438 protein-coding genes, 17 tRNA genes and 2 other RNA genes (2 of these 457 only partly in view) are annotated in these 452,991 nt (G+C 68.0%); 178 read left to right on the top strand and 279 right to left on the bottom strand.

The window, feature by feature from the left end:
* The 11 genes from ACFXQA_RS10485 to ACFXQA_RS10435 all read right to left on the bottom strand — a co-directional run.
* Positions 1-1,692: the 5' portion of an FdhF/YdeP family oxidoreductase gene (locus ACFXQA_RS10485; RefSeq protein WP_394519766.1), read on the bottom strand. It extends 630 nt beyond the left edge of the window; only the first 1,692 of its 2,322 coding nucleotides appear in the window; it begins with the start codon at positions 1,690-1,692; its stop codon lies off the left edge, out of view.
* Positions 1,693-1,904: 212 nt separating this feature from the next.
* Positions 1,905-2,981 carry a 3-dehydroquinate synthase gene (gene aroB / locus ACFXQA_RS10480; RefSeq protein ID WP_394519765.1) on the bottom strand — a complete coding sequence of 359 codons (1,077 nt, stop codon included), beginning with the start codon at positions 2,979-2,981 and terminating at the stop codon, positions 1,905-1,907.
* The gene (locus ACFXQA_RS10475; protein WP_394519764.1) at positions 2,978-3,511 is read right to left on the bottom strand and encodes a shikimate kinase; all 534 of its coding nucleotides are present in this window, start codon (positions 3,509-3,511) and stop codon (positions 2,978-2,980) included. Before ACFXQA_RS10475 ends, aroB begins: the two co-directional genes overlap by 4 nt.
* The gene (gene aroC / locus ACFXQA_RS10470; protein WP_394519763.1) at positions 3,495-4,724 is read right to left on the bottom strand and encodes a chorismate synthase; all 1,230 of its coding nucleotides are present in this window, start codon (positions 4,722-4,724) and stop codon (positions 3,495-3,497) included. The genes ACFXQA_RS10475 and aroC overlap by 17 nt, the downstream gene beginning before the upstream one ends.
* 4 nt (positions 4,725-4,728) lie before the next feature.
* Positions 4,729-5,586: a shikimate dehydrogenase family protein gene (locus ACFXQA_RS10465; RefSeq protein ID WP_394519762.1), complete on the bottom strand. Its 858-nt coding sequence runs from the start codon at positions 5,584-5,586 to the stop codon at positions 4,729-4,731.
* Positions 5,556-7,130 (bottom strand): endolytic transglycosylase MltG, encoded by a 1,575-nt coding sequence (mltG, locus tag ACFXQA_RS10460; protein ID WP_394519761.1) that lies wholly within the window; start codon positions 7,128-7,130, stop codon positions 5,556-5,558. The genes ACFXQA_RS10465 and mltG overlap by 31 nt, the downstream gene beginning before the upstream one ends.
* A gap of 1 nt (position 7,131) precedes the next feature.
* Positions 7,132-7,602 (bottom strand): Holliday junction resolvase RuvX, encoded by a 471-nt coding sequence (ruvX, locus tag ACFXQA_RS10455; protein ID WP_394519760.1) that lies wholly within the window; start codon positions 7,600-7,602, stop codon positions 7,132-7,134.
* Entirely contained in the window at positions 7,599-10,265 is a 2,667-nt protein-coding gene (gene alaS / locus ACFXQA_RS10450) for an alanine--tRNA ligase (protein WP_394519759.1), read from the bottom strand. Before alaS ends, ruvX begins: the two co-directional genes overlap by 4 nt.
* A 59-nt stretch (positions 10,266-10,324) precedes the next feature.
* Positions 10,325-10,642 carry an ATPase gene (locus ACFXQA_RS10445; protein WP_394519758.1) on the bottom strand — a complete coding sequence of 106 codons (318 nt, stop codon included), beginning with the start codon at positions 10,640-10,642 and terminating at the stop codon, positions 10,325-10,327.
* Between the two features lie 165 nt (positions 10,643-10,807).
* Positions 10,808-11,437, bottom strand: coding sequence for a 30S ribosomal protein S4 (gene rpsD / locus ACFXQA_RS10440; protein ID WP_394519757.1), 630 nt, complete (start codon positions 11,435-11,437; stop codon positions 10,808-10,810).
* Between the two features lie 183 nt (positions 11,438-11,620).
* Positions 11,621-12,949, bottom strand: a complete 1,329-nt coding sequence (locus ACFXQA_RS10435) for a replication-associated recombination protein A (protein ID WP_394519756.1) — start codon at positions 12,947-12,949, stop codon at positions 11,621-11,623.
* A 112-nt stretch (positions 12,950-13,061) separates the two neighbouring features.
* Here ACFXQA_RS10435 and ACFXQA_RS10430 point away from each other — a divergent pair, with 112 nt between their 5' ends.
* The 3 genes from ACFXQA_RS10430 (at position 13,062) to ACFXQA_RS10420 (ending at position 15,330) form a co-directional block, all read left to right on the top strand.
* Entirely contained in the window at positions 13,062-13,364 is a 303-nt protein-coding gene (locus ACFXQA_RS10430; RefSeq protein ID WP_394519755.1) for a dioxygenase, read from the top strand.
* A gap of 81 nt (positions 13,365-13,445) precedes the next feature.
* Entirely contained in the window at positions 13,446-14,702 is a 1,257-nt protein-coding gene (locus ACFXQA_RS10425; protein ID WP_394519754.1) for a DUF349 domain-containing protein, read from the top strand.
* 88 nt (positions 14,703-14,790) lie between these two features.
* Positions 14,791-15,330: a type IV toxin-antitoxin system AbiEi family antitoxin gene (locus tag ACFXQA_RS10420; RefSeq protein WP_394519753.1), complete on the top strand. Its 540-nt coding sequence runs from the start codon at positions 14,791-14,793 to the stop codon at positions 15,328-15,330.
* Here the strand turns inward: ACFXQA_RS10420 and ACFXQA_RS10415 are convergent.
* The 11 genes from ACFXQA_RS10415 to pdxS all read right to left on the bottom strand — a co-directional run bounded on the left by ACFXQA_RS10415 (position 15,317) and on the right by pdxS (position 26,474).
* Positions 15,317-17,569: a RelA/SpoT family protein gene (locus ACFXQA_RS10415; RefSeq protein ID WP_394519752.1), complete on the bottom strand. Its 2,253-nt coding sequence runs from the start codon at positions 17,567-17,569 to the stop codon at positions 15,317-15,319. The two genes, ACFXQA_RS10420 and ACFXQA_RS10415, sit on opposite strands and share 14 nt — an antisense overlap.
* Positions 17,570-17,633: 64 nt before the next feature.
* Positions 17,634-18,626, bottom strand: a complete 993-nt coding sequence (secF, locus tag ACFXQA_RS10410; RefSeq protein WP_394519751.1) for a protein translocase subunit SecF — start codon at positions 18,624-18,626, stop codon at positions 17,634-17,636.
* Positions 18,626-20,338, bottom strand: a complete 1,713-nt coding sequence (gene secD, locus ACFXQA_RS10405) for a protein translocase subunit SecD (RefSeq protein ID WP_394519750.1) — start codon at positions 20,336-20,338, stop codon at positions 18,626-18,628. Before secD ends, secF begins: the two co-directional genes overlap by 1 nt.
* Before the next feature lie 47 nt (positions 20,339-20,385).
* Positions 20,386-20,844, bottom strand: coding sequence for a preprotein translocase subunit YajC (locus ACFXQA_RS10400; RefSeq protein ID WP_394519749.1), 459 nt, complete (start codon positions 20,842-20,844; stop codon positions 20,386-20,388).
* 86 nt (positions 20,845-20,930) lie between these two features.
* Complete coding sequence (gene ruvB, locus ACFXQA_RS10395) at positions 20,931-21,953, bottom strand: Holliday junction branch migration DNA helicase RuvB (RefSeq protein ID WP_394519748.1); 1,023 nt, start codon at positions 21,951-21,953, stop codon at positions 20,931-20,933.
* Entirely contained in the window at positions 21,946-22,566 is a 621-nt protein-coding gene (gene ruvA / locus ACFXQA_RS10390) for a Holliday junction branch migration protein RuvA (RefSeq protein WP_394519747.1), read from the bottom strand. Before ruvA (ACFXQA_RS10390) ends, ruvB begins: the two co-directional genes overlap by 8 nt.
* A 68-nt stretch (positions 22,567-22,634) precedes the next feature.
* Positions 22,635-23,450, bottom strand: coding sequence for a hypothetical protein (locus tag ACFXQA_RS10385; protein ID WP_394519746.1), 816 nt, complete (start codon positions 23,448-23,450; stop codon positions 22,635-22,637).
* 52 nt (positions 23,451-23,502) lie between these two features.
* Entirely contained in the window at positions 23,503-24,072 is a 570-nt protein-coding gene (gene ruvC / locus ACFXQA_RS10380) for a crossover junction endodeoxyribonuclease RuvC (RefSeq protein ID WP_394519745.1), read from the bottom strand.
* Positions 24,073-24,121: 49 nt separating this feature from the next.
* On the bottom strand, positions 24,122-24,880 hold the full coding sequence (locus tag ACFXQA_RS10375; protein ID WP_394519744.1) for a YebC/PmpR family DNA-binding transcriptional regulator: 759 nt from the start codon (positions 24,878-24,880) through the stop codon (positions 24,122-24,124).
* A gap of 79 nt (positions 24,881-24,959) precedes the next feature.
* Complete coding sequence (gene pdxT / locus ACFXQA_RS10370) at positions 24,960-25,556, bottom strand: pyridoxal 5'-phosphate synthase glutaminase subunit PdxT (RefSeq protein WP_394519743.1); 597 nt, start codon at positions 25,554-25,556, stop codon at positions 24,960-24,962.
* A 3-nt stretch (positions 25,557-25,559) separates the two neighbouring features.
* Positions 25,560-26,474 carry a pyridoxal 5'-phosphate synthase lyase subunit PdxS gene (gene pdxS, locus ACFXQA_RS10365; protein ID WP_394519742.1) on the bottom strand — a complete coding sequence of 305 codons (915 nt, stop codon included), beginning with the start codon at positions 26,472-26,474 and terminating at the stop codon, positions 25,560-25,562.
* A gap of 71 nt (positions 26,475-26,545) precedes the next feature.
* On the opposite strand from pdxS, the gene pdxY reads away from it, so the two are divergent.
* Complete coding sequence (gene pdxY, locus ACFXQA_RS10360) at positions 26,546-27,397, top strand: pyridoxal kinase PdxY (RefSeq protein WP_394519741.1); 852 nt, start codon at positions 26,546-26,548, stop codon at positions 27,395-27,397.
* A gap of 33 nt (positions 27,398-27,430) precedes the next feature.
* Here pdxY and ACFXQA_RS10355 read toward each other — a convergent pair whose 3' ends face one another.
* Both ACFXQA_RS10355 and thrS read right to left on the bottom strand, forming a co-directional pair.
* The gene (locus ACFXQA_RS10355; protein WP_394519740.1) at positions 27,431-27,979 is read right to left on the bottom strand and encodes an HIT family protein; all 549 of its coding nucleotides are present in this window, start codon (positions 27,977-27,979) and stop codon (positions 27,431-27,433) included.
* A complete protein-coding gene (gene thrS / locus ACFXQA_RS10350; protein ID WP_394519739.1) occupies positions 27,976-29,982 on the bottom strand; it encodes a threonine--tRNA ligase in 2,007 nt (668 codons plus the stop codon). The genes ACFXQA_RS10355 and thrS overlap by 4 nt, the downstream gene beginning before the upstream one ends.
* Positions 29,983-30,052: 70 nt before the next feature.
* Here thrS and ACFXQA_RS10345 point away from each other — a divergent pair, with 70 nt between their 5' ends.
* The gene (locus tag ACFXQA_RS10345; protein ID WP_394519738.1) at positions 30,053-31,222 is read left to right on the top strand and encodes an SLC13 family permease; all 1,170 of its coding nucleotides are present in this window, start codon (positions 30,053-30,055) and stop codon (positions 31,220-31,222) included.
* 58 nt (positions 31,223-31,280) lie between these two features.
* On the opposite strand, the gene ACFXQA_RS10340 is transcribed toward ACFXQA_RS10345, so the two are convergent.
* Complete coding sequence (locus tag ACFXQA_RS10340; RefSeq protein ID WP_394519737.1) at positions 31,281-31,790, bottom strand: hypothetical protein; 510 nt, start codon at positions 31,788-31,790, stop codon at positions 31,281-31,283.
* Between the two features lie 271 nt (positions 31,791-32,061).
* Here ACFXQA_RS10340 and ACFXQA_RS10335 point away from each other — a divergent pair, with 271 nt between their 5' ends.
* From ACFXQA_RS10335 to ACFXQA_RS10315, 5 genes are read left to right on the top strand one after another with little or no spacing between them, the layout of a single operon-like run.
* A complete protein-coding gene (locus ACFXQA_RS10335) occupies positions 32,062-32,352 on the top strand; it encodes a WXG100 family type VII secretion target (protein WP_394519736.1) in 291 nt (96 codons plus the stop codon).
* A 25-nt stretch (positions 32,353-32,377) separates the two neighbouring features.
* Positions 32,378-33,094 (top strand): hypothetical protein, encoded by a 717-nt coding sequence (locus tag ACFXQA_RS10330; RefSeq protein ID WP_394519735.1) that lies wholly within the window; start codon positions 32,378-32,380, stop codon positions 33,092-33,094.
* A gap of 14 nt (positions 33,095-33,108) precedes the next feature.
* The gene (locus ACFXQA_RS10325; RefSeq protein ID WP_394519734.1) at positions 33,109-33,423 is read left to right on the top strand and encodes a hypothetical protein; all 315 of its coding nucleotides are present in this window, start codon (positions 33,109-33,111) and stop codon (positions 33,421-33,423) included.
* 46 nt (positions 33,424-33,469) lie between these two features.
* A complete protein-coding gene (locus ACFXQA_RS10320; protein ID WP_394519733.1) occupies positions 33,470-34,234 on the top strand; it encodes a hypothetical protein in 765 nt (254 codons plus the stop codon).
* The gene (locus ACFXQA_RS10315) at positions 34,231-35,187 is read left to right on the top strand and encodes an Rv0361 family membrane protein (protein ID WP_481825244.1); all 957 of its coding nucleotides are present in this window, start codon (positions 34,231-34,233) and stop codon (positions 35,185-35,187) included. The genes ACFXQA_RS10320 and ACFXQA_RS10315 overlap by 4 nt, the downstream gene beginning before the upstream one ends.
* An 83-nt stretch (positions 35,188-35,270) precedes the next feature.
* Here the strand turns inward: ACFXQA_RS10315 and ACFXQA_RS10310 are convergent, their stop codons facing one another.
* The 3 genes from ACFXQA_RS10310 to ACFXQA_RS10300 form a co-directional block, all read right to left on the bottom strand.
* The gene (locus ACFXQA_RS10310) at positions 35,271-36,146 is read right to left on the bottom strand and encodes an LLM class flavin-dependent oxidoreductase (RefSeq protein WP_394519731.1); all 876 of its coding nucleotides are present in this window, start codon (positions 36,144-36,146) and stop codon (positions 35,271-35,273) included.
* Between the two features lie 44 nt (positions 36,147-36,190).
* The gene (locus tag ACFXQA_RS10305) at positions 36,191-36,406 is read right to left on the bottom strand and encodes a hypothetical protein (protein WP_394519730.1); all 216 of its coding nucleotides are present in this window, start codon (positions 36,404-36,406) and stop codon (positions 36,191-36,193) included.
* A gap of 216 nt (positions 36,407-36,622) precedes the next feature.
* Positions 36,623-37,897 carry an MFS transporter gene (locus ACFXQA_RS10300; protein WP_394519729.1) on the bottom strand — a complete coding sequence of 425 codons (1,275 nt, stop codon included), beginning with the start codon at positions 37,895-37,897 and terminating at the stop codon, positions 36,623-36,625.
* 62 nt (positions 37,898-37,959) lie between these two features.
* Here ACFXQA_RS10300 and ACFXQA_RS10295 point away from each other — a divergent pair, with 62 nt between their 5' ends.
* Together ACFXQA_RS10295 and ACFXQA_RS10290 are read left to right on the top strand one after the other, a co-directional pair.
* On the top strand, positions 37,960-38,589 hold the full coding sequence (locus tag ACFXQA_RS10295; protein WP_394519728.1) for a CGNR zinc finger domain-containing protein: 630 nt from the start codon (positions 37,960-37,962) through the stop codon (positions 38,587-38,589).
* Between the two features lie 362 nt (positions 38,590-38,951).
* Positions 38,952-39,530 (top strand): hypothetical protein, encoded by a 579-nt coding sequence (locus ACFXQA_RS10290; protein WP_394519727.1) that lies wholly within the window; start codon positions 38,952-38,954, stop codon positions 39,528-39,530.
* 242 nt (positions 39,531-39,772) lie between these two features.
* Here ACFXQA_RS10290 and ACFXQA_RS10285 read toward each other — a convergent pair.
* The 3 genes from ACFXQA_RS10285 to ACFXQA_RS10275 form a co-directional block, all read right to left on the bottom strand.
* Positions 39,773-39,844: transfer RNA gene (locus ACFXQA_RS10285), tRNA-Val, on the bottom strand.
* Between the two features lie 28 nt (positions 39,845-39,872).
* Positions 39,873-39,946, bottom strand: a tRNA-Cys gene (locus ACFXQA_RS10280).
* A gap of 67 nt (positions 39,947-40,013) precedes the next feature.
* Positions 40,014-40,085 (bottom strand) — tRNA-Gly (locus ACFXQA_RS10275).
* Between the two features lie 147 nt (positions 40,086-40,232).
* On the opposite strand from ACFXQA_RS10275, the gene ACFXQA_RS10270 reads away from it, so the two are divergent.
* Positions 40,233-40,308, top strand: a tRNA-Val gene (locus ACFXQA_RS10270).
* A 57-nt stretch (positions 40,309-40,365) separates the two neighbouring features.
* Here ACFXQA_RS10270 and ACFXQA_RS10265 read toward each other — a convergent pair.
* The 4 genes from ACFXQA_RS10265 to zapE form a co-directional block, all read right to left on the bottom strand.
* Positions 40,366-40,929 (bottom strand): NYN domain-containing protein, encoded by a 564-nt coding sequence (locus ACFXQA_RS10265; protein ID WP_394519726.1) that lies wholly within the window; start codon positions 40,927-40,929, stop codon positions 40,366-40,368.
* A 65-nt stretch (positions 40,930-40,994) separates the two neighbouring features.
* Positions 40,995-41,513 carry a type II toxin-antitoxin system PemK/MazF family toxin gene (locus ACFXQA_RS10260; RefSeq protein WP_394519725.1) on the bottom strand — a complete coding sequence of 173 codons (519 nt, stop codon included), beginning with the start codon at positions 41,511-41,513 and terminating at the stop codon, positions 40,995-40,997.
* Between the two features lie 85 nt (positions 41,514-41,598).
* Positions 41,599-42,867, bottom strand: a complete 1,269-nt coding sequence (locus ACFXQA_RS10255; RefSeq protein WP_394519724.1) for an ammonium transporter — start codon at positions 42,865-42,867, stop codon at positions 41,599-41,601.
* Between the two features lie 178 nt (positions 42,868-43,045).
* Complete coding sequence (gene zapE / locus ACFXQA_RS10250) at positions 43,046-44,080, bottom strand: cell division protein ZapE (RefSeq protein WP_394519723.1); 1,035 nt, start codon at positions 44,078-44,080, stop codon at positions 43,046-43,048.
* Between the two features lie 121 nt (positions 44,081-44,201).
* On the opposite strand from zapE, the gene ACFXQA_RS10245 reads away from it, so the two are divergent.
* Genes ACFXQA_RS10245 through ACFXQA_RS10235 form a run of 3 tightly spaced genes read left to right on the top strand, consistent with a single transcriptional unit; the run spans position 44,202 to position 46,292 of the window.
* Entirely contained in the window at positions 44,202-45,095 is an 894-nt protein-coding gene (locus tag ACFXQA_RS10245; protein WP_394519722.1) for a sulfurtransferase, read from the top strand.
* Between the two features lie 46 nt (positions 45,096-45,141).
* A complete protein-coding gene (locus ACFXQA_RS10240; RefSeq protein WP_394519721.1) occupies positions 45,142-45,579 on the top strand; it encodes a SufE family protein in 438 nt (145 codons plus the stop codon).
* A gap of 2 nt (positions 45,580-45,581) precedes the next feature.
* A complete protein-coding gene (locus tag ACFXQA_RS10235; protein ID WP_394519720.1) occupies positions 45,582-46,292 on the top strand; it encodes a dihydrofolate reductase family protein in 711 nt (236 codons plus the stop codon).
* On the opposite strand, the gene ACFXQA_RS10230 is transcribed toward ACFXQA_RS10235, so the two are convergent.
* Positions 46,261-47,484: an alpha/beta hydrolase family protein gene (locus ACFXQA_RS10230; protein ID WP_394519719.1), complete on the bottom strand. Its 1,224-nt coding sequence runs from the start codon at positions 47,482-47,484 to the stop codon at positions 46,261-46,263. The genes ACFXQA_RS10235 and ACFXQA_RS10230 overlap by 32 nt on opposite strands.
* Positions 47,485-47,509: 25 nt before the next feature.
* Between ACFXQA_RS10230 and ACFXQA_RS10225 the strand changes: the two genes are divergently transcribed.
* The 4 genes from ACFXQA_RS10225 to ACFXQA_RS10210 all read left to right on the top strand — a co-directional run bounded on the left by ACFXQA_RS10225 (position 47,510) and on the right by ACFXQA_RS10210 (position 52,714).
* Entirely contained in the window at positions 47,510-48,100 is a 591-nt protein-coding gene (locus ACFXQA_RS10225) for a DUF3000 family protein (RefSeq protein ID WP_394519718.1), read from the top strand.
* Positions 48,093-49,289: a ribonuclease D gene (locus tag ACFXQA_RS10220; RefSeq protein ID WP_394519717.1), complete on the top strand. Its 1,197-nt coding sequence runs from the start codon at positions 48,093-48,095 to the stop codon at positions 49,287-49,289. Before ACFXQA_RS10225 ends, ACFXQA_RS10220 begins: the two co-directional genes overlap by 8 nt.
* A gap of 72 nt (positions 49,290-49,361) precedes the next feature.
* A complete protein-coding gene (locus tag ACFXQA_RS10215; RefSeq protein WP_394519716.1) occupies positions 49,362-50,567 on the top strand; it encodes a thiolase family protein in 1,206 nt (401 codons plus the stop codon).
* 8 nt (positions 50,568-50,575) lie between these two features.
* Positions 50,576-52,714 (top strand): 3-hydroxyacyl-CoA dehydrogenase NAD-binding domain-containing protein, encoded by a 2,139-nt coding sequence (locus ACFXQA_RS10210; RefSeq protein WP_394519715.1) that lies wholly within the window; start codon positions 50,576-50,578, stop codon positions 52,712-52,714.
* A gap of 61 nt (positions 52,715-52,775) precedes the next feature.
* On the opposite strand, the gene ACFXQA_RS10205 is transcribed toward ACFXQA_RS10210, so the two are convergent.
* Entirely contained in the window at positions 52,776-54,185 is a 1,410-nt protein-coding gene (locus ACFXQA_RS10205; RefSeq protein WP_394519714.1) for an alanine--tRNA ligase-related protein, read from the bottom strand.
* 309 nt (positions 54,186-54,494) lie between these two features.
* On the opposite strand from ACFXQA_RS10205, the gene ACFXQA_RS10200 reads away from it, so the two are divergent.
* Positions 54,495-56,114, top strand: coding sequence for an L-lactate permease (locus tag ACFXQA_RS10200; protein ID WP_394519713.1), 1,620 nt, complete (start codon positions 54,495-54,497; stop codon positions 56,112-56,114).
* 15 nt (positions 56,115-56,129) lie between these two features.
* On the opposite strand, the gene ACFXQA_RS10195 is transcribed toward ACFXQA_RS10200, so the two are convergent.
* The gene (locus tag ACFXQA_RS10195) at positions 56,130-56,699 is read right to left on the bottom strand and encodes a hypothetical protein (protein ID WP_394519712.1); all 570 of its coding nucleotides are present in this window, start codon (positions 56,697-56,699) and stop codon (positions 56,130-56,132) included.
* A 52-nt stretch (positions 56,700-56,751) separates the two neighbouring features.
* Between ACFXQA_RS10195 and ACFXQA_RS10190 the strand changes: the two genes are divergently transcribed.
* Entirely contained in the window at positions 56,752-58,863 is a 2,112-nt protein-coding gene (locus ACFXQA_RS10190) for a bifunctional lysylphosphatidylglycerol flippase/synthetase MprF (protein WP_394519711.1), read from the top strand.
* A gap of 5 nt (positions 58,864-58,868) precedes the next feature.
* On the opposite strand, the gene dxs is transcribed toward ACFXQA_RS10190, so the two are convergent.
* From dxs to dut, 5 genes are all read right to left on the bottom strand, one after another.
* Positions 58,869-60,824 (bottom strand): 1-deoxy-D-xylulose-5-phosphate synthase, encoded by a 1,956-nt coding sequence (gene dxs / locus ACFXQA_RS10185; protein WP_394519710.1) that lies wholly within the window; start codon positions 60,822-60,824, stop codon positions 58,869-58,871.
* A gap of 171 nt (positions 60,825-60,995) precedes the next feature.
* Positions 60,996-63,866 carry an aconitate hydratase gene (locus tag ACFXQA_RS10180; protein WP_394519709.1) on the bottom strand — a complete coding sequence of 957 codons (2,871 nt, stop codon included), beginning with the start codon at positions 63,864-63,866 and terminating at the stop codon, positions 60,996-60,998.
* Positions 63,867-63,998: 132 nt separating this feature from the next.
* Positions 63,999-64,748, bottom strand: coding sequence for a DUF3159 domain-containing protein (locus ACFXQA_RS10175; protein WP_394519708.1), 750 nt, complete (start codon positions 64,746-64,748; stop codon positions 63,999-64,001).
* The gene (locus tag ACFXQA_RS10170; protein ID WP_394519707.1) at positions 64,745-65,341 is read right to left on the bottom strand and encodes a DUF3710 domain-containing protein; all 597 of its coding nucleotides are present in this window, start codon (positions 65,339-65,341) and stop codon (positions 64,745-64,747) included. Before ACFXQA_RS10170 ends, ACFXQA_RS10175 begins: the two co-directional genes overlap by 4 nt.
* Positions 65,338-65,793: a dUTP diphosphatase gene (gene dut / locus ACFXQA_RS10165; RefSeq protein WP_394519706.1), complete on the bottom strand. Its 456-nt coding sequence runs from the start codon at positions 65,791-65,793 to the stop codon at positions 65,338-65,340. The genes ACFXQA_RS10170 and dut overlap by 4 nt, the downstream gene beginning before the upstream one ends.
* 33 nt (positions 65,794-65,826) lie before the next feature.
* On the opposite strand from dut, the gene ACFXQA_RS10160 reads away from it, so the two are divergent.
* Positions 65,827-66,297, top strand: coding sequence for a DUF3093 domain-containing protein (locus ACFXQA_RS10160; protein WP_394519705.1), 471 nt, complete (start codon positions 65,827-65,829; stop codon positions 66,295-66,297).
* Here ACFXQA_RS10160 and ACFXQA_RS10155 read toward each other — a convergent pair.
* Positions 66,272-66,565 carry a DUF4193 domain-containing protein gene (locus ACFXQA_RS10155; protein ID WP_116646549.1) on the bottom strand — a complete coding sequence of 98 codons (294 nt, stop codon included), beginning with the start codon at positions 66,563-66,565 and terminating at the stop codon, positions 66,272-66,274. The genes ACFXQA_RS10160 and ACFXQA_RS10155 overlap by 26 nt on opposite strands.
* A 217-nt stretch (positions 66,566-66,782) precedes the next feature.
* Between ACFXQA_RS10155 and sepH the strand changes: the two genes are divergently transcribed.
* A complete protein-coding gene (gene sepH / locus ACFXQA_RS10150) occupies positions 66,783-67,793 on the top strand; it encodes a septation protein SepH (protein WP_394519704.1) in 1,011 nt (336 codons plus the stop codon).
* 3 nt (positions 67,794-67,796) lie between these two features.
* Here the strand turns inward: sepH and ACFXQA_RS10145 are convergent, their stop codons facing one another.
* The gene (locus tag ACFXQA_RS10145; RefSeq protein ID WP_394519703.1) at positions 67,797-68,924 is read right to left on the bottom strand and encodes an alkaline phosphatase family protein; all 1,128 of its coding nucleotides are present in this window, start codon (positions 68,922-68,924) and stop codon (positions 67,797-67,799) included.
* A 72-nt stretch (positions 68,925-68,996) separates the two neighbouring features.
* On the opposite strand from ACFXQA_RS10145, the gene ACFXQA_RS10140 reads away from it, so the two are divergent.
* Complete coding sequence (locus tag ACFXQA_RS10140; RefSeq protein ID WP_394519702.1) at positions 68,997-71,474, top strand: DNA gyrase/topoisomerase IV subunit A; 2,478 nt, start codon at positions 68,997-68,999, stop codon at positions 71,472-71,474.
* A 4-nt stretch (positions 71,475-71,478) separates the two neighbouring features.
* On the opposite strand, the gene ACFXQA_RS10135 is transcribed toward ACFXQA_RS10140, so the two are convergent.
* Positions 71,479-73,572, bottom strand: coding sequence for a DNA gyrase/topoisomerase IV subunit B (locus ACFXQA_RS10135; RefSeq protein WP_481825242.1), 2,094 nt, complete (start codon positions 73,570-73,572; stop codon positions 71,479-71,481).
* A gap of 167 nt (positions 73,573-73,739) precedes the next feature.
* Between ACFXQA_RS10135 and ACFXQA_RS10130 the strand changes: the two genes are divergently transcribed.
* Positions 73,740-73,964: a DUF7455 domain-containing protein gene (locus ACFXQA_RS10130; RefSeq protein WP_394519700.1), complete on the top strand. Its 225-nt coding sequence runs from the start codon at positions 73,740-73,742 to the stop codon at positions 73,962-73,964.
* Here the strand turns inward: ACFXQA_RS10130 and ACFXQA_RS10125 are convergent.
* On the bottom strand, positions 73,961-75,010 hold the full coding sequence (locus ACFXQA_RS10125) for an alanine racemase (protein ID WP_394519699.1): 1,050 nt from the start codon (positions 75,008-75,010) through the stop codon (positions 73,961-73,963). The two genes, ACFXQA_RS10130 and ACFXQA_RS10125, sit on opposite strands and share 4 nt — an antisense overlap.
* The gene (locus tag ACFXQA_RS10120; protein ID WP_394519698.1) at positions 75,007-75,612 is read right to left on the bottom strand and encodes an alanine racemase C-terminal domain-containing protein; all 606 of its coding nucleotides are present in this window, start codon (positions 75,610-75,612) and stop codon (positions 75,007-75,009) included. Before ACFXQA_RS10120 ends, ACFXQA_RS10125 begins: the two co-directional genes overlap by 4 nt.
* Before the next feature lie 138 nt (positions 75,613-75,750).
* Here ACFXQA_RS10120 and ACFXQA_RS10115 point away from each other — a divergent pair, with 138 nt between their 5' ends.
* Entirely contained in the window at positions 75,751-76,773 is a 1,023-nt protein-coding gene (locus ACFXQA_RS10115) for a sugar-transfer associated ATP-grasp domain-containing protein (protein WP_394519697.1), read from the top strand.
* A gap of 57 nt (positions 76,774-76,830) precedes the next feature.
* Here the strand turns inward: ACFXQA_RS10115 and ACFXQA_RS10110 are convergent, their stop codons facing one another.
* From ACFXQA_RS10110 to ACFXQA_RS10100, 3 genes are all read right to left on the bottom strand, one after another.
* Positions 76,831-77,529, bottom strand: coding sequence for a coenzyme F420-0:L-glutamate ligase (locus tag ACFXQA_RS10110; RefSeq protein ID WP_394519696.1), 699 nt, complete (start codon positions 77,527-77,529; stop codon positions 76,831-76,833).
* An 11-nt stretch (positions 77,530-77,540) separates the two neighbouring features.
* Positions 77,541-78,884, bottom strand: coding sequence for an RNA polymerase sigma factor (locus ACFXQA_RS10105; RefSeq protein ID WP_394519695.1), 1,344 nt, complete (start codon positions 78,882-78,884; stop codon positions 77,541-77,543).
* A 213-nt stretch (positions 78,885-79,097) separates the two neighbouring features.
* Positions 79,098-80,027, bottom strand: coding sequence for a PAC2 family protein (locus ACFXQA_RS10100; RefSeq protein ID WP_394519694.1), 930 nt, complete (start codon positions 80,025-80,027; stop codon positions 79,098-79,100).
* 83 nt (positions 80,028-80,110) lie between these two features.
* On the opposite strand from ACFXQA_RS10100, the gene ACFXQA_RS10095 reads away from it, so the two are divergent.
* From ACFXQA_RS10095 to sucB, 3 genes are read left to right on the top strand one after another with little or no spacing between them, the layout of a single operon-like run.
* Positions 80,111-81,580, top strand: a complete 1,470-nt coding sequence (locus tag ACFXQA_RS10095; RefSeq protein WP_394519693.1) for a leucyl aminopeptidase — start codon at positions 80,111-80,113, stop codon at positions 81,578-81,580.
* The gene (gene lpdA, locus ACFXQA_RS10090) at positions 81,577-82,950 is read left to right on the top strand and encodes a dihydrolipoyl dehydrogenase (RefSeq protein WP_394519692.1); all 1,374 of its coding nucleotides are present in this window, start codon (positions 81,577-81,579) and stop codon (positions 82,948-82,950) included. Before ACFXQA_RS10095 ends, lpdA begins: the two co-directional genes overlap by 4 nt.
* 55 nt (positions 82,951-83,005) lie before the next feature.
* A complete protein-coding gene (gene sucB / locus ACFXQA_RS10085; RefSeq protein ID WP_394519691.1) occupies positions 83,006-84,781 on the top strand; it encodes a 2-oxoglutarate dehydrogenase, E2 component, dihydrolipoamide succinyltransferase in 1,776 nt (591 codons plus the stop codon).
* Between the two features lie 35 nt (positions 84,782-84,816).
* On the opposite strand, the gene ACFXQA_RS10080 is transcribed toward sucB, so the two are convergent.
* Positions 84,817-86,073 (bottom strand): hypothetical protein, encoded by a 1,257-nt coding sequence (locus tag ACFXQA_RS10080; RefSeq protein ID WP_394519690.1) that lies wholly within the window; start codon positions 86,071-86,073, stop codon positions 84,817-84,819.
* 119 nt (positions 86,074-86,192) lie between these two features.
* On the opposite strand from ACFXQA_RS10080, the gene ACFXQA_RS10075 reads away from it, so the two are divergent.
* Positions 86,193-86,903, top strand: a complete 711-nt coding sequence (locus tag ACFXQA_RS10075) for a DUF4191 family protein (protein ID WP_394519689.1) — start codon at positions 86,193-86,195, stop codon at positions 86,901-86,903.
* A 3-nt stretch (positions 86,904-86,906) separates the two neighbouring features.
* Here ACFXQA_RS10075 and ACFXQA_RS10070 read toward each other — a convergent pair whose 3' ends face one another.
* Positions 86,907-87,299 (bottom strand): RDD family protein, encoded by a 393-nt coding sequence (locus tag ACFXQA_RS10070; RefSeq protein WP_394519688.1) that lies wholly within the window; start codon positions 87,297-87,299, stop codon positions 86,907-86,909.
* Between the two features lie 132 nt (positions 87,300-87,431).
* On the opposite strand from ACFXQA_RS10070, the gene glnA (ACFXQA_RS10065) reads away from it, so the two are divergent.
* From glnA (ACFXQA_RS10065) to ACFXQA_RS10045, 5 genes are all read left to right on the top strand, one after another.
* Positions 87,432-88,856 carry a type I glutamate--ammonia ligase gene (gene glnA / locus ACFXQA_RS10065; RefSeq protein WP_394519687.1) on the top strand — a complete coding sequence of 475 codons (1,425 nt, stop codon included), beginning with the start codon at positions 87,432-87,434 and terminating at the stop codon, positions 88,854-88,856.
* Positions 88,857-88,998: 142 nt separating this feature from the next.
* Positions 88,999-89,529: a hypothetical protein gene (locus ACFXQA_RS10060; protein WP_394519686.1), complete on the top strand. Its 531-nt coding sequence runs from the start codon at positions 88,999-89,001 to the stop codon at positions 89,527-89,529.
* A gap of 177 nt (positions 89,530-89,706) precedes the next feature.
* On the top strand, positions 89,707-89,967 hold the full coding sequence (locus ACFXQA_RS10055; RefSeq protein ID WP_394519685.1) for a hypothetical protein: 261 nt from the start codon (positions 89,707-89,709) through the stop codon (positions 89,965-89,967).
* Positions 89,964-90,188, top strand: a complete 225-nt coding sequence (locus ACFXQA_RS10050) for a hypothetical protein (protein ID WP_394519684.1) — start codon at positions 89,964-89,966, stop codon at positions 90,186-90,188. The genes ACFXQA_RS10055 and ACFXQA_RS10050 overlap by 4 nt, the downstream gene beginning before the upstream one ends.
* A 197-nt stretch (positions 90,189-90,385) precedes the next feature.
* Entirely contained in the window at positions 90,386-90,586 is a 201-nt protein-coding gene (locus ACFXQA_RS10045; protein ID WP_394519683.1) for a hypothetical protein, read from the top strand.
* Positions 90,587-90,601: 15 nt separating this feature from the next.
* Here ACFXQA_RS10045 and ACFXQA_RS10040 read toward each other — a convergent pair whose 3' ends face one another.
* Entirely contained in the window at positions 90,602-91,132 is a 531-nt protein-coding gene (locus tag ACFXQA_RS10040; RefSeq protein WP_394519682.1) for a hypothetical protein, read from the bottom strand.
* A 153-nt stretch (positions 91,133-91,285) separates the two neighbouring features.
* Between ACFXQA_RS10040 and ACFXQA_RS10035 the strand changes: the two genes are divergently transcribed.
* Both ACFXQA_RS10035 and ACFXQA_RS10030 read left to right on the top strand, forming a co-directional pair.
* The gene (locus ACFXQA_RS10035) at positions 91,286-91,510 is read left to right on the top strand and encodes a hypothetical protein (RefSeq protein ID WP_394519680.1); all 225 of its coding nucleotides are present in this window, start codon (positions 91,286-91,288) and stop codon (positions 91,508-91,510) included.
* Positions 91,511-91,566: 56 nt separating this feature from the next.
* The gene (locus ACFXQA_RS10030) at positions 91,567-92,046 is read left to right on the top strand and encodes a hypothetical protein (RefSeq protein WP_394519679.1); all 480 of its coding nucleotides are present in this window, start codon (positions 91,567-91,569) and stop codon (positions 92,044-92,046) included.
* Between the two features lie 279 nt (positions 92,047-92,325).
* On the opposite strand, the gene ACFXQA_RS10025 is transcribed toward ACFXQA_RS10030, so the two are convergent.
* The 7 genes from ACFXQA_RS10025 to ACFXQA_RS09995 all read right to left on the bottom strand — a co-directional run bounded on the left by ACFXQA_RS10025 (position 92,326) and on the right by ACFXQA_RS09995 (position 98,989).
* Complete coding sequence (locus ACFXQA_RS10025; RefSeq protein ID WP_394519678.1) at positions 92,326-92,577, bottom strand: hypothetical protein; 252 nt, start codon at positions 92,575-92,577, stop codon at positions 92,326-92,328.
* A 278-nt stretch (positions 92,578-92,855) separates the two neighbouring features.
* Entirely contained in the window at positions 92,856-93,299 is a 444-nt protein-coding gene (locus ACFXQA_RS10020; RefSeq protein WP_394519677.1) for a hypothetical protein, read from the bottom strand.
* Between the two features lie 195 nt (positions 93,300-93,494).
* Positions 93,495-94,040, bottom strand: coding sequence for a hypothetical protein (locus ACFXQA_RS10015; protein ID WP_394519676.1), 546 nt, complete (start codon positions 94,038-94,040; stop codon positions 93,495-93,497).
* A gap of 71 nt (positions 94,041-94,111) precedes the next feature.
* The gene (locus tag ACFXQA_RS10010; protein WP_394519675.1) at positions 94,112-94,252 is read right to left on the bottom strand and encodes a hypothetical protein; all 141 of its coding nucleotides are present in this window, start codon (positions 94,250-94,252) and stop codon (positions 94,112-94,114) included.
* A 152-nt stretch (positions 94,253-94,404) separates the two neighbouring features.
* Positions 94,405-97,401: a bifunctional [glutamine synthetase] adenylyltransferase/[glutamine synthetase]-adenylyl-L-tyrosine phosphorylase gene (locus ACFXQA_RS10005; protein ID WP_394519674.1), complete on the bottom strand. Its 2,997-nt coding sequence runs from the start codon at positions 97,399-97,401 to the stop codon at positions 94,405-94,407.
* Between the two features lie 13 nt (positions 97,402-97,414).
* Entirely contained in the window at positions 97,415-98,755 is a 1,341-nt protein-coding gene (gene glnA / locus ACFXQA_RS10000; RefSeq protein ID WP_394519673.1) for a type I glutamate--ammonia ligase, read from the bottom strand.
* Between the two features lie 24 nt (positions 98,756-98,779).
* Positions 98,780-98,989: an SPOR domain-containing protein gene (locus ACFXQA_RS09995; protein ID WP_394519672.1), complete on the bottom strand. Its 210-nt coding sequence runs from the start codon at positions 98,987-98,989 to the stop codon at positions 98,780-98,782.
* A 102-nt stretch (positions 98,990-99,091) separates the two neighbouring features.
* Here ACFXQA_RS09995 and ppgK point away from each other — a divergent pair, with 102 nt between their 5' ends.
* Positions 99,092-99,886: a polyphosphate--glucose phosphotransferase gene (gene ppgK, locus ACFXQA_RS09990; protein WP_394519671.1), complete on the top strand. Its 795-nt coding sequence runs from the start codon at positions 99,092-99,094 to the stop codon at positions 99,884-99,886.
* 28 nt (positions 99,887-99,914) lie between these two features.
* On the opposite strand, the gene rnpB is transcribed toward ppgK, so the two are convergent.
* An RNA gene (gene rnpB / locus ACFXQA_RS09985) (RNase P RNA component class A) lies at positions 99,915-100,290 on the bottom strand.
* A gap of 232 nt (positions 100,291-100,522) precedes the next feature.
* On the opposite strand from rnpB, the gene ACFXQA_RS09980 reads away from it, so the two are divergent.
* Positions 100,523-101,944 (top strand): HNH endonuclease signature motif containing protein, encoded by a 1,422-nt coding sequence (locus tag ACFXQA_RS09980; protein WP_394519670.1) that lies wholly within the window; start codon positions 100,523-100,525, stop codon positions 101,942-101,944.
* A gap of 76 nt (positions 101,945-102,020) precedes the next feature.
* On the opposite strand, the gene ACFXQA_RS09975 is transcribed toward ACFXQA_RS09980, so the two are convergent.
* Positions 102,021-103,745, bottom strand: a complete 1,725-nt coding sequence (locus tag ACFXQA_RS09975) for a bifunctional 3'-5' exonuclease/DNA polymerase (protein ID WP_394519668.1) — start codon at positions 103,743-103,745, stop codon at positions 102,021-102,023.
* 16 nt (positions 103,746-103,761) lie between these two features.
* The gene (locus ACFXQA_RS09970) at positions 103,762-104,493 is read right to left on the bottom strand and encodes a zinc ribbon domain-containing protein (RefSeq protein ID WP_394519666.1); all 732 of its coding nucleotides are present in this window, start codon (positions 104,491-104,493) and stop codon (positions 103,762-103,764) included.
* A 111-nt stretch (positions 104,494-104,604) separates the two neighbouring features.
* Between ACFXQA_RS09970 and ACFXQA_RS09965 the strand changes: the two genes are divergently transcribed.
* Positions 104,605-104,958: a DUF6804 family protein gene (locus ACFXQA_RS09965; RefSeq protein ID WP_394519665.1), complete on the top strand. Its 354-nt coding sequence runs from the start codon at positions 104,605-104,607 to the stop codon at positions 104,956-104,958.
* 26 nt (positions 104,959-104,984) lie between these two features.
* Here ACFXQA_RS09965 and ruvA (ACFXQA_RS09960) read toward each other — a convergent pair whose 3' ends face one another.
* Positions 104,985-105,587 (bottom strand): Holliday junction branch migration protein RuvA, encoded by a 603-nt coding sequence (gene ruvA, locus ACFXQA_RS09960; protein ID WP_394519664.1) that lies wholly within the window; start codon positions 105,585-105,587, stop codon positions 104,985-104,987.
* Between the two features lie 136 nt (positions 105,588-105,723).
* Positions 105,724-105,796, bottom strand: a tRNA-Val gene (locus tag ACFXQA_RS09955).
* A gap of 179 nt (positions 105,797-105,975) precedes the next feature.
* On the opposite strand from ACFXQA_RS09955, the gene aceE reads away from it, so the two are divergent.
* The 6 genes from aceE (at position 105,976) to ACFXQA_RS09925 (ending at position 113,582) form a co-directional block, all read left to right on the top strand.
* Positions 105,976-108,702, top strand: a complete 2,727-nt coding sequence (aceE, locus tag ACFXQA_RS09950; RefSeq protein WP_394519663.1) for a pyruvate dehydrogenase (acetyl-transferring), homodimeric type — start codon at positions 105,976-105,978, stop codon at positions 108,700-108,702.
* A 28-nt stretch (positions 108,703-108,730) separates the two neighbouring features.
* Positions 108,731-109,930, top strand: coding sequence for a PucR family transcriptional regulator (locus ACFXQA_RS09945; RefSeq protein WP_394520223.1), 1,200 nt, complete (start codon positions 108,731-108,733; stop codon positions 109,928-109,930).
* 106 nt (positions 109,931-110,036) lie between these two features.
* The gene (locus ACFXQA_RS09940; protein ID WP_394519662.1) at positions 110,037-110,957 is read left to right on the top strand and encodes an ACP S-malonyltransferase; all 921 of its coding nucleotides are present in this window, start codon (positions 110,037-110,039) and stop codon (positions 110,955-110,957) included.
* Positions 110,954-111,955 carry a beta-ketoacyl-ACP synthase III gene (locus ACFXQA_RS09935; protein ID WP_394519661.1) on the top strand — a complete coding sequence of 334 codons (1,002 nt, stop codon included), beginning with the start codon at positions 110,954-110,956 and terminating at the stop codon, positions 111,953-111,955. The genes ACFXQA_RS09940 and ACFXQA_RS09935 overlap by 4 nt, the downstream gene beginning before the upstream one ends.
* A 67-nt stretch (positions 111,956-112,022) precedes the next feature.
* Positions 112,023-112,271 carry an acyl carrier protein gene (locus ACFXQA_RS09930; protein WP_394519660.1) on the top strand — a complete coding sequence of 83 codons (249 nt, stop codon included), beginning with the start codon at positions 112,023-112,025 and terminating at the stop codon, positions 112,269-112,271.
* A gap of 72 nt (positions 112,272-112,343) precedes the next feature.
* Positions 112,344-113,582, top strand: a complete 1,239-nt coding sequence (locus tag ACFXQA_RS09925; protein ID WP_394519659.1) for a beta-ketoacyl-[acyl-carrier-protein] synthase family protein — start codon at positions 112,344-112,346, stop codon at positions 113,580-113,582.
* Positions 113,583-113,739: 157 nt separating this feature from the next.
* Here the strand turns inward: ACFXQA_RS09925 and ACFXQA_RS09920 are convergent, their stop codons facing one another.
* Complete coding sequence (locus ACFXQA_RS09920; protein WP_394519658.1) at positions 113,740-114,243, bottom strand: DUF3145 domain-containing protein; 504 nt, start codon at positions 114,241-114,243, stop codon at positions 113,740-113,742.
* Between the two features lie 168 nt (positions 114,244-114,411).
* Positions 114,412-115,185: a hypothetical protein gene (locus ACFXQA_RS09915; RefSeq protein ID WP_394519657.1), complete on the bottom strand. Its 774-nt coding sequence runs from the start codon at positions 115,183-115,185 to the stop codon at positions 114,412-114,414.
* A 167-nt stretch (positions 115,186-115,352) separates the two neighbouring features.
* Here ACFXQA_RS09915 and ACFXQA_RS09910 point away from each other — a divergent pair, with 167 nt between their 5' ends.
* From ACFXQA_RS09910 to ACFXQA_RS09885, 6 genes are all read left to right on the top strand, one after another.
* Positions 115,353-117,371 carry a DUF262 domain-containing protein gene (locus ACFXQA_RS09910; protein WP_394519656.1) on the top strand — a complete coding sequence of 673 codons (2,019 nt, stop codon included), beginning with the start codon at positions 115,353-115,355 and terminating at the stop codon, positions 117,369-117,371.
* 40 nt (positions 117,372-117,411) lie between these two features.
* Positions 117,412-117,822 (top strand): TOBE domain-containing protein, encoded by a 411-nt coding sequence (locus tag ACFXQA_RS09905; RefSeq protein ID WP_394519655.1) that lies wholly within the window; start codon positions 117,412-117,414, stop codon positions 117,820-117,822.
* On the top strand, positions 117,819-118,625 hold the full coding sequence (gene modA, locus ACFXQA_RS09900; RefSeq protein WP_394519654.1) for a molybdate ABC transporter substrate-binding protein: 807 nt from the start codon (positions 117,819-117,821) through the stop codon (positions 118,623-118,625). Before ACFXQA_RS09905 ends, modA begins: the two co-directional genes overlap by 4 nt.
* A gap of 8 nt (positions 118,626-118,633) precedes the next feature.
* Entirely contained in the window at positions 118,634-119,461 is an 828-nt protein-coding gene (locus ACFXQA_RS09895) for an ABC transporter permease (protein ID WP_394519653.1), read from the top strand.
* The gene (locus tag ACFXQA_RS09890) at positions 119,458-120,516 is read left to right on the top strand and encodes a sulfate/molybdate ABC transporter ATP-binding protein (protein WP_394519652.1); all 1,059 of its coding nucleotides are present in this window, start codon (positions 119,458-119,460) and stop codon (positions 120,514-120,516) included. The genes ACFXQA_RS09895 and ACFXQA_RS09890 overlap by 4 nt, the downstream gene beginning before the upstream one ends.
* A gap of 265 nt (positions 120,517-120,781) precedes the next feature.
* Positions 120,782-122,149 (top strand): cutinase family protein, encoded by a 1,368-nt coding sequence (locus ACFXQA_RS09885; RefSeq protein ID WP_394519651.1) that lies wholly within the window; start codon positions 120,782-120,784, stop codon positions 122,147-122,149.
* 128 nt (positions 122,150-122,277) lie between these two features.
* On the opposite strand, the gene ACFXQA_RS09880 is transcribed toward ACFXQA_RS09885, so the two are convergent.
* The 3 genes from ACFXQA_RS09880 to ACFXQA_RS09870 form a co-directional block, all read right to left on the bottom strand.
* The gene (locus tag ACFXQA_RS09880) at positions 122,278-122,481 is read right to left on the bottom strand and encodes a hypothetical protein (protein ID WP_394519650.1); all 204 of its coding nucleotides are present in this window, start codon (positions 122,479-122,481) and stop codon (positions 122,278-122,280) included.
* A gap of 138 nt (positions 122,482-122,619) precedes the next feature.
* The gene (locus tag ACFXQA_RS09875) at positions 122,620-122,838 is read right to left on the bottom strand and encodes a peptidoglycan-binding domain-containing protein (protein WP_394519649.1); all 219 of its coding nucleotides are present in this window, start codon (positions 122,836-122,838) and stop codon (positions 122,620-122,622) included.
* Complete coding sequence (locus tag ACFXQA_RS09870; protein WP_394520234.1) at positions 122,742-123,014, bottom strand: hypothetical protein; 273 nt, start codon at positions 123,012-123,014, stop codon at positions 122,742-122,744. Before ACFXQA_RS09870 ends, ACFXQA_RS09875 begins: the two co-directional genes overlap by 97 nt.
* 64 nt (positions 123,015-123,078) lie before the next feature.
* Between ACFXQA_RS09870 and ACFXQA_RS09865 the strand changes: the two genes are divergently transcribed.
* Positions 123,079-123,396, top strand: a complete 318-nt coding sequence (locus tag ACFXQA_RS09865) for a hypothetical protein (RefSeq protein ID WP_394519648.1) — start codon at positions 123,079-123,081, stop codon at positions 123,394-123,396.
* Here the strand turns inward: ACFXQA_RS09865 and ACFXQA_RS09860 are convergent.
* From ACFXQA_RS09860 to ACFXQA_RS09845, 4 genes are all read right to left on the bottom strand, one after another.
* Entirely contained in the window at positions 123,380-123,556 is a 177-nt protein-coding gene (locus tag ACFXQA_RS09860) for a hypothetical protein (RefSeq protein WP_394519647.1), read from the bottom strand. The genes ACFXQA_RS09865 and ACFXQA_RS09860 overlap by 17 nt on opposite strands.
* 69 nt (positions 123,557-123,625) lie before the next feature.
* The gene (locus ACFXQA_RS09855) at positions 123,626-123,967 is read right to left on the bottom strand and encodes a hypothetical protein (protein ID WP_394519646.1); all 342 of its coding nucleotides are present in this window, start codon (positions 123,965-123,967) and stop codon (positions 123,626-123,628) included.
* 118 nt (positions 123,968-124,085) lie between these two features.
* Positions 124,086-124,159, bottom strand: a tRNA-Ile gene (locus ACFXQA_RS09850).
* 31 nt (positions 124,160-124,190) lie between these two features.
* Positions 124,191-125,177 (bottom strand): DMT family transporter, encoded by a 987-nt coding sequence (locus ACFXQA_RS09845; RefSeq protein ID WP_394519645.1) that lies wholly within the window; start codon positions 125,175-125,177, stop codon positions 124,191-124,193.
* 42 nt (positions 125,178-125,219) lie between these two features.
* Between ACFXQA_RS09845 and def the strand changes: the two genes are divergently transcribed.
* Both def and ACFXQA_RS09835 read left to right on the top strand, forming a co-directional pair.
* A complete protein-coding gene (def, locus tag ACFXQA_RS09840; RefSeq protein WP_394519644.1) occupies positions 125,220-125,786 on the top strand; it encodes a peptide deformylase in 567 nt (188 codons plus the stop codon).
* Positions 125,787-125,847: 61 nt separating this feature from the next.
* Positions 125,848-125,923, top strand: a tRNA-Asn gene (locus ACFXQA_RS09835).
* A 70-nt stretch (positions 125,924-125,993) separates the two neighbouring features.
* Here the strand turns inward: ACFXQA_RS09835 and ACFXQA_RS09830 are convergent.
* The 4 genes from ACFXQA_RS09830 to dusB are packed head-to-tail and all read right to left on the bottom strand — an operon-like array spanning position 125,994 to position 131,171.
* The gene (locus tag ACFXQA_RS09830; protein ID WP_394519643.1) at positions 125,994-126,767 is read right to left on the bottom strand and encodes an ATP-binding cassette domain-containing protein; all 774 of its coding nucleotides are present in this window, start codon (positions 126,765-126,767) and stop codon (positions 125,994-125,996) included.
* Between the two features lie 33 nt (positions 126,768-126,800).
* Complete coding sequence (gene dnaG / locus ACFXQA_RS09825) at positions 126,801-128,675, bottom strand: DNA primase (protein WP_394519642.1); 1,875 nt, start codon at positions 128,673-128,675, stop codon at positions 126,801-126,803.
* On the bottom strand, positions 128,675-130,012 hold the full coding sequence (locus ACFXQA_RS09820) for a deoxyguanosinetriphosphate triphosphohydrolase (RefSeq protein WP_394519641.1): 1,338 nt from the start codon (positions 130,010-130,012) through the stop codon (positions 128,675-128,677). Before ACFXQA_RS09820 ends, dnaG begins: the two co-directional genes overlap by 1 nt.
* Entirely contained in the window at positions 130,005-131,171 is a 1,167-nt protein-coding gene (dusB, locus tag ACFXQA_RS09815) for a tRNA dihydrouridine synthase DusB (RefSeq protein ID WP_394519640.1), read from the bottom strand. The genes ACFXQA_RS09820 and dusB overlap by 8 nt, the downstream gene beginning before the upstream one ends.
* Positions 131,172-131,229: 58 nt before the next feature.
* Here dusB and ACFXQA_RS09810 point away from each other — a divergent pair, with 58 nt between their 5' ends.
* Positions 131,230-131,727, top strand: a complete 498-nt coding sequence (locus tag ACFXQA_RS09810; protein WP_394519639.1) for a glutathione peroxidase — start codon at positions 131,230-131,232, stop codon at positions 131,725-131,727.
* On the opposite strand, the gene ACFXQA_RS09805 is transcribed toward ACFXQA_RS09810, so the two are convergent.
* The 3 genes from ACFXQA_RS09805 to recO form a co-directional block, all read right to left on the bottom strand.
* On the bottom strand, positions 131,716-132,411 hold the full coding sequence (locus ACFXQA_RS09805; protein WP_394519638.1) for a DsbA family oxidoreductase: 696 nt from the start codon (positions 132,409-132,411) through the stop codon (positions 131,716-131,718). The genes ACFXQA_RS09810 and ACFXQA_RS09805 overlap by 12 nt on opposite strands.
* An 86-nt stretch (positions 132,412-132,497) precedes the next feature.
* Complete coding sequence (locus ACFXQA_RS09800; protein ID WP_394519637.1) at positions 132,498-133,304, bottom strand: isoprenyl transferase; 807 nt, start codon at positions 133,302-133,304, stop codon at positions 132,498-132,500.
* Positions 133,301-134,044 (bottom strand): DNA repair protein RecO, encoded by a 744-nt coding sequence (gene recO, locus ACFXQA_RS09795; RefSeq protein WP_394519636.1) that lies wholly within the window; start codon positions 134,042-134,044, stop codon positions 133,301-133,303. Before recO ends, ACFXQA_RS09800 begins: the two co-directional genes overlap by 4 nt.
* 67 nt (positions 134,045-134,111) lie before the next feature.
* Between recO and ACFXQA_RS09790 the strand changes: the two genes are divergently transcribed.
* Positions 134,112-134,804, top strand: coding sequence for a trimeric intracellular cation channel family protein (locus ACFXQA_RS09790; RefSeq protein ID WP_394519635.1), 693 nt, complete (start codon positions 134,112-134,114; stop codon positions 134,802-134,804).
* A 107-nt stretch (positions 134,805-134,911) separates the two neighbouring features.
* On the opposite strand, the gene leuA is transcribed toward ACFXQA_RS09790, so the two are convergent.
* Complete coding sequence (leuA, locus tag ACFXQA_RS09785) at positions 134,912-136,672, bottom strand: 2-isopropylmalate synthase (protein WP_394519634.1); 1,761 nt, start codon at positions 136,670-136,672, stop codon at positions 134,912-134,914.
* A gap of 182 nt (positions 136,673-136,854) precedes the next feature.
* Between leuA and ACFXQA_RS09780 the strand changes: the two genes are divergently transcribed.
* Positions 136,855-137,310: a hypothetical protein gene (locus tag ACFXQA_RS09780; protein ID WP_394519633.1), complete on the top strand. Its 456-nt coding sequence runs from the start codon at positions 136,855-136,857 to the stop codon at positions 137,308-137,310.
* Here ACFXQA_RS09780 and era read toward each other — a convergent pair whose 3' ends face one another.
* The 12 genes from era to ACFXQA_RS09720 all read right to left on the bottom strand — a co-directional run bounded on the left by era (position 137,311) and on the right by ACFXQA_RS09720 (position 149,433).
* Positions 137,311-138,204: a GTPase Era gene (era, locus tag ACFXQA_RS09775; protein ID WP_394519632.1), complete on the bottom strand. Its 894-nt coding sequence runs from the start codon at positions 138,202-138,204 to the stop codon at positions 137,311-137,313.
* Entirely contained in the window at positions 138,201-139,514 is a 1,314-nt protein-coding gene (locus ACFXQA_RS09770; RefSeq protein WP_394519631.1) for a hemolysin family protein, read from the bottom strand. The genes era and ACFXQA_RS09770 overlap by 4 nt, the downstream gene beginning before the upstream one ends.
* Positions 139,511-139,981 (bottom strand): rRNA maturation RNase YbeY, encoded by a 471-nt coding sequence (gene ybeY, locus ACFXQA_RS09765; protein ID WP_394519630.1) that lies wholly within the window; start codon positions 139,979-139,981, stop codon positions 139,511-139,513. The genes ACFXQA_RS09770 and ybeY overlap by 4 nt, the downstream gene beginning before the upstream one ends.
* Entirely contained in the window at positions 139,978-141,060 is a 1,083-nt protein-coding gene (locus ACFXQA_RS09760; RefSeq protein ID WP_394519629.1) for a PhoH family protein, read from the bottom strand. Before ACFXQA_RS09760 ends, ybeY begins: the two co-directional genes overlap by 4 nt.
* Positions 141,053-141,400, bottom strand: a complete 348-nt coding sequence (locus ACFXQA_RS09755; RefSeq protein WP_394519628.1) for an HIT domain-containing protein — start codon at positions 141,398-141,400, stop codon at positions 141,053-141,055. Before ACFXQA_RS09755 ends, ACFXQA_RS09760 begins: the two co-directional genes overlap by 8 nt.
* Positions 141,401-141,479: 79 nt before the next feature.
* Positions 141,480-142,211 (bottom strand): 16S rRNA (uracil(1498)-N(3))-methyltransferase, encoded by a 732-nt coding sequence (locus tag ACFXQA_RS09750; protein ID WP_394519627.1) that lies wholly within the window; start codon positions 142,209-142,211, stop codon positions 141,480-141,482.
* Between the two features lie 2 nt (positions 142,212-142,213).
* A complete protein-coding gene (gene dnaJ, locus ACFXQA_RS09745; RefSeq protein WP_394519626.1) occupies positions 142,214-143,347 on the bottom strand; it encodes a molecular chaperone DnaJ in 1,134 nt (377 codons plus the stop codon).
* A 51-nt stretch (positions 143,348-143,398) separates the two neighbouring features.
* On the bottom strand, positions 143,399-144,439 hold the full coding sequence (gene hrcA, locus ACFXQA_RS09740; RefSeq protein ID WP_394519625.1) for a heat-inducible transcriptional repressor HrcA: 1,041 nt from the start codon (positions 144,437-144,439) through the stop codon (positions 143,399-143,401).
* A 79-nt stretch (positions 144,440-144,518) separates the two neighbouring features.
* Positions 144,519-145,736, bottom strand: a complete 1,218-nt coding sequence (gene hemW, locus ACFXQA_RS09735; RefSeq protein WP_394519624.1) for a radical SAM family heme chaperone HemW — start codon at positions 145,734-145,736, stop codon at positions 144,519-144,521.
* Positions 145,736-146,386, bottom strand: coding sequence for a DUF1990 family protein (locus ACFXQA_RS09730; protein WP_394519623.1), 651 nt, complete (start codon positions 146,384-146,386; stop codon positions 145,736-145,738). The genes hemW and ACFXQA_RS09730 overlap by 1 nt, the downstream gene beginning before the upstream one ends.
* Before the next feature lie 11 nt (positions 146,387-146,397).
* Positions 146,398-148,260, bottom strand: coding sequence for a translation elongation factor 4 (gene lepA, locus ACFXQA_RS09725; RefSeq protein WP_394519622.1), 1,863 nt, complete (start codon positions 148,258-148,260; stop codon positions 146,398-146,400).
* A gap of 12 nt (positions 148,261-148,272) precedes the next feature.
* Positions 148,273-149,433, bottom strand: coding sequence for a pyridoxal phosphate-dependent aminotransferase (locus ACFXQA_RS09720; protein ID WP_394519621.1), 1,161 nt, complete (start codon positions 149,431-149,433; stop codon positions 148,273-148,275).
* A gap of 180 nt (positions 149,434-149,613) precedes the next feature.
* Here ACFXQA_RS09720 and ACFXQA_RS09715 point away from each other — a divergent pair, with 180 nt between their 5' ends.
* The 3 genes from ACFXQA_RS09715 (at position 149,614) to rpsT (ending at position 153,764) form a co-directional block, all read left to right on the top strand.
* Positions 149,614-152,607 (top strand): ExeM/NucH family extracellular endonuclease, encoded by a 2,994-nt coding sequence (locus ACFXQA_RS09715; protein WP_394519620.1) that lies wholly within the window; start codon positions 149,614-149,616, stop codon positions 152,605-152,607.
* 63 nt (positions 152,608-152,670) lie between these two features.
* A complete protein-coding gene (locus ACFXQA_RS09710; protein WP_394519619.1) occupies positions 152,671-153,390 on the top strand; it encodes an alpha/beta fold hydrolase in 720 nt (239 codons plus the stop codon).
* Between the two features lie 113 nt (positions 153,391-153,503).
* The gene (gene rpsT, locus ACFXQA_RS09705) at positions 153,504-153,764 is read left to right on the top strand and encodes a 30S ribosomal protein S20 (protein WP_394519618.1); all 261 of its coding nucleotides are present in this window, start codon (positions 153,504-153,506) and stop codon (positions 153,762-153,764) included.
* 74 nt (positions 153,765-153,838) lie between these two features.
* Here rpsT and holA read toward each other — a convergent pair whose 3' ends face one another.
* From holA to ACFXQA_RS09680, 5 genes are all read right to left on the bottom strand, one after another.
* Positions 153,839-154,876 carry a DNA polymerase III subunit delta gene (gene holA, locus ACFXQA_RS09700; protein ID WP_394519616.1) on the bottom strand — a complete coding sequence of 346 codons (1,038 nt, stop codon included), beginning with the start codon at positions 154,874-154,876 and terminating at the stop codon, positions 153,839-153,841.
* A gap of 9 nt (positions 154,877-154,885) precedes the next feature.
* Positions 154,886-157,180 (bottom strand): ComEC/Rec2 family competence protein, encoded by a 2,295-nt coding sequence (locus ACFXQA_RS09695; protein ID WP_394519615.1) that lies wholly within the window; start codon positions 157,178-157,180, stop codon positions 154,886-154,888.
* A 26-nt stretch (positions 157,181-157,206) separates the two neighbouring features.
* Positions 157,207-157,812 (bottom strand): ComEA family DNA-binding protein, encoded by a 606-nt coding sequence (locus ACFXQA_RS09690; protein ID WP_394519614.1) that lies wholly within the window; start codon positions 157,810-157,812, stop codon positions 157,207-157,209.
* A gap of 123 nt (positions 157,813-157,935) precedes the next feature.
* Positions 157,936-160,509 carry a leucine--tRNA ligase gene (gene leuS / locus ACFXQA_RS09685; RefSeq protein ID WP_394519613.1) on the bottom strand — a complete coding sequence of 858 codons (2,574 nt, stop codon included), beginning with the start codon at positions 160,507-160,509 and terminating at the stop codon, positions 157,936-157,938.
* A 69-nt stretch (positions 160,510-160,578) separates the two neighbouring features.
* A complete protein-coding gene (locus tag ACFXQA_RS09680; RefSeq protein ID WP_394519612.1) occupies positions 160,579-161,892 on the bottom strand; it encodes an anthranilate synthase component I family protein in 1,314 nt (437 codons plus the stop codon).
* Positions 161,893-161,934: 42 nt separating this feature from the next.
* On the opposite strand from ACFXQA_RS09680, the gene ACFXQA_RS09675 reads away from it, so the two are divergent.
* The 6 genes from ACFXQA_RS09675 (at position 161,935) to ACFXQA_RS09650 (ending at position 167,498) form a co-directional block, all read left to right on the top strand.
* Complete coding sequence (locus tag ACFXQA_RS09675; RefSeq protein ID WP_394519611.1) at positions 161,935-162,618, top strand: DedA family protein; 684 nt, start codon at positions 161,935-161,937, stop codon at positions 162,616-162,618.
* A 5-nt stretch (positions 162,619-162,623) separates the two neighbouring features.
* Entirely contained in the window at positions 162,624-163,670 is a 1,047-nt protein-coding gene (locus ACFXQA_RS09670) for an App1 family protein (protein ID WP_394519610.1), read from the top strand.
* 32 nt (positions 163,671-163,702) lie between these two features.
* On the top strand, positions 163,703-164,416 hold the full coding sequence (locus ACFXQA_RS09665) for an SOS response-associated peptidase (protein ID WP_394519609.1): 714 nt from the start codon (positions 163,703-163,705) through the stop codon (positions 164,414-164,416).
* Positions 164,413-165,318: a 3-methyladenine DNA glycosylase gene (locus tag ACFXQA_RS09660; protein WP_394519607.1), complete on the top strand. Its 906-nt coding sequence runs from the start codon at positions 164,413-164,415 to the stop codon at positions 165,316-165,318. The genes ACFXQA_RS09665 and ACFXQA_RS09660 overlap by 4 nt, the downstream gene beginning before the upstream one ends.
* Positions 165,319-165,430: 112 nt before the next feature.
* Entirely contained in the window at positions 165,431-165,802 is a 372-nt protein-coding gene (locus tag ACFXQA_RS09655; RefSeq protein WP_394519606.1) for a DUF7882 family protein, read from the top strand.
* A gap of 235 nt (positions 165,803-166,037) precedes the next feature.
* Positions 166,038-167,498 (top strand): DUF4082 domain-containing protein, encoded by a 1,461-nt coding sequence (locus ACFXQA_RS09650; protein ID WP_394519605.1) that lies wholly within the window; start codon positions 166,038-166,040, stop codon positions 167,496-167,498.
* Between the two features lie 89 nt (positions 167,499-167,587).
* On the opposite strand, the gene ACFXQA_RS09645 is transcribed toward ACFXQA_RS09650, so the two are convergent.
* The 10 genes from ACFXQA_RS09645 to rplU all read right to left on the bottom strand — a co-directional run bounded on the left by ACFXQA_RS09645 (position 167,588) and on the right by rplU (position 174,348).
* Positions 167,588-167,660: transfer RNA gene (locus tag ACFXQA_RS09645), tRNA-Ala, on the bottom strand.
* A gap of 75 nt (positions 167,661-167,735) precedes the next feature.
* Positions 167,736-168,113 (bottom strand): ribosome silencing factor, encoded by a 378-nt coding sequence (gene rsfS, locus ACFXQA_RS09640; protein ID WP_394519604.1) that lies wholly within the window; start codon positions 168,111-168,113, stop codon positions 167,736-167,738.
* The gene (locus ACFXQA_RS09635) at positions 168,114-169,145 is read right to left on the bottom strand and encodes a hypothetical protein (protein ID WP_394519603.1); all 1,032 of its coding nucleotides are present in this window, start codon (positions 169,143-169,145) and stop codon (positions 168,114-168,116) included. It lies immediately after the preceding gene.
* Positions 169,142-169,741: a nicotinate-nucleotide adenylyltransferase gene (gene nadD / locus ACFXQA_RS09630; protein ID WP_394519602.1), complete on the bottom strand. Its 600-nt coding sequence runs from the start codon at positions 169,739-169,741 to the stop codon at positions 169,142-169,144. The genes ACFXQA_RS09635 and nadD overlap by 4 nt, the downstream gene beginning before the upstream one ends.
* 10 nt (positions 169,742-169,751) lie before the next feature.
* Positions 169,752-169,970: a hypothetical protein gene (locus ACFXQA_RS09625; RefSeq protein ID WP_394519601.1), complete on the bottom strand. Its 219-nt coding sequence runs from the start codon at positions 169,968-169,970 to the stop codon at positions 169,752-169,754.
* A gap of 54 nt (positions 169,971-170,024) precedes the next feature.
* Positions 170,025-171,284: a glutamate-5-semialdehyde dehydrogenase gene (locus ACFXQA_RS09620; RefSeq protein ID WP_394519600.1), complete on the bottom strand. Its 1,260-nt coding sequence runs from the start codon at positions 171,282-171,284 to the stop codon at positions 170,025-170,027.
* Positions 171,281-172,126: a glutamate 5-kinase gene (proB, locus tag ACFXQA_RS09615; RefSeq protein WP_394519599.1), complete on the bottom strand. Its 846-nt coding sequence runs from the start codon at positions 172,124-172,126 to the stop codon at positions 171,281-171,283. The genes ACFXQA_RS09620 and proB overlap by 4 nt, the downstream gene beginning before the upstream one ends.
* Positions 172,123-173,631, bottom strand: coding sequence for a GTPase ObgE (gene obgE, locus ACFXQA_RS09610; protein ID WP_394519598.1), 1,509 nt, complete (start codon positions 173,629-173,631; stop codon positions 172,123-172,125). The genes proB and obgE overlap by 4 nt, the downstream gene beginning before the upstream one ends.
* A 133-nt stretch (positions 173,632-173,764) precedes the next feature.
* On the bottom strand, positions 173,765-174,022 hold the full coding sequence (gene rpmA, locus ACFXQA_RS09605) for a 50S ribosomal protein L27 (protein ID WP_394519597.1): 258 nt from the start codon (positions 174,020-174,022) through the stop codon (positions 173,765-173,767).
* A 17-nt stretch (positions 174,023-174,039) separates the two neighbouring features.
* Positions 174,040-174,348: a 50S ribosomal protein L21 gene (rplU, locus tag ACFXQA_RS09600; protein WP_394519596.1), complete on the bottom strand. Its 309-nt coding sequence runs from the start codon at positions 174,346-174,348 to the stop codon at positions 174,040-174,042.
* A 221-nt stretch (positions 174,349-174,569) separates the two neighbouring features.
* Here rplU and ACFXQA_RS09595 point away from each other — a divergent pair, with 221 nt between their 5' ends.
* Positions 174,570-174,845, top strand: coding sequence for a DUF4031 domain-containing protein (locus ACFXQA_RS09595; RefSeq protein WP_394519595.1), 276 nt, complete (start codon positions 174,570-174,572; stop codon positions 174,843-174,845).
* A gap of 6 nt (positions 174,846-174,851) precedes the next feature.
* On the opposite strand, the gene ACFXQA_RS09590 is transcribed toward ACFXQA_RS09595, so the two are convergent.
* Positions 174,852-177,257 carry an Rne/Rng family ribonuclease gene (locus ACFXQA_RS09590; protein WP_394519594.1) on the bottom strand — a complete coding sequence of 802 codons (2,406 nt, stop codon included), beginning with the start codon at positions 177,255-177,257 and terminating at the stop codon, positions 174,852-174,854.
* A 277-nt stretch (positions 177,258-177,534) separates the two neighbouring features.
* On the opposite strand from ACFXQA_RS09590, the gene ACFXQA_RS09585 reads away from it, so the two are divergent.
* Entirely contained in the window at positions 177,535-178,140 is a 606-nt protein-coding gene (locus tag ACFXQA_RS09585; RefSeq protein ID WP_394519593.1) for a vitamin K epoxide reductase family protein, read from the top strand.
* Between the two features lie 11 nt (positions 178,141-178,151).
* Here ACFXQA_RS09585 and ndk read toward each other — a convergent pair whose 3' ends face one another.
* The 4 genes from ndk to ileS are packed head-to-tail and all read right to left on the bottom strand — an operon-like array spanning position 178,152 to position 183,738.
* Positions 178,152-178,565, bottom strand: coding sequence for a nucleoside-diphosphate kinase (gene ndk, locus ACFXQA_RS09580; protein WP_394519592.1), 414 nt, complete (start codon positions 178,563-178,565; stop codon positions 178,152-178,154).
* Between the two features lie 3 nt (positions 178,566-178,568).
* Positions 178,569-178,979, bottom strand: a complete 411-nt coding sequence (locus ACFXQA_RS09575) for a DUF4233 domain-containing protein (RefSeq protein WP_394519591.1) — start codon at positions 178,977-178,979, stop codon at positions 178,569-178,571.
* The gene (locus ACFXQA_RS09570; RefSeq protein WP_394519590.1) at positions 178,967-180,307 is read right to left on the bottom strand and encodes a bifunctional folylpolyglutamate synthase/dihydrofolate synthase; all 1,341 of its coding nucleotides are present in this window, start codon (positions 180,305-180,307) and stop codon (positions 178,967-178,969) included. Before ACFXQA_RS09570 ends, ACFXQA_RS09575 begins: the two co-directional genes overlap by 13 nt.
* A complete protein-coding gene (gene ileS / locus ACFXQA_RS09565; protein ID WP_394519589.1) occupies positions 180,304-183,738 on the bottom strand; it encodes an isoleucine--tRNA ligase in 3,435 nt (1,144 codons plus the stop codon). The genes ACFXQA_RS09570 and ileS overlap by 4 nt, the downstream gene beginning before the upstream one ends.
* Before the next feature lie 305 nt (positions 183,739-184,043).
* Between ileS and ACFXQA_RS09560 the strand changes: the two genes are divergently transcribed.
* The 7 genes from ACFXQA_RS09560 (at position 184,044) to ACFXQA_RS09530 (ending at position 190,900) form a co-directional block, all read left to right on the top strand.
* Positions 184,044-185,375, top strand: coding sequence for an MFS transporter (locus tag ACFXQA_RS09560; protein ID WP_394519588.1), 1,332 nt, complete (start codon positions 184,044-184,046; stop codon positions 185,373-185,375).
* A 178-nt stretch (positions 185,376-185,553) separates the two neighbouring features.
* Positions 185,554-186,384, top strand: coding sequence for an endonuclease domain-containing protein (locus ACFXQA_RS09555; protein WP_394519587.1), 831 nt, complete (start codon positions 185,554-185,556; stop codon positions 186,382-186,384).
* 124 nt (positions 186,385-186,508) lie between these two features.
* Positions 186,509-187,060: a GNAT family N-acetyltransferase gene (locus tag ACFXQA_RS09550; RefSeq protein ID WP_394520222.1), complete on the top strand. Its 552-nt coding sequence runs from the start codon at positions 186,509-186,511 to the stop codon at positions 187,058-187,060.
* A 99-nt stretch (positions 187,061-187,159) separates the two neighbouring features.
* The gene (valS, locus tag ACFXQA_RS09545) at positions 187,160-189,727 is read left to right on the top strand and encodes a valine--tRNA ligase (RefSeq protein ID WP_394519586.1); all 2,568 of its coding nucleotides are present in this window, start codon (positions 187,160-187,162) and stop codon (positions 189,725-189,727) included.
* Between the two features lies 1 nt (position 189,728).
* The gene (locus ACFXQA_RS09540; protein WP_394519585.1) at positions 189,729-190,001 is read left to right on the top strand and encodes a hypothetical protein; all 273 of its coding nucleotides are present in this window, start codon (positions 189,729-189,731) and stop codon (positions 189,999-190,001) included.
* Between the two features lie 33 nt (positions 190,002-190,034).
* The gene (locus ACFXQA_RS09535; RefSeq protein ID WP_394519584.1) at positions 190,035-190,484 is read left to right on the top strand and encodes a helix-turn-helix transcriptional regulator; all 450 of its coding nucleotides are present in this window, start codon (positions 190,035-190,037) and stop codon (positions 190,482-190,484) included.
* A 5-nt stretch (positions 190,485-190,489) separates the two neighbouring features.
* A complete protein-coding gene (locus ACFXQA_RS09530; RefSeq protein WP_394519583.1) occupies positions 190,490-190,900 on the top strand; it encodes a VOC family protein in 411 nt (136 codons plus the stop codon).
* A 75-nt stretch (positions 190,901-190,975) separates the two neighbouring features.
* Here ACFXQA_RS09530 and ACFXQA_RS09525 read toward each other — a convergent pair whose 3' ends face one another.
* Both ACFXQA_RS09525 and ACFXQA_RS09520 read right to left on the bottom strand, forming a co-directional pair.
* Positions 190,976-191,185, bottom strand: coding sequence for a hypothetical protein (locus ACFXQA_RS09525; RefSeq protein ID WP_394519582.1), 210 nt, complete (start codon positions 191,183-191,185; stop codon positions 190,976-190,978).
* Positions 191,182-191,796 carry an ArsR/SmtB family transcription factor gene (locus ACFXQA_RS09520; protein WP_394519581.1) on the bottom strand — a complete coding sequence of 205 codons (615 nt, stop codon included), beginning with the start codon at positions 191,794-191,796 and terminating at the stop codon, positions 191,182-191,184. Before ACFXQA_RS09520 ends, ACFXQA_RS09525 begins: the two co-directional genes overlap by 4 nt.
* An 88-nt stretch (positions 191,797-191,884) precedes the next feature.
* Between ACFXQA_RS09520 and ACFXQA_RS09515 the strand changes: the two genes are divergently transcribed.
* Positions 191,885-193,930, top strand: a complete 2,046-nt coding sequence (locus ACFXQA_RS09515; RefSeq protein ID WP_394519580.1) for a M3 family metallopeptidase — start codon at positions 191,885-191,887, stop codon at positions 193,928-193,930.
* Positions 193,931-193,980: 50 nt separating this feature from the next.
* Here ACFXQA_RS09515 and clpX read toward each other — a convergent pair whose 3' ends face one another.
* From clpX to ACFXQA_RS09490, 5 genes are all read right to left on the bottom strand, one after another.
* On the bottom strand, positions 193,981-195,249 hold the full coding sequence (clpX, locus tag ACFXQA_RS09510) for an ATP-dependent Clp protease ATP-binding subunit ClpX (RefSeq protein WP_394519579.1): 1,269 nt from the start codon (positions 195,247-195,249) through the stop codon (positions 193,981-193,983).
* A 167-nt stretch (positions 195,250-195,416) separates the two neighbouring features.
* The gene (locus ACFXQA_RS09505) at positions 195,417-196,088 is read right to left on the bottom strand and encodes an ATP-dependent Clp protease proteolytic subunit (RefSeq protein WP_394519578.1); all 672 of its coding nucleotides are present in this window, start codon (positions 196,086-196,088) and stop codon (positions 195,417-195,419) included.
* 30 nt (positions 196,089-196,118) lie between these two features.
* Positions 196,119-196,706 carry an ATP-dependent Clp protease proteolytic subunit gene (locus tag ACFXQA_RS09500; protein ID WP_394519577.1) on the bottom strand — a complete coding sequence of 196 codons (588 nt, stop codon included), beginning with the start codon at positions 196,704-196,706 and terminating at the stop codon, positions 196,119-196,121.
* Between the two features lie 157 nt (positions 196,707-196,863).
* Positions 196,864-198,285, bottom strand: coding sequence for a trigger factor (tig, locus tag ACFXQA_RS09495; protein ID WP_394519575.1), 1,422 nt, complete (start codon positions 198,283-198,285; stop codon positions 196,864-196,866).
* A 76-nt stretch (positions 198,286-198,361) separates the two neighbouring features.
* Positions 198,362-198,435: transfer RNA gene (locus ACFXQA_RS09490), tRNA-Pro, on the bottom strand.
* A gap of 166 nt (positions 198,436-198,601) precedes the next feature.
* Here ACFXQA_RS09490 and ACFXQA_RS09485 point away from each other — a divergent pair.
* The 3 genes from ACFXQA_RS09485 to ACFXQA_RS09475 all read left to right on the top strand — a co-directional run bounded on the left by ACFXQA_RS09485 (position 198,602) and on the right by ACFXQA_RS09475 (position 199,223).
* Positions 198,602-198,675, top strand: a tRNA-Gly gene (locus tag ACFXQA_RS09485).
* 42 nt (positions 198,676-198,717) lie between these two features.
* Positions 198,718-199,014 carry a hypothetical protein gene (locus ACFXQA_RS09480; RefSeq protein WP_394519574.1) on the top strand — a complete coding sequence of 99 codons (297 nt, stop codon included), beginning with the start codon at positions 198,718-198,720 and terminating at the stop codon, positions 199,012-199,014.
* A 62-nt stretch (positions 199,015-199,076) separates the two neighbouring features.
* On the top strand, positions 199,077-199,223 hold the full coding sequence (locus tag ACFXQA_RS09475) for a hypothetical protein (protein WP_394519573.1): 147 nt from the start codon (positions 199,077-199,079) through the stop codon (positions 199,221-199,223).
* Positions 199,224-199,238: 15 nt separating this feature from the next.
* Here ACFXQA_RS09475 and ACFXQA_RS09470 read toward each other — a convergent pair whose 3' ends face one another.
* Positions 199,239-199,793 (bottom strand): gamma carbonic anhydrase family protein, encoded by a 555-nt coding sequence (locus ACFXQA_RS09470; protein WP_394519572.1) that lies wholly within the window; start codon positions 199,791-199,793, stop codon positions 199,239-199,241.
* Positions 199,794-199,868: 75 nt separating this feature from the next.
* Here ACFXQA_RS09470 and ACFXQA_RS09465 point away from each other — a divergent pair, with 75 nt between their 5' ends.
* The gene (locus ACFXQA_RS09465) at positions 199,869-200,822 is read left to right on the top strand and encodes a hypothetical protein (protein ID WP_394519571.1); all 954 of its coding nucleotides are present in this window, start codon (positions 199,869-199,871) and stop codon (positions 200,820-200,822) included.
* A 12-nt stretch (positions 200,823-200,834) separates the two neighbouring features.
* Here the strand turns inward: ACFXQA_RS09465 and ACFXQA_RS09460 are convergent, their stop codons facing one another.
* Positions 200,835-202,994, bottom strand: a complete 2,160-nt coding sequence (locus tag ACFXQA_RS09460; RefSeq protein ID WP_394519570.1) for an acyltransferase family protein — start codon at positions 202,992-202,994, stop codon at positions 200,835-200,837.
* 150 nt (positions 202,995-203,144) lie between these two features.
* On the opposite strand from ACFXQA_RS09460, the gene ACFXQA_RS09455 reads away from it, so the two are divergent.
* Complete coding sequence (locus tag ACFXQA_RS09455) at positions 203,145-203,636, top strand: Dps family protein (protein WP_394519569.1); 492 nt, start codon at positions 203,145-203,147, stop codon at positions 203,634-203,636.
* Between the two features lie 63 nt (positions 203,637-203,699).
* Here the strand turns inward: ACFXQA_RS09455 and ACFXQA_RS09450 are convergent, their stop codons facing one another.
* From ACFXQA_RS09450 to ACFXQA_RS09430, 5 genes are read right to left on the bottom strand one after another with little or no spacing between them, the layout of a single operon-like run.
* Positions 203,700-205,193: an amidohydrolase gene (locus tag ACFXQA_RS09450; RefSeq protein ID WP_394519568.1), complete on the bottom strand. Its 1,494-nt coding sequence runs from the start codon at positions 205,191-205,193 to the stop codon at positions 203,700-203,702.
* Complete coding sequence (locus ACFXQA_RS09445; RefSeq protein ID WP_394519567.1) at positions 205,190-205,825, bottom strand: FMN-binding negative transcriptional regulator; 636 nt, start codon at positions 205,823-205,825, stop codon at positions 205,190-205,192. The genes ACFXQA_RS09450 and ACFXQA_RS09445 overlap by 4 nt, the downstream gene beginning before the upstream one ends.
* A gap of 18 nt (positions 205,826-205,843) precedes the next feature.
* Positions 205,844-206,842, bottom strand: coding sequence for an Fpg/Nei family DNA glycosylase (locus ACFXQA_RS09440; RefSeq protein ID WP_394519566.1), 999 nt, complete (start codon positions 206,840-206,842; stop codon positions 205,844-205,846).
* Between the two features lie 2 nt (positions 206,843-206,844).
* Positions 206,845-207,378, bottom strand: a complete 534-nt coding sequence (locus ACFXQA_RS09435) for a ribose-5-phosphate isomerase (protein ID WP_394519565.1) — start codon at positions 207,376-207,378, stop codon at positions 206,845-206,847.
* A 39-nt stretch (positions 207,379-207,417) separates the two neighbouring features.
* Positions 207,418-208,632 (bottom strand): ferrochelatase, encoded by a 1,215-nt coding sequence (locus ACFXQA_RS09430; RefSeq protein ID WP_394519564.1) that lies wholly within the window; start codon positions 208,630-208,632, stop codon positions 207,418-207,420.
* A 164-nt stretch (positions 208,633-208,796) separates the two neighbouring features.
* Here ACFXQA_RS09430 and pepN point away from each other — a divergent pair, with 164 nt between their 5' ends.
* The 7 genes from pepN to ACFXQA_RS09395 all read left to right on the top strand — a co-directional run bounded on the left by pepN (position 208,797) and on the right by ACFXQA_RS09395 (position 216,801).
* On the top strand, positions 208,797-211,355 hold the full coding sequence (gene pepN / locus ACFXQA_RS09425; RefSeq protein WP_394519563.1) for an aminopeptidase N: 2,559 nt from the start codon (positions 208,797-208,799) through the stop codon (positions 211,353-211,355).
* Between the two features lie 133 nt (positions 211,356-211,488).
* Complete coding sequence (locus ACFXQA_RS09420) at positions 211,489-212,415, top strand: ABC transporter ATP-binding protein (RefSeq protein WP_394519562.1); 927 nt, start codon at positions 211,489-211,491, stop codon at positions 212,413-212,415.
* Positions 212,412-213,215 (top strand): ABC transporter permease subunit, encoded by an 804-nt coding sequence (locus tag ACFXQA_RS09415; RefSeq protein ID WP_394519561.1) that lies wholly within the window; start codon positions 212,412-212,414, stop codon positions 213,213-213,215. The genes ACFXQA_RS09420 and ACFXQA_RS09415 overlap by 4 nt, the downstream gene beginning before the upstream one ends.
* A 10-nt stretch (positions 213,216-213,225) precedes the next feature.
* Entirely contained in the window at positions 213,226-214,494 is a 1,269-nt protein-coding gene (locus ACFXQA_RS09410; RefSeq protein WP_394519560.1) for a sensor histidine kinase, read from the top strand.
* Complete coding sequence (locus ACFXQA_RS09405) at positions 214,491-215,171, top strand: response regulator (protein WP_394519559.1); 681 nt, start codon at positions 214,491-214,493, stop codon at positions 215,169-215,171. The genes ACFXQA_RS09410 and ACFXQA_RS09405 overlap by 4 nt, the downstream gene beginning before the upstream one ends.
* A gap of 41 nt (positions 215,172-215,212) precedes the next feature.
* A complete protein-coding gene (locus ACFXQA_RS09400; RefSeq protein ID WP_394519558.1) occupies positions 215,213-216,343 on the top strand; it encodes a mechanosensitive ion channel family protein in 1,131 nt (376 codons plus the stop codon).
* A complete protein-coding gene (locus ACFXQA_RS09395) occupies positions 216,340-216,801 on the top strand; it encodes a globin (RefSeq protein ID WP_394519557.1) in 462 nt (153 codons plus the stop codon). Before ACFXQA_RS09400 ends, ACFXQA_RS09395 begins: the two co-directional genes overlap by 4 nt.
* Before the next feature lie 11 nt (positions 216,802-216,812).
* On the opposite strand, the gene ACFXQA_RS09390 is transcribed toward ACFXQA_RS09395, so the two are convergent.
* Positions 216,813-217,487, bottom strand: a complete 675-nt coding sequence (locus ACFXQA_RS09390) for a DUF8185 domain-containing protein (RefSeq protein WP_394519556.1) — start codon at positions 217,485-217,487, stop codon at positions 216,813-216,815.
* Positions 217,488-217,539: 52 nt separating this feature from the next.
* On the opposite strand from ACFXQA_RS09390, the gene ACFXQA_RS09385 reads away from it, so the two are divergent.
* Positions 217,540-218,439 (top strand): acyl-CoA thioesterase, encoded by a 900-nt coding sequence (locus ACFXQA_RS09385; protein WP_394519555.1) that lies wholly within the window; start codon positions 217,540-217,542, stop codon positions 218,437-218,439.
* Here ACFXQA_RS09385 and ACFXQA_RS09380 read toward each other — a convergent pair.
* Genes ACFXQA_RS09380 through ACFXQA_RS09365 form a run of 4 tightly spaced genes read right to left on the bottom strand, consistent with a single transcriptional unit; the run spans position 218,418 to position 221,744 of the window.
* On the bottom strand, positions 218,418-218,918 hold the full coding sequence (locus tag ACFXQA_RS09380) for an acyl-CoA thioesterase (protein WP_394519554.1): 501 nt from the start codon (positions 218,916-218,918) through the stop codon (positions 218,418-218,420). The two genes, ACFXQA_RS09385 and ACFXQA_RS09380, sit on opposite strands and share 22 nt — an antisense overlap.
* Positions 218,919-218,954: 36 nt before the next feature.
* Complete coding sequence (gene ettA, locus ACFXQA_RS09375; RefSeq protein ID WP_394519553.1) at positions 218,955-220,634, bottom strand: energy-dependent translational throttle protein EttA; 1,680 nt, start codon at positions 220,632-220,634, stop codon at positions 218,955-218,957.
* Positions 220,635-220,681: 47 nt separating this feature from the next.
* Positions 220,682-221,164, bottom strand: a complete 483-nt coding sequence (locus ACFXQA_RS09370; RefSeq protein ID WP_394519552.1) for a DUF6993 domain-containing protein — start codon at positions 221,162-221,164, stop codon at positions 220,682-220,684.
* A gap of 34 nt (positions 221,165-221,198) precedes the next feature.
* Positions 221,199-221,744, bottom strand: coding sequence for a single-stranded DNA-binding protein (locus ACFXQA_RS09365; RefSeq protein WP_394519551.1), 546 nt, complete (start codon positions 221,742-221,744; stop codon positions 221,199-221,201).
* A gap of 218 nt (positions 221,745-221,962) precedes the next feature.
* Between ACFXQA_RS09365 and ACFXQA_RS09360 the strand changes: the two genes are divergently transcribed.
* Complete coding sequence (locus tag ACFXQA_RS09360; RefSeq protein WP_394519550.1) at positions 221,963-222,214, top strand: hypothetical protein; 252 nt, start codon at positions 221,963-221,965, stop codon at positions 222,212-222,214.
* Between the two features lie 17 nt (positions 222,215-222,231).
* Here the strand turns inward: ACFXQA_RS09360 and yczR are convergent, their stop codons facing one another.
* Positions 222,232-223,650 carry a MocR-like transcription factor YczR gene (gene yczR, locus ACFXQA_RS09355; RefSeq protein WP_394519549.1) on the bottom strand — a complete coding sequence of 473 codons (1,419 nt, stop codon included), beginning with the start codon at positions 223,648-223,650 and terminating at the stop codon, positions 222,232-222,234.
* A 61-nt stretch (positions 223,651-223,711) separates the two neighbouring features.
* Between yczR and yczE the strand changes: the two genes are divergently transcribed.
* The 7 genes from yczE to ACFXQA_RS09320 all read left to right on the top strand — a co-directional run bounded on the left by yczE (position 223,712) and on the right by ACFXQA_RS09320 (position 226,362).
* Complete coding sequence (gene yczE / locus ACFXQA_RS09350; protein ID WP_394519548.1) at positions 223,712-224,311, top strand: membrane protein YczE; 600 nt, start codon at positions 223,712-223,714, stop codon at positions 224,309-224,311.
* 48 nt (positions 224,312-224,359) lie between these two features.
* Positions 224,360-224,435, top strand: a tRNA-Arg gene (locus ACFXQA_RS09345).
* 37 nt (positions 224,436-224,472) lie between these two features.
* A complete protein-coding gene (gene orn, locus ACFXQA_RS09340; protein ID WP_394519547.1) occupies positions 224,473-225,093 on the top strand; it encodes an oligoribonuclease in 621 nt (206 codons plus the stop codon).
* A gap of 43 nt (positions 225,094-225,136) precedes the next feature.
* Positions 225,137-225,212: transfer RNA gene (locus ACFXQA_RS09335), tRNA-His, on the top strand.
* Positions 225,213-225,563: a metallopeptidase family protein gene (locus ACFXQA_RS09330; protein ID WP_394519546.1), complete on the top strand. Its 351-nt coding sequence runs from the start codon at positions 225,213-225,215 to the stop codon at positions 225,561-225,563.
* A complete protein-coding gene (gene clpS, locus ACFXQA_RS09325; RefSeq protein WP_394519544.1) occupies positions 225,554-225,859 on the top strand; it encodes an ATP-dependent Clp protease adapter ClpS in 306 nt (101 codons plus the stop codon). The genes ACFXQA_RS09330 and clpS overlap by 10 nt, the downstream gene beginning before the upstream one ends.
* Positions 225,856-226,362, top strand: coding sequence for a DUF2017 family protein (locus ACFXQA_RS09320; RefSeq protein WP_394519543.1), 507 nt, complete (start codon positions 225,856-225,858; stop codon positions 226,360-226,362). Before clpS ends, ACFXQA_RS09320 begins: the two co-directional genes overlap by 4 nt.
* Here ACFXQA_RS09320 and ACFXQA_RS09315 read toward each other — a convergent pair whose 3' ends face one another.
* The 6 genes from ACFXQA_RS09315 to gatC all read right to left on the bottom strand — a co-directional run bounded on the left by ACFXQA_RS09315 (position 226,363) and on the right by gatC (position 231,996).
* Positions 226,363-226,956 carry a nucleoside/nucleotide kinase family protein gene (locus tag ACFXQA_RS09315; RefSeq protein WP_394519542.1) on the bottom strand — a complete coding sequence of 198 codons (594 nt, stop codon included), beginning with the start codon at positions 226,954-226,956 and terminating at the stop codon, positions 226,363-226,365.
* Positions 226,931-227,251, bottom strand: coding sequence for a hypothetical protein (locus ACFXQA_RS09310; protein ID WP_394519541.1), 321 nt, complete (start codon positions 227,249-227,251; stop codon positions 226,931-226,933). The genes ACFXQA_RS09315 and ACFXQA_RS09310 overlap by 26 nt, the downstream gene beginning before the upstream one ends.
* Before the next feature lie 61 nt (positions 227,252-227,312).
* On the bottom strand, positions 227,313-228,572 hold the full coding sequence (dinB, locus tag ACFXQA_RS09305; protein WP_394519540.1) for a DNA polymerase IV: 1,260 nt from the start codon (positions 228,570-228,572) through the stop codon (positions 227,313-227,315).
* 45 nt (positions 228,573-228,617) lie between these two features.
* The gene (gene gatB / locus ACFXQA_RS09300) at positions 228,618-230,147 is read right to left on the bottom strand and encodes an Asp-tRNA(Asn)/Glu-tRNA(Gln) amidotransferase subunit GatB (protein WP_394519539.1); all 1,530 of its coding nucleotides are present in this window, start codon (positions 230,145-230,147) and stop codon (positions 228,618-228,620) included.
* Positions 230,147-231,700 (bottom strand): Asp-tRNA(Asn)/Glu-tRNA(Gln) amidotransferase subunit GatA, encoded by a 1,554-nt coding sequence (gene gatA, locus ACFXQA_RS09295; protein WP_394519538.1) that lies wholly within the window; start codon positions 231,698-231,700, stop codon positions 230,147-230,149. Before gatA ends, gatB begins: the two co-directional genes overlap by 1 nt.
* Positions 231,697-231,996, bottom strand: a complete 300-nt coding sequence (gatC, locus tag ACFXQA_RS09290) for an Asp-tRNA(Asn)/Glu-tRNA(Gln) amidotransferase subunit GatC (protein ID WP_394519537.1) — start codon at positions 231,994-231,996, stop codon at positions 231,697-231,699. The genes gatA and gatC overlap by 4 nt, the downstream gene beginning before the upstream one ends.
* A gap of 114 nt (positions 231,997-232,110) precedes the next feature.
* Here gatC and ACFXQA_RS09285 point away from each other — a divergent pair, with 114 nt between their 5' ends.
* Positions 232,111-233,814 (top strand): long-chain-fatty-acid--CoA ligase, encoded by a 1,704-nt coding sequence (locus tag ACFXQA_RS09285; protein WP_394519536.1) that lies wholly within the window; start codon positions 232,111-232,113, stop codon positions 233,812-233,814.
* Between the two features lie 14 nt (positions 233,815-233,828).
* Here ACFXQA_RS09285 and ACFXQA_RS09280 read toward each other — a convergent pair whose 3' ends face one another.
* The 4 genes from ACFXQA_RS09280 to ACFXQA_RS09265 all read right to left on the bottom strand — a co-directional run bounded on the left by ACFXQA_RS09280 (position 233,829) and on the right by ACFXQA_RS09265 (position 238,260).
* The gene (locus ACFXQA_RS09280) at positions 233,829-234,320 is read right to left on the bottom strand and encodes a DUF4262 domain-containing protein (protein WP_394519535.1); all 492 of its coding nucleotides are present in this window, start codon (positions 234,318-234,320) and stop codon (positions 233,829-233,831) included.
* Between the two features lie 62 nt (positions 234,321-234,382).
* Positions 234,383-236,659 (bottom strand): NAD-dependent DNA ligase LigA, encoded by a 2,277-nt coding sequence (ligA, locus tag ACFXQA_RS09275; RefSeq protein ID WP_394519534.1) that lies wholly within the window; start codon positions 236,657-236,659, stop codon positions 234,383-234,385.
* Positions 236,660-236,709: 50 nt separating this feature from the next.
* Entirely contained in the window at positions 236,710-237,807 is a 1,098-nt protein-coding gene (gene mnmA / locus ACFXQA_RS09270; protein ID WP_394519533.1) for a tRNA 2-thiouridine(34) synthase MnmA, read from the bottom strand.
* Between the two features lie 9 nt (positions 237,808-237,816).
* Complete coding sequence (locus ACFXQA_RS09265) at positions 237,817-238,260, bottom strand: anthrone oxygenase family protein (RefSeq protein WP_394519532.1); 444 nt, start codon at positions 238,258-238,260, stop codon at positions 237,817-237,819.
* A gap of 144 nt (positions 238,261-238,404) precedes the next feature.
* Here ACFXQA_RS09265 and ACFXQA_RS09260 point away from each other — a divergent pair, with 144 nt between their 5' ends.
* Positions 238,405-239,349: an AraC family transcriptional regulator gene (locus ACFXQA_RS09260; RefSeq protein ID WP_394519531.1), complete on the top strand. Its 945-nt coding sequence runs from the start codon at positions 238,405-238,407 to the stop codon at positions 239,347-239,349.
* A 1-nt stretch (position 239,350) separates the two neighbouring features.
* On the opposite strand, the gene ACFXQA_RS09255 is transcribed toward ACFXQA_RS09260, so the two are convergent.
* Positions 239,351-240,517: a cysteine desulfurase family protein gene (locus tag ACFXQA_RS09255; RefSeq protein ID WP_394519530.1), complete on the bottom strand. Its 1,167-nt coding sequence runs from the start codon at positions 240,515-240,517 to the stop codon at positions 239,351-239,353.
* A 52-nt stretch (positions 240,518-240,569) separates the two neighbouring features.
* Between ACFXQA_RS09255 and glgX the strand changes: the two genes are divergently transcribed.
* From glgX to glgB, 3 genes are all read left to right on the top strand, one after another.
* Positions 240,570-242,657 carry a glycogen debranching protein GlgX gene (glgX, locus tag ACFXQA_RS09250; protein ID WP_394519529.1) on the top strand — a complete coding sequence of 696 codons (2,088 nt, stop codon included), beginning with the start codon at positions 240,570-240,572 and terminating at the stop codon, positions 242,655-242,657.
* A gap of 68 nt (positions 242,658-242,725) precedes the next feature.
* Positions 242,726-244,816 (top strand): alpha-1,4-glucan--maltose-1-phosphate maltosyltransferase, encoded by a 2,091-nt coding sequence (locus ACFXQA_RS09245; RefSeq protein ID WP_394519528.1) that lies wholly within the window; start codon positions 242,726-242,728, stop codon positions 244,814-244,816.
* Positions 244,813-246,960, top strand: coding sequence for a 1,4-alpha-glucan branching protein GlgB (gene glgB, locus ACFXQA_RS09240; protein ID WP_394519527.1), 2,148 nt, complete (start codon positions 244,813-244,815; stop codon positions 246,958-246,960). Before ACFXQA_RS09245 ends, glgB begins: the two co-directional genes overlap by 4 nt.
* A gap of 74 nt (positions 246,961-247,034) precedes the next feature.
* On the opposite strand, the gene ACFXQA_RS09235 is transcribed toward glgB, so the two are convergent.
* Both ACFXQA_RS09235 and ACFXQA_RS09230 read right to left on the bottom strand, forming a co-directional pair.
* A complete protein-coding gene (locus tag ACFXQA_RS09235) occupies positions 247,035-247,973 on the bottom strand; it encodes a tetratricopeptide repeat protein (protein ID WP_394519526.1) in 939 nt (312 codons plus the stop codon).
* A complete protein-coding gene (locus ACFXQA_RS09230) occupies positions 247,970-249,844 on the bottom strand; it encodes a DUF8094 domain-containing protein (protein WP_394519525.1) in 1,875 nt (624 codons plus the stop codon). Before ACFXQA_RS09230 ends, ACFXQA_RS09235 begins: the two co-directional genes overlap by 4 nt.
* A 173-nt stretch (positions 249,845-250,017) precedes the next feature.
* On the opposite strand from ACFXQA_RS09230, the gene ACFXQA_RS09225 reads away from it, so the two are divergent.
* Complete coding sequence (locus ACFXQA_RS09225; RefSeq protein ID WP_394519524.1) at positions 250,018-251,091, top strand: AI-2E family transporter; 1,074 nt, start codon at positions 250,018-250,020, stop codon at positions 251,089-251,091.
* A gap of 6 nt (positions 251,092-251,097) precedes the next feature.
* Here the strand turns inward: ACFXQA_RS09225 and ACFXQA_RS09220 are convergent, their stop codons facing one another.
* The 9 genes from ACFXQA_RS09220 to rpsB all read right to left on the bottom strand — a co-directional run bounded on the left by ACFXQA_RS09220 (position 251,098) and on the right by rpsB (position 257,922).
* The gene (locus ACFXQA_RS09220; RefSeq protein ID WP_394519523.1) at positions 251,098-251,823 is read right to left on the bottom strand and encodes an alpha/beta hydrolase; all 726 of its coding nucleotides are present in this window, start codon (positions 251,821-251,823) and stop codon (positions 251,098-251,100) included.
* A gap of 1 nt (position 251,824) precedes the next feature.
* The gene (locus tag ACFXQA_RS09215; protein ID WP_394519522.1) at positions 251,825-252,109 is read right to left on the bottom strand and encodes a hypothetical protein; all 285 of its coding nucleotides are present in this window, start codon (positions 252,107-252,109) and stop codon (positions 251,825-251,827) included.
* 12 nt (positions 252,110-252,121) lie between these two features.
* Entirely contained in the window at positions 252,122-252,760 is a 639-nt protein-coding gene (locus tag ACFXQA_RS09210) for an aggregation-promoting factor C-terminal-like domain-containing protein (protein WP_394519521.1), read from the bottom strand.
* Positions 252,761-252,891: 131 nt separating this feature from the next.
* Positions 252,892-253,470 (bottom strand): DivIVA domain-containing protein, encoded by a 579-nt coding sequence (locus tag ACFXQA_RS09205; RefSeq protein ID WP_394519520.1) that lies wholly within the window; start codon positions 253,468-253,470, stop codon positions 252,892-252,894.
* Entirely contained in the window at positions 253,467-254,510 is a 1,044-nt protein-coding gene (locus tag ACFXQA_RS09200; protein ID WP_394519519.1) for a phosphatidate cytidylyltransferase, read from the bottom strand. The genes ACFXQA_RS09205 and ACFXQA_RS09200 overlap by 4 nt, the downstream gene beginning before the upstream one ends.
* A gap of 9 nt (positions 254,511-254,519) precedes the next feature.
* Positions 254,520-255,074, bottom strand: coding sequence for a ribosome recycling factor (gene frr / locus ACFXQA_RS09195; RefSeq protein WP_394519518.1), 555 nt, complete (start codon positions 255,072-255,074; stop codon positions 254,520-254,522).
* Between the two features lie 73 nt (positions 255,075-255,147).
* A complete protein-coding gene (pyrH, locus tag ACFXQA_RS09190; protein ID WP_394519517.1) occupies positions 255,148-255,867 on the bottom strand; it encodes a UMP kinase in 720 nt (239 codons plus the stop codon).
* A gap of 96 nt (positions 255,868-255,963) precedes the next feature.
* The gene (gene tsf, locus ACFXQA_RS09185) at positions 255,964-256,791 is read right to left on the bottom strand and encodes a translation elongation factor Ts (protein WP_394519516.1); all 828 of its coding nucleotides are present in this window, start codon (positions 256,789-256,791) and stop codon (positions 255,964-255,966) included.
* 114 nt (positions 256,792-256,905) lie between these two features.
* On the bottom strand, positions 256,906-257,922 hold the full coding sequence (gene rpsB / locus ACFXQA_RS09180; protein ID WP_394519515.1) for a 30S ribosomal protein S2: 1,017 nt from the start codon (positions 257,920-257,922) through the stop codon (positions 256,906-256,908).
* Between the two features lie 331 nt (positions 257,923-258,253).
* On the opposite strand from rpsB, the gene ACFXQA_RS09175 reads away from it, so the two are divergent.
* A complete protein-coding gene (locus ACFXQA_RS09175; protein WP_394519514.1) occupies positions 258,254-258,769 on the top strand; it encodes a murein hydrolase activator EnvC family protein in 516 nt (171 codons plus the stop codon).
* 15 nt (positions 258,770-258,784) lie between these two features.
* On the opposite strand, the gene ACFXQA_RS09170 is transcribed toward ACFXQA_RS09175, so the two are convergent.
* On the bottom strand, positions 258,785-259,381 hold the full coding sequence (locus tag ACFXQA_RS09170) for a DUF3060 domain-containing protein (protein ID WP_394519513.1): 597 nt from the start codon (positions 259,379-259,381) through the stop codon (positions 258,785-258,787).
* Between the two features lie 35 nt (positions 259,382-259,416).
* On the bottom strand, positions 259,417-260,316 hold the full coding sequence (locus ACFXQA_RS09165; RefSeq protein ID WP_394519512.1) for a tyrosine recombinase XerC: 900 nt from the start codon (positions 260,314-260,316) through the stop codon (positions 259,417-259,419).
* Positions 260,317-261,509: 1,193 nt separating this feature from the next.
* Here ACFXQA_RS09165 and ACFXQA_RS09160 point away from each other — a divergent pair.
* Positions 261,510-262,817, top strand: a complete 1,308-nt coding sequence (locus ACFXQA_RS09160; protein ID WP_394519511.1) for a hypothetical protein — start codon at positions 261,510-261,512, stop codon at positions 262,815-262,817.
* A 102-nt stretch (positions 262,818-262,919) separates the two neighbouring features.
* Here ACFXQA_RS09160 and dprA read toward each other — a convergent pair whose 3' ends face one another.
* The 8 genes from dprA to ACFXQA_RS09120 all read right to left on the bottom strand — a co-directional run bounded on the left by dprA (position 262,920) and on the right by ACFXQA_RS09120 (position 269,031).
* Positions 262,920-264,107 (bottom strand): DNA-processing protein DprA, encoded by a 1,188-nt coding sequence (gene dprA / locus ACFXQA_RS09155; protein ID WP_394519510.1) that lies wholly within the window; start codon positions 264,105-264,107, stop codon positions 262,920-262,922.
* Entirely contained in the window at positions 264,104-265,633 is a 1,530-nt protein-coding gene (locus ACFXQA_RS09150) for a YifB family Mg chelatase-like AAA ATPase (RefSeq protein WP_394519509.1), read from the bottom strand. The genes dprA and ACFXQA_RS09150 overlap by 4 nt, the downstream gene beginning before the upstream one ends.
* Positions 265,630-265,992: a YraN family protein gene (locus ACFXQA_RS09145; protein WP_394519508.1), complete on the bottom strand. Its 363-nt coding sequence runs from the start codon at positions 265,990-265,992 to the stop codon at positions 265,630-265,632. Before ACFXQA_RS09145 ends, ACFXQA_RS09150 begins: the two co-directional genes overlap by 4 nt.
* Positions 265,993-266,093: 101 nt before the next feature.
* Positions 266,094-266,417, bottom strand: a complete 324-nt coding sequence (locus ACFXQA_RS09140; protein WP_394519507.1) for a DUF2469 family protein — start codon at positions 266,415-266,417, stop codon at positions 266,094-266,096.
* 50 nt (positions 266,418-266,467) lie between these two features.
* The gene (locus ACFXQA_RS09135; RefSeq protein WP_394519506.1) at positions 266,468-267,127 is read right to left on the bottom strand and encodes a ribonuclease HII; all 660 of its coding nucleotides are present in this window, start codon (positions 267,125-267,127) and stop codon (positions 266,468-266,470) included.
* A complete protein-coding gene (gene lepB / locus ACFXQA_RS09130; RefSeq protein WP_394519505.1) occupies positions 267,124-267,882 on the bottom strand; it encodes a signal peptidase I in 759 nt (252 codons plus the stop codon). The genes ACFXQA_RS09135 and lepB overlap by 4 nt, the downstream gene beginning before the upstream one ends.
* 146 nt (positions 267,883-268,028) lie before the next feature.
* Positions 268,029-268,379, bottom strand: coding sequence for a 50S ribosomal protein L19 (gene rplS, locus ACFXQA_RS09125; protein ID WP_394520221.1), 351 nt, complete (start codon positions 268,377-268,379; stop codon positions 268,029-268,031).
* A 160-nt stretch (positions 268,380-268,539) separates the two neighbouring features.
* Positions 268,540-269,031 (bottom strand): MFS transporter permease, encoded by a 492-nt coding sequence (locus tag ACFXQA_RS09120; protein WP_394519504.1) that lies wholly within the window; start codon positions 269,029-269,031, stop codon positions 268,540-268,542.
* A gap of 106 nt (positions 269,032-269,137) precedes the next feature.
* On the opposite strand from ACFXQA_RS09120, the gene map reads away from it, so the two are divergent.
* Positions 269,138-269,920, top strand: coding sequence for a type I methionyl aminopeptidase (map, locus tag ACFXQA_RS09115; RefSeq protein WP_394519503.1), 783 nt, complete (start codon positions 269,138-269,140; stop codon positions 269,918-269,920).
* 15 nt (positions 269,921-269,935) lie between these two features.
* Here map and trmD read toward each other — a convergent pair whose 3' ends face one another.
* The 4 genes from trmD to rpsP are packed head-to-tail and all read right to left on the bottom strand — an operon-like array spanning position 269,936 to position 272,029.
* Complete coding sequence (gene trmD / locus ACFXQA_RS09110) at positions 269,936-270,658, bottom strand: tRNA (guanosine(37)-N1)-methyltransferase TrmD (RefSeq protein ID WP_394519502.1); 723 nt, start codon at positions 270,656-270,658, stop codon at positions 269,936-269,938.
* 1 nt (position 270,659) lies between these two features.
* Entirely contained in the window at positions 270,660-271,391 is a 732-nt protein-coding gene (rimM, locus tag ACFXQA_RS09105; protein WP_394519501.1) for a ribosome maturation factor RimM, read from the bottom strand.
* Positions 271,384-271,614 (bottom strand): RNA-binding protein, encoded by a 231-nt coding sequence (locus tag ACFXQA_RS09100; protein WP_394519500.1) that lies wholly within the window; start codon positions 271,612-271,614, stop codon positions 271,384-271,386. The genes rimM and ACFXQA_RS09100 overlap by 8 nt, the downstream gene beginning before the upstream one ends.
* A gap of 4 nt (positions 271,615-271,618) precedes the next feature.
* The gene (rpsP, locus tag ACFXQA_RS09095; protein WP_394519499.1) at positions 271,619-272,029 is read right to left on the bottom strand and encodes a 30S ribosomal protein S16; all 411 of its coding nucleotides are present in this window, start codon (positions 272,027-272,029) and stop codon (positions 271,619-271,621) included.
* A 194-nt stretch (positions 272,030-272,223) separates the two neighbouring features.
* Here rpsP and ACFXQA_RS09090 point away from each other — a divergent pair, with 194 nt between their 5' ends.
* Positions 272,224-273,384, top strand: coding sequence for a glutamate--cysteine ligase (locus ACFXQA_RS09090; RefSeq protein ID WP_394519498.1), 1,161 nt, complete (start codon positions 272,224-272,226; stop codon positions 273,382-273,384).
* A gap of 93 nt (positions 273,385-273,477) precedes the next feature.
* Here the strand turns inward: ACFXQA_RS09090 and ACFXQA_RS09085 are convergent, their stop codons facing one another.
* Positions 273,478-273,960 carry a DUF559 domain-containing protein gene (locus ACFXQA_RS09085; RefSeq protein ID WP_394519497.1) on the bottom strand — a complete coding sequence of 161 codons (483 nt, stop codon included), beginning with the start codon at positions 273,958-273,960 and terminating at the stop codon, positions 273,478-273,480.
* 16 nt (positions 273,961-273,976) lie between these two features.
* On the opposite strand from ACFXQA_RS09085, the gene ACFXQA_RS09080 reads away from it, so the two are divergent.
* A complete protein-coding gene (locus ACFXQA_RS09080) occupies positions 273,977-274,255 on the top strand; it encodes a hypothetical protein (protein WP_394519496.1) in 279 nt (92 codons plus the stop codon).
* 295 nt (positions 274,256-274,550) lie between these two features.
* Here ACFXQA_RS09080 and ffh read toward each other — a convergent pair whose 3' ends face one another.
* Positions 274,551-276,116 carry a signal recognition particle protein gene (gene ffh, locus ACFXQA_RS09075; protein ID WP_394519495.1) on the bottom strand — a complete coding sequence of 522 codons (1,566 nt, stop codon included), beginning with the start codon at positions 276,114-276,116 and terminating at the stop codon, positions 274,551-274,553.
* 63 nt (positions 276,117-276,179) lie between these two features.
* A complete protein-coding gene (locus ACFXQA_RS09070; protein WP_394519494.1) occupies positions 276,180-277,157 on the bottom strand; it encodes a TetR family transcriptional regulator in 978 nt (325 codons plus the stop codon).
* A gap of 83 nt (positions 277,158-277,240) precedes the next feature.
* Here ACFXQA_RS09070 and lipB point away from each other — a divergent pair, with 83 nt between their 5' ends.
* Positions 277,241-277,879: a lipoyl(octanoyl) transferase LipB gene (gene lipB, locus ACFXQA_RS09065; RefSeq protein ID WP_394519493.1), complete on the top strand. Its 639-nt coding sequence runs from the start codon at positions 277,241-277,243 to the stop codon at positions 277,877-277,879.
* A gap of 26 nt (positions 277,880-277,905) precedes the next feature.
* Complete coding sequence (gene lipA, locus ACFXQA_RS09060; protein ID WP_394520220.1) at positions 277,906-278,877, top strand: lipoyl synthase; 972 nt, start codon at positions 277,906-277,908, stop codon at positions 278,875-278,877.
* 39 nt (positions 278,878-278,916) lie between these two features.
* On the opposite strand, the gene ACFXQA_RS09055 is transcribed toward lipA, so the two are convergent.
* The 4 genes from ACFXQA_RS09055 to smc all read right to left on the bottom strand — a co-directional run bounded on the left by ACFXQA_RS09055 (position 278,917) and on the right by smc (position 284,691).
* Positions 278,917-279,417: a DUF2004 domain-containing protein gene (locus ACFXQA_RS09055; RefSeq protein WP_394519492.1), complete on the bottom strand. Its 501-nt coding sequence runs from the start codon at positions 279,415-279,417 to the stop codon at positions 278,917-278,919.
* A gap of 78 nt (positions 279,418-279,495) precedes the next feature.
* Positions 279,496-280,368, bottom strand: a complete 873-nt coding sequence (gene ftsY / locus ACFXQA_RS09050) for a signal recognition particle-docking protein FtsY (protein WP_394519491.1) — start codon at positions 280,366-280,368, stop codon at positions 279,496-279,498.
* A 30-nt stretch (positions 280,369-280,398) separates the two neighbouring features.
* Positions 280,399-281,070 carry a hypothetical protein gene (locus ACFXQA_RS09045; RefSeq protein WP_394519490.1) on the bottom strand — a complete coding sequence of 224 codons (672 nt, stop codon included), beginning with the start codon at positions 281,068-281,070 and terminating at the stop codon, positions 280,399-280,401.
* A gap of 81 nt (positions 281,071-281,151) precedes the next feature.
* Positions 281,152-284,691, bottom strand: a complete 3,540-nt coding sequence (smc, locus tag ACFXQA_RS09040) for a chromosome segregation protein SMC (protein WP_394519489.1) — start codon at positions 284,689-284,691, stop codon at positions 281,152-281,154.
* Positions 284,692-285,111: 420 nt separating this feature from the next.
* Between smc and ACFXQA_RS09035 the strand changes: the two genes are divergently transcribed.
* Positions 285,112-285,378: a hypothetical protein gene (locus ACFXQA_RS09035; protein ID WP_394519488.1), complete on the top strand. Its 267-nt coding sequence runs from the start codon at positions 285,112-285,114 to the stop codon at positions 285,376-285,378.
* A gap of 51 nt (positions 285,379-285,429) precedes the next feature.
* Positions 285,430-286,518: a GNAT family N-acetyltransferase gene (locus tag ACFXQA_RS09030; protein WP_394519487.1), complete on the top strand. Its 1,089-nt coding sequence runs from the start codon at positions 285,430-285,432 to the stop codon at positions 286,516-286,518.
* On the opposite strand, the gene mutM is transcribed toward ACFXQA_RS09030, so the two are convergent.
* The 6 genes from mutM to ACFXQA_RS09000 form a co-directional block, all read right to left on the bottom strand.
* The gene (mutM, locus tag ACFXQA_RS09025) at positions 286,505-287,422 is read right to left on the bottom strand and encodes a bifunctional DNA-formamidopyrimidine glycosylase/DNA-(apurinic or apyrimidinic site) lyase (protein WP_394519486.1); all 918 of its coding nucleotides are present in this window, start codon (positions 287,420-287,422) and stop codon (positions 286,505-286,507) included. The genes ACFXQA_RS09030 and mutM overlap by 14 nt on opposite strands.
* Positions 287,415-288,107, bottom strand: coding sequence for a ribonuclease III (gene rnc, locus ACFXQA_RS09020; protein WP_394519485.1), 693 nt, complete (start codon positions 288,105-288,107; stop codon positions 287,415-287,417). Before rnc ends, mutM begins: the two co-directional genes overlap by 8 nt.
* Positions 288,108-288,123: 16 nt before the next feature.
* Positions 288,124-288,333, bottom strand: a complete 210-nt coding sequence (gene rpmF / locus ACFXQA_RS09015; protein ID WP_055965500.1) for a 50S ribosomal protein L32 — start codon at positions 288,331-288,333, stop codon at positions 288,124-288,126.
* 2 nt (positions 288,334-288,335) lie between these two features.
* Positions 288,336-288,893 (bottom strand): YceD family protein, encoded by a 558-nt coding sequence (locus ACFXQA_RS09010; protein WP_394519484.1) that lies wholly within the window; start codon positions 288,891-288,893, stop codon positions 288,336-288,338.
* 64 nt (positions 288,894-288,957) lie between these two features.
* The gene (gene coaD / locus ACFXQA_RS09005) at positions 288,958-289,455 is read right to left on the bottom strand and encodes a pantetheine-phosphate adenylyltransferase (RefSeq protein ID WP_394519483.1); all 498 of its coding nucleotides are present in this window, start codon (positions 289,453-289,455) and stop codon (positions 288,958-288,960) included.
* 80 nt (positions 289,456-289,535) lie between these two features.
* Positions 289,536-291,704, bottom strand: coding sequence for an ATP-dependent DNA helicase RecG (locus ACFXQA_RS09000; protein WP_394519482.1), 2,169 nt, complete (start codon positions 291,702-291,704; stop codon positions 289,536-289,538).
* Between the two features lie 80 nt (positions 291,705-291,784).
* On the opposite strand from ACFXQA_RS09000, the gene rsmD reads away from it, so the two are divergent.
* Complete coding sequence (rsmD, locus tag ACFXQA_RS08995; protein ID WP_394519481.1) at positions 291,785-292,351, top strand: 16S rRNA (guanine(966)-N(2))-methyltransferase RsmD; 567 nt, start codon at positions 291,785-291,787, stop codon at positions 292,349-292,351.
* Here the strand turns inward: rsmD and thiL are convergent.
* Positions 292,336-293,328, bottom strand: a complete 993-nt coding sequence (gene thiL, locus ACFXQA_RS08990; protein WP_394519480.1) for a thiamine-phosphate kinase — start codon at positions 293,326-293,328, stop codon at positions 292,336-292,338. The genes rsmD and thiL overlap by 16 nt on opposite strands.
* 57 nt (positions 293,329-293,385) lie before the next feature.
* Between thiL and ACFXQA_RS08985 the strand changes: the two genes are divergently transcribed.
* Entirely contained in the window at positions 293,386-293,874 is a 489-nt protein-coding gene (locus ACFXQA_RS08985; RefSeq protein ID WP_394519479.1) for a DUF3515 family protein, read from the top strand.
* A 72-nt stretch (positions 293,875-293,946) separates the two neighbouring features.
* Here the strand turns inward: ACFXQA_RS08985 and ACFXQA_RS08980 are convergent, their stop codons facing one another.
* From ACFXQA_RS08980 to leuC, 6 genes are all read right to left on the bottom strand, one after another.
* Entirely contained in the window at positions 293,947-295,032 is a 1,086-nt protein-coding gene (locus tag ACFXQA_RS08980) for a D-alanine--D-alanine ligase family protein (protein ID WP_394519478.1), read from the bottom strand.
* Positions 294,932-296,068: an NAD(P)H-dependent glycerol-3-phosphate dehydrogenase gene (locus ACFXQA_RS08975; protein ID WP_394519476.1), complete on the bottom strand. Its 1,137-nt coding sequence runs from the start codon at positions 296,066-296,068 to the stop codon at positions 294,932-294,934. Before ACFXQA_RS08975 ends, ACFXQA_RS08980 begins: the two co-directional genes overlap by 101 nt.
* The gene (locus ACFXQA_RS08970) at positions 296,058-296,822 is read right to left on the bottom strand and encodes a lysophospholipid acyltransferase family protein (RefSeq protein WP_394519475.1); all 765 of its coding nucleotides are present in this window, start codon (positions 296,820-296,822) and stop codon (positions 296,058-296,060) included. Before ACFXQA_RS08970 ends, ACFXQA_RS08975 begins: the two co-directional genes overlap by 11 nt.
* A gap of 2 nt (positions 296,823-296,824) precedes the next feature.
* Positions 296,825-298,213 carry a UDP-N-acetylglucosamine 1-carboxyvinyltransferase gene (gene murA, locus ACFXQA_RS08965; protein ID WP_394519474.1) on the bottom strand — a complete coding sequence of 463 codons (1,389 nt, stop codon included), beginning with the start codon at positions 298,211-298,213 and terminating at the stop codon, positions 296,825-296,827.
* 63 nt (positions 298,214-298,276) lie between these two features.
* The gene (gene leuD / locus ACFXQA_RS08960) at positions 298,277-298,873 is read right to left on the bottom strand and encodes a 3-isopropylmalate dehydratase small subunit (RefSeq protein WP_394519473.1); all 597 of its coding nucleotides are present in this window, start codon (positions 298,871-298,873) and stop codon (positions 298,277-298,279) included.
* Position 298,874: 1 nt separating this feature from the next.
* Entirely contained in the window at positions 298,875-300,368 is a 1,494-nt protein-coding gene (gene leuC / locus ACFXQA_RS08955) for a 3-isopropylmalate dehydratase large subunit (RefSeq protein ID WP_394519472.1), read from the bottom strand.
* A gap of 341 nt (positions 300,369-300,709) precedes the next feature.
* Between leuC and ACFXQA_RS08950 the strand changes: the two genes are divergently transcribed.
* From ACFXQA_RS08950 to ACFXQA_RS08940, 3 genes are all read left to right on the top strand, one after another.
* Complete coding sequence (locus tag ACFXQA_RS08950) at positions 300,710-300,973, top strand: GlsB/YeaQ/YmgE family stress response membrane protein (RefSeq protein WP_394520219.1); 264 nt, start codon at positions 300,710-300,712, stop codon at positions 300,971-300,973.
* A 138-nt stretch (positions 300,974-301,111) separates the two neighbouring features.
* Positions 301,112-302,422, top strand: coding sequence for an O-acetylhomoserine aminocarboxypropyltransferase/cysteine synthase family protein (locus ACFXQA_RS08945; RefSeq protein ID WP_394519471.1), 1,311 nt, complete (start codon positions 301,112-301,114; stop codon positions 302,420-302,422).
* The gene (locus ACFXQA_RS08940) at positions 302,419-303,732 is read left to right on the top strand and encodes an LLM class flavin-dependent oxidoreductase (protein ID WP_394519470.1); all 1,314 of its coding nucleotides are present in this window, start codon (positions 302,419-302,421) and stop codon (positions 303,730-303,732) included. The genes ACFXQA_RS08945 and ACFXQA_RS08940 overlap by 4 nt, the downstream gene beginning before the upstream one ends.
* Before the next feature lie 3 nt (positions 303,733-303,735).
* Here ACFXQA_RS08940 and ACFXQA_RS08935 read toward each other — a convergent pair whose 3' ends face one another.
* A complete protein-coding gene (locus tag ACFXQA_RS08935) occupies positions 303,736-304,815 on the bottom strand; it encodes a TerC family protein (protein WP_394519469.1) in 1,080 nt (359 codons plus the stop codon).
* A gap of 253 nt (positions 304,816-305,068) precedes the next feature.
* Between ACFXQA_RS08935 and ACFXQA_RS08930 the strand changes: the two genes are divergently transcribed.
* A complete protein-coding gene (locus ACFXQA_RS08930) occupies positions 305,069-305,623 on the top strand; it encodes an RNA polymerase sigma factor (RefSeq protein WP_394519468.1) in 555 nt (184 codons plus the stop codon).
* Positions 305,620-306,732, top strand: coding sequence for a DUF4349 domain-containing protein (locus ACFXQA_RS08925; protein WP_394519467.1), 1,113 nt, complete (start codon positions 305,620-305,622; stop codon positions 306,730-306,732). Before ACFXQA_RS08930 ends, ACFXQA_RS08925 begins: the two co-directional genes overlap by 4 nt.
* Before the next feature lie 23 nt (positions 306,733-306,755).
* Here ACFXQA_RS08925 and ACFXQA_RS08920 read toward each other — a convergent pair whose 3' ends face one another.
* Positions 306,756-307,148, bottom strand: a complete 393-nt coding sequence (locus ACFXQA_RS08920; RefSeq protein ID WP_394519466.1) for a glucose-6-phosphate dehydrogenase — start codon at positions 307,146-307,148, stop codon at positions 306,756-306,758.
* Between the two features lie 159 nt (positions 307,149-307,307).
* On the opposite strand from ACFXQA_RS08920, the gene ACFXQA_RS08915 reads away from it, so the two are divergent.
* The 6 genes from ACFXQA_RS08915 to ACFXQA_RS08890 all read left to right on the top strand — a co-directional run bounded on the left by ACFXQA_RS08915 (position 307,308) and on the right by ACFXQA_RS08890 (position 310,573).
* Positions 307,308-307,580 (top strand): hypothetical protein, encoded by a 273-nt coding sequence (locus ACFXQA_RS08915; protein ID WP_394519465.1) that lies wholly within the window; start codon positions 307,308-307,310, stop codon positions 307,578-307,580.
* Between the two features lie 31 nt (positions 307,581-307,611).
* Positions 307,612-308,022 (top strand): RidA family protein, encoded by a 411-nt coding sequence (locus ACFXQA_RS08910; RefSeq protein ID WP_394519464.1) that lies wholly within the window; start codon positions 307,612-307,614, stop codon positions 308,020-308,022.
* Between the two features lie 336 nt (positions 308,023-308,358).
* Positions 308,359-309,285: a hypothetical protein gene (locus tag ACFXQA_RS08905; RefSeq protein WP_394519463.1), complete on the top strand. Its 927-nt coding sequence runs from the start codon at positions 308,359-308,361 to the stop codon at positions 309,283-309,285.
* A 36-nt stretch (positions 309,286-309,321) separates the two neighbouring features.
* Positions 309,322-309,783: an SRPBCC family protein gene (locus ACFXQA_RS08900; protein WP_394519462.1), complete on the top strand. Its 462-nt coding sequence runs from the start codon at positions 309,322-309,324 to the stop codon at positions 309,781-309,783.
* The gene (locus ACFXQA_RS08895; protein WP_394519461.1) at positions 309,780-310,253 is read left to right on the top strand and encodes a DUF1990 family protein; all 474 of its coding nucleotides are present in this window, start codon (positions 309,780-309,782) and stop codon (positions 310,251-310,253) included. The genes ACFXQA_RS08900 and ACFXQA_RS08895 overlap by 4 nt, the downstream gene beginning before the upstream one ends.
* Before the next feature lie 119 nt (positions 310,254-310,372).
* Positions 310,373-310,573, top strand: a complete 201-nt coding sequence (locus ACFXQA_RS08890) for a hypothetical protein (RefSeq protein ID WP_394519460.1) — start codon at positions 310,373-310,375, stop codon at positions 310,571-310,573.
* 60 nt (positions 310,574-310,633) lie between these two features.
* Here ACFXQA_RS08890 and ACFXQA_RS08885 read toward each other — a convergent pair.
* Positions 310,634-310,706, bottom strand: a tRNA-Glu gene (locus tag ACFXQA_RS08885).
* Between the two features lie 107 nt (positions 310,707-310,813).
* Between ACFXQA_RS08885 and ACFXQA_RS08880 the strand changes: the two genes are divergently transcribed.
* Complete coding sequence (locus ACFXQA_RS08880) at positions 310,814-311,452, top strand: MBL fold metallo-hydrolase (protein ID WP_394519459.1); 639 nt, start codon at positions 310,814-310,816, stop codon at positions 311,450-311,452.
* Positions 311,453-311,463: 11 nt separating this feature from the next.
* Here ACFXQA_RS08880 and ACFXQA_RS08875 read toward each other — a convergent pair whose 3' ends face one another.
* The gene (locus ACFXQA_RS08875) at positions 311,464-312,156 is read right to left on the bottom strand and encodes a hypothetical protein (RefSeq protein ID WP_394519458.1); all 693 of its coding nucleotides are present in this window, start codon (positions 312,154-312,156) and stop codon (positions 311,464-311,466) included.
* On the bottom strand, positions 312,143-312,703 hold the full coding sequence (locus ACFXQA_RS08870) for an RNA polymerase sigma factor (protein ID WP_394519456.1): 561 nt from the start codon (positions 312,701-312,703) through the stop codon (positions 312,143-312,145). Before ACFXQA_RS08870 ends, ACFXQA_RS08875 begins: the two co-directional genes overlap by 14 nt.
* A gap of 139 nt (positions 312,704-312,842) precedes the next feature.
* On the opposite strand from ACFXQA_RS08870, the gene ACFXQA_RS08865 reads away from it, so the two are divergent.
* The gene (locus ACFXQA_RS08865) at positions 312,843-313,616 is read left to right on the top strand and encodes a CHRD domain-containing protein (RefSeq protein ID WP_394519455.1); all 774 of its coding nucleotides are present in this window, start codon (positions 312,843-312,845) and stop codon (positions 313,614-313,616) included.
* 44 nt (positions 313,617-313,660) lie between these two features.
* Positions 313,661-314,275, top strand: coding sequence for a class F sortase (locus ACFXQA_RS08860; RefSeq protein WP_394519454.1), 615 nt, complete (start codon positions 313,661-313,663; stop codon positions 314,273-314,275).
* Positions 314,276-314,350: 75 nt separating this feature from the next.
* Here the strand turns inward: ACFXQA_RS08860 and ACFXQA_RS08855 are convergent, their stop codons facing one another.
* The 13 genes from ACFXQA_RS08855 to ACFXQA_RS08795 all read right to left on the bottom strand — a co-directional run bounded on the left by ACFXQA_RS08855 (position 314,351) and on the right by ACFXQA_RS08795 (position 327,509).
* Positions 314,351-314,620 (bottom strand): HPr family phosphocarrier protein, encoded by a 270-nt coding sequence (locus ACFXQA_RS08855; RefSeq protein ID WP_394519452.1) that lies wholly within the window; start codon positions 314,618-314,620, stop codon positions 314,351-314,353.
* A gap of 29 nt (positions 314,621-314,649) precedes the next feature.
* On the bottom strand, positions 314,650-316,683 hold the full coding sequence (locus ACFXQA_RS08850; RefSeq protein WP_394519451.1) for a PTS fructose transporter subunit IIABC: 2,034 nt from the start codon (positions 316,681-316,683) through the stop codon (positions 314,650-314,652).
* A 26-nt stretch (positions 316,684-316,709) separates the two neighbouring features.
* Positions 316,710-317,666 (bottom strand): 1-phosphofructokinase family hexose kinase, encoded by a 957-nt coding sequence (locus tag ACFXQA_RS08845; RefSeq protein ID WP_394519450.1) that lies wholly within the window; start codon positions 317,664-317,666, stop codon positions 316,710-316,712.
* A complete protein-coding gene (locus ACFXQA_RS08840) occupies positions 317,663-318,445 on the bottom strand; it encodes a DeoR/GlpR family DNA-binding transcription regulator (RefSeq protein ID WP_394519449.1) in 783 nt (260 codons plus the stop codon). The genes ACFXQA_RS08845 and ACFXQA_RS08840 overlap by 4 nt, the downstream gene beginning before the upstream one ends.
* Positions 318,446-318,537: 92 nt before the next feature.
* Entirely contained in the window at positions 318,538-319,287 is a 750-nt protein-coding gene (locus ACFXQA_RS08835; protein ID WP_394519448.1) for a hypothetical protein, read from the bottom strand.
* A gap of 62 nt (positions 319,288-319,349) precedes the next feature.
* Positions 319,350-319,643 carry a hypothetical protein gene (locus ACFXQA_RS08830; protein WP_394519447.1) on the bottom strand — a complete coding sequence of 98 codons (294 nt, stop codon included), beginning with the start codon at positions 319,641-319,643 and terminating at the stop codon, positions 319,350-319,352.
* A 242-nt stretch (positions 319,644-319,885) separates the two neighbouring features.
* Positions 319,886-319,957 (bottom strand) — tRNA-Gln (locus ACFXQA_RS08825).
* An 85-nt stretch (positions 319,958-320,042) separates the two neighbouring features.
* Positions 320,043-321,560, bottom strand: a complete 1,518-nt coding sequence (gltX, locus tag ACFXQA_RS08820) for a glutamate--tRNA ligase (RefSeq protein WP_394519446.1) — start codon at positions 321,558-321,560, stop codon at positions 320,043-320,045.
* A gap of 11 nt (positions 321,561-321,571) precedes the next feature.
* Positions 321,572-322,837, bottom strand: a complete 1,266-nt coding sequence (locus ACFXQA_RS08815; RefSeq protein ID WP_394519445.1) for an MFS transporter — start codon at positions 322,835-322,837, stop codon at positions 321,572-321,574.
* The gene (locus ACFXQA_RS08810; protein ID WP_394519444.1) at positions 322,830-323,594 is read right to left on the bottom strand and encodes a fumarylacetoacetate hydrolase family protein; all 765 of its coding nucleotides are present in this window, start codon (positions 323,592-323,594) and stop codon (positions 322,830-322,832) included. Before ACFXQA_RS08810 ends, ACFXQA_RS08815 begins: the two co-directional genes overlap by 8 nt.
* Positions 323,595-323,688: 94 nt before the next feature.
* Positions 323,689-324,795 (bottom strand): branched-chain amino acid aminotransferase, encoded by a 1,107-nt coding sequence (locus ACFXQA_RS08805; RefSeq protein WP_394519443.1) that lies wholly within the window; start codon positions 324,793-324,795, stop codon positions 323,689-323,691.
* Between the two features lie 61 nt (positions 324,796-324,856).
* On the bottom strand, positions 324,857-325,921 hold the full coding sequence (locus ACFXQA_RS08800; RefSeq protein ID WP_394519442.1) for a 3-isopropylmalate dehydrogenase: 1,065 nt from the start codon (positions 325,919-325,921) through the stop codon (positions 324,857-324,859).
* Positions 325,922-325,955: 34 nt separating this feature from the next.
* A complete protein-coding gene (locus ACFXQA_RS08795) occupies positions 325,956-327,509 on the bottom strand; it encodes an MFS transporter (protein WP_394519441.1) in 1,554 nt (517 codons plus the stop codon).
* A gap of 84 nt (positions 327,510-327,593) precedes the next feature.
* On the opposite strand from ACFXQA_RS08795, the gene ACFXQA_RS08790 reads away from it, so the two are divergent.
* Entirely contained in the window at positions 327,594-328,151 is a 558-nt protein-coding gene (locus tag ACFXQA_RS08790; RefSeq protein WP_394519440.1) for a TetR/AcrR family transcriptional regulator, read from the top strand.
* Positions 328,152-328,190: 39 nt separating this feature from the next.
* Here the strand turns inward: ACFXQA_RS08790 and serA are convergent, their stop codons facing one another.
* The 10 genes from serA to ACFXQA_RS08740 all read right to left on the bottom strand — a co-directional run bounded on the left by serA (position 328,191) and on the right by ACFXQA_RS08740 (position 339,237).
* A complete protein-coding gene (gene serA, locus ACFXQA_RS08785) occupies positions 328,191-329,795 on the bottom strand; it encodes a phosphoglycerate dehydrogenase (protein ID WP_394519439.1) in 1,605 nt (534 codons plus the stop codon).
* 226 nt (positions 329,796-330,021) lie between these two features.
* Positions 330,022-330,366 (bottom strand): bacitracin resistance protein, encoded by a 345-nt coding sequence (locus tag ACFXQA_RS08780; protein WP_394519438.1) that lies wholly within the window; start codon positions 330,364-330,366, stop codon positions 330,022-330,024.
* Complete coding sequence (locus ACFXQA_RS08775) at positions 330,366-330,833, bottom strand: DNA polymerase III subunit gamma/tau (protein WP_394519437.1); 468 nt, start codon at positions 330,831-330,833, stop codon at positions 330,366-330,368. Before ACFXQA_RS08775 ends, ACFXQA_RS08780 begins: the two co-directional genes overlap by 1 nt.
* Before the next feature lie 27 nt (positions 330,834-330,860).
* Entirely contained in the window at positions 330,861-331,484 is a 624-nt protein-coding gene (locus tag ACFXQA_RS08770) for a cyclodeaminase/cyclohydrolase family protein (RefSeq protein ID WP_394519436.1), read from the bottom strand.
* Positions 331,485-331,902: 418 nt separating this feature from the next.
* Positions 331,903-332,928, bottom strand: a complete 1,026-nt coding sequence (ilvC, locus tag ACFXQA_RS08765) for a ketol-acid reductoisomerase (protein WP_394519435.1) — start codon at positions 332,926-332,928, stop codon at positions 331,903-331,905.
* Between the two features lie 31 nt (positions 332,929-332,959).
* Positions 332,960-333,469 (bottom strand): acetolactate synthase small subunit, encoded by a 510-nt coding sequence (gene ilvN / locus ACFXQA_RS08760; RefSeq protein WP_394519434.1) that lies wholly within the window; start codon positions 333,467-333,469, stop codon positions 332,960-332,962.
* An 11-nt stretch (positions 333,470-333,480) separates the two neighbouring features.
* The gene (locus tag ACFXQA_RS08755) at positions 333,481-335,283 is read right to left on the bottom strand and encodes an acetolactate synthase large subunit (RefSeq protein ID WP_394519433.1); all 1,803 of its coding nucleotides are present in this window, start codon (positions 335,281-335,283) and stop codon (positions 333,481-333,483) included.
* 34 nt (positions 335,284-335,317) lie between these two features.
* Positions 335,318-337,024 (bottom strand): dihydroxy-acid dehydratase, encoded by a 1,707-nt coding sequence (ilvD, locus tag ACFXQA_RS08750; protein ID WP_394519432.1) that lies wholly within the window; start codon positions 337,022-337,024, stop codon positions 335,318-335,320.
* Between the two features lie 9 nt (positions 337,025-337,033).
* A complete protein-coding gene (gene otsB, locus ACFXQA_RS08745) occupies positions 337,034-337,816 on the bottom strand; it encodes a trehalose-phosphatase (protein WP_394519431.1) in 783 nt (260 codons plus the stop codon).
* Between the two features lie 5 nt (positions 337,817-337,821).
* Positions 337,822-339,237, bottom strand: coding sequence for an alpha,alpha-trehalose-phosphate synthase (UDP-forming) (locus ACFXQA_RS08740; RefSeq protein WP_394519430.1), 1,416 nt, complete (start codon positions 339,235-339,237; stop codon positions 337,822-337,824).
* 113 nt (positions 339,238-339,350) lie between these two features.
* Here ACFXQA_RS08740 and ACFXQA_RS08735 point away from each other — a divergent pair, with 113 nt between their 5' ends.
* Positions 339,351-339,608 carry a cytochrome c-type biogenesis protein gene (locus tag ACFXQA_RS08735; protein WP_394519428.1) on the top strand — a complete coding sequence of 86 codons (258 nt, stop codon included), beginning with the start codon at positions 339,351-339,353 and terminating at the stop codon, positions 339,606-339,608.
* Between the two features lie 100 nt (positions 339,609-339,708).
* On the opposite strand, the gene ACFXQA_RS08730 is transcribed toward ACFXQA_RS08735, so the two are convergent.
* Positions 339,709-339,781 (bottom strand) — tRNA-Lys (locus ACFXQA_RS08730).
* Positions 339,782-339,831: 50 nt separating this feature from the next.
* On the opposite strand from ACFXQA_RS08730, the gene ACFXQA_RS08725 reads away from it, so the two are divergent.
* Entirely contained in the window at positions 339,832-340,719 is an 888-nt protein-coding gene (locus ACFXQA_RS08725) for an inositol monophosphatase family protein (RefSeq protein ID WP_394519427.1), read from the top strand.
* Positions 340,716-341,291 carry an RAD23 family protein gene (locus tag ACFXQA_RS08720; RefSeq protein WP_394519426.1) on the top strand — a complete coding sequence of 192 codons (576 nt, stop codon included), beginning with the start codon at positions 340,716-340,718 and terminating at the stop codon, positions 341,289-341,291. Before ACFXQA_RS08725 ends, ACFXQA_RS08720 begins: the two co-directional genes overlap by 4 nt.
* On the opposite strand, the gene ACFXQA_RS08715 is transcribed toward ACFXQA_RS08720, so the two are convergent.
* The 5 genes from ACFXQA_RS08715 to ssrA all read right to left on the bottom strand — a co-directional run bounded on the left by ACFXQA_RS08715 (position 341,269) and on the right by ssrA (position 344,827).
* Positions 341,269-342,342, bottom strand: coding sequence for an acyltransferase family protein (locus ACFXQA_RS08715; RefSeq protein WP_394519425.1), 1,074 nt, complete (start codon positions 342,340-342,342; stop codon positions 341,269-341,271). The two genes, ACFXQA_RS08720 and ACFXQA_RS08715, sit on opposite strands and share 23 nt — an antisense overlap.
* Positions 342,343-342,494: 152 nt before the next feature.
* Entirely contained in the window at positions 342,495-342,680 is a 186-nt protein-coding gene (locus ACFXQA_RS08710; protein ID WP_394519424.1) for a hypothetical protein, read from the bottom strand.
* A gap of 138 nt (positions 342,681-342,818) precedes the next feature.
* Positions 342,819-343,643, bottom strand: a complete 825-nt coding sequence (locus ACFXQA_RS08705; RefSeq protein WP_394519423.1) for a hypothetical protein — start codon at positions 343,641-343,643, stop codon at positions 342,819-342,821.
* Entirely contained in the window at positions 343,640-344,299 is a 660-nt protein-coding gene (locus ACFXQA_RS08700; RefSeq protein WP_394519422.1) for a SatD family protein, read from the bottom strand. The genes ACFXQA_RS08705 and ACFXQA_RS08700 overlap by 4 nt, the downstream gene beginning before the upstream one ends.
* A 158-nt stretch (positions 344,300-344,457) precedes the next feature.
* Positions 344,458-344,827: a transfer-messenger RNA gene (gene ssrA, locus ACFXQA_RS08695) on the bottom strand.
* A 150-nt stretch (positions 344,828-344,977) separates the two neighbouring features.
* Between ssrA and ACFXQA_RS08690 the strand changes: the two genes are divergently transcribed.
* Both ACFXQA_RS08690 and ACFXQA_RS08685 read left to right on the top strand, forming a co-directional pair.
* Complete coding sequence (locus tag ACFXQA_RS08690; protein WP_394519421.1) at positions 344,978-345,799, top strand: siderophore-interacting protein; 822 nt, start codon at positions 344,978-344,980, stop codon at positions 345,797-345,799.
* Between the two features lie 9 nt (positions 345,800-345,808).
* A complete protein-coding gene (locus tag ACFXQA_RS08685; protein WP_394519420.1) occupies positions 345,809-346,468 on the top strand; it encodes an SIMPL domain-containing protein in 660 nt (219 codons plus the stop codon).
* A gap of 3 nt (positions 346,469-346,471) precedes the next feature.
* On the opposite strand, the gene smpB is transcribed toward ACFXQA_RS08685, so the two are convergent.
* The 4 genes from smpB to prfB form a co-directional block, all read right to left on the bottom strand.
* Positions 346,472-346,948, bottom strand: coding sequence for an SsrA-binding protein SmpB (smpB, locus tag ACFXQA_RS08680; protein WP_394519419.1), 477 nt, complete (start codon positions 346,946-346,948; stop codon positions 346,472-346,474).
* A 53-nt stretch (positions 346,949-347,001) separates the two neighbouring features.
* Positions 347,002-347,916 carry a permease-like cell division protein FtsX gene (ftsX, locus tag ACFXQA_RS08675; protein WP_394519418.1) on the bottom strand — a complete coding sequence of 305 codons (915 nt, stop codon included), beginning with the start codon at positions 347,914-347,916 and terminating at the stop codon, positions 347,002-347,004.
* A complete protein-coding gene (gene ftsE / locus ACFXQA_RS08670; RefSeq protein ID WP_394519417.1) occupies positions 347,913-348,908 on the bottom strand; it encodes a cell division ATP-binding protein FtsE in 996 nt (331 codons plus the stop codon). The genes ftsX and ftsE overlap by 4 nt, the downstream gene beginning before the upstream one ends.
* 150 nt (positions 348,909-349,058) lie before the next feature.
* A complete protein-coding gene (gene prfB, locus ACFXQA_RS08665; RefSeq protein ID WP_394519416.1) occupies positions 349,059-350,168 on the bottom strand; it encodes a peptide chain release factor 2 in 1,110 nt (369 codons plus the stop codon).
* Between the two features lie 94 nt (positions 350,169-350,262).
* Between prfB and ACFXQA_RS08660 the strand changes: the two genes are divergently transcribed.
* Entirely contained in the window at positions 350,263-351,540 is a 1,278-nt protein-coding gene (locus ACFXQA_RS08660) for an MFS transporter (protein WP_394519415.1), read from the top strand.
* 39 nt (positions 351,541-351,579) lie between these two features.
* Here the strand turns inward: ACFXQA_RS08660 and ACFXQA_RS08655 are convergent, their stop codons facing one another.
* The 7 genes from ACFXQA_RS08655 to ACFXQA_RS08625 are packed head-to-tail and all read right to left on the bottom strand — an operon-like array spanning position 351,580 to position 356,030.
* On the bottom strand, positions 351,580-351,999 hold the full coding sequence (locus ACFXQA_RS08655) for a pilus assembly protein TadG-related protein (RefSeq protein WP_394519414.1): 420 nt from the start codon (positions 351,997-351,999) through the stop codon (positions 351,580-351,582).
* A 14-nt stretch (positions 352,000-352,013) separates the two neighbouring features.
* Positions 352,014-352,493 carry a TadE/TadG family type IV pilus assembly protein gene (locus ACFXQA_RS08650; RefSeq protein WP_394519413.1) on the bottom strand — a complete coding sequence of 160 codons (480 nt, stop codon included), beginning with the start codon at positions 352,491-352,493 and terminating at the stop codon, positions 352,014-352,016.
* A complete protein-coding gene (locus tag ACFXQA_RS08645; protein ID WP_394519412.1) occupies positions 352,468-352,866 on the bottom strand; it encodes a TadE/TadG family type IV pilus assembly protein in 399 nt (132 codons plus the stop codon). The genes ACFXQA_RS08650 and ACFXQA_RS08645 overlap by 26 nt, the downstream gene beginning before the upstream one ends.
* A 1-nt stretch (position 352,867) precedes the next feature.
* Entirely contained in the window at positions 352,868-353,065 is a 198-nt protein-coding gene (locus ACFXQA_RS08640; protein WP_394519411.1) for a hypothetical protein, read from the bottom strand.
* A 24-nt stretch (positions 353,066-353,089) separates the two neighbouring features.
* A complete protein-coding gene (locus tag ACFXQA_RS08635; RefSeq protein WP_394519410.1) occupies positions 353,090-354,019 on the bottom strand; it encodes a type II secretion system F family protein in 930 nt (309 codons plus the stop codon).
* Positions 354,016-354,876 (bottom strand): type II secretion system F family protein, encoded by an 861-nt coding sequence (locus ACFXQA_RS08630; protein WP_394519409.1) that lies wholly within the window; start codon positions 354,874-354,876, stop codon positions 354,016-354,018. Before ACFXQA_RS08630 ends, ACFXQA_RS08635 begins: the two co-directional genes overlap by 4 nt.
* A complete protein-coding gene (locus ACFXQA_RS08625; protein WP_394519408.1) occupies positions 354,873-356,030 on the bottom strand; it encodes a TadA family conjugal transfer-associated ATPase in 1,158 nt (385 codons plus the stop codon). Before ACFXQA_RS08625 ends, ACFXQA_RS08630 begins: the two co-directional genes overlap by 4 nt.
* A gap of 192 nt (positions 356,031-356,222) precedes the next feature.
* Between ACFXQA_RS08625 and ACFXQA_RS08620 the strand changes: the two genes are divergently transcribed.
* Together ACFXQA_RS08620 and ACFXQA_RS08615 are read left to right on the top strand one after the other, a co-directional pair.
* Positions 356,223-356,304: transfer RNA gene (locus ACFXQA_RS08620), tRNA-Leu, on the top strand.
* 57 nt (positions 356,305-356,361) lie between these two features.
* Positions 356,362-357,180 (top strand): DedA family protein, encoded by an 819-nt coding sequence (locus ACFXQA_RS08615; RefSeq protein WP_394520218.1) that lies wholly within the window; start codon positions 356,362-356,364, stop codon positions 357,178-357,180.
* A 28-nt stretch (positions 357,181-357,208) separates the two neighbouring features.
* Here ACFXQA_RS08615 and ku read toward each other — a convergent pair whose 3' ends face one another.
* Positions 357,209-358,102, bottom strand: coding sequence for a non-homologous end joining protein Ku (gene ku, locus ACFXQA_RS08610; protein WP_394519407.1), 894 nt, complete (start codon positions 358,100-358,102; stop codon positions 357,209-357,211).
* Positions 358,103-358,368: 266 nt separating this feature from the next.
* Here ku and ACFXQA_RS08605 point away from each other — a divergent pair, with 266 nt between their 5' ends.
* Positions 358,369-360,855: an ATP-dependent DNA ligase gene (locus ACFXQA_RS08605; protein ID WP_394519406.1), complete on the top strand. Its 2,487-nt coding sequence runs from the start codon at positions 358,369-358,371 to the stop codon at positions 360,853-360,855.
* Between the two features lie 90 nt (positions 360,856-360,945).
* On the opposite strand, the gene ACFXQA_RS08600 is transcribed toward ACFXQA_RS08605, so the two are convergent.
* The 5 genes from ACFXQA_RS08600 to murI all read right to left on the bottom strand — a co-directional run bounded on the left by ACFXQA_RS08600 (position 360,946) and on the right by murI (position 365,209).
* Positions 360,946-361,869, bottom strand: a complete 924-nt coding sequence (locus ACFXQA_RS08600) for a cation diffusion facilitator family transporter (protein ID WP_394519405.1) — start codon at positions 361,867-361,869, stop codon at positions 360,946-360,948.
* A 79-nt stretch (positions 361,870-361,948) separates the two neighbouring features.
* Positions 361,949-362,815 carry a glycosyltransferase family 2 protein gene (locus ACFXQA_RS08595; protein WP_394519404.1) on the bottom strand — a complete coding sequence of 289 codons (867 nt, stop codon included), beginning with the start codon at positions 362,813-362,815 and terminating at the stop codon, positions 361,949-361,951.
* Positions 362,816-362,856: 41 nt separating this feature from the next.
* The gene (gene rdgB, locus ACFXQA_RS08590; RefSeq protein ID WP_394520217.1) at positions 362,857-363,468 is read right to left on the bottom strand and encodes an RdgB/HAM1 family non-canonical purine NTP pyrophosphatase; all 612 of its coding nucleotides are present in this window, start codon (positions 363,466-363,468) and stop codon (positions 362,857-362,859) included.
* Positions 363,469-363,481: 13 nt separating this feature from the next.
* The gene (rph, locus tag ACFXQA_RS08585; protein WP_394519403.1) at positions 363,482-364,231 is read right to left on the bottom strand and encodes a ribonuclease PH; all 750 of its coding nucleotides are present in this window, start codon (positions 364,229-364,231) and stop codon (positions 363,482-363,484) included.
* A gap of 156 nt (positions 364,232-364,387) precedes the next feature.
* On the bottom strand, positions 364,388-365,209 hold the full coding sequence (gene murI / locus ACFXQA_RS08580) for a glutamate racemase (protein ID WP_394519402.1): 822 nt from the start codon (positions 365,207-365,209) through the stop codon (positions 364,388-364,390).
* 37 nt (positions 365,210-365,246) lie between these two features.
* On the opposite strand from murI, the gene ACFXQA_RS08575 reads away from it, so the two are divergent.
* Positions 365,247-366,572, top strand: a complete 1,326-nt coding sequence (locus ACFXQA_RS08575) for a nicotinate phosphoribosyltransferase (protein WP_394519401.1) — start codon at positions 365,247-365,249, stop codon at positions 366,570-366,572.
* Positions 366,573-366,607: 35 nt separating this feature from the next.
* Here the strand turns inward: ACFXQA_RS08575 and ACFXQA_RS08570 are convergent, their stop codons facing one another.
* The 3 genes from ACFXQA_RS08570 to ACFXQA_RS08560 are packed head-to-tail and all read right to left on the bottom strand — an operon-like array spanning position 366,608 to position 370,191.
* Positions 366,608-366,874 carry a DUF3039 domain-containing protein gene (locus ACFXQA_RS08570; protein WP_394519400.1) on the bottom strand — a complete coding sequence of 89 codons (267 nt, stop codon included), beginning with the start codon at positions 366,872-366,874 and terminating at the stop codon, positions 366,608-366,610.
* Positions 366,875-366,913: 39 nt separating this feature from the next.
* The gene (locus ACFXQA_RS08565) at positions 366,914-368,425 is read right to left on the bottom strand and encodes a hypothetical protein (protein WP_394519399.1); all 1,512 of its coding nucleotides are present in this window, start codon (positions 368,423-368,425) and stop codon (positions 366,914-366,916) included.
* An 11-nt stretch (positions 368,426-368,436) separates the two neighbouring features.
* Complete coding sequence (locus ACFXQA_RS08560; RefSeq protein ID WP_394519398.1) at positions 368,437-370,191, bottom strand: ABC transporter ATP-binding protein; 1,755 nt, start codon at positions 370,189-370,191, stop codon at positions 368,437-368,439.
* 113 nt (positions 370,192-370,304) lie between these two features.
* Between ACFXQA_RS08560 and ACFXQA_RS08555 the strand changes: the two genes are divergently transcribed.
* Both ACFXQA_RS08555 and ACFXQA_RS08550 read left to right on the top strand, forming a co-directional pair.
* Positions 370,305-371,282: a hypothetical protein gene (locus tag ACFXQA_RS08555; RefSeq protein WP_394519397.1), complete on the top strand. Its 978-nt coding sequence runs from the start codon at positions 370,305-370,307 to the stop codon at positions 371,280-371,282.
* 10 nt (positions 371,283-371,292) lie between these two features.
* Entirely contained in the window at positions 371,293-372,630 is a 1,338-nt protein-coding gene (locus ACFXQA_RS08550; RefSeq protein ID WP_394519396.1) for a maltokinase N-terminal cap-like domain-containing protein, read from the top strand.
* 73 nt (positions 372,631-372,703) lie between these two features.
* Here the strand turns inward: ACFXQA_RS08550 and ACFXQA_RS08545 are convergent, their stop codons facing one another.
* Positions 372,704-374,317 (bottom strand): S1C family serine protease, encoded by a 1,614-nt coding sequence (locus ACFXQA_RS08545; protein ID WP_394519395.1) that lies wholly within the window; start codon positions 374,315-374,317, stop codon positions 372,704-372,706.
* A gap of 98 nt (positions 374,318-374,415) precedes the next feature.
* On the opposite strand from ACFXQA_RS08545, the gene ACFXQA_RS08540 reads away from it, so the two are divergent.
* The gene (locus ACFXQA_RS08540) at positions 374,416-375,618 is read left to right on the top strand and encodes an aminotransferase class I/II-fold pyridoxal phosphate-dependent enzyme (protein ID WP_394519394.1); all 1,203 of its coding nucleotides are present in this window, start codon (positions 374,416-374,418) and stop codon (positions 375,616-375,618) included.
* Here ACFXQA_RS08540 and ACFXQA_RS08535 read toward each other — a convergent pair whose 3' ends face one another.
* Positions 375,619-376,425, bottom strand: coding sequence for a carbon-nitrogen hydrolase family protein (locus ACFXQA_RS08535; protein WP_394519393.1), 807 nt, complete (start codon positions 376,423-376,425; stop codon positions 375,619-375,621). It abuts the gene before it with no gap.
* Positions 376,426-376,577: 152 nt separating this feature from the next.
* Between ACFXQA_RS08535 and ACFXQA_RS08530 the strand changes: the two genes are divergently transcribed.
* The 8 genes from ACFXQA_RS08530 (at position 376,578) to ACFXQA_RS08495 (ending at position 386,877) form a co-directional block, all read left to right on the top strand.
* Positions 376,578-376,651, top strand: a tRNA-Met gene (locus ACFXQA_RS08530).
* 100 nt (positions 376,652-376,751) lie between these two features.
* Positions 376,752-379,532, top strand: coding sequence for an ATP-binding protein (locus ACFXQA_RS08525; RefSeq protein WP_394519392.1), 2,781 nt, complete (start codon positions 376,752-376,754; stop codon positions 379,530-379,532).
* Positions 379,533-379,569: 37 nt separating this feature from the next.
* Complete coding sequence (locus ACFXQA_RS08520) at positions 379,570-380,673, top strand: hypothetical protein (protein WP_394519391.1); 1,104 nt, start codon at positions 379,570-379,572, stop codon at positions 380,671-380,673.
* 348 nt (positions 380,674-381,021) lie between these two features.
* On the top strand, positions 381,022-383,412 hold the full coding sequence (locus ACFXQA_RS08515; protein ID WP_394519390.1) for a P-loop NTPase: 2,391 nt from the start codon (positions 381,022-381,024) through the stop codon (positions 383,410-383,412).
* A 121-nt stretch (positions 383,413-383,533) separates the two neighbouring features.
* Positions 383,534-384,529, top strand: coding sequence for a DUF6602 domain-containing protein (locus ACFXQA_RS08510; RefSeq protein ID WP_394519389.1), 996 nt, complete (start codon positions 383,534-383,536; stop codon positions 384,527-384,529).
* A gap of 306 nt (positions 384,530-384,835) precedes the next feature.
* Entirely contained in the window at positions 384,836-385,936 is a 1,101-nt protein-coding gene (locus ACFXQA_RS08505; protein WP_394519388.1) for a tyrosine-type recombinase/integrase, read from the top strand.
* Between the two features lie 27 nt (positions 385,937-385,963).
* On the top strand, positions 385,964-386,236 hold the full coding sequence (locus ACFXQA_RS08500) for a helix-turn-helix domain-containing protein (RefSeq protein WP_394519387.1): 273 nt from the start codon (positions 385,964-385,966) through the stop codon (positions 386,234-386,236).
* Positions 386,233-386,877 (top strand): helix-turn-helix domain-containing protein, encoded by a 645-nt coding sequence (locus tag ACFXQA_RS08495; RefSeq protein WP_394519386.1) that lies wholly within the window; start codon positions 386,233-386,235, stop codon positions 386,875-386,877. The genes ACFXQA_RS08500 and ACFXQA_RS08495 overlap by 4 nt, the downstream gene beginning before the upstream one ends.
* A gap of 279 nt (positions 386,878-387,156) precedes the next feature.
* Here the strand turns inward: ACFXQA_RS08495 and ACFXQA_RS08490 are convergent, their stop codons facing one another.
* Positions 387,157-387,597 carry an RNA polymerase sigma factor gene (locus ACFXQA_RS08490; protein ID WP_394519385.1) on the bottom strand — a complete coding sequence of 147 codons (441 nt, stop codon included), beginning with the start codon at positions 387,595-387,597 and terminating at the stop codon, positions 387,157-387,159.
* Positions 387,598-387,861: 264 nt separating this feature from the next.
* On the opposite strand from ACFXQA_RS08490, the gene ACFXQA_RS08485 reads away from it, so the two are divergent.
* Entirely contained in the window at positions 387,862-388,446 is a 585-nt protein-coding gene (locus ACFXQA_RS08485) for a dual specificity protein phosphatase family protein (protein ID WP_394519384.1), read from the top strand.
* Between the two features lie 532 nt (positions 388,447-388,978).
* Here ACFXQA_RS08485 and ACFXQA_RS08480 read toward each other — a convergent pair.
* Positions 388,979-389,239 (bottom strand): hypothetical protein, encoded by a 261-nt coding sequence (locus ACFXQA_RS08480; protein WP_394519383.1) that lies wholly within the window; start codon positions 389,237-389,239, stop codon positions 388,979-388,981.
* Between the two features lie 106 nt (positions 389,240-389,345).
* Between ACFXQA_RS08480 and ACFXQA_RS08475 the strand changes: the two genes are divergently transcribed.
* Positions 389,346-389,582 carry a hypothetical protein gene (locus tag ACFXQA_RS08475; RefSeq protein WP_394519382.1) on the top strand — a complete coding sequence of 79 codons (237 nt, stop codon included), beginning with the start codon at positions 389,346-389,348 and terminating at the stop codon, positions 389,580-389,582.
* Between the two features lie 245 nt (positions 389,583-389,827).
* Positions 389,828-391,429, top strand: a complete 1,602-nt coding sequence (locus ACFXQA_RS08470; protein ID WP_394519381.1) for an endonuclease NucS domain-containing protein — start codon at positions 389,828-389,830, stop codon at positions 391,427-391,429.
* Between the two features lie 384 nt (positions 391,430-391,813).
* On the opposite strand, the gene ACFXQA_RS08465 is transcribed toward ACFXQA_RS08470, so the two are convergent.
* Entirely contained in the window at positions 391,814-392,284 is a 471-nt protein-coding gene (locus ACFXQA_RS08465) for a MarR family winged helix-turn-helix transcriptional regulator (protein WP_394519380.1), read from the bottom strand.
* A 72-nt stretch (positions 392,285-392,356) separates the two neighbouring features.
* Between ACFXQA_RS08465 and idi the strand changes: the two genes are divergently transcribed.
* The 7 genes from idi to ACFXQA_RS08430 are packed head-to-tail and all read left to right on the top strand — an operon-like array spanning position 392,357 to position 397,950.
* Positions 392,357-392,950 (top strand): isopentenyl-diphosphate Delta-isomerase, encoded by a 594-nt coding sequence (idi, locus tag ACFXQA_RS08460; RefSeq protein WP_394519379.1) that lies wholly within the window; start codon positions 392,357-392,359, stop codon positions 392,948-392,950.
* The gene (locus ACFXQA_RS08455) at positions 392,947-394,017 is read left to right on the top strand and encodes a polyprenyl synthetase family protein (protein ID WP_394519378.1); all 1,071 of its coding nucleotides are present in this window, start codon (positions 392,947-392,949) and stop codon (positions 394,015-394,017) included. Before idi ends, ACFXQA_RS08455 begins: the two co-directional genes overlap by 4 nt.
* Complete coding sequence (locus ACFXQA_RS08450; RefSeq protein ID WP_394519377.1) at positions 394,014-394,877, top strand: phytoene/squalene synthase family protein; 864 nt, start codon at positions 394,014-394,016, stop codon at positions 394,875-394,877. Before ACFXQA_RS08455 ends, ACFXQA_RS08450 begins: the two co-directional genes overlap by 4 nt.
* Positions 394,874-396,421, top strand: coding sequence for a phytoene desaturase family protein (gene crtI / locus ACFXQA_RS08445; protein WP_394519376.1), 1,548 nt, complete (start codon positions 394,874-394,876; stop codon positions 396,419-396,421). Before ACFXQA_RS08450 ends, crtI begins: the two co-directional genes overlap by 4 nt.
* A gap of 4 nt (positions 396,422-396,425) precedes the next feature.
* The gene (locus ACFXQA_RS08440) at positions 396,426-396,761 is read left to right on the top strand and encodes a lycopene cyclase domain-containing protein (protein WP_394519375.1); all 336 of its coding nucleotides are present in this window, start codon (positions 396,426-396,428) and stop codon (positions 396,759-396,761) included.
* Positions 396,758-397,063 (top strand): lycopene cyclase domain-containing protein, encoded by a 306-nt coding sequence (locus tag ACFXQA_RS08435; RefSeq protein WP_394519374.1) that lies wholly within the window; start codon positions 396,758-396,760, stop codon positions 397,061-397,063. Before ACFXQA_RS08440 ends, ACFXQA_RS08435 begins: the two co-directional genes overlap by 4 nt.
* Positions 397,060-397,950, top strand: a complete 891-nt coding sequence (locus ACFXQA_RS08430) for a prenyltransferase (RefSeq protein ID WP_394519373.1) — start codon at positions 397,060-397,062, stop codon at positions 397,948-397,950. The genes ACFXQA_RS08435 and ACFXQA_RS08430 overlap by 4 nt, the downstream gene beginning before the upstream one ends.
* Positions 397,951-398,147: 197 nt before the next feature.
* Here ACFXQA_RS08430 and ACFXQA_RS08425 read toward each other — a convergent pair whose 3' ends face one another.
* Both ACFXQA_RS08425 and ACFXQA_RS08420 read right to left on the bottom strand, forming a co-directional pair.
* A complete protein-coding gene (locus ACFXQA_RS08425) occupies positions 398,148-401,069 on the bottom strand; it encodes a UPF0182 family membrane protein (RefSeq protein ID WP_394519372.1) in 2,922 nt (973 codons plus the stop codon).
* A 48-nt stretch (positions 401,070-401,117) separates the two neighbouring features.
* The gene (locus tag ACFXQA_RS08420; protein WP_394519371.1) at positions 401,118-402,242 is read right to left on the bottom strand and encodes a YlbL family protein; all 1,125 of its coding nucleotides are present in this window, start codon (positions 402,240-402,242) and stop codon (positions 401,118-401,120) included.
* 124 nt (positions 402,243-402,366) lie between these two features.
* On the opposite strand from ACFXQA_RS08420, the gene ACFXQA_RS08415 reads away from it, so the two are divergent.
* Positions 402,367-403,782, top strand: coding sequence for a zinc-dependent metalloprotease (locus ACFXQA_RS08415; protein WP_394519370.1), 1,416 nt, complete (start codon positions 402,367-402,369; stop codon positions 403,780-403,782).
* Between the two features lie 772 nt (positions 403,783-404,554).
* Here the strand turns inward: ACFXQA_RS08415 and ACFXQA_RS08410 are convergent.
* The gene (locus ACFXQA_RS08410) at positions 404,555-406,312 is read right to left on the bottom strand and encodes an ATP-dependent helicase (protein WP_394519369.1); all 1,758 of its coding nucleotides are present in this window, start codon (positions 406,310-406,312) and stop codon (positions 404,555-404,557) included.
* Positions 406,309-407,223 (bottom strand): NAD(+) diphosphatase, encoded by a 915-nt coding sequence (gene nudC, locus ACFXQA_RS08405; protein WP_394519368.1) that lies wholly within the window; start codon positions 407,221-407,223, stop codon positions 406,309-406,311. Before nudC ends, ACFXQA_RS08410 begins: the two co-directional genes overlap by 4 nt.
* A gap of 63 nt (positions 407,224-407,286) precedes the next feature.
* Between nudC and ACFXQA_RS08400 the strand changes: the two genes are divergently transcribed.
* Positions 407,287-408,678: a phosphotransferase gene (locus ACFXQA_RS08400; RefSeq protein ID WP_394519367.1), complete on the top strand. Its 1,392-nt coding sequence runs from the start codon at positions 407,287-407,289 to the stop codon at positions 408,676-408,678.
* On the opposite strand, the gene ACFXQA_RS08395 is transcribed toward ACFXQA_RS08400, so the two are convergent.
* On the bottom strand, positions 408,666-412,049 hold the full coding sequence (locus tag ACFXQA_RS08395; protein WP_394519366.1) for an ATP-dependent helicase: 3,384 nt from the start codon (positions 412,047-412,049) through the stop codon (positions 408,666-408,668). The genes ACFXQA_RS08400 and ACFXQA_RS08395 overlap by 13 nt on opposite strands.
* Complete coding sequence (locus ACFXQA_RS08390; protein ID WP_394519365.1) at positions 412,046-415,348, bottom strand: ATP-dependent helicase; 3,303 nt, start codon at positions 415,346-415,348, stop codon at positions 412,046-412,048. Before ACFXQA_RS08390 ends, ACFXQA_RS08395 begins: the two co-directional genes overlap by 4 nt.
* A gap of 152 nt (positions 415,349-415,500) precedes the next feature.
* On the opposite strand from ACFXQA_RS08390, the gene ACFXQA_RS08385 reads away from it, so the two are divergent.
* Together ACFXQA_RS08385 and ACFXQA_RS08380 are read left to right on the top strand one after the other, a co-directional pair.
* Positions 415,501-415,725, top strand: a complete 225-nt coding sequence (locus ACFXQA_RS08385; protein WP_394519364.1) for a DUF3107 domain-containing protein — start codon at positions 415,501-415,503, stop codon at positions 415,723-415,725.
* Positions 415,726-415,736: 11 nt separating this feature from the next.
* Positions 415,737-416,027, top strand: a complete 291-nt coding sequence (locus ACFXQA_RS08380) for a hypothetical protein (RefSeq protein WP_394519363.1) — start codon at positions 415,737-415,739, stop codon at positions 416,025-416,027.
* A gap of 28 nt (positions 416,028-416,055) precedes the next feature.
* On the opposite strand, the gene ACFXQA_RS08375 is transcribed toward ACFXQA_RS08380, so the two are convergent.
* Positions 416,056-416,772, bottom strand: a complete 717-nt coding sequence (locus ACFXQA_RS08375) for a ferritin-like fold-containing protein (RefSeq protein WP_394519362.1) — start codon at positions 416,770-416,772, stop codon at positions 416,056-416,058.
* Positions 416,773-416,954: 182 nt separating this feature from the next.
* Here ACFXQA_RS08375 and ACFXQA_RS08370 point away from each other — a divergent pair, with 182 nt between their 5' ends.
* Positions 416,955-418,457, top strand: coding sequence for a DEAD/DEAH box helicase (locus tag ACFXQA_RS08370; RefSeq protein WP_394519361.1), 1,503 nt, complete (start codon positions 416,955-416,957; stop codon positions 418,455-418,457).
* A 222-nt stretch (positions 418,458-418,679) separates the two neighbouring features.
* Here ACFXQA_RS08370 and ACFXQA_RS08365 read toward each other — a convergent pair whose 3' ends face one another.
* Positions 418,680-419,543: a PHP domain-containing protein gene (locus ACFXQA_RS08365; protein ID WP_394519359.1), complete on the bottom strand. Its 864-nt coding sequence runs from the start codon at positions 419,541-419,543 to the stop codon at positions 418,680-418,682.
* A gap of 56 nt (positions 419,544-419,599) precedes the next feature.
* Here ACFXQA_RS08365 and ACFXQA_RS08360 point away from each other — a divergent pair, with 56 nt between their 5' ends.
* Complete coding sequence (locus ACFXQA_RS08360; RefSeq protein ID WP_394519358.1) at positions 419,600-420,631, top strand: endonuclease/exonuclease/phosphatase family protein; 1,032 nt, start codon at positions 419,600-419,602, stop codon at positions 420,629-420,631.
* A gap of 28 nt (positions 420,632-420,659) precedes the next feature.
* Positions 420,660-422,072, top strand: coding sequence for an aminopeptidase P family protein (locus tag ACFXQA_RS08355; protein WP_394519357.1), 1,413 nt, complete (start codon positions 420,660-420,662; stop codon positions 422,070-422,072).
* A gap of 43 nt (positions 422,073-422,115) precedes the next feature.
* Here ACFXQA_RS08355 and ACFXQA_RS08350 read toward each other — a convergent pair whose 3' ends face one another.
* Positions 422,116-422,808 (bottom strand): alpha/beta hydrolase family protein, encoded by a 693-nt coding sequence (locus tag ACFXQA_RS08350; RefSeq protein ID WP_394519356.1) that lies wholly within the window; start codon positions 422,806-422,808, stop codon positions 422,116-422,118.
* Positions 422,805-423,419 carry a YflT domain-containing protein gene (locus tag ACFXQA_RS08345; RefSeq protein WP_394519355.1) on the bottom strand — a complete coding sequence of 205 codons (615 nt, stop codon included), beginning with the start codon at positions 423,417-423,419 and terminating at the stop codon, positions 422,805-422,807. The genes ACFXQA_RS08350 and ACFXQA_RS08345 overlap by 4 nt, the downstream gene beginning before the upstream one ends.
* Positions 423,420-423,483: 64 nt before the next feature.
* Between ACFXQA_RS08345 and ACFXQA_RS08340 the strand changes: the two genes are divergently transcribed.
* From ACFXQA_RS08340 to ACFXQA_RS08330, 3 genes are read left to right on the top strand one after another with little or no spacing between them, the layout of a single operon-like run.
* Positions 423,484-424,794, top strand: coding sequence for a magnesium transporter MgtE N-terminal domain-containing protein (locus tag ACFXQA_RS08340; protein WP_394519354.1), 1,311 nt, complete (start codon positions 423,484-423,486; stop codon positions 424,792-424,794).
* A complete protein-coding gene (locus ACFXQA_RS08335) occupies positions 424,794-425,318 on the top strand; it encodes a DUF1003 domain-containing protein (RefSeq protein WP_394519353.1) in 525 nt (174 codons plus the stop codon). Before ACFXQA_RS08340 ends, ACFXQA_RS08335 begins: the two co-directional genes overlap by 1 nt.
* Entirely contained in the window at positions 425,315-426,469 is a 1,155-nt protein-coding gene (locus ACFXQA_RS08330) for an Mrp/NBP35 family ATP-binding protein (RefSeq protein WP_394519352.1), read from the top strand. The genes ACFXQA_RS08335 and ACFXQA_RS08330 overlap by 4 nt, the downstream gene beginning before the upstream one ends.
* Before the next feature lie 24 nt (positions 426,470-426,493).
* Here ACFXQA_RS08330 and ACFXQA_RS08325 read toward each other — a convergent pair whose 3' ends face one another.
* Positions 426,494-426,940, bottom strand: a complete 447-nt coding sequence (locus ACFXQA_RS08325) for a hypothetical protein (protein WP_394519351.1) — start codon at positions 426,938-426,940, stop codon at positions 426,494-426,496.
* A gap of 122 nt (positions 426,941-427,062) precedes the next feature.
* Positions 427,063-427,440, bottom strand: coding sequence for a twin-arginine translocase TatA/TatE family subunit (locus ACFXQA_RS08320; RefSeq protein WP_394519350.1), 378 nt, complete (start codon positions 427,438-427,440; stop codon positions 427,063-427,065).
* A 72-nt stretch (positions 427,441-427,512) separates the two neighbouring features.
* Here ACFXQA_RS08320 and ACFXQA_RS08315 point away from each other — a divergent pair, with 72 nt between their 5' ends.
* Complete coding sequence (locus ACFXQA_RS08315; RefSeq protein WP_394519349.1) at positions 427,513-428,151, top strand: O-methyltransferase; 639 nt, start codon at positions 427,513-427,515, stop codon at positions 428,149-428,151.
* A 53-nt stretch (positions 428,152-428,204) separates the two neighbouring features.
* Here the strand turns inward: ACFXQA_RS08315 and ACFXQA_RS08310 are convergent, their stop codons facing one another.
* From ACFXQA_RS08310 to dapE, 3 genes are all read right to left on the bottom strand, one after another.
* Positions 428,205-428,375: a DUF3117 domain-containing protein gene (locus tag ACFXQA_RS08310; RefSeq protein WP_116646231.1), complete on the bottom strand. Its 171-nt coding sequence runs from the start codon at positions 428,373-428,375 to the stop codon at positions 428,205-428,207.
* Between the two features lie 66 nt (positions 428,376-428,441).
* Positions 428,442-429,662, bottom strand: a complete 1,221-nt coding sequence (locus ACFXQA_RS08305; RefSeq protein WP_394519348.1) for a hypothetical protein — start codon at positions 429,660-429,662, stop codon at positions 428,442-428,444.
* Entirely contained in the window at positions 429,644-430,720 is a 1,077-nt protein-coding gene (dapE, locus tag ACFXQA_RS08300) for a succinyl-diaminopimelate desuccinylase (RefSeq protein WP_394519347.1), read from the bottom strand. Before dapE ends, ACFXQA_RS08305 begins: the two co-directional genes overlap by 19 nt.
* Before the next feature lie 86 nt (positions 430,721-430,806).
* On the opposite strand from dapE, the gene dapD reads away from it, so the two are divergent.
* Complete coding sequence (gene dapD / locus ACFXQA_RS08295) at positions 430,807-431,763, top strand: 2,3,4,5-tetrahydropyridine-2,6-dicarboxylate N-succinyltransferase (protein ID WP_394519346.1); 957 nt, start codon at positions 430,807-430,809, stop codon at positions 431,761-431,763.
* A 110-nt stretch (positions 431,764-431,873) separates the two neighbouring features.
* Here dapD and ACFXQA_RS08290 read toward each other — a convergent pair whose 3' ends face one another.
* The 6 genes from ACFXQA_RS08290 to ACFXQA_RS08265 form a co-directional block, all read right to left on the bottom strand.
* On the bottom strand, positions 431,874-433,172 hold the full coding sequence (locus ACFXQA_RS08290) for a citrate synthase (RefSeq protein WP_394519345.1): 1,299 nt from the start codon (positions 433,170-433,172) through the stop codon (positions 431,874-431,876).
* 113 nt (positions 433,173-433,285) lie between these two features.
* Positions 433,286-434,392 carry a succinyldiaminopimelate transaminase gene (gene dapC, locus ACFXQA_RS08285; RefSeq protein ID WP_394519344.1) on the bottom strand — a complete coding sequence of 369 codons (1,107 nt, stop codon included), beginning with the start codon at positions 434,390-434,392 and terminating at the stop codon, positions 433,286-433,288.
* A gap of 10 nt (positions 434,393-434,402) precedes the next feature.
* Complete coding sequence (gene fdxA / locus ACFXQA_RS08280; RefSeq protein WP_116646225.1) at positions 434,403-434,723, bottom strand: ferredoxin; 321 nt, start codon at positions 434,721-434,723, stop codon at positions 434,403-434,405.
* On the bottom strand, positions 434,720-435,112 hold the full coding sequence (locus tag ACFXQA_RS08275; RefSeq protein ID WP_394519343.1) for a DUF6113 family protein: 393 nt from the start codon (positions 435,110-435,112) through the stop codon (positions 434,720-434,722). The genes fdxA and ACFXQA_RS08275 overlap by 4 nt, the downstream gene beginning before the upstream one ends.
* Before the next feature lie 38 nt (positions 435,113-435,150).
* Positions 435,151-435,465 (bottom strand): AzlD domain-containing protein, encoded by a 315-nt coding sequence (locus ACFXQA_RS08270; RefSeq protein WP_394519342.1) that lies wholly within the window; start codon positions 435,463-435,465, stop codon positions 435,151-435,153.
* On the bottom strand, positions 435,462-436,220 hold the full coding sequence (locus tag ACFXQA_RS08265; RefSeq protein ID WP_394519341.1) for an AzlC family ABC transporter permease: 759 nt from the start codon (positions 436,218-436,220) through the stop codon (positions 435,462-435,464). Before ACFXQA_RS08265 ends, ACFXQA_RS08270 begins: the two co-directional genes overlap by 4 nt.
* A gap of 88 nt (positions 436,221-436,308) precedes the next feature.
* Between ACFXQA_RS08265 and ACFXQA_RS08260 the strand changes: the two genes are divergently transcribed.
* Positions 436,309-436,857, top strand: a complete 549-nt coding sequence (locus ACFXQA_RS08260; RefSeq protein WP_394519340.1) for a helix-turn-helix domain-containing protein — start codon at positions 436,309-436,311, stop codon at positions 436,855-436,857.
* A 57-nt stretch (positions 436,858-436,914) separates the two neighbouring features.
* Here ACFXQA_RS08260 and typA read toward each other — a convergent pair whose 3' ends face one another.
* Together typA and ACFXQA_RS08250 are read right to left on the bottom strand one after the other, a co-directional pair.
* Entirely contained in the window at positions 436,915-438,825 is a 1,911-nt protein-coding gene (typA, locus tag ACFXQA_RS08255) for a translational GTPase TypA (RefSeq protein WP_394519339.1), read from the bottom strand.
* Positions 438,826-438,930: 105 nt separating this feature from the next.
* A complete protein-coding gene (locus ACFXQA_RS08250) occupies positions 438,931-440,697 on the bottom strand; it encodes a dipeptide ABC transporter ATP-binding protein (RefSeq protein WP_394519338.1) in 1,767 nt (588 codons plus the stop codon).
* Between the two features lie 62 nt (positions 440,698-440,759).
* Here ACFXQA_RS08250 and ACFXQA_RS08245 point away from each other — a divergent pair, with 62 nt between their 5' ends.
* Positions 440,760-441,362: a PH domain-containing protein gene (locus ACFXQA_RS08245; protein ID WP_394519337.1), complete on the top strand. Its 603-nt coding sequence runs from the start codon at positions 440,760-440,762 to the stop codon at positions 441,360-441,362.
* A 14-nt stretch (positions 441,363-441,376) separates the two neighbouring features.
* Here ACFXQA_RS08245 and ACFXQA_RS08240 read toward each other — a convergent pair whose 3' ends face one another.
* The 4 genes from ACFXQA_RS08240 to ACFXQA_RS08225 form a co-directional block, all read right to left on the bottom strand.
* Positions 441,377-442,390 (bottom strand): ABC transporter permease, encoded by a 1,014-nt coding sequence (locus ACFXQA_RS08240; protein WP_394519336.1) that lies wholly within the window; start codon positions 442,388-442,390, stop codon positions 441,377-441,379.
* Positions 442,391-442,424: 34 nt separating this feature from the next.
* Entirely contained in the window at positions 442,425-443,969 is a 1,545-nt protein-coding gene (locus tag ACFXQA_RS08235) for an ABC transporter permease (RefSeq protein WP_394519335.1), read from the bottom strand.
* Positions 443,970-444,122: 153 nt separating this feature from the next.
* Positions 444,123-445,913, bottom strand: coding sequence for an ABC transporter family substrate-binding protein (locus tag ACFXQA_RS08230; RefSeq protein ID WP_394519334.1), 1,791 nt, complete (start codon positions 445,911-445,913; stop codon positions 444,123-444,125).
* A 182-nt stretch (positions 445,914-446,095) separates the two neighbouring features.
* Positions 446,096-447,784, bottom strand: a complete 1,689-nt coding sequence (locus ACFXQA_RS08225; RefSeq protein ID WP_394519333.1) for an ABC transporter substrate-binding protein — start codon at positions 447,782-447,784, stop codon at positions 446,096-446,098.
* A gap of 97 nt (positions 447,785-447,881) precedes the next feature.
* On the opposite strand from ACFXQA_RS08225, the gene ACFXQA_RS08220 reads away from it, so the two are divergent.
* Both ACFXQA_RS08220 and ACFXQA_RS08215 read left to right on the top strand, forming a co-directional pair.
* Positions 447,882-448,676, top strand: a complete 795-nt coding sequence (locus ACFXQA_RS08220; RefSeq protein WP_394519332.1) for a CPBP family intramembrane glutamic endopeptidase — start codon at positions 447,882-447,884, stop codon at positions 448,674-448,676.
* Between the two features lie 197 nt (positions 448,677-448,873).
* Positions 448,874-449,914: a hypothetical protein gene (locus ACFXQA_RS08215; protein WP_394519331.1), complete on the top strand. Its 1,041-nt coding sequence runs from the start codon at positions 448,874-448,876 to the stop codon at positions 449,912-449,914.
* Positions 449,915-449,947: 33 nt separating this feature from the next.
* Here ACFXQA_RS08215 and gcvP read toward each other — a convergent pair whose 3' ends face one another.
* A complete protein-coding gene (gcvP, locus tag ACFXQA_RS08210) occupies positions 449,948-452,800 on the bottom strand; it encodes an aminomethyl-transferring glycine dehydrogenase (RefSeq protein ID WP_394519330.1) in 2,853 nt (950 codons plus the stop codon).
* A protein-coding gene (gcvH, locus tag ACFXQA_RS08205) for a glycine cleavage system protein GcvH (RefSeq protein WP_394519329.1) crosses the window boundary here: on the bottom strand, positions 452,797-452,991 show its end. It continues 222 nt past the right edge of the window; only the last 195 of its 417 coding nucleotides appear in the window; its start codon lies beyond the right edge, outside the window — the gene reads right to left on this strand; it ends in the stop codon at positions 452,797-452,799. Before gcvH ends, gcvP begins: the two co-directional genes overlap by 4 nt.

Genomic DNA, 452,991 nt, shown 5'->3' with positions numbered 1-452,991 from the left:
CAGCCGGGCGAGAATTGCGGGCTCCGACAGGAGGTCGTCGGCGGGCGGACGCAGGCGCCCCCGTGAACCGTGGACGGCGCTCATCGAGTCTTCGACCGTGACTCGCTGCTCTCCGCCCGCCCGCCGGTCGCGGTCGGTGCGTCCGAGGGTCGGGATGATGAGGGCGCGGCGACCGGTCACCGCGTGGGAGCGGTTCAGCTTCGTCGACACCTGCACCGTGAGATCGACCGAACGCATCGCGGCCTCGGTCACGAGGGTGTCGGGGGTCGCGCTGACGAAGTTGCCGCCCATCGCCATGAAGAACCGTGTCTTGCCGTCGCGCATGGCGCGGATCGCTTCGACCGTGTCGTACCCGTGCTTGCGCGGCGCGTAGAAGTCGAACTCTTCGTCGAGCGACGAGAGGAATCCTTCGTGGGGCTTCTCGTAGATGCCCATCGTGCGGTCGCCCTGCACGTTCGAGTGCCCGCGCACGGGGCAGAGACCTGCGCCGGGCCGCCCGAGGTTTCCCTGCATCAGCAGCAGGTTGACGACATCGCGAAGCGTCGGCACGGAGTGCTTGTGCTGGGTGAGCCCCATCGCCCAGCAGACGATGGTCGATCGAGACGTGCGGACGATCTCGCCGATCCGACGTAGCTCGGATTCTTCGATGCCGGTGGCTGCTTCGAACTCGGGCCACGACGCATCCGACATCGCCCGTTCGAACGCATCGAACCCGCTCGTGTACTGGGCGACGAAGTCGCGATCGATCACGCCCCCGCGCTCGGCCTCGCTCTCGAAGAGGTGCTTGGCGATGGCCTGGAACAGCGCTTGGTCGCCGCCGAGTCGGATCTGCACGAACTCGTCGGCGAGTTTGGTGCCGCCGAGCAGCATGCCCCGGGGCGTCTGCGGATTCTCGAAACGCATCAGCCCGGCTTCGGGGAGCGGGTTCACCGCGATGATCGTGGCGCCGTTCTGCTTCGCCTTCTCGAGCGCGCTCAGCATGCGGGGGTGGTTCGTGCCGGGGTTCTGCCCCGCGACGATCAACAGGTCGGCGCGGTGGATGTCGTCGAGCGACACCGTGCCTTTTCCGATCCCGATCGTCTCGACGAGCGCGGAGCCGCTTGACTCGTGGCACATGTTCGAGCAGTCGGGCAGGTTGTTCGTGCCCATCCCCCGCACCAGCAGCTGGTAGAGGAAGGCGGCTTCGTTGGAGGTGCGGCCGGAGGTGTAGAACGTCGCCTCGTCAGGGTCGTCGAGCTCGCGGAGCGCATCGGCGACGGCCTGCAGCGCGTCGTCCCACGAGATGGGCCGGTAGTGGGTGGCGCCTTCGTCGAGGATCATCGGCTCGGTCAGTCGGCCCTGCTGTCCCAGCCACCAATCGTCGTGCTCGTTCAGCTCGGCGACGGAGTGCTCGGCGAAGAACGACGCGTCCACGCGGCGGATCGTCGCCTCCTCGGCGACGGCCTTCGCGCCGTTCTCGCAGAATTCCGCGATGTGGCGTTTGTCTTCCTCGGGCCAGGCGCAACCCGGGCAGTCGAAGCCGTCTTTCTGGTTGACGCGGAGAAGGGTGCGCGCCGTGCGCGCGACGCCCATCTGCTCGACCGAGATCTGCAGCGCGTGCGCGACCGCCGGAATGCCGACGGCCACCTTCTTGCGTGTGCCAACGGAGACGTCGGACTCGTCGATGTCATGTGAGGGGGGCTTCGTCGCCATAGGTGGAGCCTATCCGCGCCCGAGCCGGCCGGGCTCAGCCGCCCGCGGCCATGTCCCATTTTCCGCAACGATGACGCCGGATTCTGGCGGAATTCGGGACATGACGGATGCCATGTCCCATTTTCCGCAACGATGACGCCCGATTCTGGCGGAATTCGGGACATGGCCCGGTGGGTGGGCAGGGCCGGGAACGATGAACCGGATGCTGAGGCTCAGCCCGCGATCTCCTGGTAGGCCGCGAACATCAGCGACTCGTCGGGCGCGCGGAGCACGGTGGGGCGAGCGATGTCGTCGAGGACGATGAACCGCAGCATGCCGCCTCGGCTCTTCTTGTCGCGCTGCATGGTTGCCAGCAGCTGCGGCCACGCACCCCCGCGGTACGTCACGGGCAGGCCGAGTGAACCCAGGATGTCGCGGTGACGCTGGGCCGTCGCATCAGGGAGCCTGCCGGCGAGCCGGGACAGCTCGGCAGCGAAGACCATGCCGACCGAGATGGCCGCCCCGTGGCGCCACCGGTAGCGCTCGGCGTGCTCGATGGCGTGCCCGAGCGTGTGGCCGTAGTTGAGCACTTCGCGCAGGCCCGCTTCGCGGAGGTCCTCGCCCACGACGCGCGCCTTCATGTCGATGGCGAGTTCGATGCACCGGCGGAACGCGTCGCCCCGGGGGTCGACGACTCCTTCGGGGTCGGCCTCGATGAGGTCGAGGATCTCGGGGTGCCAGATGAACCCGGCCTTCACGACCTCGGCGAAGCCCGCGACCGACTCGTTGCGCGAGAGCGAGTCGAGCAGGTCGAGATCGCAGACGACCGCACGCGGGGGCCAGAAGGCGCCCACGAGGTTCTTGCCCTCGGCGGTGTTGACCCCGGTCTTACCTCCCACTGCGGCATCGACCATCGCCAGCACCGTCGTCGGCACCTGCACGATGGCCACCCCGCGCAACCAGGTGGCCGCGACGAATCCCGCCAAGTCGGTGACCGAGCCGCCACCGAAGCCGATGACGACATCGGTGCGGGTGAAGTCGGATTTGCCCAGGATCTGCCAGCAGAACGCCGCGACTTCGATGCGCTTGCCCTGCTCGGCGTCGGGGATCTCGGCGAGCAGCACCTCGCGGTCGCCGACGAGTTGCGCGCGGAGCGCTTCTGCCTGCTCCGCGAGCGTCGGCGCGTGCACGATGAGCACCTTGCGGGCATCCGGGGGGAGCAGATCGCCGAGACCCGCGAGGATTCCCCGGCCGATCGTGATGTCGTACGGGGCGGGGCCGGCGACGGAGATCGTACTGAGCTCGTTCATGCGTGCTGCTCCTCGGTGGGGATGGTGGTTCGGGCCCAGGCGGCGATGGCCTCGACGGCCGCCTGGAGGGGGCCGGTGCTCGTGTCGAAGGTGACGTCGGCCACTTCTTCGTAGAGCGGGCGCCGTTCGGCGTAGATCGCGAGCCAGCGGGTCATGGCATCGTCGCCGGCGAGCAGCGGGCGCGAGTCGTCGCGCAGGCGCGACGCGACAACGCGGGGTTCGACGGTGAGAAATACGACGCGGTGGGCGGCCAGGTCGGCGCGTGTCGAAGGATCGAGGATCGCTCCCCCGCCGAGCGAGACGACGCCGCCTGAGCCGAGCGAGGTGCGCACCGCTTCTCGCTCGAGCCGTCGGAAATGGGCCTCGCCGTGGTCGGTGAAGATCTGCGGGATCGCGCCGTGCTCCCGCGCCAGCGCTGCATCGGTGTCGGTGAACGTGGTGCCGAGCGCTTTGGCGACGCGGCGCCCGATGCTCGTCTTTCCGGCCCCCATCGGACCGATGAGGACCAGCGAGTCAGATGACGAGGTCATGCGCGGCCAGCGACGCATCGCTGTCGGCGGCGGTGCGCAGGGTCGACGGCAGATGTGCGAGGTACGACTCGATGTTGCGCCGCGTCTCACCGACGCTGTCGCCGCCGAACTTCTCGAGCACGACGTCGACGAGCACGATCGCGGTCATCGCCTCGGCGACGACGCCGGCGGCGGGAACCGCGCAGACATCGGAGCGCTGGTGATGGGCGGCGGCGGTCTCGCCCGTCGCGACGTCGACCGTGCGCAGGGCATGCGGAATAGTGGCGATCGGTTTCATACCCGCGCGCACCCGCAGCGCGGTGCCGGTCGACATGCCACCCTCGGTGCCACCGGCGCGGTCGCTGGAGCGTGTGATGCCGCCGTCCGCGGTGAACAGCTCGTCGTGCGCCTGCGACCCGCGGCGGGTGGTGGTCACGAAACCGTCGCCCACCTCGACACCCTTGATCGCCTGGATGCTCATGAGAGCCTGGGCGAGCTTTCCGTCGAGACGGCGGTCCCAGTGCACGTGGGAGCCGAGGCCCGGCGGCAGACCGTACGCGAGCACCTCGACGATGCCGCCGAGTGTGTCGCCGTCCTTCTTCGCGGCGTCGACCTCGGCGACCATACGCTCGCTCGTCGCGGCGTCGAAACAGCGCAGTGGGTCGGCGTCGAGGCGATCGACGTCGTCGGGCGCGGGGAACGCCGAGCCCTCGGGCACGGCCACCGTGCCGATCGAGACGGTGTGGCTCACGAGCCCGATACCGAGCTCGGAGAGGAATGCGCGAGCGAGCGCGCCGAGCGCGACGCGCGCGGCGGTCTCACGGGCGCTGGCGCGCTCGAGGATCGGCCGAGCTTCGTCGAAGTCGTACTTCTGCATGCCCACCAGGTCGGCGTGACCGGGCCGCGGGCGGGTCAGGGCCGCTCCGCGTCCACGGGATTTCTCCGTGAGCTCCACCGGCTCGGCGTTCATGACCTCGACCCACTTGGGCCACTCGGTGTTGCCGATACGCAGGGCGATCGGGCTCCCGAGGCTGAGCCCGTGCACGACCCCCGAGGAGATGTGCAGTTCGTCCTCTTCGAACTTCTGGCGCGAGCCGCGGCCGTAGCCGAGCTTTCGACGCGCGAGGTCTGCGCGGATCGCCGCCGACGAGATGGGCACGCCCGAAGGGAGACCCTCCATGATGGCGACCAATTCGGGGCCGTGGGATTCACCGGCTGTGAGCACGCGGAGCATGTCCCTAGTCTCCCATGACGGCTTCGCGCATAGCCGCCAGCACTGCGGGCTCGTCGTCGAGTTCGATCTCGGTCGAACCCGAGACGAACACCCGCACCTGCAGAACGGCCTGGTGCAGCAGCATCCCGAGTCCCGACACCGGAAGGCCGCCGGCGCGCTGCCAGGTCGTCGCGAGCGGCGTGGGCCACGATCCGTAGACCACGTCGACCAGCAGTCCGGCGTGCGCCGCCAGCCCGTCGGCGGCTGCGCCGAGGTCGGTCCCGCCCGGGAGCGTGGCGATCGTCACCGTCGCCCCCGAAGGCGGCGCCATCGTGAAATCGGCGGGCACTACCTCGACGCCGAGCGCCTCACCGAGGCCGATGAGGGGCACGACGGCCTCGGGGCGACGGGCGACCACGTCGACACGTCGGGCGCCGAGTTCTGCGAGGGCGACGAGCGCAGACGCGGTGGTCGCACCCGCGCCGAGGATGCGACCGAACGGCACCTCTTCGACCCCCTGTTCGCGGATGGTGGCGACCAATCCCCCGACGTCGGTGTTGAACCCGCGGGGGCCATCGGTCGACAGCAGCAGCGTGTTCACCGCCCCCGTCAGGCGCGCACGGTCATCGAGAGTGAGAGCGGATGCTGCGGCGGCTCGCTTCAGCGGCATCGTCAACGAGAGTCCGCGCCACTCTTCGTCGAGCGCGGTCAACGCACCATCGAACTGCGCCTCTCCGACCTGCCGCCGGGTGTAGTCCCATGGGACGCCGAGCACCCCGTAGGCCGCCGCGTGGAGGCGCGGTGAAAGGCTGTGGGCGACGGGGTCGCCCCACACCGCGAGCTTCGTACCGATCAGCATCCCGAGTCGGGGTTGTCGCGGCACCAGCCGCGCCACTGCTCCACCGCAGCTTCATGGTCGTCGGCCGTCGAGGTGAAGACCGTTTCGCCCGTGTCGAGGTTGACCGTGACGAAGAAGAGCCACGAGCCCTCCGCCGGATGAATTGCCGCGTCGATGGCCTGGTCGCCGGGGTTGGAGATCGGGCCGACGGGCAGACCCGGCACCACGTAGGTATTCCAGGCGTTGTCGTCAAACTGCGCGTCCTCCGACGTGCTGGCCGAGCCTTCGTGCAGTTCGCCGTAGCCGTACTGCGCGGTGGAATCCATCTGCAGCTGCATGCCCTGATCGAGGCGGTTCTGGATCACCCGCGACACCCGGTAGAAGTCGTCGGCCACGCGTGCTTCGCGCTGGACGATCGAGGCGACCGTGAGAACGCGCTGCCGATCACCCTCGGTCACGCCGGCTGCATCGAGTGATTCGATCGTCCTGTCGACCATCCTCGTGATCGCGGCGGAGGCCGTCGTGCCGGGGTCGAACGTGTAGGTCGCGGGGAACAACCATCCCTCGAGACTGTCGGCGTCGACGCCGTAGGCGGCCGGGTCGGCGACCGCGGCCTGGAGGTCTTCGAGCGGGATCTCTGTCTGCTCGGAGATGCGTGTGACGGTCTGCTCGACCGTGAGTCCCTCGGGGAGCTGGGCGGTGTTGGTGAGCTGGTTCGCCGGGTCGCGGAGGGCGGCGAGCACGGCCTCCGACGTCATCTGCTGCTGAAGCTTGAAGACCCCGGGTTGGAACGTGAAGACGGTGGAGGTTTCGATGAGGTAGTCGTAGAACGAGCTGGAAGCTTTGGTCACCCCGGCGTCGAAGAGCTTCTGCGACACCTGCGGGCCGGCGTCGCCGCTCACTACGGTGATGGTCGCTTCGCCCTGCGCGATGCCCGCTTCGAAGTCCTCGCGCTCATCGGGTGCGAACATGCCCTGCATCTGGGCGCCGAAGGTGTTGACCGCCCAGAAGCCACCCACCGCCACGGCGCCGACGATCGCCAGCACGATGACGAGGGCGATCCAACCGCCGACGCGACGACGTCGTCGCTCGGCCGGGGGCGGAACCACACCGAGATCCTCGACGCTCCGGCGTCCGGTGAAGATGTCGTCGAGCGTGCCGACGGCGGGCGCGCCCGAACGCGGGGCTTGCGAGCCGGTTGCGGTGCGGGCCTGCGGAGCGCTCTGCCGTGCCTGTGTCGAACCGGGCCCACCTTGGGGCGGGTGCGGTCGCGTCTGCATCGACGCGGGACGGGTCTGCGCGGCCGTGCGTTGAGAGGCCGTGGGTTGAGAGGCCGCAGGCCGAGTGTCGGCTGCGGATTGCGAAGGCGACGCTGCCGATCGCGGAGCGGGCGCCGGGTCGGCCGGCGGCCGGGTGATGGGAGGCTGCGCGGCCGTCGGACCGGTGTCTCCGCGGGCGGCACGCGCGGCGCGGCGTGACGTGGGGGCGTCCGCACGGCGCACCTCGGCGGTCGGTTCGCGGCGCGGGTCGGGCAGTTTTCCGTACAGGTCGGCCAACGGATCGTCGAACGGTGAAGGGGTGTCGGGCATGTCAGGCGGGCTCCTGTCCCGAAGCTACGGCGGATCCGGCCGGGTTACCGGACTGTCTCTCGACATCGAGCGCCTGTTGCAGCAAGACAACGGCGGCGACCTGGTCGACAATGCTACGAGACTTTCGCTGTGATCGCCCTGCTTGTCGAAGAGCGGCGTGCGCCGTGACCGTGCTCAGGCGCTCATCCACGAGTCGCACCGGCAGGGTGGATGCGGCGGCCAACTCGGCCGCGAACTCCCGGGCGTCGGCGGTGGAGGCCGTCTCTCCCCCGCTCAGGCTCGTGGGCAGTCCCACCAGGATCTCGAGCACGTCGTACTCCGCGGCGATCTCGAGAATGCGCGCGATCGGCGTGCCGACGCGGCCCACGGTCTCGACGGGAACCGCGAGGAGGGCGTCGGGGTCGCTGCGCGCGACGCCGACCCGCGCGCGGCCGACATCGACCCCGAGCCGCACGCCGCGACGAAGCGTCACGCGGCGGTCGTCCTCACCGCCGCCACGATGGCGTCCAGAGCTCCCGGCAGTGCTGCAGCATCCGTTCCCCCACCCTGTGCGACGTCGTCGCGGCCGCCTCCACCGCCTCCGAGGGCGGCGGCTGCGGCTTTGGCGAGGACACCGGCCTTGACGCCGCGCTGACGCGCCGCGTCATTCGTGGCGACCACGACCGCGACCCGGTCTCCGACCACGGCGCCGAGGGCGGCGACCGCCGGCTCCGAGCCCAGACGGTCGCGCACCTGAAGGGCGAGCGAGCGTACGTCGTCGGCGGTGGCGGCAGTGCCCAGCGACTGGGCGACGACCCGGACACCTCCGGCGGCCACGGCCGCGTCGACCAGCTGCGGCAGACGGTCGGCGAGGGCGCGCGACTCGAACGACGCGATCTTCTTCTCGGCGGCCTTCAGACTCGCCGCGAGCTCGGCGATACGCGCCGGAAGCTGATCGCGCGGGGTCTTCAGCGAGCTCGTGAGCTGCGAGACGATGGCACGCTCGGCCGCAAGTTCGCGGAACGCGTCGAGACCGACGAGCGCCTCGACCCGGCGGTTGGAGGCACCCACCGAGGACTCCCCCACGAGGTTGATCAGACCGACCTCTGCACTCGACGACACGTGCGTGCCGGCGCAGAGTTCGCGCGACCACGGGCCGCCGATGTCGACCATGCGCACGGTCTGGCCGTACTTCTCACCGAAAAGGGCCATCGCCCCCGCCTCTTTTGCTTCGTCGAGCGACATCACGCGCGTGGTGACTTCGAGGTTGTCGCGGACGGCGTTGTTGGCGATCTCTTCGATCTCCGACCGGGTCTCGGGCGACAGCGCCTGACCCCAGGCGAAGTCGAACCGCAGGTAACCCGCCCGGTTGAGCGATCCGGACTGCGTCGCGCTCTTGCCGAGCGTGTCGCGGAGAGCCGCGTGCACGAGGTGCGTGGCGGAGTGCGCCTGTCGCGCGGCCCGGCGGTTCACCGCGTCGACGACGCTGGTGGCGGGCTGTCCCGTCGCGACCTCTCCGACCTTCACCTCGACGGTGTGGCTCACGAGCCCGGGTACCGGCTTCTGCACGTCGATGACGTCGAGCTCGTAGCCGGGACCGACGATGGCGCCCTTGTCGGCGACCTGACCGCCCGACTCCGCGTAGAGCGCGGTCTCAGCGAGGATCACTTCGGCGATCTGGCCTTCGCGCGCGCGGTCGACGGCGATGCCGTCGACGAGGATCCCGAGGATGGTCGACGGCGTTTCGAGATCGGAGTACCCGGTGAAGACGGTCTCGCCCAGCGCTCGGTACTCGCTGTACACGGTCTGATCGGCGATGGCACGCCGGCGTGACTTCGCGTCGGCCTTCGCCCGCTGGCGCTGCTCCTGCATGAGCGTGTCGAACGCGGCACGGTCGACGGTGAGACCGGCTTCTTCGGCCGCCTCGAGGGTCAGGTCGACCGGGAATCCGTAGGTGTCGTGCAGCAGGAAGGCTTCGGAGCCGGTGATCGCCGATGCGCCCGCGTCTTTCGTCTGGGCCACGGCCAGGTCGAGGATGGTCGAGCCCGCCGCGAGGGTGCGCAGGAACGTCTCTTCCTCGGCGTACGCGTAGGGGGCGATGCGCGACCAGTCGTCGGCGACGATGGGATAGGCCTCTTTCATCGCGTCCCGCGAAGCGGTGAACAGCTCGGGGAAGGTCGGCCCGTCGACCCCGAGAAGCCGCATCGAGCGGATGGAGCGGCGCATCAGCCGTCGAAGGATGTAGCCCCGTCCCTCGTTCGACGGAGTGACCCCGTCGGAGAGCAGCATGAGCGACGATCGCACGTGGTCGGCGATCACCCGGAAGCGCACGTCGTCTTCGTGGACGGCACCGTAGCGGCGGCCCGACAGTTCGATCGCACGGTCGAGCACCGGGCGCACCTGGTCGGTCTCGTACATGTTCTCGACGCCCTGCTTGATCAGCGCGACGCGCTCGAGGCCCATGCCGGTATCGATGTTCTTCTTCGGCAGGTCGCCGACGACGTCGAAGTCGACCTTCGAGCGCACGTTGTTGATCGCGTACTGCATGAAGACGAGGTTCCAGATCTCGGTGAACCTGTTGTCGTCCGCCACGGGACCGCCGTCGCGGCCGTACTTCGGTCCGCGGTCGAAGTAGATCTCGGAACAGGGCCCGGCGGGTCCGGGCTGGCCGGTCGTCCAGTAGTTGTCTTCGCGCCCCAGTCGCTGGATGCGCTCAGCGGGAAGGCCGGCGACCTTCTGCCAGAGCGCCGCGGCCTCGTCGTCGTCCTCGTAGACGGTGACCCAGAGGTCGCGCTCGGCGAAGCCCAGACCGCCGTCGGATTCGGCGGAGGTGAGCAGCTCCCAGGCGTACGAGATCGCGCCCTCTTTGAAGTAATCACCGAACGACCAGTTGCCGAGCATCTGGAAGAACGTGCCGTGACGGGCGGTCTTCCCGACCTCCTCGATGTCGTTCGTGCGGATGCATTTCTGCACATCCGCTGCGCGCGAGTAGGGCGCGGGGACGACGCCCGTGAGGTAGGGGATGAACGGCACCATGCCTGCGATCGTGAAGAGGATCGACGGGTCGTCGCTGACCAGAGAGGCCGACGGGACGATGGTGTGGCCGTTCTTCTCGAAATAATCGAGGTAGCGCTGGGCGATATCGGCGGTCTTCATGGATCGGGTCTCCGGAGGGCAGGATCGATCGCGCCCGTGAGGGCGTCGGCGACGTGGGTTCAGTCGGTGAGGGTGGCGGTGACGTTCTTCGCCGCGTCGGCGGCCTTCGCCGCGGCTTCCGTGGCCGAGGCGCGGGCATCGGATGCGGCGTCCTGCGCCGCAGCGGCGGTGCCGGCCACGGCGTCTTTGGCTTCGGCGACGAGCCCGACGAACTGGGCCTCCTGGTCGCGGTACGCATCACCCATACGGTCGGTGAACTCACCGATCCGAGCGTCGACCTGTGAAAGCAACTCGTGGCCGCGCGGATCTTTGTTCACCAGGTGGGCGACGACGAAGCCGCCGGCGATGCCCAACACGAACCAGCCGAACTTCTTCACAGTCACCACTTCCTTGAACGAGCCGCGGGTACGGCATCGCCTTCATCGTAGTGCGCGAACGCCGAAGGGCGCCGGGGTGAACCCCCGACGCCCTTCGAAGCCCCGAAGCGCTTATCGCGCCGCGTAACTCCGTGGCTGGCCGCTGCGCGGCTGTACCACGCGTCGCTATCGCGCCGCGTAGTACTCCACAACGAGCTGAACGTCGCACGTCACGGGAACCTCGGCGCGCTTCGGACGACGCACGAGGCGCGACTGGAGCGTGTTGAGGTCGACCTCGACGTAACCGGGAACGATCGGCAGAACCTCGGCGTGACCGCCGGCGGCTGCGACCTGGAAGGGCTCGAGTCCCTCGCTCTTGGTCTTGACGTGGATGAGCTGACCCGGCTTCACGCGGAACGACGGGCGGTCGACCGTCTGACCGTCGACCAGGATGTGGCGGTGCACGACGAGCTGGCGCGCCTGCGCGGTCGTGCGGGCGAAGCCCGAGCGCAGGACGAGCGCGTCGAGGCGCATCTCGAGGAGCTCGACCAGGTTCTCACCGGTCAGGCCCTGCGTGCGGCGAGCCTCGTTGAAGGCGTTGCGCATCTGCTTCTCGCGGATGCCGTACTGCTCGCGGAGACGCTGCTTCTCGCGCAGACGAACGGCGTAGTCGCTGTCGGTCTTGCGCTTGGTGCGGCCGTGCTCGCCCGGAGCGTAGGGACGCTTCTCGAGGTAGCGGGCGGCCTTCGGGGTGAGCGCGATACCCAGCGCTCGTGACATGCGGACCTTACGGCGGTCCTGTGACTTCGTAGGCACGAAGGTGTCCTTCCGGATACGTGGCCGCGCATTTCGCAGCTCACGGACGTATCACCCGCTCCCGCCCTACCGGTGCGCACGTCGGGGCATACCGGCAGGTGAAAAAAGGAAGAAGGGGATGCCCGAAAACTGTGTTTCGAGCCGATCCAGCCTAACAGACGGGCCTGCGGGTGGTATCGCGTGTCACTCCCCGTCGACGATCCGCCGGATCTTCGACAGCCGAGCCGAGATCTCACGCTCCTGGCCGTGGGTGGTCGGGTCGTAGTACCGGCGTCCGCGAAGTTCGTCGGGGAGGTACTGCTGGGTCACGATCCCGATGTCGCTGTCGTGCGGGTAGAGGTAGCCCTTGCCATGCCCGAGACGCTTCGCACCGGGGTAGTGCGCGTCGCGCAGATGCGGGGGCACGCGGCCGAAGCCCCCCGCGCGCACATCGGCGATCGCGCTGTTGATCGCGTTGTACGCCGCGTTCGACTTGGCCGTGGTGGCGAGGTACGCCGTCGCCTCGGCGAGCGGGATGCGTCCCTCGGGCATACCGATGAACGCGACCGCGTCGGCCGCCGCGATCGCGATCTGCAGCGCCTGCGGGTCGGCGAGACCGATGTCTTCCGCCGCCGAGATGACGAGCCGTCGCGCGATGAAACGGGGGTCTTCGCCGGCTTCGACCATGCGAGCGAGATAGTGGATGGCCGCGTCCACGTCGGATCCCCGGATCGACTTGATGAAGGCGCTGATGACGTCGTAATGCTCATCGCCCTGTCGGTCGTACCGCAGAAGCGCTCTGTCGACCGCCTGGGCGATGTGGTCGGCGGTGACCACGGGCTCGTCGTCGTCAGTGTCGATGGCGACGGCTGCGGCGGCTTCGAGCGCCGTCAGCGCCCGACGCGCGTCGCCCGAGGCGAGGCGCACGAGAGCGCTCCGCGCGTCGTCGTCGAGGACGACCGAGCCCGCCAATCCCCGTGGATCCGTCACCGCCCGATCGATGAGACCGGCGAGGTCGTCGTCTCCGAGCGGGCGCAGGGTGAGAAGCAGCGACCGCGACAGCAGCGGCGAGATGATCGAGAACGACGGGTTCTCGGTGGTGGCGGCGATGAGGACGACCCAGCCGTTCTCGACACCGGGGAGGAGTGCGTCCTGCTGCGCCTTGGTGAAGCGGTGGATCTCGTCGAGGAAGAGGATGGTCGAGGCGTTGTAGAGGTCGCGCTGGGTCAGGGCGTCCTGCATGACCTCGCGCACGTCTTTCACCCCCGCGGTGACGGCCGAGAGTTCGACGAAACGCCTCCCCGATGAGCGAGCGATCGCCTGCGCCAGCGTGGTCTTGCCGGTGCCGGGCGGACCCCACAGGATCACGGATGCTGCCGAGCCGGGGCTCGCCGCATCCGAAGACGCGAGCGTCACCAGGGGTGATCCCGGCCGCAACAGGTGGCCCTGGCCGGCGACCTCGTCGAGGCTGGTGGGTCTCATCCGCACCGCGAGCGGCGTCTGCCCCGGGAAGAGGGCGGCGGAAGAGGTCATCCGATCAGGGTAATCGCGCCCGACGACGTCGGGGATTCGTCGCGTTTGCCGTCTCGCTCCGTGCATGCGTAGGATGCTTCGCGCCCGGAGGCCCCGGGCAGAGGAGGCCCGCGTGGCGACTGGTGGCAAGGACCGCGGCTCACGAGCGGCGCGCGAGCGGGCTCGGATCTATCAGGCCCGTCAAGAACTGCACGCCTCGGAGAAGCGTCGTCGGACGCGCGACAATCTCGTCGCCTCGATCACCGGCGGTGTCATCGTCCTCGCCGCGATGGGTGCCCAGGTCGTCTACTTCAGCAGCGGTCCTGGAGCACCGGAGCCGGCAGCGTCCGTCGAGCCGGCTCCGACCGCGACGTCGGAGCCGACCGTCGCCCCGGAGCCGGAGACCACGGCTCCGGCGGTCGCTCCGACTCCCTGATCCTGCGAGCCTCTGCCGCGCGTACTAGGCTCGGGTCCGTCCATCCACGCCTACGGCGCGAGCCGCGATGAGGTATTACACGTGACTGCTGGCGCAGACATCCCTGAAACAACTCCGGCCCCGTGGGGTCGCGTCGAAGAAGACGGAACCGTATCGGTTCGAGAATCCGACGGTTGGCGCGTGGTCGGGCAGTACCCCGACGGCACGGCCGAAGAGGCACTCGCGTACTACGAGCGCAAGTTCTCCGATCTCGCCGGCGAGGTCACGCTGCTCGAAGTGCGTCACCGTCGCGCGGGCGCGTCGGCCTCCGACCTCCGCAGCACGGCGAAGACTCTTCGCGGTCGCGTCGCCGAAGCATCCGCTGTCGGCGACCTCGCGGCTCTGCTCGCTCGGCTGGACGCCCTCACCGGTGCCCTGGCGGAGGCCTCCGAAGTCGAGGCAGCAGCGGCGAGAGAGGCTGTCGACGAGGCCGTGCGCGAGCGCACCGTCCTGGTGGAGAAGGCCGAGGCACTGGCCGCGCGCGACCCCAAGACCGTTCAGTGGAAGCAGGCTTCCGCCGACATGACGGCGCTGTTCGATCAGTGGCAGAGCCACCAGCAGAACGGGCCGCGGCTTCCGAAGTCGCTGGCGCAGCAGCTGTGGCGGCGATTCCGCGACGCGCGGGCAACGGTCGACCGTCAGCGGCGCGAGTTCTATGCAGAACTCGACGAGACGCAGAAGGGTGCGCGTGACGCGAAGACCCGCCTGGTCGAGCGCGCCGAAGCCCTCGCGCCCCGCGGTGAAGACGGCATCGGCGGGTACCGCGATCTCCTCGACCAGTGGAAGGCCACCGGGCGTGCCGGCAAGAAGGCCGACGACGCGCTCTGGGCTCGCTTCAAGGCGGCCGGAGACGCGCTCTACTCGGCTCGGACGGTGCGCGAGTCCGCCGAGGTCGAAGAGTCCCGCGAGAAGATCGAGCAGAAGAAGGCCCTCCTCGTCGAGGCCGCGCCGATCGTCGACATGCGCGATCTGGCGCGCGCTCGCGCGGCGCTCACCAACATCCAGCGCCAATGGGACGAGATCGGGCGCATCTTCCCTCGCGACCAGGAGCGCGTCCTCGACGACGAGCTTCGCAAGGTCGAGCAGAGCGTGCGCACGCGCGAAGATGCCGAGTGGAAGAGCAACAACCCCGAGACCAAGGCGCGCACCAACGACATGACGCGCCAGCTGACCGATGCGATCGACAAGCTCGAGGCCGAGGTCGCAGAGGCCACGGCTCGTGGCGACAAGAGCGCCGCGGCCGAGGCCAGCGAGGCGCTGGAAGCGCGCCGCGCCTGGTTGCGCGCCGTCGGCGGCTGACCCCCCCCGACGAGCGAGCCGGGCGGCGGTTCTCCACAGTCGCCCGGCTCATCCGTCGCCGTAACGCGATACGCGACAGACTTCGTGCATGCCCTCGCCGTTCCTCTACTTCGTGGGCGGGGGCCTGTCGCAGGCAGAACTCAGCTCGGCCTGCCTCGACGGGCATCTGATCGAACTCGGTGAGGGCTACATCCCGGCCGATATGACCGATTCCGCGGCCCTGCGCGCTGCGTCGCTCGCCGACCTGCTGGGCGAGACGCTCGCAGCCACCCACGAGAGTGCGGCATGGGTGTGGGGGCGGCTCGAGGAGCCGCCGGCGCGCCACCGCGTGCAGCGGGCGGTCGAGCGTCGACTGCATCACGTCGTCTCTCGCCGGCTGGTCTACCGTGATCCGCTCATCGACGCCGACGACGTGTGCGAGATCGCAGGCGTACGGGTGAGTACCCCCGTGCGCACTCTCGTCGATCTCGCGCGGAGCACCGAAGCATCCAGCCATGAACTCGCGCGCGCGTGGGGCCGAGCCGCACCCGACGACGCGGAGCGCGCCCAGGAATGGTTCGAGCAGCACCGGGGCATCCCCCGAAAGCGACTGGCGCGGGCGCTGCTCGCCGACCTCAGGACGACGTGACGCGGTAGACGTCGTAGACGGCGTCGATGCGGCGCACGGCGTTGAGAACGCGATCGAGGTGCACGGTGTCGCCCATCTCGAAGACGAACCGGCTCAGCGCCAGCCTGTCGTTCGTGGTCGAGACCGTCGCCGACAAGATGTTCACGTGGTAGTCGCTCAGCACGCGGGTGACATCGCTGAGCAGCGCGGAACGGTCGAGTGCCTCGACCTGGATCTGCACGAGGAACACGCTCTTGGAGGTCGGTGCCCACTCGACGTCGATGATGCGCTCGGGGTCGTTCCGCAGCGCCGTCACGTTGGTGCAGTCGGTGCGGTGCACCGATACGCCGCTCCCCCGCGTCACGAATCCGATGACCTCGTCACCGGGCACAGGTGTGCAGCACTTCGCCAGCTTCACGAGGATGTCGGGTGCGCCGCGCACGAGGACGCCGGAGTCGCCGCCCCGCGGCGCATGGCTGCGGCCCACGTGGGGAATGTCGATGGGGCCGGTCGACGTGTCGCCCGCGTTGACGAGCGCCGTGACCTTCTCGATCACCGATTGGGTCGAGACGTTGCCCTCGCCGACGGCGGCGTAGAGGGCTGAGACGTCTTCGTACTTGAGCTGATGCGCGACCTCGGCGAACGAGTCCTGGTTCATCAGACGCTGGAGGGGCAGGTTCTGACGGCGCATCGCGCGTGCGATGGCATCTTTCCCCTGTTCGATGGCCTCTTCGCGACGCTCTTTGGTGAACCAGCCGCGGATCTTGTTGCGCGCCCGTGTGCTGCGGACGAACCCGAGCCAATCCTGGCTGGGGCCGGCATCGGGATTCTTCGACGTGAAGACCTCGACGACGTCACCGCTCTTGAGTTCGGACTCGAGGGGAACGAGGCGGCCGTTGACCTTGGCCCCCATGGTCCGGTGGCCGATCTCGGTGTGCACCGCATACGCGAAGTCCACCGGTGTCGCGCCCGTCGGCAGACCGACGACGCGCCCCTTCGGGGTAAAGACGTAGACCTCTTTCGCGCCGATCTCGAAGCGCAGCGAGTCGAGGAACTCCCCCGGGTCGGCGGTCTCGGCCTGCCAGTCCGAGATGTGCGCGATCCACGCCATGTCGGTGTCGAGCGATTTGGCATCGGCCTTGCCGCCCGCCATCCGCTCTTTGTACTTCCAGTGCGCCGCCACGCCGTACTCGGCTTGGTGGTGCATCTCGTTCGTGCGGATCTGCAGTTCTACCGTGCGACCGGATGGGCCGATCACGGTGGTGTGCAGCGACTGATAGAGGTTGAACTTCGGGGTGGCGATGTAGTCCTTGAACCGGCCCGGCAGCGGAGTCCAGCGGGCGTGGATCGCACCCAGCACCGCGTAGCAGTCGCGCACCGTCCCGACCAGGATGCGGATGCCGATGAGGTCGTAGATGTCGTCGAACTCGCGACCCCGGATGACCATCTTCTGGTAGACGGAGTAGAGCTGTTTGGGTCGCCCCATCACGCGCCCGCGGATGCGCAGCTCGCGCAGGTCGGAATCGACCGCCTCGATGACGTTCTGCACGTACTGCTCGCGCTGCGGGGTGCGCTGTTTGACGAGACTCTCGATCTCGGCGTAGAGCTTCGGGTGCAGAACGGCGAAAGAGAGATCTTCGAGCTCGCTCTTGATGGCCTGGATACCCAGTCGATTCGCGAGGGGCGCGTAGATCTCGAGGGTCTCGGTCGCCTTCTTGGCCGCCTTCTCGGGCGGCACGAACCCCCACGTGCGCGCGTTGTGCAGCCGGTCGGCCAGCTTGATGAGCAGCACGCGGATGTCGCGCGACATCGCGACGATCATCTTGCGGACGGTCTCGGCTTGGGCGCTCTCGCCGTACTTGACCTTGTCGAGCTTGGTGACGCCGTCGACGAGCATCGCCACCTCGTCGCCGAAGTCGGCGGCGAGTTCGTCGAGCGGGTAGCCGGTGTCTTCGACGGTGTCGTGCAGCAGCGCCGCCGCGATCGCGCGCGGCCCGAGTCCGAGGTCGGCGAGGATCTGGGCGACGGCGAGCGGGTGGGTGATGTACGGCTCGCCGCTCTGACGCTTCTGGTCCCGGTGAGCGAGCTCCGCGACGGTGTAGGCACGCTCGATGACCCCCAGGTCGCCCTTGGGGTGGTGGGTGCGGACGGTCCGGACCAGCTTGTCGAGGTCGTCGCGTCGGGCGGCCCGCGAGAAGATTCGCGGTACGAGGCGACGCAGGCTGGAGGTCTGCGCGGCGGGCGGAGCTGTCTCGGCCACCGGGTCACCTCCCCCTATCGAAGAATCTCACAATTCTACGCCGCGCCGAGTGCCCGATCGTCGCTTACGCGGGCACGCCGGCGAGCTCGCGGGAGGCGAGGATCCGCTGGTCGCGTTCCTTGATCGCCGGCTCGTTCTCGCGCAGCAGAGAGAACAGCGGCGCGGCGACGAACAGCGTCGAGTAGGCGGCCACGATGGTGCCGACGAAGATCGACAGCGAGATGTCGCTGAGGGTGCGCGCACCGAGCCACACCGAACCGATGAACAGGATCGCTCCGACTGGCAGCACCGCGACGACCGTGGTGTTGATCGAGCGGATCAGCGTCTGGTTGACCGCGAGGTTCACCGACTCGCCGAACGTGCGACCGGATATCTCGCCGTCTTCTCGAGTGTTCTCGCGCACTTTGTCGAAGACGACCGTGGTGTCGTATAGCGAGTACGAGAGGATCGTCAAGAACCCGATGACGGCCGCCGGGGAGATCTCGAAGCCCGCCAGCGCGTAGACACCGATCGTGATCACGAGCACGTCGACGAGACCGACGATCGCCGCGACCGACATCTTCCAGGTGCGGAAATACAGCGCCAAGATGATGAACGTCAGCGCGAGGAAGATGACGAGACCCCAGAGAGACTGACGCGTGACGTCGGCGCCCCAGCTGGGGCCGATCTGCGACGAGGTGACCTCCGACGTGGGGACCCCGTACTCGTCGGCCAGCGCCGTCGTGACGGCTTGCACGTCGGCGGCGTCCGCGATCTCCTCGGTCTGCACACGCACGGCGTTGTCGCCGATCACGGTGACCCTCGTCGTCGCGTCTGGCGCAACCGACAGCACTGCCTCGGTTGCGAGCGACTGGTCCGGTGAGGACACTCCCGAGACGGTGAACTGCGATCCACCGGTGAACTCGATCGAGAACTGCACCGGCCGCACGAGCGGCACCAGACACGCGGCGATGACGAAGACCGCGGCGATGATGAACCACAGGCGGCGTCGCCCCACGAAGGGGAACGACGTCTTGCCCGTGTAGAGATCGTTGCCGACCTGACTCATGGAACGCATCAGTCGTCGCCCTTCTTGACGGCGGCACGAGCTCCGCGGTCGTTCGTGGCGGACAGTTCCGCCTGCTTACGTTCGGCGATGGTCTGGCGTCGCTGCGCCTCGCCGCGTGAGCGCGCGGAGCGTGCGTCGCGCGCCACAGGTGCTCGGAATTCTGCCCGACCGCGGTACACGGCACCGAGTGCGTTCGGATCCATCCCCGAAAGCGGGTGACCCGACCCGAAGAAGCGGGTGCGGGCGAGCAGCTGCATCACCGGGTGGGTGAAGAGGATGAAGATGACGATGTCGATCGCGGTGGTCAGGCCGAGCGTGAACGCGAAGCCCTTCACCGTGGCGTCGGCCAGGATGTAGAGCACGACCGCCGCGAGGATGTTGATCGACTTGGAGATGTAGATCGTCCGCTTGGCGCGACTCCAGCCGTCTTCGACGGCCCCGGTGATCGACTTCCCGTCGCGGAGCTCGTCGCGGATGCGTTCGAAGTACACGATGAACGAGTCGGCGGTGAAGCCGATCGTCACGATGAGGCCCGCGACGCCGGCGAGCGACAGGCGGAAGCCCATGCGCCACGCCAGGATGCACAGTGCGACATAGGTGAGCACACCCATCACGGCCAGCGAGGCGATGATGACGAAGCCGAGCGCGCGGTAGACGACCAGCGAGTAGATCGCCACGAGCACCAGGCCGATGAGTCCGGCGATCAGACCGATCTGCAGTTGCTGCGAACCGAGCGTCGCCGAGACGGTGTCGGAGCTGACGACCTCGAAGCTCAACGGTAGGGCGCCGTACTTCAGCTGGTCAGCGAGCACCGTCGCCGTGTCCTGGGTGAAGCTGCCCGAGATGCTCGGGTTGCCGTCGCTGATCACGCCGTTCATCGAGGGTGCCGACAGCACCGATCCGTCGAGTACGAACGCGAACTGGTTCAGCGGTGCGGTCGCACCGAACAGTCGCTGGCTGATCTCGCCGAAGATCCGCGTGCCCTCGTCGTTGAAGTTGAGGTTGACGGTCCAACGGTTGGTCTGGGCTTCGAGGCCGGTGGTCGCGTCGTCGATCGACGAACCGTCGAGCTCGACGGGACCGAGGATGTACTTCGCCGCACCGTCTGCGTCGCAGGTGATGAGCGGCTGATCCGACGGCGCGTTGGCCGGGTCGTTGGCCGGGTCGTTGCAGTCGTAGGCGAGGAACTGGGCCTGGAGCGCCGGGGTGATGTACGCGGTGTCGCTGCCGTTGGTCGGCGCCGTCGTCGGGGTCGACTCCAGCGAGGGGTCGGGGGTCGGGTAAGGCGTCTCGACCTGGTCTTCACCCACGAACGTGTTCGCGGGAGCGCCGGCGTACAGCACGGCCCGCAGCTGCAGCTGAGCGGATGCTTCGATCCGATCGCGCGTCGCCTGGTCGGCCTCACCCGGCAGTTGCACGACGACGTTGCGTCCGCCTTCGGTCGTCACGTCGGCCTCGGCGACACCCGAGGCGTCCACTCGCTGACGGATGATCGAAACGGCCTGGCTCAACTGCTCATCGGTGGGAGAGGCGCCATCGGCGGTCTGCGCTTCGAGGATGATCTGCGTCCCGCCCTGCAGGTCGAGCGCGAGCTCGGGAACCCAGGAACTCTGTTGGAACGTGTAGACGCCGAGGGCGTTGATCCCGAACAGGACGCCCGTGATGGCGAGGAGTCCGATCAGTGCACGCCAGGCATGCCGGACAGGGGTGGAAGTGGCCACGACGGGTCGACTTTCTCTGGAGCAGGGGCTGTTGAACGGGCGACCGGTCAGGCCTGGGGTTTGTTGCGGTTCTCCGGGTCGACGTCGTCGGCGTCGATACGAGCGCGTTTCTGGTCGTCGCTGATCGAGCTGATCTCGCCGTCGACGACGCCCGCGCTGTACTCGGCTTCGCTCTCCTCGGCCTCGATGAACTCGTCTTCGGTGACGAAGCCCTCAGCGGGGTTCACGATGCGGAGGATGGCTTGGCTGTGGACCTTGATCTCGACACCCGGCGCGATCGAGACGATGGCGGGCTTGTCGAGGTCTTCGGCGTCGTACTCGACGATCGTGCCGTAGAGGCCACCCTGCATCAGGACCTCGGAGCCGGGAACGGTCTGTCGGGCCTTCTGCTCCTGCTCGGCTTTCTGCTTCTGCACACGTCGACGCGAGCTGAAGAACATGAAGACCAGCAGCAGGACGAGCAGGACGATGATGCCGTAGTTGGCGAAGAAGTCGGCAAGAGCCATGAAAAGGAGAACCTTTCGGATCAGGCACGCCGGTGAGCACTGCCTCAGAGAGATGTCGGCGAAAGCCTCCGCCGATTATAGGTCATTCAGACGTCATCGAATCTGAGGGCGCCGTCCGCATGCGGCACCCCGAGATGGGCGTACGCGGGCGGCGTCGCGACACGGCCTCGTGGAGTGCGTCCCATGAAACCGATCCGCACCAGGTAGGGCTCGACGACCGATTCGATCGTCTCAGCCTCCTCGCCCACGGCCACCGACAGGGTCCCGAGACCGACGGGGCCGCCCCGGAAGCGCCGGACGAGCGCGTCGAGGACGGCACGATCAAGCCGGTCGAGACCGATCTCGTCGACGTCGTAGAGCTCGAGCGCGGCGCGGACCGCGTCGACGCCCTTCTGCTCGCCGTGCACCACCTGGAAGTCGCGCACCCGGCGAAGAAGGCGGTTCGCGATGCGGGGTGTCCCTCGCGAGCGTCGAGCGATCTCGGCGCGCCCATCGTCGGGGAGCGTCACGTCGAGCATCGCGGCGGCGCGATCGACCACGAGCTCCAGCTCTTCGGGTTCGTAGTACTCCAGGTGCGCTGTGAACCCGAAACGGTCGCGCAACGGGTTCGGCAGGAGTCCCGAGCGTGTCGTCGCGCCGACGAGGGTGAAAGGGGCGAGCTCGAGAGGGATGCTGGTCGCCCCTGCGCCCTTGCCGACCATGATGTCGATGCGGAAGTCCTCCATGGCGAGGTAGAGCATCTCTTCGGCGGAGCGGGCCATGCGGTGCACCTCGTCGATGAAGAGCACCTCCCCCGGAGTCAGGCTCGACAGGAGTGCGGCGAGGTCACCCGCGTGCTGGATGGCAGGACCGCTCGACATGCGCAGCGGCCGGCCCGTCTCGTGGGCAACGATCATCGCGAGGGTGGTCTTGCCCAGGCCCGGAGGCCCCGAGAACAGAATGTGATCGGGAGACCGCTGCTGGATTCGCGCGGCGTCCAGGAGCAACTGGAGCTGACCGCGCACCTTGTGCTGCCCGACGAACTCGTCCAGCGACGCCGGTCGCAAGGCTCCTTCGATCGCGAGTTCGCTCTCGTCGACCGGGGTGTCGACGTCGCGGACCTCATCCACCGGTCGTCTCTTTTCGTGCGGGTCCGAGAGCGGTCAGGGTGCGACGCAGGAGCGCTTGCACCGAGGCCTTCTCGGCCTCGGTCGCCTCCTCGACGGTGATCGCCACCGCTTCGACGGCCGTGCGCTCCGACCATCCGAGGCCGATGAGAGCCTGTTTGACCTGCAACGGAACTCCGGGAGGGACGGATGCTGCCGTGGCGGCGCCGGCGATGGGAACGGTGAGCCTTCCGGCCAACTGGACGACGATCAGTTTCGCCGTTTTCGGGCCGATGCCGGAGACACGGCGGAAGGGGGCGTCGTCGTCGGAGGTCACCGCTTCGGCGATCTGGTGCACCGAGAGCGATGAGAGGACACCGAGCGCCGACTTGGGGCCGACCCCGGTCACCCCGATGAGCTGCGTGAAGACGGCGAGCTCTTCGCGACTCTCGAACCCGTAGAGCGAGAGAGCATCTTCGCGGACGATGAGGCTGGTGTGGAGCTGAAGCTCCTCGCCGAGGTGCGCGTGGCGGCTCACCGCGACGGGCACCGAAACCGAGAGACCGACACCGCCGACTTCGACGACCACCGTGTCGCTGTCGAGATGGCGCACGGTGCCGCGAACGGACGAGATCATCCTGCGATCCTAACCGGCGCGTCAGAACATCTGTTCGAACGACACGCCCCGGAGGCCAGTGCTCCGCGTCACCCGCACGCCCAGTCGAGCAAGGGCGCCGCCAGGTCGAGTTGGAGAATGCCGTCTCCTCCGATGTTCATCCCCGGCAGCTCGGGGATCTCGAGATACCAGGGACCGAGGCCCGCGGGGACACCTTGCACGGGGAAGGCGGTCCCGCCCAGATGGGCTCGATCGAAGATGGCGAGTGCCCAGTCGGCATAGACGTAATCGGGTCCGAGCGGCTGCCGATATGGTCCCTCGGCGGCTGCCCCGATGGCTTCCACCGGCGCGAGACCGGCGTTGGGGTCCGGTCGCTCAGCCAGCCACACCGAGACGGTGGGGTGCAGGTCGTCCCAGGCATTGGGGCCTTCGTCGTCGGGTGCGTGCTCCCCCTCGCGTCGCACGTCGACCGGCGGCGGGGTAGGGCCGCCGGCCCATTCGGCCTCGTCGAGACGCACGAGGGCGAAGGCGCCGCCGATGATGTCTTCGTGAAGAGTCAGCGTCGGATGCGGCGCGCTGGCCGCGAGTTGAACGACGAAGGGGTCGGCGGGGTCGGCGTCGCCTTCCTCCGCGAACTGTCCCTCGCCTTGGAACAGGGCGAATGCCGGGAAGCCGAGGTTGTGCGCATGCCACTCGTCGGGAAGTCGCAGCGTGAGGATGTGGAACATCGGGAGTCCCGTGAGGGGACCGCGTGGCCACCGGGCTTCCCCGATCGCCGGCCCCTGGGAGCCGATCCATCCCGAGGGAGCCGTGGCGGGGCGATCGACGGAGGGGGGTCCGCCCACCCGGTAGGACGCCGTGTTCTCGTCGGCGGTGGCGAAGAGGAGGTCGTAGGCAGTCGTCATATCAGTACCTCGTATCGGTGCGGATCTGCGGAAAGCACGGGCGAAAGGGGCGTCACCGACGGCCCGCTCGCTCGGCTTGGGCCCACGCGCGCTGCGCGGGAGTGAGTGCGCCGGCGGGGCGTGCCGCCGATGCGGCGGGCGTGCGCCACGCGTGGCAGAGCGCCAGAGCGAGAGCATCAGCGGCGTCGGCGGGTTGCGGGAGGGCGTCCAGCCGCAGCACTCGGGCCACCATCGTCTGCACCTGCAGTTTGTCGGCCGCACCGTAACCGGTGACCGCGGCCTTCACTTCGCTGGGGGTGTGCGTGGCGGCCGGAAGACCTGCTTCGGCGGCGAGAAGCAGGGCGATACCGCTCGCTTGTGCGGTACCCATCACCGTGCTGCGGTTGTTCTGGGCGAACACCCGCTCCACGGCGACGACGGCGGGTCGGTGGTCGGCGAGCACCGCGCGGATTCCTGCGGCGATGATGGCGAGGCGGCGCTCGATCGGCTCGTCGGGCGCCGATCGGATGACGCCGACGTGCACGAGCGTCGCCGATCGATCGGGGGCGACGTCGACGACACCCACTCCGCAGCGGGTCAGACCGGGGTCGATACCGAGCACGCGCAACGAACGGGAAGCCACAGCACCACGCTAAGCGGGGTGTCGGCGCGACCCGCTCAGGCGCGCGGACCTACTCGTCGTTCTCGAGCTCGGCCTGCACCTCGGCGGTGAGGTCGAAGTTGCTGAAGACGTTCTGCACGTCGTCGCTGTCCTCGAGGGCGTCGATGATGCGGAAGACCTTGCGCGCCGTGTCGGCATCGATCTCGACTTTGAGAGAGGGGACGAACTCCACGTCGGCCGACTCGTAGTCAATGCCAGCCTCCTGAAGTGCCGTGCGCACCAGAACCAGGTCGGATGCTTCCGTGATGACCGCCAAGCCGTCGCCGTGGGGTTCGACCTCCTCGGCGCCCGCGTCGAGCACGGCCAACATGACGTCGTCTTCACTCGCGCTGTCGCCGGCGACGACGATGACGCCCTTGCGTCCGAAGTTGTACGCGACGCTGCCGGGATCGGCGAGGGTGCACCCGTTGCGGGTGAGCGCGGTGCGCACCTCCGCGGCGGCGCGGTTCTTGTTGTCGGTCAGACACTCGACCATGAATGCCACGCCGTTGGGCCCGTAGGCCTCGTACATGATCGAGATGTACTCGACGGCCTCGCCACCGATACCCGCGCCTCGCTTGACGGCGCGATCGATGTTGTCGTTGGGGACCGAAGTCTTCTTCGCCTTCTGAATGGCGTCGAAGAGGGTCGGGTTGCCTGCGAGGTCAGCGCCGCCCATCTTTGCGGCGACCTCGATGTTCTTGATGAGTTTGGCGAACGACTTCGCACGACGGCCGTCGATGACAGCCTTCTTGTGCTTGGTGGTCGCCCACTTGGAGTGGCCGGACATAAACACCAGTCTACGAAACGCTCAGCCGGTCATCTTGCGCAACGTGCGGAGACCGCCGTTTGCACTGCGGGCGCGGGCGTCAACGGCGTTCGCGCACCTTCGCGAGGAAGCGTTCGTGAAAGCGAGCCTCGCCCGAGACCTCTGGGTGGAAAGCGGTACCGAGCAGGTTGTCCTGTTCGACCGCAACGACCCGGCCATCCGGGAGCGAACCGATGGCTCGCGCCCGCTCCCCCACCGACACGACGATCGGAGCACGGATGAACGCGGCATGAACCGGATCCCCGTCGAAGACCGTGATGTCGAGCTCCGTCTCGAACGACTCCGTCTGTCCGCCGAAGGCGTTACGCGCCACCACGACGTCGAGTCCGCCGAAGGTCTCCTGCCCCTCGATCCCGCCGGTGATGCGGTCGGCCAGCAGGATCAAACCGGCGCAGGTTCCGTACATCGGCAGACCGTCGGCGATGGCGGTGCGAATCGGATGCTGCATGCCGAAGGCGCGCGCGAGTTTGTCGATCGCGCTCGACTCCCCACCGGGAAGCACGAGGCCGTCGACCCGGGCGAGCTCTTCCGGTCGGCGGACGGTCGAAGCATCCGCCCCCAACCGCGCCAGCATTGCGAGGTGCTCGCGCACATCGCCCTGCAGCGCGAGCACTCCGACGCGGGGGTGCCCCGGCATCCGCTACCAGCCGCGCTCGGCGAGCCGGTGCGGTGCAGCCAGGTCGGCGACGTTGATGCCGACCATCGCTTCGCCGAGCCCGCGAGACGCCTCGGCGATCACCCCGGGGTCATCGAAGAACGTCGTCGCCTTCACGATCGCCGCGGCACGCTCGGCGGGGTTTCCCGACTTGAAGATGCCCGAGCCGACGAAGACGCCGTCGGCGCCCAGCTGCATCATGAGAGCGGCATCGGCCGGGGTTGCAACGCCGCCCGCGGTGAAGAGCACGACGGGGAGCTTTCCGGTGTCTGCGATCTCGGCGACGAGCTCGTACGGGGCCTGCAGCTCTTTCGCGGCGACGTAGAGCTCGTCCTTCGTGCGCGAGCGCAGCGCGTTGATCTCGCCCTGGATCGTGCGGATGTGCTTGGTGGCCTCCGACACGTCGCCGGTGCCGGCTTCGCCCTTGGAGCGGATCATCGCCGCGCCCTCGGTGACGCGGCGCAGAGCTTCGCCCAGGTTCGTGGCACCGCAGACGAACGGGACGGTGAAACCCCACTTGTCGATGTGGTTCACGTAATCGGCCGGAGAGAGCACCTCGGACTCGTCGATGTAGTCGACACCGAGCTCCTGCAGCACCTGAGCCTCGACGAAGTGCCCGATGCGTGCTTTCGCCATCACGGGGATCGATACCGACGCGATGATGGCGTCGATCAGGTCGGGGTCGCTCATGCGAGCAACGCCGCCCTGTGCGCGGATGTCGGCGGGGACACGCTCCAACGCCATCACGGCGACCGCTCCGGCGTCTTCGGCGATCTTCGCCTGGTCGGCGGTGACGACGTCCATGATGACGCCGCCCTTGAGCATTTCGGCGAGTCCGCGCTTCACCCGGTTCGATCCGGTGGATGCTGCGGGGGTCTCGGGGGCGTCGCTGAGGGTCATGACGGCCAAGTGTATTGCGTTGGACTGCACCCGTTCGGCCGGATAGTTCACCACAGTGGGAGGATCGATACGTGAAGATCCTCTCCATCCAGTCGGCGGTCGCGTACGGGCACGTCGGCAACTCTGCGGCCGTGTTCCCCCTGCAACGCATCGGCGTCGAGGTGCTCCCGGTTTACACCGTCAACTTCTCGAACCACACCGGTTACGGCGCCTGGCGCGGGCCGCTCATCAGCCCTGACGACGTGCGCGACGTGATCACCGGCATCGAAGACCGCGGAGTGTTCCCCGCCATCGACGTCGTGCTCTCGGGCTACCAGGGCGGCGAGGGCATCGGCGACGTGATCATCGATGCGGTCGCCCGGGTCAAGGCCGCGAACCCGTCGGCGATCTACGCGTGCGACCCCGTGATGGGCAACGCGAAGTCCGGATGCTTCGTCGCACCCGCGATTCCCGAACTGCTTCGCGAACGCGTCGTGCCGGTGGCCGACATCATCACCCCGAACCAGTTCGAGCTCGGCTACCTCACCGGGACCGACCCCCATACCCTCGACGAGACGCTCGCCTCTGCCGACGCGGTGCGGGCCACGGGCCCGCGGACTGTGCTGGTCACGAGCGTCGAACGGCCCGACCGTGAAGAGGGCACGATCGAGATGCTCGTGGTCGACGACGGCGGTGCGTGGATCGTGCAGACGCCTCTTCTCCCGATGAAGGCCAACGGCTCGGGAGACGTGACCGCGGCGCTGTTCACGGCGCACTACCGCCGCAACGGCGACGCCGCCGACGCGCTCGCCCGCACGACCTCGAGCGTCTACGACCTGCTCGAGCGCACCCACCAGTCCGGTGAGCGCGAGCTCCAGCTGGTCGAATCGCAGGAGTTCTACGCGCACCCGCGACTGCAGTTCACGGTCCGTCAGATTCGCTGACCCCGCGAGCCGCTTCCCTACGCGCGCGAGGCGTCAGGCGGGCCAGGCAGCGGCGACAGCCTCACGGACGTCGCCGAGCAGCTGCGGCAACGCCTTGGTCTTCGCGATGATCGGAAAGAAGTTGGCGTCGGTCGCCCACCGCGGAACGACATGCTGGTGCAGGTGCCCGTCGACCCCGGCCCCGGCGACGGCACCCTGATTCATGCCGATGTTGAAGCCGTCGCAGTTCGACACCTCTCGCAGCACCCGCATCGCGGTCTGCGTCAGGGCGCCGATCTCGTCCACCTCTTCGGCGGTCGCCAGATCGTAGGTCGAGATGTGGCGGTACGGGCACACGAGCAGGTGCCCGGAGTTGTAGGGGAAGAGATTCAGCAGCACGTACGCGGTCTTCCCTCGCGCGACGATCAGCCCGTCTTCGTCGGATTTCAGCGGCGCAGCGTCGAACGGACATTCGTCGCGCAACGGCTGGGGTCCCGCCTGGATGTACGCCATCCGGTGCGGGGTCCATAGCCGCTGGAACTCATCGGGAACTCCCGCGAGATCGGATGCGGCGACGAGCCCGTCGTCGGATCCATCGGTCACGGCAGGTCTTCCGCCGTGTCGACCAGGGTCTTCGCCTCGATGGACGAGCGGATTCGGCGGATCGCCTCGTCGACGGGGATGCCGTTGAGCTGGGTTCCGTCGCGGAAACGGAACGAAACCGTTTCTCCCGCGCGGTCCTGCTCCCCCGCGATCAGCTGCAGCGGCACCTTCTGCGTGGTGTGGGTGCGGATCTTCTTCTGCATGCGCTCGTCGCTGGTGTCGAGCTCGGCGCGCACGCCGTCTTCCCGCAACCGCGCGATGATGTCGCCGAGGTAGTCGGCGTATTCCTCAGCCACGGGGATGCCCATCACCTGGACCGGCGCCAGCCACACCGGGAACGCGCCCGCATAGTGCTCGAGCAAAATGGCGAAGAACCGTTCGATCGAGCCGAACAGCGCACGGTGGATCATGATGGGGCGCTTCTTCTGACCGTCGCGGTCGGTGAACTCGAGCTCGAAACGCTCGGGGAGGTTCACGTCGACTTGCACGGTCGAGAGCTGCCACGTGCGGCCGATCGCGTCCTTGGTCTTCAGATCGATCTTCGGACCGTAGAAGGCAGCCTCGCCGGGCACCTCGGTCACCTTCAGTCCGCTCGAGTGCGCGACGTTCCGGAGCGCGTTCGTGGAGTACTCCCAGAACTCGTCGCTGCCGATCCACTTGGACTTCTCGTCGTCGCGCATCGAGAGCTCGAGTTCGAAGTCCTCGAGCCCGAAGTCGCGCAACATCGAGATCACGAACTCGAGCACGCGGGTCGTCTCGACCTCGAGCTGGTCAGGGGTGACGAACAGGTGCGAGTCGTCTTGGGTGAAGCCGCGCACACGCGTCAGCCCGTGGAGCGCGCCCGACAGCTCGTTGCGGTAGACCGTGCCGTTCTCGGCGAGCCGCATGGGCAGATCGCGGTAGCTCCGCGCACGCTCCTTGTAGATGAGGATGTGCATCGGGCAGTTCATGGGCTTCAGGTAGTAGTCCTGGCCCTCCTTGGTGACGTGCCCGTCGGCGTCGCGCTCCTCGTCCATCACGATGGGCGGGAACATGCCCTCCTTGTAGGTGACGAGGTGGTTCGACGTGAGGAAGAGATCTTCCTTCGAGATGTGCGGGGTGTACACGTAGGTGTAGCCGGCCTTGCGGTGGCGGAGGAGAGCGTGCTGCTCCATCTCCTGGCGCACGACGCCGCCCCGGGGATGCCAGACCGACAGACCCGATCCGATCTCCTCGGGGAACGAGAACAGGTCGAGCTCTTTGCCGAGCTTGCGGTGGTCGCGCTTCGCTGCCTCCGCGAGGCGTTCCTCGTAAGCGCGCAGTTCGTCTTTCGTGGGCCAGGCGGTGCCGTAGATGCGCTGCAGCTGCGGGTTCTTCTCGCTCCCGCGCCAGTACGCCCCCGCGATGCGGGTGAGTGACCAGCCGTTGCCGATCATGCGGGTGGACGGCACGTGCGGACCCCGGCAGAGGTCTTTCCAGACCGTTTCGCCGTCGCGGTTGACGTTGTCGTAGATCGTCAGCTCGCCGGCGCCGACCTCGACGCTGGCACCCTCGGCCGTCTCCTTACCGCCCTTGAGACCGATCAGTTCGAGCTTGAACGGCTCGTGCGCGAGTTCGGCACGTGCTTCCTCGTCGGTGACGACGCGGCGGACGAAGCGCTGTCCTTCGCGGACGATGCGCTCCATCTCTTTCTTGATGGCCTTGAGGTTTTCGGGGGTGAAGGGCTCGTCGACACCGAAGTCGTAGTAGAAGCCGTCGGTGATCGGCGGACCGATCCCGAGGTTCGCCTGCGGGTTGATGCGCTGCACCGCCTGCGCGAGAACGTGAGCGGCGGAGTGGCGGAGGATGTTCAACCCATCGGGGCTGTCGATGGTGACAGGCTCCACAGCATCCGATTCGCCGACCTTCGTGGCCAGGTCGCGCAGCTCGCCGTTGACGCGCAGGGCGACGACGGAGCGGTCGGGAAAAAGGGTGAATCCGTCGACGGGATAGATCACGTCTGAGGGAAGGGCGGCGTCGGTCACGAGAATTCTCCAAAGTGGCTCGGCATCCAGGCTATCTCCGCGGAGCGAACACTCCGTGCGGGGAGGGAGGATGGATGCCGTGAAGCTCGCGATCGTCGGCCTGGTGCTGCTCGTAGCAGGGGGTGCAGGACTCGTCGCCGGAGTGCTGCCCGTCGACGACGCTCTGCGCATTGCGGATCGGATCTGGCCGATCCTGCTGTTCGTCGTCGCGGTGACGGTGGTCGCCGAACTGGCGGCCGCTGCGGGGGTGTTCGATGTGATCGCCGCCGCGCTGGCACGCCTGGCCCGCGGTCGTGCCCGGGCGCTGTGGGTGTTGACGGTCCTGCTCGCTGTCTTCGTCACCGCGTTCCTCTCGCTCGATACGACGGCGGTGCTCCTGACCCCCGTGGTGATCGCCCTGGCTCGTCGGCACCGCCTCGACCCGGTGCCGTTCGTCTTCGTGACGGTCGTGCTGGCGAACACCGCCTCGCTCGCTCTCCCGGTGTCCAATCTCACGAATCTGCTCGCGGCGGATGTTCTCGGCACCCACGACCCGGTGACCTTCCTCGCACTCGTCGGGCCGTCGGCGCTGGTCGCCGTGCTGGTCTCTGTCGCGGTGCTCTCCGTGGTTCTCCTTCCTCGCGTGCCCGCACGGTTCGACGCGGCGCCGCCCCCGGGCGTCGCCGACCGGCCTCTCCTCGTCACCGCTGCCGTCGTGACGGGACTGCTCCTGCCGGCGCTCGTGATCGGGCTGCCCCCGTGGCTTCCCGCCGGCGTGGCGGCGGTCATCCTCATCGCGGTCTTCTCGCGACGCTCCCCCCGAACGCTGCGGATCGCGATGGTGCCCTGGCAGCTCGTGGTCTTCGCGTCGGGGCTGTTTCTCGCGGTCGGGGTACTCGAAGCGATGGGATCCGGCGCGGTGCTCGCTTCCGCCGTCGGCGGTGGAGACGACCTTCTCTCACTCTGGCAGGTCGCGGGGGTCGGCGCGTTGGCCGCCAACGTCGGCAACAACCTTCCCGCCTACCTCGCCTTGGAGTCCACGGCGGGCTCGCCGACCCGCCTCGCGGCGCTCCTCGTCGGAGTGAATGCCGGGCCGCTCCTGACACCGTGGGCGTCGCTCGCGACGCTGCTGTGGCACGACCGGTTGCGCGCGCAGGGAATCGAGATCTCGTGGCGCCGCTTCGTCGTGCTCGGGTTCCTGATCGGGCCGCTGACGGTTGCCGCAGCGGTGGTACCACTGGCCCTCCAGTCCGCCCCGTGAGGGCGAACGAAAACGGGCGGTGCAGCTTCAGCCGCACCGCCCGCCTCCGTCGTCATCTCTAGGAGCAGAGCGCCTGCACGTCCTGTGCCGAAGTCTGCAGCTCGCCGGCTGCGGCCTGCAGGGCGGTCTGATCGATGGTCTCCATGCCTCCGTCTTTCGCGGCGGCGATGATGTCGTTGAACGAGGCGAAATCGGTCTGGAACGCCGAGAGCGCGGCTCCGACCTCGGGGTTCGAGACCTGGCTGACCGCCTCGCCCAGCTGCGTCTCGAACGACTCGAGCGCCGGGATGACGCTGGCGATGTCGCCGGAGCCCAGGCTCTCGAGCGCACCGGTCATCTCTGTCTGCAGCGACGACATCGCCTCCTGGGCGACCGCGCACGATTCTTCGACGGTCTGGTCTCCGGCAGCGGGCTCGGGTGCTGCCGACGACTCTGCGGGCGAAGGAGCCTGGCTGGTCGACGTCGAGGGCTCATCGGCGGCGGGCTCGGCGGGCGCTGAGCACCCGGTGAGCGCCAGCAACCCCGCCGAAGCGAGGACGACGAGTGTGGGGATGAGCGGCTTGCGCATGGCGGCGAGTTTCCATTCGTGGGAGTACGGACTGCGACGACGCGGCAGCGTCGACACCAGACTGTCAGTCAGCGTGCCGCGGAGGAGAATCTGGCGCTGCCGCCGGTGATGGGATATTGCGCGCCAGAGTGACAGCTCCCGCACCCGTGAGGCGCCGAGACTGGCATGGAACCCGCGTCTGCGCAACAGCCCGCAGATGTCTCACGGTGGAGTGCCCGACCCCTCTAAGCTGATCGCGGTTCTCACACGTAGGCGAGGGAAGGCTTCTCTGATGGCAGAAATCAGTGTTTCCGGCGAAGGTCTCGAGGGCCTGCGGGTAGCGCTCGCGCAGACCAGCCGCTCGATCGCGGAAACCCTCCGCGATCTCGATGACCGCGTGTCGAAGCTGCGTTCGGCCTGGTCGGGTGACGCTTCCGATGCGTACGACCGCGCGCAGCGCGACTGGACGGCCAGCCTCGACGAGCTCGGGCGAATTCTGGATGAATACTCCGGTCGTGTCGCCGACATCGACGCCCGCTATCGCGATGCGAGCCGCACCATCGGACAGAAGATCTGGAAATGACCCGCGGGTACGAGGAGGCGGCGCGATGAGCGGCAACACGACTGATGGACTGGCGGAGGTCGCAGACCGGTTCGCCGGGGTGCGGCACTCGATCGACGAGATGCGCAGTGCCTGGCCGACGGGTGCAGAATTCGAGGGATCGGACACGACGGGGGCGTTGACGGCGCGCATCACGTCGTCCGGAGACGTGACGTCGGTGAAGCTGACCCCGCGTTGGAAAGACCTCATCGAACCGCGCGAACTCGTGCGCGCGCTGAACGAGGCGACCGGGCAGGCTTCGGAGCGGCTGGCGTCGAAGTGGTTCGAGCAGGTGGTCCCCGAAGAACTCGATGCGCATGCGCGTCCCACGGCGCGCCCCCGGGTCTCGCTCAGCGAGTACCGGGCGCGGAACCCTGTCCCCACCTCATGGGATGATCTCGCCCCCAAGTTCGCGCTCGCCGCTGCCGCGCGGGCCGAGTACCGGGTTTACAAGGAGGGTCTGCAAGACCTCGCGCGCCGCGAGCGTTTCGAGAGCCCGGCGGGCATCTTCCGGGTCGTCCGAAGCCGAGCCACGCTCGTGGCGCTGGAGTCGGAGAAGGACGGGCTCACTTTCCGCTCCGACGGTGACATCGAACGGGAGATCGTGGCGGTGCTCCAAGAGATCCGCCGGCGCGACGCCGATGACGAAGAACGCCTCAAGGCGCAATTTCCCGCCCTCGCAGCTCTGCGCGAGCGGGACTCCGACCCCCGACGCACCAACTGACCGAGGAGAACACTGTGGCCGATGATCTGGACTTCTCCGTCGTTCTCGACGATTTCACCAAGGATGCCGAGACGTGGCGCGAGATCAACGCCTACGTGGAGACGTCCCACTCCGCAGCTGCCGGCGTCGAAACGGTTCCGTTCGGCGTGACGGATGGCATCTCGTACGCGGCCGGGTTCAAGGAACAGTACGACCGTCTCGCGGGCTCGACGGTGACCTACCTCAAGGGAGGGCATGGCGCGATCGAGAGCATCGCGGTCGCGCTCGAAGACACCCGCAAGGAGTATTTAGCGAGCGACGAATACGCGGAATGGCTCGCCAACCAATGACAATTTCCGTCATCCCATCGACATCTGACTCGAGGAGCACCCTTCTATGGCTGGCGTAGCGGGAGAGGTAGGCGAAGCAGAGTTCGCCGAGAATGTTGAAGACATCAGCGCGAAGCAGACCGACATGTCGGACGGCATCAACTCGTGCATCGAGAAGTTCAACAACTACGACTGGGGGTGCATGGCTGACGATGAAACGAAAGAGAAGGTCGGAGCCGCGGTCGACCAGATGAAGGAGACCTGGGACGAACTCAGCGATCAGCTCCTCCAGCTCGCTTCACCGGGAAACCCGTTCTGGTTCAAGGAAGCCGCGGAGTCGTGGCTGTCGGTGAGGTCGAACCTGTCCGGGCAGCTTGTTTTCCTACAGGATGCCTCATCGTCGTCGCTGCCCGCATCTGAGTCATGGGTGGGTACCGAGGGCGCCGTGTACCGCGACATGCCCGGGGTGCAGGCTTCTGCGATCAGCGGCGTCGTCGACTACGCGGGGTCGTATGCGGAACATCTTTCGCTTCATGGGCAGCAGATCATCGACCTGTGGGTGGATCTCTCGATGAAGTTCATCGATTACGCGCAGCTCGTGGCGACCAGTGTGGCGAACTTCCTGACGGCGGATCCGACCAAATGGCTCGACATCGTGTCGGAGATCGTGGACACCGTGAGCAACCTCATCGATTTCGTTCAGGAGATCATCGAGCTGGTCGCGACTACGTGGTCCGAAACCAAGAATCAGATGGCCTCCCTCGAGATTCAGCTGGCTGATCTGTCGGGCAGCGTGGCGGGGCAGTGGCCGACGATCGAGCTCCTTTCATGATGCGCGGGCGGCGTTTGGCGCTGTCCGCTTTGGGGGCTATCGTCCTCGCCGCTGTCGTTGCGGGATGCTCAGCCACCCCTGGCCCGGCGCCATCCGACGGAGGCGACGCTGAAGCGAGCCTCACGACCTTCCTCCGGTCGGTCGCAGAAGGTGAGTTCGCGACGGCCGTGCAGATGACGACGTCGCAGCCCGCGGATTTCGCCTGTGACGCCATGACGGAGGACGGTTCGAGCTCGACCTCGATCGCTGCACCGGAGGTCCGCAGCATCCAGGTCGATGGCGACAACGCAACTGCCGAGGTTGCCTATCGCAACCCCGCCGAGCAGGTCGAGCAGTTCGAGATGGAGCGGGCAGACGGACAGTGGCGCGTCGTCCTTCCCGACAGCTTCCGCCTCGAGGTGGGATTCGACGCCCCCGTGGTTGCCGAGATCGTCATCGATGACGACTGCCGGGTACCGGTTCAAGATGCGGCGGCGTCGATTCTGGCGTGGCCCGGCAACTACCGGATCACCGTCGTCGATCCCTCCGGTGTCCTCGACCGGACCGAGCACTTCCTCTATCGCGTGCCCGACGCCGCGGTGACCGGTCTCGATATCGACCCCGCGGCGATCCCCGCCGTTTCAGAGCTCGAGCTGGTCACCGTTCAAGCGGCAGCGGTCGGTCCGCTGAAGGAGATGATGAACGATTGCCTCGCGTCGGGTCTCGTCGGGCCCGACTGCCCTTCCGGTCTCAAAGGTGCCACGGCCGCGGAGGACGCCCGCGCGACCGGCGACTTCGCGGTGATCGACCGCGTGTGGAGCGAAGACGGGGAGCGATGGCTGTTCGAGACCGGCACGGGGTCTATCGACGTCACCCGTGGCGGCTCGGCGGAGACGTCCGAGTTCCGGTACACGGGCGTGCTCGGAGCGGAAGCCGACGGCACCCTCACGTTCGAGCTCGGCCCGACAGGCTGACTGCCGGGCACCTACCCCGTGAGGAACGACCCCCGAGAGCTCTCGGGGGTCGTTCCTTGCTTCGGGAGTCTTGACCGATCGCTCTAGAACTGCGCGGCGACCTCGTACAGCACGTCCTGATCCCCCGCGTAAATCCCCTCGGCCCGCGGCCAGTGCGAGATTACGTCGGTGAAGCCGAGGGCTTCGGCTCGCCCGACCATCTCGTCGAACAGCGCGACACTGTCGAGCGAGAAGTACCCGCCCGAGTCGAGCGACAGGTAGCGGTCGATGGATTGCGGATCCCGTCCTTCCGCCTCGAGCGCGTCGTCGAGGCGCTGGGCGAGTGCGGTCACCGAAGCCCACCACTCCTCGCCCGTTCGGCCCTCCGGGCCCGTCGTCACCCACCCCTGCGCACGCTCGGCGACGAGGGCCAATCCCTTCGGGCCGTTCGCCGCGAGGATCAGGGGCACCCGAGGTCGCTGTGCCGGCTCCCCCACCATGCGGGCGCGGTGTGCCGTGAACCACGAGCCCTCGATGTCGATGCCGTCAGAACCCGGAACCTCGTGCTTCAGCAGCTCGTCGAGCGCCGCGACGAACTCGACGAAACGTTCGTGGCGCTCCCGCGGCGAGAAAGGGGGCTGGCCCAGTACCGATGCGTCGAACCCCGTCCCTCCCGAACCGACACCGAGCAGGAAGCGACCGCCGGCGATGTCGTCGAGGGTGGCGATCTCCTTCGCGAACGGCACGGGGTGTCGGAAGTTCGGCGAAGCGACGAAGGTACCCAGGCGGATGGTCTCGGTCACCACGGCCGCCGCAGTCAGGGTGGGAACGGTCGCGTGCCACGGCTGGTCGGCAAGGGAACGCCACGACAGGTGGTCGTAGGTCCAGGCGTGATCGAAGCCGAGGCCCTCGGCCGACTGCCATTTGCGTCGGGCCGTGATCCAGGGTTCTTGCGGAAGGATGACGATGCCGTGTCGCATGATCCGAGTGTAGTTTCGGTCGCCGACGCGATCCGCGCGGCGGTTCAGGCCTCGTCTTCGTCGAACCAGGGAACGAGCGTGCCGAGCGGGTCTGCGACATGACCGTCCGCCGTCATGGGCTCGAGACGTAAACAGACACCGGGGGCTTCGTGCGGCGGGGTTTCGGCTTCTTCGATGGTGACAAGATACCGTCCGTTCGCCAGGTCGATCCACGGGGTGTAGGACTCCACAGCCGACTCGTCCGCGTACTGGGCGGCCATGGTGAGCTGCGAGTAGTCGCACAACCAGACGCGCCCACGGGTGACCGTCAGAACAGCGCGGAATGAACGGATGACACTAGGACTCGTTCGAAACGAATCGCGGAGTTCAACGCAAAGCACGGTCGAGAGGCCGGCCGGCAGGCTTAGAGCCCCATGATGTCAGCCCGTCGGGGGATGGTTAGCCGGGCGGGTGGAGTGTAGGGGTCTAGCTTCGCCTTAGGGCAGCGCCAGGTCGTTGATATGCCGGATCCGAGCGAGTGGTGACAGCGCGACCCACGCGATGGTCACGAGACATAACCCCGCGCCCAGTCCGAGGGCTGCGCGGGTGCCTAGCCATTCGCCAGCGAGCCCGCCCGCGAGCGCGCCGAGTGAGATGGTCCCGTAGGTGACAGTTCGCATTGACGCGTTCACGCGGCCGAGCAACCCGTGCGGAGTGCGGAGCTGCCGGATCGTGACGAGTAACACGCTGGACACCCCTGTCCCGGCCCCGTTCAGTGCCCACACGCCCGCGAGCACAGCGATGATGGCCGGCGTACCCCAGGCCGCGTCTACCAGCGGAATGACGCAGAGCACACTGCACTCCACGACGGCGCACGCGAGGAGGAGGTGGCCGGCGCGGAACCGGCGCGTGAGGGCAGGAGTCAGCGCCGCGGCCGCAAGCGCCCCGGTGGCCCCGAGTGAGAACACCAGCCCGATCTGGCCGGCGTTGAGCCCGAGTTCTCGGATGCTGTGGAGCGTGAAGAGCACGACGATCCACTGGGAGAAAGGGTTGTAGAGCGCGGAGAATCCGACGTTCGCGACGAGGTACCCGTCGCGCAGCACGTAGGTGATGCCGTCGCGCAGATCACTCATGAATCCGCCGCGGGTGCCGTCGGTGCGGTGCGGCGGATCGGGTGCTTGTTCTGGGGTGCGGATGGTCGTTGTTGCGATGCCGGACACCGCGAATCCGATGGTGCTCGCGAGCAGAGTGATGGGCGCTCCGAGCCATTGGGCCAGAAGGCCCGCGATGCCGGGGCCCCCTATTTCGACGCCCGATGCGGTGGCCTGTAGCCGCGAGTTGGCGCCTTCCAGCGCTCTCGTGGGTACAAGCGATGGCACGACCGATTGATAGCAGACCTCGTACAGCACGGCGAAGGCGCCGAGGGCAGTCACGAGCACGAGTAGCAACGGCAGGCTGAGGCCGCCGAGCAGAGCCGTCACGACCACCCCGAGCATGAGCGCAGCGCGTGACCACTGGCTCAGCACAATGAGGCCCCGCCGGCGACGCCGATCGGCCAGCACCCCGAGCGGCAGGGCGAGCAAGAGGAAGGGGAGCCACTGAGCGAGCCCGATCAACCCCAGGTCGGCGGCCGAGGCGCCGAGCACGGTGATCGCGACGAGGGGTACCGCCAGCTCGCGAATCTGCTCACCCGTCAGCGACGTCGCCTGTGCCAGCCAGAAGCGACGAAAGTCCCCCTTCCATAGAGGGATAATGCGTGATTGCCGTCTCATGCGTTACAGCTTCGCACATTCCACTAACGCCTTCACCCGCAATCGTCCATTAGGATCAGAACATGGCCGGCGCACGGGGTGATGGGGCTCGACACCCTTTCTCGTCCATCGCCGGGCACCCTGCCCTCGACGCGGTGAACACCGTTCACTGGCGACTGAGCGCCGACCGGTGGGATGACCGGCTCGAAGAGTTCAGCGATCTCCTCGCGTGGTCCTCCCAGTTCGGATTCGTGGATGACCGAGCGGTAGCGCACCTGGAAGGTCTCGCCCAAGCCGACCCGGAGCTCGCCGCGAGGGAGCTCACTCAAGTGCGCACGCTGCGAGAGGGGCTGTACGTCGCGGCGTACCAGCCTGAGCAGCCGGGCGCCGAACTTGTTACTTCCGAGTACGCCGAGGCGATCGCCGCAGGACGGCTCGAGCTGTGCTCCGCTGACGAGAATGCGCCGCGACAATGGCACTTCGATATCGACCTGTCCCTGCCCCGCCGTCGCCTTGCCCTCGCGGCTGTCGACCTTCTCACCCAGACTGACCCCAGGGCGCTCGGCCAATGCGCCGACGAAGAATGCGGTTGGGTGTTCGTCGACACCTCACCCCGCAGCAACCGCCGCTGGTGTGTAGCCACCGACTGCGGCAACCGCAATCGGGTGCGACGTCACAATGAGCGGGTTCGCCAGACGTCTCTATCGGAGTGAGAGCGGCGGGTCAGTACGCGATATTGACGGGGAGGAAGCCGATGAAGGTCACCGTGCTGGGAGTGCCGAGCAGCGCGGCGGCACTTACGGCACGAATTTCCTCGTTGCCGATCGCTGTACGAACGACCGTCCGAGTTCGACAGCTCAGCGCTGCCTACTCCGCGTTCGCGCCGTGAGCCGTGGGCACAAGCCGATCCTCAGACGCGACGGATCGCACGAGGCGGCGGGTTCGCACTCCTCGCCGTTGTGCCTCTCTGTGCCGGTCGCCGTTGGCGAGAGAATCAAATGAGACTTGGTGGACAACGGAGAGGCCGGAGATGCGTAGCGAAGAGCCGATACCGGGAAACCCTTGGCCGCACGACATGCAGATCGCTGTCGATGCGCCGTACGAACTCATTTATCTCCTCTTCGTTCGGTATGGATGGCGCCTGGACCTCGCCGAACTTCCCAACGTAGATCCGGTCCCGGCGAAAGGCACATCACAGCGACCGGCGGCGATCGATCCGGCAGAAGCGGCAGCACGGTGGCACCGCGAGTGGTCTCGCGCCTTGACGCGATTCGAGCCGCTTGATCGCATAGTGCGCGAACCAGACGAGGAGACTGCCCGCCTACTTCGCGAGCTGCCCGATGACCGGCTCGCACAAGCTTTCTCTACGATGCCGTCGGCGTTCTGGGCGGAGGGGACCGATCGTGACGCTTTCAACAGTTGGTCCGAGAGCTTGCGCGACGACCATTCCCTACCGCTTGCGGAGCGACCGGAGCGCCTCTGTCTCGATGCCCTGGTGCCGGCGTGGCGAACCGGGCTGACGACGGTCATTCAGCTGCCGTACGCCGGCCATTTTGCCGAGCGATTGAACGCCGCCACCCTGATCGTCTCGCGCGTGACACGCCACAACCCGAGTCTGTACCGACAGGCACTCGGAATCCCCTCACCGGGCTGACACATTCGGCAGGTGTCACTGCCGAATGACGTTCCTGCTGTCCGGTATGCGATTCTCTACCGCCAATAGCATCTGAGATGCCTCCGCGAAGCCGCGAAGCGGCTGGAGGTCAGCGACCAACGTGGCTGATCAGCCGGCGGCCCGTTCGTCGGTTGAGGGATCTCCCACGTGTATCCCACGCGACCGCGACTGCAATCCCCAGGAACGCAGAAAACCCCCGGTAAGCCGAGGGTTTCGTTCTGTGGGCGATACTGGGATCGAACCAGTGACCTCTTCCGTGTCAGGGAAGCGCGCTACCGCTGCGCCAATCGCCCGAGTACTGCTGCCGGTCGGGACCGGGAGTGGAGGTGGCGACGGGATTCGAACCCGTGTAAACGGCTTTGCAGGCCGGTGCCTAGCCGCTCGGCCACGCCACCATGTGTGGTTCGACCCACATGTTGCAGCTGCCCTCCGGATTTCTCCGAAAGATAACCACTTCACTCGAGCGGATGACGAGATTCGAACTCGCGACCCTAACCTTGGCAAGGTTATGCGCTACCACTGCGCCACATCCGCATGTCCCTGGTTGCCCCGGGCACTCGTACGACTTTAGCTCATCCTGAGCGCGTCAACAAACTGAGCCGAGCTCCGCGTGTCGACCCTGCGTGCGTCCGTCGCGACCCCCTCGATCCGGTACGATCGATGATGCCCTCAGGGGTATCAGGGCGATTGGCGCAGTTGGTAGCGCGCTTCCTTCACACGGAAGAGGTCGTGGGTTCAAGTCCCGCATCGCCCACCACATATTCGTCCGACACCGCGACCCAGACGGCCCCGACTGATTCCGAATGACCGAAGTTCAGCCCAGGAACGCGTTCGGGTCGAACTCGCCGATCGGGATGACGCGGATGCGAGGCAACGGCGCATCGAAGACGCGCGCGTCGTATTCCAGATCGAACCGTTCGAGGTGCGCGATCCCGTTGAAATCGGAGTTGCGGAACTCCGAGAAGGCCGCGAGCCCGACGCGTCGACCCTCTTCGATGAGGGCGGAGAGATCTTCCAGGAAGTCGCCGTCGTGGCTCACCAGCATCACGTCTGCGTCGCGGGCGCGGAGAGCCCGCAAGGTCTTCAGGATCGCGATGTCGACGACTTTCTGGTCGGCGTCACCCGAGAGCGGGACGACGACGAAGTCCATCGCTTTCAGCGCCTGTACGAACGACATGGGGATGCCCGAGGAGGCATTGAGGAAGAACATCCCGCGTGCGTTCTGCGACCACGTGCGGGCTGCGAACGAGACGAGGCGATCCCACCGAGGCCTCTCGTCGGGCTGCGGGCGACGGTTCAAGATCGATGTACCCAGGGTCGCATCGATGTTCTCGCCATCGACGAGCACCCAGGTCGTCCGGCCGCTGTCACCGCTCATTTGTCTCCCCCTGGCGGGCCGTGGAGCCCTCCGCTGATCCTACGGGTGGCACGGCGGCGCCGAGCTTAGGACGGACTCGACCATCCGTAACGTGAGGCGAGGACGCTCGCTACCCGGGTGAACGCCCGGCGATCGAGGGCAGACGCTTCACGACGCAGGCCCTTGTCGTGCACGCTGTACACCTGCGACACATCGACCCAAGACGGCCGGTGGCGCGCATCCCACTCCCCCGTTCCGATCGCAACGAAGTCCGAATCGCGGTCGTGCGCCGTGCTGGTCAACCGCAGTGCATACACCCGGTCGGTGCTCTGACGTGCGATGACGAGCACGGGGCGATCTTTGCCGCGGCCGTCGTTCTCTGCGTACGGAACCCAGGTCCAGACGATCTCGCCGGCATCGGGGTCACCGTCGCGCATGGGCGCGTAGGCCATGGTGAGGCTTCGCGCAGAAGGAGCCGACACGGCTGTCGTCGCCGTCCGACCGCTGCGGCCCGGACCGTCGGAACCGGGCTCCACCCGGGCCGGCGGCGGAGAGGGGCGCAGGGCGCGTGCGATGGCAGAACCGAAACGGCGGAGAAGACTCACGCCGTCACCCTACGGGTCGGCGCCGGGCACGAGAAAGGCGCCGCGGGTCGAAACCCGCGGCGCCTCTCAGATCACTGCGTGGAGGTCAGGCCTTGCCGTCGGCGAGGACGTAGCCCTCTTCGCCGTGCACGATGGTGTCGATGCCGGCGATCTCGTCTTCGTTCTTCACGCGGAAGCCGATCGTCTTCTCGATTGCGAGACCGATCAGGTAGGCGATGGTGAACGAGTAGATGAGCACCGCGAAGGCAGCGATCGCCTGTGCGAGCAGCTGCGTTCCGTCGCCACCCATGAACAGGCCGGTGTCGCGGGCGAAGAAGCCGAGGTACAGCGTTCCGATGAGACCACCGACGAGGTGGATGCCCACGACGTCGAGCGAGTCGTCGAAGCCGAGCTTGAACTTCAGCTCGATCGCCAGGGCGCACACGGCACCGGCGACGAGGCCGAGGACGACGGCCCAGATCGGGTCGAGCGAGCCGCAGGCCGGGGTGATGGCGACGAGACCGGCGACGGCTCCCGAAGCGGCACCGACGGAGGTCGGCTTGCCGTCTTTGATCTTCTCGACGATCAGCCACGCGAGCAGAGCGGCTGCGGGAGCGGCGATCGTGTTGACGAACGCGAGGGCGGCTGTGCCGTCAGCGGCGAGCTCGGAGCCCGCGTTGAAGCCGAACCAGCCGAACCACAGCAGGCCGGCGCCGAGGAGCACGAACGGCGGGTTGTGGGGAACGTGAACGCCCTTCTGGAAGCCGACGCGCTTGCCGAGCACCAGGGCGAGCGCGAGCGCCGCCGCACCGGCGTTGATGTGCACCGCGGTACCACCGGCGAAGTCGATCGCGCCGACGCCGAGCCACTCCTGCAGGCCGTAGGTGACCCAGCCGCCGTAGGCGAAGCCGCCCTCTTCGGCGAGGCCGAAGTTGAAGACCCAGCTCGCGACGGGGAAGTAGACGACGGTCGCCCAGATGCCGGCGAAGATCATCCACGAGCCGAACTTGGCCCGGTCTGCGATGGCGCCCGAGACGAGGGCGACGGTGATGATGGCGAAGGTCGCCTGGAAGGCGACGAAGGCGAGGGGCGGGTAAGCCGCGTCTTCGGGCGTGACCATGGAGGTCATCAGCCCGAGGTCATCGAAGTTGATCGCCCACGGTGCGACGAGGCCCTCGGCGGCGGGGAACGCGATGGCGTACCCGTAGAGAACCCAGAGGACACCGATCAGACCCAGCGCGCCGAAGCTCATCATCATCATGCTGATGACGCTCTTCGCCTTGACCAGGCCGCCGTAGAAGAATGCGAGCCCAGGCGTCATCAGAAGGACGAGTGCCGCGCATATCAGGATGAATGCTGTGTTGCCTTGATCCATCTCGAAGGAACCTCTCTGCAGGGACGCAGGTGTAGCGTCGGGTCCCCCCAGTGTCGTCACCGCCCGTTACCGACGCCCCCCGAGTCGTGTTTCAGTCACGTTACGTCGGGCACTGCGAGGTAAACATCGTGTTTCGTGCCGCCGCGAGGTCGCAACGAAAGCACTCGGATAACTGGCGTCACGCCTGGGTGAGCGCCACCAGACGCGACACGGCGCGCAGATACTTCTTGCGGTACCCGCCGAGCAGCATCTCGTCGCCGAAGACGGCGCTGAGCGTGGTGCCGGTGGCGTGGATCGGGATCTGCGCGTCGTAGGCACGGTCGACGAAGGCCACGAGCCGCAGTGCGGCGGACTGGTCGACGAGGGTGTGGACGCCCCGCAGGCCGATCGCGTCGACGCCCTCGATGAGGCGGATGAACCGAGACGGGTGGATGCGTGCCAGGTGGGCGACGAGGTCGTCGAATCCGTCGTCGGATGCGACGCCGACGCGGGAAGCGGTCGACACCGCCTCGGCGTACTCCGCATCCGTCAACACCCTCGCTTCACCGTCGACCGCTCGCTGACGGTAGTCGGTGCCGTCGATGCGGAGCGTCTCGAAGCTCGCCGACATGGCATGGATCTCGCGAAGGAAGTCCTGCGCGGCGAAGCGTCCTTCTCCCAGGGCGTTCGGCGGTGTGTTCGAGGTCGCGGCCAACCGGGTGCCCGAGGCCACCAGTTCGCCGAGTAGTCGGGTCATCACCATCGTGTCGCCGGGATCGTCGAGCTCGAACTCGTCGATGCACAGCAGATCGGCCCCGCGGAACAGCTCGACGGTCTTCTGGTAACCGGTCGCCCCGACGAGCGCCGTGTACTCGATGAACGACCCGAAGTATTTCCGGCGTGCGGGCATCGCGTGGAAGATCGCCGCGAGCAGGTGCGTCTTGCCGACGCCGAACCCGCCGTCGAGGTAGACGCCCGGTTTCGTCTCGGGCTCCTTCTTCGCCCGACGGAAGAAGCCGCCTCGAGCAGCGGATGCTGCGGGGAGCGCGAAGGCGGTGAGCCGCTCCTTCGCATCCTCCTGGGAGGGATACGCCGGGTCGGCCCGGTACGAGTCGAAGGTGGCGTCGTCGAACTGGGGCGGTGGCACGAGCGACGCGACCATTTCGGCGCCCGATACCGAGGGATCGCGCTCGATGAGGCGGACGATTCCGGTGGTGGCGGGTGCGGCGGTCATTCGGCCATCCTGTGTCGCAGTCTTACGCATCGGGTGCACGCGTGCCCCGGCCCGCTTAGGGTCGACAGGGCGGTGTCCACCCTACGCCGTCGCTCTGCCGTCCCGACCCGAGGAGCCCGCGTTGACCATCGAGTTCGACACCACGTCCGCCAAGTTCGCCGAGTACTCCGAACCGGGGCGCCTCGTCACCGGCGAGTGGCTCCAGGAGCGACTCGGACAGCCCGGGCTCGTCGTCGTCGAGTCGGACGAAGACGTGCTGCTCTACGAGACCGGCCACATCCCCGGTGCGGTGAAGGTCGACTGGCACACCGAACTCAACGACCCCGTGGTCCGCGACTACGTCGACGGCGCGGGCTTCGCCGAGCTGCTCAGCCGCAAGGGCATCTCGCGCGAGGACACCGTCGTCATCTACGGCGATAAGAACAACTGGTGGGCCGCCTACGCCCTGTGGGTCTTCTCCCTCTTCGGGCACGAAGACGTCCGACTCCTCGACGGGGGGCGCGACAAGTGGATCGGTGAAGGCCGGCCCCTCACGACGGATGCTTCGGACATCACGGCGACCGAGTACCCCGTCGTCGAGCGCGACGACAGCAAGATCCGCGCATACAAGGACGACGTGCTCGCGCACCTGGGTCACCCGCTCATCGACGTGCGCTCCCCCGAGGAGTACTCGGGCGAGCGCACCACCGCACCGGCGTACCCCGACGAGGGCGCGCTGCGAGCCGGCCACATCCCCACCGCGCAGAACGTGCCGTGGGCGAAGGCCGTGGCAGAAGACGGCGGTTTCAAATCGCGCGCCGAACTCGACGCGATCTACCGCGAGGGCGCGGGTCTCGCCGACGGCGAGCCCATCGTCGCCTACTGCCGGATCGGTGAGCGGTCGAGCCACACCTGGTTCGTGTTGAAGCATCTGCTGGGGTTCGACGACGTCCGCAACTACGACGGGTCGTGGACCGAGTGGGGCAGCGCGGTGCGCGTTCCGATCGTCGCGGGCACCGAGCCCGGCGTGCGCTGAAGCCGAACACCGGCCGGCGGGCGGCAGGCGTGGGAGAATATCGAGGGTGACCGAGACCCTTCTTCCCGACGCTCTGCGTGAAATCCGCGAGGAGTTCCTCGAGCTCGCCGAGCCGGAACGCCTGCAGCTGCTCTTGGAGTTCTCACAGGACCTTCCCGCGGTGCCGCCCGAGTACGACGGGCACCCGGAGATGTGCGAGCGGGTCGCCGAGTGCCAATCGCCGGTGTACATCGTCGTCGATGTCGACGGGGAGGGCCGTGTCGCGATGCACGCGACGGCACCCGCCGAGGCTCCGACGACACGCGGTTTCGCCAGCATTCTCGTGCAGGGCCTCACCGGGCTCACCGCCGAAGAGGTGCTGGCGGTGCCCGACGACTACCCGCAGAGCATCGGCCTCATGCGCGCGGTCAGTCCGCTGCGGATCGCCGGTATGACCGGAATGCTCATGAGGGCGAAGCGTCAGGTACGAGCCAAGAGCGCCTGATCGTGCGTGTTTCGGAGGTGCTCCCGGCGACCGGGGTGTCGCACGATCCCACGACCGACGAGGGGCGCGCATGGCTCGCCTCGGTGTACGCCCGAAGCGAGCCCGCGTATGTGCGGCTGAACATGATCACGACGGTGACCGGGGCGGCCGCCGGTACCGACGGGACGAGCGAAACCCTTTCGAGCCGCGTCGACCGCCAGATTCTCGGCGTCATCCGCGCGGCGGCAGATGTCGTGGTCGTTGGCGCCGCGACCGTGCGCGCGGAGGGGTATCTCCTCCCCCGGGCCGCCCGGCTCGCGGTCGTGACAGTGACCGGTGACCTCAGCGGTCACCGCTTCGACGACGGGGGCGCGTCGCTTCTTCTGGTGTGCCCCGCTGACCGCGCCGACGAGGTGCGCGCACGTGCAGCCCTTCCCGCGGCCCAGATCGTGCCGGTGCCGGGGGGCGATGATCTCGAGCCGGCAGAGATCATCGCGCAACTCGCCGCGCTCGGGTTGCGGCGCCTCGTGTGCGAAGGGGGTCCGACCCTTGCCGGCCGGTTCGCCTCGGCGGGGGTGATCGACGAGTACTGCGTCACTGTCGCTCCGGTGCTGGAGCCCGCCGCGCGTTCATTCCTGCCGCTCCCCGCGGGCGCTTCTCCCCACACCGAACCGGCGGGAATGCTCGTCGACGACGCGGCCTTCAGCTACCTTCGGCTGCGTTCTCGTTCGTGAGGCCGTGACGGCGCAACCAATCGGTGATGGTGCGCGTCCAGCGGTCCTGGTCGTAGTTCCACAGCTTGGTGTGGCGGGCCACCGCGAAAGCGTCGAGCTCGACGAGGTCGGGTCGAGCCTCCGCCAGCGCGTGCGAAGCATCGGAGGGCACGAATCCGTCGTCATCGCTGTGGAGGATGAGGATCGGGCGCTTCAACTCCGCCGCGCGGGCGACGCCGTCGAGCCGATCGAAGGGAATCGCCTGTCCGGTGCCCGTCACGGGTGAGGCCCAGTCCGACCCGAGCGCGCCGATCGCCAGCTGAGTGACCTGCTTCGGCAGGTGAAGCATCCGTGCCTGGTAATCGAGCACGACCCGCCAGTCGATGACCGGCGATTCGAGGATCATGCCGACGAGGAGCTCTTGGTGCGGCGACGACAGCTCGACCTGCAGGGCGACCGCCCCGCCCATCGACCACCCCATCACGATGACCCGACGTGCGCCGGCGCGACGGGCGTAGCCGATCGCGGCGTCGACGTCACGCCATTCGGTCGCACCGAGGGCATACGTCCCCGCCCGGCTTCGCGGGGCCTCACCGTCATTGCGGTAGGAGACCAGGATCGACGTGATCCCGAGCTTGCGGAAGACCGGCACCGCCCGTAGCGGCTCCGAACGTGTGCTTCCACGGCCGTGCACCTGAACGACCCAGATGTCGGTCTCGTGCTCTGCCGGAAACACCCAGGCGGGGCACGGCCCGACGGAACTGCCGATCAGCTCGCTGCGGAAGGGTATGTGGAGGTCTTCGGGGCGATCGAAGTACCAGCCGCTGAACGCCGCATCAGGGGCCAGTTGCTCCCCCGCCCCGACGTGGGTCAAGAGCTTGCGCGTGACCGACGCCTCGTCGGACGACAGCACGGGCCCCAGCTTCACGTAGGCCTTCGAGCCCGTCGTGAACAGGCCGTATCGACCGGGCAGCTCGGTGTCGGGAGTGCGCGCGAGCGTGACCGTCTGAGCGGCCGTGTCGAGATCGACGATGCGGGTGTCGGTCGATCGCGCCGCGGGAGTGACCACGCGACGAGCCATGCTGACCGCGATAGCGCCGACCACCGTGGTGACGGTTGCTCCGACGATCGCTGCGAGACCGATCGCTGCGCCGAGCGCACCGACGTGGAATGGAGAGCCGCCGTTGGCCGCGGCGCGCCTGGACCCGTTCATCGAGGCCTCACTCTAGCCTGTGGGGGTGACCGACGTTCGTCCTCCCGAGGCGTTGACGCCGTTCGCGCGGGCTGTCGACGAGCTGCGTTCGACGATGTTCCGCGATGATCTGCTCGTGCGCGAAATCCCCGCACCGACGGGTCTCGCGCCAGAAGCCCTCGCGCTCGCCGCCGACGTCCGCCCCGATGACCCGGGGGTGGATTCGCCCTACGGTATCGGGCGGTTCATCCTGCTCCATGACCCCGACGAGCCAGACCCCTGGGGCGCGCCATGGCGGATCGTCTGCTTCGCCCAAGCTCCGCTCGAGACCGAGATCGGCTCAGACCCGTTGCTGGCCGACGTCGCGTGGTCGTGGCTGGTCGATGCGCTCGCCTCGCGCGATGCGCCGCATCACTCCGCCTCGGGAACGGCAACCAAGACCCTGTCGAAGGGCTTCGGCTCGCTCGCCGCGCAGGGCGACGGGGCGCAGATCGAATTGCGGGCATCATGGTCTCCGGAAGGATCTTTCGGTGCACACGTGGAGGCGTGGGCCGAACTCGTCTGCATGCTCGCAGGCCTCCCCCCGGGAACCGAGGGGATCGCCACGCTCGGAGCCCGGAGGGCAGCCCGTGACTGAATACGTCGTGATCGAAGACGACGCAGCGCTCGCCGTGGCGGCCGAGGCGCTCGCGGTGGCCGAGGGCCCCGTCGCCGTCGACGTCGAACGCGCGTCGGGATTCCGCTACTCCCAGCGCGCCTATCTCATCCAGGTCTTCCGGCGGGGCGCGGGGGTCTTCCTCTTCGATCCGGCGACGATCGAGGACTTCACTCTCCTGCAGGCCGCGATCGGCGACGAGGAGTGGGTGTTCCACGCCGCGAGCCAAGACCTGCCATCGCTGCGCGAACGTTTTCTCGAGCCGACCAAGATCTTCGACACCGAGCTCGCCGCCCGCATCCTCGGCCACGAGCGCGTCGGTCTCGGCGCCGTCGTCGAGTCGACGCTCGGAATCACCCTGGCGAAGGCCCACTCGGCCGCCGACTGGTCGACGCGCCCCTTGCCGCAGTCGTGGTTGGAGTACGCCGCGCTCGATGTCGAGCACCTCGTCGATGTACGCGACGCGCTCGCCGCGCAGCTCATCGAGCAGGAGAAGACCGACATCGCCGCCCAGGAGTTCGCCGCCGTACTCGAGCGGCTTCCGAAACCACCCCGCGACGATCCCTGGCGGCGCCTCAGCGGCCTTCACACGGTGCGGGGTCGCCGCTCGCTGGCGGTCGCGCGAGCTCTCTGGCAAGCCCGCGAGGAGTACGCCCGTGAGCAGGACGTCTCTCCGGGCCGCCTCGTCCCCGACCGCTCGCTGATCGCCGCGGTGATCGCTGATCCGCAGACGAAGCAGGCTCTCGCGGCGCTGAAGGAGTTCAACGGGCGAGCCAGCCGCACCCAGCTCGACCGGTGGTGGAACGCGATCCAAGAGGGCCGCGCCACCGAAGAACTGCCGAACGACCGCGTCCCCTCCGACGCGCTGCCGCCGCCGCGCGCGTGGGCCGATCGCAACCCGGCCGCGGATGCACGCCTGAAAGCGGCCAGGCCCGTCGTGGAAGAGCGCGCGGAGTCGCTCGGCATGCCGACCGAGAACCTGCTGACGCCCGAGACGCTGCGTCGCCTCGCCTGGACTCCGCCCGAACCCCTCGACCTGAAATCCGTCGCGGCGGCGCTCGAGGAACTGGGCGCGAGGCCCTGGCAGATTGCGCACACTGCACAGCTGATCGTCGATGCCTTTGTCGATTCCGTCAACGGCCCCGCCGAGGTCGTCGCCGACGCTTCGTAGGTTCGACCCAACCGATTCCGGTCGCCCCGACCCCCTCCCTAGGCTGGTGTGATCCCTAGTTTTGGAGGCAGAGTGGCCGAGCTCTCGGACGTCTTTTTCGTCGATGGAATGCGCACACCTTTCGGGCGTGCCGGTGAGAAGGGCATGTACTGGAATACCCGCGCCGACGACCTGGTCGTCAAGGCGATCATCGGGCTCATGGAGCGCAACGGCGCGGTTCCGAAAGACCGCATCGACGACGTGGCCATCGCCGCCACCTCGCAGACGGGAGACCAGGGTCTGACCCTCGGCCGCACCGCAGCGATACTCGCGGGATTGCCGATGTCGGTGCCGGGTCTCGCCATCGACCGCATGTGCGCGGGCGCGATGACCAGCGTCACGACGATGGGTGCGTCCATCGGTTTCGGCATGTACGACCTGGCCCTCGCCGGGGGCGTGGAGCACATGGGGCGCCACCCCATCGGGGCGAACGCCGACCCGAACCCTCGGTTCGTCGCCGAGAAGCTCGTCGACCCGGGCGCCCTGAACATGGGCGTCACTGCCGAGCGCATCCACGATCGCTTCCCGCATCTCACCAGAGAGCGAGCCGACCGATTCGGCATGCTGAGCCAGCACAAGGCGCAGGCCGCTTTCGAGGCGGGCAAGTTCCAGCCCGATCTCGTCTCGGTAGCGGTGAAAGACGCCGAAGGAGCCTGGGGGCTTGCCAGCGAGGATGAAGGCCGTCGGCCCGAGACCACTCTCGAAGGTCTCGCTTCGTTGAAGACCCCTTTCCGTCCGCACGGGCGGGTGACCGCGGGCACTTCGTCTCCCCTGACCGACGGCGCGACCGTGAGCCTCCTCGCGGGTGGCGCGGCCGTGAAAGAACTCGGCCTCACCCCGAAGATGCGCATGGTGTCGTTCGCCTTCGCCGGCGTCGAACCCGAGATCATGGGCATCGGCCCGATCCCGGCCACCGAGAAGGCCCTTCGCAAGGCCGGCCTCTCGATCGACGACATCGGTCTGTTCGAGCTCAACGAGGCTTTCGCCATCCAGGTGCTTTCGCTGCTCGACCACTTCGGCATCGCCGACGACGACCCGCGGGTGAATCCCTGGGGCGGCGCCATCGCTCTGGGGCACCCTTTGGCAGCATCCGGTGTGCGGTTGATGATCCAGTTGGCGGCGCACTTCGCCGAGCGGCCCGACGTGAGGTACGGCCTGACGGCCATGTGCGTCGGTCTCGGTCAGGGCGGCACGGTCATCTGGGAGAACCCGCACTACTCCGGCAAGAAGCGCAAGTGAGGGCGGCCATGACGAACTACGACGAGATCGACTTCACACCCCTCGATGCCCTCGCGGGCGACGAAGTGGTCACGCACTCCCGCGTTCGCGACGTGAGGCTGCCCTCGGGCAATGTCCTGGCGCTGATCACCCTCGACAACGGGCGCGACCACACCCGGCCCAACACCCTCGGGCCCGGCACACTGAAGGAGTTGGGCGAAACCCTCGCCGCGCTGAAGCAGCGGGCCGCAGATGGTGAGATCCACGCGGTCGGAATCACCGGCAAGCAGTACATCCTCGCCGCCGGGGCCGACCTCTCGCAGGTCACGAAGTTGCCCTCCGCAGACATCGCTCTGCTGATCGTCCAACGTGGCCATCAGGTGCTCGGCTCGCTTTCCGAACTCGGCGTACCGTCGTTCGCCTTCGTCAACGGACTCGCCCTCGGAGGCGGGGTCGAGATCGCGCTGAACTCGACCTACCGGACGGTGGATGCTTCGGCCGCCGCCATCGCGCTTCCCGAGGTGTTCCTCGGTCTCATTCCCGGCTGGGGCGGCGCCTACCTCCTGCCCAACCTCATCGGTATCGAGAACGCCCTCGAGGTCGTCATCTCGAACCCCTTGAAGCAGAACCGCACGTTGAAACCCCGACAGGCCTTCGAGCTCGGGATGGTCGACGCGATCTTCCCCGCCTCGAACTACCTCGAAGACTCGCTGCGTTGGGCAGACGGTGTTCTCACCGGTCGGGTCAAGGTCGATCGCAAGAACGAGCCGGGCCGGATCGAGCGCCTGACGAAGTGGCCGATCGCGATCAAGATGGCGCGCAACATGCTCGAGAGTCGGATCGGCACCGTGCCGCGGTCGCCGTACGTCGCGCTCGACCTGCTCGACAAGGCCAAGTCGGGCACGAAGGCAGAAGCCTTCGAGCGCGAAGATGCCGCCCTCGCCGAGCTCATCAGCGGCGACCAGTTCGCCGCATCCATGTATGCCTTCGATCTCATCCAGAAGCGCGCGAAGCGCCCGGTCGGGGCGCCCGACAAGGGTCTCGCGAAGAAGGTCACGAAGGTCGGAATCATCGGGGCAGGGCTGATGGCCAGCCAGTTCGCGCTGTTGTTCGTGCGCAAACTACAGGTGCCGGTTCTGATCACCGACCTCGACCAGGCACGGGTCGACAAGGGCCTCGCGTCGATCCGCGAAGAAATCGGCAAGCTCGAAGCGAAGGGGCGACTCGACGGCGACACGGCCAACCGGTTGCGGGCTCTGGTGCACGGCACGACCGACAAGAGCGAGTTCGCTGACTGCGACTTCGTCATCGAGGCGGTCTTCGAAGAAGTCGGTGTGAAGCAGCAGGTTTTCGCCGAGGTCGAGCCGCTCCTCGCCGACGACGCCATTCTCGCGACGAACACCTCGTCGCTCTCGGTCGAAGAGATCGGCGCGAAGCTGGCCCATCCTGAGCGCCTCGTCGGGTTCCACTTCTTCAACCCCGTCGCGGTCATGCCGCTGATCGAGATCGTTGGAACGGCGGCGGTGACGGATGCTGCTCTGTCGACCGCGTTCGTGGTGGCGAAGAACCTCGGCAAGAACGCGATCCTGACCGCGGACGCACCGGGGTTCGTGGTGAACCGTCTGCTCGCCAAGGTCATGGGCGAAGCAGCGCGAGCCGTGTACGAAGGCACGCCGCTGATGACGGTCGAGAAGGCGTTCGCCCCGCTCGGCCTGCCGATGACTCCCTTCCAGCTGATCGACCTGGTCGGGTGGAAGGTCGCCGCGCACGTCCAAGACACCATGGCAGCGGCCTTTCCGGAACGGTTCTTCGCGTCGGCGAACTTCCATGAGCTGGCCGAGTTGCCCGAGGTCGTCGAGAAAGACAAGAGCGGCCGGGTCACCGGTTGGACGAAGGCCGCCCAGAAGGTGCTCGAGGTCGGTTCCGCACCCGCGACCGAGGCGACGATCCTGCGCCGCGTCGAAGACGGACTCGCTCAAGAGATCAAGATCATGCTCGATGAGGGCGTCGTTCCCGAGGTCGAAGACATCGACCTCGGTCTCATTCTCGGCGCCGCGTGGCCGTTCATCGATGGCGGCGCGTCGGCATACCTCGACCGTGAGGGTGCCTCGGAGCGATCGTTCGGCGACACCTTCCATCACCCTCCGGTGCGCGGGGTGGGCGTCTGACGCTCTTTCGACCGCGGTACGAACTGCCCGCTTCCTCTGGGAGGCGGGCAGTTTCGCGTTGTCAGACGTGCAGCGTGGTCCGGCGCTGGGATTGCGCGCGCTGGGCAGCCAGCTGCTCGTCGAACTCCTCGCGCCAGTTTTCGCTCAGGGCGATGTTCTTTCGCTCGGCCTCCTCCGTCGAGAGTTCGACCGGGAACCCGAACGTGTCGGAGAGGACAAACAGCTCGCGCCCGGTGACGCCGGTCTTGGCGAACTGCGAGAGCTGCTTCAAGCCCTTCCGCAGGGTGCGCCGGAAGGACTGCTCCTCTTTCGCCAAGATCTTCTCGACGTACTCGGCGTGCTCACCGACCTCCGGAAAGTGTGCCGCGTAGATGCCCGCGATGGTCGGGATGATCTGCGGGAAGAAGTTCTCTTCGAGACCGAGGTCGAACGCGAACCGCACCGCCCGTCGGATCAATCGACGCATCACGTACCCCTGCGCCTTGTTGCTGGGCGTCACGCCGTCGACGGCGAGGAATGTCGCCCCGCGCAGGTGATCGGCGATGACTCGCATCGAACGCTTCTGATCGTCGTAAGAAGCGCCGGAGAGCTCCTCGAGTCGCTCGATGATCGGCCAGAGCAGCCCGATCCGAAAGACGTCGGGGCTGTCTATCGCGGCAGCGGCGATACGGGCGAGGCCGCCGCCGTAATCCACGTTCCGGCGCGGGAGAGGGGCGAAGCCCTCGGCGGTGCGCTGGTACTCCATGAAGACGGAGTTGCCGAGTTCGATGAATCGACCGCAGTCGCAGTTCTGGTGGCAGTTCGCACCGAAAGCGGGGTCGTGCTCGACCTGCGGGAACATATAGAAGATCTCAGTGTCGGGGCCGCCCGGCTCGCCGAGCGGCATCTCGTCGGCGTTTCCACCCCGACACCACCAGTTCTTCTTGCCGTAGAAGGCGATGCGGGCGCCGTTCGTCCCGACCTCCGCGGCCCGCTCCTCGGTTCCGAGGTCGACCTGGTCGGCGCTGATGCCGGCCTCGACGAACAGGCGAGACCAGATGCCCGCCGAGTCCTCGTCTTTCGGAATCCCGTGACCCGGGTCGCCGCTGAAGCACGAGACGAAGATGCGGTCGGGTACGAGCCCGACCTTCTCGGTCAGAAAAGTCCAGATCTGAGGAATCTGTTCTTCTTTGAAGTACTCGCCGAGACTCCAGTTGCCGAGCATCTCGAAGAATGTGGTGTGGCGGTTGTCCCCCACCTCCTCGATGTCCTGAACACGGAGGCAGGTCTGGCTATCGGCCAACCGCCGACCGCCGGGGTGTTCGGCGCCGAGGAGGTAGGGCAGCAACGGTTGCATCCCGCTGCCGGTGAACAAGGTCGAGGGGTCATCCCGCGGGATGAGGGGAGCGCGGGGGATGATGACGTGACCGCGTTCGGCCATGTAGTCCAGGAATGCCCGGCGTATTTCATCAGCGGTCATGGTCATGGTCATGGTCATTTTCTACACCTCCTCTCCCCCACCGTCGAGGAGTTCCCCGGCCCCGAGCGCTGATGACAGCATCTCGGCCGACACTTGCCGTCCACCTCGACCAGTGGATAAACTCACCCATCTCGGGGGATGCGCACATGAGGCGCCCCGTCAGGTGCGATTCCTGAGTCCTCCACCAGTCGCTCATACCGGTCGCGTGATCTCCGTGCCGGGCGTCCGTCCAGGGGGCTCATTCGGTGTGCTCCGTTGGCCTCGCGGGAGTATGGTTCGCCGTACACCGTCGTGCTCGAAGGTCGGAGTAGGGAGCCCACCATGTGGACGCAGTCGATCGATCCCACAGGTCAGCTGTGGTTGTCCGCCATCATCGCGGTCATCCCGGTGCTGGTGTTCCTGCTCTGCCTGGTGGTCTTCAAACTCAGCGGCATCACGGCCGGCATCATCGCCGTCGTCTTGCAGGTGGTCGTCGCCGTCTGGCCGTTCGGCATGCCCGCGGGCTCGATCGCCGGGGCGGGCCTGCTGGGCGTGCTGACCGCCATTTGGCCGATCGCCTACATCATCGTGACGGCGGTCTGGCTGTACAAGCTCGCCGTCGCCAGCGGTCGATTCGACGTCATCCGCGCCAGCATCTCGGGGATCTCGCCTGACCAGCGCGTGCAGGTGCTGCTGATCAGCTTCTGCTTCGGTGCCTTCCTCGAGGGCGCCGCGGGCTTCGGTGTTCCGATCGCGATCTGCGCGGCCCTTCTCGTGCAGCTGGGATTCGCCCCCATCAAGGCGGCCATGCTCTCGTTGGTCGCGAACGTCGCCGCCGGCGCCTACGGGGCCATCGGCATTCCCGTCATCATCGGCGCCCAGGTCGGAGGCGTGGGTCTCAGCGGCCTCACCCTCGACATGGTGTTGGTGCTGCAGTTGCTGACCTTCGCGGTTCCGTTCATCCTCGTGATGATCCTCGACGGGTGGCGGGGCGTCCGTGAGACGTGGCCCGTCACTCTCGGTGTGAGCGCGGCCTACAGCGCCGCGCAGGCGGGGATCTTGATCTTTCTGGGGCCGGAGCTCGCCGACATCGTCCCGGGCCTGTTCGGCATGGTCGTCATCTTCATGATCGGGCGGGTGTGGCAGCCCCGGCGCATCTACCGCGAAGATGGCGGCGAGGTGCCCGTCGCCGAGAAGCACGACTTCGGCGAGGTCGTCGTGGCGTGGAGCCCCTTCTACATCCTGACCGGCGTGATCTTCGTGTGGAGCATCCCGTGGTTCAAGAGTCTGTTCACCGCTGACGGGCCATTGTCGTGGCTCGTGTTCAGCGTGCCGATCCCGGGAATCACCGGAGTAGTGGTGCCGGCCGGAGCAGATGACCCCGTGACCGCCGCCTGGGCGTTCACGCCGGTGAACGCCACCGGAACCGCGATTCTGGTGGCGGTCCTCGTGACCTTCTGGACGACACCGCAGTTGAGATCGCGCGACCTGATCGCGCAGTTGCGAGTGACGATTCACGACCTCTGGCGGCCGATCATCCTCATCGCGCTGATTCTCGTGGTGGCGAACGTCGCGAACTACTCGGGAGGGTCGGCGAGCATAGGCAACGCTTTGGCTGCGGTGGGACTCCTCTTCCCTCTCTTCGCGCCCATCATCGGCTGGTTCGGGGTCTTCATCACCGGCTCGGTCGTGAACAACAACACCCTCTTCGCGCATCTGCAGACGGTCACCGCAGAGAAGATCGGCGTCGACCCGACGCTGCTGGTCGCCGCGAACACCGCGGGGGGAACAGTGGCCAAGGTGGTCTCCCCGCAGTCCATCGCGATCGCCGCGGGGGCGGTGGGTCTCACCGGTCGCGAGGGCGAGATCCTGCGGGCCTCGATGAAGTACAGCCTCGGGATGCTCGCGTTCGTGTGCGTGTGGGTGTTCCTTCTCTCCCTGGTACTCCCTCACGCCGCGTGATGCTCATCCTCCGGCCTACGATCCCGGAGTGCACCCCGGCGGCTCGGAGTTGCCGCTGATCGCGAAGTCGTCGCAGGTCAGGAAGCGTGCCTGGTTCAGGCCGAGCAAGAACGAGACGATCACCACGGCGGCGATGACGCCCGCGATCAACCATCCCGTGCGGCGCCCGGTGGTGCGCGTGATGTCGGGCCACATGATCTGCACGAGTACCCAGAGCGTGAACGGCACTCCGACGAGCACCACTGCGAGCGCCGCCAGGTCGAGGAGGGCGACGCCGAGGTCAGCGGTGTCGTCGTCGACCACGAAATTGAGCACGAGCCAGAGAGAAGGAAGAAGCAGCACGAACGCGCGCGCGAGCCGGGCACCGACCGGACGCCGCTCGACGAGCACGAAGACGAATGCAGCTGTCGATGCCGCCCATACGGCGAGGATGTCGTCGAAGAAGATCTCACCCCATGCCCCGACGGTGAAGGCCGGCCACCAGATGATCACGGCGATCCCGACCAGGATCACTCCCACGGGGACGTCTCGTGCTCGTCGCTCACCTGATGGGGGCAGGGCGGAGGCGTTCGGTGTCTCGCTCACACACGCACGCTAATGCTTCGAAGTTCTCCCGGCGATCCCTATTCTGAGACGCATGAGTGAGTCGCAGCGCGTCGGCACCCCCGGAGTGGCCTCGACGAAGGCGCAGCGGTCGCGCGCAGCATCCGTTCTGACACGACTGCCGGCGACCCTGACACTGGTCGCCGTGGTCTTGATCGTGGGAGTCATCGGGCAGGGGCTGTGGAGTCCGACACCGCAGCAACCTTGGTGGGACTCCGTCGCCTACGGCCTGCCCGCGTTGGAGCAGGGGCGCTGGTGGACACCGCTGAGCGGAACCTTCTTCGTCGTGTCGCCGTGGGCCTACGTCCCCACGATCGCGTCGTTCTTCTGGGTCGGTGTGCTCGAATGGCAGCGGGGCGCCAGGGTCACGCTGGCGTACTTCGTCAGTGGCCAGCTCGTTGCGGTCCTCGCGACGGCGCTCTTCCTCTTCTTTGCAAGCATGGCTCCGTGGCCGTGGGCCGTGAACCTCGCGGGCATGCTCGACGTCGGGCCGTCGGGGGGAACCATGGCCTGCTTCGCCGCTTGTGTCGGCCTCTTCGCGTCGCCCTGGCGCCAGCGCGGCTGGATCGTCGTCGTCGGACTGACAGCCCTCGGTGTTCTTTTCATCGGTGGTCTCGCCGACCTGGAGCACGCGTTCGCGGTGATCTTCGTCCTCGCCCTGACTCGCTCGTTCCGCATCCGACTCGCGAGTGTGCGCGAACGGCGGCTCCTGGCGTTCGCCGTCAGCCTCGCACTCGGTGTGATCCAGATCATCACGCAGATCGTGCCGACCAACGGCCCCTTCGGTCCCACCTCCGCGCTCGACGGATCGTGGGTCGAGGTCACGGTAGACGTCGTCGTCATTCTCCTGGTGACGAACGGGCTGCGTATCGGGCGCCGCTGGGCGTGGGTGCTCTCGGCGATCTGGGCGGCGGTGAACACGCTGATCGCGGCGTTCTACCTCACGCTGTCGTTGATCTTCCCCGTCGATGTTCCCCTCGAGTGGGGTGACACCGACGTGACGCTCGCGACGTCGACGCTGTGGCTGGCCTTCGGCGTGTACCTCCTCAGTACCCGCAAGGCGTTCGGCACGCACCGGCGCCGCGCGCTCGGAGCGCAGAAGACGCGCCGGGCTCCTGCCGCGCCGACGCCCGCCGACGCGCGCGCCCTCATCAAGACAGACGGTGGTGGCACGCTCTCCTGGATGTCGACGTGGGAGGGAATGGAATATCTCCGCACCTCTGCGGGCATCGTGCCCTACCAGCATCACCTCGGGGTTGCCGTCGCTCTGGCGGATCCGCTCGGACCGCCGGCGGGAGCTGCGGACAGCGTGACGGAGTTCATTCGTGCCGCCGAGGGAGCGGGGCTCATCCCCTGTTTCTTCAGCTCCAGTCAGGTCGTCCGCGACGTTCTGCCGAAGGGATGGCGCGCGCTCGTCATCGCCGACGACACCATCGTCGACCTGCCGGGGCTGGCCTTCACGGGCAAGCCGTGGGCGCACGTGCGGTCGGCGCTCAATCGCGGCGAGCGGGAGGGCGTCACGTTCCGCATGACCACCCTCGGAGAGGAGACCTGGGGGATCAAACAGCAGCTCCGGGCGATCTCGGAATCCTGGGTGGGAGACAAGGGCTTGCCCGAGATGAAGTTCACCCTGGGAACGCTCCAGGAGGCCGCCGACCCCGAGGTACGGCTCGCGCTCGCCATTTCGGCTGCGGGCGACGTCGACGGCTTCCTCAGCTGGTTGCCCATCTACGGCGCCGACGGGGCGCACCGCGGGTGGACCCTCGACCTCATGAGGCGTCGCGACGACGGATTCGCCGGGGTCATGGAGTACCTCATCGGCTCGTCAGCCCGCACCTTCGCCGAAGAGGGCGCGCAGATCCTGTCGCTCTCGGGCGCACCGCTGGCTCATGAGGCTGCAGACGACGAAGGGAGGATCGCCCAACTGCTTGCCCAGCTCAGCGGCATCCTCGAACCGGTCTACGGATTCAAGTCTCTGCATCGCTTCAAACAGAAGTTCAACCCGCGCTACGAATTGATCTACCTGCTGTATCGCGATGAGGGCGACCTGGCACGCATCGGCCCAGCGCTCGTGCGGGCATTCCTGCCCGACGCGACGCTTCGGCAGTACGCCGCAGCCGGGGTGGACATGCTCCGCGGAGACTGAACCGTTCAGTCGCGAGAGTCGTGGCGCTCCCCGTCCTCGGGTACCCACAGTGTCTGCTGCTCATTCGGACGCGCGATCGGGATGCGGGTGCCGAGCACCTGCGAGACGACATCTTGAGCGATCTTGGCCGGTGTGAGGCCCGCGTCTTCGAAGATCTGCTCGCGGGTGGCGTGCGGGATGAACTCGTCGGGGAGCCCGAGCTCGTCGACCGCCGTGTCGACTCCGGCTTCGCGCAGCACCTGTCGCACGCGCGTGCCGACCCCACCCACGCGGATGCCGTCTTCGATCGTGATGACGAGCCGGTGCGTGCGGGCCAGTTCGACGATGGAGGGCCGCACCGGGATCACCCAGCGCGGGTCGACGACGGTCGCGCCGATCCCCTGCGCCTGAAGCCGCTCGGCGACCTCGACGGCGAGATGCACCATCGGCCCGATTCCCACGATCAGGACGTCGTGCGACTCGGCGCGGGAGATGACGTCGACCCCGTCGGCGAGTCGCTCGATGGCCGGAAGATCGCGGGCCGCAGAACCTTTGGGGTAGCGGATGACGGTCGGGGCGTCTGAGACCGCCACGGCCTCACGCAACTCTTCGCTGAGACGCACCGCATCACGCGGGGCGGCGATACGGATGTTGGGCACCAGCTGCAGCATCGCGAGGTCCCAGATGCCGTGATGGCTCGGACCATCGGGCCCGGTGACGCCGGCGCGGTCGAGGACGAAGGTGACCCCGGCACGATGGAGGGCGACGTCCATGAGCACCTGATCGAAGGCGCGGTTCATGAACGTGGCGTACATCGCGACGACGGGATGCAGGCCGCCGAAGGCGAGGCCGGCCGCCGAGGCGACCGCGTGCTGCTCGGCGATACCGACATCGTAGGTGCGGTCGGGGAAGCGTTCGGCGAAGAGTTGGAGGCCGGTCGGGCGCAGCATCGCGGCGGTCACGGCGATGATGTCGTCGCGTTCTGCTCCGATCTCGACGAGCTCGCGCGCGAAGACGTCGGTCCATCCGTCGCCGGTCGCGCTGGAGAGCGGCTCTCCGGTGATGGGGTCGATCTTGCCCACGGCGTGGAACTGGTCGGCGATGTCGCTTCGCGCAGGCGCGTAACCGCGACCCTTGTCGGTGATCGCGTGCACGATCACGGGGGCGCCGTAGGCCTTCGCGAGCGTGAGGGTTTCGAGGAGGGTCTCGAGATCGTGCCCGTCGACCGGGCCGAGGTACTTGATGTCGAGGTTCGAGTACAGGGCCTCGTTGTTGGTGAAGCGCGACAGGAACCCGTGGGTCGCACCGCGCACTCCCCGATAGACCGCACGGGTGGCGGGACCGAGCGCACGAAAGAGCGAGTCGGAGCCGCGATGAAGGGTGCGGTAGGCATCGGCGGTTCGCACGCGGTTGAGATAGCGCGCCATGCCGCCGATGGTCGGCGCGTACGAGCGCCCGTTGTCGTTGACGACGATCACCAGGTTGCGGTCGTTGTCGTCGGAGATGTTGTTGAGCGCCTCCCACGTCATGCCTCCGGTGAGCGCACCGTCACCCACGACCGCGATGACGTGCCGGTCTCGTCGACCGGTGCGAGTGAGGGCGCGCGAGACACCGTCGGCCCAGCTGAGGGAACTCGAGGCGTGCGAGGACTCCACGACGTCGTGGATGCTCTCCGACCGCTGCGGATAGCCGGCCAGCCCGCCGCGCGAACGAAGGGCCGAGAAATCCTGGCGTCCCGTGAGCAGTTTGTGGACGTACGACTGGTGGCCCGTGTCGAAGATGATGGGGTCTTGCGGCGAGTCGAAGATCTTGTGGATCGCGATGGTCAACTCGACCACGCCGAGGTTCGGGCCGAGATGCCCGCCCGTTCGTGAGACGTTCTCGACGAGGAACTCGCGCACCTCGCCCGCGAGCTCCTGGAGCTGCTGCAGGTCGAGCGCGTCGAGATCACGCGGCCCAGTAATCGTCGGCAAGACGGCCATCGGACTCCTTCCTTCGTCGATCTCGAGAATCGACGGGTGACCTGGGCCAGTCTAATCCGGGCCGGAGTAGCCGGACGAGGAGGCTCGTCGCCTTGACAGACAACCGGCAGTGCTCTCGAACCGCACGCAGAAGGGCCCCCGACAGCTGTCGGGGGCCCTTCGTATGCGGTGTCAGACGAGCGACCGCAGCACGTACTGCAGGATTCCCCCGTTGCGGTAGTAGTCCGCTTCGCCGGGGGTGTCGATCCGGACGATGGCTTCGAACGTCACCGTCTCTTTACCTGCGGCCGAGAATTCGCTCGGCGCCGCCGTCACCGTGACGGTCTTCGGCGTGATGCCGTCGTTCAGCTTCTCGAGGCCCTTGATCGACACGATCTCGGTACCGTCGAGGCCGAGCGACGCCCAGCTCTCTCCGGTCGGGAACTGCAGCGGCACGACCCCCATACCGATGAGGTTCGAGCGGTGGATACGCTCGAAGCTCTCGGTGATGACCGCCTTGACGCCGAGAAGACTGGTGCCTTTCGCTGCCCAGTCGCGCGATGAACCGGAGCCGTACTCCTTGCCGCCGAAGATCACGAGCGGCGTGCCCTGCTCGGCGTACCGTTCGCACGCGTCGTAGATGAACGACTGCGGGCCACCGGGCTGAGTGAAGTCGCGGGTGTAACCGCCCTCGACGACCACTCCATCGCTGACAGCGCTCACCAGCTGGTTCTTCAGGCGGATGTTGGCGAACGTTCCGCGGATCATGATCTCGTGGTTGCCGCGACGCGAACCGTAGGAGTTGAAGTCCTTGCGATCGACGCCGTGCTCGACGAGGTACTGACCGGCCGGGCTGTCGGCCTTAATGTTGCCGGCCGGGCTGATGTGGTCGGTGGTGACCGAGTCACCGAGCGTCGCCATGACCCGCGCACCCGTGATGTCGCGCACGGGGGTCAGCTCCATGGTCATCCCGTCGAAGTACGGGGGCTTGCGGACGTAGGTGGATGCTTCGTTCCACTCGAACACGTCACCCGTCGGGGTGGGGAGGTTCTTCCAGCGGTCGTCGCCCTCGAATACCGTCGCGTACTGACGCGTGAACATCTCTTCGTTGATGGACGAGTCGATCGTCGACTGCACCTCGGCAGCATCCGGCCAGATGTCCTTCAAGAACACGTCGTTGCCGTCGGTGTCTTTGCCCAACGCGTCGGTTTCGAAGTCGAAGTTCATCGACCCCGCGAGGGAGTAGGCGATCACGAGCGGCGGGCTCGCGAGGTAGTTCATCTTGACGTCGGGGTTGATACGCCCCTCGAAGTTGCGGTTGCCCGACAGCACGGCGGTGACGGCGAGGTCGTTGTCGTTGATCGCGGTCGAGACCTCTTCGATGAGGGGTCCGGAGTTGCCGATACAGGTCGTGCAGCCGTAGCCCACGGTGTAGAAGCCGAGGTCTTCGAGATCCTGCGTGAGGCCGGCCTTCTCGTAGTAGTCGGTGACGACCTTGGAGCCCGGGGCAAGGGTGGTCTTGACCCACGGCTTGGCCTTCAGGCCCTTCTTCACGGCATTGCGCGCCAGAAGGCCCGCGGCGAGCATCACGGACGGGTTCGACGTGTTGGTGCACGAGGTGATCGCGGCGATCGTGACTGCGCCGTGGTCGAGCGTGAACGACTCGCCCCCCTCGAGGGTGACGGGGGTCGGCTTCGACACTGACGACGGCGCGTGGCTCAGCGACTGAGCGGCGTGCTCGTGCTGGTGGCTCACGTCGGAGGTCGCAGGCTCACCCTGGGTGTCCTCGTCCTGCGGCGTGAAGCCGATGGGGTCGGAAGCGGGGAAGGTTCCTTCGACCGCCGCGTCGACTGCCGTGTGGGCCCCGGGAACCGCGTAGTCGAGCAGGTCCTTCCCGAACTGCTCTTTCGAGTTCGACAGTTCGATGCGGTCCTGCGGACGCTTCGGTCCGGCGATCGAGGGAACGACCGTGGAGAGGTCGAGCTCCATGTACTCGCTGAACACGGGCTCGGTCGACGGGTCGTGCCACAGGTGCTGCTCTTTGGCATACGCCTCGACGAGCGCGAGCGACTGCTCGCTGCGGCCGGTCAGACGCAGGTAGTCGATCGTGACGCTGTCGATCGGGAACATGGCGGCGGTCGAACCGAACTCGGGGCTCATGTTGCCGATGGTGGCGCGGTTCGCGAGCGGCACGGAAGCGACGCCCTCGCCGTAGAACTCCACGAACTTGCCGACGACGCCGTGCTTGCGGAGTTGTTCGGTGATGGTCAGGACGACGTCGGTCGCCGTGACGCCGGTGGGGATGGCGCCTGTCAGCTTGAAGCCGACGACCTTGGGGATGAGCATCGACACGGGCTGGCCGAGCATGGCCGCCTCGGCCTCGATGCCGCCGACGCCCCAGCCGAGCACACCCAGACCGTTGACCATCGTGGTGTGCGAGTCGGTGCCGACGCAGGTGTCGGGGTACGCCCGGAGCACGCCGTCGAACGACCGGTCGTAGATGACCTTGGCCAGGTGCTCGATGTTCACCTGGTGCACGATGCCGGTTCCCGGCGGGACGACCTTGAAGTCGTCGAAGGCCGTCTGACCCCAACGGAGGAACTGGTAACGCTCACCGTTGCGCTCGTACTCGATCTCGACGTTGCGCTCGAGGGCGTTCTCGCTGCCGAAGAGGTCGGCGATGACCGAGTGGTCGATGACCATCTCGGCGGGAGAGAGGGGGTTGATCCGCGACGGGTCTCCGCCCAGGGCCGCCATCGCCTCGCGCATGGTGGCGAGATCGACGATGCACGGCACACCGGTGAAGTCCTGCATCACGACGCGAGCCGGAGAGAACTGGATCTCGGTGTCGGGCTCGGCCGCAGCATCCCACGACCCGAGCGCCTCGATCTGCTGCTTCGTGACGTTGGCGCCGTCTTCGGTGCGCAACAGGTTCTCGAGAAGAACCTTGAGGCTGAACGGGAGCTTCTCGTAGCCGGCGACCGTGTCGATGCGGAAGATCTCGTAGTCGGTGCTGCCGACTGTCAGGGTGCTCTTGGCACCGAAGCTGTCAACAGTGGACACGTGCGTCTCCTTCGTCGGCGGTGCGCGGGGCGCTGCCCGCACCTCCATCTTCCCCAGGTCGCCCCGGAGCGGCTAGCAAGGTGCACCTAACCGCGACGACGGGAAATTTATCTTGATATCGAGATAAATATATCAGGTACGACGGGTGGGGTAGAGCGCACGGACGGCCAACCATGTGACCGCGACGAGGGGGGCGAAGAGCGGAAGTCCCATCACGAGCTTGAGTGTTCCGAGCGCGGTGACATTGTCGGCAAAGTAGAGCGGCAACTGCACGACGAGACGTGCCGCGAACAGCGCGGCCCACGCGATCGCGAGCCAGAAGAAGACCCGACGCTTCCGCTTGTCGGCCCGCCACTGCGTGCCCTCCCCCATCAAGAACCCGACGGCGAGCCCGATCAACGACCAACCGATCAAAGCCGAGATCAGAAATGCCGAGCCGTAGGCGATGTTCGTGATGAACCCGGGGATGAAGTTGTTGCTGGCTTCGCCCGTGAAGACGGCGAATGCCGCGGCGACCCCGGCTGCGATGAGCCCACCGAGCGCCGCACCCACGGGCTGACGTGCGACGAGACGCGTGATCGTGAAGACAGCGGCGACGCCGAGCGACAGCCCGAGCGACAGCCAGAGGTTGCCATCGCCGGTGGCCGGGTCGATGGTGAGGGTGAAGACGACGATGAAGATGAGGCCCGGAAGGACCGATTCGAGGATCCCGCGCCACCCGCCCATCGCCGACCAGACCGCGGCGCCCGTCGACGTGTGCTTGGACGGGTCGAGGCCCGCCCGCCTGGCGGCGTCGCCCAGCGCGGCACTCAGTGCGTCTGAGGCAGAGGGCGGCTCAATGTCGGCCGCCTTCTTCTCGTCGGGCGCGGGCGCGTCGGTCACGGCGTTCCGGGCGTCGCGGGCATGCGGAGCGGGATCAGGTCGCGCGGCGGCATGGGAGCCGATCCGCGAACCACGACGATCGAGCGGAAGAGATCTTCGAGCTGCGCAGCCGCGGCGACGTCCGAGGTGGCAGCACCGCCGATCACCCCGCGGAGGAACCACCGGGGCCCATCGACGCCGACGAAACGCGCCAGCCGCATTCCCGCGGCCGCACCATCGGCGAGGACGGGGACCTCGGCGAGCAGTTCAGGCCCGAGCGGGCCCTCGCGTTCTTCGACCCGGCCGCCCTGCTGACGGACCTGCGAGCGGATCTGCTCACGCGTCTCTTCCCAGAGCCCCGTGGTGCGGGGAGCCGCGAACGGCTGAACCTGCAGCGTCGATTCGGCGTAGTCGAGCCCGACGGCGACGATGCGCTTCGTCTGTTCCTCGACCTCGAGGCGCAGGTTCAGCCCCTCGCGCGGGAGGATCTTGATGCCGCCCAGGTCGATGTAGGGGCGCACCGGGTTCGCTTCCGATTCGTCGAACGGACCCTCGACGCTGCGGTCGCCCTGGGGTACCTGGTCGGGCGTCTCGCCCGTGGACACATCGCTCATGCCGTGCCTTCTTCTTGCGTCTGATAGCCGGTGGACCCGAAGCCGCCCTGGCCGCGGGAGCTGTCGGGCAGCTCGTCGACCGGGACGAACGTCGCTCGGTGAATGGGCATGACGATGAGCTGGGCGATCCTGTCGCCGACGGCCACGTCATACGGGGTGGTGGAATCGGTGTTGAGCAGCGCGACCTTGATCTCGCCGCGGTAGCCGGCATCGATCGTGCCGGGGGCGTTGACGATCGTGATGCCGTGCTTCGCGGCGAGCCCGCTGCGCGGCACCACGAAGCCGACGTAGCCGTCGGGAAGGGCGATACGCACCCCCGTGGATACCAGCGCACGCTCTCCCGGGGCGAGAGACACGGGTTCGACGGCCGTGAGGTCGGCTCCCGCGTCGCCCGGATGCGCGTAGACCGGAGGTTCGGCCGCGATAATGGGGACGTCGACGGTTTCGGTCACCCCACGAGGGTAATGCAGTCGGGAGGGTGCAAAATGCGGGAACGACCTGCTTATCGCGAACGACTCAGCCCATCGCTCTGGGCCCTGGTGGCAGCGGCGGTGTGCGCGCCGATCACCGCGCTCGTGCTGACCCCCGTCGACACGACCCTGGCCCTCGTCGCCGGTGTCGTCGTCGGCGTGGCGATCATCGCCGCGCTGGTCGCAGCATCCCCCACCATCGAGGTAGATGACGGAGTGCTGCGTGCCGGGAAGGCGCATATCGATGTCGCGTGGCTCGGAGAACCGGTAGCGGTCGAAGGCGACGAGGCTCGCCAGTCGCGCGGCGCGGGACTCGACCCGCGCTCATGGCTGCTTATCCGCGGGGGGATCGACGGTGTGGTGACCATCCCCGTCACCGATCCCGACGATCCCACCCCCGCGTGGGTTCTTTCCACCCGGACGCCCGACCGACTCGCGGCGGCCGTCCGGGGTGCTCAGGTCAGGCTGCGCACTCCACGCAGATGAAGCCGGGGCCGTCTTCGTGGTCGATCTGCGAACGGTGCTTCACGAGGAAGCAGTTCATGCAGGTGAACTCGTCCTCCTGAGGCGGCAGCACGACCACGTCGAGTTCGAGGTCGGAGAGGTCGGCGCCCGGGAGTTCGAAGCCGGAGGGGTTGTCGGAATCCTCGACGTCCACCGAACCCGACATCTTGTCAGGAACGCGCTCCTTCAGGGCCTCGATCGACTCGCTGTCGTCCTCGGTCTTGCGTGGTGCGTCGTAGTCGGTGGCCATGCGTGAATGTCTCTACTTCCGGTGGTGCGGGATGTGTCGCCCGAACGGGCGGCCACAGTTTGCATGAACGGGGTCGGTTTCGCAAATGCTCTTGCAAATCCCGGTTCTCCGGGTCAGGCGTTGCGATGAAACTCGCGGCGCGCCCCGGATATTCCCGGTCTCGACCTTCTCGCGTGCGACCATGGCGGCTAACCGCAGAACGAAGGGGTGTTTCCGCATGGAACAGCTCAAGGTCATCGGAACCGAGGACGACGTCCTGGTGCTCGCGACCGAGTCGGGTGAGCGTTTCACGCTGCCCGTCGACGAAGTGCTGCGCGCAGAACTGCGCCGCACCCGACGCGACCGCGAGGAGCGGGTGCCGCGGGCCAGCCCCCGCGAGATCCAGTCGCATATCCGGTCAGGTCTTTCGGCCCCCGAAGTCGCCGCGCTTCTGGGCGCCCGGCTCGAAGACGTCGTGCGCTTCGAGCGTCCGGTTCTGGCCGAGCGCGAGCACATGGTCGGGCAGGCACTCGCCGTTCCGGTACTGCTCGGCGGCGACCTCGAGCATGACGCGCCCGTGACGTTCGGTGCCGCCGTGCGTGCCAAGCTCGCCGAAGCGGGCGCCTCGAACGAGCGGTGGACCAGCTGGCGCGGACCCAACGGGTGGATCGTCAAGCTCGAGTTCACGGCCAATGACGTCGACCACGACGCACGATGGGGGTTCGAACCCCGACGCAGTTCGCTGTCGCCCCAGAACTCCGACGCCATCCAGCTGTCGCGCCAGGGCTCGCTCCCCGAGGGTCTGATCCCCCGCCTGCGTGCCCTCGACACCCCCCTCGCGAAGGATGACACCCGCTTCGACAGCGGTGCTTTCGGTCCGCGACGCGTGGAGATCGAGGCCGACCTCGCGACCGAGCACCCGGCGCACGCGACGCCGGCGGTGCAGGACGCCGCCATCAAGCGTGCTCCCGACGCCCCGGTCACGTCGTCCGAGACCGCCGACCTGCTCGAGGCCCTTCGCCGCCGTCGCGGCCAGCGCGAGCCGCTGCCGGGTACCGAGACGGCCGCTTCGCGCTCGTCGGCACCGGTCGCTCTCTTCGACGCACTCGAACCCGACGAAGAGCAGAAGACCGCGGAGCCGGAGGCCGACGCATCCGGAAGCGCGGATGCTGCGTCCCGCCGTAAGGGACGATCGTCGATGCCCTCCTGGGACGAGATCGTCTTCGGGGCCCGCTCGGACGACGCCTAGCCGTCAGGCGAAGGCGCCCAGTCGCAGGAGGGGGACGATGCGTTCCTCCGGCGTCAGGGAGCCGTGTTGGCCCACCATGTTCTGGGGACCTTTATCTCCTGTGCGGTCGTCGTAGTAGGCCACTGCCGAGCGTGCGGCGACGAGTACATCGCCGATGCGCGGGCGAACGTCGTCATCCACGGCACCGAACAGACCCGCTTCGATCGCCTCGTCTCGGGTGAGCACCCAGGCGCGCCCCGACTCGGACTCCCGCCAGGCGGCTGCCACGGCGCCCGCCTGCCCCGATTCGGCGTAGAGATGCAGCATCCGTGGCTCTCCGCCGATTGCGGCGACGCCCGCGACGAGGGGGCTTTCTTCGCCCAGCAGCAGTTGACGGTGGCGGGGCACATCGACCATCCCGTGGTCAGCGGTGATGAGCGCGCCGACTCCTGGCGTGAGCGATTTCGCCAACAGGCCCGCGGCGGCGTCGACCGTCTCGAGGGTCGCGCTCCACGCGTCGGACTCCCACCCGACGCGATGGCCGACGCTGTCGAGATCGGGGGCGTACAGGTACACCAGCGCCCCCGGGTGACGGGCGGCAAGGTCGGCGGCGATCGTCGCGCGCTCTGCGACGTCTTGCGCGCTGACGAACTCCGCGCCGCGGAGTGTGGCCGCCGTGAAGCCGGTGCCGACGTACTCGGCGCGCGAGACGACGAAGCAGGGTCGACCGTGATCCGTCTCGCGCTGCAGGATCGGCTCGCGGCGTTGCCACGTCTCGGGATCCAGCCCGTCGGTTTCCCATCCCTTGAGCTGATTGGGCAACCTGTCGGTGCCGGGGATCCGCAACCTGTACCCCACGATGCCGTGCTGGCCGGGGGCGGTGCCGGTGAGGAGGCTGGTGAGAGCGGCCGCGGTGGTCGAGGGGAAGACCGTGCGCGCCACGTCTCGTTTGGTGCCGACGGATGAGAGGAAGCGGGCGTGGCCTTTTCGCGCGGCGAGGTTGAGTGCACCAAGCCCGTCGATGACGCAGACGACAGCGCTTCGAGCCGGGGCGAACCACTCCGACTCACCGCTCAACGCGGCGATCATCTCGGGGACGACACCGGTGAGGCTCCGGGCCTGCGGAGGGTCGGCCGGTAGGCTGAGAGACATCCGGGTCAGTCTCGCATACGCGAGTGGCCCGTGTCGGAACCCGACCCGAACCACTCCCGAGGCAAGAGGTACATGCCTGCATCCCGGCCCTCCCCCGCCGCCACGAGCGCTGCTGCGACGAACACCGTCGAGCGCATCGAGGAGGTCGACGTCTCGACCGAGATGCAGGGGTCTTTTCTCGAGTACGCCTACTCGGTCATCTACTCTCGTGCCCTCCCCGACGCCCGAGACGGGCTGAAGCCCGTTCAGCGCCGCATCCTCTATCAGATGGCCGAGATGGGTCTGCGGCCCGACCGCGGGCACGTGAAGAGCGCCCGCGTGGTCGGCGAGGTGATGGGAAAGCTGCACCCCCACGGGGACTCGCCCATCTACGACGCGCTGGTGCGTCTCGCGCAATCGTTCACTCTGCGCGTTCCGCTCGTCGACGGTCACGGCAACTTCGGTTCGCTCGACGACGGGCCCGCGGCGTCGCGCTACACCGAGGCGCGGCTCGCTCCTCCCGCACTCGCGCTCACCGAGAACCTCGACGAAGACGTCGTGGATTTCATCCCGAACTACGACGGTCAGTTCCAGCAGCCCGAGGTGCTTCCGGCCGCCTTCCCGAACCTGTTGGTCAACGGCGCCACCGGCATCGCCGTGGGCATGGCGACGAATATGGCGCCCCACAACCTCATCGAGGTCGTGGCGGCCGCCGTGCATCTTCTCGGCCACCCCGACGCGAGTGTCGAAGAGCTGATGGAGTTCGTTCCCGGCCCCGACCTTCCGACCGGGGGCATCATCGTCGGCCTCGACGGCATCAAAGACGCCTACACGAACGGACGCGGCAGCTTCCGCACCCGCGCGAAGGTGACCGTCGAGTCGCTCGGCCCGCGGCGCACCGGGCTCGTCGTGACCGAACTCCCCTACCTGGTGGGGCCGGAGCGCCTCGTCGAGAAGATCAAAGACGCGGTCAACGCCAAGAAGCTGACGGGCATCTTCGACGTCACCGACCTGACCGACCGCAACCACGGCCTCCGACTCATCATCGGCATCAAGACGGGCTTCGATCCGCAGGCCGTGCTCGACCAGCTGTACCGGCTGACCCCCCTCGAAGACTCCTTCGGCATCAACAACGTCGCACTCGTCGACGGCCAGCCCAAGACCCTCGGCCTGCGGGAGTTGCTGCGGGTCTACATCGACCACCGCATCCGCGTCGTGACGCGTCGGAGCCAGTTCCGCCTCGCCCGGAAGCAGGAGCGCCTGCACCTCGTCGAGGGTCTGCTCATCGCCATCCTCGACATCGACGAGGTGATCCAGGTGATCCGCGCCTCCGACGACGGAGAGCAGGCACGTGCGCGCTTGATGGAGGTCTTCGACCTTTCCCAGGCGCAGTCGGAGTACATCCTCGAGCTGCGGCTGCGTCGACTGACGAAGTTCTCGCGCATCGAACTCGAGGCGGAGCGCGACGCGCTGAAGGCCGAGATCGAGCAGTTGATCGAGCTGCTCGCCAGCGACGTACTGCTGCACGCGCAGGTCGCGCGCGAGCTGGAAGCGGCCGCGGAGGCATACGGCACCCCGCGGCGGACACTGCTCCTCAACGGCGGGCCTGTCGTGCCGCGTTCCGCCAAGGCGGCCGCGGCCGCCGACCTGCAGATCGCCGACGCGCCCTGTCGGGTCTTCCTCTCGTCCACCGGCCGGATGGTCCGCGCCGAACTGGTCGCCGATGCCCCCGACGGGGGGATCGTGCCCCCGTCGCGCCGTTCGAAGCACGACGCGATCCGATCCGCCGTCGACAGCACGACGAGGGGCGACCTCGGTGCGGTGACGAGCAAGGGCCGCCTCGTGCGATTCAGCCCCGTCGACCTGCCGTCCGTACCCGCCAATTCCGTCCAACTGGCAGCGGGTACCGGAGCCGCCCAGTACCTCGGCCTCCCCGGGGGCGAACACGTCGTCGCCATCGTCCCGCTCGACGGTGCGCAGCCGCTGGCGATCGGCACGGCACAGGGCGTCGTCAAGCGGGTCTCGGCTACCGAGATCACGAACAAACCCGACATCGAGATCATCGCGCTCAAACCGGGTGACCGCGTGGTGGGAGCGGCCCCGGCACCCGACGACGCCGAGCTGGTGTTCATTGCGGCCGACGCACAGCTCCTGCGCTTCGATGCGGCTGCCGTGCGTTCTCAGGGTCGCTCCGCCGGAGGTATGGCGGGCATCCGCCTCGATTCCGGTGTCGAGGTCATCGCCTTCGCCGTCGTGGCGCCGACCGCCGAAGAAGCGGTCGTCGTCACCGTGGCGGGCAACTCCGGCGCGTTGCCGGGTACCGATGCGGGTTCGGCGAAGGTCTCGGCGTTCACCGAATATCCGTCGAAGGGCCGAGCCACCGGCGGGGTGCGCGCGCAACGCTTCCTTCGCGGAGAAGATGCGCTCACCCATGCCTGGGTGGGCGAAGAGCCGCGTGCGGTCGGAACCGACGGCGGCACCCGGACGCTGCCGACCTCCGGCGCCAAGCGCGACGCGTCGGGCACGCCGCTCGACGGCGCGATCGGCGCCCTCGGAACGGCCGTGCGCTGACGCGTCAGACGTCGATGCGGTCGCGCGCCAACCGGTCGCTCGAGTCGATGATGAACTCTTTTCGCGGCGCGACGTCGTTGCCCATCAGCAGTTCGAACACGGATGCTGCCACCTCGGCGTCTTGCATGCGCACACGGCGCAGCAACCGCCCACCGCGATCCATCGTCGTCGTCGCGAGCTGATCAGCATCCATCTCGCCGAGACCCTTGTACCGCTGGATCGGCTCCTGCCACTTCTTGCCCGCCTTGGTGAGCTTGCTGAGCAGACCGTGCAGTTCCTGCTCGGAGTAGGTGTAAATCGTCTCGTTCGGCTTGGAGCCCGGGTGGGCCACGATCACGCGGTGCAGCGGCGGAACAGCCGCGTAGACGCGACCCTCGTCGATGAGTGGTCGCATGTACCGGAAGAACAGCGTCAGCAGCAGCGTGCGGATGTGGGCGCCGTCGACATCGGCATCGCTCATCAGGATGATCTTGCCGTAGCGCGCGGATTCGAGATCGAACGAGCGCCCGGAACCCGCGCCGATGACCTGGATGATCGAGGCGCATTCGGCGTTGGACAGCATGTCGCTGACAGACGCCTTCTGCACGTTCAAGATTTTTCCGCGGATGGGGAGGAGTGCCTGATACTCGCTGTTTCGCGCGAGCTTCGCGGTTCCGAGCGCGGAATCGCCCTCGACGATGAACAGTTCTGACGCGTCGACGTCGTTCGTGCGGCAGTCGGCGAGCTTGGCCGGAAGCGACGACGATTCGAGCGCATTCTTTCGCCGCTGCGTCTCTTTGTGCTGACGCGCCGAGATACGCGCCTTCATCTCGGACACGACCTTGTCGAGAAGAAGCGCCGTCTGCGTCTTGTCGTCGCGCTTGGGAGAAGCGAACCGCGCGGCGAGTTCTTTCGTGACGACGTTCGCGACGATCTGGCGCACCGCAGGGGTGCCGAGGATCTCTTTCGTCTGACCCTCGAACTGCGGCTCCGGTAGGCGCACCGTCAGCACGGCGGTCAGTCCGGCGAGGATGTCGTCTTTCTCGATCTTGTCGTTGCCGACCTTCAGGCGACGGGCGTTCTGTTCGACCTGGCTGCGCAACACCTTCATCAGGCCCACTTCGAAGCCCTGCTGGTGCGTTCCGCCCTTGGGGGTGGAGATGATGTTCACGAACGAACGGGCTCGGGTCTCATAGCCGGTGCCCCATCGCAGCGCGATGTCGACCTCGCAGTCGCGCGTCACCTCGGTGGGGACCATGGCTCCGGTCGGCTGCAGAACGGGCACGGTCTCGACGAACGACCCCGTACCGGTCAGACGCCAGGTGTCGGTGACCGCGGCGTCGGGGGCCAGATACTCGGCGAACTCGGAGATGCCGCCGTCGAAGCGGTAGGTGGTCTCGATCGGTGCGGGGGGTTCTTCGGCCGACGTCGCCGTCGCGCGCTCGTCCCGGATGACGATTTCGAGTCCGGGCACGAGGAACGCGGTCTGACGAGCACGCTGCTCAAGCTCTTCGAGGTGGAACGCGGCGTCCGCCGTGAAGATCTGGCGGTCTGCCCAATAGCGGATGCGCGTGCCGGTGACGCCCTTCGGCGCCTTGCCCGCGACGCGTAGCTCGCTCTTGTTCTCGAAGGGGGTGAACCTCGAATCGGGGGTGTCGCCGGCGAATGCCCCGGGCTCACCGCGGTGGAACGACATCGCCCACGTCTTGCCGCCGCGGTCGACCTCGACGTCGAGGCGCTCGGAAAGGGCGTTCACCACGGAGGCGCCGACGCCGTGCAATCCGCCGGAGGCCGCGTAAGACCCGCCGCCGAACTTGCCGCCGGCGTGGAGCTTGGTGAAGACGACTTCGATGCCCGAGAGCCCCGTCCGAGGCTCGATGTCGACCGGAATGCCCCGGGCGCGATCGCGCACCTCGACGCTGCCGTCGGCGTGGAGGATGATGTCGATGCGGCTCCCGTGACCGCCGAGGGCCTCGTCGACCGAGTTGTCGATGATCTCCCACAGGCAGTGCATGAGACCGCGCGAATCGGTCGAGCCGATGTACATGCCGGGGCGCTTGCGCACCGCCTCGAGCCCTTCCAAGACCTGGAGATGATGGGCGGAGTACTCAGCTGTCACAATTTCCCACGATAACCGGGGCATCCGACACCGGGCCGCTGACACACGGAGCGCGTCGTCGGCGTACGCGCAGAGCGAAATGTCGGTGCAGGGCGGCATACCCCCCGGATGAGCGTGGTTACATATCTTGCACGCACCCGAAAGAGCTGCACCGAGGAGGCACCGAGATGAACACCACATCGACACCGACTGAGAACACCGCCGTCCTCGACTACCGCCTCACGGCCGCAGACCGCTGCGACTCGTGCGGCGCCCAGGCGTACATCGCGGCCGAGGTCAACGGCAGCGAGCTGCTTTTCTGCGCTCACCACGGACGCAAGTACGAAGAGAAGCTGCGGAGCATCGCTACTTCGTGGCACGACGAGACGGCCCGACTCAGCGAGAGCGTCTAACGCTCCACGCCCTCGTAACGACGAGGGATGAGCGGCGAGAGCCGCACGAGGATCTCCTCCCCCACCGATCCGATCGCTTCGGCGAGATCGGTGGGGGATTTCTCGTTCTCGGCTCCCCCGAAGAGTGTGACGACGTCACCCACGGATGCGGAAGCCCACCCGGATACGCGGGATTCATCTCCGACCGACTCGAGTGTGCGCGGCCCCGACGGGGTCCCGACGTCGACGCGGCCCCCGAGAGTGCTCGGGAGCCCGTCGAGAGCCCCCACGCCGATCGTCACGCCGCGTGCGTCGACACCCGTGACCTCCGTGTCGAGTCGCGCGGCGAGACGTACGCCGAGTTCGTCTTCCGTCGTGCCGCCCGCGGAACGGATTCCGTAGGCGAACGCTCCCACGCGAACGAGGTCGTAGCGGAACTCTGGGCGGGCGAACGACGCCGCACTCGCGGCGAGGTGTCGATACTCCGGTGCGAGACCCGCGGTCTCGGCTGCGGAGACCGCCTCGTCGAAGACGCGTCGAGCGGCGTCGTCCTCGTCGTCCGAGGCCTCGGCGATGTGGCTCCACACTCCGACGACCTCCACGACGCCTTCGTCGGCGAGCTGCGCGGCCCGTGCGACGAACTCCGGCCATTCCTCGGGGCGCACACCGTTGCGGTGCAGACCCGTGTCGATCTTGAGGTGGATGCGAGCACGCGACCCCAGGGCACGTGCCGCCTGAGCGACGTCTTCGAGCACGGCGGTGTCGCCGACGCCGATGTCGAGGCGATCGCGGACGGACTGGTCAGCCTCTGCTCGCGAGGCTGTCATCCACACGAAGATGCGGGCGTCGTCGCCGAGCTCAGCCCGTACGACGTGACCGGTTCGAACGTCGAAGGCGCCGAACCAGCGCACACCTTCCGACGCGGCCCGACGCACGACGGGGACAAGACCGTGGCCGTAGGCGTTGTTCTTGACGACCAGCATCGGTTCGGCCGGGGCGACCGCTTCGCGCACCCGTGCGAGGTTGGAGGCGATGGCGTCGAGGTCGACGGACAGCACGGTGCTCACTCGACGACCTTCCGGTTCGCGTGCAGACCGACGGCCGTGACGAGCTCGGCCTCGGAGAAACCCGTCGCGTCGCGCCACTGCGTCAGTGACGGCTCACCCCGTGCGGGGTCGCCGAAGAACACGACGTCGTCTCCTCGCTGCGCCTCAGCATCCGCGATGTCGACGACGCAGACGTCCATCGCCACCCGACCGATGATGGGCAGACGGCGTCCTGCGAGGGCGACGTCGGCGGCGTTGCCGAGCGAGCGCACGACTCCCTGGGCGTACCCTCCGGTCACCAACGCGATGCGCGTGTCGATCGCCGCGCGGAACAGATACCCGTACGAGACCCCCTCGCCCACCCGGAGGGTCTTCGTCGCCAACACGGCACCTCTGAGGCTCATGACCGGTGCTGTGCCCTGCGGTGCCCCGGTGAGGCCGAAGAGCGCCACCGCGTCCAGAACGCGATCATCGGACGGCGGCGCGTGCGTATCGTCCTCGGGATCGTTCCGGACGAACCCGGCGTCGCGGAGGACTTCGGAGACCGCGGAGACCCCGTGTCCCCAGGCATCGCCCCGTAGCAACCGAGAGTCGTACCGGTCGACGCCGGCGCTGGCAGCCACGTGTGCGTTCCGCCGCAGAGCACCCTGAGAGACGCGAGCGATCGGAGTACGTTCGGGGCCGGTCACAGCCTGCCCACGGAACGCATCAGTCACGACAACTAGACTAACCGGGACTTGTTCGCCGACCTCGGAGCACGCATGCCAGACCAGGGCTTCGCTCTCGCGCCCCGCCTTCGCTACCTGATCGGGCGCGCTCGCCGCATCGACGTCGGGTCCGTTTTCGAACGTGCACGCGAAGCGTCGCGAGACCACCACAAGTGGACGCCGAAGGTGGTCGTCGACATGCTGTGGCAAGCGGGGGTCCGAAATGTCGGGTTCCAGGACTACATCGACTACGACTTCGCGATTCTGAGCCGAGCCGAGCGCGACACGTTCATGACCCACCCGGTTTCGAACCAGATCTCGCAGAAGTACGACCACCCCGACTACCGGCATATCTTCCAGGACAAGGTGGAGTTCGACGGGGTTTTCGCCGAGCATCTGCGTCGTGACTGGATGGTCGTCGACGCCGGCAACGCCGACGCCGTCCGCGCCTTCGCCGAGCGACTGGGCACCATCGTGACGAAAGAACCGGTCGGCCAGGCGGGCACCGGAGTGCACCGCTACCACGCGGCCGACGTCGAGGACTGGGCGCAGTTCCACCGCGGTTTGTTCGACCGCGGTGAACTCCTCATCGAGGAAGTCATCCCCCAGCATCCCGACCTTGCAGCCGTCTGCCCCGGAACGGTCAACACCACGCGCGTAACCGCCTTCTTCGACGGGGAGCAGACCCACATTCTGGCCATGGCTCAGAAGTTCGGACGCGGCGCCGTCAGCGACCAGATGACCTTCGGCGGCTTCTACACGATGCTCGACCAGTCCGGCCGCGCCGTGGGCCCGGGGTACGACTCCCACGGTCACGTCTACGAGACGCACCCCGACTCGGGCTTCCGGATCGCGGACTTCCAGCTGCCGATGATCGACGAGGTCACGGCGTTCGTCGACCGCGTCGCGCGCGTCGTGCCGCAGGTGCAGTACGTCGGGTGGGACATCGTCGTCACCCCCGACGGCCCGGTCCTCGTCGAGGGAAACTGGGGCGCCGGCGTCTACGAGAACAAGCCCAGCGTCACCGGCATCCGCACGGGCCACAAGCCGCGCTACCAAGCCGCCATCGGGTTCTGACACCCCGCGCTTCACGCCAGGCGTCTCGCCGTACCGGCGAAGACGCCCGACGTGGTATCAGACGCGTCGGACGATCCCGAGCGGCGTGGACTCGTGACCCTGGCCGAGCGGGTTGTCGGCGAGGATCGCGACGAGGCGTCGCTCACCCGCCTTGTCGAGGGTCGATCCGAGGATGTTGCCGCCGAGGTCGTTGATGTCGACGACGGCCACTTCGGCGTCGACCGACAGCATCGACTTCACGTGTGCCGCGACCTCGCGCGGACGCTCCGGCCCGAGCACGACCGCCTTGTTGTACGGCGGGATCGTGCCCTTGGTGGGGCCGTCGATGGCTCGGGCCTTGTCACCGGCGATGCGATAGAAATCGCCCTTGCGCCCGAACGCCTTGGTCACGGCCGAAACTGCGGCCGCGAAGAGGATGCGAGGAGTCCCGCACTCGCGAAGCGCCATCTCCATCGTCTCGGGCATGCCCAGGCCGATGCCGTAGGGCGTGCGCGTGACGTACTTCGACAAGAACAGGGCGAGTCGTCGCGGGTGGATGTCGTCGACCAGGTACGAGCGTCCCTGGGTGATCGCGACGATCTTCTCGGTGACGAAGAGGATGTCGCCCGGCTCCACCGGGTCGATCGCGTATTCGCGGAGAAAAGCATCGAGGTCGTCGCCCGGCATCACGACCCGGGTGCGGATCGGAATGCGGGCGTACGAGGCACCCTCGACGAGTGTGGTCAGTGCTTTTCCGGCGTTGGCCGCGTCGGTCACGGGAGTGCTGCTTACTCGAGGTAGTCGCGGAGCGACTGCGAGCGGCTCGGGTGACGGAGCTTGGCCATCGTCTTGGACTCGATCTGGCGGATGCGCTCACGCGTCACACCGAAGGTGTCGCCGATCTGGTCGAGCGTCTTCGGCTGACCGTCGCCCAGGCCGAAGCGCATGCGGATCACGCCGGCTTCGCGCTCCGACAGCGAATCGAGGAGCGATTCGAGCTGACGCTGGAGCATCGTGAAGCCGACAGCGTCTGCGGGAACGACAGCTTCGGTGTCTTCGATGAGGTCACCGAACTCGCTGTCTCCGTCTTCACCGAGCGGCGTGTGCAACGAGATGGGCTCGCGCCCGTACTTCTGCACCTCGATGACCTTCTCAGGGGTCATATCGAGCTCACGGCTCAGCTCTTCGGGAGTGGGTTCGCGGCCGAGGTCTTGCAGCATCTGCCGCTGAACGCGGGCGAGCTTATTGATGACCTCAACCATGTGGACCGGGATGCGGATGGTGCGCGCCTGGTCGGCCATGGCACGGGTGATCGCCTGACGGATCCACCACGTGGCGTACGTCGAGAACTTGAAGCCCTTGGTGTAGTCGAACTTCTCGACCGCGCGGATCAGACCGAGGTTGCCCTCCTGGATCAGGTCGAGGAACTGCATTCCGCGACCCGTGTAGCGCTTGGCGAGCGAGACGACCAGACGAAGGTTGGCTCCCAGGAGGTGGCTCTTGGCGCGTTGCCCGTCGCGGGCGACCCACTGCAGGTCGAGTCCGAGTTGGTTCGACTTCTCAGCCGCCGACATGTGCGAGAGCTTCTCTTCGGCGAACAGACCCGCCTCGATCCGCATGGCGAGCTCGACCTCTTCGGCCGCGTTCAGAAGCGGGACTTTACCGATCTGCTTCAGGTAGTCCTTGACGGGGTCTGCTGTCGCTCCGGTGATCTGCGCGGAGTAGACCGGAACGTCGTCTTCGTCGCTCGACGAGATGACGATCGCGCCCGTGGGCAGCGGTTCCGTGAAAGCGGGCTTCGTGGCTTCTTCGTCGTCGTCGTCGGCCTCGGCCTTCTTCGGCGCAGCAGCCGCGGGAGCGTCGTCGCTCACTTCTTCGACGTCGTCGGTCACTTCGACTTCGACCTCGACGTCGCCGTCGACCTCGTCTTCCGGCGCGTCCTCCGAAGCGGTCTTCGCCTTCGTCGTCTTCGCCGGGGCCTTCGCCTTCGCGGGAGCTTTCGCCTTCGCCGGGGCCTTCGCCTTGGCGGGAGCCTTCTTCGCCGGCGCCGTCGTGGGCGCTTCGGTTTCGACCTCGACGCTGTCGAGGTCGGTGTCCTTCGGGGTGCGGGTCTTGGTGCTCGTGCCTGCCACGTTTCGCCTTTCACCGGGGATGTCCGTCGGCTACCGCCGGACGTTCTCGGACACTAGTAAGACCCTTGTCAAGTCCGATCAGCGAAGCTCGTGCTTGCGCCGACCGGTCGACAACGGGTCAGGTTCTTCATTGTCGCACACGTTAGGCGGAGGCCCGAACGAGCGAGGAAGCGTACACCGGAGACAACGTGCGGGTCCAGCAACGTATTCCGGTCAGCCGAGGCCGCTTCGCGAGTCGTCGTCTCCGGACGGACGCGAGGCGAGGAATCGTTCGAGCTCTGCGCCGAGTTCATCGGCGCTCGGCAGATCACCGGTGTGGATGATCGGCGTCGCCCGCGTGGAGCCCGCCATGTACGAGTCGTAACGCTCTTCGAGGCCCTCGATCATGCGCGTCAGATCATCGCTTCCGGCGACTTGATCTTGCACCTTCACGAGGAAGTCCCGGTTCTCATCGCGCAGGCGGTCACCCGCGAAGATGAGGCCGGTGGCGACGGTGAGGCTGTCGAGCCCCGCGAGTGCTGCGGCGGGGTACTCGGTGTCGCCGAGGTAGTGCGGGACGAGAAGAACGAAGCCGGCCACTTTGGCGCCGGCCGCCGCGAACCGGTATTCGAGCAGGTGACCGACGGTTGCCGGAACCTGCGTCTGCGGACGCCAGACCGAATGTGCCTCCGCGAGATCGGCGCGCGTGCCGCTGACCGTCGTACCCACCGGGCGGGTGTGCGGGACCGGCATGGGGATGGAGTGGACCCACGTCACCGAAGAGACTTCGAGGAGAGCCGCGATTTCGAGCACCGCCGCCGCGAAGGCATCCCACGCGAAGTCGGGTTCGTAGCCGGCGAGGAGGACGAACGGCTGACCGAGCGCGTCGTGAGCGAGCGAGAACTCCAAACGGGACGGCTGGTAGTCGGTGAGGTGGTCCTCGTCGAAGGAGATGATCGGTCGACGTGCGCGGTAATCGAGGAGCACATCGTTCGAGAACACGAAGACCGGCGAAGGCTCGAGGTCTGTACGGAAGTGATCGATGACCTGCGCCACCGCGCCCCCGGCATCCGTGAAACCGGTGAGCGTGATCACGAGCGGCAGGCCCGGCGGCACGGGGGGTGCCGATGCGGCGCGGTCGTACAGCGGCGCTGAAGAAGGCATGTCTCCACTCTAGAAGCCGTGCGCGGCGCGAGGCCCGCGTGCGGGTCCCGCTGACAGCGAACAGCCGTCCATAGAATGGAGACATGCCGTTCCCCCGCCTCGCGCACAGCAACTCGTCGGTCCACGAAGCCGATGCCGACGCGCTCCTTCTCGTCCTGCCGCACCTCGAGCCGTCGTCCGAGATCGAAGGATGGCCCGGGCTCGCCGCGGTGCTGAGCCGTGTCGGATTCACGGGCGCGGCGGGGTCGTACCAGCGTGTGGCCCTGGATGACCTCGCTCTCCCGCTGGCCGTCGTCGGGCGCGGGCGGCGCGACGACGTCGCCTCGTTGCGGGATGCTGCGGGCGTGGGCGCCCGCATGCTCACGGGCTTCGAGCGGGTCGCGATCGCCGCGCCCGGCGCCGTGGGCGCCATCTGGCGTCCCCTCGCGGAGGGTGCGGTTCTCGGGGGCTATCGGTTCGCCGGCTACGCCACCAAGCCACCGGCCGCGCGGGCGGCGACCGTCACCGTTCACTCCGACGACACTCCGACAGAGGCCGACATCGCGGCCGTGCACGCGATCGGCGACGCCGTCGCTCTGGTGAAAGACCTCGTGACGACGCCGGCCGAGTGGTTCGGCCCCGCTGATTTCGCCGAACGCGCTCAGTCCTCCGTGGCGGACCTCGACGTCGATGTACGCGTCTGGGACGAACGACAGCTGCGCGAAGACGGCTTCGGCGGGATACTCGGGGTCGGTCAGGGGTCAGACCGTCCGCCTCGCCTGGTGCGACTCGACTACGCCCCCGCGGGCGCCACGCGACACGTCTCCCTGGTCGGCAAGGGCATCACCTTCGACACCGGCGGACTCTCCCTCAAGCCCGCAGCATCCATGGTGGGCATGAAGTACGACATGTGCGGGGCGGCCACGGTGCTCGCGGTCGTTCGCGCCGCGGCGGCCCTGTCGCTGCCCGTTCGGGTGACCGGGTGGCTGTGCATCGCCGACAACATGCCGTCAGGGCGCGCGATTCGCCCGGGCGACGTGCTGCGGATCCTCGACGGGCAGACGGTCGAAGTCACGAACACCGATGCGGAAGGGCGACTCGTGTTGGCCGACGGCCTCGTCGCCGCGAGCCGCGAGAACCCCGACCTGCTCATCGACATCGCCACGCTCACCGGCGCGGTGACCGTCGCGCTCGGCACCCGGCACACCGGCGTCATGGGCGATGACGAGGCGGTCGCGAGCTATCTCGCCGCGTCGGAGCGGGCGGCTGAGCTCGCCTGGCAGTTGCCTCTTCCCGAGCACATGCGCGACGACCTCGACTCCCCCATCGCCGACCTCCAGAACGCGAAGATGGGTGACCCCGCGGGCGGCACGATGTTCGCCGGCCTCTTCCTCGAGAAGTTCGTCGGACGGATCTCGGACAGCGACGACGCCCCGCGGATTCCGTGGGTGCACCTCGACATCGCGGGTGTCGGTATGAACAAGAGCGCGCCGTTCGGATTCACCGACAAGGGCGTCACAGGCGCCGCCACGCGATCGCTCATCGAGCTGCTCACCGCCGAGGCGGCGCGGTGAGCGAACACTCCGCCGACCTCGTCATCCTGGGCGGAGGAAGCGGTGGCTACGCCGCCGCTCTGCGTGCGGCGGAGCTGGGCGCGTCGGTAGTGATCGTGGAGCGCGACAAGCTCGGCGGAACGTGCCTGCACCGCGGGTGCATTCCGACCAAGGCGCTGCTGCACGCCGGTGAAGTCGCCGATACCGCGCGCGAGGCAGCATCCGTCGGCGTCCGTGCCACGCTCGACGGCGTCGATCCCGCCGGTGTCCGTGCCTATCGCGAGGGCATCGTCGCAAAGAAGTACAAGGGGCTGCAGGGTCTCATCTCGGCTCGCGGCATCACCGTCGTGAACGGCGAGGGCGTTCTCGTCGACGGCCCTGCCGTGCGCGTCGGCGACGACATCTACCGCGGACACGACGTCATCGTCGCAACCGGCTCGTACAGCCGAACCCTCCCCGGCCTGACCCTCGGAGGGCGCGTTCTGGCCAGCGAGCAGGCGCTCGAACTCGAAGAGATCCCGCGGAGCGTCGTCGTCCTCGGCGGCGGCGTCATCGGGGTCGAGTTCGCCAGCGCATGGCGCTCATTGGGCGCCGAGGTCACCATCGTCGAGGCCCTCGACCGATTGCTTCCGACGGAGGACGCATCGTCGAGCAAGGCACTCGAACGCGCATACCGAAAGCGCGGCATCGTCGCGCGAACAGGCGTGCGCTTCGAATCGCTCACTCAGACCCCGGATGCTGTCACCGTGCGGCTCGGCGACGGAACCGAGCTATCAGCGGACTACGTCCTCGTCGCCGTGGGCCGCGCCCCGTCGACCGGGTCGCTCGGACTCGAAGAAGCGGGCATCGTTCTGGAACGAGGCTTCGTCCGCACCGACGATCGGCTTCGCACCGACGTGGCACACGTGTGGGCCATCGGAGACATCGTCGCGGGCCCGCAGCTCGCCCACCGCAGCTTTCAGCAGGGAATGTTCGTCGCCGAAGAGATCGCGGGGCTCTTCCCTGTCGTCGTCAGCGACGACCAGATCCCGCGCGTCGCGTATTCCCGGCCCGAGGTCGCCTCGGTGGGCCTCACCGAGGCTGCGGCCGTTGCCGCGCACGGGGACGACTCGGTCGTGACGCTCGAGTACAACCTGGCCGGCAACGCCAAGAGCGAGATCCTCGGCACGGCCGGTGTCGTGAAGATCATCCGCAAGAAGAACGGCCCGATCATCGGGGCGCACCTCGTCGGAGACCGTGTCGGAGAACTGATCACCGAAGCACAGCTGGCGATCGGCTGGGAAGCGCATCCAGAAGACATCGCGCCGTTCGTCCATGCCCATCCGACCCAGAGCGAGGCGCTCGGCGAAGCGTTCCTCGCGCTGGCCGGTAAACCCCTGCACACGCTCTGATGCATCCTCGCGTCACTAAGCTAGAAACACTTACGGTTTTAAAGGAGACAAGCTCATGAGCACTTCCGTCGTCCTCCCCGCGCTCGGAGAGAGCGTCACCGAGGGAACGGTGACCCGCTGGCTCAAGAACGTCGGCGACACCGTCCAGGAAGACGAAGGTCTGCTGGAGATCTCGACCGACAAGGTCGACACCGAGATCCCCTCGCCGGTCAGCGGCGTTCTCGAAGAGATTCTCGTCCAGGAGGACGAGACGATCGAGGTCGGCGCGATCCTGGCCAAGATCGGAGACGGTTCATCCGCTCCCGAGTCGGCAGCGCCCGCTGACGAGGCCCCCGCTGCGGAGCCCACCCCGGCCCCCGCCGAGGCTGCGCCCGCAGCCGAGCCGGAGCCCGAGGCACCCGCCGCACCGCAGTCGGCCCCGGCAGCATCCGGCGACAGCACAGAGGTCAAGCTTCCCGAACTGGGCGAGAGCGTCACCGAGGGCACCGTCACCCGCTGGCTCAAGGCCGTCGGCGACGATGTCGCCGTGGACGAGCCGCTCCTCGAGATCTCGACAGACAAGGTCGACACCGAGATCCCCTCCCCCGTCGCCGGAACTCTGCAGGAGATCCTGGTCGCCGAGGATGAGACCGTCGAGGTCGGTGCGGCACTCGCCCGCATCGGGAGCGGCGCTGCCGCACCGGCGGCCCCTGCCCCCGAAGCTCCGCAGGCGGAGGCTGCCCCCGAGGCACCTTCGACCGAGAAGCCCGTCGAGGCAGAAGCACCCGCTCCGAAGGCGGACGCACCCGCGGCAGCACCGGCTCCGAAGGCCGAGGCTCCCGCTCCGGCAGCTCCTGCGCCGGCGGCCGAGGCTCCGAAGGCCGCTGCGCCCGCAGCATCCGCCCCGTCCGAGTCGACCACCACGTCGAACGACGAGGTGACCTACGTCACCCCGCTCGTGCGCCGCCTCGCGCAGCAGCAGGGCGTGGATCTGACGACGGTCACCGGAAGCGGTGTCGGGGGGCGCATCCGCAAGGAAGACGTGCTCAAGGCCGCCGAGGCTGCTAAGGCACCCGTTGCCGCTCCGTCGGCCCCCAGCGCTCCCGCGGCGGCGCCCGCAGCAGTTGAGGTCTCGCCGCTGCGCGGCACCACCCAGAAGATGTCGCGTCTGCGCAAGGTCATCGCCGAGCGTGCGGTTGCGTCGATGCAGGCCACTGCGCAGCTCACGACCGTGGTCGAGGTCGACGTCACGAAGGTTTCGGCCTTCCGCGACGCCGTGAAGGCGCAGTTCCAGGAGAAGACCGGCGACAAGCTGTCGTTCCTTCCCTTCTTCGCCCTCGCCGCGATCGAGGCCCTTCAGGCGTTCCCGATCGTCAACTCGACGGTCGACGGCGACTCGATCGTCTACCCCGACTCGGAGAACATCTCGATCGCGGTCGACACCGAGCGCGGTCTGCTCACCCCCGTCATCCGCGATGCGGGAGGGAAGAACCTCGCTCAGCTGGCTCGCGAGATCGCCGACCTGGCAGCTCGCACGCGTGACAACAAGCTGAAGCCCGACGAGCTTGCCGGCGGAACCTTCACGCTGACGAACACCGGCTCGCGGGGCGCACTCTTCGACACCCCGATCGTCTTCCTCCCGCAGTCGGCCATCCTCGGCCTCGGTGCGGTCGTGAAGAAGCCCGGCGTCGTGGTGGTCGACGGCAAGGACGCCATCTCGGTGCGTTCCTACGTCTACCTCGCCCTGTCGTACGACCACCGCATCATCGATGGCGCCGACGCCGCCCGCTTCTTGGGTGCCGTCAAGGCTCGCCTGGAGGGCGCGCAGTTCGAGGGCCAGCTCGGAATCTGAGTATCGTCTTCTTCGGGGTCGCCTCCCCGTGAAGCTCAGGATGGCGCATCGGTGACGTCGTGTACGTCGCGGATGCGCCATCCGTCTTCTGTCTCGACCACGGTCACGATCTGCATCGGGAGTCCCTGCAGCGAATCGACCCGTACGACGACAAGGCCACCGAGATCGTCGAGCAGGCTGACCGATCGCCGATCGCCGGCTTCGTCTATCGCCCCGTGGGGCAGGTCGTTGGCGGGGTCTTCCAGCACCCCGGCCAGACACGCGGTGTCGGTGCACGCATTCCGTCGATCCAGCAGCTCCGCGGTGACCGCAGCGAGGTCGTCCGGGGATGCGCTGATGGGCGCCGCGGTTGTTGCAGGCTCGGCGGTAGCGGAGTGGGTCGGAACCCCGGTGGCGACCGCCGCAGTCGGCACCGCGTCGTCGGAGCCGGTGGGCCACAGCAGTCCGGCGACAACGATCACCCCCGCGATCCCCGACGCCACCTGCAGAGGCCGTCTCGGCGACCGCGAGCGGCGTACGCGGTGGAGGACGACGGTCAGGGCATCGGATGCCGCGGCCGCCAGGTCGGCATCGGCGTGAAAGGCCAATCGTTGCCAGAGAGATCGCGGGGGTGGTTCGTCGGTTGCCTTCGTCTCGTGCGCCAGCCTGCGGGCGCGCAACGGGCCGAAGACCTGCGTGACCAGCGGTTCGGGATCGGCGCAGCCGAAGAGCCTTTCCTCCCATTCCGCGGCAGCCGACGTGAAGCCGGGATGCAGGCTCGCGTCAGCGAGATCACGCAGCGCCGCGCCCAGCCGGCTGCGCGGGAACGCCTCGCCGATGCCGGCGATGATCTCTGCCGACGCGACGCCGGTGGACACGTCGCCGACGCCTTCGACGAGCAGGGGTCTGCCGTCTTCGGCGAGCCACCACTCGCCTTCGATCTCCCCGGCCCGCGCGAGTGAGGGTGCGAGTCCTCGCACGACACTGACGGCGAGGGTGATCGCCTCGCCGTTCGACAGCGGCGCCGCCGCGTCGGCGCGTCTCACCAGAAACGCGTCTACCCGCTCGGTGAGCGCAGGCACCACGACGTCGTGACCGTCGGCCCGGCGGACGACATCGATCGGGGCGAGCAAGTGCGGTTCGCCCTCGGCGCCCCAGCCCGGCCAGTCGACCACCGCGGTTCGGTCGACCAGCAGCACTTTGCGTCCGTCCGGCGCGCGGGCGAACATTCCCGGTAGCGGGCTGTCGGGCGGCTCGACCGGATCGAGGGGTTCGTAGACCGCGTACGCCGCCGGGGATGTCGTCGAGATCACACCCGATGCTCGCGCGCCCCTGGAGGCACAGACCACGATCCGCCCGGTCGGTGGATCACGGCAGAGGTAGTTGCGCTTGGGGAGGAGAGGATGCGGGCGCGAAAGCTAGAATCGATGACATGGCCGCTCGACCCTCCGCTCCTGAGAAGCGCCCCAACTTCTTCTCCCAGCTCCGCACCCTCTTCACGTTCACGCGTGAGGCGTTCCCCTGGTTGCCCTACGCGCTCGCCGGGATCGTCATTCTCGGCATCGCGGCCGGCGTCGGAATCGGGTTCCTGATCCCGCCCATTGCGGTGTGGAGCATCATCCTCTGGGGCGTCACCGGCCTCCTCGCCGGCATCCTGGTCGCGATGATCACCATGACACGACTGTCGACCAAGGCTATGTACCGCAAGATCGACGGGATGCCCGGAGCCGCCGGCCATGTGCTCTCGACGTCGCTCGGCCGCAACTGGCAGGCGTCCGAAATGCCCGTCGGCGTCAACCCGCGAACGCAAGAAGCCGTCTACCGAGCCGTCGGTCGCGGTGGCGTCGTGCTGGTCGGCGAGGGCGCGCGCGGACGCCTGACCCGCCTCGTGAACGAGGAGCGTTCCAAGGTGCAGCGCGTCGCGTCCGGCGTGCCCGTCACCGTCTTCTACCTCGGCCACGGCGAAGACGAGGTTTCGGTCGCGAAGCTGTCGGCTGCCATCAAGAGCCTGCCGAAGAAGGTCGACCGCACGACCATGGCGGCCGTCATCAAGCGCATCGAGTCTGTCTCGCAGTCGCTCGCGTCGCTGCCGATCCCGAAGGGCATCGACCCGACGAAGGCTCGGGCCCCGCGCCCCCGCTGACGCTCAGGCGCGGACGAGCACCGTTCCGACGGCCTTGTCGTGAAGGCCACGCTGGTCGGCGTCCCAGATCACCGCGGGAATGACGAGAATCAGCAGCAGCGTGCGGACGATGGGGCGCCAGAGGCCGACCCATCCGCCGTCCAGTCGCTGCAGGCGCAGACCGAAGAGCCGGTGGCCCGGGCTGCCCTGCAACGTCGGCAGGAACACGAGTTGGATCGCAGAGAAGATCGCGAAGATCGCCAGCGGGTCCCACGCGAAGAAGCCCGAGATCAGGTACGCCGCGCCATAATCGACGAACAGTGCACCCACCCGTCGGCCGAGGCGAGCGACGGAGGCCGTGCCTTCACGGGGATACCCGAGTCGTTCTCCGGGAAAGTCAGGCGCGGTTTCGGTCATCCGACCAGCCTAACGACGCAGGCGTAACGTCCCGGAAACATATGGGACACTGACGGGCAATCCCCCGCCGATAGGTTCGACTGGTCAGGCCCAGCGTCCGACGCATCCCGATTCGCTACCTCTGGAGTCTTCATGTTCAAAGATTCGTCCGAGGTTCTGCGCTTCATCCAGGAAGAGGACGTCAAGTTCCTCGATATCCGTTTCACGGATCTCCCGGGTGTGCAGCAGCACTTCAACATCCCCGCTGCCACTGTCGACGAGGAGTTCTTCACCGTCGGCCAGCTCTTCGACGGGTCCTCGATCCGCGGGTTCGCGAACATCCACGAATCGGACATGCAGCTGATTCCCGATGTCACGACCGCGTACCTCGACCAGTTCCGCGAAGCGAAGACGCTCATCATGGTCTTCGACATCTACAACCCCCGCAACGGTGAGATCTACTCGAAGGACCCGCGTCAGGTCGCCAAGAAGGCAGAAAAGTACCTCGCCTCGACCGGCATCGCCGACACCGCATTCTTCGCGCCCGAGGCGGAGTTCTACATCTTCGACGACGTGCGTTACGAGGTGAAGCAGAACTCCAGCTTCTACTCCGTCGACTCCGAAGAGGGCGCCTGGAACACCGGCCGCGAAGAAGAGGGCGGAAACCTCGCCAACAAGACGCCCTACAAGGGCGGCTACTTCCCCGTTTCGCCCGTCGACAAGACGGCCGACCTGCGCGACGACATCACCCTCAAGCTGATCGAGTCGGGCTTCACGCTCGAGCGCTCGCACCACGAGGTCGGCACCGGTGGTCAGCAGGAGATCAACTACCGCTTCGACACGATGCTGCACTCGGCCGACGACATCTTGAAGTTCAAGTACATCGTCAAGAACACCTGCGAGCAGTGGGGCAAGGTCGCCACCTTCATGCCGAAGCCGCTCTTCGGCGACAACGGCTCGGGTATGCACACCCACCAGTCGCTGTGGCAGGACGGCAAGCCCCTGTTCTACGACGAGACCGGCTACGGCGGGCTGTCCGACATCGCGCGCTGGTACATCGGCGGTCTGCTGGCGCACGCGCCCGCCGTGCTCGCCTTCACCAACCCGACGCTGAACAGCTATCACCGTCTGGTCAAGGGCTTCGAGGCTCCGGTCAACCTGGTCTACTCGGCCGGTAACCGTTCGGCTGCCATCCGCATCCCGATCACCGGTTCGAACCCCAAGGCCAAGCGCATCGAGTTCCGTGCTCCGGATGCTTCGGGCAACCCGTATCTCGCCTTCGCGGCCCAGCTGATGGCCGGCATCGACGGCATCAAGAACCGCATCGAGCCGCACGAGCCCGTCGACAAGGACCTCTACGAGCTTCCTCCCGAGGAGGCCAAGAACATCCCGCAGGTTCCGAACTCGCTGCTCGACTCGCTCGAAGCGCTCCGCGCCGACCACGAGTTCCTGCTCGCCGGCGGCGTCTTCACGCCGGAGCTCATCGAGACCTGGATCGACTACAAGATCGAGAACGAGATCCAGCCGATGGCGCAGCGCCCGCACCCGTTCGAGTACGAGCTGTACTTCGGGGTGTAGCAAGATGGTGCGGAATTCCTGGGGTTAGTCTGTAGGGAGTCCGCAGAATCTCCAAAGGGCCCCTGAATGCTTCGGCTTCAGGGGCCCTTTCTCGATATGATTCGAACAGACCTTTACAGGACGGCCGGCCAAAGGAATCAAGGTGAGTCATGACTCCCACAACTCGAGCAGCGATGAGGGGAACCTCTCACGGCATGTTCGTGGGACTGACGGGCAACCGGGCGCGTCTGACGAGCATGACCAAAGCGTTGAGTCAGCCGACGCCCACGAAGTTGACCACGATGAAGCGATCGAAGCCGAGCTCGAAGCAGAGTCAGAACGGCAAGGCCCTCTAGGCGCTATCGGCGCTTCCTTCTCGGGTCCGCTGCCTCCTGCGTCGATTCTTCGTGGCTATGAGGAGTTGGTGCCGGGGAGCGCGGCCGACATCATCGGTGCTCATGTGCGCAATGAGAATGCCCGTGCGGGTGCTCTGACTCGGCTCACACGCGCCGAGTCGTTTGGAGTCATCGTGGGCACCCTCGGTGCTCAGGTCCTGACTGTGGGTGGCCTCGTGTCGGGCGTGATACTCGTCGTGAACGGCTTTCCTGCCGAGTCATTGTTCGGCTTCATTCCGGCCGCTGTAAGTTCAACCGCGCTGGTCGTTTCAGCCGTCCGCGGTAACCGAGCGGACTGAGGCTGCGGGCGGACGCAAGACCGCTGCAACGGCGCGAGTCTGACGACGAGGCGTACATCGATGCCGCTTTCGAGACGGCGTCCTGATGCCGGAGCCGATTGTCATCAATGCTCGGTTCAACGGCGGCGCGCTGGTGATGTCGCTGCGCCCCTGCCCTACAACGACTCCATCACGTTGGTGACGATCACCGGCGGCGAAACTGCGCTGTCGCTGCTGCCACACCAAGCAGGCGCTTTCCGCCGCACTGAGCAGAGCGGTCGCGTGAAGCACCCGCAGGTGACTAAGGAGGAAGCTCTGCAGGCTGCGGGCAAGGTCTACGCCCGCGAACTGATCCGGCTCGCTGAGGAGCGAGCCATCGCCGAAGCAACGAAGAAAGGCCCCGGCGCTGCTGGAACAGCGGCCGAGGCCATGAACCCAATGAAGGGAACGAACTCATGAGCATCATCGCAGATCCCCCCGCCGGTCTCGAGAGCTGGCCGGACATCCGCTCGGTCATGCAGGCAGGCGGCGGTTTGATGACCGTCGATGCCGTTGCGTCGACGATCGCGCAATGGGAGGAACATCAGAGCGGGCGCCGTCTGATCCACCGCGTCGAAAACCCCGGCCGCGGCCCGTCGATCTACGTGCACCCAACTCTCGTCGACACCGTTCGCCGTTAGTACGCCGATATCCGTCCGATGCTGTCGAACTACACCCCCACCGGCGTTGAGGATGACGAGCCGACGCCGCCAACGTCGACCGACGACCGGATGATGCCGTGCCCGCGGCCCACCTCCCGCATGGCGGTGTTCCTCTCTCCCCGGATCTCCGCAGGAAAACGCACACCCCGGTGACACCCCCCCCTGAGGAGCTTCGCATGACCGCCTCTGATCGACACGTTCGAGCGTTCGATCGCTCCGTGCGGGCGCGCAGCCTCGAGGCGGTCGACATGGCTGCACCAATGATCGAGTTAGGTCGCGACCTGGCGCGTCTGATCGATCGAGACGGGATCACGGTGCGGCCGCTGACGATGTACCGCGCTGTGCTCAGCGAGTTGCGGCGCTACCCGCGCGGCTGATCCCCGGAGCCGTGGTCAAGACCCTGCCGCCACGCGGGCGTCCCTCAACAGGACGAATGCGGCGTAGATCGCTTCCGTTTTGACCTCCGGTGCTGCGATGTGGCTGTAGTTGGAGGCCGCGAGTCGGAGTTGTTCGCCGTCCAGGAGGAACGTGAACGCGAAGTCGCGGGTTCGGGGGTAAGTGTCTACACCGTCGAAGTAGCTGTGCCGGGTTTCGACGGCCAGCTCACTGATCTCGTCGAAGTACCTGACGCGGGTCACACGCGATCCGTCTGTTCCAAGCGTGGTCGCCTCGACGGTGACCAAGAACCCTGGGTAGACGATGACGAGCCGGCCGCTTCGATCGTCGTCGAGCTGGCCTGTCACGGCTACGGGCTCGGCTTCCTCCCCCGCGCTGAGAAGGACCGACGACACAACTGCTCCCACGGCTCGGCCGAGGTCGTTCGGTGGAAAGTCTTGCGCGGCGTCGAGGGCCTGGTACCAGCCGGGGAGCGCTTTGATTGCATAGTAGAGGCGGACGGGGTGGCTCAGTTCGTCGTCTGTCATGCCGTTCACGGTAGACGGTGGCACCGACACCCATGAAGGCTGGTATCCACCTCAGCGGGGCGCACGGTGCCGGGGAGGGGCATGTCGGGGGTCCGTCGTACCCTTCCGACGTGGGCGTCCACTCGGGGCGCGGCTGACGCGAAGGAATCGATCATGGCAAGCATCCAGACGGCGAAGACCCAGGCGAGCGGCATCGCCGGCGCGATCAAGGGCAACAGCAGCGCCATGCAGACGCTCGGGAACATCGGGCGCGACCCTCACCCGGAACGGTTGCTCGCCGTCGGGCTTGCTCACGCGGGGAACGCCATCACGGAGCTGATTGCGCTCGTCGACGAGCTGCAGGACGAGGTCGACGCGCTGAAGCGCTCTCGCCGCTGATCCCAGGGCACTTCTGCCGGGGTTCTGGTGTCCGGGGTCCGATCTAGATTGAGCGCATGACCTTCACCGACGCACTACAGCTCGCCGCCGTGCTTGTCGCGGTCGCAGCGTCCATCGTGGCGCTAGTGATCGCGACTGTGGATCGGAAAACTCAGCTCAGGATTGCTGAGAAGGACCGTGCTCAGGCTCGTCTCGCCGTTGAACTCGAGTACGCAGTCCGGTTGAGCACGAACCGCAACATGGGTGGCTCAACCGACCGCGGCGACGCGCAGCGTCTTGGCGCGGAGGCAATGGCGCTCGCCGTAGTCGTGGGCAGGAGGTGGGTCCCTCGCCAGTATGACGATGTCATGGACGGCTTGACGCCTGCCGAGCTGGCGGAGCTGTTAGACGCTCCCGACGGCCCGGACTGGGTGAAGTGGCGAAACGAGGCCGCGTTAGGAGTGCAGGCGATCGTCGACGAGATGTACTCGACATCCCCAGCCTCCAAGAAAGATGCACCGGACGGGACGAGCAACCAAGACGGCGCCAACCCCTGAGGTTCATCGGTCGGGCGCGTGTCAGGGGGAGATAATAGAGGGCGACGAGCCACCGATACCTGTCGCCCGAGATGGTTTGTGAGCCGATCCCCGGGATGACCGTCGTCAACCTCACGGAGCTGCTCTCGAGCGGGAAAGGGCCCGCGTACTTCAAGCCCACCGGGCCCCGAGGGAAGATCACCCTCTACATGGAGGCTGATGTACGGGCACGGGTCGAGGCCCGGCGCGAGAGAACGCGGGACCAGCCGTCGCCGCTATCAGCGAGGCACATGGAGCCAATCAGGCGGTCTCTGAGAGGGCGCGGCGCTGCGCTCGGAGGCGGAGCTGATGCACCGGATTCTGCTTCATGTGCAGGCGGGAGTGCTCTAGCAGGAGGTCTTCGCGCACCACGCGGGTCCTCTGGCCGTCGATGACTTGCCACCCCATCGGCATGCCCCACACCCGCCAGTTGCGGATTGTCCGTCGAGAGCGGCCGACGCGCTTCGCTGCTGATCGGTGGGTGTGCCAGGTGGTGCCAGGGTTCTTGGTCATCGAAGCTCCCAGTCCGCAGCGAGTCCGCAGAATGTCCGCGCGGGCCCGGTATCAGCCATCACCAGCCATGCACAACTTCCGCGGAATCACGCGGATCCCGGCGCCTGCCGCGACCTGCCGTCACCCCGTGAAGAGTACGAGCTGTACTTCGGGGTCCAGGTGGCGTCGGTAGAAGACACACGAAGAGGCCTTCGAATCCCCTGATTGCCCCGCGCACTGCCTCGGTCTGCTGAACCGAGAGATGCCGAGCGGTGCGGTGTTCCGCAGATGGCGGAAACTCAGCGGGTCCAGACGATGTCATCGACCTGACCGACGGGGCCGAATGCCACCCAGTCGTCGGTGACCCTGAAATCGAGCGGGTCGCCGCCACCCTGCTGTTCGGGCGGAGCGACGAGCATCACACCGTCACCGTCTGGCTCGATGCCGAAGCCCAGCTTCTGCACCAGAGCGATGTGGGCGTCGCGCTCCCCCGGCGCGAAGGCCGACCACCCGTAATACAGCTCTGCCGCGCCCGGCCCCGAGTCGACCTGGCCCCAGGGGCATTCGATTGCGGCTCCCGTAGGTTCGAAGCCCAACGATGTGAAGGGCTTGGGGGACGGTGCCAAGTTCTGGGCGCGGAGGTCCCGGTCGACCGTCGGGTCGAGCATCGTGTCGCAACTGATCGTGTCGGCTGCCGGCGGCTCCGTCTCCACCGTCGGTGTCGGCGCGGCGGTCGGAGTCATTACGGGCGTCGGGGCCGGTGTGTCGCTGGCGCGCGTCGGCGTCGGCGTTGGCGTAGTAGTCGGCGGCAGTGCGTCGTCGTCCGTCGGGACGCACCCCGTCAGCATCACGACGACAGCAACAGATAGCGCGATGAAGGATTGTTTGCGGCCCACGCCACCGACCATACTCGCGGGGTCGGCCCTGGCTGCGCGTCGTCAGAGATGAAGGTGCGTGTAGGTCCAACGCCGGCCGGACTGTGCCCTGAGTTCCGAGAGCAACGCCTCGGCCACGGCTGCGGGGTCGACCGTACCGGCGTCGGGGTCGATGACGACGGCGATCTCGCCGACCGCGACGGAGTCGCTGAGATCCCAGTCACCGATCGGGCCGGAGAACGCGCACCGCTGACAGCGGAGTGTGGGTTCCAGGCCCTCCCACCACGAGAGGAACGCTGCTTCTGCATCGTCAGACGGCGCGCTGGATGAGCATTTCGGACACGCTGGGTCGGTCGTCCCGTCGCCCACACCGTAGGCGTCGCGCTTCTGCACGACGGCCAGCGTCCCCTCGCGCATCGACGGGAACAGGCCGCGAGCGTGGGATCCGAGCGTGTACCCCGCGACCTCGGGGTACAACCAGTCCTCGGCGGGAGAAGCAGGATCCGCCCATCCGGAAGCGATCAGCCACCGTCTCGTCTCGTCTGCAACGTGTCCTGCCGACGACGGCGATGTCCCGAGGTCGACGAGGATCTCGCGGTGGTCTCCCATCCGGCGATCCTACGGGCGGCAGACATGAAGAAGCCCCCGGGCAATACCCGGGGGCTCTCTTCGCCGCGTCGTCAGTTCTCGACGGCGTCCTCAGCGTCGGCCATCGCGGCCGAACCTTCTTCGGGCGATTCGGAACCGGCGCCGGTGGCGTCATCGTTCTCCGACATCGCGTCGGCGCTGTTGGGGTTCTCTTTGTCGCTCTGCTCGGTCATCCGGGCCTCCTGCTGTCGTGGTGAGACCAGCCAACCTCTTCGCCGGCGTAGTGGGCAGGGGGTAGCGTGCCGTCCGAATGTGTGCGGCGAGGTGCGCCGGGCCCTTCAACAGGCTCAGGAACCGGCTGCCACCTACGAACCGGCGGGCCGGGTCAGCCGTAGAAGAGGCGCTCGAAGACGCGACGGGCGCGACGGGACGTTCCCATCCACTGCTCTTCGATGACCGAAGCCGAACGGGGCGGGTACTCGAGAATACGACCGATGCCGTCGAGCTTGGCCCGGTCGGTGGGCAGGGCGTCGCTGGTCTGGCCCGACAGCAGCGTGTTCGCCGAACGCAGCCGGCTGGCGAGGAGCCACGCTTCCCGCAGCTTCTCCGCATCCGCGTCTTCGATTCGTCCGGCTTGTCGCGCCGACTCGAGCGCCCCCAGCGTCGACGTCGTACGCATGCCCGGCACCGCGTGCGCGTGCTGCAACTGCATCGCCTGCACCAGCCATTCGACGTCGCTCAACGAACCCGGTCCGAGTTTCAGATGCCGGGCGGGATCGAGGCCCTGCGGCAGCCGCTCGCTCTCGACACGGGCCTTGATGCGCTTGATCTCACGCAGACCGTGGGGGTCGATGTCGACGGGGTAACGCACCGCGTCGACCATCTCGAAGAAGGCGCCGAGCAGCTTCACGCTCCCGGCGATTCCTCGAGCGCGCAGCAGCGCCTGCGCCTCCCACGAGAGCGACCAGCGGCGGTAGTACTCGGTGTACGCCTCGATCGAGCGCGCAATCGGGCCGTTTCGCCCCTCGGGCCGCAGACCCGCGTCGAGATCGAGCGGCAGGCGGTGGTCCTCGGAGTGGTGACGCAGGGCGGCCACCAGCTTGACCGACAGCTCGTGGGCACGTTGGGGTGCCACTCCGTTGGCGCGGTAGACGTACATCACGTCGGCATCGGAGCCGAAGCCGAGCTCTGCACCACCGAACCGCCCCATCGCGATCACGGCGAAGTCGAGCGCATCGTCTTCGAGTGGAACCACCTCGCGCCAGATCGCCCGCAGCGTCGCCTGGATCGAGACCTCGGTGATCGTCGTCAGGGCGCTCGCCAGCTGCTCGATCGTCAGCACGCCCAGCACACCGGCCATCGCCGTGCGCAGCATCTCACGTCGTCGGAGCGCCCGCACGGCGCGCATCGCATCGTCGACCGCCGCGTGCCGAGCCTGGATGGCTCGCGCCTCTTCTTGCAGCGAGATACCGCTGCGCGGACGAAGCAGTTCTTCGTCGTCGAGCCAGGCCGCCGACTCCGGAATCCACTCCATGAGTTCGCCGATGTAGCGCGATCCCGACAACACCCGCGTGAGGCTCTCGGCAGCCGCCGAGGAGTCGCGCAGCATCCGCAAGAACCACGGGGTGCTGCCCAGCCGCTCGCTGATGCGACGGAAGGCGAGCAGCCCGTAATCGGGGTCGACGCCGTCGGCGAACCAACGGATCATCACGGGCATGAGGTGACGTTGAATGGATGCTTTGCGACTGAGCCCCGTGGTCAGCGCGGCGATGTGCCGAAGAGCACCGGCCGGGTCGCGGAACCCGATGGCGGTGAGGCGGTCGTGCGCCTGAGCGGTAGAAAGACTGCGCTCGGCCTCGGGGAGCGCGGCGACGGCCGTGAGCAGCGGGCGGTAGAACAGGCGCACGTGGATGTCGCGCACTTCGCGCTTGGTCGCCTCCCACCGTTCCAGCACTCCTTCGCCCGTCTCGGCGAGTTTCGACGAGCGGGCGAGCGCGCGAAGCTCGTCCGGCTTGACCGGCATGAGGTGGGTGCGGCGAAGAGCCCGCAGCTGCAGGCGGTGTTCGAGCAGGCGCAGAACGCGGTAGTCGCGTTCGAAGGCGGTCGCGTCGGTACGGCCGATGTAGCCCTCGGCGACGAGCGCATCGAGGGCGGCCAGCGTTCCGCGCTGGCGGATGCGGTCATCGCTCAACCCGTGCACGAGCTGCAACAGCTGCACGGTGAACTCGATGTCGCGCAGCCCGCCCGGGCCGAGTTTGATCTGGCGCGTGATCTCGTCGGCGGGAATGTGGTCGGTGACGCGCTCGCGCATCTTCTGCACGCCCTCGACGAAGTTCGCGCGGGCCGCGCTCGTCCACACCTTCGGCTGAACAGCTGCGACGTACCTCTCGCCGAGCTCGAGGTCGCCGGCGATCGCCCGCGCCTTGAGGAGAGCCTGGAACTCCCAGCTCTTGGCCCAACGGTCGTAGTAGGTGAGGTGAGAGTCGAGGGTTCGAACCAGTGCGCCCTGCTTGCCCTCCGGGCGCAGGTTCGGGTCGACTTCCCACAGCCCCGGTTCGATCTCGGCGCCCGAGATGCCGCGCATCGTCTGCACCGCCAGACGGGTGGCGATGTCGATGGCCCGCGATTCCGACACCGCTTCCTCGTCCGCCGATCCCCCGACGAAGATGACGTCGACGTCGCTGACGTAGTTGAGCTCCTGAGCGCCGGCCTTCCCCATCGCGATGATCGAGAGCAGCGTCGCTTCGACCTGGGGTCTCGGGAAGGCCGCCGACCCTCCGGCGGGATCGGAGATCCGGGTGCGCGCAACGGCGAGCGATGCCTCGAGGGCGGCGCCCGCGGCGTCAGCGAGACGAGCAGAGACGGTGTCGACGACGGCGGTCGGCTCGTCTTGCGCGAGATCGAAAGCGGCGATGCGGGCCAGGATGCTGCGATACCGCACGCGCAGCGCGACCCACGCGTCTTCTCCCCCGCTCTCGGCAAAACCGTCGCGAACGCCCACCGCGTCGAGCATCGCGGCGCGCATCTCGTCGTCGCCGGGGAGGGAGGCTCCCGCTCCGGCGAGATGGACGAGCTCTTCGGGGTGACGGAGGTAGAACTCGGCGAACCCCAGCGAAGCACCCGCGAGGTTCCATACCGCCCGCCACGAGGCAGCATCCTGCGCCGCCGCCCGCAGCGCTCCCGCGTCGCGACGCGCGATCCTGACGAGACCGGACAGGGCCTCGTCAGGGTCAGCGGCGCGCGACGCCGACGCCGTCAGATAGTCCCTGTCCACGCCGATGAGCTCGGCGAGTTCGCCGAGGAGCGCATCGGCCTCTGTGAGACGCGAGAATCCGCGTCGAGCGAGATCGGTGAGGGAAGTGGAACGATCACCGGTCGTCATCGCTCACCCCGGTTCAGAGCATCTCGAGGTTGCTTCGCAGCTCGAACGGCGTGACCTGAGCGCGATACTGCTGCCACTCGCGGCGCTTGTTGAGGAGAACGTAGTTGAAGACGGTCTCACCCAGCGTCTCGGCGACGAGCTCGGACTCCTCCATGTACTCGAGCGCGTGGTCGAGGCTCTGCGGCAACGGCGCGTAGCCCAGCGCACGCCGTTCGGCGTCGGTGAGCGACCACACGTTGTCTTCGGCCTCGGCCGGAAGCTCGTACTCCTCTTCGATGCCCTTGAGCCCGGCGGCGAGCATGAGCGCGTACGCGAGGTAGGGGTTCGCGGCCGAGTCGAGCGCCCGGTACTCGACACGCGAGGACTGACCCTTGTTGGGCTTGTACAGGGGCACGCGCACGAGCGCGGAGCGGTTGTTGTGACCCCAGCAGATGAAGCTCGGGGCCTCATCTCCGCCCCAGAGGCGCTTGTACGAGTTGACGAACTGGTTGGTCACGGCCGAGATCTCGTTCGCGTGGCGCAGCAGGCCGGCGATGAAATGGCGGCCCACCTTCGAGATCTGGTACTGGGCGCCCTCTTCGTAGAAGGCGTTCATGTCGCCTTCGAAGAGCGACATGTGCGTGTGCATGCCGCTTCCGGGCTGGCCGCTGATGGGCTTCGGCATGAACGTCGCGTAGACGCCCTGCTCGATCGCGACCTCTTTGATCACCGTGCGGAACGTCATGATGTTGTCGGCCATCGTCAGCGCGTCGGCGTAGCGCAGGTCGATCTCGTTCTGCCCGGGCCCGCCTTCGTGATGGCTGAACTCGACCGAGATGCCGAGGTCTTCCAGCATCCGCACCGAACGACGACGGAAGTCGTGAGCCGTGCCGCCCGGCACGTTGTCGAAGTAGCCGGCGGAGTCGACGGGCTCGGGTTGACCGTTCGCACCCAGCGTCGACGACTTCAGCAGGTAGAACTCGATCTCGGGGTGCGTGTAGAACGTGAAGCCCGCGTCGGCGGCTTTCGCGAGCGTGCGCTTGAGAACGTGCCGCGGGTCAGAAACCGCGGGCTGTCCGTCGGGCGTCGTGATGTCGCAGAACATGCGGGCGGTCGGATCCACCTCACCGCGCCACGGCAGCGTCTGGAACGTCGTCGGGTCGGGGTGCGCCAGCAGGTCGGACTCGTACGACCGGGTCAGTCCTTCGATGGCGGAGCCGTCGAATCCGAGCCCCTCGGCGAAAGCCCCTTCGACCTCGGCCGGGGCGATCGCCACCGACTTCAGGGTGCCCATCACGTCGGTGAACCACAGGCGCACGAACTTGACTCCGCGCTCCTCGATCGTGCGCAGTACGAAGTCTCGCTGCTTGTCCATCGTGTCCCCTCGGATCCGGTTCGACTACTTCTGGGCGCCGTCGGCGCCCCAGTTCTTGTCGCGGGCCTCGTCTTCATCCCAGTCACGCGAGCGCTCGCGCATGAGGGCCGGAGCGTTCGCGGCCTCTTCCGGGGTGTCGAACGGACCGGCGCGATCGGCCATCGGCGACGCGAATCCGCGCTCGACCTGGCCGTTCGTCAGGTTGTACCAGTACTTCTCGCTGTCTTCGGTCACGAAAGACTCCTCGTCGCAAACGGCACGTGGCCGACTCCGAGGTTCCGAAGGGCCAGTGTCGATCCTACTGATCGCGCGCGTCGCGCTGGATAGGGTGGGGGCATGGCAACGAACGCGTCCCGAGCAGTCGGAGTAGACATCGGTGGAACCGGCATCAAGGCCGGCATCGTCGACCTCGAGGCAGGTCAACTCCTGAGCGAGCGGATCAAGGTCCCCACACCCACGGGCGCCGAGCCGGCGGACGTGCTCAAAGCGGTGACCGAGGTTCTCGACAAGCTCGGCGTCGCCGACGACACCGACATCCCGCTGGGCGTCGCCTTCCCCGCGATCGTGAAGCGCGGACGCACCATGTCGGCCGCCAACGTCTCGCAGACCTGGATCGATTTCGAGGCCGAGAAGTTCTTCGAAGACGGCCTCGGCCGCGGCATCCACTTCGCCAACGACGCCGACGTCGCCGGTATCGCCGAAGTGCGGTACGGCGCGGCGAAGGGCGTCGAGGGTCTCGTGATCCTGACGACCCTCGGCACCGGCATCGGTTCCGCGATGATCTACGACGGCGTGCTGATCCCGAACAGCGAACTGGGTCACCTGCAGCGGGCCGAGCACAAGCGCGACGCCGAGGGGTACGCCGCCTACTCGGCAATGGAGCGCGAAGAGCTCTCGTGGGAGAAGTGGGCGAAGCGGCTGCAGTGGTACTACGACTACGTCGAGTTCCTCTTCAGCCCCGACCTGTTCGTCGTCGGCGGGGGCGTCTCGAAGCATTCCGAAGAATTCCTCGGTCTGCTGAAACTCAAGACGCCGATCGTCCCCGCGGTGCACCGCAACAACGCGGGAATCATCGGCGCGGCATCGCTCGCCGTCGCGGCGCCCGAGGCTCTTCCCGCCGTCTCGGCGTAAGAGCCAGGCCGCGTCGGCCGGGAGGGTGCGAATGGGCCGGCCTGTACGCCGGGTTCTGTCCGGGGGCGTGAGCCCCGTGGACGGCCATCTCTCTACGCGACACGTTGCCGTGCCGCTCTAGCGGTCTACCCGGGGACTCGGCGAGCCGCGTCAACATCCCCTGTCTGACCTTGCTCCGGACGAGGTTTACCTTGCAGGTCGCGTCACCGCGACCCCGGTGGTCTCTTACACCACCCTTTCACCCTTACCGCACTCCCCGAGGGGACCGCGGCGGTCTGCTCTCTGTGGCACTGTCTCGCGGATCACTCCGGGTGGGAGTTACCCACCGTCCTGCCCTGTGGAGCCCGGACGTTCCTCGGCGCGACACAGCGAACCGTGCGCGACGCGACCGTCCAGCCGACCCATTCGCGTGGTCGAGTCTAAGCCGCGGTCGCCCCTCCTCCGAGAAATCCCGGCGCTGATCACCCCGAGGAGAGCAATGTCGGAGGTCGATGAGACGATGTCGATGTCGCCAAAAGGACGCGGATGCTTCGGCTTCCGTCCCGAGTCGACGAAGCACCGTGTGCCCCCGGTTTTCCGGTCGGTGTGACGGTTCCCGCACGGGTGCCGTCGTCTCCTGATCCGAGGAATGGGCGCATGGACGATACCGGGGAAGACGATCTCGACGCGGGCTTCGCCTCCGTGGCCTTCGCCGATGACATTCCACACGACGTAGGGGCGGGCGAGGTCCGTCGGCTGCGGAAAATTCGGGCCGAGCTGATCCGCGAGGCGGCCGTCATCGCGGGTGCTGAAGCGCGGCGGGTCCGCTTGCTCGCCGAGGCATCGGCGATCGCGCAGGCGCGCATGCAACGTGTTTCGAACCGCGTGGTTCGGGGCCGCGAGATGGAGCTGCGGTCGATTGCGGCGGAACTCGGGATGGCCACTCGTGTGAACGATCGGACGATGCAGGGTCAACTGGGCAATGCCGAGCAACTCGCACGGTTGTTCCCGCTGACGGTAGACCGCCTGGAGGAGGGACGGATCGACAAGGGGCACGCGGCGGCCATCCTCGACGCAGGTTGCGTGCTGCCCGATGACGGAAACGTACGAGCGGCGTTCGAGCGGGTCGTACTCGAGTACGCGTCGACGAACACCCCGATGCGAACGCGGGCGTTCGCGAGGCAGCTCGCCGAGCGAGTGCATCCGCGAACCGTGGACGAGCGATTCGCCGAAGCAAAGGAGCGGCGACGCATCACCGTCGTCGAACTCGACGACGGGATGGCACGCCTCGAGGCCCTCCTCCCCGCGATCGAAGCATTCGGCATCCACGACCGCCTCACGCGAGGTGCAAAAGCCATCAAAGATGCCGACACCATCTCTCGACGCGAAGATGCCCAAGCGACTACCGACGACGGCGGTGGCGCGAGCGCTGACCACCGCGACGGCTCCGCCCCGTGGTTCGACGAGCGGACCAGGGATCAGGTACGGGCAGATCTCTTCGTCGACCTGCTGCTGACGGGGGCACCCGCGATCGACCCGACCATCGGGCGGCTTCCCGGTGGGATCGGTGCGATCCGCGCGCAGGTTCAGATCACCGTCCCGGTGACGACCCTCACCGGAGTCACCTCGGGCGGCGGCGAACTCGACGGCCTCGCCCCCATCGATTCCGAAACCGCCCGGCGCTTCGCCGGCGAAGCCCCGGGCTGGGACCGCGTGATGACCGACCCGGTTACGGGCACCGTCCTAGAGGTCGACCGATACAAGCCACTGGCCTCGCACCAACGGTTCCTCGATACGCGAGACGTCCGTTGCCGGTGTCCCGGATGCCGGACGCCCGCGCGGCGATGTCAGCTCGACCACAACGACGAATATCAGCACGGGGGTGAGACGAAGCTCTGCAATCTGGCCAACTTCTGTCTCCGGCACCACACGATGAAGACCGAAACCGGCTGGACCGTCCGCCAACTCATCGGTGGGTCTCTCGAGTGGACCTCACCGCTCGGCTTCACGTACCGCGACGATCCGCCCCCGCGGGTGGTCTTCCTTCCCGAACCAGACCCCGCGCCGCCACCGTTCTGACGGCCGGCGATCACCGCCGGCTGGGCGAACCGGGCTGGTCGTCGCCCGCACTCTGCCCGCCGTCACGCGGCGAGCGTCAGACCTTCTCCGCGCTGTCGGAGATGTGGACGTCGAGACGAAAGTCCACCGGGAAGTCGCCGAACAGCAGGCGACCGGCGGATACTGCGGAGTCCGAGATCGCCTGGGCCGCAGCCTCGGCGTGCTCGGCCGGAGCATGAACGACGACTTCGTCGTGCAGGTAGAACGCGAGGTGCGCGCGCCGGGCGAACACCGGGCCGGAGGCTGTTGCAGAGCGGTCTTCCGGAACCTCCGGGAGCGCGCTGAGCCTGTTGCGCAGCTCAGCCATCCACGCCAGCGCCCACTCGGCGGCCGTGCCCTGCACAACGAAGTTCCGGGTGAATCGGCCGCGGTCGCGGGCGACCCGGCGGGCGAGATTCGTGTCGAGCTCGGAGGCTTCGGAGTCGCTCGCATCGGACTGCACGTCTTGCCACGACCGTGACGGCGGCGGAGACGTGCGTCCCAGCCAGGTGGATACGACGCCCCCGTCCTCCCCGACCCGCGCCGCATCGTCGACGAGCTTCATGGCGCGGGGGTAGGTCTTCCTCAGCTGGGGCACGAGTCGTCCGCTCTCCCCCGAGGTCGCTCCGTACATCGCGCCGAGGAGCGCCAGCTTGGCCTTCTCGCGACCCTCCAGCTTGCCCCGTTCGGCGATGGCGCCATAGAGGTCTGCTCCGCGCGCAGCATCCGCCAACGCCGTGTCTCGAGACATCGCGGCGAGCACGCGCGGCTCGAGTTGCGCCACATCAGCGACAACGAGCTTCCATCCCCGGTCGGCGCGCACGGCCGCCCTCAGCTGACGCGGAATCTGCAACGCTCCCCCGCCCGAAGATGCCCACCGGCCCGTGACGACCCCCGCGGGAACGTAGACCGGCCGGAAGCGATCGTCGTGCACCCATTCGGACAGCCAGTTCCACCCGTTGGCGGTGAGCAGACGCATCATGCGCTTGTACTCGATGAGCGGCGCGACCACAGGATGCTCATGCCGCCGGAGCTCCCAGCGCGAGGTCGAGTCGACGTTGACGCCGACGCGGTGCAGCGCGCGGAGGAGCTTCGGCTGGGAGTCGAGGCTGGCGGTCGGGTCGCCGAGTGCCGCACGCACCTCCGCGGCCTTCGCCAGGATCGCCGACGGGAGACCGCCGTGCGTGGGCCGCTCGCCCAGCATGTCGCTCAGGATGCGGTCATGCGCGGCAGCATCCCACGGCAGGCCGGCGGCGCGGAGCTCGGACGCGACGAGAGCCCCGGCCGATTCGGCGGCCGTCAGCAGGCGGAGGCGGCCGGAATCCTTCGCCGCGGCGATGGCGTCGCGTTGTCGCGCGAACTCGGCAAGGGCTTCGTCGAGATCAGAAGGGAGTGAGCCCCGCGCGGTGGGCAGGTCGAACAGGGCGGGAGCCGCATCCGTGCCGTCCGCCCCCTCGGCGTCCCACGCTCGCGAGGCCCCGACGGCGTGCCCGGGCGGCACGAACGCCGAATCGCGCAGAATGGCGTGGCAGAGGCGAAGGTCGTGGGCTCGCTCGACCCTGATCCCCGCGTGGAGAAGCGGCGGATACCACGCCGGGGTGTCATGCCACACCCACCGGACTCCCCCGCGCAACTCGGCTTCTCGAACCCGACGGCCGACGTCGGCGAAGCGGACACGCTCCCTTGAGAAGGTTACGCCCGCGGAATCGAGCGCCGCCCAGAGCGTGTCATCGCCGTCGCGCCCGAGAACGATCCAGTGCGGTCGCGGATCAGCCCTCGTCACCGCGTGAGGCGGGAGCTCACAGCCCGGATTCTTCGGTGCGGACCAAGATCGCGCCGCACTCGGGGCAGTTCACCACGAGGTCGGGGGCCGCCTGGCGGAGCTTGTTCATGTCGGTTCCCGAGAGAACCATGCGGCAGGCCTCGCACGTGCCGCGGTGAAGGTGTCCGGCGGCGTTGCCCCGCACGGCGAGACGTTCGTAGAGCGCAACCAGGTCAGCAGCGATACCGCCGGCGACGGCCGCGCGGTCGCGCTGTGCGGTTTCGAGGTCGCGGGTGGCGTCGGCGACGGCCTGCTTCGCCTCGGCGCTCAGCCGTGCGCCCTCTTCGTTCGTGCTGGAGACGATGGCTTCTTGTTCGGCGACCGCGGCCTCGGCGACTTCCAGACGCTCCATCACATCGAGCTCGGCGTCTTCGAGGTCGGACTTGCGCCGCGCGAGTGAGACCATCTCGCTCTCGAAACCCTGCACTTCTTTCGCGTTCGACGACGCGGCGAGTCGCTGCGCGTCGCGGGCGCTGCGGGCATCGACCACGGCAACGTCGCTCTCGATGCGGGACAGCTCGGTACGGAGCCCGTCACGCACACCGGCACGCGACGACAGCTCTTGCACGAGCGCGGTGCGCTGCGCGAGCAAGGCCTGCACCCGTGCAGCCTGCGGCGGGTGGGCCTTGGCGTTCTGTGCTCGTCGAATGCGGGCGTCGAGTTCGGAAAGGTCGAGCAGTCGGCGCTGGTCTGCGGGGTCGGCGTTCACGTACCCAACCTACCGGCAGCCCCCGACCCGACGCTCTAGCGGGCGCAGGCGCCGTCGGCCCGTATTCTGCGAGGAAGCCACTCACGATCACAACCACCCGCGGAGACCACTGTGCCCTCACCTGCGTCCCTCCCCGCCGCCGAATTCCAGCGGAACGCCCTCGCGCCGGGGATTCTGGGCGCCGTCGTTCTGCTCGCCGGGATCGCTCTGTTCGACAGCGACTTCTTCTTGGTCGTCCGTTTCATCGTCGCGATCCTCGCCCTGGTCATCGGGTGGTTCGCGCTCCAAGCCCGCCAGTGGTGGTGGGTGCCGGTGATGATCGTCATGGCGATCATCTGGAACCCGGTGTATCCGATCGCTTTCGAGGGCCCTTGGTGGGTCGGAGCGCACGTGGCGGGCGCTGCGGTCTTCATCGCGGCAGGCGCGACGATCAAGAGCCCGCGGAAGGTCACCGGCGAGAAGTAGCTGAACGATGGGAGGCGGTGTGGCGCTCACCTCCGCGGGCCGAGCGCAGCGAGAGCAGCTCGAATCAGACCTTCGACAGTGACGATCTCGGGACTCGTCGACCCGAGTGCCTCCACAGCCTCAGCGGCATCTCGCTTGTTCCAGCCGATCGCTTGGAGCGCCGCGGTCGCTTTCCCCTCCGCACCCCCGCCGCGCCGGGCGGCCGTGGGAGGGCTGTCTTCCCCGCTCGCGACACCGAGGCGCGGTCTCAGCGTCAACAACAGGAGCGCAGCCACTCGCGGCCCAATCCCGGGCACTTTCCGCAGCATCGGCTCATTCCCCCGGCGAATAGCGTCTACGAACCCGTCGTGCCCCAGCATCGCCAGGGCCGCTCGGGCTGTGGGGGCGCCGACACCGGGTGTCTCGGTCATGAGCGAGAACAATTCGAGCTCCTCGCGACTGGTGAACCCCGACAGGCTGACGCCGTCCTGGCGCCTCGAAAAGATCGTGTGCACCAACACACGATCACCGGGTGACAGAGTCGCGGCGTACGACGAGAGGAGGCCGACGTACAACCCGAGCCCGTTCACGTCGATGACGGCACCGTCGCGTTCGACGACCAGCACAGCGCCGCTGACAATTGAGATCACGAGTACTCCCGGTCATTATCTGACTGGAGGTTTCAAGCCTCGGATCTCCGCGCCACGGCGCCCGACCGCCCCGCATCCTTCGGGCAGGCATCGATTCTAAGCCGAACCACTCGTGGTCTCCGGCTGCTCATAACGGTGGGCCCTGCCGGGATCGAACCGACGACATCCACGGTGTAAACGTGGCGCTCTACCAGCTGAGCTAAAGGCCCTTCGCCGCCCATTCTATGTCTCGACCTCGAAGCATCTTGCGGGACGTGACCTGCGCGATCATCCCCGATGCTCCCGACTCGATAGGCTTGTCGACGGTGCGTTGTGCGGAGCGAACAAAGCGATCCGCAATGCCATGGTGAATGTCTGGCATGATCTGCCAGCCGAAGAAAGGTCTTCTGTGACTGTTCACGACCAGGATCCGTACTCTCAGGGGCCGCAGGACAGCGATCCCGAAGAGACTTCGGAATGGCAGGAATCGCTTCAGCAGCTGGTGGAGGCCAAGGGCCCCCAGCGTGCGCGCGAGATCATGCTGAGCCTCCTCAAGGAGTCGAAAGACCTGCATCTCGGTGTGCCGATGGTTCCGACCACCGACTACATCAACACGATCGCCCCCGAGAACGAACCCGAGTTCCCCGGCGACGAAGAGGTCGAGCGCCGCTACCGCGCCTGGACCCGTTGGAACGCCGCGGTCATGGTGCACCGTGCTCAGCGTCCCGGCATCGGCGTCGGCGGCCACATCTCGACCTACGCGTCCTCGGCCGCCCTCTACGAGGTCGGCTTCAACCACTTCTTCCGCGGCCAGGATCACCCCTCTGGTGGCGACCAGATCTTCATTCAGGGTCACGCATCCCCCGGTACCTACGCGCGGGCCTTCCTCGAGGGCCGGCTCACCGAAGCGCAGCTCGACGGCTTCCGCCAGGAGAAGTCCGCGGCGCCGAACGGCATCCCGTCGTACCCGCACCCCCGTCTCATGCCGGAGTTCTGGCAGTTCCCGACGGTCTCGATGGGGCTCGGCCCGATCAACGCCATCTACCAGGCGATGTCGAACAAGTACCTGAGCAACCGCGGCATCAAGGATGTTTCGGACTCCCACGTCTGGGCATTCCTCGGCGACGGCGAAATGGACGAGGTCGAAAGCCGCGGACAGCTGCAGGTCGCAGCCAACGAGGGCCTCGACAACCTGACGTTCGTCATCAACGCCAACCTCCAGCGCCTCGACGGCCCTGTCCGCGGAAACGGCAAGATCATCCAGGAGCTCGAGAGCTTCTTCCGCGGCGCCGGCTGGAACGTCATCAAGGTCGTCTGGGGCCGGGAATGGGACGACCTCCTCAAGCGCGACACCGACGGAGCGCTCGTCAACCTGATGAACGTCACCCCCGACGGCGACTATCAGACCTATAAGGCCGAGAGTGGCGCCTATGTGCGTGAGCACTTCTTCGGGCGCGACCCCCGCACGGCTGAACTCGTCAAGGACTTCACCGACGACCAGGTCTGGAACCTGAAGCGCGGCGGCCACGACTACCGCAAGGTCTACGCGGCCTTCAAGGCGGCGCAGGAGCACAAGGGCCAGCCGACGGTCATCATCGCGAAGACGATCAAGGGTTACGGCCTGGGTCCGCACTTCGAGGGACGCAACGCGACCCACCAGATGAAGAAGATGACCATCGACGACCTCAAGTCGTTCCGCGACGTGATGCACATCCCGATCACCGACGCCACGCTCGACGAGAACCCGTACCTCCCGCCGTACTACAACCCCGGACCCCAGGACGAGTCGATCCAGTACCTGCTCGAGCGCCGTCGCGCGCTCGGCGGGTTCCTGCCCGAGCGCCGCACCCACCACGTCGGCCTCGAGCTGCCGGGCGACGCGGCGTACGCGCTCCCCAAGAAGGGCTCCGGCACGCAGGAGATCGCCACCACGATGGCGTTCGTTCGTCTGCTCAAAGACCTGCTGCGAGTCAAGGACTTCGGTCACCGCATCGTGCCGATCATCCCCGACGAGGCGCGCACGTTCGGAATGGACGCGTACTTCCCGACGGCGAAGATCTACAACCCGAACGGCCAGCACTACACCTCGGTCGACCGTGAGCTGCTCCTCGCCTACAAGGAGAGCCCCCAGGGCCAGATCATCCACGTGGGGATCAACGAGGCCGGAGCGGTCGCCGCGTTCACGGCGATGGGTACCTCGTACTCGACGCACGGCGAGCCGCTCATCCCGGTCTACGTCTTCTACTCGATGTTCGGCTTCCAGCGCACGGGCGACGCCCAGTGGGCAGCCGGCGACCAGATGGCGCGCGGGTTCATCATCGGTGCCACCGCGGGCCGCACCACCCTCACGGGTGAGGGGCTCCAGCACGCGGATGGTCACTCCCACCTGCTGGCATCGACGAACCCGGCGACGGTGTCGTACGACCCCGCCTACGGCTACGAGATCGCACACATCGTCCGCTCGGGCATCGAGCGGATGTACGGCGGCGAGCACCCGAACCCGAACGTCATGTACTACATCACGGTGTACAACGAGCCGATCGTGCAGCCGGTCGAGCCGGCTGACGTGGACGTCGACGGCATCGTCCGCGGCATCCACCGCATCTCCGCCGGTGAGGGCGACGGCGCGCACGCGCAGATCCTCGCCTCCGGTGTCGGTGTGCCGTGGGCGCTCGAGGCGCAGAAGCTGCTCAAGGAAGACTGGGGGGTAGCCGCCGACGTCTGGTCGGTCACCTCGTGGACCGAACTGCGTCGCGACGGACTCGCCGCCGACGAGCACAACTTCTTGCACCCCGAAGAAGAGCCGCGAACGGCCTACATCACCGAGAAGCTCGCGGGCACCCCCGGTCCGGTCGTCGCGGTGAGCGACTTCATGCACGCCGTGCAAGACCAGATCCGGCCGTGGGTGCAGCACAACTTCTCGACGCTCGGCGCCGACGGGTTCGGGTTCTCCGACACCCGTGCCGCCGCTCGCCGATTCTTCAAGATCGACGGTCCGTCGATCGTGGTTCGGACGCTGCAGGCGCTCGCACAAGAGGGCGCGGTCGACCGCGACCTCGCCGTGAAGGCCATCGAGAAGTACAAGCTGCACGACGTCTCGGCCGGTACCAGCGGCAACGCGGGCGGCGAGAGCTGATCCACTCGTGACTCGCGGCATCGCCCAGATGGACAAGACCGAGACCCTTGCGTGGCTGAAGCGCATCTCGGGCGACCTCGCGACCGCGACGCTGAACCGGCTCGAGGAGTCACTCCCCTGGTACGCCGAGATGCCTCCCGCACGGCGCTCGGCGGTCGGGCTCGTCGCGCAGGCAGGAATCACCTCGTTCATCACCTGGTACGAAGACCCCACGTCGACGCCGTGGGTCGCGGCCGACATCTTCGCGGCGGCCCCTCGTGAGTTGCTGCGCAGCGTGAGTCTGCAGCAGACGCTGCAGCTCATCCGTGTCACGGTCGAGGTGACCGAGGAGCGCGTTCGCGGGAAGGGCGGGCAGCTCCGCGAGGGCATCCTGCTCTACTCCCGCGACGTCGCATTCGCTGCGGCAGATGTCTACGCCCGCGCGGCCGAGGCCCGCGGGCTGTGGGACGCCCGGCTCGAAGCGCTCGTGGTCGATTCGATCCTGACCGGTGAGACCGACGAAGAACTTCCCAGCCGAATCGCCGCCCTGGGGTGGCACGGTCACGGCGAGGTCGCGGTACTCGTGGGCACGACTCCCTCGCAGCTCGACGTCGACCAGGTGCGTCGCACCGCACGCAAGCTCGGAGTCGATGTGCTCATCGGGGTGCAGGGCTCGCGCCTGGTGCTGGTCGTGGGGCGCGCACAGCTCGCCGGCCGCGTGGACGAGACCACCGTCGAGCTGCCCTTCGAAGAGATCGCCCGCCGACTCGAGCCCGGGTTCGGCGATGGCCACCTCGTTCTCGGACCGACGGTTCCCGCTCTCGTAGAGGCCAGTCAGAGTGCCCGCGCCGCTCTCGCGGGGTTCGCGGTCGCCCGCGCGTGGCGGAATGCGCCGCGCCCCGTCGAAGCCGACGACCTGTTGCCGGAGCGCGCGCTGGCCGGCGATGCCGTCGCGAAACACACGCTCGTGGAGCGCATCTACCGTCCGCTGCACACGCACAGCCCCGACCTGGTGGCGACGCTGTGGAGCTACCTCGACAACGGGCGCTCGCTCGAGGCGACCGCACGCGAGCTCTTCGTGCACCCGAACACCGTGCGGTATCGCCTGAAGCGCGTATCGGAGGTCATCGGGTGGGATGCGACCGGCCCGCGCGAAGCCCTGATCCTGCAGACAGCGCTGATCCTCGGCTCGATCGGCACGGATGCGTCGCGCCGACGCCCGTCTACTCTTCGACGCCACGCGCCCTGATCTGAGTCGACGCGCCGCGTCGCCTATCGAATCTCCACAATGGATCGTGGGATTGTTGATCCGCTTCCGACAGTTGTCGCTCGACGAATATTGACAGGATGGATCAGTGATCATCGCCGTCTTCCCCGGGCAGGGTTCTCAGACCCCCGGGTTCTTGGCCCCCTGGCTCGAACTCACCGGTGTGCGGGAACGCCTCGCGGCGTTCTCGGACGTCTGCGAGATCGACCTGGTCGCCGCAGGTACCGAGTGGGATGCCGATCGCATCCGCGACACCCGTGTCGCCCAGCCCCTGATCGTGGCGGCCAGCCTGATCTCGTGGGAGGCCCTCTCCGCGGTTGCCGATGGGCGACCCGCCGGGTTCGCCGGCCACTCCGTGGGCGAGATCGCCGCGCTCGTCGCCGCGGGTGTTCTCACTGATTCGCAAGGCATGCGCCTGGTGGGCCTCCGAGGCCGAGCGATGGCGGATGCTGCGGCCCTGGCGCGCACCGGAATGAGCGCCATCCTCGGCGGCGACGAAGCGGCCGTGCTTCAGCGCCTGGAAGAGCTCGACCTCACTCCGGCGAACTACAACGGCGCAGGACAGATCGTCGCGGCCGGCACGCTCGAGTCCCTCGGCGAGCTCTCCGCGGCCCCGGTCCCCGGAACCCGCGTCATCCCCCTCGCCGTTGCCGGCGCGTTCCACACCCGCTTCATGCAGCCCGCGGTCGATGCCCTTCGCGAGGCCGCCGACGCGATCACCCCCACCGACCCCGCGACGAAACTGTGGACGAACTCCGACGGAACGACCGTCGCGTCGGGTCGCGCCGCGCTCGACCTGCTGGTCGCGCAGGTGGCCTCCCCCGTCCGGTGGGACCGCACGATGGCGTCCTTCGCCGGCAGCGGCGTGACCGGCCTGATCGAGTTCGCCCCCGCGGGCGCGCTCACCGGCCTCGCCAAGCGAGGATTGCGCGGAACACCCGCCGTGGCCGTGAAGACCCCCGATGACCTGGCCGCTGCGGCGGCCCTCCTGGAAGAAGTTCCCGCGTGAGCGCCGTTCTGCGTCAACTCGAAGGCCCCGCGCACACGCGCATCTACGCGTACGGCGCCGCGCGGGGTGAGCTCATCGTTCCGAACGACGACCTCGTCGGCCCGATCGACTCGAGCGACGAGTGGATCCGCCAGCGCACGGGCATCGTCACGCGGGTGCGCGCCGAGTCGTCGACGACGGCGATCGACCTGGCCGCGATCGCCGGAGCCGAGGCCATCGCGCGCTCGGGTGTCGCTGCATCCGACATCGACGCCGTCATCGTCGCCACGGTCAGCAACCCCAAGCAGACCCCCTCGGTGTCGGCGATCGTTGCAGACCGGGTCGGGGCGAACCCGGCCGCGGCCTACGACGTGAACGCCGCCTGCGCGGGCTTCGCCTACGCGGTCGCTCAGGCCGACGCGCTCATCAGGGGCGGTCTCGCTCATTACGCGCTCGTTGTCGGAGCCGAGAAGCTCAGCGACATCGTCGACCCGACCGACCGGAGCATCTCGTTCCTCCTCGGCGATGGAGCGGGAGCCGCGGTCATCGGCCCCAGCGACACGCCCGGGATCGGCCCCACGGTGTGGGGTTCCGACGGCTCGAAGGCCGACGCCGTGGGCATGAACCACACGCTGACCGAGTTCCGCGACGGCGTGGCGCCGTGGCCGACCCTCCGTCAAGAGGGCCCCACGGTGTTCCGTTGGGCCGTCTGGGAGATGGTGAAGGTCGCGCGGGAGGCTCTCGAGCGCTCCGGGATCGAAGCATCCGATCTCGCCGCCTTCGTGCCCCACCAGGCGAACATGCGCATCATCGACGAATTCGCCAAACAACTGGGGCTTCCCGACACGGTCGTCATCGGCCGCGACATCGAGACGACCGGCAACACGTCTGCGGCATCGATTCCGCTGGCGACGCACCGCCTCCTCGAGGAGCACCCCGAGATCAGCGGCGGTCTCGCACTGCAGATCGGCTTCGGGGCGGGTCTCGTCTTCGGCGCGCAGGTCGTGGTGCTCCCGTAGCCGCGGCGCCCCGAACTCTAGACTGATCAAGGCCCATCGGGCCCACACCCCCAGAACAGGAGACACCATGGCATTCACCAGCGACGAGGTCCTCGCCGGACTCGCAGAGCTCATCACCGACGAAACCGGCATTTCAGCCGACGAGGTGGCTCTCGAGAAGTCGTTCACCGACGACCTCGACATCGACTCCATCTCGATGATGACGATCGTGGTGAACGCCGAAGAGAAGTTCGGCGTCACCATTCCCGACGACGAGGTCAAGAACCTCAAGACCGTCGGCGACGCCGTCACCTACATCACGTCGAACCAGCCGTAACCCCTGCGGTGGGGGCCGCTGCGTCCCGACACAGTTCCTGTGCCCCCACCTCAAACCTCGAGGATCCACATCATGAGCACCACACGCATCGTCGTCACCGGCATCGGTGCCACGTCGCCCATCGGCGGCACGGCACCCGACAGCTGGTCCGCCCTGCTGAGCGGCGCCTCCGGCGCGCGGACCCTCGAGCACGACTGGGTCGAAAAGTATCAACTGCCCGTCACCTTTGCCGCTGAGGCGCTCGTGCGCCCCGAAACGGTACTGGCACGTCCGATCGCGAAGCGCCTCGACCCGTCGTCGCAGCTCGCGATGGTCGCCGCCCTCGAGGCCTGGGCAGATGCAGGCAGCCCCGAGGTGGACCCCGATCGGCTGGGCGTCGATTTCGCCACCGGTATCGGGGGCGTGTGGACCCTGCTCGACGCGTGGGACACCCTGCGCGAAAAGGGGCCGCGGCGCGTGATGCCGATGACGGTCCCGATGCTCATGCCGAATGCTGCCGCGGGTAACCTCTCCCTTCACTTCGGTGCACGCGCCTTCGCTCGCACCGTCGCATCAGCGTGCGCGTCGAGCACCGAGTCGATCATCAACGCCGTCGAGCATCTGCAAGACGGCCTCGCCGATGTGGTCATCGCCGGCGGTACCGAGTCGGCCGTCCACCCCATCACGATCGCCTCGTTCGCATCGATGCAGGCGCTCTCCCGCCGCAACGACTCCCCCGAGACCGCATCGCGGCCCGCCAGCATCGACCGAGACGGCTTCGTCATGGGTGAGGGCGCGGGCGTCCTGATCCTCGAGACCGAAGAGCACGCCAAAGCCCGCGGCGCCAAGATCTACGCCACGGTGGTCGGCGGCGGGGTCACGGCCGATTCGTACCACATCACCGCCAACGATCCCGAGGGCACAGGAGCCGCACGGGCCGTACGCATGGCACTCGACATGGCGGATGCTTCGCCCGACGATGTGACGCACATCAACGCGCACGCCACATCCACCCCTGTCGGAGACCCCAACGAGTACACCGCTCTGCGCACCGTCTTCGGTGAACGCGTCGATGAGATTCCGGTCTCGGCGACGAAGGCATCGACCGGACACCTCCTCGGCGGTACCGGTGCGCTCGAGGCCATCTTCACGATCCTCGCGATCCGCGATCGCCAGGCTCCTCCCACGATCAACCTGACCGAGCAAGACCCCGCGGTTCCCTTCCGGCTGTCGGGTTCGTCGACTCCGCTCGGCGACGGTCCGCAGCTCGCGATCAGCAACTCGTTCGGGTTCGGCGGGCACAACGCCGTCGTCGCCTTCGCGTCCGAGTAACGACCGATCACACGAAGATGCCCCCGGCCGAAGCCGGGGGCATCTGTCGTATCAGGCGGGCGATTCGCTTTCGCGGCACCGGGGATGAACACCGGCCGCCGTTACCGACGCCTCGCTCCGCCTGAGTCCCCTTTCGGGTCGGGGAGCCTCCGCGGCGTCAGCCGACCTTATGCAGCCACACCACGCGCACCTCGTCGGAGGCGTGGCGGAACGGCTCGAGCTCTTCGTCCCAGGCTGCGCCCAGTGCGACCTGGAGCTCGCGCTGCAACTCGAATGCGTCGCTGCCCGCCAGCTCCATGGCATAGCGGACACGATCTTCCCCGATCACGACGTTGCCCGAGGAGTTTGTCTGGGCGTAGTGGATGCCGAGGCCGGGAGTGTGCATCCAGCGACCGCCGTCGCTGCGGGGTGTGGGATCTTCGCTGACTTCGAACCGGAGGTGCTCCCATCCGCGGATGGCGCTCGCCAGCGCGGCACCCGAGCCGACCGGACCCTCCCAGTAGAACTCCGCCCGTCGCGCTCCCGGCTGCACGGGCTGATCGGTCCACTCGAAGTTCACGGCGCGCCCGAGGGCGCGACCGACGGCCCACTCGAGGTGTGGGCACAAAGCTTTCGGCGCTGAGTGGATGTAGATCACTCCGCGCGCAGACGTTGTCGCCATGGTTTCTCCTTCGTCAGGTACGTCTTCCCCTACGACCTGACCGGAACCCGGCATATTCGATTGTGCTTGCCGCCATTATCTCCGGTGCACCGGAGAATAACAAGCGTGTCATTCCCGGGCATGACGATGGCCCCGGCCGAGATCGACCGGGGCCATCGCAGAAGAGGCTCAGGCCTCGCTCATGACCGCCTGCTCGGCCTGGCCGCGAGCCGCGAGAGCGGCGGCGCGGGCGGCAAGACGGCGGGTCTGCTCGGCCTGCCCGGCATCGAGCTGGTCCTGCGGAACCTCGTAGCTCTCGACGAACGGCTTGCCGTTGTACTTCTCGATGTAGGCGTCGAGCTCGGGGCCCGAGGTCCACGACGTGATGAGGCAGTAGCGCGGGTCGTTGCCCGGGTGGGTGGCGGCGTGCCAGAGCCGCTGGGTGTCGACGATCAGCTGCGCGCCCGCCGGCAGCGCGATGCGGTGCTCGATGCTCGGATCGGTGCGGTTCTCACGCAAGACGAAGTAGCTGTCCTTGTCGTCGGTGAGGTTGAAGAACCCGCGGACGACCCATCCGGTGCCGTCGGTGTTGAGACGGTTGTTGTCGTCCTGGTGCAGGTTGTAGAGGCAGTCGGCGTAGGTGTTCGGCTGGAGCTCGATGATGCGGCAGCGGCCGACGTTGGCGCCCGGTTCTTTGGCGCGCTCGGTCAGGGTCGGAGCAAGAGCGGTCTGCGAGTCGATCCAGATGCCGTCTTTGTCGGTGCGGGGGTTCTTACCGCTCCAGAACCCGGCGCACTCGATCTCGCCATCGCGCGAGGCCAGCGGTGCGAAGCGGGTGTCACCCGACGACTTCCAGTCGACGTACTCGATGTCGAGCCATTCCTTGGGGTCGATCTCTTTGTTGTAGCGATCGAGGACCACGTAGCCGGTCTCTTCGAGCGCGGCTGATTTGATGTAACCCATGAGGTGAGTCATGCCTTCCGTAGGGGGCCAGTACGTTTTTCCTGGCCCTGGTAAGGCAAGCCTACATCCGAGCCCCTGAGCATCCCGGGAGCTCGGTTAGACTCGCCAGGGCTCGCGCCGCATTCGGTTCGATGCTCCACCGAACCGAATGGATACCCGTACCGAGCATGGTCAGCGCCACGAACGTCGATGCGACCGCCGTCAACACCGTGGGGTGGCTCTCGTCGCCCGAGACGAGCATCGTCGTCCCGGTGTATCAGCGTCAGTACCGCTGGGACATCGGCGGGTGCGAGCAGCTTCTCGCCGACATCAGAGCCGTGGCCGACTCCGACGATCGGCAGATGCACTTCATCGGGTCGATCCTGTCGGCGGTGAACACCGAAGACCCCTCGGGTGAGCTCGTGCTCATCGACGGACAGCAGCGCATCACGACGCTCATGCTGCTGGCCGCGGCGCTGCATCACACGGTCCGTGCGACCCTGCCCGAGATGGCCGCCGAGGTCGAACGAGTGCTCGTGCGCGCGGCCGATCCATCGCGCACCAAGCTTCGACCGCACCGCGCGTGGGCGGCGGCGTTTCGCGCCGTGGTGCTCGATGCCCATTCCGACGACGACGCCCGCGACACACGTTTCGATGACAACTACTCCTTCTTCCGCAGCCAGGTGAGCCTGGAAGAGGCTCCCCGCATCTGGCGCGGCCTGCAGAAGCTCGAGCACGTGTCGATCACCCTGGGTGCGGGTGCCAACGCGCAGCAGATCTTCGAGAGCTTGAACTCGACCGGAGAGCCGCTCCGCGATCACGAGCTCATCCACAACTACGTTCTGATGGGGCTGTCTCATGACGAGCAGACCGAGATCGAAGACGGCTTCTGGGTGCCCATCGAGCAGAACACCGGCGATGCGATCGCGGCTTTCTGGCGGCACTACCTGGTCATGCGCACCGGCCGCGAAGTCGCGACCGTGGGCGAACGCGGCGTGTACGACGCCTTCCGCGCGGAGTTTCCCCGCCTCGATCTCGCTCAGCTTCGCTCGGACGCCGCGGAGTGGAAGGCGTACTCGGAGATCTACCGCGTGCTCCTCGACCCCGCGCACGAGAGCGACCGCGATATCGCGCGCCAGATCGGCTTCCTCAACACCTTCGGGCGCGGGATGTATCCGTTGGTCATGCGTGCCTACGGCGACTACCTGACGGATGCTGCGCAGAAGCCGCAGCTGGTGCGCACCCTCGAGTACGTGCAGGCCCTCCAACTCCGCCGCACGGTCGTGGGCCTCACCAACGAGCGCCTCGTGGCCCGGCTGTGTCGATCCCGCTCGATCGGACAGGATGAGCTCGAGCGGGCGATCTCGCGCATCACCCCGTCGGACGAACGCGTACGGGTCGGGCTGAAGTACAGCGAACTCCCCCACGCGGCATACGTGCTTCATCGCCTCGCGGGTATCGACGCACCCGCCGGTGCATCCGACCTCGAACTCGAGTGGATCTTTCCGCCGGCCCCGTCGCAGGCCTGGAGCGGCGACGGCTCACGGGAGTGGTCGCAGTACACGGAGGACGAGCAGAACAGCCACCGCGCGCTGGCGAAGACGCTGGGCAACCTGACACTCCTCGAGGAGGGTCTGGCCGAGCGTGCCGCCGACCGGTCGTTCCCCGAGAAGCGCGACACGGTGTACCCGCGCAGCGCCGTGAATCTCTCGACCGAGCTGGCTTCGGTGCCGGCGTGGAACACCGCCGCGATTTCGGCGCGGTCCTCCGCCCTCGGGGAGAGCTTCATCGAAATCTGGGCCAAGCCCCCCGTGGTGGCCATCGACGATGACGGTCTGACCCCGATCCTCGACGCGAAGCGCCGGCGCGGCTGGCCGCGCGGCTGGCAGCGGGAGTGGGACTACGTCGAGTACTGCGGCGAGCACTGGGAGGTCTACGACGTCAAATACCTGTTCAACCGCGTCTTCAAAAGGCTCTGGGCCGACTCCCGCGAATCCGTCGTCGCCTTCAGCGCCCGTCGAGGCGGACCCGTCTACGGCGCGCAGTCGTGGAACGGTCAGTGGGATGCTCTCGACGACGCGCACTTCCTCTACATGGGATGGGACTCCCGGTACATGCTCACCGCGTTGCAGGGCGTGCTCGACGAAGCCGGACTCGCGTCGGAGGTCTTCGTGAAGTACTCCTACACCGGAAACGCGATGCCCTGACGCCTAGTATTGCCGCGTTCGCGGATCTAGCATCGAATCTATGCCGCAAATTCGGATAAGAGACGCCGCTGCGTTCCTCGGCGTGAGTGACGACACCGTGCGGCGGTGGATCGATATCGGTGCCCTGTCGACCGAGAAGGACGACTCCGGCCGCGGCGTGGTCGATTCCCTCGAAGTAGCCCATCTCGCCCGGAAGAACGCCGTTCTGCCCGCCGACCCGTCCGAGATCGGTCGCTCCGCGCGCAACCGACTCGTGGGCGTTGTCACCGAGGTCATCGTCGACAAGGTCATGGCCCAGGTCGAGCTGCAGTGCGGCCCCCATCGGATCGTCTCGCTCATGAGCAGCGAGGCCGTCCGCGAGCTCGCACTCGAACCGGGTTCCGTCGCCGTCGCCGTGATGAAGGCCACCACGGTCCTCATCGAGACGCCCGAGGGCAAGGGGCACGTATGAGCCAGCCCACGAAGCTCGTGACCGCGCTCCTGGCCGTGGCGTTGGCGGTGACGCTGTCTGCGTGTGCCGCCGCGTCTCCCGCAGCCACGGCCGATCGCTCTTCTCCGGCGGCGGTCGATGAACTCGAGGGGTCGATCACGGTCTACGCGGCGGCTTCGCTGACGGCGACGTTCACCGAGCTTGCCGAGGAATTCGAGGCCCAGAACCCCGGCACGGCGGTGGCGTTGACCTTCTCCGGCTCGTCCGACCTGGTGACGCAGATCACCGAGGGCGCCCCGGCCGACGTCTTCGCCTCGGCCGACGAGAAGAACATGGCCAAGCTGATCGACGCAGAGTTGGTCGACGCCGGTGCACCCGTCGCTTTCGCGACCAACACCCTCGAGATCGTCGTGCCGTCGAACAACCCCGCGGGGGTCACGTCGTTCGCCGACCTCGCCGACCCCGCCGTGAAAACGGTCATCTGCGCCCCGCAGGTTCCCTGCGGTGCGGCGGCGGTGACGGTCGAAGAGGCCGCGGGGATCGACATCGCTCCGGTCAGCGAGGAGTCGTCGGTGACCGACGTGCTCGGAAAAGTCACCTCGGGCGAGGCCGACGCCGGCCTCGTGTACGTCACCGACGTGATCACCGCCGGAGACGCGGTCGAGGGGATCGAATTCGCCGGGGCGAGCGAAGCCGTCAACACCTACCCGATCGCCGTGGTCAAGGAGTCGGCCGCGGCCGACGTCGCCTCCGCTTTCGTCGCCTTCGTCACCGGGTCGGTCGGGCAAGGCGTGCTGCAGGCCGCCGGCTTCGGCGCACCCTGAGGTCTGCGATGCCCACCCGACGCCCCAGGGTTCTCTACGCCGGACTCCCCCGCTGGGTCATCGCCATCGCCGCTATCGGAGCCTGCTTCGTCGTGGTGCCCCTGGTGGCGATGGTCACCCGGGTCAATTGGTCGCAGTTCGTACCGTTGGTGACGTCTGCGTCCTCCCTCGACGCGCTCTGGCTGAGCCTGCGCACCTCGGTGACCGCAACGGCCCTGTGCATCGTCGTGGGTGTCCCGATGGCGCTGGTGCTCGCCCGCACGACCTTCTGGGGGCAGAAGATCCTCCGATCGTTGGTGCTTCTCCCCCTTGTGCTCCCCCCGGTGGTGGGCGGCATCGCGCTGCTGTACACCTTCGGCCGCCGAGGGCTGCTCGGACAGAGCCTCGAAGCGCTGGGGGTCACCATCGCTTTCTCGACCGTCGCAGTGGTGCTCGCGCAGACCTTCGTTGCGCTGCCGTTTCTCGTGCTCAGCCTCGAGGGAGCCCTCCGCACCGCGGGCACCCGGTACGAGGCGGTCGGAGCCACCCTGGGCGCCGGCCCCACCGTCGTGTTGCGCCGCATCACGCTCCCCCTCGTGCTGCCCGCGCTGCTCTCGGGGGCGGTGCTGTCGTTCGCTCGAGCCTTGGGCGAGTTCGGCGCGACCCTCACGTTCGCCGGGTCGCTCCAGGGGGTCACGCGCACCCTGCCGCTCGAGATCTATCTGCAGCGCGAGAGCGATCCCGATGCCGCCGTGGCACTTTCCCTCGTGCTCGTGGTCGCGGCCGTCGTCATCGTCGCGATCGCGCACCAGGCGGGCGAAAGCACCGGACTGCGAAAGGTGGCGGTGGCGCCGTGACGTTCCACCTGTCAGCCACGCTCGCCGAGCGCCGGTTCGACGTGACGATCGACGTCGGTGACACCGAGACCGTGGCCATCCTCGGCCCGAACGGCGCCGGAAAATCGACCCTGCTCGCTATCGCCGCGGGTCTCCTCCGCCCCGACAGTGGTCGCGCCACCCTCGACGGCGAGGTGCTGTTCGACATCGGCGAGCAGGGACCGACGAGATGGACGCCCCCTCATCGGCGGGGCGTGTCGCTCCTTGCACAGGACGCCCTGCTGTTCCCCCATCTCAGCGCCGCCGACAACGTGGCCTTCGGGCCTCGCAGCAAGGGCGCCTCCCGCTCCGACGCGCACCGCACGGCCATTGAGTGGTTGGAACGGGTGGATGCTGCCGAGTTGCAGGCGCGAAAGCCCGCACAGCTGTCGGGGGGTCAGGCCCAACGGATCGCCGTGGCGCGCGCTCTCGCATCGAACCCTGCCCTGCTCCTGCTCGACGAACCGCTCGCCGCGCTCGACGTATCGGTCGCTCCCGCGATTCGGCGGGTCCTCAAAGACGTGCTCACCGATCGGATGGCGGTGATCGTCACTCACGACGTGCTCGACGCGTTCACCCTGGCCGACCGAGTCATCGTCGTCGAAGGCGGTCGTATCGTCGACGCGGGACCGACCCGCGACCTCCTCGACCGACCGCGCACGCCGTTCGCCGCCGGGCTCGCGGCACTGAACCTCCTGCGGGGAATCCGCACGCCGACGGGAATCCGAACCACGGAAGGCCAGCACATTCGCGTGGATGTCCCCGGCGAGATTCACATCGGGGCATACGTCGGGGTCTCGATCCGCCCCTCGCTGGTGACCGTGGCGGCCAAGGCACCCGTTGCGGGAAACCCCGATGCAACGACCCTCACGGGCGTGATCACCGACCTCGAACCGCGCGGAGATCTCGTGCGGGTGCGGTCGGCGGTCATGGCCGCAGATCTTCTCCCTCTTCGCGTGGCCGAACTCGACCTCGCCGCCGGGTCTCGCGTGTGGTTCACCTTCCGCGCGGGGGACGCCCTCGCCTATCCGTTGTGAGCGTTGACCAGCCGATATCGGAAGCTGCCGGTGTACCGAAACACCTCACCCATCAGCGGCAGCGAGATGCGGACGTCGACGTGCTGACGACCGGGCTCCGCAGCATCCGCGCGCTCATGCAGATTCCTGAGAGTTACCGGACCGGCAGAAGGAGGGTTCGACGCGCGCTCGTGTGAGGACGGACCCCCGGCTCGCGGACTGCAAAAAAAGCGATACGGCGTGTCTGCTACGTTGGCGTCGAAAGTCGAGGGACTGGGGGGTTCTGATGATGAAGACTGTCCGCACGGTGGCAACCGCGGTGGTAGTACTGGCACTGATGCTGGGGGGAACCGTTTCGCCCGCATCTGCGGCCGTACCACCACCGGCACCGCAACAAGAGAGCTGGAAGTACACCATTGACACCGGTGTCCCCGATACCAATTGCGCCGACGTCCTGTTCGTCGGACTTCGGGGATCCGGCGAGGACATGTGGGCCTACGACGCGTTCGGCCGCATGGTGTGGGATGTGCGAGACGGTCTGAAAAGCACGCTGAACTCGTCGATCAACGTTCGACAAGTAGCGATCCGGTACCCGGCCCCGCCTGTCGAACAGATCGGCCAGGACGTTGCGAACGCGACGAACGTCTACCTGGATGGGATGCTGGACGGCGTTCAAAGGCTCTGGACCGTGATGATGCACTCCGTCAATAACTGTCCGGCTGAACGCATCGTCGTCGCGGGCTACAGTTCAGGTGCCGGCGCAGTTCACCGCGTCTTCAGCGAATTTCCCTACCCCGACAAGGTTTCCTCGATCATCCTCATTGCAGACCCCGCGCGTCACTCCGACTACCGCGCTGCCACTCACAACGGCCTCAGCAAACGAACGAGCGGGCTGCTCCACGTCGCCGATCTAGAGATGGCCCCGATGACGGACGCATACCGACAAAAGACCATCGAGTACTGCAAGTCCTACGACCCCGTCTGCGACCTCGGCAGCCCCAACGAGATGATCTACAACACCGCGGGAATCGCAGCACGAATCGCGAACGACAAGCACATCCACCTGGAATACACGACGGCCAGTATGAACAGCGCCGGGCGAACAGCTGCTGCGCGTCTCAATGGGCTCTTCCCCCCCGACCCGATCGTCCACGGCAGCGGAACACCCGGAACTGACCTCACCGCCAACGTGAGCAACTGGGTCAAGGGTGGCCCGGTCACATACCAGTGGTACCGAGGCGGAACGCCCATCCCCGGCGCCACGGGAAGCACCTACCGAACGTCGTGGGCAGACGCAGCCCGCAACATCGGAGTCACCGTGACTGCACCAGGTTCTCGCTACCTCATCAAGACGAAGGCGAGCAAGCCGACCTACCTGATCACTTTCCCCGCACCCACCATGCAAGGCACTGCCGCCGTTGGCAACACTCTCGTGGGGAAGACCGGCAGTTGGGACCCTGCGCCTAACCAGTACGAGTACGTGTGGTCGTGTGAACGAGATGGCTTCGACTACGAAATCCAGGGCGCCAAGACAAAGACCTACAAGGTCAAGGCCGCGGACGTCGGGTGCCGGATTAGGTTTGGTTGGCGGATCAGCTGGGACATTGGCATGGCGAGTAGCGGGTCCGACTATTCAGCCACGGTGACTTCATGACGCCACGGCACCCATCACACGGGGTCTGCAAGCTCGTCGCTGACCCGCGCTGAACGCCGAAACCCCCTCCCCACCCGAAGGTGAGAAGGGGGCCGCGACTTAGGTTCCGCGAGCGGGTCAGTGCTGGTCTACGACGGCGTGGCCGTCGCCGATGATCGGGGGACGAGCCACGCCCAGATTTGCTCGACGAAGGGCCCGGATACCTCGCGGATGGTCGACGTGCCGACGATTGACGTCGCGATGCCGTAGACCGCGATGATCGCGCACTTGACGATGTACCGGGCGTGCTGCGGGTCCGAGCCTGCCCGGTCCACGGGGCGGGAACGCTTCACGGCTTCCTCCTCTTCGTCGGGCTGAACACGAGGTGAGAACGAAGAGCGCGACGGCCGCGAGACCGACCAACCTCACAGCGCGCGCCGCGAGCATGACACCCACGAAGACCCCCGCGCCGGCCAGAATGCGGCGGTCCATTAATCGATATTCAGCTTCGCCCAGGTCAGGTCACCGACGCGCCGGTCGACCTTCAGGCCGTTGCGACCCTGGAAGTCGGCGAGAGCGTCCGAGGACTTGCGGCCCCAGCCGTTGTCGACCTTCAGGTTGCAGCCCGCACGACGGCGGCGGTGTCGGCGCGGACGAGAGTCACCATCGTCAATCCGGAAGCATCGGTGAGGATTGGCTTCGAGAGCCACACGCCGCCCATCCGCGACCGTAGCTCGAGCACCCCGGTCCAGTCGGACAGGTCGACGAACTCGAACGTGTCACCTCCGTCGATGGACCGTTCCCCCCGGACCCGCCCCCACGATTCGGTGATGCCCCGTCGGATCAGAATGTCGCCGCGGCCCGTGCCCTGTGTGAGAACGCTCATGCGTGATTCCTTTCCGCGACGCACGCGTCGCGTCGAGACGTCCCGAACCGATAACGTCGTCGGTATGGGGAACTGGAGAAACTGGTCGATCTGGAGCAAGTTGCGAGTCACCAGGTGGAAAATCGCAATCGCCGCGCTTCTACTCGTCGTCCTCGTCGCGCTACTGATCTGGCTGAGGGATTCGCCTGTGATTGCGATTGGCGCCGCAATCTTGGCTGCAATTTGCATCATCGCGAAGGAAGCCCTCTCCGCATTCGCCCGGGCCGACGGTCTAGCAGACGGCGGCAAGGCCTTCGAGGATGCCGCTGCCGTTGCGTCGCTCTACGCTGCAGTCTTTGGCGCGCCCGCCGTGGCTACTGCCATCGTCACGATCGTTTCTTAGACGACGAGTAGCCGGCGTAGACGTTCAGATTGGCGATGTTCCCAGGCATCCCGGGGAAGGCCTTCGCGTTGAACGGGTTGATCTGGAAGTGCACCTCGACGCCGCCGCCCGGTATCGGGCTCAGCTCGTGGGTCCGCGAGACGACCAGCACGTTGTTCACGGCGCTATTGCCAGCGTCCTTTAGGCAGGGATGACAGGCGACACGACGTCGCCGATCACGAGCCGGCACTCAGACGTCGCGAGACCGCCGGAAGTGTTGTCGACCATAGCGCCCTCCGCCGATGCCTGGATCACGACGCGGTTCTTCGTTGCATCGTTCGGAACCGTTAGGGCGGAACGCGCGCCACCCGTTCTGCCCTGCGAGCCCGAAGCCGCCCGCCTGCGTCTGAAAAGACGCGACCTGCGGCAGCCGGACGACCAGCTCGCGGAGATCGGTGATCTGCTGCTGCAGCTTCCGCACCACCTGGAACGGCTGCGCGCCGCGGGCGGCCAGCGCCTCGCGAGTCTCCCGCGCGTACCGGCCGCGCTCTCGCCGGTCAGCGCGGATCGGGTCGTTAGTCGGCGTCAGCATCGTTCTCCCTCGGGAAGGCCGACACGGTCTGCCAGCGAGATGTGCCGCGCCGGACTTCGACAACGATCAGCGGCAATAGAAAACCCCCCACCAGGCATTGCCTGACGGAGGGCTGTCGTAGGGCGGGTGGGACTTGAACCCACGATCGTCGGGTTATGAGCCCGCTGCCTTGACCAGCTTGGCCACCGCCCCCTGCGACGAAGAGTTTATCGCCCCACGGTCGTCAGACCGACGGAGTCGTGCCGTGACTGCCCCGGGGAATGTGGAGGTCTTGACTGTCACTGATGACCTGGGGGTGGTAGCGGGTCAGCAGGAACACGCCCACGATCGCGACGGCGCCGGCTGCGGCGAATCCGACCAGCGCCCATCCGGGAGCCGTCGAGGCTTCGCCCAGCACGACGAGCCCGATGACCACCGCCACGATCGGGTCGATGACCGTGAGTCCGGCGATCACGAGGTCGGGGGGTCCGACGGAGTACGAGGTCTGCACGAAGTACGACCCGACGCCCGCGGCGACAAGAAGGCCGACGATGCAGAGAACCGTGAGCCAATCGAAGTCGTCCGACTGGATGCGGCTGATGACGACCTTCGCGAGGGTGGCGACGAAGCCGTACACGACGCCACCGGCCGAGATGTAGAACAAGGCGCGAAGCTGACGGCGTCGCCAGAGCCAGATGCCGCAGAAGATCACCAGCACGACCGCGAGGATCGCGAGGATGATCCACAGCTCGCGCGGCGTGATCTCGTGCTCCGTCGCGAAGAAGGCGGCGATCGTGACGAAGGCGAAGATGCCCGCGAGGCACAGCACGATGGCGAAGAGCGACCGCCGGGTGGGTTTGTGCCCCGAGACATGCGCGTTCAACAGCGTCGTGATGACGAGCGCGATCGCACCGATCGGCTGGACGAGGATCAGCGGCGCCACCGAGAGGGCGCCGAGCTGACAGATGATCGCAAGACCGAGCATCAGGGTGCCGAGCACCCACGACGGCCGGCCCGCGAGTGCGAGAAGCTGTCGGCCGCTCAGGCCCGCACCGCTCTCGCCGGTCGCGTGCTCGACCTTCATCACTCCACGGTGCTGATACTGAGCACCGAACGACATGAACACCGCTCCGGCCAGCGCCAACGGAATGCCGAGCAGGATTCCGGGGTCGCGGAAGATACCGACGAGTTCTTCTGTGACGTCGTTCAACGAGACTTCGGCGCCAATCACCCTCCGACACTAACCGCCGCAGTCGCTCGATAGGCTCAAGGCGTGGCCGTTCTTCCTATCCGCATCATGGGAGACCCCGTTCTCCACTCCCCCGCCGCCCGCGTCGTCGAGATCTCGGATGAGATCCGCACGCTGGTGGCCGACATGTTCGAGACCATGGATGCGGCTCCCGGCGTCGGACTCGCGGCGCCCCAGGTGGGTGTGAGCCTGCGCATCTACACCTACAACTACGCCGGCGACGACGGAACCCCGTGGCGAGGGGTGATCCTGAACCCCGAACTGTGGATGCGCCCCCTCGAACCGGGATTCCCCGACGAGGACGACGAAGCCGAGGGCTGCCTCTCGTTCCCCGGCGAGCGGTTCCCCCTGCGGCGATCGAACGAGGTGCTCGTGACCGGCACCGACCTCGACGGCCAATCGGTCAGCATCCAGGTCGACGGATGGCGAGCACGAATCATGCAGCACGAGTTCGACCACCTCGACGGCATCCTCTACGTCGATCGCCTCGACGACTCCGACTGGAAGACCGCGCAGAAGATCGCGAAGAAGCGAGGATGGAATCGCCCAGACCAGTCGTGGACGCCGGGCGTCGACGATCTGGACGCCTGAGTTCCGAGCACCCCCTCGCACTTGCTAGTATCGAGGGGTTGTCCTGAAACGGGCCGCGTAATCCTCGGTAGCTCAATTGGCAGAGCAATCGACTGTTAATCGATAGGTTCTTGGTTCGAGTCCAAGCCGAGGAGCCAACGAAGAAGCACCTCCCACCGCTGTGGAGAGGTGCTTTTTCATTTCTGCCGGGCGGGACGGCGGGTTCGCTCAGCGAATGACGGCGCGGTGGTCGTTCGCCTCGTCGGGCGTCCACGCCAGGGTCGCCGCATCCGCGCCGTACGCCACGGTATGACCCGCGCGCAGCACCAGCACATCCGATTCGAGTTCGCGCGCCGCATCCGGATCATTGGTCACGATGAACGCCGACATGCCGTAAGCCGTGCGGCGGCGGACGATCGCCGCGCGCACCGCCTCGCGTACCTCGATGTCGAGATTCGCGTAGAGATCGTCGGCGACGAGCACCCGCGGGTCGAGCACGAGCGCCCGCGCCATCGCGACGCGCTGACGCATCCCGGCGCTCAATTCGTACGGATACTTCGGGGCCGCTCCCAGCGGCAGCTGCATCTCGTCGAGCAGGGTGGCGACGCGCACGGCGAGGGCACGCGGATTCACGCGGCGGTCGCGGCTCGTGATCGGTTCGCCGATGACGTCTGACACGGTCATGCGCGCGGGCAGGTCCGAGCCCGCGCCCTGCGGCAGATAGCCCGCGATGTAGGTCAGCGTGCGGAGCGCACGGCCCGGATGCTTCACCGGGATCCCCTCGACGAGGGCCTCTCCGCCGGCGACCGTGAGTCCTGCTCCCCCGCGTCCGGCCAGCATGGCGGCGAGGCTGGATTTGCCGGCCCCGGTCGGGCCCATCACGGTCAATGTCGCGCCGTGCGCGAGAGTGAACGACACCCCGTCGAGCACGCGCACATCGCCGCGGGCCAGCGACAGATCGTTCGCTCGGATCGCGACGTCGGGGTTCTTGGCGCGGGGCATGCGTTTCATCCTGCCCCGCCGCGGCCGGGAACGCTACTGGGCGGCGACGAGCCGCTGGCGCTCGAGGTCGAGTTCGCGCAGCCGGAGTCGCAACGTGCGCCCGTCGGTCGAGTCGGCGGGCACGCGCTGGATCGCCCCCAGAAGCTCGGTCTTCTCACGCTCGAGGACGCGGCGCAGCAGGTTCAACGCGAGGTCGTTCGCCGAGGCGATGGCGTGCGCCTCATCGCGCGCGGGAAAGTCCGACGTCAGCAGCTCGGCCGCCAGGGTGCGGTACGGCTCACGAACCGCACCCACGGCGTTCGCCGCCCAGCCCGGCTTCGACACGTCGTCGGACGACGCGAGAACCGAGCGCACGGCTTCGAGAGCCGGGTGGGTGAACGGTGCAGCCAGAGCGCGCGACAGCAGGGAAGGCTCGACGTGATGGCCGTACTGGAGGAAGGCCATCAGCGCGTCGCGTTCGATCGACACGTCGCGTGAGCGAGGCAGCCCGGCGACGGTGACGCGCAGCTCCGGTTGCGGAGCCTCGGGTGCAGGAGCAACCCCCGATGGCGTTCGCGCATCGTTGCGAGGCGTGCCGCTCTCGGTGCGTGCGCTTCGCGCGGCGCGGTCGACGGCGGTCGAGACCTCGGACAGATCGAGACCAAGCCGGCGCGCGAGAACGCGTGTGTATCCGGGTCGCAGCGACGGGTCGCGGATCTCGGCGACGATGGGGGCGGCCGAGCGGAGACCGGCTGCGCGTCCTTCGACGGTCGCGAGGTCATAGCCCGAGAGACGTTGATCGATGACGAACTCGAACATCGGCACCTTGTTGTCCATCAGCGCGCGAACGGCCCCGTCGCCGCGCTTCAGACGCAGATCGCAGGGGTCGAGGCCCTCCGGTGCGACGGCGACGTAGGTCTGCGCCGCGAACCGCTTCTCCTCCGTGAACGCGCGCAGCGCGGCCTTCTGCCCCGCAGCATCCGGGTCGAAGGTGAATACCACTTCGCCCGAGGCCGAATCGTCGCCCATCACGCGGCGGAGCACCGTGATGTGGTCGGAGCCGAACGCCGTGCCGCACGTCGCAATCGCGCCGGTGACCCCGGCGAGGTGGCACGCCATCACGTCGGTGTACCCCTCGACCACGACCACCCGGTGCCCGCGCGAGATGTCTCGCTTGGCGAGATCGAGCCCGTAGAGCACCTTCGACTTCTGGTAGATCGGTGTCTCGGGGGTGTTGAGGTACTTCGGCCCCTGATCGTCGTCGTAGAGCTTGCGCGCCCCGAACCCGATGACCTGCCCGGTGACATCGCGGATCGGCCAGACGAGCCGGCCGCGGAACCGGTCGTAGACGCCCCGCTGACCCGGTGACACGAGTCCGGCCTGCGTCAGCTCTTCGCGGGAGAACTTCTGGGCGACGAGGTGGTCTGTCAGCGCCGACCATCCCTGGGGCGCGTAGCCGACGCCGAAGTGCGCGGCGGCGCCCGCATCGAAGCCCCTCTCGCCCAAGAAGCGGCGAGCGGTCTCGGCCTCGGGGTCGAGTAGTTTCGAGCGGTAGAACTCCGCCGCGGCGGCGTTGGCCGCGTACAGCCGCGATCTTCCGCTGGTTTCGGGAGCGGCTCCGCCGTCTTCGTAGTGCAAGGTGTAGCCGGCCCGGCCGGCGAGCCGCTCGACCGCTTCGGTGAACGACACGTGGTCCATGGCACGGAGGAACGAGTAGACGTCACCCGACTCACCGCAGCCGAAGCAGTGGTAGAAGCCGACCTGGGGTCTGACGTGAAAGCTCGGGCTGCGCTCGTCGTGGAACGGACACAGACCCTTCAGCGAACCGACGCCGGCCTGCTTGAGAGCGACCCGCTCCCCCACGATGTCGGCGATGTTCGTGCGGGCCTTCACCTCTTCGATGTCGGCCTGGCGAATCCGCCCCGCCATCAGCGTCCTCCGGTGCGGGGTGCCGGCGCGCTCGGTGCCCAGATGCCGAGCGACGCAGCATCCACCTCACCGACCAGTCGGCCGTGCCAGGCGATGGCGATCTGATCGGTGAGGCTGGCGACCTGGTCGACCACCACGCGACGACGAGCGGCGTCGTCGTCAGCGCCGGCGAAATCGTCGGCGTGGATCGCGTCGAGCGAATCGGGGCGCTCCCACAGTGCGGTGGCCAAACGCTTGAGCACACCGCGTTGTTCTTTGTAGAGCGCTTTACGCCCCTCGATCGAGACGACCGTGGCACCGATGATGCCCTTGAGCACGGCCATCTCGGCCTCGACGACGCGGGGAACGATGACGTGCGCGCGGTACCGGGTCAGCGCATCGAGCGGGTAGGCCTCACGCGTGGCGGCGGTCGCGGCGCGGGCGAATCGTCCGATGAGGTCGGACGTCAGGTTCTTCAGCCGCGCGAGATCGGGGCGGCCCCCGTCGAACGAGGGCAGCCACTCCGGCAGACGCATGAGCCGGTAGAGCGCGTCTTCGAGTTCTTCGCGAGGGAAGTCGAAGCCGACCCACGTCTGGATGGCTGTGAGCAGTGCCGAGTGCTCACCGGTGTCGGCGAGCACTCTCGGGTCGAGGTAGCGGTTGGTGATCGCGTCTTCGAAGTCATGCACCGAGTAAGCGATGTCGTCCGAGAGATCCATCACCTCCGCCTCGATGCACCGGACGCGCCCGGGTGCGCCATCGCGCATCCAACGGAACACGGCTTCGTCGTCGGGGTAGACGCCGTACTTCAGCCGTCCGCCCGGATCGGGCAGGGGGTGCTCCGACGTCCAGGGGTACTTGCACGTCGCGTCGAGACTCGCCCGCGTGAGGTTCAGGCCGAAGCTGTGACCCTCGTCGTCGACGACCTTCGGCTCGAGGCGCGTCAAGATGCGGAGTGTCTGCGCGTTCCCCTCGAAGCCGCCGATGTCGGCCGCCCAGTCGTTGAGCGCACGTTCACCGTTGTGTCCGAAAGGCGGATGCCCGAGGTCGTGGCTGAGGCACGCCGTGTCGACGACGTCGGGCGACAACTGCAGCGCGGTGGCGAGTTCGCGCCCCACCTGCGCGACCTCGAGCGAGTGGGTCAAGCGGTTGCGCGCGAAGTCGGCCGGACTCGCGGGGCTCAAGACCTGCGTCTTGGCCGCCAGGCGACGCAGGGCAGCGGAGTGCAGCACCCGCGCGCGGTCGCGAGCGAAGTCGTCACGGCGCGAGCGGTGCTCTTCGACGCGAAAGCGCGCGGCATCGGGGTCGTCGTAGCCGACCGGCCTCACGGCGGCGACGGTCGCGCCGAACTCAGCCACCACTGTTGTCGATCTCTGCGTCGGCGAGGGCGGTGGATGCTGCGACGCCGATCTCTCGCGACGCGAGCCAACCGTCGGGCAGGGCCGTGCGCTTCGGGGTGCCCGCGCGCCCGCGCTGCCCCTCGGCACCGGCGCCGGGGTAGGGCGCGTCGAGATCCATCAGCGCCAGGAGCTCATCGACCTCGGCGAGCGACGACACCAGCGCCAGCCGGGTGCGCAGTTCGCTGCCGACCGGGTAGCCCTTGAAGTACCACGACGCGTGCTTGCGGATGTCGCGGCACCCGCGCACCTCGTCTTCGTGGAACTCGACGAGCAGCTCGGCGTGCCGGCGGAACGCCTCGGCGACGAAACCGAGCGTGGCGTCGACCGGCTCGCCGGTCGCGGCGCCCGGCCCCCCGAGGGCCCGCGCGAGATCGCCGAAGAGCCACGGGCGGCCGAGGCATCCGCGGCCCACGACGACCCCGTCGCATCCGGTCTCGGCCATCATTCGCACAGCGTCATCCGCTGACCAGATGTCACCGTTGCCGAGCACCGGAACGCTCGTGACGGCCTCTTTCAGTTCGGCGATCGCCGACCAGTCGGCATGGCCCGAGTAGAACTCCGACGCCGTGCGTGCGTGGAGCGCCACCGCGGCGACACCGGCGTCTTCGGCGATGCGCCCTGCGTCGAGAAAAGTGAGGTGGTCTTTGTCGATGCCTTTGCGCATCTTCACGGTGAGGGGCACGTCGCCGGCAGCCTTCACCGCTCGCGTCACGATGTCGCGGAACAGACCCAGCTTCCAGGGCAATGCCGCACCGCCGCCGCGCCGCGTGACTTTGGGTACGGGGCAACCGAAGTTCAGGTCGATGTGATCGGCGCGGTCCTCTTCGACGAGCAGGCGTACGGCCTGTTCGGTGGTTGCGGGATCGACACCGAAGAGCTGGATCGAGCGGGGGGTCTCGGACTCGTGGTGGCGGATGAGCCGCATGGTGACGGCGTTCCGCTCCACCAGCGCGCGCGTCGTGATCATCTCGCTCACGTACATCCCCGACCCGTACTCGCGGCACAGGCGGCGGAAGGCGGTGTTGGTGATGCCCGCCATGGGCGCGAGCACGACGGGCGCGTCGAGCGTGATCGGCCCGATGCGCAGGGCACGCGTCGGAGCGAGGGTCGAAGTCATCTCTCTATTCTCCCAGACGATCGGCGCCGCGAGGGGTTCTGCGCCCTAGCCTGGAAGCATGACCGCTGATTCCACAGATCTCCGTGAAATTCCGTTCCAGACCGCGGAGGGCGAGGCCACGACCCTCGGCGCGTACGGGTCGAAAGTACTGCTCATCGTCAATGTCGCGTCGAAGTGCGGCCTCGCGCCCCAGTACGAGCAGCTCGAGGAGCTGCAGCGCACGTACGGCGACCGCGGTTTCACCGTGCTCGGCTTTCCGTGCAACCAGTTCTTGCAGGAGCTCGGATCGATGGACGAGATCCTCGACTATTGCGCCACCACTTGGGGCATCAGCTTCCCCATCCTCGACAAGGTCAAAGTGAACGGCCCGGGAGCAGCACCCCTCTACAAGGCGCTCAAGAAGGCAGAAGACCTCGAGGGCAAGCACGGACCCATCATCTGGAACTTCGAGAAGTTCGTGCTGACGCCCACCGGCGACGTACACCGCTTCCGTCCGACGACCAAGCCCGACGACCCCGCGATCGTCGCGGTCATCGAGAACGCGCTAAGCGACTGACTCCGCCTCGGCTGCTGCCGCCTCCTCGCGCCGCTCGCCCCACACCTGACGGGCGATCTGCGCGAAGGCCTCGGCCGGCTGAGCGCCACTGACGCCGTACTTGCCGTCGATCACGAAGAACGGCACGCCGCTGATGCCGTACTCCTGCGCTTGCGCCTGATCGGCACGGACGTCTCCGAGGAATCGCTCGGATGCGAGCGCTTCGCGTGCAGCATCCGCGTCCAAACCCGCCTCGGCGGCGAGGGCGACGAGCTCGTCGTCACGGCCGAGGTGCCGCCCCTCGGTGAAGTAGGCCGACATCAGCCGCTCGGTCAGCTCGGGCTGCTTGCCCTCGGACTTCGCGAAGTGCAGCAGCTGATGCGCCTTGACGGTGTTGGTGTGCTTCAGCTTGTCGAAGCGGTACTCGAGCCCCGCGTCGGCGGCGACGCCCGTCACGCGGTCGAGCATCTCGCGGGCCTGATCGGCGGGGATGCCCTTGTGGTGCGACAGGTAGTCGGTCTCGCCGCCGTCGAAGTCGACGGGTGTGTCGGGGGCGAGCTCGAACGAGTGGAACACCACTTCGACGACCGGTGCGTCGTCATCGGTGGATGCTGCGGCGAGGCCGCTTTCGAGGTTGCGCTTACCGATGTAGCACCACGGGCAGGCGATGTCGCTCCACACGTCGATCTTGATGGCGTCTGTCATGTCATGCGCAACACGATCGCCCCGTCTGCCATTCCAGCATCCGACCATGATTCATGCACGGCCAGGCATGAGCCTGCCCAGACGACCTATTCGTCGTCGGGCGTATCGACCGCGCCGCCGAACCGGCGATCGCGCGCGAGGTAGTGACCGATCGCATCCCACAGATGGGTGCGTCGAAAATCGGGCCACAGCGTGTCGAGAAAGACGAACTCGGCGTAGGCCGACTCCCACAGCAGGAAGTTCGACGTGCGCTGCTCGCCGCTCGAGCGCACGAAGAGATCGACATCGGGCATGTCCGGCTGGTAGAGGTGCCGACGAATCAGCTTCTCGGTCACGGCCGACGGCTTCACTCGGCCGGCCGCGATGTCTTCACCGATCCGGCGCATGGCATCGACGAGTTCGACTCGCCCGCCGTAGTTCACGCACATCGTAAGGGTGAGCGCGTCGTTGCCGGCGGTCAGCTGCTCGGCATACTGCAGCTCTTTGATGACCGAACCCCACAGACGGGGCTTACGGCCCGCCCACCGCACCCGCACTCCCCACTCGTTGAGCTGGTCGCGACGGCGGTGCAGCACATCGCGATTGAACCCCATGAGAAACCGCACCTCGTCGGGCGACCGAGACCAGTTCTCGGTCGAGAACGCATAGACCGACAGGTGTTTGACACCCGCCTGCACGGCGCCGGCGACGACGTCGAGGAGGGCGGCTTCGCCGGCGCGGTGCCCCTCGACCCTGGTCAGACCCTGCCGGTTCGCCCAGCGGCCGTTGCCGTCCATGACGATGGCCACGTGTTCGGGCACCGACCCCGGCGGAAAGACGGGCGGCTGCTCGCCCGTCCAGTCCAAGGGGCGGAACGGCACGGCGTCGCGGTGGGTGTAGGGCTTCGGACTCATCGGCGGATCTCCGCTCTTCCCGTCTCGACGTGCTCGAGCGAGCGGATACCGCGCTCGAGGTGCCACTGGGTGTACGCGGCGACCAGACCGGATGCCGCCGCCGAAGCGTTCTGCGGGGCGCCGTCGATCTCATCCCATTCGCCCGCCATGAGCGACCGTAGGAGCGATGTCGTCTCGGGCGCAACGCGCGGTGACCCTGCCGGTGCACAGTTCGCGCACACCATTCCGCCGAGCTGGGCGACGAAGGAACGGTGGTCACCGGGCGTTCCGCATCGCGCGCATTCGGCGAGTCCGGGTGCCCAGCCCGACAGCGCCATCACACGGAGGAGGTAGGAGTCGAGAACACTGCGGGGACTGTGGTCGCCCTTCGCCAGTGCCCGAAGACCTCCGACGAGAAGCAGGTACTGCTGCGGGGTGGCCTCTGCCTCGTTGAGCCGGTCGGCCGTCTCGACCATGGCGTTCGCAGAGGTGTATCGCTCGTACTGCACGACGATGTCGGCACCGTACGACCCGAGCGATTCGGCCTGCTGGACGATGTCGAGATTGCGCCCGCGGTAGAGCTGCACGTCGGCGACCATGAACGGTTCGAGCCGCGCGCCGAACCGCGACGAGGTGCGCCGGACCCCTTTCGCGACCGCGCGGATCTTGCCGTTGCGGCGGCTGAGGAGGGTGAGGATGCGATCCGCCTCACCCAGCTTGTGGGTGCGCAGGATCACGACCTCGTCGCGATAGGTGGGCACCCTCCATTATCTGTCGGCACGGCGGCGCGAGGCGGGCACCGCCCCGGCGAGACGCGAGAATAGAACGGTGGATCAGCCCGAGTTCGTCATCCCCCTGTGGGCCGACCTCACCGCCGTGGGCCTCGGCGGTGTGCAGGGTGCCCTGTTCGCCTCGGGCTTCCGCGGGCAACGTCGGCTCGACCTTCTCGGGGTCGCCATCATCGGCATCTTGATCGGAATGGGCGGCGGGCTCATCCGTGACCTCCTGCTGGGCGTTCAGCCCGCGACCCTCCAGAGCAACTGGTACCTCCTCGTCGCCACGGGCGCTTCGCTGGTCGGGATGCTGCTGGCCGGCGTCTTCGAACGGGTGAACCGCCTCATCGTCGTGCTCGACGCCGTCGTCATCGGGATGTTCGGAGCCTTCGGAACCAGCAAGGCCTTGGCACTGGGCCTGCCGATGGTGCCCGCGGTCTTCGTGGGCGTGTGCGCCGCGGTCGGTGGCGGCGTGCTCCGCGATGCGCTCATGGGCCTCCCCGTGGCGATCATGCACGTCGGTTCGCTCTACGCCGTCGCGGCGGCGGCCGGATGCTTCGTCCTCGCCGTCGCGGCCGCCTTCGGCCTCCCCCTCGTCGGCGCCGCGATCGCCGGCATCGCCGTGACCACCGTCATCAGGATCCTCGCGGTCGTGTTCGACCTCTCGCTTCCCGAACAGCGCATGCTCTACCGCCGCCGGGTGGCCGCCGAGACCAGCGCGATCCCGATCATCCGCCCGAACCCGTAGCATCCGCCCTCTGGGATCGACCGACGCGACGAGACCCGCTCGCGGTGGCGAGACCACCGCAGAATGTCGGGGTCTCGCCACGGCGGACGGGTCTCGCGGCGTAGGGGTCAGACGGCGGCGAGTTCGCCGGCGGTCTGGCGGGTGCGGATCGCGCGGTTCACGCCCGAGATGATCGCCTTGAGCGACGCGGTCGAGATGTCGCCGTCGATTCCGACGCCCCACAGACGCTCGCCCTCGACCCGCAGCTCGACGTACGCGGCCGCCTGCGCGTCGCCACCGGCGCTGAGCGTGTGCTCGACGTAGTCGTAGAGCGAGATGTCGATGCCGCGCGAGCGGACGATCTCGAGGAAGGCGTCGATCGGTCCGTTGCCGTTCGCCGTGGTGTCTTCGACACTGTCACCGTCACGCAGTCGCACGTGCAGCTCGACGTCGCCGGTCATCTCGCTCGACGATCGCGTCCCCAGCAGTTCGAATCGACCCCATCGGTTCTCGACGGCCGAGGCGGGCAGGTACTCGTCGGTGAAGACGTCCCAGATCTGATCGCTCGTGACCTCGCCGCCCTCGGCGTCGGTCTTGGCCTGCACGACGCCCGAGAACTCGATCTGCAGCTTGCGGGGCAGGTCGAGGGCATGATCGCTCTTCAGCAGGTAGGCGACGCCGCCCTTGCCGGACTGCGAGTTGACGCGGATGACGGCCTCGTACGAACGTCCGAGGTCTTTCGGGTCGATCGGCAGGTACGGAACGGCCCACTCGATCTCGTCGACCGTGACGCCTTCGGCCTCGGCGCGTGCGGCCATCGCCTCGAAGCCCTTCTTGATGGCGTCCTGGTGCGATCCGCTGAAGGCGGTGAAGACCAGGTCGCCCGCCCACGGGCTCCGCTCGGGCACGGGCAGTTGGTTGCAGTACTCGACCGTGCGCTTGACGTGGTCGATGTCGCTGAAGTCGATCTGGGGATCGATGCCCTGCGTGAGCATGTTGATCCCCAGGGCGACCAGGTCGACGTTGCCGGTGCGCTCGCCGTTGCCGAACAGGCAGCCCTCGATGCGGTCGGCGCCCGCCATGTAGCCCAGCTCCGCCGCAGCGACGGCGGTGCCGCGGTCGTTGTGCGGGTGCAGCGAGATGAGCACGTTCTCGCGGTGGTTCAGGTGGCGCGACATCCACTCGATCGAGTCGGCGTAGACGTTGGGGGTCGCCATCTCGACCGTCGCCGGCAGGTTGATGATGACCTTGCGCTCGGGAGTCGGCTCGAGGACCTCGAGCACCTGGTTGCAGATGTCGACGGCGAACTCGAGCTCGGTTCCGGTGTAGCTCTCGGGCGAGTACTCGTAGAACACGGCGGTCTCGGGCACGGTCTTCTCGTACTCGCGGCACAGGCGGGCACCGGTGAGGGCGATGTCGACGATGCCCTGCTGGTCGGTGCGGAAGACGACGTCGCGCTGGAGCACGCTGGTCGAGTTGTACAGGTGCACGATGGCTTGTTTTGCACCGGCGATCGACTCGTATGTGCGGGCGATGAGGTGCTCGCGCGCCTGGGTCAGAACCTGGATCGTCACGTCGTCCGGGATGCGATTCTCTTCGACGAGCTTGCGCACGAAGTCGAAGTCGGTCTGGCTCGCGCTCGGAAAGCCGACCTCGATCTCTTTGTAGCCCATCTGCACGAGCAACTCGAACATGACGAGCTTGCGCTCTGGGCTCATCGGATCGATCAGCGCCTGGTTTCCGTCGCGCAGGTCTACCGCGCACCAACGAGGTGCGGTGGTGATGCGGGCATCGGGCCACGTGCGATCCGGCAGATCGACGCGGATCTGCTCGTGGTACGGACGATACTTGTGGATCGGCGCGGACGTAGCGTTCTGGGTGTTCTTCATGATGTCGCTGTTCTCTCGTCAGATGAGGGGGCCGACACGAAGCTCCGCGACGAGGAGGGCCCTAGAACGAGGACTCGTCGCGGCAGCTAAGAAGAAGCAGGCCAAAGCGCATGGGTCGATGGTAGCAGGATGCTGCGGCCACCCGACTGAGACGATTCCGCTCGGTGCGACACCATGAGGGTATGAGTGTCTTTGCGCGCACGCTCGCCCTCCCGGCGACGGCTGCAGTCCTTCTCGCCATCACCAGCGGATGCGCCACCCCATCGGGAGGCACCCCACCGCCGTCCGCACCTGCTCTCGTCGTGGGCACCGGGACGGTCATCGAGGCCGCCGGTAGAGCGAAACTGTGCAGCGTCGTGGCCGAGTCGTACCCGCCCCAGTGCGGTGCGGGGATCGAACTGCGCGGCTGGACGTGGGAGGGGGTCGAAGGGAGCGACAAGGCTTCCGACGTCACGTGGGGCTCGTACGCCGTGCAGGGGAATGTCGACGGCGACGTCCTCAACGTGACCGAGCCACCGATCCTTCTCGCGCTCTATGACGTGGCCCCACGGGTTGCGACCGATGACCCCGCCCAAAAAAGCCTCGACGAGCGGTTCGGAGAGGGATTCCTCTGGATCGTCGAGCCGGGCTCGAACTGATCAGAACCCGAGGCGGCCCAGCTGCTTGGGGTCTCGCTGCCACTCTTTCGCGACGCGCACGCGAAGCGACAAGAAGACACGGGTGCCGACGAGGGGTTCGATGCCCGCCCGGGCCCGCGAGCCGACATCGGCGAGCCGCGAGCCCTTCGGGCCGATGATGATGCCCTTCTGGCTGTCGCGCTCGACGACGATGTTCGCAAAGATGTCGGTCAGGTCGGTGCCCTCGCGGGCCGCGATGTCTTCGATGGTCACGGCGATGGAGTGCGGGAGCTCATCGCGGACGCCCTCGAGCGCTGCTTCGCGGATGATCTCGGCGATCCGATCCGCCAGCGGCTCGTCGGTCACCACGCCCTCGTCATAGAGCGGGGGGCCGTCGGGAAGCATGCCGATCAGCTCGGCGACGAGCACCTCGAGCTGCTCACCGGCCGTCGCTGACAGCGGTATGACGCTCGCCCAGTCTTCGCGCAGAGCGTCGACCTCGAGCAGGCGCTCGGTGATCTGCTCGCGCGTCGCCGCGTCGGTCTTGGTGACGATGGCGACTTTCCTCGCGCGCGGGTAGCCGCTCAGCGACTCCGCGATGCGGCGGTCACCGGGACCGACCTTCTCCGTGGCGGGCACGCAGAATCCGATCACGTCGACGTCGCCCAGGACGGTGTCGACGAGGTCGTTCAGCCGCTGACCGAGGAGGGTGCGCGGTCGGTGGATTCCGGGTGTGTCCACGATGACGAGCTGGCCTTCCGGCCGGTTGACGATGCCGCGGATCGCGCGACGCGTGGTCTGGGGCTTGTCGCTGGTGATCGCGACCTTCTCACCGACGAGGGCATTGGTCAGGGTGGATTTGCCGACGTTGGGGCGGCCCACGAATGTGGTGAACCCCGAGTGGAACTCTTTCATTTGCTCTCTCCGGTCTGCGGCGCGCGGCCGTCGAAGGCCTGCGCTGCCGCTTCAAGACTGTCGGTGCGTTCGACGAAGACCGTGGCCAGTCCCCGACCCCGGCCGCGCGACGCGCCACCGGTCATGGTGAGCCCGGCGTACTGCGCGGTGGCACCCGGCTGCGGAACACGGCCCAGCGCCTTGCCGAGCAGGCCGCCGATCGAATCGACGTCGTCGTCGTCGAGTTCGATCCCGAAGAGGTCGCCGACTTCGTCGAGACCGACGCGGGCGCTCAGACGGTACCGACCGGGTTCGAGTTCGACGACCTCTGTCGAGCGCGCGTCGTACTCGTCGGAGATATCGCCGACGAGCTCCTCGATGAGGTCTTCGAGGGTGACGAGACCCGCGACTCCGCCGTACTCGTCGACGGCGAGGCAGACGTGCACCGCGTCGCGCCGCATCTTCTGCAGCAGCGTCTCGGCCTTCATCGACTCGGGGACGAACATCGCGGGTCGCGCGATCTTGCGGATGGGGGCGTCACGCCATGATCCCTGGGCCTCGAACCCGAACTGCACGAGGTCTTTCAGATACAGCATCCCGACGATGTCATCGCGTTCGTCGTCGACGAGCGGAAGCCGGGAATGGCCGGTGTCGAGGAACAGGGTCATCGCCGAGCGGGTGGAGGCGGCCGCGTCGACCGTGGTCATGTCGGTTCGCGGGATCATCACTTCGCGGACGTAGCGATCGGTGAAATCGAACACCGAGTGGATCAGTTCGCGATCGTCCTCTTCGATGAGTTCGTTCTCGGCGGCCTCGTCGATGATGCTCAGAAGCTGGTCCTCCGAGGCGAACGAGGCGCCTTTCGCGGCGCCCGGGGTGACGCGGTTGCCGAGGGCGACGAGCCCGTGGGCGAGCGGACCGAGCAGAAGGCGCACCCCTCGGACGATCGGCGCCGCGCCCTGCAGCAGACCGCGGGCATGGTGCCGTCCCACTGATCGTGGGCTGGCTCCGACCAGGACGAACGAGATGCCGGTCATCAAGACGGCGGCGGCGAGCATCGCCCACCAGATGTTGTCGAACAGCAGCGTGAAGGCGACGGTGACGAGCACCGCGGCGGCCGTCTCGGCGAGAACACGGATGAACACGACCGCGTTGGCGTGCGCCTCGGGGTCATCGGCGATCTTCTGCAGCGATGAGGCGTTGCGGCCCTCGGCGGCCAGGTCGACGAGGTCGGCGCGCGAGGTGACTCCGAGGGCGGCGTCGAGGGCGGCCATGAGGCCGCCGAACGAGACGAGGAGAAGAGCCGCGAGGAGCAGGAGGGTTTCTGTCATGCGCGGCGACGGCGCCGCTCGGCGGTCTGGAAACCGGCGATGAGCTCTTTCTGCAGCGCGAACATCTCGCGTTCTTCCTCGGGCTCCGCGTGGTCGAATCCGAGCAGGTGCAGGAGGCCGTGCGTCGTGAGCATGATCAGCTCGTCTTGCGTGGAGTGCTTCGCGGCCACCGCCTGCGTCTCGGCTACCTGGGGACACAGCACGATGTCGCCGAGCAACCCGGCCGGCGTCGGTGCATCGTCGGTGCCCGGACGAAGTTCGTCCATCGGAAAGCTCAGCACGTCGGTCGGGCCGGGCTCGTCCATCCACTGCACGTGCAGTGCTTCCATCGCGCCCTCATCGACGAGCACGATCGCGAGATCGGCGTCGGGGCTCACGCGCATCTCGGCGAGGTCGAACTCCATGAGGCGAAGGAGCACTTGCTCGTCGACCTCGATACCCGACTCGTTGTTGATCTCGATGGTCACGGTCGTCCTCGTCTCGGCTGGTGATCGCGGGGCGGTGTCGGTCGGCCGCCACGCCGGTCGACACGGTTCGCGAACTCGGCTGCTTCGTCGCGCTCGCGCCGCGTGGCGAGTCGCTCCTCGTCGTACTCCGTGTACGCGTCGACGATCCGACCGACCAGATTGTGGCGCACCACGTCGGCACTGGTGAGGAACGCGAAATGGATGTCGTCGATGTCGCGCAGAACGCGGGTGACGAGCCTCAGCCCGGAAGCGCCCTGCGGGAGGTCGACCTGCGTGATGTCACCGGTGATCACCATGCGCGTTCCGAACCCGAGACGTGTGAGGAACATCTTCATCTGTTCGGGGGTGGTGTTCTGCGCCTCGTCGAGAACGACGAACGAGTCATTCAGCGTGCGTCCGCGCATATACGCCAGAGGTGCCACCTCGATCGTCCCCGAGGCCATGAGCTTCGGAACCAGTTCGGGGTCCATCATCTCGTTCAGCGCGTCGTACAGCGGCCGCAGGTAGGGGTCGATCTTGTCTGTCAGCGAGCCCGGCAAGAAGCCGAGCCGCTCGCCCGCCTCGACGGCCGGGCGGGTCAGGATGATGCGGCTGACCTCTTTGCGCTGAAGCGCCTGCACGGCCTTCGCCATCGCCAGGTATGTCTTGCCCGTTCCGGCCGGACCGATCCCGAACACGATCGTGCTCTCGTCGATCGCATCGACGTAGGCCCTCTGTCCGAGGGTCTTGGGGCGGATCGCCTTGCTGCGCGAGGTCAGGATCGCCTCGCCGAGCACCTCGGAGGGGCGCGGCCCACCCTCGGAACGTAGAATGCGGCTCGAACTGCTGACGTCGGCGGGCTCGAGCCCGTGGCCGGCCTTCGTCATCGCGATCAACTCTTCGACGAGCGAAAGGGCACCGGCGACGGCGACGGCCTCGCCCGAGAGGGTGATCTCGTTGCCTCGCACCATCACGTCGACCCCGGGGTGCTCCTTCTCGACGACGCGCAGGAGGCGGTCCTGCGGGCCGAGGAGCTGCACCATCGCGACACCGTCGACGTAGACGTGCTCGACGACGACGCCGTCGGAGGACTCAGGCATTCAGGCTCTTCTCATCGAGGTCGCCCGCGAGGACGTGTGCGTGCACATGGAAGACGGTTTGACCGGCACCCGCGCCGGTATTGAAGACAAGACGGAAGTCTCCGTCGGCGTGCTCGGTCGCGACCGTGTGCGCGAGCGCGATGACCTCGGCGAGAAGCGCGGGGTCGTGAGACGCCAACTCGACGACGCTCCGGTACTCCCCCGTCTTGGGGATGACGAGCAGGTGCACGGGCGCCTGCGGTGCGATGTCGCGGATGGCGAAGACGTTCTCGGTCTCGGCGACGATCTCTGCCGGGATCTCGCCCTCGAGAATGCGCGTGAAGATCGACGATTCAGTCATATCCGCCAGTCTACCGGCGTGGCGTGCCGCGGCTCGGGGTGAGACGGCACGGGTGCGACGACTCGGGGGACGAACGCGATCACCAGCGCCCGAGGCGCACGCTCACCACCGCGAGGGCCGCCGCTCCCGCGGTCGACGTGCGAAGCACCGTGCGTCCGAGGCGCACCGGCCGGGCACCCGCGCCCTCGAGGGCAGCGAGCTCGCCGGGGGCGATCCCGCCCTCGGGACCGACGACGAGGATCACGTCGCCGCCGGCTGCAACCAGCTCGGTCGCGCTGAGAGTTTCGGTCGCACGCGGTTCGAGCAGCAGCATCCGATTGTCTGCCGCTAAAGCGACCAGATCGGCGGTCTTCGCCAGCGGACGCACCTCGGGAATCCAGGCGCGATGAGCTTGCTTCGACGCCTCGCGCACGATGGTCGTCCAGCGCGCGACGCCCTTCTCGGCCTTCGCATCCCACCGCGACACGCTGCGCTCGGCCTGCCACGGCAAGATCGCGTCGACGCCGAGCTCAGTCGCGGCCTGCACCGCGAGCTCGTCCCGGTCACCCTTCGCGAGGGCCTGCGCGAGCAGGATCCGCGGCTGCGGGGCCGGCTCGTCGCGACGGTCGTCGACACGCACCACGACCTCGCGCGGGCTGACGGTCGTGGTGCGTCCGGTGAGCCAGACGCCGCGACCGTCACCAACCGTCACGTCCTCGTCGACGCGAAGACGACGGACGACGGCGGCGTGGTGCGCCTCGGCGCCGTCGAGGACGACGTCATCTCCGGGGTGGGCCGCCGCGGCCGCGTCGGTGACGAAGTGGAGCGCCACGGTCAGACGTTGCGGAACCGGTCACGGAGCTTCGCGAAGAGGCCCTGGTGGAACTCGGCCAGGTGCGGTGCGGGCGCCTTGGTGCGTTTCGCGAAGTCTTCGATCAGCGACCGCTCCTTCGCGTCGAGGCGCGTCGGGGTGACCACGTGCACGCCGATGCGCAGGTCTCCGCGCTGGGTGCCTCGCAGGGGCGTGACACCGCGGCCCTTGATCGTGAGCACGTCACCCGACTGCACACCGGCGCGGATCTCGAGGTCGACCGAGCCGTCGAGCGCGGTGATCGCGGTCTCGGTGCCGAGGATCGCGTCGGGCATCGAAACCTCGAGGGTGGCCAGCAGGTCGTCGCCGTCCCGGCTGAAGGTCTCGTGCGGGGCGACGGTCACCTCGAGGTAGAGATCGCCGTTCGGACCACCGGCGGGCCCGACTTCACCCGAACCCGGAAGCTGCAACCGCAGGCCCGTCTCGACTCCCGCGGGGATGTCGACCGACACGGTGCGGCGGGCGCGGACGCGTCCCTGGCCCTGGCAGGTGGCGCAGGGGTAGGGGATGGTCGTGCCGTGCCCCTGGCACGTGCCGCAGGGCTGGTTCGTGACGACGTTTCCGAGGAGGCTTCGGACGGTGCGCTGGATGTGACCGCTGCCGTGGCAGATGTCGCAGGTCACTTCGGAAGTACCGGGCTGGGTGCACGCGCCGTTGCAGGTCTCGCAGAGCACGGCGGTGTCGACCTCGAGGTCGCGGTGCACACCGAAGACGACGTCGTCGAGCTCGAGGGTGACTCGCACGAGGGCGTCCTGTCCGCGTTCGCGCCGCGATCGCGGCCTCGGCCCGCGGCTGCCGCCGCCCCCGCCGCCCGCTCCGCCGAAGAACGTCTCGAAGATGTCGCTGAAGCCGCCGAACCCGGCTGCTCCCCCGCCACCGCCGAAGGCACCGGTGTCACCGCCCATGTCGTAGCGACGGCGCTGTTCGGCGTCGCTCAGGACGTCGTAGGCGTGCGTGACGAGCTTGAACTTCTCGGATGCGTCATCGCCCGGGTTCACGTCGGGGTGAAGCTGGCGGGCGAGACGTCGGTACGCCTTCTTGATATCGTCGGTGCTCGCGTCGCGCGCGACACCGAGGACCTCGTAGTGGTCAGCCACAGTCGCCTTCCTGCCCGCTCGTGGCGGGGATCGTCATGGACGGATGCCGCGTCAGCGGGCGTTCTCGTCGTCTTCGAGCATCCTGGTCAAATGGTGGGCGACGGCGCGAACCGCCGCCAGGTGCGAGGGGTAGTCCATTCGCGTCGGCCCCAGAAGCCCCACGCGGGCTCCGGTGCCGGATGCGTCGTAGTCGCTCGCGAGAACGGACGCCTCGATCAGGCCGAACGGTTCGTTCTCGCGTCCGATGCTGGCCGCCAGCCCTTTCGCGTCGACGACCATCTCGGTCATGAGCTTCAGGAGCGTGACCTGCTCCTCGATCGCCTCCAGCAGCGGGTAGATGCTGCCCCGGAAATCGGACTCACGTCGAGCGAGGGTGGCGGCCCCGGCCATGACGAGACGATCCTGGCGGAACTCCTCGAGCTCTTCGACGAGCACGCGCAGAATCGCGTGCGCGGCAGCATCCACCCCCACCGCCGGCAGGGTCGCGGCTGCGAGGGCTTCGGTGATCCGCTGCGTGGCGTCGCCCACGAGGTGACCGACGACCACGGCAGAGATGCGGGCCCGCAGTTGGATGAGCTCGGCCTCGGTCGGCTCGTCACGGACGAAAGCGATGCGCTGGGAGACCCGCCCGGTGTCGGTGACGACGATCACGAGCAGGCGGCCCGAGCCCAGATCGACCAGCTCGACGTGCGTGACGTTGGCGCGGGCGAACGAGGGGTACTGCACGATCGCGACCTGGCCGGTGAGCTGGGTGAGGGCGCGCACCGTGCGGGCCAGCAGGTCGTCGAGGTCGCCGGAGCCGTCGAGGAAAGACGCGATCGCATTGCGCTGAGCGGGATTCAGAGGCCGGAGGTCTGCGAGATGGTCGACGAAGACGCGGTAACCCTTGTCTGTGGGAATGCGACCCGATGAGGTGTGGGGCGCGGCGATCAACTCTTCGTCTTCGAGCAGCGCCATGTCGTTTCGGATCGTGGCCGCCGACACCCCGAAGGCGTGGCGCTCGACGATCGCCTTGCTACCCACCGGCTCGCGTGTGTCGACGTAGTCCTGCACGATCGCACGGAGAACCTGGAGTCCGCGTTCGCTGACCATGGCTCTCCTCTCGCGTCTCTGGCACTCGTCTGGCGTGAGTGCCAATTCTAGCGGATCGTGCGGGCCGTGGCCGTGGCCATCACGCCGTCAATGCGCGCACCACGGTGTCGGCGAGAAGGCGCCCCCGCCGGGTGAGGACGATGCGCCCCGAGGTGACCGGTCCGCCATCGATGAGTCCGCCGTCGACCAGCGACGCCACCGCGCGTCGGCCCCCGGCGGTGAGCTCGGCGACGGGGAGGCCCTCGCGGATGCGCGAGCGCAGCAGGACCGACTCCAGGTGCCGCGCCCCGGGGTCGGGACGCTCGCGCGCGGCGGCCGGCGACTCCCCCGCGGCGAGCCGTTGCGCGTAAGCCGCCGGATGCTTCACGTTCCACCAGCGCAGGCCCGCGACATGGCTGTGGGCGCCCGGCCCGAATCCCCACCAGTCGGAGCCTCGCCAGTACGCGAGATTGTGCTGTGAGCGCTGGGCGTCGTTGCGCGCCCAGTTCGACACCTCGTACCAGTCGAACCCGGCGGCGGCGAGAAGGTCGTCGGCGAGCTCGTACATGTCGGCCTGCGTGTCGTCGTCGGGGGCGACGACCTCGCCGCGGCGGATCTGCCGGGCGAGCTTCGTGCCGTCCTCGACGATCAGCGCGTAGGCGGAGAGGTGGTCGGGCTCGAGCGCGACGGCCGTCTCGACCGACGCACGCCAGTCGTCGAGCGACTCTCCGGGGGCGCCGTAGATGAGGTCGACGCTGACAGCGAGACCGGCGTCGCGAGCGGCAGAGACGGCGGTCGCCACGTTCTCGGGATCATGCGTCCGATCGAGCGCCGCGAGTACGTGGGGCATCGCCGACTGCATGCCGATAGAGAGGCGGGTGACACCGGATGCTGCGAGCTCGCGCACGACGGCGGGTGTCACGGTGTCGGGATTCGCCTCGACGGTGATCTCGGCGTCGTCTGCCAGGCCGAAGGCTGCCGCCACCCCGTCGAGCATGCGCGCGAGGTCGCCGGCGGGGAGGAGCGTCGGCGTGCCGCCCCCGAAGAAGACCGTCTGTGCGGGACGCACGGCATCCGACCGTTCGAGCACCCGCCGAGCCAGTGTGATCTCGTTGCGCACGGTGTCGGCGTACTGGTCTTGCCGCGCCCCGCGCAGTTCGGTGGCGGTATAGGTGTTGAAGTCGCAATAGCCGCACCGCACCCGGCAAAACGGAACATGCAGATAGACGCTGAAGGGGGTCGACGGGTCGTGCGCGAGATCGTCGGGCAGCGCACCGTCGGGGGGCGCGGGGTCGCCGAGAGGAAGGGCCGACCCCATCAGGCGGGTGTCGTGTACATCGGCGAGATCGCCCGGAAGTACCGGGAGAACAGCTCGCGCCGACGCTGGCGGACCATCGCGGGGAAAAGCCGGTAGAGCAGAGCCACCGGGCGGTCGAACGCCCGCACGGTGAACCAGACCTCGTCGTTCTCGCGCCATTCGAGGAGGAACAGCTCCTCGCCGCTGACGACCGAATCGCCCACGGTACCGAGAGCGAAACCCACGCGCCGAGGATCTTCGATCACCGAGATCACGCGAGCCTCGGCATCGGCGCGATAGCGGCCCGCGTGGCCGCGCAGGTGCACGGTCGTCCCCGGGCCGACGAAGGGGGTTCCGTCGACGTCGAAGCGCTGATCGGAGTCGAGCCTGCTGGGTGCGACCGGGCGACCCTCCCCGTCGTAACCGACGCCGGTGTACGACGGCCCTGCGGCGGGACGCACGTCAGCGATCGTGAGACCGCCCTCGCGCTGCGCCGCCCACGCCAGAAGAGCCTCGCCCGCCGTGGTGAAGCGCTCCTCACCGCTGCCGATGCGCCACGTCTCTTCGGCGGGGATCGACCGCTCGGGCGGATACTGCAGAAGATCGGGGGCCTGGGTGGCGCCGACCGCGGCGTAATCCACCGTCTCGTCCTTGAAGGTGCCGCGACGCACGGGAGTCGGTCCTACTTCTTCTCTTCGACGTCGCCCGAGAGGGCCGCGATGAACGCGCCCTGGGGGACTTCGACACGACCGATGGTCTTCATGCGCTTCTTGCCCTCCTTCTGCTTCTCGAGAAGCTTTCGCTTGCGGCTGATGTCGCCGCCGTAGCATTTCGCCAGCACGTCTTTGCGGATCGCGCGGATGCTCTCCCGCGCGATGATCCGCGCGCCGATCGCGGCCTGGATGGGGATCTCGAACTGCTGGCGCGGGATGAGTTTGCGCAGACGCTCCGTCATGAGGGTGCCGTAGGCGTACGCCTTCTCCCTGTGCACGATCGCACTGAAGGCGTCGACCTTCTCGCTCTGGAGGAGGATGTCGACCTTGACGAGGTCGGCGTCCTGCTGACCGGAGGGCTCGTAGTCGAGGCTCGCGTAGCCCTGCGTCTTGCTCTTCAGCTGATCGAAGAAGTCGAAGACGATCTCGCCGAGCGGCATGTTGTAGCGGATCTCGACGCGGTCCTCACTGAGGTAGTCCATTCCGAGCAGCGAGCCCCGTCGCTGCTGGCACAGCTCCATGACCGTGCCGACGAAATCTTTCGGAAGGAGGATCGCGGCCTTCACCATCGGCTCCGACACCGATGCGACACGACCGTCGGGATACTCGCTGGGGTTGGTCACGACGATGGTCTCGCCGATGTCGGTCTTGACCTCGTAGACCACGCTCGGGGCAGTGGCGATCAGCTCGAGATCGAACTCGCGCTCCAGGCGCTCGGTGATGATCTCGAGGTGGAGGAGGCCGAGGAACCCGCATCGGAACCCGAAGCCCAGGGCGACGGAGGTCTCGGGCTCGTAGACGAGCGATGCGTCGGAGAGCTTGAGTTTGTCGAGCGCTTCGCGCAGATCGGCGTAGTCGCTCTGCTCGATGGGGTACAGGCCCGAGTACACCATCGGCTTCGGGTCGGTGTAGCCGGGCAGTGCCACGGTCGCGGGGGAACGGTGCGTGGTGATCGTGTCGCCGACCTTCGACTGGCGCACGTCTTTCACACCCGTGATCAAGTAGCCGACCTCGCCGACGCCCAGACCCCGCGAGGGTGTGGGCTCGGGACTCGACACGCCGATCTCGAGCAGCTCGTGGGTCGCGCGTGTCGACATCATCTGGATGCGCTCGCGCGGCTCGAGGCTGCCGTCGATCATGCGCACGTAGGTGATCACGCCGCGGTAGGAGTCGTAGACCGAGTCGAAGATCATGGCGCGGGCCGGGGCATTCGGATCGCCCTTCGGGGCGGGGATGTCGCGCACGATGCGGTCGAGGAGCTCTTCGACGCCCTGGCCCGTCTTTCCGCTGACGCGGAGGACGTCTTCGGGCCTGCCACCGATGAGACCGGCGAGCTCGGCGGCGAACTTGTCGGGATCGGCGGCCGGGAGGTCGATCTTGTTGAGGACCGGGATGATCGTGAGGTCGTTCTCGAGTGCGAGGTACAGGTTCGCGAGGGTCTGCGCCTCGATCCCCTGCGCGGCATCGACGAGCAGCACGGCACCCTCGCACGCGGCGAGCGAGCGGCTGACCTCGTAGGTGAAGTCGACGTGGCCGGGGGTGTCGATCATGTTCAGGGTGTGCACCCCGTCGGTCCCCGAACCCGTCGAGGGGCCCGCCCACGGCATGCGAACGGCCTGGCTCTTGATCGTGATGCCGCGCTCGCGTTCGATGTCCATGCGGTCGAGGTACTGCGCGCGCATGTCGCGATCGGACACGACGCCGGTGATCTGCAGCATCCGATCGGCCAGCGTCGACTTTCCGTGGTCGATGTGGGCGATGATGCAGAAGTTGCGGATCACCTCGGGCGGAGTCGCGGAGGGCTCGAGGGAATGTGAGGCGCGAGGTGACATGTTCCGTCGATTCTACGGGCGACGGGGCGGCGCCGCGGGCGCGGGGAGGCGCCGGATGCCCTCGAGGATGCTGTCGAGGTCGCTCGCGAGGCAGATACGGATCCACCCTTCGCCCTCCGCCCCGAACGCCGAGCCCGGCGCCACGGCGACGCCCCGCTCGTCGAGGAACCGCAGGCACCACGCGGCGACGTCGCCTTCGCTGACGTGCGAGACGTCGATCCAGAGGTAGAAAGCGCCCGTCGGACGCAGATAGCCGAACCCGCGCTCGTCGAGAAGGGCGGATGCGGCGACGAGGTTCTCGGCGTAGTGCGCCGCGGCGGTCGCCACCGCGTCTTGCGGGCCGTCGATGGCGGCCAGCGCCGCGTACTGCGCCGGGGTGTCGACGCAACTGATGGCCGCCTCCTGCACCCGCAGCATGACGTCCTGCCAACCGGGCGGAGTGACGAGCCAGCCCACGCGCGCACCGGTCATCGCGTAGGTCTTCGAGGTCGAGAACACGGTGAAGACGCGTCCGTCGGTGTCGAAGGTGGCGGGGCTCACGTGCGCACGGCCCCAGGTGAAGCGCTCGTACACCTCGTCGCTGACCACCCACAGATCGTGGCGGCGGGCGAAGTCGACGAGGGCGGCGATGGTCGTCGCGTCGTAGGTGACACCGAGCGGATTCGACGGACTGTTGATGACGATCGCGCGGGTGCGCGGGCCGACCAGCGCTTCGAGTCCGGCCAGATCGGGGACGAAACCGTTCTCGGGCCGTAAGACGTAGGGCACGGGCGTCGCCTGCAGGAGATGCGCGTTCATCGTGAAGGTCGTGTAGCCCGGGTCGGGGATGAGCACCTCGTCACCGGCCGTCAGGGTAAGGGTCATCGCCTGGTGCAGGGCCTGCGTGCCGCCGACGGTCACCCAGATCTGCTCGACGTCGACCTCGAGTTGGTTCTCGCGCGCGAGCTTGCGGGCGATCGCCTCGCGAAGCGGTCGGATGCCACCGTTCGGCGTGTAACGGACGTCACCGCGCCGCCAGGCGGAAGACCCCGCGTCGCGCACCGGCTCGGCGACCGCCATGCCCGGCTCCCCCACGGCGAGGACGATCGTGCCGGGCCGTTGAAGGGCGACCTCGAGAATGCGACGCACACCCGAACCCGCCATTCCGAAGACGTGGGAGGGAATTGCGGGCATGCGGGAAGTCTATTTCCGGGCGGCACGCGCCCTGGCGCTTCGATTCGCGTCACCCGTTGTTCATCTCGGAGCAACCCCGACGTCCGGGGGGTCGGACAAGATCGAGCCAGGTCCCCCCGACCCCCGATCGACACCACGTCGGTGTCGATCGCCGTGCGCCCCCACCCTGGAGAAGACTCTGTGACGTCGCATTCCCCGACCTCCGACCGCTTCGAACACGCGAGAGGAGGCAAGGGCCGTGCGCTCGCCGCGAGTGCGGTCGTCACCGCCCTCGCTGTGGGCTCGTTCGGTATCGCCGCGCTGCCTGCCCAGGCCGCAGTGAGCCCGACGGCCGCTGTCGTCATCAACGAGGTCTACGGCGGTGGGGGGAACTCCGGTGCGACCCTGACGAACGACTTCGTCGAACTCGTCAACGTGAGCACCACCGCTCAGAGCATCGACGGCTGGAGCCTGCAGTACGGTTCCGCGGGCGGCGCGTTCAATTCGCAGCTGCCCTTGACCGGGAGCATCCCGGCCGGCGCGCATTACCTCGTCCAGCTGGCGAAGGGCACGGGCGGCACGGAAGCGCTGCCGACCCCCGACGCAGAAGGCACCCTCGCACTCAGCGGCACGGGCGGCAAGGTCGCGCTCGCGAACGCGGCGGGCCTCGTGCAGACCCCCACCGACGCCAGCGTCGTCGACTGGGTGGCCTACGGCCCCGCCGCGACCCCCGCTGCCGGCGGCTCGCCCGCACCGGCGGCCTCGAACACGACGAGCGTTTCGCGCAACGCCACGCACACCAACACCGCGGTCAACGGCGCCGACTTCACCGCCGGTGCACCCACGCCGACCAACAGCGGCGTGACGCCCGACCCGGAGCCGACCGACCCCACGAATGCGACCATCGCCGAGATCCAGGGGACGACCGACACGTCACCGCTCGCCGGGCAGACCGTCACCACCGAGGGTGTCGTCACCGCGCGCTACCCCACCGGCGGCCTGAACGGCTACATCATCCAGACGGCCGGAACCGGGGGCACGCTCGACTGGGCGACCCACGTCGCTTCGGACGCCGTCTTCGTCTACTCCCCCGCGGGCGTGAACGCCGTTGCGCTCGGCGACACCGTGCGCGTCACCGGCGCTGTGAGCGAGTACAACGGGACCACGCAGATCACGGTCGCCGCAGAAGGCTCGACGGTCATCGCCGACGCGGCCGCTGTCGCTCCCGCAGCTGTCGCCTGGCCTCGCGAGGGCGATCGCCGCGAAGCCCTCGAGTCGATGCTCGTGCAGCCGCAGGGCGACTACACGGTGAGCAACACGTATTCGACGGGCAATTACGGTGAAGTCGGTCTCGCGACCGGCACGGAGCCGCTCCGCCAGCCCACCGATGCCGCTCGCCCCGGCACTCCGGAGGCCGCCGCGGTGACCGCCGACAACGCTGAGCGCGCCATCGTGCTCGACGATGCCTCGACCACAAACTTCGACAGCGTCGCCGGCTCCGCTTTGACGCCGCCATACATCTCGCTGACCGAGCCGATCTCCGTCGGCGGCCGGGTCACGTTCGACGAGCCCGTCGTCGTCGCCTTCAGCTTCGGTGCCTGGAAGTTCAACCCCACAGTGCACCTCGTCGGCGACGGCACCGGTGCGAACGACGGAGTGACCTTCACCAGCCCGCGCACCCCCGCCCCGGCCTCGGTCGGCGGCGACGTGAGCGTCGCGTCGTTCAACGTGCTGAACTACTTCACCACCCTCGGCACCGACACCTCTACGTGCACGGCCTACGTCAGCCGCGATGGCACCGAGCGCAACAACGTGAGCGGCGGCTGCGACCAGCGAGGCGCCTGGGACGCGGAGGACTTCGAGCGTCAGCAGACGAAGATCGTCGAGGCCATCAACGCTCTGGACGCCTCGGTCGTCGGTCTGATGGAGATCGAGAACTCGGCGGCCCTCGGCGAGGAGACCGACGAGGCCGTCGCTTCGCTCGTCGCCGCGCTGAACGCCGATGCCGGTTCCGATGTCTGGGACTTCATCCCCTCCTCGGCCGACCTGCCTGACGCAACCACCCGCGACGTCATCACGAACGCGATCATCTACCAGGTCGCCGAGGCGGCGCCGGTCGGCGACTCGCTCGCGCTGGGAGACCAGTCGGACGCCGGTGAGGCGTTCGGCAACGCCCGCGAGCCGATCGCCCAGGTGTTCGAGCCCGTCGACGGTGGCGAAGAGTTCCTGTTCGTCGTGAACCACTTCAAGTCGAAGGGTGCACCGCGCGAGGGTGATGTCGTACCTCCCGGAGACCTCGACAGCAACGACGGCCAGAGCTTCTTCAACGCCGCCCGAGTGAACCAGGCCACCGCGCTCACCGAGTGGGTGGAAGAGATCCAGGGTGACACCGAATCGGTGCTGCTCGCCGGCGACTTCAACTCCTACGGCCAGGAAGACCCGATGCAGGTCTTCTTCGACGGAGGCTACGAAGACGCCGAGGCCGTTCTCGAGCTCGACGAATCGAGCTACTCGTTCAGCGGCCTCTCCGGATCGCTCGACCACATCCTCATGAACGAGGCTGCGCGCGAGCGGACCACGGGTGGGGACATCTGGAACATCAACTCGGGTGAAGCGCTCGCGTTGGAGTACAGCCGTTACAACTACTTCGCCACGTCGTTCCACGAGAACAGCCCGTACCGTTCGTCGGACCACGATCCGATCAAGGTCGGAATGTCGAGCGGTGCCGTCGAGGAACCGACCGAAGAAGACCCGGGCACGGATGACCCCGGAACCGAGAACCCCGTCGGCGAGGTGCCGAACGGCACTTGGGCGACCGTGACCGTGTCACCCGAGCCCGTCGAACAGGGCGGTTCGCTGTCGGTCACCGTCACCGGCCTCGAGCCGGGGCAGCAGATCGCCGCCACGCTGTTCAGCGATCCGATCGTGGCGAAGGGCATCCCCGCCGCCGACGCGTCGGGCCGCACCACCTTCGCCATCGCCATCCCGGCCGACTTCGCGCTCGGCGAGCACGAGCTGGTCGTCACGGCGGCGAACGAGAGCCCGATCCGGGTCTCGGTCACGGTCGTCGCGAACGGCGTGTTGGCTGTCACGGGCTCCGAGCTGCCGCTCGGTGTGGCGCTGGGCGCGGGCTTCCTGCTCGTCGCCGGCGGCCTGACCTACGCGCTTCGGCGCCGGTCACCGCTGACGCGCTAGTCGGCACGAACGCGCCCCCTGCTCGACTTCGGTCGGGCAGGGGGCGCGTCGTATGTTGGAGGCATGTCGGTCGGGGTCGTGTTCGTCCACGGCATCCGCACGTCTGCCAGCATGTGGCGCCCGCAGCTCGAGTATCTGGCCGAACGGGGCAATCGGGCGTTCGCCGTCGACCTCCCCGGCCACGGCACGCGAATGGCCGAGCCGTTCACCCTCGCCGAGTCTTTCGACACGATAGACCGCGCGGTCAAGGATGCTGCGAAGCACGGGCCAGTGATGCTGGTGGGGCACTCCATGGGCGGTGTCCTCTCCCTCGAGTACGCGGGATCCGAGACGGCCCCTGCCCTGGCCGCCTTCATCGGGGCGGGCTGCACCGCCGTCCCGAGAGGCGCGGGCCTCCGCGCCTACCGCGGATTCTTGAAGGGATTCGATTCGCTCCCCGACCGCGGTGCCGCCCTCACGGACTACGTCCTGGCTCGAACGCTTCCCGACGAGACCCGCCAGGATTTCGGCGCGGGTGGCTACGCCTACGACGCTCAGCACATCGCGCTGGCCGCCCTTACGGCCCTCGATCCGCTGCGGGCGGTCCGCAGCATCCGTTCTCCCCTGTGGTTCGTGAACGGACAGTTCGACCAGCTCCGAGTGAACGAGTCGCTCTTCATGCGTACAGTCCCCCACGCCGAACTCATCGTCGTGCCGCGCACCTCCCATCTGGTGACCGCGATGCGGCCGCAGATCTTCAACGCCGTCCTCCACCTCGCGATAACGACAGCCGAGCAGACCTGATAGACTCGGGGTTTGACTTGCGTGTGGGTTTCCCACCCTCACGACCACCGTGCGACAGCCCTCTTCTGTTTCTCGGTATCTGTCCTCATCCTCCGAACGAAAGACCGTCGAACGTGGCGAATATCAAGTCGCAGATCAAGCGCAACAAGACCAACGCGAAGGCCAACGAGCGCAACAAGGCCGTCAAGAGCGGACTCCGCACCGAGGTGCGCCGTGCCCGCGAGGCCGTCGCCGCCGGCGACAAGGCCGCCGCCGAGCTGGCCCTCGCAAAGGCCGCCAAGAAGCTCGACAAGGCCGTGAGCAAGGGCGTCATCCACCAGAACCAGGCATCGAACCGCAAGTCGGCGATCGCCAAGCAGGTCGCTGCTCTCTGAGCCGATCGCTTCGAAAAGCCCGTCCCGTTCACGGGGCGGGCTTTCGTCGTTCCAGACCTCCCTGCGCTCCCGGGTCAGTCGCCGAACGAGGTGCGCGTGGCGATCACGGTGATCATGCGCTCGAGGGCGAACACCGGATCACGCGAGGCACCCTTCACTTCTGAATCGGCGCGTGCGACCGCGTGGATCGCCATGCCGAGCGTGGCCTGAGACCAGCCGACGAGATCGCGTCGCGCGCGGTCGACCTGCCAGTCCTTCATTCCCAGTCGAGCGGCGAGCACCCCCGACGGCTCGCGACTGCCGGCGACCCGTGCCATGGTGCGCACCTTCATCGCCACGGCGGCCACGAGCGGCACCGGGTCTGCGCCCGAAGCGAGTGCCTGTCGGAGCGCGAGGAGCGCGTCGCCATATCGACCGGCTATCGCCGTGTCGGCGACCGTGAACGCCGACGTCTCGACGCGACCGCCGTAGTAGCGCTCGACGATGCGGTCGTCGATATCGCCCGCCACGTCGGAGATGAGCTGCTGGCAGGCCGCGGCGAGCTCTGTGACGTCGTCGGCGAACGCCGAGACGAGGGCACGAAGCGCCGTGGGGGCGATGCGCCGTCTCGCCGCCGAGAATTCACCCGCCGCGAAGTCGTACCGATCGCTGTCGCGCTTGATGGCGGCGCACGGGATCTCGATACCGCTCCCCTGCCCCGCGCGCACGGCGTCGAGGAGCTTCTTGCCGCGAACACTCGCCCCGGTGTGGCGCAGGATCACCGTCGCGCCCTCTTGCGGATGCTGGAGGTAGGCCAGCGCCTCGGTGAGGAACGTGTCGGATGCCTTCTCGACGCCCCCGACGCGCACCAATCGCGGTTCGCCGAAGAGCGATGGCGAACTCACACCCAGCAGCGTTCCCGCGGCGTAGTCGTCGGCGCGCACGTCGGCGATCTCGAGACTCGGATCTTCGGCCCGCAGGTAGTCGCGCACACCGGCGATCGCGCGCTCGGCGCAGACCTCTTCGGGACCAGAGATCAGCACCACGGGGGCGGGACGCGGCTCGCGCCATGACACCTGAGGAATCGCCGACTTCACCTTCGCCGGAGCGGATCGACGCGGTGCGGCTGCCATGGACCCAGCCTATCCAGCGCCTGCGACGTCGCGTTCCCGCCACAGCCGGAGCACCCCGTCATCGTCTTCCCACACCGCCACGATCCCTTCCTCGTCGGTGCGCGCGACGGTCGCACCGACCGATCGGAGAATGTCCAGCAGGGTCGCTCGGGGATGACCGTAGTCGTTGTCGACGCCGACCGTGATGAGCCCGAGCGTCGGGCTGGCTGAGCGGTAGAGGCCCTCGTCCTGATCGGCACTGCCGTGGTGGGCGACTTTCACCACGTCGTACGCGGCCAGCGGCTCGGCTCGCTGCATCGCCCGTTGCGCCTCGGCCGACAGGTCTCCGAGGAGGAGGGTGTCGGGTATCCCCCCGCCGCGGACGTCGAGCGCGACGCTGGCGTCGTTGCCGGGCTCGGCCGACCCGTCGGGCCAGAGCACGCGCCACCGCGCCTCGCCGAGGAGGCCTTGCATTCCCGGGTGCGCCGCCACCGCGTGGGCCCCGCCGGATGCGAACCCGGCGATCAGCCGCTCGGCCCCGCCGTCATCGGGTGGTCCGTGCACGAGCTGACCCACGCGCCCGATCAACGCGGTCGCTCCTCCGACGTGGTCGGCGTCGAAGTGGGTGAGCACGAGCAGGTCGATGCGTGCGAGCCCGAAGCGGTCGAGGCAGGCAGACAGCGGCGCCGGGTCGGGCCCGGTGTCGATGAGCGCCACCGCTCCCCGCGACCGCAGCAGTACCGCGTCGCCCTGCCCGACGTCGCACGCGGCGATCGCCCACGGGCCGGGCACGGTGAACGGGCCCGCCACCGTACGGAGGGCCGTCTGGCCGCCGCCGACCCCGACGACCGCGCAGACCACCACCAGACAGACGCCGCGAACGAGACCGCGGCGCGAGCCACCGGGACGAAGGGCGACGACCACCGCGATCGACGCCGAGACCGCTGCCAGGGCGATCAGTCCCCCGACGTCGCTCCACCACGAGACCTGCTGTGCCGGAACGGCGCTCACGACGTCGGCGATCCCCGCGATCCACGAGGCCGGCAGCCACGCGATCGCCACCAGGACGTCTTGAAGCCACGGAAACGGCGCAGCGAGGCACGCGGCAAGCCCCGCCAGCGTCGCGAGCGGTGCGGCGGGTGCGGCGAGCAGATTGGCCGCGACGCCGAGCAGGGGGACCCGGGGGTCGACCAGCACGAGAAGGGGCCCGCAAGCCAGCTGCGCCGCCAGCGGGATCGACAGGACGAGAGCCAGGGAGCGAGGCATCCAGCGGCTCAGTCCGCCCGCGAGAGGACGCGCCAGCAACAGGAGCGACGCCGTCGCCACCGTCGAGAGAGCGAAGCCCAACGACATCGCGAGCCACGGGTCGAGCGAGAGCAGCACGACGACGGCGAGACACAACACGCTCAGTCCCGCACCCGCTCTGCCCAGCGCGAGCGCGAGCATCGCGATGGTGGCCATCGCCCCCGCCCGCACGACGCTCGGCTCCGGCGTGACGAGAAGCACGAAGCCGGCGAGGGTGACGACACCCGCGGCGACCCGCACGCCTCGGCGGGCGCCGCACACGGCGGCGGCGCCGTAGGCCAGACCCACCACCAGGGCGCAGTTGGCCCCCGACACGGCGGTCAGATGAGACAACGACGACGCTTTCATGCTCTCGTCGAGGGCGCCCGATACCGCCGAGGTCTCGCCGACCGCGAGCCCGGGCACGAGCGCTGCACCGGCACCCGGAAGACTCGAAGCGGCGTCGACGAGGTCACGACGGAGGTCTGACGTCGCTGCCAGCACCGCGTTCGGTGTTTCGTCGACGACCGAGAGCTCATGTATCCGCAGCACGAGAACGGCGCGCTCCCCCGGATTCGCCGGGATGGTCGCTCCGCGCGCGACGACCTCACTCCCGATGTCGGCTCGCCCCAGTTCGCCCACCGCTTCCGCTGGCACGCCCATGCGTACCGGCAACGGACCGGCGATAGCGCTGTCGCCCGCGGCGACCCGGTGGGCGACCGCGTCGAACCAGACGTCGCCCGAGCTGCTCGGGTCGAGCTTGCCCGAGATGACCGCGTCGACGACGAAAGCACGCCCGCCCGCCGAGGCGAGTTCGGCGACCGCTGCTCGACCGGGCTGCACCCACGCCACCTGCGACGCCGCCACGGCGCCGGCCACCGCGGCGACCGCGACGACCACACCGATCCGCGAAGGCCGTCGCAGCATGATTGCCGCAGAGCCCACGGCCAGCACCCACGACCCCATCGAGAGCCAGCCCGCTGCCGCCGGCACGCACACCGCGACCGCCGCCACCACCCAGGCCACCAGCGCGGCGGGCACCAGTCGGGCGCTCCGCCATCTCCCCTTCACGCCCGCACCAGGTCGCGCAGGCCGTCGACGATCTTCTCGCCGATCCCCGGCACGCTCAGAAGGTCGTCGACGCTCGTGAAGCGCCCGTTCTCCTCTCGCCACGTCACGATGCGTTCGGCCAGCGCCGGGCCGATCCGGGGCAGGGTGTCGAGCGCCGCAGCATCCGCCGCGTTCAGATCGATCACCCCGCCGACGGCACCGCCCGCTCCCGTCGCTCCCGCCGGCGGCTCGGGGGGAGCGGCGCCGACGACCGGAACCACGAGCTGTTCGCCGTCGTCGACGGTGCGGGCGAGGTTCACGGCGGCCCGATCGGCGTCGCCGGCGAAGCCACCGGCGGCCCCGACCGCGTCGACCACTCTGTCTCCTACCGACAGTCGATACAGACCGGGCGTGACGACGGCCCCCGCCACGTGCACGTAGACCGCACCATCGGTCGGCCCTCCTACGGCGGAGGCGGACGGCGTCACGATGGCGGTTCCGGCGCTACCCGCGCCTCGGGCTATGCCGATCCCGACCGTGATCGCCAGCCCGGCCAGAATGAGCACCACGACGGCGCCGACCCCGAGGCGCCGCGAAGCACTGCGTTCACGCTCGTCTGCCACCCGGAAGACGCTACGGAGCGACGCGATCCGCGCAGCCGAGCCGGCCGCGGTCGGTGGACGACGAACGACCAGGACTCCCTGGGGAGGGTCGGATGCTGCGCCCTCCCCCGGAAGACCGCTCGCCTACTTCGTGGAGAAGCTCACGACCTTCGGCGGACGCACCACCGCGCGCACGATCTCGCGATCGCCCAGCGCGCGCCGCACCTTGTCGTCCGCGCGGGCGCGGGCTTCGAGGTCGGCCGCGTCGATCCGCGCCGGCACCTCGAACGTGCTCCGCACCTTGCCGTCGACCTGCACGACGGCCATGACGGAGTCTTCTACCAGGAGCGTGGGGTCGGGCTGACGCCAGGTGGTGAGCCCGACGAAGGGTTCGTAGCCCAGGATCTCCCACATCTCTTCTGCGGTGTGCGGGGCGAAGAGGTCGAGGATCATCGCGGTGGCCTCGGCCGCCTCGCGAACCGCGGGATCGCTGCGCCCGGCCCCCGAGTCGATGGCCTTTCGGGTGGCGTTGACGAGCTCCATCAGACGGGCGACGACGACGTTGAACTTCGTCTGCTCGATGAGCCCCGGAGCATCCGCCCACAGGCGGTGCGTGACCCGGCGCAGCGCGGTGTCGCCCTCGGCCCAGATCACGTCGCGGTCGCTTTCGACGTCGTGGGCGATGCGCATGGCGCGCGCGAGGAACTTCGTCGCCCCCGTCGTCGAGACGTCGTCCCAGTCTTTGTCGTCTTCCACCGGCCCGGCGAAGGCGAGCGCCACCCTCAGGGCGTCGGCGCCGTGGGCGTCGAGTTCGTCTTGGAAGAGCACCAGGTTGCCCTTGCTCTTCGACATCTTGGTGCCGCCGAGGATCACCATGCCCTGGTTGATCAGGTGGGTGAAGGGCTCGGTGAACTCGACCATGCCCATGTCGAACATGGCCTTGGTGACGAAACGCGCGTACAGCAGGTGGAGGATCGCATGCTCGACGCCGCCGATGTAGAAGTCGACCGGGCCCCACTTGTCGGCCTCGCGCGACGAGAACGGCTGCGTCGTGTCGCCCGGCGACAAGAATCGCATGTAGTACCACGAGCTGTCGACGAAGGTGTCCATCGTGTCGGGATCACGTCGCGCGGGCTGACCCGTCTCGGGATCGGCGACCTCGACCCATTCCTTCGCCGCACCCAGGGGCGAAGTGCCCTTGGGCGTCAGATCGAGACCCTCGACGGCGGGCAGCCGCACGGGCAGTTGGTCGTCGGGCACGGGGACGATCCGGCCGTCTTCGGTGTGGATCATCGGGATCGGGGTGCCCCAGAACCGCTGGCGCGAGATCAGCCAGTCACGCAGCCGGTAGGTCTTGGCGGCGCGTCCGAGTCCGTCCTTCTGCAGCTGGTCGATGATGCGCGCGATCGCGGTGCGCTTGGACAGTCCGTCGAAGGCGCCCGAGTTGATCAGTCGGCCCTCGCCGGTCAGCGCGATGCCGGTGCGTGCGGGGTCGAGGTCGTCGATGCTCTCCCCGCCCGGGTCGATCGGCAGACCCTGCTCGTCGAGCTCGATGACGGGGATCGCCCCCGTCACGGGCGCCAACGTGTCGACGACGACCCGCACCGGCAGATCGAAGGCGCGCGCGAAATCGAGGTCGCGCTGATCGTGGGCGGGCACGGCCATCACCGCGCCGTGGCCGTAATCGGCCAGCACGTAGTCGGCGGCCCAGATGGGCATCCGCTCACCGTTGACCGGGTTGATCGCCCACCGCTCGAGGAAGACGCCGGTCTTGGGGCGGTCGCTCGACTGCCGGTCGATGTCGGTCACCTTGCGCACACCGTCGAGGTAGGTCTGGAAGCGAGCCTGCGCATCGGCCGAGGAGCCGGCGACCAGTTCGGCGGCGAGGTCGGAATCGGGGGCCACGACGAAGAAGGTCGCGCCGTGCAGCGTGTCGGGGCGCGTCGTGAAGACCGTGACCTTCTCGTCGCGCCCTTCGATGACGAAGTCGATGTCGGCACCGATCGACCGGCCGATCCAGTTGCGCTGCATCTGGATGACCTTCTGCGGCCAGAAGCCCTCGAGCTGGTTGAGGTCGTCGAGCAGGCGATCGGCGTAGTCGGTGATCCGCAGGTACCACTGCGTGAGCTTCTTCTTGATGACCTCGTGGCCGCACCGCTCGCATCGTCCGTCGACGACCTGCTCGTTGGCCAGGACCGTCTGGTCGAACGGGCACCAGTTGACCGCGCCGTCTTTGCGGTAGGCCAGGCCGCGCTCGAAGAGTCGCTCGAACAGCCACTGGTTCCAGCGGTAGTACTCAGGGTCGCTGGTGTGGAGCACGCGGCTCCAGTCGAACGAGACGCCGTAGCCCTTCATGCTGGTCTTCTGCTGCGCGATGTTCTCGGAGGTCCACTTCACGGGGTCGGCGTTACGCTGGATCGCCGCATTCTCAGCGGGGAGCCCGAAGGAGTCCCATCCGATCGGGTGCAGCACGTTGTAGCCGCGGTGGCGCCAGAAGCGGGCGACGATGTCGGAGTAGAGGTAGTTCTCGGCGTGGCCCATGTGCAGATCGCCCGAGGGGTACGGGAACATCGCCAACACGTACTTGCGGGGGCGCGTGTCACCGTCGCCGCCCGCGCGGAACGGATCTTTCTCGGCCCATCGTTCCTGCCACTTGCGCTGGACCTCGTGAACGTCGGGGCCACCGCTTTCTGCGGGAAAAAAGGGCATAGAAGACATACGGAAGAGCCAATCGTGGGGGTTCGGGTCGCGCACGCGGCGCGTCTCCACGTTACCGGAAGGGTGCCCTCACCAGCCCGGGGGCAGAAGGGCGCCGATCGCGGCCAGCGGCGCGCGCGCTTTCCACCCCACCTCGCGCACCTCCGCCTCGCGCTGGGAGTGCCAGGTGATGCCGCCGCCGGCGCCGACGTAGGCGTTCCGGGGCCCCACCACGATGCTGCGGATCACCATGGCGAGGTCGGCGCCACCGTCTGCGCCGACCCATCCGAAGCATCCGGAGAACACCCCGCGAGGCGATCGTTCGAGGTCGTGCAAGATCGTCATCGCCGACAGCTTGGGCGCCCCCGTCATGCTCCCCGCCGGAAGAGCTGCCCCCCAGAGATCGCCGAGAGTCGCACCGTCGGCCAACGTGCCGGCGATCGAGCTGACCAGTTGGTGGACGGCCGGGTAGCTCTCCACCTCGAGCAGCCGTTCCACGGTCACCGTCGCCGGGGCGCAGACGCGCGACAGATCGTTGCGCATCAGGTCGACGATCATGACGTTCTCGGCGAGCTCCTTCGGGTCCGCGCGCAGATCGTCGGCCAGGGCGAGGTCGATGACGGGGTCATCCGACCGCGGACGGGTGCCCTTGATCGGATGCGTTCTGACCACGCCACCGCCCACCTCGAGAAAGCGCTCGGGACTCGCGCTGACGAGCGAGACGTCGCCGGCTCGGATGAGGCCGCCGTGATGCGTCGGAGAAGACGCGCGCAGTCGTCGGTGCACCGCACGCGGGTCGAAAGCGCCGTCCACCTCGAATCGCGTGGTGAGGCACAGCAGGTAGGCGTCCCCCTCGCGGATGCTGTCGCGGCAGCGCTCGACCAGATCCGCGTAGGCGGCCGGGGTGTGCCGGGAGCGAGCGACGGATGCTGCGGGCGCGGGCGCGTCCGCAGGTTCTGTCCCCGCCCGCCCGACGGCGGCGGCGGCGGCGGCGAGAAGTTCAGCCCGGTCGCGCGACCGGCCCCACGCCCAGACCCGGCGCGCGGTGTGGTCGAACGCGAGGAATTCGTCGGCCCGGAGCCACCACTCCCCCGGCGTCGTGGCGTCGTCGGCAACGGGCGCACCCGCGGCGGCGGCGCCCGTCTCGTACGAGACCCACCCGACCCAGCCGCCCGTGAACGGCCCGGCGTCGCCGGACGTCGATCCGGGGCCCGAGAGCACCACTCGTCGGACGGCATCGGGGTCGGCCTCGGGCACCCCGATCCCGAGCCAGCTCCAGCCCTCTGCAGCATCCGTCCCCGCGTCGAGCCAGAAGCCGTGCGGGTCGTTCCCGACGACCGCCTCGTAAGCCACCGCGGGGTCGATCCAGCGACTCACGGCGACGGCGACATTCTCTGGCGACACGCTCCCAGGGTAGACGCGACCTCCCGGCCTAGGCTCGTGCTCGTGAACGAGATCCTCACGTGGCTCCTCGACACGGTGCAGGGTGTCGACCCCGTCGTGCGGGCGGTCATCGCGGGCCTCGCGATCCTGCTCGAGACGAGTGTGCTGGTGGGTCTCGTCGTTCCCGGCGACACCGTCGTGATCGTCGCGGGAACCGCGGTATCGGGCCCGGTCGAGGCGATCGCCCTCGGCGCGGCGGTGATTCTCGGAGCCCTGGCCGGCGAGAGCATCGGCTTCGCGCTCGGACGATTCCTCGGCCCGCGCATCCGCTCCTCGCGCCTGGGCCGCCGGATCGGAGAGGCGAACTGGCAACGCTCCGAGCGCTATCTCGAACGGCGCGGTGGTTTCGCCATCTTCCTCTCGCGGTTCCTCCCCGTGCTGCACTCGCTCGTTCCCCTCACGGTCGGCATGAGCACCTTCTCGTACCGGCGCTTTCTCGCGTGGACCGCGCCCGCGTGCGTGGTCTGGACCACGCTGTACATCTCCGTCGCCTCGCTGGCGGCGGGCACCTACCGCGAGCTGTCCGACACGATCCATTACGCCGGCTACATCTTCGTCGGCGTGATCGTCGCGTTCATCGTGCTCGTCTTCATCGGCAAGAAGGTCATCGAACGCGTCGAGCGCAAGCATCTCGGCGACGAGAAGGAAGAACCGACCCGTGCGGACGACGCGGGCATGAAAGACTGAGCGCGATGCCTTCCGACGCTGCTTCGCGCCCCAAGATCCTCTGGCTCGCCCGTATCGAGCGACGCTTCCATTCGTGGCGGGAGCGTCGAGCCCGCGCGCGTGGCCTCGTCCCCACCGCGACCGGATACCCGGGATACGGCAGCGAGGAGTGGGTGCGGGTCCTGGGCCGCGTTCTCATCGTTCCCGCGGCCAAGCAGTCTTCGAACGGCGAGTACGCGAGCGTGCGCGGATGGCGTAGCTTCGCCGCCGTACCGGTGGGCTTCGCTCGGGTATCGGTGACGATCGAAGGCGAGCGACACGACGTCGTCGCCGACCGCGGCGGCGTGATCGACACGGTGCTCTCGGCGAAGCTCGCGCCGGGGTGGCAGACCATCTCGGTCGTCGTCGAAGACGGCGAACCCGTCGAGACGCGAGTCTTCATCGTCGCCTCCGACGTGCGTTTCGGGATCGTGTCCGATGTCGACGACACCGTCATGGTGACGGCCCTGCCTCGTCCGCTTCTGGCCGCGTGGAACTCCTTTGTCGTCAACGAGCACGCGCGGCAGCCCGTTCCCGGCATGTCGGTACTTCTCGAGCGGTTGTCGCGCGAGCACCCGGGGTCGCCCGTCGTCTACCTCTCCACGGGGGCGTGGAACGTCGCGCCCACGCTCATCAGGTTCTTGCGCCGCCACCTCTACCCGTCGGGAGCGATCCTCCTGACCGACTGGGGCCCGACGCACGACCGACTGTTCCGCAGCGGTCAGGATCACAAGAAGACGAACCTGCGCCGGTTGGCGAAGGAGTTCCCCGACATCCAGTGGCTCCTCGTCGGCGATGACGGCCAGCACGACGATGCCATCTACACCGGGTTCGCGAGCGAGCACCCCGGCAACGTCGCCGCGGTCGCGATCCGCGAGCTCTCGCCCGCTGAAGCCGTACTCGCGGGTGGTCGCACCGTCGTCGACGACCACTCCGCGGCAGAGGTTCCGTGGGTGAGCGCGTCCGATGGCGCCGGCCTCTTCGACCGACTCTCCGCGGTGGGCATTGCGGCGAAAGACGAATCCGACGACTGAGGCTGTCGGAGGCCCGGGCTACGGTTGACATCATGTGCGGTCGTTTCGTGGTTGCCAACGTCGGTTCCGAGCTCGTGAGCGTTCTGCGCGTCGACGTCGAGAACGATCATCTGCCCGCACCGTCGTACAACATCGCACCGACGGGCTCGGTGGCGATCGTGCTCGATTCGGCCAAGACAGATCCCCCGACGCGTCGGTTGGAGCCCGCGCGGTGGGGCCTGGTGCCGTCATGGGCGAAAGACCCGAAGATCGGTGTGAAGGCATTCAACGCCCGGTCTGAAGACATCGAAGACAAGCCCATGTTCCGCGGGGCACTCGAGAAGCGCCGCGCCATCGTGCCGGCCTCGGGGTACTACGAGTGGAAGGTCACCGACGACGGCAAGGTGCCGCACTACATCCACCCGGCCGACGGCACCCCCCTCTTCTTCGCCGGGCTGTACGAGTGGTGGAAGAACCCGACCCTTGCCGACGACGACCCGGCGCGCTGGATGCTGAGCTTCACCATCCTCACCCGCGCCTCGATCGGCCGACTCGGATCGATCCACGACCGTATGCCGCTCTTCATGGACGCGGATTACGCCGACGCCTGGCTCGATCCGTCCACCGACAACGTCGGTGACATCCTCGACGCCGCCGTCGATGCCGCTCCCACGGTGGCCGACTCGCTCGACGACCACGTCGTCTCGAGCGCGGTGGGCAACGTGCGCAACGACACCCCCGACCTGATCGAACCGGTCGACGAGTGACGACGGCGTCCGCGGTCACACACCCGACCGTTGAAGTCCTCGATGCGTCTGACTGGCGCCGGCGTGCCGACGCCCACGCGCGGCGCGCAGACGAGCTGACGGCGGGCAGGCGTCGGCGCGCAGCTCGCGGTGAAACGCACCCCGTCGATGACTTCCTCTTCACTTACTACTCCTACAAGCCCTCGGTTCTGCGGCGGTGGCACCCCGGCAAAGCCGTCGTTCTCGAAGACGCCGCCGAGCGCGCAACCTGGCGCTGGTACACCCTGGTCGAGGGCGTGGGTCGCCCCGACGTCACGGTCGACCTGAACGCGTATCTGCTCGACCGCAGTGATCTGGTGGCCGCGGTCGGTCGCCTCCTCCGGGCCACGTCGTCGCGCCCGGCGAGTTTCGGATGCTTCGGACTCCACGAGTGGGCGATGGTGTACCGCGAAGCGGTTCCGCGTCATGACGTCCCGTTGCGTCTGGGGCCCGCCGAGACCGACGCGGTGGTCGAAGCATCCGATCTGCGTTGCACGCACTTCGACGCGTATCGCTTCTTCACCGACGACGCAGTGCCCCGCAACCGTGAGCCGCTCAGCCGCGAATTGCAGGTCTCACGGGAGCAACCAGGGTGTCTGCACGCCGGGATGGACCTCTACAAGTGGGCCGTCAAGCTCGGCCCCATCGTGCCGGGCGAGGTTCTGCTCGATGCTTTCGAGCTCGCTCGCGACATTCGCACGATCGACATGCGCGCCTCACCGTACGATCTCCGAGGCTGGGGCTACGAGCCGGTCGCGATCGAGACCGCCGAAGGCAAGGCCGAGTACGTCCGTCGACAGCGGGAGTTCACGGCCCGCGCCGGACACCTGAGGGAACGCCTGCTCTCGGCGCTGCCGCACGGTGAGTCGGTGCGGGTGAATTGACTTCACCCGCGAAATAGAGGACGGTGACCACACGGGCGTCTCCCGCTTTGCGGCCAACGCCTCCGATCTTCGGAACTGCTGCGCAGTACGGACCGCTGGGCCGGAGGCCTCGGTGGGCGTTCTCACCTATCACAACGGAACCACGACGGCGATCGACGACCGGGCGCTCGCCCATCTGCAGATCGTCATCGGTGCCAAGCTGGCCCGGTCGGAGAGCTTCTTCTTCACGTGGACGCAGGAGGCCGTCACCCGATCAGGCCGCACCAGCGTGTGGATCCACCCGGGAGCGGGTCTGATCTACCGCTACGACGACGACGATCGTGCGCACGACATCAATGCTGCGTGGCTCGAGGCGCTTGAACTCTCCGCGAACTCGCGCGCCGGCCTGCACCTCGTCCGCGAACCCTCTCGCGATCCACACGTCGAGTACCCGCGGTCTCGGGGCGGCTGCGTTCGGTCGAGCGGTCGCGCCGTGGGCTTCTGAAGACAGGCAGAACGCCCCCGTCTTGACGCCGAGAATTCATCTGAATCTGGTCTTCGAACTGCTCCTTGGGCGGTTCACGTGAACACCGATTGACGAATTTATATTACCGAAGGCGGAATATATATTACCGAACGGCGAGAAAGACTCCGGCCTGTACTGTTGCCCGCGAACCCGTTTTCCGGGCCTTTTCTCCCCGAAAGTCACTGATTTCATGGTTAACGAAAAACAGAGAACAATGCCGCCTATTTCTTCTCGAGCACGGCATCTGGGCCGTTCGATAGCCCACATCCTTCTCGGTGGCGCACTGATCGGCGCCGCCGCTTTCGGTGCCGCCGTACCCGCATCCGCGGCATCCGCGCCGACCGTCCCCGCCGTCGCATCGACCACGCCGACGGAGGTGGGAGTCGAGTTCGTCGCGAACAGCACGACCACCGTCACCGGCCTCACCTTCTACCGCTCCGCCGCCAGCAAGGCATCGGCGGTCAGCCTGTGGGACGAGGAGACCGGGCGACGGGTGACCACGGGAACGGCTCCGATCACGGGCGTCGCGGGCCCGGTCTCTGCCACCTTCGCCAAGGCGGTGACGCTGCAGAAGGGCGAGAGTCTTATCGCGTCCTTCTACGCGCCCAAGGGTGGCTGGTCCGAGACACCGGGGGCGTTCTCGTCGCCGGTCACGGTCGGCACGATCACCTACCCCGCGGGAGCGGGCCTGCTTTCGGATGGTGCCGGGCGCATTCCGTCGATCGCCTCGACGACCTCGTCGAGCTACGGAATCCAGCTGATCTACGCGGGTTCCGACGCCTCGCCTTCTCCGACGCCGACCCCGACCCCGGTGGGGGCGCCGACGATCACCGCGACGGGTTCGACCTCGACCTCTGTCTCGCTCGCCTGGAACTCCGCGTCGATCGCATCGGGGACCCAATACACCATCAAGTGGGGCACCACCGCCGCGGCCGACCAGGGCTCGCGCACGGTCGTCGCGAGCACCGGCAACGGTGCGACGATCTCGGGACTCGCGCCGAACACCAAGTACTTCCTGACCGTCGCTCCGACATCAGCGCCGGCGAACCGCGCAGCGGTCCAGGTCACCACGAAGCCCGCAACCACCACCCCGCCCACGCCCGGTCAGATCGACATACCCGTGCGGGTAGGGGTGCTCGGCGACTCGAACAGCAACGGACACAAGGGTCACCTGGCAACGGGTATGTCCCTCGGATGGGCGCCGATCGTCCAGAACAAGGGCTACATCACCTTCGCGGGCGGCTGGGCCAATTCGGGCGCCGGGGTCGATCGACTTCTGCAGAACACACCCGATCTCTCCGATGCAGACGTCGTCTCGCTCATGATCGGCACGAACGACCTCGCCAAGAACATGTCGCCCGCCGAGTTCGAGGCGAAGCTCGTAGCCATCGTGGCGAAATCGGGCAACTCGCGCATCGTCCTGAACGCGATCCCGCCGTGGAACGGTCTCAGGGAGAAGGTCGGCCCGCTCAACGTGTTGCTGGCCCAGATCGCCGCGCGGCAGGGCTGGGCGTACGTCGACGCCTGGGCTGAGGTCCGAAACCCCGACAACTCGTGGAAGACCGGCTCCAGCCAGGGTGACGGCCTGCACGCCACCAAGGACGGTTACGCCGTCTACGGCGCCGCACTGGAGCGCTTCATCGCTCAGCGGTACGCCGGCGTGACCGTTCCGTAACGCACGCCGCAACACCAATGCCCGAGGCCCCGTGTGGGGGCTTCGGGCATTGGTGTCGGTGGATTCGGACGAATCACGCGGTGCTGAAGTGGACCTGAGGGGACTCGAACCCCTGACCCCCTGCATGCCATGCAGGTGCGCTACCAGCTGCGCCACAGGCCCTGACGTTGCCTCAGAAGGCAACCCCCCTAGATTACTACATCCGATCCGATGCCACGAACCGGGGCGTCCTGCGAGCTACTCCTGGGTAGCGGGGGCCGGCAGATCGATCGGAACGACGGGGCAGTCTTTCCACAGCCGCTCAAGGCCGTAGAACATGCGCTCCTCCTCGTGGAACACGTGCACCACGAGGTCTCCGAAGTCGAGGAGGATCCAACGCGATTCTTGACGACCCTCGCGGCGCAGGCGCTTGTGGCCCGCCTCGAGAAGCTCTTCTTCGATCGCGTCCGCGATCGCGGCGACGTTCCGCTCGTTGCGACCCGTCACGATCAAGAAGATATCGACGAGCGGCAACGGCTCCGAGACGTCGAGCGCGACCTGATCTTCGCCGCTTTTCGCGTCGGCCGCACGGGCCGCGATCTGCAGCATCTCTCGCGAGTTGTCAGTGGCTACCATTTACAGAACTCCTGTGGTGAAAACGAGCGTGAAGATGGCGATGACGCCAACTCCGAGCACTCCTGCGGTGATGCCGAGGATCAGCACCAACCGGTTTCCCTTATCGGGGGCGGGCGGTCGAATGATTTCGTCGTTATTGCGCACCTGACTGATGGCGGCGCTGGCGGCGATGGGTGTCGGAGACGATGCTGCCGGCAGTTCTCCGTCGATCAGAACCGCGTCAGCATCCTTGCCGTCGTGGAGTCCGGGGGCATGACCGACGGATCCGAGGCCCTCGGGCAGATCGAAGCTGCCGGTGATGAGAACTTCGCCCGTTGCGGTCACGGGCGCCACCAGTGGTGCGACCGAGGGCGCCTGCGACAGGATCAACGCGTTCGGGGTGGAGGTCGAAACGCCGGTCGACCCGGTCCGAGTGATCAACTGATCGAAAGACGGCGGCAGGTCGACGACCGGCGTCTCGCCGGACAGCAGGCCCGAGCCGAAATGTGGGTTGACGACGGCGGCGGGGGCAGCGGTGTCGGCCGCGGGCCGCCGAGTGAGACCCGGCACCTCAGCGATCACGCCGTCGTCGGCGGAGCGGCTCTCAGCGCCTGTCTCGACCGGCGTCGCATCATCGGGTGACGACGGGTGCTCGGTATCGGGCGTGATGATCGGGACGGAGGCTGTGCGGATCCGCTCGTGCTCCCGCGCTTGACGGCGGGTCAGCGGCGCGACACCGGGGTCTGCGAACGACGTGGGCGCGACGCGCTCTTCGACGGGCTCGGCGGGCGCCACCGTCTCGATGGGGTCGGCGTCCGGAACCGTCTCGACGGGCTCGGGGGCTTCGTCGACCACAGGAGCAGTGACGGGCGCCTCGTCGATGACGGGCGCTTCGTCTTTCTCCGCGGCCGGGCTGCTCTCGGAGGCCGCCGTGGCTGTCTCGACCCGCGCGATGTCTTCGGCGGTGACGATGGGTGTCGAGCCCGTATGACGGATCTCGCGCATCTGCCGACGGGTCAGCGGAGGCGTTGCGGGCTGATCGGGTGTGCTCATGCCTTGCTCCGATAGAGGTGATGCTTCTCGATGTACTGGACGACGCCGTCTGGCACGAGATACCAGACCGGGTTTCCCCGGCGAACGCGGTCTCGGCAATCTGTGGACGAGATGGCGAGGGCCGGAATCTCGAGCTGACTCACGTAGTCGCGAGGCAAGCCGTCGATGCTCAGAACGTGTCCCGGGCGCGAAACGGCGACGAAGTGGGCGAGGCCCCACAACTCATCATGGTCCCTCCACCCCAGAATCTGCGCCACGGCGTCGGCGCCGGTGATGAAGAACAGCTCCGCACCCGGCCGCTGCGTCTGCAGATCTCGCAACGTGTCGATCGTGTAGGTGGGTCCGTCGCGGTCGACATCGACGCGGCTGACCGTGAACTGCGGGTTCGATGCTGTGGCGATGACCGTCATGAGGTAGCGGTCTTCGCTCGGCGAGACCTTCTGCTTCTGCCACGGGCGACCGGTCGGCACGAAGATGACCTCGTCGAGATCGAACGACTGAGCGACCTCGCTCGCCGCGACCAGGTGGCCATGGTGGATCGGGTCGAAGGTTCCGCCCATGACCCCGATCCGTGGGGCGCGCGTCGTCGTCGTCATTCAGTGAGCCTCAGTGGCCGTGCCCCTCGGGCGTCGGAGTGCCGTTGCGGCGCGCATAGGCCTCGGCCTTGTGCGCGTGCCGGTTGGCCACGTTGCGGTACGACAGCGTGACGAGTCCGAGAAGTGTGAAGACCGCGAGGGCGACAGCTCCGTACCAGAACGTCTCGAGGGCGACGTTGCCGTGTTCGGCTTCTTCTGCGGCGAAGGCGATCAGCGTGGCGGTGTTCATCGAGACTCCGTTCGGGTGTACGCGGCGGCGACGCGCAAGCCCCAGTTTAGGCCGTCAGCCACGGGTCTGCCCGTCACCGCGCGCGAGCCACTTGGTGCTGGTCAGCTCGGCGAGTCCCATGGGTCCGCGAGCATGGAGCTTCTGCGTCGAGATGCCGACCTCGGCCCCGAAGCCGAACTCGCCGCCATCGGTGAACCGTGTCGAGGCGTTGACCATCACGACCGCCGAGTCGACTTCTGCCAAGAAGCGCGCCGCATTGTCGTCGTCCTGCGTGAGGATCGACTCGGTGTGGTGCGTGGAATACCGACGGATGTGACCGAGAGCCTCATCGAGGTCGTCGACCACCCGCACGGCGAGATCGAGGCTGAGGTACTCCGTCGCCCAATCGTCGTCGGTCGCGGGGACGACGTCGCCGTCGTACCGGGCCGTGCGTTCGTCGCCGTGCACGGTGACGCCCGCCTGCTTCAGCGCGACGAGCACGCCCGGCAGCACGCGCTCCGCGGCATCCTGATGGACGAGGACGGTCTCCACTGCATTGCAGACGCTCGGACGCTGCGCCTTGGCGTTCACGATGATGTCTCGAGCCCAATCGGCCCGCGCCGACGCGTCGACGACGATGTGCACGACGCCCGCACCGGTCTCGATCACGGGCACCGTCGATTCGGTCACGACGGTCTCGATGAGCTGGGCGCTGCCGCGGGGAACCAGCACATCGACGAGACCGCGTGCGTGCATGAGCGCCCGCGCCCCGTCTCGACCGAAATCGTCGACCGACTGGATCGCGTCCGCGTCGATCCCCTGCGAGGCGAGCGCCGTGCGCATGCTGCGCACCAGAGCGGCATTCGAGTGGAGCGCGGCACTTCCCCCGCGGAGGACGACCGCGTTGCCCGACTGGAGGGCGAGCGCCGTGATGTCGACGGTGACGTTCGGCCGGGCCTCGTAGATGGACCCCACCACTCCGAACGGCACCGACACCTTCGACAATCGCAGACCGTTCGGCAGCACGCGCTCGTCGAGAACACGGCCGACCGGGTCGGGAAGATCAGCGACTTCGCGGACCGCCGTCGCGAGCGCGGCGACACGGGGGCGATCGAGCCGCAGGCGGTCGAGGAGCGCATCGCCGATCGACGATTCGCGACCCCGCGCGAGGTCTTCGCCGTTCGCCGCGATGATGGCGTCGGCGTCGACCTCGATCTGCGAAGCGATGGCATGCAGCGCGGTGGTTTTCTGCTCGGCCGTGAGGAGGCCGATCGTCCGCGCCGCCTCTTTGGCGCTCAGCATCCGTTCGTGCGCCGTGGCAACGACTGTCGTCATCGGCCCAGCCTATCCCCGGCGTTCAGGGTGCCGACGGGGCCTGTCAGCACGGGTGCGGCTCCGGGATTCGGCGCGAACCAGGTGCCGATGTCGGCGCCGCCGAGAGCTTCGGCCACGAGGTCGGCGCTGGTGACGAGCACTCCGACACCGGATGCTGCGGCCAACCGCGCCGCCGAGACTTTCGTCGCTGCTCCCCCGGTGCCGACGCTGTTGACGACCACCGTGCCGAATTCGTAGCCCGACAGATCATCGCCGTACTCGACCAGGGTGATCGCGCGCGCGCCGGGCTCGCCGGGCGGACGCGTATACAGGCACTCGATGTCGCTCAGCAGGATGAGCCCGTCAGCCCCGATCAACTGGGCGACGAGGGCCGCGAGGCGATCGTTGTCGCCGAATCGGATCTCGTGCGTGGCCACCGTGTCGTTCTCGTTGACGATCGGCAGGATGCGAAGCCCCATCAGTCGTTCCATCGCTCGGCGTGCGTTGGAACGGTGCGTGGGGTTCTCGAGGTCACCGGCCGTCAACAGCACTTGACCACCGAGCAATCCATGTCGGTCGAGGGCGGTCTGATAGCGCCACATCAGCACGTTCTGGCCCACGGCTGCGGCCGCCTGCTGGGTGGCGAGGTCATTCGGACGCCCCGCGAGGTCGAGCAACGGCAACGCCGTCGCGATGGCACCGGACGAGACGAGGACGATCTCGGTGCCGCGGGCGGATGCTGCGGCCAGCGCGTCGATGATCGTGTCGATACGGTGGGCGCCTTCGCCGCCGATCGACGAGGAGCCCACCTTGACCACGACGCGCGACGCTCCGGGAAGATCCGCACGGTTCTGCGCGGTCATTGCTCGGTGATCTCCTCGTCGTCGTGGCGCGCCAGGCGCTCGACCTCGTCTTCGGCGCGCGCGGCCGCCTTCGCGTCCATGCGCTCGTAGTAACGCTCGCGTCGCTGGTCCGTGGTGCGGCGCGGGTTGAGGTCGAGGCGCGGGTCGGTGCCACGCGGCGCCGTCATGAGCTCGGCCGGTGAGGACATGGTGGGATACCAGTCGAACACGACGGCGTCGTCTTCGCCGATGACGACGGTTGCGCCGGGCGTTGCGCCGACCTTGTAGAGCTCGGTCTCGACGCCGAGGCGTTCGAGGCGGTCGGCGAGATAGCCGACGGCTTCTTCGTTCTGGAAGTCGGTCTGCTGCATCCAGCGCACCGGCTTCTCGCCGAGCACGCGGTAGAGCGGGCCGTAAGTGCCGCCCTCGACGCGCACGGTGAACGCCTTCTGACCGGAGGTCGGGCGCATGACGATGCGCTCCGGGACCGGAGCCGCCGCGAGTTCGATGCGGTGCTTCTCGACGATCTCGCCCAGGGCGAAGGTCAGTTCACGCAGACCTGCACGACTCACTGTCGAGATCTCGAAGACCGCGAAACCGCGGGCTTCGAGCTCGGGTCGCACGAGATTCGCCAGATCCATGGCCTCGGGAACATCGACCTTGTTCAGCGCGATGATCTGGGGCCGTTCGAGGAGCGGCGTCTGGCCGTCGGGAACCGGATATGCGGCGAGCTCGCGCAGAATGATGTCGAGGTCGGTAAGCGGATCCCGGTCGGGTTCGAGGGTCGCGCAATCGAGCACGTGGACCAGAGCCGTGCACCGCTCGACATGACGGAGGAACTCGAGCCCGAGGCCCCGCCCCTCGCTTGCGCCCTCGATGAGGCCGGGCACGTCGGCGATCGTGTACCGCACGTCGCCCGCCTGCACGACTCCCAGGTTCGGGTGAAGGGTCGTGAAGGGGTAGTCGGCGATCTTCGGACGGGCTGCTGAAACAGCAGCGACGAGACTCGATTTACCCGCCGACGGGAAGCCGACGAGAGCGATGTCGGCCACGGTCTTCAGCTCGAGGTTGAGGTCGCCCTCCCAGCCGGGCGTACCCAGCAACGCGAACCCCGGCGCCTTGCGCTTCGGTGAGGACAGAGTTGCGTTCCCGAGCCCGCCGATACCACCGGGAGCCGCGATGAAGCGCATACCCGGGGTGATCATGTCGACGATGGTCTCGCCGGAGGCGTCTTTCACCACGGTTCCGACGGGTACCGGAAGCTCGATCGGCTCGCCCGCGGCACCGGAGCGGTGGTCACCCATCCCGAATCCGCCGTTCTCAGCGGACCGGTGAGGAGAGTGGTGGTACGACAGCAGAGTCGTGGTCTGCGGGTCCGCGACGAGGATGACATCGCCGCCGTGCCCACCGTTGCCGCCATCAGGACCGGCCAGCGGCTTGAATTTCTCGCGCTTGACGGAGACGCAGCCGTTGCCGCCCCGTCCCGCACGCAGGTGCAATGTGACGCGGTCTACGAACGTGACCATGCGTGTTCCTTTCGTGCGGTGATGAAACGGCCTCGATGAGACGGCCTGCGATGAAAACCACGAAGGGGACGGGCAAGAGCCCGCCCCCTTCGAGAGCCGAACGGCGTGAGCCGGTGCTCGTACGTGCCGGAGGTTACTCCGCGCCCGCGACGATGTTGACGACCTTGCGGCCGCCCTTCTTTCCGAACTCCACGGCGCCCGCCGAGAGGGCGAAGAGGGTGTCGTCCTTGCCGCGGCCCACGTTGGCGCCGGGGTGGAAGTGGGTGCCGCGCTGGCGGACGATGATCTCGCCGGCGCCGACGACCTGGCCGCCGAACCGCTTCACGCCGAGGCGCTGAGCGTTGGAGTCGCGACCGTTGCGGGTGGAGCTTGCGCCCTTTTTATGTGCCATCTCTGCGTCTCCCTGGCTTAGTTGATGCCGGTGACCCGGAGGCGCGTGAGGTCCTGACGGTGCCCCTGGCGCTTCTTGTAGCCGGTCTTGTTCTTGAACTTCTGGATGACGATCTTGGGCCCGCGCAGCTCTCCGAGCACCTCGGCCGTGACCGTGATGCCGGCGAGCTTGTCAGCGTCGGTCGTGACGGCGTCGCCGTCGACGTGAAGCACGGCAGGAAGCTGCACGTTGTCGCCTACCTTGGCTGCAAGGCGATCGAGGACGACGATCGTGCCGACCTCTACCTTCTCCTGCCGGCCGCCGGCCCGCACTACTGCGTAAACCACTTCATACCTGTTTCGTTCGGGAGCGCTGGGCTCCGGTTTGTCTGATGACGGAAGTCTTGGTGCATCACGTTCGCATCCGTCACGCCTGCCGGTCGTGCGTTCCCCACCGGGGCCGCTACCGAGCACGTGACACGAACGCACCAAAGGGAAATACTACCCGATGCCACGACGCCTGGCAAAAGCGCGGAGCCGCGTGTCGGACGCCCGAATAGGCTCGCGTCGTGACGATCCTGATCGACGACCCCCGCTGGCCCGCGCACGGCAGGCTGTGGGCGCATCTGGTGAGCGATTCCGACCTCGCGGAGTTGCACGCCTTCGCCCGGGTTCACGACATCCCGCGCCGAGCATTCGACCTGGATCACTACGACGTTCCCGACGATGCGCACGCCCGGCTCGTCGCCGGGGGTGCGCACCATGTCGACGGTCACGAACTGGTGCGGCGCCTGATCGCTTCGGGGCTCCGTGTCACGGCGCGCGAGCGCCGCAACATGCGCTGACGCGCGTCAGCCCTCGTCTGTCGGTGATGCCTGCACGGGGGTTCCGCTCAGTGCTGCCGTGGTCACGCGCCGACGCGAGCGCCCCTGGCCGGGTGCTTTCGGTTCGGGCAGGGCACTGAGCACGGAGTCGAGCAGAACATCTTTCTCGGTGCGCGGGTTCTTCGCGGGCGCGTCGGACCGCTTCTTGCGCGGCCGCTTGACGGGCTCCGCCTCTACGACGGGCGCCTCGACCGGGGCGGCTTCGACGGGAGCGACCTCGTCTTCGACCGCGGGCTGAATCGTCGAAGCGGCGATCTGCGCGAGCGCCGACTTCACACCCTCGGTGATGACGTGCGTGGCGCCGGGGGCACCGTTTCCGCCGCCGTTGCCGTTCGAGTTCCCGTTGCCGTTTCCGCGCGAGCGGCGGTTCGGCGTGCTGTTTCCCGACGACGACGACGACGCACCGTTCGAACGGTGCTTCACCACGGGGTCGTGATGCACGACGACGCCACGACCCGCGCAGACTTCGCAGTTCTCGCTGAACGTTTCGAGAAGCCCGAGGCCGAGCTTCTTGCGCGTCATCTGCACGAGCCCGAGTGAGGTGACCTCGGCCACCTGGTGCTTCGTGCGGTCGCGACTCAGGCACTCGATCAGACGTCGCAGCACGAGGTCGCGGTTGGTCTCGAGCACCATGTCGATGAAGTCGACCACGATGATCCCGCCGATGTCGCGCAGCCGGAGCTGACGGACGATCTCTTCGGCGGCTTCGAGGTTGTTCTTCGTGACGGTCTCCTCGAGGTTGCCGCCCGAACCGACGAACTTGCCGGTGTTGACGTCGACGACGGTCATCGCCTCGGTGCGGTCGATGACGAGCGATCCGCCCGACGGCAGCCAGACCTTGCGATCGAGCGCCTTCTCGATCTGCTCGGTGACGCGGAACTCGTCGAACGGGTCACGGTCGGCGGCATACGCCTCGACACGCTCGAGCAGGTCGGGGGCGACGCTCGCCAGGTAGCTCGTGATGGTCTGGTACGCGTCGTCACCCTGGATGAGCATCTTCGTGAAGTCTTCGTTGAAGACGTCGCGCACGATCTTCACCAGCAGGTCGGGCTCGGAATGCAGGAGCGCCGGTGCCTGGATCGTCTCGATCTGGCGGCTCACGTGCTCCCACTGACTCGTGAGGCGCTGCACGTCGAGCGTCAGCTGGTCTTCGGTGGCGCCCTCGGCGGCCGTGCGCACGATGACGCCCGCCGACTCCGGAAGAACCTCTTTGAGGATCTTCTTCAGGCGCGCCCGCTCGGTGTCGGGGAGCTTGCGCGAGATGCCGTTCATGGCACCGCCCGGAACGTAGACGAGGTACCGGCCGGGGAGCGAGATCTGGCTCGTCAGACGTGCACCCTTGTGACCCACCGGGTCTTTGGTCACCTGAACGAGAACCTTGTCGCCCGACTTGAGAGCCAGTTCGATGCGCCGCGGCTGGTTGCCGGTCTCGGCAGCATCCCAGTCCACCTCACCCGAGTAGAGCACGGCGTTGCGACCGCGTCCGATGTCGACGAAGGCTGCCTCCATGCTGGGGAGGACGTTCTGCACGCGGCCGAGGTAGACGTTGCCGATGAGCGATGCGTCTTGGTTGCGCGCGACGTAGTGCTCGACGAGCACGTGATCTTCGAGCACCGCGATCTGCACACGGCCGTTCTTGGAGCGGACGATCATCTCGCGATCGACGGCCTCGCGACGGGCGAGGAACTCGGCCTCGGTGACGACGGGACGCCGGCGACCGGCCTCGCGCCCATCACGGCGCCGCTGCTTCTTGGCCTCGAGGCGCGTGGAGCCCTTGATGCGCTGCGGCTCGGTCACGTACTCGATGGCGCGCTGCCTCGGGGCGCTCACGGCAGGCTCGGCCGCGCGGTCGTCGGAGGCACCGGTCTCGCCGCGACGGCGGTTGCGGCGTCGCACCGAGGTGCTGCTCGGCGACGACTCGTCGGGCTCGTCGACCTCGTCGGGTCGCGGCGGGAGCACCGCGAGCGGCGGCGCGTAGAAGTGCAGCTGGGTGCTGACCGCCGAGACGAAGACCTCCGGAAGGAGGCCCAGCGCGACGGCGGTGAGTTCCGTCGGTTCCGTCGCGTCCGGCTCGGCGGGGGTGGGAGCAGCGGAATCGGCCGACGCGCCTGCGTCGTCGGCGGCGGCCTCGTCTTGCGGCCCTTCGCCCGACTCCACCGCGGCGACGGGCTGCTCTGCGGGAGACGCAGCGACGGGCGCCGGCTCGATTGCAGCATCCGCCGTCTCGGTCTCGCCCTCGGTGGACCCCACCGCATCGAGGACAGCCTCGATGTCGGCGATGGTCGGCGTGGGTGTTTCGGTCAGCGGCTCTGTCTGCTGCTGCGTCGAATCATCTGTACGGACATCGTTCCGGTCTTCGGTCTCATCGGCCATCACTGGCTTACTCCCTGCGGACGACACCGCGCATCGTCCGACGAAATCTCGTGCGGCGCCACACCCGGCGGGGCCGCGAACTCATATGGTCTGCAGCCGGCCCGAGGCTCGAGCTGCGAGGGCATTGTTCGCCCGAAGTCTGTCGTGATGCCGGTGCGGCGCGGCCGCGGGGCATCGTCGACCATTATCGCACTCCCCCGACGCCTGCGCCGACCATCGAGGTGAGACACGGGAGTCGCCCGGCTCGGAGATAGCTCGGAGTGCCATAATCCGAGCCATGAGCACACCCGCGACCTCCCCGACTCGTCCGACCGTCATGGCGGTCTGGCTCATCGTGGCGGGCGTGATCGGTTGGTGGGCCGCCTTCTCGCTGACCTTGGAGCGGCTGCACCTTCTGCAAGACCCCACCGCGTCGGCGTCGTGCGACTTCAACCCGCTGATCCAGTGCGGCAAGAACCTGGTCTCGGCACAGGGCAGCATCTTCGGCTTCCCCAACCCGATCATCGGACTAGCGGCGTGGATCGCCCCGATCGTCGTGGGTGTCGCCATTCTCGCCGGCGCTCAGTTCGCGCGCTGGTTCTGGTGGCTCTTCGCTCTGGGCACCGCCGGCGGGTTCGCGTTCGTGGTCTGGCTCATCGTCCAGAGCATCTTCGTGATCGGCACGCTCTGCCCGTGGTGCATGGTGACCTGGATCGTGACCATTCCCACGTTCTACGTCACGGTGCTCCACCTTCTCCGGACGGGCATCGTGCCCGCACACGACCGCGTCCGGCGAGGAGCAGCCGCCACCATGGGGTGGATGCCGCTCCTCGCCGTCGGAAGCTACGCGGTCATCGCGATCATCGCCCAGCTACGGCTCGACGTGATCGGTTCGCTCGTCTGATCGGCTCAGACTCAGAACCAGATCGCGAGCTCGCGCGCAGCGGACTCCGGGCTGTCGCTGCCGTGAACGAGGTTCTGCTGCACCGCCAGGCCCCAGTCGCGGCCGAAGTCGCCGCGAATCGTGCCGGGCGCGGCAGAGGTCGGGTCGGTCGTTCCCGCCAGTGAGCGGAAACCCTCGATGACGCGGTTGCCCGCGAGGCGGATGGCGACGGACGGACCCGAGAGCATGAACTCCAGGAGGGGTTCGTAGAAGGGCTTGCCCTCGTGCTCGGCGTAGTGCTCTTCGAGGGTCGAGCGGTCGGGCTCGACGAGGCGGATGTCGACGAGCGCGTAGCCCTTCGCCTCGATGCGGGCCAGGATCGCGCCGGTGAGGCCGCGGGCCACACCGTCGGGCTTCACGAGTACGAGTGTCTCTTCGGTCGCCATGGGTCACATTCCGTTCGGTGGGAGGGGATCAGCGAGAGCGGCGTTCCGACGGTCGAGGGACGCCCCCTTGATGTTGGCATACGCCCACATGCCGCCGAAAATGAGCGCGACCAAGAGAAGTGCCGGAACGAGGATGCCGCCCAGCGCGAGCACGACCTGCAGGCCCGACCCGGCAGCAATCGCCCAGCGGTGACGCAGGAGGCCGGCCGTGGCCATCATCAGCACGGCGAGCACCGTCCCGCCGACGATCCCCCACCAGGGCTCGACTCCCTCGGGGAGGACGCGCAGCCCGTAGACCACGAGCCCGCCCAAGAAGACGACGATCGACTCGAAGCCGAGCACGACCGAACCCAACGACTCCGCCGCCCCGCGACGGCGACGCACGCGCGGCTCTCGGGGGCTCACGCCTGCCACCCGCTCTTCCAGTCCTCGGCCTCGGAGAGACGCAGAGCCTCGCCGGCGAGCACGACCGATCCGGCGATGACGACGGCACGACGATCGGATGCTGCCGCCCACTCGCGTGCGGACTCCGCCGCATCGTCGAGCCCGGGGTGCACCGACACGGTGAGTTCGCGCGCCTCTGCGAGGTCGGCGACGACGTCGGGATCGCTCGCGCGCTCCGACTCCGGCGCGGTGGCGAACACGCGTGCTGCCATCGGTGCGAGGGCCTCGACGATGCCCGCGGCGTCTTTGTCATCGAGGACGCCGAGCACGACGCCCCATTCGTCGACGTCGAAGGTTTCGCGGAGCCCGTCGGCCAGGGCTCTCGCTCCGTGCGGGTTGTGGGCGGCGTCCGCCACGACGATCGGGTGGGATCCGACGAGTTGCAGGCGTCCGGGCGACGTGGCCTGCGCGAGCCCGTCGACGACGACCTCGGCGCTGACGCTTCCGAGCAGCGATTCGACGGCGGCGATCGCCAGTGCGGCGTTCGCGCCCTGGTGGAACCCGTAGAGCGGAAGATATTGCTCGTCGAAGGTGCCCGACAGGCCCCGCACCGACAGCAGCTGGCCGCCGACCGCCTGCCGCTGGCTGGTCAGCCCGAACTCGGCGCCCTCGAAGGCGATGGTCGCCCCGCGCGCGGTCGCGGCGGCTCGGAGGACGGCAGCGGCTTCCGGCTCCTGCTTGGCTGACACGACGGCCGCGCCGTCCTTGATGATGCCGGCCTTGACGGTGGCGATCTCGCGGATGGTGGAGCCGAGCCGATCGGCGTGGTCGAGGGCGATCGGGGCGAACACCGCGACATCGCCGTCGGCGGTGTTCGTGGAATCCCACGCGCCGCCCATGCCGACCTCGAGCACGAGAACGTCGACGGGCGCATCGGCGCAGACGACGAACGCGAGCACGGTGAGCAGCTCGAAGAACGTCAGCGGCGCATCGTCGGCGTCCACGAGCTCGGCGTCGACCAGGTCGACGAAGGGCTCGATCTCGTCCCAGGCGTCGGCGATCGCGCCGTCCGAGGCGGGTTCACCGTCGATCATGATGCGCTCGGTGAATCGCACCAGGTGCGGGCTCGTGAACAGGCCCGTCCGCAGCCCGACCGACCGCACGAGGCTCTCGATGATGCGGCTCGTCGAGGTCTTGCCGTTCGTCCCCGTGACATGGATCACGCGGTACGTGCGCTGCGGGTCGTCCAGCATCTCGAGCACGCGGCGGGTGCGCTCCACCCGCGGCTGAACCCACTGCTCGCCCTGTCGCGTCAGCAGCGCGGCATAGACGGCGTCGGCACGTGTGCGATCGCTCATTCGGCACTCATTTCGTTCAGGCGGGTCACCGACACGGTGAACGCTCCGGCGTTCGCGAACGTTCCCGCGGCGAACTCGGCCTGGTGGTCGGGGGTCTCCGCCGGAGTCCCGCGCAGTGTTCCACGCGCGAGCGACGTCGTGCCGTCGGCGCCGACGATCGCCGCCTCGCGGGCGAGGGTTTCGCCCGCGATGTCGGCCACGTCGAACGCGCTCGCCACCGCCGCCGCATCGTTCTCATCGGAGAAACCGAGCATGAGACGAATGCGATCGCTCACGTCGAACCGCGCCGACTTGCGCGTGTCCTGCACGGCGCGGACGACGTCTCGAGCGAGTCCCTCCGCCTCCAGCGCTTCGTCGGTCGTGGTGTCGAGGAGGACGAACCCGGCCTGTGCGAGCACGGCAAGCGCCTCTCCGTCGGGGCGGCCCGCGGTCTCGACGACGAGCTCGTACTCGCCGGCCTGCAATTCGACCCCGCCCGCCGTGACGATGCCGTCCACCTCGGACCATTCCCCGGCGCGTGCGGCCTGGATGACCTGCTGCACCTGCTTTCCCAACCGGGGACCCGCCGCACGGGCGTTCACCGTCAACCGGTGCGAGATGCCGTAGGCGGCCGGTGCCCCCTCGACGAGTTCGACCAGCTCCACCGACTTGACGTTCAGTTCATCGCGCAGGATGTCTTCGAACTGGGCGAGAGCGGCAGCATCCGTCACCACCACGGTCAACCGCGGCAAGGGCAGACGCACGCGCTTCCCCTCCCGCTTGCGGAGGGCGTTCGCAACACTCGAAACCTCGCGCACCGTGTCCATGGCGAGGCGGATGCCGGCCGAGGCCGGGAAGGCATCGGCGTCGGGCCAGTCGGCGAGGTGCACGCTGCGCCCACCCGTGAGGCCCTGCCAGATCTTCTCCGACACGAGCGGGATGAGCGGAGCCGCGACCCGGGTCAACGTCTCGAGCACGGTGTAGAGCGTGTCGAACGCCTCGGTCGACGACGAGTCGTCTTCGCGCACTCCCGTCCAGAATCGATCGCGCGAGCGACGGATGTACCAGTTCGTCAGTACCTCGGCGAAGTCGCGCAGACGCCCCGCGGCCGTGGTCGAGTCGAGCTTTTCGAGGTCGCCCGCGACTTCGCGCACCAGATCGCCCGTGCGAGCGAGGATGTAGCGATCGAGTACGTCGGTCGAGTCGGTGCGCCAGGACGCTTCGTAGCCGGTCGCAGCGCCTGTCGACGTGCCGGCGACGTTCGCGTAGGTCGCGAAGAAGTACCAGGTGTTCCACAGCGGCAGGAGGAACTCTCGCACCCCCGCGCGGATGCCCTCTTCGGTGACGACGAGGTTGCCGCCGCGCAGAACAGAGCTCGACATGAGGAACCACCGCATGGCGTCCGACCCGTCGCGATCGAACACCTCGCGCACATCGGGGTAGTTGCGGAGCGACTTCGACATCTTCTGCCCGTCGCTGCCCAGCACGATGCCGTGCGCCGACACCGCACGGAAGGCCGGGCGGTCGAACAGTGCGGTCGACAACACATGCATCACGTAGAACCAGCCGCGCGTCTGACCGATGTACTCCACGATGAAGTCGGCCGGCGCGTGCTGGTCGAACCAGTCGTGGTTCTCGAACGGGTAGTGCACCTGAGCGAACGGCATCGACCCCGAGTCGAACCAGACATCGAGCACGTCTTCGACCCGGCGCATGGTGCTGCGCCCCGTCGGGTCGTCGGGGTTCGGGCGCGTGAGCTCGTCGATGAACGGCCGGTGGAGGTCGACCTCGCCCTCGGTGTTGCGTGGAAGCCGCCCGAAGTCGGCCTCCATGTCGGCGAGCGATCCGTATACGTCGAGGCGGGGGTGCTCGGGATCGTCGCTCTTCCACACCGGGATGGGTGAACCCCAGTAGCGGTTGCGGCTGATCGACCAGTCTCGTGCGCCCTCGATCCACTTGCCGAACTGGCCCTCTTTGACGTTCTCCGGAACCCAGGTGATCTCGGCGTTGTTCGCGATCATCTGCTCTTTGACGTCGGTGACGCGGATGAACCAGCTCGAGACGGCCTTGTAGATCAGGGGATTCCGGCAGCGCCAGCAGTGCGGATACGAGTGCTCGTAGCTCGCCATGCGCAGCAGCCGACCGTCTTGGCGCAGCATCCGGATGAGCGGGGTGTTGGCGTCGAGCCACAACTCCCCCGCGACATCCGGCACGTCGGGAAGGAATCGGCCGCCGTCGTCGAGCGAGAGGATCGTGGGGAGGCCCGCCGCATCCGCGAGTCTCTTGTCGTCCTCGCCGTACGCGGGAGCCTGGTGAACGATGCCGGTGCCGTCGCTGGTCGTGACGTAGTCGTCGACGAGGATGTGCCAGGCGTTCTGCGTTCCCCAGGTCTCGGCGTCGGCGTAGTAGTCGAAGAGCCGATCGTAGGCGACGCCCTCGAGCTCGCTGCCCGCGATGGTCTGCTGGACGGCCTCGCGCGCAGCGTCGACCGACTCGTAGCCGAGGTCTTTGGCGTAGCCGCCGAGGAGTTCTTCGGCGAGCAGGTAGCGGTGGGCGGCGGCCTCGATCGCGTCATCGGCCTGACCGTCGGGGTTGTGGTGCACGTCGGCGGCACCCGCCGGGCCAGCGGGCAGCACGACGTAACGGATGCCGGGGCCCACGGCCAGAGCGAGGTTGGTCGGAAGCGTCCACGGCGTCGTCGTCCAAGCGAGGGCCCTCACGCCCGTGAGGCCCAGCGCCTCGGCCTTCATGCCGACGAGCGGGAAGGTCACGGTGACGGAGGGATCCTGCCGCATCTTGTACACGTCGTCGTCCATGCGCAGCTCGTGGCTCGACAACGGCGTCTCATCGCGCCAGCAGTACGGCAGCACGCGGTAGCCCTCGTAGGCGAGACCCTTCTCGTGCAGCGTCTTGAACGCCCACAGCACCGACTCCATGTAGGTGGTGTCGAGCGTCTTGTAGCCGTTGTCGAAATCGACCCAGCGCGCCTGACGCGTGACGTAGTCCTGCCAGTCGCGCGTGTACTCGAGCACCGACTCGCGCGCCTTCGCGTTGAAGGTGGCGACCCCCATGCGTTCGATGTCGTCCTTCTCGGTGATGCCGAGCTGCTTCATCGCTTCGAGTTCGGCCGGAAGTCCGTGCGTATCCCAGCCGAAGACCCGCTCGACCTTCTTGCCGCGCATCGTCTGGAAGCGCGGGAAGAGGTCTTTGGCGTACCCGGTCAAGAGGTGCCCGTAGTGGGGCAGACCGTTCGCGAACGGCGGGCCGTCGTAGAAGACCCATTCCTCGGCATCGTCGCGCTGGGCGATCGAAGCGCGGAAGGTGTCGTCGGCCTCCCAGAACGCGAGCGTCTCTTCTTCGATCGCGGGAAAGCGCGGGCTCGACGCGACGCCGGTCCCTGAGCTTGTCGAAGGGTCTGCAGCGGCACCGAAAGCAGAACGGGGATAGGTCATGTCACTCCAGCAGGTTGAGGATCAGCCTGCGAGGACGACTCGAACGAGCCGCGGTACCACCCCGCGTGATGCCCGACCTCTCGATCGGATCACCCACTTTCACTGCGGCTGTCACGGGCCTGCCCCGCCCGGTTCTACTGACGCCGACCCGAGAATCGGTGCGTTCTTCCGGGAGCTCCCCGGTGATGGCCGGATCGAAACTCGTGCTCACATTCTACGCGTCGAGGCGCGGCGGGCGCCACGCACGCGATCCACCGTTTGTGCGCTGCGTCCAACAACCCGCAACGGTGGCAGGATGGATCCTCGTGACTACCGCAGCATCCGTGACTTCTCCGGCCTCCGCCACCTCCGTCCGCCGCGTGACCGTGGCGTCGATGGTGGGCACCTCGCTCGAATCCTTCGACTTCTACGTCTTCGCCTACTTCTCGGCGTACTTCGTCGGGCCGCTCTTCTTCGCGCCGCTCGGAACCGTGGCCGCCCAGTTGACGGCGTTCCTCACGATCGCCGTGGCCTTCGTGATCCGCCCCGTGGGCGCGATCATCTTCGGCTACATGGGCGACCGTCTGGGCCGGCGCGCGACCCTGCTGTGGACCGTGGGAATCATGGGCATCGCGACCGGTCTGATCGGCGTCCTGCCGACCTACGACCAGGCGGGTTGGTTCGGCGCGGCGCTGCTCATTCTGCTGCGCCTGGCGCAGGGCATCTCGCTCGGCGGCGAGTGGGGCGGCTCGATCCTCCTGGCCACCGAGCACGCCTCGCCGGTGAAGCGCGCCTTCTACGCCGCGATCCCGCAGCTGGGCTCACCCATCGGTTCGATCCTCTCGGCGGGCGTGTTCATCGCCATGACCCTCGCGCTCCCGGCCGACCAGCTGTCGGCGTGGGGCTGGCGCATCCCGTTCCTTCTCGCCCTCCCCCTGCTCGCCGTGTCGCTGTACCTGCGGTGGTCGATCGACGAGACGCCGGTGTTCCGCAACGTCGTCGCACAGGGCCGGCGCGACCGCCTCCCCTTCCTCACCATGTTCCGCGAGCGCCCCCTCGCCATGGCGATCGCGGTGGGCGCGGCCCTCCTCGGTATCGGCTCGTACTCGCTGATGAACACCTACACCATCAACTACGGCACCGCACAGCTCGGTTTCGCCTACTCCGACCTGCTCCTCGCCACCACGATCGGTGGGCTCCTCCAGCTCGTGACCATCCCGCTGTTCGGCGTCTGGGCCGCCCGCATCGGCTCGGCGCGGGTCGTGGCATGGGGCGCGCTCGGCACGCTGCTCATCGCGTTCCCAATCTACTTCGTACTGCAGTCCGCGAACTTCGGGGTGCTCGTGGCCCTGATGATCGTCGGCGGGATCCTGCCGACGATGTCGTGGGCAGCGCTCGGCGGGCTGATGAACGACCTGTTCCCCGACCACTTCCGCTACTCGGCGCTCTCTTTCGCCTACGCCTTGGCGGCGACCGTCAGTGGCTTCGTGCCCGTCCTCACGCTCTCGCTCGGGCAGGCGACGGGCTTCGCATGGTGGCACCCCGGTGTCGTCCTCGCGGTGATGTCGGCGATCACCCTCCTCGCCGCCTGGGCTGCTCGCCGCTACACCGCCGCGCGCGCCCAGACCGAGCCGGCCGCGGTCGGCGCCGACAGCTGAGGACATCCCGCGCACTGAGGATCCCGCGCGACGCCCGCGTCCTCAGCATCCGTGATCGCCTCGAAGACGGGTGGATGCTACGGCGCGGCACTCCTCCACAGGGCAAGACGCGAGTCGTTCCTCCACAGTTTCGGCCGACCGCGCCCGTCGCAGCGCGCCGCCGGGGCAACCTCGGGCCGTGCAGCTACTCGAATGGATCGACGACCAGGGTGGCGTCGTGCGTTCACGCTCCGTCACGGAGGCCGGCTTCACCGACCACAGCGTGCGGAAGGCGTTGGCCTCCCGAGCTGTGATCCGGCCACGAGCAGGCTGGCTGGCGCTTCCCTCCGCCGATCCGCTCCTCGTCGCAGCCGCGCGGGCCGGGGTCGTCCTCACCTGCATCACGCAAGCGAAGCGACTGGGGCTGTGGGTGTTGGCCAGCGTGGTCGGGCACCACGTCGGCGCGCCTCGTCATTCCGGCGGAGTAACTGCCGACCGGGCTCATGTCCACTGGGGCAAGCCACTCCTCGCCCGCCACCCCCACGCACTCGTCGATCCGGTCGAGAACGTCTTGGGGTTCGTCGCCTCCTGCCAACCATTCGAGGCGGCGCTCGCGACATGGGAATCGGCGGTGCGCCTCGGTCTCGTCGACCTCCGCACGATGAAGCGCTTGCCGCTGGTGGGCCCGGCCCGCGAGCTGGTGAAGGTGACCACCGCGTTCTCCGACTCGGGACTCGAGACCTTCGTACTCGTCCGCCTAGCCTGGCTCCGCCTCGCGATCGTGCCCCAGGCGTGGCTCGCCGGGCATCGAGTCGATTTCCTCATCGGGGAGCGCCTCGTGCTCCAGATCGACGGAGCGCACCACGTCGGACGGCAGCGGGCCGAAGACATCGCCCATGACGCCGAGCTGATGACCCTTGGATACTTCGTCATCCGAGTCGGCTACCTGCAGGTGATCGACCGCTGGCCCGAGGTGCAACACCGGGTCATGCTGGCGGTTGCTCAAGGGCTGCACCTCGCGAGACCGTGACGCCGCAGAGAACGAGGCGATCTCGAGCATTGAGGACGCGTCGGCCCCACAGCATCCTCGATCCTCGAGATGTCCTCAACGTCGGGGCCATAGCTTCCCACCCAGGCGATAGCGTCGAACGGTGATGCGCGCGCTCCCCGAGACCGACCGTCTGGTGCTGCGCGAGTTGGGACCGAGCGATCTCGGCGCGCTGACCGCGATCTTGAGCGACGCCGAAACGATGGTCGCCTACGAGGGACCGTTCGACCGGACCGAAGTCGCGACCTGGTTGGCCCGGCAGGAGCGGCGCTACGTCGAAGACGGCTTCGGCCTGTGGGCCGTGACCCTTCGCGAGACCGGCGAGCTGATCGGTCAATGCGGCCCGACCCGGCAGGTCATCGAGGGCGAGTCGATGGTGGAGGTCGGCTATCTCTTCAACCGGCGGTGGTGGCATCAGGGCTTCGCGATCGAGGCTGCCCGCGCCAGCCGCGACTGGGTGTTCCACAATCTGCCCGTCGATCGCGTGTGTTCGAAGGTCCGCGACACGAACCTGCCGTCGATGAACGTCGCGATCCGCAACGGCATGACCCCGCGCCGACGCATCGTCACGCACTACCGCGGTGTGGACATGCCTCACCTCGTGTTCGAGATCACCCGGGACGAATGGATGCTGCGCTCCGAGCCCCGGCGACCGTGAGCGCTCATCGCCGAAAAAGGGGCCCGGACCGCCGGTAGACTCGGATCGACCCACACTCAGGCACGCTCACACAGTGCCGCACATACCGAGGAGCACCCGTTGTCCGACGCGCAGATTCCCGACAAGCCCGTACTCGAGGGCCTCGAGCAGAAGTGGGATGCCGCGTGGACCGCCGCCGGAACCTACGATTTCGATCGCGCCCGGGCGCGCGAGGTCGGCCGCACGGGGGTCTTCTCGGTCGACACTCCCCCGCCGACCGCGTCGGGAAGCCTCCACATCGGACACGTCTTCAGCTACACCCACACCGACGTGAAGGTGCGCTTCGAGCGCATGCGCGGCAAGACCGTCTTCTACCCGATGGGATGGGACGACAACGGTCTGCCGACCGAGCGCCGGGTGCAGAACTACTACGGCGTGCGGTGCGACCCCTCGCTCCCCTTCGACCCCGATTTCGTCCCGCCCTTCGAGGGTGGCGACAACAAGAGCACCAAGGCCGCTGATCAGCGCCCGATCAGCCGCCGCAACTTCATCGACCTCTGCGAGAAGCTGACCGCAGAAGACGAGAAGACCTTCGAGGCTCTCTGGCGCGACCTCGGGCTCAGCGTCGACTGGTCGCAGACCTACCGCACGATCTCGAGCGAGACGATCCGCACGAGTCAGTCGGCGTTCTTGCAGAACCTGGATCGCGGCGAGGCCTACCAGGCGATGGCCCCCACGCTCTGGGACGTCGATTTCCGCTCCGCGATCGCGCAGGCCGAACTCGAAGATCGCGATCAACCCGCTGCCTACCACCGACTCGCTTTTCACAAGGCAGAGGGTGACGTCTTCATCGAGACGACGCGCCCCGAGCTGCTGGCCGCGTGCGTCGCCCTCGTCGCCCACCCCGACGACGAGCGGTATCAGCCGCTGTTCGGAACGACCGTGCGCACGCCTCTCTTCGACGTCGAGGTGCCGGTTCTGGCCCACCCGCTCGCGCAGCCCGACAAGGGCTCGGGCATCGCGATGATCTGCACGTTCGGTGACGTGACCGACATCATCTGGTGGCGCGAGCTCGACCTGCCGAACCGCACCATCATTGGCAAAGACGGCCGGATCGTTGCCGAAGCGCCCGACGTCATTGTGACGGATGCTGCGAAGGCCGCCTACGCCGAACTCGCGGGCAAGACGGTCTTCAGCGCCAAGAAGACCATCGTCGAGCTGCTGCAGGCTTCGGGAGAGATGGAGGGCGACCCACGCCCCTTCACACACGCCGTGAAGTTCTTCGAGAAGGGCGACCGGCCGCTCGAGATCGTCTCGACGCGCCAGTGGTACCTCCGCAACGGCGCGCGTGACGCAACCCTGCGCGAGCGATTGATCGCCCTCGGCCGCGAGATCTCGTGGCACCCCGACTTCATGCGAGTGCGATACGAGAACTGGACGAACGGCCTCACCGGCGATTGGCTCGTCTCGCGTCAGCGGTTCTTCGGGGTGCCCATCCCCGTCTGGTACGGCCTCGACGAGAACGGGGAGCGCGACTACTCACGGGTCTTGACCCCGGATGCCGCCTCGCTTCCCGTCGATCCCACGACCGACGTACCCGCGGGGTACACGGAAGACCAGCGCGGCGTCGCCGGCGGCTTCGATGCCGAGCGCGACATCTTCGACACCTGGGCCACCTCGTCTCTGACGCCTCAGCTGGCCGGCGGGTGGCAGCGCGACGAAGACCTCTGGAACCTCGTCGCACCCTTCGACCTGCGGCCGCAGGGGCAGGACATCATCCGCACCTGGTTGTTCTCGACCCTGTTGCGCAGCGCCCTCGAAGATGGTCGCGCCCCGTGGTCGGATGCCGCGATCTCGGGCTTCATCGTCGATCCCGATCGCAAGAAGATGTCGAAGTCGAAGGGCAACGTCGTCACCCCCGCCGATGTTCTGCACCAACACGGCTCCGACGCGGTGCGGTACTGGGCGGCGTCCAGCCGGCTCGGAACCGATGCCGCGTTCGACCCGCAGAATCCGACGCAGATCAAGATCGGTCGCCGTCTGGCGATCAAGATTCTGAACGCAGCGAAGTTCGTGCTGTCGTTCCCGGTGCCCGACGATGCCGCGGTCACGCACGCGCTCGACGCGTCGATGCTCGCAACGCTCGACCAGGTGGTCCGTGACGCGACGAAGGCCCTCGAGAACTACGACCATGCGCGTGCCCTCGAGATCACCGAGTCGTTCTTCTGGACGTTCTGCGACGACTACCTCGAACTCGTCAAGGAGCGCGCCTACGACCAGACCGACGTGGGCCAGGCATCAGCGGCCCTCTCGCTGCGCATCGCCCTGTCGACGCTCCTTCGCCTGTTCGCGCCGGTCATCGCCTTCGCGACCGAAGAAGCGTGGTCGTGGTTCAACGAGGGATCGGTGCACCACGCCGCGTGGCCCGAGCCGACCGAAGCCGCGGGCGACCCCGGTGTGCTCCGCGCCGTCGGCGAAGCGCTGATCGGCATCCGCCGGGCCAAGACCGAGGCAAAGGTCTCGCAGAAGACCGTCGTCGCGGTGGCGACAGTGGCGTCACCCCACACGGCAGCGCTCCGCCTGGCCGAGGGCGACCTCAAAGCCGTCGGGCGCATCGAGCGGATCGAATTCGAAGACGCCGACACCACTGCCGTGACCGGCATCGAGCTCGCCCCCCAGGAGGTCTGACATGCAACTCGGAACCCGTTGGACGTCCGGTGCCACGCCACCATCGGCCGTCCCCGCCACCCTGCACGCGCAGATCACCGCCGTCGAGAGGTCGCTGCCCGCCGACCAGTTCGGCCAGCCGGCGCCGCGTTGGACGCTGACGTGGCTCGAAGGTCGCCCCATTGCCGAACTCGACACCGGCGTCATCGTGACGCTCGATCGGTCAGGCGAGGCGGTCGTCACGCACGACGAGCATGAGCAGTTCTCCGATCGGGACTACTCCGGCCAGGACTGACGAACGACAGCGGTGTCTGGCACGATGGCGGGCATGAGCAGCATCCCGCCGTCTGCATCGCGACTCGATGAGCTGATCCGACTTCGCCGCGTTCGGGACCGCATCGATCGAGAGCACGCGGAGCCGCTCGACGTCGAGGCGCTGGCGCGCGGTGCGCACATGTCGGCCGGGCACCTGAGCCGGCAGTTCCGGCTCGCCTACGGTGAGTCTCCCTACGCCTACTTGATGACGCGGCGCATCGAGCGCGCGATGGCACTCCTGCGCCGGGGCGATCTTTCGGTGACCGAGGTGTGTTTCGCCGTCGGGTTCTCTTCGCTCGGGACGTTCAGCACACGGTTCGCAGAGCTCGTCGGAGTCGCACCGAGCGTGTATCGGCGGGAGTCGGCTCCGGATGCTGCTGAGCTGCCCAGCTGCGTCACGAGATTCGTCATGCGTCCGGTCAGGAATCGAGAAGCAGACACCCGCGCGCCGCAGCTAGCGTGAGCGTCATGGACATCACGATTCACGAGACCTATCTGCCGCACACGGATGCCGAGGCGTCGCTGCGGTTCTACCGCGACACTCTCGGGTTCGAAGTCCGTAACGACGTCGGCTACGAAGGAATGCGGTGGCTGACCGTCGGTCCCGTCGGACAGCCCGACACCGCCATCGTCCTGCACCCCCCGACCGCGAATCCCGACCTCACCGAGGACGAGACGCGTGCATTGCTGGAGCTGATCGCAAAGGGCAGCTACTTCGGCATCAACCTCGCCACACGAGACCTCGCGGCGACCTTCGAAGCCCTCGAGGCCAGCGGCGCTGAGATCGTTCAGGAGCCGACCGAGCAGCCGTACGGTGTGTTCGACTGCGCCATCCGCGACCCCTCCGGCAACATGATCCGCATCCAGCAGCCCCGCTAGGCGGCCGCGTCGGTTCCGCTCGCGCCGCCCCCGCGCTTCCTCCCTGAGACCTGCCGTCGATGACACTCGGCCATGTCACCGCGGCAGCATCTGGAGAGCGATCGCGCCGGCCCGGTCGCGTTGCGCTTCCGCGACCGCGCGGCGGTACTCGTGCACGTCTGCTCTGCCGATCCGGCGGCGCTGGCGCGCGCTCACGAACTCGTTGATCGCGGCAGCCGAAGCGCGCAGCGCCCGGTCGAGGGCCGTGGGGTGGGCCACACGTCGGGAGAGATCGATGGCGGTCACTTGTCGTCTGCCTGCTCGGGCAGGGGGAAGACGTCGGCGCGAATCGTCACGGGACGCACACCCTCCCCGACCTGGTCGCGATGGTTCGACACGGCCTCGTCGATGAGCGCTTGGATCGCCTGTGACAGCTGGCGCGTCTGCTCCACCGTCAGACGAGTGTTCGCGGTGGAGATGATCACCGCGTCGCGCCACGGTTGCGTCTCAGCGTCCGCCCCCCGCTCGGAGTAGTCGACGAGCTGGTCGTGACGATTCCGGAGGAACTCGGTCATGACCATCTGCGACGCCGCTCGACCCGCCGGGGTCTTCATCGCGTCGGGGTTCATCAGCTCGATGCCTCCGGCTGGGCGTTCCCACCACCGTTCGCGTGCCGTTCCCCGCCCCTCGACCTCCCGGATCAAGCGGTGTGCGGCGAGAGCCCGCAGGTGATAGCTGGTGGCGCCGCTGGACTCGCCGAGGCGCGCGGCCAACGTACTGGCGGTCTGGGGTCCGTACTGGCTGAGCATGTCGAACATCCGGACACGCAGAGGATGGGCCAACGCTCGCAACGCGCCGACGTCGAGGACGCGGTCTTGGCGCGGCGCGGGTCGGTTGTCGGGCAGCTCGTCGGTCATAATGCAAAGATACCGTTGCAAGTGCTTCTTTGCAAGCAAGTCTTTGCATCAACGCGAGCCGAGGGGCACGCGCACGTAGGCTGGGCAGATGTCGGCCCACAATCCCCTCCTCCACCCCTCGCCCCTCCCCTTCGGCCTGCCCGACTATGCGGCCGTCACGGCCGACGACTACCTGCCCGCCTTCGCGGCGGCGTTCGCGCAGCATCGCGATGAAGTGGACCGCATCGCCACGAACCCCGACGCACCGTCGTTCGAGAACACGATGCTGGCGCTCGAAGAGAGCGGCGAAGTGCTCGGCCGGGTGGCCAGCACCTTCTACACGATCGCCTCTGCCGACGCGACCGACGCCGTACAAGGGATCGAAGAAGCCCTCGCACCGCAGATGTCGGCCCATCACGACGCCATCGAACTGGACGAGAGACTCTTCGGCAGGGTTCGCTCGCTGCACGAGACGGTCGGGAGTCTCGACCTGAGCGACGAGCAGCGGTATCTCATCGAGCGGCGATTCCGCGAGATGTCACGCGCGGGAGCAGGTCTGGGCGACACAGAGAAGCAGCGTCTCACGGCGGTCAACGAGCGGCTCGCCGTCCTCACCACCACCTTCGAGAAGAACCTGCTCGCCGACACGAACGATCTCGCCGTCGTTTTCGACTCCGCAGCAGAGCTCGACGGACTCAACGAGGGGCAGCTGTCGTCGGCCGCCCGCGCCGCGAGCGATCGAGGGCTCGACGGCCGATATGTCGTCACGCTCCCCCTCTTCACCGGTCACCCCTATCTGGCGACTCTGACCAGGCGTGAGAGTCGCCGCCGCATCTTCGATGCCTCTCGTGTGCGCGGCCGGCGCGACGGCGGCCACGACAACCGCCCCGTCTTGATCGAGATCGTTCGCCTTCGGGCAGAACGGGCGGCCCTTCTCGGTTACGCCAGCCACGCGGCCTATGTGACGGATGACGAGACGGCCGGTTCCCCGGCCGCCGTTCACGACCTACTTCGACGTCTGGCCGCGCCCGCGGCCCGAAACGCCCGCGCCGAACGCGAGGCGCTGCGAACGGTGTCGGCCGACGACGCTGTCGAGGTGGAGGCCCACGACTGGGCGTTCTACACCGAGAAGCTCCGCCAGGCCGAGTTCGATCTCGACACTGCGGCTCTGCGCCCGTGGTTCGAGGCGGAACGAGTCTTGCGCGACGGCGTCTTCTTCGCGGCGGAGAAGCTCTACGGCATCACGATGCAAGAACGCACCGATCTCACCGCCTACCACGCAGACGCGCGCGTGTTCGAGGTGACCGACGCCGACGGCTCCGAGCTCGGGCTGTTCATCCTCGACCTCTACACCCGCGACACCAAGCGCGGGGGTGCCTGGATGAACTCGATCGTCACCCAGTCGGCGGTCCGCGGCACGTCGCCCGTCGTGGTGAACAACCTGAACGTGAGCCGACCGGCGCCCGGTCAGCCGACACTGCTCTCGCTCGACGAGGTCACCACGCTGTTCCATGAATTCGGACACGCACTGCACGGGCTCTTCGCGACGGTGACCTACCCGTCGTTCGCCGGCACCGCCGTGTTCCGCGACTTCGTCGAGTTCCCGAGCCAGGTGAACGAGATGTGGATCTTCTGGCCGGAGGTGCTGTCCAATTACGCCCTCCACCACGAAACGGGCGAGCCGCTCCCCGCCGACGTGGTCGAGAAGCTCTCGTCGACCGAGACGTTCAACCAAGGCTTCTCCACCAGCGAATACCTCGCGGCATCGTGGATCGATCAGGCATGGCACTCGCTCAGCGCCTCGGAATCCGCCGGCGACATCGATGTCGCCGCGTTCGAGGCCGCGGCGCTCGCCGACATCGGGCTCGACGAACCCGCTGTGCCACCGCGCTATTCATCGACGTACTTCGCCCACGTCTTCTCCGGCGGCTACAGCGCGGGCTACTACTCGTACATCTGGAGTGAGGTGCTCGACGCCGATACCGTCGAGTGGTTCCGAGAAAGCGGCGGGCTGACCCGCGAGAACGGCGACCGGTTCAGAACCCGACTCCTCGGCGTCGGCGGCTCGAAGGATCCGCTCGCGGCCTACCGCGACTTCCGGGGCCGCGCGGCAGAGATCGCCCCCCTTCTGAAGCGACGCGGACTCGAGGGATGACGAAGAAGGAGCGGCCGGTCACCCGGCCGCTCCTTCGTGTCGTGCTCCGCTCAGGCGGTCTTGCGCTTCTGCTCGAGCACCATCGTCGGTGCCGCACCGTCTTGCACGCACGCGCGCGTGATGACGACCTTCGACACATCGTCGGACGACGGCACGTCGAACATGATGGGCCCGAGAACGTCTTCGAGGATCGCGCGCAAGCCGCGGGCTCCGGTCTTTCGTCCTACCGCGAGATCGGCGATCGCGAGAAGAGCATCGCGCTCGAACTCGAGCTCGACGCCGTCGAGCTCGAACATGCGCTGATACTGCTTCACGAGCGCGTTCTTGGGCTCGGTGAGGATCTCCATCAGCGCGTTCTGGTCGAGCGGCGACACGGACGCCACCACCGGCAGACGGCCGATGAACTCGGGGATCAGGCCGAACTTATGCAGGTCTTCGGGCAGCACCTCGCTGAACAGGTTCAGGTCTTCACCCTTGCTGTGCAGCGGGGCTCCGAAACCGACACCGTGCTTCCCCACCCGGGCCGAGATGATGTCTTCCAGACCCGCGAAGGCGCCGGCCACGATGAAGAGAACGTTCGTGGTGTCGATCTGGATGAATTCCTGGTGCGGATGCTTGCGCCCGCCCTGGGGCGGAACCGAAGCCACCGTGCCCTCGAGGATCTTGAGGAGCGCCTGCTGCACGCCCTCCCCCGAGACGTCGCGCGTGATCGACGGATTCTCGGCCTTGCGGGCGATCTTGTCGACCTCGTCGATGTAGATGATGCCGGTCTCGGCGCGCTTCGTGTCAAAGTCCGCCGCTTGCAGAAGCTTGAGGAGGATGTTCTCGACGTCTTCGCCGACGTAGCCCGCCTCGGTGAGCGCCGTCGCGTCAGCGACGGCGAACGGAACGTTCAGGCGCTTCGCGAGAGTCTGCGCCAGGTAGGTCTTGCCCGTACCGGTCGGTCCGAGGATGAGAATGTTGCTCTTCGCGATCTCGACCTCATCGGCCCGCTGCTCCGCGGGCTGGATCGTGCCGAGAGCACGGATGCGCTTGTAGTGGTTGTACACCGCGACCGCGAGCGAGCGCTTGGCGTCGACCTGGCCGACGACGTACTCCTCGAGGAAGGCGAAGATCTCGCGGGGCTTCGGAAGATCGAAGTCGGAGACGACGCCGGCAGAGGACTCCGCCATGCGTTCTTCGATGATCTCGTTGCACAACTCGACGCACTCGTCGCAGATGTACACACCCGGACCCGCGATGAGCTGCTGGACCTGCTTCTGGCTCTTGCCACAGAAGGAGCACTTGAACAGGTCGGCGCTCTCACCGATACGTGCCATCGCGACTCCTTCTCGCCCCCACGGGAGCCACTCCCCCGTGTGCTTTCAGAGCCTAACCGCTGCCCGCGACATCGGAGGGCATTGGGGCTGGCTTGTCCGCCTCGCTGCGGGCGAACACGACGATGCCCCCGTCGCGCGAGGCGGCGGGGGCATCGAAAGCATCCGTGTCAGGACGTCAGTGCCGCCGGAACACGCTTGCGCGTGGTCAGAACCTGGTCGATGAGGCCGTACGCGACGGCCTCCTCGCCCGAGAGGATCTTGTCGCGGTCGATGTCTTTGTTGACCTCTTCAGCCGTCTTGTTCGAGTGCTTCGCGAGGGTGTGCTCGAGCCAGACGCGCATGCGGAGAATCTCCGCTGCCTGGATCTCGATGTCGGACGCCTGTCCGTGACCCGACTCGCCGACGGCGGGCTGGTGGATCAGGATGCGGGCGTTCGGCAGCGCCAAGCGCTTGCCGGGAGCACCGGCCGCCAGCAACACCGACGCCGCCGACGCCGCCTGGCCGAGGACGACCGTCTGGATCTGCGGAGACACGTACTGCATGGTGTCGTAGATCGCCGTCATGGCGGTGAAGGAGCCGCCGGGCGAGTTGATGTACATGATGATGTCGCGGTCGGGATCCTGGCTCTCGAGCACCAGCAACTGCGCCATCACGTCGTCGGCCGACGCGTCGTCGACCTGCACGCCGAGGAAGATCACGCGATCTTCGAACAGCTTGTTGTAAGGATCCTGGCGCTTGTAGCCGTAGGCGGTGCGCTCTTCGAACTGCGGGAGGATGTAACGGCTGCCGGGCATCTGGATGCCGTTCGCCGACGGGGCTCCGAAGGTGGGGGTCTGCATTAGTTTGTCTCTCTTTCGCCTTCGGGTGCGTTACTCGGCCGTGGTTCCGCCGCCGCCGGTCACGTCGAGCGCGCTGGAGCGGATGTGGTCGACGAAGCCGTAATCGAGAGCTTCCTGGGCCGAGAACCAACGGTCGCGGTCACCGTCGGCGTTGATCTGCTCGACGGGCTTGCCCGTCTGGCCGGCGGTGATCTCGGCGAGCCGACGCTTCATGTCGAGGATGAGCTGCGCCTGGGTCTGGATGTCGCTCGACGTGCCACCGAAACCGCCGTGAGGCTGGTGCAGCAAGACGCGGGCGTTCGGGGTGATGTAGCGCTTGCCCTTGGTGCCGCTGGTCAGCAGAAGCTGTCCCATCGAGGCGGCCATGCCGATGCCCACGGTGACGATGTCGTTCGGGACGAACTGCATCGTGTCGTAGATGGCCATGCCGGCCGTGATCGAGCCGCCGGGCGAGTTGATGTACAGGAAGATGTCTTTTTCCTGGTCCTCGGCTGCGAGAAGGAGGATCTTGGCGCAGATCTCGTTCGCATTGTCGTCGCGCACCTCTGAGCCGAGCCAGATGATGCGGTCCTTGAGGAGCCTGTCGAAAACGCTCGTTGCCATTAGTGGTTCGGCCATGAATACTCCTGATTCCTCGGGTTCGGATTCGAATCTACCGGCGTGGTTTCCAGGCCGAGGTCGTGTTCGCCGTGGGCAGAGCGGGCGTGCAAGAACAGCACCGCGGATGCGAAGAGGGGCGGATGCTGCAGCATCCGCCCCTCTTCGTTCGCTTCGCTTACTCCTTGGCCGCGGCCTTCTTCTTGGCGGGGGCCTTCTTCTTCGGCTTCTCCTCGGCCTCGATGACCTCGTCGGCTTCTGCAGCCGCGTCGGCGATCTCTTCGGCTTCTTCGACGACGTCCGCCTCGACGGCCGGCTCGTCCTCGACGGCGATGAAGCCGGTCAGATCGACGGGCGCGCCGTTCGAGTCGACGACCGTGACCCGACCGAGCGCGACGGCGAGGGCCTTGTTGCGCGCGACCTCTCCGACCAGCGCCGGCAGCTGGTTGCCCTGCTGCAGCGCGTCGACGAACTCCTGGGGCGCCATGCCGTACTGCGAGGCCGACTGGATGAGGTACTGGGTCAGCTCGTCCTGCGAAACCTGGACGTTGCCGTCTTCGGCGATCTTGTCGAGGATCATCTGCGTGCGGAACTGCTTCTCGCTCGCCTCGGTGACCTCGGCGCGGTGCACGTCGTCCTCCAGGCGGTTCTCACCTTCGAGGTGCGTGTGCACCTCGTCTTCGATGAGCTGGGGCGGAACGGGGATCTCGACCTGCGAAAGCAGCTCTTCGATCAGCTTGTCGCGCGCCGCAGATCCCTGCGAGAACGTGGACTGCTGGGCGACGCGGTCTTTCAGGCTCTCGCGCAGCTCACCGATGGTGTCGAACTCGCTCGCGATCTGGGCGAAGTCGTCGTCGGCCTCGGGAAGCTCGCGCTCCTTGACGGCGGTGATGGTGACGGAGACCTCGGCCTCTTCGCCGGCGTGGTCGCCACCGACGAGCTTCGAGCGGAAGGTCGTGTCCTCACCCGCGGTGAGCGACTCGATGGCCTCGTCGATGCCCTCGAGCAGCTCGCCCGAACCGACCTCGTACGACACGCCCTCTGCGCGGTCGATCTCGGCGCCGTCGATCGTGGCGACGAGGTCGAGCTCGACGAAGTCGCCGGTGGCGGCGGGGCGGTCGACGGTGACGAGCGTGCCGAAGCGCGCGCGAAGGCTGTCGAGCTCGGCGTCGATGGCCGCCTCGTCCACCTCGACGGCGTCGACCGTGACGGTCAGGCCCTCGTATGCGGGAAGGTCGAACTCGGGACGCACGTCGACCTCGACGTCGATGATCAAGTCGCCGGAGTAGTCCTTGAGCTCGGGGAGCTCGACGACCTCGGCGTTCGGGCGACCGATGACGCGGAGGTTCTGCTGCTCCACCGCTGCGCGGTAGAAACCGTCGAGGCCCTCATTGACCGCGTGCTCGACGACCGCACCGCGACCGACGCGCTGGTCGATGATCGGGGCGGGAACCTTGCCCTTGCGGAAGCCGGGAACCTGTACGTCCTGGCCGATGTGCTCGTACGCGTGGGCGATGCTCGGCTTGAGCTCCTCCGGCGAGACGGTGATGTGCAGCTTGACCCGGGTCGGGCTGAGCTTCTCGACGGTGCTGTTGACCATGCCTGTTCGTTCTCCTCGTGATGGACCGCGCACAGCGCGGCGTTCGGAAGGGTCTGGGTCTGCGGGGGCTCGTTCGTCGGGGCGACAGGATTTGAACCTGCGGCCTCCCGCTCCCAAAGCGGGCGCTCTACCAAGCTGAGCTACGCCCCGGGCGGTGCACACACTCGTGCGACGATACGGCCCCGAGAAGTCTAGTCGATAGGGCCACTGACGCCCGCCGAAGGCACCCGGGGTCGGTGGTGGCGTCAGATTGCCGTTAGACTTTCGGATGCTGCGGCTCAGCCGTCGCGGGGCCGTTGCCCGACAACTGAATTTCGGGGCTGTAGCTTAGTGGTAAAGCCTTAGTCTTCCAAACTAATGATGCGGGTTCGATTCCCGTCAGCCCCTCCATAAATGCAATTGCTCCACTGACGTGGGGCATAAGCTCGGATGATGAGCGATTCGACGACAACCGATTCGAAGACCATGGTGCGCATCTCGATCGCACTGGGCGATGTCACCTACCTTCTCGCTCAATCCGAGGACCACGAGGCTCTGAAGCGGCAGATCGAAACCGCCGTCAGAGCCGGCGGGGCGTTCGTCGATTTCGTCGAGGTGGGAAACCGAACGGTGAGCGCGCTCATCACGGGCTCGGAGCGGGTCATCCTCACCGTCGAGACGGTGCCGTTCGACGAGCGCGACACGGGCGACGTCGACTACCCGTTCGGCGCGTTCTTCGACGAGATCTGACTCCGAAACTTCATCCGATCGGATGATGCGAAAGACCCCGCCCGTCGGATTGGCTGAGAGGCATGGATCTCTTCGCCCTCTTCCAGCCCACCGCTGCTGACGCACGCAATGAGTGGCAGTCGAAGCAAGAGCTTCCGGCTCCCTCCCCCACTCCCGGTGAAGGGCCCGGCGTCATCCGCGGCGACAAGATCGTCATCGACCTGCGCTGACTGGTCCGATACGGCTCAGTCGCGGTGGCCGGGGCTCCCGTCGACGGCCGCTCGATGTTCGTCGATCCGCTCGCGATAGACCTCTGCGTTCCGGAGGATCTTGGCCCGCTCGTCGGCGGTGAGTTGGCGACGCACCTTCGCCGGCACCCCGGCGACGAGTGAACCCGACGGGATGACCGCTCCCTCGAGCACCACGGCCCCGCCGGCCACGAGACAACCCTCGCCGATCACGGCTCCCGACAAGATGACGCTTCCCATACCGATGAGCGTCCCGTCGCCGATGACGCACCCGTGAACGACGGCGTTGTGCCCGACCGACACGTTCTCACCGATGCGAACCGGGTGGCCAGCATCGACGTGGACCGAGACGTTGTCTTGCAGGTTGCTGCCCGCCCCCACCGAAATGCCGTCGCTGTCGGCGCGAAGCACGGCGTTGTACCAGACGCTCGCACGAGCGGCCAGAGACACCGCTCCGACGACGCGCGCGCCCGCCGCGACGAATGCCGACGGATGAAGCGACGGTTCTGCGTCGCCGAGGCTCAACACGCTCGCGGAGGGATCGATGGTCATCCTCCGACCCTAGTGATGACAGACCCGTCGTCGACCGGTCAGCTCACGGACACACGCAGCCTCTACGCTGCGCGCGTGAGTGTGAAACGACGGATGCTGCTGCCCACCCTCTGGGGTATTGCCCTCCTGGCGACGGGGTGCGCGCCCGCCGACCTTGCAGACCCGCAGGATCCCGGCGAGTGGATCGTGGATCCGGTCGTCGTGTCCACGACGAGTGCCGAGTCCGGTCCCGTCTCGACCGACGTAGGGCTGCCCGCGGCGACGATCGCCGGTGACGGCGCGGGCGGGTTCTGGGCCGGCTCCGAGAGCGTGGCCCATTACTCGGCCGACGATCCGCAGGCCGGACCCGACCAGAAGGCGGGTGCTCCGAACGGACAGGTGCAAGCCCTGAGCGCGCGTGACGCGGACACCCTCTTCGCCGTATCCACCGACCCGGTGGGGCGTAGCGTGCTGAGCCAGTGGACGGCCGCCTCAGCGACCTGGACCACGCTGCGAGCAGTCGGAGAGCTCTACGGCGACGTCGCAGCAACTGCCGACGCGGTGCTGTACGTCGAATTCGGCGAGCAGACGGTCAAGGACCGTTTCGTCATCCGGCGATTGGTCCCCGGCGGCGCTCCGACGACGGTCGGCCCGGAGTTCGTCGGGTCGGAGGTACGGATCGCGCCCGGCCGCGGCGGTGCGGTGTTCGTCGTCACCGACACCGAGCGGTTCGTCCTCGCCGCCGACGGGGGCGTCAGCGCACGCGTCGCGCACGATCCCGCCGACCGACCCGTCGGTCGTGTCAGCCTCGACGGTGCACCGCTGTGGACTGATCGCCCCGACATCCCGTCGGCCGGGTGGTACATCGCGACCGGCTCCGACGAAGCCCGCAAGGTCATCGAGGACGCCTCCGAGGGGTGCGACGACATGGGCGACCGGGCCTCATCGCCTTCGTGCGGGTGGGACGCGACCTGGCTGGACGCTCAGACGTTCGTGACAAGCGTCGGAGGCGAGGGCGGGGCCGTCCTCGCAGTGGTGCGCGCACCCTGAGCCCGCGTCGGATCACCCGGCGGCGTACGCCATCGCATCGCGGAGCGCCGTGGTGATCTGTGGCGCGAGGGAGTTCGCGAACGTGACGGTCAGATGGTCCTGGTCGCGGTAGATGTTCGCGCCCCCCACCACGGGTGAGCACACGGTCTCGTCGCAGTAGACGTCCGTGAAGTCGAGGATGGTGATCCCCTCGGTCGCTTCGGCCGCCGCGCGGAGCGGGTCGTTCGCCACGAGCACGTCGGAACGCTGCCCGGCGCATTCCGACACCCCCCTCGTGCGCAGACACTTGTTCGGATCCGTCTCCCAGACCGGGTTGTCGACCACCGTGACCACGGGGATGGCCCGATCGAGCATCGTCGTCCACGACGTGCGGTAGCCCGCGACCGCCGCGTCGAACGCCGAGTCGTAGCCCGCTGACGAATACGGAGTCGTCGCGATCGCGGCGGTGAACACGACGTCGAACTCCTGCGAATCGAGCGATTGCTGCACGCCGGCCCGCCACTGTGAGCACGCATCGCCGAAGGCACCCGGCGTCGACAAGGGGGTCGCATTCCATGGACACGCGCCCTTGAAGTAGGTGGTGAGATGCCACCCCTCCGTGTCGGCGATCTTCTGGAAGGTCGACAACAGCTGGAACGCGTGACTGTCACCGACGAGGGCGACGCGCGGCGCGTCCGCAGCATCCGACCCGAACTCGCACGCCTTCGCCGTCGAATCATTGAGCTGGATGAAGCACTGCTCGTCGCTCGGCCGGTCGACACCGGCGAATCCGGGAGCGGGCAGGATGCTGTCGCCGAAATCGGTGGTCTCGCATCCGGAGTCGAGAACGACCGCCGCGCCGAAGCAGTCCGGCGGGTCCTCGCGCAACTGCTCGAGGGCGGTGACACCGTCGCGATACGCGCCGGCGTTCACGGCCCAGGCACCGCCCGCGGTCAGGGCGACGACCAGCATGGCCGCGAGCGACGTCCACAGCGTCGTCTTCGCGGGCCGCGAGGTCAGAACCTTCCAGCCCCGCGCGGGGTCTTCGACGAATCGCTTGGTCAGCCAGGCGAGCACGAAGCAGATGCCGAGGAGAGCCACACGGTGATAGATCGTGAGCCCCCAGAACGGGACAGAGGGGGCGATGACGATCAGGGGCCAATGCCAGAGGTAGAGAGAGTATGAGATGTCACCGACGAAGCGGGCCGGGCGCACCGCGAGGATCCGCGTCGGGTACCACCACCTCTCGGTGTTCGATGCGGCGATGATCGCCGCGGCTCCGAGTGTCGGGAGAGCCGCCGCGTATCCGGGGAACGGGGTCTGCCCGTCGAAACGGAACGCCACGAAGAGCAGAACCGCGATTCCACCCCAGCCGAGCACGAAGCTCAATCCCGCGTGCCGCACGCGCAGCAAAGGGACGAGCGCGATCATCGCGCCGACGCCGAACTGCCACATGCGACCGAAGGTGACGAAGTAGGCGGGTGCGGGGTTCGTGAGAGTGAAGACGACGCAGAACACGAACGACGCCGCAGAAACGACGCCCAGAGTCACCAGCACGGTGCGCCGGACGTTGCCCTTGATCCACTTCACGGCGATCCAGGCAGCCAGCAGCATCAGAAGAGGCCAGATCACGTAGAACTGCTCTTCGAGCGACAGCGACCAGTAGTGCTGCACCGTGGTCGGCTCGCCACCGTGGTTCAGATAATCCGCCGAGGTGAAGGCGAGCCACCAGTTCTCGACGTAGAACGTCGACGCGATGATCTCCTGCACCTCTTTCGGCAGAGCCGATGTGGGAGTGAGGTACGGCGACATCGCGACGAGAGCACACACGACGAGGACGAGCAGCGACGCCGGGAGAAGTCGCCGCGCGCGACGTGCCCAGAATTGTCCGAGCCGCACGGTTCCGGTGGCGGTGAGCTCCCGCATGAGGTGACCGGTGATGAGGAATCCGGAGATGACGAAGAAGATGTCGACACCGACGTAGCCGCCCGGCAGCCGTGCCGGCCAGAAGTGGTAGAGCACGACGAAGAGCACGGCGATCGCTCGGAGCCCCTGCACGTGCGGCAGGAACCGCGACGGCTCTGCGTGTTCGGGGGAACCATCTGCGCGACGGTTCGCTCGCGTCGCCACGCCACCTCCGTCCGTCGATCCGGAGGGGGAATCGGCGCCGGAGCGGGAGTCAGCGGAGTGCACCCCTCGACGGTAGTCGACGACCGGCTCGATATCGGGGATCGCCGCGTCTTTCCGGGCCTGTAAGCCGAGCCTCAGCTTGCTTGCGGAATGCGCGCGTCTGAGTAGCGTTGGGTTTCATAGGGGCACGATGTGCCCAGTACGGAGGCGAAAATGACTGACATCCACACCCATTCTGAGACCGCAACAGCCACCGACCCGACGATGGCCGCGTCGACCGCCCAGTTCCTCTCCCCCGTCGTCATGGGCCTCGAGGCACTGGTCGTGAACGGCAAGCAGGCCCACTGGCACGTCCGCGGCTCGAACTTCATCGGCGTGCACGAGTTGCTCGACCTGATCGTGAGCCACGCGCAGGCATGGGCAGACCTCGCCGCAGAGCGGATCGTCGCACTCGGCCTGCCCGTCGATTCGCGGCTGCAGACCGTGGCCGCTAAGGCGTTGCCGACAAACGTCCCCGCCGCTTTCGCTCCCTCCGACGTGATCATCCGCGCGGTCATCGCCGATGTCGACGCCGTTCTCGCCGACCTCCAGGTCGCCGTCGACGGTCTCGACGAGACCGACCTCACGAGCCAGGACGTCGCGATCGAGATCAAGCGCGGTCTCGACAAAGACCGTTGGTTCCTCTTCGCGCACCTCGCCGCGTAGCACTCCCTCGCCGCGACCGCGGCGTGAACGCAGGGCCCCGGGACTCCCGGGGCCCTGCGTCGTTCACGCTACGTGAGTGGTGCGGCCTTCGATGAGCGTCGCGCGGACTCCCATCTCGCGCAGTTCGATCTCGGATGCTGCGAGGGGATCGCTCTCGCAGAGTGCCAGGTCGGCAAGAGCCCCCGGTTCGATGCGCGCCCCGCCGAGCGAGCCGCCGGCGGTCGCTGCCGCCAGCGCCACCGCGGCGTCGAGCCGCTGCTCCGGACGCCACGCTTCACGACCGTCCCGCGTGCGGTACACCGCCCCGGCGATAGCGGCCCAGGGGTCGAGCCGCGACACGGGCGCGTCCGAACCGAAGGTGAGATTGGCGCCGGCATCAGACAGAGCCCGCAGCGGGTAGGCCACCGCCGTCTGGGCCGCCCACATCTCGTCGGTGACATCGCGGTCGTCGATGGCATGTTCGGGCTGCACGCTGGCTCCGACCCCCAAGCGCGCGAAACGCGGGATGTCAGCGGCAGCGACGAGCTGCGCGTGCTCGATCGTCCCCACAGCCCCGGTCACGGCGAAAGCGTCGAGGGCGTGGGAGTTGGCGACGTCGCCGATCGCGTGGATCGCGCACTCCAACCCCGCCCCCGTGGCCCGCATCATCAGATCGGTGAGAGTGCGCGGATCGACCGTCATCACGCCACGGTTCGACGGGTCATCCGCATAGGGGTGTCCGCACGCCGCGGTGCGCGTCCCGAGCGAACCGTCGGTGATGACCTTCAGCGGGCCCGTGCGCACGAGGTCGTTGTGCCCACCCCGCACCCGGTCGCCGCTGCGGAGTCCTTCGTCGATGGCCTGGTCGAGGTGTTCGGGGTAGATGCCGTACCGCACGCGCAGCACATCGAAACCCGCCGCCGCCCGCCGCATCCAGGCTTCGTCGTTGCGTGTCATATCGAAATCGATCATGCCGACCACGCCGCGCGCGGCCGCCGCTCTGGCCGCCTGCGCGACCAGGCGGTCACCGCCGACCGGGTCGGCGGCGTTGAGCCGACGTGAGACCTCGAACGCGATCTCTTCGCGCAGGATGCCGGAAGGTTCGGGCGCGAAACCCTCACGTCGGAACGCGGCGGTATTGAGCCAGACGCTGTGCACGTCGGCGTTGATCAGGTACGTCGGAACGTCGCCGGTCGCGGCGTCGAGCAACTCCAGCGAGGGTTCGTCGGGCCAGAGCACGTCGCGGAACCCGACGCCGATGACGCGACCGTCCGGCGAGGCCGACGCCCCCGCGAGCGTCGCCGCCTCTCGCGCCGTCTCGGCGGCACCGACGTCGACCCGCTGCGAGGTCAGGGCCCACGGCAGCGCGTGCACGTGATGGTCCCACAGCCCGGGAATGAGCCACGCGCCCTCGGCATCGAGCACCTCGCCGCTCGATCGGACGGCTCCGGTCGGTGCGATGTCGACGATGCGCCCGCCCGAGAGGAAGATGTCGAACGGCCCATCGTCGGGCAGCAGCTCGCGCCCGGCGCCCGCGATGCGCGCCCGCCGAATCGTGCCGATCTGCGCGCCGATCATCGCTGCACGCGCGCATCCGCGGCACGGCGCATCTCAGCGGCGAGTTCGTGCTGCGCGTACGGACCGTCTCCACTGAGCTCGGTGATGATCGTCTCGACGACCTCCGAGGTCTTGTTCTGGCTCAGCTTGCGCTTCGCGACCACCTTCGTGGGAGTGAGGCGGAACCCCACCGTGCCCCGTTCGAGCCGCTCGACGAAGGTCGCATCGTTCGGCCGCTCCCACAGCATCCGCGGCTCTGGAACCTCTCGCTCGAAACGCTCGACGAGACGATCCAGCACGCGCAGGTTCTCGTCGGGGGCGAGGATCTCGGGCACCCCGGTGAGGTGCGCCGACACGTAGTTCCAGGTCGGCACGGCGGCGACGTCGCCATACCAGGACGGCGAGACGTAACCGTGCGGCCCCTGCACCACGAGGAGCAGCTCGCGCTCGCCGAGACCGTGCAGATGGTCGTCGGGCTTGCCGACGTGACCGACGACGGTGAGGTCGTCGCGTTCTTCATCGAGGAGCACCGCGTAGTGCGAAGCGACCAGCCCACCGTCGGTATTGCTGACGAGGGTCATCCACGGATTCGACTCGATGAGCCGACGCAACTCGCCGACGTCGGTCATCGCAAAGCTCGGGTTCTGCCGCATCCGCTCAGCCTAGAGCCGTCAGGCCTGGCAGCTCGGGCACCAGTACAGCTTGCGCCCCGCAGCCTCTTCGACCACTATCGACGTCCCGCAGATCCGGCATGGCAGACCCGCGCGGTGGTAGACCCAGTGCCGATCATCGCGACGAGCCATGGCTGCCCGGTACGCCTCCGGATCGAGGTCGTCCATCGTCATCATCTGGCCGGTCTCGACGCCTATGGCCAGCAACCGCACCCAGTCGCGCCACAACCCCCGCACGGTCTCGTCGGGCACGTCACGGCCGGGGGTGTGCGGGTTCAACCGCGCACGGAAGAGCATCTCGGCCCGGTAGACGTTGCCGATCCCGCTCACCACGTTCTGGTCCATCAACAGCAGGCCGATGGGTGTCGGCTTACGGCGCACCACCGAAGCGAACCGCTCCTCCCCCTCGGTGACGTCGTCGACCAACGGATCGGGGCCGAGCTTGGCGATGGTCGTCGCCACCTCGTCGGGGGTCTGGATCTGGCACGCGGTGGGCCCGCGAAGATCAGCGTTCGTGACGTCGGTCAGCAGCCGCAGACGCACCTGCCCGACCACGGGCGGCGGCCACTCCGCGTCATCTGACAGCCCCGTGGTCTGCTCCGACATACGCACCCGGCCGCGTGCTTTGCGCGGGGCACCGATCGACGACAGCGAATTCTCGCCCGCAGCATCCTGAATCGCCTCTTCGTCAGACACGGTGCCGCGCTGGTTCGTCCGGCCCATGCGCCCGTTCGCCGAGGCGATCGTGGGATCCACGACGATCTCACCTGCGAAATCCCACGCGCCGTACATCCCGAGGTGCACCCGCAGCCACACGTCGTCGTCGAACTCCAGGAACATCTGCTTGCCCACGGCGCGTACCGAGGTCGCCTCTCGTCCGTCGAGCATCGAGGCGCCCTCGACGAAGCGACCCTGGGGGCTGGATGCGGCGACGCGGCGCCCCACGAAATTGCGCTCGAACTGACGGGCGATGCGGTGGACGGAATGCCCTTCGGGCACCGCTAACCGGCCTCAGGATCGAAGGCGTCGATGTCTTCGCCACCGCGGACGGTGGCCCGCGGGTCGGGAAGCAGGCTGCCGTCGTTCTCGAACGCCGCCAGCTGCGCGATGCGGCGTGCGTGTCGCTCCTCGTCGGAGAAGGGCGTGGCGATGAAGCGGTCGATGAACGCGGCCGCCTCCTCGAAGGTGTGCTGACGCGCGCCGATCGCGATGACGTTCGCGTCGTTGTGCTCGCGTGCGAGTTCCGCTGTCGCGATGCTCCAGACCAGGGCAGCACGAACGCCGCGCACCTTGTTCGCCGAGATCTGCTCGCCGTTCCCCGAACCGCCGAAGACGATGCCCAGAGTCTCGATGCCGGCGGCTTGGTCGCGCACGACCGCCTGCGCCGCGCGAATGCAGAACGCGGGGTAATCGTCGACCGGGTCGTACTCGAGCGGGCCGTGGTCGACGACCTCGTGCCCCTGGCCCGCGAGGTGGTGCTGGAGCTGCGTCGAGAACTCGAGCCCCGCGTGGTCGGTCGCGATGTGGATGCGCATGGCACTCATCCTAGAAGTGCGCGATCGTCCGTCGCGCGATCAGGGTGCCACGCCCGACACGGCGGGCTTGAAGCCGGCGCGGACGTTCTCGCAGCAGCCGGGCCGGCAGACGTCGAACCACGGGCCGAGCGCCGTCTTGTGGGGGCGCTCCGCCGCCGGTGTGCCGTGCAGGCGTTCCTCGACCAGGTCGACAAGACCCGAGACGTAGGCAGGATCGACCCCGGGAGTGGCGGTGCGCACGGCCCGGATGCCCGCCTCTTCGGCCGACTCCATCGCCTCGGTATCGAGGTCCCAGAGCACCTCCATGTGGTCGCTGACGAAACCGAGCGGCACGATCGCCACCGCTTGCACACCGCGCGAGGGCAGCTCGGCGATCACGTCGTTCACGTCGGGCTCGAGCCACGGCTGCGTGGGCGGACCGGAACGCGACTGGAAGACGAGCTCCCATTCCACCGCTTCCGCCGACCCGGGGATGACGTCGGCGACGGCAGCCATCACGACCTCCGCGACCGCACGGTGCTGCGCGGCGTACGCTCCGCCTTCGCCGAAGTCGACGTCGCGCGGACCGGAACGGTCGGCATCCGCCGTGGGGATCGAATGGGTCGAGAAGAGCACCCGGATCGCGGACGGCGCGATCCCGTCGGCGATGAACCCCGCGAGCGCCGCACGCACACCGTCGACGAAAGGCTCCACGAAGCCGGGGTGGTCGAAGAACTGACGCACTTTGTCGATCGTCAACGACGCACCCGCCCCCGTCTCGGTGAGCACCCGGGCGAAGTCCTCGCGATACTGGCGGCAGCTCGAGAACGAGCTGTAGGCGCTGGTCGCGACGGCCAGCAGGGTCGTGTGACCGGCAGCGGCAGCATCCGTCACCGCTTCTTCGAGATAGGGCGCCCAGTTGCGGTTGCCCCAGTAGACCGGCAGACCGAGGCCCCGGCGGGCGATCTCGGCCTCGAGCGCTGCTTTCAGCGCCCGGTTCTGCGCGTTGATGGGGCTGATGCCGCCGAAATGACGGTAGTGGTGGGCCACCTCTTCGAGCCGTTCATCGGGGATGCCGCGGCCGCGCGTCACGTTCCGAAGGAAAGGAATGACGTCGTCCTGACCCTCGGGCCCGCCGAACCCGGCGAGCAGCACGCCGTCGTAAGCGACCGGCGTCTCTATGTGAGGGGCGCCGGATGAGGCGGCATCCGAGGCGAAGAGAACCGTCGGGGAACCCTCGATCGGGCTGGACTGAGTGGGGTCGCTGTTCGTCACAACCCGATCCTTCCACTCCGGCATCGTCCGTTGGCAGAAATAGCTCGATGGTGTAGGAAGCCCGGAGCCCCGCGAAGGAAAGGCCCGGAGATAGGGTGGGACGGTTGTCGTCGGCGCCATTCGGGTCGCGCAGCATCCACCCCTCTACCCCTGGGAGAACCTTCGTGCCTGGAGAGAACCTCACCCGCAACGAGGCGCAGCAGCGCCGCGCGGTCGTCGACCCGTCGGCCGATGGCGGCATCGAGTATGCGATCGCGCTGGATCTGACGAAGGGCGCCGAGGTCTTCGGTTCTCGCACGGTCGTGCGTTTCTCGGCCACCGCCGGTGCGGAAACCTTCATCGACCTCATCTCGGGGTTTGTGCACTCCATCACCCTCAACGGTCGCGATGTGCCGGTGTCCGCGCACGTCGACTCGCGGATCGCTCTGACCGACCTGCGCGAGCGCAACGAGCTCATCGTCGACGCCGACTGCGACTACACCAACACGGGCGAGGGCCTGCACCGCTTCGTCGACCCCGTCGACGGCGAGGTCTACCTCTACTCGCAGTTCGAGGTGCCCGACTCGCGCCGCGTGTTCGCGGTCTTCGAGCAGCCCGACCTCAAGGCGACGTTCCAGTTCACCATCACCGCTCCTGCGTCGTGGACCGTGGTGTCCAACTCCCCCAGTCCGGAGCCTTCCGAGGCCGGCGCAGGCGTCGCCACCTGGACCTTCGAGCCCACCCCGACGATCTCGTCGTACATCACGGCCCTGATCGCCGGCCCGTACGAGTCGACGTTCTCCGAACTGACGAGCGCTTCCGGCCGGGTCATCCCGCTGGGGGTGTTTGCCCGAAAGAGCCTGTGGGAGCACCTCGACGCCGACTACGTCTTCGAGAAGACCCGCCAGGGGTTCGCGTACTACGAGGAGAAGTTCGACTACCCGTACCCCTTCGCCAAGTACGACCAGCTCTTCGTTCCGGAGTTCAACGCCGGCGCGATGGAGAACGCCGGCGCGGTCACCTTCACCGAGACCTACGTCTTCCGGAGCAAGGTGACGGATGCTGTCAAGGAGCGCCGCGTCGTCACGATCCTCCACGAGCTCGCGCACATGTGGTTCGGCGACCTCGTCACCATGAAGTGGTGGAACGGCCTGTGGCTGAACGAGTCGTTCGCCGAGTGGGCGTCGACGATCGCGACCGCCGAGGCCACCGAGTGGACCGAAGCCTGGACGACCTTCAACGCGATGGAGAAGACCTGGGCGTATCGCCAGGATCAGCTGCCCTCGACCCACCCGGTCATCGCCGAGATCAACGACCTCGAAGACGTGCAGGTCAACTTCGACGGCATCACCTACGCCAAGGGCGGTTCGGTGCTCAAGCAGCTCGCCGCCTGGGTCGGCATCGAGCAGTTCTTCGCGGGCGTCGCGGCCTACTTCGCCAAGCACGAGTGGTCCAACACCGAACTCGGCGACCTGCTCGAAGAGCTCGAGGCCACGAGCGGCCGCGAACTCGGGCAGTGGTCGCGCAAGTGGCTCGAGACGGCCGGTGTGAACACGCTCTCTCCGCTGCTCGAAGAGGCGGCCGACGGAACGCTGACGCGCTTCGCCATCGTGCAGACCGCTCCCGCCGATTACCCGACCATTCGCCCGCACCGTCTCGGGGTGGGCTTCTACTCGCTTCGCAACGGCTCTCTCGAGCGCGTCCACCGCCTCGAACTCGACGTGGACGGCGACCGCACCGACGTTCCCGAGCTCGTCGGAATCCGGCGCCCCGACCTCGTCCTCCTGAACGATGAAGACCTCGCCTACGCGAAGATCCGCCTCGACGAGCGCTCGCTCGCCACGGCCATCGCCCACCTGAAAGACATCACCGACCCGCTCGCGCGGTCGCTCGTGTGGGGTGCCGCGTGGGACCAGACGCGTGACGCCGAAGCATCCGCCACCGACTACGTCGACCTCGTCCTGCGCAACATCGGCTCGGAGACCGAGTCGACGACCGTCCGCACGACGCTCGGCCAGCTGCAGCTCGCAGCGAACTCGTACGTTTCGCCCGAGAAGCGCGACGCCACCCGCGCGCGGGTCGCCGACGCCCTCTGGGCGCTCGCGCGGGCCGCGGCACCCGAGAGCGACAGCCAACTGCAGTTCGTCACCGCCTTCGCGGGCGCGGCGTCGACCGAGAAGCACTGGGCCACCGTGCGCGCACTCCGCGACGGCGACATCACCCTCGACGGTCTCCACATCGACACGGATCTCTCGTGGCAGCTGCTCGTCTCGCTCGCCGCGGGCGGGGCGGTTTCGGCCACCGACATCGAGAAGGCCCTCGCCGAGGACAACACCGCCAAGGGTGGCGAGTTCGCCGCTCACGCCAAGGCTGCCCTGCCGAACCTCGAGGCCAAGCTCGCCGCGTGGGATTCGCTCGTCGCCAAGGACGACGCACCGAACACGATCGTTCGAGCCGCCGCCGCCGGGTTCACCCACCCGGCCGGTGTCGAGGTGCTGCGTGAGTTCGTGACGCCGTACTTCGACATGCTGCTCGAGGTGTGGGAATCGCGCACCTACCAGATCGCGCAGTATCTGATCGTCGGGCTCTTCCCCTCTGCCCTCGCCGACGTCGCGCTCCGCGACGCCACGCGCCGCTGGCTCGCCGCGAACCTCGACGCGCCCGCCGCGTTGCGCCGGCTCGTGAACGAGAACCTCGCCGGTGTCGAGCGTGCGCTCGCCGTGCAGGAGCGCGACGCGGAGTAGCCCCACGTCTTCGCGATGGCCTCCACCTCCGGGCGGAGGCCATCGTCGTCTCGTTCCGTGGTACCAGCCGGTGTCCCCCAGGGAGAGACCGGGGGCGGATGCGGCGGCGCCCGACGCTTTCTAGCGTTGAATCATGATCGTCGCAGAGAACCTCAGCAAGCGGTACGGCGCGAAAAGCGCCGTCTCCGATGTCAGCTTCATCGTCCAACCCGGCAAGGTCACCGGCTTCCTCGGCCCGAACGGGGCCGGCAAATCCACGACGATGCGCATGATCGTCGGGCTCGACCGTCCCAGCGCCGGCAGGGTGACCGTGGGGGGCCTGTCCTACCGCCGCATGCGCGCACCGCTCACCGAGGTGGGGGTGCTCTTGGACGCCAAAGCTGTGCACGGCGGGCGATCCGCACGCAGTCATCTGCGCACCATGGCCGCGACCCACGGCATCGGCAACGCCCGAGTGGATGAGGTCATCGAACTCACCGGGCTCGCGTCGGTCGCGCGCAAGCGGGCCGGCAAGTTCTCGCTGGGCATGGGGCAGCGGCTCGGCATCGCCGCGGCGCTCCTCGGCGACCCCCACACCGTCATCCTCGACGAACCGGTGAACGGCCTTGACCCCGAGGGCGTTCGGTGGGTACGCCAGTTCGTGCGTCATATCGCCGGCGAGGGCAGGACCGTTCTTCTTTCCAGCCACCTCATGAGCGAAATGGCGCAAACCGCCGACCATGTCATCGTGCTCGGGCAGGGCGAAGTGTTGGCCGACGCGCCGCTGCCCGAGCTCGTTCGGGCGTGGACGCGCAACACCGTGGTGGTGAGGTCACCGCGGCTCGCCGACCTCGTGGCGGCGGTGTCGGGGCCGGAGGTCACCGTGACGGCCAGCGAACCCGGCGTTGCCCAGATCGAAGGCCTCCCCGCTGCGACCATCGGCGACACGGCCGCGTCTCTCGGCATCGCCATCCACGAGCTCACCGCCCACTCGGGCTCTCTCGAAGACGCCTACCTCGCCCTGACCGGCGACGCTGTGGAATACAACACTGTCGAGTACAAGACGAAGGAGATCGCATGACCACCCTGACGGCCTCGCCCGGCACCGGCGCCCGGACCGCCTCGCCCCATCGGGTGACCTTCCCCCGCCTGCTGCGCAGCGAGTGGATGAAACTCACCAGCCTGCGCTCGACATGGTGGTCGCTGGCCATCGCGACGGTTCTTTCAGTAGCCATCTCGATGTTGATCGCTGCCGCTTCCGCGGACCTGTCCCCCGGCTTCCCCGCCGTCACCGCGATCCTCTCCCCCACGCAGTTCACCATGCTCGTCGCGGGGATCCTGGGCTCCATCGCCGTGACCGGCGAGTACTCGACCGGGATGATCCGCTCCACCCTCGCTGCCGAGCCGCGGCGCGGGGCCGTCCTGGTCGCGAAAGCCGTCGTGGTTGCCGCATTGATGGGGGTCACCACCATCGTCAGCTATGCGATCGCCATCGCCATGACCGCCGGCATGCTCAGTGAACAGATCGACTGGGCTGAGCCGACCCAATCGCTGATCCCCCTCGCCCTCGGCGTTCTCTCGATGATCGCCTTCGCCCTTATCGGCGTCGGCTTCGGCTTCATCATCCGAAATGGCGCCGGGGCGATCGCGGCAACGGTCGGTCTTCTCTTCGTTCTGCCGATCGTGGTGAGCATCTTCGCGATCATGGGTGAGGCAGGGCGCTGGATCGTCGATTCAGGCGAGTACCTCCCCATGAATGCGGCCGCGGCGCTCTCCGTGCCCGGCGCCGATGACCTCGTCGGGTCGCTCGTCGCCCTCCTGGTGTGGGTGGCTGCGTTGCTCGCCGGCGGCTGGGGCGTCCTCAGAACTCGCGACGCGTAAAGTCGGGCAGATGCCACGCGGTCGCACCCGTACCGTCGTCGGAGCCGCCTCAGGCTCCGACGACGGCCTGTTGCTGCCCCACCAGCCGGGGGTCATACGACGCTTCTGGGCACAGCATCCGCGATTCACCGACGTTCTGGTCGCTTTGTCGGCGGTGCTCCTCTCGGTCCCTGCCGCTGTCCTGCGCTCGCCCTACCCCGTGCCACCTGCGGCGGGGCAGATCTGGTTCGCCGTCGGATTGGCGTTGGTGGCGTGCGCCGCTCTGATGTTCCGACGGGAGCGACCGCTGACGGTCTTCGCGATCACGGCGGCACCGCTCTTGCTGCTGCCGGCCAGCCTCGTGCCGACCTTTCACATCCTTCCTGCCTACGCGCTGTACGCCATTGCCGCCTACCGGTCGACGCGCGCCGCGTGGATCGCTTTCGGAGTCGCGGCGTCGGCGGTCGTGGGCCACACCCTGCTCACCGTTGCTGTGGCACCGGCCGAGACCGGTCTGGTGGTGTCTTCCGCGATCTTCCCCGGGGTCACCCTGCTCATCGGCACCCTCATCGGGATCAATGTCGGCAATCGCCGACGGTACCTCGAGGCCCTCATCGACCGGTCCCGCCAACTCCTGGTCGAACGCGACCAGCAGTCGCGGCTCGCCGCCGCGGCCGAGCGCACCCGCATCGCCCGCGAGATGCACGACATCGTGTCGCACTCGCTGACGGTCATCGTCGCGCTCACCGAGGGGGCGGCCGCGGCGAGCGATCCCGAGCGGGCTCGGATCGCCAGTCGAGGTGCCGCGGACACCGCGCGCGCCGCGTTGACCGAGATGCGCTCGATGCTCGGCGTCCTCCGCGACGATTCCGCCGATACCACTCCCCTCGAGCCGCTCGAACCGAGTGATCCGGCCCAGGTGGTCGCCGCCGCACAGCGGGCGGGCTTCCCCGTCACCGCTTCTTTCACCGGGTCGACCGTCGACGCTCCGCCCGCCGTCCGTTTCGCGCTGGGAAGGATCGTGCAGGAATCCGTCACGAACGCGATGCGGCACGCGCCCGGCGCGACCGACATCCGTGTGACCGTGTCGGCTGAACGGGAGAGTGTCGTCGTCACCGTCGAGAACGACGGTGCCAGCCCGAGGGAGTCCGATGCTCCCGGCGGTTTCGGTCTGCGCGGACTCGAAGAACGCACTGAACACGTCGGAGGCACGCTCGTCGCCGGCCCCATCGGCGCGAACACCTGGCGGTTGCGTGCGACGCTACCCCTCCACCATCCGCGCCCCGAGGAGCCCTCGTGACAGACCTCATCCGCGTGCTGCTCGTCGACGACCAGGAGCTCATCCGCCTCGGCTTCCGAATGGTGCTCGACGAAGAGCCCGACATCGTCGTGGTCGGAGAGGCCGTAGACGGCCTCGACGCAGTGCGCGAAACGGCCCGCCTGCGCCCCGATGTCGTGCTGATGGACGTCCGCATGCCGAACCTCGACGGCATCGGCGCGACAGAACGCATCGTGGCTGCGCGGCCCGACGCTCGAATCCTGATCCTCACGACGTTCGACCTCGACGAGTACGCCTTCGCCGCCCTGCAGGCCGGGGCGAGCGGTTTCCTCCTCAAGGACGCCCAACGTGCCGAGCTGGTCGGAGCCGTACGTGCTGTTCACCGGGGCGACGCAGCCTTGGCCCCGCGGGTGACCCGCCGCATGATCGAACTCCTCGCAGAGATTCCCGCGAAGCCCGACCCCGCGGGGCTCTCCGAACTCACCGAGAGGGAGCGCGAGGTATTCGTGGCGATGGGCGCCGGACGCACCAATGCCGAAGTGGCGCGCGCCCTGCACGTGAGCGAGTCGACCGTGAAAACGCATGTGGGGCGAGTGCTCTCCAAGCTCGGCGCACGCGATCGGGTGCACGCCGTGATCCTCGCGCACCGCCACGGCCTCGTGACCGCCGAGACCGCCCTCCCGTACAACGGCGACTGAGCCCAGCCTCCACCGAGGCTCGCGTCGTTAGCATGGAGCAGATGCTCGACCTCTTCGCTGAAACCCAGACCGAAACCCCGCCCCCCGCTTTCCCGACCCCCGAATTCTGGCAGGGGGTGCTCGAATGGCTGACGGACGCGGGCTTCAAAGTGCTCGGCGCCGTCGGCATCGTCGTCGCGGCCGCGCTGGCCTCGTGGGTGCTTCGCGTCGTCATCCGTCACGTCGTCGGGCGCGTGGTCTCGGGTGCGAAGAACAAGGCGAACGTCGACGACACCCAGGCGCTGGAGCGCTCGCCCCTCGCGGCGGTGCGGCTCGTACAGCGAACGCGCACGCTCGGCACGATCCTGCAGAACATCGTGAACGTCATCATCGTCATCGTGGCTCTGGTCCTGGTCGCGGGCGTGCTCGCCCCCGACGTCCTCGCATCGCTGACGCTCCTCACCGCCGCGATCGGTGCCGGTCTCGGTTTCGGCGCGCAGAACATCGTCAAAGACGTGCTCAACGGCATCTTCATCGTCGCCGAAGACCAGATCGGCATCGGTGACGTCGTCGATCTGGGGCTCGCGACGGGCGTCGTCGAGTATGTCAGCGTGCGTGTGAGCCACGTGCGCGACGTCAACGGCACGCTCTGGTACGTCCGCAACGGCGAGATCCTGCGCATCGGGAACATGTCGCAGGGCTGGTCACGGGTCATCATCGACCTCGCCGTCCCCGCCAACGCCGACATCCGCGAGGTGGAAGGCGCGATGCTCGACGCCGCGAAGTCGCTGACCGATGAGCCGAAGTGGCGCACCCGCATCATCGAGCAGCCCGAAGTGTGGGGACTCGAGTCGGTGTCGGGCGACGCTCTGGTCATCCGCCTCGTGATGAAGACCCGCGCGAACGCGAAAGACGACGTCGCCCGTGAACTCCGGATGCGTCTGAAGTACGCCATCGACGAGCTGGGGCTCACGCTCCCCCAGCTCAACTCCATCACCTTGACGGGTCTCGAAGGCGCCCAGCGGGTGCGAGGTGCGAATCCGCCTCGAACCCGGCCCACGCCGGTCGCGATGGAGCAACGCCCCGTCTGGAAGCCGCGCAAACGCTCGAAGGCGGATGCTGCGGAAGAAATCGCACCGAAAACTCCTCCGGCGACCGCCGCCGACTCTGAAGCATCCGAGGAACCCCGATGACGGAGCAGGCCAGTTTTTACGAGCAGGTGGGTGGCATGCCGACCTTCCGCCGTCTTGTCGACGCGTTCTACCGCGGAGTCGCAGCCGACGAGGTCTTGAAGCCGATGTACCCCGAAGAAGACCTCGCCCCCGCGGCCGAGCGGCTGACGCTCTTCCTCGCGCAGTATTGGGGCGGACCGACGACCTACAGCGAACAGCGCGGCCACCCCCGGCTTCGCATGCGCCACAATCCCTTCCACGTGAATCCCGATGCGCGCGACCGGTGGTTGTCGCACATGCGGGCAGCGGTCGACGAGCTCGAACTCTCTCCGCTCCACGACGCCACGCTGTGGGACTACCTGCAGAGGGCGGCGCTGGCGATGGTGAACACCTTCGAGCCCACCGGGATCGGCGCCGGCCCCGAGGGGCGGTCGACCCCGGGAATCCCCGTCGTCGGTCGGAGCGACGCCGAGCGATAGGGCCATCCGCCCTAGGTGGAGATACCTGTCGATCGGACAGCAGTGAGCCCGTTCCGCACGGTGGTGCGCACCAGCACGTGACCGCGACGCAACGACAGCCGTCGCCACGGACCGGCCTCGCGCACCTGCGCATGCTCTTCACCGGAGATGAACCCGAGCGCGAAGGCGGCGAACGCCGTGCCGAGAGGGAGGCCTCCGAGCGCAGGCTCGGGCGCTCCCCAGACGCTCGCCCGCACGCTCTGCACGATCTCCTCGCCCGCGTCCCGCGGGACGGTCTGTGCGACGTCAGCGATACCGGCCTGCGCCCGCGACGCGAGAACGGATGCGGCGACCTCACCCACCAGGTTCCACCCTCCCCGTGGCGGCGAGATGCCGGCCCACATGGCCGACAGCGCCGAATCGGGCAGCACGATCTCCGCCGGGTCATCCGGAGCGAGTGCGAGCGACGAGCCGACGACGACGAGGTCGCAGACGAGCTCGGGATCGATCGTGACCGCACGAAGACCCAGCACCGTGGGGGTCGGATCCAGCAGGTCCCGGGGCGCGAGGGGTGCCGCAGTGATCACCAGCGTGCCGTCGGCGGCTCGGAGGCGCACGGCGCCATCGCCGAGTTGAGCGGCCCTCGATGCGAAGGTGAGGACGTCGGCGGCGCCCTGCTGATCGGGGAAGACGAGGCGAGCGGACACCCGGCCTAAACTACCAAGCGGCGAGCGGGCGCTCGCCAGAACGGGAGAATTCGTGTCCGACACCCTCGATCCCGTCGCCTCGCTCCTCGCGGTGCTCGACCTTCGCGACGCGGGAGCCCGGACCACCGAAGACATCTTCACCGGTGTCTCGCAGGCCATGCCGGGTGGACGGGTCTACGGCGGCCAGGTCCTCGCGCAGACGGTCGTGGCCGCATCTCGAACCCTGCCGCCCGCACGCATGCCCCACTCGATGCACGGGTACTTCCTCCGACCGGGTGACGCCAGTCAAGACATCACCTTCTCCGTAGACCGGATTCACGACGGCCGATCGTTCTCGACGAGGCGCACGCAGGCCTTCCAGTCGGGGGTGCCGATCTTCTCGATGATCGCGTCGTTCCAAGACGAAGACCCGGGTCTCGAGCATCAGGAGCCCATGCCCGCCGGCTACCCCGACCCCGACGAGCTTCCCGACGTCGAGGCCGAGATCATCCGGGCGCACCCTCAGTCGGGTCGCGTGTTCCGCGAACGCCCGGTGGACGTGCGACACGTTCCGAGTGCCATCTACGTCGAAGTGGCCGAGCTGTCGGCGCACCAGGCCGTTTGGCTGCGGGTGAAGCGGGCGCTGCCCGATGACCCGGCGATCCACCGCGCCGCATTGGCGTACCTCAGCGACATGACGATCCAGGAATCGATCATGCGCGCGCACGGAGTCGCCTGGAACACTCCAGGATTGAAGGTCGCGAGCCTCGACCACGCGATGTGGTGGCATCGGCCCGCTCGAGTGGACGAATGGCTGCTCTATGTGCAGGAGTCACCCAGCGCACGCGGCGGGCGCGGCCTGTCGACCGGACGGATCTATGCGCGAGACGGCGCCCTCGTCGCGAGCGTGGCGCAGGAGGTCATGGTCAGAGTGCGTCCGGAACCCGGACGTCAGGACCTCGAGCGGCGATAGTCGATCGGGGCGCTGATGAGCGGCGCCCACGCGGTGCGCTCGGTCTCGCTCCACCGTGTCGGACGCCCGGTCGCCGTGTCGACGATCACGACGACGACCGTGGCCCGCGCGTACAGCACGGCCGGATCGATGCCCACCGGGGTATGCACCTCGAAGCAGATGTCTGCGCTCGAGCCGCCCATGCGCCCGATCCACATCTGCACGTCGAGCGGTCGCTGCCCGTACGGAACGGGTCGGAAGTATTCGATCTCCTGGCGGGCGATGAGGGTCGCACGCGACCCGCCGCTCTCGAGGACGTCCATCTCGAAGACCGCCGTGGGCAGAGGAGCATCGTCACCGTCGCTCTTCCAGAAGGCGCGGAGGCGAGCCTCCTCAAGGATCTTCAGCATCGAGGTGTTGTTGACATGACCCAGTGCGTCGAGATCGCCCCATCGCAGGTGGATGGGGATATGCACGCGGGGGTGCGCAGCATCCGTCATCGCTGCACTCCCCCGCGTGTCACTCGGATCGATAAATCAGTCACGCGTGAGCCGTCGGTACGCCGAACGGCTAGGGTTCGCCGCATCGGGGCCGAGGCGCTCGATCTTGTTCTCTTCGTACGCGTCGAAGTTGCCCTCGAACCAATACCACTGGTCGGGATTCTCTTCGGTTCCCTCGTACGCGAGGATGTGCGTCGCGATGCGGTCGAGGAACCAGCGATCGTGCGTGATGACCACCGCGCAACCGGGAAATTCGAGCAGGGCGTTCTCGAGCGAACCGAGCGTTTCGACGTCGAGGTCGTTCGTCGGCTCGTCGAGAAGGAGAAGGTTGCCGCCCTCTTTCAGCGTCAGCGCGAGGTTCAGTCGGTTGCGCTCGCCTCCGGAGAGGACGCCGGCCTTCTTCTGCTGATCGGGGCCTTTGAAGCCGAACTTCGATACATAGGCACGCGAAGGAATCTCGACCTTGCCGATGGTGATGATGTCGAGCCCGTCGGAGACGACTTCCCACAGGGTCTTCTGCGGGTCGATGTTGGACCGGTTCTGGTCGACGTAGCTGATCTTGACCGTTTCACCGATCTTGACCTCGCCACCGTCGACCGGCTCGAGACCGACGATCGTCTTGAACAGCGTCGTCTTGCCGACACCGTTCGGACCGATCACGCCGACGATGCCGTTCGGCGGCAGGCTGAAGCTCAGGTTGGCGATCAGTGACCGACCGTTGAAACCCTTCTGGAGCTTCCGCGCTTCGATCACGACACCACCCAGGCGCGGGCCCGGCGGGATCTGGATCTCGTCGAAGTCGAGCTTGCGCGTGCGGTCGGCCTCGGCCGCCATCTCTTCGTACCGGGCGAGTCGTGCCTTCGACTTCACCTGGCGACCCTTCGCATTGGAGCGCACCCACTCGAGCTCTTCCGAGAGGCGCTTCGCGAGCTTCGCGTCTTTCTTGCCCTGCACCTCGAGGCGCTGGCCCTTCTTCTCGAGGTAGGTCGAGTAGTTACCCTCGTACCCGATCAGGTGGCCGCGGTCGACTTCGGCAATCCATTCCGCGACGTTGTCGAGGAAGTACCGGTCGTGAGTGATCGCGATGACCGCGCCGGAGTACTTCTGCAGGTGCTGCTCAAGCCACTGCACACTCTCGGCGTCGAGGTGGTTCGTGGGCTCGTCGAGGAGGAGCAGGTCGGGCTTCTGGAGCAGCAGCTTCGTCAGAGCGACGCGCCGCTTCTCCCCACCGGAGAGGTTCTCGACGGTGGCATCGCCGGGGGGCGTACGCAAGGCGCTCATGGCCTGCTCAAGTTGGGAATCGAGGTCCCACGCGTCGGCGGCGTCGATCTCTTCCTGAAGCGTGCCCATCTCGGCCAGGAGGGCATCGAAGTCTGCGTCGGGCTCCGCCATCAGCGCCGAGATCTCGTTGAACCGGTCGACCTTCGCCTTGACAGCGATGCCTTCCTGGATGTTCTCCAGAACGGTCTTCGTCTCATCGAGCTCCGGCTCCTGCATGAGGATGCCGACGGAGAAGCCCGGACTCAGCTTGGCTTCGCCGTTGGACGGGGTGTCGAGCCCCGCCATGATCTTGATGATCGTCGACTTTCCGGCACCGTTCGGACCGACCATGCCGATCTTCGCGCCGGGAAGGAACGACATCGTGACGTCGTCCAGGATCAGTTTCTCGCCCACGGCTTTTCGCGCGCGGACCATCGAGTAGATGTATTCAGCCATATCCGTCCCAGTCTAGGGCCGACCGGCCTTTCACCCGAGGCGGGAGATCACCAATCGATCGGCCGGGTGTTGCCTACCAGACACCCACCGGACGCGAGGCCCGACATGACCACCGTCACGGGCTGCCCCGTGGCCGGGCCGACCTGACCGACGAGGCACTCTTCGCCCCAGCGCACCGAGAACTGAATACTCTCCGCAGCGTTCCCGACGGTCGTGAGGTCTTCGGTCACCTGCATGGACGCCTTGTCGAACCCGCCCGCCACCAGTGCATCGACATACGAGCGCCCGACATCGGGCCCGGCCGTGACGCCCTGCACGATCTGGGTGAAGAGGGGCAGGTTCTCGCTCGCGTCGCCCTCGGGAACGAGCTCCGGAGCCGGGGCGGCCGACGAGCTCGCCGACGGATCAGCCGAACTCCTCGTGGGCTCCGGTGGAGTCTCGCCGCCATTCGTACACCCGGCGAGCACCGTCGTAACGGCGAGGGCGAGGGCGATGAGGCCGGCGCGGCGGGGAGCTGTCGAGCGGTTCACGCTGCGAGTCTACGGGCGCGTTGCCGGCCTCACCTCAGAAGGGTGCGTCGGCCAGTTGCGGCTCCGTATCGGGCGCGGCGGGGGCGGCGGGAATCGCCCACCCGTCGCCGTCGGTCGCCGCCACCCGCGGCGGCGCTGAGACACGCGGGTCGGGCTGCGACTCCTGTCCCACCGATGACTCGCCCGGAGCGTCGGTGGGCTGCTCGGCCGAACCATTGCGGGACGACCCCGTCTTGTGGAACGTCGAGTGCCCCCACAGGAGGTCGTGCCCGACGGCGTCGGCGTCGAGCTCGACCGCGAGGCCCCGCTTCGCGCCGTTCTCCCATTCCCGCAGCCGGAGACGGCCGGCGACGATGACGCGGTCGCCCTTGTGCAACGAAGCGAACGCGTTCTCGCCGAGCGCGCGGAACGCCGACACCTGGTACCAATTCGTGAACGAATCGACCCATTGCTCGGTGGCTTTGTCGTACCGACGGTGGGTCGAACCCACCCGGAAGTTGGTCACGGTCGCTCCCCCGGGCAGCGTCCGCTGCTCGGGCTCGGCCGCCAGATTGCCCGTGATGGTGATGGAGTCGGTCATTTCAGTGTCCTTTCGCTGAGAGATGCTCCGGCACCCGAGTGCCCGTCGGGCGCCGGAGCGGATCCAGCCTCGCCCGTAGGCGCTCGGCACCTCTGCCGGTTCCGGCTGCTGGGGATGGAAGGCATCCGCGCCGGCCTTGGGGAGGAACGGTTCGCCATGTCGTCCGCGGAAACCGATGTCGGAGGTCGCACATATCTTCGAAGCCGAAGGAGGAAGCCATGCAGACCATCGAGCGCGAAGCCCTCACTCTCGACCGACCCGCCTGGGCTCAACTCACCCGTGCGGGCGACGGCCTCTGGCGGGTGTCAGACCAACGCGGACGACCACTCGGGCACCTTCGCGCCGTCCCTACCCCAGACAGATGGCGGTATCGCGCAGAGCGCTACCACGGGCCGGCGCGGTCGTTTCGAGAACTCGGCGAGTTCTGGGCCGCGTCCGATGCCTTCGACTGCCTCCGCTACCAGCGCTGAAGCCTCAGCTCACGGCGTCAGACCATTGCGTCGAACCGCGCGGTCAACGCGTCCGGCGCTCCGTCCTGCACCGTCGGCCACACGCGTTCCAGTACCGACACCGCGCGCACCAGCGTCTCGGGCGGAGCGGTGAACGGCACCCGCAGGTGGCGGTCGTAACCCCCGTCGACGGCGAATCTCGAACCCGCCGACAGGTACAGACCGTCCGCTCGCGCGGCCATCACGAGCCCCGAGCTCAGGGGAGCGTCGAGCTCGACCCAGAGCGACACTCCCCCGTCGACGACCGGCACCCTCCAGTGCGGCAGTCTTTCGCGGAGCGCGAGTGTCACAGCATCCCGCCCCTGCCGAAGCAGGTGGGCACGCTGCACGGCGATCTCATCGAGTCGGGGCAGAAGAGACTCAGCCACCGCTTGTTCGAGTTCCGGAGTACCGAGGTCGTGCACGGCGCGGGCCGACACGAGTCGCCGGATCGTTTCCGCCTCCGCGCGGATCCAGCCGATGCGGAGCCCTCCCCACACGGTCTTGCCCAGCGACCCGAGCCGGATGACCGGCCCCTCGCCGCCGAAGGGTTCCGACCGGACAACGCGATCGATGTCGAGGTCGGCGATGGTGTCGTCGACGATCACCAGCGTGCCCGAGCGATCGGCGGCCGCGGCGATCACAGCCCGCTCGCTCGACGACATCGTGCGCCCGGTGGGGTTCTGGAACTCGGGCATGAGGTAGGCGAGAACCGGCAGCGTGCGCGCGAACGCCTGCTCAGCCCTGTCCAGATCCCACCCGTCGTCCGTCGTCACGGGCACGCCGACCATTCTCGCGCCCGCGCGGCGAAAGGCGTCTGCTGCGTGAGGGTAGGTCGGCGTCTCGATGAGCACCCGGTCGGCCCGCCCCAGCATCACCGAAGCGATCAGGTGAATGGCGCTCTGCGCGCCCGTCGTGATCATCACCTCGTCGGGGCTCGTCGGAATGCCGCGCGCCTCGTACCGCTCGGCGATCGCCTCTCGAAGCCCCCGCCTGCCGACGATGTCGTAGCCGACGCTCGACACGAGGGTCGCCGCCCTCGTCGCCACCTCGGCGATCACGCCGGCGAGGCCCGGCCATGCCGGCGGGCTCGCCTGTTGAAGATCGATGGTCTCCGGGCCCGTGGCACGGTGGCCGGGATCAGTGCGGCGGAGCGGGAGCGTCACACTGCCCGACCCACGCACGCTCTCGATGTGGCCCGTATCGCGAAGGCTGCGGTAGGCGGCGGCAACGGTGGTCCGACTCAGACGAAGCTCAGCGGCCAGCTCCCGCTCGGCGGGGAGCGCGGTACGGGGAGCGAGGCGGTTGTCGAGACACAGCAGTCTGATGCCATCGGCGAGGGCTTCATAGACGGGTTCCTTCGACCGCCATCCCCCCAGGGCTGCGGTGAGCGATCGGGCGGAGATGCGCGAGTCCATAAGTCCAGACTATCGCTATTGGCCTGGTCGTGACAGTCCAATTCAGTGATTGGATATCGGCATGCCCCGCCGCGTCACCCAACTCCTCATCGGTCTCGTCCTCTACGGCGCCGGATGCGCTCTGACGATCCGCGCCGGCTGGGGTGTGGACCCGTGGACCGTCTTCGCGGAGGGACTCTCCCTTCACACCGGTATCGGCATCGGGTGGATGGCGAACATCCTCGGAGCGGTGGTGCTGCTGGCCTGGATCCCCCTGCGACAGAAGCCGGGTATCGGCACGATTGCGAATGTCGCGCTCGTGGGTACCGCGATTCAAGCCACTCTCGCCGTCGTGCCCGCCGCGCTCGACCCGTGGACGGGTGGCGCGATGCTGATCGGCGGCACGGTGCTCGTCGCGCTCGCCTCGGGCCTCTACCTGGGCGCCGGGTTCGGCGCCGGACCACGCGACGGCCTCATGACCGGCCTGCATCGTCGCCTCGGCTGGCCCATCTGGATCTGCCGGCTTCTCGTCGAGAGCACCGTGCTGATCGTGGGGTGGGTTCTGGGCGGAACCGTGGGCATCGGCACAGTCGTCTTCGCGCTCTGCATCGGCCCTCTGGTGCATCGCGCACTCCCCCTGTTCGATCTCGAGACGCGGCGTCGCCAGCGCGTCGTCGCCTGACACCACACTCGTGCGTGCCGCATTCGCCCCCGCTACTCTGGACGACGACCCCCAGTAGCTCAGTGGATAGAGCAACGGCCTTCTAATCCGTTTGTCGCACGTTCGAATCGTGCCTGGGGGACCACATGCCCGTGTCGGACGCCGTCGATAGGATGGTGCACATGGTGGGTGCCTCTGAGAATGACCGTCTCGTCTGGATCGACTGCGAGATGACGGGGCTCGATCTCGACGTCGACGAACTCGTCGAGATCGCCGTCGTCGTCACCGACTTCGACTTGCGCATCCTCGACCCGGGTTTTGCGATCGTCATCAAGCCCGATGATTCGGCCCTCGCCGCGATGGGCGACTTCGTCACCGAGATGCACCGATCGTCCGGCCTCCTCGACGAGATTCCGAACGGTGTGAGCCTCGCCGACGCCGAGTTCCAGGCTCTCGAGTACATCCAGCGATTCGCACCCGTCGAGGGCAAGGCGCCGCTCGCCGGCAACACCATCGGCACCGACCGTATGTTCCTGGCGAAGTACATGCCACGGGTCGATCGCTGGCTGCACTACCGCAACGTCGATGTGTCGAGCGTGAAAGAGCTGTCGCGCCGGTGGTTCCCCCGCGCCTATATCCACGCCCCCGCGAAAGACGGCGGGCACCGAGCGTTGGCCGACATCCGCGAATCGATCCGTGAGCTCGCCTACTACCGTCAGGCGGTGTTCGTTCCCGAGCCCGGCCCGACGAGCGACGTCGCGAAGGCCGCGGCGGCCGCGGCCGTTTCGTCGTTCCCCGCGTGAGTGTGAGAGAATTCTCTGGTTGCCCGCGCGAGTGGGAGACATGGTGGGTATAGCTCAGTTGGTAGAGCGCGGCCTTGTGGTGGCCGATGTCGCGGGTTCGAGCCCCGTTACTCACCCCAATGTTTGACCTGGATGCTGAAGCGTTCGAGCGTCTCGTCGTCGACGAACTCGATCGACTCCCCGACGAGATGATCGATGGGCTCGACAACATCGTCTTCGTCGTCGAAGATCGACCCGAGGACGGCAGCCTCGATCTCTTGGGCCTTTACGACGGATGGGCGCTCACCGAACGGGAGCGCTACGGGGTGGGAGAACTTCCCGATCGAATCATCGTCTACCGCGAGCCGCACCTCGCGGTGTGCGAGAACGAAGACGAGTTGCGCGACGAAGTGCACACGACGCTCGTGCACGAGATCGCGCACTTCTACGGCATTGACGACGAACGACTCCACGAATTGGGATGGGCATGATGGCCGCAGTGATGGAACCCGGCATCCGCCACGATCTCGACACCGAGCGGCTGGCGAATGACGCGTGGCAGACCGTCGTGTGGAACGACCCGGTCAACCTCATGAGCTATGTCGCGCACGTCTTTCGCGAGTACTTCGGATTCGATGAGGAGCAGGCCTCGCGGCTGATGCTGGCGGTCCACCACGAAGGCCATGCGGTCGTCGCACGGGGCGCCCGCGAACAGATGGAGCTGCACGCCCAGGCCATGCAGGACTACGGATTGTGGGCAACCGTCCGAAACGGGGCGCAGTCGTGAGCGGGCGGGTGGTGGTTCTCGAGATCTCCGTCCTCGAGGCGGTTCACCTGAGTGGGATGGTCGAACAGTTCCTCGAGCTGCTCGATTCGTCCGACATCGACGGCGCGACCCCGAGCGACCCGGCCATCGCACGGCTCGTGCCCGACGCCTACACGGGCGACGTCGACGCGTCGACGGAGTTCCGGCGCCTGACCGGATCCGACCTGTTCGACCGTCGGCGGCATGACGCGGGTGTCGTGCTCGCGACACTCGCCACGGAAGACACCGACGCCGACCTCAACTCGGTGTCCGACGAAGACCTCACTCGCTCCTTCGTCATGACGCTCGACGACGAAGAGGCCGGCGCCTGGATGAGGGTACTCGCCGCTGTGCGTCTTGTGCTCGCATCGAGACTCGGCATCGAGACAGAGAACGACCATGACGAACACGACCCGCGATTCGGCGTGTACGAGTGGCTCGGCGTGCGACTAGAGGGGCTCGTGCACGCCATCGATGCTGCCTGACTACGGAACGCCGAGCACGAGCGTCGCATGACGCGCCGGTTCGTCGCGCGACAGGTGCTCATCTTCCTGGGCCGCCCAACGGTCCCAATGGGGCAGGTACGTGTCGCCGTCCCGCCCGATCCCTCGCCTGCGACGTGATGCCGCCGGTGCTTCCAGCCACACCCGCACGTCACCCAAGCGCGCCGTCGACGGGGTCAGCAGACCCGACCCTTCGACGATGAGCGGCAGCGAAGGATCGACGGCGTGCGCTTCTGCCGGAGCCTCCGCATCCCAGTCCCATCTCTGCCACACACCGACGATGCCGCGCGCGTGCGGCATGAGAACGTTGGCGCGCGCGTACTCGACGCCGGCGGTCAGTCCGTCCCACCCGGGGTAGAGCGAGTCGAGAGCGACCAGCTGCACGCGCCCCCGCGATGGCCAGCGTCCGACGAGACGCTGAGCCAGCGACGTCTTTCCGGCTCCGCTGCGACCGTCGATGAGCACGACGGGATTGGACGCGCCCACAGCCACGACCGCGTCGACGATCTGGCCCACTGCCGCGTCGAGCGCGTGGGAGAGGGGGTCGAAGCTACTTCTTGAGGGCGCGGATGACACGGCTGAGCGCGCGACCGGCGACCCACACGAGCGGGATGGCCACCGCCGCGAAGGCCACGACGTTCGGCTCGAATCGGAGGTCGTCGCCGCGGCGGATGTATGCGCCCAACGGAAGGGAGTAGCCGCCACCGCCGCCTCCCCCGTTGCCGGATTCGTCGGACCCTCCCCCGTATCCCGCCCAGGTGAGCGCGACGGGGACGAGGCGGACGCCATCTACGTCCTGCTGCTCGCCGTACGAGGACTTCACTCCGAAGGAGGCGGACTGCTCACCGAGCTCTAGTGCGATGTTGGGCATGGCTCCACCGTACTCGGCACGCGGAGGCGTTCCCAGGTCTTGACGAAGCTCGTCGCGATCGTCAATGGTCGGGCGACGACGGACGGGGGTGCGAGGGAAGCGCGCCGGTGTCGCGCGACGGCCCGAGGAGGGCGGCGCGTGTGATCACGCCCTTGCCGAACCGGGCGGTCGCGTCATCGAGTGCTCCTTCGACCCGCCTCCATTCCTCGTCGTCGTCCCAGAGCGCGAACCCCGACGTCGGCGCACGGAGCTTCTCGGCCCGAACGCCGACGAGCCGGACGGGCAGCGGACGTTCGATGGCATCGAAGAGCTCGATGGCCGCCTCACCGATCCGGTGGCCGACGGCACTCGGCTCAGCGAGGGTTCGTGAACGGCTGAGGGTGGTGAAGTCGGAGAAACGCACCTTGATCGCGATCGTGGATGCTTCGACTCCATGACCGCGGAGCCTCGCGCCCACGCGGTCGGCCAGTCTGCGGAACTCGACGTGGAGCACCTCGGTGGACGCGATGTCGTCGCCGAACGTCTCTTCGTGCCCGATGCTCTTCTCGACACGAGTCGTGTCGACCTCACGCGCGTCTATCCCTCGCGCAAGCTGCCAGACCCGCTCGCCCATCGCGACCCCCAGAGACCGGTCGAGCACACCCCGCGGCGTGGCCAGAATGTCGGCCACCGTCCGGATGCCCCGCGATTCCAGGGCTTCGGAAGCCTTCGGACCCACACCCCACAGCGCCCGAACCGAACGGGGCGCGAGGAATGCCGCCGTGTCGCGCTCGGCGACGATGAGGAGCCCGTCGGGCTTGCTGATGGTCGACGCCATCTTCGCCACGTGCTTCGTCGCCGCCGCTCCGATGCTGCACGTCAGGCCGGTCTCTGACCGAACGCGCTGCCGGAGCGCCCGGGCGATGACACCCGGGCTGCCCCACAGACGCCTCGCCCCGCGCACATCGAGAAAGGCCTCATCGATCGAGAGCGGCTCGACCAGCGGTGTCACGTCGGAGAAGATCTGCATCACCTGTCGGGACAACGCCGTGTAGCGATCGAAGTGCGGCGTCACCACCGTTGCCGTCGGGCAGAGGCGAAGCGCCTGACCCATCGACATCGCGGACCGCACTCCGAAGCGCCGCGCCTCGTAGGACGCGGCCGAAACGACGCCTCGCCCCTGAGTGCCTCCGACGATGACCGGCTTGCCACGCAGGGAGGGGTCATCGAGCACCTCTACCGACGCGTAGAACGCGTCCATGTCGACGTGGAGGATTCCGGCGCCGGCATCGTCTGCGGTGTCGGACGAGACCAGTCGTCCTGACCCATCAGCTCGACCCATGAGTCGATTCTCGCCCTCCCCACCGACACCGCGGCGGAGAAGTCGTCACTGCGCCGCGCGCTCGAGGATCAGCTCACGCACGCGGGCGGCGTCTGCTTGCCCCTTCATCGCTTTCATCACCGCGCCGATGACCGCCCCGGCCGCTTGGACCTTGCCGTCGCGGATCTTCGCCATCACGTCGGGCTGGGACGCCAGCGCATCGTCGATGGCCGCGATCAGAGCGCCGTCGTCCGACACGACCGCGAGGCCACGCGCGTCGATGACCTCCTGCGGGGTTCCTTCGCCGGCGATGACACCCTCGAGCACCTGGCGGGCGAGCTTGTCGGTCAGGGTGCCGGCGTCGATGAGTCCTTGCAGAGCTGCGACATCGGAGGCCGAGATCAGGTCGGATGCTTCGCGGTCGGCCGCGTTGGCGATGCGGCTGATCTCTCCGGTCCACCACTTGCGTGCGGCTGCCGGCGTGCTCCCGGCCGCCACCGTTGCGGCGACCTCCGCGAGCAGGCCGCCGTTGGCGACGTCCTGGAACTCGAGGTCGGTGAAACCCCAGTCGGCCTTGAGCCGGCGGCGGCGGACCGCCGGCGGCTCAGGAAGCTGGGAGCGCAGTTCCTCGATCAGTTCGATCGACGGTGCGACCGGAAGAAGGTCGGGCTCGGGGAAGTACCGATAGTCGTCGGCATCCGACTTCGGTCGGCCCGGAGAGGTGGTCCCGGTGTCTTCGTGCCAGTGGCGGGTCTCTTGCGTGATGGTTCCACCGGCGGCGAGGATCGCCGCCTGTCGCTGGATTTCGTAGCGCACCGCGCGCTCGACCGACCGCATGGAGTTCACGTTCTTCGTCTCGGTGCGCGTACCCAGCGGTGCCGGGGCCTCGCCGTCCGCAGCTCGGGGCCGGAGCGAGACGTTGGCGTCGCAGCGGAGGTTGCCCCGCTCCATCCGGGCCTCGGAGATCCCGAGCGACAAGACGATGTCACGGATGGTCTGCACATACGCTTTCGCGATCTCCGGCGACCTGTGCTCGCCGCCGTAGATCGGCTTCGTGACGATCTCGACCAGGGGAACGCCGGCGCGGTTGTAGTCGACGAGCGAATACTCGGCTCCCTGGATGCGACCGGTCGCGCCGCCGACGTGGGTCAGCTTGCCGGCATCCTCTTCCATGTGGGCACGCTCGATCGGCACCCGCACGAGGGTGCCGTCGGAGAGTTCCACTTCGACCTCACCCTCGAAGGCGATCGGCTCATCGAACTGCGAGATCTGGTAGTTCTTGCCGAGGTCGGGATAGAAGTAGTTCTTCCGGGCGAATCGACTCGACGGGGCGATAGAACAGCCGAGCGCGAGACCCAGACTGATCGAATACCGCACCGCCTCGGCGTTCACGTTCGGGAGCGCACCGGGCAGGCCCATGTCGACGGGTGCGACCAGCGTGTTCGGTTGCGCGCCGTGGTTCTCCTGGTGCGCCGGGTTCGGCGCGCCGGAGAACATCTTCGTGCGGGTGTTCAGTTCGACGTGCACCTCGAAACCCATGACGGGCTCGAAGAGCTCGAGGGCTTGATCGAAGTCCATCAGCTTGGCCTTGGCCATCACGCGACCCCTTCCGGTCCCTGAGCGTGTGCAGTCGGTCCCTGAGCTTGTCGAAGGGACGGCGCCCGATCGAGCAACGGGCCACCCCACGACTCGACGAGCAGCGTTTCGAGCGCCGCACCCACGCGGTAGAGCCGAGCGTCTTCCCGCACGGGTGCGAGGAACTGGATGCCGACGGGCAGACCGTCTTCGTCGGCCAGCCCGGAGGGGATCGAGATGCCCGGCACCCCCGCGAGGTTCGCCGGAATGGTCGTCACGTCGTTCAGGTACATCTGCAGCGGGTCGTCGATCTTCTCGCCGATCCGGAAAGCCGTGGTCGGGGCAGACGGGGTGGCGATGACATCCACCGCGTCGAACGCGGCCGCGAAGTCTTGCTGAATGAGCGTCCGGACCTTCTGAGCACTGCCGTAGTAAGCGTCGTAGTACCCGGCCGACAGCGCGTAGGTGCCGAGGATGATGCGGCGCTTGACCTCGTCACCGAACCCGGCTTCGCGGGTCGCGGCCATGACCTCTTCGACCGTGGCGCCGGCGTGCGGTGTGACACGCATACCGAAGCGGACCGAGTCGAATTTCGCCAGGTTGCTCGATGCCTCAGCGGGGAGGATCAGATAGTAGGCGGCGACGCCGTACTCGAAGTGGGGCGCGCTGATCTCGACGATCTCGGCGCCCTGGGCCTCCATCGCGGCGAGAGCCGCACGGAACGACGACGAGACGCCGGGCTGGAATCCGCTGTCCGGCAACTCCCGGATGACGCCGACCCGCAGACCACGGAGAACGTCTCCTCGAGCGCCCTCCCGCGCCGCAGCGGCGAAAGAAGGCCAGGCGTCGGTGAGTGACGTGGAGTCGTTCGGGTCGTGCCCGCCAATCACGTCGTGCAGCAGCCCCGCGTCGAGCACGGTACGCGTGACGGGCCCGACCTGGTCGAGGCTGGAGGCGAGGGCGATCGCGCCATAGCGGCTGACACCCCCGTACGTCGGCTTTACGCCGACCGTCCCTGTGACGTGCGCGGGCTGGCGGATCGAACCACCCGTGTCGGAGCCGAGCGCCAGAGGCGCTTCGAAAGCCGCCACGGCAGCCGCGGAGCCGCCACCCGAGCCGCCGGGGATGCGGTCGAGGTCCCACGGGTTGCGCGTCGGACCGTAGGCCGAGTGCTCCGTGGAAGAGCCCATGGCGAACTCGTCCATGTTGGTCTTGCCCAGGGGGATGAGGCCAGCCGCACGCGAACGAGCGACGACGGTCGCGTCGTAGGGCGACATGTACCCCTCGAGGATCTTGGACCCGCTCGTGGACGGCATGTCGGTCGTGACCAACACATCCTTGATGGCCAGCGGAACGCCCGCCAGGGCGCCGAGCTCGTCGCCCGCCGCACGTCGACGGTCGATCTCTTCCGCTGCGGCGACGGCGTGCTGGTTGACGTGGAGGAACGCGTGCACGTCGCCGTCGACGGCGGCGATGCGGTCGAGGTGCGCGCGCGTCGCCTCGGCACTCGACACTTCTCTCGAAGTGAGCGCGGCGGCGAGCTCAGCGGCGGTCATGCGTGTCAGATCGCTCATTGCTCTTCCCCCAGAATCGCGGTGACGCGGAATCGGTCGTCCGAAGCATCCGGAGCGTTCTGCAACGTCTGCGCACGAGTCAGCTGACCGCCGGGCACATCGGCACGGAAGACGTTCTCCAGCGCCACCGGGTGGCTCGTCGCGACGACGTCGGGAGTGGCGACCTGCGACACCTTGGCGATGTTGTCGACGATCGCGTCGAGCTGACCGGTAAGGCGCTCGACCTCTTCGTCATTCAGTTGGATCCGGGCGAGCACACCGAGATGGCGCACGAGATCGGGGGTAATTTCAGACACTCCCCCAGTCTAGGTCTGCGGCGAGGCGGTCAACGGAGCCTTCGCCACTCCCCGGATGCACGGCGGATCGAGTGCGGCCACCTGGGAGGAGGGACGGCTGGCTAGGCTGTGCGCGTGACGACCTACAACCCTCCGCGCCCCTGGATCACCAGCTACGCGGAGGGAGTCCCGGCCGAACTCGACGCAGTATCGGGGTCGCTCGTCGACATCGTCGACGCGTCGGCACGCGACTATCCCCATGCGCCCGCCCTTCAGTTCTTCGGGCGCGAGACCACCTACACCGACCTCGCCGATCAGATCGCACGTGCCGCAGCGGGATTGCGCGAACTGGGAGTCAAAGCCGGCGACCCCGTGGCGATCGTGCTGCCGAACTGCCCCCAACACATCGTCGCCTTCTACGCGGTCTTGCGCCTGGGGGCCGTTGTGGTCGAGCACAACCCGCTTTATACCGCACGCGAACTGCGGAAGCAGTTCGAAGACCACGGCGCGAAGCACGCGATCGTCTGGAACAAGGTCGTGAAGACCGTGCAGGACTTTCCCGCAGACCTGCACGTGCACTCGCTCGTCTCGATCGACGTGACCCGGGCGATGCCCACCGCGACCCGCCTCGCCCTGCGGCTTCCGATCGCCAAGGCGCGTGAATCGCGCGCGGCCCTCACCGAGAAGGTGTCGGGCACCGTGCTGTGGGAGTCGCTTCTTCGCACCGCACCCCTCTCGGCGTCGCACCCTCGTCCGACCACCGACGATCTCGCGATCATCCAGTACACGAGCGGGACCACTGGCGCACCCAAGGGTGCGGCGCTGTCGCACCGGAACCTTCTCGCCAATGCCGCACAGGCGCGCGCGTGGGTGCCGCAGATCACCCGCGGCGAAGGGTGCGTCGTGTACGCCGTCCTCCCGATGTTCCACGCGTACGGTCTGACCCTCTGCCTCACCTTCGCCATGTCGATGGGCGCCCGGCTCGTGCTCTTCCCCCGCTTCGACCCCGACCTGGTACTCGCCGTCACGAGGAAGCACCCGGCCACCTTTCTGCCGCTCGTCCCCCCGATCGCCGACCGGTTGCTGAAGGCGTCGCTCGCGAAGAGCATTCCGCTGACGGGGACCGACATCGCCATCTCGGGCGCCATGACGCTGCCTCACGAACTCGTCGTGCCTTTCGAGGCGGAGTCGGGCGGATTCCTCGTCGAGGGCTACGGACTCAGCGAGTGCTCTCCGGTCTTGATGGCGAATCCGGTCGCCGCCAACCGCGTGCCGGGAACAGTGGGGCTTCCTCTTCCCGGAACCGAGTGCCGAGTGGTCGACCCGGAGAATCCGACAGTGAACGTTCCCGCCGGCGAGCGGGGCGAATTGCTCGTGCGAGGGCCCCAGGTCTTCCGGGGGTATTACGGAAAGCCGGAGGAGACGCAAGAGGTGTTCGTCGACGGCTGGTTCCGTACCGGCGACATCGTCACCATCGATGACGCAGGGTTCGTCCGCGTCGTCGACAGGATCAAGGAACTCATCATCACAGGCGGGTTCAACGTGGCGCCGACCGAAGTCGAGAACGTCTTGCGACAGCATCCGCTCGTCGAAGACGTCGCCGTCGTCGGACTGCCCGACGAGCACGCGGGCGAGGAAGTGGTGGCCGCCGTCGTCTTGACCCCCGGCGCCGAGCTCGACGAAGAGCTCATCCGCACTTTCGCCCGCGGCATTCTGACCCCGTACAAGGTGCCCCGCCGCATCGTCGCGGTCGACGAGCTGCCCAAGTCGCTCATCGGAAAGGTGCTGCGTCGGCAGGTGCGCGAGCAGCTCGAGAGCTCGTCGACGGACGCCGGCTGAGACCGTCGGGCGTGTCAGGCACGCAACTCGCCCGGGCGCGGTTGCAACCACGCGGGACGGGAATATCCGTCGTCACCCGGAAACCGCCCGAAGAGATCGTCGTAGGTCAGCTGCAGCAGGTCGACCGTCTCGTCGTCGGGCAATCGGTAGTAGCGGTTCGCCGAGAACGCGATCTGGCCCGGGTTCGGTACGACCTCGACGACGACCCGGTGCGACCACCCGGTGAACTCGAGCACCTCACCGGGCACCAGCAGTCGCCCGGCCCTCACGCGCTCAGCCACGTCGTTAAGAACCGCCTGCGCCGTGGGCTCGGGCATTCCGACGACCAGAAGTTCAGGATGAGCGACCCCGAACAGCCCCACCGTGTAGGCGAAGGGCGGCTGATGAACGGCAGGGTCACCACCGACCGATTGAATGCAGACGCCGTGCTGTCGGATCATCTCTGCGAAGAACGCGTCTTCTTGGTCGAGCCAGGCGGTGATCGCCGCGTTGGGGAGGTTGCTCATGATGGTCCTTTCTCGAGACGTCTCGAGATTAGAACATAGGTACGACACTCCGTTGGGACGGCTCACTCCGCGGCGGCCGGCACCTCTCCGAGCGCGGCCGGCCCCTCGGTGACCAGAAGGTGGAATTGGGCAGCGTCGATGATGCGCACTCCCAGCTCTTCTGCCTTGCCCAGCTTCGAGCCCGCGCCCGGACCCGCGGCGACGAAATCGGTCTTCTTCGACACGCTCGACGCGGCCTTGCCGCCGGCGCGGAGGATCGCCTCCTGCGCACCCTCGCGCGAGTAACCCTCGAGTGACCCGGTCGCGACGACCGTGACACCGTCGAGCACTCCCCCGGCCGAGGCTGCAGCGCCGGGGCCCGGGTGGTCGGGCGTCGAGAGGCGAGCCCCCGAGGCCGCCCACCGGTCGACGATGTCGCGGTGCCAGTCCACGGCGAACCAGTCGACGAGCGAGTCGGCGATGATCCCGCCGACCCCCTCGACACCCGCGAGTTCATCGCGGGTCGCGGCACGGATCGCGTCGAGGGATCCGAACCACTGCGCGAGGGCGCGAGCGGCGACAGGGCCCACGTGGCGGATGCTGAGGGCCACGAGGAACCGCCAGAGTTCACGGGTCTTCGCGCGCTCGAGGTTGACGAGCAGGTCTGCGGCGGCGCGCGAAAGGATGGAGCCGGCGTCGCCGTCGAACTCACCCGACGGATCGAAGGGCGGGTCGGTCTTCTTGCGCTGGCGCCGGAACGGCGAGCGCGTGTCGGGGGTGCCGTCGTCGAGCAGACGAGGCAGCCCGGTCTCGGCATCGCGCACGACGACGTCGATCGGAAAGAGATCTTCGGCCCGCAGATCGAAGAGTCCGGCCTCGGTATCGAGGGGCGGCGTCTCGGGGCGGAGGGGCTGGGTGAGCGCGGCGGCCGAAACCTCGCCGAGACCCTCGATGTCGAGCGCGCCGCGCGAACCGACGTGCTCGACACGACCGCGAACCTGTGCGGGGCAGGCGCGCGTGTTCGGGCATCGCAGGTCGATATCGCCCTCTTTCGACGGAGCGAGCACGAAACCGCACTCCGGGCAGTTCGTGGGCATCACGAACGCCCGCTCCGTGCCGTCACGCAGCTCGACGACGGGGCCGAGCACCTCTGGGATCACGTCGCCCGCCTTTCGCAGCACGACGGTGTCACCGATCAACACGCCCTTGGCCTTCACCACGTCTTGGTTGTGCAGCGTCGCCTGCCGCACGACACTGCCGGCCACGAGTGCGGGCTTCATGACGGCGAACGGTGTCGCCCGCCCGGTGCGCCCCACCGAGACGACGATGTCGAGCAGGGTCGTGTTGACCTGCTCGGGCGGGTACTTGTAGGCGATGGCCCAGCGGGGCGCGCGACTCGTCGCGCCGAGCTCGTCGTGCAGCGCGAGTTCATCGACCTTGACCACGACGCCGTCGATCTCGTGCTCGACGTCGTGGCGGTGCGCTCCGTAGTGCCGGATGAAATCGTCGGCGCCCTGGGCCGAGTCGTGCACCTGGAAGTACGCGCTGGTAGGCAGACCCCACGATGCGAGCAGGCCGTACATCTCGCTCTGCGACTGCACAGGCGGGTCGGGCCAGGCCCCGACGCCGTGCACGGTGAGCCGCAGACGCGAAAGCCGCTCGTGCACCGCCCGCAGCTGCTTCTCGTTCTTGCCCTCGGTCTTCTGACGCAGCGACCCCGAAGCCGCATTCCGCGGGTTCGCGAACAGCCGATCGCCCATCGATTCCTGGTAGGCGTTCAGCGACTCGAAGTCGGCGACGTTGAAGAACACCTCGCCGCGCACCTCGACCACGTCGGGGTGCCCCGTGCCCTCGAGCCGCTGGGGGATGCCGCGGATCTGGCGCACGTTGTCGGTCACGTCTTCACCGACCCGACCGTCGCCGCGAGTCGCCGCCGAAACGAGCCGCCCCCGCTCGTATCGGAGCGACAGGGCGAGCCCGTCGATCTTCAGCTCGCAGAGGTAGTGGACAGCAGCGCCCGCGTCGCGCTCGACGCGGGCGGCCCACGCGAGGAACTCATCGTCGCTGAAGACGTTGTCGAGGCTCAGCATGCGCTCGGCGTGCTCGACGGGCGCGAACAGGGTTCCGGATGCGGCTCCCACGGTCAGCGTCGGACTGTCTTGCCCCTGCAGCTCGGGGTGGAGGCGCTCGATCGCCTCGAGTCGCCGCATCCATTCGTCGTATGACGCATCGTCGACGATCTCGGCGTCGGCGCCGTAGTACGCGTCGCGGGCACCGTTGATGCGCTCGATGAGATTCGCGACTTCGTCGCGCGCCTCGTCGAGCGTGAGGTCGGGCAATTGCAGGGCGTCGTCAGCCATGCGGTCAGTTTAAGAGGGGGTTCCGACGCTCAGCAGGGGTGGACAGCCGCTCAGACGGAGGCCGGAACCGCCGAGACGGTGGTCGCGATCGTGAACTGACCGAGAACGCGCGTGCCGTCGTACAGCACCGCGGTCTGCCCGGGCGCGACGCCGTCGAAAGGTACCGCGGGGATCACGGTGATCACGCCGTCGCTGATCGTTGCTCGAGCCGGCACCGGGTCGGCATGAGCGCGGATCTGCACGTCGCAGGCGAATTCGGACTCCACCGGAGCGCGGCCCGCCCACGAATGACGATCGCCCGCGATCTCGGAGGTCGCGAGGGCTTCTTTGGGCCCGACCACGACCGTGTTCGAGACCGGACGCACCTCGAGCACGAACCGGGGCTTGCCGTCGTCGGCAGGCACGCCCAGCTGAAGCCCCTTGCGCTGCCCCACCGTGAACGCGTGCGCCCCCTCGTGGCGCCCGATCACGTCGCCCGCTCGGTCGACGATGGGGCCCTGCTCGGCGCCCACCCGCTCGGCGAGCCACCCGCGGGTGTCGCCGTCGGGAATGAAGCAGATGTCGTGGCTGTCGGGTTTCTGCGCGACGGTCAGGCCGCGCTCCGCCGCCTCCGCGCGCACGAGTGCCTTCGAGGGGGTCTCACCGAGCGGGAAGTAGGTGTGGGCGAGCTGCTCTGCGGTGAGGACTCCGAGGACGTACGACTGGTCTTTCGCCGAATCCGACGCACGGTGCAACTCGAGGCCCTCCGGCCCGTCGACGAGGGTGGCGTAGTGACCGGTGCAGACCGCGTCGAACCCCAGCTCGATCGCCCGTTCGAGCAGGGCTGCGAACTTGATCTTCTCGTTGCAACGCATGCAGGGGTTCGGGGTGCGCCCTGCGCGGTACTCCGAGATGAAGTCGTCGATCACGTCGTCGCGGAAGCGCTCCGAGAAATCCCACACGTAGAACGGGATGCCCAGGCGGTCGGCGGCCCGGCGGGCGTCCATGGCGTCTTCGATGGTGCAGCATCCGCGACTGCCGGCACGGAGCGTTCCACCGGCGCGCGACAGCGCGAGATGTACGCCGACCACTTCGTGCCCCGCCTCCACGGCCCGGGCTGCCGCAACGGCGGAGTCGACACCGCCGCTCATGGCTGCCAGAATTCGCATTCCCCCAGTCTACGAGCGCGCTCCGCCCCCGGTCGCGGCGAGCACCGCCACCGCGGCGACGGCCGCGACGGCGCGAACGGTGTTCCACGCCGTCCACCGGCGGCGATACTCGTTCCAGAAGGCGGCGCCCTCGCGGTCGAGCCGCCGATTCAGGGGCACGTTGAAGGCGACCGTCACCACGGTGCTGGCGACGGCCAGGGCAGCGGCACCGAGCGGAGCAGGCGCAACCGGTGTCTCCCGCAACTGCGAGACCGCCAGCGCGACGGCTGCAACGGTGGTCGCCCCGAACACGACGATGAACGGCCCCCGCTCGGCCGCGCGATTGATCCGCTTCATGGCCGCTGCTGCGGCGTCACGCGGAAGCGCGTGGAGCGCCGGCATGACCATGACGGTGAACGCGGCGTAGATCCCACCCACGACGGCTGATCCGACCGCCGTCGCCACGACGATCACGACCGCCCTCCCCTCATGCGATCGGGGTGAGGGTGCGGGTGGATCACGGCGGAATTCGTCATGGCTCGAGTCGACCACCGCCTGTCCAGACTGAGAATGGGTCAACGTCGACCTGACATTCGTGACCGTCTAACATTCGATGTCATGGACCCTCTCGACCAATTCTTCGACGGCCCCCGCGCGGCGCGTGCCTTCGTGATGACGGTCGAGATGTGCTCGCCCTGGGCTATCGAGGTCGAGGACGAAGCGGCTCTGACCGTCGTCTTGATCACCTGGGGCGCCGCGATGATCGGCGACGTCACCCTCCGCGAGCACGACGTGGCGCTGGTCCGAGGTCCCGCGCCGTACCGCGTCGCCGGCTCTCTTGACGCGCCGACGTGCGCCGTGATCGGCCCCGGGCAGGTGTGCACCACCCCTGACGGTGTCGCGCTGCACGAGAGCTTCGCTCACGGTGTGCGGCGATGGGGCAACAGTCGATCCCCCGACACCGAGATGATCGTCGGCGCCTACGCCCACGACGGTGCCATCGGCCGACTGGTCTCGCTCAGCCTCCCCCCTGTCGCCCGCGCTCCGCGCACACCGTCACTCGACGCGATCTCGAACCTTCTCCGCCGGGAGGTGGGCAACACGGGTCTCGGACAGCAGGCGATTCTCGACCGACTGCTCGACACCCTGGTCGTATCCGCCCTGCGCGAGTGGGCGGCTTCCCGTGCCGACGATCTCGACACGTCGTGGCTCACGACTCGAGACCCCGTCGCGCGTCGTGCCCTGGAAGCCATGCACTCGGAGCCCCAGACGGCGTGGACCGTGGCAAGCCTCGCCGCCCTCGCCCACGTCTCACGGGCGACCTTCGCCGCCCGTTTCCGCTCCGCCGTCGGCTCATCACCGGTCGCGTATCTGAACCGGTGGCGACTCGCGCTCGCCGCCGAACGACTCGTCGATCCCTCGCTGACCGTGGCGCACGTCGGGCGCACGGTCGGTTACGAGAACGCCTTCGCGTTCAGCACGGCATTCAAGCGCCAGTACGGCCAGAGTCCCTCGGAGTTCCGCTCGACGACGACTGCGTCGAGCGGCGTGCTCGTGAGCTGACTCAGCGCGCCGCCGCGGCTCGCGCGTACGCCTCCGGCAGCGCGGCCACGACCCGCGTGAGATCTGCCCCCGTCGAGGTGCGGCCGAAGGTGAAGCGCAGCACCGAGCGCGCCTCCCGCTCGGTGCGGCCCAGCGCCAGCACGACGTGGGAGGGCTCGGGAACGCCCGCCTGGCACGCCGACCCGGTCGACACCGAGATGCCCGCCTGGTCGAGAAGGAACAGCAGAGTCTCACCCGACGCCCCGGGGAACAACACGTGCAGGTTGCCGGGGATCCGCTCCACCGGGTCGCCGAGCACCTCGGCGTCGGGAAGTGACGAGCGGATGCTGCGTGCTAGGGCGTCGCGCAGGTCGTCGAGACGCCGCGCCTCGGCCTCCCTTTCGTGCTCGGCGAGTTCGGCGGCGACGGCGAAGGCCGCCGCTCCCGCCACGTCCTGCGTGCCGGCACGGAGCCCGCGCTGCTGGCCCCCGCCGTGCTGAAGCGGGGTGGGCGTCGACTGCCTCGAGACGACCAGTGCGCCCACACCGACCGGGGCTCCGACCTTGTGTCCCGAGACGCTGAGGGCGACGAGTCCGGCCGCGCCGACAGCATCCGCCCGCCACTGACGGAAGGACACCGGCAGGTGTCCGAACGCCGAGACGGCATCGAGGTGCAACGGCACACCCGCGTCACCGGCGGCGCGGGCCATCGCGGCGGCGTCCTGAACGGTGCCGACCTCGTTGTTCGCGATGAGGGCGGTTGCGAGCGCCGCCCCCGGAAGCGCATCGGCGAAGCCCGACGCATCGATGCGTCCGACGCCGTCGAGCCGAACCGGCTTGACGATGGCGCCCTCGTGCGCGACCAACCACCTCACCGCGTCGAGTGTCGCGTGATGCTCCCCGTCGGGGAGCACGACCGTGTCGGCTCCGTCTGGCCGCGACCACCAGAGGCCCTTCACCGCGAGGTTGACGGCCTCGGTTCCGCCCGAGGTGAAGACCACCTCGACCGCGTCGCAGCCGAGAACGACGGCGAGCCGTTCACGGGATTCCTCGAGAACACGGCGTGCTGCCTGCCCCCCACCGTGGATCGACGAGGCATTGCCGACGATGTCTTGCGCAGCGAGCCACGCCGCCCGAGCCTCGGGCCGAAGCGGCGTCGTCGCCGCGTGATCGAGGTAGACCGCCGTCATGCCGCCTCCTGCGTGCCCTGCCCGACTCCGGGCCTTCATTACTCTAGATCCCATGGTCCGCCCCGAGACGTCCCCGCTTCTTTCCGGCCCCCGTCTCCTCACCTCCGCGCTCGATGACCTCGGGGTCACCCGTGGGCCCGATGCAGCGGCGACCCTGCGGGTGTGGTCCGGCACAGCCGATGCCATGGAACTGGTGATCTTCGACGACGCCGACCTCGACTGGGCCGTGGCGGTACTGCCGATGGAACCCGTCGGCCAAGGCGTGTGGAGCGTGGCGACCGAACTGCTGCGACCGGGCGCGAGGTACGCGATTCGCGTGAACGGCCCCCACGCCGCCGGCCACACCTTCAACTCCCAGACCCTCCTCATCGAGCCGTACTCCCGCGGGCTGGTGTCGGGCGGGTTCGAAGACTGGCGCTCCGTCGTCGTCGACGGGAGCTTCGATTGGGGCGGCACGGCCAAGCCCGCGGTCCCGCTCGGCAGCACCGTGATCTACGAAGGGCACGTGAAGGGTCTGACCAAACGGCACCCCGGCGTGCCGACCGCTCTCCACGGGACCTATGCCGGTCTCGCGCACCCGGCGATGATCGAACACTTCCACGCCCTCGGCATCACGAGCGTCGAACTGCTGCCGGTGCACGCGTTCGCGACGGAGCCTCGCCTGCTGCAGCTGGGGCTCGCGAACTACTGGGGGTACAACTCGCTCAATTTCTTCACCCCCCATGGGGCCTACGCGACCCAGGCCAGCCGGCGCGAAGGACCGGAGGCCGTGCTCCGGGAGTTCAAAGGGATGGTGAAGCTGCTGCACGAAGCGGGCCTGGAGGTCATTCTCGACGTCGTCTACAACCACACCGCGGAAGAAGGTCTCGGGGGGCCGCGTACGAGCCTCCGCGGGATCGATAACCGCAATTACTACCGCCAGACCGAAGAGGGCGGCTACATCGACGTCACCGGTTGCGGAAACTCCGTGAACACGGCGACGGATGCGGCGAGCCGCCTCATCGTCGACTCGCTGCGCTACTGGGCGAACGAGGTGCAGATCGACGGGTTCCGCTTCGACCTTGCCGCGACCCTCGGACGTGATGCGACGCACGAGTTCACCCCGCAGCATCCACTCTTCGAAGCGATCGAGAACGACCCGCTGCTCGCCGACGTGAAGATGATCGCCGAGCCGTGGGATGTCGGCATGGGCGGCTGGCAGACGGGCAACTTCGCGCCGGGGTGGTCGGAATGGAATGACCGTTACCGCGACCGCGTCCGCAATTTCTGGCTGAGCGACGTCGACTACGCCCGCCGTGCCGACACCGCGCCGGTGGGCATCGGAGGCTTTGCGACGCGGCTCGCGGGCTCGTCGAACACGTTCGACGTCGAGCGCGGGCCCCTCGCGAGCGTCAATTTCGTCACAGCTCACGACGGTTTCACCTTGCGCGATCTCGTGTCGTACGACGTGAAGCACAACGCCGACAACGGCGAGCACAATCGCGACGGCGCCGACACGAACCGTTCGTTCAACCACGGTTTCGAGGGCGAGACCGACGACCCCCACGTGCTCGCGACGCGGCGCAAAGCCATGCGCAATCTGCTCGGAACGCTGTTGCTGTCGGCCGGGGTCCCGATGCTGACCGCGGGCGATGAGTTCGCGCGGACCCAGCACGGCAACAACAACGCCTATTGCCACGACTCCGCGCTGACCTGGCTGTCGTGGAACCACGAACCGTGGCAAGAGGCGATGTTCGCGCACGCGCAGAAGCTCATTCGCCTGCGTCGCGAGAATCCGGCGCTGCGCCCGTCCCACTTCGCCCGGAGCGGGGAGCACACTCCGTCATCGTCGGTCATGGCCTGGTACGACGAACGCGGCGAGACCATGTCGGAGCACCGCTGGGCCGATCCCTCGCACCGCACACTGCAGTACGTCGCGACGTCGACGCCCGACGACGGAGAACGCAATCGGGTGCTCCTGATCATCCACGGCGACGAGCAGGCCATCGACGTCACGCTGCCCGTCATCGACGGTGTGGAGCGTTACGTCTCGCAGTGGTCGAGTGCCGACGACGTCCCGGCCCGGCAGACGCGTGCCCACCTCCCCGGCGAAACCGTCGCGCTCGCCGGAACGTCGATGCTCCTCTTCGTGGCTGAATGATCCGGAGCCATCTGTCAACCGCCGCGCGTCCGGTGTCGTGGGGACGGCCACCACGATAGGTTCGGAGCGTGGCTCCCACGACGCGAATCCAGTCCCCTACGGCGTGGCTCAGTGCCTCGTCCATCCCCGTACGACCGGCGATTGCGACGGTCTCGCCCGGTGCGCCGAAGACGCCCCGCATACCGCTCGCCCATCCGTTCCCGCACGTCCCCGACGGAAAGTTCTCCCCGAGCGCCTTCGTCGGCGAGGCCGTGCCCTTCACCGTGACCGCCTTCCGCGAGGGCCATGACCGCATCGGCACGCACGTGCGGCTGTTCGCCCCCAGCGGCGACGAATCGCTGCACCGACTCCGCCCGTTGGGCGACGGCTTCGACCGTTGGTCCACCCAGGTCGTGCCGCTCGAACAGGGCCTCTGGCGCTTCCGCTTCGAGGCTTTCGCCGACGACTACGCGACGTGGCGGCACGCCGCCGATGTGAAGATCGCCGCGGGCGTCGACACCGACCTGATGCGCGAGAGCGGCGCGTTGCTGTTCCTCCGTGCGGCGAAAGAGCAGTCCCGTCCGGCAGACGAGCGCCGCCTTCTCGAACGCGGAGCCGTCACGTTGCGCGACCCCGCGGCCTCCGATGACACCGCCCTCGAGGTCGTCCGCTACGACGCGATCGCCGATTCTTTCGCGCTTCGTCCGCTCACCTCGCTCGTCTCCGTCGGCGACGAGCAGCAGCTCCTCGTCGAGCGCACCCGCGCGGGCGTCGGATCGTGGTACGAATTCTTCCCCCGCTCCGAGGGGGCCGAGATGGCGGCCGACGGAACGGTGACCAGCGGAACGTTCCGAACCGCCGCGAAGCGTCTTCCCGGGGTCGCCGCCATGGGCTTCGACGTGCTGTACCTGCCCCCGATCCACCCGATCGGGGAACGAAACCGCAAGGGTCCGAACAACTCGCTCGACCCCCAGCCCGGCGACCCAGGATCGCCCTGGGCCATCGGCTCGGCTGCCGGCGGCCACGACGCGATCCACCCCGATCTCGGCGATCTCGCCGACTTCCGCGCTTTCGTCGCAGAGGCGGCGGCGCACGGAATCGAAGTGGGCATCGACCTGGCCCTGCAAGCCTCGCCCGACCACCCCTGGGTGACCGAGCACCCCGAGTGGTTCACCACGCTTCCCGACGGTTCGATCGCCTACGCCGAGAACCCCCCGAAGAAGTACCAGGACATCTACCCCGTCAACTTCGACAACGACCCCGAGGGCATCAGGGCCGAGGTGCTCCGCGTCGTCCGGCACTGGATCGCGCAGGGCGTGCAGATCTTCCGCGTCGACAACCCGCACACGAAACCACTGCAGTTCTGGGAGTGGCTCATCGCCACGGTCAACGCCGAATCGCCCGACGTGGTCTTCCTCGCCGAGGCGTTCACGCGTCCGGCTCCGATGCAGGGGCTCGGCATGGCCGGCTTCCAGCAGAGCTACACCTACTTCACGTGGCGGAACACCAAAGAGGAACTGACGGAGTTCTTCACCGAGCTCGCGCAGGACACCGCCGACTTCTTCCGGCCGAACCTCTTCGTGAACACCCCCGACATCCTCACCGAGTATCTGCAGTACGGCGGGCGACCGGCGTACAAGATCCGCGCGGCTCTGGCGGCGACGGCCGCTCCGACGTACGGCGTCTACGCGGGCTACGAGTTGATCGAGAACGTCGCGCGGCCCGGTTCTGAAGAGAACATCGACAACGAGAAGTACGAGTACAAGTTCCGCGACTGGGCCGGAGCCGAAGAGCGCGGCGAGTCGCTCGCGCCTTACCTCCGCCGGTTGAACGAGATCCGCCGCGACCACCCGGCGCTCGCTCAGTTGCGCAACATCTCGATCCACTGGAGCGACGACGACGCGATCCTCGTGTATTCGAAGCACCTCGACGCCGCCCTCAGCCCGACCGGGCAGAGCGACACGCTCATCGTCATCGTCAACCTCGACCCCCACTCCGCGCGCGAGACCGAGGTGCACCTCGACACCCGCATCTGGGGAGTCGACAGCGACGCCGGAGAGACATACGAGGTCGAAGACCTGTTGACCGGTGCCCAGTGGACCTGGGGTCAGCACAACTTCGTCCGCCTCGACGCGTTCGCTGAACCCGTTCACATCCTGCACGTGAAGGAATCTCGATGAACCTGTCATCCACCCCCGGCGACGTCGTTCTCGACACCATTGCCACGGGCAGCTACCACGACCCGCACTCCGTACTCGGTGCGCACACCGACGACGAGGGCACCTGGGTGCTTCGCACGCTGCGCCCGCTGGCGACCACAGTCACGGCCGAGTTCGCCGACGGCTCGGGGGTCGAGTTCACCCACCTCCGCGCGGGCATCTGGGAGGCACCGGTCGACGCATCGCCGGGGGCCTACACCGTCACCGCCACCTACGAAGACGGCTCGGTGTACACCGCCGACGACCCGTACCGGCACTCCCCCGCGATCGGTCAGCTGGATCTGCACCTGATCGCCGAAGGACGCCACGAAGAGCTCTGGCGCCTCCTCGGTGCTCACGAGCGGACGCTCGACGGCTCTTCCGGTGTCGCCTTCACCGTATGGGCCCCCGATGCGCGGGCCGTTCGTGTGATCGGCGACCACAACGGTTGGGACGGACAGTCGCACTCGATGCGCTCCATGGGTTCGAGCGGCGTCTGGGAGATCTTCATCCCGGGTCTGTCGACCGGCGCCCGCTACAAGTTCGAGATCCTCACGCGCGCGAGCGACTGGATCGAGAAGGCCGACCCCATGGCCCGGCTGGCCGAAGTGCCGCCGGCCACAGCATCCGTCGTCACGGCCTCGGAGTACACCTGGGCCGACGAAGCGTGGCTCGGGCACCGCTCCGCCACTCCGCTGACAGACCAACCGATGTCGATCTACGAAGTGCACCTCGGCTCGTGGCGCCCGGGCCTCGGATACCGCGAGGCCGCCGACCCGCTCGTGGAGTACGTCACGCAGCAGGGCTTCACGCACATCGAGTTCATGCCGCTGTCGGAGCACCCCTTCGGTGGTTCGTGGGGGTACCAGGTCTCGGGCTACTATGCCCCGACCAGCCGCTTCGGACAGCCGGACGACCTCCGCTACCTCATCGATCGCCTGCACCAGGCGGGCATCGGCGTCATCATGGACTGGGTTCCCGGTCACTTCCCCAAGGACGCTTTCGCCCTCGCGCAATTCGATGGCGAGCCCCTCTACGAGCACCCCGACCCGCGACGCGGCGAGCACAAGGACTGGGGCACGCTGATCTTCGACTACGGCCGGAGCGAGGTGCGCAACTTCCTCGTCGCCAACGCGCTGTACTGGCTGGAGGAGTTCCATGTCGACGGACTCCGCGTCGACGCCGTCGCCTCGATGCTGTACCTGGACTACTCGCGCAACGAGGGCGAATGGGCGCCGAACCAGTACGGGGGCCGCGAGAACCTCGAAGCGGTGCGCTTCTTGCAAGAGGTGAACGCCACCGCTTACAAGCGCTACCCCGGCATCGCGATGATCGCCGAGGAGTCGACGAGCTTCCCCGGCGTCACCGCACCCACGTCGCAGGGCGGCCTCGGGTTCGGGTTCAAGTGGAACATGGGCTGGATGAACGACTCGCTCCAGTACATCTCGCGGGATCCGCTGTATCGCGACCACCACGACGGCGAGCTGTCGTTCTCGTTCGTCTACGCCTTCACCGAGAACTTCGTCCTGCCCATCAGCCACGACGAGGTCGTGCACGGCAAGGGAAGCCTCTTCGGACGCATGCCCGGTGACCACTGGCAGAAACTCGCCAACATGCGGGCCTACCTGGCCTACATGTGGGGGCACCCGGGCAAGCAGCTGTTGTTCATGGGCCAGGAGTTCGGCCAGATGTCGGAGTGGTCGGAGGGCCGAGGCCTCGACTGGTGGATGCTGGAACAACCGGCGCACGCGCAGCTCCACGATTTCGTCGCCGCCCTGAACCGGGTGTATCGCGACGAGACCGCGCTGTGGGCACGCGACCACGACGGAGCGGCCTTCAACCGCATCGGCGCACCGGCGTGGAACCCGACCGTGTCGGCGTTCGCGAGGCGCGACTCCCACGGCAACACGGTGGTCGTCGTCTGCAACTTCTCGGGCGAGCCGCTGCACGACTACCCGCTCGACCTTCCGGAGCGCGGCGTCTGGACCGAGATCCTCAACAGCGACGCCGAGGTCTACGGCGGCTCGGGCGTCGGCAACTTCGGAGTCGTCCACACCGACGACTCTGGTCGGGCGACACCGACGCTCCCCCCGTTGGGCGTGCTGTTCCTCAAGCACCAGGCCTGATCCGCGAAAACCGTATAACGCGAACGGGACCCCGACATGATGTCGGGGTCCCGTTCGCGTTATACGGTCTCGCGCTAGAAGAGGAGCGAGGTCAGCCGGCGTCGTGCGGCACCCACGCGGGGGTCGGCGTCACCGACGAGCCCGAACAGCTCCAGCAGGCGTTCGCGCACGGGCGCGCGATCGTCAGACGGGAGCGCGGCGAACAGTTCGAGCAGTCGTGCGAACGCGTCGTCGACGTGGCCACCGGCGATGTCGAGGTCGGCCACGGCGAACTGCGCCGCGACATCGGTGGGCGCCGCCGCTGCGGCGGCGCGGGCCTCTTGCAGGTCGAGGCCCTGCACACGATCCAACAGGCGCACCTGTCCGAGACCGGCGCGGGCGTCGTCGTCACGCGGATTCTCGGCGAGGGCCTTCTCGTAAGCGGCGATCGCGCGGGGGTAGTCCCCCACCTCGATGGCGTCGAACGCCTCGGCGTGCAGCGGCGGCAGCGCCGGCTCCTCGGGCTCGGCAGCATCCACCTGATCATCCGAAACCGACAGCGTGCCCGACACGCCGTTCTGCGCGGCCATCTGCAGCAACTGCGCGAAGACCTCGCGCACCTGCTGCTCGGGAACGGCGCCGGTGAACATGGGCACGGGCTGGCCGGCGACGAGCGCGACGACCATCGGGATCGACTGCGCGCGGAATCCCTGGGCGAGTTGCGGGTTGGCGTCGACGTCGACCTTGGCGAGGACGACCCGACCACCCAGTTCGCGGACGACCTTCTCGAGGATCGGACTCAGCTGCTTGCACGGCCCGCACCATTCCGCCCAGAGGTCGACGACGACGGGAACGGTTCGCGAGAGCTCGAGGACCTCGCCGAATGTCTGATCGGTGACGTCGCGAACGAGCGCCCCCGCATCGTTCGTGGGCGCCGACGGCGGCGTGCCCTCTGCCGGGGGCTGAGGACGGTTGCGCAGGGTGGACAGGTCCACCGCGCCGCGCATGACGGCACCGGGTGCGGGCGTGCTCACGGGATCACCTTTGCTTCGAGGATGCTGGATCGGTAACCGAGCAGGCGTACCTGCTCGCTCGATCCCTGAGGGGGGACGTAGAAGAACAGTTGGTCGGAATAGGTCGTCGTGAAGCCCGTCGACGATTGGTCGACACCGGTGAGCGCCCGCACCGCGGGGTTGCCCGGATCGCCGGTCAGCTTGATGACCGCCTCGGCGTTGGTGGGTTTCACGGTGTCGTTGTCGTTGACATTCACCGCGACGATCGCGCCGCCCTCTTGCGTCGCGAGTGCCAGTGGCTCATGGGTTCCCGGCACGGACTCGAACGCGATGGTCGCGGTGTCGGTTCCGGTCTCGGCGAGCTCGGCCGAACGCTGGTCTTTGTTGGCCTGGATACCCGCGAGGAGAAGGTCGCCCTGGGTGTCGAACTGCGCCCAGTAGGGGCTGTTCTCCCCGTTGTTGATGACATCGGCGTACGCCGCCGCGAGGTCTTCCGGCGCGAGCGCGAGGAAGCCGGAGTCAGGCGGCACCTGGTAGGCGCCGACGTACGATGCGGCGACCTCCGGAAGCTCCGTCGACGCTTCGAGACTCGCGACGTAGGTCGCCTTGTACTCCGACCACGGGTCTTCCTGGGTCAGGAGCATGATCGTCGGGGCGACGGTCGTGTCGGCGCTGTCTTCGACGACGGTGAGCACCGAGCGGGGCCAGCTGTCGAAGGCCTGCGGCAGCACGATCTCGATCGGAGCGGCCGGTACCGCGGGCAGTGCGGGGTGCTCGGGGATCGCGGCGCGCAGCGTGTAGTTCGTCTGGCGTTCCGCCAGGGCGGCGCCGCCGAGCCGGGTCGCCGCCAGATCGGCGTCGCCCGCAGCATCCGCCGCCGCCACCGTTTCCGCGACGCGGGCGACGATACGCTCCGCCTGATTCTCGGTGACCGCGGGCGCCTGCTGGCCCTCGGGCACGATGACGGTCTCGGTCGGGGTGGGGGTCGGCGATACGGCCAGGTCGGGCCAGGCGTCTGCCGAGCATCCCGCGAAGAGCATGGCAGACGCCGCGATCGCCGGGACCACGACGAACGCGCGACGGCGCGATGAGACCGCCCGACGGGTGGGGGCGCCACCGGCGGTGACCACACCTTTGTCGGCGCCCTCGACGGCGAGATCGATCGGCTCGGTGACCGGCATGGGGAGACCCTTCCGACGCGGACCCCGCGACCGGCGGGAGTGTCGGATGGCGAAGAAGTACAGGATGATGCCCACCAACAACACGAGCGAGCCCCCGACGATCAGCGGACCGGCCCAGGGCGTCGACACTTCGAGCGGCCACGAGAGCGTGATCGTCGACGGGGCGGGGGCGGTGCCGTCCGACGCGAGCAGCACGCTCATCGTGTCGGGGAGCTGCAGGGGCATCGTCAAGGAGCCCTCCGCCTGGAACTCTTCGAGCCAGAGATCGGACCCCGCCGGGTTACGCACGGTCTGGGTCGTCTCGGTCTCGGTCTGGGTCGTCTCGGTCTCGGCCGTGTCGCCGGTCGCCTCATCGGCGGTCGCGGTGGGGCTGGGTGTCGGAGTGGGGGTCGGGGTGCTGGTCGCGTTGCCGATGGCGCCCTCGCCATCCACCGAGATCTGGGTGAACTCGCTGTCGGCGAGCCAGGCGCGAAGATCGGCGGTGCGCCCGTAGGCGGCGAAGACGGTGCCGTCACCCTCTGCCGTCAGGGTCTGCGCGCCCGGGAGGCGGGTGAGCACGGCGCCGTCGACGAGCGTGAACGCGGTCTCTCCGTCGGTCTCGATCGTCTGCGTCTCGTTCGACGGGCCCTCGAAGACCGTGCGCTGGGCGATGCCCGCGCCGATCAAGACGGCGGCGATCAGAAACGCCACCACGGCCCACACGAAACGCACGAATACACCACCCCATCGCCGGTCTCCGGGGCGGAGACCGCTTCTCGACATTCCAGACTATCGAACACCGGCTGATAGTTCTCCCGATGGCCCGGGTTCCGTCGTCGACCCGCGTCGCGCCGTATCCTGACGTCAGACCGGCAGATGCCGGCCCGAGTCAGGAGTCACGCACCGTGAAGATCCACAACCCGTTCAGGGTCGCCCTCGTCGCGACACTCGGCGTCGGCGTCGGCCTGCTGCTCATCAACAGTATTCAGACACTGTCGACGATCCTGCTGTACGTCGGCACCGCGCTGTTCCTCTCGCTCGGCCTCGAGCCCATCGTCGGATGGCTCGAGAAGCGCAAGCTCCCCCGCTGGGCGGCCGTGCTCGTCACCATCCTCGCGGTCCTCGGTGTCTTCGCGGGGATCATCCTGATGATCGTCCCGATCATCGTGAGCCAGGTGTCGCAGCTCATCTCCCAGATCGACACGATCGTGCAGGAGGGGAATCTCGACGACATCGTCGCGGGCGCCCGCACCTGGATCGAGACCACGTTCCCGGCCCTCGACGTCGACCAGGCGTGGCAGTACATAGAGAACTGGTACACCTCGCTCGACGTGGGATCCATCGGCGGCGAGATCGGCAGCGGCATCATCGCGGTGCTGGGGACGATCATCGCCGGCCTGGGTGGAGCGTTTATCATCCTGATCCTGACGATCTACTTCACGGCTTCCACCCCTTCGCTGAAGGCGGCCGTCTACCAGCTCGTCCCGGCGTCGAAGCGTCCCCGGTTCATCGACCTCGCCGAGCAGATCGTCGACTCCGTCGGTTTCTACGTGATCGGCCAGATCAGCCTGGGCGTCATCAACGGCGTGCTGAGCGCGATCCTGCTCACCATCATCGGCGCCCCCTTCCCGGCCGTCCTCGCCGTCATCGCGTTCTTCTTCTCCCTGATCCCGCTCGTCGGAACCCTCACCGGTTCGACGATCATCGTGCTCACCTGCCTGATCCCCGGGCTGGGTTCGCCGACGACGGCGCTCATCGCCCTCGGGTACTACCTGGTCTACATGCAGATCGAGGCCTACGTGATCTCGCCGCGCATCATGAACCGCGCGGTCTCGATCCCCGGCGCCGTCGTCGTGATCGCCGCCCTGGCCGGTGGAGCCCTGCTGGGCCTCCTCGGGGCGCTCATCGCGATTCCGGTGGCCGCCAGCATCCTGATCATCTACCGCCAGGTGATCATCCCGCGTCAGAACGAGAGGTAGCAGGCCTCAGGATGCTTCGGCGCCGCCGCTCCATTCGGTCGGGAGCGGCAGCGCGGCGGGGTTCACAGCTCGGACGATCTCGGTCAGCACCCGACTCGTCTGAGCTTCGCCGACCCACAGATGTTTGCCGCCCTCGACGGGGATGAGCACAGCCTCGGGAATCGAGGCGAAACGCTGAGCGGCCTCGGCCGGACGCAGGTAGTCGTCGAACTCGGGGACCAGAACGATCACCCGTCGGGAATCACCCGCCCAGGCCGACACCTCCTCCGGCGTGGCGCGGTGCAGCGGGGGCGAGAGGAGGATCACCCCTTCGATGTCATGCTCACGCGCGTACTTGAGCGCGAGTTCGGTGCCGAACGACCAGCCGACGACCCACGGTCGCGGCAGACCGCGTTCACGCACGAAGTCCATCGCCGCCGCCAGGTCGAAGCGCTCGCCCGCGCCGCCATCGAAGGCGCCTTCGCTGGTGCCCCGCGGCGACGCGGTGCCGCGCGTGTTGAACCGCAGCACCGCGAGGCGGGCGAGAGCGGGCAGCCGCGCCGCGGCCTTGCGGATGATGTGCGAGTCCATGAAGCCGCCCGCGGTCGGAAGCGGGTGAAGTGTCACGAGGGTGGCGGCAGGAGCACCCTCCTCCGGGACGGCGAGTTCGCCGACGAGCCGCAAGCCGTCCGACGTCTGCAGTTCGATCTCTTCGCGATGCGCGGGCAGCACGACGGGTCCTCGGATGTCCATGTCAGCTCAACCTCCAGCAGTGGGTGTGCCAGTGCCGCCGGGCGGCGAGATCGGCGGCGTCACCGAGCACTCCGTCGGCACGCCAGGCGACGACGTGTGCGGTTCCGATCGCGACCACCCGCCCGCATTTCGGGCAGGTGTACTCCTTCACCGCCTTCGCGGCGGACACGGGCTGTACGGTCCACGCTCCCCCACGCTTGGTCTCGGTGCGCTTCCAGCCCGCGAGAAGACGATCGAACGAGTCGTCGGACGGGGGTTCAGGACGACGGCGATGTGAGCGGGGCATGACGCGACGCGCTCACCACCAGTGGTTGTTGATCCAGAAGTCGTACGCGCTGGCCCAGCTGCCGTAGCGTCCGACCGCGTAGCCCGTCGCCCAGCGGAGATTGTCGACCGGGTCGTAGCCGTTCCCCGGGACCTTGCTGCATGGGAGCGCCTGCACGAGCCCGCAGGCACCCGACGACTTGTTGGTCGCGTTGGGGTTCCAGCCGCTCTCTCGCTTGACGATGTAGTCGACGTACCCCTGGTCGCTCTCCGCGATACCGGCGGCCGCCATCCATTCGGCGGCAGAACCCCCGCCGGTGTATTGCGGACGCGCCGTGGGCACCTGCTGGCCCGGGTCTTTCGACGCCGAGGGCGTCGGGGTTGGCGTCGGAGTGGGTTTCGGGGTCACGTAGACCGAATATCCCGCGCGGTCGAGGTCGGCGGCGGCGGCCTCACCGTCGGCCGTCGCGAACGACTGGGTGTCGTCGGCAGACAGCGCGTAGAGAGACACACCGTCTATCTCGGCCGCCTGCGCGTCGACCATCGCGCCGCCGAGCGGACCGACCCAGGCAGCGGCAAAGGCCACCGCAGCGCCCGCGGCGAAAACCGACAGGACGCCACGACGCCGCGACCAGCGGGGTTCGGCCCGGTGAACCGAAACCGGCGAGATCACATCGACCGGGAGAGTCGACCGGCGCGAGAGGCGCCGTGAGGAGGCACGCGTCATCTCAGTCCCAGGAGTCACAATGCCCTCGAGTCTAACGTCCGGGCTACCGGCGTGTCATCCGATGGCGGCGAGTCGCCTCAACCGACGGCGAGCATGACCTCGACCACCGCGTCGAGCACGGCGTCGACCTGCACCTCGTGGTACCCACCGCGCTGCATCCGGAACGCCACGGCCCGAACCTGCTCGGGTGTCACGGGGTCGCCGGAGGCGATGTAGCGCGCGAGCTTGTCGGCGACGAGGTCGACCTCGTCGATGCGGTAGCCGTAACGCAGAACGTTGACGCGAGCGAAACGCCGGCCGCGGGGACGCGTCAAACGGTCGAGCACCGTCTGTGCGGTCTCGCGGGATTCCGCGACCCACGCGCGCGCTCCGCGTCGCGACATGGCCTGCTCGCGCTCCCGAGCCGCGAAGGCGTCTTCGATGCGCCCGAGCGCCGCGTCGACCGGTGCGATGGCATACCCCCGGCGAACGAGCGGAAACGCGGTCGCGCGCACCTCTGCGGAGCGGAGGGTTCCCGGCTCATCGGCCTCGAAGGCCTCGCGCGCCCGGGCGAGGAACGCGTCGACGGCCCGCTTCTCGTACCCCTTCTGGCGTCCGACGACGTCGGGGAAGGGGGCCGCCGCGGGGGCGACCTCGGAATCGGGAGAGGTCGTCATGACACCGCCAACGGAGTGAGGAGGTAGTAGAGCGCGAGCGCGGCCGTAGCCGACGGCAGGATCGAGTCGAGCCGGTCGAGCACGCCGCCGTGACCGGGTAGCCACGAACTCATGTCTTTGATGCCGAGATCGCGCTTGATCATCGACTCGCCGAGGTCACCGATGGTCGCCGTTCCCAGGATCGCGGCTCCGATGATGAGGCCGGTCCACCACGGCAACCCGAGCATGTAGATCGCCAGCAGTACGCCGGCGATGAGGGCGGCGAGCAGGGCACCGCCGAAACCTTCCCACGTCTTCTTCGGGCTGATCCGCGGCGCCATCGGGTGTCGACCGATGGTGAGCCCTGTCGCGTACGCACCGGTGTCGGCCGCCACGGTGACGATGATGAACGCCAGCGCCCACCACTCCCCGCCGTCCTGGCTCAGGAGAATCGTCGCCAGGCTGCCGAGGAACGGGACGTACAGCACCACGAGCGACGTGATGAGGACGTCCGACATCACTGCGCCGTACGCGCGCCCGTCCCGGGCGAGCATCTGCGCGAGCAGGCGCCAGACGATCAGCACGACCACGACCACGAGGGTCAGGACCCAGTGCAGCCAGAGTTCGACGAAGTAGCCGCTGAGCATGAGCACGACCCCGGCGAGCAACTGCGGCACGAGGTCCACTCGTCTGCCGGACGCGCGAAGGGCACGCACGAACTCGAAGACGCCCAGCGACGTCGCCGCGATGGCGAAGACGAGGAAGATCCACTTGAAGAAGATCAGCGACACGATGACGACGGCGCCGATGGCGAGTCCGATGGCGATCGCGACGATCAGGTCGCGGCCCGTCCGCTGCTTGATGCGCTCGTTGGCTTCTTCGAACTCCGCACGGGCGTGAGCCACCTGCGTCTCGAACTCCGACCGGGCGTTGCGCATGGCCGACGGTGGCCCCGCCGAAGCATCCGACGCACTCTGGGCACGCCGAACACCCCCCGCCTGGCGGCGGCTGTTCGGGAGGTCGGAAGGAGCTGCGCCTTCCGAACCGGGGGCGTCGGTCATCGGAAAGGCTCAGACCTCGAGCAGCTCGGCCTCTTTGCGCTTGAGCGCCTCGTCGATGGCGTCGACGTGCGCGCGGGTCAGGGAGTCGAGCTCTTTGTCGGCACGGGCGATCTCGTCTTCGCCGATGTCGCTCTTCAGCGCGTCGAGGTCGTCCTTCGCCTTGCGGCGGATGCCGCGGACGTGCACCTTCGCGTCTTCGCCCTTCGTCCGGACGATCTTGACGTACTCCTTGCGACGCTCCTGAGTGAGCTCGGGAAGGGTCACACGGATGAGGTTGCCATCGTTCGTGGGGTTCGCGCCGAGGTTCGGCATGTCGCGGATGGCCTGCTCGATCCCCTTGAGCGCGGTCTTGTCGTACGGGGTGACGACCAGGGTGCGGGCCTCGGCGTTGTTGAGCGAGGCGAGCTGCGCGAGCGGGGTGGGCGTGCCGTAGTAGTCCACGAGGATCTTCTGGAACATCTGGGGGTTCGCCCGCCCGGTGCGGACGGTGGCGAAATCATCTTTCGCCGCCTCCACTGCGCGGTCCATGCGCGTTCCAGCATCGGCCATAACTTCGGCGATCACGGTGACTCCATTCCTCGGACGTGAATCTTTACTCTAGCCGCGGCACGGCGCGGTTCCCTGGTGCGACGGACGCTCAGACCGAGACGCGCGTGCCGATCGGTTCGCCGAGCAGAGCGCGGGTCACGTTGCCCGCCGGCTCCATCCCGAACACGCGCATGTCCATACGGTTGTCCATGCACAGGCTGAAGGCCGTCGAGTCGACCACCTTGAGGCCGCGCTGGAGGGCGTCCATATAGGTGATGTGGTCGATCCGAGTGGCCGTCGGGTCGGTGCGAGGATCCGCCGTGTACACGCCGTCCACACCGTTCTTTGCCACCAGCACTTCGGTGCACCCGGTCTCGAGCGCGCGCTGCGCCGCCACCGTGTCGGTGGAGAAGTACGGCAGTCCGGCGCCCGCGCCGAAGATGACGATGCGACCCTTCTCCATGTGCCGTTCCGCGCGGCGCGGGATGTAAGGCTCGGCGACCTGCGTCATCGAGATCGCCGACTGCACGCGCGTCGCGGCACCGGCCTGCTCGAGGAAGTCCTGCAGCGCCAGAGCGTTCATGACGGTGCCGAGCATGCCCATGTAGTCGGCGCGGCCGCGGTCCATGCCGCGCTGGCTGAGCTCGGCGCCGCGGAAGAAGTTGCCTCCGCCGACGACGATGGCGATTTCGACTTCGTGGACAGCGGCGGCGATCTCGCGGGCGATCTGGCTGACGACATCGGGGTTCACACCCAGCTGACCCCCACCGAACGCCTCCCCGGAAAGCTTGAGCAGAACCCTGCGGCGGGCGGTGTTCTCATCGGTCACGGGTGTCGTCCTCTCGTCGGTGTCAAAGGTACCGCGCCGTGCAGCGGGCATGAGAAGAGCCCGGGATGCTGGTGCACCCCGGGCTCTTCGAGCGAGCTACGCGCCGACCTTGAATCGGGCGAAGTCGGTGAGCGTGATGCCGGCGTTCTTGGCGACCTGGGCGATGGACAGCTTGTTGTCCTTCGCGTAGTCCTGGTCGAGCAGCGAAACCTGCTTGAAGAACGCGTTCACGCGACCCTCGACGATCTTGGGCAATGCCGCGTCGGGCTTGCCCTCGTTGCGGGAGATCTCGGTGACGATCTCGCGCTCTTTGTCGACGTCGGCCGCCGGAACGTCTTCGCGGGAGAGGTACGACGGGTTGGCGAACGAGATGTGCTGCGCGATGCTGCGAGCAGTCTCTGCGTCGTCTCCCGAGTACGCCAGAACCACGCCGACCTGGGGCGGGAGGTCCTTGCTCGTCTTGTGCAGGTAGATCTCGAAGTGGTCGCCCGCGAGGGTGCGCACGCGACGGAGTTCGACCTTCTCGCCGATGATGGCCGCCTCGTCCGAGATGAGCTGGTCGACGGTCTGACCGTTCACATCTGCGGCGAGGGCGGCTTCTGCAGAATCGGCCGATGCCGCTGCAGCCGCGTCGGCGACCTTGTCGGCGAGGGCGATGAAGCGCTCGTTCTTCGCAACGAAGTCGGTCTCGCAGGCGAGCTCGATGAGCGTCACCTTGCCGCCCAGTTCGCGTGCGGCGATGAGGCCCTCGCTCGTGGAGCGGTCGGCGCGCTTCGCGTTGCCCTTCGCTCCCTTGAGGCGGAGGATCTCGACGGCCTTCTCGACGTTGCCGTCAGCCTCTTCGAGTGCCTTCTTCGTGTCGACCATTCCCGTGCCGAGCTGCTCGCGCAGAGCCTTGATGTCGGCGATCGTGAAGTTTGCCATGGGGTGCTGGCTCCTTGGTTCGTATGTGTGTGACGGATGCCCGGCGCGCCCACCGCTCCGAACTGGTCGGAGGGGCGGGCGCGCCGATCGTAGCGTCTGCGGGGAAAGCGTCGGTTACTTGGCGTCGGTTGCTTCGACGGGGGCGTCTTCTGCGGCGGTTGCTTCGTCGGCGGCGACCTCTTCGGTCGTCTCGTCGGCGGCAGCAGCGATGGCCTCGTCGTGCGCTTCTTCGCCGATCGCGTCGCCGATCGACTCGGTGGCCCGCTCGATCTCGGCGGCCGGCTCTTCGGCGACGACCTCGGCGGTCTCGACCTTGGCCTCGGCGAGGTCGGCGACCTTCTCGGTGTCGGCAGACGACTGCTCGGGCGTGCCCTGCTCGAGCAGCTCGCGCTCCCAGTCAGCGAGGGGCTCCGCCGTGGCGGCGGTCTCGTCGGTGGGGTTGTGGCGCTGGATCAGTCCCTCGGCGGCGGCATCGGCGATGATTCGCGTGAGCAGGCCCACCGAACGGATCGCGTCGTCGTTGCCGGGGATCGGGTACTGGAACTCGTCGGGGTCGGCGTTCGTGTCGAGGATGCCGATCACGGGGATGCCGAGCTTCTTGGCCTCGTTCACGGCGAGGTGCTCACGCTTGGCGTCGACGACCCAGATCGCCGAGGGCGTCTTGGTGAGGTTTCGGATACCGCCCAGCGACTTGTGCAGCTTGTCGAGTTCGCGCTTCTTGAGAAGGAGTTCCTTCTTCGTGAAGCCGCTGTTGGCCGGGGTCTCGTAGTCGAGCTCTTCGAGCTCCTTCATGCGAGCGAGGCGCTTCGAGATCGTCTGGAAGTTCGTCAGCAGACCGCCGAGCCACCGCTGGTTGACGAAGGGCTGGCCGACGCGCGTAGCCTGCTCGGCGAGGACTTCCTGCGCCTGCTTCTTCGTGCCGACGAAGAGGATCGTGCCGCCGTGGGCGACCGTCTCCTTGACGAACTCGTAGGCGCTGTCGATGTAGTGCAGCGACTGCTGGAGGTCGATGATGTGGATGCCGCTGCGCTCGGTGAGGATGAAGCGCTTGACCTTCGGGTTCCACCGGCGGGTCTGGTGTCCGAAGTGAACGCCGCTGTCGAGCAGCTGGCGGATGGTGACGACGGCCATGGCCGTTCTCCTGTTCTCGACGCGCGCACGCGTCGTCTGCGGTTGATCGCGCCGAACCGGAAGGAACGGCGGGCCTGGTGCCCGGCCTGCACCCACCCCGACGAAAACTCGGGGACCGATGGGTGCGGATGCCACGCGGTGTGATTCGAGAACCACGGAGCGCTCTGGGCACGCGGAGTCACCCCGATGAACGAGGTGCGGGCACAACTCTACCAGGGCGCTCCGTCATCGCGGGCAAGCGCCCGTCCTCCCCAGACCGAGCGGTCGCGCGGGTTCTCCCCCGTTCTTCCGAGGGCCACCGGCCTACGCGCGGATCGACCACCCTGGGTTCATGGCCCAGCGAGCACGATGGACGCGCGCGGTGGCCGCAGCATCCGTCTTCGTCACGCTCGCCGTCTCGCCCGCCGCTACCGGCGAGGCAGCTCTCACCACAGACCCGTCGGAGCTCGATTGGCGGTGGCCTGTCGAACCGGTGCGGATCGTCGCCGCCTATCAGGCACCCCCTCACGACTACGGGCCGGGGCACCGCGGCATCGACCTGGCCGCGGACGCCCTCGACGTTCACGCGCCCGCTGACGGGATCATCGCCTTCGCCGGCCCCGTGGCTGGCCGGGGCGTCGTGACGATCGATCACGGCGGCGGACTCGTGACCACCCTCGAGCCCGTCGCCCCACGGGTGACCGCAGGCGCCCACGTCGATCGCGGCCAGACGGTCGCGTCCGTGGCCTCCGGCGGCCATGCGCCGCCGGGCGTGCTGCACTTCGGGGTTCGCCTCGAGGGGGAATACATCAACCCCATGCTGCTGCTCGGCGGGGTGCCGCGCGCCGTGCTGCTGCCCTGCTGCTGAAGGGCGGGGCGCGGGTCAGCCGAGACGGTTGCGCTGCCCGTCGTCGGTGACGTCGGCCGAGGGCGCCGTCACCACGTTGTCGTTGCCGGAGATCACCACACGACCGCTGCCGCCCGGCGCCGACACCGCGTTGCGGTCGCCCCGCACCGTGACGGAGCGTGCCGACGCCGCGTTGACCGTCATGTCGTTGCCCTGCACCGTCAGGTCGCCCACGGGTCCGGCGTCGAGACGGATGCGGTCACCCGACATGGTCACGGTGTCGACGATGGCGCCGGATGCGTCAACCGTCACCGCATTGCCCTCGATGCGTACGACGGGGCACTCCCCCGTGATGACGAAAGTCTGCGAGCTTCCGGCCAGGGTTCGCTCACCGCCCGCGCAGTCGGTCGCGTCGTCGACGGGATCGGTGGGTGCGGTCGAGGCGGAGGGCGTGTCAGACGGCGTCGCAGCGGGCGACACCGAACGGGTGGGCGCAGGAGAACTCGACGACGACGCCGAGCCGTCGGTGGGCAGTCTCGTCACCACGGGCTGGGGCGCCGCCGAGCAGCCGGTGACGATCAGTGCGGCCAGGAGCGCAAGGCCACCGGTGAGGCTTCGAGCACGGGTGCGCATTGAACAACCGTAGCTCGCTCACGCCACCGACGGTCTCACGCCCGGGGGTGGGCCAGCCGGTAGGTCGCGGTGAGCCGCTCGCTGGAGACGTGGGTGTATATCTGGGTGGTTCCGAGACTCGCGTGACCGAGGATCTCCTGCACGGCGCGCAGGTCGGCTCCCCCGTCGAGGAGGTGGGTCGCCGCCGAGTGGCGGAGCGCGTGAGGGCCGACGTTCGCACCGACGATGGGAGCGAGCACGCGGGACACCAGGTCGTAGACGCTCCTCACCCCCATCCGGCCGCCGCGGGTTCCCAACAGGAGGGCCCGGCCGGGGCGGTCGGTCCGCGACGCCAGCACCGGTCGCCCACGGACGAGATAGGCATCCACAGCCCGTGCCGCAGGAGCGCCGAAAGGGACGACCCGTTCCTTCGACCCCTTGCCCAGAAGCCGCGCGGTGCGCCGATCGTGGTCGAGGTCGTCGAGGTCGAGTCCGCACAGCTCGGAGACCCGCATGCCGGCGCCGTACAGCAACTCGAGGATCGCGTGGTCGCGCAGGCGGGTCGGATCGCCGTCAGTTGCTTCCTGTGCCATCCGGTCGAGCGTGTCGCGAAGCGCATCGGCTGTGGCCACCCGCGGCAGGGTCCTCCCCCGCTTCGGCGTCACCAGCCGCACCGTGGGGTCGGTCGCGACGAGCCCCTCCTCGACGGCCCAGGCGAAAAGTCCACGAACGGCCGCCGTGCGCCGTGCGACGGTCGAACGGGCAAGCCCCGCCTGGGTCGCGGCCCACGACCACGAACGAAGCTCCTCCAGGTCGACCTGCGCCAGGGCGACCGGGCCCACGTGAGCGCGGAGATCGGCGAGATCGGAGCGGTAGGCGCGCACCGTGGTCGGCGCGAGGCGCCGCACCTCGGTCAGGTAGCGGAGGTGCTCCTCGGCCGCCTGTTCGAGTTGCATGCACCCAGCATGCCCCCGCGCGAGCGAAGCGCGGGCGCCGGGCCCGGCGCGTCACCGGCGCGAGGGGGTTCGGCGGAACGCCCGGGTGGAGAACACGTGGTCAGGATTCATCTGAATTTTGCTCGCACCAGAGTCCCGTGGTTGTTAGTGTTCGGCCAGACCAGCCGACGAAAACCACGTGAAGGGGCCCCGCCATGATGCCGACCCGAAAGCGCGCGGCGGCGACCGTCCTCATGACGTTGGCATTACTGCTGTCCGTCCTCACCCCATCCCCCGCCCTCGCGGCGACGCAAGCCGGCCCGCCGGTCGTCTCGACACCCCCCACGATTTTGGGCGAACCGCAGGCGGCCCGGCTTGTGTCGGCGTTGATGACGGGGTGGACTCAAGGCACCACGTTCACCTTTCAGTGGAGGAAAGACGGCGCAGACATCCCCGGTGCAACCGAATCCAGGCTCAAGATTTCTCCCGATCTCGTGGGCGGCCGGCTCACGGTCGTTGCGACAGGCAGCAAAGCCGGCTACGAATCGGCGACGAGGGAATCCGCTCCGTCGGCCCCGGTAGCCGATGGCGTGTTCACGCCCGGGACATCCATATGGCGCGTAGTTCCGCCGGACGCTTCCTGCGAAGTATGCAGCAAGGAGCCCAAGGTAGGCGATGAAGTACAGGGGGGAGGACAGGGCTGGTACCCGTACGCCGACCTGAGCTATCAGTGGCTGTCCCAAGGCGTACCGATCGAGGGGGCGATCGAGCAGGAGTACACGCTGACCCCCGCTGATGCCGGCAAAGAACTCACCTTCCAAGTCACGGGTCAATGGCCGGGGTTCGACCCGATCGTTGTGTCTTCTGCGGGGCGCTTCATATGGAACATCATCCCGGTCTCCGAGATCCGCAAGGTCACGGTGACGGGGGAAAGGCGCCTCGGAGAAACACTTCACGCATCACCGGGCGACTGGGGGCCCGGAATCGCGCTCACCATCGAATGGAGCGCACTGGGCCCCACCTCCGGCGACTGTTTGTCGCCGGAGGTTCTCGCGACGGGACCCGATCTGTTCTTGGATCCCGACATTTTCTTCCAACCGGGTGAATTCCTCTGCGTACGAGTGCGCGGGGAGCGACCTGGTGCCGTTCCCGCCTTTGCGCGGGGTCATATCGGACCACTCGCTCCCGCCCAGATGGCCCAGACTCCGACTCCCGTGATCACGGGGCAGCCTCGTGTGGGCCAGACACTGACCGTGCTCCCGGGAACGTGGGACGAAGGCGTCACCCTGACCTACGTCTGGAAGGCGAACGGGTCCCGCCTGATCTCCTCCAGAGGTCCCACCATCGTTCTTCCGGCACCGGTCGCCGGTCAACGGATAACGGTCTCCATCACCGCGACCAGACGAGGTTACGACACCGTCACACGAACGTCGGCTGATACGGAACCCGTGGCGGTGGGTACTCTCTCCAGCGCTGTCCCGAAGATCCTCGGGACAGCCAGAGTCGGTGAGACGCTCACTGCTTCCACCGGCTCATGGACCCCGGGAACGACCTTCACGTTCGAGTGGCTGGCAGACGGCATCGTCGTGGGCAAGAACTCCACGCTTCAGCTCACGACGGCTCAACTGGGTAAGCACCTCACGCTCCGCGTCACGGGGTCACGTTCGGGATACTCGCCTTCGACCCAGGCACGCACGTTGGCGACGTCCGTTGGCGAAGGCGCACTCGATGCGCCGAGCCCCACGATCGACGGGGCGGTCGCCGTGGGGTCGACGCTCACCGCATCGACGGGCACGTGGACCCCCGGCACTGTCCTGAAGATCCGCTGGATGAGCAACGGTCAACCCATCGAGGGAGCAACGGCTTCCACGTACACGCTCCCCGCCGCACGTCTGGGTGAGGTCATCACCGTGAAGATCACCGGCTCGCTCTCCGGGTACCGAGATTCGACCCGATACTCGGGCGGCACCGCGCCGGTCGCGTACGGCGCATTGATGGCATCGGCCCCGGTGATCGTCGGTAATCCCGTCGTCGGTTCGACCCTCTCGGTCAAAACGGGAACGTGGACGCCTGGCACGTCGCTGAAGTACTACTGGTTCGCAGATGGGAAAATCATCTCCGGCGCGACAGGGTCCCAACTCACGCTTTCGGCGGCGCAGTTGCGCAAAACCATCACCGTCAAGGTCATGGGATCGAGGGAGGGCTACCTCGGCGTGACGAAGGCATCGACTTCGACGCCCCCTGTCGGCGCAGGAACCCTGATAGCCCCGACACCGACGATCGTCGGGTCCCCCGTGATCGGACAGAGTCTCGCGGGGAAGGTCGGCACCTGGACTCCGGGCACGGTCCTGTCGCGACAGTGGCTGGCAGATGGCGAACCGATTCCGTCTGCCATCTCCCCCACGCTGACGATCACGCCTGATCTCAGGGGAAAGCGCATCACCTTCCAGGTCATCGGTTGGAAGGTGGGTTACGTCACCGAATCGCGAAGCTCAGCCGCGAGTGCGGCCGTCAGCGGATAGCTGCCTCTCCACCTGGCAATCCGAGTCGGTTTCTCAGGGCGGCCTCCGCTGGTCAGGTGCACCCGATCAGCATGCCTCGCCTCCGGGAGGAATAGCGGCGCACTACCGGCTCGAGGCCGCCCGCCGCCATCCGTCGTCGCACTCGACGGCGTCACCCGCGATCGACGCCAGGGAGACCAATGCCTGCACCTCCGGTTGAGACAGGCCGCTTCTCCGGGCGATCTCGAAGATCGGGCGGGACTGTCGCACGCTGAGGGCGTCGAGCAGCCGGCTCAGTTCATCGGTGCGGTCGGTGCCGAGATCGAATGCGGCTGTAGGTGCCATACCGAGCAGTTCGCGCACGTCACCGGGTCCGGTCACCAGCGTTCCGTCGTACTCGCGAATAATGCGGTGACATCCGGCCGAGGCCGCGCTCGTGACGGCGCCGGGAACGGCGCCCAGCGGACGCCCCAACGCCGCCGCGTGAGCGGCGGTGTTGAGCGACCCACTGCGCGCGCCCGCTTCGACGACCACCGTCGCGTCCGACAGTGCGGCGATGAGCCTGTTGCGCGCGAGGAACCTCCATTTGGTGGGCGGGGTTCCACACGGCGTCTCGGCGATGAGAGCACCCGACGCCGCGATCGCGTCGATCATGGCGGTGTGGCCGACGGGATACGGCCGATCCACACCGCCCGCGAGGAGGGCAACAGTCTTCCCTCCTACCCGGAGCGCCGAACGATGGGCGAACCCATCGATGCCGTAGGCCGCTCCGGAGACGACTGTCGCCCCTGCCGCCGCCAGCTCCTCAGCGAGCTCCGAGGCTACGTGCTCACCGTAAGACGTGGCCGCGCGGGCTCCGACCACCGCCACGGTCGGGTGTCCGTCGGTCAAGATGCCGGGGTAGCCGCGCACCCACAGGACCACAGGCCGGTGCACGCCCAGATCGTCGAGACGCTGCGGCCACTGAGGATCGCCGGGAACGAGAAGACGCGCGCCGGTTCGCCGCGCCGCGTGTGTAGACGCGCGAACCGCCGCCGGGTCGAGGCGTGGGGTCCATCGCGCGACGGCTTGGGAGAGCTCCGATGCCGAGACGCCCTCGATTTCATCCCACCCGCCGTCTACGACGCGGCGAAGTGCGTCGGACGGGCCGAAAGCGGCGATCGCTCGTCCGGCTACCCCGTCACCCGGCTCGGCGAGAACATTCCACACGACGCGCGCATGAGCGGCAAGCGTCGCGCTGTCGTCTTCGTCGTCACGCAGCCCGTGGATCGCCTCGCGCGCCACCTCGACCGACGAGTGCGACTCGCTCACGAGGGCACGCCCTTCTTCAGATAGAGCGCCCGCCCGACATCGCCGACGTCGATCGCCCCGCGCCCGGCGAGATCGGCCAACGACCATGCCACTCGCAGCACGCGGTCATAGCCCCGCAGTGTCAGCATTCCGCGGTGCAGTGCGGCGTCGATCGGGCGGCGAACAATAGGGGCGGGAGCCAAAGGGCCTTGCCGGAGCCACGAGCCTGGCACGTCGGCGTTGCGGCGCCACGGCGTGCCATGAAGGCGCCGCTGGGTGCGCGCTCGAGCTTCTGCCACGAGCTCGCGTGCCACGGCGGTGGTGACGGCCGAACTCGAGGCCGGGTCGTGCCGAGCGACCCCCACCCGTCGCATCGACAGCTCGATGTCGACGCGATCGAGCAGCGGGCCGGAGAGTCGCCCGAAGTAGCGACGGATGGCTTGCGGCGGGCACACGCACTCGGCGCCGGGGACTCCGAAGTTGCCGCAGGGGCACGGATTCGTGGCGATCACCAGTTGAAATCGAGCGGGATACGCGGCGGTGACGCCCGCCCGGTGGATGACGATCGCGCCCGACTCGAGAGGCTGACGCAGAGAGTCGAGCGCACTGGTGGCGAACTCCCCCGCCTCGTCGAGGAAGAGCACGCCCTCGCTCGCGCGGGCGATCGCGCCGGGCCGAACGACCTTTGACCCGCCGCCCACGAGAGCGGCGATGCTCGCGCTGTGGTGGGGCGCCTCGAAAGGCGGTACACGGCTGAGGCGGGTGACAGGCTCACCCGACAGCGACCTCACCGACGCGACGGCCAGGGCGGCCGTTTCATCGAGCTCCGGCAGGATTCCGGGTAATCTACGCGCGAGCATCGTCTTGCCGGCGCCAGGTGGTCCGCTCATCAGGAGATGATGGCCACCCGCGGCAGCCACCAGCAGGGCGTCGATCGCCTCCCGCTGGCCGATGACATCGGCGAGCTCCGGCACTTCGACCTCTGCCGACACCGATCGTTCTATCCCGACCGCCTCCAGGGTCGGCACGTCGACGTCGAGACCGTGCCAGCGGACCACTTCTGCGAGGCACGTCGCCCCACACACGTCCACCCCGTCGACGAGTTCGGCCTCGTCGAGATTCGCGCGCGGAACGACCACCCGCCGAATCCCCGCCCGCGCTGCGGCCACGACTGCCGGCAGCACCCCCGGTACGGGACGAAGGCGCCCGTCGAGGCCGAGTTCGCCCAGATGCACCGTCGATGCCACCCCCGCGGCATCCATTTCCCGTTCCGTCGCGAGTGCCGCCACGGCGATCGCCACGTCGAAACCCGACCCGTGTTTCGGCAGGCTGGCGGGCGACAGGTTCACCGTGAGTCTTCGACGCGGCAGCGCCAGGCCGCGATTGACGCAGGCATTGTGAACGCGCTGCACCGCCTCGCCCAACGACTTGTCGGGAAGCCCGATGATGACGAACTTGGGGGTCTGCGACGACAGGTCGGCCTCGACCTCGACGATCGAGCCCTCGAGTCCGTTCAACGCCACCGACAGCGTGCGCGCGACGCTCACAGGGCGTCTTCGAGATGCTCGAGGTCTGCGGTGGCGGGCTCGGACCCGATGACGGCGATGGCGTCGAGCCTCAATCGTCGCCCGCGCGCTTCTTGGGGGTGAGCGGCGATCCACGCCGCCGCGAGACGCCAGAGGCGTGTGGCTTTGCGGGCGTCGATCGCCTCGAGGGGGTGACCGAAGGCCACCGACCGACGCGTCTTGACCTCGACGACGACCAGCATCCCGGGCATGGTCGCGACGATGTCGACTTCACCCTGGGCGCAACGCCAGTTGCGGTCGATGACCTGGTAACCGTTCGCAGCAAGGTGTTCTGCCGCGCGCTGTTCGCCCGCTCGTCCGAGGTCGTCCTTCGCTGCCATGACCCCATGCTCGGCGTCGGCACACCACAGGAGCGCCCGGACCGGTGCAGATGTGGGAAGAGCGGCTGCGTGCGCCGTTGGGGAGGAGCAGAAGCGCGGGCTCAGCTGTCGAGCGAGAGCTCTTCGGGCAATTGGAAGTCGCGCCGAGAGAGCTCCTCGACGTTGACGTCCTTGAACGTCAGAACACGCACCGACTTCACGAAACGGTCGGCGCGGTAGATGTCCCACACCCACACGTCGGTCATCGTGATCTCGAAGTAGAAATCGTGCTCGGTGTCGCGCCGTACGACGTTCACCTCGTTCGCGAGGTAAAAACGTCGCTCGGTCTCGATCACGTACTGGAATTGCGAGACGACGTCGCGATACTCGCGATACAGGGCGAGTTCGAGTTCGCGGTCGTAATCCTCGAAGACATCGTCATCCATGGTTCATCCATCCTACGGGCGCGCGCGTATGCGCGGCACAGCGTGCAGTTTCAGAAGAGTGTCGGGGCGTCGGCGATCGCCCAAGAGTGCCGGTGATGGGGGCTGAGCCCGTGCGCCGAGATCGCCGCGCGGTGGTCGGGGCTCGCGTAACCCTTGTTTCGCGCCCAGTTGTAGGCGGGCAGGTCATCGTGCAGTGTCGCCATGAGCGCGTCGCGCGAAACCTTCGCGATGACGGATGCTGCGGCAGCACTCGCGCAGTCACGGTCGGCCTTGATGACCGGCGTCACCCGCAATCCCTCTGCTCCGGCGGGGGTGATGTAGTCGTAATTCCCGTCGAGGATCACGATGGCACTCTCGGGCACCACCCCGTGTGCCCGAAGGTCGGCCAATGCGCGGATCGCGGCGAGACCGAGCGCCGCCATGATTCCGATCTCGTCGACCTCGACCGAGCTCGCCCAGCCCACCGCGCTGCCCGAAACCCACGACGCCGCGCGGGCGGCAACTTCCGCCCGCCGAAGCTCGGGAACGAGCTTCGAATCGCGCAGGCCGGTCGGAATCCGCTTGCGCGATCGCTCGGCATCGATGACCGCTGCGCCCACCGCCACCGGGCCCGCCAACGCGCCGCGGCCGACCTCGTCGCACGCGATGACGAGCGGATACTCCTTGAGCAGCCGACGCTCGAGTGTGAGCCGCGGCTCGGTCACCGTCACGGAGCGCTCTCGGGCGCGGGCACCCCCGCGAAGACGCTGTGGCGGAAGTCGATGAGACCGAAACGGTCGAACGGCCAGGTGATGAGGAACGCACGACCCACGACGTTGTCCATGGGGACGAAGCCGGCGCCGGGTTGGTCCAGGTGGAACCGCGAGTCCTGGGAGTTGTCGCGGTTGTCACCGAGCACCCAGAGCGAATTTTCGGGAACGGTCACGTCGAAGGGCACGGGGCTGGGCGCCGTCTTACCGGCCGGCAGGTTCAGATACGGAGACTCGTCGATCGGCTGTCCGTTCACGGTCACCTGACCCAGCGCGTTGCAGCACACCACGTGATCGCCCGGGAGCCCGATAATGCGTTTGATCAGGTGCTCGTCGCTGTCGGGCGCGGCGAGCCCCACGAGAGAGAGCACCCAGTCGGTGCCGTCGACAAGAGGCGACCGCGAAACCTCGGGGGATGGCGGCAGCCATCCGCCCGGATCGCGGAAGACGACCACATCTCCGCGCTCGTAGCCGCCGAACCGGGGAGTGATCTCGTCGACCAGGATGCGGTCGTCCACCAGCAGCGTCTGGGTCATCGACGCCGAGGGGATGTAGAACGACCGGACGAGAAAGGTCTTCACCAGGAAGGAGACCAACAGGGCGATGACGACGATGACGACGACGTCGCGGAGGAAGATCAGCCACCCGCGGCGTGGCTTCCCGTCCGACAGCTCGGGTGCAGAATCATCGGCGTGGCCGGCGTGGTCACTACTCATGGGATGCCTCACTCGGCTCTCCGCCGATCGGGAACCGCAGAGATAAGGTTCGCACACCCGTCGCTGCACGCGGTGCATCTCGGAAGGTCGGCTCACGAGACGACGAACGCCCCGAGCAGAAGCCCGGGGCGTTCGAGAGAAGCGACTCAGCGAGCGTCGCGCTTCTCCTTGATCTTGGCCTTCTTGCCACGGAGGTTGCGGAGGTAGTAGAGCTTCGCGCGACGCACGTCACCGCGCGTGACGACCTCGATGTGGTCGATCACGGGGCTGTGCACGGGGAACGTACGCTCGACACCCACCTGGAAGCTGATCTTCCGAACGGTGAAGGTCTCGCGAACGCCGTCACCCGAGCGACCGAGCACGATGCCCTGGAAGACCTGGATACGCGAGCGGGTGCCCTCGGTGATGTTGACGTGGACCTTCACGTTGTCGCCGGGGCCGAAGGTCGGGATGTCGGTGCGGAGTGAAGCCGCGTCGACTGCGTCGAGGATCTGCATGATCGTCTCTTCCTGCGGCCGCCACAGGTCGACGCGCATGATGTCGTAAAAGAATGGGTGTGCGTACCCGTGCCGCGCGAGCGGCGGACTCCCCTGTGGCAGAGTCGATCAGGGCACAAACGCTCATTCTGCCACGGATGCTGCGTCCCCGCCAAAACGCCTAGGAGCGGGGCGCGCGCTCCTCGAGCACCACGACCGACGGGTCGACCCTTTCTTCCCGCGGCGCCCGCGTCGGCGGGATGTAGCCGGTGCCGTCGGTGGCGCGCAGAAGCACCATCGACCCACGGCTCTCGCGCCACAGCTGTGCCAGTGACACCCAGAAAACGCCGACGGCCGCGACGATGGCGAGGACGAGGGTCAGAGCGAACCACGTCGAGTCATAGAAGCCGGTCGCGATGATCAGCGCGTGCCACACGCTGAAGGCCAGTACGTCCCACCACGACACGGCACGTTCGGCACGAACCGTGCCCCGCGCCCGCACGAGCAGGCTCAGCAGGGTCTGCCCGATCAGGACCGAGGGGATTGCGATGAACAGGACCCACAGGAACGCGAGCCCGCCAGCCTGGAAGACGCCCCAGCCGACCAGCAACCACAGGGGCAGCACGATCGCGGCGGGGAAGAGCCAGCGGAAGAAGAGCCGTCGGAGCCACATGCCTCGATGCTACGCCGCGCCGCCCGACCGTCCGCGGGAACGGGGCGAGCGCGAAGCATCCTCACGGTTTCCGATCGGGAAGAATGGGAGGGTCGAAAGGACACCCATGATCGAATTGCGCACCCCCGCCGAGATCGAGGCCATGCGCCCGGCCGGCCGTTTCGTCGCCGAGACGCTCGCGACGTTACGTGACGAGACGAAGGTGGGCACCAACCTGCTCGCCATCGATCGCCGGGCGCACGAGCTCATCCGTCGAGTCGGAGCCGAGTCGTGCTACATCGATTACCACCCGTCATTCGGCGCGAGTCCGTTCGGCAAAGTGATCTGCACGTCGATCAACGACGCCGTGCTGCACGGCCTGCCCCACGACTACGTCCTCCGCGACGGCGACCTCGTCTCTCTCGACTTCGCCGTCTCGATCGACGGGTGGGTCGCCGATTCCGCGATCTCCTTCGTCGTGGGTACCCCGCGAGACGAAGACCTGGCGCTCATCGACACGACCCAGCGCGCGCTCGCCGCCGCGATCGACACCGCATCCGTCGGCAGCAAGATCGGTGACATCTCGGCCTCGATCGCCGCCGTCGCGCACGCCGACGGCTACTCGATCAACACCGACTTCGGCGGGCACGGCGTCGGCCGCGTCATGCACGGCGACCCGCACGTTCCCAACGACGGCAAGCCCGGGCGCGGCTACCCCCTGCGCCCCGGACTCGTGGTGGCCCTCGAGCCGTGGTTCCTGGCCTCGACCGACAAGCTCGTCACCGACGCCGACGGCTGGACGCTCCGGAGCGCTGACGGGTCGCGAGGCGCCCACGCCGAGCACACCGTCGCCGTGACCGAAGACGGCCCGATCGTGCTCACCGACCGCACGTTCCTCGGCGTCGACTGAGCCGAGAGAGCGCGCTCACTCTCCGAGAAGGTCGGGACGGCGCAGCCGGGTGCGCTCGATCTGCTGTGCGCGTCGCCAATCGGCGATGGCGCCGTGATGCCCGCTCAACAGCACCGCGGGCACATCGCGATCGCGCCACGCGGCCGGCTTCGTGTACGACGGGTACTCGAGCAGCCCGTCTTCGTGCGACTCCTCGACCAGGCTCGCCGGGTTCCCGACCACGCCCGGCACGAGGCGCCCGATCGCTTCGATCATCGCCATCGCGGCAACCTCACCGCCGTTGAGGACGTAGTCGCCCAGACTCACCAGGCGTACCCGCCCGAGGGTCTCGGCATACGAGAACACGCGCTCGTCGATGCCCTCGTAGCGTCCGCACCCGAAGACGAGGTGCGGCTCCGCCGCGAGTTCTCGCGCTTTCGCCTGGGTGAACACCTCGCCCGCCGGGGAGGGGAAGATGATGACCGGATGCTGCGCATCGGCCGAATTCTGCGGGTCGGCGTCTCCGGCAGCATCCGCGACGATCGAGTCGAGAGCCTCGCCCCACGGCTCGGGCTTCATGACCATGCCCGCGCCACCCCCGTACGGGGTGTCGTCGACCGTGCGGTGGCGGTCGTGAGCCCAGGTGCGGAGGTCGTGCACGCGGATGTCGAGGATGCCCGCACCTCGGGCGCGCCCGAGAAGAGAGACTTCCAGCGCCTCGAAGAACGTCGGGAAGATCGAGACGACGTCGATGCGCATGTCAGCGCTCCGTGTCGTCGCCCTCGGAAGCGTCCGGCGCGTCGCCGTGCTCGCTCGACAGCGGGGAGGCCGGGATCTCGCCGGTGGTCGCTCCGTCGGCGGCGGGTTCTTCGGCAGCGGCTCCGTCGGAGGGGATGTCTTCGGCATCGTCGGGCAAGGCCTCGAACAGCCCCGCGGGCGGTGTCACGGTGACGCGGCCCGCGACGATGTCGACCTCGGGAACGATGGCCTTGACGAAGGGCACCAGCACTTCTTCGTCCGCCGCGCCCGTCGGACGGACCGCCAGCAGGTCTTGCGAAGGGAGGTGGTCGACACGGGTCACGCGGCCGATGACGGACCCGTCACGGACGACCTCGAGTCCGACGAGCTGGTGGTCGTACCAGGCGTCGTCTTCGGCGGGGGCCGATTGCGCATCTTCATCGATCCAGAGGATCGCACGAACGAGTTCTTCGGCACCCGCGCGATCGTCGACGCCCTCGAAGAACGCGACGGGGTGGCTGTTCATCCAGCGGAACTCGCGCACCGTAAGCGGCTTGCCGTGCCAGGGCGATGACTCCGGCACCTGAAGCGTGAACGTCGACCCGACCGCGAAGCGGCCGTCGGGATCGTCGGTGTACAGCTCGATCTTGAGAGCACCCTTGAGCCCATGGGCCTTCACGAGGCGTCCGACACGCAACTGCGTTCGCGCAGGACGCGGGGAGTGCGAGCGACCCTCGGCGGGCAGGTCAGTCATCGGCGACATCGACGCGCACGCGACGACCGTCGGCGAGTGCACCGATGACGGTGCGAAGGGCTTTCGCCGTCCGTCCGCCGCGCCCGATCACGCGACCCCGGTCATCGGGGTGCACGTGCACCTCCAGCACGTCACCGCGAGGCGACGTGGAGGAGCGGATGGACACGGCATCGGGGTGATCGACGATCCCCTTGACGACGTGCTCGAGCGCGGCGGCGAGCAACGGCTTACTCGGAGGCGGACGCCGAGTCGGCGTCGCCCTCGGCTGCAGCGGGCGCCTCGGCCGGCTTGTCGGCCTTGGGCTTGAGGACGGACTTCTTCGAAGCATCCACCTCGAAGGGGACCTTCTCGGCCTTGACCCGGAGGGTCGAGGTCGCGTCGGTTCCCTTGAAGGTTCCCCAGTCGCCGGTGATCTTCAGAATGGCGAGCACCTGCGGGCTCGGCTGTGCGCCGACGCCGAGCCAGTACTGCGCGCGGTTCGTGTCGACCTCGATGAACGAGGGCTCTTCGGTGGGGTGGTACTTGCCGATCTCTTCGATCACGCGACCGTCGCGCTTGGTGCGCGAGTCGGCGACGACAATGCGGTAGTACGGCGCACGAATCTTGCCCATGCGCTTGAGACGGATCTTTACAGCCACGATTCTCCTGAATGTGTGGATAAACGAACGAACCGGACGCCTGGAGAGTGGGGTGCACACCCGGCGGAAGCTCAAATAGGTGGACCGGGAACTGGATAGAGGGTCGAGTACCGGGTCCGACCCTCCATTCTGCCAGATGACGGGCCATGCCGCGAAACGACGGCTCTGTGGGCGCGGCGTGTCAGAATGTGGCCATGACGGTGCCGTTCGCGACATCCCCCCGTTCCACGGTCGGAATCGAGTGGGAGCTCATGCTCTCCGATGCGGATACGGGAGACCTCGCGCCCCGTGCGCCCGAGATTCTCGATGCTCTCGAGGAGGCCACAGCGCTCGAGCGATTCACCGTGACGGGCGAACTCCTGACCAACACCGTCGAGATCACGAGCGGGATCGGCGACACGGTCGCCGCCGCCGTCGACGATGTCGCAGACGCCATCGCGGCCGTCCGAGCCGAGACCGAACCGCGCCACCTCGAACTGCTGTGCGCCGGCAGCCATCCGTTCGCTCAGTGGTACGACCAGCAGGTCACGGACAAGACCCGCTACGAAAGCCTCATCGACCGCACCCAGTGGTGGGGGCGCAACATGATGATCTGGGGCATACACATCCATGTCGGCGTCGACGATGTCAACAAGGTGCTGCCGATCATCGGAGCCCTGACGACCTATCTCCCCCACCTGCAAGCGCTATCGGCGTCGAGCCCGTTCTGGGCGGGCGAGCGCACCGGCTACGCGTCGAACCGCTCGCTCGTCTTCCAGCAGCTCCCGACGGCCGGGCTGCCGTGGCCGCTCGACGACTGGGCGCAGTTCGAGCGGTACCTCGACGACATGGTGCGGACAGGGGTCATGGCGGATGCTTCGGAGGTGCGGTGGGACATCCGCCCCGCACCCCGCTGGGGAACCATCGAGGTGCGGGCGTGCGACGGTATGTCGACGTTGCCCGAACTCGCCGCGGTCGCCGCCCTCGTGCAGTCGCTCGTCGAGCAGTTCTCGCGCGACATCGACGAGGGGCGCGAGCTTCCGCGGATCCAGCCGTGGTTCGCACGGGAGAACAAGTGGCGCGCCGCCCGGTACGGGCTCGCCGCCGAGGTCATCGTCGACGCCGACGGCCGGCAGGTGCCGGTCGTCGAGCACATCCACGAGACGATCGCCCGTCTGCGTGAGGTCGCCGCCGAGCTCCACTGCGCGCGGGAGTTCGAGGGACTCGAGACGATCCTCGCCACCGGCGGAAGCTCGGCCCGGCAGATCGCCGTCGCCGACGCCGCTGACGGCGACCTGCGCGAGGTCGTGCAGCACCTCGTGCGGGAGTTCCGCGGCGGCCCGACGCTGCGTGAACACCTCTCCACGGTGCGCTGACCGCAGCATCCGCCCGCTCTTCTCCCCCGCTGCAGGAGATGGCGTGGGCGTAGGAAAATTCCCCAACAAATCCTCCTACCTCGCTGTCATTGCCTACGCCCGAGACCCCTTCGGCGCGAGGTGCAGGCCCTGAGCGACCGCAGTCAGAACCGACGTCTCCACGAACGCCCAATCGAACATCACCTGGTACCAGTCGAACCGAAACGTCGTGAACCCACGGAGCGCCAACCGAGCATCGGCGCGAATATCGCGACGCCTGTCTTTCGGGGCCGAATGATGTTCGAAGCCGTCTATCTGGACCAGCAGTCGCTCTCCGATGACGGCGTCGAGGGGGTGGCCGTCGATCCACACCTGTTGACGCACCGCAAGGCCGAGGGCCCGCATCCCGTGTACGAAAATCGATTCCACCCCCGAGTCGCTGAACGCAGAAAGGCTCGAGGCGATCTCCTTCGCAGCGATCGAACCCCACTTCACCCTGAGAAGTTCGGCTGGATGCGCCACCTTCTGATGAACCGCTGATTCCCATACCGCGAAAGCGTGCCGTCGCGGCTGACATCGCGCGACGTGGAACAGCACGTTCAGAATCGGTTCTGTGGGCGAGTGCGGCGGCACGAGCGCTGGTCCGGAACCCCAGTGGACGACCAGTGACCCGCCCACCAGGCGAGAGGCGCTCGGCCTCACCGAGACGTGGGTCGAGCCGTCATCTGGCGGCACCCACAAGCCGGCACGCCTGGCCGCGCTGATGCATGACACGCGCCCTCCCGCTGCGGCGGCTGATCTCGCATGCTCGTCGGCGTCGCGCGCGACCAACCACGATCGCCGCACCCTGTCGACCGCCCCCGCAGAGATCGCCTCGGCCATGGCACGCTGACCGTATCCCGCGGCGCGAGCTGTCGACGTGTGGGCAACGCCGCCCTGTTGATGCAGCCAGGTGGGAAAAGCAAGGTGTGCCATCTCCCCAGGCTCGACTGCTGCGCGTCAATGTGACGACAGCGACGGGCTTTTGGGGACGGATGCTGCCGCCGACCTCGCTGGGGAGGACGGCCCGGCGGTGACCGGCGCAGGCCAAGATGCCCGTGTAGGAAGATTCGGCCGAGATTCTCCTACGCCCGCGTCATGACCTACCTCCGCGCCCGCCGGGAGCGGAACGTCGCGAGGGACGAGGGTCAGCCGCGGCCGAGCATCTTCTGCAGCTCGGCCATGTCGGCCTCGGAGGGGGCACCCTTCGGTGCGCCTCCGCCGAGCCCGAAGCCCGAGCCCGTGGGGGCCGCGGGAGCGGATGCGGCGATGCCGGCGTTCTCGGCGGCGCGCTTGGCCGGGTTTCCCGAGCGGGACCCCTTCGCCTTCTGCTGCTTGCCGCGCTTGGACGAGGCTCCGGGGCGCCCGCCGCCGGGCACCGGGCCCATGCCGGGGATGTTGGGGACCCCGCCGCGCGCCATGGTCTTCATCATCTTCGCGGCCTGGTCGAACCGCTGCACGAGCGAGTTGACGTCGGTCACCGTCATGCCCGAACCCCGGGCGATGCGCAGCCGACGCGAACCGTTGAGCAGCTTCGGGTTGCGGCGCTCCGCCACCGTCATCGAGCGGATGATCGCTTCGGTGCGATCGATCTCCCGCTCGTCGAAGTTCTCCATCTGCTCTTTCATCGAGCCCATACCCGGGAGCATCCCGAGCATCTTCTTCATCGAGCCCATCTTCTTCATCTGCTGCATCTGCTCGAGGAAGTCTTCGAGAGTGAAGTTCGACGTCGCCAGCTTCTCGGCGACCTTCATCGCCTCTTCTTCGTCGAAGGCCGACTGCGCCTGCTCGATGAGCGTCAGAATGTCGCCGAGGTCGAGGATGCGCGACGCCATGCGATCGGGGTGGAACGGCTCGAGATCGTCGAGACCCTCACCGGTCGAGGCGTAGATGATGGGACGGCCCGTGATCGAGGCGACCGAGAGCGCTGCACCGCCGCGGGTGTCGCTGTCGAGCTTCGACAGGACGACGCCCGTGAAATCGACACCCTCCTGGAACGCCTTCGCGGTGTTCACGGCGTCTTGGCCGACCATCGCGTCGATGACGAAGAGCACCTCGTCGGGGTCCGTCGCCTTGCGGATGTTCGCCGCCTGCTTCATCAGCTCTGCGTCGACGCCGAGGCGACCGGCCGTGTCGATGATGACGACGTCATGCTGGTGCCGACGCGCGTACTCGACGCCGTCGCGGGCTACCCGCACGGGGTCGCCGACGCCGTTGCCCGGCTCGGGGGCGAAGATCGCCGCACCGGCGCGCTCTGCGACGACCTGCAGCTGGTTCACGGCGCTCGGCCGCTGGAGGTCGGCGGCGACGAGGAGCGGGGTGTGCCCGTCTTTCTCGAGCTGCTTGGCGAGCTTGCCCGCGAAGGTCGTCTTACCCGAGCCCTGAAGACCCGCCAGCATGATCACGGTCGGCGGGTTCTTGGCGAACTGCAGGCGACGCTGCTGCCCACCCAGAATCGAGACGAGCTCTTCGTTGACGATCTGCACGACCTGCTGCGCGGGGTTCAGCGCCTTGCTGACCTCGTCGCCGAGGGCGCGCTCGCGGACGGCAGCCGTGAAGTCTTTCACCACGGGCAGCGCGACGTCGGCGTCGAGCAGCGCGCGCCGGATCTCGCGCACCGTCCCGTCGACGTCCGCGGGCGTGAGCTTGCCCTTGGTGCGGAGGTTGCGGAACGTCTCTGTCAGACGGTCGGAGAGCGTGCCGAAGGTAGCCATGATCCGTCAAGTTTACGCGAGCGGATGCTGCGCACCGGCGTACGCCCGCAGCATCCGCTCACCTCATGCCGGATCTTCGTCGAACAGGGTGAGCTGCAGGTCGGCCGGGCCGCGGAGCCGGCTGTTCAGTGAGCCCCACGGGGTCAGACGAGGCGCGGCGATGAGCGACGCTCCCCCCTCGACCAGCCGGGTCGTCGCCTCTTCACCGTCGGCGACCTCGAGACCGATGCGGATGCGGTCGCTGCGATCGCCGTCCGTCTCGACCCGATCGATCAGTTCGACCTGAGCCGCGTTCGCCAACTCCAGGGTGGCGGTACCCGCATCGAGGATGATCACGCGCGCGTCACCCTCGCCCTCGTATGCCGCCCGTTCGGGCATGCCTATGACGTCGCGGTAGAACGCCACGGCCGCATCGAAGTCGTCTGCGCGGACCACGACGCGCAACTGGCGCACGGCGCCGCGCGCGGCGACAGGCGCTACCGCCTCGAGCGCGGCCGACAGCAGTCCGTCGAGGGGTGTGCGCCCCGCGCCGGCTCCGGCCCAGTGCGCGACCGCCGCCAATACCGCTCCCCCGTACGCCGCGCCGAGAACCTCGGCGCGCATCGGGTCGACCCCGCCGCGGCGGAGCCGCTCCGCCACCACGCGACCGATGCGTGCGCGGCGCACCGCCGACTCGCGCTCCAGCTCGTCGGCGAGACCCATCGCATCGGCCTGAGCGAGCGCGAGGGCGAGCGTGTCTGGGCGGAACCCCCGCACCAGCCCCGCCAGAGCGCGCCGTACCGCGGTCTCGAGTTGGGGCTCTTCATCGCGGTCGAGTTGCGCCCCCAGCGCGTCGACGCGCTCGTCGAACCCCGCCCAGAGCACGTCGCTCTTCGTCGCGAAGTAGTTGAAGAAGCTCGACCGACTCACCCCCGCCCGCGTGGTGATGTCGGCGACCGACGTCTCGTCGAAGCCTCGCTCGAGGAAGAGCTCGGACGCAGCCTCGGCGAGGATCTCGCGAGAGGAAGCCCGCGGGCGTCCGCCGCGCTGCTCTGTGGTCATGTCTTCCAGGGTAGGTGCGCGCCTGTGACCACCCCCGTGCGACTGGTTGTTAGACTGCGTTCAACAACCAGCGGAGGTCGCAGATGCTCGACATCGTCGACGCGGGGCTCGCACCCCGCTACGTCGCCTACACCGACGGGTGGGCTCTGCAGCGACGCACCCACGCCGAGGTCGCGGGCGGCACCCGACCCGACACTCTCATCGTCCTCGAGCACGAACCGGTCTTCACGGCCGGAACGCGGACCACCGACGCCGATCGCCCGTCGGACGGAACGCCGGTGATCGATGTCGATCGCGGCGGACGCATCACCTGGCACGGCCCCGGACAACTCGTGGGCTACCCCATCGTCCGGCTTCCGGAACCCCTCGACGTCGTCGCTCACGTGCGCCGGCTCGAGCGGATTCTGATCTCGGCTCTCGCCGTCCACGGCGTGGATGGCCACCAGATCGAGGGTCGCAGCGGCGTCTGGGTGCGGCGGGCTCTCACGGCAGACAAAGTGGCCGCGATCGGCGTCCGCGTAGAGAAGGGCACCACCATGCACGGCTTCGCCGTCAACTGCGACAACACGCTCGCACCGTTCCGGCAGATCGTTCCCTGCGGCATCTCGGATGCCGGCGTGACGAGCATCAGCGAGATCGTGGGCACGCGGGTGTCCCCCGCCGACATCGTGGCGACGGTCACCGCAGGGTTCACCGCCGAGTACGCGGGGGTGGCGGCGTGAGCGTGGCGGCCCCCGATGGGCGACGGATGCTGCGCCTCGAGGTGCGGAACGCGCAGACCCCCATCGAGCGCAAGCCCGAGTGGATCAAGACCAAAGCTCGGATGGGCCCCGAGTACACCGCACTCCAGGCGCTGGTCAAGACGGAAGACCTGCACACCGTCTGCCAGGAAGCCGGCTGCCCGAACATCTTCGAGTGCTGGGAAGACCGCGAGGCCACCTTCCTCATCGGCGGATCGCAGTGCACCCGCCGGTGCGACTTCTGTCAGATCGACACCGGGAAGCCCGCCGACTACGACACCGACGAGCCCCGCCGTGTCGCCGAGAGTGTGCAGCGAATGAACCTGCGATACGCCACCGTGACCGGCGTCGCGCGCGACGACCTGCCCGACGAGGGCGCCTGGCTGCACGCAGAGACCGTTCGCCGCATCCACGCCGACAACCCGGGAACGGGCGTCGAGATCCTCGCCACCGACTTCTCGGGCAACCCGGCGTTCCTCGGCGAGGTGTTCGACGCTCGACCGGAGGTCTTCGCACACAACGTCGAGACGGTGCCCCGCATCTTCAAGCGGATCCGCCCCGCGTTCCGTTACGAGCGTTCGCTCGACGTGCTCACCCAGGCTCGCGCGGCGGGCCTCATCACGAAGTCGAACCTCATCCTCGGCATGGGTGAAGAGCCCGAAGAGGTCGTTCAGGCGCTCGAAGACCTGCGCGAAGCCGGCACCGACATCATCACGATCACGCAGTACCTGCGGCCCTCTCCCCGCCACCTGCCGGTCGCCCGGTGGGTGAAACCGTCGGAGTTCGTCGAGTTCAAGGAGGAGGCGGAGCGGATCGGGTTCCTCGGAGTGCTGGCCGGCCCGCTGGTGCGGTCGTCGTATCGCGCCGGCCGCCTGTGGGCGCAGTCGATGGTGTCGCTCGGTCGCGACATCCCCCCGCACCTGGCCCACCTCGCCCGAGACATCGCCGCGTCTGACGAAGGCTTCGCCCAGGCCGTCTGACGGTAGTCACCGGACGTGTCCGGCCCGCACCGGGCGACGTCAGTCGGCGCTCGTGACCGATTGCACGACGCCGTCCGAGGCGAGGTTCACCAGCAGCACGTCGTCGGTCGCCTCGGGGTCGAGCGCGTACTCGAGCACCGCAAAGGGGTCGGTGCCGCCGTGCTCGTCGGCCAGGATCGTCATGCTCATGAGCTGCAGCGAGCGGATCACGTCGATGTGCACATCTCCCGAGACATCGACGAGAAGGTCGTCGAGCTCGTCTCCGAGCAGCTGCTGCTGCTGGAGGATGTACTCGATGACCTCGCTCGTGCGGTCATCGAGCTCCGCCACCATCGCGTCGCGCGCGGTTCGGTCGATGCCCTCGATCGACGAGACCATGCCCGCCGCCGCATCGAGCGCCTCCTGCGAAACATCGTCCTGGTCGGGAGCGGTCAGATCGACCGTTACCGTCTGCTCGCCGAACTCCACGTTCTCCGACCAGAAGATGGATCCGTCCGGGCCCGACTCGAGAAGTCCGAAGAAGTCGTGCTCGATCGCCATGGCCCTATGAAACCAGTCTCGCGCCGACGACGGTAGTCGCCGCACCGCACGGGGTCGGGCCGCCTCGTCGCATCACGGTCAGTCCACCAACGCCGAGGCGAAGACGTGGGGGGTGAAACCGGTCAGGTCTCCGATCGACTCGCCCTGCCCCAGCAGCTTCACCGGAATGCCGGTCAATTCCTGAACCGCGAGCACGAAGCCGCCGCGCGCCGACCCGTCGAGCTTGGTGATCACGAGTCCGGTCACCCCGGCACTGTCGAGGAACGCCTGAGCCTGTCGGAGTCCGTTCTGGCCGGTCGTCGCGTCGAGGACCAACAGCACCTCGCTGATCGGCGCCTGCTTCTCGATGACGCGCTTGATCTTGCCCAGCTCGTCCATCAGCCCGCCCTTGGTGTGCAGGCGGCCCGCGGTGTCGATCAGAACGATCTCGGTGCTGGTCTCTTTCGCATACGTGATCGTCTGAAAGGCGACGGATGCGGGATCCTGCCCCTCGTGCTGCGGACGGACGATGGCGGCGCCGCCCCGCTCGGCCCACGTGGCGAGCTGATCGACGGCGGCCGCGCGGAAGGTATCTGCGGCGCCCACGACGACGGAGCGCCCATAGCGCTGCAAGAACTTGGCGAACTTGCCGATGGTCGTGGTCTTTCCCACTCCGTTGACACCGACGACGAGCACCACGGCCGGGCGCTCGGTCAGCCGAAGCGTCGTGTCGAACTTCGCGAAATGCTCTTCGAGGGTTTCCCGCAGCATCCGCTGGAGGTCTTTCGGATCGGTCGTGCGGTAGCGCTCGACCTTCTCGCGCAGCTCGTCGACGATGCGCTCGGTGACATCCGGACCGAAGTCGGCGGTGAGGAGCGCCGTCTCGAGGTCGTCCCACGTCGTCTCGTCGATCGTGGGCTTGACGAACATGCCGCGCAACGCACGACCGAGCGACCAGGGATTCTCAGCCATGTCTTCAGCCTACGGTCGCGGAGATTCGCCTCACGACAGGATCAGCGAGAGGTGCGTGTCTCGGATCTCGTCGCGCAGGGTCAGCGGGTTCTGCCCTTGCGGGCAGGTCACGCTCACGACGTAGCCGCCGTGGAAGGCATCGAAGCCCCGCGCCGACACGAGGTACCCGCCACCGGTCTCAGGATTCGTTCCGGCGACCGTTCGCACGTCGAACTTGCCGATGCCGCCGAGCTGGAGCGGCAGGGTCTCGTTCTCGGCGTACGGCGACACCTCTTCGGCCTCGCCCTGGAAGAAGTAGGCGAGAACCTCGTCCGAAAGCGCTTCGTCGTCGGCCGCCGCCGGCAGACTGCTGATGTCGCCCTGCCAGAATCCGACGACGCACTGCGTCGCGAGATGGGTGTACGACCAGTTGCCGTTGCCGTCATCGACCGCGGCCGGGGCATACGCCTCGTCGCTGATCATCGCGTCACCCCACTGTGCCTGGGTGGCGGGATCGAGTTGGCTCCCCGCCGCGAACGTGATGTCGTCGGAGAGACCCGACTCCCCGCCGTCCGGCGTCTCGGACGCGGCGCTCGATGGTTCGGCCGCCTCGCTCGCCGCACCGTCGACCGGAACGGTGGCCGGTGCGCAGGCGGCCAGGGCGAGGGGTAGCGCGAGCGCGAGCAGAAGGACGGCGGGCAGACGGCGAGTCGTGGAGGGCATGGGGCAACGCTAACGGTGCGGCACCGCTTGTCCGCGCACTGGCCGGCACGCCGAAACCGCGGTACACGCGCGCCCAGGTGCTCACCGCGCGGCGCGGTCACCGACCCGCTGGCCGACGACGGCCGACACACCGTCCTGGCGCATCGACACCCCGTAGAGGGCATCCGCGATCTCCATGGTGCGTTTCTGATGCGTGATCACGATGAGCTGGCTGCTCTCGCGCAACCGCTCGAAGACGCCGAGCAGACGCCCGAGGTTGGCGTCGTCGAGAGCCGCCTCGACCTCGTCGAGGATGTAGAAGGGGCTCGGTCTCGCCGTGAAGATGGCGACCAGGAACGCCACCGCCGCCAGCGAACGCTCCCCTCCCGAGAGGAGGGAGAGTCGCTCGATCTTCTTGCCCATCGGGCGCACCGACACCTCGATGCCCGTCGTGAGCGGCGAGTCCGGATTGGTGAGCGTCACGCTGCCCGTGCCCCCGGGGAAGAGGATCGGGAAGATCTCGCCGAACGCCACGCGCATGTCCTCGAACGCGGCGATGAAGATGGTCTGCATGCGCTCGTCGAGGTCGTCGATGATCGTCATCAGATCGGTGCGGGTCTGGGCCAAGTCGGCGAGCTGCTCGGTGAGGAATGCGTGGCGTTGCTCCAGGGCGGCGAACTCTTCGAGAGCGAGCGGGTTCACCCGGCCCAACTGACCGAGTTTGCGCTCCGCGTCCTGCAGTCGTCGTCTCTGATGCGCGCGATCGAAGGCGACGGATGCTTCGTCGGACGCATCCTGTGCCGTGGGCGCTGACTGTGCGGGAGCATCCGAGGGCACGGGCTGATCCGGACCGTACTCGGCGACGAGGATCTCTTCGGTGAGCCCCAGTTCGGAGGAGACGCGCTCGAGCAGGCTGCCCGCGTGCAACCGCTTCTCGTGGATCTGCAGCTCGAGGCCGTGAACGCTCTCGGTCAATCGGGCGAGGCGCTCGCGAACGGTCGTCTCTTGCGCGCGCGCCGTGATGAGCTCGGCCGTCACCGCGGTGCGCGAGGCCTCGGCGGCGGCCAGCTCGACCCTGGCCTCGCTGACCGAACGATCGACCGAATCGAGCAGAGCCGGAAGCTGCTCCGCGACCTCCGCGGCGATCTCGCGCTGGGCGCGACGGATGACCGCCCGACGAGCGGCCTCTTGGGCCGCGGCACGTTCCCGCTCGCGTTGCCGTTCGAGTTGCACGATGCGCGCCTCTCCGGCACGCACCCGCTCGCGGAGCGTCTCGACCTCCAGACGCGCACGCATCTCGCCGTCACGAGCGGCCTCGAGTTCGGCGAGCATGCCTTCTCGTGCCGATGCATCCAGAATCGGGCGGGGCACTTCCTGGGCCGCTTCGAGGGTCTGCTCTGCCACACGGGCGGCGTCCTCGGCTTCGACGACGGCTGCCGCGGCCTGCGCGAGGCCGGCGGCCAACCGGTCGCATTCCGCTGCGGCGGCTTCGAGACGCACCGTGGCGCGGTTCACCTGCTCCGCGTGCGAGGCGAGCACCGCGTCGTGCTCCCGCAATGCGGCGAGGGTTTCTCTCGTCCGTTGCCGGGCGTCCTGGTGCCGGGCTGCCGCAGCGGTCAGCGCCTCGCGGAGTGAGTCGGCGATCACCACGACTTCGGAAAGCCGCTCGGCAGCGGAGTCGCGCTCGGCGGCGAGCTCGAGCCGGGATCGTCCCTCGCCCGATCCGGCGCGAATCGTATAGGCGGTCACGATCTCACCCGCGCGGGTGACGACTGATGCGTGGGGGTTCTGTTGCGTGAGCTCTGACAGCGCCGCCCGCGCGGCGTCGAGGTCGTCGGCGATGAAGACGTCGGCGAGCAGCCCGATCAGTCCCGACGGTGCGGTGACGACGTCGCGGGCCGCCGTCATTCCCGCCGCCGCGGGAGAGTCGGCGACGGGCTTCGCTTCGGCGACCGCGATATCGACGACCCCGAGATCTTCGTTGCGCGCCGCCGACGCCGCCGCATACGCGTCGTCCCATTCCGCGACGAGCAGCCCCTCGGCGAGCGTGCCGAGAGCGGCGGCGATCGCCGCCTCGAAGCCCGCGGTGACCTTCACGCTGTCTGCGACGAGGCCTCGGTATCCCGGCTCGTCCCGCCCGGCGAGTCCCGCAGCGGCGTTCCGCACATCCAGGGCGCGACCGAGCGCCGAGGTCTGAGCTGTCAGCGCCTCGACCTCGCGCTCTGCGGCATGCAGCTTCTCACGCAGTGCCCCGACCTCGTTCTCGGCTTCGGTCGCGTCCCTCTGGGCCCGCTCGTACGCCGCAGCGTGCTCGGCCACAGACTCCTCGGGAACGACGACGGGCTCCAGCGCCTCGAGCGTCTGCGCCGCCTCTGCACGCCGCGCGGTCGCGGCATCCCACGCTCGCTGCTGGCGTTCGACGCCCGCGCGCACGGCAGCGAGGGCCGACCCCGCGGCATCGGACCGCCCCCGCAGCGCGGTGAGCAACATGTCGTGTTCCGAGACCAACGCGCTCTGGGCGGCGATATCCGTGTCGAGCGCATCGAGTTCGGCGCGGGCGCGCGTCACGTCGCGCGACGCCGCCGTCGCCGCGTCCTGCGCATCGCCGAGCCCGGCCGCAAGATCGCCGATCTCGGCGCGGACCTCGTCGATCGCGCCCTGCGAGACGGTGGCGGCGAAGGCCGCGGGATCCACCTCGTCGGAGCCGAGGAGCGAGAGCCGTTGACCGGCGAGCGAGTACAGGCCGCGAAGTCGCTCCTGCACCTGTTCGAGCGAGAACGCGACACGTCGTGCCCCGTCGACGGCTTCGGATCGCTGCTCTGCTTCCCACCGCTCGACCCGTGCCCGAAGCGTCTCAGCCTGATCCTGCAACACGAGCCGCTCGGCATGTCGGCCGTGCTCGGTGCGTGCGTGGTCTGCGAGTTCGCGGCGCAAGGTCACCAGTTCATCGGCGAACAGTCGCGCTTTCGCATCGCGGACGACCGCCGCGATCGTGGCCGCTTCCCTCGCGACCTCGGCCTGCCGCCCCAGCGGCTTGAGCTGACGGCGCAGCTCTCCGGCGAGGTCGCTCAACCGGGTCAGGTTGGCCTCCATCGCCTCGAGCTTGCGCAGGGTCTTCTCTTTGCGGCGGCGGTGCTTCAGAATCCCGGCGGCCTCCTCGATGAAGCCTCGCCGATCTTCCGGAGTCGCCTGCAGCACACTGTCGAGGCGTCCTTGCCCGATGATGACGTGCATCTCGCGGCCGAGCCCGGAGTCGCTCAACAGTTCTTGCACGTCGAGGAGACGGCAGCTCTCGCCGTTGATCGCGTACTCGCTCGACCCGGTTCGAAAGAGGGTGCGACTGATCGTCACTTCTGTGTACTCGATCGGCAGGGCACCGTCGCTGTTGTCGATCGTCAACTGCACCTCGGCACGGCCGAGGGGCCCCCGTGTCGAGGTGCCGGCGAAGATGACGTCTTCCATCTTGCCGCCGCGGAGGGTCTTCGCTCCCTGCTCCCCCATCACCCAGGCGAGGGCATCGACGACGTTCGATTTGCCCGACCCGTTGGGCCCGACGATGCATGTGACGCCCGGCTCGAAAGCGAAAGTCGTCGGCTGGGCGAACGACTTGAAGCCCTTGAGCGTCAGGCTCTTCAGATGCATGGCGTCGTCCTCCGGATCAACGCATCACGGTACCGGAGAACCCGCCGACACCCGCGACGGCGAGCCGGGTGCGACCATCCGACCGCTCGCGACACACCCGGTCGCCGCTCCAAACTGGGAGAAAGCTTGACGCGCGCTCGAACCGGCCGGTAACGTAGCGACCCGCATCCTCGCCGAAAGGAGGTCACCATGATCCAGCCCATTCTCACCGGAATCACATTCCGCGCCCGCGCTGCGGTGGCCCGTACCTTGATGGCGTTCACGCTGATCGCCGTCTGACAGACGCGACTCTCCAGCTCTCTCCCCCCGCTCGGGGACACCCGTGCGAGACGGCCGCCCCGTCACGCACCCTTCTTCTTTTCACTCGGTGACAGTTCCCGCCCGCGGCGATGCCGTCACATTTCTTCGAAAGCACCTGCCATGAACGATCTGGCCTCTCGCGTTCGGTCGACCGACCGGACCGAGCAAGAGATCCTCCTCTCGGTCGTCGATCCCGGCGTCCGCATCTCACCCCTCGACCGCTTGTCGCTACGCCTCGGCCTGTGGCTGCTCCTACGGAGCACCCGCCGCATCCGACGCGTGGACGACCACGCCGACCGTGCTCGCCTCCTCGCTCGCCTCCGGGCGGAGGAGGAACGGGACCGGCTCCATGCCTGGGCGCAGTTCGACCGGCGCCTCCACTTCTGACGCGGAGGGGGCCGCGCATCCCGCGGCCCCCTCCCTGACCGAGGAACATCCATGATCACCGCACCTGACGGAGTCGAGTTCCGGCCCCTCACGTTCCCTCCGTCCGTCGACGACCCGCACGCCGCGGACTTCGTCGCGATGGCGCTCATACGCAACCTCGTCTACGCCGAGGTATCGGGCCATGACGATCACCGCATGTCACCGGCGGAGTTGCTGCCCAACTTCGCGCCCGACCCCGCCCAACTCAGGTACGTCTGGCTCGTGCTCGTCGACGGCGACCCCGTCGGCCGCATCGGTGTCGATATTCCGCAAGAGGCGGGTTCGCGCATCGTGTATTGGCTCATCGAGCTGCGTCGTTCCGTCTGGGGCCGCGGCATCGGCTCAGCCGCCCTCGCGCTCGTCGAAGACACCGCCCGGGCGCACGGCCGCACCGTGCTGCAGACCTGGGCGGAGCACCCGCCCGCGGCGGGAGAGCGCCTCGAGGCTCCGACCGGGTACGGCAGCATCCCCCGTGATCACATAGCCAGGTTCCTTCTCAACCGGCACTACCGGCTCGAGCAGGTGGTGCGCGTCAGCGCACTCGATCTTTCGGGCGGGCTCCCGCGCGTGCGCGAGATGCTCGAGAAGGCGACGGAGGCCGCCGCCGGCTACCGCGTGGTGCAGTGGCGGCTGCCGACGCCGCCCGAATTCGCCGACGGGTACGCCTGGATGAAGTCGCGCATGAACACCGATGCTCCGGCGGCCGGCTTGGACTTCGACGAAGAGACCTGGGACGCCGAGCGTGTGGCCCGGCACGATGCCACGATCGTCGACGCCGGACGCACGGCTCTGGTGACCGCCGCGCAGCACCTCGACACCGGAGACCTCGTCGCGTTCAACGAACTCGTGGTCAACCGCGACCTGTCAGAGGCCACGCACCAGTACGACACCCTCGTGCTCTCGGATCACCGAGGACACCGGCTCGGCATGCTGGTCAAGTGCGCGGGTCTGTTGGCTTGGCGTGAGGTCGCACCACGATCACCCCGCGTCATCACCTACAACGCCGAAGAGAACCGCCCGATGCTCGACATCAACGAGGCGATCGGTTTCGCACCCATCGCCTATGAGGGCGCGTGGAAGCGGGTGCTCACCGACTCGTGATCGGCGGCTGCCGTTGGCAGCCGGGGCAATAGTGGCTCGATCGGTTCGTGAACGACACACGCACGATGGGTCGTCCGCACCGAGCGCACGGGAGCCCCGTGCGCCCGTAGGCGTTGAGCGAATGGGCGAAATAACCCGCCTGCCCGTTGACGTTCACGTACTGCGCGTCGAAGCTCGTGCCGCCCTCGGCCAGCGCCTTGTGCAGCACCGAGCGCACCTCGGAGAGCAACCGGTTGGCTGCCCGCGTCGAAAGATCGCGTGCGGGGGTCTCGGGGTGCAGGCGCGCTGCCCACAGCGCCTCGTCGGCGTAGATGTTGCCGACGCCGCTCAACACGGTCTGGTCGAGGAGCACGCGCTTGATACCCGAGACTTTGCGCCAGACGAGCGCGCGGAATCGGTCGTCGCGGAACGCCGGATCGAGCGGATCGCGAGCGATATGCGCGACCTGACTCGGTACGACCGCCGCCCCATCTCCCGACCCGCCCGCCGCGCCGTCGGGCGTCGGTTCGAGTCTGTCGACAGCGAGGGATCCGAACGTGCGCTGGTCGGCGAACACGACCGAGACCTCACCGTGGATCGGATGCTGCAGGTCGAGCCTGATCCTCTCGTGGCGCTCCGGCGGCGCGCCCGGTGGACGCAGGAGCAGCTGACCGCTCATTCCGAGGTGTGCGATGAGGGCCTCGCCGCCCGCGGCAGCGGGCACGAGCGGCATCCAGAGGAATTTGCCCCGCCGGACCGCGGCCGAGATGGTGCGCCCGGTGAGAGCGGACTCGAAAGAACGCCCGTCGTCGTTGTGGCGGGTCAACGCGCGCTCATCGGCGACGGACACGCCCGAGATGTGAGCGCCCGTCACGGCGGGCGCGAGCCCGGCGCGAACGACCTCGACCTCGGGAAGCTCAGGCACGGGTGCCGAGCTCGCGCCAGGCCGCGAGGGCCGCCGCCATTTCGGCTTGCTTCTTGCTGGTGCCCTGGCCTCGCGTGACCACGTCGCCGACGCGCACCGTGGCGGTGAAGCGACGGTCATGGTCGGGGCCGCTCGCATCGACGGCGTAGCTCGGGGCGGATGCACCCTGTTGAGCGGCGAGCTCTTGGAGGCTGGTCTTGGGGTCCATGGCGGCGCCGTAGCGTTCCGGATCGGCCAAGAGCGGCTCCACGAGCCGCAGGACGAGGGCGGTGGCCGCATCCGGTCCGGCTGACAGATAGGCCGCACCGAGGACAGCCTCCATGGTGTCTGCGAGGATCGAGTCTTTGTCGCGACCGCCCGTGAGTATCTCGCCTCGACCCAGGAGCACGTGATCGCCCAGGCCGATGCGGCGCGCGACCTCGGCGAGAGCGACGGTCGACACGACGCTGGCGCGGCGCTTGGCCAGGGACCCCTCGTCGAGGTCGGGGTGGCGCGTGTAGAGGCGCACGGTCACTGCCTGGCCCAGCACCGAATCACCGAGGAACTCGAGGCGTTCGTTGTGCGGGACGTTGCCGTTCTCGTATGCGAAAGAACGATGGGTGAGAGCAAGCGACAGAAGCTCGGGGTCGATGACGACCCCGAGCTTGTCGGTGAGCGCCTGGCGCCCAGAAGAAACGTCTGTCACGGCATCCGCCGCGAGATCAGACGTCTGCGACCTTGCGGCCTTTGTACTCCAAGAACAGCTCCGTGCCCTGCGAGTCGGTGACGACCTTCGCCTGGTGCGGACGGCTGTAGACGGTCTTGCCGTTCTCGACGGTGGTGGTCAGCGTGATGGGGGCTGCCTTCCACTGTGCACGACGCGAGCGCGTGTTGGAGCGGGAGACCTTCCGCTTCGGGGGGTTACCTGCCATGACTAGCTCTTCTCTGTGACGGTGTCTTCGGGATCCGGCGTGGCGCGGCTGGGCGCTTCGCCGTCGGGGTCTGTGGGGAACTGCTGGAGCGCAGCCCACCGAGGATCGATGGGCGTCCGCTCACTTTCGCCGGTGCTCACGGTCAGTCGTTCGCCTGTATCGGGGTCTAGCCCGAGGCAATCCGGCTGACACACCGGCTGGAACGGAAGCGAGAGGACAATGGCATCCCTGACCAGAGTTTCTAGATCGACGTAGTCGTCAAGAACCTCGAAGTCTGCCGCTTCTTCACCAGGATACGTGAAAAGCTCCTGAAACTCGACTTCGACGGGCTCGGCGATGTCGATGAGGCAACGGCCGCACACGCCCGTGACCCGCGTGTCGGCGGTACCCGTGACGAGGATCCCCTCGTGCACCGACTCCAGCCGCACGTCGAGATCGAGCGGCTCGCCCATCGGGACCGAGACGAGGCCTTCGCCCCACTTCTCCGCCGTCTTCAGATCGAGTTCGAACTCGCGCATCTCGCCCGGGTGGTGGACGATATCGCGGACGGGCAGCATCATGGGTCCGGGACGACGAGTTCTCACGGTCGTCAATGCTACCCGCGGTTCGCCGGCGGGGCTCCGGTCACCGGGTGACGGTGCCCGTACCGAGGAAACGGGCGACGGCCGGAGGAACGAAGGGAGACACGTCGCCGCCGAGAGCCGCCACCTGGCGCACGAGGGAGCTCGACACGAGCGCGTGGGCCGGATCAGGCATGAGGAAGACGGTCTCGACGTGCGCCAGATGTCGATTCACGATCGCCATCGGCGACTCGTAGGCGACGTCGACCTGGGAGCGGATGCCCTTCACGAGCACGCCGGCGCCGACGTCTGTGGCGTAGTCGACCAGGAGGCCGACGCTCCACGCGGCGACGATCACGTCGCCCTCAATCCCGTCTTCGGCGATCGATTGCTCGAGAAGCGCCTGACGCTGGGCGATGGGCAGCAGCGCTTCTTTGCCGGGGTTGTGCACCACGAGCACGTGCACCTGGTCGAAGAGCGCGGCGGCCCGGCGGATGACATCGATGTGTCCGAGCGTGGGCGGGTCGAACGAGCCCGGTACGACGGCGATCCTGCTGTCCATGCCGTCAGCCTACCCAGGCGGCTTCGTCGCGAACCTGAGCCGAAGCTCCGAGGCGTCTGAGGAGCGAGGGCGAGACGCGCTCACGATCGCGCGAGAGCCGCCCGCTCGAACGCACCGACGCGACGGTCGATCGCGTCGGCCAGCGCCGGATGCTGCAGGAGCGCCGGGTCTTCGGCGAAGATCTTCTCCGCGGCCGCGCGCGCTTCGGTGATCACGTCGGCGTCTTTGACCACGCGCAGCAGCCGCAGCGACGAGCGTGCCCCCGACTGCACATCGCCGAGCACGTCGCCCTCGCCGCGCAGCTCCAGATCTACTTCTGCCAGCTCGAACCCGTCGAGGGTGGCGGCCACCGCTTCGACACGCGCCCTGGCCGATGAGCCGGCCGACGCCTCGGTCACGAGGAGACAGATGCCCGGGACTCCCCCCCGGCCGACGCGACCGCGTAGCTGGTGGAGCTGCGAGACGCCGAACCGGTCGGCTTCGAGAATGACCATCGCCGACGCGTTCGGCACGTCGACGCCGACCTCGACGACCGTGGTGGCGACGAGTACGTCTATCTCGCCTCGCGCGAACGCCTGCATCGCGGCGTCTTTCTCGTCGGACGGCATCTTGCCGTGGAGGATCTCGACGCGCAGGGCGGCGAACGACGGATGCCGCGACAGCACATCGGCGACTTGGACGACACCCCACCGGATGCGGGGAGCCGCGGCCTCGTTGTCGGGCACCACCTCGTCGGCGGTGTCGTCTTTCGTCGACGCCTCGGCATCGATCGCCGGGCACACCACGAAAGCCTGGCGACCCACCGCGATCTCTTCGGCCACGCGATCCCACACTCGGGCGAACCACCCAGGCTTCTCGGCCACGGGCGCGACGAACGTCTGGATGCCGGCGCGCCCCGCGGGCATTGTGCGAATGGTCGACACATCGAGGTCGCCGAAGACCGTCATGGCGACGGTCCGCGGAATCGGCGTTGCGGTGAGCACGACGGTGTGGGGCGTGGAACCCTTCGCGCGAAGAGCTTCCCGCTGCTCGACGCCGAACCGATGCTGCTCGTCGACGACCACGAGTCCCAGATCGGCGAACGTCGTCGATCGACTGAGCAGGGCGTGCGTGCCCACGATGATCAGCGCTTGCCCGGATGCGGCGCGCAGCGCCGCCTTCCGCCGCTCGGCGGCGGGCATCTGGCCCGTGAGAAGGGTCGGCATGAGTTCTGGAGCCAGCTGCGGACCGAGCATGCGCGCGATCGAGCGGATGTGCTGCCCGGCGAGAACTTCGGTGGGGGCGATCAAGGCCGACTGACCGCCCGACTCGGCGACCTGGAGCATCGCGCGGAGTGCCACGAGGGTCTTTCCGGAGCCCACTTCGCCCTGGATGAGCCGATTCATCGGCCACTCCCCGACCAGGTCGGCCGCGACGGCATCGCCGACCGTCACCTGATCGGGTGTGCGCTCGAACGGCAGGGCCGCGTCGAAGCGCTCCAGCAGACCTCCGCCGGCGGCCGGCCGTTTCGTCGCAGACATCGCGCGCACGAACTGACGCTGCTGCAGGAGCGCCGACTGCAGCACGAGCGCCTCGTGCATGCGAAGGGTCGCGACCGCCGGCCCGACCTGATCTTCGAAATCGGGGCGGTGAACCCGCTCGAACGCCGTTCGCGCGTCGAGCAGACCGTGCCGCGCGCGCAGCGTCTCGGGAAGCGGATCGGGCACGGCGCCGAGCCCCTCGAAGACGAGGTCGATGCACTTCTTGACCAAGTGGCTGGGAACCGAACTCGTGGCCGGGTAGATCGGGATCGGCAGGTTCGCGTTCGCTTCAGCGGTCATGCGGGCTTCTTCGACGTCTTCGAAGAGCTCGTAATCGGGGTTCGTCAGCTGGGTCTGGCCGCGGTACTCGCCCACCTTGCCCGAGAAGATGCCACGCCTGCCGGGATAGAGATCTTTGATCCGCCACGCCTGGTTGAAGAACGTCAGGCTCATGTGTCCGTCGCCGTCGGTGATCACGACCTCGAGCAGCGACCCCCGCCGGTTCTGCATCCGACGTTCGCCGGCGCGCACGACCTCGGCCACGATCGTCACGGGCTCCCCGAGCGGCAGCGACGCGATCGGCGTGAGCTCGCCCCGCTGCGCATACCGCCGCGGGTAATGACCGAGCAGCTCACCCACCGTGGTCATGCCGAACGCGCGTTCGAGGGCCGACGCCGTCTTCCCGCCGACCACACCGTCGAGGCGTGTCGCGAGAGAGAAGCCGGGCATGGGGGAAGTCTAGGCAGGATCCCCGACACGGGCCGCGCTCCGGTGCGCGCCCGGCGGCGCACGCTTTGTAGGGTGAGACGGTGACCCGCATCATCGCCGGATCCGCCGGTGGCACCGTGCTCGACGTTCCCCCTCGCGGGACGCGACCGACCAGCGACCGCGTCCGCGAGTCGCTGTTCGGTGCGCTGGAGGCCGCGGGGATCATCGATGGCGCGCGGGTCGCCGACCTCTACGCCGGCTCGGGAGCCTTGGGACTCGAAGCCGTCAGCCGGGGCGCCGCATCCGTCGACCTCGTCGAGCATTCCCCCCAGGCCGTCACGGTGATCCGGCGCAACGCGGATCGGGTGACGAAGGCGATCGGTGCACCCGTGCCCGCGCGGGTGCACCGCGCGACCGTCGCCGGCTACCTGCGTGACGCGGCGGGCCCCTACGACCTCGTCTTCCTCGATCCGCCCTATGACCTCGCCGATGCAGATCTGACCGCGGCTCTCGCCGCGCTCGCACCGCTCCTCTCCCCCGACGCGACGGTCATCGTCGAGCGGGCGAAGCGCTCCGTGTCGCCCGACTGGCAGGCCGCGGGGCTCGCTTCGGTACGCGACCGCGCCTATGGAGACACCACGATGTGGTGGGGTCAGCCCCGGGCGTAGTCCCAGTCGCGATAGGGGTCCCATCCGCCGGGTCCTGCGAAGGGCACTCCGTCGACGGTCACGGCGGCCTCGGCGCGCTCACGGACGACACCCACGATGCGAAAGCCCTCGGGCAGTTCGACCCCGGGCGGGAACGTGGCGAGCAGAGCGTGGTCCTCTCCCCCGTTCAGCGCGGCGGCCGGGTCCTCACCGAGGGATCCGGCCGCGAACTCGATGGTGACTGCGGAGGCATCGGCCATGCGCCGCGCGTCGAGTGCGAGACCGTCCGAGACGTCCATCATCGCGGTGGCACCCCGCTGCGCGGCGACCGGTCCGAGCCCGATGGGCGGGCGGGGAGCCCGCTGGCGGCGGACACCCGTCACCTCGGCCGCAGTGAGCTCCGCCCACCGTTCGGCGGTGATCGCGAAGGGGGAACCGTCGGCGCCGACGAACCTGTCGAACAGCACGGCGAGCCCGAACGCCGCGATCCCGAGGTCGCCCGCGATCGCCACGACGTCGGCCGGAACGGCGCCGGAGCGTCGCACGGGCTCTCGCCCGTCGAGCGAGCCGAGCGCCGTCACCGCGATCGTCAACGTGTCGGACACCGTCAGGTCTCCACCCTCGACCGCGCACCCGGGCGCAAGCTCCGCGCACGCGGCGGCGAGCCCGTCGGCGAACCCGTCGACGAACGCGACCGGCGTGTCGTCGGGCATGGCGAGGGCGACGAGCAGAGCGGTCGGTCGCGCACCCATCGCGGCGACGTCGGAGAGGTTCACCGCCGCGGCCTTCCAGCCCAGGTCGAACGCGCTCGACCACGCGAGGCGGAAGTCTGGTCCGTGTACAAGCGTGTCGGTGGTGGCGACGACTCGGCCGTCGGGGGCGCTGATCACCGCCGCGTCGTCACCCGGGCCGACGATGGCGTCGGTCTCGGGAAGCCGATCCAGGATGCGGCGCAGGATCGCGCCCTCGCTCAGTTCACCGACGGTGCGTTCATCCACGCCTCCACGCTATCGCCCGCCGCGTCGTGGCGACCCCGCGACGGGTACCCTGGAACGGTGATCCGCCTGCGCCGCCCCTTCGCCGCGGCCGCGGTTCTCACCCTCGCCGCCGGGCTCTCGGCCTGCGCCGGAACCGTCGCCATGGAGGCGGCGCCCGGCGCCAACGATCCGCTGTGCGCCGACGTGTCGGTGCGCCTGCCCGAGACGATCGCGGGCCAGGAGCGCCGCTTCACCGACGCGCAGGCGACCGGAGCGTGGGGAGACCCGGCCGCCGTGCTTCTCACCTGCGGCGTAGACGAGCCGGGGCCCTCGACGTGGCCGTGTCAGCCTGTCGAGGGCATCGATTGGTTGGTCGACGATACGGACGCACCGTTCTATCGGTTCACCACCTTCGGGCGCACCCCTGCCGTCGAGGTTTACCTGAACTTCGATGTCGTCGGCAGCGCTGACACCCTTCGAGCCGTCTCGCCGATCCTCGCCCGTCAGCTGACCGAGACCGGCAGCGTCTGCACCGACCGCCCGGGAACCGCCGACACGATCGAGTGACCCCACCCGGACCCTTCGACGGGCTCAGGGACCCGCTGAGCGACAGTCTCGGAGAGCGGGCTATCGACGGGGTCAGGCGCGCTCGATCGCCTGTTCGATGAGGTCGGTGATCAATGCGTCGTACGACAGGCCCGATGCGATCCAGCACTTCGGGAACATCGAGATCGGTGTGAAACCGGGCATGGTGTTGAGTTCGTTGACGACCGGTCCGTCGGCCCCCAGGAAGAAGTCGACGCGGGCGAGCCCGTGCCCCTCCACCGCCGCGAACGCACGGAGCGCAGCATCCTGCACCGCCGTCGTCTCGGACTCGGTCATGTCGGCGGGGCACACGACGTCGACGCCGTCGCCGCCGAGGTACTTGCCCTCGAAGTCGTAGAACTCCCGTCCGGTGAGCACGATCTCACCGGGGAGCGAGACGCGCGGCGCCCCACCGGCCCGCGGTCCGAGCACCCCGACTTCGATCTCTCGACCCACGATGCCCTGCTCGACGAGCACCTTGTCGTCCTCGGCGAATGCGAGATCGAGGGCGGCGGCGAGCTCTGATTCGTCGTGCACCTTCGAGACCCCGACCGATGACCCCGCTCTGGCCGGCTTCACGAACCACGGGAAGGGCAGGGCGGATGCCCGCCGCGCGACCGCTGCCGCATCACCCGTCCACTCTGCGCGTCGCACGGTGATCCACGGCGAGACCGCGATCCCCGCGTCACGCAACACGATCTTCATGAAGTGCTTGTCCATGCAGATCGCCGAGTCGAGCACGGCGCCCCCGGCGTACGGCAGCCCGAGGGTGTCGAAGAAGCCCTGAACGGTGCCGTCTTCGCCGTGCGTGCCGTGGAGGATCGGCAATACCGCGTCGATGTCGCCGAGGTCTTCTTCCGTGCCGTCGGCGCGGCGCACCGCGAGAGCTCGATCCCCGGCGTGCGGCCAGAGGATCCGAGTGCCGTTGTCGACCACCTCGGGGAGCGCGTGAACGTCGAGCGCGAACTTGTCGGGGTCGTCGTCTTCGAGGACGAACACACCGTCACGGGTGATGCCGACCGGGATCACCCGATAGCGATCACGGTCGATCGCCCGCAGAACCCCGCCCGCCGTGGCGGAACTGATCGAGTGCTCGCTGGATCGACCGCCAAAAAGCACCGCCACCGTTGTTCGAACCATGCTGCGTCCTCTCGCCCTTCGGCTTGTCGTCGTCGGTCGTCAAGTGCGGCGCGATGTCGCGCGGGTTCATGGTGCCGTCGAGTACGCGCTTGACCTGCGCGACGATGGGCATCTCGACCCCGGCGTCGCGAGCCAGCTGCAGCACCGGCGTGACCGACGAGAGTCCCTCGGCCGTCTGCTCCATCTGCTTCACGACGTCTTGCAGGCTGTATCCCTGCCCGAGCAGGCGCCCGGCCGTGTTGTTGCGGCTGAGGGGCGACTGACACGTGGCGATGAGATCGCCGAGGCCGGCCAGGCCCTGCAGCGTCTCGGGCTGAGCGCCCTGCGCCACGGCGAAATCGGTCATCTCGACCAGCCCCCGCGTGATGATCGAGGCTTTGGTGTTCTCGCCGTAGCCCACACCGTCGACGATCCCGATCGCGACCGCGATGAGGTTCTTCAACACACCGCCGAACTCCGTGCCGATGACGTCGGTGTTGACGAAGGAACGGAAGTACCGGTTTCTGGCGCGGCGCGCGACGGCTTCGGCGGTCTCTTCGCTGACCGAGGAGATCACGGCGGCGGTCGGCTGCTCGCGCGCGATCTCCAGCGCGAGGTTCGGGCCCGAGACGACCGCGATGCGGGCCGGGTCGCACTGGAGTTCTTGCGCGATGACCTGGCTCATGCGCAGGCCCGTACGCTTCTCGACGCCCTTCATGAGCGAGACGATCGGCACGTCGCTCGCGGCGACGAGCGGGCGGAGCGCCTTCAAGTTCTCGCGCAAGGCCTGGCTCGGTACGGAAAGGTAGATCTGGGTGGCGCGGTCGACCGCCTCCGAAAGGTGCACGCTCGCCGACATCTCGCGCGGCAGGTTGATGCCCGCGAGGTACTGACTGTTGCGCTTGGCCTCGTTGATCTCCTGGGCGATCTCTGCCCGACGGGCCCACATGGTCACGTGGGCTCCGCCGTCGGCGAGGATCTTGCCGAACGTTGTGCCCCAACTGCCGGCGCCGACGACAGCCACCCGCGGAAGCGCGGCATCCGATCTACGACTCAAGGCGGCCCGTCTCGTTCTGGCCGTGCGCCGAAGGATTCCACCGCTGCGCGGGCGGAGTGCCCTCGCGGAGCGGACCGAGCAGTTCGGCGATCCGATCCATCAGGAGGTCGGTCGCCGCGACGAGCGTCGCCGGCCGGGTGAGGTCAGCGCCATGGGCGACGATGTCGACCGGGTCGCCGAGCACGACGCGGACGCGTCGCCGCAGCGGCCACAGCCGCAGCTTGCCGTAACGCGGCATGATCTCTTGCACACCCCACTGGGCCATCGGGACGAGCGGGACCCCGCCCGCGAGGGCCAGGCGCACCGCTCCGGTCTTGCCGCGCATCGGCCACAGATCGGGATCGCGGGTCAGCGTGCCCTCGGGGTACACCACCACGCCCCGGCCGTCTTTGACCAGCTGCTCGGAGCCGCGGATCGTGTCGCGCGCGGCAGAGGCCGACGAGCTGCGCGAAACGGGCACCATTCGGGTCGCACGGAGAGCCCAACCCAGCACGGGCACACGGAACAGGCTCTCTTTGGCCATGAAGCTCGGCGCCCGCCCGATGCGCCAGACCGCGACGGCCACCACCATCGGATCGAAGTTCGAGTAGTGGTTCGGCGCGAGCACGTACGAGCCCTCGCGGGGCAGCTTCTCGGGGTTCTCGATCTCGATCTTGGCGAAGATCGCGGTCAACGGCTCGACAACCCCGCCGAGCAGCCAGAAGACGCTCGGGCGGGATTTCTCGGGCGAGGTGTCGCGGCGAGCGGATGCCACGACTAACCGATGACCTCGAAGTCAGCGCCGAGGCTGTCGAGCTTGGCGAAGAGCTTCTCGTACCCGCGTCGAAGGATGCCGACGTTGCGGACGACCGATTCGCCCTCGGCCGCGAGCGCGGCGATGAGGTAGCTGTAGCCGCCTCGAAGGTCGGGAACGACCACGTCGGCGCCGCGAAGGGGGGTGGGTCCGGTGATGACCGCCGCCTGCTCCAGCGCGCGCCGGGGCACGCGCCGACCCGGGGTGTCGATGCCGTTGGGGTGCACGACGATGTCGGCGCCCATCTGGACGAGTGCCTGAGTGAACCCGAGACGGTTCTCGTACACCGTCTCGTGGACGGTCGAGACGCCGTTCGCCTGGGTCAACGCAACGACGAGCGGCTGCTGCCAGTCGGTCATGAAGCCGGGATGCACGTCGGTCTCGACCACGACGGGGCGGAGCTCGCCGCCGCGGTAGAAGCGGATGCCGTCTTCGTGCACATCGAACTCGCCGCCGACCTTGCGGAAGACGTTGAGGAAGGTGAGCATCTCCTGCTGCCGTGCCCCACCGACGAAGATGTCGCCGTCGGTGGCCAGGGCGGCAGCGGCCCAGGATGCGGCCTCGTTGCGGTCGAAGATGCACCGGTGGTCGTAACCGCGCAACTCGTCGACGCCCTCGATGAGGATGACCCGGTTGGGCTCGTACGAGATGATCGCGCCCATCTTTTGGAGGACCGCGATCAGATCCATGATCTCGGGCTCGATGGCGGCGTTGCGCAGCTCGGTGATTCCCTTGGCGCGAACGGCCGTGAGGAGCACCTGCTCGGTCGCTCCGACGCTCGGGTACGGCAGCTCGATCTCTGCACCGTGAAGGCCGTCCGGGGCGGTGATGCGGATGCCCTCGTACGACTTGTCGACGACCGCGCCGAACGCGCGCAGCGCATCCATGTGGAAGTTGATCGGTCGATCGCCGATGCGGCACCCGCCGAGGTCGGGGATGAGCGCTTCACCCAGCAGGTGCAGCAGCGGTCCGCAGAAGAGGATCGGGATGCGGGAGGCGCCGGCGTACGCATCGATCTGCTCGAAGTTCGCCGAGACGGCGCCGCTCGGGTCGAAGATGAGCTCGCCCGGCTTCTCGCCGTCGGTGACGCTCACGCCGTGCACTTCGAGCAGTGAACGCACGACCCCGACGTCGCTGATGTCGGGCACGTCGCGGAGGACGCTCGTCGAGTTTCCGAGGAGAACGGCGACCATCGCTTTGGTGGCCAGGTTCTTCGCGCCTTTCACCTCGACGCGCCCCGTCAGAGGCCTCCCCCCTCGGATCCGGAGGGTCTCTCCTTCTTCGAGGGTGACAGGAGCCTGCGCGCCTGCGCCTGATTCCGGTGCGTCGGCGCCAGTGGCGAGTGTTCTCATGCGGTGGACCTCACTTGTATCGACGAGGGGCGGGGAAACCGGCCCGGGTGGGGTCGATCCGACTTACGGAACAGGAAGTGTCCGCGGCCGCCATGCCTCGCGGCGAGCCTCGAATTGCGCGATCTTGTCTTCGTTGCGCAGGGTGAGCCCGATGTCGTCGAGCCCTTCGAGAAGCCGCCACCTAGTGTAATCGTCGATGTCGAACGCGACCTGGAGGTCGCCGATGCTCGCGCGTCGCTCCCGAAGATCGACCGTCATCTCGACACCGGGCTGCGCCTCGATGGCCGCCCACAGCTTCTCGACGTCGGCCTCCGTGACCACCCCGGCCATCAGACCTTGCTTGCCCGCGTTCCCGCGGAAGATGTCGGCGAAGCGAGGGCTGAGCACGGCACGGAATCCGTAGTCGCGCAGCGCCCACACCGCGTGCTCGCGGCTCGAGCCGGTGCCGAAATCGGGGCCAGCGACAAGCACGGATGCTCCCGCGTAGGCGGGCTGGTTGAGCACGAATGCCGGGTCTTGCCGCCAGCTCGAGAAGAGCGCGTCTTCGAAACCCGTCTTCGTCACGCGCTTGAGATAGACGGCGGGAATGATCTGATCGGTGTCGACGGCCGACCGCTTGAGCGGGAGGGCGACACCCGTGTGCGTGGTGAAAGCATCCATGTCAGACCCCTACCTTCGGTCCCTGAGCTTGCCCAAGGGCTGGGATCAGGTCGCTCGGACTAGACAGGGTGCCGCGCACGGCGGTCGCCGCAGCGACCAACGGCGACACGAGGTGCGTGCGACCGCCCTTGCCCTGGCGGCCCTCGAAGTTGCGGTTGGAGGTCGATGCACAGCGCTCACCGGGGGCGAGTTGGTCGGGGTTCATCCCCAGGCACATCGAGCACCCCGCGAAACGCCACTCGGCGCCGAAGTCGATGAAGATCTTGTCGAGACCCTCCGCCTCGGCTTCGAGTCGCACGCGGGCTGAGCCCGGGACGACCATGACCCGCACGCCCGGCGCCTTCGTCTGCCCCTCGATCACCGAGGCGAATGCACGCAGATCTTCGATGCGACTGTTCGTGCACGAGCCCATGAACACCGCGTCGACGGCGACGTCCTTGAGCCGGGTGCCGGGGACGAGATCCATGTACTCGATCGCGCGCTCGGCAGCGGCGCGCTCGTTCGGATCGGTGAACTCCTCGGGCGCCGGCACGACGTCGCTCAGCGACACTCCCTGGCCGGGGTTCGTCCCCCAGGTGACGAACGGCTCGAGCTCGTTCGCGTCGAGGAAGACCTCTGCGTCGTACACCGCTCCCTCGTCGCTCGGCAGCGTTCGCCAGTAGGCGACGGCGTCGTCCCAGTCCTGCCCGGTGGGCGCGTGATCCCGGCCCTTCACATAGGCGAAGGTGGTCTCGTCGGGGGCGACCATGCCGGCGCGCGCGCCCGCTTCGATCGACATGTTGCACATCGTCATGCGCCCCTCCATGGACAGCGCACGAACGGCGCTCCCCCGGAACTCGAGCACGTACCCCTGACCACCGTTCGTGCCGATCTTCGCGATGACGGCGAGGATCACGTCTTTCGCCGTGACACCCGGCTTGAGTTCGCCCTCGACGGTGATCGCCATGGTCTTGAACGGCTTCAGCGGGAGGGTCTGAGTGGCGAGCACGTGCTCGACCTCGCTGGTTCCGATGCCGAACGCCATGGCACCGAATGCGCCGTGGGTCGACGTGTGCGAATCACCGCAGACGACCGTGACCCCGGGCATCGTCAGCCCGAGCTGCGGGCCCACGACGTGCACGATCCCCTGCTCGGCGTCGCCGAGCGAATGGATGCGCACACCGAACTCCGCCGCGTTTCGGCGGAGCGTCTCGATCTGAGTGCGGCTGGTCAGATCGGCGATCGGCTTGTCGATGTCGAGCGTCGGGGTGTTGTGGTCTTCGGTGGCGATCGTGAGGTCGAGACGACGAACGGGGCGCCCCTCGGATCTCAAACCGTCGAATGCTTGCGGGCTCGTCACCTCGTGCACGAGGTGAAGGTCGATGTAGATGAGGTCGGGCTCGCCGTCCTCACCCTTGACCACGAGGTGGTCGTCCCACAGCTTCTCGGCCAGGGTGCGAGGACGATCCGGGATGACGACCCCGGTGGAGTTGTCGTCGAAAGATGGGGTGCTCATGAGATCTGCCGTTCTTCTCGGGTGGCGAATGGGCCCGCGATGAACTCCGCGACGAGAGAGGCCTAGATGAACGAGGTCTCGTCGCGGCCGCTAAGGAGAAGGCGAGCGATCCGCATGGCGTCACGATACCACCGCCCCGAGCGTGCCGCCCCAGGCCGCGAACGCCATACATGCAGATGCCGAAGTGTCAAGGTCCGCACCCGAAACTCCCACAACTTCTACAGTGAGTGACGCGTACGAAGCCCGACCGGCGTCCGCAGGTGACCACCACCAGCGCCGGTCAGCGCGCCCCTCCCCCGCGGTTCGCGTCGCTCTCGTACACAGTGAAAGGACATCTCGCCATGGGCTTCCTCGGATTCTTGCTCCTCGGCCTCATCGCCGGCGCCATCGCCAAACTGATCCTCCCCGGCAAGCAGGGCGGCGGCTGGATCGTCACGCTGCTGCTCGGCGTCGTGGGTGCACTGCTCGGTGGCTTCTTGGGCAGCGTGCTGTTCAACGCCCCGCTGGAGGAGTTCTTCTCCATCCAGACGTGGCTCCTGGCCATCGGCGGATCGATCATCGTTCTGCTGATCTACGGCCTCATCGTCGGTCGCCGCAAGGCCTGACACCAGGTCGAACAGAAGGAGTCGCCCCACTCGGGGCGGCTCCTTCGTCGTTCCCGGCTGTAACACGGCGCCCCACGTTTTCGCCGGACACGACCTCCCGTGACAGCCTGTTGCGATGATGACGCAGGAGGGCGACGCATGACCGAACCGGCCGGATTCTCGACGAGGCAGGTGCACGTCGGTGACGAAGCTGCGGCCGCCGATCCGCGGGCGCTGCCGATCTACCTCTCCGCGGGCTTTCGCTTCACCGATCTCGAGCATTCCGCCGACCACTTCGGCACCGGCGCCGGCTTCGGGTACTCGCGCACCGGAAACCCCACGGTCGATGCGGTCGAACGCCGGCTCGCGTCCCTCGAGGGCGGCGATCAGGCCGTGCTGGTCTCGAGCGGCCAGGCGGCGGTCGTCGTCGCATTGCTCTCCGTCCTCAGCGCCGGCGACCACCTCATCTCCGCGACGCAGATCTACGAGGGCACCCGGGGGCTGCTCACGCACAATCTCGAGCGGCTGGGAATCGAGACCACGTTCGTCGATGCGAACTCCGCAGAAGCCTGGCGGTCGGCCATCCGCCCGAATACGAGGGCGATGTTCGCCGAGACGCTGTCGAACGCCCGAAACGACGTGCTCGACATCGCCGCGGTGTCGGCCGTGGCCGACGTGCACGGCATCCCCCTCATCGTCGACAGCACCTTCACTACGCCGTACCTCCTGAGGCCCATCGAGCACGGTGCGGCGATCGTCGTGCACTCGGCGAGCAAATTCCTCGCCGGTCAAGGATCGGTCCTCGGCGGCGTCATCGTCGATGACGGTCGATTCGACGTCGCGAAATCGGGCCCCCTCTTCCCTCATCTGACCACCCCCGACCGTCTCGGCGGCCCGAGCTACACCGAGAAGCACGGGCCACGCGCGCGCGGCCAGTACATCCGCGAGAGCGTGGCGCCTCGCCTCGGACCGACCCCGTCGCCGCTCAACGCGTTCTTCATCGGTCAGGGCATCGAAACCTTGAGCCTGCGGGTGGATCGTCAGAGCGCGAACGCTCTCGCGGTCGCGCGATGGCTGGCCGAGCGGCCCGAGGTCGTGCGCGTCGACTACGCAGGTCTCCCCTCGCACCCGCACCACGCGCTGGCCGAACGCTATCTCCCGCGAGGTGCGGGTTCGGTCTTCACCTTCACCCTCGAGGGCGGCAAGGATGCTGCGCGTCACGTCGTCGAGTCGCTCGAACTCGTCACGCACATGACCCACCTCGGCGACGTACGCTCGCTTATCCTGCATCCCGCCAGCACGAGCCACTCCGCCCGTTCCGACGCGGAGCGCGAGGAGGCGGGAGTGCACCCCGGCACGCTCCGGATCTCGATCGGGATCGAAGACATCGACGACATCGTGCGCGACCTCGCGAAGGCTCTCGACACGATTCCCGCGCGGGCGTTCGACCGACAGGCGGTGGTCCTGTGACCGAGCTGCAGCACTTCGGCTGGTTCCTCGCGCGAGGTTTCGGACCACACGGCTGGGGCCACCCCTACCTCGACTGGAACTACCGCTGGACGCGCCCCGATCTGTATCAGGACTCCGCGCGTGCTCTCGAACAGGCGGGGTTCGACCTCGTCATCATCGAGGACGCCCCCTCGCTCGGCAGCGCCGAAACGATCGACCTGCGCGTCCGCCACGCCTTCGGTGGTCCGAAACTCGATCCGTTGCTGCTCGCGCCGTACCTCTTCGCAGCGACCCGGCACCTCGGGGTCGCACCGACGGTCAACCCGGCCGCCTACCTTCCCTACACGGCGGCCAGGCAGTTCGCCTCGCTGCAGCATCTGAGCGGCCATCGCCTGGGTCTGAACGTCGTCACCGACACGGGCAGCGCTCGCCACTTCGGCACCGCGCCGCAGCTCGGCCACGACGCCGCCTACGACCGTGCCGAGGAGTGGTTGGCCGGAATCCGCGATCTGTGGCACAGCTGGGACGACGGAGCCCTTCTCGAAGACGTCTCCTCCGGTCGGTACGCCGACGGCACCCGCCTGCGCGCCACGCAGCACCGCGGTGAGTACTTCGGCTTCGACGGTCCGTTGAACGCCATCCCCTTCACCGATGGTGAACCGACGATCGTCTCCCCCGGCGGCTCGGGCCGCGGGCTGTCGTTCGCGGGCACCAATTCCGACGTTCAGCTCGCGCTCGCGCCTCTCGACGAGGCGAGCATCACCGCCTATCGCGGGCGCATTCACGATGCAGCACGCGCAGCGGGCCGCAGCGCCGACGACGTCAAGGTGCTGTTCGCGATCCAACCCGTCATCGTGTCGTCGCCCGAAGAAGCCGACCGCCTCGTCGCGGCCTCCGCCCACCCCGACGACGCCGCGCTGACGTTCATCGCGCAGCGTCAGTCGAGCGACCTCGAAACCGATCTCACCGCGCTCGACCTGGACAAGCCCCTCGATCGGGGGGTGTTCGGAGACCACGTCTCAGAGGGCAGCATCCGCCGTCTCGTCGGAAAGCACGACCCCTCCGCCCCGCTGCGACAGATCCTCGGGGCGCACGCCCGGCTGGGCCGTCTGTCCGACGGTTCGGGATTCGTCGGCACCGCCGTCGAACTCGCTGACCGCATCGAAGAGCTCGGCACGTGGGGCAACGACGGCGTGCTGCTGTGGGGAGACCTGCATCCCGTGACCGTGCATCGCATGCTCGACGAACTCGTGCCGATACTCCGCCGACGCGGCATTCTCCGCACCGAGTACGCCGACGGCGGCCTGCAGGCCAACCTCAGCGCGTTCTGACGATCAGCGCGACACGTCGCCCGGGGCCGGGGGCTGCTCCACCGTCGCGGGGGTGCCCTTCTCGTCGGCGACGACGGCAGCAGCATCCGTTCCGAGCCGCTTCTTGTCACGCGACGAGGCGATGAGGCTCGCGACGGTCGCCACCGCCATCGACAGCACGATGACGGCCAGCGACACCCAGGTCGAGATCTCTGGCGCCCACTCGATGTGCTCGCCGTTGTTGATGAACGGCAACTCGTTGACGTGCATCGCGTGGAGCACGAGCTTGACGCCGATGAACGCGAGGATGAACGCGATGCCGTAGTGCAGGTAGCGCAGCCGATCGAGCAGGTCGCCGAGCAGGAAGTAGAGCTGGCGCAGACCCATGAGGGCGAAGATGTTCGCGGTGAAGACGATGAACGGGCTCGTGGTGATCCCGAAGATCGCCGGAATCGAATCGATCGCGAAGAGCAGGTCGGTGACGCCGATCGCGACGAAGACGATGATCATCGGGGTGAACATCTTCTTGCCGTTCACGACGGTGCGCACCTTCGCACCGTCGTACTCGTCGCTGATGTCGACGGTGCGCCGGAGAAGGCGCACGATGAAGTTCTCCTTCTTCGCGTCGCCGTCGTGCGACTCGTCTCCGGGGAACGCCTGACGGATCGCCGTGTAGACCAGGAACGCACCGAAGAGATAGAAGATCGGGCTGAAGTTCTCGATGACGGTCGCACCCACGAGGATGAACGCCCCGCGCAGCACGAGCGCGATGATGATGCCGACCATCAGCACCTCTTGCTGATAGCGCCGCGGCACAGAGAACTGCGACATGATCAGCACGAAGACGAAGAGGTTGTCGATCGACAGGCTGTATTCGGTGAGCCAGCCCGCGACGAACTGGCCGGCGAACTCGCCGCCCGCGATGATCCACATGATGCCGGCGAAGACCAGCGCGAGCGAGACGTAGAACACGACCCACAGGGTGGATTCGCGCGTCGACGGGATGTGGGGCCGCTTCAGGATGATCAGCAGATCGGCGAGCAGGATCAGCGTCAGTACGACGAGTGACCCGATCTCGAATGCGAGCGGGAGTTCCAGGTCCATGACGGCCTTTCGAAGCGGGTACGGCGGGGGACGAGAGTCTCTCCCCGCGACCATTGACACCGGTCGCGACGCGACCCGGGACCGCACGATCGGGGTCCGTGATGACGGGAGCGCGTAGGCGGGATACTCCCTCTCGCGAGGCCGAGTCTACCGTCGAGCACGATCCGTCTGAGACGATCCTCCCCGACGAGACACCTCTGGGGTGAGAGACGATGCACCGGACGCAGACGGGTGCTTCGAGGACGGGATGCTGATGATCGACTCGATCGACGATGTCACCCTGGTCGCACGCGCGGCAGGCGGGTCGGAGGTCGCGTTCCGCACGCTCTACCGTGCCAACGCGCGTCCGGTCTACTGGATCGCCCACCGGTTGCTCGGGGACTCCGCCGACGCCGAGGACGTGACCCAGGAGACCTTCGTCGTGGCGTGGCGCAAGATGCCGTCGCTGCGGTTGGAAGGCGCGTCGATCCTGCCGTGGTTGGCGACCATCTGCCGACTGCAGGCGGCCAATCGCCTGCGCTCGCGGTCGCGGGACCGTGCACGGACCACCGAGATCGACGCCGACCTGCCCGACACCGTGAACGTGGAGAAGCAGGTGATCGACTCGGTCACCGTCGAAGCCATCCTGAGGGAGGTGTCGACCCTGACGCCGCTCGATCGGGACATCTTCCGGTTGTGCGCCGCCGAGGGCTACGGCTATCAAGCCGCAGCCGACCACCTCGGCGTCGCACACGGCGTCGTGCGCAATCGTCTCTCGCGCATCCGTACCCGGGTGCGCGGCGCTGTGACCGAGACGGAGAGCTCATGAACACCACTTCCCCCGCCGAGTCCGGACTGCCCGAGATCGACGATGACCGGATCGACGCGATGGAACGCGTCGTGTTCGCTCGCATCTCGGACGCACGCTCGACGCAGCGCTCACGGCGTGGCCGCTGGTGGCTGGGAGGCGTCGCCGCGGCCGCGGTCATCGTCGTGGCGGTCGCCATCGCGCCCTACATCTCGGTCGGTGGCGCGAACGAGAGCAGTTCGGGTGCCAGCAGCGCAGACGCTCCTGCGCGCGGACTGACCGGTGTCCCCGCAGACGCCTCGGCCACCACGGGTGAGACATCCGAGATGACCGCCGGCTCCGCTGAAGCGTCCGGGTCAGCGGCCGACTCGGCCGAAGGGTCGCGCGAGATCGCAACGACCGCGTCGGCGACCCTCATCGTCGACGACGTCGCCGATGCCGCTCGCGAAATAGGGGCGGATGCGGAAGCACGCGGCGGGTTCGTGGAATCGGCCAACATCGACGCGAGCGCGACGGTCAAGAGCGCCGACTCGACGACGGATTCCCTGGTCGCGCCCTACCCGTACCCGGGTGACGGTGCGTGGATCACCGTCCGCGTCCCCGCGGACGAACTCACCGACGCGGTCAACGCTCTGGACCGACTCGGCGAGGTCACCACGTCGAGCATCGGTCGCCAGGATGTGACCGACCAGGCGATCGATCTGCGTGCGCGCGTCGCCGCCTCGGAAGCATCCGTCGCCCGCCTGACCGAACTCATTGGCCAGGCCGAATCGGTCACGGATCTCATCGCCGCGGAATCGGCGCTGGCAGATCGACAGGCGACTCTCGAATCCGATCGCCGTCAGCTCGAGTCCCTCGAAGGTCAGGTGTCGCTGTCGACCCTTTCGGTGCAGCTCAGCCCCGTCACGCCGACGGTGGAAGCCGACCCCGCGGGCTTCGGAGACGGGATCGCGGCGGGCTGGAACGGACTCATCGCGACGCTGAACGGGATCGTCATCGCGGTGGGGTTCTTGCTGCCGTGGCTCGCTGTCGCAGCGATCGTCGGTGCCGTGGTCTGGGGCGCGATCCGCCTCGTACGTCGGGCGCGGGCCCCTCGGTCGTCAGCGGGCTCGGATTCGCCGACCGAGTGAGACCGTCGGGGTTCGATGTCGCGTCAGGCGGTCCAGCCGCACATCCCGCACTCGCCGGTGGCGGAGACCTCGACGAAACAGTTCGGGCACATCTCCCGCTGCTTCTCGACGACGGGCGCCCGACGTGCGGGGGCCTCGCGGGGCTCGCGTCTCGGCGCAGGTCGAGATCTACCGGCGTATTCGACGACGGGCGTCACGAAGACGGGACGATGCTCTTCGCAGTAGAAACGGACGAAGCCGCCGTGGTCGTTCGGATGACGGTGCTTGACGACCCAGAGCTCCTCGCGCGGGCGGGGCTCGGACGACGCGCCGCAGACGAAGCATCGCGTCGGCTCGCCGGGGGCGAGGTCGGCCACGATCATCGGCGTCTCGAACGGGATGCCATCGCGCCAATCAGCTGACGAGACCACTCTCATGGGTGTCCCTTTCTTGGCGAAGAGACGGGCTGACTGCTCGGCGCTCCTGTTCGAGGCTATCCGACGAGCACGCACCACCGGTCGCCCCGCCCGGATTGCCCTCGGGCGACGTGTCAACCCGGGGGCGGGTTCGACGGCTTCGCTCTTAGCGTCGGCGCTATGACCTCCGAAGATGCACCCCGCCCCACCGGTACCGAGCCCGGCGCCGATGACACCGGACTCTCCAGCGCAGACGCCGTGCGAAAAGACCGCACGTACGGTCCTGCGAGCGACACCGAGACCGCGCAGAAGCAAGACGAGACCCTTTCGGACAACGTCGACCCCGACATCGACGCCGACCAGGTTCAGGTCGCCCCCGGCACCGGCGGACCCGATGACATCGGCGAGGTCGAGGTCGACCCGGCCGACCTGAATCTGCCCTGGCGGGACTGAGCGGCCGCGACCGCCGTGGGACGATCGGGTCATGTCCCGCACCGTTCAGCTGATCCGTTCCTCGGCGCTGTCGCGCGCGGACTACGCGTACGCCGCGACCGCTCGGAGTGACGCCCGCCTGATCTTCCTCGCCGGCGCATGCCCTCTCGATGAGGGCGGACGCGTGGTGGGAGGCGCGAGTTATGCCGCGCAAGCGACAGCCTGCATCGAGACGATGACGCAGGCTCTGGATGCTGCGGGCGCGGCGCTCGGCGACGTGATCAGCACGCGTGTGCTCGTCGCCTCGTCGAGCCGCGCGGATCTGGTCGAAGCCTGGGACGTCGTCCGACGCGCATTCGGCGACCACGATGCGCCCAGCACGCTGCTCGGCGTGACCGTGCTGGGCTACGAGCGTCAGCTCGTCGAGATCGAGGCGGTGGCTGCCGTCCTCGACGCACCGTGAGCGTGCCCGTGCGGACCACGGCGGGCGGCCGGTCGGGTCGCCGAGGCGGGTAGCCGGTCGCTGAGCTTGTCGAAGCGTCCGGCGGGGGCGTGGTCGGGTCGCGGCAGCGCAGCATCCGCTCGCCCTCCGCTGGGGGGAGGGGATGTGGCGGGTGGAGGAGGTTTTCCGCCCGGCAGGTCCTCCGCGGGCCGTATGCCCTCCGCTCGGCGGAGGGGCTATCGCGGGTGGAGTGGCTTTTCTCGCGGCTGGGTCGTCCGCGCCGCCGTGCTCGACGCACCGTGAGCGTGCGCGAGCGGATTCACCCCCCGTTCGCGCTCGCCCCGTAGCGTGGCCGGTATGGAGACCTTCGCGGTGGTGCTCGCCCTCCTCCCCCTCCCGGTGCTCGTCTGGGCGATCGCGTTCGCGTGGCGCACGAGGCCGCTACGCCCGCAGTCTGCGGCTGCGGAGATACCCGACGCGCTCCCTTCCGCACCGCCGACGCGCGTGGGGCCGCTGGGAGCCGCGCTTCTCGTCAATCGCACGCGGCGAGCCCTGGGGGCCGCGGTCGTCGACCTCGTCGGCAGCGGCCGGGTGGCGGTCGACGCCGACGCCGGCCCCACGGCTTACCGGCTGACCCTGGTCGATCCGCTTGTGCGTTATCGAGACCTCGAGCGTGAGGCGGTGCAAGAGGCCCTCTTCGGTCGTGACGCGAAGGCGGGGGCGACCTTCGACGTGGATCGGCGTGACCGCGAGAAGAATCAACGGATGCGGCAGGCCGCCGTCACCGCCCGGAGATACCTCGTGAACGGGGGGTTTCTCCGAGGAGAGCGGACGCGACAGGCCCTGCATGCTGCGAACTGGGTGATGGTGACGGTCGGCTTCGTCGAACTGCTCGTCGACGCACGGCTCGTGGTGGTGATCGCGGGCCAAGCCGTCGCGATCTTCGTGGCCCGTCGCGCCTCGGGTTGGCTGCGGACCCCGCCGGGCGAGTCGACCGCTCGTGAAGTCGTGGCGTTCGAAGCCGCCCTCCGGTCGGACCCGCAGCTCGCACGGCGGTATCCGGGGTGGGCGCATCTGTTCGACGACCGGACTCCCCGGCCCCTGACGTCCACACCGGCGGTCATCGCCGGTGACGGTGTGACGGGCGACGAACACCGGGGACTCGGCGAGGAGTGGGCGTCCGACATCGGATGGCACTTCGACGGGGGCGGCGGCGATACGGGGGGAAGCGACAGCGGGAGCAGCGATGGCGGCGGGGACGGCGGGGGCGGGGGCGGCGATTGACCGATGACAGGCGCGTCACGACTGAGAGGATCGAGCATGACCAGTTCGTTCTCCCTCGTGACCAGGACGCCCCACTCCGCGGAGAACCTCTTCGACCTTTCCCTCGACGTCGACGCGCACGTGGGATCGATGGAGGGCTCGCGCGAGAGGGCGATCGCCGGGGTGACGGCCGGGCCGATCGCTCTCGGGGAGTCGGTGACCTGGCGCGCCCGCCATTTCGGGGTGTGGTTTCGTCTGACGTCGACGATCACCGCGCTCGATCGTCCGCGCAGGTTCGTCGATGAACAGACGCGGGGCCCCTTTCGCTCGTTCCGGCACGAGCACATCTTCCGCGAAACCGCGGACGGCGGCGCCGTCATGATCGACGAGATCACCCTGGCTTCCCCGGTGTTCGGTCGCCTGGCCGAACGTTTCGTGCTGGTTCCGTACCTCCGTCGACTCATCGCGAAGCGCAACGCGTTCCTCGTCGCGCAGTTGAATAGCGGCTCGGGTTCGTGACAGACATCGGTCGGGAGCAGTGGGGACCGACCGACGGGGAGTTCCGCCGCTCGGAGATTTCTGCCGTCATCGGATCCGGCGGCGAGGTCTCGGACAGGGCCTGTGACGACGTGCTGCGGTGGCGGGTCAAGACCCGAAGCGGATTCCGCGTCGAGACCGAGGGGCCGGTGCGGGTCGGCGACCGGCCGCTGATCAGGGTTCGGACGCGGGGGCTCACCGTCGTCGAGCCGGTCGAGGTCATCGACGTCGTCCTCGAGCCGAATCGCGTCGGATTCGCCTACCGCACCCTGCCCGGACACCCCGTTCGCGGCGAAGAGGCCTTCATCGTCGACCGTTCAGGCGAAACGGTCAGCATCACCGTGCGCTCCCTCACCGCGGCATCCGACGCACCCCTGTGGCGCGCTGTCCACCCGCTGCTGCGGATCGCCCAACGGTTCGCCCGGCGGCGCTACCTGCGGGCGCTCTCCTGAACGTACGGTCTGCCTCGCGGTCAAGCCCCGCCCACGAGCCCGGCGGAGCGGCGTATCTTCGGGATTCCTCGACGAAGAAGACGACGCCGCGTCTTCGAAGAGCGAGCCGGAGGTAATTCATGACCGACAACACGATTCCGCAGCGAGACGCCGACGACGCGAAAGCGGACGACGGTCCCCCCACCGATGCGGCTTCCGACGAGGTGAAAGCCGACTCGGCAGCTGACGCGCTGAACGGCTCGACCGGCGCGGACACCGATGCGTCTTCCGACGAAGAGATCGCAGACTCGGCCGCGCGCGTGGACGAACCCACGGGCTGAAGCGCTCAGAGCACAAAACGAAGAAGAGCCCGTCCAGATGGACGGGCTCTTTCTCGATTGTGACCCCAACGGGATTCGAACCCGTGTTACCGCCGTGAGAGGGCGGCGTACTAGGCCGCTATACGATGGGGCCGTTTCGACAACCGTTCGATTATGCCATGCCCGCGACGACCCGACCAAATCGGGGCAGACGCGCGGGGGGCGGTTGCCGACTCCCGGCCGGGCGAGTTGACTCTGAACATGCGAGTGACAAAGTTCGAACATGCCGCCCTCCGCCTCGAAGTCGCCGGAAAGGCTCTGATCGTCGATCCGGGTGTCTTCACCAGCCCCCTCGATGATCTGCAGAACGTCGTCGGGGTCGTCATCACCCACGAGCACCCCGATCACTGGACCGCCGAACACCTCGACCGCATCCTCAAGACCGTTCCCGGCGTACCGATCTACGCACCGGAAGGCGTCGCCAAGGCCGCGGGCGGGTACGACATCATCGTGGTCCATCCGGGCGACACCGTGGCGCTCGATCCGTTCACGCTCGAGTTCTTCGGCGGGACGCACGAGGTCATCCACGAGTCGATCCCGAACATCGACAACGTGGGCGTGCTCGTCAACGGCGAGTTCTACTACCCCGGTGATTCCTACGCCGTGCCGAAGGGGCGTGACGTCGCGCTTCTCGCCGCCCCCATCGGCGCCCCGTGGCTCAAGATCGGCGACGCGATGGACTTCGTCCTCGCGGTGAAGCCCCGCCGCGCCTTCGGCACGCACGACATGACGGTCTCGCAGGTCGGCCGTGACATGGGACGCGCCCGTCTCACCTGGGCCACCGAAGAGAACGGCGGAGAGTTCCTCTCGCTCGACTCCGGCGACTCCGCCGACATCTGACCGGCGGCGCGTCACACCTCGGGGAGGTCGGCCGCCGCGACCACGCCTGAGCCCGCGTCGCGGATCTCGAGGCGTGCCACGTCTTCGCGCAGCACCGCGGCGTTGACGCTGCAGTGAATGGGCACCGCGGAGCCCAGCATCGCTCCGGCCGAGTACTCGGTGCCGTCGGATGCGACCAGCACTACGGCGTACGTGGCGCCGACCTCGAGTCCCGCCGCATCGACGATGGCCTCGGTGCCCCAGGTGTGGGCCACCAGGTCAGCGTCGATCGTCGTACCCTCCGGCCCGTCGGAGACATCGACCGGTTCCACCGCGCCGAGCGTTCCCGGCGGCCCCGAGGGCGTGGTGTTAAACGACGGCAGCGCGACGCCGACAACCAGGCCGAGCGCCAGACACGCGGCGCCCAGGGCCGGAAGCACCCAGCGCCGGGGCCGCGGGCGCAGCTCGGTCATCGGAGCGGGCGCGTCGGTGGCCTCGTGGAGCGAGATCGAGGCGACGCGGTCACGCAACGAGCCGTCGGGCTCGGACGGCGTCCACGAGACCCCGTCCAGTTCACCGGTGAGCGCGCGCAGGCTCGCGACTTCGTCGTCGATCCACGGCTCACGCCGACGAAGGTCGTCGAACTCGTCGGATTCTGCGGGTGTCAGCGCACCGGCGACGGCGGCGGCGATCAGTTCGGCCGCGCGATCATCAGGACTGTTCATCGGGTTCCTCCGACCCTTCGATGTGGCCGCGGAGGGCCCGGAGTGCGTGGTAGGCGCGGGTGCGCATAGTCGCCGCAGGTACACCGGTCGCATCGGCGAGTTCCTGATACGACCGGCCCTCGAGGTGTACCGCGACGATGACCTCTCGGTGCGCCTCAGTGAGTCGAGCCAGACCCTCGACGATGCGAAGGCGTTCGAGCGGGTCTCTGTCGACGGACGGATGCTGCTCGAGAAGCGTGTCGGATCCGACGCGCGGCATGCGTGCGCGCGCTCTCAGGGCGTCGGTGATCACGTTCCGGGCGATGGCGAACAGCCAGGTGCGCTCGCTCGCCTGAGACGGGTCGAAACGATCGCGGGAGCGCCACGCACGAAGGAATGTCTCCTGCACGCAATCCTCGGCCAGGGGCCTGTCGCGCAGCGCGTTCACCGCGAAGCCCAGGATCACCGATCCGTGATCGTCGAATGCGCGCGATGTGTCGAACTCGCGGCCCATGCCGGCGGGGTGCTCCATCACGCTCCTCGTGCGCATCTGGACGACTGCCGCCACCGGTTCACGCTCCTACCAGAGTAAACGACCGCATCCTCGGCCGAGGATCTGAAGGGTGATACGAGCCGCCACCGCATGCCGTTCACACGCAACGCATTTATTTCTGCGGGCCAATGAACGCGAGCCGCACGATGCGCGTATGACCTGCAACGGAGGCATTCAGCATCCGCGTCGAAAGGTCGAGATGATGTCGAACAGAACACTCGTGAAGAAGACGTTCCCCCGCACGCTTGCCGTCGGCGCGGTCGCGGCGGTCGGACTCGTCGCGCTGGGTGGCCCTGCGTACGCCGAGACCGAGGTCGCCGAGCCCTCGTCGTTCACCAGCGCCTTCACCGTGATGGCGACACCCGATCAGGTCATCAACAACGACGGCGTCGCGACCCCCGGTCAGGAGGGAGCGACCGGTTCGTTCACGTTCCGGATCAACAGCGATCTCGAGATCATCTGCTACGACATCACGCTCGAGGGCGTCTCGGGCGACTACATGAGCCCGGCCAAGACAGCCACCCACCTTCACGAAGCGGCCGTCGGCAAGCCGGGTCCCCCGCGGATCGCGTTCCCGAACCCGGCACCCGTCGGCGACGGCCCCCGCACCAGCTCGGGCTGCTTGCAGGGTCCCTTCACCACGGGCGTCGTCGCCAACGGTGCGGACACGGGCGACGGCTTCACGCTCGCGAAGATCGAAGCCGATCCCGCCGGTTTCACCGGTGACTCGCACACCGTCGACTTCGCCGCGGGCGTCGTGCGCGGCCAGCTGTCGGCGGTGCCGGTCGGCGGTGTCCGCACGGGTGCGGGCGGGGCCGCCGCATCGAGCGTCGATGGCGCCGGTCTCGCTGTCGCCGGCTTCGGGATCGTCGGCTTGATCGCCGCTCTCGGTGTGGTCGCACGTCGCCGCTCCCACGCGGGCGCGTGACCGGCGCGCGCCTTCGGGCTCCCGAGCACCGTCGCGTTCGTGCGATGGTGCTCGGGCCCGCGGGCGTGGCGGCCCTGGCGATGACCCTCGTGCTGAGCGGGTGCGCCGGGGCACCCGCTGCCCCTTCCGCCCCCGCGTCGGCGACGACGTCCGCACCGGTTGCGACGACGACCCCGAACGCGACGCCCGTGCCGGCGTCTCCTTCGGCTGAGGCGGGGCTACCGCCCGGCGGCATCCGGATCCCGGCGATCGATCTGGACGAGCCCCTCATCGACCTCGGCATCACCGCCGAGGGCGACATGGAGGTGCCCGCCGACTTCGACGAGGTCGGGTGGTTCACCGGGGGCGGTCGCCCCGGCGGTCGCGGACCCACGGTCATCGCCGCGCACGTCGACTCCCCCACCGGGCCCGCGGTGTTCCTGCGGCTGGATCAACTCGTACCGGGCGACGAGGTGCAGGTGACCGACACGGCGGGCACGGTCTTCACGTACGTCGTCACTGAGGTCGCCGACTACCCGAAGTCCGCTTTCCCCACCAGCCGCGTCTTCGGCGCCGTCGCCACCGATGAACTGCGTCTCATCACGTGCGGCGGGGTGTTCGACCGGACGGCGTCGTCGTACGTCGACAACCGCGTCGTGTACGCCGACCTCGTGTCGTGAGCGGGGCGACCATGCACCGCGGAAACGACGGATGCTGCGGACCCACCCGGGTCCGCAGCATCCGTCGTTTCGCGTCTACTGGGCGTCGAGGTCGGTCTCGAGCAGGGCGACGAGTTCGTCGAGCGCCTGCTCGGCGCCGTCGCCTTCGGCCTTGAGGGTCACGACCGTGCCCTTGGCCGCGCCGAGGCCCATGAGGGAAAGGATGCTACCGGCGTTGAGGTCGGCTCCACCCTCGACGGCGATCGTCACCGGGATCTTCTTCTCCTGCACGGCCTGAACGAAGAGCTTCGCGGGGCGGGCGTGGAGTCCGGAGCTGCTGGCGATGGTGGCCTGACGTTCTGCCATGGTGATTCCTTCCGATGGGTGTTTATCGATCATGCCGGAACAGCGACGGCTGCCGGCGCTTCGGCTTCTTCGAGTTCTTTGCGTCCGACCCACTTCTTCAGGGCGACGACCGACAACGCGCTGACGAGGGTGCCGGCGACGATCGCGATCAGGAAGCCCCAGAACGGATTGATGGCGAAGAACACGAAGAGGCCGCCGTGGGGCGCATAGGACTGCACGGCGAAGAGCATGCTGAGTGCACCGGTGACCGCACCGCCCAGCATCGAGGCCGGGATGACGCGGAGCGGGTCGGCGGCGGCGAACGGGATCGCCCCCTCGCTGATGAACGAGGCGCCCAACAGCCAGGCTGCTGCGCCGTTCTCGCGCTCGACGGGGGTGAACGACTTGCGTGCGAGCACGGTCGAGGCGAGGGCCATCGCCAGCGGCGGAACCATACCGGCCGCCATCACCGCGGCCATGATCAGGTAGGGCGCGGTGTTGCTGGTGGATGCTGCGGCAAGACCCGTCGTCGCGAAGACATAGGCGACCTTGTTGATCGGGCCGCCGAGGTCGAAGCACATCATCAGACCGAGGATCACCCCGAGGATGATCGCCCCGGTGCCGCTGGCGGCGAGACCCGTGAGCCACTCGGTCAGCAACTCCATGAGGGCCGCGATCGGACGCCCGAGGAAGAGGATCATCAGACCCGAGGCGAAGATCGACCCGAGGAACGGAATGATGACCACGGGCATGAGTCCCCGCAGGAACCGCGCGACGTTCAGTCGGCCCAACCACCAGGCGATGAACCCCGCGAGAAGCCCGCCGATGATGCCGCCGATGAAACCGGCGTTCATCAGCACCGCGACCGCGCCGGCGACGAAGCCGGGTGCGATACCCGGTCGGTCGGCGATGGCATACGCGATGAAGCCCGCGAGCACGGCCACGATGAAGCCCATCGAGGTCGTGCCGATCATGAACGCGACAGAGCCGAGGTACTGGCCGAGCCCGCCCGCCGGAAGATCCCAGAGCGAGTTCTGAATGATCACGGTGGCTGCGTCGTCGGTGACCTGGAAGCCGGCCAACGCGAAGCCCAGTGCGATGAGAAGACCGCCGCCGGCGACGAAGGGGATCATGTAGCTGACGCCCGTGAGCAACCAGCGCTGCAGACGCGCGCCGACCGACTGGCTGGCGGCGGGGGTCGCTGCCCCTGCGGCTCCCCCGCTTCCGGGTACGCGCTGCGCGTCAGGATTTCTGGATGCGGCCACAGCCTCGGCGATGAGTTGTTTGGGCTGCTCGATCCCCCGCTTCACACCGGAACGCACGACGGGTTTACCCGCGAAACGCTGCGGTTCCCTCACGTCGACGTCGACCGCGAAGATCACCGCGTCGGCGGCGTCGATCACTTCTTGCGGCAGCGCCTTGTAGCCGCTCGAACCCTGGGGCTCGACCGTCAGCTCCACGCCCTCTTCGATACCCGCCGCAGACAGGGCGTCTGCGGCCATGTAGGTGTGAGCGATACCCGTGGCGCACGCCGTGACGGCGATGATGCGCGTGGGTGCGACGTCTGTCGCCGCGGCCTGCGACCTCGCCTGTGCACGAGTCGTCGCGGGTGCCTCTTCGGCTGCCGCGGGAGCCGGCTGGATCGCCGCCGTGATGATCGCCACCGCTTCGTCGGCGGTGGTTGCGGCACGCAGCCCCGCCATGAACTCGGCGTTCATGAGGCTTCGCGCGAGCTGGGACAGCACCGCGAGGTGCGCCTCGTCGGCTCCTGCCGGTGCGGCGATGAGGAAGACGATGTCGGCCGGACCGTCGGGGGCACCGAAGTCGACGCCCGGGCTGAGTCGGGCGAACGCGAGCGTCGGTTCGGTGACCGATGCACTGCGCGCGTGCGGGATGCCGATGCCACCGGGGAGCCCGGTCTCGTCTTTCTCTTCGCGCGCCCAGGCGTCGGCGAACAGCTCGTCGGCGTCGCGGGCCCGGCCGTTCGCGACGACGCGCTCCGCGAGGGCTCGGATGACGTCGGCCTTGCCGTCTCCGAGTGAGTCGTCGAGGCTGACGAGCTCGGGGGTGATGATGCGGGACATAACGTGACCTCCGTGGTCAGGGTGGTTCAGAACGAGGACGAAAAGGATGAGACGGCGATGGCCTCGGGCGGAAGATCTTCGGGAGTCGGTGCCTGCGTTCCCGGGAGCATGGCTGCAGCGGCTCCGTAGGCGACGGCTTGGGCGAGGCACTCGGCGGGCGTGCGCCCGGCGATATCGGCCAACAGGTAGCCGGCGAGCGAACTGTCACCCGCGCCCACCGTGCTGGCGACGGCGATACGTGGGGCGACGGCGCGCAGAACTCCACCGCCGGTGACGAGAAGGGCTCCCGAGGCGCCGAGTGTGACGAGCGCCGCGGCGGCGCGCGCGGGAACGACGGTCTGAGACCGGCGGGCGGCCTCAGCCACGAGGTCGGTGTCGGCGGACGGATCTTCGCCGACCAGAGCGGCAAGCTCTTCGTCATTGGGCTTGATCAGATCCGGGAGCGCATCGCGGACGACCGCGGCCAGTGCCGGACCCGAGGCATCGACGGCGATCCGCGGGGCGGCGGAACCCCAGGTCTCGCGTACGGCCCCGATGACGCGGGTGTAGAAATCAGCCCCGGCTCGCGGCGGCAGGGAGCCCGCCAGGACGAGCCACCGGGCGTCGGCGCACGCGGCCACCACCGCGTCGATGATCGCGAACGCGCCCTGCTCATCGAGAACGGGGCCGGGCAGATTGATCTTCGTCGTGACGCCGTCGGGGTCGGTCACCGTGAGATTCGCCCGCACGCGACCGGCCGACGGCACGGTGCGGATCGGGATCCCGGTGGCACGGAGAAGGTCGTTGAACGGATCGTCGTCGGACACGGGAACGACCGCCAGCGTGTCCGCGCCCGCCGCGGCGACGACCCGTGCCACGTTCACGCCCTTGCCGCCGGCGTCTTCACGGGCGGCGCGGGCCGGTTGCACCTCGCCCGGTACCAGCGAGGCGTCGAGGGCCAGGGCGCGGTCGATGGACGGGTTCGCGGTGAGTGTGACGATCATGCGACCCAGACCTCCGAGTCGGCGCGGTCCAGGGCTTCTCGCAGGGCCACCGGCGGAGCCGAGTCGGATACGAGGACGTCGATGTCGGACAACCCCGCGAAGCGAACCAGGAGTTCGGCACCGAACTTCTCGGAGTCGGTGACCACGACGACGCGCCGGGCGGCGGCGATGATGGCCGCCTTCACCGCGGCCTCGTCGGAATCGGGGGTGCTGAGGCCGAAGTCTTCGCTGAGGCCGTTCGTTCCCACGAACGCCACATCGGGCCGGAGGTGGGCGATCGACGCCACCGTCTCGGCGCCCACGGCTGCGGCCGTCAGACCGCGCACCCGCCCGCCGATGACCGTGAGCCCGAGGTCTGATCCGGCGAGGTCGTGAGCGATGGTCATCGAGTGGGTGACGATCTCAGCGCTTCCCCCCGACGACGCGAGGTGAGCGGGGAGAGCAGCGGCGACGGCACCGGTGGTCGTGCCGGCGTCGAGGTAGACCGAGCCGCGAAACCCCGACTCGAGCACCTGCGCCGCGCGGGCACCGATGGCGAGTTTCGCGTCACCCCGCCGCAGCAGTCGCTCCGAGACCGGAATCTCGACCGTGCTGCCCCGGTCGGTCGCCACCGCACCGCCGTGAACCCGGCGCAGCATGCCGGCCTCTTCGAGGAGAGCGAGATCGCGGCGAACGGTCTCGGTGGTCACGCCGAAGCGGGCGGCCAGATCGACGACGACGACTCGGCCTTCCTGCGAGAGCAGGCGCCCGACGAGCTCTTGTCGCTCCATTGCGTACATCGTGGTCCTCCCGATGGAATTCCCACACGATACAACACATATGCAACGAAAGCCACACCAAACCACAGATGCGCCGGGGAGGCGCCGTCGATCTACAGATCGGTGTCGGCCGTACGCTCCCACACCTGCACGCGATCGCCCGACAACACGTAACGGATGACACTGCCCGTGGGGAGTCCGCGCGCGATGTCGTCGGGCGTTCCGTCGTAGATGACGACGTCGACCGTCGGGTCGAGGCCCCTGGGGGTGCAGCTCACACCGGCCGGCCCGTGGGAGCCCGCGTAGATCGCCAGGCACCGCTGGCCGTTCGACGCGGTCAAGACCCAGGTTCTCAGCGAGTAGTAGCTGTCGTACTCGCGGATACCGTCGGTGTCGACGCCGAACGCCCGCAGCGCCTGGGCTTCGATCACCCCGAGCCGCGTCTCGCCGTCGACCGACACCACCGGCCCGAGAGTGACGTCGGGCTGCGGCCCGACCCACTGCGACACTCCCCAGATGCCCGCGCCGACCACGGCCGCCGCCACCGCCACCGCGATCCACCGGCGCCGTGGAAGGCGCACCGTCAGCGGTTCCCCGTCGGTCGCGCCATCGTCGTCGCCATCAGCGGGCGAGCGCATCGGTGCGGATCCTTCTTCGGAGACCGAACGCGCCGTCACCGCGACGATGCGCGTCGATCCGCGGTCAACCGCGGAGACCCGCGTGAGGGGAAACCGCCGAGCCGCTTCGAGCTGCTCCATCCGGGTGACGCCGTCGGGCCCGATGTCGGGGTGGGGGCCGTAAGCGCGCGATCTGAGGTCTGCGAGCTCGCGGACCTCGTCAGGCGTCAGCGCCGGCGCGTCCATACGTCCATTATCGAGCGGCCACCGGGGGCGAGGGCCGATGCGAGGTGGGCCCCACCGCGCCGTTATCGGACGGTCAGTGTCACCGGTTCGGAACCCCCGACGGAGAGCGTCGCTGAGCCCGCGCCGCTGACGGCGGGTACCTGCACCTCGACGCGGATGCGCCCCTCGCTGTCGGGCACCGCCATCGCGACTTCGTCCTCGTGATCGCCGAGGCGCCACATCACCCGTTGCGCCGGTTGCGCCTCGGGCGTGGGCGGCGCCTCGCAGCCGTTGAGACTGTCGTGGCACTCCATGAAGCCGTCGCCGGTGATCACCACGGTGTCACCCGGTCGCGCGACCTCCGGACTGACCCTCACTTGCGGAGCAGCGCACGAGGCCGAGGAGGTCGCGCCACTGAAACACCCCGCGACGCAACCGGTCATGCTCAACGCGCCGACGACGACGATCGTGATCACCGCGGCCACTCGGTGGGCTACAGCATCCGCACAGCTCATCGTCGACCCCCACCGTAGACGGTAGCCCGCGCACGGGGTGAGCGGAAGGTTTCGTGCCTTGGCCAAGAAACGAAAAACCCCGCCTGAGCGGGGTTTTTTCGAAGCTGGGGTACCTGGACTCGAACCAAGAACAACGGTACCAGAAACCGCCGTGTTGCCAATTACACCATACCCCACCGTGTTGACACACAGTGTCACGACCGAAACCGTGCCGACGATCAAGTCTAGACGACGCTGACGGCCCCGCCAAACCCAGACGGCTTACGACGCCAGATGCTCGACCAGCGCACCGAGCCGACGGATCGATTCGGTCTTGCCGAGCAACTCCATCGATTCGAACAACGGCGGCGAGATCCGGCGCCCGGTCAGCGCGACGCGGGGCGGGCCGTAGGCGACACGCGGCTTGAGTCCGAGCTCCTCGACCAGCGCGCGGGCCAATGCCTCTTGCACGGCCGCGGCCGTGAACTCGACCTCCGGGACGAGCTCGAGCGCGGCGGCCGACGCCACGAGCACTTCGCCCGCGTTCGCAGGCAGGCCCTTCATGGCGTCGTCCTGGTAGGTGATGTCGTTCGTGAAGAGGAAGCCCAACATGCCGGGAACCTCGCCGAGCAGCTGCACCCGCTCCTGCACGAGAGGGGCGGATGCGGCGATGATCGCCGTCTGCTCGGCGGTCGGGGTGGCGTGGATCGCACCCGCGTCGGCGAGGTAGGGCACGATGCGATCCGCGAAGTCCGCAGCATCCAGCATGCGAATGTGGTCGCCGTTGATCGACTCGGCCTTCTTCTGATCGAATCGCGCGGGGTTCGGGTTCACATCGGCGATGTCGAAGGCGGCGATGAGCTCATCGAGCGAGAACACGTCACGATCGGCGGCGATCGACCAACCGAGAAGAGCTAGGTAATTCAGCAGCCCCTCGTGGATGAACCCCTTCTCACGCTGCAGGAACAGGTCGGCCTCGGGGTCGCGCTTCGAGAGCTTCTTGTTGCCGGTCTCGCCTAGGACCAGCGGCATGTGACCGAAGCGCGGCACGAAGTCGGTGACTCCGGCCTCGATCAAGGCGCGGTACAGCGACAGCTGGCGGGCGGTCGACGGCATGAGGTCTTCGCCGCGGATCACGTGCGTGATGCCCATGAGCGCGTCGTCGAGCGGATTCACGAAGGTGTAGAGCGGCACTCCCCCGGCTCGGACGATGACGAAGTCGGGAAACGAGCCGGCCGGGAAGGTGACCTCGCCGCGCACCAGATCGACATAGGTGAGGTCTTCGTCGGGCACGCGCAGGCGCCAGGCGGGCTCGCGGCCTTCAGCGCGGAAGGCGGCCTTCTGCTCGTCGGTCAGGTCGCGGTCGTAGTTGTCGTAGCCGAGCTGCTTGGCGCGCCCGTTCTCGGCGTTCCGTGCATCGATCTCCTCGGCGTTCGAGTAGCTCTCGTACACGACGCCGGCGGCGACGAGCTTCGCGAGCACCTCGCGATAGATCTCGTGGCGCTGCGACTGTCGGTACGGAGCGTGGGGCCCGCCGACCTCGACACCCTCGTCCCAATCGATGCGCAGCCAGCGCAGCGCGTCGAGGAGCTGCGCGTAGCTCTCTTCGCTGTCGCGCGCAGCATCCGTGTCTTCGATACGGAAAATGAGCTTGCCGCCGTGGTGCCGGGCGAACGCCCAGTTGAACAAGGCGGTGCGGATGAGACCGACGTGCGGCAGCCCTGTGGGGCTGGGGCAGAAGCGGACGCGGACGTCGGCTCCGGTGGCGGTCGTGGTGCGGGGATCGGGCGAGGAAGGCATCGCCGTCCAGCTTAGTTCGCGCCGACTCGAGCCACGTCGTGGGGTCTGCCCGCCCACGCGATCGGAAGAAGCGCCGCGGTGGCGATGACGAAGGCGAGGGCGGTCAGGGCGAGCCCGCCGTAGCCGATGCCTCCGAGCACGAAGCCGGCGGCCACGGCCCCCGCGGCACCCACCATGCTCATCGCGAAGTCACTGAAGCCCTGGCGGCGGGTGCGGAGCCGCTCGGCCGACGATTCTGTGAGCAGGGCGGAACCCGAGACGGTGGTCGCGCTCCACCCGGCGCCGAGGAGCACCAGCGCAACCGTCACCGCGGGCATGCTGTCGGCACCCACCGCTGCCACGACGAGCGACGCCGCGAGCAGAACCTGGCCGATGAAGATCGTCGGCGCACGCCCCAGACGATCGGCGAGGATGCCGAAGATCGGCGCCAGGGCGTACATGCCGGCCACGTGAAGGCTCAGCGTGAGACCGACGATCGAGAGGGACGCGCCGTGATGCAGAAGGTGCACGGGGGTCATCGCCATGACCGACACCATGACGACATGGGCGGCAGCGATCGCGAAGATCGCGTAACGCGCGCGGACGGGCCGATCGAGACGCTCGAGGCGGACGCCGACCGATGTCTCGGCCTCCCGTGCGGTGATCTTCTGCGCGAGGAGGAGGGGGTCGGGGCGCAACGCGATCAGGTAGAGGGCGATGCCGAGCACCTGACCCACGATGGTGAAGAGGTAGGGCCCGGTGAGCGGGGGCATTCCGACGACCGATCCCAGCGCTTCGCCGGGGCCCGCCAGGTTGGGCCCGAGCACGGCGCCGATCGTCGTCGACCAGACGACGAGCGACAGCGAGCGGCCACGGGTGGCGTCGGTGGCGAGGTCAGTCGCAGCGAACCGCGACTGCAGGTTGGCGGCCTGACCACCACCGACGAGAGCGAAGGCGAACAGCAGCAGGGGGAAGACCTGCGCCGACGTCGCCGCGACGACGAGCACGACACCGGCCAGGGCGATCGTCATACCCGTCGCGAGCGAGACGGCCCGACCGCGTCGCCGCGCGAAGGCCGCGAGCGGAATCGCGAAGAGCGCCGTACCGAACGTCACTGCGGCGGTGGCGAGGCCGGCGAAGGCTTCGTCGCCCGAAACCTCCGCCGCCAACACCGCGCCGAACGAGAGCGTGGCGCCGAAAGCGATGCCGCCGAGAATCTGGCCGAGCGCGAGCACCAGAACGGTGCGCCGCTGCACCCGGGCGAGATCGAGCCCGTCGACTGCGTGAGGGTCAGGCATCCCGCGCGGTGTTGCGCAGAATCCCCAGCCCGGTGATCTCGACCTCGATCACATCACCGGCCGAGAACGCGCCGACGCCGGCGGGCGTACCCGTGAGAATGACGTCGCCCGGCAAGAGCGTGAAGGCCGCCGACGCATAGGCGATGATGTCGGGAACAGAGTGGATCATCGAGGCGACGGGTGCCTCCTGCACCACAGCGCCGTTGAGGCGGGTCGTCACCGTCGCCGACGCGGGGTCGAACTCGGTCTCGATCGCCGGGCCGAGGGGGCAGAAGGTGTCGAACCCCTTTGCGCGGGCCCACTGGCCGTCGCTGCGCTGCAGGTCGCGGGCGGTGACGTCGTTGGCGATCGTGTAACCGAAGACGTAGTCGAGCGCCTGCGCGGCCGGCACGTTCTTCGCGATACGACCGATGACGACGGCGAGCTCGCCCTCGTACTCGGTCTGCTGCGACTGCACCGGGCGCACGATGGTGTCGTTCGGGCCGATCACCGACGTGTTCGGCTTGAGGAACAGCAACGGCTCCTTCGGTGCTTCGCCGCCCATCTCGGCGGCGTGGTCGGCGTAGTTCTTGCCGACGCAGACGACCTTCGAGCGGGGAATGACCGGTGCCAGCAGAGCGATGTCGGCGATCGGCACCCGCTCCCCCGTCGTCTCGTAGCCGGCGAACATCGGATCGCCCGCGAGGACGACCAACTCCGTCCCGTCGACGATGCCGTAGCGGATGCCGTCCTGGTGGCTGAAGCGCGCGATTCTCACCCGTTCACCCTACCCAGCCCTCCCGGACGCTTCGACAAGCTCAGCGACCGGGAGGGCGGTCGCCAGCCGGTCCCTGAGCTCGCCGAAGGGTCGGTCAGGCGTCGAGGCGGAGCAGCCAGCCGTGCTTGTCTTCGGCGCGGCCGTACTGGATGTCGGTGAGTTCCTGGCGCAGTTCGAGGGCGAGCGTGCCGGTGGGCTGCTCGTCGAAGAAGTCGCGGCCCTTCAGCACACCGATCGGGGTCACGACGGCGGCGGTACCGCAGGCGAAGACCTCGGCGATCTCCCCGGAGGCGACGCCTTCGCGCCACTCGGCGAGGGATACGGCGCGACCCTCGACCTTGTGCCCGCGGTCGATCGCGAGCTGCAGGATCGAGTCGCGCGTGATGCCCTCGAGGATCGACTCCGACTGCGGGGTGACGATCCGTCCGTCCTTGTAGACGAAGACGATGTTCATGCCGCCGAGTTCTTCGACGTTGCGCTCCTCGTCGAGGAAGACGACCTGATCGCACTCGTGCTCGTACGCCTCCGACTGCGGCAGCAGGCTCGCGGCGTAGTTGCCGCCCGTCTTGGCCGCCCCCGTGCCCCCCTTGCCGGCCCGCGAGTACTCCTCGCTGAGCCAGATCGACACGGGCTGCACGCCGCCCTTGAAGTAGGCGCCGGCGGGGCTCGCGATGACGTAGTAGTTCACCTTGTGCGCCGGGCGCACCCCCAGGAACGCCTCTTTCGCGAACATGAAGGGACGCAGGTACAGGCTCTGGTCATCGCCCGTCGGCACCCACGCCGAGTCGACGGCGACGAGTTCGCGCAGCGACTGGATGAAGTACGGCGTCGGGAGCTCGGGGAGGGCGAGTCGACGAGCGCTCCGCTGCATCCGGCGGGCGTTCTGGTCGGGCCGGAAGGTGTGGATCGAGCCGTCGGCGTGACGGTAGGCCTTGATGCCCTCGAAGACCTCCTGGCCGTAGTGCAGCACCGCCGCGGCCGGGTCGAGCGAGATCGGGCCGTAGGGCTGCACCCGGGGGCGGTGCCAGCCCCCGCCGACCGACCAGCACACGTCGACCATGTGGTCGGTGAAGTTGGTGCCGAAGCCGGGGTTGGCGAGGATGGCGTCGCGCTCTGCCGGGCTCTTCGCCTGCAGGTTGCGCCTGACGAGGAACGCGAGCGGGTCGAGTCCGGTGTCGGGATCGGTGTCGATGGTAGTCATGTCACGTCTTTCATGCCGGGCCACCGCGGCGGCGATCAGCGGGCGAGCCCGCACTGTCAGGTTACGCCCGGAGGCGGGCGGCGATGGCGTCGCCGATCTCGGCGGTGGTGCGAGGGGAACCGTCGCGCGCCGCGATGTCGTCTTCGGCCGCGCGGGTCACGCGTGCGGCTTCGGCCTGCAGCCCGAGGTGATCGAGCAAGAGCGAGACCGAGAGGATCGCGGCCGTGGGATCGGCCTTCTGCTGTCCTGCGATGTCGGGCGCCGATCCGTGCACGGGCTCGAACATCGAGGGGAACGCGCCGCCGGGGTTGATGTTCCCCGAGGCTGCGAGACCGATGCCACCGGTGACGGCGCCGGCCAAGTCTGTGAGGATGTCGCCGAAGAGGTTGTCGGTGACGATGACGTCGAAGCGACCCGGGTTCGTGACCAGGAAGATGGTTGCCGCGTCGACGTGAAGGTAGTCTACGGCGACGTCGGGATGCTGCGACGCCACCTCGTCGACGAGGCGCTTCCACAGGCCGCCGGAGTGCACGAGGACGTTGGTCTTGTGCACGAGGGTGAGCTTCTTGCTCCGCCGCTCGGCGAGGTCGAACGCGTAGCGCACGACCCTCTCGACGCCGTAGGCCGTGTTCACCGAGGTCTCGTTCGCGATCTCGTGCGGGGTTCCGACGCGGATCGCCCCGCCGTTGCCGACGTAAGGCCCCTCGGTACCCTCGCGCACCACGACGAAGTCGACCTCGCCCGGGTCGGCGAGCGGGCCGGGCGCCCCGGGGTAGAGCTTCGACGGGCGGAGGTTGACGTAGTGGTCGAGCGCGAAACGCAGCCGCAGCAGCAACCCGCGCTCGATGTTCGCGTTCTTCAGCCGCGGATCGCCGGGCGTCCCGCCCACCGCGCCGAGCAGAATCGCATCGTGCGCGCCGATGGCGGCGAGGTCTGCGTCGGTGAGGGTATCCCCCGTATCGAGAAAACGCCCCGCCCCCAGTGCGAACCGGGTGCGCTCGAACACCACGCCGGAAGCGGCGGTCGCAGCATCCAGAACCTTCTCGGCCTCGGCGATGACCTCGGGCCCGATTCCGTCGCCCGGGATGACCGCGAGTTTCACGACACGAGACGGGGTAGTTTCCACAGCGGAGTGCTCCTTGCAGGGGGAGCCGCGTGCGTCAGTCTCTGCGGCTGCGAGACGTCGCGGCTTTCGACCCTTTCAGAGTAGTGGCCGCCACGACCGCCGCCACGATGATGAGCGCGGCACCGATGAACGACGTCACGACGACCCCGGAGTCGAAGGCGTGGGCGGCCGCCTGCCGCAGAGCATCGGCGACTTCGGGCGAAAGACCCTCGGCGGCGCTCATCGCACCGGCGAGCGTCTCGCGCGACGCGTCGGCAGCTTCTGCGGGAACGCCCGCGGGCAGCACGAGCTGGGCGCGGTAGGCAGCGGTCAAGATGCCGCCCAGCACCGCGGTTCCGAGAACGGCGCCGAGTTCGTAGGCCGTCTCCGACACGGCACTCGCGGCGCCGGCCTTCTCGCCCGGAGCGCTCGCGAGGATCAGTTCGTTGCTGACCGTCTCGGCGGCACCGATCCCGAGACCGAGCGCGACGAACGCGAGGACGAGCAGGCCGAGCTCCGCGGTCGACACCGCCACGAGCACGTATCCGACGGCCGAGAACGTCAGTGCGACCGGCACGATCACCCGAGGAGGGAAGCGCTTCGCGATCGGAACGATGAGCAGCCCCGACACGATCATGGCGACGAGTCCGGGCACGAGGGCGAAGCCCGACTCCATCGGGCTGAGACCGACGATCAGTTGCAGGTGCTGCGCGACGAAGTAGAGGAAGCCGACCAGGCCGACGACGCTCAGAAGGTTCACGACGATGGCACCGCTGAAGGTTCCTCGACGGAAGAGCGACATGTCGAGCATGGGGGTGGTCAGACCCCGCTGGCGGCGGACGAACAGCACGCCGAAGAACACGCCCACCGCGAAGAGTACGGGGATCATCGGCACGATTCCCTCGACCGCGAGTTCCTTGATGCCGTAGACGATCGGGATCATCGTCGCGAGCGACAGCACGATGCTCAGCGCGTCGAATCGACCCGGGTGGGGGTCGCGGCTCTCGGGCACGAGGAAGGGTGCGAGCACGAGAAGCGGGATGAGCACCGGCACCGACAAGAGGAAGACCGAGCCCCATTCGAAGTGCTCGAGAAGGAACCCGCCGACGATCGGGCCCAGGGCGGAGCCCGCAGAGAACCCGGCGGCCCAGATCGCGATCGCGATGCGGCGCTGGTCGCGGTTCGCGAAGATCGTGCGCAGCAGTGACAGGGTCGACGGCATCAGCATGGCGCCGAAGACACCCATGCCGGCCCGTGCGGCGATCAGCAGGATCGCGCTCGGAGCGAAGGCGGCGAGCACCGACACCACGCCGAAGCCGGTGGCGCCGATCAACAGCATCCGTCGCCTGCCGAATCGGTCGCCGAGCGTACCCATCGTCACGAGCAGCGCGGCGAGTACGAGCGCGTAGGCGTCGACGATCCACAGCTGCTCGATGCTCGTCGGAGCCAGGTCGGAGGCGATCGACGGCAGCGCGAAGCTCAGCACCGTGTTGTCGACCGAGACCAGGATCACCGGAAGCATCAGCACCGCGAGTGCGAGCCATCCGCGCCAGGTGGCGCGAGGGACGTTCACCGTCGAGGTGGGCTGGGTGAGGGTGGTGCTGGCCATGATCTCTCTGCGCTTCCGTATATAAACCGTCTAGCCGGTATAGTATCAGAGGAACGACGTCCTTCTCTAGCTACGATCGGGATCATGAGCCGCCCACCCCACGCCCGCGAGAGCGTGCTCGACGCCTTCGCCCGCATCCTCGCCGACGACGGCGAGCGAGCGGCGACGATGGATGCCACCGCCCGCGCCGCCGGGGTCTCCAAAGGCGGTCTGCTCTACCACTTCGGTTCGAAGGATGCGCTCGAAGCCGGTCTGCTCGAGCGCCTGGAGACGCTCGCCCTCGATGACATCGAAGAGATCAAGAACGCCCCCGAGGGGCCGGTCGCCGCCTTCATGCGCACGTCGATCCACACCGGTTCGCCGCTCGATCAGGCCATCGTCGCCGTCTCGCGTCTGGCGCAGAACGGCAACTCCCCCGCCGTCGAGGCACTCCGTCGCGTCCGCGTGCTGTGGGAGGAGGCGCTCCGCCCCCAGGCCCGCGACGAGACCGCGCTGCAGTTGATCCTGCTCGTGAGCGACGGCCTCTACTTCAACAACGCCTTGACCGTCGGGTCTGTGCCCGGCCAGCAGCTCGACGGCGACCAGATCGCCGCGCTGATCCGCCTGGTCGAAGAGTCGACCAATCGGACGCCGACCGCGTAAGGGCCGGGCGGATGCTGCGCGCCGCGCCGCGCGCGAGGGTCAGGCCTCGGTGATCTCGATCTGCCGGAAGAGATCGGCGCCGACAGCCGCGCCCATTTCGGCGAGGAGCTCGTCGGGCACCGGCGAGTCGACCGTGAGGACCGAGAGCGCGCGGCCCCCGGCATCGGCGTGGGCGACCTGGAGTCCCTCGATGTTGATCTCGACATCGCCGAGCTTGCGAGCGTAGATCGCAACGATTCCCGGGCGATCGGCGTAACGCATGACGATGTGGTGACGCTCGATCGGCACCTCGATCTCGAAACCGTTGATGTCGACGATCTTCGGCACCATGCGGGTACCCGCGAGGGTGCCCGACACGCTGAGCACGGAGCCGTCGGAGAGCGTTCCGCGCAGCGTCGTGAGGTTGCGGTAGAGCGGGCTCTCGGCCTCGACGATCAGCCGGGTCTCGATGCCGCGCTGCTCGGCGAACAGCGGCGCGTTCACGTACGACACGCTTTCGCTGACGATGTTGGCGAGGATCCCCTTGAGAGCCGCGAGACGGTAGACGCTCACGTCGTAGTTCGCGAGCTCGCCGCGCACCTCGATGTCGAGGTTCGTCAGGGCCCCCTGCGCGAGGCCGGTGAAGAACTGTCCGAGCGACTCCACGAGCGCGATGCCGGGGCGGACGAACGGATCGATGACTCCGCCGGCGACGTTCACCGCATCGGGGACGAGGTCGCCCTCGAGGGCGAGCTTGACCGACCGGGCGACCGAGACGCCCGCCTTCTCCTGCGCTTCGTCGGTCGAGGCGCCGAGGTGCGGGGTGACGACGACGTTCGGCAGGCCGAGGAGGCGGGCGGCAGGGCCGTCCGCAGCCGGCGGCTCGGTGGTGAAGACGTCGAGACCAGCGCCGGCGATCTCCCCGGCGGTGAGCGCGTCGAAGAGGGCCGCTTCGTCGACGAGTCCGCCGCGGGCGACGTTCACGACGTAGGCGGTCGGCTTCATGCGACGCAGCTGCTCGGCGCCGATCATCCCCGTGGTCTCGGGGGTTTTGGGCATGTGGATGGTGACGAAATCGCTCTGCGCGAGCAGCTCGTCGAGGGTCAGCAGTTCGACGTCGAGCTGCTGCGCACGCGCACTCGTGACGTACGGGTCGTAGGCGACGACGCGCATGTCGAAGGCCTGCAGGCGCGCGGCGATGAGCGCACCGATGCGGCCGAGGCCGATGATGCCGATCGTCTTCTCGAACAGCTCGGTGCCGGTGAACGAGCTGCGCTTCCAGGCGCCGGTCGCGAGCGATGCGTGAGCCGCCGGGATGTGGCGGGCAAGGCTCAGAATGTGACCGACCGTGAGCTCGGCGGCCGAGATGATGTTCGACGTCGGCGCGTTGACGACCATGACGCCGGCGGTGGTGGCGGCCTTGATGTCGACGTTGTCGAGTCCGACGCCGGCACGAGCGACGACCTTCAGCTCGGGCGCCGCCGCGAACGCTTCGGCGTCGACCTTCGTCGCTGAGCGGACCAGGATCGCGTGTGCGTCGGACAGCGCGGACAGGAGCGCGGGGCGATCCGTTCCGTCGACGTGGCGCACGTCGAAGTCGGGCCCGAGCGCATCGATCGTGGCGGGTGAGAGTTCTTCGGCGATGAGGACGACGGGCTTCGTCACAGAGGGATCCTTCGGCAGTACGAGAGTGCGGTGGATGCCGCGCCGCGTCGGTCGCATGACCGCGGGCACGGGTTGGGCCAGCTTATCGCGGCCCGCCACGGCCTCCGGATCGTGTGACGCCCGGCGGCACGGCTCCCGCGTGAGGCCGGTCCCTGAACCTGGCGAAGGGCCCGGAGCCGCTGAGCCCGGTCCCCGAGCCTGCCGAAGGGCCCGGATGCCTCCGCGCTCAGCCGCCGTAGATCGAGAACGACACCACGCCGTACGCGACGATGTTGACCCAGAACACGAACGACAGCGTCCAGCCGGTCACGAAGACGAGCGCGAATTCCCACGTCTTGCGCCGGTGGCCCAGGGCGTAGGCCGCGCCGAAGGCGACGATCGGAAACGCAACGGCGGCCAGGTGGACGAACCATCCGTAGCCGTTGAGCCCGAGTGGCCCGGTGACCTGGCGCACGAGCAGGTCGACCGCGTTCCAGACGATGTACGAGTAGAGCAGCCCGGCGATTCCGGCGATCGCGACCGTCAGCCACACCGGGCGACGCCGCGGGGAAGTCGCAGCATCCGTGGTCATCAGATCGCCCCCGTGAAGATGAACGGCCACGGCACGAGCAGCACGATGCCCGCCACGAGCCAGGCGAAACGCACCCAGGTCGCCGAGCGGCGAGTGAGGGCGAAGGCGGTGGCGAACCAGACCAGAGGCGCGGCGGCCGCTGCGAACGTCGCGAGGGTGAGCATCACCGACGCCACCGGAAGGCCGCCCAGCGCCTGCAGACGGAGGCCCGCGATGAACCACCCGATGGCGAAGAACAGGTAGGCGCCGGCGATCAGTCCGAGCGACACGAGCGCGACGTTCCCCAGACCTGCCCGCTCTTCCTCGTCGGGGGCGACCGCCGGTTCGCGCGTCACAGGCGGGGCGGGAGGCGCAGCATCCGCCACCCGTTCTTCCACCGGGGCCCGCGGCAGATCGGCACCGACGTCGAGGGTGGGGTCGTCGTCGCCGTCCCAACTCAGGGCATCGTCGTCACGGCGGGCAGTCACTCCCCCAGAATAACCGCCGGTCCGATCTCAGTCGCCCGACACCGAGACGCGCAGGGCGTCGACGTCGCCGCGCACGCGGCGGCCGCGTTCGCCGACCCGGTCGACGGCAGCGAGCGGATCGTCGTGGTTCTTGTCTTCGTCGGGAGCGTGCTTGCGCGCGAGCCGCACGTTCGCGCGCAGATTGATCAGCGCGGCACCGAGGCCGGCGGCGAGGGCCTCAGACGCCACGCCCGTGTCGGCGACGAGGTGCGGATTGCCGACCTCGGCGACGACGCGGAGTTCGGCGGCGAGAGCCATACCGATCTCGGCCAGCTCGGCCGACGAGGCCGATGCTGCGACGGCTTCACGGTGCAGGCGGATGCTGCGCTCCGGCCCCTCCGCCGCCAGAGCAGCGCCGAGGGCGACGGAACGGACCCCGTCTTCGTACGACGCGGCGAGAGCCCGTTCGCGCAGCACCGCGACCCGCTCTGCGGCCGCCGCGGCGGCCGGTTCGTCGGGCGTGTAGCCGCAGACCATGTGCAGCAGCGCCGCGGCGAGCCCCATCATGACGCCGGCCGCAGACCCCCCGCCCGGGGCGCCATTCGGCTCGGCGAGCTTCGCGAGCCAGGTGTCGAGTCCGAGGGAGGTGGGCACGTCGGGGTCGGCCTGCATGCCGCCACCCTAGCCCCGGCGCCCGGCTCTCGCCCTTTCTCGGGCGGGTCGCGCCTCGCCCCCCGCACGAACTCAGGCTGAACCGCCCACCCGCACCGTCGTTACGCAAAAGCCCGACCGCTCGCGCGCATCGAGCCCGAGTTAGTGCGCGCGCGGGGCGCGCACGCGGCCGAACCCGGGCCGGGCCCGGGGCCGGGGTATCCCCCGCACTAACTCAGGCTGAACCGCCCACCGGCGCGACCAATACAGGCATCCCCGCCTCTACCCGCCCATCCAGCCTGAATTAGTGCACGCGCCCGGCGCGCACGCGCAAGCGCCGCACGCGCCCGGCGCGCACGCGCAAGCCCCGCACAGCGTGCAGACGCACCCGGGCAGCACGAAGCCCCGGCCGCGTCAGCGACCGGGGCTTCGTCGGAGGTCAGCGCGCGGCGCTTCCCTCGGTGTAGTCGGTGTCGGTCTGCTTCCAGGCGAAGAGCGAACGCAGCTCTTTACCGGTCGCCTCGATCGGGTGGCCGGCGGCCTTCTCGCGGAGGGCGAGGAACTCGGGGGCTCCGGCGTCCTGGTCGGCGATGAAGCGCTTGGCGAAGGCACCCGACTGGATGTCGCCGAGCACGGCCTGCATGTTCTCCTTGACGCGCTCGTCGATGACGCGCGGGCCCGAGACGTAGTCGCCGTACTCAGCGGTGTCGGAGACCGACCAGCGCTGCTTGGCGATGCCGCCCTCCCACATGAGGTCGACGATGAGCTTCAGCTCGTGCAGCACCTCGAAGTAGGCGATCTCGGGCTGGTAGCCGGCCTCGGTGAGGGTCTCGAAGCCGTACGACACGAGCTGCGAGACGCCGCCGCAGAGAACGGCCTGCTCGCCGAAGAGATCGGTCTCGGTCTCTTCGGTGAACGTGGTCTTGATGACACCGGCGCGCGTGCCGCCGATGGCCTTCGCGTACGACTTCGCGACATCCCAAGCCTGGCCCGATGCGTCGCTCTCGACCGCGATGATGTCGGGGATACCGCGCCCGGCGACGAACTCGCGGCGCACCGTGTGTCCCGGAGCCTTCGGTGCGATGAGGATGACGTCGACACCCTCGGGGGCGTCGATGTAGCCGAAGCGGATGTTGAAGCCGTGGGCGAACGCGAGCGTCTTGCCGGGGGTCAGCTTGTCTTTGATCGACTCGGTGAAGATCGAGCGCTGGTGCTGGTCGGGCGCGAGGATCATGATCAGGTCGGCCCACTCGGTGGCTTCGGCGACCGACTTGACCTCGAAGCCGTCTTCCTGTGCCTTGGCGGCCGACTTCGAGCCGTCCTTGAGCGCGATGATGACCTCGACACCCGAGTCGCGCAGGTTCTGCGCGTGAGCGTGGCCCTGCGAGCCGTAGCCGACGATCGCGACCTTCTTGCCCTGGATGAGCGACAGGTCGGCGTCGTCGTCGTAGAAGATCTCTGCCATTTCGGTGTTTCTCCTTGTTTGGGGTGGAAAGTCAGCCGCGCAGAACGCGCTCGGTGATGCTCTTGCCGCCGCGGCCGATGGCGAGCAGGCCCGACTGCGCCTGCTCTTTGATGCCGAACGGCTCGAGCGCGCGCAGGAAGGCCTCGACCTTGCCGTGGTCGCCCGTGATCTCGGCGACGATCGCGTCGGGGGCGTAGTCGACGACCGACGCACGGAAGAGGCCGACGACCTCGAGCACGTTCGACCGCGTCGAGTTGTCGGCGCGCACCTTCACGAGGATGTGCTCACGCTGAACGGATGCTGCCGGGTCGAGCTCGACGATCTTGATCACGTTGATCAGCTTGTTCAGCTGCTTCGTGACCTGCTCGAGCGGAAGACCTTCGACGTCGACCACGATCGTGATCCGCGAGAGGCCTGCGACTTCGGTCACACCCACCGCGAGCGACTGGATGTTGAAGCCGCGACGGGCGAAGAGCCCGGCGACGCGGGTCAGAAGCCCCGGCTTGTCCTCGACGAGGAGGCTCAGCACGTGTCTTGCCATGTCGATCCCCCTCAGTCTTCCTGGTCGAACGACGGAGCGTGCTCGCGGGCGTACTGCACATAGCTGTTGCTGACGCCCTGCGGCACCATCGGCCACACCATGGCGTCGGCGCTGACCACGAAATCGATCACGACGGGGCGATCGTTGGTCTCGAGAGCGAGCTTGATGGCAGCGTCCACTTCGTCTTCACGCTCGACGCGGATGGCGAGGCAGCCGTAGGCGTCGGCGAGCTTCACGAAGTCGGGAACGCGAACACTGCCGTGGCCGGTGTTCAGGTCGGTGTTCGAGTAGCGACCGTCGTAGAACAGCGTCTGCCACTGGCGCACCATGCCGAGCGAGGAGTTGTTGATGATCGCGACCTTGATCGGGATGTTGTTGATCGTGCAGGTCGCGAGCTCCTGGTTGGTCATCTGGAAGCATCCGTCGCCGTCGATCGCCCAGACCACGCGGTCGGGTTCGGCGACCTTGGCTCCCATGGCCGCCGGGACGGAGTAGCCCATCGTGCCCGCGCCGCCGGAGTTCAGCCAGGAGTTCGGACGCTCGTACTTGATGAACTGGGCCGACCACATCTGGTGCTGGCCCACGCCCGAGGCGAAGATGCCCTCGGGGCCGGTAAGTTCACCGATCCGCTGGATCACGTATTGCGGAGCGAGCAGACCGTCGGTCGTCGGCGCGTAGCCGAGCGGGAACTCCGTGCGGAGCCCCTCGAGGAACGACCACCATTCTTCGATGTCGGGTTTCGCGTCGCCGATCACGCCGCGGAAAGCGGCCTCGAGGTCGACGAGCACGTCCTTGAGGTCGCCCACGATAGGAACGTCGGCCGCGCGGATCTTTCCGATCTCGGCCGGGTCGATGTCGACGTGCACGACCTGTGCGTGCGGGGCGAACAATGCGGCCTTGCCGGTGACGCGATCGTCGAAGCGGGCGCCGAGCGAAACGAGCAGGTCGGCCTCCTGCAGGGCGAGAACGGCGGGCACCGTGCCGTGCATACCCGGCATTCCGAGCTGCTGCGGATGGGAATCGGGGAACGCACCCCGCGCCATCAACGTCGTGACGACGGGCGCACCCGTGGCTTCGGCGAGAGCGAGGAGTTCGTCCGACGCCCGCGAGCGGATGATGCCGCCACCGACGTACAGCACCGGCTTCTTGGCGCTGGCCAGGAGCTGCGCTGCAGCCTGGATCTGCTTGCCGTGGGCCTTCGTCACCGGGCGGTAGCCCGGCAGATCGATCTTCGGAGGCCAGATGAACGGCGCCTCGGCCTGCTGTGCGTCTTTGGTGATGTCGACGAGCACCGGGCCGGGTCGACCCGTTCCGGCGATCTCGAACGCCGCGGCGATCGCACCGGGGATCTCGGCCGGGTCTTTCACCAGGATCGAGTGCTTCGTGATCGGCATCGTGATGCCGACGATGTCGGCCTCCTGGAAAGCATCCGTTCCCATGAGCGTCGAGAAGACCTGGCCGGTGATGCAGACGATCGGCACCGAGTCCATGTACGCGTCGGCGATCGCGGTCACGAGGTTCGTGGCACCCGGACCCGACGTCGCGATCGCGACGCCGGTACGACCGGATGCTGAGGCGTAACCCTCGGCGGCGTGACCGGCGCCCTGCTCGTGCCGCACCAGGATGTGGCGCAGTTCGGAGCTGTCCATGAGGGGGTCGTAGACGGGGAGGATCGCACCGCCGGGCAAGCCGAAGACGTCGGTGACGCCGATGAGCTCGAGCGAACGGACGACGGCCTGCGCACCGGTGAGGATCGGTGCGGCAGTGGAGCGGGCGGGTGGCCGGGGCAGGGCCGGGGCGACTTCGGAGGACATGGTGAAGCTCCTTGGAGCAGAGATGGGCGGGCCGTCAGCCTGTGACGGCGCCGGTGGCGGCGGACTGCACGAGCTTTGAGTACTTGGCCAGGACGCCACGGGTATAGCGCGGAGGAAGCGGTTCCCAGCCAGAACGGCGGGAACTCAGCTCGGTTTCGTCGACGAGTAGGTCGAGAGTACGAGCCGCGATATCGACCCGTATCAGATCACCATCGCGCACGAAGGCGATGGGACCAGCGTCCACCGCTTCGGGTGCTATGTGGCCGATGCACAGGCCGGTTGTGCCGCCTGAGAATCGTCCGTCCGTCAAGAGTAGTACATCCTTGCCGAGCCCCGCGCCCTTGATGGCGGCGGTGATGGCGAGCATCTCGCGCATCCCGGGGCCACCCTTCGGGCCCTCGTAACGGATGACGACGACATCGCCGGCCTGGATCGATCCAGCTTCCAGCGCATCCATGGCCGAGCGCTCGCGCTCGAACACCCGTGCCGGGCCCTCGAAGACGTTGGCGTCGAATCCGGCCGACTTCACGACGGCCCCTTCGGGAGCGATCGAACCGTGGAGGATCGTGATGCCGCCGGTGGCGTGGATCGGGTTGTCGAGCGTGTGGATGACGGTGCCGTCGACCGGGTCGGGGTCGAGGTCGCGCAGGTTCTCGGCGAGCGTCTTGCCGGTGACCGTGAGGGCGTCGCCGTGCAGGAGCCCCTCGTCGAGCATCGCCTTCATGATGACGGGGATGCCGCCGTGGCGGTCGACGTCGTTCATGACGTACTTGCCGAACGGCTTCATGTCGGCGATGTGGGGCACCTTGTCGCCGATGCGGTTGAAGTCGTGGAGCGACAGCTCGACCTCGGCCTCGTTGGCGATCGCGAGGAGGTGCAGCACGACGTTCGTCGAGCCACCCAGCGCCATCGCCAGGGCGATCGCGTTCTCGAACGCTTCTTTGGTGAGGATGTCGCGCGTGGTGATGCCCAGGCGCAGCAGGTTCACGACGGCCTCGCCCGAGCGGTGCGCGAAGTAGTCGCGGCGGCGATCGGCCGACGGCGGAGCCGCCGACCCGGGCAGGCTGAGTCCGAGCGCCTCGGCGACGGACGCCATGGTGTTCGCGGTGTACATACCGCCGCAGGCTCCCTCACCCGGGGCGATGGCGCACTCGATGCGCTTGAGGTCGGCTTCGCTCATCTTTCCCGCGAGGCACGCGCCGACGGCCTCGAACGAGTCGATGATCGTGACGTCCTTCTCGGTGCCGTCGCTGAGCTTCACCCAGCCCGGTGCGATCGAGCCGGCGTAGAGGAAGACGCTCGAGAGGTCGAGGCGGGCGCTGGCCATCAACATGCCGGGGATCGACTTGTCGCAGCCCGCGAGCAGCACGGATCCGTCGAGCCGCTCGGCCATCATCACCGTCTCGACCGAGTCGGCGATGACCTCGCGCGAGACGAGGGAGAAGTGCATACCCTCGTGACCCATCGAGATGCCGTCGGACACCGAGATGGTTCCGAACTGCAACGGGTAGCCACCGCCGGCGTGGACGCCTTCTTTGGCGCCCTGCGCGAGGCGGTCGAGGCTCAGGTTGCAGGGGGTGATCTCGTTCCAGCTCGACGCGATGCCGATCTGGGGCTTGTCCCAGTCGGCGTCGCCCATGCCGACGGCACGGAGCATTCCGCGTGACGTCGTGGCTTCGATGCCGTCGGTCACCACGCGGCTGCGGGGTTTGATGTCGATGGAGTTGTCGGGGTGGGCCATGCTCGAAGTCTATTCCGGGCGCGCTGCTCGCAGCCGCGCCAGCTCGCCGAGGAGCGCCGCGAAGGCAGGGATGTCGGGAACCGACACCGCAGCCGCCGTTTCGTTGTCGCCGACGTGCACGCCGAGGTCGCCCGCGGTGAGGCTGCGCAGGGCATCTTCGTCGGTCACGTCGTCGCCGGCGAAAAGAACGGCCGTCGCCGCGGTGCGTTCACGGAGCGCCGCGATCGCGGAGTCCTTGCCCTCGTGACGAAAGGCGAACTCCACGATGTTCTGGCCGGTGCGACGACGCCACGTCGGTGCCTGCGCCGCCAGGATCTCGTCGACCGCGGCGTTCGCGGCGGCGCGTGCCGATGCGTCTTCAGCGGTGCGGGTATGAACGGCGAACCCGAAGGTCTTCGGCTCGATCCAGACGCCGGGGTACTCGGCCACGGCGGCCTCGGACGCGGCGAACAACCGGTCGCGCAGGGCGACGTCGGCCGAATCTTCCTGCGGCTCGATCGCTCCCTCTCCGGGCTCCCAATGCTCGGCGCCATGCGAACCCGCGAGCAGCAGGGGCGACGCGTCGCCGTGCTCCGCGATGATCCGCAGGTCTGTGAGACTGCGGCCCGATACGAGGGCCACCACCGTGTCGGGCAGCGCAGCGAGCTCGGAGAGCACCGCGCGGGCCTCCGGCAGCATCCGCGCCTTCATCGGTTCATCGTGGAGGGGCGAAACGGTGCCGTCGAAGTCGACGGCGACCAGAAGACGCGGTGTTGCCGCGAGGGCGCTGAGGCGGGCATCGACGTTCGGCATGATCTCTACTCCCCGACCGTTCCCGGTCCGTGGAAGACCGAGAGCGCCTCGAGGAATTCGCGCGACCAGTCTTCGACGTTGTGTTCGCGAACCCGGCGGCGGAGCGCACGCATGCGCCTCCCCTGCTCGGCCGCGGGCATGTCGATCGCCCGCATGATGGCGTCTTTCAAGCCACCGATGTCGTGGGGGTTGATGTGGATCGCACTGCCGAGCTCGTCGGCGGCGCCGGCGAACTCACTGAGCACCAGCACACCGCGATTGTCGACGCGGCTCGCGACGTACTCCTTCGCGACGAGGTTCATGCCATCGCGCAATGCGGTGATGAGCATGACATCGGCGGCGAGGAAGAGCGCAACCATCTCTTCTCGCGGATAGGCCTGGTGCAGGTAGCGGATGGCGGTGTGGCCCATGTTGTCGTAGTCGCCGTTGACACGGCCGACCGCGAGCTCAATCTCGTCGCGCAACTGCACGTACGCCTCGACCCGCTCCCGGCTCGGGCTCGCGACCTGCACGAGGGTGACGTCGTCGACCGAGACGCGTCCGTCTGCGAGCAGCTCGCCGAAAGCCTTGAGTCGGTGGCGGATGCCCTTGGTGTAGTCGAGACGGTCGACGCCGAGGAGGATCTTCTTCGGGTTGCCGAGGCTCTCGCGGATCTCGGCCGCGCGGGCCTGGATATCAGGACGCTGCGCGAGCTCGATGTAGGAGTCGGCGTCGATCGAGATCGGGAACGCCTTCGCGAGCGCACGGCGCGTGCCGCCCTGGCCGTCGGGCACGGTGATGCCCGAGGCCTTCGTCTCGTAACGCAGCTGGCGGCGCACCGCGCGGGCGAAGTTGCCGGCATCGGCGACGCGCTGGAACCCGATGACGTCGGCGCCGAGCAGCCCCTCGAGCACCTGGCGACGCCAGGGCAGCTGCGAGTACAGACCGTAAGCGGGGAACGGAATGTGATGGAAGTACCCGATCGTGAGGTCGGGGCGGGCATCGCGCAGCATGCGCGGCACGAGCTGCAGCTGGTAGTCCTGCACCCACACGATCGCGTTCTCTTCGGCGACGGCGGCGGCGGCCTCGGCGAAACGCTGGTTGACCCGGACGTACGCCTCCCACCACTGGCGGCGGTATCGCGGAGCCGCGATCACGTCGTGGTACAGCGGCCAGATCGTGTCGTTGGAGAAGCCCTCGTAGTAGTTCTCGATGTCGTCGGCCGTGAGCATGACGGGCACGAGGTGCGACCCCTCGAAGTCGAAGGGTTCGAGCTCGACATCGGGCTGACCCGCCCAGCCGACCCACGCGCCATCGGCCTTGCGCATGACGGGCTCGAGCGCGGTCACCAGACCGCCGGGCGATCGACGCCACTGCTCACCGTCACCCGACCGATCGACGGGCAGTCGGTTTGCGACGACGACGAAATCGGCCTTGGTCAAGAAGTACTCCTCGGTGGGGGATTCCCAGGCTAACAGCGGCCCCGAATCGTCTCGAAGCCGGTGCCTGTCAAGCCCGCGTTCGTTATGCTCCGCGCCCCGGTAGCGTGTTCATCATGCGCAAGTACATCTTCGGAACCGGTCTTCTCAGCGCCATCACGAGCGGTCTGACGCTCATGCGGAGCCTGCGCAGCAACGAGCCCTTCACGTGGCGCACCGCGCTCGGCTGGCTGAGCTGGGGCATCACCCTCGCACTGGCCATCGGCGCCGTCGTCGACACCCGACGCTCGGCCCGCGGCAAGCTCATCGCCGGCGACTCCCCCTTGTCGAAGGGCGAGCAAAAGCGCCTGCTGAAGGAGCGCGTCAAGCGCTGAGACCCGCCCGGGCGATTCTGGCGGGATCGCCCCAGCCTGATGCGGCGCCCAGAAAGTGAAAAAGCCCCGAAAACTGGCGAGAGTTTCCGGGACTGATCCGTGCACCCCCTCGGACTTGAACCGAGAACCCATTGATTAAGAGTCAATTGCTCTGCCGATTGAGCTAGAGGTGCGTGGAACGCCAGGGTGGAGCCCGGCGAACCGAGGGTTCACGTTACCAGTCATGACGGCTCGCCGCCAATCGAGGAGGGTGTCCGCCGGTATCGTTGAGGTCGTGCCCCCCTCCACGTCCGCGCCTTCCGCGCACGGCAACCTCCACGCCGACGACCTCGCTCTCGCGCTCCGCCTCGCCGATGCCGCCGACGCCGTGGCCATGAGCCGCTTCGACGCGGCAGATCTCGACATCCAGACCAAGGCCGACGACTCGCACGTCACCGAAGCCGACCTCGCCACCGAGCGCGCGATCCGCGACATGCTCGCCGCGGAACGCCCCGACGACGGCGTCTTCGGCGAAGAGTTCGGCGTGTCGGGCAGTTCTTCCCGGCAATGGATCATCGACCCCATCGACGGCACCGCGAACTATCTCAAGGGCGTGCCTGTCTGGGCGACCCTCATCGCGCTCGCGGTCGACGGCGTCCCCCGCGTCGGCGTCGTCAGCCAGCCCTCGATCGGCCGCCGCTGGTGGGCGGCGGAGGGCGGCGGTGCATGGACGAACACTCCGGACGGCGGAAGCCGCCGCATCCACGTCTCGTCGGTCGACACGGTCGAGAAGGCCAGCATCAGCTTTCAGAGCATCGAACAGTGGGATGCTGCCGGGCAGCTCCCGACGCTCCTCCGCCTCTCCCGCGCCGTGTGGCGCGATCGGGCGTACGGCGACGCGCTGCCCTACATGTGGCTCGCAGAAGGACGCCTCGAGTTCGTCGCCGAGTTCGGCGTGAAGGAGTACGATCTCGCCGCCCTCGTCCCCGTGATCCGAGAAGCCGGCGGAAAGTTCACTTCTTTCGACGGCGACGAGACGCTCTCCGCCCGTTCCTCTCTCGCCACGAACGGCGTGCTGCACGAAACCTTCCTCGAGCTGCTGCACACCGACACCTCGGCGGCGCGCGCGTGAGCACGGGGCGACGCAGCATCCTCGCCTCTCTCGCCCTCCTCGGCACCGTCGGCGTGCTCACCGCGTGCACCGCTCCCCCCGCCCCCGAGCCTTCGGCATCGCAGAGCGTCGCGGCTCCGTCGGCGACCCCCGACGCGTCGCCCGAGCCGACGACCAGCGCCACTGCAGAGGCAGAGGCCAGCTGCGAGTCGATCCTCCCCGCCGACACCGTGGCCGATTTCGAAGAGATCGGTTGGACCGCGCAGGAGAAGCCTTTCTATGCCGGCGCGGTCGAACTGACCGAAGGCTTCCAGTGCACCTGGGGCGACTACACGGTCGCCACCGATCACGTGCAGATCTTCGGGTGGGCTCCCGCCACCGATTCGGAAGCCGAGACGGCCCAGCAGGAGCTCCTCTCGAGCGGCTGGCGCGGCGAAGAGAGCGAAAACGGGCTCTACGTGACCGAGAGCGCCGACACGGCGATTTCGACCGACGCCGACGGGTACGGCATCACCTACCTCTTCGGCGACGGGTGGGTCACGATCGCCGACACGAAGCAGGGCCTCCTGCTCATCGAGCGCCCGCAGGGCTGAGCGCGACTGCGGCGGGGCTCGTCTCGCGCTGCAGCCACGGAGCCCGGTACATCCACGGCGCCACTCGACCGACCGCTGCGTGGAGCAACAGCCCCGCACCGACGATCGCTGCCGTCACCACGAGCGGATAGACCGTCGAAACGAGCGGGTTGCCCAGGAGCGTCTGCGCGACACCCGGGGGCAGCAGATCGATCAGTGCCTCCACGCCTACGGCCAGGGGCAGTTGCGCGACGTAGATCGGCAGCGTCCGTCGCCCGATCCAGACCGTGAGTTGCGGCAGGAGACCGTTCGCCTCGAGCAGCTTGAGCAGTGAGACGACGGCGGTCACGCCGGCGACGGTCGAGAGCGTCAACCAGGTGGTCCACAGCATCCGATCGTCTGCGTCCCGCATGGCCGCGACCCCGGCGGACAGTCCGAGCATCCCGGCGGTCGTGAGCCACACGCTGCCCCGGATGCTGCGCAGGAGAGCCGGGGCGTACGCACCGACGAGGAAGAACACGAGGTATTCGGGCATCGGGGTGCGGTCGAAGATGTCGGGCAGGCGGTCGGCGAACGCCGACCATGACAGCCACGCGGCCGCTCCGAGGGCGACCGGGGCGACCCGTACGCCCGCCTTCGCGACGACGAAGTAAACCGCCAGGGCGACGAGGAACCACAGGTTCGTGGGCGCGTAGGTCAACTGCGCCGCGAGCTCCGGCGCCGTGGTGGCCGCCGCTGTGCCGTCGTGCGGGACGAAAAGGAAGAAGACCGTCTGCGCGAGCAACCACACGACGTAGAGGTAGTACAGACCGAATGTGCGGGTGCGCAAGACCGTGCCCCAGGGGCGGCGGATGACGCGCGACGCGAAGTAACCGGCGATGAGGAAGAACAGCGGCATGCGCACCGGGAGCAGCAGGTCGCGCAGTTCGGTCCACGCCGCCTGGGCGGGGTCCCACATCGACCACTGCGCGGCGGCGTCTTCTTGGAGGAAGACATGCCCGAGAACGACGGCGATGATGGCGAGACCGCGGGCGCTGTCGGCCCACAGCTCACGCCGCACCGGAGGGATCATGCGTCTCGTTCCTGTCGCAACATCGACAGGGCGACGCATTCGAAGTGGGCGCAACGACGACGGCACGCAAAAAAAGGACTCGGGGGTCCTCTCGAATTTTCCCACAGTTCATCTGCCCGAGGCGCCCCGCGCGCCGGCAGATCGGACGGGCGTCAGCGGAACGGGTTGACCGCGTCGCCGTTCCGGTCGCCGCCCGCGGCGGCGTGGCCCTGGTCCCAGGCGTCGCCGCGGGCCTCCAGATCGCGCGACAGGGCATCGGTGTCGAGGATGCGTTTCGCCAGGCGCACCCACTCCCCCCAGTTCGCTTCGACGCCGGTTTCGCCCGCCTCCGACCGCACTTCCCATTTCTCGGGCGCAGTCGCAGGACCGAGGGACAGCTCGCCTGTGCGGAGGGGATGTCTGCGGGGGTCGGACACGATGAGCCTCTCTGAGGGGCGACTATCAGCGAGGAACTGATAGTGCGCGGTTATAAGTGATCAGCTGATACCGAAGTCGCGGGGTGTCGCGCCCACGGCCCACAACAGGCCCGCAGCCAGTAGTGCGATACCCCAGCTCGCCATGCTCCCGACCAAGAAGTACTCGGCCTGAGTGCCACCCGCGTTGTCCTTCTGGATCTCGGGGAAGCGCACGATGCCTTTCGCGGCGATGAACGCGGCAACCAGGGCGACCGCACTCGTGAAGATCAGGCCGACGATGAACAACCGCTCGAGAGGGCCGATGAGGCGTCCGCCGCGCAGTTGCTTCGTCGCCGCGGGCGGGGTCAGGGGAACCGGACGACGCAGCCGAGCCAGGAGCCCGGCGCCGCGCCGGCGCACCGGGGTGGGACTCGGCGCCGCAACGGACGTGCGTGCATGGTCTCCCCTCTCGCTCTGCAGCGCGACGCGAACCACGATGTTCGCCGACTCCAGCAGAAACGCGACGACGCCGGCGGCCAGGACGAGCTTCGCGGGTGGGAACGACATGCCGGTCGTCGTCGAAGCCCACCACTGCGCGCCCCAGCCCTCCGCCGCACCGGGCGCGAACACGACGAGCAGAGCGACCGAGATCGCGAGGCCGATGGCCGGCCAGAAGCCGGCGATCGCCGCACTGTTCGTGCTGGGCATCAGGGCGAGCCACCCGAGCGCGACGAGCGCCACCACCGCCACGAGCGGGAGGGCGACGACGCTCGTTGCCACCGCGCTCAAGACGATCACGGTGACGATGCTGGCGGCTATCCGCGCGCCGCGCGACCGCTCACCGAGAAACTGACGGGCGAGGTCGGCGAGACCGACGGTGAGGAGGAGCACAGCCGCCGCGATCATTTCAGTCCCTCCGGCAGGTTCGACGAGATCTCGTGGAGCCCGAGGAACAGAGCTGCAGACCCCGACCGTGCGAGGGCTTGCGAAACCGCCGACTGCGTCACGCCCTCCTCAGCCGCCAACGACTCTTGAGATCTGCCCAGCCACGTGCCGTAGGCGAGGCGCCGCGCACGGTCCCCCATTCCCCCGACGAGGTGGTCTTTGACCATCAGGTAGGCGTTGACCGAAGCGAGCACGGCCGCCGTCTCGGGAGCGGGCGCATCGCCGCCGGTGACCCAGGTGCGAGCGCGCGGTACGCGGGATTCTTCGAGTCGGTGGACCGTCTCGATCGCTTGGCGCGCCGCCCACCACCCCGGACCGTCCTCGATCGCACGGTCGCCGGTGGAGGCAACCGATCTCACCTCACCGATGCCGACGCCGAAGCGCACCTCCACGTGGGCCGGCAACCGCAACTGCAGAAGGAGAAGTGCCGTGAGGGTCGAGGTCAGGTCGCCGTAAACGCCCTGGAACTCGTCGCCCACCGTCGGCACGAGTCGCCGGACCGCTCGCCCGTAGTCCCGATCGACGTCGAGGACCGTGCGCTCGATCGCCAACTGAGCGTCGCCTCGATCGGCCAACCGTCTCGAGCCGACGATGTCGGCGATGACCGCGAAATCCATCCCATTAGCCTACAACTTATTTTACCGCGATATAAGACATGGTCTTATGCGCGCTTCAACGACCCGACGACCACGAAGCAGCCGGCTGCAGCGAGAAGCGAAAGGGCCCGTCGACCGCGTGGTGACGCGGACTCCGGGCCCTCTCAGTGACAGCGGCTTCGTGGAGATGGGGGGAATCGAACCCCCGTCCATCACTAAGAAAGTGCGGTTTCTCCGGGCGCAGTCTGTGCAGACGTTCTACTCGGCTCCGACCTTTGTCACAGACACCTAAGTCGACGAGCCCAGCCTGAAAAAAGTCCCGCACGACGCTCAGACGTCATCGCGCAGCAAGACCCCTAAATGACGCCAGGATCCGTGTCGGGGTCACACACGGTCTGACGGACTATCGGGCTCGCTTATGCAGCGAGGGCGAAGTCAGTGCGCTTGGTTTCGGCACTTATTGTTTTGCAGGGAGCGTTTACGAGATAACCCTGCATCCTCGGCCCGCTTCACGCAGAATCACAAGCAATGTCGAAACCGATCATCCCCGTGGTCCTCTGTGCGAGGGACCGCTGTCACGCTGTGTAGTTGTCACCCGGATGCCGAAGCATCCGAGCCTTCAAGACTATAACGGATGCGTCGGCGCCACCATTCCCGGCGCACCGGTCCGGCGTCGCGCCGCCGTTCTACGATGTAAGGATGGCCTCACTTTCTCGTCGCTCCCCCGCCGTGCAGACCACCCTCGAGGTCGTCGAGACGACGTGGCTCACACCGGGGCTCGTGCGGGTCACGCTCGGGGGCGATCAACTGGCCGATTTTCCCGATCGCCCCGACGCCGACAAGTACGCCAAGCTCTTCTTTCCGCCCGCGGGGAGCACCCTGCGGCCGCCCTTCGACCTTGCCGCTCTCCGTGACGAAGTGGCATTCGACGCACTTCCTACGGTGCGCACGTACACGATCCGCGCCGTCGACCTCGATCGCGGGACGATGCACATCGACTTCGTCGTGCACGGCGACACCGGCGTGGCCGGCCCCTGGGCGGCAACCGCGAAGCCGGGCGACACCCTGACGATGTCGGCACCCGGCGGAGGCTTCTCCCCCGACGCCACGGCCGACCACATCGTGCTCATCGGCGACGAATCCGCGGTGCCCGCCATCTCGGCGGCACTGGAGGCAATCCCCGTCGGTACTGCGGCGACCGCCATGCTGGAGGCGCGGTCAGCTGCACACCGCGTCGACCTGCCGCGTTCGTCGGCCGACGTGGTCTGGATCGACGAAGATCACGATGCCCCCGGCGCACGCCTCGTCGAGGCAGTGGCGGGGTGGGAATGGCCCACCGGACGCGTGCAGGTCTTCGCGCACGGCGAGCGTGGGGCGATGAAGGCGCTCCGCCCCCTGTTCGTCGAGCGCGGCATCGACCGCGCCGACCTGTCGCTGTCGGCGTACTGGGCGGCGGGTCGCACCGAAGATGCTTTTCAGGCCGAGAAGCGCCTGCCGGTCGGGCAGATCTTCCCGGCCTAGAATCGCCGCATGAGCGACGTCGTCATCACGGTCCGCGGCGAGCAGGAGAGGCGTGTCGCGCCGGAGCGGGCCGTCGTGCAACTCTCGGTACGCGCCGACGGCCCCGAACGCGGCCCGGTCGTCGAGCGGGTCAACGCGGCGACCGCACCGATCCGCGACGGACTCGAAACCCACGCGCGATCCGGCGAAGTCGCCGAATGGTCCAGTGGCCGCGTCTCTGTCTGGTCCGACCGCCCCTGGAACAACGAAGGGCGCCAGCTCGCTCCCGTGCACCACGCCTCGGTCGACGTCTCGGCGACCTTCGCCGACTTCACCGCGCTCTCGTGGTGGCTCGGCGAGACCGCTGAGGCCGACGAGGTGCAGGTCACCGCGATCGCCTGGGAACTCACCCCCGCCACCCGAGCGACCATCGAACGCGAGGTCGCCACCGATGCGGTGGGCGTCGCCGTGACCCGCGCAGAGGCTTATGCCGAAGCCCTTGGGCTCGGCTCTCTCACTCCCGCCGAGATCGCCGACGTCGGGCTGCTGAGCGGACAAGCCGAGGCCTCAGCATCCGCCCCGAAGATGATGCGCGCCATGGCGATGGATGCTTCCGGCCCGGCGTTGGCGCTGCAACCGGCCGACATCGTGGTCGGCGCAGCCGTGGAGGCTCGCTTCCGCGCCTCGTGAGGGCTACTCGCCGGTGCGGTTGCGCAAGCGCATGGCCCGCTCGGCCTCACGCTTGTCCTCACGTTCGCGAATCGTCTGGCGCTTTTCGAACTCGCGCTTACCCTTGGCGACGGCGATTTCGACCTTGGCACGCCCGTCGAGGAAGTAGAGCTTGAGCGGGACGAGCGTGTAGCCGCCCGCCGAGACGGCGTGGGAGATCTTCACGATCTCTTCTTTGTGCAGCAGGAGCTTGCGAACGCGCTTCGCGGCATGGTTGGTCCAGTGCCCCTGCGAATACTCGGGAATGTTGACCGCGTCGAGGAAGACCTCTCCGCCGTTGACGTACGCGTACCCGTCGCTGAGGTTCGCGCGCCCTTGACGGAGCGATTTGACCTCGGTGCCCGTCAGGACGATGCCCGCCTCGTAGGTCTTCTCGATGGCGTACTCGTGGCGCGCGCGACGGTTCGTCGCGACGAGCTTCTCGCCTTGTTCTCGAGGCATGGTCGCCTCCTTCACCTGTCGGGCTGACGCAAGCCCTTCAGTCTACGCCCCGATCAGGTGCGCAGCCAGCGGCGGATGGCGAACCCGGCCGACAGCGCGGCCAGCGCCGCACCGACCACCACGATGACGGGGATCACGATCGCGAGGTCGGCGGGGCCCACCCACGCGGTGATGAAAGTGATCCGGCTGCGCAGATAGTCCTCGACGCCGAACGTGACGATGCCCCAGATCGTGACGCTGGCCAGCGCCGACCCGATGAGCGCGGCGAGCACACCCTCGAGCACGAACGGCGTTTGGATGAAGCGATTGGATGCTCCCACCAGCCTCATGATGCCGATCTCGCGTCTGCGCGCGAAGGCGGAAAGGCGGATGGTCGTCGCGATGAGCAGGACGGCGGCGATCAGCATGAGCGTCGCGATGCCGATCGCGACGTAACTCGCGATCGTGAGCGCGGAGAAGAGCGGCTCGAGATACTGCATCTGATCCGCGACCTCTTCGACCCCCTCGAAGGCGGCGAACCGCTCGATCAAGACGTCGGATTGATCCTGATCGACGAGGTTGATCGAGAACGTCGCATTCGCTTGGTCGACCGTGAGGACGCTCGCAAGATCGGGGCTGACCTGCGCGATGAGCTTCTGGTAGGCCTGCTCCTGCGAGTCGAACGCGTAGTCGCGGATCAACGGGGCGATCGCGGGGTCGTCGAGCGCGGCTGTCACCGCGTCGATCTGCTCCTGGGTCGCGACTCCGTCGGTGCAGGTGTCGGCGCCGGACACCGACGAGCACATGTAGACCGCCACCTGCGCGCGATCGACCCAGAAGTCCTGCATCTTGCCGATCTGCATCTGCATGAGCATCGCCGCACCGACGAAGGTGAGCGAGACGAACGTGACGAGCACGACGGAGATGACCATCGACGCGTTGCGACGGAGGCCGCTGAAGGCCTCGCCGAGGATGAGTCCGACCCTCATGAGGTGGGCCCCACTTCGTCGTCGCGACGCCCGCCGCGCAGGCCGAGGCGGTCGGCGAGGCCGAGCTCGGTCATCTCGTCGGGGCCGTCGACAGCCGGATCGTAGGCCGGCTCGGGTACCTGTTCGGCCATGACGGGTGCCATGGCGCGCTCGGCAGCCGGAGTGAGCCGGTCGGCCGCTTCGTCGAGGGCGACAGCGGCGACCGGGTCGACCTGAGCCACCTCGCGCTGCACCTCGAGCACCGCGGTGAGAGCGGCGACGGCGGCCGCGCCCCTCTCGACCTCGGGCGCGAGGCGCGGGAGTCCCGACGTGTCGCCGTAGCCGCCGTGGCGCTCGTCGCGCACCATCTCGCCGTTCTGCAGTTCGATCACTCGGCGCTGCATCTGGTCGACGAATCCTGCCTCGTGCGTGGCCATCACCACTGTCGTGCCGCCGGCGTTGATGCGGGCCAGCAGCTGCATGATGTCGATCGAGGTCGCCGGGTCGAGGTTTCCGGTCGGCTCGTCGGCCAGGAGCACCTGGGGTCGATTGACCAGAGCACGCGCGATCGCGACACGCTGCTGCTCACCGCCCGACAGCTCGTGCGGAAGCCGCTTCTCCTTGCCCGCCAGGCCCACGAGCGCCAGGGCCTCGGGGACGGCCTGCGAGATGAAACCGCGGGAGGCACCGGTCACCTGGAGCGTGAAGGCGACGTTCTGGAACACGGTCTTCGTCGGCAGCAGCCGGAAGTCTTGGAACACCGCTCCGACGTGACGGCGGAAGTATGGAACCTTGCGGTTCGACAGGGTGCGCAGGTCGCGGCCGAGCACGACCACCCGCCCCTTGCTCGGCGTCTCCTCCCGCAGGATCAGGCGCAGGCAAGAAGACTTGCCCGAGCCGGATTGGCCGACCAGGAAGACGAACTCCCCGCGCTGCACCTCGAAGTCGACCTCATGGAGGGCGGGTTTGGAGGTGCCGCGATACCGTTTGCTGACGTTCTCGAACCGGATCATGGCTCAACGAGACTAAGCCGCTCGCTCGCCGACCCGTTCGTGACGCGCCCGACGCCACAGCATCCGCTCAGCTGACAGCGAGACTTCAGCTGACGCACGAGACCGCGGGTGCGGGCCGCTGTCTCGTCGGCACGATGAGGTCTCGCGGTTCTAGTCTTCGATCTTGCGCTTGCGCCAGCGGATGCCCGCGGCGATCAGGCCGTCGAGGTCGCCGTCGAAGACCGAAGCGGGGTTTCCGACTTCGTAGCCGGTGCGGAGGTCTTTCACGAGCTGCTGGCCGTAGAGGAAGTAGGAGCGCATCTGATCGCCCCAGCTCGCGGTGATCGTGCCGGCGAGCTCTTTCTTCTTCGCGGCCTCTTCTTCGCGCTGCAGCAGCATGAGGCGCGTCTGCAGCACCCGCATGGCGGCGGCACGGTTCTGAATCTGCGACTTCTCGTTCTGCATCGACACGACGAGGCCGGTCGGAAGGTGGGTGAGGCGCACCGCGGAGTCGGTCGTGTTGACCGACTGACCGCCGGGGCCGGACGAACGGAAGACGTCGACGCGGATGTCGCCCTCGGGCACCTCGACCTCGACGGCCTCTTCCATGACGGGAATGACCTCGACCGCGGCGAAGCTCGTCTGCCGCTTGTCGGCCGAGCCGAAGGGGCTGATGCGCGCGAGGCGGTGCGTGCCCGCCTCGACGCTGAGCGTGCCGAAGGCGTAGGGGAAGTCGACCTCGAAGGTCGCTGACTTGATGCCCGCGCCCTCGGCGTAGGAGGTGTCCATGACCTTCACGGGGTACTTGTGACGCTCGGCCCATCGCAGGTACATGCGCAGCAGCATCTCGGCGAAGTCGGTGGCGTCGTCGCCGCCGGCGCCGGAGCGGATCGTCACGACCGCGCCGCGCGGGTCGTATTCGCCGTCGAGCAGCGTCTGAACCTCGAGCGCGTTGATGACCTGCGAGAGGTCGGCCAGCTCTTTGCGCGCTTCGGCCGCCGATTCTTCGTCTTCGGCTTCGAGCGCGAGTTCGACGAGTACCTCGAGGTCGTCGAGGCGTGCGTCGACCTCCGTGATGCGCTTGAGCTCGGACTGGCGGTGGCTGAGCGCGCTCGTGACCTTCTGCGCCTTGTCGACGTCGTCCCAGAGATCGGGAGCACCGGCCTCTTCGCTCAGGCGTTCGATGTCAGCGGTGAGCGCGTCGACGTCCACCACGGCGCGGATGTCGCCGAAGGTGGAGCGCAGCGCCTGGATGTCGGCGGCAAGATCGAGTTCGAGCATGACTCCCCAGCCTACCGTCTGCGTACAGCGAGCCCCCGAGCCGGTCCTCGAGCTTGTCGAAGGGTCCGACGCCCCGGCGTATCGTTGACGTGACATGACAGACGATTCCCCGCGACGCATCCTCGCGAGGTTCGCCCCCATGATCTACGGGCCGACACTGCTGTTCGCGCTCGGCGAGGGCGCTGTCATCCCCCTCATCCCGATCATCGCGTCGCGCCTCGGCGCCGACATCGCCCTCGCGGCCCTCGTCGCCTCGGTGCTGGTCGTCGGCCAGCTCTGCGGGAACATTCCCGCCGGATGGGCGGTCGCCCGCTTCGGCGAGCGCCTCACCATGGGAGTGGCCGGGGTGATCGCCCTCACCGCGGTCGTCGGTCTCGTGCTGGCCCCGACACTGGTGCTGTTCGCCATAGCCGTCTTCGTGATCGGGTTGTGCGCCGCGGCTTTCGGACTCGCACGCCACTCGTTCATGACCACGCGCGTGCCCCTGTCGTTCCGTGCCCGCGCTCTGTCGCTGCTCGGTGGCACGTTCCGGCTGGGAATGTTCGTCGGCCCGTTCATCGCGGCCGGGCTTCTCGCGGTGTTCGGCAACGAGCAGGCCGCGATCTGGTTCTTCGGCGTCTGCCTGGTCGCCGCGGTGCTTCTCGTGCTCCTCGGCACCGACCCCGAACTGGCTCTGACGCAGGGCGGGGCGGATGCTGCACCCCCGGCCGTCGGCGAAGACACGGGCGAGCCGGTGACCGGCTCCGTCCCGACCGCCGGGCAGGAGGTGCGTATCGGGGTGTTCCGCACGATGTGGCGACACCGCAATGTGCTCGCTCGTCTCGGGCTGGCCGCCGCATCCCTGTCGGCCCTGCGTTCGGCGCGCCAGGTCGTGCTGCCCCTGTGGGGCGTGTCGATCGGCCTCGACGCCCCGACCATCGCGCTCGTCGTCGGAATCTCCGGCGCGATCGATTTCGCGCTCTTCTACGCGAGCGGTCAGGTGATGGACCGTTTCGGGCGACTCTGGGCGGCTCTGCCGGCGATGATCGTGATGGCCGCGGGGTTCTTCGCGCTCTCGGTCACCCACGACACCGTGAACCCCGAAATGTGGTTCGCGATGTTCGCCGCCGTGCTCGGGCTCGGCAACGGGCTCTCCAGCGGCATCCTGCTGACCCTCGGAGCAGACGTCGCTCCCCCGGCCGACCCGGCTCCCTTCCTCGGATCCTGGCGGACCCTCACCGACGCCGGCGGCGCACTCGCGCCCCTGCTGGTATCGGTCATCACCGCGGTGCTCTCGCTCTCGGTCGCCGCGGGCGCCATCGGCGTCATCGGGGTGCTCGGAGCCCTCGGCTTCGTGCGGTGGGTGCCCCGGTTCGTGCCCCGAAAGCGCTGACGGCCAGAGCGGGCCGGCCAGCCGCCCTGGCGCGACGGCCTACCCGACGAGCGCGGTGCGGCTCGTCGCGGTCGCGCTGAGCGGCACGCCCTCCGGAACGAACAGCGACAGGATCGGCGGGTGCCAGACGCCCGCCACCGTCACCCGGGCCGACACCCCATCGGCGGTCGACGCGGCTGAGAGCGTCACGCCTTCGCCCACCGCCTCGACGATCTCCTCCGCCTGGGCCCGCACGTCGTCGTCCGACAACATCGCCACTGCTCCCCCGCCCGACACCGTGAGCGTGAATCCGTCGGCTCCGGCGAGCGCGGCAGCATCCGCCGCACTGTCGAGCCGCTTCTGCGCAAGGTACAGGGTCGTCGCGTTCGTGCACACGAAAACCAGGGCAAGCGCGAGGATCGCGTACCCGAGCGTCAGGAGCAGCACGCTTCCGTCATCGTCGAGCGGTCGCCGCCTCATCCTCCGCCTCAGAATCATCCTGCGCCCCAGAATCGGGAGACCTTCTGCACGGCCACCGCCTCGACGGGGATGCGGGCGAGCCGGTCGAGATCGAGGATCGGCGGCACCAGCGGCAACGCCACCGTCGTGCGGACGGTCACCACCACGGTCGCGCCCGCGGAGGGGCAGACGGATGCTGTGCCCGCGCACTCCACGTCGACCTCGACGGCGGCGGGGTCGATGCCGTACTCCTCGACGATCGTCGCGGTGACGAGTTCGGCCCGGGCGTCGGCGTCGAACGGGTCGCTCGCCGTCGAGATGGCACGGGCGATGTGCCGCGCCCCCGACTCGGCGCCGAGGGCCTGGTGCTGCACCGCGCCGAGCGCGATGACGAGGTAGACGATCGGTACGAGCAGCAGCAGCCCGACGAAGACGAACTCGATCGCCGCCGAACCGTCGTCGTCCGCGGGCAGCCGTCGACGAAAGCTCTCACTCCAGCGACTCCACCGGCGCACGAGCACTCACCTCCAGAGCACGGGACGAACCCCAGAGTCCGAGCAGCGGCAGGGTCGTCCGCACGGTCACGCGCACCGACTCCAGGCCGCCCTCGTCGATTTCGACGACCTCGATGTCACTCGCGTACTCCGCGGACACCGCGCGGCTGACGATGTCTCTCGTGCGGGCGGCACCGTCGGACAACGTCGTGTCGGCGAGCGCCGCGTGAAACGCACCCTCCACCGCCGCGTCGTGCACGACATTGCGCACGTAGACGCCGAGCGCCAACTGCAGCACCGCGAAGGTGAGGAGCGTCAGCAGACCGCCGACGAGCACGAACTCGACCGGACTCGAGCCCGCGTCGTCGCCGAGCGCTCGTCGGAGGGCGCGCACGCTAGATCCCCGAGACGCGCGAGATCGCCTGCTCGAACAGCTGGGCGAGGGCGGGCCCGGCGAGCGCCCAGATCAGCACGACGAGTCCGGCGGTCATGAGCGTGATGAGCACCCAGCCGGGAACATCGCCACGCTCATCGCCGACGGCATCACCCCAGGCAGTACGGAGCTTTCGCACGAACTTTCTCGCGTTGTCCATCTCTTCTCCTTTCGATCGTGCCGGTCATCCGATTCCGACCCGCAGCAAGAAGATGCCCGGGAAGACGGCGAACAGAACGCTCAGCGGCAGGATCAGGAAGACCAGCGGGATGAGCATCAGAATCTCTTTTCGGCCCGCCTGCTCGATCAGTACGCGCTTGGCGTCTTCACGGGCGTCGGTGGCCTGCGCCTGGAGAACGGCGGCGAGTGGGGCGCCCCGATCAAGGGCTGCGACGAGGTGGTCGATCGACCGCGACACCGCCGGGATACGCACACGGCGACTCAGCGCCGAGAGCGCTTCGGGCAACGTCGACCCCGTGCCGACGGCGAGCACCGTGCGGCGGAACTCCGCCGTCAGCTCTCCCGATCCCACGTCGCCGACGCGGCGGAGCGAGTCGAGAATGCCCTCGCCTGCGGCAAGGCACAGCGCGAGGAAGTCGAGGACCGTGGGCAGCTCCTCTTCGATGCGCCGTGCGCGAGCGCGCGCCGCCCAGGTCAGCCGCGTGTCGCAGAACACCACGGCGACCATCGCCGCCACCGGAGGAACGACCACGGCCGCGGGGCTGAAACGTCCGAGAAGGGCCACCGCGACGACGACGAGCCCGCCCACGCCGAGCCCCACCAGGCCCCACACGACCTGACGCGACCGGAACCCCGCAGCATCCACTGACCACCCCGCTTGGTCGAGCCGTCGGCGCAGGGCGTCTGCTCCCCCGAAGAGGCGACCGACCCGCGCGAGCGCGTCGTGCCAGACGTCGAGCAACCCCGTCGTCGGCGGCGACACCGGGCCGAGCCCCTGCGGGTCGATGACATCGCGGATGTACGGGGTGAGGCGACGCGCGAGGCTGGGCGCGCTCACCCGTGGCGCAAGTGAGGCGAGGAGGCACAGACCGACCCCGAATGCCGAGCCGAGCAGCACAGCGAGGGCCGATTCGGTGAGGAGTCCCGGGGTCATCCGAACCACCGTCGCGGCTCGGGGAGACGCCCGATGCGCAGCATGATGCGAAACGCCACGACCGACACCACGGCACCGGCGAGGATGAGGCCGACGCCCTCCGGGCTCGCGTAGGCCCGTACGCCCTCCGGCCGCAGTGCCAGCAGCACCAGGATGACCCAGGGCGCGACGACGCCGAGGACTGCGGCGCCGCGGATCCAGGACTGCTTCGCCTCGACCTCACCGCGCAGGGTGGCATCGGCCCGCACCGAGGCGGCGAGTGCCCGCAAGACGGCCGTGAGCTCGGTGCCGCCCACTTGTCTGGCCATACGCAGGGTTTCGACGATCCGATCGGCGACGGGATCGGAGAGCGCCGTCTTCAGGCGCACGGCGCTCGAATCGAAATGCCCGGACGCCGATACGTCTCGGCCGAACGCCGCGAAGGCGGAGCGCAGGGCGGGCGGCGCGGAGTACGCGAGACTCGCCACGGCGTCGGGGAGGGACATCCCCGCCCGCACCGAGGCGATCAGCAGGTCGCACACGTCCGGCCACAGACCGCGCCGCGTCCGAAGAAGCCGAGTGCGCCGGGCGCGAAGCCACGCGACAGGAGCGAATGCCGCGGCCGTCGCCGCAACGGCGCTGAGCACCGGCACAGCCGTCACGAGCCAGACGACCGCGGCCGAGACCACCGCGAACGCGGCACCCAGCACGACGACCACCCGCGGGCGCACCGACGCGAACCCCGCGGATTCGAGCAGCCGCACCAGCGCGCCGTGGGGTTCATCGACGACCGCAGACTCCCGCCCGGCGGGCCACAGCCAGGGCGCGACCACCAACAGCACCCCGCCCGCCAGCGTCGCGCCCAGAACGATCGTCATGACCTGCCTGCCCGGTAGAGCGTGCGCACCTCGGCGGCATCGCCGATGAGGCGTCCCGTCGGGGTGACGATCTCGAGCACGCGCCGCCGTCCGCGCGCATCGCGCCCGCAGTGGGCGACGAGATTCACCGAGCGCGCGACGGCCGAGAGCACGAACTGCGCGTCGATGTTCTGGCCCGCGAGAAGCGGAAGAGCCGCGAGCTTCGCGAGCGCCTCCGCCGCCGAATTCGCGTGGATCGTCGCCGCCCCCGGCACACCCGTGTTGAGCGCGAGCAGCAGATCGAGGGCCTCGGCGTCGCGCACCTCGCCCACGACGACCCGGTCAGGGCGCATGCGCAGGGCCTCTTTGACCAACCGCCGCAGCGTCACTTCGCCCGTGCCCTCGAGGCTGGGTTGCCTTCCCTGCAGGGCTACGAGGTCGGGCGCATCGATGGCGAGCTCGAAGGTCTCCTCGACGGTGACGATCCGCTGACCGGGGGCGGCAGCGGCGACGAGGGCGGCGAGAAGCGTCGTCTTGCCGGCATGGGTCGGCCCGGAGACGAGGATGCTGCGCCCCTCGCGCATGGCAGTGACGAGCAGATCGGCGGCCTCCGGAGCGAGCGACCCGCTTTCGACGAGCCGGCGCACGTCTCGGAAGGCGGGGAGGAACTTGCGGATGTTGACGGCCCAGTGGCGGCGGGTGATGTCGGGGATCACGACATGCAACCGCGAACCATCGGGCAGCGACGCGTCGACGAACGGCTGGCTCAGGTCGACCCGGCGGCCGCTGGTCTGCAGCATCCGTTCGACGAGGTCGCGCACCGAGGCTTCGGTGAGTGCCACGGGAACCTGTTCGGCGACGCCTCCCCGTGCGATGAAGACACGGTCGGGGGCGTTGAGCCACACCTCTTCGACGGTGGGATCGTCGAGGTACACCTGCAACGGCCCGTAGCCCGTCAGTTGCGCGAGGACGTCGCGCACGCACCCCGCCTCGTCGTCGAGCGGAGCGAGACCGCGAGCGAGGGCGTAGTCGTTGTGCCGTCGCACCTCGCTGCGGGCCACTCTCGCGGCGTGATCGGGGTCACGGGTCGGGTCGCTCTCCTCGGCCCGTAGCCGCTCGCGGACGCGCTCGGCCACCGCTGCGGTGGCGGTGGCGGGTGCGGTGGCGAGACTCACGCGTGCATCTTCGCAACAAGGCTCAGGACCGCGCGCCGCACTGTCCACAGCACGAATACATCTCATCCGTTTGGATGAAATATGGCGGTTGATCAGGGGCGAAAGCGAAATGCGACCGATGAAAGGCGTAAGGTTCGCGCCCCGGACCGTTCCTGATGAGCGTCGCCTGCCTCGCCTAGACTGATCGCACCCGCGGGAGTGGTGAAATCGGTAGACACGCAGGATTTAGGTTCCTGTGCCTTCGGGCGTGGGGGTTCAAGTCCCCCCTTCCGCACAGTGGTCATCTCGACCGCCGCTTTCCGACCGACGACCGAACACCGAGGCTTCAGTGATCCAGCACTCCGCGCTCATCCCCTGGCTCGACCCGGCCGCGATCATCGAGGCCGCGGGGCCCTGGGCGCTTCTGGTGGTGTGTCTGATCATCTTCGCCGAGACCGGCCTGCTCATCGGGTTCCTGCTTCCCGGCGACACCCTGCTGATCATCGCCGGCCTGCTCTCGCACTCGACAGACACCGCGCCCAACGGTGTCTTCGGCATCAACGTGTGGATCGTGAGTTTTCTCATCGCCCTCGCCGCCTTCCTCGGTGGTGAAGTCGGCTACCTGATCGGGCACAAGGCGGGGCCCGCGATCTTCGAGCGCAAAGAGTCAGGAATCTTCAGCGTCAAGAACGTCGAACGCACGAACGCCTTCTTCGAGCGGTTCGGTGCCGCCACGGTGATCCTCGCCCGCTTCGTGCCGATCGTGCGTACCTTCGCCCCGATCGCTGCGGGCGTCGGTCACATGAACAAATGGCGCTACACGCTCTACAACCTCATCGGCGCGGTCCTCTGGGGCTTCGGTCTCACCATGCTCGGTTACGCGATCGGCCTCATCCCGCCCATCCGCGACTTCGTGACGCAGTACATCGACGTCGTGCTCTTGATCGCGGTCGCCGGCACCGTGCTGTTCATCGCCATCAACTTCTTCCGGGAGCGCGCCAACGCGAAGAAAGCCCCGCACGGCGGAGACCCCGTCACCGACCACGACGAGGCCGCGGCCCTCGTGCTCGACGAGGACATCCTCGAGCACGGTCGTCGCGTCACGACCGACGAAGACGTCCTCGAGCACGATGGTCGCACCACGACCGACAAGGACGCGCCGAAGGCCTGACGCGGCAGCGTCCGCTTCTCGCGGCGGCTCAGGAGGCCTTCGCGGTCTTCTTCGCCGCCGGCTTCTTCGCCGCCGGTTTCTTCGCGGTCGAGTCGGACGACTCCTTCGGAGCGTCGTCCTTCGCGTCGCCACGCGCGGCGCGGCTGCGCTCGACGCTGGCTCGCAACGCCTCCATGAGGTCGATGACCTCTCCCCCGTCGGCGGCCTCTTCGCTCTCGCCGAACGTCGCGGCCGTATCGAGGGCGTCGCCCTGCTCGAGCTTCGCGTCGATCAGCGTGCGGAGCTCGGCCTGGTAGTCGTCGCTGAACTCCTCGGGGTCGAAGTCTTTCGCGAAGCTCTCCACCAGCGACGCCGACATCTCGAGCTCTTTCGCCGAGATCCGCACCGATTCGTCGAGAGCGGGAAAGGACGCTTCGCGTACCTCGTCGGCCCAGAGGAGCGTCTGCAGCACGAGCACGTCGCCGCGCACCCGCAGCGCCGCCAAGCGGGTCTTCTGCCGGAGCGAGAACCGCACGATCGCGGTGCGCTCGGTCTGCTCGAGGGTCTTCCGCAGCAGGACATAGGCCTTTGGCGACGTCGAGTCGGGTTCGAGGTAATAGGGCTTATCGAGCGTCATCGGGTCGACCTGCTCGCTGGGGACGAACTCGACGACGTCGATCTCGCGGCTCTTCTCGGAGGGGAGGGCGTTGAAGTCTTCCTTCGTCAGAACCACGGTCTGCTCACCGTCGTCGTAGGCCTTGTCGATGTCAGCGAAGGGCACGACCTCGCCGTCGATCTCGCAGATGCGCTGATACCGGATGCGCCCACCGTCTTTGTTGTGCACCTGATGCAGCGACACGTCGTGGTCTTCGGTCGCGGAGTACACCTTGACCGGAACATTCACGAGCCCGAACGTCAGCGCGCCCTTCCAGATCGCTCTCATGGTCCCAGTGAACAGCAGCCACACCCGTCCCGGCCACCCCTTGCGTGGTTGCTCAACTCCGCCGCGCACCGTCGCGGAGCCCCGGCGCGCCGTTGCCCGGGTCTCCCCCGCACTAACTCAGGCTCAATACCGGCGGGTCGCCGAACACCACCGTCTTTCGGGGGCTGGAGTATCGCGCGGCTCTTCTCAGCCTGAGTTAGTGCGGGGACGAACCGGGCATCGCGCTCGAACCGGGGCGGATGGGGCGCGCCGACTAGCGTTGACCCATGGCGGGCGGCGAGCAGACGGTGCGGATCGACGGCCGCCGACTGCGGATCACCAACCTCGACAAGGTGCTGTACCCCGAGACCGGGACGACCAAGGGCGAGGTGATCGACTACTACAGCCGCATCGCGCCGGTGCTCATCCCCCACGCCTCGGGGCGACCCGTCACCCGCAAGCGGTGGCCCGACGGCGTCGGCACGGACGAACAGCCCGGCATGACGTTCTTCGCGAAAGACCTCGAGGCCGGGGCACCGTCGTGGATCGCGCGGCGTCCGATCGACCACTCCACCGGGGCGAAGGACTATCCGCTCGTGACGGAACGCGCGACCCTCGTGTATCTGGCGCAAGTCGCGAGCCTCGAGCTCCATGTTCCGCAGTGGCGTTTCGACGCCGACGGAGGGCGCGGCCCCGCCGACCGCCTCGTGCTCGATCTCGACCCGGGTCCGGGCACCGGACTCGCCGAATGCGCCGAGGTCGCCCGCTGGGCGCGGACCATCCTCGGCGGAATGGGCCTCGAGGCGCTCCCCGTCACCAGCGGCAGCAAGGGCATCCACCTCTACGCACCGCTCACCGGCGCCCCCTCCAGCGACGCGGTCACGGCCCTCGCGAAAGAACTCGCCCGCGCGATCGAAGCCGACCACCCCGACCTCGTCGTCAGCCAGATGGCCAAGGCCGCCCGCCCCGGCCGGGTCTTCATCGATTGGAGCCAGAACAACGGCGCGAAGACGACCATCGCGCCGTATTCGCTGCGGGGGCGCACACACCCCACCGTCGCGGCCCCGCGCACGTGGGAGGAGCTGGACGACCCCGCCCTGCGCCACCTGCTGTTCACGGAGGTGCTCGAGCGCGTCGCCGAACACGGTGACCCGATGAGCGCCCTCGGCTACCGCGCGGGAGCCCGGCACGCCGATGCCGGACCGTTGACCGAATACATCTCGATGCGCGCGGCGGGGCGCACGCCCGAGCCCGTTCCGGAGAATCCGTTGGGCGCGGCAGCATCCGATGGTCTTCCGCTCTTCGTCATTCAGGAGCACCACGCCTCGAGGCTGCACTGGGATCTTCGTCTGGAACGCGACGGGGTGCTCGCCAGTTGGGCGGTGCCGAAGGGCATACCGCCGACGGTCGGACGCAACAACCTCGCCGTGCAGACCGAGGATCACCCGATGGAGTACGCGGCGTTCTCGGGGTCGATCCCCGCCGGCGAGTACGGTGCCGGCTCGATGACCATCTGGGATGAGGGTCGCTACGAGCTCGAGAAGTGGCGCGACGACGAGATCATCTTCACGCTCGAGGGGCGCCCCGGTGGGCCGCTCGGGCGCGTGCGGCTCGTTCTGATCCGCACCGACGGCGACGGCCCGAAGTCGACGTGGCTGCTGCACCGGATGAAGACGGATGCTGCCGGCCGTCCCCAAGGCGAAGGCCAGCCGGTCGTGCCGCGGGACGACGGACCGCACTTAGACGAACCGCGCGGCACCGATCACGCCTCGGAGGCCGTGGCGACTCCCCCGGCCGCCGAGCTCGCCCCGATGGTCGCGACCTCCGCCACCCGCGGCATCGCCCAGGACGCCGCCCGACGCTGGGCGATCGACGGGCATCCCTGGGTCGAGATGAAGTGGGACGGCGTGCGCGCGATCGGCATCTGGGACGGCTCGCGCCTGCGCCTGCGCGCCCGCAGCGGGTCGGACATCACCGCGAAGTACCCCGAGCTGACCGCGGCCGATTTGGGGCTCGGTCGCGCACCCGCCGTCATCGACGGCGAGATCGTCGCGCTCGACGCGAACGGGCGGCCGAGCTTTCCCCTGCTGCAGGCCAGGATGAACCTCCAGAAACCCCGTGAGATCGCCCGCGAGGCGCCACGCACCCCCGTGAAGCTCTACCTCTTCGACGTGCTCTCGTACGACGGCGCTGACGTGGCGGGTTCGCCGCTCGCCGAGCGCCGCCGGATCCTCGAGACGATCGCCGAGAACGCCGTCGAGCCGGTCGTCGTGCCGCCGGTGTTCGACGACCTCGACGCGGCACTCGAGACGAGCGCCCGGTTCGCGCTCGAGGGCGTGATGCTGAAAGACCCGCGCTCCCGATATCGCCGCGGGGTGCGGTCGGAGGAGTGGCTGAAGGTCAAGCTGACCCGCACGCAGGAGGTCGTCATCGGCGGCATCCGCCCGGGTAAGGGCGGACGCTCGGGCTCGATCGGGTCGCTACTCGTGGGCATTCCCGGCCCCGACGGGCTCTCGTACTCCGGTCGTGTCGGTTCTGGTTTCAGCGAGTCGACGATCGCCCGGCTCGAAGAGGTGCTGCTGCCGCTGCGCACCGACGACGTGCCGTTCGTCGATGTTCCCCGGGCCGATGCCTCCGACGCGCTGTGGGTGCGCCCCGCCCTCGTCGGCGAGGTGGAGTTCGCCGAGTTCACCCCCGGCGGCATTTTGCGACAGGCCCGATGGCGGGGCCTTCGTCCCGACAAGACCCCCGACGAGGTCGTCCGCGAGTCGTGACCGCGCGGCTCGACCCCCGCGAGTCATGTCCTTCTGTCGAAGTCGACCCCGAATCGCGACGAGACGACGCACCTCGCGAGACGACGCGGGTCAGGCGTGGCGGGCGTCGTCGTGTTCGACGTGCCCGGCGGGCTCGAGCTGGAAGGTCGAGTGCTCGACGTCGAAGTGCTGCGACAGGCACCCCTGCAGTTCGTTCAGGATGCTGCCCGCCCGGCCGCCGCGGAAGTCGTCGCCGTCGACCACCACGTGCGCGCTCATGACGGGGGCACCGCGGGTGAGCTGCCAGACGTGCACGTCGTGCACGTCGACGACGCCGGGGGTGGAGAGGATGTGCTTCCGGATCTGGGCTACCTCCGTGCCCTTGGGCGTCCCCTCGCTGAGCACCGAGGCGACCTCGCGCAAGAGCCCCAAGGCCCGCGGGATGATCATCGCGGCGATGAGCAGTGACGCGACCGCGTCGGCCTGCACCCACCCGGTGACGAGGATGACGATGGCAGCGACGATCACGGCGGCCGACCCGAGCAGGTCGCCGAGCACCTCGAGGTAGGCGCCGCGCACGTTGATGCTGCGCCGCTGCGCGGAGCTGAGCAACCACATGGCGACGGCGTTCGCCACGAGCCCGATGATCGCGACCACGAGCATCAGACCGCCCGCGACCTCGGCGTCGGCGGGCTCCATCAGCCGCCGGATGCCCTCGATGGCCACCCACACCGCGAGCGCGATGAGGATGACACCGTTGACGAGGGCGCCGGCGACTTCGGCGCGCTGGTATCCGAACGTGCGGCGGTCGTTCGCGGGCCGGGCCGCGACAGCGCTGGCGATCAGCGCGATGACGAGCGCGGCGGCATCCGTGAACATGTGCACGGCGTCAGCGAGCAGAGCGAGCGACCCCGACAGCACGGCACCCACGATCTGCACGACCATGACGACGGCCGTGATCGACAGCGACAGCGCGAGCAGGCGCCTGTTGCTGGCGCCACGGATGCCACCGTCGGGGCTCGCGTGATCGTGCATGCTCTCAGGCTAGAGCCGGCGGGCCGCCCGGTGGCGGTTTCGCCCGCTCTCGGGAACGATGACGATTCTCAGTCAGTCCTCACTCCACGGCGGCGCGTGCGTGGTGCTGGCCGCCGGACTCGGGCAGGTGCACGCCCTCGTGCCCTCGGCGGGCTTGGATGCGGCGCTCGGCGTGAAGCGCCGGGTAGGTGCCGAGCAGCACCGCCATGGGGGCGAGCAGCCGCACGTCGTGGATGCCGTGCGCGGCGTAGGTGCGCTCGAAACGTTCGACGTAGAACCGGAAGTCGCGCGGGCTGTCGTCGAGGCGCCTCGCCGACATGCCTGCGACCATGGCCGAGACGTACCCGATCTTGAGGCCCTTCTTCGCCAGGTGCACGGCCAGGTCGAGGTCTTCGTGCATGAGGTCGTCGCGGTCGGGGCACACGTCGTCGCGCACCGCCAGCCACGCCTTCTTCGTCAGCGCCATGTTGCTGCCGAAGAGGAAGACGTAGTCGCCCGCGAGCTTCACCTGCAGGCGGCGGAACGCGTCGTCGGCCTGGTGCCCGAAAGCGCGCAGCGGCATGTCGTAGTACTCGACCGACCCCGACGCCGCGTCGAAATCGCCTGTCGCGAAGGCGCTCTTGACCTGCTCGACCCAGTCGGGGGCGATCGCCGAGTCGGAGTCGATCCGCCCGAGCACCTCGCCCGCCGCGGCGTCGAAGCCGGCGTTGCGGGTCGGGGTGATGCCCTGCTCGGCGTCTTGATGGATGAGCCGGATGTTCGCCTCGGGAAAGGCCGCGATCATCGCCTCGACGATCTCGGCCGTGCGGTCGGTCGAGCGGTTGTCGACGACGACGATCTCCTCCGCCCGAACGGTCTGTTCGATCGCGGCGATCAGGCAGTGGCGGATCGTCTCTTCTTCGTTGTACGCGGGAATGACGATCGAGACGGTGGGGGTCGCAGCCATGCGTCGAACGTAGCCGAAACGGCGTTCGCGGCGACCCGCGGTCAGAGCGTCTCGAGAAGAGGCGCGAGGGCGGTGAACGCCCGCGCGCGGTGCGACGCGGCGTTCTTCTCCTCGGCGGTCCATTCCCCGATCGTCCGTTCCGCCCCGGCCGGTTGTCCGTCAGGCACGAAGATCGGGTCGTAGCCGAAACCCCCGGTGCCGGATGCCGCGGAAGCGAGGCGCCCGGGCCACACGCCCTCGACGACGTGCTCGACCGCCCGATGAGCGACACCGCCGGGAACGACGAGGGCGATCGTCGAGACGAACTGCGCGGTGCGGTGGGGGTCGGCGACATCCGAGAGCTGGTCGAGCAGAAGTCGAAGATTCGCGCCCGCATCTTTTGCGTGGCCCGCCCAGTACGCCGAGAAGACGCCCGGCGAACCGCCCAGCACGTCGACGCACACCCCGGAGTCGTCGGCCAGGGCCGGCAGCCCCGTGTGCGCCGCCGCCGCGCGCGCTTTGATCAGCGCGTTGGCCGCGAACGTCACACCGTCTTCGACCGGCTCGGGTCCGTCGTATCCGATCACCTCGAGGTCGGGCCGCACTCTCGCGACGATGCCGGCGAACTCCTCGACCTTGTGCGGATTGTGGGTGGCGAGAACCACCCGCCGCACCGCGCCGCCGGGATCAGCCGCGCTCAAGGGGGCTCCCCAGCGCCGCAGTCTGCGCGTCGCGCAGGTCGCGGCATCCGTCTACACCCAGCTCGAGGAGCCGGTCGAGTTCGGACTTGTCGAACGGCGCACCTTCGGCCGTTCCCTGCACCTCGACGAACAGCCCCCGGCCGGTGACGACGACGTTCATGTCTGTCTCGGCGCGCACGTCTTCGACGTAGGCGAGGTCGAGCATCGGCGTGCTGTCGACGATGCCGACCGACACCGCCGAGACGGAATCGAACAGCACCTCGGACCGCTGCGAGATGAACTTCTTGCGGCGACCCCACTCGATGGCGTCGGCCAGCGCGACGTAGGCGCCCGTGATGGCCGCGGTGCGGGTGCCGCCGTCGGCCTGCAGCACGTCGCAGTCGATGACGATCGTGTTCTCGCCGAGCGCCTTCGTGTCGACGACAGCGCGCAGCGCGCGACCGATCAGGCGCGAGATCTCGTGCGTGCGTCCGCCGACCTTGCCCTTGATGCTCTCGCGGTCGTTGCGCGAGTTCGTGGCACGGGGCAGCATCGCGTACTCGGCCGTGACCCAGCCCTTGCCCTTGCCGGTCAGCCAGCGCGGAACGCCGTTCGTGAACGACGCCGTGCACAGCACGCGCGTGCCGCCGAAGCTGATGAGCGCCGACCCTTCGGCGTGGCTGGACCAGCCGCGTTCGATCGTCACGGGTCGGAGCTGGTCGAGGGCGCGCCCGTCGGCGCGGGTGATGTCGGTCATTCGGTTCTCCTCAGGTCGGGTATGTCCCACTTTCCGCAACGATCGGTGCCATTCGTCGCGGAAATCGGGACATGGTGAGAGTTCGTGTCCCACTTTCCGCAACGATCGGGCGCGATTGTTGCGGAAATCGGGACATGGTCGGACGGATGCTGCGGCTCAGCGCCGCGGCAAGTCGATGGCGCCGGTCTGGACGAGCTGCACCTCGGTCACCTCGCGCCCCATGAGGCGGTGGGCGAGGTCGAGGAACTCGTCGGCGGAGGCGCCGGTGGCTTCGTACACGTGCGTGGCCACGGCGTCGGGGCCGGCGAGCAGATCGCGGCTCACGAGCTGGCGGTAGACGTCTTTGGCGGTCTCGGTGTCGCTCGAGACGAGGCTCACGTCGGGGCCCATGACGTAGCTGATGGCACCCTCGAGGAAGGGGTAGTGCGTGCACCCGAGCACCAGGGTGTCGACGCCGGCATGGCGGAGCGGGGCGAGGTAGCTCTCGGCCGTGGCCAGCACGTCGGGCGAATCGGTGACGCCCGCTTCGACGAACTCGACGAACCGGGGGCACGCCTCGGCGAAGACCGTGAGGCGTTCGTTGACCTCGAGCATGTCTTGGTAGGCACCCGACCCGATGGTCCCCGCCGTGCCGATCACGCCGATGCGGCCGTTGCGCGTGGTCGACATCGCGGTGCGGACGGCGGGGCCGATGACCTCGACCACCGGCACGTCGTAGCGTTCGCGGGCATCGCGCAGCATCGCCGCCGACGCGGTGTTGCAGGCGATGACGAGCATCTTCACACCCTGCTCGACGAGCGTGTCGAGAACTTCGAGCGAGTAGCGGCGCACGTCGGCGATCGGCTTCGGACCATACGGAGACCGCGCGGTGTCTCCGATGTATCGGAGCGACTCGCGAGGCAGCTGCGCCGAGATCGCGCGAGCCACGGTGAGCCCGCCGACACCGGAGTCGAAGATCCCGATCGGCGCGTCATTCACAGGAGTCGAGCCTACCCGCCGCGGGTATGGTGAGCGGATGAGCGCGTCCACGGCCCTGCACACCGACCGCTACGAGCTCACGATGCTCGACGCCGCCCTGCGCGACGGAACCGCCGAGAGACGTTGCGTGTTCGAGGTCTTCGCTCGGCGCCTCTCCGGCGGCCGCCGCTTCGGCGTCGTCGCGGGCACCGGGCGCCTGCTGTCGCTGCTGCGCGACTTCCGCTTCGGCGACGACGAACTGCGCTTTCTTCGCGAGCAGCAGATCGTCGGAGCGTCGACCCTCGACTACCTCGCCGACTACCGCTTCACCGGCACGATCAGCGGGTATCACGAGGGCGAGCTCTACTTCCCCGGATCGCCGATCCTCGAGATCGAGGGCACGTTCGCCGAGGCGGTGCTGCTCGAGACGCTCGCACTCTCGGTGCTGAACCACGATTCCGCCGTCGCGACCGCCGCCGCCCGCATGAGCATCGCCGCGGGCGACCGGCCGCTGGCCGAGATGGGCTCGCGACGGGCCGGCGAAGATTCGGCTCTCGCCGCGGCACGGGCCGCGTACATCGCCGGGTTCGGTGCGACGAGCAACCTCGCGGCGGGGCTTCGCTGGGGCATTCCGACGATGGGCACGGCCGCGCACTCCTGGACGCTGCTGCACGACACCGAAGAAGACGCGTTCCGCTCGCAGGTCGAGGCGCTCGGCCCCGGGACGACCCTGCTCGTCGACACCTACGACATTCCCACGGGGGTCGAGACCGCCGTCCGGGTCGCGGGCACAAGACTCGGTGGCGTACGGATCGACTCCGGCGACCTGCCCACGGTGGCCGCGCAGGTGCGCGAACTGCTCGATGACCTCGGTGCCACGCAGACCCGGATCACCGTCACGAGCGACCTCGACGAGTTCGCGATCGCGTCGCTCGCCGCCTCGCCGGTCGATGCCTACGGCGTCGGAACCTCGGTCGTCACCGGATCGGGAACGCCCACCGCGGGCATGGTCTACAAGCTCGTCGCCCGCCAAGACGCCGAGGGCGCCTGGATACCGGTCGCGAAGACGTCGGCCGAGAAGGTGAGCGCGGGCGGACGGAAGGCCGCGTTCCGCACTCTCGACGACGGCGTGGCGACGAGCGAATTGATCGTCGTGTCAGACGGCTACGAACGGCTCGCCGACGCCGCATCCCACCCCGAAGCCCGTGGCCTTCACGTCTCACTCGTGGTCGACGGAGTCGTCGACGAGTCTGCCGAGGGGCCGTCGGGCGTCGCCGCAGCGCGGGCGCACCACGCTCGGGTGCGCGAAGAACTGCCCGTGCGCGGACTCGCGCTCAGCCGTTCGGAGCCGGCCATCCCGACGGTGTTCACCGACGTCGCCTAGCCTCGCGACCCCGTGGGTCGTACCGGCTCAGAACGCTACTTCTGCAGGTTCTCGTAGATCTCTTTGCAGCTGGGGCAGACGGGGAACTTCTCGGGGTCGCGCCCCGGGGTCCACTTCTTGCCGCACAGGGCCCGTACCGGTTTACCCGTGACTGCGGATTCGAGGATCTTGTCTTTCTGCACGTAGTGCGAGAACCGCTCGTGGTCGCCGGGCTCGACGTTCTCCTCGCGGATGAGCTCTTCGAGCTCACGGTCGAGGGTCGCCAGACCCCCTTGGTCAGGACTGTCCAGAGGCGTGCTCATAGGGTGTCAGTGTACTCGCGAGCCCCCTCGATGAGGGCCTCAGGCTGACTCGGCGAACTCCATGAGACGGCTTCCGCGCCGCTGGAACACGGCGGATCCGATCGTCACGCCCAGAATCAGCACGACGAAACCCGCCCCGATCCCGGCCCACATCGACGCCGACGCGAATGAGATGTCGCGGCTGAGAGCGAGCCACCCCCACCACAGCGCGGGGGCCGCCGCCGCGAGGGAACCGAGGAGCACGAGACCTTGCGCGCCTGCTCCGGAACCTGCGCGCTGCGGCTGCTGGAACGGGCTGTCGCCGGGCCGCGACACCGCGTAGGGCGAGAGGGCCGACGTGATGCTCGAGAGCCCGAGCCCCGACAGGAACAGGGCAGCGCACACCCCGACCATCGCGGGAAGCAGCGCCCACCGGCCGTGCAGGGCGATGGCCACCGGCACCGCGACGGCGAGAAGCGGTGCACCCACGACGATCACGGGCACGAGCCGCCCGATGCGGTCGGAAACCCCGCGGACAGCGCTCGCCAGGTGCATCCAGACGGCGGTCGAGTCGTAGGCCAGGTCGTTGTGGGGCAACCAGCCGAAGAAGAGCGCCATGATCGGCACCGGCACGAGAGCGACGATCTCGAGCGGTACGCCCGCGACGAGCAGGGGCACCACGGTGAGCGCGGCAGCGATCGGGACGATCACGATATTCACGAGATATCGGCGATCCCTCAGCCAGTAGATGAGGCTTCGGGCCGCGATCGCGCCGCCCGGGGTTCCGGGTGCGACGGCGAACCACCCGAGGCCGCCCCGCTCGCGGACGGCGACGGGACGCTCGGTCGTCGTCATCGCCCGATCCACCAGCGCAACCCACGCGAGACCGAGAGCGATGAACGTCGCGACGGCGACGACCGCGCTCCACCCGGTAGTGGCCGACGGCAGCGCCCAGGCGGCTCCGACCGGGGTGTACGCCAAGACGTCCACCGCCTCGCGCAGTTGCGGCGGGACGGTGCCGCGCCAATCGAGGGAGGCCAGGAAGACACCGACGGGCACGACCACCACGAGTATCCCCACGAGGAAGATGCCCGACAACTCACGCGAACGCCGCTGACGGAGGACGAGGGAGGCGACCGCCATGCTGACCCGCGCGGCGAGTGTGCACGTGATGACGCCGGCGACCGTGGAGAAGACCGCGACGGCCGTGCTCGCGCCGTGCGCGGTACACACCAGGGCGGCACACACCGACAGGGCGATGAGGACAAGACTCGGCACGCTGATCACACCCGCGACCGCGAGCACCGCGGCCAGCGGGCGGGGCGACATCCCGAGAACGGCGAAGCGTCGCGGATCGAGAGGATCGGTGGCGCCCGTGACGAGAGGTGCGACCAGGAACCCGAGTGTCACGGCAGAGCCCGCGAGGATGAGCACGGTCGAAACGGTCTCGCGCGAAGCATCCGCCAGGCTCATGACGGCGATCGCCGCCACCACGGTCGCAGCGACGAGCGCCGCGAGCCCGACGAGAACGCGCAGGACGTGTCGGCGATCGCCCCGGAGGGCGCCGAGCATCGTCGCGATTCTCAGTCGGAGAACGTATGCAGCCACTCGAGGCCTTCCCTGTCGCCGAGACCGCCGGCCAGTTCGAGAAAGCGCTGCTCGAGAGTCGACTCACCGCGCACCTCGTCGACGGTGCCCTCGGCCAGAACCTGACCCGCGACGATGACGGCGACGCCGGAGCAGACGCGCTCGACCAGTTCCATGCCGTGGCTCGAGAGGATCACCGTGCCGCCGTGTGCCACGTACGTACCCAGGATGTCGAGGATCACCGCACTCGAGACGGGATCGACCGCCTCGAACGGCTCATCGAGCACGAGAAGGCGCGGCGAGTGGATCATCGCACCCGCCAGCATGACCTTCTTCGTCATACCGGCGGAATAGTCGGAAACCGAGCGACCGAGCGCGCCGGTGAGGTCGAACGCCCGCGCGAGGTCGGCGGTGCGGGTCTCGACGACGGCCGAAGGGAGTCCGCGCAGCACCCCGTAGTAGTAGAGCAACTGACGCCCGGTGAGCCGGTCGAAGGTGCGGAGGCGATCCGGCAAGACCCCCATCATGCGCTTCGCTGCGGCCCCCTTGCGGGAGGAGTCGAGGCCGCCGATCGAGATCGTGCCGGCGTCGGGGCGCAACAGGCCGGCGATCATCGAGAGGGTCGTCGTCTTGCCTGCTCCGTTGGGCCCGACGAGCCCGTAGAACGATCCGGCCGGAACGGTGAGGTCGATCGCATCGACCGCCCGGGTGTCGCCGAAGACCTTGGTGACACCGCGGAGCACGAGAGCGGGAACAGCAGCCTCGGCCTCGACGCCGTCTTCGCGTTCGGCGACGATCGCCGGCGCAACGGATGTCGACTGATCGTCGGTGAGTGCGAGAGGCAGAGCATCGGATGCTTCGACGTTGGGCTGCAAGAGCTCGGGCTCGTCGATCGGCGGTGTTTCGACGAGCGACTCCGGCTCGGCAAGAACGTCGGGCTCGGGTCCGCTCAGCACCTCAGGTTCGGGCTCGACGGATACCTCGGGCTCGGGCTCGACGTCGACCGACGGTTCGGGCTCCGGCTCGACGGACGGTTCGGGCTCCGGCTCGACGAACTCTTCGGCCTCGACCTCGAGGACGGACGGCTCGGGCTCGACCACCGGCGTGGGTGACGCGGGCGGCATCGGGTCGCGGAAGATCCGCGGTGGGGATACGAGTGGCGCGACCTCGACCGTCGATTGCGGCTCCGCCACGGCTTCCGGCTCGACAGCTTCCGGCGCCGGCTCGACGGGAGAGGGCTCGACGGCAACCGGCGCGACCGGAGCCGACTCAGCAACGGCCTCGGCTTCTGATTCCACCGTTCCGGCGAGCTCCGGCTCGTCCGTTCCGACGGGCTCGAGCTCCGCCTCGACGGCTGCCTCGGGCTCCGCGACGACCTCGGGCTCGACGAGGGCTGTCTGAGCCTCGACCTCGGCTTCCGTGACCGACTCGACAGGCCGCGTCGGCAGCGGAGGCCGCGGGGGAATCACCAGATCGGGGTGCACGATCAGGTTCGTGGGGAGTGGTGGCGGCGGTCCTGGGTCGATCGACGCGGGTTTCGCCGCGACGGCGGGTCGCGAGGGACGAACGGGCGCCGGTCGGCGAGGAGCTTTGGGTTTCGGAGTCGCCGTGCCGTTGCGAGGCACGGGTGCTTTCGCGCGCGGCGGTCGAGGGCGGGGCAGCACGACCGGCTGATCGGTGCTGGCGTCGCCGGTCGCGTCTCCGGGCTCTTCGGCCGGTGACTCGAACGGGTTCGGCAGCGATGCTGTCATCAGTCCAAGCTATCAAGGGTCGCGACATCGTCCCGCCGGGAATGTCATGGGAGGCCCCCGGGATCGACGCAACCCCCACCTTCTTCCCGTCGAGCGTTCGTAGGATCGGACACGTGAGCGACAAGGTGCACCGTATCCACTCGCTACCCGGCGATGCCCCCTGGACCGGCGGACTCCCCCCGGTGGGGTCGCCCGAACATCCGAGAACCATCAGAGCGCTCGATCGCGTGCTGTCGATCCAGCGTCCGGTCGTGCTCGCGCATCTGCGCAGCATCCGTCTCCGTCATCCACAGGCGTCGACGCTCGACATCGTGCGCATTCTCGAGCGTCGCTATCTCGCCGCCGTCACCACCGGGGGCGCGGCCGTCGGTGCCACTGCCGTCGTGCCCGGCATCGGAACGGGCGTCACTCTCGCGCTCAGCGGCGTCGAAACCCTCGGCTTCCTGGAGTCGACCGCGCTCTTCGCCCAGTCGATCGCCGAGGTGCACGGCGTGGCCATCGATGACCCCGACCGCGCGCGCGCCCTCGTGCTGACACTCATGCTCGGAAAAGAAGGCGTCGACCTGCTCGCTCAGCTCGCGGGGCAAGCGGCGGGGAGAGGGCCCGACCGGTCGGGCTACTGGGGACAGATGGTCACGAAGACGCTCCCCCGCGCCGCCATCGGCCCGCTCGTCGACCGGCTGAAGACCACCTTCGTCCACCAGTTCGCGGCCCGCGGCGGGGCATCCTTCCTCGGCAAGGCCCTCCCGTTCGGGGTCGGTGCGGTCGTCGGGGGTGCCGGCAACCACATCCTGGGCCGGCGTGTTCTCGTCGGTTCCCGTCGCGCGTTCGGGCCTCCCCCGCTGGCTCTCCCCGCCGACCTCGAGCCTCGTCCCGGCGCCACGCGCGTCGAGCGTGCGGCGGTGCGCGGCGTCGGGCGTCTCGGCGGTGCCATCGCCGGCGCCGCCGGAAGCACGGCGCGAGGCATCGGGTCGGCCGGCCGTCGCGCGGTGCCGCGGCGGAAGAAGAAAGAGATCGAAGGCGTCACGCCCGACGAACCGACCGCAACACCCCCCACTCCTGCATCGCCGGAGAACAACGAGGAAAGGTAGCACCACCCCCATGGACAGCACCCTGCAGTCTTTGACCGACTGGATGCCCGCTCAACGGTGGTACGCCTCCAAGGGCCGCACTCCCCGCCTGCGACTCGTCGCGGAGTGGGACGTCGCGAGCGACGACGACGCGCGCGTGCGTGTGCTCCTCGTCGCCGACGAGGCGCCCGAGACCCCCGTCCTCTATCAGGTGCCCCTCGTCGTGCGCACCGGCCGCCCGGAGACGGGCGTCATCGCCGACCTCGACGATGGATCGGTGCTCGTCGACGGTGCCACCGACCCCGCGTACGGCGAATGGCTCTACCAGTCGGTGACCGGTGGCGGACGCATCAGCGGCACCGACGGCCCGCTCGAGAGCCGCACCGCGGCGAGCCGCCCGGCCACGTCGGCCACGGCGACATCGTCGGTGCTCGGCGCCGAGCAGTCGAACACCTCGCTGATCTTCCGCCCGCACGGTGACGGCGCCGCGGTGATCTGCAAGCTGTTCCGTCAGGTGCATCCCGGGCTGAACCCCGACATCGAGTTGCAGACCGCCCTGGCCGACAACGGATCGACGTCGGTGCCGCAGGCCATCGGCTCCCTCGAGGGCACGTGGCGCGATCCGGTGAACGGCGACCTGATCGTCACCGGTTCGCTGGCGTTCGCGCAGGAGTTCCTCGACGACGTCGAGGACGCATGGCGCGTCGCCCTCAGCGCCGCGCAGGCCGACGACGACTTCGACGCTCGCGCCGAAGCTCTGGGTGCGGCCGTCGCCGATGTGCACCTCACGCTTTCGCGAATCCTGCCGACCCACGAGCCCACAGACTCCGACCGCGCGCGCGTGGCCGCGATCTGGGAGGGCGGGCTCGAGACCGCTGTCGGCGAGATCCCCGAGCTGGCCCCGTTCGCGCCGGCGATCCGTGCTGTGTACGCGGATGCTGCCGCCGCACCCTGGCCGCTCTTCCAGCGCGTCCACGGTGATCTGCACCTCGGACAGGTACTCGAAGTGCACGGGCGCGGTTGGGTGCTCCTCGACTTCGAGGGAGAGCCGCTGCGTCCGATCGCCGCACGGCGCATGCCCGACCTCGCGGTGCGCGACGTCGCGGGCATGCTCCGGTCCTTCGATTACGTCGCCGGATCGGTGGAGCGACTCGGCTCCGATGACGGAGCGGCTCGCCGCTGGGCCACCACCGCCGTCGCCGCGTTCGAGCGCGGTTACGCCGCGGCAGGTGGTCCCGCAGCCGACGAACGGCTGCTGCGTGCGTTCGAACTCGACAAGGCCGTGTACGAAGCGGTCTACGAGGTGCGCAACCGGCCCGACTGGCTGGCGATCCCGCTCGCGGCGATCGAGCGACTCACCGGTCGCTGAGCCGCACGCCCGGCGCACACGAGAAGAGCCACCCCGCAGATCATGCGGGGTGGCTCTTCTCGTGTGGTCTGCGTCAGGAAGCGAACGCCCCGAGCGTGACCTCGGCTGTACGCGTCTGATCGTCCCGCACGTAGGTGACGGTCGCCGTGCTGCCGGCAGCCACCGCGCGAACCTGCGCGGTGAGGTCGACGGAGTTGGTGATCGGAAGGTCGTTGAACGCGGTGACGATGTCACCCTCGCGCAGGCCCGCCTGCGCGGCGGGTCCGCCCTCGCTGACCTCGGCGACATAGGCCCCCGAGATCGTGGCGTCTTGCACCGTCGACGTGGACTGCACCGAGGCACCGAGCAGACCGTGGGTCGCCTCGCCGTTCTCGATGATCTCGTTCGCCACACGCTCGGCGACAGCCGACGGGATGGCGAAACCGACGCCGATCGAGCCGGCCTGGCCCGATGAGCTCCCCGCCGAGGCGATCGCGACGTTGATCCCGATCAGGCGCCCCTGGTCGTCGACCAGCGCGCCTCCGGAGTTACCCGGGTTGATCGCGGCGTCGGTCTGGATGACCGCGATCTTGATGGTCTCGCTCGACTGACCGGTTCCCTGCTCACCCTGTCCGAAGTCGAAACGGAACGGACTCTCGCCCGAGCCGCCCTCGCCGCCCTCCGAGGGCTGGTCGTCTTCGGGTGCCGCCGACGAGGCGACCTCGATCGAGCGGTTCAACGCGCTCACGATGCCCGTGGTGACCGTGTTCGATAGTCCGAGCGGAGCGCCGACCGCAATCGTCTCGTCACCGACGTTGAGGTCGCCCGAGTCGGCGATGTCCATGGGCGTCAGGCCCGAAGCATCCACCAGCTTGATGACGGCGAGGTCGTAGGTCGGGTCGGTGCCGACGAGTTCGGCGTCGTACACACGGCCGTCGGAGGTCGTGGCCCGGATCGTCGCGTCGCCCGTCGCGCCGTCGAGGGTGACGACGTGCGTGTTGGTCACGACGTAGCCGTCTTCGCTGAGCACGACACCCGATCCGGTGCCGCCACTCGTGCCGCCCGACGCGCTGATGGTCACGACGCTCGGAACGACCTTCGCGGCGATACCCGTCGTGAGGTTCACATCGTCGGTGTCGTTGACCGTGACCGTTGCCGGGCCGGCCATCGGCGCGGCCTCGGAACCGCTCCACATGCTCAGACCCGCGTAGGTGCCGCCGAGGCCGGCGGCGCCACCGACGAGGGCCGCCGCGACGATGAGCCCGGCGACCTTGCCCGCGTTCGACTTCTTGCGGGGCGCGGTCTCGGTCGTGCTGTGCAGCGGCAGCGTGGGCTGGGTCTGCTGCGTGGTCTGCGGAGCCGCGCCGAATGCCTGACCTGCGGGCTGCCCCGCGTAGCCGCCCCGTGCGGGTCCGCCGTAGGTCGGCTGCTGCGGGGCCCCTCCGTAGGGCGCCTGCGGGTACGACGGCTGCGGCGGGCGCTGTCCGGTCCACGCGGGCGCCGCCTGCGGGGCGGCGGGCGCTGCCTGCGACGCCGCAGGTGCAGCCGGCGCCGGAGGAAGCGGCGGGGCGACAGGGGTCGCGGCGTCGGCGGGCATCGACGACGCGATGGGCGCGTCGTTCTGCGGCGCCGATGAAGCGTCGGAGGTGTGCGGGGTCGCGGACGCCGCAGCGGTTTCGTCGGGGCGGTCGCCCTGGTTCTCACTCATGATTGCTCCTTCTGCCTAGCGACCTTCAGCTTGAGGGGGGTTGCTGTGCGTTTCATATGGTGCGCGTGGGTTGTGTCTATGCGACTAGCGTGAGCGGGATGCGAGAGATTCCCGGGGCCTGGCGACGCACCGCCGACGGAGCTGGTCTGCGCGCAGCGGACGGCACGATCGGTTCGACCATCTTCGCCGAGATGACCGGTCTCGCGGCCTCCACCGGCGCGATCAACCTCGGTCAGGGGTTCCCCGACGAAGACGGACCGGCGGTCGTCCTCGATGCCGCACGGGAGGCGATCGCGCGTGGCGTGAATCAGTACGCTCCCGGCCGCGGCTTCGCCGACCTCCTCACGGCCATCGCCGAGCACCAGGAACGCTTCTACGGCCTGCGGCTCGATCCGGAGCGCGACATCATCGTGACCGCGGGCGCTACGGAGGCCCTCGCCGCGACGCTGCTCGCCCTGCTCGACGGCCCCGACGACGAGGTCGTCGTCTTCGAGCCCTACTACGACGCCTACGCGGCGGCGGTCGCCCTCGCGGGGGCTCGCCTCGTGACCGTGCCGCTGCGGTGGCCCGATTTCCAGCCCGACCTCGGCGAACTCGCCGCCGCGGTCACCGACCGCACGCGCGTCATCCTCGTGAACGACCCCCACAATCCGACCGGTGCGGTCTTCGCGCCCGCGGTGCGCGAGCAGATCGTGAGACTGGCCGAGCGTCATGACGCCGTCATCGTCACCGACGAGGTGTACGAGCACCTCGTCTTCGACGGCGCGCACGTACCGATCGCGACGCTTCCCGGTGCGTGGGAACGCACGGTCTCGATCTCATCGGCGGGCAAGACCTTCTCGGTCACCGGGTGGAAGATCGGCTGGCTCAGCGGCCCCGCTCCTCTCGTGTCGGCGATCCTGACGGTCAAGCAATACCTCACGTATGCCAACGGAAGCCCTTTCCAACCCGCGATCGCCACGGGCCTGCGCCTGCCACGCGAGTTCTTCGCCGACCTCGCCGCCACGCTCCGCGACAAGCGCGACACGCTCGGCCGTGGTCTGCGCGCCGCAGGGTTCGCCGTCTCGGATCCCCGGGGGTCGTACTTCACCGTCGCCGATGCGTCTGCGCTCGGGGCGACGGATGCGGGGGACTTCTGTCGCACGCTCCCCGAGCGCGCGGGCGTCGTCGGCATTCCCCTGACGGCTTTCGCGAGCGCGGAGCACCGCGATCAGTTCGCGACGCTCGTACGATTCGCCGCGTGCAAGCGTGTCGACGTGCTCGACGAAGCATCTCGCCGGCTCGCCCTCCTGGGCGCGTAGTCAGGACGGAACCACGCGGAAACGCCGCAGCTCGAGCGCGGGGTTCACCCGTCGAACGCGCTGCACGGCCTCTATCTCGAGATGGGCGACAGCGACGTCGGTGGCCGTACCGACCGACGCGATGGCGACTCCCTGCGGGTCGATGATGAGGGAGTGACCGACGCCGAGGGGCGGCGGATGATCGGATGCTGCGACGAAGACCGTGTTCTCGATCGCGCGAGCCTCGAGCAGCGTTCGCCAATGGTGTTCTTTGAGCGGACCGCGCACCCATTCGGCGGCGACGAGGACGACGTCGGCCCCCTCGTCGACGATCGTCCGCGCGACCTCCGGGAAACGGAGGTCGTAACAGGTCATGAGGCCGAACCTCAGCCCGTCGACATCGAACGTCTGCGGCGTGGCGATCAGACCGGGCTCGACCCAGTCGGATTCGCGTTGTCCGAACGCGTCGTAGAGGTGGAGCTTTCGGTAGAGGGCGATGACCCCGTCGCCGTTCACGGCGACGACCGTGTTGCGAACTCGCTCGGCGTCCGACGCCTTCTCGAGCAGCCCCGCGACGATGACGACGCGGAAAGCGGCCGCGATCCTGGTGAGCTCGGTCACGAATGGACCGTCGACGTCTTCGGCGTTCGCCGTCAGGGTGTCGTCGAACGGGTCGACGAAGTAGCTGGAGTACTCCGGGAACAGCACGACGCGGGCGCTCCGCTTCGCGGCGCGCTCGACGAGTTCGCGGATCAAGTCGAGATTGGCGGCGACAGATGCGGCGGGCGCGAACTGCGCGACCGCGACGGCTACCGAACGATCGGTCATCGCATGCTCCTCCCCCGTCGTCGGGCGAAGACGGAACACCCCCACAGTAGGAGTTCCGCCGGTGATTCCGCCTCTTCGGAGTCTCGCGGACACCCGTGAAGCCGCCCCGATGTGCGGGACCTCGAATCGCGTGCTAGGCTAACTTCTTGTGCCGCGGGGTGGAGCAGTTCGGTAGCTCGCTGGGCTCATAACCCAGAGGTCGCAGGTTCAAATCCTGTCCCCGCAACAAGATATGCGCAGGTCAGAAGCCGTTTTCGGGAACATCCGGAAGCGGCTTCTGGCATTATTGCGCGAGTTGACTACGAGCTTGACTACATTGCAGTGGAATGCGCCCCGAACCCTCGTCGCGTCTTGCAAGCGAATCGGGTCACGTCGAGACGCCATCGGCGCGAGGGCATCCGAACCGTCTGAAAAATGAGACGTTACATCCCCACTGCGTGATGTGGGTCGAGTCCGAGACCTGGTCTACATTGAGCCCAAGAGAATCGGGGGACATCTTGAGTAGCAGTGCCGACCAGACCACCGGGCTGGACGCCGTTCCTGTCGCAGCGTTCGCCTCCGATGGTGCGAAGGTGTCACAGGTCCCGGTGCGCATCTCCTACGGCATCATCGAGCGATTCTCCGAAGGGCTTTACAGCTCTCCCACCAAGACCTTCGAAGAACTGATCACCAACTCATACGATGCAGGCGCGAGCAGCGTGTGGGTTTATCTCGCGGCCGACTTGTCGGACTCGAACGCGAATCTTGTCGTGATCGATGACGGTGAGAGCATGGACCTCGCCGGCCTCACCTCGCTTTGGCGTATCGGGGAATCTCAAAAGCGAACCGCCACGCCCCCACCTGGCCGTAAGCGGCCGGTCGGAAAATTTGGCATCGGGAAGCTGGCTACCTACGTCCTTGCAGAGCAGTTGACGTACATTACGCACCGCGATGGGAATTACCTCGCCGTAACGATGGACTACCGCAAGGTTTCGCACACAGACGAGATGCTGGAAAGCACGGAACTTGAGCTCGATGTTGTCAAGCTCACACGGGAGGCAGCTCTAGCCGCCGTCGCCGCGTCCATTGAATCCAGTGCGGTGAGCGCCGACCGGGTTCTCGAGGCACTTCAGACGAAACAGCACTGGACAGCGGCTGTTCTATCGCAGCTCAAGCCCGCAGCACGCGAGATCAAGCTCGGCAGGTTGCGATGGGTTCTGCGCAGTGCCCTGCCGCTCAACCCGCAGTTCGCGCTCTGGCTGGACGACGAAGAGCTCAAGTCGTCAAAGATTGACGGTGAAGTCGCTTGGTCGTTCGTGGTCGGCAAGGACGAGGGACAGCTCGTCAAGAACTCGGATCGTGAGTGGGGTCCCGGTGAGGCCAATCAGACGAGCGGCCGGTTCTACTTAAAGCTCCCGAAGGCCGGCGTCATTTCAGGAACCGCTTCGCTCTACAAGCAGCCGTTACAGCGAGGCAGAAGCGAGGAACTCGGTCGCAGCCATGGATTCTTTATCCGCGTCCTGGGCCGTCTGATCAATTTCGACGATGAGGACTTCTCCGTCGGCCCCGAGTTGCGACACGGAACACTAACTCGATTTCGGATGGAGATCGATGCCGACGATCTCGACGAGCAAGTTGCAAGCGCACGGGAGACGATCAAAGAGTCTCCGGGGCTCGACGAGCTGAAGAACTACCTAGTCGCCGTTTTCAACCGGGCGCGGTCAGCCGCGACTGAGGGCGACGAAGGCGACGTCATCACTGCCATTTCGCGAACTGGCCGCCTGTCGCAGCCGTCGAATGCTTTGAGTCAAGGTCCGCTGCGCCGTATGCTGCAGCGCGCCTCGGCCGATTCTTCGTTGGCGCTGAGCCTAGGGCTCGACGAAGATGCAATCACCGATGTCGGGGAACTGTTAGCGAGCGGCAGCGACGTAGTCGAAAGTGTGCTTCTTGAAGCGCGCTCTCCGGACGAACCAATGATTATGTATGACCCGGGTAAGCGGGCCGCGATCCTGAATCAGTCGCATCCATTCATCAGCAACTACATCGACGCGAAGACGGTAGCGGAACCGATGAAGCTGTTCGGGTTGAGCGAGATGCTGACACAGGCGTACCTCTTGGACGAAAACGTGCCCGCTGAGGTTGTCGCGCGTGTGGTGGCTCGTCGCGATGTCTTCCTACGAGAGCTGACCCTTCGTTTCCCTAGATCCGCCAGCGTGATCGCGCAGCAACTCCGAGACGCCACGAATGACGAAAACGCGCTCGAAGATGCCGTGGGTGATGCGCTGGAGCTGCTCGGGTTCCACGTTGATCGGTTCGGCGGGCCAAAGCACGGCACTGACGGGATCGCGACTGCACGGCTGGGTCTAAGGGAGCTTGTCGGCACGACTTCCAGCTACGCCTTCACCTATGAAGCAAAGTCAACGAAGGATACGGTTCGCGCAGCCCTCAGCGAGGAGAGCGAGCCGGTCAAGGCTGCGGGGAGAATCCGAGCCGACACAGCGAGAACATCCGTTCTCAAGGTGCACCGACAGAAGGCAACCGAAAAACACAAACTCGACGTAGTTCCGAACTTCACGCTCCTTGTCGCACCCGACTTTCAAGGAGCTCTCGACACGGAAGGGCTCATCAACGACGTCTGTGTGAACGACGAGATCACCGCCATTCGTGTCGAAGACTTGGCGCGGCTCGTCGAGTTGTTCGCGCTGCAGGGACTGAACGCCTACGACCTGCGATCACTGTTCGATGCGCGGACCCCTGAACAGACACGCCAGTGGGTTGAAGAGCAGTCCAAGACAGCGAGAGTGCCCCGTCCACCGGTTTCAGCACTGATCGACTCGCTCGTGAAAAACAGCGAACGCCGATTCCCGATGACCTTCGAGGCCCTCGCTCCGATCCTCGTCGATGCCGATCCGGACATTGACATCCCGCAGATTGCCTCTCTTTCGCGTGCGCTACGCGCCCTCGCGCCAAAGTCCGTCTACGTCGACGACCGGATGATCGCATTGAACGCCAGCCCCGCTGCGCTTTATTCCGAGATCCGCGAATCACTCGACCTTTTTGATCGCGACCTCGCCGACGCGTTTCTGAACACCGTGCCTAAGCAAGGAACTGCAGATGCCAGCGCTTAACGTTCACCCATTCCCGGCGCGCATGGCACCAGAACTTGTGTCCGAGTACATCAAGGAACTCCAAACCGATTCGATCGTGCTCGACCCCATGATGGGATCGGGGACTTTTCTTCTTTCCGCGGCTGCGAGCGGACACCCAGCCATTGGCTACGACAGTGACCCATTGGCGGTTCTAATCGCGAACGCCGCTGCTTGGGTCGGCGACGACGACGCCGTGATGGAACGCGCTCACGAAATCGTTCGGCTTGAAGCGGGATCTCAGTTCTCTATGGCTGACGAGGAATCCCAGACCTTCGCGAACTACTGGTTCGACTCGGTTTCTCAGCGGTCTCTCGCTGCCCTGGCGGCCGGGATCGCCGCGAGCGACCCATCGATGCACGCCGTCTTGTGGTGCGGCTTTTCGCGCCTCATCATCACGAAGGACGCGGGCGCGTCGCGCGCTCGAGATGTCTCCCACAGCCGACCGCATGTCGTGCGGGACAAAGCCAGCTTCGACCCGCTGATGCGTTTCGTCGCGGCCGTGCGAACGGTACTTTCGCGCCGACGAGGTCTGACTGAGGAAGCGCGCCAGCGACTCACGATCGCAAGGGGCGACGCGCGGGCGATGCCGCTCGAGGCTGGCACGGTCGACGCAATCATGACCAGCCCGCCTTACCTCACCGCCATTGACTACCTCCGCGGACACCGGCTGGCTCTCGTGTGGATGGGTTATTCAGTGGCTGACCTGCGGGAGCTTCGCGGAACCAACATTGGCGCGGAGCGAGGCGCGCTAGATGATCCCCAGCTGTCAGCCATACGTGCGGAGACCCTGTCGGGTGATCTCAACTCGCGGAAGACCCGTATCTACAACCGGTATCTCCTCGACCTGCAGTCGCTCCTCACCGAAATGGGTAGGGTGCTCAAGCCGGGCGGGAGTGCAACCTTTGTCGTAGCCAACTCCAATCACGGCGGCACGAGCGTTCGTGTTGACGACGCGCTCAGCTTTATTGGAAGCGCTGTTGGGTTCCAGGAGTCAAACCGGCGCACTCGAGAGATCCCGAGGAGCCGTCGGTATTTGCCTCCGCCAACCCTCGAGGGGTCGGCGCTGGACCTGCGAATGGGCATCGAGACGATCCTCACCTTAACGAAGAACCGCGCGTAGCGACGGGACAGGCGTTGGGCCGGACATCGCGGGGCGTCGCGCAAAAGTTCTCGTTCGCAGGCGTCGACGCACGCTGCATGCGAAGTCTCCCCTTCATGCTCGCGAAATGTACTGTCCGCTTCGATACCGCCCGCAGGTCGAAAGTGGCGGGGCCGGTCGTGCATAATCCGCGTGGTCAACGTCGCCTTGAATTGAGCTAGCCAGCGGAGGAGCGCGTCGGGACTATGGCCACGCAGGTCTCAAAGTCGACGACTGCTTCTACCGATCTCGTCAGCGGAGGAAGGGAGGTGCGCGGCCACTTTCGAGCCGCCCAGCGGGACTCGATATGCTCCACAAAACGGAGGAAAGATGACTAACGCCGATTCGATCATCAACGCAATCCGACGCGGAGAAGCAGTACTTCTCACGGGTGCGGGGTTCTCGCGCGGACTCACCGACCGCTTCGGCGACCCGTTGCCGATCGGAGCGGAGCTCGCAGAAAGCCTCTGGCCGATCGCCTTTGGCAACGAGCCGTTCGACGACAACACCGCGCTCGCAATGGTTTTCGAAGAGTCCTCGCGAAATTCTCGTACCCTGCTGGGCGAGCAGCTTGCGCGCCATTTCACGATCGACCAGGCGTTGATGCCTCCGCGGTATCTGGACTGGTTCTCACTGCCATGGCACCGCGTGTACACCCTCAACATCGACGACAGCGACTCCGCCTTGGCCGGCCTATTGCCCGATCGTTTGCAGATTCTTTCCGCGCTGAGCTCCACGCCGGGCGCAGTCAACTCCGCGCAACTCACCGTCGTTCACGTCAACGGAACACTGGAAGAGTTCCCAAATGTGACTTTTTCTCCATGGGAGTTCGCCGACCGAACAGCGCGCCAGGACGGTTGGTACCAAGAGTTCGTCACCGACATCTCGACACGACCCGTCGTCGTTGTCGGATCGGTGCTAGACGAGAGCCCTCTCTGGCATTACTTGCAGCTTCGGGGGAACCGTGGAAGCGGGCCAGAACTTCGACCGAAGTCGTGGCTTGTCACACCACACGTAGACCCCGGTCGCAGAGCCATGCTCCAGAGGCTCAATTTTGACCACCTGTCGGAGACAGAGGAGGATTTTTTTGCGCGCGTCCTTGCGCCCGCAGTCGACGCGCTAAAGACCATCCCCCGCCAAACGGTTCATGCGCTTGGACCGCTTCTGTCGGTGGACCGCTTGATCCGCGATGCGGACGCGGGGTCCCCGGACTTTCTTCTAGGGTCAGCGCCAGTTTGGGGTGATGTGGCCAACGGGTTCGCTGCCCAGTTCACGTTCGACGCAGATCTCCTGGCCGCAATCGACGCACTCTCGTCCGGGACGCTCGCGGTGACGGGAAGTGCCGGTTCCGGCAAGTCGACGTCGCTCATGCGAGCGGCAGCCACGCTTGCTGCTCGAGGTCATACGGTGGTCTGGCTCGACCGGGAAACCGAATCTACTCTCGCTCACATCAGAGACGAAGTTGCAAGGCTGATGCCTGACTATGTCTTCATCGACGACCTCGATCGCTTCGGCGGAGATGCCACAAACGTCCTGAGGGTCCTCGCCCAGACGTCAGACACCCTGATCACGATCGTCTCCACCCGCAGCGTTCGCTTCTCTCAACTCCGCTATAGTGAACGCCTCGTGTTGGAGGCCGCTCTTCACCAGGAGCAGCTCAGCACCGCCGATGCGGGCGCTCTTCTGGACCAGCTTGCTCGCGCCAACCGGCTGGGCGCGCTCAGGAGCCTGTCACGCCTGCAGCAGATCGAGAAGATCGTCGATCGCGACGATCGCCAGCTACTAGTCACCCTTATAGAGGCCACCTCGGGCACGCGGTTCCACGATCGGGTCGCAGAAGAATGTAGGTCGCTATCTGGGGCTGACCTCTCCATCTACGGTCTGATCTGCACCTCTATGTGGGCAGATAATCGTCGGCTGACTAGGCAGGACGTCCTATTTGCCGCTACACGGGCGAACGATTCCAACTCTGCGCTTACAGCACTTCGCCGCTTAGAGGACTCTCGGATCATTGTGGGCGATAGCCGTGGATATCGCGCCCGGCACCGAGTGATTGCCGAATCCGCAATCGATTATTTTCGGGAGGAAGGTCTGCTTGAGCACTGGCTTGCTGACCTGATCTTCCTGGCTGCCTCGCACTACACGCTGGGCAACGTGCGGCAAACACGTTATGGCCGCCTTCTGATCCGTTTGATCAACCACGACACTCTCAAACGCTTGGTGATCGACACTCCTACTATCCAACGGATATACGGCGAGGTCGAAGAGTGGCTGGCGTCCGATCCCCACTACTGGTTGCAGCGCGGCAGCTTCGAGACTGGCTTCGGCGATCTCGGAGCGGCAGAGAATTTCCTACGGCAATCTCGAGCGTTGCTCGAGGATGACGCCCGCATTGACACCGCGTGGAGCATGTTGCTGCTGAAGCGAAGCGTGGGCGCGCCTGCGTCGCCCGCCGCGCAGGCGGATGTGACAGAGGCGTTGGGTCTACTGAAGGCGATCATGCTCGACCCGGGTCAAAACACGCCCCACACGTACGTGGTATTTCTGACGCTAGGCCTGAAGTGGCTTCGCACCGCGCCGCTCCTTCGCCAGGAAAAGCTTTCACTGAAGGAGGATCTGCTCCACTTTGGACATATCGGGTCCATCCGTTTCCGCGACAACCTAGAAGTGCAAGACGCTTGGACTAGCACCGAGCGCTGGATGACAACGAACTTCGTCTGACACGAGACACTTCAAGCGTTCACAAGCGGGCTCTCGATGCCGTTGACTGCCCGTTGACAGCACGGGCGCAGCGGCGAACGCCATAGACGGTTTGCGGGGTATGCCGCCCGGAGGCGTCCTGGTGTTGGATGTGACGATGACGCACGGAACTCCAAAAGCGACTGAGCGCGAAGAACGGCCGCATGAGCTAGCTGTATTTCTTAGCCAAGATCTCGATGAGATCTCTTCGGAGTACACCCGCATTCGGGCACGAACGAAGGAAGATCCTGGAACGGCCGGGGATGAGGGAGAGGAGAATTGGGCCGAGTTGTTGCGGCGGTGGCTTCCGGCCACTTACACCATTGTGACCAAAGGACGGATCTTGGGAGCCGACGGGTCAGCCAGCCCTCAGGTGGATGTCATCGTATTAAAACCCTCCTATCCGCCGCGTCTAGCATCCAAGAAGGTCTACTTGGTCAGCGGCGTAGCCGCGGTATTCGAGTGCAAAACAACCCTTACCGTGGCGCACGTCAAGGCAGCGTTCAGAACGGCGAAGATCGTCAAAAATATGGGCGCGCTTGACGTGGGCACGTTTCAGAAAGAACTGAAGCGTGGGCCTATATTCGGGCTCGTGGCTCACAGCCATTCCTGGAACTCACCCCGGTCGGACCCTTTGAAAAACATGGATTCCACAATTCAAGCGTTGCATCGCGACGCGGAACATCCGCGGGACTTGCTAGACGTCGTTTGCGTATCCGACCTCGCGTCCTGGAATCTACACAGGGTCGCTTACGTTGGTCCGGTCGTCATCGCGAAGGAGCACTGGGAGGACCTGCAACTCACATATGGGCTTCCCGCCGAAGGGGGCGTGATGACCGCATTTCCGCGAAGAGATGACACGTCGCCTTCTAACCCGGTGGCCGTGCTTGTCGCGATGCTTCTTCAGGCGGTTGCGTGGGAAGACCCGGGAATGAGGCCGCTGGCCGACTACTTCAGACTCGCCGGCCTCTGGGGTTCTGGGGGCGGTGCGACCCGAAATTGGCCTTTAGGGGATGTTTACTCGCCGCAAACGATCGCCAGCATTGCCGGGCATGCCGTCCCAGCGGGGTGGAATGAGTGGGCAATCGCGAGCGCCTAGCGCACCATTTATGAGTCGCGTCGTTGCGATTCGCTCCCGGGCCCGGCACGTTGTTTGATCGGTTGCGCTTGCGCGCCCGCCGCTGGGCATGCAACCCACCGGTCTTTCGGGGGTCACCTAACCAATCCCGACACACGCTGGCCTGATCAGCGGGCATTTCGAAGCAGCGCTGGCGAGTGCGTCCTTAGCCGCAGTAGTGCGATGACTACCCCGGTGACTACGGTTGCGGTTCACGACTGACTGCTGGGGTGTCCCCCGATTCCGACGTGCCCCGTATTCCTATGTGACCGATTCACAGGGGGAAACATGGCAGGGCGACTAACCAAACGCGCAGACAACCGCTACACCGTCACATGGACGGTGGATGGGAAGCGGCACTTCTTCTACGGGAAGACGCAGGCCGAAGCTAAAGCAAAAGCCGAGGCGGCGCGAGCCAGGGTCAGGACCGGCGGACCAGTGCGCGACGCAACACGCGTCCTCGCTGATTGGCTTATCGAATGGACGGAAACCTACCTAGCCCTGAGCGACCGAGCTGAAGCCACGAAGATCATGCACGCCGGCTACTGCCGGACATGGATCATCCCCACCATTGGGCATATCCCGCTGGGCAGCCTGACAGGCAACGACATCAACCGGCTGCTACTGGCCATGAAGGCTGCCAGGAAAGCCGATTCCACCCGCCGCAACTGCTACACCACGCTGCGAAAAGCGCTGGATGATGCTGTCAGCAACGGATTGCTGGCCTTCAACCCGACACACAAAATTCGGCAGCCCGGCGTCAGTCGCCAGGAGGCGCGCTTCCTGACCCCCGCAGAGGTGACCAGGCTGCTCCGGACGGCCGAGTCACACCGTTACGAGGTCGTTCTCCGCTTCATTCTGGGCACCGGTGTCCGGCGCGGCGAAGCCCTGGCACTGTCCTGGACCGACGTCGACCTCGACAATGCACACGCCAAGTTGCGCGGTTCTCTAACCCGCCGCGGGCGTGAGCTTGTGGTCTCCGGAGTGAAAACCAAGGCGAGCAGGCGCACCGTCGCCCTGTCCCCGGCCATGACGACGCTGCTTCGCCAACATCGAGCATCACAGGCCGCCGAAAGGCTTCGGGCTGTCAACAGGTGGCGCGGCAGCGGGCTGGTCTTCACGACCGCGGAAGGCGCTCCTGTCGAGCCGCAAAATGTGCTGCGCACGGTGCGGGAGGCAGCACGGAAAGCCGATCTGATAGGGGTCACCGTGCATTCCCTGCGCCACACCTACGCAACGGCCGCCCTACTTAACGGAGTGGCACTCAAGGTTGTGAGCGCCAATCTCGGACATGCGTCCATCCAGATCACTGCGGACACCTACGGCCACGTCACCGACGACGCAGCACGTGCGGGCGCAGCCAAAGTCGCTGAAGCACTCGGCCTCTAATCACTCGACTCGAAAGGACAACACGAAGTGAACCGACAGAACAGCCCCCTCTCCCCCGAACGCTTCCCGTTCATGATGATGATGACGCGCTTGCCCTTCGCCCGAGCAGAATGGGGCGAACCGCACCTTCTTTCCCAGGACGAAGTAGCGCACCGGCTCGGAGTCAGCCGAACGACGCTGTGGCGGCTCATCAAGGCTGACCAGCTTGAGACGGTGGCGATCGGAAGCCGCACGTATGTTGTTCGGGCATCGATCGACGATTTCATCGCACGCAACTCGTCGCGGCGGGCCAGCTCATGAATGCGCAAGCCCCCGTTGCTTGGCAAACCCTTACCCGCAGGCGGGTGTTTCGCCATGTCGCCTCGCGCGATCTCAGTCCCGCCCAGGGCTTCATCGTTCTTCGGCTCATGGAGTATGCGGACTACGAAACTGGCGAGAATGCCTACCCCGGACTGTCTCGCCTGGGAGACGACTGCGGCGTCACGGAGCGCACGTTGTCCAGGGCTCTGCAGCAGGCGAAGACGCTGGGACTAATCCGGGAAACGCAGCACGGCGGCGGGTCCGGCGACAGCGCTCGGGCGTCCGTTTACCGGTTCCTCACGAGCGAGAAGAAACGTGCTCGGGGCGAAGCGGGGCCTACTACGGCCAGCGCTTCAGACAGCACTGAAGACGCGACTGCGCACAGTACTGCTGCCACAACTGAAGACAGCGCAGCAGTACTATCTCCTGTACCGGCCGGACCTCCCCACCCTCCTGTACCTATCCATACCGACTCTGGAGAAGCATCTATAGATACAAGGAAGAAGAAGAATAGTGAACTCTTAGAAGAACCCGAGGAGCTGAGGGTTCGGACTGACGAGGTGAGGAAGAAGGCCCAGCGTCTACAGACAAAGTTCCAGGCGAACGATGGAGATTCATCTGAGATGGACGACGACCCGTAGCCACCAAGCCTCATCGAGGGAGACATGCAGGGTTGAAATTCAGCAGGTACTGAGGGTGGTGCACTTCGACAGGCGGGTGTTGCCTCAAGACTTATCCGGCATTGGCCAGCCTGTCTGTCTGCGCTAACCCGGCAGCCGGGAACACGCGGGGTTGACGTCTTGGCCCCGAAGAAGGGTTTGCGCACTATCAACAAGTGCCACGCTGACAAAGCAACGCGACCAGGTACCGGAAGACGGCAGGTCCGCAACCGCTCCTGCCAGGCTTTGCAGGGAGAGCCCTCACTCCATCCGGTCTCTAAGACGCTTGGTGGCGCACTGGATCGCCTTTTTCGCAGCGTCCGTTGACTTGCCCAAAATTTCGGCGATGGTTTCGATGTCCCGATCGTCTATGTAACGCCATTTGATCAGCTTCAGATCCAGTGGGTAGTCCGTCGCCAACAACCGCAATGCCGGGCCTAGCGTTCGTTGCGCGTCCACCTTCTGGGCGACATCGCTAGAAAGGCTGGGTTGGTGGGCCAATTCGCCCATCAGTCGTTCCAGCCCCAAGCCGTCAGCGGCCTGGAAGTCGACGGGATCGGCTGGACGGGCCTTGCGCTGACGATCGAAGTCGATGGCCGCATTTCGAATCACGGTCTTCAGCCAGGCAATCGGAACAGCTGGTTCGCCTTCGTCATCGTCAGGAAGTCGATCCCGACCGAACGTCGCGAAGTACTTGATCATGACTTGCTGTTGCAGGTCATCCCGATCTGCGGCGGACCACCCGCCCCACTGCCGTCTGACGGTCCTTCGCACCGCGTCTTCAGCGGCACGGTACGACGGAAGGTCGGTTCCGTGTTGTCCCACCCGTCGTCCGCCTGCATTTGTGTCCACGACGGGCACTGTAGCGCCCGTCAGCAAACGAAAGGTACCCGGGTGTCCCCGAAGTGCGGTCGCCGCCCGTATTCCCGTGTGCGGCCATACAGCGCCGCACAGAAAGGAATGGCCATGTCACGACTGACACGGTTGGCAGACGTATGCCAGCTGACCGCCCAACTTTGGGTGGGCGGTGAACTGCGCAAGGGCGACCGGATCTTTGCACAGCGCCAGCTGGAAGAACTGAAGGGGCTTGGGATCGGGTCGATCATTGACACACGGTTCGAAGGCAATGACATCGGCTGGGTAACGGAAGACAACCCCACGATCGACTACCTACACATCGGGGTTCAGGACGCCGGCTATCGAATGCCCGACAGTTGGTTCGACGACGGCACGGAGTACGCCACGGAGGAATTCGAGCGGGGCCGTGTCGTACTGGCGCACTGCCAGGCAGGCATCAACCGTGGCCCGACCATGGCCTTTGCCATCCTGCTGACGCAGGGCTGGGAAGTTGTTGATGCGCTTAGTCACATCACCCGCGCGCGCCCCATCGCCCGGATTGGTTACGCCGAAGATGCCGTGAAGTGGTGGTTCGGCAAGATTGATGCGTCCCACGAAGACGGTCACGCCCAAATCGACAGGGTCCGCCAGTGGCGCGTCGACAATCAGTTGCCGCGGCGTAGCGACAGGGGCGGCTTCAGCGAAACGCGGTGAACGCCGCCTTCATCCGCCACCTTCACATCGGCCTCTAGAAATACACCCTTTTCGCCAGTGCACCGAAGGTCGAGCCTGAGATGCTTCTCCGGGACGTCGAGTGGCCCCAACGCTGTTGTGCAGGTGTGCACAGGTCATACCGCCACTAGTAGGTCCATGTGCCCTTAAGAGGAACGATCCGTCGATTCGCTCCTTCAAGCGCCGTGGAAGGCTGGGAACGTGTGTCTTATGCCGCCACTGGGCGATTGCTCACCTCTCCACTAAAGGACAGGTCCTGGCCTCATGCGTTCACAGTCGCGACGACTCCGGACGGCGGACCATCCTGATCTGCGTCCGATTGACGAGTTGTCCGTGCTCCCGGGGTAGCCGCCGTGCGCGTGGGCTGTTGATAACGGCAGTGGCAAAGGGCCGTTCTGCGCTACCGTCACGAGATGCGCGGCGCACTCACACCGATCCGTCCCTGGCTTGACGACTCTGGGTTGACGACGGAGCCACAACTGCACGTGTTCGACGGTGAGAATCCGCCGCTCGATCAGGCGTAAGCGCGGTGTACATGCCAGTCCTTCTCAGCGCGGTAGACGTCAAATACCACGCTCTCCCCCATTGCGTCCGTTTCTTGAAAGCGCCACCCGTACAGGCCGTGGTGTTGCTCAACCGGCGCTGACCACACCGACTCCCGCAACCGGGTTGGCATGTCAGTGACGCGCCAGCGACGACCGTTGTAGATCATCCGCGCGGGGATGTCGTTGACTAGCCATAGCGTCGTCTCGGATGCCCTCGTCGTCGTGCTCATAGCTTCCAACATTAGTACACACGTTCGAACCCCACTAGTCTAGGCCCCTGCGGAGGGAGGCGCTTTTGGGTCGAACCGAAGGTACAGCCATCACTACGACAAGCTCATGGATCAACGCATCGTCGAGCGCGTCGCCGCCACAGCAGGACCGCTGCAGTCCCTCAGCCGCGAGGAGCTCGAGCTAGATGCCGAACCGGTAACGCGAGATCCGCAGCCGAAGTCAGCTCGCGCGTGGGTACGTTTCGGTGGAACCCCCGTCTTAGTGGACGCGGAGGTTGTCAGCTGGACATCGTCCGCGATCGCCATCCGTTTCACGATTGCCGACGTCGAGCACAAGGCCTGAGTCTGGGCCTCCGCCGTGCGAGAGAACCCATCGAGTCAAGGAGCTAGTTCGTAGTTCTTACCGTGCTTTTTCATGACCCGCGTGTGTTTTGGTGTTATACCGCCACTCTGCAACCCCCAGGGAGCTCCCCCGCGCCGAGTGCATAACCCCGCATCGTGGCAACAACCCGGGGGCCGCGTGTGCCCACGCAGCTGTTCCATTGCCGAAAGCTGTGGGCCGTCCCACCAGTTCAGTACTGTTCCTACGTGACCGCCAACGAGAACGCCATTCGTGACGAGCTTGCGAACCGTCTGCCGCTCATTGAGCCCGGGCTTGAACACGTGAGCAACAACTTCCACCTGCGGAACGCTCACGGGGCTGACGGCTTTGTCGACATCTTGGCGCGCGACTCCACTGGCGCGTTTGTCGTCATCGAGCTGAAAAAGTCGACCTCAACATCACGGCAAGCACTCCATGAGGTCGGAAAGTATGTCGACCTTCTCAGTCGAGCTAAGGGGCTGCCGCCTGACCGGATCAGAGCCATCGTGATCTCCACTGAGTGGCACGAGCTCCTGGTGCCCTTTAGCTACTACGTGCACCAGAGCAGCTTTGATCTGCAGGGCTTCGTGCTCGAGCTGTCCGACGACGGACTGACGCCCATTCGAACCTCACGCGTGAGTCCGTTGTCGCGCAGCACACCACGCAGTCTGACGGCGTCACAGAGACGCATCGATGGACTGCCTAGCGCGCAGCTTGAGCAAAAATGGTCGGAGGTGAAGGATCGCTTGAACTCCCTGGACGTTGTGGATCACGTCGCACTGCACCTGTCTGAGGAGGCGGGGCAAGGGAAGATGGTCGTGCTTGCGCTTGGGACGATCGCCGCGGAGACGCCTCGTGAGCCAATGCTCGAGGTACTGCTCGCGGACGGCGACTTTGACCAGGACGATCTAGGAGCGATGCCCACTGAGGAAGTCGTGCTGCTCGGCATGGAGTACGAAGGGCTTCCGCTTGGCGTGTGCTATCCGGAAAAGGTAGGCGCGCTGCTTGGCGCGCACGGTTGGCAGATCGACGATATTGAGCGCTCGGGTGTCTTCCAGGACCTCGAACTCTTCCCGGAAACAGACGTCCGAAAAGCATGCGAAGGATGGACGGGCGGTCTATCCACCCAGCATTTCCAAGGGAGGGCGCGGACGTCAAATTCTCTCCAATGGGCTGCCCTTCGAGGCTCCATTTCCCTAGTAATCGCCGAGTCTCCGGGTTGGGTCGCTCCGGCGCGCCTATGGCTAGATGAACTCCAAGCGGCGGGTTCGCAATGGGACATCAGCGTCAACGTCTACGATCCGAACGACATGCTCCAGGCGCTCCTACACGGTTACCGGACGATGCAGTGGATGGAACTCGTGCCTAACTTCGGAATGGCCGTGGAAGCTCCAGACAATCGCGGATTCGGACTTTTTGGGTATCTAGGGTGGGACGGAACAGAGGTCGACATTGTTGGAGGAGTCCGCCTCGCATACAAGAACATCGGTGAATGGGGTGACCTGCGTGCCTTCGACGGCCAGGCTGAGGCCAACGCGAGACTCCTTGACTCCTGGCACCTGTCTCACGTCCTGGCGGAGAAGTACGCCGCGCAACCTGTGGCGATGGTCTTATCCGCCCAGAACGGCCTACTTGGCCGAGCCAAAGGCACGCAGGCGGATCTTCGCGAGGGCCTTCTAGAGGCGATGTCGATGAAGAATTTTCTTCAGGCACACGCAACGCAGCTTGACGAACTCGTCCGCTACCTGCGGGCTCACGTTCACGTCGACCCCGGTTCTGCGACCCAGATGCACGCGTTCAACGCGGCCACAGACTCGGACTGGTACTAGTCGACAAACGTCGCACGCGCTCTAACCCGACGGTTGGCGGGTTGTCACGAACAAACAGGACCCCCGCAGAGGACGTCAGCTCACAAACGTTCCCTGACTACACGTCTGACTACGTCACTCGTCGACCACCCTGAATCTGCCTGAAACGTGCAGCATCGGCCGGGACGGTCCCCGTTGCGATTTCCCGGCTCAAGCGGCCGACCTGAAACACTCGGAACCGTAATCAGCCGGGCTCATAACCCAGAGGTCGCAGGTTCAAATCCTGTCCCCGCAACAAAGAAGAACAGGTCAGAAGCCGTTTCCAAAGAAATTTGGAAGCGGCTTCTGTCATTATCTGATCGCGTTTTCGTGACTGTCCGCGCATCCCCTCGCGCTCGACGAACGTCAGTGCGGATCGACGGCCTCGCCGATCTCACCGAGGAATCGCACGACGACCGCGAGCTCATCGTCGGAGAACCGCGCGGCGACATCACGCATGGCGCCGAGGTGCGCACCGAAGTGCCGGAAGAATTCGCGCCGTGACGCGTCGGTAAGCACGACCACGCGCGCGCGGCCGTCTCGGGGGTGGGGGCGGCGCTCGACGTGCCCCAGAGCGGAGAGCCGGTCGAGCAGCTTCGTGGTCGAGGCCGTGGAGATGCGCAAGTGGCGGGCCACGTCGTGGGGGCTGACCGATTGACCCCGCTGCTCGCGGACGATGAGCATACGCAGCGCACCGAGGTCGCTCGCGTTCATGTCCATGTCGTCTTTCATGCCGCCGTGCATGCGGTCGAGAGCATCGCTGAACGCGCGCACCGACACGAGGGCGCCCGCGACCTGAGAGCGCATATCGGCACGGTTGTCTACCTGTTCGGTCATTGTGGACACTCCTCTCGTACCGCTTGTATGCTCGGATAAGTTCGCTAGTTAAACTAGCAAAAGGAAGGCACCATGAGCGAGACCGAATTCGTCGTGCTCCTGGACGACGATGGTCGCGAGATCGGTGTCGCCCCCAAGAGCACCGTGCACGGCACAGACACCGCCCTGCACCTTGCCTTCTCGTGCCACATCGTGAACAGCGCCGGACAAGTACTCGTCTCACGCCGGGCACTCGACAAGAAGACGTGGCCCGGGGTCTGGACGAACTCGTTCTGCGGGCACCCGCAGCCCGGCGAGCAGATGACCGACGCCGTGCATCGACGCGCGGAGTTCGAGCTCGGCCTCGCGATCGGCGATCTCGAGCTCGTACTGCCGACGTTCCGGTACCGCGCCACCGACGCGTCCGGCATCGTCGAACACGAGATCTGCCCCGTGTACACGGCGTTCGCGTCGGAGGATCCGCTCCCGAACCCCCGCGAAGTCGTCGACACCCGCTGGGTCGACCCCGCGGATCTCGCCGCAGCGCTCGGTGCGACCCCGTGGGCCTTCAGCCCATGGCTCGTCCTTCAGGCCGCGCAGCTCCCCCTCTTCACGAATCCGACAGCATCTTCGCCCGCGGGGCTCGCCCTCGCCTCTGCCCACAGAGAGAGCCCACGCGCCTCGTGATCACGCTCCCCCACGCACCTCTCGCACAGGCCGGCATCGACGCCGCGATCGACGCGAGTCTCCGACGTCTGCGCGAACGCGCCGCCGCGGTGGATCCCACCGTCGACGCCCTCGCGGCGGCGATCGAGCGGGCGACGAACGGCGGCAAGCGCTTTCGGCCCGCCCTCGTCGTCGCCGCCTTCGAGACACTCGGCGGACGCATCGACGACACGCCCGCGCTGTACCCGGTCGCCGCAGCCTTCGAACTCCTCCACACCGCCTTCGTGGTGCACGACGACGTGATCGACCACGACACCCACCGCCGCGGCACGCTCAACATCGCCGGCGAGTTCCGCGCCCGGGGTCGCCTGCGAGGGGCCGACGTCGCCGGCGCCTCCCTGCTCGGCGATGCCGCGGGTATTCTCGCGGGCGACCTGCTGCTCCACGAGGCGACCCGCGTCGTTGCGCTCGCCCCTCTCGACCACGGTGCACGCGCCGACCTCCTGGAGCTCGTCGACGACGCCGTTCTCGTCTCGACCGCCGGAGAGCTCGCCGACGTCGAGAACTCGGTGACCCAGGGGGTGAGCCTCGACCCCGACGCCATCCTGCTGGCAACCGCCAACAAGACCGCGGTGTACTCCTTCTCGGCGCCGCTCGAGGCGGGTGCCGTGCTCGCCGGTGCACCGACCGAGTCGCGCCGGGCACTGCGGCAGTTCGGACAGCAGCTCGGACTCGCCTACCAACTCGTCGACGACCTGATCGGCGCCTTCGGTTCGGCCGCCGTCGCGGGTCGACGCGAGGGCGGCGATCTGCACGAGGCGAAGCAGACACCGCTGATCGCTCTGGCGCGTCAGAGCGAGAACTGGCCCGAGGTGGCAGACGCGCTCTCCGAAGCGCACACCGGACCGGTCGCGATCCGCGTCGCACAGCGCGCCCTCGCCGCGTCGGGCGCCCGCGCGCGGATGGAATCACTGGTCGCCGACACGCTTGACTCCGCTCGCTCGGCGGTCTCCGCTTCGCTCCTCCCCGACGCGACGCGGGCCATGCTGCTCGATCTGGCCGACGCCGTACAGGATCGCGTCCCGTGAGTCACGTCCCCACCGGCCTCGAGCTGTACGACCGCACGGCCGACGATGCGGCGGCCGCCGTCATCGCCCGCTACTCGACCTCGTTCGCTCTCGCCTGCCGTCTCCTCGGTCCGCGGGTGCGGACCCACGTGCGAAACGTCTACGCTCTCGTCCGCGTGGCCGACGAGGTCGTCGACGGCCCGGCCGCCGATGCCGGACTCAGCGTCGATACGCAGCGGGCAGTGCTCGACGGGCTCGAGCGCGACACGATCGCCGCGATCGAGACGGGGTTCAGCGCGAACCTCGTCGTGCACGCGTTCGCGAGATCGGCGCGCGCGAGCGACATCTCGCCCGACCTCATCGAGCCGTTCTTCGCATCGATGCGCACCGATCTCGACACCGCCGCGCACGACGGCGCCTCGCACGCCGAGTACGTCTACGGCTCGGCCGAGGTCGTGGGACTCATGTGCCTGCAGATCTTCGTCAACGCGGATGCTGCGGGGCAGGGCCGACCAGACGATGAACTCGTCGACGGGGCCCGCCGCCTCGGGCGCGCGTTCCAGGACGTGAACTTCCTCCGCGACCTCGACGACGACTCGCGACGCTTGGGGCGCGACTACCTCGCCGGTGCGGGCGCAGAGGCGCGACGCGGCGAGGTGTTGAACGGCATCGACGCCGACCTCGCGGCGGCCGCGGCGGTCATTCCCCGACTGCCCGCCGACTGCCGTCGGGCGGTATGGACGGCGCACGATCTCTTCGCCGAGCTGTCCCGGCGCCTCAGAGCATCTCCTGTCGGGGCCCCGCGCGTCCGTGTTCCCGACACCGCGAAGGCGGCCATCGCCGTCAGAGCATTCCGCAAATCCCGAAAGGCCAGCCGATGACCCGCAAGACCGTGATCGTGGGCGGCGGTATCGCCGGGCTCGCCACAGCGGCCCTTCTCGCCGAAGAAGGGGACGACGTCGTCGTGCTCGAAGCGCGCTCCGAACTCGGCGGCCGCGCCGGTTCGTGGTCGAGCGGGGAGTTCCGTTTCGACACCGGGCCGAGCTGGTACCTCATGCCCGAGGTGTTCGACCACTTCTTCCACCTGCTCGGCACGTCTGCAGCCGAGGAGCTCGACCTCGTTCCGCTCGATCCCGCGTACCGCATCTACAGTGGCGACGCCGCGCCCGTCGACGTGGTCTCGGGCCGCCAGGCCTCGACAGCGCTGTTCGAATCGATCGAGCCCGGTGCCGGTAAGAAGCTCGACGCCTACCTCGACTCGGCGGCGGACGCCTACGAGCTCGCGGTGTCGCGCTTTCTCTACGACCCGTACACGACGACCGAAGGTCTGCGCGATCCCGCCCTCCTGAAGCGGCTCCCCACCCTCGTGCCCCTTCTGGCACGCACCCTCTCGTCACACATCGAGAAGCGATTCTCCGACCTGCGGTTGCGCCAGATCCTCGGCTACCCGGCGGTGTTCCTCGGCGGTTCCCCGTACGACGTGCCGAGCCTGTACCACCTCATGAGCCACCTCGACCTCGACGAAGGTGTGCTCTACCCCCGAGGCGGTTTCGTCGAGGTCATCGCGGCAATCGAACGCCTGGCGCGGGCGCGAGGCGTGCACATCGAGACCGGCGCCGAGGTGTCGCGCATCGTCACCGAAGGCGGCGAGGCAACGGGAGTCGAGCTCGAAGACGGCCGCCTCATCGCGGCCGACCACGTCGTCTCGACCGCCGACCTCCACCACACCGAGACCCACCTCCTGGCCGAGAAGGAGCGCACGTACCCCGAGAAATGGTGGGACAAGCGCACGCCCAGCTTCGGCGCTCTGCTGATCCTGCTCGGCGTCCGCGGCGAGCTCCCCCAGCTGGCACACCACACGCTGGTGTTCACCGAAGACTGGCGGGCGAACTTCGAGGCGATCTTCGGCTCGGACACCCACATCCCCGACCCCGCCTCGCTGTACGTCTGCCGACCGAGCGCCACCGACACGGGCGTCGCGCCCGAGGGCTTCGAGAACCTCTTCGTTCTCGTACCCGTTCCGGCCGATCCCTCGCTCGGACACGGGGGCGTAGACGGTGAGGGCGATGCGCTGATCGAAGCCGCCGCCGACCAGGTCATCGCCCAGATCGCTGGAACCTGCGGCATCCCCGATCTTGCCGAGCGCATCGTCGTGCGCCGCACCATCTCGCCCGGTGATTTCGAAACAGACCTGCACACGTGGCGCGGCAACGCCCTCGGGCTCGCACACACGCTCGGGCAGAGCGCGATGTTCCGTCCCCGCAACGCCTCACGACGCGTCGAGGGCCTGTCGTACGCCGGCGGATCGTCGCTGCCCGGGATCGGCCTGCCGATGTGCCTGATCTCGGCGGAACTCGTCGTCAAGCGTCTTCGCGGCGATTCCACGCCAGGACCCCTGTCCGAGCCCGCCCGCTCGGTGGTGTGACCACGTGCCAGGGCTGTACCTCCTCGCGATACTGCTCTCCTTCGCCGGTATCGCCGCGCTCGACGCGCGCTGGCGGCTCGTCGCGCACGCGGCTCCCGTGCGGACCCTGGTCGCGGTAGCGCTGGGCACAGCCTTCTTCGTGGCGTGGGACCTCGCGGGGATCGCGACGGGCGTCTTCGTCAAGGGTGACAGCCCGATCTTCGTGGGGATCATGCTCGCCCCCCATCTCCCGCTCGAAGAACCGGTCTTCCTCGCATTCCTCTGCTATCTCGCTCTGGTGGCGTGGGCCGGGGCGGAGCGGATGCTGCAACGGCGCGCTCGACGCGCGGAGGCGGCGTGACCTATCCCCTGTTGATCCTCCCGTTCGTCGCGCTGACCGTGATCGTCACCCTGGCCAGCGCTGTGCGGCCTCGCTTCGCCCCGCGACTCGCGGCATCCGCCCTGGGGGCCGCCGTTCTCGTCGTCCTGACCGCGGTTTTCGACAACGTGATGATCGCCCTCGACCTCTTCACCTACCCGCCCGAGCACCTCAGCGGGCTGCGCATCGGACTCGCACCGATCGAAGACTTCTCCTACCCGGTGTGCGCGGCGTTCCTCGTCCCTTCCGTCTTCGCGCTCCTCACCCGTAAGGTGCCCGCGTGAACTCCCCCGCCCTCACCCCCGCGCGTGTCGTCCGCGAACTCTTCGTCTCGTCGCGCCCGGTCAGCTGGATCAACACCGCCTTCCCGTTCGCCGCGGCCTACCTCCTCACCGCACGCGAGGTGAACGTCACCGTCGTCGTCGGCACGCTGTTCTTCCTCGTGCCCTACAACCTCGCGATGTACGGCATCAATGACGTGTTCGACTACGAGTCCGACCTTCGTAACCCCCGCAAAGGCGGTACGCACGGCGCGGTGCTCGAACGGCGGATGCACCCGATCACGCTGTGGGCGGCCGCGCTGGCGTGCGTTCCGTTCGTCGTCTACCTCGTGGTGGCCGGCTCACCCCTGTCGTGGCTCGTCCTGGCGCTGAGTCTCTTCTTCGTCGTCTTCTACTCGGCGCCGCCCCTGCGGCTCAAAGAAGTACCGTTCGCCGATTCGGTCACCAGCAGCATCCACTTCTTCTCGCCCGCGGTCTACGGCCTCGTGCTCGCCGGAGCGACGTGGACGTGGCAGCTCACGGCGATCATCATCGCGTTCGCCCTCTGGGGCGTGGCCTCGCACGCGTTCGGCGCGGTGCAAGACGTCGTCGCCGATCGGGCGGCGAGCATCTCGTCGATAGCCACCTCGCGCGGCGCGCGATGGACCGTTCGGTTCGCGATCGGATGCTACGCAGCATCCGGTCTCGTCATGCTCGCCTCCGCCTGGCCCGGGCCTCTGGGTGCGATCCTCGTGCTGCCCTACCTCGCCGTGGTGTGGCCGTTCCGCTCGGTGACAGACGCCACCGCCGAAACCGCTACGCGAGGATGGCGCCGCTTTCTCTGGGTCAACCAGATCGCGGGCTTCGGTGCGACCCTGCTGCTCATCTGGTGGGCCCTGCTGCGCGCATAGCGCGGACCGCCCAACCGAGTCGCTGGGCCTGTCGGCGCGGTCAACGGGCCCTTCGACAGCCTCAGGGACCGCTGCCTGGGGACGCAGAATGCCCGCGCCCCGGCGGACGCAGAATGCTCGCGGCCCCCGCGGACGCAGATCGCCCCGCCTCGGACGCTGAGGTTGTCGAAGCGTCCGGGCGGGGCGATCTTGCGGTACTAGCCCTGGTCGCCGAGCTCGATCAGACGTTCGACGGCGGCCTGGAGGCGCTCGTCGGCCTCGCCGAACGCGACGAGGTCTCCGCCGCGGAGTGCAGCATCCTTGTCGAGGATGGCCTGCTGTGCCTCCTGCAACGCCGTCTGGTAGTCCGAGGCGGGCTCTGACGGCGTGGTGGGCGTCGGAGTCGGGCTGGTCGGGTCACCCGGTGTCGGGGTCGGCGTCGGAGTGTCGGGATCGGTCGGCGTCACTTCTTCGTCGCCCGTGTCGGCGCCGGAGTCTCCGCCGAACAGCACGTCGAGCGCTTCGCTCAGGGTGTCTTCGAACGCGATCTGATCGCCGAAGGCCACGAGCACGCGACGCAACTGGGGCAACTGCGTGCCCTCCGACGACTGGACGAAGACCGGCTGCACGTACAGCAGACCGCCGCCGACCGGGAGGGTCAGCAGGTTGCCGCTCAGCACCTCGGATTGACCCTGCGACAGGATGTTGATCTGCGACGAGACCGCGGTGTCGGAGTTGAACGTGTTCTGCACCTGCCCGGGCCCGGGCACGGTCGTGGCCGAGTCGATCTCGAGAAGTCGGAGCTTCCCGTAATCCTCGGACTTCACACCGGCCTCGTTACCCGCGTTCGCGTCGACGCCCAGGTAACCGGTCAGAACGTTTCGCGCGTTGCCCTCCGACGCGGGGATGAACGTGGAGAACATCGAGAACGTCGGCTCATCCTGGCCCGGCATCTGCATCGTCAGGTAGTAGGGCGGCTGGAAGCGCAGCTCGTTCTGGGGGTCGTCGGGGGTCGCCCACCGGTTGTCCTGCTGGTAGAACGATCCGGCGTCGTCGACGTGGTAGACGCCGAGCTTCTCGCGCTGCACCTTGAACAGATCGGTCGGGTACCGCACGTGGCTCATGAGGTCGGCCGACATCTCGGAGATGGGCTCGACCGTCGAGGGGTAGACCTTCTGCCAGGCCTGCAGCAGCGGATCCTCTTCGTCCCACGCGTAGAGCGTGACGCTGCCGTCGTACGCGTCGACGGTCGCCTTGACCGAGTTGCGGATGTAGTTGATGTCGTCGAGGGCGAAACGCGGTGCGGTGTTGTTCGTGTCCGCGATGGCGGCCGACAGGCTGACACCGCTGGAGTAGGGGTAGCTCGCGCTCGTCGTGTACGCGTCGACGACCCACTTGATCCGCCCATCGACGACCGTGGGGTAGGGGTCGCTGTCGAGGGTCAGGTAGGGCGCCACCTTGGCGACGCGCACCTTCGGGTCGCGGTCGTAGAGGATCTGCGAATCTTCGTTGACCGAATCGGAGAACAGGATCTGCTCCGACTGGAACTTGAGCGCGTAGATCAGGCGGCTGAAGACGCTGCCGACGCTGGGGCCGCCATCGCCGTCGAACGTCGTGCGCGTGACGTTGCCGCTCTCGGTGCCGATCGGGTAGTCGAGTTCGATGGGGTCGGTGCTCTCGGGAGCGCCGACGATCGAGTATTCGGGTGACTTCTCACCGAAGTAGACGCGGGGCTGGAAGTCTTCTTCGTCGCTCAGGAAGCCCGTCGCCGGGATTCCCTGCTCGAGGAAGACCGGGTCTCCGTCGGTGGTTCGTTCGTTGCCCGCCGCTGCGACCATGCCGTAGCCGTGGGTGTAGACGGTGGTGGTGTTCTGCCACGACGCGGCGTCGCCGAGCTGGGTCATGTCGAGCTCGCGCACGCCGACCACGGTGTCTTGCGACTGGCCGTCGATCTCGTACCGGTCGACGTCGAGGACGCCCGGGAACTGGTAGTACGCGCGGTACTGCTCGAGCTGGCGAACGGTCGGGCCGATGATGGCCGGATCCATGATGCGGATCTGCGCGGTGGTCGCGGCGTCCTCACGCAACTGTCCCGCCTCGGCCGTCGTCTCGGTCGTGAAGTTCTGCTTCTCGAGCCCGTCGATCCCGTAGGCCTGCTTGGTCATGTCGATGTTGCGCTGGTAGTACTGGCTCTCGAGCGCGAGCTGGTTCGGTCGCACCTGCACGGTGTTGATGACCCACGGCACGGCCACCCCGATGACGACCGCCGAGACGACGAGGAGCGCCGTCGCGATGAGCGGGAACCGCCAGCGGCCGATGACGGCGGTGACGAAGAAGAGCAGGGCGACGAGCACCGCGATGATGGCGAGGATCGTCTGGCCGGGGATGACCACCTGAGTGCCGACGTAACCCGGACCCGTGATGCGGTCGTTCGGTTCGATCAGGCTGCGGTACCGGTCGAGCCAGAGGCTCCCGGCCTGGACGAGCAGGTACAGACCGGCGAGGACAGCGAGCTGGATGCGTGCGGCCTTCGAGATGCGCAGTTCGCGCTGGCCGACCCGCACGGAGCCGTAGAGGTAGGACACCACCGCGGTCACGAGCAGGCACACGAGGATGATCGCCGAGGCGAAACCGAGCGCCGCAGCATAGAACGGCATGCCGAAGAGGTAGAAGCCGGTGTCGAGACCGAACTGCGGGTCGGTGACGGTCGTGGCGACACCGTTGAACCACAGCCACGTGGTCTCCCACTGCGACGAGGCGGCGAACCCCGCGAAGAACCCGAAGAAGACCGGGATTCCCCACATCGCCAGGCGCCGAAGAGGTTCGACGACCTCCTGGTAGCGGTCGAGCTGCGAACTCAACCGCGCGTACACGGGGCGCAGGCGATAGGCGAGCTGGATCGCGACCCAGACCGGGATGGCCATCGCGAGGAATCCGACGACGAACATCACCACTCGCCCGAGCCACTGGGTGGTGAGCACCCCGAGGTAGCCGACCTGGTCGAACCACAGCCAATCGGCGTAGAGGTTCGCAAAGACGAAGAACGCCACGACCAGAGCGGCAATGATCACCAGGGAAATGGCGATGATGCGGCGGGAACGATTCGGCGTGGCCGGAGTCGGCATCGAGGTCGTGGTCACTCCCTCATTCTAGGTGCGCGGTTCTGGGGGAATGCCGTGACGACGGCGTCAGGGGGCGGTGCAGGTGGGAAGAGCGTCGAGGTCGCCGCCGGTGCGGATGGCGTCGAGGGCATCGAGGGCATCGTCGAGGTCGACCACCGAGAAGACCCGCAGGTCATCGGGAACGTGCCCGACGACCTCGTTGCAGTTGGCTTCCGGCGCCAAGAAGTAGTCGGCCCCCGCGTCCCGCGCGCCGTAGAGCTTCTGCCGGATGCCGCCGATCGGTCCCACGACGCCGTCGGCGTCGATGGTCCCCGTTCCTGCCACCTGCTGTGCCCCGTTCAACTCTCCCGGTGTCAGGACGTCGATGATGCCGAGGGCGAACATCATGCCGGCGCTCGGGCCGCCGACGTTGTTCAGCTGCAGGTTCACGTCGAACGGGAAGTCGAAGTCGGCCATGAGCTGCACCCCGACGAGCCAGCGCTGCTCACCGTCGACCTCCGTCTGACGCGGGGTGACCGAGACGGTCTGCTCCTCGCCGGCGCGCTCGATCGTCAGCTCGACCGGCTCACCCTCGCCCGCGGCGATGCGCTCCGAGACCTCTGCGGTCTCAGTCATCGGTTCGCCGTCGACCGCGAGGATCACGTCGCCCGCCTCGAGCACGCCCTCGGCGGCAGACCCCTCCGACACGGCGTACACGGCGGGGTGCGGCTCGACGTCATAGTCCAGCTCTCGGAGCGCCGCGGCCGTGGCCTCCGTCTGCGAATCGACCATCAGCTGCACGCTCTCTTCATTGCGCTGCTCGGTCGTCTGCCCGGCGGGGAAGATCCGGTCGATCGGGATGACCGCTCGAGAGGGGTCGAACCACGCCACCGCCAACTCGAACCACGACGGTGTCCGCTCGCGGTTACCGACGACCTGCACCGTGAGGAGGTCGAGAGCGCCACCGGTGGGATACGTCTCGGCTCCCTCGATCGAGATCAGCGGAACATCGTCGCCGTCGGCGTTCTCGGCCGTGCCGAGCGTGTTGTACACCGGGCCCTTCTGCTGGATGACGTAGGCCGTCGGCAGGAAGCTGATGACGAGAAGTACCAGCAGCGCGATCGACAGCGCCCAGGTGCCCGAGACCACCCGGCGGCTCGGTTGGCTCCTCGGGGCAGGGTCGACCGTCACGTTCTCGTCGAACAGCGTCACTGGGACCTACCTTGCCTGGTCGTTCGCGACCGGCGTACAGGGCGATGGCCGTGCCGGGGAGTGCGATGAATCCGTGCGACTAGCGTAGATCGCACGCGCATCCCCCGGCTGAAAGGCGGCTGAAGTGGCAGACGATGATCGGAACCCCGAAGAGGAGTTCCAGGAGATCTTGCGGCGAATGCTCTCGGGCGAGGGCGGCGCCATCGATCCCGAGCAGCTCTCCCGCCTCTCCGGCGTGCAGATCGACCCGGCGATGATGCAGCAGATGATGTCGCAGTTGCAGGGGGCGTTCGCGAACTCCGACGACGGCATCTCGTGGGACCTCGCGAAGCGTCAGGCGTTGCACATCGCCAATCAGAGCGACCTCGCCGTCACGACCGGCGAGCGTCGCGACCTCGACCAGGCCTTCTCCCTCGCCGCCCTCTGGCTCGGCGAGGCCACGACGATCGCCGATCTGCCGTCGCCCGGGCGCACCATCTCGCGCGGCGCCTGGGTCGAGGCGACTCTTCCGGTCTGGCAGGAACTGGCCGAGCCGGTGGCGACGAGCATCGCCGACGCGCTCACCGCGGCCCTGCGCGAGCAGGCACCCGACGACATGCAGGGGCTGATCGCCGACGCGGGTCGTCTGATGCGCGCCGTCGGCGGTTCGCTCTTCGCGACCCAGCTCGGTCAGGTGGTCGGTCGCCTCGCCACCGAGGTCGTCAGCGGTGGAGACGTCGGCATCCCGGTGATGCCCGCCGGTGACGCGGCGATCCTGCCGCAGAACTTCGCGGACTTCGGCCGCGATCTCGAGATCCCCGAAGACCAGCTCGCGCTGTATCTCGCCACCCGCGAGCTCGCGCACGCGCGCCTGTTCCGCCACGCGAAATGGCTGCGCCTGCACGTCATCGCGCAGGTGCGCGATTTCGCCCAGGGAATCCACGTCGACACCGACGCGCTCGAAGACCTCGCAGCGCGCTTCGATCCGTCCGAGCCCGAAGAGCTCCGCCGCGCGCTCGAGACCGGTGCGCTCCTCCCCGAACGCTCCGAAGCGCAGACGGCCGCGCTCGCCCGACTCGAGAATCTCCTGGCCACCATCGAGGGGTGGGTCGACGTCGTCACCGACGACGCAACGGCACGCCTGCCGTCTGCGAGCAAGATCGCCGAGGCCGTGCGGCGACGCCGCGCCGTCGGCGGCCCCGCCGAAGAGGCGCTCAGCTCGCTCGTCGGTCTCGAACTGCGGCCTCGACGCATGCGGGAGGCCGCGGCGATGTGGCGGGCTGTCACGGATGCGGTGGGAATCGCGGGCCGCGACGCCCTCTGGGATTACCCCGACCTGATCCCCGCCGCCGAGGACATCGACGACCCCGCGGCACTCGTTTCCCGCCTGCAGGCGACAGCGCGCGGCGAGGCGCCCGCACCCGACGCGATGGACGACGCGCTCGCCCAGCTGCTGGCAGAAGAGACCGACCGCACCGACGACGCTCCGGCGACGCCGGGCGACTCGTCGGACACGGACGACGCGGGTACCGACTCACCCGAAGATCCGCGCCCCGTCTGAGACGCGACGGCGCCCGCTCCTCCCCAGGGGGAGCGGGCGTTTCGTTCGTGCGGGGGCTGTGGACAGCTCGACTCGTCGTCGGCGTCGGCGGAGCACAATCGAGCCATGCTCCGCATCGACCCCGCATATCCGCCGCTCTGGCGGAGTGCGACCTGCCTCCAGTTCGGCACCGACGACGCGGCTCGGCTCGACGACCCCGAGCCGTGGGAAGAACGGCTCGTGCACGAGCTGGCCCGGGGTGTGACGCCTGCCGCCGTGCAGGCCTTCCTGCGTTCCCGCGACATCGACGCGGCACGAGCCGACGCATTCTTCGGCGAACTGCAACCGGTTCTGCTCGATGACCCGCCACCGCTCCGGATCGTCGTGCAGACGACAGACGAGATGACCGACCGCGACCTGACCGAGATCGTGACGACGATCGCGCGCCTCGGCTCCGAACCCGAAGTGCGGGTGTGGTCCGGTCGCTCGACGACTCCGGCTCCGCGGGATACCACCGTGATCCTGCTCGCGGCGCACCTCGTCGAGCCTCGTCGGGCGGCGGCGCTCGTGAGCGAAGACATCCGCCACCTCCCGCTCATCCTCGACGGCGCCGGCGCACTGGTCGGTCCGCTCGTCGAGCCGGGACGCACCGCCTGTCTCGCGTGCGGCGACGCTCATGCCAGGGATGCGGATGCGGCGTGGCCGCTCGTCGCGTCGCAACTCATCCGCAGTCGCGCACCTGTCGCCGGTTCCGAGCTCGCCTCGGAGGCGGGGCGCGTCGCGCACCAGTTGATCAGCGAGCCGGCCCGCGGGCCCGTCCGCTCGTCGGTGCGCCTGCGCCTCGACTCGCCCCACCGGCGGTGGCGGCAGCATCCGCCTCACGCAGCGTGCGGTTGCCGATCTCCAGAAGAAATCGCGACGGCGCCCGCTCGGCTCGTCCCGATGATCGAGCCCAACTCAGCGAGAGGGTTCGCGCGGCCCGCGTGATGCCCACGTAGGCCAGGCGGCGCTCCTCGTCGACGGCCTCGAACGTGCTCGCGTACGAGATCGGCAAGAACCCTTCGCTCAGACCCACGAGGTGCACGTGATCCCACTCGAGCCCTTTCGCGGCGTGCAGGGTCGACAGGGTGACCGTTCGCGTGGCGGGCTCGTGCTGGTCTTTCGCGCGGGCGAGCAACTGGTCGGTGAAATCGCGGAGGGTGGTCTCGGCGGGGGCCTCCTCGGCGAGACGCAGCACCGCCGCGCGCGCCTCCCAGGCGTCGCGGAGCGCTCCCCCCGCAGCCGGCGGCTCATCGGTCAACCCGAGTGAGCGCAGCACATCGCGAACCGTCGCGACGAAACCGGTCTCGAGCGGCGCCACCGACGCCGCACGCAGCGCCATCACGGCCTGCCGCACCTCTGACTGGTCGAAGAAGCGTTTTCCGCCGAGCACGGTCGCCGCGACTCCCACCGCAGCGAGAGCCGAGATGACGCCCGCCGACTGCATGTGGGCCCGGTACAGCACAGCGATCGCTCCCGGGTCGACCCCCGACGCGATGGCGGAGGAGATCGACCGGGCCACCCCCGCGGCCTCGGCGGCGTCGTCGTCGAACGCCCGCACGCTCGGCGGGGGCCCATCGGCACCCTCCACCGCGCTGAGGTGCAACGAGCCGGGGCGATCGCGCATCAGCTCGTTGGCTACGGCGAGGATCGGCGCGGACGAACGGTAGTTCGTCTCCAGTCGGACCAGACGGGCATCCTCCCGCCGGCGCGGAAAGTCGAGCAAGAACGTCGCGTCGGCGCCGGTGAACGAATAGATCGTCTGGCTCGCGTCTCCGACGACGCAGAGATCGTGCCGATCGCCGACCCAGAGCTCGAGGAGGTGATGCTGCAGCGGAGAGACGTCCTGAAACTCGTCGACCGTGAAGTGGCGGTACTGCTCGCGCACCGCCGCCGCCACGCGCGGCTCGGCCTCGATCATTCCGGCGCAGGCGAGAAGCACGTCTTCGAAGTCCATCTGACGGCGCTCGTCTTTGAGCTTCTCGTAGGCGCGCTGCAAGTCGATGACACGCTCGAGGCTGAGCCGCCCGATGCCTTCGGGGCGCGCCGCCGCGTAGGCCTCGACCGAGCGCATCGTGACTTTCCGCCATTCGATCTGACCCGCCACGTCGCGGAGGGTCGCCGTATCGAGTCTCATCCCGATGCCGTCGGCGGCGTGGGCGAGCATCTTCACCTTGTTGTCGATGATCGACGGTGCGGAGTCGCCCGCGAGCGTCGGCCAGAAGTAGTTCACCTGTGCCAAAGCGCTGGCGTGGAACGTGCGGGCCGACACCCCCTCGACGCCGAGCGCGCGCAGGCGTCCGCGCATTTCGCCCGCGGCCTTCGCGGTGAACGTCACCGCCATCACCCTGCCCGGCGAATATGCGCCGGTGTCGACGCCGTGGGCGATGCGGTGGGTGATGACGCGGGTCTTTCCGGTGCCGGCGCCCGCGAGCACGCAGAGCGGGCCGCGAAGAACGGATGCTGCTTCCCGCTGCCGCTCGTCGAGCCCGTCGAGAGCGCCCTCGCTCATGCGGATTCTGCCAACCACTCGCTGATCAGCCGGTGGGCGATCGATGCGGGGCCGGGAAGACGCAGCTCACTTCGACCCGCGAGTCCGGCGGCGATCTCGGCGCGAGTGAACCATCGCACGGCCAGGATCTCTTCGCCGTCGGCGCGCGCATCCGCCGGCACCGAGGCGCGGGCGCGGAACCCGAGCATCAGCGACCGGGGGTAGGGCCACCCCTGCGACCCGCGATAGACGACGTCTTCGACCACGACACCCGCTTCTTCGCCCACCTCGCGGGTGACGGCGTCTTCGAGCGACTCACCGGCTTCGGCGAAGCCCGCGAAGCACGAGTAACGGTTGTCGTCCCACAGCGCGTTCGAACCGAGCAGCAGAAGGTCGGGGTCATCCGAGCGCGTCACCGCCACGATCACGGCGGGGTCGGTTCGGGGGAAATGCTGACGCCCGCACGACGGGCAGCGCCGCGACCAGCCGGCATCGCGCTCGATGGTGCGCGCGCCGCATGCAGGACAGAAGGGCGCGTCGACCAACCAGCGCGCCAGTGCCACGGCGGTCACGAAGATCGACGCCTCGCCCGCGGGCAGGGCGCCCGCGACGGAGCGCAGCGCCCCCCACGTGCCCGGTATCGCAACGGGAGCGTCTCGGGCGGAGTCGAACGCCGCGAGCAAGACGGCCGAACCGTCGGCGGCGCGTCCGAGGAACGCCCATTCGGCGTCCTCCGGGACGACGCCGACTCCGACGAGGTCGAGACGCCCGTCCGACGTCAGCGGGGCGGCGTCGCCATGCACGACGAGGACCCTCGACGAGGGGTCGACGCGCAGCGTCGGGAGGAGCGCAGCATCCGTTCGCTCTTCGGCTCGACGGTCGACGACGAGGTCGTTCGGAACCGAAGCGGGTGGCGTGACTGGCGCCGTCATCGATGACCTCTTTCAAGGGCGTGGCGCGGGGAAACGGAGGCGAGCCCGGCCTACCCTGGGCCCATGGCACGCTCCCCTCTCACTCTAGCCGCGTCGATCACGGCCGCCCTGCCCGGGGCAGGAGTCGTCGGAGTCGCCGAGCTCACCGAGAACGGCGCCGGCCGGTTCGACACCGCCGTAGCCCGCCTCGACGACGGGCGCGAGGTCGTCGTCCGCACCCCCGCCGACGACGACTCCGCCGCCGAACTCGCGGCCGAATCCCGCGCCCTGCATGCTCTGACCCCCGGCGTCCGCGCCCTTCTTCCCTTTCGCGTCCCCGAGGTGCTCGGCGAGGCCGGCTCGGGCGCAGCGCGGGTTCTCGTCGTCGAACTGCTCGATGGCTACCGCGTCGACCCGGCGCACCTGCCGAAGGGCTCCGGCTTCGCGACGGCGATCGGCGGCGCCCTCGCCGCCGTGCACGCGTTGCCGCCGTCGATCGTCCGCACCGACGGGCTCCCCGTTCAGACTCCCGACCAGATCCGCGACGAAGTCACGCGGCTCCTCGACCGCGCCGAGGCCACGCGACGCGTTCCCGGCGTGCTGATCGAGCGCTGGCGCCGCGCCGTGGAGGTTGACGACCTCTGGCGTTTCGAGGCGGCCGTGGTGCTGGGCGGCGCGACATCCGCGTCGTTCCTGATGTCCGAGGACGACACCGCCACCGTCACGGGTCTGCTCGACTGGGGCGGCCTCAGCGTCGGCGACCCCGCGACCGATCTGCGCTGGCTGGCTTCGGCGCCGACGGCCGCCGAAGACGTGTACGCGGGGTACGTCGCCGACGCTTCGCGCGCCCCCGACGGTCTGCTGCGCGAACGCGCCCGCATGTACGCCGAGCTCGAGTTCGTCAAGTGGCTCGTCCACGGCCATGACAACGGCCGCCCCGAGGTGGTCGCGGATGCGGTGGCACTTCTCGAGGCCCTCTCGGACGGCGTGGCGGGCGACGACATCGTTCCCGAGGCGCGTCCCGACGTCGACGCCGCTCTGGCGTACGCGCATTTGATCCCCGCCTCCTCGGCGAAGCCCGTCGACACGTCGATGCAGACCGACGCGTACGACCCTCAGATGGTCTCGCTCTTCCTCTCGGCCGAGCGCGACCGCCAGTCCGCGGCCTCTGCGCCCGACTTCGGCCTCGCCGGACTCCGCGAGCCCGAAGAGCAGGCCACCGCGCCTATCGACATGGCCGGGTGGGAGTCGCTCGGCGGCGACAGCTCCGCCCCCGGCACACCCGGCGACGAAGCGCCCGCTGCCGAAAGGTCGGTGACCGATACCCCGGCGGACGCGACACCGAAGAGCGCTCCGTCGGCCGACTCGATCGATGACGAAGACCTGCGTGATGAAGCACAGCGGGCCACGCGTGCCGCACTGCGCCGGTGGGGCGCGACCGGCGGCGACGACACCCGCGTCGGTCAGGGCGTCTGAGCTCTCGGCCGAGCGGCATCGCGGGCACGCTGCCATCGCGTGGCGAGTTCGTTCTCGGTCCAGACCCGGTCTGACCGGATGACGAGGTCATCTGCCACGTAGTAGAGCGTCACGTCGATCTCGGCCAGCGGGATGCCGTGCTTCTTGTGGTAGGCCAGCCGGTACAGCGCGAGCTGCAGCATCCGCTCGTCTCGTTCGGCTGCCGTCGTCGGGGCGCGTCCGGTCTTCCAGTCGACGATCTCGATGCGCCCGCCGCGATCGTCACGGCGGAAGACGGCGTCGAGTTTGCAGATCATCACGTGCTGCTCGCCGTCGTCGGTCGACAACGTGAAGTCGATCTCGCTCTCTACCTCGAGGGGAGCAAGCGTCGCCCACTCCGACTGTTCGAAAACCGCTTTCAGGCGCGCGAGGTCGACCGCGTCCGAGACGGATGCTTCGGAGGCATCGTCGTCGTCGACCTCCCAGAGGGCGTCGTCGACCGATCCGGCGCTCCCCGCTCGACCCGACCTCTGCTCGACCCAGGAGTGGAAGAGGGTTCCGAGTCGCGTCTGTCGGAAGGGCCGCTCGGGAAGGGGCCGAGTGACCGCGGAGACCGTGCCGCGGTAGTCGGTGACGTAGTCCTTGAACCGGGAAGCGGGGATCCGCGCCGGGGGTCGCACGGGCACGCCGCGACGACGCCGTTCGAGTTCGGCGAGGAGTCGTACGAGCGTCTCGTCGGGCACGGGGTCGAGGTCTGCGGCACGGGTGACCTCGTCGACGGCCGACATGACGACGTCGCGTCGTCCGCCGAGCGGATCGAGCGGCCACGTCACGATGCGACCGCCTTTGTCGAGATAGGGGTTCTCTTCGGGCGCGGGTTCTTCGATCGGCGGTGCCCCCAGCGCCTCGAGCATCTCGACGAGGTATCGACTCGGCACGCGGGGCTCTTTCTGACCGGCCCAGTGCGAGCCGGTGAGGAGCAGTTCGGATTTCGCCCTCGTCACGGCGACGTACGCCAGGCGCCGTTCCTCGCGTTCCTGATGGGCGCGGTCGGTGGCGCGGAACTCCTCGATGGCGTCGGGAAGATCGGCATCATCGCCGTCCAACGCCCAGTCCAACCGCGGCAGCGCGTCGCGATCGCCCCGGAGCGGGTAGGGCAGCACCCCGAACCCCAGCCACCCGTTGACGGTCCGCGGTGCTTTCGGCAGCTCTTTGTCGACCAGCCGCACGACGGCGACGGCGTCCCACTCGAGGCCCTTCGACCCGTGGATGGTGAGCAACTGCACGACTCCGGGCTCGGGAGGCTCGGGGCGCGGCATGAGTTCGTCGGTCTCTTCGGCGTGGGCGAGCCATGCCAGGAGGCTTCCTACCGAGCCCCGGTCATCGGCGAGGAGGAAGGCGCGCACCTCGTCGAGGAACGTCCGCAGCCGCGCGGTCGAGACGCGGGCAGGCCCCCGCGCCTCGTTCGCAGCGAGCTCGATGTCGAGCCGGAGTTCGAGCTCGATCAGCCGGATCAGGTCGGGGATGGGCTGCCCGACCGCCCGGCGCAGCCTGTCGAACATCTCGGCCGCATCGCGCAGGCGCGTGCGCCCCTCGACCGAGATCCCGCGCAAGAAGCCGTGATCGTCGGTGGTGCGACGGATGAACTCGAGCGCGTCGATGATCGACAGCTGTTCGTCGGCGCCCGCCGAGGCCCTGACGCGCGCCGCGAGCTCGGGGGCGAGCGGGTCGAGCGCCGCGTCGCGACGCGACAGCGTATCGGCGAGAGCGTGGAGTCCGGCGAGATCGGCGACGCCGACGGCGAAGCGCGGCCCGGCGAGGAGTCGGATGAGCGACGAGCCCTGCGCCGGGTCGTGCACGACGCGCAACGCCGCCACGACATCGACGACCTCGGGGGTCGAGAGGAGACCACCCAGGCCCAGGATGCGGTTGGGGACGCCCGCGGCGTCGAGCGCATCCGCGAAGAGCTGCATGTGGCGCTTGGTGCGGAAGAGCACCGCCCCCGAATGCGCCCGCGACGCGCCGGATGCTGCGTGGGCGGCGCGCACCTCGACGAACCACGCAGCCACCTCGCGGGCTTCGTCTTCGGCGGACGGCGCGAAGATGCGCGTCACCCGTCCGCTCGCCGCGCCCGGTCGAGGCGACAGCGTCTCGACGTCGGCGCCCCGGGCGGCATCGAGCAGGGCGTTCGCGGCCGTGAGGATCGCGACGTCGTTGCGCCAGCTGATCATGAGCTGAAAGTGGTCGCACTCCCCCGTCGACGAGAACGCCCGCGGGAAGGCGGTGAGATTGTCGGCCGAGGCCCCGCGCCATCCGTAGATGGACTGGTGCGGGTCACCCACCGCCATCACGGCGGTGTCTCGGAAGATCGCGGCGAGGAGGCGTGTCTGCAGCACCGAGGTGTCTTGGTACTCGTCGAGCAGCACCACCCGGTACTGCGCACGCAGAGCGTCGCCGACCTCGGGGGCCTGCTCGATGATGGTGAGGGCATCGGCGACCTGATCGGCGAAATCGAGCGTGTCGTCGACCCGCTTGCGACGCGCGTATTCGCGCACGAGCTCGGCCAGGACGGGGAGACCTGTCATGCTGCGACGCGCTTTGTCGACCTTGTCCTGGTCGCCCTTCAGGCGGCAGGTCACCGATGACAGGCGTGCGTCCCACGACCGCGCGAAGTCGATGAGCCCATCGAGGTCGACGCGGTTGTCGAGCACGTCTCCGGAGAGGCGATGGACGGCATCGACGACGGTGGAGAACGCCTCTTCGCGCTCAGCGAGGCGCTCGTCGTCGGAGCCGATGACGACCCGTCGCGCGAGCAGCCACGACCCCGACTGACTCAACAGGGCCGAGTCGGGATCGCGGCCGATGCGCGCGCCGTGCTCGCGGACGAGGGCGTCGGCGAAGGCGTTGTACGTCGCGACCCTCGGGCGGAAGACGAGGTCTTCGCCGTCGACGGCGCGCGGCGCGCGGTCGGGGACGATCTGATCGGCCAGACGGTCGAGCAGCGCGCCGAAGGCGGCGTCGCGCACCCGGGGCGGTGCGTCGGCATGCGCCTCCCAGAACGCGGGAATGGGGCCCCCGTCGACGAGGGCATCGAGGTGCGGCAACAGGTCGCGCCGGGAGTACTCCCGCACGGTCGCCAGCCGACGACCGATCCGCTCGGCGAGTTCGCCCGCCGCCTTCCGGGTGAACGTGAGCCCGAGCACCTCGTCGGGGGCGACGTGCCCGTTGGCGACGAGCCAGACGACGCGGCCCGCCATCGTCTCGGTCTTGCCGCTTCCCGCACCCGCGACCACGAGCGCCGGTCGCGGCGGTGCTTCGATCACGGCGCGCTGATCGTCGGTCGGCGGAGGCAGCCCGAGCGCCCGGGCGATCGTCTCTGCGGAGATGGTCACGACGACGACACCGCCTTGATCGTGTGCAGGGCGCACACGCCGAACCGCGAGGTCGCGCAGTGCGCGTCGACGGGTGCATCGAACCGATCGGAGGCCATGAGCCGCGCTGTGTCGACGATGTCGGTCAAGAATGCCGTACGATCGGCGCCCTCCATGGGAGCCTGGCGCGCGAGCCGGTAATGCGGTTCTTTCGACGTGGTCTTGGACAGCACGATCAGGCGCGCCCCGGCATTCGTCCCGGGATGGGCGCCCGGAACGAGGCCCTCGAGAAGCGCCAGCTGGTAGGCCGCGAGCTGCGGGTCGTCCGCCACCTTCTCGTCGCTGACGCGCGCCTCCGACCGGCCGGTCTTGAGGTCGACGATAAGCACGCTCTCCGAGGACTCGACACCCGGGGGCACCTTCTCGCCTCGACCGGCCCGGTAGACCTCGACACGGTCGATCGACCCGGTGAGCATCGCGAAACGGCCCACCGGAGGCGGAGCGTCGGGGTCGATCGCGACCACGCGGGGCGCCTCGCCCGCGGCATCGCCGTCGAGGTCGTCGAGCGAGACGGCGAGCCGGAATCGTGCTTCGGCGCCGATCGTGCGCCCACCCTCGGCGTGGAACCGACGCAGGTACGCGTGCAGACGGTCGGCGAGCAGGTGCGCCCAGGCGTGCTCCTTGCGCGACAGCCACGCGGCTTCGAAGTCGAGCTCGCCCCACCGGTCGTCGACGATCCGCTTGAGCTCTGACAGGTCGCCCGAGGGCACCTCCTCCATGGCGGCGTGCAGAATGACCCCGGCACCGGCCGACCACGACTGCGTCTCACCTCCGAGCGCACGCACCGCCCAGTCCACCTGGCAGTCGGCGAAGGTCGACATCTTCGACGGCGACACCGGGACGGGGGCGCGGTCGGGGTCGCGGAGCGGCCCGTCGGACGAGGGCGCCGCCACCCCGAACCACTGGTCGGGGTGTGCGCCCGGCACGCCCTCGCGTCCGAGCACGACGAGCTGGGCTGCGGCGTGCGCGCGAGCCGTCTCGGAGGCCGACGCCGTGAGGGTGCGGCGGTGCTGCGAGACGAGACCGCGAAGTGTGAGCGGATGCCCGGCCTCGACCTCGTCGACCACGAGCGGATCGGGCTCGGGAAGGAGCTCGAACAGCGGACTGGGGCCCAGATCATCGTCGTCGACGGCACTCACGACCAGGCGGTGGCCTGCCCTCGAGATCGCTCGCGCGAACAGGCGCAGCTCGTCGTGCAGGGCGGCGCGGCGGCGGTCGATGACCGCGGGAGTGGTCGGGGCGTCGCCGCCCGCTCGCCAGGCTGCGACCTCGTCGCCCAGACGCCACGCATCGAGAATGCCGCCGCGCAGACGGAGGTTGGGCCAGACGCCGTCTTGCACACCCGCGACGACGACCGCGTCGAACTCGGTCCCGAGCGCCGTCGCCGGGGTGAGCACCGTCACCGTCTCGGCCCGGTCGGGTGAGGCCAGAATGTCTTCGGGTACGTCGCTGTCGAGGATCCGCCGGATGAACACGGCCGTCTGCGCGTCGGGGTCGCGCTCGAGAAACCGCTTCGCCGCGTCGAACAGCGCCACCAGGGCATCGAGCGCGTGCCCCGTCTCGGCCGCGAGTCCGCCGCCGCCCACGGCCAGGTCGTGCCAGGCACGGGCGAGCGGACGCCCCGCGCCATCGCGCGCCCGGTCCCAGGCGAGCCAGAGCAGCTCGTGCACCGTCGCGCCCTTCTCGGCCTCGGCGGCGAGACGCGCCAGCGTCGTGGCGACCCGCTCGGCGGCGCGACCCTCGGGTGAGTCGATCAGCGCGAGTTCGAGGGGATGCGCGAGAGCGTCGGCGAGGAGGTGCCGCGCCGGCCGCGTGCCCCCTTCGGCGAGCTCGGCGTGCCGCAGGCGGCCGCGGAGGCGCCGAAGACCCACAGCGTCGAGCCCGCCGAAAGGCGAGAGCAGCACCGCCGCGACGGCGTCGGGATCGCGCGCGTCGGGATCGATCAGGGCCAGACTGACGAGTTCGAGCAGATCGCGCACCACCTGTTCGCGCCCGAGGGGGCGCTGCACCCCCGCCGCGCGCGTCGGAACCTCGCGAGCCGCGAGCTCGGTCTCGAGCGTCGCGACCTGGCGCGTGTCGTGAGCGATGACGGCGATCCGCGACCACGGCACGTCGTCGAGCACGTGCCACTCGCGCACGGTGCGGGCGATCGCGTCGATCTCTTCGAACGGCGACCCCGCGACGATCGCGCGCACCGACGTGTCGTCGGCGTCGAGTTCACCGGGCGGCCGCCGATGGTCGATGCGTCCGGCGGCACCGATCGACGACGTGACGACGCGCGTCAGGCGCGTGAGGGCTGCCCCCGCGCGGTGCGGGGCGTCGAGCACGTACGCCGTGCCGAGAACCGCGCACAGCTCGGAGAACAACGCGGGGCTCGCCCCCCGGAACGCGCCCGAGGCGATGTCGGGGTCACCGAACGCGATGACGGCGACACCCCGTGCGCGGAGCGCCGCGACCACGTCGAGCCCGCCGCGCGTCAGCTCTTGACCGTCGTCGATGAGCACGGCCCGCAGCCGCCCGGCCGTTCCCAGTAGTCGTTCGCCCTCCGCGCCCGACGGTGTGCGGTGCAGCACCGCCGACGCCTCGCGCAAGAGGTCGGAAGCATCCCGCGCCCGCGTGTTCATCTGATCGACGGCGTCTCGGTACTCGCGGATGAAGGATGCCGCGGCAGCCCACCCCGCTTCGCCGCGAGCTGCGGCGAGACGGCCGAGATCGACGGCGTCGAGATCGAGCTCGGTGCACGCTGCGATGAACTGTCGCAGTTCGCCGCGGAACTCGCGTGATCCGCGCACCTCGGGGCCGATCGTGGCAGGCCACGCCACGGCGGCCCCGCCTGCCGCATGATCGTCGATGTCGCCGGCCAAGAGGTCGGCGAGGATGCGGTCGTGGTCGCTCGCGGCGAGAAGCTGGGGCGGTTCTTCGCCCGCGCGCACCTCGGCCGCGCGCACGACCTGGTAGGCGAACGACGCCATCGAGCGGGCGAGAGCCCCGGAAGAAGCCCGGCCGACGACGATGGCGAGCCGGTCGCGGAGCGCCGTCGCCGTCTGTCGCGACGGCGTCAGAACGAGTACCTCGTCGATCGCGACCCCGGCATCGACGAGCCCGCGGAGCCGCGCGACGAGAGCCGTGGTCTTTCCGGTTCCCGGCGCGCCGATGACGACGCCCGATGCCTCGATCGGCAGCTGCACCACGGTCCGCTGGACGTCGTCGAGAGCCGGGCTCCGGGTGAGACTGTGCGCCGCAGCATCCGACATCCCCATGCCCATCACGCTAACCGCACCCGCCGACACCGATCGCCGACACCGGGTCGATCGGCGTTCGCCGAGAGCGTGCGCCGAGCGGCCGGGCGGGTCGGCGCCCTGTCGTAGAGTTTTCCTGCGCCCGGGCAACCCTGGGCCGGAAAGGGCACATCGTGGAGATCCGCATCGGAATCGCGAACACCGGCCGTGAACTGAGCTTCGACACCAGCGAGGCCTCGGACGCCGTCAAGAAGTCGGTCGTCGACGCGCTCGACGCCTCCGCCTCGCACATCACGTTCACCGACGTGAAGGGCAACAGCTACCTGGTTCCCACCGCGACCCTGGCCTACATCGAGTTCGGCACCGAAGAGTCGCGCCGCGTCGGCTTCGTCGCCTGACGGAAAAGACCATGCAGATCGCGCTCGCTCTGCTCATCGCCGCGGTGGTCGGCATCGGCGTGCACTTCGCGCTCCCGCACCGCCAGAACCGTGGAGTGATGGTGGCCCCCGCGATCGCGGCGGCTGTGGGGACCATCGTCTGGGCCGCGCTCACCTGGGCCGGCGTCGGCATCGACAACCCGTGGATCTGGCTCGCCGCCATCGTCGTACCGCTCGTGATCGCCGTGCCTGTCGTGCTGGCGCTGAGCCGTACGCGCGTTCGCGGCGATCAGCGGGAGCGCGAGCGCCTCGGTCTCGTCTGAACCCCGTCGTCGCTGAGACCACCAGCGGTCAGGCCGCTAGCCCCGTCGCGTCCATGCGCCGGGAATGGCCGGCCATCAGCTCGGTGAACACCGGCTCGACCTTTTCTTCGTCCGCCGCCCCGAGTGTGGTCGGACGCAGGGCGGCTCGAGCGACGAGCAGAGTGTCACCGACGAGCCGACGCCCCCACATCGCCAAGAGCGAGCGCCACTGCTCGTCGCTGTCGATCGTGGCCGCGATGATCTCGACGATGGCCTGCCGATCATCGTCCGCGCGGAGGATGCGCGCCACCCGGCGACCGGTGTCGCCGTAGCTCGCGGACAGCGCGAGATAGAAGTCGTCGAGCATGCCCGCGGTGATGTGCACCGAAACCATCGTCTCGGGGGGCCGCACCCCGTGGGTCTCGCGGCGGAACGCGTCGAGCGATTCACGGAACGGCAACATCAGCGCCGTCGGATCATCGCCCCGCTCGCGGATCAACGACACGAGCGCCTCGTGTTTGGTGAGGGCTGCTCCCGCGGCGCGGGAGAGCGCCTCTTTCTGTGCCAACTCGGGCGTGGAGGCGATCAACTCGCTCAACGTCTCGAAGAAGCCCAGCTGCAGATAGGCAGCCTGACCGAGGAACGTATCGACCTCGGGTGCGAGCTCTGCGAAATCCACCCGCACGGCATTGCCGAAGTCGCCGCGCGACCTCAGAGTGAGGGTGCGACCGGCAGGGCGACCACGACGACGCAACCACTCGAACACGTACGCCAGCCTAGGCCCGCTGCCTCCCGCCCCGCCGACACACGCGGCTTTCCGCCGCATTCACCGGCCTCCGGTATCGTGGAAGTGTCCCGGCGTCGGATCGGGACCCCGCGCCTGCGGCTGAGTGAGGGCGTGGACCGAACACTCTAGGCGGGCTCTCTTCCGCCGGACAGGCTCTTATCGTGACGACTTTCGCTGAGCTCGGCGTAGACCAAGACATCGTCGACGTGCTCGCGTCGAAAGGCATCGTCGATGCCTTTCCCATCCAGGAACAGACCATTCCCCTCGGTCTGCCGGGCCAGGACATCATCGGCCAGGCCAAGACCGGTACCGGCAAGACGTTCGGCTTCGGCATCCCCGTCGTCCAGCGCCTCGGCCTGAACCCCGCACCCGGCGTCAAGGCGCTCATCGTGGTTCCCACCCGCGAGCTCGCTGTCCAGGTGTACGAAGACATGGACATGCTCACGTCGGGCCGCGCGACCAGCGTCGTCGCGATCTACGGCGGCAAGGCCTACGAGGGCCAGATCGACCAGCTGAAGGCCGGCGCGCAGATCGTCGTCGGCACGCCCGGGCGCCTCATCGATCTCAACAACCAGCGGCTGCTCGACCTCTCGGGCGCCGTCCAGGTCGTCCTCGACGAGGCCGACAAGATGCTCGACCTCGGCTTCCTCGCCGACATCGAGAAGATCTTCACGAAGGTCTCGCCCATCCGCCACACGCAGTTGTTCTCGGCGACGATGCCCGGGCCCATCGTTGCGCTCGCGCGCCGCTTCATGACCAACCCGATCCACATCCGCGCGACCGACCCCGACGAGGGTCTGACGCAGGCGAACATCGAGCACTTGGTCTACCGCGCGCACTCGCTCGACAAGGACGAGGTCATCGCCCGCATCCTGCAGTCCGAGGGCCGCGGCAAGACCGTGATCTTCACCCGCACCAAGCGGGCCGCGCAGCGTCTGTCCGACGAGCTGGGCGACCGCGGCTTCAACACCGCCTCGGTGCACGGCGACATGAGCCAAGAGGCGCGCGAGCGTTCGATGGCGGCCTTCAAGGCGGGCAAGAAAGACGTCTTGATCGCCACCGACGTCGCCGCGCGCGGTATCGACGTCGACGACGTGACCCACGTGATCAACCACACCATCCCCGACGACGAGAAGACCTACCTGCACCGCGCCGGCCGCACCGGCCGCGCCGGTAAGACCGGCATCGCGGTGACCTTCGTCGACTGGGACGACCTGCACAAGTGGGCGCTCATCAACCGCGCGCTCGAGTTCGGCCAGCCCGAGCCGACCGAGACCTACTCGTCGAGCCCCCACCTGTTCAGCGACCTGAACATTCCCGCGGGCACGAAGGGCCGCCTGACGACGGCGCCGCGCGCGCAGTCGGCGGATGCCTCGAAGTCGCGCGACGCGTCGAAATCCCGCGACGGCTCGAAGTCGGGCGGCGAGTCCCGGTCTTCCGACGGACGCCGCACCCGCCGCGACCGTCCCGAGGCCGAGAAGACCCCGCAAGCCGCTCCCGCCGCGATCGTCGACGGCCCGCCCGCACCCGAGGGCTCGACCGAGACCGAGGGCGGCGGAACCCACGACGGCGGCGGCTCCGAGCACCACGACGGCAACGCCGCACCCCGTCGGCGTCGGCGTCGTCGCGGCGGTGCCCGCACCGGCGGCGCACCCACCGTCTGATCCCGCACGCGCAGCATCCGCTGCACTTCCCGTCGACGGCTGCACTTCGCTGACGGGCTTAATCCTTCCCGCGCCATTTCGCGTCATCCGCGCCGTTTTCCGACGGCGCGGATGACGGAAAGTGGCGCGGTTGGTCGTGCCACGACCACCCGCGCCGGAGATCGCGACGCGGGTGGCGAAGAGACGCGGGTGGCGAAGAGCGGCTTCGGGCGAAGAGACGCCTCAGGCGTAGACCGGTGGCGAACCGGTGGCCCGGGCGATGATGCGCGCGACCTCGGCGTCTGCCGTCGTGTTCTCGCCCGGCTGGTTCGGCTTGCCGAGGCCGTGATAATCGCTCGACCCGGTGACGATGAGTCCGCGCTGGTCGACGATGCCCCGGAGGGTCCGGATGCCGGGACCGAGGTTCTCACGGTGGCCGAGTTCGAATCCGGCAAGACCCGCGTCGAGCATGCGGTCGAGCAGTCGAGCCGGAAGAAGGCCCGCCCGCCCGGCGGGGTGGGCGATGATCGGCACTCCCCCGGCGCCGACGATGAGGCTCACCGCCGTGACCGGATCGGGGGCGTACAGCGCGACGTAGTAGTCGCCGGCGGGGCTCAGGATGCCGGCGAACGCCTCGGTGCGGTCGCTCACCAGGCCGCGCGCGACCAGTGCATCGGCGATGTGAGGGCGCCCGACGGTCGCCCCGTCGGACGTCTGGGCGACGATGTCGTCCCACACGAGGTCGTAGTCCTGCGAGATGCGGTCGGCCATCACCCGTGCACGGTCCAGACGCGACGAACGTATGCGGTCGGTCATCGCCCGGAGCGCCTCGTCATCGGGATTGACGAGGTAGGCCAGCAGATGCACGCTCCGCCACTCGTGCCGCGCCGACAATTCCATGCCGGGGAGGAACGTCATGCCGAGCGACGAGGCCGCCTCGGCGGCCTCCGCCCATCCGTCGGTCGTGTCGTGGTCGGTGAGTGACACCGTTCGCAAACCGTGCCGGTGGGCGGCCGCCATCACGAGCGCCGGCGCCTCGGTGCCGTCTGAGCGCGTGGAATGCAGGTGCAAGTCGCTCGGACCCTCGAACCTCTGCGCCGACTCCACCCCCCGAGAGTAGCCGCATCCGCCGATCTCCCAGGCTGCTGTCTTAGAGTCGGCGCGTGCGTCGCGTCATCGGGGTCCTCGTTGCGCTGCTGTGCGCCGCTGGGGCGGCCGTGGTGACCTGGCCGCAGCTGTTCCGCCTGGAGCGCACCTTTCCGATCGCGCAGATCGTGTCGTTCCGCGGCCTCGTCGCGGCCCTGTTCGCGGCCTTGGCCGTCCTCGCGCTGATCTTCGCGCTGGCCCGACCGGTGCGGGCGCTCGCCCTGTCGCTGGCGGGTATCTCTCTTCTCGCCGCGGGCGCGAACGCCGGGATCCTCGTCTACCGGGGCATCGGCACCGAAGCCCTCCCCGAGAAGACCGACAGCAGCATCCGGGTCATGACGTGGAACACCGCGGGCTCGGCAACCGCGCCCGACACGATCGCCCAGATCGCGGTCGCCATGGACGCCGACATCATCACCCTGCCCGAGACGACCATCGACACGGGCGAGAAGGTGGCCATCGTGATGGGCGACCTCGGACAACCGATGTGGGCCCACCACGCGGAGTACGGTGAATACGGCATCGACGGGTGGGATGCGACGTCCACCACGGTGTTGATCAGCCCCGACCTCGGCGATTACTCGGTCATCGAGTCGTCGCAGGACGGCACGAGCAACACCTCGACGGTTCCGAGCGCCGTGGCGATGCCGACGTCGGGCGACGGTCCGATCGTCGTCGCCGCACACGCCGTCGCCCCCCGGCAGTCGTACATGCAGCAGTGGCGCAACGATCTGCAGTGGCTCGCCGACCAGTGCAGCGCCGACAACGTGATCCTCGCGGGCGATTTCAACGCGACGCTCGACCACATGTCGGGACTCGGCGTCGATGGCGGCGTGCTGGGCCGTTGCCACGATGCCGCGTCGGAGACGGGCAACGGGGCCGTGGGCACCTGGACGACCGAGCTCCCCGCCCTGGCCGGCGCGCCGATCGATCACGTGCTGGTCTCGCCGAGATGGCAGCCGACCGGCTCAGCGGTGCTCAAGTCGCTCGATGCCTCGGGCAGCGACCACCGCCCGGTCGTGGTGCAGCTCGAGCCCACGAACGGCTGATCCCGCCCCACGGTGGGACACTGGAAGCATGGACGACGCAGGCCAGAACATCACCGCAGAAGAGAAGCCGGCCCCCACCACGGTCAACCGGCGGCAGCCCTTCCCGCGCGGCTTTCTCGACTCGATCGCCGAGGGGTGGGCGGAGCGGCCCGAGAGCACCCCGGTGCAGCGCGAGCAGGCGTCCTGGGCGGCGCGTCGTCGTGCCGCCGTGTCGCGCGCCTTTCCCGGACAGCGGCTGGTGGTCCCCGCCGGTGGCCTGAAGCAGCGCAGCAACGACACCGACTACCCGTTCCGCGCGCACTCGGCCTTCGCGCACTTGACCGCGTGGGCGACGGACTCCGAGCCCGACTCGGTGCTCGTCTTCGAGCCGCGGGAGGGCGGGCACGACGTCGTCCTGTATTTCCGCGAGCGCGCCGACCGCACGACGACCGAGTTCTACGCCGATGCGTCGGTCGGAGAGTTCTGGATCGGCCCGCGGCCCTCCCTCGCCGGCGTCGCCGCCGACCTCGCGATCGCGACCGCGCACATCGATACGCTCGATCACCACGACGATGACGTGATCCTCGACGATGACGACGACCTGACCCGCTTCGTCTCCGAGCTCCGCCTGGTCAAGGACGAGTGGGAGGTCGCGCAGATGCGGCTCGCGGTCGACGTGACCGCGCAGGGGTTCGACGACATCGTCGCCGACCTGCCGCGCATCGTCGCGCATCCGCGTGGCGAGCGCATCATCGAGGGCGTCTTCCATCAGCGTGCCCGCAGCGACGGCAACACCGAGGGCTACGACACGATCGCCGCATCCGGGCCCCACGCCTGTTACCTGCACTGGACCCGCAACGACGGCGCCGTCGTGCCGGGCGACCTGCTCCTCGTCGATGCGGGGGTCGAGGTCGACAGCCTCTACACCGCCGACATCACGCGCACGATTCCCGTGAGCGGAACCTTCTCGCCGGTGCAACGCAAGATCTACGAAGCGGTTCGCGAAGCCGCCGACGCCGCGTTCGCCGCTGCACGACCCGGCGTGAAGTTCCGCTCGGTGCACGAAGCGGCGATGAAGGTCATCGCTGCGCGCGTCGCCGAGTGGGGTCTTCTGCCCGTCACCGCCGACGAAGCACTGGATGCCGAACGGGGCGGCCAGCACCGGCGCTACATGGTGCACGGTACGAGCCACCATCTCGGGATCGACGTGCACGATTGCGCGCAGGCGCGTCGCGAGATGTACTACGACGGCGAGCTCGAGGCGGGAATGGTCTTCACCATCGAGCCGGGGCTGTACTTCCAGATCGACGACCTCACCGTGCCCGAGGAGTACCGAGGAATCGGCGTGCGCATCGAGGACGACATCCTCATGACCGTCGACGGCCCGCAGAACCTCTCGGCCGGCATCCCCCGCACGGCCGACGAGGTCGAGGAGTGGGTGGCGCGACTGTCGGCACGGTAGACCTCGGGCGATATCCGCTCCGGCGTCTCACAGGCAGGGCCGCTCAGTCGCCCGACCGATTCCCGTCTGCCGATCGGTGTCGGAGGAATTCGACGATGAGCGGCGCGATCCCCGCGCCCACCTCATCCGCCGGCCGCTTGCGCCCCTTGACCTCGAAGGAGTGACCGCCGCCTTCGACCCATCGCAGGGTGGCGTCGCGGCACGACGCGACCGCCTGCTCGAGCTGTGCGTGGGGGTCGACGAACGGGTCGTTCGTCCCCGAGACGAACAGCTGAGGCGCGTCGATGCCGGGCAGGTGCGCCGTGCGCGTTCTGGTCGGATCACCCGGCGGATGCAGCGGATAGCCGAGGTACGCCAGACCCGCGGGCGCGATCGCGCCCTGCGCCGCCGCCATCGAGGCCATGCGCCCGCCGTACGATTTTCCCGACGCCCAGATCGGCCCGGGTGCCGCAGCATCCGTCAGCCATTCGAACACGGCGCGCCAGGTCGCGATCGCGTGACCGGCCGGTCCCGGCATGCGGCGCCCGGCCTCGACGTACGGAAGGTTGAAGCGGAGGGTGGCGACCCCGGCGTCGGTGAGCGCCCCCGCGAATCCTTCGAGGAACGGATGCTGGTACCCGGCGCCCGCGCCGTGCGCCACCGCGACCGTCGCCCAGGCGTCGTCGGGGCGCTGCCAGGCGGCCGAGACCTCCACCGCTCCCGCGGGGAGGTCGACGACCAGCGGCCGATCGCTCACGCGGGAGGTTCGAGCCGTTCTGCGTGCGGGGCGGCCTCGGTCGGGGCCTGCGGAGGAATCCTCTCGCCGTAGCGCGGGGGCTCCTCGGGTGCCGGAGGCGTTGCACTGTCGGGCCCCGCGGCGGGGGCGACGGCGGGTGCGGAGCCCGGGCCGACGATCTGACGCGCGCGCTGCAGGCTCGACGGTGTGACGCACACGTCGTAGCGGTCGGCGATGACCTGCATCACCGACGCGAAATCCCGACGTCGACGCACGATCGAGTAGGTGATGAGGCTCATCAGCATCCCGAGAGCGATACCCACGAACATCACGCCCAGGAAGGCCGCGATCTGCACGGTCGGCGTGCCGAGGACGAAGACGAAGGAGAAGAGCAGACCGAGCAGCACACCGTTCACGGCGCCCGAGCGCGCCGCGGTGGCGTAGCCCAGCCTGCCGGTCACGCGCTCGATCGAGCGCAGCCCCTGCCCGACGATCGCGATCTCACGGGCGGGCACATCGGCGGCGATCAGAGCCGACACCGCCTTCTGCGCCGCTTCGTACGTGGGGAACGAAGAGACGGGCTCCCCGACTTCTTCGCGTCCAGAGGGAACGCGTCCGCCGAGCATGCTCATGCCCCCATTCTCTCACGCGGCGCCGGGGGCCCGATCGAGAGGGGTCGCGGACTACTCTGGGGAGGTGAGCACGCAACGAGTCTTCGTCGCTCGCCTTGCGGGTTGCACGGTCTTCGACCCCGCCGGAGACCGGCTCGGCAAGGTCCGCGACGTGGTGGTGATCTACCGGGCCGCCGATCCGCCGAGGGTCGTCGGTCTCGTCGTCGAGATTCCGGGCCGCCGGCATGTGTTCGTCTCGATCGGACGCGTGACCTCGATCGCGACCGGTCAGGTCATCACGACCGGCCTGATCAACGTGCGCCGTTTTCAGCAGCGCGGCGGTGAGGTGCGGGTCATGGCCGAATTGCTCGGTCGACGCGTGTTCCTCGTCGACGGTTCGGGCGATGCCGTCATCGAAGACGTGGCCATCGAGCGCAACCGGCTCGGTGACTGGGACGTCGGCCAGCTCTTCCTCCGGCGACCGAAGACGAGCGCCTCGCCCTTCGCACGGGGTGCCACCACTTTCGCCTCCTGGACCGACGTCCGCGAGCAGCAGGTGCCGGGCGAGTCGCAATCGGCCGAGCAGCTCGTCGCCACGTACGCCGACCTGAAGGCCGCCGATCTGGCGAACACCCTTCTCGATCTGCCCGCCGACCGCCTCATCGAGGTGGCAGAAGAACTGCCCGACAACCGCCTCGCCGACGCCCTCGAAGAGATGCCCGAAGAGGAGCAGGTGCACATCCTCGAGCAGCTCGGCGACGAGCGGGCCGCCAACATCCTCGATGCGATGGAGCCCGACGACGCGGCCGACCTCCTCGGTCAACTGCCCGAGGGCCGGCTCGAGCAGCTTCTCCAGCTGATGGAGCCCGACGAGGCCGACGACGTCCGTGCGCTGCTCAAGTACAGTCCCGACACCGCCGGTGGGCTCATGACCCCCGAGCCGATCGTGCTGTCGGCCGACGCGACCGTGGCCGAGGCGCTGGCACTGATCCGCCGTCACGAGTTGCATCCGGCCCTGGCGGCCTCTGTCTTCGTGACCCTCCCGCCGTACGAAACCCCGACCGGGCGACTGCTCGGCACCGTGCATTTCCAGCGGATGCTGCGCTACCCCCCGCACGAGCGCCTCGGCGCGATCATCGACGACACCGTCTCGGCCGTACCCGCCATGGCGTCGGCCGCGGAGGTCGCCCGCATGCTGGCGAGCTACAACCTCGTCTCGCTTCCGGTCGTCGATCAGGCGCACCGCCTCGTCGGTGCGGTCAGTGTCGACGACGTGCTCGACTATCTGCTGCCCGACGACTGGCGATCGCATGACAGCGACGATCCGAAGTCGCCGTCGCCGGTGAGACCGCTCAACACGACCAGTATCCAGACCGTCACGCAGAGGAGGCGATGATGGCACGGCAGAAGCAGCGCACCGCTCTCGACGCCCCCCGCGACCGCGGCGGAAAGATGACCCGCACCTCGCAGCCGTCGCGCGATCGCTTCGGCAAGTTCTCCGAAGCCTTCGCGCGGGCCATGGGCACGTCGGGCTTCTTGATCGGGATGACGATCTTCGTGGTGGTCTGGTTGGCGTGGAACTCCGCGGCGCCCGTCGAGCTGCAGTTCGACCCGAAGGCGACGAACTTCACGCTGCTGACGCTCATCCTCTCGCTGCAGGCCTCGTACGCGGCGCCCCTGATCCTGCTCGCGCAGAACCGGCAGGACGACCGCGACCGGGTGCAGATCGAGCAGGACCGCCAGCGTGCGGAGCGCAACCTCGAGAACACCGAGTACCTGGCGCGCGAGGTCGTCGCCCTCCGCATGGCGGTGCAGGAGTCGACCGAAGAGGTCGTGACCCGCGACGTTCTGCGCGCCGAGCTGAAGAGTCTGTTGAAGAAGCTCGACCGGCGCGACGACCGCGAGACGACCGCGTCTTGACCGACGCTGCACTGGCCGGCGCGGTACGTTCAGCCGTTGCCGCGGTGGTCGACCCCGAGCTTCGACGCCCCCTCGGTGAGCTCGACATGCTGCGCGAGATCGATGTCGACGGAGGAATCGCGAGGGTCGGCATCGCGCTGACGATCGTCGGGTGCCCGGCGTCCGACAGGATCGAACGCGACGTGCGTGCCGCCGCTGGCGGCGTTACCGGGATCGAGTCCACGGAGGTCGTGCTGGGTGTGATGACACCCGAGGAACGACGCGCCCTGACCGAGAAGTTGCGCGACGGACGCCCCGCCCGGCAGATGCCGTTCGGGCCCGACTCCCTGACCCGCGTGATCGCCGTCACGAGCGGCAAGGGCGGCGTCGGCAAATCGACCATGACGGCGAACCTGGCAGTCGCCCTCGCGCGTCGCGGGCTGCGGGTGGGTTTGGTCGACGCCGACGTGCACGGGTTCTCGATCCCCGCGCTCCTCGGCCTGCTCGACGACGACGGACTCCCCCCCGCACCCACGCGGATCGACGACCTCATGCTGCCGCCGGTCGCATTCGACGTGAAGGTCATCTCGATCGGCATGTTCCTCCGACGCCCCGGCGAAGACGCCGCGGGCGTGGTGGCGTGGCGTGGTCCGATGCTGCACCGGACGGTGCAGCAGTTCCTGACCGACGTGTTCTTCGGCGACCTCGACCTTCTCCTCATCGACATGCCGCCCGGCACCGGCGACGTCGCGATCTCGGTGGGGCAGTTCCTCCCCCACGCCGACGTTCTGGTCGTCACGACGCCTCAGCCGGCAGCATCCGATGTCGCGGTGCGGAGCGGTCTCGTGGCCCGCCAGACCGGGCAGCGGATCGTCGGAGTCGTCGAGACGATGTCGGCGATGACCCTCCCCGACGGGACCGCACTCGACCTGTTCGGATCAGGCGGCGGCGAGGAGGTGGCGACGGCGTTGTCGACGGCTGCCGAGACGGTGCCTCTGCTCGGGACGGTTCCGCTGAGCCCCGCGCTGCGGACCGGCGGCGACATCGGCCTGCCGGTCGTGGTCGGCGATCCCACCGATCCGGCTGCGGCCGCCATCGATGAGATCGCCGGCGCCCTCGTCGCGCAGGGCCGCGGGCTCGCGAGACGCCCCCTTCCGTTCACGCCCCGCTGAGCACGATCCCGGAGAGCAGGCCGTTCAGCGCGCGTACTCGCCCGGTTCGAGCCGGCGGATTCCCCCGTCATGGGCCAGGAACTGTCCCGCGAGGATCACCCCGCGGCGGCCGCAGTATTCGGCGAGGCCGCCGCCCCACCGCCGTTCGTCGGCACCCACCGCCGGCCCGCCCGGTCGCTCCCAGACCAGGATCACCTCGGCGAATCCGAACTCATCGGTGAGGTGCGCGAGGGTGTTGCTGAGCGCATCGGCGTGGGTCATGAGTCCGTTGTCTGTCAGGACGGTGGCTTCGGGGTCGGCAGGGAGACCCTCGCACGGCAGGATCACCTCGGCGAGGGTGCGGTCGGCGTTCACGAAGAGCAGCCAGAGCTGGCGGCGAGACGCCGGGCCGAGGAGCGTTTCGAGGCGCTCGAGCACGAGCGCGTCATCGGTGAACGACTGGGTGGACGCGGGGGTAGAGGAGGTGTTCATACCGGCGAGACTTCCGCCTCCGCTGTCCGATGAACCGGCTGTGCCTGAATGCGAGGAGAGGATCCCCTCGATGCCCGCTGGGGAGGAGAGGATCGCCGCCTACCCCGATGGGTGCGCTCGGATCAGGTGGCTTCGGAGTCGAACGGCGGACGCACGTCGGGCGTGAAGGCCCCGCGCGTCGGCTCGGTGCCGGCGGCGGCCATGGTCGCCGCGACGCTGGCCGCCTGCACGCTCGCCACCGGCGCATCGTCGAGCAACGCCTCGCGGATGATGCGTCGAGGGTCGTACTGGCGAGGATCGAGTTTGCGCCAGTCGACGTCGTCGAACTCCGAGCCCATCTCGTCGCGGACACGCGAACGGGCCCCCTGCAGCATCTCGCGCGCACGGGTGGTGAGTCTCGCCAGCCCCTCCGCATAACGCGGAAGGCGCTCAGGGCCGATCAGCAGGGCGGCGATCACGCCGATCAGCAGCAGCTTCTCGATCGTGAGCCCGAAGAACATGGGTCTCAGCGTACTCGTCGCGCCTACGCACGGGCTGTGGTTCGCCCACGTAATCTGACCGAGGAGGTCGAAATGAGCGGTAGCGAAGCCAACCAGCGGTTCGTGGCGGAGGCGACGGTGGAGCCCGCGCACATCGGTCGTGCCCGCGCGCACGCGCTCGAACTCGGCGCCCACCCCGTGAGCGCTCCGGTGGGTGCGCAGATGGCCGTCATCGCCGCCGCCTCCCGCGCCAAGAGCATCATCGAGGTCGGAACCGGCGGCGGCGTATCGGGACTGTGGCTGCTGCACGGCGCGCCCGGCGCGACCCTCACGACCATCGACAGCGAGCCCGAGCACCTCGGCGCCGCACGTCAGGCCTTCGCCGACGCGAAGATCCCCGCAGCCCGCGCGCGTTTCATCACGGGGCGGGCGGCCGACGTCCTCCCCCGCATGAACGAGGCGTCGTACGACATCGTGCTCATCGACGCCGACCCCGAGGGGGTCATCGAGTATGTCGAGCACGGCCTTCGCCTCGTGCGTGCGGGGGGCACCGTGCTCGTCCCCCGCGTGCTGGCGGGCGGAGCCGTCTCGGATCCGGTGCGCCGTGATCCCCAGACCGCCGCGTATCGTTCGCTGATCCAGGAAACCCAGGCTTCCCCCGCGGTGATCGGCGCCCTCTCGATCACCGGTGAGGGTCTGCTGCAGCTCACGACTCTTCCCGAAGCCCCCTGAAACCAGCGATGGCGGCCGGTCCGAAGACCGACCGCCATCACAAGGGAAGGGCGTCAGGCGCTGACGACCCCGCTGAGCACGTCGTAGAGTTCCTTGGCCTCGGCGTCATTGACGGAGACGACCAGGCGTCCCCCGCCTTCGAGCGGCACGCGCACGATGATCAAGCGCCCCTCTTTCACGGCCTCCATCGGCCCGTCCCCGGTTCTCGGCTTCATGGCTGCCATCGTGGCTCCCTTTCGTCGTAGGTCTGGACATAGTTTATCGTGAGCCGGCGCAACGTGACGGCGGTCTCAGGGGATCTGCCAATACGTGTTACCCAGCGCATACATGTTGTAGATCCACCACCACTGCCCGAGCAGGGCCGCGGCGAGTACGCCGAGTCGCCAGAAGATCGACTTCGGCACCGCCAGAGCTCCCCAGAGCGGTGAAAGCGGCACCAGCAGCCGGAAAATGCTCGACTGCGGAAAGAAGACCGCGAGCAGGTAGAGCAGATAACTCGCCGACCACAGGCGCACCTCGACGCCCAGGCGCCGCACCTGCGGGAGCCACAGCAGCGCCGCGGCCACCCCGGCGACGAGCACCGCCAGCACGACGTACCCCGTCACCTCCCCGAGCCCCCAGGCGCGGAACCAGAAGGCGGCGGCCTGCACGAACCCCTCGAACGGCACGAAGTGGGGTGAAGCCTCACCCAGCCAGTTGCGTCGCCATGCCAACTCCGTCGCGAGGTAGGCGCCGGGGTCGCCGGTCACGATCGCAGCGATCACCTGCCACGAGAATCCCACCACGGTCGCCCAGGCACCCAGCGCGACGATGTGCACGACGTCGGCCGTCGGAAGGGCGTCGCGCCGACGCCGGAACCATCGCCACACACCGTAGATGCCCAGGAGCAGCGCGAAGGCGAGGATCCCGGGCCGGGTGAACCCCATCAGCGGAATCAGCACGTAGAGCCAGCCGTATCGACGTCGCTGCAGACACCGGAGCAACACGAAGAGGAAGAAGAGGAACAGCGACTCCGCGTAACCGACCTGGAAGAGCGCGGCCAGCGGGCCCGAAGCGAAGAACGCCACCGCCCACAGCGCGGCGGGCGCATCGAGTCGCGGCCGGAGGAGGGCGTACAGGGCGACGGACGCTCCGTATCCCGCGAGCAGCGAGATGACGACGGCGCCGGCTCCCCACGATCCCAGAAGCGCACCCACGCCCGCCGAAGCATAGGCGTAGAGGGGCATGAAGGCCCAGGTGTTCTCGGCCACGCCGCCGTCGGCCGTCAGCGGCAGCTCGGCCGGATACCCGTTCACCGCCGCGAACCAATACCAGGTGGCGTCCCAGCCGACGGCCAGGTCGCCCACTCCGGCCCCCTCGCCGAATCGCGAGCCCTGCGCCGAGATGTCGGCGGCGAGGAGGAGGAAGACCGTCGTGACCACCCTCGCGACGACGTAGATGATTCCGATACGCGCCGCGATGGGCAACCGGGTCCATCCCCGCGCGTCGCGGGTCAGGACGACGTCAGCCACGTCCGAAGTCCGCGCTCGACGTCTTCGATCTGGCGGAGCGGCACGCGCTCCTCGTCGTGGTGCGCCAGGCTCGGATCGCCCGGGCCGTAGTTCACCGCGGGTACGCCCATCGCCGAGAACCGCGCGACGTCGGTCCAGCCGTACTTCGGGCGAGGCTCCGCGCCGACGGCGCGCACGAACTCCTGCGCCAGCGCGGCATCGAGACCCGGGCGGGCGCCCTCCGACAGATCGATGATCTCGACGTCGAACTCCGCGAAGACCTCACGGACGTGACGGGATGCCTCGTCGCCGTCGCGACTGGGGGCGAAACGGTAGTTGACCTCGACCTCGCAGGCATCGGGGATCACGTTTCCTGCTACGCCTCCGGCGATGCGGACCGCGTTCAGACCCTCGCGGTACACCAACCCCTCGACTTCGACGTCGCGCGGACGGTATTCCGCCAGTCGCGTGAGAATCGGCGCGGCGCGGTGGATCGCGTTGTCACCCACCCACGAGCGGGCGCTGTGCGCCCTGGTGCCGCGGGTGCGCACGACGGCTCGAAGGTTGCCGTTGCAGCCGCCTTCGACCTGACCGTTCGACGGCTCACCGAGGATCGCGAAGTCGCCCGCGAACAGATCGGGGCGCGTGCGCGAGAGCCGGGTCAGGCCGTTGCGTTCGGCCGCGACTTCTTCGTGGTCGTACCACATCCAGGTGATGTCGAGACGGGGGTCGGTCAGCTCGGCCGCGAGCTTCAGCTGTACGGCGACGCCCGCCTTCATGTCGACCGTTCCTCGGCCCCAGAGAAAGGGTTCGCCCTCGACCTCGATGTCGCGGGTGGGCACGTTCTCGTTGATGGGAACGGTGTCGATGTGCCCGGCGATGACGACGCGCTGTGCACGACCGAGGTGGGTGCGGGCGACGATCGTGTCACCGTCGCGGTACACCTCGAGGTGCGGCAGCTGAGCAAGTGCCCGGACGATCGCGTCGGCGAGGACACCCTCGTCGTCGGACACGCTCGGAATGTCGCAGATGGTGCGGGTGAGGTCGACCGCGGACGACGTCAGGTCGAGTTCCGGCATGCCCCGATTCTATCGACCGCGGTCCGGGCGGCCCGCCAGAACGGCAGCGCGCAGAGGGGGCGACCGCGGACCAGTACCGTGGATGCATGAGCGATGACCGGTGGGTATGGGGTTACGGCCTTTCGACGACGACCGACGCCGGCACGGTGCTCGACGCGTGGTTCCCCGAGCCGACGGTCGGGCGGCTCCCCCTCGGAGCCGACGCGACGACCCCGCCGGCCCCGCTCGACCGCCTCGCCGTCGCCGACGACCGCCGCGCGGTGAGTGTCGACGTGATCGCCCTCGAGATCGACCTCGATGAGGCACCCCGTTCGACGGTGGATGCGTATCTTCGCCTGCACGCCCTCTCCCACCGCCTGGTGCGTCCGAACGACGTCGACCTCACCGGCATCTTCGGGCACCTCCCGAACGTCGCGTGGACGAACGCCGGCCCGATGCACCCCGACGACGCCACGCGCCTGCGCCCCTTCCTTGTCCGCGAGGGAATCCAGGTGCACAGCCTCGACAAGTTCCCGCGGCTGCTCGACTACGTCACGCCCGCGGGGGTGCGGATCGCCGACGCCTCACGCGTGCGCTTGGGTGCGTACCTCTCCCCCGGTACGACCGTCATGCACGAGGGATTCGTGAACTTCAACGCGGGCACGCTCGGCGCCTCGATGGTCGAAGGTCGCGTGTCGCAGGGGGTCGTCGTCGGCGACGGCAGCGACATCGGCGGCGGTGCCTCGATCATGGGCACGTTGTCGGGCGGCGGCTCGCATCGGGTCTCGATCGGCGCGCGAACACTCCTCGGAGCGAATGCCGGCATCGGCATCTCGCTCGGCGACGACTGCATCGTCGAAGCGGGGCTCTACGTCACGGCGGGCTCCAAGATCGTGCTCGCCGACCAACCCGCGAACGCCGACGGCATGCGGCCGACAGTCAAGGGCGCGGACCTCTCGGGCCGCGACGGAATGCTTTTCCGCCGTAACTCCCTCACCGGCGCCGTCGAAGCATCCGTCCGCTCCGGCGTCGGGGTGACGCTGAACGAGGCGCTGCACGCCTGACGTCGCCGTCATGCCCCCGCGACGTCGAAACCCGTCCCGCGCGGCGAAACCCCGACATGATGCGGGGGTCTCGCCACGCGAAACGGGTCTCGCGGGCTAACGCCGTCGCGTCAGCTCGCGCCGGGGTAGTCGCGCTCGGGCGCCCCGGTGTAGAGCTGCTGAGGGCGACCGATCTTGGTCTGCGGGTCGTGCTGCATCTCACGCCAGTGCGCGAGCCACCCGGGCAGGCGGCCGATCGCGAACAGCACGGTGAACATGCGGGTGGGGAATCCCATGGCCTTGTAGATCACGCCGGTGTAGAAGTCGACGTTCGGGTACAGGCGGCGCTCTTTGAAGTAATCGTCGTGGAGGGCGATCTCTTCGAGTTCCTTCGCCAGGTCGAGCAGAGGGTCGCTCACTCCGAGGGCCTTGAGCACCTCGTCGGCCGACTCTTTGACGAGCTTCGCGCGCGGATCGTAGTTCTTGTAGACGCGGTGCCCGAAGCCCATGAGCTTCACACCGTCTTCTTTGTTCTTGACCCTCTCGACGAAGCGCTCGACGCTCTCGCCCGAGTCGCGGATGCGCCCGAGCATAGACAGCACCGCTTCGTTCGCCCCGCCGTGCAGCGGCCCGTAGAGCGCGTTGATGCCGGCCGAGATCGACGAGAACTGGTTGGCGCCCGTCGACCCGACGAGCCGCACGGTCGAAGTCGACGCGTTCTGCTCGTGGTCGGCGTGCAGGATCAACAGGCGCTCGAGCGCGCGCGACATGACCGGATTGACGTCGTAGACCTCGGAGAGCACCCCGAAGTTGAGCTTGAGGAAGTTGTCGACGAAGCCGAGCGAATTGTCGGGGTACAGGAAGGCCTGCCCGACGCTCTTCTTGTGCGCGTAGGCCGCGATGACCGGCAGCTTCGCCAGCATCCGCACCGTGTTCAACTCCACGTGCTCGGGGTTGTGCGGGTCGGACTCGCCCTCGTAGTAGGTCGAAAGCGCCGCGGTCGCCGCCGACAGCACCGACATCGGGTGCGCGGTGTGAGGGAGAGCCGAGAAGAACCGCTTCAGGTCTTCGTGGAGAAGTGTGTGGCGTCGGATGCGCTCGTCGAAAGCGGCGAGCTCGTCAGCTGTCGGCAGTTCGCCGTAGATGAGCAGCCAGGCGACCTCGAGGTAGGTGCTGTTCTTCGCGAGCTGCTCGATAGGGTACCCGCGGTAACGGAGGATGCCCTCGTCACCGTCGATGTAGGTGATCTCCGACTTCGTCGACGCCGTGTTCACGAAGCCGTAGTCGAGCGTCGTGTGGCCCGTCTGCCGAGCGAACGTCGAGATGTCGACGCTCGAGGCGCCGTCCGTCCCCCGGAGCACCGGGAACTCAGCGGTTTTGCCGCCGACGGTGACGGTGGCCTTGTCGTGCTGCGCTGCCGCGTCGCTCATGGCGCCTCCTCGCGAAATATGTCGGTCCTTACAGCCTATAAGTCGTCGGCCGGTACAACCGACACCGCCAAAGGATGCTTCGCCCGAATGGAGGTACCGTCCAAATCGGGGCTCTATACCGAGCGCAGGCGTTCTGCGGCGACCGCGATGCGCTCGTCGGTGGCCGTCAGAGACAGCCGGATGTGCTGCGGGAAGTGCGGTCCGTAGAAGTGGCCGGGACCCGCCAAGATGCCGAGGTCGGCCAGCCGCCCGAGGCTCTCCCACGCGTCGCGCCCCTCGGTCGCCCAGAGGTAGAGCCCGGCCTCACTGCGGTCGATGCGGAAGCCGGCGGCCTCCACCGCGGGCTTCAGCACGGCCCGACGTGATGCATAGCGCGCCTTCTGCTCGCGCACGTGCGCGTCGTCTCCGAGCGCAACGAGCATGGCGGCCTGCACGGGAGCGGGGGGCATGAGACCGAGGTGTTTGCGGCCGGTGAGGAGTCGGGCGACGACCGACGGGTCGCCCGCGACGAAAGCGGCGCGATAGCCCGCCAGATTCGACTGCTTGCTCAGCGAGTAGACCGACAAGACCCCCGTCGGATCGTCGCCGATGACGAGCGGGTCCAGGATGCTGGGGGTCGGTGCGCTTGCCCACTCCCCCTCCCATCCGAGCTCGGCGTAGCACTCGTCGGAGGCGAGGACCGCTCCGAGCTCTCGCGCGCGCGTGACCGCTGCGCGGAGGTCGGAAACCCCGAGAACCCGCCCGTCGGGGTTGCCGGGAGAGTTGATCCAGACGAGTTTGGTGTCGGCGGGCCAGTCCGCCGGGTCATCGGAGGCGGCGGGTACCGCTCCGACGAGGCGCGCTCCGACCTCGTACGTCGGGTAGGCGGCGCGGGGGTGCACGACGACATCTCCCTCGCCCAGCCCCAAGAGGAGCGGCAGCAGGGCGACGAGTTCTTTCGACCCCACCGTCGGAAGAACGTGTTCGTCCGAGAGCCCGGCGACGCCGCGGCGGCGGGCGTACCACTGCGCGATAGCCGCGCGAAGCGCCGGAGTTCCCGCGGTCTGCGGATAGGAATGCGCGTCGGTCGCAGACTTCAGCGCGGCCGCAACGATCTCAGGCGTCGGATCGACCGGAGACCCGATCGACAGATCGACGATGCCACCCGGATGCCGGCGGGCCGTCGCCGCGTACGGGGCTACGGCGTCCCAGGGGTAATCGGCGAGATCGGCGATACCCATCAGCGACGGGTCACTCGCCCTGGGGCGGGAGCACGGAGATGACGGGGTGGTCCTTGGCGATCACGCCGACCTTGGCCGCTCCGCCCGGAGAGCCGATGTCATCGAAGAACTCGACGTTGGCCTTGTAGTAGTCCGACCACTCTTCGGGCAGATCGTCTTCGTAGTAGATGGCTTCGACGGGGCAGACGGGCTCGCACGCACCGCAGTCGACGCATTCGTCGGGGTGGATGTAGAGCGACCGTTCACCCTCGTAGATGCAGTCGACCGGACATTCGTCGATGCAGGCGCGGTCTTTGACATCCACGCACGGAAGAGCGATCACATACGTCACTCGACCAGTTTAGGCGGCGCAGAGAGGCGTGAGGTGTCGGGCCACGCGATGACGAGCGCCACGAGGATGGGGGCGATGAAGGTCCAGGCAAGCGGGATCCACTCCGTGTCAGGTGTGGGAGCGGCGACGACCGCCGATCCACCCGGCCCGATGTTGGAGAAGAGGATCATCGCCAGCAGCATCCCGAGCCCGCCCGCGAGTGCCGCCCAGCGATCGCTCGTCAGCTGACGCAGGGCCACGAGCAGCGCCGCCGTTCCGATGCTCGCCAGCACCAGACCCAGCGGCAGGACTCCGAGGCGGTAGGCGTGCGCGATCGTCGCGGCGGTTCCATAGACGGCACCGATCACGGCCGCCACCAGCCAGGTCATCACTCGGGTCACCTTCGTCATCACCGCGACAGTCTAGGTGCGCGACCTCCGAGGCCGTCTCAGAGCGCCCAGCCCCAGAGCCGCAGCAGTGCCGCCACCGTGGCCGCGGCCGCGACCACCAGGACGAACGGGGCGCGGATCGCGAGCAGACCACCGGCGACCAGCACCGCCGGCACGCGAGCATCGACCACGATCGCCTGGCCGACGCCGACGGTCTGCACCGCGACGAGGGCGGCGAGGAGGGCGACGGTCAGCAGGTCGGCGATCCGAGCGGGGCGCGGGGCTTCGAGCCAGTGGGCGGGCACCGTGTACCCCACGGCCTTCACCGCCACGCAGATGATCGAGGCGAGAAGAACGGCGCTCCAGAGACTCACGGCAGCCCCTCGCGTTCGGGCACGTGCGATGACTCGGCCGCAGACGCACCGCCCGGCTCGGGGACCCCGGCTCTCGCGAACCAGTTGAACCACCCCACCGCGATGGCCACGACCGCCGCGACGATCACGGGCATGCCCGGCATCAGCCCCGGTGTCAGCAGGGCGGCGACGACCGCCGCGGCGGCCCCCACCGCGATCGCCTGACGGCCCCGAAGACGGGGCCAGAGGAGGGCGAGGAAGGCGGCCGCGGCCGCCGCATCCAGTCCGTACTGCCGCGGATCGCCGAGGACGTCGCCCAGCAGCGCTCCCAGCAGGGTGGAGATGTTCCACCCGACGTAGACGCCGATGCCGGTGACCCAGAACCCGACTGATCGCGCTCGGGGGGTCGTCTGGGCGAGCGCCACCGCGGTCGACTCGTCGATCGTGAATTGGGTGGCACCGGCCCGCCGCCGGAAGCCTCGTCCCACCACGGGCGACATCCGCATCGCGTAGGCGGCGTTGCGCACACCGAGGAGAGCTGACGACGCGATGGCGGCGGGAGCCGCGGCCGGTCCACCCGCCCCGATCACGCCGACGAAGGCGAACTGCGATCCGCCGGTGAACATGAGAAGACTGAGGACGCAGGTCTGCCAGACGTCGAGCCCGGATGCGACGGACAGGGCCCCGAACGAGATGCCGTAGGCGCTCGTCGCCAGCGCGACGGCGAGCCCCTGGCGCCATGCGCGCCGAGCGGCGAGATCCACCGGGCGGGTCATCGTGGGTGTCGCACTGAACGCATGCCTGCCATCCTGAACGACCGGGGAATGACTGTCAAGATGAACGATCGTTTGCCATACTGAACACATGCCCGCCCTCGGACCCCGAATCGCCCATGCTCTGCGTCGCGAGCGCGAGGCCGCCGGAGTGTCGGTGTCGGAGCTCGCGCGTCGAGCGGGGGTCTCGAAAGCCACGGTCTCGCAACTCGAGGGCGGAGCGGGCAATCCCAGTGTCGAGACGCTGTGGGCTCTTGCCGACGCCCTGGGCGTCGCGTTCGCCGTCTTCGTAGACGAGGAGGCCAGCGCGCCGACGCTCGTGCGCGCGGCGGCCGCATCCGGCGTGCCGTCTTCGGCCGCGCCGTACCTGGTCTCGCTGCTCTCGGCGAGCCCCCCGCACACGCGGCGTGACATCTACCTCCTGCGCGCCGAACCGGGCGAGCCGCGGGCATCCGAGCCGCACCAGCGGGGCACGACCGAGCACGTCGTGTTGATCAGCGGGCGAGCGCGCGTCGGGCCGACCGCCGACGCCGTCGTCTTGGAGCCCGGCGACTACCTGGCTTATGCCGGCGACGCCGCGCACGTGTTCGAGGCGCTCGAGCCTCGAACCAGCGCCGTCATGGTGTCAGAACTGCGCTGACACCCAGAAGGGCCCGCCGACGAATCGGCGGGCCCTTCCGGTGACGATGACGCTAGGTCAGGAGCCGGCGTCCTGGCGCTTGCGCTGCGAGGCACTGCGGCCGCGGGCATTCGCGTCGAGCTCGACCTTGCGGATGCGGACCGACTCGGGGGTGACCTCGACGCATTCGTCGTCGCGGGCGAACTCGAGGCTCTCCTCCAGCGTGAGCAGACGCGGCGGGGTCATCGATTCAAAGGTGTCGGAGCTCGCCGCACGCATGTTGGTGAGCTTCTTCTCCTTCGTGATGTTGACGTCCATGTCGTCGGCGCGCGAGTTCTCGCCGATGACCATGCCCTCGTAGACCTCCCACGTCGGCTGCACGAAGAACGACATGCGCTCCTGCAGGGCGATGATCGCGAAGGGGGTGACGACACCGGCGCGGTCGGCGACGATCGATCCGTTCTGGCGGGTCGAGATCGCGCCGGCCCATGGCTCGTAGCCGTGCGAGATCGCGTTGGCGATGCCGGTGCCCCGCGTCGTGGTCAAGAATTCGGTGCGGAACCCGATGAGACCGCGCGAGGGAACGATGAACTCCATGCGCACCCATCCGGTGCCGTGGTTCGTCATGTTCTCCATGCGGCCCTTGCGCGCCGCCAGGAGCTGGGTGATCGCGCCGAGGTACTCCTCGGGCGCATCGATCGTGAGGTGCTCGAACGGCTCGTACGTCTTGCCGTCGACCTTCTTCGTGACCACCTGGGGCTTACCCACGGTGAGCTCGAAACCCTCGCGACGCATGTTCTCGACGAGGATCGCCAGCGCGAGTTCGCCACGGCCCTGGACCTCCCAGGCATCCGGGCGACCGATGTCGAGCACGCGGATCGAGACGTTACCGATGAGCTCGCGGTCGAGGCGGTCTTTCACCATGCGGGCTGTGAGCTTGTGGCCCTTGACCTTGCCCATGATCGGCGAGGTGTTCGTGCCGATCGTCATCGAGATCGCCGGGTCGTCGACGTGGATCTGCGGGAGCGGTCGCACATCGTCGGGGTCGGCGATCGTCTCGCCGATCGTGATGTCTTCGAAGCCGGCGATGGCGACGATGTCGCCGGGGCCGGCGGATTCGGCGGGGTAACGCTCGAGCGCGCGGGTCTTCAGCAGCTCGGTGATGCGGGCGTTCGCGGTCGATCCGTCAGCGCGCACCCAGGCCACGGTCTGGCCCTTCTTCAGCGTGCCGTTGAAGACACGCAGGAGCGCGAGTCGGCCGAGGAACGGCGAGGAGTCGAGGTTGGTGACCCACGCCTGGAGAGGAGCCTCGTCGTCGTACGCCGGAGCGGGAACGTGTTCCAGGATCGCTTCGAACAGCGGCTCGAGGTCGTCGTTGTCGGGCAGCGAGCCGTTGTCGGGGCGGTTGCGCGATGCGGCACCCGCACGACCGGAGGCGTACACGACGGGCACGTCGAGGAGTGCGTCGACGTCGAGATCGGGAACGTCGTCCTGCAGGTCGGAGGCGAGCCCGAGAAGAAGGTCGTGCGCCTCTTCTTCGACCTCGGCGATACGGGCGTCAGGACGATCGGTCTTGTTCACCAGGAGGATGACGGGGAGCTTCGACTCGAGAGCCTTGCGCAGCACGAAACGGGTCTGCGGAAGCGGGCCCTCCGAAGCATCCACCAGAAGCACGACGCCGTCGACCATCGAGAGGCCGCGCTCGACCTCACCGCCGAAGTCGGCGTGGCCCGGGGTGTCGATCACGTTGATGGTGATCGGCGTCTCGGAGTGCTTGCCGGTGTAGGTGATCGTGGTGTTCTTCGCGAGGATCGTGATGCCCTTTTCGCGCTCGAGATCGTTCGAGTCCATGGCGCGTTCTTCCATGTGCTCGTGAGAGCCGAACGATCCCGTCTGGCGGAGCATCGCGTCAACGAGCGTCGTCTTGCCGTGGTCGACGTGCGCGACGATTGCGACGTTGCGCAGGTCGGAACGGAGGGCGTGCGCCATGAATAATCCTTGCAGTTCGGGGAGGGTGCCCGAAAGCGGGCGCTTCTATTCTATCCGGCCCGGCTCAGCAAGCGGTCACGACCGTTTCAGACCCCGAATCCCGAGTCAGGATGCGTCGCGTTCGGCCTTCAGCAATTGGTGACGCAGAGCGCGGCGGGCCGCCTGGATCTCGGGGTCGGGCACCGGGATGGCCGCGATGAGGCGCTGCGTGTACGCCTCCTTCGGAGACCGGAGGATCTCGTCACGCGTGCCCTGCTCGGCGATCTTGCCGTTGTGCAGCACAACGATGCGGTCGGCCATGGCGTCGACGACGGCGAGGTCGTGGCTGATGAAAAGGCACGCGAAGCGGTACTCGCGCTGCAGCTCGACCAGCAGTTCGAGCACGCGCGACTGCACCGATACGTCGAGTGCGCTGGTCGGCTCGTCGGCCACCAGAAGGCGCGGCTTCAGGGCCAGGGCCCGGGCGATGCCCACTCGCTGCTTCTGCCCGCCCGAGAGCTCGTGCGGGTAGCGGTTGCGGTAGCTGCGGGGCAAACGGACCTCGTCGAGCAGCGTCTCGACGCGGCGGTCGAGTTCTGCCCCCTTGGCCTCGCCCGACAGCAGAAGCGGTTCGCCGATGCTCTCGCCGATGGGGAGACGCGGGTTCAGTGAAGACGAGGGGTCTTGGAAGACGATGCCGACCCGACGGCGGAGCGAACCGATCAGCTTGCGACCCCCCGCACTGATGTCCACGCCGTCGACCACGAGCTTGCCCCCGGCGATCGGCTGCAGGCCGATGGCTGCGCGGCCGATCGTGGACTTCCCCGACCCCGACTCGCCGACCAGACCGAGGATCTCGCCTTCGGCGATCGTGAGCGAAACTTCGTCGACCGCTCGGAACGCGCCGACCTTCCCCCGCTTTCCGTACTCGACCGAGACGCGGTCGAGCGAAAGGACGGGTTCGCCGACCAGGGGCGCCGGGGCAGCAGCATCCGGCACCGCCCGCTCGTCGCCGCCCCCCTGTACTTCCTGGACGACCTGCGCCAGTGCCTGTACGACGTCGACCGTCTCGTCGCCGCCCGCGCCCTCACCCAAACGGGGCACCGCCGCGAGGAGTTCCTTCGTGTACGGGTCTCGCGGGGAACGGAGCACCTGCGACACCTCGCCCTGCTCGACGACCTCACCGTCCTTCATGACGATGATCCAGTCGGCGAGGTCGGCGACGACGCCCATGTCGTGGGTGATGAGGAGGATCGCCGAATCGAGACGGTCCCGGAGGTCGCGGAGCAGATCGAGGATCTCCGCCTGCACGGTCACGTCGAGCGCCGTCGTGGGCTCGTCGGCGATGAGGAGCGCGGGGTCGAGGCTGATGGCCTGGGCGATCATCGCACGCTGGCGCTGGCCACCCGAAAGCTGGTGCGGATAAGACGCGAACGCCTTCGCCGGGTCGGGAAGACCGACCAGGCCGAGGAGCTCCATGGCGCGCTCGCGCGCTTCCGACGGGCTCTTCGACGTGTGCGCCCGAATCGCCTCGATGACCTGGAAGCCGACCGTCAGCACGGGGTTCAGCGCCGTCATCGGCTCCTGGAAGATCGCTGCGACCTGCGGGCCGCGGAGTTGGCGCAGCTGCCGCGGGGTCAGCCCGGTGATCTCGCGCCCGTTGAGCTTGATGCTGCCGCGGACCCGGCTGTTGCGGGGCAGGAGGTCGAGGATCGCCATCGAGCTCGCGCTCTTCCCCGACCCCGATTCGCCGACCACTGCCACGACCTGGCCGCGCTCGATGCGGTAGTCGAGATGCTTCGCCGCGGGGACCCACACATCGTCGACGGCGAAGTCGACGCTGACGTCGGTCATCTCGAGTGCGGGCGCCTTGGGCTGGACGGGAGTGCTCATGATGCGATCCTTCCCGCCGTCACCCGAAGGGGCGCGACGATCGTGGATGGGAGAATGGCCGTATGGCAGCCGTTGTTTTCCGCTCGACGTTCAACAAAGTGCTGAGCTTCGTGGCGTGGGGTCTGCTCGCCGCCGCGGTGGTCGTCACCCTGGTGACGCCGGGCGGACTCTCGGTCTTCCCGGGAGTCGCGCTGGGATGCGCCGGTGGCGCCGCGCTGGTGTGGGCGCTGCTGTGGTCGCCGCGCCTCAGCGTCGACGACGGCGGCGTCGAAGTGACCAATGTCTTCAGTGCGTGCCGCGTTCCGTGGGAGGCGCTGATCCACGTCGAGACGCAGTTCGCGTTGACCCTTCGGACGCCCCATCGTCGCGTCCGCGCTACGGCCGCTCCGGCGCCCGGCTCGCTCTCGTCGCTGCGCGCCGCCCGGTCGTACCGACGACGCACCGGCGCGGAATCCACCGGGGTGCGTCCCGGCGACCTGCCGGGAACCGACTCCGGGGATGCCGCGCAGCTGGTCCTCGCGCGGTGGCACGACCGTCGTGATCGCGGGCTGATCGAAACGGGTCTGGCCGAGTCGATCACCGTGCGCCCGGTCCCCCGCGTGGGCGCGATAGCCGCTGTGGCGACGGCCGTTCTCGCCCTCGCCGGAGCGGCGCTGCTCGTCTGAGAGCGTGGGAAGGGTCACGCCTGTTCCTTCGTCCGGCGCAGCGAGAAACGCTTCTGCCGCGGATCGAACGCGTCGCGCAGGCCGTCGCCGACGAAGTTGATCAGCAACGCCAGAATCACGATGAACGCCGCCGGCCACCAGAACAGCCACGGCCGCGTCTGGAACGCCGACTGGTTGTCGGAGATGATGAGGCCGAGCGACACCTCGGGCGGTCTCACACCGAGCCCGAGATAGCTCAGCGCAGTCTCGAGCAGAATGGCGGACGCCGCGAGCAAGGTGGCGGCCACGATGACGACCCCGATCGCGTTCGGCAGGATGTGCTTGAAGATGATGCGCGCATCGCTGGCTCCCGCGACGCGGGCGGCCTCGACGAACTCGCGCTCCCGCAGCGACAGGAACTCGGCCCGGACGAGACGCGCGATGACCATCCACGACACCATCGCGAGGAAGAAGGCGAGCGGGAGCACTCCGATGTTGCCCACGGTCCGACCGACGACCGCGCCGATCACGAGTACGGGGATCACGATGAAGACATCGGTGATGCGCATGAGGATCGAGTCGACGATTCCGCGGTAGTACCCCGCCAGCGCACCGATCACGGTGCCGACGACGGTACCGACGATGCCGATCACGAACATCACCAGGATCGAGTTCTGGATCCCCCGCATCGTCATCGCGAAGTAGTCGACGCCGATGCGGTCCTGTCCGAAGGGGTGCTCCCCGAACGCCACTCCCGATCCGCCGAGCCACTGCGGGAGGATCGACATGGTGGGGGCGCCGCCGTCGAGCTGGGCGTTGAGGGTCGAGTAGTCGTACTTCCACCAGCCCGGGATGGGTCCGATGCCGACCGCCGAGATCGAGAACACGGCGATGAGCACGAACAAGATGCCGGACACCACCGAAACCCGGTTCGCCAGGAACCGGCGGAGAATCAACCGGCCTTGGCTGACCCCGACGGTGGTGTCGATGGTCTGCGTGGTCGGGGGGCCCGTCTGCGGGTCCACCGGCTCGGGCATCATCTGAGTCATCGCGTAACCTCCCCGCCGAAGCGGTCGTCGCAGATCATGCCGCCACCCGCACGCGCGGGTCGAGCGCGGCGTAAGCGAGGTCGGCAAGGAAGTTGAACAGGATCGCCGTCACCGCGATCACCAGGAAGTACCCCATGACGGGGTTCAGGTCGGCGCGCCGGATCGACGAGACGAAAAGTTGTCCCATCCCGCTGATGGCGAAGACCTGCTCGGTGATGACCGCCCCGCCCAAGAGCGCGCCGACGTCGGTCGCGATGAGGGTGACGATGGGAATGAGCATGTTGCGCAGCGCGTGGCGCATGACGACCGTTCGCTCACCGAGGCCCTTCGCACGGGCCGTCCGAATGTAGTCCTGGTTCATCACCTCGAGGAGTCCCGAGCGGGCGTACCGGGTGTACCCGGCGAACGAGATGAGCAGCAGCGCGATCGTGGGCAGCAGGAGGTGGGTGAAGGAATCGATCCCCGTCAGCCACACGTCGCCGTTGAAACCAGGTGTGCTCGCGCCGACGGTCGCGATGGGACGCCCGCCGATACGCGGCGAATTCACGTACGCGGGCCACGACTGCATGAAGCGATCCAGCACGACGAGCGCATAGGAGATGAGGGCGACGATCGCACCGATGCGGGCAGCGAGACCCCGATCGTTACCGCCGAGGACGAGACCGGAGATGATTCCGATCGCGACCAGAGCGACACCCAGGATGATCAGCGTTCCCAGCGACGAGATGTCGAACAGGCCCTGAAGCGCGAAATAGGCGATGTAGGCGACAACTCCGTTGATCACCGCCACGATCAACGCTCGACGGTTCTCGAGTCCGGCCAGAAGCGCCGTCGTGAGCACGACCGTGCCGGCGATGAGGAGGAAGAGCCCGACGGGGCCGAATCCCGGGTTGCGGAACCAGTCGGCCAGGTCGAAGTACACCAGGAGCGCTGCGGTGGCGCCCGCGGACACCAGGGCGACGAAGAGACGTCGGCGCCGATTGCCACCGATCATCGCCTGCCAGACGACGGCGCTGATCAGGGCGATCACCACGATCACCACCGGCGGGATCGACGTCGCCGAGACGAGGAAGTCGTTGAATCCGATCGCGAGGAACTCCTTCAGGAGCACCGCGATAAGGAACGACGGCAGCGAGTAGAGGAAGAAGCTGACGAGCGTCATGCCGAAGTCGAACCCGCTGTACTGGCGGAGTGCGGTGATGATACCGACCGAGACGCCGAGGACGATGGCGATGACGAACGCGACCGTGACGAGCTGGATGGTCGAGGCCATGGCGGCCGGCAGGATCGCCGCAACCGGTGCGTTCGAGATCGTCACGCCGAGGTCGCACTGACCGACGAACGGCACGAGGCACTGAGCGGCGCCGCCGAGCCACATGAAATACCGGAGCGGCGGGGCCACATCCAGGTCGAGCGCGCTGATGCGCGCGGCGATCAGCTGATCGCGGTTGGGACTGTTGCTGCCCAGGAGGTCTTCCAGCGGGTTGCCGGAGTTCGCCGACAAGACGTACATGATGAACGACGCCGCCAGCAGAACGAGGATGGAGACGGCGATGCGCCTGAGGACGAATCCGACCATCGCGGGACTTCCTTCGGTCGAGAGGGTGCGCGCATCGCAGATGCGATCACGACAGGATAACGGCTACCCGAGACGGGCAAGGCGAGGCGCCGGAGCCTTTCGACTCCGGCGCCTCGCTGAGATGCGGTTCAGCCAGTGGTCACCGGGCGGCTATCAGCCGGCCAGGGTCCACTCCTGGGCGTTCCACACGATGCCCGTCTGTCCACCGAAGTAGTCGATGCCCGTGACGGTGCCGTTGTCTGCGAACAGACCCGGCGACTGGAAGAGCGGCAGACCGTAGAAGTCCTTCGCCGTCGCTGCGTCGATGTCGATCTTGATCTGGCCGAGCTCATCCTCGTCGACCGTGACCTGGCTCTCGTCGACGAGGGTGTCCACGTCGGCGTTGCTGTACAGGTTGTAGTTACCGCCACCGTTGGTCTTGAAGATCTGCGGCAGGGCAGCGTTACCGGCACCCGGGGAGACCCAGCCGAAGATCGACGCGTCGTAGGTGCCGCTGCCGAGCAGCGAGCTCCAGTCGGGCGAGCCGGCGTCCTCGATCACGAAGCCCGCCTCCTGAGCCGACTGCTGGATGGCACGGAAGCTGTCGACACGGTTCGGGTTGTTGGTGTTGTAGAGGATCTTCACCGTCGGGGTCGCGCCCGCGAGGAGGGCCTTGGCGCCCTCGATGTCGGGCTCGGTGTAGGCGTCGTAGCCGCTGGCGGCGACGGCGTCGCCGTACTGGGCGTCGGTCGGGAGGAAGATCTGCGAGTTCAGAACCTCGGCGTCGGGGTTGACCGGGGTGACGATCGACTCGAGGATCTGCTGACGCGGGATGGTCTTGAGGAAGGCCTCACGCACGTTCGCGTCGGCGAAGACACCCGAGAAGCTCAGGTCGAGGTGGTCGTACGCGAGCTGGTCGCCGGCGTGAACCGTGGCACCGTTCGCTTCGAGCGCGGCCAACGTGTCGGCCGACGGCTGCGGCTGGACGGCGTTGACTTCACCGTTCTGGAGGGCCGTGACCTGGGCGTTCGCGTCGCCGATGAAACGGATCACGAGCTGGTCGTACGCGGGCGACATTTCACCCTTGTACTCGGGGTTCTTTTCCAGCGTGATGTTCGACTCGGGCTGGAAGTCGGTCACGATGAACGGGCCGCTCGCGACGAGGAGGCTCTCGTCGGTCGGCATCGTCGTGACGTCGTAACCGGTGTTCCAGAAGTCGGCGACGGCCTTCAAGGTAGGGTCGGCAGCGACGGGCGCAGCGACGTCGCCCTTGGGGAGGGTCGAGATCTTCTCGACGAGCTCATCGACCGACACGCCGGCCTTCTCGGCGAGCACGTGTGCCGGCTTGCCGATCGGGTTGAAGAGGGTGTAGTCGACGTAGGGGTCGCTGTAGGTGATCGTCATCGACAGGTCGTCGTCGCCGAACTCGGGGTAAGCGGTGGTGTCGATGCCCGCCGTGCTGCCGGCGAGGCTGAAGTACTGCGTGCCGCCGTTGGTCACGTCGCCCGTTGCGGGGTCGATCTCCGCGTCGTTGAAGTAGCCCGAGCTGATGACCCAGTTCACGAGCATGTCGTCCGCGGTGATGGGCTCGCCATCCGACCAGGTCAGGCCCTCGTTGAGGGTGTACGAGACCGTCAGGGGGTCCTCCGAAACGACCTCCATGGTGCCGAAGTCGTCGTTCTGCAGAACGCTGTAGTCCTTGTCGAGACGGAGGAAGCCGCCGAGGCCGAGGCCGCCCGACACACCGGTCAGGTAACCCACCATGCCGTTGGTGTCGAGGTTCGCGTCGGGGGTGTCGGCGTTGAACGAAGTGAAGGCGTTCGTCGTGGCGACCGTGATCGTCCCGCCGCTCTCGGTCGGGGTCTCTGCCTGGGGCGCGGTGGTGCAACCGGCGAGGGCCAGCGCGGTGACCGCGATGCCCGTTCCGGCTACGAGGGCGCGCTTGCGCCACGTGTGTGAAAACACATTTCCTCCTGTGCAAGGGGTGAGCGCGTCCACGCCGAATCGGGGGGCCCTCAACGGGACGCAGTTAGGGAAACGATAGGTAAACGACCAGCCTTGGTCAAAACTGTGGTCGCAAACGTTACATACCCTTAACTCGACCCCTCACCGATGTAGCAATCTGACAAAGCCACTCCGGTGCGCGGTCAGTTCAGGGGTTGCCAGGTCCAAAACTCGCGGGGCGCTCCCCAGGGCGAGGCCGTATACGAGACACCGCCCACCGTCGCCGAGTGGGCGACGACTCCGGATGCTTCGACCAACGGCATGCCGTAGAGGTCGTCGAAGAGTTCCCGATCGATCTCCTGAGCGACCTCGACCACGTGCTCGGGATCGGTGCTCTCGCGCATCTCGATGAGCGCTCGTACCGCGTCAGCTCCGCCCGCTCCCCCCACGACGCGCTCGCGCGCGGTTTCGTAGAGCGAAGCGGTCACCTCCGACGACACCAACTCCGCGTCGGCCGGGTCATCGCCGGTCGCGGAGCGCACGTCGATCCCTACGACGTCAGCCATCCGGGTGATCTCAGTGAACAGATCAGCCGAGAGCGGGTCTGTCGGGTCGTAACGGACCCGCACCTGCGGCTCGTCCCCATCGAGGAGTTCGGCGGCGCGACGAGTATCGGCGCCGCCCCCCGGCGAGCCGTTGTCGGCGATGATGTCGTCGTACGCCGAGCCGGATGCCGCTGACGCGAGGAAGGAGCGGAGCGGCGCAGCATCCGGATTCGTCGCCTTCACCGTCTCGGCGACCAGCTCATCGCGGTCGAGCGACAGCATGAGGGCTTCTCGGGTCGTCTCTTCGAGGCGCTCGGCCTCGTCGACGAAGACGAGACTGATGGTGCGCGGACGCGGACCGGTGAGGATGTCGGCGCCGCTGCTCTCGAGGTCGGCGATCGATGCCTCCGAGAGGCTGCCGAGATTCGCCACGTCGACCTCGCCCGAGCGCACGGCGGCGAGTTGAGCCTCATCGTCGGGGAAGAATCTCACGGTGAGGCGGTCGAACGCCGGGTAATGGGTACCCGCGTAATCGGGGTTGCGGGCGAGTTCGAGCCGGTCGCCCTGCCAGGACTCCGCGAGATAGGGCCCGTTCGAGACGGCAGTGGAGAGGTCCGGCGCGTTCGGGTCGACGTCGAAGCCGGTGGACCACGCCTTTCCGGCCGCCAAAAGCACCGGATTCGGCTCGGCGGGCGCCTCGGGGTCGCCCTGGGGGGACTCGCGGATCGCGCGGAGTATCTCTCCGGCAGGCAGCCCCGCCTTCGCGGCGACCACGTGCACGGGACGATCGAGCAGCCACTGCCGGTTCCAATCGGCGAACGGGTCGTCGTAGGTCACGGTCAGGGTGCGCTGGCGGGTATTGAGCTCGGCGCGTGAAGTGTTGCGGTAGGGAGCCGGCGTATCGGCGGTGTCGAAGTACCGGGTGCCGCTGACCACATTGCCCTGCTCGTCGTACGTGGCGTCGTCGAACCATCCCGAGCTCACCGCCCAGCCGAAGAGCAGATCTTCGAGCGACACCAGCGTGCCGTCCGACCACATGCGCCCCTCGTGCAGCGTGTAGACGACCGTCAGCGGATCGTCGGAGATCTTCTCGACCTCGCCGAAACCCATGTTGGCGGTGACCTGCAGATCGTCGCCGATGAAGGCGAACGACTCCTGCAGGTACTGGGCGACGGCCAGGTTCGCGCCGGTCGCGCCGTGCGCGGTCTCGGGGTTGAAGCTCGTGAGCTGTCCGACCGTACCGACGGTGACGGTCGTGGGTGGAGGCGTCGGGGCGATTTCGGGCGGCACGGCGGTGCATCCGCTCAGCACCACCAGAGCGGCAACGGTCGCAACCGCTGCACCCACGATGTTCCTCGGCGTTCGTCCCGAACCCATAAACCGTAAACCTCCTGCGTGAAACACTTTCAGATGGTCGCACACCGTGCTGTGGCACCCTGGGAGGATGCCCACCGAAGCCGTGCCCGCACCGACCTCGCCGGGCGGTCGCGCCCGGTGGGCATGGGAGATCTCGTTGGTCTTGGCCGTGAGCGTCGGGCAGTCGGCGCTGTACTCGGTCTTGTCGCTCATCCGCGCGGCGATGCGCACGACCCCGATCGGCGAGCAGCAGACCCAGCTGAACCCCGCGCAGGATTCGGAGGCGCTCTGGGACGTCGTCTACCGCTTCTTGTCGATCGCGTTCGGGCTGACGATCGTCGCACTGGTGATCTATCTCCTGTGGGAGCCGGGCACGAACGCACTGCGCCGCATCGGGCTCGACTTCACGCGTTTCGGCGGCGACCTCGGCCGGGGGTTCGCTCTCGCCGCCCTCATCGGCATCCCCGGGCTCGGCCTGTACGCCGTGGCGCGGCTCACCGGGTTCAACGTCGCCGTCGAGGCCTCACCGCTCGATTCCGCGTGGTGGGTCGTTCCGCTCCTCGTGCTGTCGGCGATGCGCGCGGGTCTGACCGAGGAGGTCATCTTCATCGGCTACCTCTTCGACCGGCTGCGGCGCGTCGGTTGGTCGTGGTGGACGATCATCGTCGCCACCGCCGCGCTCCGGGGGGCCTACCACGCTTACCAGGGCCTCGGCGCGGTGCTGGGAAACTTCGTCATGGGCCTCGTCTTCGGATGGTGCTACCGCCGCTGGGGTCGCGTCATGCCGCTCGTCCTCGCGCACACGCTGCTCGACGTCGTCGCCTTCGTCGGCTACCCCGTCGCCGCGGCGCTGTGGCCCGGCGTCTTCGCGCCAGCATCCTGACCCCCCTCGCCCGCCCGCGCCCGCGCATCCGCGAGAATCGGCCGGGCGTCAGGGACTCGGCGCGCCGCGGTGATTGTCAGACGCCGCACCGATCGAGTGTTCACCGACGATTCCTCCCCCACCCGGCTACGCGGGCGGTTGTCCACGGTGATCCAGGCCCCAGCCTGCGGCGAGAGCGTAAGGGCCACGCTGACGTGATGCCCCTCATCACGCTTCATCCCTCGCCCGTGGAGCTCTACCTCGCCGCGGACGACGGTATCGGCTCGACGAGACTTCGCACGGCCGCGACCATGCTGCGGGTGCGCTTTCGCGTGTACGCCCGTTCCGCAGCGTGGGCGAAGCTGCACCCTTGGGAGAGGTACCTTTCACGCGTGCACGCCTATGCGCTCGTCTCGCCGGGTGCGGTGTTCTGCCTCGAGTCGGCGGCGGTGCTGCTCGGCATGCCGGTCTTCGGCGAGCCGCGAGATATCCACACCTACGCGCAGGGCCGCCCTACGTCGACGCGGTACGGCGACGTAGTCATTCACACCAGCGCTCAGGACCGCCCGTTGTTCGCCGGCACCGGAGGCCTGCGTGTCACCGCCTCCATCCAGACCGCGCTCGATCTGGGCCGAGTCCTCCCACCGGCGTTCGGACTGGCCGTCGCCGACTCCGCGGCTCGGTCGTCCATCGACGCGGCCGCCGCGATAGCCGCGTTCCGGCGCGGCGTCACGGAGCAGATCAGCCCCCGAGGCCGCGCCCGCTTGCGGTGGCTCGCCGATCGGATTGATGCCGTGCCCGAGTCGCCCGGCGAGTCGGTGAGCCGAGCCGTCATCGAATGGCTGGGATACCCGCGACCGGAATTGCAACACACCTTCAGGTACGAAGGAATCACCGACCGCGCTGACTTCTTCTGGCGTGAGTACCGCGCCATCGGTGAGTCGGACGGCTGGGGGAAATACGAGGGCACCCCGGAAGAGGTTCGAGAGCGGCTCCGGGCGGAGAAGGTCCGCGAGGATCGCCTTCGCCGCTACGAGCGCTCCTTCGGCAGATGGGACTGGCGCGACACGATGCGCGCGGAACCGCTCGACCGGAAGCTCGCCCTGATGGGGCTCCCCGTTCTGGCTCGCCGGAACAATGCCGCACTGACGACCCTGCGCAGCCATTCGCGCTCTCTGTCGCCCAGCGAATCGGCGCGGCGTCGGGGAATCAGTGCGCCGCACCAATTCTCGGACGCAGCGCCAAGTCTCACCGGCTAGGCACGGGGTACGGGCGCGCGGCGAGCGCGCCGGCTAGGCGAAGGCCTCCACCGGCGGGCAGGAGCACACCAGATTGCGGTCGCCGTAGGCCTGGTCGATGCGGCGGACCGGCGGCCAGTACTTCGAGCGGATGAGCGAACGCACGGGGTACACCGCGAGCTCGCGGGAGTACGGATGCTGCCACTCGGCCGCGATCGCCGATTCAGCGGTGTGCGGGGCGTTCACGAGCGGATTGTCGGTCGCGGGCCACTCCCCCGCGGCGACCGCGAGCGCCTCGGCCTTGATCGCGATCATGGCCTCGACGAAACGCTCGAGTTCGGCGAGGTCTTCGGACTCGGTCGGCTCGATCATCAGCGTGCCCGCGACGGGGAACGACATCGTCGGCGCGTGGAAGCCGTAGTCGACGAGGCGTTTCGCGACGTCGTCGACGCTCACGCCGGTCTGCTCCCGCAGCGGCCGAAGATCGAGGATGCACTCGTGCGCGACCAACCCGTTCTCGCCCGTGTACAGCACAGGATAGTGGGCGCGCAGGCGTGCGGCGAGGTAGTTCGCCGAAAGAACGGCCGCGCCGGTGGCCTCCCGAAGCCCCGCAGCACCCATCATGCGGACGTACGCCCACGAGATCGGCAGGATGCCCGCCGAGCCGTGGGGAGCGGCAGAGACGGGTCCGCCGTCGACGCCGTACGAGGCCATCCGCTGCGCGAAGGGATGCGACGGGAGGTACGGCGCCAGGTGCGCCTTCGCGGCGACGGGCCCGACCCCGGGGCCGCCGCCGCCGTGCGGGATCGCGAAGGTCTTGTGCAGATTGAGGTGCGACACGTCTCCGCCGAGGTCGCCGAAACGCGCGTACCCCAACAACGCGTTGAGGTTCGCGCCGTCGACGTACACCTGCCCGCCCGCGTCGTGCACCGCCCCCGTGATGTCGAGCACGTCGTGCTCGTAGACCCCGTGGGTCGACGGATACGTGATCATCAACGCCGCGAGCTCGTCTGCGTGTACGGCGATCTTCGCCCGCAGGTCGCCGAGGTCGACATTGCCGGCCTCGTCGCAGGCCACCACGACGACGCGCATGCCGGCGAGAACCGCGGAGGCGGCGTTGGTGCCGTGCGCCGACGACGGGATCAGGCAGACCACCCGGCCCTCTTCGCCGTTCGCCCGGTGGAACCCGCGGATCGCCATGAGCCCCGCGAGCTCGCCCTGCGATCCGGCGTTGGGCTGCAGCGAGACCTCGTCGTACCCGGTCATCTCGGCGAGCCACGTCTCGAGCTGTTCGACCAGTTCGAGGTACCCGCGCACGTCGGCCTCGGGGGCGAACGGGTGCACGCGCGCGAACTCCGGCCAGGTCACCGCGGCCATCTCTGTTGCGGCGTTGAGCTTCATGGTGCACGAACCCAGCGGGATCATTCCGCGATCGAGCGCGTAGTCGCGGTCGGCGAGCCGCTTGAGGTACCGCATCATCGCGGTTTCGCTGCGGTGGTCGGAGAACACCGGGTGCGTGAGGAACTCATCGGAGCGCAGCATCCCCTCGTGCACACCACGCAGCGGCACCGCGGCCTCGAGCGACAGCTCATCGCTCACCGGGAGGCCGAACGCCGCGGCAACGGCAGCGAGGTCGCGCGCCGTCGTGGTCTCGTCGACGGAGACCCCGACGGTGGCATCGTCGACCCACAGCAGTTGATAACCGAGCTCGCGTGCGCGATCGATCACCCGCCCGGCAGGGCCCGGGGTGGTGACGCGGATCGTGTCGAAGAACGCCTCGGATGCTGTCGACAGCCCGAATGCTCGCAGTGCCTGCGACAGCGCATCGGCCTTGCCGGAGACGTCGGCGGCGATCGCGCGGAGGCCTTCGGCCCCGTGATACACGGCGTACATCGCGGCCATGGCGGCCAGGAGCACCTGTGCGGTGCAGATGTTCGAGGTCGCCTTCTCGCGGCGGATGTGCTGCTCCCTCGTCTGCAGCGACAACCGGTAGGCGGGGTGACCCGCGGCGTCTTGCGACACCCCCACCAGTCGCCCGGGAAGCTGGCGCTCGAGCCCCGCGCGCACGGCCATGTATCCGGCGTGCGGCCCACCGAAGCCGAGAGGGACGCCGAAGCGCTGCGTCGTTCCGACCACGACGTCGGCGCCCAACGATCCCGGTGAACGCAGCAGCGTCAGCGCGAGGAGGTCGGCCGCGACGACGACGACGCCACCGCCGAGTTGCACGGCGCCGATGGCTTCGGTCGGGTCCCAGACCCGCCCCGACGCACCGGGATACTGGATCAGCGCGCCGAACGCCTCGACCGGGGCGTCGAGGGAGCCGAGGTCGGTGTACTCCAGCCGCACGCCCACCGCGGCGGCGCGGTGCTCGAGCACGGCCTTCGTCTGCGGCAGGGTGTCGGCGTCGACCATGAAGACATCGGATCGCGATTTCGACGCGCGCCGCGCCAACAGCATGCCCTCGACCGCGGCGGTCGCCTCGTCGAGCATCGACGCGTTGGCCGTCGGAAGCCCCGCGAGGTCGCTGACCATCGTCTGGAAGTTGATCAGCGCCTCGAGCCGCCCCTGCGATATCTCGGGCTGGTACGGCGTGTACGCGGTGTACCACGACGGGTTCTCGAGCACGTTGCGCGAGATCACCGAGGGGGTGAACGTGTCGTAGTAGCCGAGTCCGATCATCGCTCTCGCGGGACGGTTGCCGCTCGCCAGGCGCCGCAGCTCGTCGAGGGTCTCGGCCTCGCTCGCTGCGGCGGGAATCGCGGTGGTGGCGCGCTCGCGAACGTGAATCGATGCGGGGACCGCCGCCTGCACGAGGGACTCGACCGAGTCGTAGCCGAGGGCGTCGAGCATGTGGCGCTGCGCGGCAGCATCCGTGCCGATGTGTCGTGCGACGAAGGGAGCGCTCATGCGTCGCCCTCCGTGAGAGCGATGTACGCCGCGCGATCGAGAAGCACCGTCGTCTCGTCGGTCACCCGGATCTTGAGCAGCCAGCCCTCCCCGTAGGGGTCGCTGTTGACGAGCGACGGGTCGTCGACGACGGCGTCGTTGATCTCGACGACCTCGCCCGTGAGCGGCGCGTAGAGCTCGCCGACCGATTT

Source organism: Microbacterium shimangi (assembly GCF_043556445.1).
Lineage (GTDB): Bacteria > Actinomycetota > Actinomycetes > Actinomycetales > Microbacteriaceae > Microbacterium.
The sequence above is the reverse complement of the archived record's forward strand: the minus strand, read 5'-3'. Positions and strand labels throughout refer to the sequence as shown.

What these genes read in the sequence shown, in the direction of transcription:
- ftsX (WP_394519418.1), bottom strand. Translation starts at nt 347,916, where the DNA reads ATGAGGGTCGGACTCATCCTCGGCGAGGCCTTCAGCGGCCTCCGTCGC.
- ilvN (WP_394519434.1), bottom strand. Translation starts at nt 333,469, where the DNA reads ATGGCAAGACACGTGCTGAGCCTCCTCGTCGAGGACAAGCCGGGGCTT.
- ACFXQA_RS08215 (WP_394519331.1), top strand. Translation starts at nt 448,874, where the DNA reads ATGCCCCTCATCACGCTTCATCCCTCGCCCGTGGAGCTCTACCTCGCC.
- ndk (WP_394519592.1), bottom strand. Translation starts at nt 178,565, where the DNA reads ATGGCGACCGAAGAGACACTCGTACTCGTGAAGCCCGACGGTGTGGCC.
- nadD (WP_394519602.1), bottom strand. Translation starts at nt 169,741, where the DNA reads ATGACGACGACGACGCGCGCCCCACGGATCGGGGTCATGGGCGGAACC.
- ACFXQA_RS10115 (WP_394519697.1), top strand. Translation starts at nt 75,751, where the DNA reads ATGCCAGACCAGGGCTTCGCTCTCGCGCCCCGCCTTCGCTACCTGATC.
- ACFXQA_RS09590 (WP_394519594.1), bottom strand. Translation starts at nt 177,257, where the DNA reads ATGGCCGATGAGACCGAAGACCGGAACGATGTCCGTACAGATGATTCG.
- ACFXQA_RS08920 (WP_394519466.1), bottom strand. Translation starts at nt 307,148, where the DNA reads ATGAGAGTGGTCTCGTCAGCTGATTGGCGCGATGGCATCCCGTTCGAG.
- ACFXQA_RS09980 (WP_394519670.1), top strand. Translation starts at nt 100,523, where the DNA reads ATGGACGATACCGGGGAAGACGATCTCGACGCGGGCTTCGCCTCCGTG.
- ACFXQA_RS08250 (WP_394519338.1), bottom strand. Translation starts at nt 440,697, where the DNA reads ATGAGCACTCCCGTCCAGCCCAAGGCGCCCGCACTCGAGATGACCGAC.
- ACFXQA_RS08630 (WP_394519409.1), bottom strand. Translation starts at nt 354,876, where the DNA reads ATGACGATCGTTCTGGGCGCGACGCTGGCGGGCGGGGTGCTGTTGGTG.
- glgX (WP_394519529.1), top strand. Translation starts at nt 240,570, where the DNA reads ATGGTCCGCCCCGAGACGTCCCCGCTTCTTTCCGGCCCCCGTCTCCTC.
- ACFXQA_RS09905 (WP_394519655.1), top strand. Translation starts at nt 117,412, where the DNA reads ATGCCGCAAATTCGGATAAGAGACGCCGCTGCGTTCCTCGGCGTGAGT.
- rpmA (WP_394519597.1), bottom strand. Translation starts at nt 174,022, where the DNA reads ATGGCACATAAAAAGGGCGCAAGCTCCACCCGCAACGGTCGCGACTCC.
- gltX (WP_394519446.1), bottom strand. Translation starts at nt 321,560, where the DNA reads ATGCCTTCCTCGCCCGATCCCCGCACCACGACCGCCACCGGAGCCGAC.
- ACFXQA_RS08260 (WP_394519340.1), top strand. Translation starts at nt 436,309, where the DNA reads ATGCCCGCCCTCGGACCCCGAATCGCCCATGCTCTGCGTCGCGAGCGC.
- ACFXQA_RS10420 (WP_394519753.1), top strand. Translation starts at nt 14,791, where the DNA reads ATGCCCTCGCCGTTCCTCTACTTCGTGGGCGGGGGCCTGTCGCAGGCA.
- ACFXQA_RS08515 (WP_394519390.1), top strand. Translation starts at nt 381,022, where the DNA reads ATGACTAACGCCGATTCGATCATCAACGCAATCCGACGCGGAGAAGCA.
- ACFXQA_RS09215 (WP_394519522.1), bottom strand. Translation starts at nt 252,109, where the DNA reads ATGCCCCGCTCACATCGCCGTCGTCCTGAACCCCCGTCCGACGACTCG.
- ACFXQA_RS09810 (WP_394519639.1), top strand. Translation starts at nt 131,230, where the DNA reads ATGACCGCTGATTCCACAGATCTCCGTGAAATTCCGTTCCAGACCGCG.
- ACFXQA_RS09380 (WP_394519554.1), bottom strand. Translation starts at nt 218,918, where the DNA reads ATGACGGATGCTGCGCACCCCCGCGTGCATATCCCCATCCACCTGCGA.
- orn (WP_394519547.1), top strand. Translation starts at nt 224,473, where the DNA reads ATGGTGGGTGCCTCTGAGAATGACCGTCTCGTCTGGATCGACTGCGAG.
- tsf (WP_394519516.1), bottom strand. Translation starts at nt 256,791, where the DNA reads ATGGCAAACTTCACGATCGCCGACATCAAGGCTCTGCGCGAGCAGCTC.
- ACFXQA_RS08725 (WP_394519427.1), top strand. Translation starts at nt 339,832, where the DNA reads ATGACGGCTCGCCGCCAATCGAGGAGGGTGTCCGCCGGTATCGTTGAG.
- ACFXQA_RS09415 (WP_394519561.1), top strand. Translation starts at nt 212,412, where the DNA reads ATGACCACCCTGACGGCCTCGCCCGGCACCGGCGCCCGGACCGCCTCG.
- ACFXQA_RS09755 (WP_394519628.1), bottom strand. Translation starts at nt 141,400, where the DNA reads ATGACTGAATCGTCGATCTTCACGCGCATTCTCGAGGGCGAGATCCCG.
- ACFXQA_RS09625 (WP_394519601.1), bottom strand. Translation starts at nt 169,970, where the DNA reads ATGAACACCGCCACGCTGATCGCCTTCGCCGCAGAAGAAGCCGAACAC.
- ACFXQA_RS10265 (WP_394519726.1), bottom strand. Translation starts at nt 40,929, where the DNA reads ATGAGCGGTGACAGCGGCCGGACGACCTGGGTGCTCGTCGATGGCGAG.
- ACFXQA_RS09870 (WP_394520234.1), bottom strand. Translation starts at nt 123,014, where the DNA reads ATGAGCGTTCTCACACAGGGCACGGGCCGCGGCGACATTCTGATCCGA.
- ACFXQA_RS09010 (WP_394519484.1), bottom strand. Translation starts at nt 288,893, where the DNA reads ATGATGCTGCCCGTCCGCGATATCGTCCACCACCCGGGCGAGATGCGC.
- ACFXQA_RS09540 (WP_394519585.1), top strand. Translation starts at nt 189,729, where the DNA reads ATGCAACTCGGAACCCGTTGGACGTCCGGTGCCACGCCACCATCGGCC.
- ACFXQA_RS10190 (WP_394519711.1), top strand. Translation starts at nt 56,752, where the DNA reads ATGAGTGAGTCGCAGCGCGTCGGCACCCCCGGAGTGGCCTCGACGAAG.
- ACFXQA_RS09000 (WP_394519482.1), bottom strand. Translation starts at nt 291,704, where the DNA reads ATGCCCGGCTTCTCTCTCGCGACACGCCTCGACGGTGTGGTCGGCGGG.
- murA (WP_394519474.1), bottom strand. Translation starts at nt 298,213, where the DNA reads ATGAGAACACTCGCCACTGGCGCCGACGCACCGGAATCAGGCGCAGGC.
- ACFXQA_RS10045 (WP_394519683.1), top strand. Translation starts at nt 90,386, where the DNA reads ATGACCGCCTCTGATCGACACGTTCGAGCGTTCGATCGCTCCGTGCGG.
- ACFXQA_RS10015 (WP_394519676.1), bottom strand. Translation starts at nt 94,040, where the DNA reads ATGGGAGACCACCGCGAGATCCTCGTCGACCTCGGGACATCGCCGTCG.
- ACFXQA_RS08505 (WP_394519388.1), top strand. Translation starts at nt 384,836, where the DNA reads ATGGCAGGGCGACTAACCAAACGCGCAGACAACCGCTACACCGTCACA.
- ACFXQA_RS08335 (WP_394519353.1), top strand. Translation starts at nt 424,794, where the DNA reads ATGGCACGGCAGAAGCAGCGCACCGCTCTCGACGCCCCCCGCGACCGC.
- ileS (WP_394519589.1), bottom strand. Translation starts at nt 183,738, where the DNA reads ATGACCTATCCCCGTTCTGCTTTCGGTGCCGCTGCAGACCCTTCGACA.
- ACFXQA_RS08715 (WP_394519425.1), bottom strand. Translation starts at nt 342,342, where the DNA reads ATGATCCCTCCGGTGCGGCGTGAGCTGTGGGCCGACAGCGCCCGCGGT.
- ACFXQA_RS08875 (WP_394519458.1), bottom strand. Translation starts at nt 312,156, where the DNA reads ATGAACAGTCCTGATGATCGCGCGGCCGAACTGATCGCCGCCGCCGTC.
- ACFXQA_RS08575 (WP_394519401.1), top strand. Translation starts at nt 365,247, where the DNA reads ATGAGCGCGTCCACGGCCCTGCACACCGACCGCTACGAGCTCACGATG.
- ACFXQA_RS09450 (WP_394519568.1), bottom strand. Translation starts at nt 205,193, where the DNA reads ATGATCGGCGCGCAGATCGGCACGATTCGGCGGGCGCGCATCGCGGGC.
- gatB (WP_394519539.1), bottom strand. Translation starts at nt 230,147, where the DNA reads ATGGCCAAGGCCAAGCTGATGGACTTCGATCAAGCCCTCGAGCTCTTC.
- ACFXQA_RS09515 (WP_394519580.1), top strand. Translation starts at nt 191,885, where the DNA reads ATGTCGGCCCACAATCCCCTCCTCCACCCCTCGCCCCTCCCCTTCGGC.
- ACFXQA_RS08945 (WP_394519471.1), top strand. Translation starts at nt 301,112, where the DNA reads ATGACCGAACCGGCCGGATTCTCGACGAGGCAGGTGCACGTCGGTGAC.
- ACFXQA_RS10070 (WP_394519688.1), bottom strand. Translation starts at nt 87,299, where the DNA reads ATGACCGAAACCGCGCCTGACTTTCCCGGAGAACGACTCGGGTATCCC.
- smpB (WP_394519419.1), bottom strand. Translation starts at nt 346,948, where the DNA reads ATGCCTCGAGAACAAGGCGAGAAGCTCGTCGCGACGAACCGTCGCGCG.
- ACFXQA_RS10145 (WP_394519703.1), bottom strand. Translation starts at nt 68,924, where the DNA reads ATGTCTCTCAGCCTACCGGCCGACCCTCCGCAGGCCCGGAGCCTCACC.
- ACFXQA_RS10050 (WP_394519684.1), top strand. Translation starts at nt 89,964, where the DNA reads ATGAGCATCATCGCAGATCCCCCCGCCGGTCTCGAGAGCTGGCCGGAC.
- pdxT (WP_394519743.1), bottom strand. Translation starts at nt 25,556, where the DNA reads ATGCCGGGGCACCCCCGCGTCGGAGTGCTCGCGCTGCAGGGCGATGTG.
- ACFXQA_RS10345 (WP_394519738.1), top strand. Translation starts at nt 30,053, where the DNA reads ATGGATGCCGTGAAGCTCGCGATCGTCGGCCTGGTGCTGCTCGTAGCA.
- ffh (WP_394519495.1), bottom strand. Translation starts at nt 276,116, where the DNA reads ATGGCTACCTTCGGCACGCTCTCCGACCGTCTGACAGAGACGTTCCGC.
- ACFXQA_RS09090 (WP_394519498.1), top strand. Translation starts at nt 272,224, where the DNA reads ATGACGGTGCCGTTCGCGACATCCCCCCGTTCCACGGTCGGAATCGAG.
- ACFXQA_RS10020 (WP_394519677.1), bottom strand. Translation starts at nt 93,299, where the DNA reads ATGACTCCGACCGCCGCGCCGACACCGACGGTGGAGACGGAGCCGCCG.
- ACFXQA_RS08465 (WP_394519380.1), bottom strand. Translation starts at nt 392,284, where the DNA reads ATGACCGAACAGGTAGACAACCGTGCCGATATGCGCTCTCAGGTCGCG.
- ACFXQA_RS10300 (WP_394519729.1), bottom strand. Translation starts at nt 37,897, where the DNA reads ATGAGACGGCAATCACGCATTATCCCTCTATGGAAGGGGGACTTTCGT.
- ACFXQA_RS08815 (WP_394519445.1), bottom strand. Translation starts at nt 322,837, where the DNA reads ATGCCTGACCCTCACGCAGTCGACGGGCTCGATCTCGCCCGGGTGCAG.
- glnA (WP_394519673.1), bottom strand. Translation starts at nt 98,755, where the DNA reads ATGGACAAGCAGCGAGACTTCGTACTGCGCACGATCGAGGAGCGCGGA.
- ACFXQA_RS08795 (WP_394519441.1), bottom strand. Translation starts at nt 327,509, where the DNA reads ATGGCCAGCACCACCCTCACCCAGCCCACCTCGACGGTGAACGTCCCT.
- rpmF (WP_055965500.1), bottom strand. Translation starts at nt 288,333, where the DNA reads ATGGCAGGTAACCCCCCGAAGCGGAAGGTCTCCCGCTCCAACACGCGC.
- ACFXQA_RS08640 (WP_394519411.1), bottom strand. Translation starts at nt 353,065, where the DNA reads ATGGACAACGCGAGAAAGTTCGTGCGAAAGCTCCGTACTGCCTGGGGT.
- ACFXQA_RS08910 (WP_394519464.1), top strand. Translation starts at nt 307,612, where the DNA reads ATGTCCCGCACCGTTCAGCTGATCCGTTCCTCGGCGCTGTCGCGCGCG.
- hrcA (WP_394519625.1), bottom strand. Translation starts at nt 144,439, where the DNA reads ATGGTCAGCGAACGCGGACTCCAGGTTCTCCGTGCGATCGTGCAGGAC.
- ACFXQA_RS09520 (WP_394519581.1), bottom strand. Translation starts at nt 191,796, where the DNA reads ATGACCGACGAGCTGCCCGACAACCGACCCGCGCCGCGCCAAGACCGC.
- ACFXQA_RS10025 (WP_394519678.1), bottom strand. Translation starts at nt 92,577, where the DNA reads ATGACCAAGAACCCTGGCACCACCTGGCACACCCACCGATCAGCAGCG.
- aroB (WP_394519765.1), bottom strand. Translation starts at nt 2,981, where the DNA reads ATGAACGAGCTCAGTACGATCTCCGTCGCCGGCCCCGCCCCGTACGAC.
- ACFXQA_RS10035 (WP_394519680.1), top strand. Translation starts at nt 91,286, where the DNA reads ATGGCAAGCATCCAGACGGCGAAGACCCAGGCGAGCGGCATCGCCGGC.
- ACFXQA_RS09770 (WP_394519631.1), bottom strand. Translation starts at nt 139,514, where the DNA reads ATGACAGAAACCCTCCTGCTCCTCGCGGCTCTTCTCCTCGTCTCGTTC.
- ACFXQA_RS10130 (WP_394519700.1), top strand. Translation starts at nt 73,740, where the DNA reads ATGAACACCACATCGACACCGACTGAGAACACCGCCGTCCTCGACTAC.
- dinB (WP_394519540.1), bottom strand. Translation starts at nt 228,572, where the DNA reads ATGGGTCGAGCTGATGGGTCAGGACGACTGGTCTCGTCCGACACCGCA.
- ACFXQA_RS08925 (WP_394519467.1), top strand. Translation starts at nt 305,620, where the DNA reads ATGAACACCACTTCCCCCGCCGAGTCCGGACTGCCCGAGATCGACGAT.
- crtI (WP_394519376.1), top strand. Translation starts at nt 394,874, where the DNA reads ATGACCCGCAAGACCGTGATCGTGGGCGGCGGTATCGCCGGGCTCGCC.
- ACFXQA_RS09220 (WP_394519523.1), bottom strand. Translation starts at nt 251,823, where the DNA reads ATGGACATCCGAGGACCCGTCGTGCTGCCCGCGCATCGCGAAGAGATC.
- ACFXQA_RS09855 (WP_394519646.1), bottom strand. Translation starts at nt 123,967, where the DNA reads ATGCTGACGCCGACTAACGACCCGATCCGCGCTGACCGGCGAGAGCGC.
- ACFXQA_RS08495 (WP_394519386.1), top strand. Translation starts at nt 386,233, where the DNA reads ATGAATGCGCAAGCCCCCGTTGCTTGGCAAACCCTTACCCGCAGGCGG.
- ACFXQA_RS08320 (WP_394519350.1), bottom strand. Translation starts at nt 427,440, where the DNA reads ATGTTCTTCGGGCTCACGATCGAGAAGCTGCTGCTGATCGGCGTGATC.
- ACFXQA_RS08755 (WP_394519433.1), bottom strand. Translation starts at nt 335,283, where the DNA reads ATGTCCTCCGAAGTCGCCCCGGCCCTGCCCCGGCCACCCGCCCGCTCC.
- dnaG (WP_394519642.1), bottom strand. Translation starts at nt 128,675, where the DNA reads ATGGCGGGGCGGATTCGCCAGGCCGACATCGAAGAGGTGAAGGCCCGC.
- ACFXQA_RS08935 (WP_394519469.1), bottom strand. Translation starts at nt 304,815, where the DNA reads ATGGACCTGGAACTCCCGCTCGCATTCGAGATCGGGTCACTCGTCGTA.
- ACFXQA_RS10385 (WP_394519746.1), bottom strand. Translation starts at nt 23,450, where the DNA reads ATGACGACTGCCTACGACCTCCTCTTCGCCACCGCCGACGAGAACACG.
- dusB (WP_394519640.1), bottom strand. Translation starts at nt 131,171, where the DNA reads ATGACTTCGACCCTCGCTCCGACGCGTGCCCTGCGCATCGGGCCGATC.
- ACFXQA_RS10375 (WP_394519744.1), bottom strand. Translation starts at nt 24,880, where the DNA reads ATGTCCGGCCACTCCAAGTGGGCGACCACCAAGCACAAGAAGGCTGTC.
- ACFXQA_RS08235 (WP_394519335.1), bottom strand. Translation starts at nt 443,969, where the DNA reads ATGGTCGGATTCGTCCTCAGGCGCATCGCCGTCTCCATCCTCGTTCTG.
- ACFXQA_RS09330 (WP_394519546.1), top strand. Translation starts at nt 225,213, where the DNA reads ATGTTTGACCTGGATGCTGAAGCGTTCGAGCGTCTCGTCGTCGACGAA.
- ACFXQA_RS09710 (WP_394519619.1), top strand. Translation starts at nt 152,671, where the DNA reads ATGTCGGTCGGGGTCGTGTTCGTCCACGGCATCCGCACGTCTGCCAGC.
- ACFXQA_RS08770 (WP_394519436.1), bottom strand. Translation starts at nt 331,484, where the DNA reads ATGCAGGCCGACCCCGACGTGCCCACCTCCCTCGGACTCGACACCTGG.
- ACFXQA_RS08980 (WP_394519478.1), bottom strand. Translation starts at nt 295,032, where the DNA reads ATGGTTCGAACAACGGTGGCGGTGCTTTTTGGCGGTCGATCCAGCGAG.
- ACFXQA_RS08545 (WP_394519395.1), bottom strand. Translation starts at nt 374,317, where the DNA reads ATGAGTGAGAACCAGGGCGACCGCCCCGACGAAACCGCTGCGGCGTCC.
- obgE (WP_394519598.1), bottom strand. Translation starts at nt 173,631, where the DNA reads ATGGTCACGTTCGTAGACCGCGTCACATTGCACCTGCGTGCGGGACGG.
- ACFXQA_RS08655 (WP_394519414.1), bottom strand. Translation starts at nt 351,999, where the DNA reads ATGAGGCGGCGACCGCTCGACGATGACGGAAGCGTGCTGCTCCTGACG.
- ACFXQA_RS10030 (WP_394519679.1), top strand. Translation starts at nt 91,567, where the DNA reads ATGACCTTCACCGACGCACTACAGCTCGCCGCCGTGCTTGTCGCGGTC.
- ACFXQA_RS10140 (WP_394519702.1), top strand. Translation starts at nt 68,997, where the DNA reads ATGCCTGCATCCCGGCCCTCCCCCGCCGCCACGAGCGCTGCTGCGACG.
- lipA (WP_394520220.1), top strand. Translation starts at nt 277,906, where the DNA reads ATGCTGCGCCTCGAGGTGCGGAACGCGCAGACCCCCATCGAGCGCAAG.
- ACFXQA_RS08900 (WP_394519462.1), top strand. Translation starts at nt 309,322, where the DNA reads ATGACCAGTTCGTTCTCCCTCGTGACCAGGACGCCCCACTCCGCGGAG.
- ACFXQA_RS09140 (WP_394519507.1), bottom strand. Translation starts at nt 266,417, where the DNA reads ATGGATGACGATGTCTTCGAGGATTACGACCGCGAACTCGAACTCGCC.
- ACFXQA_RS09395 (WP_394519557.1), top strand. Translation starts at nt 216,340, where the DNA reads ATGACGGAGCAGGCCAGTTTTTACGAGCAGGTGGGTGGCATGCCGACC.
- ACFXQA_RS08860 (WP_394519454.1), top strand. Translation starts at nt 313,661, where the DNA reads ATGGTGCTCGGGCCCGCGGGCGTGGCGGCCCTGGCGATGACCCTCGTG.
- ACFXQA_RS09475 (WP_394519573.1), top strand. Translation starts at nt 199,077, where the DNA reads ATGGATCTCTTCGCCCTCTTCCAGCCCACCGCTGCTGACGCACGCAAT.
- ACFXQA_RS10005 (WP_394519674.1), bottom strand. Translation starts at nt 97,401, where the DNA reads ATGACGACCGGTGATCGTTCCACTTCCCTCACCGATCTCGCTCGACGC.
- ACFXQA_RS09720 (WP_394519621.1), bottom strand. Translation starts at nt 149,433, where the DNA reads ATGCCCGCAATTCCCTCCCACGTCTTCGGAATGGCGGGTTCGGGTGTG.
- ACFXQA_RS09570 (WP_394519590.1), bottom strand. Translation starts at nt 180,307, where the DNA reads ATGAGCGATCGCACACGTGCCGACGCCGTCTATGCCGCGCTGCTGACG.
- sepH (WP_394519704.1), top strand. Translation starts at nt 66,783, where the DNA reads ATGGAACAGCTCAAGGTCATCGGAACCGAGGACGACGTCCTGGTGCTC.
- ACFXQA_RS09760 (WP_394519629.1), bottom strand. Translation starts at nt 141,060, where the DNA reads ATGCCTGAGTCCTCCGACGGCGTCGTCGTCGAGCACGTCTACGTCGAC.
- ACFXQA_RS08325 (WP_394519351.1), bottom strand. Translation starts at nt 426,940, where the DNA reads ATGAACACCTCCTCTACCCCCGCGTCCACCCAGTCGTTCACCGATGAC.
- dapC (WP_394519344.1), bottom strand. Translation starts at nt 434,392, where the DNA reads ATGGGTATCGCCGATCTCGCCGATTACCCCTGGGACGCCGTAGCCCCG.
- dapE (WP_394519347.1), bottom strand. Translation starts at nt 430,720, where the DNA reads ATGCCGGAACTCGACCTGACGTCGTCCGCGGTCGACCTCACCCGCACC.
- ACFXQA_RS10095 (WP_394519693.1), top strand. Translation starts at nt 80,111, where the DNA reads ATGCCGTTCCCCCGCCTCGCGCACAGCAACTCGTCGGTCCACGAAGCC.
- ACFXQA_RS08560 (WP_394519398.1), bottom strand. Translation starts at nt 370,191, where the DNA reads ATGACAGCATCGCTGCCGAACCCGTTCGAGTCACCGGCCGAAGAGCCC.
- ACFXQA_RS09920 (WP_394519658.1), bottom strand. Translation starts at nt 114,243, where the DNA reads ATGGCGACAACGTCTGCGCGCGGAGTGATCTACATCCACTCAGCGCCG.
- ACFXQA_RS09165 (WP_394519512.1), bottom strand. Translation starts at nt 260,316, where the DNA reads ATGCAACTCGAACAGGCGGCCGAGGAGCACCTCCGCTACCTGACCGAG.
- ACFXQA_RS08345 (WP_394519355.1), bottom strand. Translation starts at nt 423,419, where the DNA reads ATGAGCATGCTCGGCGGACGCGTTCCCTCTGGACGCGAAGAAGTCGGG.
- ACFXQA_RS09310 (WP_394519541.1), bottom strand. Translation starts at nt 227,251, where the DNA reads ATGCCCAACATCGCACTAGAGCTCGGTGAGCAGTCCGCCTCCTTCGGA.
- trmD (WP_394519502.1), bottom strand. Translation starts at nt 270,658, where the DNA reads ATGCGCATCGACGTCGTCTCGATCTTCCCGACGTTCTTCGAGGCGCTG.
- ku (WP_394519407.1), bottom strand. Translation starts at nt 358,102, where the DNA reads ATGAGAGCGATCTGGAAGGGCGCGCTGACGTTCGGGCTCGTGAATGTT.
- gcvP (WP_394519330.1), bottom strand. Translation starts at nt 452,800, where the DNA reads ATGAGCGCTCCCTTCGTCGCACGACACATCGGCACGGATGCTGCCGCG.
- ACFXQA_RS09175 (WP_394519514.1), top strand. Translation starts at nt 258,254, where the DNA reads ATGGCCCAGCGAGCACGATGGACGCGCGCGGTGGCCGCAGCATCCGTC.
- ACFXQA_RS08390 (WP_394519365.1), bottom strand. Translation starts at nt 415,348, where the DNA reads ATGGGGATGTCGGATGCTGCGGCGCACAGTCTCACCCGGAGCCCGGCT.
- ACFXQA_RS09885 (WP_394519651.1), top strand. Translation starts at nt 120,782, where the DNA reads ATGATGAAGACTGTCCGCACGGTGGCAACCGCGGTGGTAGTACTGGCA.
- ACFXQA_RS09805 (WP_394519638.1), bottom strand. Translation starts at nt 132,411, where the DNA reads ATGACAGACGCCATCAAGATCGACGTGTGGAGCGACATCGCCTGCCCG.
- ACFXQA_RS08540 (WP_394519394.1), top strand. Translation starts at nt 374,416, where the DNA reads ATGCGAGAGATTCCCGGGGCCTGGCGACGCACCGCCGACGGAGCTGGT.
- ACFXQA_RS09400 (WP_394519558.1), top strand. Translation starts at nt 215,213, where the DNA reads ATGCTCGACCTCTTCGCTGAAACCCAGACCGAAACCCCGCCCCCCGCT.
- ACFXQA_RS09070 (WP_394519494.1), bottom strand. Translation starts at nt 277,157, where the DNA reads ATGACCACAGAGCAGCGCGGCGGACGCCCGCGGGCTTCCTCTCGCGAG.
- ACFXQA_RS08865 (WP_394519455.1), top strand. Translation starts at nt 312,843, where the DNA reads ATGACCTGCAACGGAGGCATTCAGCATCCGCGTCGAAAGGTCGAGATG.
- lipB (WP_394519493.1), top strand. Translation starts at nt 277,241, where the DNA reads ATGCTCGACATCGTCGACGCGGGGCTCGCACCCCGCTACGTCGCCTAC.
- ACFXQA_RS08705 (WP_394519423.1), bottom strand. Translation starts at nt 343,643, where the DNA reads ATGATCGCGGCGGCTGTGCTCCTCCTCACCGTCGGTCTCGCCGACCTC.
- ACFXQA_RS10200 (WP_394519713.1), top strand. Translation starts at nt 54,495, where the DNA reads ATGTGGACGCAGTCGATCGATCCCACAGGTCAGCTGTGGTTGTCCGCC.
- aroC (WP_394519763.1), bottom strand. Translation starts at nt 4,724, where the DNA reads ATGCTCCGCGTGCTCACAGCCGGTGAATCCCACGGCCCCGAATTGGTC.
- ACFXQA_RS09435 (WP_394519565.1), bottom strand. Translation starts at nt 207,378, where the DNA reads ATGCGCATCCACATCGCGACCGACCACGCGGGGCTCGAGTTCTCGACG.
- idi (WP_394519379.1), top strand. Translation starts at nt 392,357, where the DNA reads ATGAGCGAGACCGAATTCGTCGTGCTCCTGGACGACGATGGTCGCGAG.
- ilvC (WP_394519435.1), bottom strand. Translation starts at nt 332,928, where the DNA reads ATGGCAGAGATCTTCTACGACGACGACGCCGACCTGTCGCTCATCCAG.
- ACFXQA_RS08660 (WP_394519415.1), top strand. Translation starts at nt 350,263, where the DNA reads ATGACAGACGATTCCCCGCGACGCATCCTCGCGAGGTTCGCCCCCATG.
- ACFXQA_RS09410 (WP_394519560.1), top strand. Translation starts at nt 213,226, where the DNA reads ATGCCACGCGGTCGCACCCGTACCGTCGTCGGAGCCGCCTCAGGCTCC.
- ACFXQA_RS08790 (WP_394519440.1), top strand. Translation starts at nt 327,594, where the DNA reads ATGAGCCGCCCACCCCACGCCCGCGAGAGCGTGCTCGACGCCTTCGCC.
- ACFXQA_RS08600 (WP_394519405.1), bottom strand. Translation starts at nt 361,869, where the DNA reads ATGCACGATCACGCGAGCCCCGACGGTGGCATCCGTGGCGCCAGCAAC.
- dxs (WP_394519710.1), bottom strand. Translation starts at nt 60,824, where the DNA reads ATGGCCGTCTTGCCGACGATTACTGGGCCGCGTGATCTCGACGCGCTC.
- rplS (WP_394520221.1), bottom strand. Translation starts at nt 268,379, where the DNA reads ATGCAGATCCTCGACGCAGTCGACGCGGCTTCACTCCGCACCGACATC.
- ACFXQA_RS08410 (WP_394519369.1), bottom strand. Translation starts at nt 406,312, where the DNA reads ATGAGCGAGGGCGCTCTCGACGGGCTCGACGAGCGGCAGCGGGAAGCA.
- ACFXQA_RS08855 (WP_394519452.1), bottom strand. Translation starts at nt 314,620, where the DNA reads ATGGCAGAACGTCAGGCCACCATCGCCAGCAGCTCCGGACTCCACGCC.
- ACFXQA_RS09585 (WP_394519593.1), top strand. Translation starts at nt 177,535, where the DNA reads ATGAGCACACCCGCGACCTCCCCGACTCGTCCGACCGTCATGGCGGTC.
- ACFXQA_RS08690 (WP_394519421.1), top strand. Translation starts at nt 344,978, where the DNA reads ATGGCCTCACTTTCTCGTCGCTCCCCCGCCGTGCAGACCACCCTCGAG.
- ACFXQA_RS09205 (WP_394519520.1), bottom strand. Translation starts at nt 253,470, where the DNA reads ATGACGACCTCTCCCGATTCCGAGGTCGCCCCCGCGGCGGCCCCCTTC.
- lepB (WP_394519505.1), bottom strand. Translation starts at nt 267,882, where the DNA reads ATGAGTAGTGACCACGCCGGCCACGCCGATGATTCTGCACCCGAGCTG.
- ACFXQA_RS10075 (WP_394519689.1), top strand. Translation starts at nt 86,193, where the DNA reads ATGGCCGCTCGACCCTCCGCTCCTGAGAAGCGCCCCAACTTCTTCTCC.
- ACFXQA_RS08380 (WP_394519363.1), top strand. Translation starts at nt 415,737, where the DNA reads ATGCAGATCGCGCTCGCTCTGCTCATCGCCGCGGTGGTCGGCATCGGC.
- ACFXQA_RS09930 (WP_394519660.1), top strand. Translation starts at nt 112,023, where the DNA reads ATGGCATTCACCAGCGACGAGGTCCTCGCCGGACTCGCAGAGCTCATC.
- ACFXQA_RS09145 (WP_394519508.1), bottom strand. Translation starts at nt 265,992, where the DNA reads ATGGCAGCGAAGGACGACCTCGGACGAGCGGGCGAACAGCGCGCGGCA.
- ACFXQA_RS10340 (WP_394519737.1), bottom strand. Translation starts at nt 31,790, where the DNA reads ATGCGCAAGCCGCTCATCCCCACACTCGTCGTCCTCGCTTCGGCGGGG.
- mnmA (WP_394519533.1), bottom strand. Translation starts at nt 237,807, where the DNA reads ATGCGAATTCTGGCAGCCATGAGCGGCGGTGTCGACTCCGCCGTTGCG.
- ACFXQA_RS08550 (WP_394519396.1), top strand. Translation starts at nt 371,293, where the DNA reads ATGGACAGCACCCTGCAGTCTTTGACCGACTGGATGCCCGCTCAACGG.
- ACFXQA_RS08930 (WP_394519468.1), top strand. Translation starts at nt 305,069, where the DNA reads ATGATCGACTCGATCGACGATGTCACCCTGGTCGCACGCGCGGCAGGC.
- ACFXQA_RS10155 (WP_116646549.1), bottom strand. Translation starts at nt 66,565, where the DNA reads ATGGCCACCGACTACGACGCACCACGCAAGACCGAGGACGACAGCGAG.
- ilvD (WP_394519432.1), bottom strand. Translation starts at nt 337,024, where the DNA reads ATGGCCCACCCCGACAACTCCATCGACATCAAACCCCGCAGCCGCGTG.
- ACFXQA_RS08485 (WP_394519384.1), top strand. Translation starts at nt 387,862, where the DNA reads ATGTCACGACTGACACGGTTGGCAGACGTATGCCAGCTGACCGCCCAA.
- ACFXQA_RS09670 (WP_394519610.1), top strand. Translation starts at nt 162,624, where the DNA reads ATGCCTTCCGACGCTGCTTCGCGCCCCAAGATCCTCTGGCTCGCCCGT.
- ACFXQA_RS10320 (WP_394519733.1), top strand. Translation starts at nt 33,470, where the DNA reads ATGGCTGGCGTAGCGGGAGAGGTAGGCGAAGCAGAGTTCGCCGAGAAT.
- ACFXQA_RS10475 (WP_394519764.1), bottom strand. Translation starts at nt 3,511, where the DNA reads ATGACCTCGTCATCTGACTCGCTGGTCCTCATCGGTCCGATGGGGGCC.
- ACFXQA_RS08880 (WP_394519459.1), top strand. Translation starts at nt 310,814, where the DNA reads ATGCGAGTGACAAAGTTCGAACATGCCGCCCTCCGCCTCGAAGTCGCC.
- ACFXQA_RS10040 (WP_394519682.1), bottom strand. Translation starts at nt 91,132, where the DNA reads ATGACAGACGACGAACTGAGCCACCCCGTCCGCCTCTACTATGCAATC.
- ACFXQA_RS08840 (WP_394519449.1), bottom strand. Translation starts at nt 318,445, where the DNA reads ATGTACGCAATGGAGCGACAAGAGCTCGTCGGGCGCCTGCTCTCGCAG.
- lepA (WP_394519622.1), bottom strand. Translation starts at nt 148,260, where the DNA reads ATGTCACCTCGCGCCTCACATTCCCTCGAGCCCTCCGCGACTCCGCCC.
- otsB (WP_394519431.1), bottom strand. Translation starts at nt 337,816, where the DNA reads ATGCCGAACGTCGATGCCCGCCTCAGCGCCCTCGCGGCAACACCGCGT.
- ACFXQA_RS09665 (WP_394519609.1), top strand. Translation starts at nt 163,703, where the DNA reads ATGTGCGGTCGTTTCGTGGTTGCCAACGTCGGTTCCGAGCTCGTGAGC.
- ACFXQA_RS08265 (WP_394519341.1), bottom strand. Translation starts at nt 436,220, where the DNA reads ATGACCCGCCCGGTGGATCTCGCCGCTCGGCGCGCATGGCGCCAGGGG.
- zapE (WP_394519723.1), bottom strand. Translation starts at nt 44,080, where the DNA reads ATGACCGCCGCACCCGCCACCACCGGAATCGTCCGCCTCATCGAGCGC.
- ACFXQA_RS10400 (WP_394519749.1), bottom strand. Translation starts at nt 20,844, where the DNA reads ATGGCTCTTGCCGACTTCTTCGCCAACTACGGCATCATCGTCCTGCTC.
- ACFXQA_RS10210 (WP_394519715.1), top strand. Translation starts at nt 50,576, where the DNA reads ATGACGAACTACGACGAGATCGACTTCACACCCCTCGATGCCCTCGCG.
- leuS (WP_394519613.1), bottom strand. Translation starts at nt 160,509, where the DNA reads ATGTCTTCTATGCCCTTTTTTCCCGCAGAAAGCGGTGGCCCCGACGTT.
- ACFXQA_RS09945 (WP_394520223.1), top strand. Translation starts at nt 108,731, where the DNA reads ATGGACAAGACCGAGACCCTTGCGTGGCTGAAGCGCATCTCGGGCGAC.
- ACFXQA_RS08525 (WP_394519392.1), top strand. Translation starts at nt 376,752, where the DNA reads ATGCGCCCCGAACCCTCGTCGCGTCTTGCAAGCGAATCGGGTCACGTC.
- ACFXQA_RS08240 (WP_394519336.1), bottom strand. Translation starts at nt 442,390, where the DNA reads ATGACTCAGATGATGCCCGAGCCGGTGGACCCGCAGACGGGCCCCCCG.
- ACFXQA_RS10010 (WP_394519675.1), bottom strand. Translation starts at nt 94,252, where the DNA reads ATGACCGAGCAGAGCGACAAAGAGAACCCCAACAGCGCCGACGCGATG.
- ACFXQA_RS08890 (WP_394519460.1), top strand. Translation starts at nt 310,373, where the DNA reads ATGACCGACAACACGATTCCGCAGCGAGACGCCGACGACGCGAAAGCG.
- ACFXQA_RS09910 (WP_394519656.1), top strand. Translation starts at nt 115,353, where the DNA reads ATGGTCAGCGCCACGAACGTCGATGCGACCGCCGTCAACACCGTGGGG.
- ACFXQA_RS08400 (WP_394519367.1), top strand. Translation starts at nt 407,287, where the DNA reads ATGGCACGCTCCCCTCTCACTCTAGCCGCGTCGATCACGGCCGCCCTG.
- ACFXQA_RS08845 (WP_394519450.1), bottom strand. Translation starts at nt 317,666, where the DNA reads ATGATCGTCACACTCACCGCGAACCCGTCCATCGACCGCGCCCTGGCC.
- prfB (WP_394519416.1), bottom strand. Translation starts at nt 350,168, where the DNA reads ATGCTCGAACTCGATCTTGCCGCCGACATCCAGGCGCTGCGCTCCACC.
- ACFXQA_RS10170 (WP_394519707.1), bottom strand. Translation starts at nt 65,341, where the DNA reads ATGAGCGATGTGTCCACGGGCGAGACGCCCGACCAGGTACCCCAGGGC.
- ACFXQA_RS09030 (WP_394519487.1), top strand. Translation starts at nt 285,430, where the DNA reads ATGATCACCGCACCTGACGGAGTCGAGTTCCGGCCCCTCACGTTCCCT.
- leuD (WP_394519473.1), bottom strand. Translation starts at nt 298,873, where the DNA reads ATGGATGCTTTCACCACGCACACGGGTGTCGCCCTCCCGCTCAAGCGG.
- yczR (WP_394519549.1), bottom strand. Translation starts at nt 223,650, where the DNA reads ATGGACTCGCGCATCTCCGCCCGATCGCTCACCGCAGCCCTGGGGGGA.
- ACFXQA_RS10305 (WP_394519730.1), bottom strand. Translation starts at nt 36,406, where the DNA reads ATGGCCGCCCAGTACGCGGACGAGTCGGCTGTGGAGTCCTACACCCCG.
- ACFXQA_RS09530 (WP_394519583.1), top strand. Translation starts at nt 190,490, where the DNA reads ATGGACATCACGATTCACGAGACCTATCTGCCGCACACGGATGCCGAG.
- ACFXQA_RS09445 (WP_394519567.1), bottom strand. Translation starts at nt 205,825, where the DNA reads ATGCGGCAGAACCCGAGCTTTGCGATGACCGACGTCGGCGAGTTGCGT.
- ppgK (WP_394519671.1), top strand. Translation starts at nt 99,092, where the DNA reads ATGGCAACGAACGCGTCCCGAGCAGTCGGAGTAGACATCGGTGGAACC.
- ACFXQA_RS10310 (WP_394519731.1), bottom strand. Translation starts at nt 36,146, where the DNA reads ATGCGACACGGCATCGTCATCCTTCCGCAAGAACCCTGGATCACGGCC.
- ACFXQA_RS08275 (WP_394519343.1), bottom strand. Translation starts at nt 435,112, where the DNA reads ATGACGAAGGTGACCCGAGTGATGACCTGGCTGGTGGCGGCCGTGATC.
- ACFXQA_RS08595 (WP_394519404.1), bottom strand. Translation starts at nt 362,815, where the DNA reads ATGGCTGCGACCCCCACCGTCTCGATCGTCATTCCCGCGTACAACGAA.
- ACFXQA_RS10335 (WP_394519736.1), top strand. Translation starts at nt 32,062, where the DNA reads ATGGCAGAAATCAGTGTTTCCGGCGAAGGTCTCGAGGGCCTGCGGGTA.
- ACFXQA_RS09055 (WP_394519492.1), bottom strand. Translation starts at nt 279,417, where the DNA reads ATGGCGATCGAGCACGACTTCTTCGGACTTCTCGAGTCGGGCCCGGAC.
- rsfS (WP_394519604.1), bottom strand. Translation starts at nt 168,113, where the DNA reads ATGGTAGCCACTGACAACTCGCGAGAGATGCTGCAGATCGCGGCCCGT.
- ACFXQA_RS09045 (WP_394519490.1), bottom strand. Translation starts at nt 281,070, where the DNA reads ATGCCCTCCACGACTCGCCGTCTGCCCGCCGTCCTTCTGCTCGCGCTC.
- ACFXQA_RS09865 (WP_394519648.1), top strand. Translation starts at nt 123,079, where the DNA reads ATGGGGAACTGGAGAAACTGGTCGATCTGGAGCAAGTTGCGAGTCACC.
- holA (WP_394519616.1), bottom strand. Translation starts at nt 154,876, where the DNA reads ATGGCAGCCGCACCGCGTCGATCCGCTCCGGCGAAGGTGAAGTCGGCG.
- ACFXQA_RS09420 (WP_394519562.1), top strand. Translation starts at nt 211,489, where the DNA reads ATGATCGTCGCAGAGAACCTCAGCAAGCGGTACGGCGCGAAAAGCGCC.
- rpsB (WP_394519515.1), bottom strand. Translation starts at nt 257,922, where the DNA reads ATGGCCGTCGTCACCATCCGCCAGCTGCTCGACAGCGGCGTTCACTTC.
- pdxS (WP_394519742.1), bottom strand. Translation starts at nt 26,474, where the DNA reads ATGACCCTCAGCGACGCCCCCGAGACCCCCGCAGCATCCACCGGATCG.
- yczE (WP_394519548.1), top strand. Translation starts at nt 223,712, where the DNA reads ATGCCCCGCCGCGTCACCCAACTCCTCATCGGTCTCGTCCTCTACGGC.
- ftsY (WP_394519491.1), bottom strand. Translation starts at nt 280,368, where the DNA reads ATGGCTGAGAATCCCTGGTCGCTCGGTCGTGCGTTGCGCGGCATGTTC.
- ACFXQA_RS08605 (WP_394519406.1), top strand. Translation starts at nt 358,369, where the DNA reads ATGGCGGGCGGCGAGCAGACGGTGCGGATCGACGGCCGCCGACTGCGG.
- ligA (WP_394519534.1), bottom strand. Translation starts at nt 236,659, where the DNA reads ATGGCTGACGACGCCCTGCAATTGCCCGACCTCACGCTCGACGAGGCG.
- ACFXQA_RS09620 (WP_394519600.1), bottom strand. Translation starts at nt 171,284, where the DNA reads ATGACGACAGTCGTTGCCACGGCGCACGAACGGATGCTGAGCGCCAAA.
- ACFXQA_RS10205 (WP_394519714.1), bottom strand. Translation starts at nt 54,185, where the DNA reads ATGACCATGACCATGACCGCTGATGAAATACGCCGGGCATTCCTGGAC.
- ACFXQA_RS09535 (WP_394519584.1), top strand. Translation starts at nt 190,035, where the DNA reads ATGAGCAGCATCCCGCCGTCTGCATCGCGACTCGATGAGCTGATCCGA.
- map (WP_394519503.1), top strand. Translation starts at nt 269,138, where the DNA reads ATGATCGAATTGCGCACCCCCGCCGAGATCGAGGCCATGCGCCCGGCC.
- ACFXQA_RS09255 (WP_394519530.1), bottom strand. Translation starts at nt 240,517, where the DNA reads ATGACGGCGGTCTACCTCGATCACGCGGCGACGACGCCGCTTCGGCCC.
- ACFXQA_RS10295 (WP_394519728.1), top strand. Translation starts at nt 37,960, where the DNA reads ATGGCCGGCGCACGGGGTGATGGGGCTCGACACCCTTTCTCGTCCATC.
- ACFXQA_RS09550 (WP_394520222.1), top strand. Translation starts at nt 186,509, where the DNA reads ATGCGCGCGCTCCCCGAGACCGACCGTCTGGTGCTGCGCGAGTTGGGA.
- ACFXQA_RS10315 (WP_481825244.1), top strand. Translation starts at nt 34,231, where the DNA reads ATGATGCGCGGGCGGCGTTTGGCGCTGTCCGCTTTGGGGGCTATCGTC.
- ACFXQA_RS09915 (WP_394519657.1), bottom strand. Translation starts at nt 115,185, where the DNA reads ATGGGTTACATCAAATCAGCCGCGCTCGAAGAGACCGGCTACGTGGTC.
- ettA (WP_394519553.1), bottom strand. Translation starts at nt 220,634, where the DNA reads ATGGCTGAATACATCTACTCGATGGTCCGCGCGCGAAAAGCCGTGGGC.
- ACFXQA_RS10330 (WP_394519735.1), top strand. Translation starts at nt 32,378, where the DNA reads ATGAGCGGCAACACGACTGATGGACTGGCGGAGGTCGCAGACCGGTTC.
- glnA (WP_394519687.1), top strand. Translation starts at nt 87,432, where the DNA reads ATGTTCAAAGATTCGTCCGAGGTTCTGCGCTTCATCCAGGAAGAGGAC.
- ACFXQA_RS09505 (WP_394519578.1), bottom strand. Translation starts at nt 196,088, where the DNA reads ATGCAGACCCCCACCTTCGGAGCCCCGTCGGCGAACGGCATCCAGATG.
- ACFXQA_RS09635 (WP_394519603.1), bottom strand. Translation starts at nt 169,145, where the DNA reads ATGAGCACACCCGATCAGCCCGCAACGCCTCCGCTGACCCGTCGGCAG.
- ACFXQA_RS10255 (WP_394519724.1), bottom strand. Translation starts at nt 42,867, where the DNA reads ATGGATCAAGGCAACACAGCATTCATCCTGATATGCGCGGCACTCGTC.
- ACFXQA_RS08905 (WP_394519463.1), top strand. Translation starts at nt 308,359, where the DNA reads ATGGAGACCTTCGCGGTGGTGCTCGCCCTCCTCCCCCTCCCGGTGCTC.
- coaD (WP_394519483.1), bottom strand. Translation starts at nt 289,455, where the DNA reads ATGGACAGCAGGATCGCCGTCGTACCGGGCTCGTTCGACCCGCCCACG.
- era (WP_394519632.1), bottom strand. Translation starts at nt 138,204, where the DNA reads ATGAAAGAGTTCCACTCGGGGTTCACCACATTCGTGGGCCGCCCCAAC.
- ACFXQA_RS08355 (WP_394519357.1), top strand. Translation starts at nt 420,660, where the DNA reads ATGGACGACGCAGGCCAGAACATCACCGCAGAAGAGAAGCCGGCCCCC.
- ACFXQA_RS08735 (WP_394519428.1), top strand. Translation starts at nt 339,351, where the DNA reads ATGCGCAAGTACATCTTCGGAACCGGTCTTCTCAGCGCCATCACGAGC.
- ACFXQA_RS08490 (WP_394519385.1), bottom strand. Translation starts at nt 387,597, where the DNA reads ATGATCAAGTACTTCGCGACGTTCGGTCGGGATCGACTTCCTGACGAT.
- proB (WP_394519599.1), bottom strand. Translation starts at nt 172,126, where the DNA reads ATGACCGCGCAGAACCGTGCGGATCTTCCCGGAGCGTCGCGCGTCGTG.
- alaS (WP_394519759.1), bottom strand. Translation starts at nt 10,265, where the DNA reads ATGAAGACCGCCGATATCGCCCAGCGCTACCTCGATTATTTCGAGAAG.
- ACFXQA_RS08570 (WP_394519400.1), bottom strand. Translation starts at nt 366,874, where the DNA reads ATGAGCACGCCTCTGGACAGTCCTGACCAAGGGGGTCTGGCGACCCTC.
- ACFXQA_RS08220 (WP_394519332.1), top strand. Translation starts at nt 447,882, where the DNA reads ATGCCCACCGAAGCCGTGCCCGCACCGACCTCGCCGGGCGGTCGCGCC.
- ACFXQA_RS08850 (WP_394519451.1), bottom strand. Translation starts at nt 316,683, where the DNA reads ATGTCCCGCATCATCACCCCCGAGCTCGTCAGCCTCGACGACTCACTC.
- clpX (WP_394519579.1), bottom strand. Translation starts at nt 195,249, where the DNA reads ATGGCACGTATCGGTGAGAGCGCCGACCTGTTCAAGTGCTCCTTCTGT.
- clpS (WP_394519544.1), top strand. Translation starts at nt 225,554, where the DNA reads ATGGGCATGATGGCCGCAGTGATGGAACCCGGCATCCGCCACGATCTC.
- ACFXQA_RS09925 (WP_394519659.1), top strand. Translation starts at nt 112,344, where the DNA reads ATGAGCACCACACGCATCGTCGTCACCGGCATCGGTGCCACGTCGCCC.
- smc (WP_394519489.1), bottom strand. Translation starts at nt 284,691, where the DNA reads ATGCATCTGAAGAGCCTGACGCTCAAGGGCTTCAAGTCGTTCGCCCAG.
- ACFXQA_RS09170 (WP_394519513.1), bottom strand. Translation starts at nt 259,381, where the DNA reads ATGCGCACCCGTGCTCGAAGCCTCACCGGTGGCCTTGCGCTCCTGGCC.
- ACFXQA_RS08805 (WP_394519443.1), bottom strand. Translation starts at nt 324,795, where the DNA reads ATGACTACCATCGACACCGATCCCGACACCGGACTCGACCCGCTCGCG.
- hemW (WP_394519624.1), bottom strand. Translation starts at nt 145,736, where the DNA reads ATGGGGTCGGCCCTTCCTCTCGGCGACCCCGCGCCCCCCGACGGTGCG.
- ACFXQA_RS08915 (WP_394519465.1), top strand. Translation starts at nt 307,308, where the DNA reads ATGACCTCCGAAGATGCACCCCGCCCCACCGGTACCGAGCCCGGCGCC.
- leuA (WP_394519634.1), bottom strand. Translation starts at nt 136,672, where the DNA reads ATGAAGAACACCCAGAACGCTACGTCCGCGCCGATCCACAAGTATCGT.
- ACFXQA_RS08685 (WP_394519420.1), top strand. Translation starts at nt 345,809, where the DNA reads ATGAGCGACGTCGTCATCACGGTCCGCGGCGAGCAGGAGAGGCGTGTC.
- ACFXQA_RS10290 (WP_394519727.1), top strand. Translation starts at nt 38,952, where the DNA reads ATGCAGATCGCTGTCGATGCGCCGTACGAACTCATTTATCTCCTCTTC.
- ACFXQA_RS10160 (WP_394519705.1), top strand. Translation starts at nt 65,827, where the DNA reads ATGCGGGAACGACCTGCTTATCGCGAACGACTCAGCCCATCGCTCTGG.
- ACFXQA_RS09470 (WP_394519572.1), bottom strand. Translation starts at nt 199,793, where the DNA reads ATGACCATCGATCCCTCCGCGAGCGTGTTGAGCCTCGGCGACGCAGAA.
- ACFXQA_RS09120 (WP_394519504.1), bottom strand. Translation starts at nt 269,031, where the DNA reads ATGTGGCTCCGACGGCTCTTCTTCCGCTGGCTCTTCCCCGCCGCGATC.
- ACFXQA_RS08290 (WP_394519345.1), bottom strand. Translation starts at nt 433,172, where the DNA reads ATGAGCGACGCGGCAGCGCAGCACGACAAGGCCACCGTCACCGTCGGC.
- ftsE (WP_394519417.1), bottom strand. Translation starts at nt 348,908, where the DNA reads ATGATCCGGTTCGAGAACGTCAGCAAACGGTATCGCGGCACCTCCAAA.
- tig (WP_394519575.1), bottom strand. Translation starts at nt 198,285, where the DNA reads ATGGTCAACAGCACCGTCGAGAAGCTCAGCCCGACCCGGGTCAAGCTG.
- ACFXQA_RS08950 (WP_394520219.1), top strand. Translation starts at nt 300,710, where the DNA reads ATGGGCTTCCTCGGATTCTTGCTCCTCGGCCTCATCGCCGGCGCCATC.
- ACFXQA_RS08635 (WP_394519410.1), bottom strand. Translation starts at nt 354,019, where the DNA reads ATGACCCCGGGACTCCTCACCGAATCGGCCCTCGCTGTGCTGCTCGGC.
- ACFXQA_RS09500 (WP_394519577.1), bottom strand. Translation starts at nt 196,706, where the DNA reads ATGGCCGAACCACTAATGGCAACGAGCGTTTTCGACAGGCTCCTCAAG.
- ACFXQA_RS08245 (WP_394519337.1), top strand. Translation starts at nt 440,760, where the DNA reads ATGGCAGCCGTTGTTTTCCGCTCGACGTTCAACAAAGTGCTGAGCTTC.
- ACFXQA_RS08565 (WP_394519399.1), bottom strand. Translation starts at nt 368,425, where the DNA reads ATGCTCGGCGCCCTCCGGGGCGATCGCCGACACGTCCTGCGCGTTCTC.
- ACFXQA_RS08835 (WP_394519448.1), bottom strand. Translation starts at nt 319,287, where the DNA reads ATGGACGCGCCGGCGCTGACGCCTGACGAGGTCCGCGAGCTCGCAGAC.
- ACFXQA_RS09455 (WP_394519569.1), top strand. Translation starts at nt 203,145, where the DNA reads ATGACTGACATCCACACCCATTCTGAGACCGCAACAGCCACCGACCCG.
- ACFXQA_RS09800 (WP_394519637.1), bottom strand. Translation starts at nt 133,304, where the DNA reads ATGAGTCCGAAGCCCTACACCCACCGCGACGCCGTGCCGTTCCGCCCC.
- modA (WP_394519654.1), top strand. Translation starts at nt 117,819, where the DNA reads ATGAGCCAGCCCACGAAGCTCGTGACCGCGCTCCTGGCCGTGGCGTTG.
- ACFXQA_RS08310 (WP_116646231.1), bottom strand. Translation starts at nt 428,375, where the DNA reads ATGGCAGCCATGAAGCCGAGAACCGGGGACGGGCCGATGGAGGCCGTG.
- secF (WP_394519751.1), bottom strand. Translation starts at nt 18,626, where the DNA reads ATGCGTTCCATGAGTCAGGTCGGCAACGATCTCTACACGGGCAAGACG.
- ACFXQA_RS09280 (WP_394519535.1), bottom strand. Translation starts at nt 234,320, where the DNA reads ATGAGCAACCTCCCCAACGCGGCGATCACCGCCTGGCTCGACCAAGAA.
- mltG (WP_394519761.1), bottom strand. Translation starts at nt 7,130, where the DNA reads ATGCCCGACACCCCTTCACCGTTCGACGATCCGTTGGCCGACCTGTAC.
- dapD (WP_394519346.1), top strand. Translation starts at nt 430,807, where the DNA reads ATGAGCGATGACCGGTGGGTATGGGGTTACGGCCTTTCGACGACGACC.
- ACFXQA_RS08480 (WP_394519383.1), bottom strand. Translation starts at nt 389,239, where the DNA reads ATGAGCACGACGACGAGGGCATCCGAGACGACGCTATGGCTAGTCAAC.
- ACFXQA_RS08475 (WP_394519382.1), top strand. Translation starts at nt 389,346, where the DNA reads ATGGATCAACGCATCGTCGAGCGCGTCGCCGCCACAGCAGGACCGCTG.
- ACFXQA_RS09780 (WP_394519633.1), top strand. Translation starts at nt 136,855, where the DNA reads ATGAGTGTCTTTGCGCGCACGCTCGCCCTCCCGGCGACGGCTGCAGTC.
- ACFXQA_RS09480 (WP_394519574.1), top strand. Translation starts at nt 198,718, where the DNA reads ATGAGCGATTCGACGACAACCGATTCGAAGACCATGGTGCGCATCTCG.
- ACFXQA_RS10230 (WP_394519719.1), bottom strand. Translation starts at nt 47,484, where the DNA reads ATGAACGGGTCCAGGCGCGCCGCGGCCAACGGCGGCTCTCCATTCCAC.
- ACFXQA_RS09830 (WP_394519643.1), bottom strand. Translation starts at nt 126,767, where the DNA reads ATGCCCCGCGCCAAGAACCCCGACGTCGCGATCCGAGCGAACGATCTG.
- ruvA (WP_394519747.1), bottom strand. Translation starts at nt 22,566, where the DNA reads ATGATCTCGTCCGTTCGCGGCACCGTGCGCCATCTCGACAGCGACACG.
- rph (WP_394519403.1), bottom strand. Translation starts at nt 364,231, where the DNA reads ATGACCGACATCACCCGCGCCGACGGGCGCGCCCTCGACCAGCTCCGA.
- gatA (WP_394519538.1), bottom strand. Translation starts at nt 231,700, where the DNA reads ATGAGCGATCTGACACGCATGACCGCCGCTGAGCTCGCCGCCGCGCTC.
- ACFXQA_RS08535 (WP_394519393.1), bottom strand. Translation starts at nt 376,425, where the DNA reads ATGACCGATCGTTCGGTAGCCGTCGCGGTCGCGCAGTTCGCGCCCGCC.
- ACFXQA_RS09365 (WP_394519551.1), bottom strand. Translation starts at nt 221,744, where the DNA reads ATGACCGACTCCATCACCATCACGGGCAATCTGGCGGCCGAGCCCGAG.
- typA (WP_394519339.1), bottom strand. Translation starts at nt 438,825, where the DNA reads ATGGCGCACGCCCTCCGTTCCGACCTGCGCAACGTCGCAATCGTCGCG.
- sucB (WP_394519691.1), top strand. Translation starts at nt 83,006, where the DNA reads ATGAGCACTTCCGTCGTCCTCCCCGCGCTCGGAGAGAGCGTCACCGAG.
- ACFXQA_RS09035 (WP_394519488.1), top strand. Translation starts at nt 285,112, where the DNA reads ATGAACGATCTGGCCTCTCGCGTTCGGTCGACCGACCGGACCGAGCAA.
- ACFXQA_RS09200 (WP_394519519.1), bottom strand. Translation starts at nt 254,510, where the DNA reads ATGACCGACGCCCCCGGTTCGGAAGGCGCAGCTCCTTCCGACCTCCCG.
- ACFXQA_RS09895 (WP_394519653.1), top strand. Translation starts at nt 118,634, where the DNA reads ATGCCCACCCGACGCCCCAGGGTTCTCTACGCCGGACTCCCCCGCTGG.
- ACFXQA_RS09260 (WP_394519531.1), top strand. Translation starts at nt 238,405, where the DNA reads ATGGACCCTCTCGACCAATTCTTCGACGGCCCCCGCGCGGCGCGTGCC.
- ACFXQA_RS08700 (WP_394519422.1), bottom strand. Translation starts at nt 344,299, where the DNA reads ATGGATTTCGCGGTCATCGCCGACATCGTCGGCTCGAGACGGTTGGCC.
- ACFXQA_RS09360 (WP_394519550.1), top strand. Translation starts at nt 221,963, where the DNA reads ATGCAGACCATCGAGCGCGAAGCCCTCACTCTCGACCGACCCGCCTGG.
- ACFXQA_RS10435 (WP_394519756.1), bottom strand. Translation starts at nt 12,949, where the DNA reads ATGACCTCTTCCGCCGCCCTCTTCCCGGGGCAGACGCCGCTCGCGGTG.
- glgB (WP_394519527.1), top strand. Translation starts at nt 244,813, where the DNA reads ATGAACCTGTCATCCACCCCCGGCGACGTCGTTCTCGACACCATTGCC.
- rimM (WP_394519501.1), bottom strand. Translation starts at nt 271,391, where the DNA reads ATGACTGACCTGCCCGCCGAGGGTCGCTCGCACTCCCCGCGTCCTGCG.
- ACFXQA_RS08780 (WP_394519438.1), bottom strand. Translation starts at nt 330,366, where the DNA reads ATGACCACGGATGCTGCGACTTCCCCGCGGCGTCGCCCGGTGTGGCTG.
- ACFXQA_RS08315 (WP_394519349.1), top strand. Translation starts at nt 427,513, where the DNA reads ATGAGCGGTAGCGAAGCCAACCAGCGGTTCGTGGCGGAGGCGACGGTG.
- ACFXQA_RS10100 (WP_394519694.1), bottom strand. Translation starts at nt 80,027, where the DNA reads ATGCCTTCTTCAGCGCCGCTGTACGACCGCGCCGCATCGGCACCCCCC.
- ACFXQA_RS09650 (WP_394519605.1), top strand. Translation starts at nt 166,038, where the DNA reads ATGCCGCCTATTTCTTCTCGAGCACGGCATCTGGGCCGTTCGATAGCC.
- leuC (WP_394519472.1), bottom strand. Translation starts at nt 300,368, where the DNA reads ATGAGCACCCCATCTTTCGACGACAACTCCACCGGGGTCGTCATCCCG.
- nudC (WP_394519368.1), bottom strand. Translation starts at nt 407,223, where the DNA reads ATGACGGCGCCAGTCACGCCACCCGCTTCGGTTCCGAACGACCTCGTC.